This window comes from Sphingobium sp. B1D7B, assembly GCF_025961965.1.
In the GTDB taxonomy this organism is placed as follows: Bacteria; Pseudomonadota; Alphaproteobacteria; order Sphingomonadales; family Sphingomonadaceae; genus Sphingobium.
In genome coordinates this window covers 1-461373 of record NZ_JAOQOR010000001.1, presented here as the reverse complement: position 1 = coordinate 461373, position 461373 = coordinate 1, and the positions used below count along the sequence as shown (strand labels likewise).

Sequence of the window (461373 nt, the reverse complement as noted above, 5' to 3'; positions counted from 1 at the left end):
GAGCTCGCCCACCAGAAGCCGCTGGGTCTTTTCGGCCCGGCGCCGCTCGGTCACGTCGAGAATCTGTACTTCCACCGAGAGCAGCCGCCCGCCTGCGCCATGGACCGCGGAACAATAGCATTCCGTGTCGATGTCCGTCCCCTGGCGGCTGTGCAGCACGAGGCTCAGCATGTCGCGCTGTTTCACGCCGGCGCGGAAGTCCGCGAACAGGCTATGCAGGGGGGCAGTGCCATCGGCATCGCTCCAGGCTGTCGTGGCGAGGTCGCCGCCCAGCATTTCCCGCTCGCTCCAGCCGAACATGCGCTCGGCGCCCTTCGACCAGCCGACGATCCGCTCGCTGTCATCGAACTCCACGATGGCGAGCGGGCTGTTGTCGCGGTGCGCCTGCAGCCGGCCCAGTGCACGGCTCAATTCATCGCCATGGCGCGCCAGTGCCTGCCGATGCCGGTGCAGCTCGACAAATACCTCCACCTTGCTGCGCAGAACGAGCGAATCGATCGGCTTGAGCAGATAGTCGACGGCGCCGGCTTCATAGCCGCGGAAGCGCCGCGTCTCGTCGGTGGCGACGGCAGTGAGGAAGATGATCGGGATCCGGCGGGTCCGCTCGGTGCCGCGCATCAGCTCGGCCAGTTCGAAGCCATCCATGCCCGGCATCTGCACATCGAGCAGGGCAAGGGCGAACTCGTTGACCAGTAACAGCTCCAGCGCCTCGGCGCCGGAACCGGCGCGGGCCGTCTCCACGCCGTCATGGGCCAGCAGCGCTTCGAGCGCTTCGAGATTTTCCACCACGTCATCGACGATGAGGATGCGGACCGGATCAGGCGACATGGCCGGGCTCCTGTGACGGGACGAGGTTGCGGCGATAGATTTTTTCCTGAGGCACGAAGTCATCAAAGCAGCCGGACGTCCGCGAGAAGCGCAGCGTCTCACGCGAACCTAGGCCGAGATACCCGCCGCGCACCAGCGAATTGGCGAAGAGATCGATCGCGCGGTCCTGCAGGTCGCGGTCGAAATAGATGAGCACATTGCGGCTGGAAATCAGATGCGCCTCGGCAAACACCTGATCCGTCGCGAGGCTGTGCTCGGCGAACACCGCGCGCGACCGCAGCGACTTGTCGAACACCACGCCGCCATAGGCTGCGGTATAATAATCGGAGAGGGATGTGTGTCCGCCGGACAGCCGGTGGTTCTCGGTGAACTTCGCGATGCGGCTCTGCTCGTAGACGCCGCTCTGCGCGTTGTTGAGCGCGCCGGGGCTGATGTCCGTGCAGTAGAAGATCGTGCGCTCCTCCAGCCCTTCTTCCCGAAACAGGATGGCCATGGAATAGAATTCCTCGCCATTGGCGCAGCCGGCGATCCAGACCTTGATCGAGGGGTAGGTCCGCAGGTGCGGGATCACCTGCTCGCGCAGGGCCCGAAAATAATCGGGGTCGCGGAACATCTCGCTCACCTGGATGGTCAGGTAGCGCATCAGCTCGCCAAAGGCGGCGGGGCTGCGCAGCACGATATGCTGCATCTGGGAGAAGCTCTCGCAGCCAAGATGCGGCTGGGCGCGCAGCAGGCGGCGGTGGAGCGAATTGCGCGAGTAGCCGCGGAAGTCATAATGATAATGCCGCCAGATCGCCTCGATCAGCAGATCGGCTTCCAGCACGTCCAGCGGGGCAAGCTCGGCTTCGGGGGTCATCGCGGCATCCACACGCGCACCAGTGACAATAGCTTGTCCACGTCGAGCGGCTTGGAGAGATAATCATTGGCGCCCGCTGCCAGACATTCCTGCTGGTCGCGGTCCATGGCCTTGGCGGTCAGGGCGATGATCGGCAGGTTGCGCCACTGGTTCTGCCCGCGGATGTGGCGGGTGGCGGTCAGGCCATCCATCTCCGGCATCATCACGTCCATCAGCACCAGATCGACCATCGGCGCCTCGCCCTTTGCGGACTGGTCCAGCGCGTCGAGCGCTTCCCGGCCGTTGCGGGCGATGCGAATGGTGGTGCCATGCGGCTCGAAAATGCTGGTCAGTGCATAGACATTGCGAATGTCATCCTCGACCACGAGGATGGTCTTGCCATCCAGCGCGACGTCCCGGTTGAGCGAGCGGACCACCATCTCCTTCTGCGCCTCGGGCAGCTCGGAGACGACTTGGTGCAGGAACAAGGTCACCTCATCGAGCAGCCGCTCGGGTGACTTGGCGCCCTTGACGATGATCGACTTGGAGTAACGGCGCAGGCGCAGCTCTTCCTCGGGGGAGATGTCGCGGCCGGTGTAGACGATCACCGGCGGGAAGCCGATGGTCTCATCCTCGCTCAGCCGTTCGAGGAGATCGAGGCCGGGCGTGTCGGGCAGGTTGAGGTCCAGCACCATGCAGTCGAAGCTGGTCGTGCCCAGCTGGTCGAGGCATTCCGCCGCACTATGTGCGGCCACCGTCTCGACATCGCGCGAGCCCAAGAGCAGGCCGATGCTCTCGGCCTGGCGGGCATCATCCTCCACCACCAGCACCCGGCGCACGCGCTGCGAAATGCGCGTCTCCAGCGCTTCGAGCATGTCGACCAGTTGCTCGCGCCGCACCGGCTTGAGCAGATAGCCCACGGCGCCATTGGCCAGCGCCGCCTGTGCATCCTCGCTCACCGAAACGATATGCACCGGGATGTGCCGCGTGCGCACGTCGCGCTTCAACCGGTCGAGCACGGAGAGGCCGGTGTGGTCGGGCAGGTTCATGTCGAGGATGATGGCGTGGGGCAGATATTGCCGGGCCAGCAAGACGCCTTCGTCCGCCGTTCCCGCGACGAGGCACTGGAAACCGAGTTCGTGCGAGAGGTCGGCGAGGATTTCCGCAAAACGCGCATCATCCTCCACGACGAGGATCAAGCGGGAATCGCCGGAAAGCACCTCGCGATCATCCGCCACCGGCGACTGGCGCGGCAAGGCTGGCATCGCCGGCCCACGCGCCGGTTCCGGCAGGGCAGGGCGGGATTGCGAGCGGCCCTGATCGAGCGCAGATGGCTCCAGCTCGAGCGGCAGCGTCAGCGTGAACACGCTGCCTTCGCCGGCAGCGCTCTCGACGCCGACCGAACCGCCGAGCAGCCCGGCCAGTTCGCGAGAAATCGACAGGCCAAGGCCGGTGCCGCCATATTTGCGGCTGACCGTCCCGTCCGCCTGTCGGAAGGCATCGAAGATGATGCCGAGCTTCTCGGCCGGAATGCCGATGCCCGTATCCCGCACGCTCAGCGCGACCCCGCCGCCCGGTGCGGCCGATGCCCGCAGCGTGATCTCACCGGCGGCCGTGAACTTGATCGCGTTGGAGAGGAAGTTCTTGAGCACTTGCTCGACGCGCTGGGCGTCGGTGCGGATGTCGGCTGGCAGGCCGGGGTCGATTTCCGTCCGCAGCGCCAGCCCCTTCGAGGTCGCGCCTGCGGAAAAGGTCGCGCTCAGGCGCTCGAACATGGTCGAGAGCTTGGCCGGGCGGATGTCCAGCTCCACCTTGCCCGCCTCGATCTTCGAGATGTCGAGAATGTCGTTGATCAGCGCCAACAGATCATTGCCGGAGGATTCGATCGTGCGGGCGTGCTTGACCTGATCGGCCGAGAGATTGCCTGCCCGGTTCTCCCCGAGCAGCCGCGCCATGATGAGCAGCGAATTGAGCGGCGTGCGCAGCTCGTGCGACATGTTGGCGAGGAATTCGGATTTGTAGCGGCTGGCCTTCTCAAGCTCGGCGGTCTGCTCCTCAAGCGAGGCCTGGGCCTGTTCCAGCTCGTCGCGCTGGGCCTCAAGCTCATGGGCCTGATTTTCCAGCGAGGCATTGCTCTCCTCCAGCTCGGCCTGCTGCGCTTCCAGCCGCGCCTGCGATTCCAGCAGCCGCTGGCTCTGCGCTTCCAGCTCCTCATTATTGGCTTGCAGTTCTTCGCCCTGCGCCTGCAGTTCCTCGGCCTGATGCTGGGTTTCTTCCAACAGCGCCTGAAGCTGCGACCGATAGGCTGCCGAGCGGATCGAGACGCCAAGCTGCGCGGCGATCCGCGTCATGAAGGCTTCGGCATCATGGGCAGCCTTGCCGGTCAATCCCAGTTCGATCACGGCGTTGACTTCGCCATCGGCGCGCGCGGGCGCGACCAGAATCTGCTGCGGGACCGCCCGGCCGAACGCCGAGCCGTAATAGAGATAATTTTCCGGCACCTCGGTCAGCAGAAAGCTGCGCTTGTCGCGTACGGCCTGACCGAGCAACCCATCGTCTGGCTTGATCTCTTGCGGAATGGGGGCGTCCTGCGGAACGCCATAGACGGCACGGCGCTGAAAGCTCGCTTGCTCGCGAACGAACAGGGCAGCCGCTTGCGCGCCGAGATATTCCGCCAGGTAGCGCAAGGCCCGCTGGGAGACCTCTTCGATCGAAAGGTCGCCAGCAACGGCATTTCCAAGCCCGACCTGCCCGGCCTGCAGCCAATCCTGCCGGGCGATTTCCAGCTTGCTGCGGATGAACATGACGCCAACAGCGGCCAGCAGCCAGTTCACGGAGGCGCCGATGACGCGGTTGACGATGGCGATGTTCGGATCGACCCCATCGCGCGCGAAGAAGAAGCCCATGATCGTCAGCAGCGTTGCCAGCGAGGCCGTGACGAGCGGCGCGAGGGGAGCGGACGCGAGGAATGCGAGAACGGTGGGGAGGAGGTAGATGACCCAGACAGCGGTGCCGAGGGGAAAGATCAGGTCTCCGGCGAACGGGATCGCCAGAAGGAAGGCGATGGCGGCATAGAGAAACACTTCGCGATTATTATGAAGCACTTAATGCCCGCCCTTTCAGATGCCAAAAGGGCAGATAGCTCAGACCCCCGAGGGGAACGCCAATCAGGCATTTTGGTTCCCGCACCGTTTAAATGCGTGAAGAAATTTCTCGGCGGGGCTGTTCGGCGCCTTGATAACCGGGGAATCCGGACAGGCAGGATGATGCGCATGGCCGGGCCTGGCTGACCCGGCCATGCGCGTTGTGCGTTTAAAGCCGCCTCATGCGGGCGCGCTTTCCGCCGCTGCGGCGATGGCGTCGTCGAGATCCTTGGCGCTGTGTCGCTCGGCGATGCCGCCGCCGGGGCGTCCTGCAGCATTGACGAGCAGGCCGCGGCTCACACCCTTGCGGGCATGGAGTTGCGTCACCCAGCGGTCGACATTGCGATACTCATGGACCGAGAGGAACTCCTGCGCATCATAGGCACTGCGCATCATCGATCCATACCAGGGCAGGATGGCGAAATCGGCGATGGTGATCTCGTCGCCGATGATGAATTCCTTGTCGGCCAATTGCTTGTCGAGCACGTCCAGTTGGCGCTTGGTTTCCATGGCGTAGCGGTCGATGGCATATTCGATCTTGATCGGCGCATAGGCATAGAAGTGCCCGAAGCCGCCGCCGACGAACGGCGCGGAGCCCATCTGCCACATCAGCCAGTTGAACGTCTCGGTGCGCTTGCGCACGTCGGTCGGCAGGAAGGCGCCGAACTTCTCGGCCAGATAGACCAGCATAGAACCGCTCTCGAACAGGCGCAGCGGCGGGTTCTGGCTGTAATCCATCATCGCCGGAATCTTGCTGTTCGGGTTGATCTTCACGAAATCGCTGCCGAACTGCTCGCCGGTGTAGATCTTGATCAGCCAGGCATCATATTCCGCGTCATAGCCCGCGGCCAGCAGCTCCTCGAGCATCACCGTGACCTTCTGGCCATTGGGTGTGCCCAGCGAATAGAGCTGGAGCGGATGTTCGCCGATGGGCAGGGTGATGTCCTGCCGCGCGCCCGCCGTCGGCGCATTGATGCTGGCGAACTGCCCGCCATTCTCCGTCTCGTTGCGCCACACCTTGGGCGGAACATATCCGGCGGGCAGATTGTTGGCGGGGTCGCTGTCGGCCATGGTCTTGTCTCCTGTGCGCGGTGTTATGCCGCCAATCTAGCGTCTGCGCGCGCACAGACCAGCGCTGCGTGGGATGAGTTTGTCTCTGCCCGCGCAAAGCGGCGCTTTACCCGATCGGTCGAGCGCCGCTCGCGCGAAGGCTCAGAAGGGCAGCCAGTTGCGCTTTTCGGTGAACTTCATGTAGCCGGCATTGACGCCGAGCCGATAGCCGACGCCAAGCCGGATGGGGATGAGCACGATATCGCCCCAGCGCATGTAGCTCGCGTTGAAACCGCCGACGAGATAGGCGGCGCCCTCGCCGGCCGGGAAGCGCTTATAGAGTTCCTGGCTGTCATAGAGATTGTAGACGAGCACAAAGGTCTTCGCGGCATTGCCGCCGAGGTCGAAGCCGATGGACGGGCCTGTCCAGTAGACGTCGCGCTGGCCCTCGATCTTGTGGAACAGCGTACCCGATCCGTAGCGCAGGCCGATGCCAATGGCACCCGAGGCCTCGCGCCCGGCGATGTAGGCGATCGGCTCGCCCTGATCCTTGAGGATGTTCTCGATGATGCCGGCGAGCCCTTCGGCGCCCTTGCCGAAAACGCCCTCGGCCGCGCCGATCAGATCGTCCTTCTTGTAGGTGTTCGCGGCGGCGTTCTCCGGCACGCCGGCGGCCTCGGTCGCTGTGGTCGCGGTCTGGGCCGTGGTGCTCGCCGGGGGCGCGGGCGGCGGGCTGGTTGCCGGATCGTTATAGACCGGATCGGCTGGCGGGTAGGACGGCGCAGGCTCGGATGGCAGCGGTGTCTGGTTCGCCGGTGCGCCGGGCGCGAGATCTGCGTCGATCTGCGTGTTGGGATCGACCGTGTTGATCTGGGCAGCGGCAGGCGCCGCCACCAGTGCCGCGCTTGCCACCAGCCCGATCGCCCAAGTGATGAGAGGCTGGATCGGTGCTCTCGTCCGGTTCATTCAAATGTCTCCCGCAATCGCAGATCGGCCAGCGGTCGTGCCGCAATATCGCTGGCACGATCAGACCCCCGCTCGAGCTTAGCTATCCGTTCGCCCGGATGAAACGACAATGAACGAACGGTGAGTCGAATCGATTTCGCGTCAAACCGAATCGATTTCCCGCTCGGCCGCTGGTCCATTGAGGCTGTTGATCGCCTCGAACACTTGGCGTTCCGCTTCTGCACGAGGCAGGCCGGGCGGAATGAGCGGCGCCAGCCGGTAGGTGATGACGCCGGAGCGCTTCAGGAAACTGTTGCGGGGCGATAGCCGGCCCGTATCCAGCGCCACCGGCAGCACGGGCACGCCGAGCATGGAATACAGTCCGGCAAAGCCAGCCTTGAGCGGGGCACGCTCGCCATGCGGCACGCGCGTCCCTTCCGGGTAGAGCAGCACGGGGCGGCCCTCGGCAAAGGCGGCGCGCGCTTCGGCACGGATGCCGCGCAGCGCGCTGGCACCGCCTGCCCGGTCGACGATCATCAGCCCATAAGCCCGCGCCACCGCGCCCCAGACCGGGATGTCCCCCAGCTCGCGCTTGGCGGCGATCACCGGGCGATGGAAGAGGATCACGGCATCCAGCGTCTCGAACATCGATTCATGCTTGGAGACAATGAACACCGGTTCGTCAGGGAACGCGCCCTCCACGACGATCTTCTGGCCCAGCACCCAGCGCGCCAGAAACCGATGAATGCGCGACCACACCGCCGCGAGCGGCACGACCTTGCGCGCGCCGAACGGCATCACGCTCAGGCAGGCGAGCAGCAGGAAGACGGTCATGCCGTAGAACAGCACCGAAAACAGCGCCGAGCGCAGCGCCGTGACCAGCGTGCCGAGCGGGGACAGGGGTGGCATGGGCTTTCCGTTCCCGCTCAAATGCCGAGCAGACCGGCAATCCGCCGCAGGGCGAACTTGTGATATTCGCGGAACAGCACGGTCAGGCTCGGGTGAGACCGCACCGCGTCCGGCACGATGCGGACCGAAGGATCGATCTGGCGCGAGAGTTCGTATTGCGCGCGGCGCATGTGCCAGTCAGTGGTGATGATCCGCACGGAGGTGTAACGGTTGCGGCGCAGCCATCGCGCGGTCTCGATGGCGTTGGAGCGCGTGTCGATCGCCTCGCGGCCCAAGGTGATGCAGCAGCTCATCAGTGTCGGCGAAACCCTGTAGAGCGCGGCAAATTCGCCGCGCCGCACGTCCCGGTCCACGCCCGAGACCAGCAGATGGCGGCTCTGGTCGCGGCGGAGGAGGGTCAGCCCGCGCTCGATGCGTCCTGCCGAACCGGTGAGCACGACGATGGCGTCGGTCTTTTCATCGTCCTGCGGCTGGGGCAGCAGCAGGGCGAACCAGGCAAAGCCGAACGCCCAGACCAGCAGGATGATCGAGAGAAACCGCCGGATCACAAGGAGCGCTCCAGCGCCCGCCGCAAGGTGAGGCGCGCCGACAGCGAGGCGACGCCCACACCCGCCACCGGCAGCAACGGGAAGATGATCCACGCGATGCCGGGCAGCGAGGCGCTGCTCATGAGATCGGACGCCACGGCCGCCATCGAGCGGCCGACAAGGATGATGACGAGCGTCGCCGCCGCATAGCCCACCACGCCGCCGAACAGCGCATCGAGCATCATCCGCCGCTGGAACAGGCGCACAACCTGCGCATCGGTGGCGCCCAGCATGTGCATGATGTCGATGGTGCCGCGATGGGTGGCGTGCGCGCCTCGCGCGGCCAGCACGACCACGGCGCCGGTCGCAAAGGCCATCAGCGCGACCACGGCGAAGGCGACGAGGCCGATGGACCAGACAAGCTGGGCGAGGGGCGAGAGATAATCGCCATGCGGCTCGACGCGGGCATGGAGATTGATCTCTTTCACTGCTTTGTCGAGCACAGCGAGCCGCTCGGTCCGGGCGCTCTCCGGGGTCAGCAGTTCGGCATCGATCAGCGCCGGCAGCGGCACATCGGCCAGCTTGAGGTCATTGCCGAGCCAGGGCGCGAGTTGCGCCGCCAGTTCACTCTCCGGCACGACATGCACCGTGCCGACATCCTCGGCCTGATCGAGCAGGCCCACGATGCGGCGCACCGCTTGCCCGCGCGCCTGCGGATCGGCCTCGGCCACCTGCACGGTCACGCGGCCGGAGACCTCATCCACCAGCGCCCGCGCGCCTTGATTGAGGGCGAGGCCGGCGGCGGTTGCCAGCACGGTCAGGAACATCATGATCGCGATCACCCACGGCATCGGACCGGTCAGCCGGCCCTGCGGCAGCAGCGGGCCAGGGCGATAAGGGCGGCTCATGCCTTCGAGCGGATTGCGCGCCATGGCTCAGGCTGGCCCCGGCTGGTGGGGTGCGGGGCGAAAGGGTGAGGAGAGCGCGCTGACGCCATCCTGCCCCTCGATCGGCGCCATGCGTCCGCCCTCCAGCCGCATGGTCCGTGCGCCATACACCTTGCCGAGCAGGGCAGTGTCGTGCGTGGCGACGACGATGGTGGTGCCGAGCTTGTTGAGCGCCTCAAACAGGGTGATGAGCCGGGTCGCCATGTCCCGGTCCACATTGCCAGTCGGCTCGTCGGCCACCAGCAGTTCAGGCCGGCCGATCACGGCGCGCGCGATGGCGACGCGCTGCTGCTCCCCGCCCGAGAGGGTGGCAGGCAAGGCATGGGCACGGTCGGACAGGCCGACCCAGTGCAGCATCTCCTCCACCGGCGGGCGGATCTGGTCTTCGTTCACACCGGCGATGCGCAGTGGCAGCGCGACATTATCGAAGGCCGAGAGGTGCGAGACCAGTCGGAAATCCTGAAACACCACGCCAATGCGGCGGCGGAAGCTCGGCAGACGGGCGCGGGGTAAGGTGACGATGTCGGCATCGAACAGGCGGATCGCGCCACGGCTGGGGCGCTGGGCGAGATAGAGCAGCTTGAGCAGCGAGGTCTTGCCCGCGCCGGACGCGCCGGTGAGGAAATAGAAGGCCCCTTCGTCGAGCGAAAAGCTGAGGTCGGACAGCGTCTCCGGGCCGGGCCCGTACCGCAGCCCGACATTCTCGAACTGGACTATTCTAGCCATCGCCGCGATTGCATGTCCCCATTATTGGCGCGCGGCCACGCCCGCCGATGATCTGCCGCGCCGTGCATGGCACAGGCCCCCATTGCGGGCAAGGTGGCGGATGGTGCGCCGGCCTCGCGCGCGTCCCGCGGGCCCTGTCGTCCGTCGCTGTGGGGATATCCCCGGCCACGTTCAAACGCCCGCTTGCCCTCTGCGGGAAACCGGTGTTTATGGAGCGCGATGATCCTCGTCTGCCCTCAATGCGCCACACGCTATGTTGTGCCCGATAGCGCGATTGGTGCTGCGGGCCGTCAGGTCCGGTGCGCGTCTTGCCGTCACAGCTGGTTTCAGGAGGGCGCGCCGGTGGAGCGCCCCGAGCCGGCGATGGCCGATGCTGCGGCGGACGCCGGCATTGCGCCGAATGAGGCCCCTGCATCCGCACCCGTCGAGAGTGCAGAAGCGCAGGCTCCTGTGGCGCCGGTCGCGGTCGGCACTGAGGAAACCGCCGCCGCAGCGCCCCCGGCTGAACCGCGTCACGACCCAATCGATCCGCCGCCTGCTGCCGCGCCGGCGCAGGAGTTCGTCCATTATCCCGACGAGCCAGCCGAGGCGCCGACGCGTCCGCGACGCAATCCCGCCAGGCTCTGGACGGCTGCGGCGCTCGCCTTCTTCGTCGCGGTGAGCCTTGCCGGCGGTGCGCTCGCCTATTTCGGCCCGCCCAACTGGGCCGTTGCGCTCGGCTTTGGCGGTGCGCCTGCGACCTCCGGCCTCAATTTCTACCTGCCTAAGCCGCCCGAGCGCCGCAACTTGCCGACCGGCGAGGAGTATTTCGCGTTCAGCGCCCGCATCCTCAACGATAGCGACCAGGAACAGACCGTTCCGCCGGTGGTGGTCGAACTGCGCGACGATCAGGGCCGGCTGGTGTTCAGCTGGATGACCAAGGCGGACAAGTCGACGCTCAAGCCCAATGAGGAAGCGCGCGTGTCCGAGAGCCGGCTGGATATCCCCAAGAACGCGCGCAACCTTGAGCTCAGGTTCGCCGATAACGCAGGCTGACCTGCCAGAAGCGCGCTGCCTGCAGCACCATCGCCGCCGCCATGCCGAGCGCCGCGGCGAACGCCAGCCCCGCCGATCCCCAGCCCTGCGCATGGCCGTACCAGCCCATGACGCCCATCACGCCGAAAAAGGCGATGATGCCATTGATGCTGGCCACCACCTGGTCGCCCAGTGATCGCAGCGCGGCGACGAAGATCGCCTGTAGCCCATCGCACAGGATGAACGGTGCCAGAATGAGCAGCATGATGAGCGCTTCCCGCGCCACGGCGGGTTGCGCGGTCAGCCCGGCAACGATCGGCCGGCCGAAGAGCAGATAGGCAAGCACCACCGCACCCATGAACAGGATGGAGAGGCCGCACGCGATCATGGTGCGGCTGCGCGCTTCCCATGGCTCGCCCGCACCCACCGCATTGCCGACCCGCACGCCGGCGGCCGATCCCAGCCCGAGGGCCAAGGCAAAGCCGAGATTGTGCAGCGAGAGCATCACCTGAAAGCCGCCGGCCACAATCTCGCCCATCTGGGTGGAGAGGATCATGAGATAGGAGAAGCCGAGCACTTCCATCGCCGCCCCGATGCCGGGCATCGCGCCGAAGCGGACAATGGCACCGATGCCGCTCAAGGCGCTGCGCCAGGCCGCTAGGTCGAGACGGCGCAATCCGCGCTCGCGCGCGCTTGGCAGCGTCCACGCCATATAGGCCATGGCCAGGCCACCGCCCAGCGAGGTCAGCGATGTCGCCAGCGCGGCGCCGAACGCGCCCATCGCCGGGAAACCCAGATGCCCGAGCGCCATGGCCCAGGTCAGCACGGCATTGACCGGCAGGGTGGCGAGGTTGACGATCAACACGCGGCGCGGCGCGCTCACCCCTTCCAGAAAATACGCACAGCCGATCGAGAGCATCTGCCCGGGCAGGCCCAGCATCATCGCGGCGAGCACATGCGCGCCGGGATCGACCAGCGCGTCGGCGACGCCGGTCAGCGCCAGCAGGGGGCGGGCGAACAGCGCGATGACGATGGCGCTGGGCACGCCGAGCAACAGGCCGGTCAGCACCGCTTCCCGCCAAAGCGCGCCGGTGCGTGCCAGATCCCCGCCGCCATCAGCGCGGCTGGTGAAGACGATTACGCCGGACATGCCTGCCAGCAGCAGCATCAGGATGACGAACATCACCACACGGCCGGCCGCCAATGCTCCAAGTTCGCTCGTGCCGGCATAGCCCACCACCGTGACATCGACGAGGTGCATGATCGTCCAGTTGAGGTTGGTGAGGACGATCGGCCAGGCCAGCCACGCGATGCGGCGGGCCTCGCTCAGCAGGCCGGTGTGGCGGGGCGGCAGGATGGTGTCAGTGTCGGACATGAAGCTGCTTGATCAGGAGAGGAGAGGAAAGAGGGAGGCGGACCGGGAGAGGTTATGCATTCCGCGCACGCATCGGCCATACTGATTCGCGCGGCGCAGGTTGCGGAGTATCGAAGTGACGGAATGCATAGTCAGCACAGCCGCGTGGCATCGGATCGGTCCTTCCGGCGCAGCCATGGTCGGGCTTTTAGCGCCCGCGACACAAGGACTGCAAAAATCGTGATAAAAGCGCGTGCATTGGGCACGTCAGCGCCCTGCTGGATCGCCTGCAGGGGCGCGCAAGTCAAGTGAACAGCCCGATCCCACGCCGCGTTTCACGCTATATCACGATGAAGTGCGAAGGATGGTTGCATGCCCCGAATCCCTTTGCTAAAGGCCGCCGCCTACCCGGGGGCCATCGGCTCCCACCTCCCTGATGTGCGGTCGTGGCGGAACTGGTAGACGCGCAACGTTGAGGTCGTTGTGGGCGAAAGCCCGTGGAAGTTCGAGTCTTCTCGACCGCACCATTCCCAGTCAAAGATGAGCATTTAGGCCTTCTTTGAGGCGGCGGCGGAAATCGCTGCAGTTTCGATGGCAGCGTGTGCGCCATGCCCGATGACGTGGGATTCGCTACTCTCGCCGACGATCACTTCATTGATCAATATGCGCACATGGCTTCATCGAAGCGGTGAATTATTGCCGCAGACGGGCCGCTTTGAGCGCTCGACCATGTGGGACGTCACGAGGTTGCCACGGTGGAGCTGGCACTCCAGGAGAGTGCGGGTTCTGACAAGGCCGCGATAGGTGGCGCTCCCGACGCGGTTACCTGCTTTGATCAGAACGGCTCAGTTGCTTGCCTAAAAAGGCATACTGACCCAATTGCCGATAGTTGGTTTGCCAAGGCCCAATCTCCATCCTAGGATTTACCGGAAAAGTTACCGGTAATGTAATCGGGCGATGGGGAGAGATAGACGGTGCGGCACAACATATCGCGGAATCACTTGATGGCATCTGTTGGGGCGGTCGCCCTGGGATGCATTTGCTCAGCAGCACCTGTGCATGCGCAAGATGGGGAGGGGGCCGGGTCCCCTGAAGCGCGGGCCGCCGCGGAGCAGGAGTCGATCGTCGTCACCGGATCACGCATCCGTACCAGCGGTTTCAACTCCCCTCAGCCGCTTACCGTGATTGGCGCCGAGCAGATCAGGAACCTCGTGCAGACCAATTCGCAGGATGTTCTCAACAGCATCCCTCAGATCACCAGTGCCATTTCGGACACCAACCCGGGCAATGCGTCTGGCGCGGAGGTGGGGTCGGCGACGGCGAACCTCCGTGGCCTGAACCCTTTTTACGGAACCCGCACGCTCACGCTGGTGAACACCCGCCGCTTCGTGCCGACCGGGGACGGCGGGGCCGTTGACCTCAACCTCATTCCCAGCGCCCTGATTGCGCGGGTGGAGACCGTGACGGGTGGCGCCTCGGCCGCCTATGGCTCGGATGCTGTCGCGGGGGTCGTGAATATCATCCTCGACAATAAGATGACGGGCCTGCGCGCGCAGGTTGATTCCGGCCTCACCTTTCGTGGCGACGGGCGCAAGATCCATGGGTCGCTGGCCTATGGCACCTCTTTCGCGGGGGATCGCGGTCACATCATCGTCGGGGTCGAATATCAGGATCAGGACGAGATCGAGAGCTGTTTCAATGCCCGTCGCTGGTGTCAGGCCGGCTGGGATATCTTCGAGAACGCCAATAATATCCTGCCCAATGGCCAACCGTCGGGATACAATGTTCCGGGCTCGCCGGGCTTCGGGCTGCCCAACTATGTTTTGGGCCGGGATTCCGCGCTGGCATTCAACACACCTTATGGCGTCGTGCGCAATCGCGCGCCCGCCCCGCTCGCGGCACGCAACTATCGGTTCACGGCTGATGGCAGGGGAATCGTGCCCTTCGATCAGGGCGAGTTCGTCAACAACAGCACCATCGGCCAGGTCCAAGGCAGCGATGGCATTTCGAACTATGACGATGCCAGCCTTCAGGCCGGGCTGGAGCGCATTGTCGCTTATACGGCCGCCGAATTTGCGCTCAGCGATAGCCTGAAGCTGTCCGGAGAGTTCAACTATGGCAAGCGGATCGCCCGAGCCGCCACGCTGACGGCAGGTCCGCGATCCACCTTCTTCGTAAAAGCCACCAACCCCTATGTTCCGCAGGAGCTTGCCGCTCTGCTGGGCGGTGCCTCATTCAGTTTCGGCAAGGATCTTGACGGTCAAATCCCGTCCTACAGCCGCGCGGAGGTGGAAGTGTACCGGGGCGTGATTGCCCTCTCAGGCGATCTCGGCGGCAGTTGGAAATGGGACGCCTATTACCAATATGGGCACAATGAGCGTAATCAGATGCGCAATCGCTCGCGCGTCAACACGCCCTTCACCTTCGCTCTCGATGCCGTTCGCGCGCCGGCGGGCAATGTGTTGGGGGTCGCTCCTGGCACGATCGTATGCGCAGAGCTGTTGAAACCGAACCCCAACCCCATTGCGGTCGGTTGCTCTCCGGCAAACTTCTTCGGCCTCGACAATCTGACGCAAGCCGCGATCGATTATGTCTATCGGCCGGTGTTCGAAGACTTCGTCTATGATCAGCACGTCCTGGCCGCGAGCATCACCGGCGATCTGTTTGGCGGCATTGGCGCGGGGCCGATCGGCTTTGCGGCGGGCGGCGAGTACCGGACGGAAAGCGGCAATGTCACCCATGGCGACATTCCCAACTACCTTGATTACGCTTTCACCTTCGGCCTCGATTACGGCGGAAGCATCAAGGTTCTTGAAGGCTTTACGGAACTCAACGCGCCTTTGCTGGCCGGGCTGCCAGGAGCCGAGCGGCTCGATCTTAACGGCGCGATCCGGTACACGCGCAACAGCGCCAAGAACCGCATCACCGACGAAGCGAAGTCGACAACCGCCACCAGCTGGAAGCTCAGCGCCATCTATGAACCGCTGCGGGGCGTGCGGTTTCGTGGATCGCGGTCTCGCGATATCCGCGCTGCGGGCTTCCGGGAGCTGTTCCTGCAGCAGGTGCCGACCGACCCTGGCACCTCGCAGGGCACCGTCCGCAATCCCAATGGGCCCGGCGGCAACGCTAATGATGCCACGCCGATCCTGAGCGGCGGCAGCTTCCAGCTGGGCGCTGAGAAGGCGGACACGACGACAGCGGGGATCGTGCTGCAACCTGCCTTCGTCCCGGGCCTGCGCTTTTCGGCGGACTGGTTCGAGATCAAGCTCAAGGATGCGGTCACCACGCTGTCGGGCCAGTCGATTGTCGACCTGTGCGATCAGTTCGACACCTTCTGCGACCGCATAACATTCAATGGCGGCAATCTGGCCGACATCAGCTTCATCGATGCCCGTCAGGTCAATCTGGGCCTGATCACTTATCGCGGCCTTGATTTCGAACTGGAGTACAATCTTCCGCTGTCCGACGTGGCAAGCAATTGGGACGGCGCGCTGACCCTGCGGGTACTTGCGGCGCATCAATATGATCTCAAGGTCCAACCCGACCCCAATGTGCGCGCTCTCGACTATGCCGGCATGACAGGGCCTCTTGTGGGCCGGGCCGACTTCAATCCGGCGCCGGCGTGGCGGTGGAATGCATCGGTCACCTATAATCAGGGTGGCTTCACCAGTGTCCTGCAGCTGCGGCGGATCGGCTCCGGCATTGGCGACGTGACCAAGATCGGTCCTGAGGACGGGGGTTATGATCCTTCTCTTCCCAACAGCATCAGCGTCAATCGTTTCGACGGTGCGACCTATGTGGATCTGGCGATGACCTATCGCATCCCCTTCGGCTCGGGCGATCAGAACTTCGAGATTTTCGGAAAGATCGAAAATCTGTTCGATAAATCTCCGCCGATTGCGGTTGCTACCGGCGGGAGCGGCGGCTCGCCTTACCCCACGAACCCGGTGTTCTTCGACACGCTGGGCGCTCGCTTCCAGACCGGTGTTCGGGTGAGATACTGAGGCTGAGGGAGGGCCGGTCTCCGGCCCTCCCGTTCAAGGCCGGCGCCTAGCGTGGGTTGTTTCGTGTAAGTTCTGCAACCGCCTGTTCAGACGCGCTCCACCGCCAGCGCCAGACCCATGCCCACGCCCACGCAAAGGGTGGCGAGCCCGCGTTTGCCACCGGTCTGTTCCAATTGACGCACCAATGTCAGCGCGAGGCGCGCGCCCGACATGCCGAGCGGATGCCCCAGCGCGATGGCGCCGCCATGCGCATTGACGTGCGCCGCATCGTCCTCCAGCCCGAGCAACCGGAGGACCGCCAGGCTCTGGCTGGCAAAAGCTTCGTTCAGCTCGATCGCGTCGAAGTCACGGATGGTGAGATCGAGGCGCTGCATCAGCTTTTGCGTGGCCGGTACCGGGCCGATTCCCATCAGCCCGGGCTCCACGCCCACCGCGGCCGCGCCGAGGATGCGCGCACGGGGAGTCAGTCCAAAGGTCTTCGCAGCCTGCTCGGTCGCGATGATCATCGCTGCCGCGCCGTCATTGATGCCGGACGCATTGCCGGCGGTGACGGTGCCCTCGGCACCGAACAAGGGCTTCAGCCGCGAGAGCGTTTCAAGGGAGGTCGTGGGGCGCGGGTGTTCGTCGAAGGACATGAGATCCGTCTCTCCACGCACCTTTCCCGGCACCGCGACCGGCAGAATTTCACCGTCGTGGAAGCCGCTGCTTCTGGCCGCGGCGGCACGCTGCTGGCTGCGGAGCGCAAATTCGTCCTGATCCGCGCGGCTGATCTGGTATGCCGATGCGACATTCTCGGCCGTTCGCGGCATCGTCTCCGTGCCATAGGCGGCATCCAGCGCTGGATTGACGAAGCGCCAGCCCATTGTGGTATCCATCAACTGCTGACCGCGGTCGAAAGCGCCTGTGGCCTTGCCCATGACAAGCGGCGCGCGGCTCATGCTCTCCACACCGCCGGCCAGCGCAAGCTGCATCTCGCCCGTGCCGATTGCGCGCGCGGCCGCGCTGACGGCCTCCAGGCCCGAAGCGCACAGGCGGTTGTGGGTTACGCCCGGCACCGTGACAGGTAGCCCGGCAAGCAAGAGGCTCATCCGCGCGACATTGCGATTGTCCTCGCCCGCCTGATTGGCGCATCCGTAGAACACCTCCTCGATCGCGGCTGGGTCGAGTTGCGGATTGCGTTCGAGCAGCGCCTTGATAGGCAGCGCGCCCAGATCGTCCGCCCTTATGCCGGAGAGGCCGCCACCATAGCGTCCGATCGGTGTGCGGATGGCATCGCAGATAAAGGCCTCTCTCATGCCTCTTGCCCCGATCCGCAGAGGCCTTGCGCTCCGGCCGTGAGTTCCAAGGGGACCCCGGTGAGCGCACGGAGGTCATCAAGGCCGAGGCCATCCACCATGTCGATGACGCGGGCGCCTGCCTGCCCGACCTCGAAGGTCGCTAGATCGGTGTAAACGCGGGACACGCAGGCCAGCCCTGTCAGCGGATAGCTGCACTCGGCCACGAGCTTGCTTTTCCCCTGCCGGGTCAGCAGGTCCATCATCACAAAGGTCTGCCGGGCGCCGATTGCGAGATCCATGGCGCCTCCGACAGCCGGGATCGCGCCTTCCTCGCCGGTATGCCAGTTGGCGAGATCGCCGGTCACGGACACCTGATAGGCGCCCATCACGCATATATCGATATGGCCGCCCCTCATCATCGCGAAGCTGTCCGCATGGTGGAAATAGGCGCCGCCGGGCAGCAGGGTGACCGGCTGCTTGCCGGCGTTGATCAGCTCCCAATCCTCCTCGCCCGGCGCTGGCGCAGGCCCCATGGCGAGCAAGCCGTTTTCACTCTGCAGGAAAATGTCGCGATCTGCGGGCAGATAATCCGCGATCTTGGTTGGCAGTCCGATGCCAAGATTGACGTAGGCGCCCTCCGGGATGTCCTGCGCCACGCGCTGGGCAAGCTGATTGCGATCGCGTCGGTTCATGGCAGGCTTCTCCTCATGCGGCGGCCACGCGCCGGCGATCGACCTGCACCACCCGCTGGACAAAGATGCCGGGCGTCACGATCGCTTCAGGATCGAGGGCTCCCAGCGGGACGATTTCGGACAGCTGAGCGATGCATGTTTTGGACGCCATCGCCATAATCGGGCCGAAGTTGCGGGCCGTCTTGCTGTAGACGAGATTGCCCCAGCGGTCGCCGCGATGCGCCCTGATCAGCGCGAAGTCCGCCGAGATAGGATATTCCAGCACATAATCGCGCTCGCCGATGCGGCGGGTTTCCTTGCCCTCTGCGAGTTGCGTGCCAAAGCCGGTGGGCGTGAAGATGGCGCCAAGGCCCGCACCGGCGGCCTGTATCCGCGCCGCGAGATTGCCTTGCGGCACGAGTTCGAGCTCGATCTCTCCGGCCCGATAGCGCGCGTCGAAATGGTGGGAATCGACCTGGCGCGGGAAGGAGCAGATGATCTTCGCGACGCATCCGGCCCGGATCAAAGCTGCGAGGCCGGTTTCGCCATTGCCCGCATTGTTGCTGATGATGGTGAGGTTGCCCGCGCCCCGCGCAATCAGCGCGTCGACGAGGTCGTCCGGCATGCCAGCGGTTCCAAACCCGCCGATCATCACCGAGGCGCCATCAGGAATATCCGCTGTCGCCTCGATCAGGGATGCAAAGGTCTTGTCGATCATGATGTTAAATCCAGGAGGCAAAAACCGAACGGATCATGCGGGGTAGGGCAGGCGGCGAACGCCGATCCGCCCAATATGTCCAAGTCCCGCCGCGATCTGTTAACCGGATCGGGTTTGCTCCGTCTCAAACCGGGAGGCGACGAAGATCAGAAAGCCGCCAACGGCCGCCGAGCACGCCACGATTCCCATCGAATAGCGCAATGCGTGGACGCCAAGATCGGCGAAGATCGTATCGTTCATCAGGCCGATGCTGGTCGGCCCGATGAGATCGGCCAGGAAATTGCTGGCGAGAAGCGCGAAGGCCAACCCTGTCGCGCGCAGACCGGCCCCGGATACGTCCATGCAGATGGCAACCGTCGAGGCTTGCGACCCCATGATGAGCATTCCGGTGAGCAGATAGGCGGGCATCCACACCCAATAGTCGTCCGCCATCAGATAGGTCATTTCGGCCGGCGCCCCCAGCATCAGCATGATCCCCGGCACCCAGAAGCGCCAGCGATGGTCCCGCCGGGCAAGCCGGTCGGTGACCCATGCGCCGACCAGCGCGCCGATGAGCAAAGCCGGGCCGCGCGAAATTCCCGAAAGCACGCCAATTTCCGTAGGAGACAGTTCCCGAACGCGAACGAGGAAGGCCGGCGCCCAAACGCTGTTGGCCTGCAACGTCACGCCAGCCAGCGCGAACCCGGTAATCACAAGCAGGAAAGCCGGCGAGCGGCGCCACTGAGCCCAGGCCGCTTTCAGGCTGACAGGCGCAATGGCCTTGCCTTGGGCATCCTTCTCGCGCTCCGGCTCGCGCACGGTGAAGATGGCCAAGGGCACGAGGATGATCGCCGGCAAAGCCAGAACGTAGAAAGACGCACGCCAGCCGTAGCGATCCGTGACGTAGCCGAGGCTGCTCATCATCACGAGAACGATGATCGCGCCGAAAATCCGCAGGCTCGCAAGGGCCATCCGGCGGTTTTGCGGCGGCACCAGATCGTTAACCATTGCGCTGGAAGGCGCGTTACCCGATGCCTCGCCGATCCCCAGCAGCATGCGCGTGAACAGCAGCCCCATGAAGCTGGTGACCATCCCCATCAAGCCGATGATGAGGCTGTAAAAGCCGAAACCGATAGCGATGATGTCGCGACGGCTGTAGCGATCGGCCAGACGCGCCAGGGGCACGCCGGCGACGGCATTCAGCAGGAAGAAGCCGATGCCCGCGGCCAGGCTCATCTGGGTATCGGTCGCACCGAGCTCGAGTTTGATCGGCTCCAGATTGAGCGCCAGCAAGCCGCGATCGACCATGTTGAAGCCGCTGAAAATCCCCAGGATCGTCAGCGCCCAGAGCTGCTGACTGGAGAATTTGGTGGCGGCTGGCTTGAGAGCGCCACCGGCAAGGCCCGGCCGAGCATCCATAATCAATCCTTCCGAGCAGCGCCGCGCCGAGACCGGACCTCGGCGGGTTCAAGGGTGCCGTTGCGGTTGGTATCCTGGGCGTCGAAAGCGGCAGCCTTTCGACCGCCAGATGCCCATTCCGCGCGCGAAAGCTGGCCGTTTCCGTCGCTATCCAGCGTCGCGAGGGCGCCCAGCCGGGCTGATGGCGGTAATGGCTTGAGGGTGAAGAGCCCGAAGGCGCCGACGCATGACGATGTCACTGCGCAACCTATGCCGATCAACTGTGGCCAGTTCATTGCATCCCTCCGGCTCGACAGCGCGCCCTCATCAGCGCACGCTCTCCCTCACATAAAACCTATATATCCAGATTAACGGCCTAGTAAAGCGGAGATTGGGAGGAAATGGCCAAGAAAGAGCCGTTTCAAGCCTATTTGGACTTGATGTTGAGGCGAACGACGTCCCCGCGATAGGTGTTCCGGGCAAACAGCACGAGGATGCCGTCCGCATCGACCACATAGCGCTCGATCTGCGCGACAGGGGCGTTGAGCGGGATCTGGAGGGAAACCGACGCGTCGAGATCCGCTACGCCGATGGTCATGATCTGCTCCACATCGGCAATGGCGAGGCCATCGATGTCGGCGACCAGCTTCAACGCCGTTTTGCTTGTAAACGCCGCGCGCGGAATCTTGTTCGCCCAGCGCTCGGAAATGAAGACCTCGGCGATCATATAGGGCTGGTCATCGCGCCAGTGCCGACGGCTCAGCTTGCGATAGGCCCCGTCGGCAACGCCAAACTCGATCGTTCCAGCGATGCCGACCTTGCGCTCCTCGCCGATCAGTTCGATCTGTGCGCCTTCCCGCGCCTGGAGCAGGCCGAGGAAGTTGGTCTCCAACTGGCACCAGATCTGATCGCGCGGTGCGCCGGTGACGAACGTGCCTTTGGCGCGGTATCGGCGGATCAGACCTTCATCGGCCAACATGCCCAGGGCCTGCCGGACCGTCTCCCGCGCCACATCATAGGACAGGGCCAGCTCAACGACGGTCGGTATCTGGCTGCCGACTTCCCACACGCCCGTCTCGATATGGCGGCGGAAGACGGCCGCGAGTTGATGATAGCGCGCGATGCCCCGGCTGCCGAGGTCGGCGGCTCCTGCGGGCCGGCCACCAGGGCCTTTCGGATTGGACCGGGTTGAATGCGTGCTCACAGCCTGTCTCCGTTACAAAGAGTCCGCCATTAGCTGCCGGGCTGCCTTCCGTAAAAGGCTTTGATCGCTCCCCATGATATACCAGTTGGCACCCATGTCCGAGAAGTAACGGCGCTCCGCCTCGCTAGAGACGACGACGCCCTTGATCTTTTCGCTGTCTGCCACGGCCTGAAAAATCGAGGTCACGATCGCTTCGACAGCAGGGGAGGAGGCGTCGCTTTCGCCCAAGGCGACGGCGAGGTCCGCCCGGCCGATCACAATTCCGTCCACGCCCTCAAGCTCCAGAATCGCTTTCGCCTCATGTGCCGCGTCCGGATGTTCGATTTGCACCAGAACAAGGACATCGTCCGCGGCATCGATGACGTCACGCATCGAGCCCGAGCCGTAATTTGCGTGGCGCGGCGCGCTCGAATAGCCTCTTTTGCCGCCCTTATAGCGGGCGCTCGCGACCACGGCGCGTGCCATCTCCACCGACGCGACATGGGGAACCATGATCCCGGCGGCCCCAAGATCCAGAGCGCTGCAGATCGAGCTGCTCTGGGCGTCGGCAACCCGCACCAATAAGGGCAACTGCGCCGCGCGTCCTGCCAGCATCATGAGATCGAGCATGCCCCGGTCGAAAGGGCCATGCTCCGCATCGATCACCGCGAAGTCCGGCTTCTCCAGCGCCAGGATCTCGACAATCTGGGGCGCCGGAGTCTTGATGAACAGCCCGCGAGGCGCTTCCCGGCTCATGCCGCAGGCTCCGCCTCGGCATGATATTCGTGCGCGTTGAACACCCAGCCCTTCGCAATGAAGTCGGCGCGAGGGGGCGCGAACACGTCGACCAGCACATGCTTGCCATCCCCCACGCCCTCCGTGGTGTGGATGATCTCGGGCGGAATGACGACCACGCTGGAAGGGCCGGCAGGCAGATGCTGATCCTCCTGCCAGAGCCGCGCATCGCGGCCCCAAGGGGTCCGCAGATGGTGGGTGAACTGGCCTTCGATGGCCAGGCTTGCCTGCTCCAGATCGGCATGGGCATGGGGGCTTAGCGCGCTATTGTCCCGCAGCCCGTCATATTCGACCCAGTTGATGCTCATGGTGTCGCTTTGAAGGAAACGCAGCCTGCCATTGTCGGGCGGAATGGTCACATCCTCGATCCGGTGAATGCGGACATCCCCCCCATGCGCGATGCGCTCATAAGCCTTGCCCACGGGACGCACCCGCGCGTCATGCGAAGCATAGGCGTCGGCATTGCGGGGCATCGCCATGTCGGCCTGCTCACGATGGGTCGCGAGAAGATAGAAGGCCGCGGGCCGGTCCAACGCGAAGGCATAGGCGCCGGCCGGGATGATGACCACGCTATCGCCGGGCAGCGCGATGGCCCGATCTCCGCTCAGCGTTCCCCCGGCATGCGGAAGAAGCAGGATGATCTCCCGCTCCGAAGCGAAGCGATGCGATGCGGCGGGCCCGCTTTGGACCCGCTCGATGGAGAAATTCTGCGCTCTGGCAGCGGTGCGGCCAAGCTCATCGGCAGGAGCGGGCATCAGGTCCACGAGCATTGGCGTTCGCACTGGCTTGTTCATGTGTTCGGCCCTCAATAGGTTGCTTCGTTGGCGCGCTTGAACTTGCGCGCCAGTTCGAAGCTCTCCTGCGTCACCGCATATTCGGCGCCGCCCAGTCGCGACACCGGACGGGCGGCGAGCGTGTCGAAATGCCCGTCTTCGTGCAGATAGCCGGGCGCAATATGCATCCCCACCACCTCGCCGAACGTGACATTCGTCTCCGGGCCCAGATCGCCGCCGCCGAACGAGATCACCTTGATGACCCGGCATTCCAGGCTGCAGGGCGAGGCGGCAACGCGGGGCGCGGCGACGACCCGGCAGGGCGCTTTTTCGATCCCGAAATGCTCGAATTCGTCGACGCCGTAAGGCACCGGCGAGGAGGTATCGTTCATCGCTTCGAGCTGACTGGCAGCAACGAGATTGAAGACGAACTCGCCGGTTTTCCTAACGTTCGCCAACGTGTCCTTGGCCGGCCGATCCTCCGGCGTGTTGCAGGAGAACATGAGGATGGGCGGCAGGTTCGAGACGATATTGAAATAGGAGAAGGGCGCCAGATTGGACTTGCCGTGCTCGTCGACCGTGCTCAGCCAGCCGATGGGCCTGGGGGCCACGATGGCATTGAAGATACCGCGTTTGAACGACGCGCTGTCCTTCGGATCGAAAAAGAGGGGCTGGATGTTGGCCATGTTATTACGATCTTTCGGCTGCTACGCGACGCTGCTTGAGCGTCTGCATGATTGCGGGCAGGCGACTGCGCGCCTGATCTTCAAGAGACTGGTAAATGGAGCGGCCCCGGGCATCGATGCCGACAGTGAGAGGGCCGAGATTTTCGACCCTCATCTTGCTCAGCCTGAAATGCGATGGAAAATCGCGCCATTCGACGGCGAGAACCGCTTTGATCGCTTCGGACAGGATCGGGCTCCCGCCGCCAAGCAGCGACAGGTAGACGCAGCCTGTTTCTGCCATGACCTTGGCGACGTCCGCGCCTAGGCCGCCCTTGCCGCCAACGATGTGCAGGTCCAGATCCCGGATAAGCTGCGGCATATAGGCATCGAAGCGGCGGCTGGTCGTGGGATTGACGTACTGCACATCATAACCGCCGTCGGGCCGCGCCTCGATCATGTGCGGGAGATGGATGAAAACACCCTCCATCGCGAGCGGCAGTGGCAAGCCGCGATCAAGGCAGTCGATCATCCGCTTGTGGGCCGGCAGGCCGCCGGTGACGGCGATATCGCCGCTCAAATAGACCAGATCGCCAACATTGAGCGCGGCCACCGCTTCCCGGGAAGGCGGGCATGTGATCGAGACGACCGCCATCAGAACAGTCGTTCCACGCGGCCATCGCTATGGAGCCGCGCCTTCGCCCGGCGGTTGATCCAGCAATTGAAGCAGACCGCGACCGGCGTGTAGCCATGACCGAAAGCGTAATCGATGTGGACGGCAAGAGCGGTGGTGATGCCGCCAACCCCCATCGGGCCGAAACCCGTTGCATTGGCCGCCTCAGTCAGCCGCTCTTCCATGGCCGCGAGCGTTGGATTGGGGTTGAGAGAGCCGATCTCACGATAGGTCGCGCGATTGGCGAGCTTGGCCGTCAGGTCGAAATTTCCGCCAATTCCCACGCCAACAACGACAGGGGGGCAATGCTGAGACCCCGCTTCGATGATGGCATCCAGCACGCAGGCTTCGATGTCTTCCAGCGAAGGCGAGATCAACGTGCGCAAGGATGCCCAGCGTCCGGACCCGAGCGCCTTGGGCACACAGGTGATGTCGATATAATCGGCATTGCCGAGCAGATCGACGGTAATGGCGGGCATGTCCTTGCCCGGGCCGCCGCGCTCGTTCGTCAAGGGATTATTGACGTGTTTGAGAAGGGGCGGTGAGATGGTCTCGACAAGATGATCGAAGCCGCGGGTAATGGCGGCCTTGAGGTCGCCCTGCCACTGTGCCGCCCCGCCGATTTCGACGAAATAGGTCGGCACGCCGCTGTCCGAGCAGACGAACGTGTCTTTCGCCTCTGCCAGGCGCGCGCTCCGCACCATGAGATCGAGCGTTGCCCTGGCGCCCTCCTGCGCCTCCTGTTCCCGTGCTGCTTCCAGCGCCTGGATCGTATCCGGCGGAACCCTCCGCAATGCGGCGGAGTAGAGGGATTCCGATATCTCCTGCACCAGATCCTCGGTAATCATGACAAGAGAATACCCATATAACTAGGTTTTAGTTCTAGGGGTCGGGATTGGCACGGTCAAGGCATTTTCATGCCGAGAAGGGCGGCAGGGTTGTCTGAAAGGCAGCGACGGAAAGCCTCTTCTCCCACCCAGGACCGGAGCTGATTGAGCAGGGCGGAGGGGTCGGGCATCTGAGCGGTCCGTACAAAGGGCCAGTCCGATCCCCAGATCGCCCGGTGGGGTGCCGCGTCTACAAGTGCGGATACGACCGGCTGCATGTCGCTATAGGCGCCCGGCAGTGCCGACCGCCGAAAATAAGTCAGCTTGACCCAGGCCGAGCCGGTAGCGATGGCCTCCAGCAGCCGGTCGAAGCGATAGGTGCCCGGACGGTCATCCGGCGAGAGACCGGCGAGGTGATCGAACACCAGCGGCAAATCGCTCCCAGCGTCGCCAAGCGCCAGATCAGCGCATTGCTCCAAACTTCCCCACACATGGGCGTGAAGCCCGAGAGCGCGCATGTCGCTGCGCAGATCCTCAAGCTGATCAAAGCCTTGCGTCCCCGGATAGCGACCGCCGTCCGGCCCCGGCACGCCGACAAAACGAAGGGCGACGAGGCCTGCGTCTCTTAATGCTGCCAGTCTATCTCGATCGATCGTCGCGCTGACAGAGCCGACTCCCAGCAGCCGGCCCTGGCCGTGGCGCAAAGCATCCAGCAGGGCGCTATGATCGTCGCCATAGAGGGAGGGCTGGATGAGAAGCGCATGATCGAACCCTAGCCGGTCGAGCGTCGCAAGATGCAGGTCGCGGTCGGCGGACGGAGGCTCGTAAGCGCCGCCTGGTGCGAGCGGAAAGTGCCGACGCGGCCCGAAAACATGGGTGTGGCAATCCCAGGCGCCGGCCGGCAGGATGTGCGGAGGACGACCGTCACCGGAGATTCCGGAGTTGCTGGTCATGCTTCTGCCTCCTGACGTGATTTCACCGTCGGGCGACGGCCGGGGCTAGCGCTATTGACCTAATTCTTTAGGTCATGCAAGTCAGCCAGAAGGAGCGAACGTGAACGACCTGCCCGAAATTGCCGTCATCGCCGAGCTACCCGCAGATTTGCGAACCGCGCTCGAACGCGATTTTCGGTTGATCCCCGTCCTGCTCGAAGGCGCGAATGCGCAGCCCGTCACGGCAATTCCATCGACTGTGCGCGCTGTGGCCACGCGGGCGGTCCTTGGCATTCCCTCGGGCCTTCTGGAAGCGCTGCCGGATCTGGGGCTGGTGCTCTCCCTCGGCGCGGGTCTGGACAATATCGACGTCGAGGCGCTGGCCGCACGCCAGATCGTCCTCGCGCACACCCCAGACCAGTTCACGGAAGATGCGGCCGATTTTGCACTCGGGCTCATCTACGCCGCCGAGCGCAACATCGTCGCGGCGGACCGGTTCATGCGCAGCGGACGTTGGGCGGAGAACCGCTTCATGAATGGCCGTCGCGTGAGCGCCCGGCGGGTCGGCATTGTCGGACTGGGTCGGATCGGGCGGAGGCTCGCCGAGAAATGTGCCAGCCTGGGCATGTCTGTCGATTACCATGCGCGCGCCCCGGTGGCGGATTGCGCCTACACTTATCATTCCGACGTAACCGCGCTCGCTGCCGCGTGCGACATTCTGGCGCTGGCCTGCGCGGTGACGGATCAGACGCGGCGCATGGTCACCCGCGAGGTCCTGGACGCGCTTGGCCCCCAAGGCATCGTCGTCAACATCGCGCGCGGCGCCGTGATCGATGAAGAGGCGTTGATCGACGCCCTGCAAGATCGCACCATCGCCGGCGCTGCGCTCGATGTGTTCGACAAGGAGCCGGACTTCGATCCGCGCTTGGCCCGCCTCGAGAATGTGATCCTGACGCCGCACGCCGCAAGCTTCACATTCGAAGCGCGACAGGCGGTCATCGATCACCTGACGGATGCGGCAAGAACCTACTTTTCGAGCGTTGATGCTTCCCAGGCCCCCTCATAGCGGAGAATTGCGATGCCCAGCCTGTCTGAGATGGAAATCACCCGGCGGTGGCCGGCCGAGCATCCCGATCGGATTCAGCTCTACTCCGTCCCCACGCCCAATGGCGTGAAGGTCTCTATCATGCTTGAAGAGACGGGGCTGCCTTACGAAGCGCATCTCGTCGCCTTTTCGACGGACGAGCAAAAGAGCCCGGAGTTTCTCTCGATCAGCCCGAACGGGAAGATTCCGGCCATCGTCGATCCCTCCGGCCCGGGAGGAGCCCCGATCGCTCTGTTCGAGTCCGGTGCCATTCTGCTCTACCTTGCGGAGAAGACCGGGCAGTTCATGCCTACCGATGCATCCGGTCGCTGGGAAGCGCTGCAATGGCTGATGTTCCAGGTCGGGGGCGTTGGCCCGATGGTCGGCCAGCTGGGTTTTTTCCACAAATTCGCGGGCAAGGACTGGCAGGACAAGCGACCCAGAGACCGGTACGCGGCGGAAACGGCTCGGCTACTCAGCGTCATGAACACGCGGCTCAAAGATCGGGAGTGGTTTCTTGGCAAGGACTATTCGATCGTCGACATCTCGCTGCTCGGATGGATCCGCAATATTGTCGGCCTGTTCGACGCGGCAGAGTTGGTTGACTTCGGATCAACGCCCCACGTCGCGCGATGGCTCGGACAAGGACTGGCGCGGCCGGCAGTTCAGCGTGGGCTGACCATGCCGCCGCGCCCGTCCTAAGTCTGGCTTTCCGGCGACGGCGGTGGTCAGCGCTCGTCCAGCCCGTGCCGGTGAAGGAAGGCCGAGAGGAGGTCGGCCACGGCCACATTATTGAGGTCCGCAAAGGGGAGGTGGGTGTTCCCCGAGAGGCCGGCGGCCGGCAAGGACAGGATTTCCGCCTTGCCGCCATGGGCGTTGACGATCGCCACAAACGTTGTCGCCGCGCGATAGGCCGCACTCCAGTTCGTCGACTGCGCAATGTGGTCGCCGAACACGATCTGGATCGGAATGCGCGTGAGCCGTTTGAATTGCTCGGCGGACACCTTGACCGGGCCGAACGGTCCCTTTCCGGCCGGCGGGCCTTCCCCTTCAGGAAACACGAACCCGGGTGGCTCGTAAGCGACGATGCCTTTGACATTGTCACTCTCGAGCGCGGTCATGAAGGCTCTGAAACCGCCGCCGGAATTGGTGACAAGCACCGTTGGGCCGATCCGGTCGACAGCCTTTGCCGCCGCCGCGCTCTGCAGCCGTGCGTTAGGCACAGTGTCGAACTCATCGTACCGCGCGCGCATCGCCTGATCCCAGGCTTGCGGGTCGTCCTTGGGGAACTGGATGCCCGGGAACCAGTTGGGGTAGGCTTCCCCCAGGCGCCAGGCCTTGAAATTCCCCTCATCTCGGCCGGGCACTGCCTTGTAGGTATAGTCCTCGCAGCCCCAGTTCGCGCGGCCAACACGCGGGCCATCCCAGAGGTAGATCGGGAAGCCGCGGCGCAGGAAGATGCTCTGGAAGCCCTCGCCGCCATCCCACCGGTTTTGCCACACGGCCACGCTGGAACTGTGCCACAGCAGCAGCGCTGTCTTCCGCGCCCGCCGGGGGATCTGATATTCCACGAAGCCGTGATCGCACGACAGATGTCCCGATGCGGCGTCACCCAGCAGCGCACCACCGACCGAGAACGAACCTTGCCGCTCAAGGACGATGGGCGCAGCGAATGCGGGAGTTGCCGTGAACGGACTCGCGGCGACGCAGAAGCTGCCGATGCTCGTCAACGCTATCAATCGGCGCAGTGTTCTTCTCATGGATTCGGTCTTCCCCGGAAAGACAGATGACGAATGGCAGGAGGCTCGCAGGGCGCGGAGGCAGTTTCCCACCGCCGGTCTTGCATCATCCATTGCTCGGTGAATGCTACCGGAGAAATTTCCGCTTCTCAAGGCCGGAGGATGGCTTGCGTCCAAGACAAAGCCATGCAATCTGTAAATCCGGAATATTTTCCGGCTTATTGCGGCGCGGGCAGGTTTCAGCGGCGTCTTGAGTAGGCTTCCGCCCAGACAAGAGCGATGCATCGCGGGCGTTGGAGAGGAAATTTGGACGACATTTCAATCACGCGGATCAACGGTCTTATCGGCGCCGAAATTGGCAATGTAGATATTTCCAAGGATCTTGATGACCGGACGATCGAGCAGATCACAAAAGCTCTCGCCGAGAATGGCGTCATCTTTTTCCGCGATCAGGATCTCAGCGCCGACCGGCAACGCGCATTTGCAGGCCGCTTTACCTTGCCGGGCGCAAAGCGCGCGCCGGTGGCGGATGCGCAGATCACCATGATCGAGAAGGAAGAGCAGCAGCTCAAGAATGTGGGCGGCGGCTGGCATGCCGACCAAACGTTTAACGAGATTCCATCCTGGGGCTCGATCCTCGCGGCGAAAGTGCTGCCGTCAGCCGGCGGCGATACGGTCTTTGCGAGCCTCGCGGCTGCTTATGATGATCTCTCCGAGGGCATCAAGACCCAGCTCGAAACGATGCGCGCAGAGCATAATAACGAGCGGGTCATCACGTCGATGTCCCTGCTGCCCCAATATGCAGGCACCAAGGCGAAGGTCGTGAAGGCGACCCATCCCGTGGTTATCCGGCATCCGATCACCGGCCGTAAATCGCTGTTCGTCAACCGCGGCTACACGACCCACTTTGAGGGATGGACACAGGAAGAGAGCGCGCCCTTGCTCCAATATCTGTTCCAGAAGTGCGAACGACCGGAATATCAGGTCCGTCTCAAGTGGCGCCCGGGAACGGTGGCGTTCTGGGACAATCTCCAGGTGCTGCACTATGCCGTCAATGATTATCACGGCGAGCGGCGGGTCATGCAGCGTATCTCCGTTTCGGGCATTCGCCTCGATCGGGCGGGGTGCACAGCAGGGGCCTGCGTGTCCCAACCATGATGTTCAATCACATCTTTGTCGGAACGAACGACTTGGCGAGAGCGCGGCAGTTTTACGATGCCGTGATGGGGGCACTGGGGCACGCCAATACCGCCGCCCCGGACGCGCCCCTGCTTTCTTATCGCTGTGGCGAGCAAGGGTTCGCCGTCAGGGCGCCCCGCAATGGCGATCCGGCAACCTTCGCGAATGGCGGCACGATCGGCTTTCGGGCGCCAAGCCCGGAACATGTCGATGCGTTTCATCGTGCCGGATTGGCCAATGGAGGGGTAGACGATGGCACGCCTGGCACGCGGCCGGGCAGCTACGGCCAGCCATATATCGCCTATCTGCGCGATCCCGACGGCAACAAAGTCTGCGCGACGTGGAAGGCCTCCTGGAAGGACTAGTTGCGCCGGTGCGGCTGCCGTCAGAGCAGCGAAGACGCCGCCTGTTCGATCTCGATCGCAGCCTCCTGCAATGGGCCAAGCAGATCGGCCACCAGCCGATCCAGGGACGCACTGCTGACCGAGGCGGCTGCGACAATCGAAGCCGCCTGAACCCCGCCCAGCGACAGGGGAACGGCAATGGAGCGCTGGCCCAGGAATATCTCCTGATCGTTCAGGGCGTAGCCCTTGCTCCGAGCCTCTTCCACATCGGCCTTCAGGGCTGCGGCACTGGAAAGGGTGTTGGGCGTGAAGGATTGGAAGTCCCAGCCCTTCAGGCGCTCGTCCAAGACGTCCGGCGCCAATCCGGCGAGCAGGACCTTGCCGGGCGCCGTCGCATAGGCCGGCAGTCGCGCGCCGACATGTACGTAAAAGGGCTCGATCGGCTTGTGCGTGCCCCGCGCGATGTAGACCACATCCCGCTCGTCCAGCACCGTGATGCAGCACGTCGCATTCAGCCTGCGCGCAAGCTGGGTGAGAAGCGGTTTCGCGATGGTAGCGAATGGCTGCGACGATAGATAGGAAAAGCCGAGTTTGAGAACCCGGGGGGTAAGGCAGAAACGCCCCTCGTCGGCAACGGCATAGCCCAGCTTCTCCAGGGTCCGCAGAATACGGCGGGTGGTTCCCGGGGTGAGCTTGAGCTCCCGTGCAATCTGACTCAAGGTCCAGTCAGGATTGTCCGATCCGAACAACTCCAGGACGGCTAGCCCTTTTTCCAGCGAGGGAATGAAGTCGTCATCCACCGCGCGCACGCCCTCCTGCTCCCCGGTCTGCGTTTTCGATTTGGCCATGTTCAATATTCCGACTTTTTCGCGGGGAATGATGCTGCTCTGCTTTCCACGGCTGGCGGTCAGAATCAAGCTGACGTCCTTAGCCGATCCTGCATGGCGGACAGAGCCAGAAGCAGACAGGGCCGCCGGCGCCAGCCGACAGCCCTGTGTTGCTTTGGGGCAAGCCGAATGCTCGGCTCAGCGCATCATTAGAAGCTCTTCTCCACAGTCAGGTAGAACTGGCGCGGCGCCGCCGGCTGCGCGTTGGTGTAGGCCGCGCCCAACGCCTGGGAGTCGAACACGTTGTAATAATAAACCTTGTCGAACAGGTTCGTGGCTCCAACGGCGATCGAGAAGTCATATTCGTCGTTGTCGTAAGTCAGGCGGGCATTGAAGACCGAACGCGCCGGCATAAGGTTATCAAAGGTGGTCGACGTGCCGGACACCACCTGGCTCGATTCATAGATCCAGTCCACCCGGGGCGTGATCGATCCGGCCAGTGACGGAAGCTCCGCCGTGTACTGCACGCCCGCATTCGCTGTCCAGAACGGCGAATTCTGCCGCCGGTTGACTGCGCGCTCCCGAATATCCGGCGCCGTCAGCTTGGTGTACCCCACCGAGCCATTGATGAGCAGGCCATCGACGGGATTGATGGTATACTCGGCTTCAAAACCGCGGATTTTTGCGGCCTGATTGCGATAGTAGGTCCGTCCGAGGCAGGTGATGCCGGTGCCTGCCGCCACGACCGCTCCGCAGGTGGTCGACCCCGCAGGGCCTCCCGCGAGTGGGACGAGCGTGCGATTTCCGGGCACGGGCTGACCATTTGCGTCCAGTAGGGCCTCGGATCCCGAAATCGAAGTAGGACGGTTCTTGAAGTCGGTATAGAAGGCCGCGAGATTCAGGCGCACCCGACGATCGAAGAGATCGAGCTTGGCGCCGATTTCGTAAGCGATGTCGTCATTGCCATCATATTGCGCGATCTGCGAGGGCTGTTGCGGGCGCGGATCAAAGCCGGGAAGCGAGTTGCCGGTCGCAGCGGACACATAGATGAGCGCGTTGGACGCCAGCTGATAATTGACGCCGGCCTTCCAGTCGAACCGCGTCTGCTGCGGAACGACGTAAAAGACCGTGTCGCTGGCGCTGGGCGAGGTGTCGAGGACGTTATAAAAGTCGACGACCTTCTTATCGTCCGAATAGCGCAGGCCGCCCACGAAGCTGAGCGCTTCACCAAATGGCCGGATCGTGGCGTTGGCGAAGACCGCCTTGCTCGTCGGGTTGAACTCAGAATCGATCAGCCGCTGGAACGAGCTCTGGGGCGAGATAAAGGCGGCATGCTGCGAGCCATCGGCCGTGAAGTAGAAGCCGCCCACGACCCAGTCGATGAACGATGACTTGCCGGACAGGCGCGCTTCGGCCGTCCAATATTCCTCCGAGAAGGTATTGGACCGCAACACCACATTGAGCGGCGAGCCATCATCGTCATAGGAATGGGTCTCGACCATCTCACGGTGCGCGACCACCGCGAGGAAATTGATGTCGGGATTGATGTCCCAGCTCATCTTGGCTGAGACACCCCAGTTCTTGAGGTCGATGAACGGCGAAAAGCTGGCGCCGCCGCGCACGGCCACACCATTGATCCGCAGGCCATTATAGAATGTGTTGCCTGGGATGACCGTGCCTGCGGCGATGGGATCGCTGAAGCTGGCATAGGTGCTGTAGGGATCGCCCGTCAGGAAGCGGGTGTCATAGGCCAGACCCAAGGTGTTGGCGGCGGACACGACCGTCCCGGACACCCGGTTGTTGATGATCCCGACGATGCTATCGGCGTTGTTCTCGCTCGTATCGCGGATATAGTCGCCCGTCACCGTGAAACGCAGATCCTCGGACGGCTTCCAGAGCAAGGACCCCCGGTAGGCCTGCACATCTTCGCCGCCCTGATGGCCGACGACGCAATCCTTGGGCGTGAACCCGGCGGTCGGCATGTTGAGGGTCGAGGCATAAGGCAAGGAGCCCGATAGCGCAGGCGTGCCGCGCGCGCGCATCTCGCAGGTGAAATCGAGGATCTTCTGATAGCCGGTCCGCTTCTTCGAAAGCGCGGAAACGGAGAGGGCGAGCTGCTCGTTCAACGGCAGATTTAGCGAGCCGCGGAAGTCCATGCGGTCATAGGAGCCGGCTGTGATCTGAATACGCCCATAAACATCGCTGGTGGAGGGCTGCTTGCTGATGATGTTGACCGCGCCGGCGAGCGAATTCCGCCCAAACAGGGTGCCCTGCGGGCCCCGAAGCACCTCGATATGCTCGATATCCAGAAGATCGAAGTTCGACCCGAGCAGCGTCGGGAAATAGACGTCGTCGAGATAGAAAGCGACGACAGGCTCGCTGGCGAGGCTCGTGTCCCGATTGCCGATCCCCCGGATTGTCGCGTCGATACCGGGCCCGAATGCACCCTGCGACTTCCGGAATTGCGTGTTGGGAACCACAGCGGTCAGTTCGCCGACACTGGTGATGCCCTTCTGCTCGATCGCCTCGGCCGTGACCGCAGTGATGGCGATCGGCGTATCCTGCAAATTCGTCGACTGGCGCGTGGCGGTAACCACGATGTCCTCAAGGCCGCCTGCCCGGCTGTCCTGTGGCGTCGCTTGCGGGGCCGCCGATGCCGATCCAACCTGTGCGCTTGCCGGCCCTGCTAACAAAGCGAGAACCAGCGCTGCCGAGCTTATGGTTGCCAATTCCAGGTTTTTCATCTCAGTCTCCCTCGGGCGAATTCTAGCGAAATGGAGACCCTCTCGTCGCCTCTCGCGATGCTCGCCATATTTCCGGATATTTTTCCGGTTAGCGATCTAGCGCGCATTTTCGGCAGCTGCAATCCTAATAATCGGCGAAATCCAGAGAAATTTGGTAGAGGTGCGATGTATCTATTTTGTAAAAATGAGACAGGACTGTGATGAGTCGGGCGATAAAATATGTGATCAACTACAGATATGTCTTGTCTACATGTATGATCTCGCTGAGGGAGTTCATGTATATGTTTATCGATCTACGACAATTTTCAGATGTTTTCCGAAGAATGGGAGGACTTCTTTTTGCAGTCTTTCCGGAACTTTACTGCTGTGATCGCCCGGATAAATGTCCAGTTGATTGCTTATAGCATAGTTGTCTAGGTTTTTATGGAGCTCGGTTGCTGCGGTGACGATCGTGTCCTGATCGCCGACGTCGATGCCAATGGCGCGATAGGTCCTGAGAGCAGCGACATACTGGTCGATGAAACTGAGCGGGGCATTGGCTGCGCGCTTGGCCATGATCGCCTCGCGCGACTCGCCCTGTTCCGTAATCGGCAGATCGACAAAGAGCGGCGGCTTCGCCGGATTGGGCGAGAACGCCGCCGCTGTCGCAAGTGGCCCTGCATATTTGAACGGAAGCCCCCGGGCTGCCTGAGGGGATGCAAGATCGTTGATCTCCCTCACTTCTTTTGCGGTCAATCCCTGCGTTCCGAGAGCGCTCAGGCAACAGGGCGACATCATGTAGAGAACGCCAAACCGCCCTGGGCGCTTCATGCCAATGCGCGCGACGCCGTAGCCGCCCATGGAATGCCCCATCAAGCCACGCGCGGCCGCCTCTGGAATCGAGCGGAACTCCCGGTCGATATAGGCAGGCAGTTCATCCGCTATGAATGTCTCGAAATCGCCGGTGACAGTAGAACTGCCATAGAAAGATCCGCCATACTCATTGCTCCCATCGGGGAACACGACAATGACCTCCGGCACTCCCGCAGCAAAAGCTGCAGCGATCCGCCTGGCCGCATCGAGTTTCTGCATCCAGCTCGCCGCGTCGATGGAGAAGCCGTGCAGGGCGTAAACCACGGAGTATCGCCGCTTGATGTCGCGGCCATAACTCGGGGGAAGAACGACAAAGACCTCGCGCTCGGCGGAGGTCCCAAGAAGATTGTCGGTTATGGCTTGTGAGTGGACCAACCGTCGCTCTACCCGAACCTGGATGTTGGGGGCTTCGGCCTCGCTTGCGATCGATGGAGCGGCGGGAGCGGCGCCAGCGGCCAGCGAGGCGGTGACAAGCCCAAGGGCAACCAGCAACCGCATCTTCATATCTGCATCCTCTCTTGCCGTCAGGCCAGAAGTCTTCTCGCGGCTCACATTTCACACATAGGCCAATTCGACCTGCGCGCACTCACCACTATAAACATATGTTTACATGTTTTATCGGTCAAGCAGCGCTTGTTTTGGTGTTACTGGACCAGTCGCCATGTCGGCGACGCTGCTGGTCAGAAGTCGACAGAGCCCGATCCCTCTTCGTTCGAAGCGGTTGATCCGCTCCAGGCCGAAAGCGGCCGGGTGCGTCCTGAGAAGTCCGCCTCCGCTATGGATGGCTGTGAAATGAGGGGCGCACAGGGAAATCCGCCCGGTGCAACGGAACGCGGATTTGATGACTTAAAGTCAAATCCTCGTCGATTTCGGCTCGCGCACTCGGCTCACCGTGCTGGAAGTATTTGATTAACATCGCATCCCTAGCCCGGTCGCTAAGGAGCCTGCCATGCATCGCATTTTATATATCAGCACTGTCCGTCGGACGCTTTCGGATGCGGAGCTTGAGGACATTTTGGTCGCGTCCCGACGGAATAACCGGCTCGCTGATGTAACGGGCTTGCTCGTGGTAGGGAATCGGCGCTTCCTTCAGGTTCTCGAAGGCCCTGAAGACGCCGTCAATTCGACGTTCTCCCGCATTTCAAAGGATCAGCGTCACTATGCTGTGGTCCAACTGAATAACAAGGCAATCGCGGCACGGTCGTTCGCGCGTTGGGAGATGGGATTTCAGCGGGGTGGCGACGTCAACGAGGGCTCGACCCTTGAAGAGCAGGTGGCAAGCTTGCTTGAACCTGTCACCGACGCAAATTTGAAAGCCTATTTCAGCGGTTTTGCTAAATCCCATAGTCAGCCGGCCTGAGAAACCACCAACATTCGTCATTAGCGGATCCAAGCTCAGGAACCACCAGCATGTTTCCTCATAGGAAGCCCAATAGTCATCTTGGGCGCCGACGATTAACACTCATCGTCCAATCCTCAGTTGGAGCAGAGCGCGGCCTCCATGAGAGCAGAATGCCTCGCAACCATGGCTTGGCCGCCGCGACATTTCTTCGTCGCGCTCAACTCAGGCCGTCCAGCGCTGCTCCACTAAACCTCATTCGCGTCCGCCTAAACCGCCTTCGGTAAGCGCGAGAGATGCTTGTCCAAGGTCATCGGATAATCGCGCAGCCGCACGCCGGTGGCATTGTAGATGGCGTTGGCGACCGCGGCTCCCACGCCGCAAATCCCCAGTTCCCCAACGCCTTTCGCCTTCATCGGCGTGGACCAAGGGTCGGTGGTATCGAGGAAGATGACGTCCTGATGCGGGATGTCTGCATGGACCGGGACCTCATAACCCGCGAGGTCGTGATTGACGAAGAAGCCGAACCGCTTGTCGACCACGAGTTCCTCCATCAGTGCCGCGCCTGCGCCCATGGTCATGGCGCCGATCACTTGGCTTCGCGCTGACTTGGGGTTGAGGATGCGTCCAGCATCGCACACGGCGAGCATTCGCCTGATGCGGGTTTCGCCCGTGAAGGCGTCGACCCCGACCTCCACGAAATGACCAGCGAAGGTGGATTGTTGCGCCCGGTCGGAAAAGTCGTCGGCATAGTCGATGCCATCCTCGGCGACGAGTTCCCCATCGCGCGCGGCGTCGCGCAAGGGCACGGCGCGATCGCCCGAGCGGACCTCGCCGTCGGCAAACGTCACATCGGCATTGTTCAGCCCCAAGCGCGCCGCCACCTGGTCGCGCATCTTGATGCAGGCGGCATAGACGCCAGCCGTCGAGTTGGCGGCGCCCCATTGGCCGCCGGAGCCCGCTGCGGCGGGGAAATCAGAGTCGCCCAATTTCACGATGACGTCGCCCAGATCCACGCCCATCATCTCGGCGGCGGTCTGTGCGATGATCGTGTAGGTGCCGGTGCCGATATCGGTCATATCGGTCTCGACGGTGACCTTACCGTCGCCCGACAGCCGGACCCGTGCCGCGGATTTGGTCAGCTGATTGTTACGAAAGCCGCCGGCCACGCCCATGCCGATGAGCCAGCGGCCCTCACGCACGGAGCCGGGGGCCGTCTTGCGCTTGTGCCATCCGAAGTGCTCCGCGCCGGTCCTGAGGCACTCGACGAAATGACGCGCCGAAAAGGGACGCTCGGGCTTCATCGGATCGACCTGCGTATCGTTCAGGATACGAAATTCCACCGGGTCCATCCCCAGCTTCTCGGCCATTTCATCCATGGCGATCTCCAGCGCCATCAGCCCCGGCGCTTCGCCAGGCGCGCGCATTGCGTTGCCTTCCGGCAGATCGAGCTGCGCCAGTTTCATGGCGACTTCCCGGCTTTCCCCCGCGTAGAAAAGCTTGGTTTGCTGGACGGCGGTCTCCGGTTCGCCATCCGGCAGATTTCCCGAAATGCTCTCATGCGAGATCGCGAGAATGCGCCCATCCTTGTTCGCGCCGATCCGGATATGCTGCAGGGTCGCGGGCCGATGGGTCGTGTTATTGATGATGAGCGGGCGCGTGAGGGCGACTTTCACCGGCCGCCCAACCGTCTTGGCCCCCAGCGCCGCAAGCACGACATCGGAGCGCAGAAACAATTTTCCGCCAAAGCCGCCCCCGACATAGGGGGAATCGAGCCGCACCTGCTCGGGCTTGAGCGATAGGGCCTTGGCAAGATCGCGCTTGCCCCAGGCAATCATCTGGTTCGACGTCCAGACGGTGAGCTTCTCGCCCTCCCATGCGGCGATGGTGGCGTGCGGCTCCATCATCGCGTGGCTCTCGTCCGGCGTGCTGTAGCGCTGGTCGAGTTTGACCTCAGCCTTGGCGTAGCTGGCTGCGAAATCGCCGGCTTTATTGGTCTCGTCCTCGTCCGGAACGGGCTCGGCCCGAGGCGCCTCACGCTGGAGATCGAATTTGCCATCCTCCCGGACATAATCGACCTGAATCAGCGACGCGGCCGCGCGGGCCTGCTCGAACGTCTCGGCGACCACCAGCGCGATCGCCTGATGATAATGCTGGATCTTCGCCCCGCCGAATAGATTGGCGGTGTTCTGGCCGCCGAGCGGCAGCGGCTTATGGTCCAACGTGGTGATGATCGAGAGCACGCCAGGCGCGGCCTTGGCGTCGACCAGATCGAACGACCGGATCGTCCCCCTGGCGATGGCCGCGCCGACGACGAAACCATAGGCCTGGTTCGCGGCGACATCATGCCGCTCATAGGCATAGGGTGCGCGCCCCGTTGTCTTGAGCGGCCCGTCGATGCGATCGGTGGACTTGCCGACGACCTTGAGCTGATCGATCGGGTTCTGGGTGGCAGGGGCATCGAACTTCACGGCATCAACCCTTCGCGTCGTGCAAGATGCCGGCAAGCGTCCGCTCGACCAGCTCGATCTTGAATGCATTGTCCCTGGTCGGCGCGGCGCCGGCGAGGAGGTGCCGGGCCACTGCCTCCGCCCCTTGCGGAAGCGCGGCATCCGCAGCGTCCGTGCGCCAGGGCTTGGGCGCGATCCCGCCCACCGCAACACGGCCAGAGCCATCCGGCTGGAGGATCGCCGCCACCGACACGAGCGCAAAGGCATAAGAGGCCCGATCACGCACCTTGTGATAGACATGCTGGCCGCCAATCGGCTTGGGCAGCAGCACGGCCGTGATCAGTTCGCCGGGCGCCAACGCGGTTTCCACGTGGGGCGTCTCACCGGGCAATTTGTGAAAGTCGGCAATGTCGATCGACCGGATATTGCCCTGTGCATCGACCGTCTCCACGCGCGCATCCAGCAGCCGCATCGCAACCGCCATGTCGCTGGGGTTCGTCGCGATACAGGCAGCGCTGCCGCCAATCACCGCCAACTGGCGGGAGGCGCCCTCAATGGCCGCGCAGCCGGTCCCCGGCTGACGTTTGTTGCAGGGTTGGTTGGTATCGTAGAAATAGGGACAGCGGGTCCGTTGCAGAAGATTGCCGCCGGTGGTCGCCTTGTTCCGGAGCTGCCCGGACGCGCCGGCCAGAATGGCCCGGCTCAGGACAGCATAATCGCTGCGCACGCGCCGATCCGCCGCGAGTGCCGTATTGGTGACGAGCGCGCCGATTCGCAGGCCGCCATCGGGCTCTTGCGTGATCTGATCGAGCTTCAGATCCTGGACATCGACCAGATGGGTCGGCGTTTCGATCTGCAGCTTCATGAGGTCCAGCAGGTTCGTGCCGCCGGCAATGAAGCGGGCGCCCTGGTGGCTCAAGACGGCCGTCGCGGCCTGAGCGGGCGAGGTCGCGCGCTCATAAGTGAACGGCCTCATGCCTTGGCCTCCGCGACTTCGGTAATCGCCTCGGCAATGTTGGAATAGGCGCCGCAGCGGCAGATATTGCCGCTCATCCGCTCGCGCAGTTCCGCGTTGCTGAGTTGCGGCTTGGCCGACAGATCATCGGTGACGTGGCTCGGCACGCCCGCGGCAATCTCATCCAGCATGGCGACCGCAGAGCAGATCTGGCCCGGCGTGCAATAACCGCACTGATAGCCATCATGCTTCACGAAGGCGCGTTGCATCGGGTGGAGCTGCTCCGGCGTGCCCAGCCCTTCGATGGTGGTGACCTTGTCGCCATCATGCATCACCGCGAGCGTCAGGCAGCTGTTGATCCGGACACCGTCGACCAGCACGGTGCAGGCGCCGCACTGGCCATGATCGCAGCCTTTCTTCGTGCCGGTGAGTTTGAGCTCTTCGCGCAGCGCATCGAGCAAGGTGGTGCGCGTATCGGTTTTGAACCTGTGCGGCTGACCATTCACGCTCAGGGTAACCTCGACCATCGCTTCGCGTGGTTGCGGCAAGGGCTGCCGAGCATCGGCGTTGTTCAGGCTCATGGTCGCCGCCGTGGCCGAGCCGCCAACCAGCACGCCGCGTCGAGAGACGTGCCACTCCTCCGATCGATCCATGGCATCGTCGTCCTTCGCACCTGCTGATTGGATAATCCCATGCTGGCCGAACGCAGCAGCCGCCAATTGGCTTCCAAATTATCGTGGGTGGCAGACAGGCGCGGCACTTCCCGGCCTGTTCGGCACCGCTCGGGATAGGTTGGCTTTACAGGCTCCCACTGCCAATGTGCGGGATGACCAGCGATCCATTCGATCTGAACCGATTTGTCGACGCCCAGCAGGGACGCTACGCGCAGGCCCTGGCGGAAATCCGCAGCGGTGCAAAACGAACGCACTGGATGTGGTTCATCTTTCCGCAGATTGCGGGCCTGGGGACCAGCCCCACGGCGCAGCACTTCGCGATCCGCTCGCGCGCCGAAGCCAAAGCCTATCTGGCGCATCCGGTCCTCGGCCCGCGCTATGAGGAATGCGTCATCGCATTACAGGAGCTGCATGGCTCCAGCGCTGAGCAGGTCTTTGGCGCCATCGACGCGATCAAGCTCAGGTCATCACTGACGCTGTTTAACAGCGCTGAGGACAGGCCGATTTTCCGTGCCGCGATCGAGCGCTGATTTGACAGCCCTGACGAACGCGCCGTCGAAATTCTGGGGCAGATGGGTTCATCAGCCTGAAAGAGGGCGGTTGATGAAGCGGAGGCTCATATCGCCCGGCGAACGTATCGCAAACCTTCCTATAAAAATTCGCCCCATCGCCGATTCCAACCCACGCTTGTCACAGCCGAACCTCCCGTGTATTGAATGGCAATCGATTGCAAAATTGCTTTCGGACCTACGAGTTCGGGTCGCCCGAACCCTCTGCCCGGCCATCCTGCACACCTGGCCGGGCAGAGTTGGGCGACCCATGCGGATAAAGTCCCCAGCCGCCGGATGAGGGATTGACTTGCAATCGATGGACAATAGCCTGTCGCACATAAATGCGGCGGGCGAGGGGAGTGGCTGATGGATCTGGATGGCGATCATGAACTTGCGGCCATCAGTCGCGATCCGCATTATCAGGCTCTCGTCCACGCCCGGGGGCGCCTTGGCTGGATTCTGAGCGGCGTGATGATGGCGATCTTCTTCGGCTTCATCCTTCTCGTGGCTTTCGGGCGCACCATTCTCGGCCAGCCGCTGCCGGGCATGACCACGACCATCGGCGTGCCTTTGGGCATGGCGGTGATCCTCTCGGGCATCGCGCTGACCGGCCTGTATGTCTGGATCGCCAACCGCCGGTTCGATGCCGAGCTGGATGCGCTGCGCGCGGAGCATCGCCTGTGAGCGGTTCGCGCTGGGCGGCGCTCGTCCTTATGGTGACCATCGGCGCGTTGATGCCCGGCATCGCCCGCGCGGCGACACTGGGCAATGCCGGCCCTAACATGCCGGCCGTGGTCACCTTCGGCCTGTTCATCATCGTCACATTGGGCGTTACGGCCTGGGCCGCCCGGCGGACGCGCACGACGAGCGATTTCTATACGGCCGGTGGGGGCATCAGCGGTCGGCAAAATGGCCTGGCCATTGCTGGCGATTATATGTCCGCCGCCTCGTTCCTCGGCATCTCCGCGCAGATTTATGCCGATGGCTATGATGGGCTGATCTACTCCACAGGCTTTCTGGTCGGCTGGCCGATCATCCTGTTCCTGCTCGCCGAGCGGTTGCGCAATCTCGGGCGCTACACCTTTGTCGATGCCGTCGCGTTCCGCTTCGCGCAGACGCCAGTGCGGATTTCGTCCGCCTTCAGTTCGCTCACCGTCGTGCTCTTTTACCTGATCGCCCAGATGGTCGGCGCGGGGCAGCTCATCCAGCTGCTGTTCGGCATTCCCTATCCTTATGCGGTCGGGATCATCGGCCTCGCGATCACCGCTTATGTGCTGTTTGGCGGGATGATCGCGACGACCTGGGTGCAGATCATCAAGGCGGTCATGCTGCTCGGCTGCGCCACCTTCATGTCGCTTGCCGTGTTGTATCGGGTCGGCTTCTCGCTGGACACGCTGTTCGAGCAGGCCGTCGCCGCCAAGCAGGCGATCGCGCTGGCCGCAGGCGCCAGCGCCGATGCAGCGGCGGCGAGCGCGCGGGGCATTCTCGCACCCGGCGGCTTTATCAAGGACCCGCTGTCCGCGATCTCGCTCGGCATGGCACTGATGTTCGGCACCGCCGGCCTCCCCCACATCCTCATGCGCTTCTTCACGGTGCGCGATGCCCGCACCGCGCGCGCCTCCGTGCTGTGGGCGACGGGCTGGATCGGCTATTTCTATGTGCTTACCTTCATCATCGGCTTTGGCGCGATCGTGTTCGTCGGCAGCAACCCGGCCTATTTCGATGCCTTGAGCGGCGGGCTGCGCGGGGGCAGCAACATGGCTGCCGTCCATCTCGCGGACGCGGTGGGCGGCGAGGTGTTCATGGGCTTCGTCTCGGCGGTCGCCTTCGCCACCATATTGGCAGTGGTGGCCGGGCTCACCCTTTCCGGCGCCTCGACGATCGCGCATGATCTCTACGCCTCGGTCATCCGCAAGGGCAATGTCGACCAGGCGACCGAGCTGCGCCTGTCGCGGATCACCGTGCTGGTGCTGGCCCTGATCGCGGTGGGGTTGGGGATCGCGTTCGAAAAGCAGAATGTGGCGTTCATGGTGAGCCTGGCTTTCGCCGTGGCTGCCTCGGGCAATTTCCCTGCCCTCTTGCTCTCCATCCTGTGGAAGGATTGCACGACGCGCGGCGTCGCCTGGGGATCGGCCATCGGCACGCTGACCGCGCTGGCGTTGACGATCCTCTCGCCGGTGATCTGGGTTGGCCAGCTTGGCGCCGCGCACGCCATCTTCCCGCTCGCCTCGCCCACATTGGTGTCGATGCCGCTGGCCTTCTTCACCATCTGGCTGATCTCGACGCTCGACCGCAGCGCGCGGGCGCAGGTGGACCGGGCCGGCTACACCGCCCAGCGCATCCGGTCCGAGACCGGCATCGGCGCCGCCGGCGCCAGCGATCATTAATCTGACTCATGCGACAGGAGACGCATTCATGAAGTTTCTGAACCGATCCTCGGCCTGGCTGGTGGCGACGCTGCTCGCCACGACCGGCCCGGCCCACATGGCCAGCGCCCAGCCCCTGCCCGATCCCGCCGCCGTCGCTGCGGCCCCGCTGAGCGCTGAGGACGCAGCCAAGCTCGCGCCCGTCGCGCCGGAACTGCACGGCGCTGCACGCATGGCGCTCTATTATTCGACCCTGATGGGGCCGATGAACGAGGAAAGCGTGCGCGCCTCGCGCACGTCGGGCCGCATGGGGCCGCCCCCGCCGCCGCATCACCGCGACGTTCCGGTCGTCGAGCAGATGATCCCCGGCGTGGCCGGCGCGCCGCAGGTCAAGCTGTACGTCATCAATGCGCAGGAAGGCGCCTGGCGCGGCGGCATCCTGCACACGCATGGCGGCGGCTACATCCTCGGCACGGCCGCCACGGACGTGCGTCGCCTGCAGGAGATGGCCAAGGAACTGAACGTGGTCATCGTCTCCGTCGAATATCGCCTCGCGCCGGAAACGACCTATGCCGGGTCCATCGAAGACAATTATGCCGGCCTGCGCTGGATGCATGACAATGCCGCCAAGCTCGGCCTCGATCCCAAGCGGATCGCCGTGATGGGCGAGAGCGCCGGTGGTGGCCATGCGGCGCTGCTGGCGCTGACCGCGCGCGACCGCGGCGAAATCCCGGTTGCTTTCCAGGTGCTGATCTACCCGATGCTGGATGATCGCACCGGCGGCGTGGTGAAGGTGCCGCCGCACATCGCCACAGTCGGCTGGGACGCGCAGCAGAACCAGCTCGGCTGGAAGGCGTTCCTCGGCCAGCAGCCGGGCACGAACAAGGTGCCGGCCACCGCCGTGCCGGCGCGCGCTGCTTCGCTCAAGGGTCTGCCGCCCGCGTTCATCGCTGTCGGCGGTGTCGATCTCTTCGTGAGCGAAGACATCGACTATGCCCGTCGCCTGACCGAGGCCGGCGTGCCGACCGAGTTGCTCGTCGTGCCCTCCGCCTATCACGGCTTTGACGCCATGGCGCCGGACTCGCCGCAGGCCAAGCAATTCAACAAGGCCCGCATTGAAGCCCTGCGCCGCGCTCTGGCGACGCCAGAGAAATAAGCCGTAGCTTGATCCACAGCGTCTGCCGGCCCTCACCGGTCGGAGAGCACAGACGGGGGCGATCGCAAGGTCGCCCCCTTTTCCTTACCGTCGATCGGGCGTGGGTCGTCAGCCTTTCATCGCGCCGAGCTCGGCCTCGTCCCAACCGGTTCGCATGGCCGAGACGGTGTCGAACCGCATGGTCTGCGCGCCATGGCCCACCACAGGGTCCCATTGCGCCAGCCCGCCATGATTGGGGTTGCCCGTCCGCGCGAAAGCAATCCACGCATCGGCCATCTCGGCCTCCAGCTTGAGGGCCTCGGCATCGCCGCCGGTCATGCTGGCACATCGTTCGGCATTGGCGAAGACATAGGGGATTTCCGCGCAGTGGAAGGCGCGCGGACGCCCGTCCAGCACGGGCGTGCTCCGATCAAAGCTGTAAAGCCATGCCGGGGCGCGACGCAGCGCGGCCTTGCCGCTCGCCTGATCGATGGCGGTCTGGCGGATCGGTGCGGTGGCGATGCGTGACCAGATGTCGCAGGACAGGGCCTCCGGCGTCGTCCGACGAAACGCGGCCACCACCGCCGCGCCGCGCCCTCCCGTGTATCGATCAGCCCGGTTCAGCAGCTCCGCCTCGCTCATCGTGAAAAAGTCCGGCTGGTTGATCCCGGTGGTGAACTCGTTGAGGGTCGTGCCGACGATCAGCGGCACATCAGCCGACAGCGCAAGGGACTGCGGGGCGTCGGGATTGGCGGGCAGCACCGCGCCATCCACTACCGGGGTAAAGCCGTAGCGGCCGCGGGTCCGAGCCTCCATGGAGCCGCCTTCGGGCAGTGGCGGATTCTCCCGGCGGAAGATGGCCGAGCTCGCCGCCAGCAAGCGATCATAGGGTGAGGAGTGCAAGGCGCGCAGATCGGTTTTGCCGATGCCCAACTCCGCCAGCATGAGTTGCCCCAGCTTACGGGCCTGGGCGTGGGGCGTGGCCTTTGCAAAGGACCCGCTCTGAACAATCGCACGGTGAAACAGGCCGCGCGCGGCGGGCATGGCCATCAACGTCGAAACCTTGGCGCCGCCCCCGGACTGGCCGAAGATCGTGACCCGACCAGGATCGCCGCCAAAGACCTCGATATTGCGCTTCACCCATTGCAGCGCCGCGACGATATCCAGCATGCCGACATTGCCGGACTGCGCATAGGCCGGGTCCACGGAGGAGAGGTCGAGAAAACCGAGCAGGTTGAGACGTTGATTGAGCGTGACGACCACCACGTCGCCCCGCTGGGCGAGATTATAGCCCTCGAAGGCGGGGACGTCGTGCCCGGAGCCGGCGACAAACCCGCCGCCGTGGAGCCAGACCATCACCGGTCGTCGGGCATTGTCCGTGCCGGGCGTCCAGATATTGATGCGCAGACAATCCTCGCCGTCGAAGCTGTCATTCCACTGGAAAATGAAGGCCTCTTCGTCATTCTGGCGGCCTGTGCCCTTGTCCTGCGGGCAGATCGGCCCATAGGCGAGGCTGCTGCGCACGCCGGTCCAGGGCTTGGCTGGCTTGGGCGGGAGGAAGCGATTGGCGCCGCCGGTCGTGTCGGCATAGGGGATACCGCGAAACATGGTGATCCCGCCTCGCATGAAGCCGCGCACCCGGCCGTTAGCGGTCTCGACATCCGCCATGCCTGCGCCGGCAAAAATGGGACCGCGCCCGCCGACGGCTTCGGGACTCGCCTGCGCCGGTCGCGCCGCGCTGGCTAAGGCACCGGTGGCGACAAGCCCTTGCAGAAGCGCCCGACGACTTGCGCCCTCTCCACCCGAACCTGTCATGTTCCTCTCCTTGCCCTAATGGCGTCGCAATCGATTACAGGTTTAGACCCTTCGCGCGCGGAAGCAAGTCGGGTGAGGCCGACAATAAGGCTGTGCCGCGCTACCCGCTTGATCGTTGGGGAGGCTCAGACCCTGCTACGGCGCCAGCCGGAGAGGCGGCGGAGCAGGCCGCGGTTGCTGAGGGCTTCGAACATGTCGTCCGGTCCTTCCGGGTCGAGGATCTGGTTGTCCGCCAGCCAGGCCTCGACGCCTGTGAGATCGGGAATCTCATAGGGCACCAGCGTGCGCCGGCGGCTCTTCGCATTTTTCCGACCCTTGAAGCGGAGCGCGTCGATCGTCTCGATCAGCGATCCGCTGGCGGCCAGCTTTTTCTGGACCTGTGCGATACTGGCATCGAGATGCTCGGCCAGCAGATCGTTGCGAACCTCCGCGATGGCGGCGCTGCATCCTGTATTGCTCGGCCGGGAGCAGTCCACGGCCACGTCGCATTCCGTATCGAGCCGCAGGGACCGCGCATTCATGTTGGATGAGCCGACGCGCAGGATCATATCATCCACGATCATCACCTTGGCGTGGACGTAGATCGGCTCCTGATCGCGGGTGACGGGATGGTAGAGCCGGAACCGGCCATGCTTGTCCCGCCGCCGCAGCGCGGCCACCAGTCGGGCGCGCGCGGTATCCATCGCCAGCGGTTCGAGCCAGCCCTGCGCGGCTTCGGGATTGACGATCACGATCTCCGGCCCGTCCGGCTCGTCCAGTCGCCGGGCCATGGCTTCGGCGATGCGGCGGGAGGCGAAATACTGGCTTTCGGCATAGATCCACCGCTTCGCGCGCCCGATCTGCTCGATATAGAGCTGCTCGATCTCGGTTACCTCGCGCTGATCCGGCATTTTGGGTGCCGTGCGGGCGATGAGAACCTCCACATCCTCGAATTGCACGGGCAGCGCTTCCGGCCAGACGTCATGCTTGCTGCGGATGCCGGCAATGGTCTGCCCGGTCGCCCGCTTCCAGCGGTCGCGCGAATGCTCGCCCAGCGCAGCCGCCGCCGGCCCCTGCAGCGCGGTCGTCGCATCGTGCCAGGGCATGTAGGCCGGCCCTTTGCCGGGGCGATGCCGCTCGGGTTCCTCGTCACGATGGGCGCGCGTGTCCCACCGGTCGCCGGTCATGTCGATCCCGCCGCAAAAGGCGAAGCAATCGTCGATCACGACGATCTTCTGATGATGCGACCCGCCGGTGGGGTGATGAGCGTCCAGCTTCACATGGATGCGCGGATGGATGGCCCATTTGGCCACGGTGAAGATGGTCTTGCCGCGGAACAGCGAGCCAATGGCGCCGAGGTCCCAGCGTAGCAGATAGACTTCGAGCTCGGGATTGGTCTCGACCAGCCAGTAGATGAGATCGCCGATGGTAGTCGGTTCCGGTCCATCGGGTTGCCCCTCTCCCCGGTGCGCGAGTTCGATCCGCGCGTCGAAGTCCCAGCCGACCAGCATGATGCGCTTGCGGGCGCGGATCATGGCTTGCCGCGCGAACCGGAAATAATCCTCCGCATCGACGATCACGCAGGCTTTCGCGGCCTTGGCAGCCCGCCAATAATTGCCCTTCATGCCGACGCGCTCCCCGCGACCCCCGCCTCGACGTGTCCGCGAGGGTGGGGCTGTAGGCGGCCTGCTTCGATCATGCTTTCCCCGTTTCAATCGCCATCGGAACCCTGAGGCGTAACGGCTATCATTACGGTTGCAACGCAAAAGGGTGCCCGGAGCCTTGCCACTTTTCGCGCGGAACTGTGCGCGATGGCTCGCGGGGGGGCCGGAGTCTGTCCGTCGCGCCGGCGACTCGGTTCGTCCCCGCAACGTTGCTGCTGCGGAACTGCCCGTCTAGCCGATCGCGAAGCCAGTTTCCCGGAGTTCCCCATGACAATGACCATTCGCACCGCGTTGATTTCTTGCACGGGGCTTCTTCTTGCGGGTCTTGCCGTCCCCGCGCAGGCAGAAGGGCTGGGGGCGGAGGGCAATTATGCCCGCGCCAATGGGCGCTGGGGTGCTGAACTGGGCGCTGGTTATGCGGTGGACTTTGCAGGCTTCAGCCTCACGCCGGGCGCCGGGGTTTATCTGCGCGATGGCGGTACGGCTGCCTATGGCCGGGTGGAAGCGGCTTATCAGATCCCTATGTCCCTGCGCATCGGCATCGGCGCGCGGATCAGCGGCGAGGAGCCGCGCGTCTATGGCACCGTCGCCATGCCCCTGCTGCCCCGCGTTGCCGTGAAGGGCAATGTCGGGGACCGTTATGTGTCCGTGGGGCTGACGGTCGGCTACTGAGCGTCGACGATGGCGGTTGGCTGACAGCCGAAAGTCGCGCAGAGAGGCGACATGCCGACCATCTTCAGCCATGCCGCCATATCCCTATTCACCGGCGGTGCGCTGGGCCGGCGCCGGATTGCGCCAGCCCTTGCGATCATCGGGGGTGCGCTCGCTGCCCTGCCGGACCTCGATGTGATCGGCTTTCCCCTCGGCATCGGCTATGCCAGCAAATGGGGGCATCGAGGCTTTACCCATTCGCTGGCGTTTGCATTCGGCGTGGTCGGCCTGATCGCGCTGGTCTGGCCGCGCGCACGACGTCCAGCGGCCTTTGCCTTTCTGTTCGCCTGCGCAGTGTCCCATCCTCTGCTCGATATGCTGACCGACGGCGGGCAGGGCGTGATGCTGTTATGGCCGTTCGACCATCAGCGGCTGTTCCTCGACTGGCAGCCGATCCGCGTCTCCCCGATCGGCGCGGGCTTCTTCTCGGCACGTGGGCTGGAGACGGCCTACTCCGAACTGCTGCTGATCTGGCTGCCCGGACTGGCTATGATGACCGCCGCGTGGCTTTGGCGCCGCTGGCGCCGCCTCAAAGCAAAGTCGTCCCACAATCGCGCATAAAGAAAGGCCCGCGCCGATGGCTCGGGCGGGCCTGTTTCTTTGAGCGCGGGGGGCTAGGCCCCGCGCTGCCTCAGAAGCGCTGTTGGCGCTCGTAAAGCGACTTGTAATGCTGGATCCGTGTGACCCGCAGCCCCGGCATGCCGGACCGGTCCACCGCGCGCTGCCAACTGGCGAATTCCTCGAGCGTCAGATCGTAACGCGCACAGGCTTCGTCCACTGTCAGCAGGCCGCCATTGACGGCCGCCACGACTTCCGCCTTGCGACGCACCACCCAGCGGGTGGTCGACGGGGGCGGCAGCGAGTCAAGCGTCAGCGGCTCACCGAGAGGGCCGACGACTTGAGCAGGGCGAATCTTCTGGTTCTCGATCATTCTTTCCTCATTCACCGACGGGGATCGGTCTGACACGGTCTTCTTGCTCATGATGTTGACCCCAAAGCTTTTCACTCCGGCTAACCGCCAGAGTGAACGGCGCCTTCACCATTGGTCCCCACCGCCATGAATGCCGCCACGGATGCATTGAACGATCCCGCCGCGCGTCGCAGCGCTGCGGGGCTCGGTGTGTCCGATGCAAAGATCAGGCTCAGCCGTGACGGCTCATCCGCAAGCACGACCGGAAGATCGGCTTCACGAATGGCCCGGGCCGTCGGTGTCGTATCCTGGCGCGCGGCGTGAACCGTGAGCAGCAGGCGCAGATCCGGAATCCGGGGGTTGCGTCCGCTTGCCAGGGCGACAGGCAGGGCCTGATCATCGAGGTTGGCACTTATGTCCATGGCCACCCTGCTAGCAGCCAAAAGATAAGCGCTCGTAAAGGCCGTGGTGACAGGTTGTTAGGTGAGATTACCGGTGCATAGACCGCGACGGACGGTCTTTACTCGCTGGTCACCGGTTGCGGGTGCTGGTCGCTGCGCCCCAATGCGCTTATATGGTGCCAATGGACGGACTTTTTCAGCTTCCAACGCCTCTGCAGGGCAAGCGCATCGTCGTTGCTATGTCCGGCGGCGTGGATTCCAGCGTCGTCGCGGCGCTGGCCGCACGGTCGGGCGCGGAAACGATCGGCGTCACGCTGCAGCTATACGATCATGGCGCCGCCGTGGGGCGGACGGGAAGCTGCTGCGCCGGGCAGGATATTCGCGATGCGCGGGCGGTCGCAGACAAGCTCGGCATCGCGCATTATGTCTTCGATTATGAAAGCCGCTTCCGCGAAAGCGTGATGGACCGCTTCGCCGATGAGTATCTGGCCGGCCGCACGCCCATTCCGTGTGTCCGCTGCAATATGGGCGTTAAGTTCACCGACCTGTTCGCGCTGGCCCGCGATCTGGGTGCCGATTGCTTGGCCACCGGGCATTATGTCCGGCGGGTTGAAGGCCCGGCCGGCGCCGAGCTGCATCGCGCCGTCGATCCCGCGCGAGACCAGAGCTATTTTCTGTTCGCAACGACGCAGGATCAGCTCGATTATCTGCGCTTTCCCCTCGGCGGCATGGAAAAGCCGGTCGTCCGGCAGATCGCGGCAGAACTGGGGCTTGGGGTTGCGCTCAAACCGGACAGTCAGGACATCTGCTTCGTGCCGGATGGCGACTATGCCGGCGTGGTGCGGAAAATCCGGCCCGAAGCCGATGATGCGGGGGAGATCGTCCATATCGATGGCCGCGTGCTGGGGCCGCACAAGGGCCTGATCCATTATACAGTCGGCCAGCGGCGTGGGCTGGAGATCGGCGGCCTCGCAGAACCGCTCTATGTCGTGCGGCTGGATGCCGAGCAGCGCCGGGTGATCGTCGGGCCGAAGGCGGCACTGGCCGTGCGCGCCGCGCGGCTCGACGAGATCAACTGGCTCGGCGGGACGTTCCATGGAAGCTTGAGCGCAAAGGTGCGGTCCATGGCCCGTCCCGTTCCCGCCCGACTGGATGGCGACCGGTTGCTCTTCGAGAGCGAAGAATTTGGCGTGGCGCCGGGTCAGGCGGCGGTGCTCTACGATGGCGACCGGGTGCTCGGCGGCGGCTGGATCGCGGAAACGGAAGGCGCGGAGATGGCCATCGCATAAGGGCCGCGAGCCCTGCCGTGAAACAAAACGTCAACTCCCATGGCTTAGAGGTGAGTGGCGGCTTGCGGAGTGCGTCCATGGCAATTTTGAAGAGGATCAAGGGTCGGGCGAATCGGATCGCAAGGAACCTTTCGGGTCGGTTGGTGGATGTTTTCCACGATCGGGCGATCGATCCCAAAATCGCCCGTTTTCGGGCTTCCGAGCACTTCCAGTCCATGCCGAGCTTGCGGGTTCTCGTGGTCGGCGTTCAATCGAACCGCTCGCCGCAATCGCTTGGCGAAATCTATAGCCGGATGCAAAGCGACCGCCACCGCATCACCTTCGACAGCAAGGGCGTCGATAATCTCGGCAAGCTGGACAACACCAACGTCCTCCTAGCGCGGCATGACCTTAGCGAATTCGACTGGGTGGTGATGACCGATGACGATATCGAACTGCCTGACCAGTTCATGGATACCTTCCTCGCGCTTGCTGAATATGCCGAACTCAAGATCTGCGGCCCCGCCCAGCGCGGATATTCTTACTGGAGTCGCGAGATCATGCGGCGTCGCAAGGGCGTGCTGGTGCGCGAGACGAACTTTGCGGAGGTCGGTCCGCTGGTCGCCTTCCGCCGCGAAGTGTTCGACATCGTCTTTCCCTTCCCCTCGCTGAAATATGGTTGGGGCGTCAACACCGTCTGGCCGGTGCTTGCGGAGAAGGAAGGCTGGAAGACCGGGGTCGTCGACGGGACGGCGCTCCGGCACACCAAGCCCATCGGCGCGACCTATGATTTCCGCGATGCGGCGCGCGAGGCGGAAGAGTATATGAACCGCTTCGGCATCGTCACCGGCGTGCATGTGCTGCATACCTACCGGACATTTTACGAGGCGGGCTGACGATCCTGTGCGCTTTGCCGTGAATAAAACGTCAACTCCCATGTCGTAGGGCGAGTGACGGTTTGCGGGAGTGCGTTCATGGCAATTTTGAAAAGGATCAAGGGTCGGGCGAGTCGAACCGCGAGGAATCTCTCAGGCCGGGTGGTGGACGTTTTCCACGATCGCGCCATCGATCCCAAAATTGCCCGCTTTCGGGCTTCCCAGCACTTCCAGTCGATGCCGAGCTTGCGGGTTCTCGTGGTTGGCGTTCAGTCGAACCGCTCGCCGCAATCGCTGGGCGAAATCTATGCTCGGATGCAGAGCGAGCGACACCGCATCACCTTTGACAGCAAGGGCGTCGATAATCTCGGCAAGCTGGACAATACCAATGTCCTCCTAGCGCGGCATGACCTTAGCGAATTCGACTGGGTGGTGATGACCGACGATGATGTCGAGCTGCCCGACCAGTTCATGGACACCTTCCTTACGCTCGCCGAATATGCCGAGCTGAAGATCTGTGGCCCCGCGCAACGCGCCTACTCTTATTGGGGCTGGGACATCATGCGGCGGCGCAAGGGCGCGCTGGTGCGCGAGACGAACTTTACGGAGGTCGGCCCTTTGGTCGCCTTTCGCCGGGAAGTGTTCGACATCGTCTTTCCCTTTCCCTCGCTGAAATATGGCTGGGGGTTGGACCCGGTATGGCCGGTGCTTGCGGAGAAGAAAGGCTGGAAGACCGGGGTTGTCGACGGCACGGCGCTCCGACACACCAAGCCCATCGGCGCGACCTATGATTTCCGCGAGGCGGCGCGCGAGGCGGAAGAGTATATGAACCGCTTCGGCATCGTCACCGGCGTGCATGTGCTGCATACCTACCGGACATTCTACGAGGCGGGCTGACGATCTGGCCGGCACGCCCGTGGGCGGTTAGTTGATCACCGGGATGAGGTCGTCCTCATTGGAGGCGGGCGTGTCAGCCACTTCACCGATGCGCAGCATGGCGAAGATGATGCAGCTCAGCACTGTCATCGCGATCAGGATGCCCATCAGCCATGCAAGGCCGCTCGCGCCGTAGATCCACGCATAAAGGCTGGCGCCCAGCGCGACCGGCAGGTTGGACAGCGAATTATAGATGGTGAACTGGGTGGCGCCGACCCGCTTGTCGGACAGGCGCATCCGCAGCGGGTTGGAACTGATCGACGTCAGAATGTCCGTCGCCTCGCGCCCGATGGAGAGCAACACGAAGACGGTGCCGATCATCGCGACCTCGGGCGAGAGCAGGAAGACCAGCGACATGACCGCATAGCCGGCATAGGTGATGACGGTCGCGCGGCGCGGCCCGATCTTCCCGACGAGGAGGGAGCCGACGCCCATGCAGGAGATCGACACCAACAGGCCGACCGTGGCGACCATCCCCGAATAGCTGCTGGTGCTGAAATTCGCCTGTGTGGTCGCGAAGACCGGCCAGAAGGCAGTGAATGCCCCGCCCACCGCGCGGCCGAGCACGCTGGCGGCGAGCAGCACCAGACTGTCGCGCTTGATCATCGAGCGGAAGGTGATGGCGAGGATGCGCAGCCAGGGCAGGCCGTGGGCGCTCAGCGCCTCGGCCGAGGCCCGGCCTTTTGTCCATGGCAGCAGCTTCTCGCCCGGCCGCTCGCGCAGCACCAGAGCGAGCAGCAGGAAGCCGGCATTGAAGGGCAGGAAGGCGGCAAAGGCGATCGCGGCGCCATAATGCTGGAGCAGATAGCCCCCCATCGCGCCACCAATGGCCATGCCCAGCGCCTGTCCGCCGAACATGAAGGCGCTGGCCGTTCCCTGTTCCTCATCCGGAAGGATATCGACCGCGAGGCCATCGACCGCCACGTCCTGAATGGCACCGCCGGAGAAGATCAGCACGCCGAGCACGGTGATGAGGCCGAGATCCTGCGGCCCCGGTGCGGCAATCGCGGCGACGGTGAGGCCGATCAGGATGACAGCCTGCGATCCGATCAGCCAGGCCCGCCGCCGCCCCATCGGCAGATAGGCATAACGATCCATCAGCGCCGCACCGATGAATTTGAAGCTCCATGGCAGATAGGCGGTCGCCACCAGCGAGGCGATGGCGGCAGGCGGCATCTGGTTGGAGGCAAGCCAGGCTGCCACCGCGGTCAGGAAAAGCCCGAGCGGAAGCCCCTGCGCCACATAGAAGGTCATCATGCTGCCGATGCGCAGCCGCTTGCTCTCGCTCAATATCAGGCTGATGACGCGTCCCCTGCGGCTTGATTGTCCGGCCGCTCAGGATGCTAGAGACTCATCGGCAAAGTGCAATGGCCTGGCTGACGATCCTGCCGGGAGGGCGCGGTCAGCGCGTGGGGCGCGACATGACCTGCGCATTGCCGTCCGGCTGGACCATGATGAGATGAGCATCGCCCTGATCGCACTGGGCGCGCCAGGTGGGCACGCCGCCTTCCGGCTCGAGCCGCTCGACCTTCGTGACGTCGCGGCAGGAAATATCGGCATCGCGAATGGCGCGCAGGAAGACCGCCTGCTGCTGCGTTTCGGAGAGATTTTCGATGGCCGCGACATGGTCGATCGCGTTGGCGGCGTTGTCCATCGCATTGCTGGCCAGCGCGGCATTGTTGGCTGCGCCTGCGCTATTCTCTTGGCTGGCGCCGCCGCCGCAGGCAGCGAGCGAGAGCGTGGCCAGGCCGATCAGGAAAACACGCATGGGTCTATCTCCGGGGCGTTCTTGCTGGGGCGGGCATGATAGGCCGGCGCGACCGCGATTGCGACCCTTATCGCCGGCTTATGCCGCGCTCAGCGCGCGAAGAGCGCCTTGAGCCACTTGTCGAGCACCGGCGTGGCGGGATAATCCGGGTCGCCCAGCTGGCGATTGATTTCCATGTGGCCCTGCAGGCCTTTGCCCTCGAACCGGTCGATCTGCACCGGCGTTCCGGCCTTGCGCAGAGCCTCGGCCAGAGCGCGGGCCTGCGCGGTGCCATCCTCGCGGTCGATATGGAAGATGAGGAAGGCCGGCGCATTGGGCGCAGCGGCGTGCAGCGTCGGAGAGAGAGCCCGCTGCCGGGCCGGATCGTTGCCGAAGGCCTCTGTGTAGGTCTTGCCCATGATGCGCGGTCCGGACTTCATTTGGGCCGGCACGTCATATGCGGCGCCATCCAGCGCCACGATGCCGGCGGCGGCATCTGGTGCCAGACCGGCCTCGCGCAGATAGCGCGGGTCCGTGCCTACCAAAGCAACGAGATGCGCGCCCGCGCTATGCCCCATCAGCACGATCCGCCGGGGGTCGATGTTCAGCTTGTCCGCGTGGGCGATGACATAGGCGAGGGCGCTGGCCGCATCCGCCGCTTGCTGCTCGACCGTCGCCTGCGGCACCAGCCGGTAGTCGATGGAGGCGAGCGCATAGCCCTGCGCCGTCAGATGCGCGACCTTGCGCTGGCCGGTGGCATTGGTCTTGTTGCCATGCTGCCATCCGCCGCCATGCACGAAGAGGACGAGTGGCACCGGCTCGGACCTCTGCCCGACAGCGGGCCAGAAGGCGAGGGTCTGCGCCGGGTCGCCCCCATAGGCCATTTCGCGCCCGTCCACCGTCTTGTCGGCAGCGATATCCTGCTGCATCCGCCCGGCCATGCGCTCGCGGATGCGATCGCGCAGGCTTGCATCGGCGGGCAGGCTGGTGACGCCGACCGTGGCCGCGATTGCGGCGATGAGCGTGACGCGAGGTAAATGGAAGCGAATCATGAGCCTGACTTTCAAAAACGCCAGGCCTTTTGATCGGGAACTCTGCCTTACAATGCGATGAACGGATGTCTGCTGCTGGTGAATGGTCCCATCTCCTGACATGCCTGCTCGCCGCACCTGCCTTGACGGAAGGTCCATCGAGCGGCTAACGGGCGCCCCGGACCGGGTGCGATGGCGCGCCCGCTTTGATCCAGTCCGACCACCGAGTCCTGTCGAAGGGTGGTCGCGATCCGCCTGGCAGGCGGAGACGTGTATCCATGGCAAATGTAACCGTGATCGGCGCCCAGTGGGGCGATGAAGGCAAAGGCAAGATTGTCGATTGGCTGGCCAGCCGCGCCGATTGCGTCGTGCGCTTCCAGGGCGGTCACAATGCCGGGCACACGCTCGTCGTCGGCGAGCAGGTCTACAAGATCAGCCTCGTGCCTTCGGGCATCGTCACGGGTACGCTCTCCATCATCGGCAATGGCGTGGTGCTCGATCCCTGGGCGCTCAAGGCAGAGATCGAGAAGCTGCAGGGTCAGGGCGTGCATGTGACGCGCGACAATTTCGCCGTCGCCGACAATTGCCCGCTCATCCTGCCGATCCACCGCGATCTTGACGGCCTGCGCGAGACGGCCGCCGGCAAGGGCAAGATCGGCACCACGGGCCGTGGCATTGGTCCGGCTTATGAGGACAAGGTCGGTCGCCGTGCGATCCGGGTCTGCGATCTCGCTCATCTTGATTCGCTGGAGCCGCAGCTCGATCGGCTGTCCGCCCACCATGACGCGTTGCGCGCCGGCTTTGGCGAGCCGCCCATCGACCGGGCCAAGCTGATCGCCGATCTGCGCGAGATCGCGCCGTTCGTGCTGCAGTTCGCCGAGCCGGTGTGGAAGCGGCTGCGCGATGTGCGCAAGGGCGGCAAGCGCATTCTGTTCGAGGGCGCGCAGGGCGTGCTGCTCGACGTGGACCACGGCACCTACCCGTTCGTCACCAGTTCCAACACGGTGAGCGGTACGGTCGCCTCGGGCTCCGGCATGGGGCCGAGTGCGGCTGGCTTCGTGCTCGGCATCGTGAAGGCCTACACCACCCGCGTCGGCTCCGGGCCGTTCCCCACCGAGCTGGTGGACGAGACCGGCGAGCGCCTCGGCCAGCGCGGCCATGAATTTGGCACCGTCACGGCCCGCAAGCGCCGCTGCGGCTGGTTCGACGCGGTGCTGGTCCGCCAGACCTGCGCGCTTTCGGGCGTCACGGGCATTGCCCTCACCAAGATCGACGTGCTCGACGGGTTCGAGACGATCAAGATCTGCACCGGCTACCGGCTGAATGGCGAAATCATCGATTATCTGCCCGCGCACGCGGCCGATCAGGCCGCCGTCGAGCCGGTGTATGAAGAGATGGACGGCTGGGAAGGCACCACCGTCGGCGCCCGCTCCTGGGCGGACCTGCCGGCGCAGGCCATCAAATATATCCGCCGCATCGAAGAGCTGATCGAATGCCCGGTCGCCAGCGTCTCAACCTCGCCACAGCGTGAGGACACGATCCTGGTGCGCGATCCGTTCGAGGATTGAGGACAGGCGGGGCGCGCGTTGGCGCGCCAGCATGCTTTCGCAAGGAAAAAGGCGGATCGACGCCGAACGGAGCTTCCTGTCCGGCATCGGTCCGCTTTCGCGGTCTTCGGGTCAGAAGAGCAAATAGAGCAGGATGATGATGGGAATCGGGATCCCGATCAGCCACAGCAAGATGCCTTTACCCATGTCATCAGTCTCCTTCTTGTCTCCTTGACCAATGCCTCGCGCGCCAATCCGTTGCCTTGATGGGCGAATGCGGCCCGCAATTGCAGTTTCGCGCGTGAGGGCCTAAAGCGCGCCGGCTATGAGCCGCTCCATCACATTCGCCATTCCCAAGGGACGCATTCTCGAAGAGGCCCTGCCGCTGCTGGCGCGCACGGGCATCGAGCCCGAGGCAGAGTTCCATAAGAAGGAAAGCCGGGCGCTGCGGTTCGCGACCAATGTCGAGGGCCTGTCCATCATCCGCGTGCGCGCGTTCGATGTCGCGACCTTTGTTGCGCATGGTGCGGCGCAGGTCGGTATTGTGGGATCGGATGTGATCGCCGAGTTCGGCTATTCCGAGCTGTATGCGCCAGTCGACCTCGATATCGGCCATTGCCGCCTGTCCATCGCCGAGCCGGCCGATGCCGTGCCCGAGGTGCTGGGCGCGGCCAGCCATGTCCGCGTCGCGACCAAATATCCGCATCTCACCCGCGCGCATTATGAGGCGCTGGGCATCCAGGCCGAGTGCGTGAAGTTGAATGGCGCGATGGAACTGGCGCCCTCGCTCGGGCTGGCGCGGCGGATCGTCGATCTCGTCTCGTCCGGCGCGACGCTGAAGGCCAATGGCCTCGCTGAAACCGCAAAGATCATGGACATTTCCGCGCGGCTGATCGTCAACCGCGCCGCGATGAAGATGCGCGCTGCCGAGCTGGTGCCGATGGTCGAGCGCTTCCGCGCTGCCGTGGAGGCCAGCCGTGCCGCTTGAGCTGGATGCCCGCGACGCCGCGTTCGCCGTGCAGTTCGACGCGCTGGTCAACGCCCGGCGCGAGGCGGATGAGGATGTCGCACAGGCTGTGCGCGATATCGTCCGGCGCGTGCGAGGCGAGGGCGACGCAGCGCTGGCCGACCTGACCGCGCGGTTCGACCGCTTCGATCTCGATGCGCAGGGCTGGTCGATCAGTGCCGAGCAATGCGCGCAGGCCTATGCGCAGATCGATGCGCCGCTGCGCGATGCGCTCAACCTCGCGGCCGAGCGGATCGCCACCTATCACGCGAAGCAGAAGCCGGAAGATGCCGGCTGGACCGACGAGGCCGGCGTGCGGCTCGGCGCGCGGTGGAACGCTGTGGAGGCGGCGGGCATTTATGTGCCGGGCGGGCTGGCGGCCTATCCCAGCTCGCTGCTGATGAATGCGATCCCGGCCAAGGTCGCTGGTGTCGAGCGCATCGTGATGATGTCGCCCACGCCGGGCGGGCAACTCAATCCGGCGGTGCTGGCAGCGGCGCACATCGCCGGCGTCAGCGAAATCTGGCGGGTTGGCGGCGCTCAGGCCGTGGCGGCGCTGGCCTATGGCACGGAGCGGATCAAGCCGGTGGACGTCGTCGTCGGGCCTGGCAATGCCTGGGTCGCGGAAGCCAAGAGGCAGGTTTACGGCGTGGTCGGCATCGACATGGTGGCGGGGCCGAGCGAGATCGTGGTCGTCGCGGACGGCAAGAATGATCCCGAATGGATCGCCGCCGATCTGCTCAGCCAGTCCGAGCATGACGAGACCAGCCAGTCGATCCTGCTCACGGATGATGCGGCCTTTGCAAAAGCCGTGGCCGCGTCGGTCGAGGACTGGCTCAATCGGCTCGAGACCGGCGCTCGCGCGCGGGTGAGCTGGACCAACAATGGCGCGATCATCCTGGTGCCGAACCTTGAGGCCGCGCTGCCGCTGGTCGACCGGCTGGCGCCCGAGCATCTCGAACTGGCCGTGGACGATCCGCAGCCGCTGTTCGACAAGGTGCGCCACGCGGGATCGGTGTTCATGGGCCGGATGACGCCGGAGGCAATCGGCGATTATGTCGCCGGGCCGAACCATGTGCTGCCGACCGGGCGGCGCGCGCGCTTCTCCTCCGGCCTCTCCGTGCTGGATTTCATGAAGCGCACGAGCTTCCTCCAACTCGACGCGCGCGCCATTGGCACCATCGGCCCTGCGGCGCTGGCGCTGGCGCAGGCGGAAGGGCTGCCGGCCCACGCGGCCAGCGTGGCGGTGCGGCTGAATAAGGATTAAATATAGACCGTTCGCCCTGAGCCTGTCGAAGGGCCGTATTTTCTTCGATCTTGTTCGGAAAGAAGGACAGCCCCCTTCGACTGCTGCAAGCAGTCGCTCAGGACAGCCCTTTGACAAGCTCAGGGCGAACGGAATTAGAGTTTCCAGGTGACGGTTGGTAGTTGGGAAATCCCGTATCCATCGCGCGCCCGAACCGATATGAAGGACGCAATGAAGCCAACGAAATCAAAGTCCCGCTCTGCGGCGCGGCTGGCGGCCGTGCAGGCGCTCTATCAGCAGGAGATGGAAAGCACGCCTCTGCCGCTGCTCCTCCACGAGTTCCATCAGCACCGCCTCGGCGCAACCATCGAGGACGTGACCTATCACCCGGCCGAACAGGCCTTCTTCGATGATGTGGTGAAGGGCGTGGACGCGCGCCGCGACGAGATCGACCAGCATATCATCGATCGGCTGGCCAAGGGCTGGTCGATGGAGCGCCTCGACAAGCCAATGCGGCAGATCCTGCGCGCCGGCACCTATGAGCTGCTTGCCCGCGCCGATGTGCCGACGGCGAGCGTCATCAGCGAATATGTCGATGTCGCCCACGCCTTCTACGACAAGCGCGAGGCCGGCTTCGTCAACGGCCTGCTCGACGGCATCGCCAAGAGCGTGCGCAGCTAAGATGAGCGCGGAGGCGGACCTTCTCCGCCGTCTGCGCGCCATGGCGAGCGACCCCGCGGCGCGCGGCCTGATGGACGATGTCGCGGTGATGCCCACCATGGGGCAGCAACTCGTCATCACCAGCGACACGATGGTCGAAGGCGTGCATTTCCGCGCCGACGATCCACCCGAGACCGTCGGCTGGAAGCTGGCGGCGGTCAACCTCTCCGATCTCGCCTCCAAGGGCGCCGTGCCTGTTGCCTGCCTGCTAAACTATGGACTGACGGGTCAGCCCGGCTGGGACGAGGCGTTTCTGGACGGGCTGGGGCGGGCGCTGCGCAGCTTCGGAATGCACCTCATCGGCGGCGATACCGTAAAGCTGCCGGCGGGCGCGCCGCGCGTGCTTAGCCTGACCGCCATGGGCGAGGTGCCCGCACATGAACAGGTGCCGGCGCGCACCGGCGCACGACCGGGCGACCGCTTGTTCGTTTCCGGCCCGATCGGCGATGCAGGGGCTGGGCTCGCTTTGCTCGATGAGGGGTTGAAGGAGCCGGCGGAACTGATCCGTGCCTATCGCGTGCCCACGCCGCATATCACGCTCGGGCAGACACTCTCGTCGCAGGCGCATGCGATGATGGACGTCTCCGACGGGTTGCTGATCGACGCGCAGCGCATGGCGCTGGCCAGCGATTGCGCGGTAGAGATCAATCAGGTGCCGCTGTCGGATGCCTATGTGTCGCTGCGCGGGAACGGCATCGAGGCGCGGCTGGCTGCTGCGACGGCCGGCGATGATTATGTGCTGCTCGTTGCCTTGCCCGGCACGCTGGCGCCGCCGCGCGGACTGCTGGAGGTCGGGCGGTTCAAGCATGGCGAGGGGCTGACGGTGCGGCTGGATGGCAAGGCAGTGCCGTTGCCGGCGCGGCTGGGTTACGAGCACGGCTAGGGATCGACGGTCGCTCTTGCCTCCGTTCGTGCTGAGTAGGCTCTGAGTAGCGCCGTGGCGCGTATCGAGGCGCCGTATCGAAGCATCGCGCCGCCAGCGGTCCTTCGATACGCCATTTCGACAGGCTCAATGGTTACTCAGGACGAACGGATTAGGGGAGTGCGGCCGTTGGGCTGATCGCAAGGCCGGCGACCTGTTCGTGAGCTGTTACGGCCTTATTCCTGGCCCCGTTCGTGTCGAGGCCTTCGACTGCCCGCAGGGCGCGCGCTCAGGATAAACTTCAGCCGTAAGCTGAAGTCGAGACACCCCGCCCAGTAAGCGGGGCTTGCGGCATCTCGACTTCGCTCGATGCGAACGGGGGTAAGGTGAGTGAGGGTCGCCTCCCAATCGTCCCCTCCGTTTAACCGCTTGACGGCACGGGAGAGCGGTTTACCTTCCGCTCCAAAGCCGAACATGGGCGGTCAACGCCCGGGCACCGTCACAGGGGAGAACGCGATATGACCTCGGTCTTGATCGCCATTGGTTGCGGCCTGCTTGCCGTGATCTATGGTCTGGTGACCAGTCGCCAGGTGCTGAGCGCGCCGGCCGGTAGTGCCAGGATGCAGGAAATTGCGGGTGCCATTCAGGAAGGCGCCAAAGCCTATCTCGGGCGACAATATACCACCATCGCTATCGTCGGCGTCATCGTCGCCATCATTCTCTTCTTCACGCTCGGTCTGCTCTCCACCGTCTCATTCCTGATCGGTGCGGTGCTCTCGGGCGTCGCCGGCTATGTCGGCATGAACATTTCCGTGCGAGCCAATGTCCGCACCGCGCAGGCCGCGAGCGAATCCCTGCAGGGCGGGCTGACGCTGGCCTTCCGGTCCGGCGCGGTTACCGGCATGCTCGTGGCGGGCCTCGGCCTGCTCTCCATCGCCGGGACGTTCTGGTATCTGACCGGGCCGGGCGGCCTCGCGCCCAATGATCGCTCGATCATCGCAGCGCTGACGGCGCTGGCCTTCGGTGCCTCGCTCATCTCCATCTTCGCGCGGCTGGGCGGCGGCATCTTCACCAAGGCGGCCGATGTGGGCGCCGATCTCGTCGGCAAGGTCGAGGCCGGCATTCCCGAGGACGATCCGCGCAATCCGGCGGTCATTGCGGACAATGTCGGCGACAATGTCGGCGACTGCGCCGGCATGGCCGCCGATCTGTTCGAGACCTATGTGGTGACGCTCGGCCTCACCATGGTCTCCATCGCGCTGCTGGTCGATGCGCCGTCTGCGCAACTCATGGCGCTGATGTCACTGCCGCTGGTCGTCGGCGGCATCTGCATCATCACCTCGATCATCGGCACCTATTTCGTGCGGCTGGGCAAGTCGCAGAACATCATGGGCGCGCTCTACAAGGGCTTCTGGGTGACGGCGGGCCTCTCGGTGCTCGGCATCTATTATGTCACCAACCGCGTGCTGGGCGACATGGATATGGCGATCGGCGCGGGGCTGGATGGCACCGGTGGCTATACCGGCATGGCGCTGTTCTGGTGCATGTTGATCGGCCTGATCGTCACCGGCCTGCTGGTGTGGATCACGGAATATTACACCGGCACCAACTATCGCCCGGTCAAGTCCATCGCCAAGGCGAGCGTCACGGGCCATGGCACCAATGTGATCCAGGGTCTGGCGATCAGCCTGGAATCGACGGCGCTGCCGACGTTGGTCATCACCATCGCGGTGATCGCAACCTACCAGATCGCCGGGATCATCGGCGTGGCCTTCGCGGCTACCTCGCTGTTGGCACTGGCCGGCATGGTCGTCGCGCTCGATGCTTATGGTCCGGTGACCGACAATGCCGGCGGCATCGCGGAAATGGCGGGCTTGCCCGATGATGTGCGCCACCGCACCGATGCGCTCGATGCCGTGGGTAACACCACCAAGGCGGTGACCAAGGGCTATGCCATCGGTTCGGCGGCGCTGGCCGCACTGGTGCTGTTCGGGGCGTACACGGCGGATCTGGAAATCTACTTCCCGGACATCGCGGTCGATTTCTCCCTGAGCAATCCCTACGTCATCGTGGGTCTGCTGCTGGGGGCGTTGCTGCCCTATCTGTTCGGCGCATTCGGCATGACTGCCGTGGGTCGGGCAGCGGGCGCGGTGGTCGAGGATGTGCGTGAGCAGTTCCGCAGCGATTCGGGCATCATGGCGGGCACGTCCCGACCCAATTATGCCCGCACCGTAGACATCGTGACCAAGGCGGCGATCAAGGAAATGATCATTCCCTCGCTCCTGCCGGTGCTGACGCCCATCGCGGTCTATTTCATCATCACCGCCGTGGCGGGGCAGGCGCAGGGCTTCGCGGCGCTGGGCGCGCTGCTGCTTGGCGTGATCGTTTCTGGGCTGTTCGTCGCTATCTCGATGACGAGTGGCGGCGGCGCCTGGGACAATGCCAAGAAATATATCGAGGATGGCCATCATGGCGGCAAGGGCTCCGAGGCCCACAAGGCGGCTGTCACCGGCGACACGGTGGGCGATCCCTACAAGGATACGGCCGGCCCGGCGGTCAACCCGATGATCAAGATCACCAATATCGTGGCGCTGCTTCTGCTCGCCGCGCTGGCGCACGGGGCGATGTAAAGATCCCGGCGCACAATCCCGGAAACGGGAGAGGAGGAAAGCCCGTCCGGATCCTGTCCGGGCGGGCTTTTCACGTCTTGGCCGATGGGCCCTCTCCGCGATGCTGGCGAGCCGGAGGCGCCGACGCTATAGCGCCGGCCATGTCTTCTGCGCTTGCCTCCTTCCAGTCCCAGCTTGACGCGCTGGAGCGTCGCGCACGCCGGCGACGGCTCATGCCGCGCGCTGGCCATGATTTCGCGTCCAACGACTATCTCGGCCTTGCCGGCGATCCGGCGATTGCGGCTGCGGTGGCTGATGCGCTGGCGCGGGGTGTGCCGGTCGGCTCGGGCGGGTCGCGGCTGCTGCGCGGCAATGCGCCGGAGCATGAGGCACTGGAGGTGCAGGCCGCGCAGATATTCGGCAGCGAGGCGGCTTTGTTTTTGGCCAATGGCTTTGCCGCGAACATCGCCATTCTTGCCGGCCTGCCGGGTCCGGGCGATCTTGTCGTCGCGGATGCGCTCATTCACGCCAGCGCCCATGACGGGATGAAGCTCGGCAAGGCCCGCTCCGTGCTGGCGCAGCATAATGATGCCGACGCCTTTGCCGATGCCATTGCCGGTTGGCGGCGCGAGGGGGGCACGGGGCGGGTGTGGATCGTCGCCGAAACGCTCTATTCCATGGACGGTGACAGGGCGCCGGTCGATGACCTTGCCGCTGTCGCCGCGCGACATGATGCGATGCTGGTGCTGGACGAGGCACACGCGACCGCCGTTCACGGGCCGGGCGGGCGGGGCCTGGGCGCGCATCTTGAGTCGGCGGAGAATGTCATTGCGCTCCACACCTGCGGCAAGGGGCTGGGCGCGGAGGGGGCGCTGGTGACGGCCACGCGGCCGATCATCGATCTGCTGGTCAATCGCGGGCGCAGCTTCGTCTTCTCGACGGCGCCATCGCCGCTGATGGCGGTTGCGGTGCAGGCCGCGCTGGCGCGCAGTCTGGAGGGCGACGATCTGCGCGCCCGCCTGAGCGATCTGATCGATCATGCTGCGCAGCATTTATGCGCGCCGCTGGGGCTTCCCGCGCCTGCCAGCCAGGTCCTGCCGATCGTGCTGGGGGACGATGCGCGGACGATGCAGGTTGCGGCCTTGCTGCAGCAGGCCGGGTTCGATGTGCGCGGTATCCGCCCGCCCACGGTGCCGCGCGGCACCGCGCGCCTGCGCCTGTCGCTCACGCTGAATGTCGATGAGGAGATCATCGCAGAACTGGGGGAAGCCTTGCAGCAAGCGCTCCGACAGGTGCCGGCATGAGCGGCGCCCTCATTGTGTCGGGCACCGATACCGGCATCGGCAAGACGGTGGTTGCGGCCGGCCTCGCTGCTGCTCTCGGCGCCTCCTACTGGAAGCCGATCCAGGCCGGCACGGCCGATGGCACGGACAGTGCGGATGCCGTGGCGCTCGGCGTCGCGCCGGATCGATGCCTGCCGGAGGCGTATCGATTGGCGCTCCCGGCCTCGCCGCATCTGGCCGCCGAGCGGGAAGGGCTTGTGCTGGACCCGTCCCGTCTCGCCCTCCCGTCCGCGCGTCCGCTGATCGTCGAGGGCGCCGGCGGCTTGATGGTGCCCGTCCGCCGCGATCCGCCGATGTTGATGATCGACCTGTTCGCGGGCTGGGGCGCGCCGGTGTTGCTCGTCGCGCGGACGGGGCTGGGCACGATCAACCATAGCCTGCTGAGCATCGAAGCTCTGAAGGGGCGGTCCATCCCCATTGCCGGGCTGATCTTCGTCGGGGAGGCACATCCCGACAATGAGACGATCGTGCCGGCGCTCACCGGTGTGCGCAGCTTCGGCCGCCTGCCGATGCTGGACCCGCTCGATGCCGCGCATCTGCGGCAGGCCATGCACGCGCATATTGATCTGGCCGGGGTGCGCACGGCGATGGGCATGGCATCATGACCTCCCCTGTTTGGCATCCGTTCACGCAGCACGGGCTCGGCGAGCCCATCCCGCAGATCGTCTCCGCCTCCGGGGCTTGGCTGACCTGCAATGACGGCCATCGACTGCTCGACGGCATCTCAAGCTGGTGGGTCATCACCCACGGCCATTGCGAACCGCGCATCGCGGCGGCCATCGCGGCGCAGGCGGGCACGCTCGATCAGATGATCTTCGCGGGCTACACCCACCCGCAGGCGGAGGCGCTGGCCCGGTCGCTGGTGGCGCTGACCCCGCCCGGCCTGGATCATGTATTCTTCTCGGACAGTGGGTCGACGGCTGTCGAGGTGGCGCTCAAAATGGCGCTCGGCCATTGGCACAATCGCGGCGAGGCGCGGCACCGCCTGTTGGTGCTCGAGCATAGCTATCATGGCGATACCATTGGCACGATGTCGGTGGGCGAGCGCGGCGTGTTCAATCGCGCTTATGCACCGCTGCTGTTCGACGCGGAGACGGTGCCCTTTCCCGCGCAAGGGCAGGTACAGGCCAGCCTCGATGCACTGGAGCGGCTGTGCCGGACGGGCGGGAAGCCTGCGGCGTTCATTGTCGAGCCGCTGGTGCTCGGGGCCGGCGGGATGCTGTTCTATCCGCCCGAAACACTCCGCGCCTTTGCCGAAATTTGTGCGCAGCATGATGTGCTCTTCATCGTGGATGAAGTGATGACCGGCTGGGGCCGCACCGGCACGCTCTTCGCATGCGAACAGGCCGGCGTGGCGCCGGATATCCTCTGCCTGGCCAAGGGGCTGACCGGAGGCGCAGTCCCCTTAGCGGCGACGTTGGCCAGCGCAGCAATTTTCGAGTCGCACCGCAGCATGGACCGCGCGACGATGTTCTTTCACTCATCGAGTTTCACGGCCAACCCGGTCTGCTGCGCGGCGGCCAATGCCAATCTGGCGATCTGGCGAGACGAGGATGTGCCGGGGCGCATCGCCGCGCTGGGCTTGGCCCTTGATGAAGGGCTGGCAACGCTCGCCGGCCGTGGCCGCCTGCACAACCCCCGGCGGATCGGTGCCATTGCGGCCATCGACATGGTGGTGCCCGATGGCGGCTATCTGTCGGACGTCGCCCCCCGCTTGCGGGCGCATGCGCTGGCGCAGGGGCTCTTGCTACGGCCGCTCGGCAACACCATTTATCTCATGCCGCCTTATCGTACGACGCCGGCCGAGATTGCGCAGGCTTTCTCCGTCATTGCGGACGCGGTGGATACCCGCCCGAACTGGCACACGCGCTGAAATTCACCGGACGGCTCAATCGCTTCCCAATCCGCGCTTTTGCGGCTATGGGGCGCCATTCGCGAAAAACTGGAAGATTATGGCCAAAGAAGAACTCCTCGAGATGCGCGGGCAGGTGGTTGAGCTGCTGCCCAACGCCATGTTCCGCGTCCGTCTGGAAAATGATCACGAAATCCTCGGTCACACCGCAGGCAAGATGCGCAAGAACCGCATCCGCGTGCTCGTCGGTGACGAAGTGCTGGTCGAGCTGACGCCCTATGACCTGACCAAGGGCCGGATCACCTATCGCTACATGCCCGGCCGCGGCGGCCCTGGCCCCGGCCAGCCCTGATCGGCAGCGCGGTGGCGTCTCCGCCCCGCGGTAGCCGGACAGGCGACTCCATGCGCCTCATTCTCGCATCCGCCTCGCCGCGCCGACTGGACCTTCTCGCCCAGATCGGCGTGACGCCCGATGGCGTGGACCCTGCCGACATCGACGAAACGCCGGGCAAGACCGAGCTGCCGGCGCCCTATGCCGCGCGCATGGCCGCGCAGAAGGGCGCGGCGGTGGCGGCGCGTCATCCCGGCGCGCTGGTGCTGAGCGGCGATACGGTGGTCGCCTGCGGGCGGCGCATTCTCCCCAAGGCGGAGGATGAGGCGACCGCCCGTATTTGCCTGACGCTGCTTTCCGGCCGGCGCCATCGCGTGCTGAGTGCGGTCACGCTGATCGATGCTGAGGGCAAGGCGCGCCACAAGCTCTCGACCAGCACCGTCACCTTCAAGCGCCTGCACCCGCAGGAGATCGATGCCTATCTCGCCAGTGGCGAGTGGGACGGCAAGGCGGGTGGCTATGCCATTCAGGGACGCGCGGCGGGACTGATTCGCGCCCTCTCCGGCAGCCCGTCCGGCGTGATCGGCCTGCCGCTCTACGAAACGCGCACGCTCCTCCTTTCAGCAGGCTATTCTTGTGACTGATACACCCACGACGCTCCACTGGCTGTATGAAGAGGGCATTGGCGAGGCGCGCGCCGCGCTGGTGAGGGGCGGGCGGATCGTCGAGGCTCAGATCGAGCGGGAAGACAAGCGCGCCCGCGCAGGCGGCATTCATTCAGGGCGGCTGGTGCGCACGCTCATCGCCCGCAAGCGCGGCATCGCGCGGCTGGATAGCGGCGAGATGGTCCTGATCGAGCCGATCCCGCCCAAGGTGGCGGAAGGCGCGCCGGTGCGCGTCGAGATCCTGCGCGAGGCTATCGCCGAGCCGGGGCTGGACGAGGCGCGCGAGAAGCTGGCCAAGGGGCGCATCGCGCAGCCCGGCGTACAGGCCGGTCCCGGGCCGAGCCTGCTCCAGCGCCTGCAGGCGAGCGGCGTGCCGATCGTGCCATGCCCGGCGCATGAGGCCGACCGCATGGAAGCGGCCGGCTGGAGCGAGTTGCTGGCCGAGGCGATGAGCGGTGAGGTCGGCGCCGAGGATGCCGCGTTGCGCATCTTCCCGACGCCGGCGATGACGCTCATCGATGTGGACGGCGCCGCGCCGCCTGCCCAGCTCGGCCCCAAAGGCGCCAAGCTCGCGGCACAGGCCATTGCGCGCATGGGCATATCCGGCTCCATCGGCATCGATCTGCCGACGATGAATAACAAGGACGAGCGCCTGATCGCGGCGGCGCAGATCGACAAATATCTGCCCCAGCCCTTCGAGCGCACGGCGGTCAACGGCTTTGGCTTCGTGCAGATCATCCGCAAGCGCGAGCGGCCCTCGCTCATGGAACTGCTGCGCGCCGACCCGGTGCGCGCGGCGAGCATGGCGGCGCTACGCGCGGCCGAGCGGCAAGAGACGGCCGGCGGAGGAGGCGGGCCGGTCGTGCTGACGGTGCCGGCTGCGGTGGCCAAGGATATCCGCACTCATCCGGACTGGATCAAGCTGCTGGAGCGCCGGCGCGGCGGGTCGCTGGACCTGCGCATCGACGACGCCCTGGCGCTGGGGGCGCATCATGCCCATTAAGAATGTCTGCCCCTTGTGCCGCCAGCCGAGCGTGCAGGAATTTCGCCCCTTCTGCTCGCGCGGCTGCCGCGACCGTGATCTGATCGGCTGGATGGACGAGGGTTATCGCGTCCCCGTCCGTACCGATGATGACGAGGATGGCGAAGGCGGCAGTGCCGGGCCCGCCAATGAAGACGGTTCACGGGGCTGACCGGGGCGCAAGGCCGGCCAAATGCGGGTAGAATGCGCATCTTCCTCTCCCGTCACTTTCTTGAACGGAAAAGGTCGAAACGGGGCTGGACATGCCCCCGCGACCATGCTTATAGCGCACGCTCTTTCGCCGGGTCTTGCACCAAAGGCGATCCCCGTGCCCGGGTAGCTCAGTTGGTAGAGCATGCGACTGAAAATCGCAGTGTCGGCGGTTCGACTCCGTCCCCGGGCACCACTTTCCTCAGCATTTGAAAGTCTGGTGACCGTCGCAAGCGGGTGCTGCGCTATTGCAGGTTCTTCTGCCGCACGACCCAGCGCGGGTTGCGGCACAGGCCGCAATCGGTGCCGACGAACATGGCGCGCGCGTGGGGATCGCCCTTGAGGCGCCAGTCCAGCCAGGCGACGGCCACCTTGCCGAACTCGCCGCCATTCTTCTCCCAATAGGTGCCCTCATGCGGGGTCTGCTTGCGATAGGCGCGCAGGGCCGGGATGTTCGGCAGATGGGCGAAGTCGTCATTCGCGTTGGGGAAGGCGACATCCATCTCATCGCCGCTGATATAGGCGACCGCACCATGCAGCTTGGCCAGATCGGCCTTGACCAGCGCCTTGCCGCCGGCGGTGGCATTGAGGCCGGACTCGTCAGGGAACAGGCCCATATTCCACACGACGGTGGTGGTCACGCGCCTGTCGGCACCCGCCTCGATCGCCTGCACGCCGCCGCAGGACATGCCCATCACCGCAATGTTCGCCGTGTCGATGCGGCCCTGATAGGGGCTACCGGCACGGCTGTTCTCGGCGATGGCCCAGTCGATGGCGGCGATCAGCTGCCGGGCCGATGTCGGGGCGGGCGGTGCCGTTGCCGGATCGGGCGGGCCTTGGTTGGGGGCAGGCTCGGGTCGCCAGCGCTGATCCTCCAGCGCGCCGATCTTGCCGTTCGACACGACGAGATAGCCGTGGGAGGCGATCTCGCTGAGGAACCAGCGGAACCACGTGCCCTTGTCCAGACAGCCGCCAACGCCCCACACCACAATAGGGAGCTTCTGGTTCGGCAGCGTGCCCCCCCGCAGGGGATCATAGATCGTGTGATCGGGCAGGCGGGCATCGGTGGACGGGGTCACCGGAAATGGGCCAGAGCCGAGCGGCGTCTCGTTCGACACTGCCTTTGGCAGACCACTGGTCGCGCAGGCGCTGAGGCCAGCGACGCCCGCCAAAGCCATCATGCCGGAGAGGATGATTTTCCGAACAGCCTTCACTCGCAACGCCCTTGTTCTCACGATCTTCATAGGGCGCACAGTGCCGCGCGGGGCGGTCATTGGCTACATAAAATTGTTAGGCAATGCAGGTCGTCTTCAGCTTGCGCCGCCGATTGCGCCCGGCGTCAGCACCAGCGCCAGCAGGATGAGCGCGGTGGCGATATAGGCCCAGACGCCCATGCCTGCCCAGGCCGCGCGCAGGGCGCCGCCCTCCATGCCGTCGGCCTTCTGCAGCCGGCGGGCGTAGATGATTGTCCCGGTGACCGAGAGGCCGGTCATCAGCACGCCGAACAGGAACCAGACGATCTTGGTCGGCAGGCCGCCGAGGTCGCCGAAGTGGAGCGGGTCAGCCATTTCCGAGATACGCTGATGGGCGTTGAGGTCGCGCCCATCGAGCAGGGCGGTCACGCGGCCGGTGGAGGGATCGACGGCGACACCATTGGCGCGGTCCCGCACTAGCCAGGCCTGATCCTGCCCGAGGAAGATGACGCCATTGTCCGGCGTGAAGCGGATTTCCCTGATCGAGAGCGTCGGCTTGGCCGCATGGGCGACTGCGACCAGCCGATCCAGCGCGGCGCCGGTCGGCGGCGGCGCAGTGGCGGCGGCGACCTCGGGCAGCTCCGGCACCGGCGCCCGACCGCCGAGCGTTTCGACCAGATACCAGAGCCCGGTCACCGTGATGAGCGCGACGAACCACAGGCACCACAGGCCGGCAAGGCGGTGCAGGTCGCCATGGAAGCGTCGTGAGTCCCCGCGTCTTGGCGCGCGGAAGAAGCCGCGCCACCATTTCTTGTACGTCACGATACCCGTGACGAGCGATGCCAGTAGCAGCAGCGAGAGCGCGCTGACGATGGGAATGCCGATCTTGGTCGGCAGCATGAGGTGGCGATGCACCTGCCGTAGGAAGCGGTGGACATTGGCCCAGCCATGGGTGCCGGTCACCTGCGCTTCCCAGGGATCGACATAGACGCGGCGGGGCGAACCCTTGCCCATGTCCACCCACACCTCCGCGGCGAACCAGGGATCGAGTGGGGCGTGGACCATCTGCAGCCGCCCCTCCGGCTCCGCGCGGGCGGCCGCCTGCGCAATCGCACCCCAGCTTGCTACGGGCCCATCCTGCTGGGTGACGCGCATGGCTGGAGTCACCAGCCAGTCGATCTCATGCGCGAACACCGCCAGCGTGCCGGTCGCGAGAATGAAGGTCAGGAAAATCGATAGCTTTAACCCCGCCCAGCTATGGACACGCCACCAGATCGAACGGGGTTTGGGCTTCCGGGCGCTTGTCATGAACGCTTAGAACTTGAACCGCAGCTCGGCGAGGAAGGTGCGCGGCTCGCCGGGGAAGTGCCCGCTCTGCGCGCTGAAGCCCGAGGCGGCGTAGACCGTGTCGAAGATGTTATCCACCCGCAGCAGCACCTCGGCAAAGCCCAGCCCCTTGGTGATCGAGGCGTCGAAGATCGTGTAGGGCTTCACCGTCTGCCCGGATAGGCTGATGCGGCGCGAGACATGCTCGCCGCCGAAGGCGAAAGCGGTGTCGATGACGGGCAGCTGATAGCGCGTCCAGAAGCCGACCTTGTGGCGCGGGGCATTGGCGAACCGGTCACCGACGGCATTGGTAATGGCTTGGCCGGGGGCCGTGTCGGTGATGCGGGCGTCGTTATAGCCATAGTTGACGAGCAACACCCAGTTGGGCGTGATGTCCGTGGCGAGGTCGATCTCGAACCCCTTGCTGGTCACTTCGCCGATGGGCGCCAACTGATCGACACCGTTGACCGGCGCACGGGTGGTATCGACCTGCAGGATGTTCCGCCGCACGATCCGGTACACAGCGGCATTCGCCTGAATGCGCCCGTCGAGCAGCTCGGTCTTGATACCGCCTTCGATTTGATTGCCAGTCACCGGCGCGAAGGGGCCGCCCGCATTGGCGTCCTGACTGGCGGCGCTCTGCGGCTCGAAGCTCTGCGACCAGCTTACGTAGGTCGAAACGTCCGGTCGGGGTTTGAAGATCAGACCGGTGCGGAAGCTGATATCATTATCAGTGTAGGATGATCGACTGCTGACGGTGCCGCCAGTGCTGGTCGTCACCTTGTCCTGGAACCAGTCGTAGCGCATCCCGCCGACCAGCAGCAGCGCATCGGTGAGGCTGATCTGGTCCTGCAGATAGACGCCGCGCCGCTTCGAGCGTGTGTCGGTGGTGGTGAAGGGCAGCAGGGCGGCGCGGGCGGCATCCCCCTTGCCTGCACCGTAGATCGGGTTGGAGAGGCTGAGCGAGCTGACCCCGGCCCGCAGGATGCGGGAGTCGAGAAGGTTCGTCTCGTCATACCAGTCCGCACCCGCCTGGAACTTATGTTCCATGCCGAACAGATCGACACGCGCTGTGGCGTTGGCCATGAAGGACAGGCCATCGACCGGGCGGATCTGGTCGCGGAACTCACGGCGGACAAGATCGGAATTGTTGGGGTCCAGCCCACGCGGCTCATGATATTGCTGGACCTCGCGCGCGGTGAAGTAACGCACGCCGGCATCGAAGGTCACCCGCTCGCCGATCGCGGTTTGATAGCGCGCCTGATAGGCTTCGCTTGTCAGGTGCAGGAAGTCGGTCGGCTCATTGGCGTTCCAGCGAATGTCGGTGAGGAAATTGCCGGCATCATCGACGAGCACGCCGCGCAGGCGATTGGCGCGCAGCTCATTGTCATAGATGGTCGCCTGCAGCGTTAGCTTGCCGCCTTCATTGGTCTTGATGGCGATGCCAGCGTCGGCGATGCGCGACTTGTTCTGAGTGTTGAGCCGGTAAGGGTCCATGGACTCATAGAAGCCACCCACGCGATAGGTGACGATGCCCTCGGCATCGATCGGCCCTGTCGCCTCGGCGGAGATACCGACGCGGTCGTAATTGCCGCCGGTCACCACCATGCTGAGCGCGCGCTTGTCGGATGGTGTCTTGGAGACATAGTTGATGATGCCGCCGGGCGAACCGGGGCCGAAGAACAGGCCGGACGGCCCCTTGAGCACTTCCACCCGCTCGATGTTGAACAATTGCGGCACGGAAAAGCCGATGAACGGGTTGCCGCGCTGCCCATCGTAGAAGGACTGGTCCTGCCGGAAACCGCGGAAGGTGACACCGGCGTAGCTGAAGGCGCTCACGCCGGAGATGTTGCGATAGATGTCGGTCGCATCGCGCGCGCCCTGATCGGCAAACAGCTCGGACTTGATGACCTGAACGGCCTGCGGGATGTTCATGGGGTCTTCGGCGGCCTTGCCGACCGTCGTCTCATCCGCGCGGTAGAGGCGCTGAACGCGGCCCGTCACGATGATCGTGTCGTCGCTATCCGCGCCAGCTTCCGCCGGGGCGCCTTCCATCTGGGCCATAGCGGGGGCAGCGGACAGCGCGACGGACGCCAGCAGAACGGATCGGAGAAAAGACAAGACAGCCCCCTGAATGAATCGATAATGCGAGTAAGTCGCAACTATGTCGATTGTTCGGGCGATGCAATCCCTTGCCGCAAGAAAAGGACGATTGCGCTCGGTTCAGGGTTTAGGGCTACGTCCGATCAGGCCGATAGGCTGGCGTCCCGCTTGAGCGCGCAGGCCGCGCGCCAATAATGGAAGGCAGCCAGCGCATAGAGCGCGATGCTGGCCAGCAGGGCGTGGCGCACACCCCAGGCCGAGGCTGTCGCGCAGGCGCCGGTCAGGCGGGGGGCCGTGCAGACGCTCTTGAAGCCGGGCATTGCCAGACCGGCGAAGATGTCGCTCGCCAAGCCGATGATCGGCGGGCCGAGGCCAACGCCGACCAGCGTGGCGATGAAGAAGTAGATGAAGGCCGCCGTCGTCCGCGCATTGGGCGCGACGAGGTTCTGCAGGGCGACCAACGTCGGCACCGAATAGAAGAACAGGAAGACGCCGGCCACGGTCAGGCAGACGAGCGCCGGCAGCGGACTGCCCAGCGAATAGCCGATCAGATAGAGCGGCACGCTGGTGGCGATGCCACAAAAGGGCAGCAGCGCATACCAATGCTGTCCGCGCCGGGCGATGAAGTCGATCCCGACGCCGCCCAGCACCATGCCGGCCGTGGCCGCCGTGGACGAGATGATCGCCACATAGACGCCGGCCTGCGTGATCGAGAGATCATGGACGCGCATGAAGAACGGCGCCGTGAAAGCACCGCCGGCGTAGAGCGCCATGCTAGAAAGGGCGAGGCCGATGAGCAGATTGCGGAACACCGCCTTGCGCGCCATCATGCTCATGACCTCTCCCATCGGCGGGGGCGGCGTCGCGGCTTTGCTGGTCGGCCGGGCGCCGTTGCTCAGGCCATCGCTTAAACCTCTGGGCGGATCGCGCAGCAACAGGCGGAAGAGGAGGGCGACGATGAGGCCGGGACCACATACCGCGATCATCGCGGTCCGCCAGCCATGGTCCTTGGCGATCCACACCGCCGCCAGCGCACCGATGAACGAGCCGAGCGGGGAGCCGAGCCGCATCATGGTGATCGCGAAGCCGCGCTGATGCGGCGGGAAATGATCGCCGATGAGCGAGGTGCTAGGTGCCTGCACGCCCGCCTCGCCGATGCCGACGCCGATCCGGCACAGGAAGAGCTGCCAGAAATTTGCCGACAGCCCGCACAGCGCGCTCATCAGCGAGAACAGCCCCACCGAGACGGAAATGATCGTGATCCGGTCGCGTCGTTCCGCAAGGCGCGCGATCGGCAAGCCCAGCGTGGAATAGAGGATGGCAAAGCCGAGCCCGCCCAGCAGCCCGAGCTGGAAATCGGTGAGCCCAAGATCCTCCTTGATCGGTTGCCCAAGCGTCTGCACGATCACCCGGTCGATATAGGCGAAGGCGGCGACCAGCATGATCAGCGCCAGCAGCATGGCGCGATAGCCGGGGCCATAATGTCGCTGCGATGGGGTGGTCGAGGCGTCGTTGGTCATGGGGCCTGCGCAATAGGGGGTGGGACGAAAGGCGCTTGCCGGCGCGCAGACGGTATAGACCGGCCAGTCGGCGACGCAAGACTGTTGATGACTCAATGAATTGCTTTTGCCGCGCAATTGTTGCAGTGGAAGAGTTTGGCGACGTGGCTTGGGGGCGCGTCGCCGCAGCTTGACCGCTGGGGCGTGGGCCGGGCAAGGGGGCAGCGATTTGAAAGATGAGCGATGAGAAAGTGCAGTCGAAGGTGAGCGGTCGTAAAGCAGGCGCGGCGGACGAGGTCCAGCTCCCCGGCTGGAACCTTGATGAGCTCAACTATCCGACGTTCCGGATGACGCTGATCGCCAAGATCATGGATCGCCTGACCATTCGCAATCTCGCCGAGATTGAGGACATCACCTATGCGGAATGGCGGGTGATGGCGCGGCTCGCCACGATGCACCAGGGGGGAACGGTGCGGCAGGTGGCCGAGATGGCCTGGGTCGACCGGGCTGAAGTCAGCCGCGCCGTCAGCACCCTTGAAGAGAAGGGCTATACGCTGCGCATGGAGAACCCCCATGACCGGCGGGCGCCCATTCTCAAGATGACTGCCGTGGGGCTGGAGCGATACCGCGCGGCGCTGGCCGAACGGAAAGCCTTCCACGAACTGCTGACCGCGAAACTCTCCGACAAGGAGTGTGAGACGCTCAACCAGCTGCTCGCCAAGATCGGCGAGCAGCTGGTCGTGCTTTCGCAACCGGTGTCGACCGACGCGGTTAAATGATCGCGTAATAGCGGAACAGCGAATGGTCCGGCGCGTCGTCCGGCGTCAGTTTCGGGCGACGCTGCCCAACGCCGACGATCACGGTGCGGTTGAGCCAGCCATGCGGCCCGTCCGGCGCGCGGAAATAGGGCGTGCAGCGGAAATAGGACGATGTCTTGGTGCCATCCGGTAGATCCAGCGGACCGTGCACATAGCCAAGGTTGCGGATATAGATCAGCGCGCCGTCATCCGCCTCGATCATATAATGGGCATTGAGCTCCACCACCTTGTCGGTGCGGACCACCGGCCAGTCTGCGCCGCTATAATCGACCAGCTTGCCATTGAGGCGCGGCCCCTCGACGGTGCTGCCTTCGCCTACGGACGTGTAGCCGTGATTGGGGCCGCCCGCATGGATGGCGCCAGTCGCCCAGCGCTTGTCGAAATTGATGCGGATGTCGAAGACATGATCGTAGCGAAGGGCGAGGGGATCGTCAGTCATGGATGTCCTTGCGGCTTGTGTTGATAGATCAACTTATAGAGCAGGCGGGCGACAGTGCGACCCCTTAAGGTCGCGCTTCACGCTGCCACTCGTGCGCCGCGCAGCAGATCCACGAGCGAGGCTGCATCGTCGATAGCATCGCCGCGCCAAGCGACATGGCCGTCCGGCCGGGCCAGCAGCAGGCGGTGCTGGTAAACCTCCGGCACGTTATCGAGCGCGCGATCCACGGTGAGGACCGTGAGCGGCATCCCGCAAGCACGCGCCGCCGCAGCCAGCGGCTCGACGTCCGGCGCGGCCTCACCCTCGTCCTCAATGCAGATCAGCGTGTAGCCCGGCCCGCAAAGGTCGTAGAGTGAGCGCCCATCCGCGAGGAAGAAATGCGGCACGCGGCACCCCGGCGCGGTCGAGGGCGTGAAGTCGTGCATGGTGTAGGTCGGCGCGGCCTCGCCATCATAGGCAATGATCGGCGAAGCATCATAGAAATAGCCGTAGTTCAGGCCGGCGCAGGCGTATTGCTGCACATTGAGCGTATAGGCAGCCGCGCCCACGGCTTGGCGCGCCGCCTCGCCTCCGGGCGTGTCGTCCTCGATCTCCGGCGGCATGGTGTTGCGCTCCTTGATGGCGCCGCTGGCATGACCCATCGCAAAGCGGGAAACCTGTTCCGTGATGGGTTTGCGCTCTGCGACATAGGCGTCGAGGATTCCCTCGGGCGCCCAGCCCTGCAAGGTGGCGGCGAGCATCCAGGAGAGGTCCATGGCATCGGCAATGCCGGCGTTCATGCCATAGCCGGCATAAGGCACCCACAAATGCGCGGCATCGCCGGCGATGAAGACACGGCCTTGGCGGAAGCGGTTGGCGACCAGTCGCCGGCCGATCCAGTCCTCGTTGGAGAGTTGCGTGAAAGGGAAGTCCGGCCCGACGCCCAGGATGTGCCGAATGCACCGATCCCGGTCGACCTCCTCGAACGTCTCCTCATCGGGCCGCAGATAATTGTGGACGAGCCACCGCCGCTCGCCATCAATGGCGAGCACGGTCCCGGCGCGATCGGGATTGTAATTATAGTTCATCCACGCCGGACCACTGCCGAGGGCATCGAGAAGATCGGGCGCGTCGATCAGGGTGGATTGCACGCGCTGGACGACGGCATCGCCCTCTAGCTTTCCGCCGATCTGCTTGCGCACGGCGGAACTGCCGCCGTCGCAGCCGACCATGTAGCGGCAGCGGATTTCTCGGGACGCACCGCTCGGGAGGTCGGTCAGCAGCGCGCGCACGCTTCCCCCCTCGTCCTGCACGCTGTCGAACCGGGTCTCGTTGAGCAGCGTGATGTTCGGGTGCTGCGCAGCATGGGCAAAGAAGATCGGTTCGAAGAAGATCTGATTGACCCGATGCGGCGGTTCGGGGGTGGGCCACCAGCCATCCGGGCCGCTCCTGTGCTGATAGCGGTTGCGCCGCGACGGGATGGGGATGCGCGCGAGTTCGGTGCCGGTCATCCGCGTGCGGAACACGATGTCATTGGGGTAATCGTGCGGCAGGCCGACCGCGCGCACCTCCCGCGACAGGCCGAGGCGGCGCAGCGTTTCCATCGTGCGCGAGGACACATGGTTGCACTTCACGCTGGGCGGCTGACCGGCTGGGCGCATTTCGGCGACGACAACGTGGATCCCGCGAGATGCCAGGTCCAGCGCGAGCAGCAGCCCAACGGGCCCAGCGCCGATAATCAGAACTTCGGTGTCAGTCATCCGCCCCTCGTTGAGTAATCAACGAAACCGATAGCAGATGCGGAAGCGGGATCAATTTCTTTTTGTTCGTCTCGTCAGAGCGTTGAAGCGGGTTAGCCCCAAAGGGCAAGCGGAGACGGGAACCCGACGCCCGCAGGGCCATTCAGGGGCCATCGAGCTTGGGGAAAGATCAGTCCGGCGACAGCGATTCAAGGGATTCGCCTCTCCAGCATCGTCATCTTCCTGACAGCGGCAAGGGGACTCGGTTCCAGTTCCGTAGGCGGACGCGGCTTTGTCCGGCGGATGACGACCGAGAAGAGCTTGGCGTTAATTGCCCTCTCGCATAAGCAGGGCGTCCGAAAAAATCGCCGCAGACGTAGGGGAATCTTGGACGGAAGGGAGATTGATGATTGAAGGAGGAAACGTTTAAAATAGTCAACAATAATGGTTATTATGCAATATTTAACCTATAATTAATTCTATTTAATTTTACTGGAAATTCCTGATTTGTTAGGAGTCTCGTGTATCCGATCTGCTTCTGAAATACGGCGCTCGACATGCGGGACAGGCAGGGTTCATTTGAGCCGTGTCAGGCTCCAAATCTGTCGTCCGTTAAGGTTTTCTTGCAGCGCAGCATTGCTGGGTCGCACCATGCCGGTCTAAAGTCGGATGATGACAACATAAAACGGGTAAGGCATTGAAGATGAATAAAATTACACGTTACAAAATACTGAATACTGTATCTTCTGGCAACAGCTTCAACGGAATCCATTAAATTATTTAATTATCGATCTGCTTTTGACGTCGATTTAGCCCGAACCAATAGTCGGCCCACGCCATTTTACACTTTGAAAAATATAGAATATTTCTCGCCCCTGCCTTGACCGGCAAGGAGAAGGCCAAGAGCGCAAACGCCCTTAACCTTCTGCCCGTTTACGACTGCCAGGCGCCTCCGAGCGTGCCCGTCACTCCCTTCAGGCCGATTTGGCGCCGACTCCGCTGGCGTGGTCTGCTTCCCCACATTCGGCTCGCAATCTCCAGCTCCTCCCGCCCAACGGCGCCGGTGTAGATGGCGGTGGTGCTGATGTCGGTGTGCCCCATCCACTTCTGCACCATGTTCAATGGCACGCCCGAGTGGATGGCCGATACGCCAAATCCGTGTCGAAAACCCTTGGCCGTCGCCTGCATCCCCTTGATGCCGACCGCCTGCATGATTGCGTTGACCTTTCGCCATGCTGTCATTCTCGACCATGTCCATAGCAGGCTGTCGTCCGCGCCATTGCCCCGGCCATGGACCTTGTGGATCAGCTTCACCAACTCCAGCGGGGCCGGAACGGCGCGGTAAATCCCCCTTTTCCGTTTCTTGAGGCTTTCGATGATGATGCATTGCGAGCGCAGATCGATGCTCCTGAGCGTAAGCGCCAAGGCCTCCGAGATCCGGCATCCTGTCACGGCGAGTACCATGCAGAAGGTATAGGTCTCGGGCGCTTCGCGCGCGGCATAGGCGAGCACGGCGGCCCGCTCTTCCTGGGTCAGATATTTGCGCTGCCCTTCATTGCCATAAACCATGTTCAGCATGCCTCATCTCCCTCTCGGTGCACCGATGATGAGCAAGCCATCCAGGCGTTTCCGCACTGCAAAAGGATGCAAAAACAGTCATTTGAAACAGTATTCAGTATTCTGTCACGGACTCAGAGGGGTTTGGGATGCTGGATATGGCGCGACGGATGGCAGACGATTTCGGGGTGCCGGTTAACCTTTCGGTGGGGCCGGCACCCGAACTCGTGATGGTGGGGTTCAGGATCGATAACCTGTCCCACCTTGCCCAGGCTTATGGCGAAGCTGTGCGTGAAGGCGCGCGCGCTCTGCTGGCCGGTCTGCTCGGTGAGGTGCTCGGCGGCGACGGGGTCGTGATGCCGGTCTGCGATGATTTGATCACGGCGGTGGTCTGGTCGCCGACGGCCTTCGGGCAAGCCTTCACGAACGCGGCATGTGCGGATTTCGCCCGGCGCTTTGCGGTCGCGGTCGCTGGTCGGCCGCTCCTTCACGCTAACGCGGACCTGCGGCTCGCCGTCAGTGCAGCCTGGTCCCTGCTGCCGGATGTTCATTCCGATGCCGATCTTGGCGCAGCGCGGGACGATCTGGCGTGTCGCCTGACGACCCAGCGTTTCAACGGCAACCTGATCGATACGCAGGCCGACTGGGCGCAGCGTTACCGGGCCGACATGGCGCAGGCTGCGTCCCTGCTTTCGGCGCTGGCGAACGGGCGGCTGCTTCCGGTCTGGCAGCCGGTGCGCAGCGGCGCGCAGGGCGACGCTGTGCTCTATCATGAATGTCTGCTGCGGATGCTCGAGGATGGGCGTCAGGAGACGGCCGGCCCCGCCATCGGCGCTCTGGAGCGCTTGGGCATGGTCGGCGTGCTGGATCATTATGTGGTCTCGACGGTGATCGAGGAACTGCAGCGCGATCCCGACGTGTGCCTGGGCGCCAACATCTCTGCGCACAGCGCCTGTCCCGGTGGGTGGTGGGATGAGCTGATGCCGCGCCTGCGCGACATGCCGTCCGTCGCGCGCCGTCTCGTTATCGAGATCACCGAGACCGCGCATTATCCGGATATTGGCGAGGCGACATGCTTTGCCGCGCGGTTGCGCAAGCTCGGCGTGCGGGTCGCGCTGGACGATTTCGGCGTTGGCCATGCCTCGCTGCGTTCCCTGCTGGCGCTGCAGCCGGATATCATCAAGATCGACGCCTTCTTCCTGCGCCGGGCCGCCAGTTCCGAGCCAGATCGCGTCGCGCTGCATCATCTGATCGGCCTGGCCGGCAGCTTTGTCCGCGATGTCGTGGTCGAGGGCGTGGAAACGCGCGCGGAGGCCGATCTGGCCCTGCGCGCCGGCGCTGTGTGGTTGCAAGGCTATCACACGGGCTATCCCTCCGTCGTCCGCTCCTGGTCCGGTCCTATGGGCGGCACCAATGTGCTGACGCTGTTCGATCAGCCGCAAGCCGGCTGGTCCGAAACGCGGAGGGCGGTCGGATGAGCGGCCTTGCGGATGTTCGTGCCGGGACAGGCACGCCCCTCGGTGATCCTTGGACCGCCCCGGATGTGGGCCAGCCTTCGCTGGCGCGGGGCGTGGTGATGGGCGCTCCGGTCAGTCTGCTGCTGTGGTGGCTTCTTCTTCAACTGGTTGTGCGGGTCGCTTCGTAGCTTTGGCGCGGGGTGGTTGGCGATGTCGGCACAAGATCATGATATTCGGGGTGAGTTCGATGTTTGAGGGGGTTGGGACGAGGCGCGCTGCGACGCTGTGTCGTGGTTTGCGCGGTCCCGCAGGGCGCGGGGGCGGGCTGATCGGCTGCGCTGTGCTGGGGGCGGTGCTTGCGGCTCCGCTTACGGCCATTGCGCAGCAGGGCGATGTTCGCGCGCCGGCGGCCGTGGCCGCAGCGCCGGGCCCGGTCTCTGAGCCGTCCTCTTTGTCGCTGGATGATCTGATGGCGCAGGCGGCGCGGGCCAATCCGCAGGTTCTCTCGCAGACCGATGGCGCGCGGGCGTCGGCTTATGAAGTGGCGAGCGCGCGCTGGGCGTATTTTCCCGAGCCGGCGTTCGAGAGCGAGCGGGGGCGGCGGGGCTATGTCGTCACCGGCACGCTGACGCAGCCGGTGTGGACCTTCGGGCGGATCGGTGCGAACGTCGATGCGGCCAAGGCGCGGCTCTCCTCGGCGGAAGCGGCGGTTGACGCGACGCGCTACCAGGTCGCGCTGCGGGTGATCGACAGCTATGGCCGGTTCGTGGCAGCGCGTCTGGGCGCGCAGGTCTATGCGGCCGATATTGCCCGGCTGGAAGCGCTGGAAGGCATGATGCGCCGGCGGGTGGCCACGGGCCTGTCCGCGCCGGTCGATCATAATCTGGTGCTCACCCGGCTGAGCCTCTCGCGCAACACGCTGACCAACTATCAGGCGATCGAGCAATCGGCCACTGAGGCGCTGAGCCAGCTGACCGGGCGGCCGATCGATCCGGCGCGGATCGCGTTCGACGTGGCGGCAGGCGATGAGCCGCTGGACGTGCGCAGCGAGGATCTGCTGGCGCGCACCCTCGAGACCAACCCGGCGCTGTTGCGCGCCGAGCAGGAGATCGGCGTCGCCAAGGCCGAGGCGCGGGTGGCGTCCAGGGCGATGATGCCGACCATTTATGCGCGGGCCGAACAGCGCTTTGCCGACGATAAATATTATCCGTCCTCGCTGCCTGACACGCGGGTGGTGGTGGGCGTGAAGTTCGCCTTCGGCTCGGGGCTCGCCTCGGTGGAGCGCATTCGGGCCTCACAGGCGCTGGAGAGCGCGGCGCGCAATGCCCGCGATGCCTATCGGGCCGATCTGACGGCGGAGGTCGCGGCGGATCTGGCGAGCTGGCGGGCGGCGCGCAGCCTGGTGCGCGAGCTGCAGGTCAGCCGGGGCGTGCAGCAGCAGACCTTCGAATCCTACAACCGGATGTTCCTAGCCGGCAAGCGCAGCTGGCTGGACGTTCTCAATGTCACCCGAGAGCAGACCGACATCGAGCGGAGCCTGAGCGATGCGCAGGTCCAGCTTTTGATCGCCCGCTACCGCTTGCGCCTCAAGGAAGGGGCCTTCCCATGGAACTGATTGCAGGGCCCTCACCGGCCGAGACTCCCGCCGGGGCGCCTGAGAGTGCGTCCGAGGACGTCCTCTTCATGGGGCCGCCGCCCGCGACGCCCTTTGCCGATGGCGTGATCTGGCTGGGCGGGCGCCTGGCGACGGCGCTGGAGTGCCAGGGTGGCCTGACCCGGCGCGACGGTCGCCGCATCCGCGCGCTGTTCAGTGCTGGCGCATCGGGGGCAGGCGCTCCGGGCGAGGAAAGCCGCATTGCGGCGCGCGCGGCGCTGGCGCTGTGCGAGACGCTGCGGCTCAAGCTCTCGCGCTGGCGGCGCGAACCGCATGAAGCGGACCTGCCGATGATCGCGCTGGTGCCGGGTGCCGGCTATCGCATGGTGCTGAGCCTGAGCAACGACGGCACCTGGCTGTGCGAGGGGCCGCAGGGGCGCGAGCGGATGGCGGCATGGCCCGAAGGCACGATGTTCGCCGGTGTCACCCCGCGTGGCGAGATCGCCCATGCGCGCACCGCCAAGGGCGTGTTCGAGGCGATCATGGCCGTCGACAAATCCTGGGTGGTGATGGCGGCGCTGGCCTCGACGCTGGCGAGCATTCTGGTGCTGGCAACCTCGCTCTACTCGATGCAGGTCTATGACCGGGTGATCGGGCAGGGCGGCGTGGCGACGCTGATCGTGCTGACGATCGGCACGGCGATCGCCATCGGCATTGAGTTCGCGCTCAAGCTGGCGCGTTCGGCCATTGTCGACAAGGCGGTGCATCGCATCGATCTGGAGGCGGCGATGAGCGTCTTCCAGCGGATGCTCTCGACGCGGCTCGACCAATATCCGCCGAGCGTGGGCACGTTCGCGGCGCAGGTGCGCGGCTATGAGGGGGTGCGGGCGTTCATCGTCGCGCGCAAGCTCTATCTGTTCACTGACGTGCCGTTCGCCTTGTTCTTCCTGGCGGTCATCTTCCTCATCGGCGGGCCGTTCGTGGCGGCAGTGCCGGCTCTGGCGTTCGTGGTGGCGGTCGCTGCCGGGCTGCGCTCGCGCCGGGCGATCGAGGCGCACAGCGCGCGGGAAAATCTGGTCGGCAACCAGCGCTACGGCCTGCTGGTCGAGACCATCCAGGGCGCCGAGTTTTTGAAGGCGAGCGGCGGCGAATGGCAGATGCGCAACCGCTGGAACGATCTCTCGCGGCGGACCGCCGACGAGATGACCGAAATCCGCCATCTCAACGAGACGGCCGGCTATATCTCGGGCCTGGTCCAGCAGATCAGCTATGTCAGCATGGTGGCGACCGGCGCTTATCTGGCCGCGACGACCACCAGCCTGACCGTGGGCGCGATCATCGCCTGCTCGATCGTCTCGGGCCGGGTCCTCACCCCCGTCAACGCCATTCCGGGGCTGCTGGTGCAGGGCGCCAATGCCAAGGTTGCGCTCGACAATCTCGAGCGGCTTTACGCTTCGGAGCAGGACAATGACGGCATCGATGCACCGCTGGTGCCCGATGCGATCCAGGGCCGGGTCGAGGTCGCCAATCTGGAGTTCGCGTGGGCCTCGCAGCCTGCGCCGCTCAAGCTGCCGGCGCTGACCATCGCGCCGGGCGAGCGGGTCGGCATTTTGGGCGCGGTGGGATCGGGCAAGAGCACGTTGCTCAAGCTGCTCGCCGGGCTGGTCAAGCCTGAGCGGGGGCATGTGCTGCTCGATGGCCTGGATCTGCAGCATATCGCCAGCGAGCGGCGGGCCGAGCTGATCGGCTATCTGCCCCAGCAGGCGCGGATGATCAGCGGCACGCTGCGCGACAACCTCACCATGGGTCTGCCTTATGTGAGCGATGAAGAGCTGGTCGCGGCGATCCAGGCGACCGGTCTCGCCGGCTTCCTCGCGGGGCGTCCCGAGGGTGTGCATCTGCGCATCGCCGAGGGCGGCGGGGGCCTCTCGGGCGGTCAGCGCCAGCTTATCGGGCTGACCCGGCTGCTGCTGGCCCGCCCGCAGGTGTGGCTGCTCGATGAGCCGACCTCCTCGATGGACGATGGCACCGAAGAGCGCTGCCTCTCGGCCCTGCGCGCAGCAGTTCAGCCCGGGCAGACGCTGGTGCTGGTCACCCACAAGCTGCGCCTGCTCGAGCTCATCGACCGGCTGATCGTGCTGACCCCGCAGGGCATCGCGCTCGATGGCCCGCGCGACGCGGTGATCGAGCGGCTGCGCCAGGGTCCGGCAGCGCAACAGGGCCCGGCTGCACAATCTGAGCATCACAAGGGAAGCGTGGCATGAAGATGGAAGATCCAAGGGCGATGCGCGCGGGCCTGGGCAGCGTGCGCCAGCAGCTGGCCCGGCTTCCGCTGGGGCCGGGGGGCTGGTTCATCGTGATCACTGGCCTTGGCATCGTGGCGCTGCTGATCTGGGCAAGCGTCTCGCAGATCGACCAGCTGGCCCGCGCCCGGGGACAGGTGATCGCGCTGGCCCGCACGCAGGTCATCCAGGCGGCGGACAGCGGCGTGCTGGCCGAGATGAAGGTCGAGGAAGGGCAGATGGTCCGCAAGGGCCAGCTGCTGGCTCTCATGGACCAGAGCCGCGCCTCGGCCGCCTATGACGACAGCCGCAACAAGGTGGCCGCGCTCAAGGCGACGCTCGCCCGGCTGCGGGCCGAGGTTTACGGGCAGGCGCTGGTGTTCCCGCCCGAGCTGGAAGCCTATCCGGCGTTCCGCAGGAACCAGACCGATCTGTTCAACCGGCGCCGCCAGGCGCTCAACGAGGGCATTGGCGCGCTGGTCCAGAGCCGGCGGCTCGTGCAGGCCGAGCTCGACATCACGCAGCCGCTGCTGGCGGCGGGCGATGTCGGGCAGGCCGAGGTGATCCGCCTCAAGCGCGCGGTCGCTGAGCTCGATGGGCAGATCGTCAATGCCCGCAACAAATACTTCCAGGACGCCCAGGCCGAGATGACCAAGGCCGAGGAGGATCTCGCCACGCAGGAAGAGGCGCTGCGCGAGCGCTCGGCGGTGTTCGGCTTTACCGAGCTGCGCGCGCCGCATGACGGGCAGATCCGCAAGATCAACGTGACCACGCTGGGCGCCTCGGTGCGGCCGGGCGATGCGATCATGGAGATGCTGCCCACGACCAGCGAACTGATCGTCGAGGCCAAGTTCAGCCCCGCCGATCTCGGCTCGGTCAAGGTCGGCCAGTCCGCGCAGGTCAAGCTCGATGCCTATGATCCCAGCATCTACGGCAGCCTTGAAGGCGAGGTCGTCTACATCAGCCCGGATGCGCTGAGCGAGCCCGGGCCGCAGGGCAGCGAGCACTTCTATTACCGCGTCCACATCCGCCTGAAGGATAGCGGCGCGGGTAACGCGGGCAGCAAGCCCATCCAGGTCAGCCCCGGCATGACCGCCACCGTGGAAGTGCGCACCCATAAGCGTTCGGTGCTCACCTACCTCACCAAACCCATCACCAAAACCGTCGATGAGGCGCTCGGCGAGCGCTGACCTCAACCGCACACAGCTTTGAAGACACAGCTTGGAATACAGGGAGCCAATGACATGACCAACAAGAGCGAGACGCAGGCCCAGATGCAGGCCGAGATGCCGGCCCAGATGCAGGCAGAGCTTCCGGCAAACGCAGCCGTTCCGGCCGAGCAGGCCCAGGCTGTGGCCCAAGCTGCACCGGCTCCCTCCGCTCAGGCCGCCGCCGGTCATGCACCTGTGGCGCCCGCGGCCTCACACGCGACCCTTGCCGCGCACAGCGCCACGCCCAAGAAGGTGAAGGCACGGACGCACAAGAAGGACGACGAGGACGAAGCCGCGCAAAATGGCGACCAGAAGGATGCCGACGCTGCGCAGGCCGACGCGGACCAGCCCGAAAGCGCCGTGCAGGCCTCGTCCGCCGGTGGACAGGGTCATGTCGGTGAAGGCCAGTGGGCCGATCGCGTCTATGCCCAGGGTGCTGCCGGCGCCGGCGCTGGCGGCGGATCGGGCAGCTTCTTCTCCACGCCCGCCTTTTATGTGCTGGGCGCGGCCGGTGCGATCGGCGCCGGGTTCGCGATCTTCGGCGGCGGCAGCGATGAGGCGAGCATCGCTGCGCCCAAGCTCGCGCTGAAGACCGACACCGGCGCTTCGGCGACCGACTACATCACCCAGGACGGCACGATCAACGTCTCTGCCATCACCGGCACCAATGCCTGGGAATACTCCACCAATGGCGGCTCGACCTGGACCGCCGGCACCGGCACGAGCTTCACGCTGGCCGAGGGCAGCTATGCCGCCGGCGCCGTGCAGGTCCGCCAGAAGGACGCGACCTCCGGCAAGACCAGCGAGGCCGGCAAGATCGCCAACGCCATCACGGTCGACAAGACCGCCGCCGCCGCACCGGTCATCAACGCGGTCGCCGGTGACGATCTGGTCAACCAGGCCGAAACCCAGGCACCGGTCAGCGTCTCGGGCACCGCCGAGGCCGGCACCAGCATCACGGTCACCTGGGGCACCGCCAGCAAGACGGTCACCACCGCCGCCAACGGCACCTGGACGGCCAGCTTTGCTGCCAACGAACTGCCCGCCGACGGCGCCTATACCATCACCGCCAAGGCAACCGACGCCGCAGGCAACATCTCCGCAACAGGCTCACGCCCGGTCACGGTCGATAGCAATAACTACATCACCGGCACGGTCGCAGCAGGCCCGGTGATCGCCGGCATCGAGATCAAGGCCTATAAGACCGACGGCACGCTGCTCGGCTCCGGCGTCACCGACGCCAATGGCGCGTTCAGTATCGCCGTCAAAGGCTATACCGGCTACGTCATGGTCGTCGCGACCGACCCGCTCGCGAACGCCCAAGGCTATCTGAACGAAGCGACCGGTCTGCAGGCGGACATCGACGTGGCGCTGCGTGTCGTGACGACGATCGAGGCCGGTCAGGATCTTGTCGTCAACATCACGCCGTTCACCGAGGCTGCGGCGCGTCTCATGGGGCTTGCGAGCGGCAGCTCGAACATGACCGGTCTGACCGCGACAGCTGTCACGCAGGCCAATGCCACCGTCGCCACCTTGTTCACCGACGATGTAGATACGTCGCTGCCAGCGCAGCTCGCAAAGCTGGTCATCGACAGCAATGGGGCGAACACTGCCGCCTCCGCGAACGTTTACGGCGTTTACCTCGCCGCGCTTCAGGGCTGGGCGCATAGTGAAGGCCTGACGCTGGATCAGGCGATCCAGCAAATCGTCGATGCCATCACCACCACCGCCAACGGTGCCAACACGACGCTGGCCGACTTGGGACAGGCTCAGGGCCAGTTGCTCGCCGACATTCTGATCCAGGGTTTTCACGATGTCACCCAGGTCAATCCGGCCTTGGCCAATGCCTCGCTGCCGCAGGCCCAATTGCAGCAACTCGGCATGATCAACGACACGACATGGCCGGCATTCAGCGGCGGCAGCACGGTCAGCGTGTCCGTCCTCGAAACGGCGGCTCCCGGTACGCTGCTCTACACCGCGACGGCCTCCGATCCCTCGGGCAAGACGAGCTATTCGATCGCCTGGGGCAGCGGTCCCGCGCCCTTTGCCGCCTATGATATCGCGGATTTCTTCACCATCGATCCGCAGACCGGCGTGATCAAGACCGTCCAGACCCTCGATTATGAGGATCGCTCCAGCTGGTCGATTGAGGTCACGGCGACGGACTTCTGGGGCAATCAGAGCGTCCAGGCGGTCACCGTGAACGTCGGCAATGTCAACGAAGCGCCGGTTCTGGATCATCCGCTCGCCGATCAAGTCGCCACGGCCAATCAGCCGTTCAGCTACATCATCCCCAGCGACGCCTTTTACGATGTCGACGGCGATACGCTGACCTACGCTGCGCAGCTTGTGGATGCGCAGGGCAATGTCTCGGCCCTGCCGAGCTGGCTGACATTCAATGCGCAGACCGGCACCCTCAGCTCCACGGCCGCCCAAGCGCTGACCGACCCGATCACGATCCGCGTGACAGCGTCCGATGGCAGCCTCACCGCCACCGACGATTTTACCCTGTCAATCGCGAGCGCCCCAGTCGTGACGGAAATCGTCGCGAACAAGGCGGTTGCGATGGGAGCGAGCACCGTGACGTTCACGGTCACGCTCAGCGAGGGTGTCACCTATCCGTCGAGCCCTGTTCCAGAGGTTGTGCTGCGGTTCGTTGCGACCAACACATATCTTGCGACAGCCACTTTGGACGGAGCCGCCACGGCCGCGTTGAACGACCCGACGAAGCTAGTGTTCACGGCTCAAGTGCCGGTGACCGACACCACGGAAGTGCGAATCCTGGCACTGAACTTCACGGACGTGACGGGTCTGGTGTCCGGGGAGCCGGTCTCTTCGGACTCGGGTCAGCTCGTGACCTACGGGGCGCTGCCGTTCGTTGTCGACAGCACGGCGCCTGCCCTTACCAGCGCGACGCTCACCGTGAACGAGAATGCCACTGCGGTGGGGACCCTCTCCGCCAGCGAAGCGGTGAGCTGGGCCCTGGCCCCCGGCGGCGATGCTGGCCTGTTCACGCTGAGCTCCTCTGGTGCGCTGAGCTTTGCCGCGCCGCGCGACTACGAGACGCAGGCCCACAGCTACACCATCAACGTCAACATGACGGACCTGGCGGGCAACATGACGTCGCAGGCCGTCACGGTGAACTTGGCCAACGTCAATGAAGCGCCGGTCGTCGCCAATCCTCTCGGAGACCAGGCGACCGTGCAGGGGCAAGCGTTCAGCTACACCGTGCCGTCCAACAGCTTCTCGGACGTGGATGCTGGCACGACCCTGACCTATACGGCTCAGCTGGTGGGCAGCGGCGGCGCCCTGTCGGCCTTGCCGTCCTGGCTGACCTTCAATGCGGCGACCCACACATTCTCCTCGACGTCCGCGCCGGCGCTCGCCAGCCCGATCACGGTGCGGGTGACCGCGTCCGACGGCAGCCTGTCGGTCTCGGACGACTTCACCGTCTCGCAGGCCTCGGTCCCGGTCTTCTCCACCAACCTGAATGGCGTCACCAATCTGGATGTGCGGTCCGACGTGGTCTTCAGCGCGAGCGAGAACATCGCACTAACGACGGTCGACGGCACGTACACGATCAAGCTGGTCAATGATGCCAACAGCGGATCGAAGACGGGCTATTCCGGCACGCTCGGGGAATCCATCGACAACACGCAGACGCTGGTCGTCACTGTCAGCGGCGGGGTGGCTTCCGCCAAGTGGAACGGCGTGACGGTGAACGTCAACGATGTCCTCTCCGTCTCTGGCAACAAGCTGATCATCGATCCGGTCTACGACCTCGATTTCTCGAACAATTACCATGTCGAGGTCGGCGCGGGACTGTTCATCGGGCAGACCTCTGGCCTTGGCAACGCGGCGGTGGCGAGCGGTGCGACCTTCGCGACCGTCACGCCCAACACCACCGGTTCGGGGGCAGCGCTGGTCTCGGGCGGAGCGGCCTCGCAGATCATGCATGCAGACGGCACGCTGGCCGCCAGCCATAAGTGGGTGGGGATCGATAACGTCGGCAATACGGCGGTTGCTTCGGCCACGTCCATCGGCAGCCTCTCTGCCGCGGGCTATGCGCTGGTGGTCAGTGACCGCGACGCCTCCGCTGACATCGGAACCTGGGACTTCTGGGTCCGGGCGACCGACTTCGGTGCGGACGATCTGGTGTATCTCGATAATCAGCAGAACGGCACTGCGGGCTGGGATTTGTCTACCACATCCTTTGCCAGTGGCGATTCGCCCAATGACAACGATACGCGCGTCGGCTTCGGCACTTACAACGTGACGGCGCCGTTCCCGAACAGCAGCCAGTCGTACATCGACCTCGATATTGGTGGTGAATGGCGTGAAACGCCTGACGCTGTTCAGACTTATTTCCAATCTGCGACGCCGCTTTTCGTGGGCGGATGAACATCCATCAGGGTCGGATGAGCATCCGGCCCTGAACAGTGGGACCTGTGGGATAATCGAAAGACGAAATATTCAATTTTACTTTCTTATGGGGCAAAAACATGGCCACGACTTCAAAATATATCATTATGAGCACTGCTGCCGACAATTCCAACATTATCGACTTCGGCCTGAATTACGGTACGCTTTCGCTGGACGGGCAGGAGATGCAGTTTCTCGGTTCGGCTCTGGTCGATGCCGTCTTCGTCCGACCGGGCGCGACTTATTCCCTCAGCATGGGTGCGGGCGCAGATCGCATATATTTTGAAGGGGCACTGGCCGACTACACGCTCACCAGATCTGGCGCGACGCTCACGCTGACGCGGACGGCTCAGGGCAAAGTGGAGACGGTCAGTCTCGCCGGCGCTAACTCCGCGACGACCCCTGATGTGCTGGTGTTCTCGGATGGCAGCGTGGCGGCCAATGCGGTGTACAATCATGTCTCGAAGGGTGACCCGTTGCCGGTGCCGTCCGGCGAGACATCTGTTGCGCCGAGCGGACCGGCCGCGCCGGCGGCAGTCCTGTCCGCGACGGTCAAGGTCGTGTCTTTCGACGGGACCGGCGAGACGATTGCGCTGTCCAAACCGGGCATGAAATTTCAGGTGCTGGGCAATGCCGGCGTCGATGTCGTTTACGTCTCTGATGGTGCGACGGTCGATGCCTCGGCGCTCGGAAACAGCACCGATATTGTCTACATGCGTGGTCACTGGGCCGATTACACCAAGGTGGTCTCGGGCTCGAAGATGACCTTGACCCGGACTGTTGGCGGTCAGCTCGAAACAGTTGTCGTCTCGGCCGCCGGCAATGCGCTCAACGATCTTCTCGTCTTTGCTGACGGCGCCGTGCGCTCACAGGTTGCCGGCACGGCTGTGAAGGCGGACGCCAACGTCGCGATCGCGGCCATCTCCGGCTACGATGCAGCGACGATCACGCCCGGTCTCAACGAGGCGCCGGTGCTTGCCGAGGCACTGGTGGATCAGATGACGGTCGAGGGGCAGGCGTTCACTTACAGCATCGCGGCCGGAAGTTTCACGGACCCGGATGGCGATGCGCTGACCTACACGGCGCAACTGGTCGATGCGCAGGGCAATCTCTCCGCATTGCCGTCCTGGCTGAGCTTCGATGGCGCGACCGGCACCTTCTCGTCCACGTCCGCGCCGGCACTGGCCAGTCCGATCACCGTTCGCGTCACAGCCTCGGATGGGAGCCTGTCGGCATCCGACGACTTCACGATCGAAGCGCATCCTGTGCCGCTCCTTTCGACCAATGTCGATGGCGTGACCAACCTTGATGTGCGGTCCGACCTCGTCTTCACCTCGAGCGAGGACATCGCTCTGACCGCTGTCGACGGCGTTTATGAGATCAAGATCGTCAACGATGCCAACACGTCCGCTAAGGCGGGATATTCCGGCTCGTTGGGTGAAGCGATCGACAACACGCAAACATTGGTCGTCACCGTCGTCGACGGCGAGGTCTCGGCGACCTGGAACGGTGCGACCGTCGCCGTTGCGGATGTCCTCACCATTTCGGGCGACAAGCTGATCATCAATCCCAAATATGATCTCGATTTCTCGAACAATTATCATGTCGAGATCGATGCGGGCCTTCTCGTTAGCGCGACCTCGGGTCTCGGTAATGCGGCCTTGCTCAGCGGCGCGACCTTCTCGACCGTCACGCCCAACACCAGCGGCACCGGAGCCGCGCTCGTTACCGGCGCTGCGGCTTCGCAGACCATGGTGGCGGATGGCTCTCTGACCGCAGGCCACAAATGGGTCGGCCTCGATGGTATTGGCAACACGGCGGTCTCGGCTGCCACGTCGATCGGTAGCCTTGCCGCGGATGGTTATGCGCTGATTGTGACGGACAGGGACGATTCGAGCGTGGTGGGTACCTGGGACTTCTGGGTCCGCGCGACCAATTTTGGCGCTGACGATCTCGTCTATCTGGACAATCAGCACAACGGAACGAGTGGGTGGGATCTGGCAAGCACCTCGTTCGGAAGCGGCGATGCCGCCAACCCGAATGACACGCGCGTCGACTTCGGCACCTACAGCGCAACTGCGCCATTCCCAAACAGTAGTCAGGCCTGGATCGATCTCGATATCGGTGGCGAGTGGCAAGATTCGCCGGCCGCTGCGCAGGCTTTCCTACAGTCACAAACAGCTCTTTTTGTAGGCGGTTAAATCATGCCGGGCCAGATCGAAATCTGGCCCGCCTTAACGCGTTTCCTCGAGAACATTTTCTAGCAGAATTTTTTTGAAATTCTCTTCCGGAGTCAAAGGTCATGGCAATCACGTCGAAATATATCATCATGAACACCACCAATGGTGGCAACTTCATCGATTTCGAGCTGAATTACGGAACGTTGTCTCTGGATGGGCAGGAAATTCAGTTTCTGGGCTCCTCTTTTGTGGACGCCATCTTCATCCGTCCCGGCGCGACCTATTCGCTGAGCACAGGTGCGGGCGCGGACCGCATCTATTTTGAAGGATCGCTGGCGGATTATACGGTAACGCGGACCGGTGCGACGCTGACCCTGTCGCGTACGGTCGAAGGTAAGGTCGAGACGGTCAATCTCGCCAGTGCCAACTCGGCCACGACGCCCGACGCGCTGATTTTCGCGGACGGCACGGTCGCGACCAACGCGCTGTACAATTATGTGTCGAAAGGCGACCCGCTCCCGGTGCCGTCCGGCGAGACCTCGACTGCGCCGACCGGCGCTGCGGCGCCGGGCGCGGACCTGTCCGCCACCGTCAAGGTCGTGTCCTTCGATGCCAACGGTGAAACCATTTCCCTCTCCAAGCCGGGCGTGACTTTCCAGATTCTCGGTAACAACGGTGTTGATGTCGTCTATGTGGCAGATGGGACGACCATCGATGCATCGGCGCTGGGTGGCGGTACGGACGTCATCTATTTCCGCGGCCGGTGGAGCGATTACACCAAGACGGTGAGCGGCTCGCGTATGACGCTCACCCGCACGGTGGGCGATAACGTCGAGACCGTGACGGTGTCGGCAGCGGGCAACACGCTGAACGATCTGCTCGTCTTCGCCGATGGCGCGGTGCGCTCGCAGGTGGCGGGCACGGCTGTCAAAGCCAATGCCACCGTCGCCCTCGCCGACCTGTCCGGCAACGATCCCGCCACGGTGACACCCGGCCTCAACGTGGCGATCCAGTCCATCGCCCAGCCGGCCGCGCCGAGTTGGTTCAAGGTTGGCGATACGCTCAGCCTCACGCTCAATTTCTCCCAGCCGGTCGTGCTGGCCCAAGGCAAGACCGTCACGGTCGTGGCGTTGATCGGCGGGCAGGAAGTGCTGCTGACGGCAACCGGCACCAGCGCAACGGCGGCTGGCGTGCGCGGGCTGGAGTTCACCGCCGCGCTGGCCGGCAATCTCTATGATGGCGACGGCATCACGCTCAAAGCGGACAGTCTCGCGCTCGGCACTGCCACGACCGACGATTTCAAGGGCGAGGGCGGCTTGCCCGTCGTGCTGACGTCACCCGCGATTCAAGCGCCCAATATCCGCGTCGATACCGGCGCCCCGGATGCCGCGACGCTCAACCTTGTCGGGAATGCGGTGAAGGGCGTCGACGCGGCGCTCTCTGCGGATGGCGTGTTCTCGCTGACGGCTGAAAACCAAGCCACCGTGCAGATCGAATTCCGCAGCGCGAACGGCGTGATCGTGCGGACCGTCACCGGCACAGGCGCCGCGCAGGCGATCACCCTCAGCGCCGCCGATCTGGCCGAGCTGGGCGATGGCCCGGTGCAGGTCTCCGTGCAGGTCACCGATGCCGCCGGCAATGTGTCCGCGCAGAGCGACCTCAGCTTCACCATTGACGGGGAGGCGCCGGGCGCACCGGTGCTGGCTCTGGGCACGGGCGTCGGCACGGGCGCGACGGCGGCGGAAGCCACGTCGGCCAACGGCGTGGTCCTCGTGACTGCCGAGGCCGGATCCAGCGTGGCGGTGACCTTCACCAATGGCACCAGCAGCATCACCAAGCAATTGAGCGCTGACGGGACGGCGCAGGCTGTCGTCCTGACGGCGGAAGATCTTGCGACGCTGGGCGATGGCCAGATTGCCGTGTCGGTCACGGCGACGGATGCTGCCGGCAATGTCTCGGCGGCGACGCCGGTTGCCTTCACGCTCGATACCGTCGCGCCCAGCGCGATGGTCGCCAGCGCGGATGCGCAGAGCGGGATTATCGCGATCACCGGTCAGGAAGCCGGATCGACCATCGAATACAGCATCGATGGCGGGCAGAGCTGGAGCCAGAGCTTCGCGGCGCGGGCGGGCACCAATGCCGTTCAAGTGCGCGAGGTGGACGCTGCGGGCAATGCTTCGGCGCCGCAGTCGCTGAGCTTCAATCTGGCGACGGCGCTGCCCGCGCTGTCGGTCGGGCTGGCGCAGGATAGCGGCCTTTCGGCCATTGACGGGCTGACCAGCAATGGCAGCCTTCAGGTTTCCGGCGTGAGCGCGGGCGCCACGGTGGAGTACAGCATCGACGGGGGGCAGAGCTGGACCAGCGCCTTTACGGCGGTGGAAGGGCTCAACCATGTCCACGTTCGCCAGGTGAACGGTGCGGACCTCTCTCCGCCCGTGCTGCTGGTGTTCACGCTCGATACGGTCGCGCCGGAGGCGCCCGCGATCACCGTCGCTGCGAATGTCGCGAACGGCGCGACCGCTGCGGAAGCGCTCTATTCCGGCGGCGCCGTGCAGGTGGCGGCCGAACTCGGCACGTCCGTCGCGGTGACCTTCGCGACCGCGCAGGGGAGCGTGGTGAAGACCGTATCCGGGATCGGCGCCGCGCAGGCGGTCGTTCTCGATGCTGCGGATCTCGCCATTCTGGGTGATGGCGAGGTGGCGGTCTCCGCTATCGCGACCGATGCATCCGGCAATGCGTCGGTTGTCGCGACGAGCGCATTCACGCTCGACACCACGGCCCCCAGCGAACCGCTTCTCGACCTGATCGGCGATGCGCAGAAGACAGCGGCGGAGGCGACGGGCACCGAGGGCGCCATGGCGGTGACGGCGGATGTCGGCACCAGCGTGCGGCTGGTGTTCAACGGCACCAGCGGGACGGTGACCAAGCTCGTGCAGGGCACGGGCTCGGCGGTCGCGGTCAGCCTGACGCAGGCCGAGCTGATCACGCTCGGCAACGGCACTGTCGCCGTTTCGGCCACGGCCAAGGATGGCGCCGGCAATGTGTCGGCAGCATCCGCGCTCAGCTTCGTTCTGGACACGGGTCTGCCCGATGCGCTCGTCGTCGAAGGCAATGAATATACCGGAATCCTCAGCATCACCGGGCAGGAGCCGGGTGCGCTGATCGAGTTCAGCGTGGATGGTGGCGCGACCTGGAGCAAGAGCTTTACGGCCAATCCGGGCCCCAATTCGGTAATGGTGCGCCAGACCGACGTGGCCGGCAACATCTCGCCGGCCACGCTGGAGGAGTTCACGCTCGATCCCTCGATCACCCTGACGTCGCTGTCCCTCTCGCTCGGCAATGATACCGGCGTCTCGAACACGGATGGCGTGACCTATGACGCAAGCCTGGTCGTCGGTGGCCAGGAGAGCGACACCGCGCTGCAATACAGCCTCGATGGCGGCGAAAGCTGGAGTTACGACATCGGCAAGCTGGACGGGGCGACCCTGCTGGCTGTCCGGCAGTTCAATGCCGTAAGCGGCAAGTTCTCCGCCGCGTCGATGATGAGCCTGACGGTCGACACAGCGCCGCCTGCCGCCCCGACGGTCACGCTGGGCGCGGGCGTCGCCGATGGCGCCTCGGTGGATGAAGGCACATCGAGCGGCGGCATCGTGCGCGTCACTGCGGAAGCCGGGGCCACCGTGGTGGTGACCTTCACCGGCGCCGACGGCGTCGTGGAAAAGACGATGACCGGCACCGGTGCCCCGAAGGCGGTTCTCCTCTCGGCTGCCGAACTGGCCCAGATCGGCGATGGTCCGGTGGCGGTCACGGCCGTGGCCAGCGATGCAGCCGGCAACACCTCGCTGAATGGCACGGCCAGTTTCACCCTGATGACGGCGCTGCCTGACTCGCCGCTGCTGCAAATCGTGGGGAGCGAGACCAAGTCCCTGGCCGACGCCCTGTCGACCGACGGCGTGCTGACGGTGACAGCCGCAGCAGGCCTCGGCGTCCGCCTCGTCTTCACCGGCGTGAGCGGCACGGTCGTCAAGGTCATTGCCGCAGCGAGCGGCGGTGAGGACATCATCGCGATGACGTCCGGCGATCTCGTGACGCTGGGCGATGGCCCCATCCTCGTGACCGCGCTTGCGCTGGACGTGGCCGGCAACGCTTCGGCACCGGCGACGCTGGACTTCAGTCTGGATGCGGTGCCGCCCGCGGCGCCGCTGCTCACGCTCGGCGTGGGCGTGGAAAATGGCGGTGCGACCTCGGCCGAGGCCAGCGCCGGCGCCGTGCTGGTGAAGGCCGATACCGGCACCATCGTCACGCTCACCTTCACCCATGGCAGCAATGAGGTTGTGAAGGCTATCACGGCCAACGGCGCCTCGCAGGTGATCCGTCTCACGGCCGGCGACATGGCGCGGCTGGGTGACGGGCAGGTCCAGGTGACGGCTGTCGCCACGGATGTCGCCGGCAACCAATCCGATCCGGCCCAGGCGGCCTTCATTCTCGACACGGCCGTTCCGGTTGCGGGCCTCACGCTGGTTGGTGGCAGCACCAAGTCTTCGGCTGACGCGCTCTCGGTCGACGGCGTCGTGCTCGCCGCTGCCGAAAACGGCGCGGCGATCAAGGTGACGTTCAACGGTTATTCGGGCCGCACGGAAACGGTCAATCTGATCGGCACCGGCACGGCTCAGGCCGTGACGCTGACGGCAGCCCAGATCGCGGCCTTGGGTGACGGCGTCGTCCAGGTCTCGATGGTCGTCACTGATCTAGCGGGCAATCAGTCCTCGCTCGAAAGCCTGACATTCAATCTCGACGCCGGCGCGCCGGAAGCGCCCACGCTGACGTTGGCCACCGCTGCTGCGAACGGCGCGACGGAAGCGGAAGCGACGGCCCCGACCGGCATTCTCACACTCTCCGCTGAGCCCGGCGCCGTCGTCTCGGTGACCTTCAGCGGGTCTGTCGGCAGCGTGACCAGAACGCTGGTCAGCGATGGCGCGCCTAAGACGATTGTCCTCACCGCGCTGGAACTGCAGACGATCGGTGACGGCGCCGTGGCCGTGTCCGCCGTCGCCAGCGATGCCAGCGGGAATGTCTCCACGCCGGCGACCTCCAGCTTCACGCTGGACCGGCAGGCGCCCCTTTCGCCAACTCTCGCCCTTGGCGCCGGCGTTGCCGGCGGTGCGACGCAGGCCGAAGCGCTTGCGAGCACCGGTGTGGTGACCGTGCGTGCGGAAGGCGGGTCGGCCATCACGGTCACCTTCGCCGGGTCCCTAGGGACAGTCTCGAAGCAACTGGTCGCCACGGGTGCGGTCCAGGCGGTGACACTCACCGCCGCTGATCTCACCACGCTGGGTGATGGCGCTATCTCTGTGACCGCCACGGCGACGGACGCGGCAGGCAATGCCTCGCCGGTGGGCACGCCGCTCGAGTTCGCGCTGGATCGGGTGGCGCCCAGTGCGCCGACCCTGGCGCTCGGCACCGGCATCGCGGACGGTGCGTCGGCAGCGGAAGCCTCCTCGCAGGGGGGTGTGGCTCTGGTCACGGCCACGGCCGGGCTGACGGTGAGCGTCACGTTCAAGAATGGCAGCAACCAGATCGTCAAGGAAGTGGCGGCCACGGGCGCGGCGCAGGCGGTGGTCCTGACCGAAAATGACCTGGCGACGCTGGGCAGCGGCACGATCTCGGTCAGTGCCCTGGCCCGCGACGAGGCGGGCAACGCCTCGACGGCCGCCACGTCCAGCTTCACGCTGGACACGGTTGCCCCGGCGGCTCCGCTGGTCTCGCTGATCGGCGCTTCGGCCAAGACCAGCACCCAGGCTGCCAATGTGCTCGGCGTCGCTCAGGTGACGGCGGAGAATGGCTCGGCTGTCACGGTGACGTTCACCAATGGCATCAACAGCGTGGCCAAGACGCTGACCGGCACGGGAGCGGCGCAATCCGTTGTGCTGACGGCCGGTGACGTGGCATCGCTCGGCAGCGGCACCATTGCCGTGTCCGTCACCGCGATCGACGCGGTGGGGAACATCTCGCAGTCCGGCAATGCGACCTTCGTCATCGACAACACGCCGCCTGCTGCCCCCGTCATCGCGCTGGGTGCAGGCGTGGCGGATACCGCCTCGCTGGCGGAAGCCACGGCGAGCACGGGCGTCGTAACCGTCGCGGCGGAGGACGGCGCGACGGTGACTGTCACCTTCACCCGCAGCGGCAATACCGTGACCAAGACGGTCACCGGCGCTGGCACGGCAAAGGCTGTGGTCCTGACGGCCAGCGATCTGGCAGCGCTCGGCGACGGAACGATCTCCGTCTCCGCCATTGCCAAGGATGTGGCCGGCAACACCTCCGCCGCAGCCACACCGGCAAGCTTCGTGCTGGATCGGACGCCGCCCACGGCGCCGGTGCTGGCGCTCGGCGCCGGCGTCTCCAATGGCGCGACGCTCGCCGAGGCCAAGGCCGCCACGGGCGTGGTGACCGTCACGGCGGAAACTGGCGCTGCCGTCACCGTGACCTTCACCAATGGCGTGAACAGCGTCACCAAGACGCTGACCGGCACGGGCTCGGCCCAGGCTGTCACGCTGACCGCCGCCAATCTGGCGACGCTCGGCAATGGCACCATCTCGGTGTCCGCAGTGGCCCGTGACACGGTCGGCAATGACTCGGCGGCGACGAGCCGGACCTTCACGCTCGACATGACCCCGCCCAACAATCCGACGCTGACGGTGGTTGGCTCTACGGAGAAGTCCGCGGCGGCAGCAAGCAGCTCGGCGGGGGCCGTGACGGTTTCGGCCGAACTCGGCTCGGCTGTGACCGTGACGTTCACCAATGGCGCCAATGTCGTGACCAAGACCATGACCGGCACCGGTGCCCCGCAGATCGTGACGCTGAGCACGACCGATCTGGCGACACTGGGCGACGGCTCCATCTACGTCGCGGCAACCGCGACCGACACGGCAGGCAACGTCTCCGCCGGCGGCGGTTCGGTGCAGTTCACGCTGGATCGGGTCGCGCCGAATGCGCCCACGCTCACGCTGGCTGCGGCCATTGCCGACGGTGCATCCATGTCCGAGGCGCTCGCCGAAACGGGCGTCGCGACCGTCATGGCCGATGCTGGCTCGCTGGTCACCGTGACCTTCGTCAACGGCTCCAACAGCCTTGTGAAGAATGTGGTCGCCACCGGCCTCACCCAGGCCGTCACGCTGACGCAGGCGGATCTGACGGTGCTGGGCAATGGCACGATCTCGGTGTCGGCGGTCGCCACGGACGCGGTTGGCAATGAATCCGCCGAAGCCAGCCGCACCTTCCTGCTCGACATGACGCCGCCCAACCCGTCCGTCCTCGCGCTGGTGGGCTCGCCCGCCAAAACGACGGCGCAGGCAACCGGGGCCGGGGGTGTCGTCAAGGTCACCACGGAACCGGGCGCCACGGCAACGATCAAGTTCACCAGCACGGCCGGCACGATCACGAAGACGCTGGTCGGCACCGGCGTGGCGCAGACGGTCCTTCTCTCGGCTGCTGACGCGTCTGCTCTGGGTAACGGCACGGTGAATGTGTCCGTGCAGGTACAGGACTCGGTCGGCAATCTCTCGACCGCTGCCACCACCAGCTTCACCATCGACGATGTCGCGCCGAATGCGCCTGTCATCGTGCTGGGCACCGGCGTGGCCGACATCGCCTCGGCGGCGGAAGCCACGGCGGCCACCGGCGTCATCACGGTGCAGTCGGAAGCCGGCGCCGCCATCACAGTGACCTTCACCAATGGCAGCAAGAGCGTCACCAAGGCGCTGACCGGCACGGGATCGGCGCAGGCCGTGGTGCTGAGCGCCGCTGATCTTGCGACGCTGGGAGATGGCACGATTGCCATCAGTGCCAGCGCCAAGGACGCCGCCGGGAACACATCGCCCGCAAGCACCAGCAGCTTCACGCTGGACAGCATCGCGCCGGTTCCGCCCACGCTGGCTTTGGGTGCGGGCATGAGCGATGGCGCCACGCTGGCGGAAGCCAGAGCTGCGACCGGCGCCGTCGTGGTGACGGCGGAAGTCGGCACGACCGTCACGGTGACGTTCACCAACGGCAGCGCGACCGTGCAAAAGTCGATCGTGGCCGCAAGTGGTCCGAACCCGGTGACGCTCTCGGCATCGGATCTCACCTTGCTGGGCAATGGCACGATTTCGGTCTCCGCCGTAACCAAGGATGCGGTGGGCAACGCCTCGACGCCGGTGACCGCCAGCTTCACGCTGGATATGGTCGCGCCGACATCGCCCACCCTTGCCTTGCTGGGTGATGCCACCAAGTCGTCCACCGGCGCCGCCGCCCCTTCGGGCGTGGTGACGGTGACGGCGGAAGCCGGCGCCGTGGTGAAGGTCACCTTCGCGCGTGGCAGCAATACGGTCGTGAAGACCCTCACCGGAACTGGGACCGCACAAAGCGTCGCGCTCTCGGCGGCTGAAGTGGTCGCCCTGGGCGATGGCACTGTGGCCATCACGGCGGTGGCGACTGACCCGGCAGGCAACGCCTCATCCATTGCCTCGGGTGTCCAGTTCACGCTGGACCGTGCAGCGCCGGGTGCACCCACGATCACGCTGGGCACGGGCGTCGCCGACATCGCCTCAGCGGCGGAAGCCACGGCGGCCAGCGGCGTGATTAGCGTGACCGGCGAAATCGGCTCCAGCATCTCGGTGGTGTTCTCGAACGGCTCGAACAGCATCGTGAAGACGCTGACGGCGACTGGCTCGCCTCAGGCTGTTGTGCTGACCACGGCTGATCTGCAGGCGCTGGGTGATGGCACGATTGCCGTCACCGCGCAGGCGAAGGATCCGGCGGGCAACGAGTCGGCCGAAACGGCCAGCAGCTTCGTGCTCGATCGGACGCCACCGGCGACGCCGACCATGACCCTCTCGGACGGCATTGCCGGTGGCGCTACCGCCCTCGAGGCGCTTGCGAGTACCGGTGTGGTCAAGGTGACGGCGGAGGCCAATGCGCTGGTCGCGGTCGTTTTCACCGCCGGGGCCAACAGCGTCACCAAGACGTTCACCGGCAACGGCCTCACACAGACGGTGTCGCTGACCGCGAACGATCTGGTGAAGCTGGGCAATGGCGCGGTATCGGTCTCCAGCTTCGTGACGGACGCGGTCGGCAACCAGTCGGCCGCCGCCACCAGCACGTTCACCATCGATACCGTGGCGCCGACCGGCCCCACGCTGCTGCTCTCTGGCACGGCATCGAAGAACGCGGAGCTTGCGGTCGGCACGGTCGCGACGGTCACGGCCGAACAGGGGGCGACCGTCACCGTGACGTTCGTCCAGGGTACAGTGGAAATCACCAAGACGCTGGTGGGCACGGGCGTGGCGCAGGATGTCGTTCTCACGGCGACCGACGTGGCTGCCTTTGCGGACGGTGCCATCACCTTCTCGGCGGTGGCGCGGGATCCTGCCGGCAACGCATCCGTGGCTTCGGCGACCCGTCAGTTCACGCTCGATCGGGTGGCGCCCGCCGCGCCTGTCATCGCGCTCGGAGCGGGGGTTGCAGATGGCGCCTCCTCTGGGGAGGCGACCGCCGCAGGCGGTGTAATCACAGTGACGGGAGAAAATGGCGGCACCATCCAGGCCGTGTTCATCGGCAACAGCGGCTCTGTGACCAAGACGGTTGCCGCCGACGGCACGGCCAAGCCGATCGTGCTGACTGCTGCCGATCTCACCGCGTTGGGCAATGGCGACGTGCTCGTCTCGGCGCAGGTGACGGATGCTGCAGGCAACATCACCACGGGCGATCCGCTGACCTTCCTGCTCGATACCGTCGCGCCGACCGCGCCGGTCATCGGCTTGCCGGCCTCGTTTACCGGGGGTGCGTCGACAGCCGAGGCGCTGGCGAGCACGGGTGCTGCGACAGTGACGGCCGAGGCCGGATCTGTGGTCGCCGTGACCTTCACGGGCACGCTGGGTACGGTGACGCGCACGGTCATTGGCACCGGTTCGGCGCAGGCGGTCACGCTGGATGCGTCCCAGCTCACAACGCTTGGCAATGGCAATGTTAACGTGACGGCCGTAGCGACGGACGCAGTGGGCAACATTTCGTTGACGAGTGCAACTGGCGCGTTCTTGCTCGACACCATCAATCCGACTGTCACACTCACTACCGGTAATAGCGCGAACACCACCACTACGACCGTTCGGTCCTCGGAGCTGGGCACCGTCTATCTCGTCAATACCACGATGATCCCGACGGTGACGAAACTGGAGGATATCACCACTGTCGATGGCAAGTATTGGAACTCGGTCGCTATCACCACCGCGAACAGCAATACGACCATGAACCTACTTGGTTTGGCTAGTGGAACATACCAGGCATATTCCGTCGATGCGGCCGGCAATATTTCTGCGGTCAGCTCTACCACCTACACTGTGAACGCCGTTGTTGAGGCGAGCGCTCTGAACCAAGCTTCCGCTTCCGTCGGTTTCGCATTTTACGGCTCAACCAGCGCTGAATTGGTGGGGCAGTCGGTCGACTACATCGGCGACATCAATGGTGATGGTTATGGTGACTTCGTTGTAGGGCCTACTGCAAACAGCACTTATGTTTCCCGTTCCTATGTTATCTTCGGCGGTCCGACCAATTTGAACGGCGCGTATAATGTCAACGCCCTCACTGCCAGCAACAACACGCTGGGCTTCTACATAAGCGGCTCTCAATGGTATGAGTATTCGGGCCACTCCGTGTCCAGTGCTGGTGACGTCAATGGCGACGGTCTCAACGATCTGTTGATCGGTGCTTATGGTCGCGACAACGGCAATGACTTGGCCGGCGCCGCTTATATCGTCTATGGCAAGACCGGCGGCACTTACGTCGATCTGGGCGCTCTCCCTAGTGGGGTCGGCGCAACAAAATCGAACGGTTTCGTGCTCTTGGGCAGCAACACCGACGGACGGGCAGGTTACGCTGTTTCCGTCGCCGGTGACATTAACGGTGATGGCTATGCCGATTTTCTGGTTGGAGCCTATTATCAGGATGTCGGTTCGGCCAACGAGGCCGGGCGAGCCTATGTCGTTTACGGTCGCTCCAACAACACCACCATCGACTTGTCCGCGCTCACCGCAGCGAGCAATACGCTCGGCTTCATGGTCGAGGGGTCCAGTACCAGTGACCAGTTGGGATATGCCGTCAGCGACGCCGGAGACGTGAACGGCGACGGTCTGAGCGATTTCATCGTTTCAGCTTACGCTGCCGACACCCCTGGCAGTAACTCTGGTGCGGCCTATGTCGTGTTCGGTCAGACCGGCATCAATGGCGCCAGTCTGAATGTCTCTGCACTAACGGCCGCGACCAACAGCCGAGGCTTCATGATCAGCGGGTCGAGTGCGAATGACCAGGCCGGCTTCACCATTTCCGGTTCCGGTGACATCAATGGTGACGGTCTGTCCGACGTGGTGGTCGCCGCCCAGTATGCCGACAACGGGACTGCTGTTGACGCGGGCAAATTCTACGTGGTCTTCGGCAAGACAGACGGTGCCGGCATCAATGTGAGTGCGCTGTCAGGTGGCGGCAACACGCAGGGCTTCGTAATCAACGGCTCCGGCACCTCCGATTATGCCAGCAGCGTGTCGGTGATCGGCGACATGAATGGTGACGGCCTGGCTGATCTGCTGGTGGGCTCGGTATCTTCCGATGCGAATGGCGGTGGCGATGCCGGCAAGGCCTATGTGATCTTCGGCAAGACAGACAGCAACGCCGTAGACCTGTCCGCCCTGTCTATGGCGGGTAATACGCAGGGTTTCGCCATTCACCAATCCGGCCAGGCCAATGCCTATCTTGGCAGAGCTGTGTCTGCGGGCGACATCAACGGCGATGGCCTCGTCGATCTGATGATTGGCTCCAACTATGTGGACTATAATTACACGGATGGCGGCGGCGTCTTCGTGATCTACGGCTCGACCTCGGGCGTATTTTCCAACGCTGCCAAGGTCAGCCAGATGGGCACCAGCGGAGCCGACACGCTGATTGGTACGTCCGGCAACGATTCGCTGGTTGGCGCCGCCGGCAACGACGTGTTGCGCGGCAATGGCGGCGCGGACGTGCTGTATGGCGGTGCGGGCAATGACCGGATCATCATCAACGCGGATAACGTTGCCAAGCTCGGCCAATCCGGCGCGAGCATCCAGGGCGGCCTCGGTACCGACACGCTGGCACTGGACGGAGCGGGCATCACGCTCGATCTCACCACGCTGAAGGATGCCTTCGTCAAGGGCATCGAGAAGATCGACCTCACTGGCTCGGGCAACAATACGCTCAAGCTGAACCTCACGGACGTGCTCAACCTGCACGATCCGGAGGAGAGCGCGTTCAACGAGTTCGAGGCGCTCACCGGCAAGGTCGGCAAGCAGCAGATGATGGTCGACGGTAACAGCGGCGATGCCCTGCAGCTCGTCGGTAGCTGGCTCGACAGCGGTGTGGACGTGCAGGACGGCACCCGCAGCTACAGCGTCTACAACTATGCCGGGGCTGCGGTGCAGTTGCTGGTGGACAATCAGGTCACCGTGACGGTGCAGGATAATGCTGCCCCTGCGCCGAGCTTTGCGGACACGAGCATCAGCGGAACCGGCACGGACGTGGCCGTCGTCCGCTCGACCGAAGTGGGCACGCTCTATCTGGTGAACACCACGGCTATTCCCACGGTCACCACGCTGGCGGATATCACCGGCAAGGACAGCAAATACTGGAACTCGGTCTCCATTACGACTGCCGATACCAACACCAACCTCAGCCTGCTCGGCTTGGCCAGCGGGACGTACAAGGCCTATGCGGTCGACGCGTTGGGCAATCTCTCCTCGCCGAGCGCCAACAGCTTCACCGTGACGCCCGTCATCCAGGCGAGCGCGATCATGCAGGCCAGCAACTCGCTGGGCTATATGATCGCCGGTTCCAGCGGCACCGAGTCCTTCGCTGCATCGGTCAGCGCTGCGGGTGATGTGAACGGAGACGACTATGCCGACTTCGTGGTTTCGGTCGGCGGAGCTAACCAGACCGCCTCGAAATCCTATGTCGTCTTTGGCGGACCCAACAACATCTACGGCAGCGTGATCGACAGCATTTACAATGTCGCAACTGGAACGGCGGGCTTCGCTATCCTGGCGTCGTCGGCGAGCGATTATCTCGCCAATGCGGTGAGCGCGGGCGACGTGAACGGCGACGGTCTGGGCGATCTGATCGTCGGTGCCACGGGTGTCGATAATGTTGGTACGATTGCCGGGGCCGCCTATGTCGTCTATGGCAAGACCAGTGGGGCGACGGTCGCATTGTCGAGCCTGTCCACTGCGGTATCGGCAGGCTTCCAATTGCTGGGCGGTACGGCGAACGAACAAGCCGGCTTCTCCGTGTCCGCCGCTGGCGACATCAACGGCGATGGCTATGCCGATCTGCTGGTAGGCGCGAACACAGGCAGCACGAGCAGTCAGGGCCGGGTCTATGTGGTGTATGGACGCGCAAATAATAGCAGCATCAATCTGTCGGCGCTGACAGTGGCGACCAACACACTCGGTTTTGCAATTGATGGGTCAAGTGCCAACGACCAAATGGGCCTTAATACGACCGCGCTTGGCGACGTGAACGGAGACGGTCTCGCTGACTTCCTGATCGGTTCGCCTTGGGTGGACGCCAACGGCACCGATGCCGGTGCGGCCTATGTGGTGTTCGGGCGGACTGGCACGAGCGGAACGCCGCTCAATGTGACGGCTCTGACCGCAGCAACCAATACGCTCGGCTTCGCAATCAGCGGGTCGGTTGCCAATGACAATGCTGCATGGTCGATCGCCGGCAATGGCGACATCAATGGCGACGGTCTCATGGATCTCGTGGTGACGGCCCGTCTCGCGGATGCGCCCGCCGGTAACGACGCCGGCAAGACCTATGTGATCTACGGCAAAACCGGGGGGCAGGGCATCAACCTGAGCGCGCTCTCCCAGGCCACCAATACCCTCGGCTTCGTCATCAACGGATCCAGCGCCAACGATTTCCATAACAGGGTCACGGTGCTTGGCGACATCAACGGCGATGGCTTGGCTGACATGGCGATTGGGTCATGGCAGGCGGATACAGGCTTGGGGAACGATGCCGGCAAGGTCTATGTCGTCTTCGGCAAGTCTGACGGTAGCGGGGTGGATCTTTCCGCGCTCGGCGTGGCTGGCAATACCCAGGGCTTCATCGTTGAGGGCAATCAGGCCGGGACGCTCACCTTCGGGGCGGTGGCCGCCAGCGACCTCAACGGCGACGGCCTGGCCGACCTGATCATCGGCAGCAGCAATGCGGATGTGAATGGCCTGACCGACAATGGTGCTGCGTTCGTGGTCTACGGCTCGACCTCGGGTGTCTTCTCAACCACCAAGGTCAGCCAGATGGGCACGAGCGGTGCCGATACGCTCACCGGCACCTCGATCAATGACTCGCTGATCGGCGGTCAGGGCAACGACGTGCTCTTGGGCAAGGGCGGCATCGATACGATCTATGGGGGTAGTGGCAATGACCGGATCGTACTCAATGCCGACAATGTGGTGAAACTCGGCCAGTCCGGTTCCAGTATCCGGGGCGGTCAGGGTATCGACACGCTGGCGCTGGAGGGAACGGACATCATCACCCTCAACCTCACCACCCTGAAGGACGGTGTGATCAAGGGCATCGAGAAGATCGACATCACCGGTGCGAGCAACAATACCCTGAAGCTGAACCTGACCGATGTGCTCAACCTGCATGATACGGACGAAAGCGCGTTCAACGCGTTCCAATCCATCACCGGCGCGACTGGGAAACAGCAGTTGATGATCGACGGCGATGCTGGAGACTCGGTGCAACTGGTCGGGGCCGGCCTGTGGGTAGACAGCGGCCAGGACTATACCGACGGCGGTGTCAGCTACAGCTTGTACAACTACAACGGGGCTGCGGTTCAGTTGTTGATCGACAACGCGGTCACCACGACCGTTCTCGCAGCCTGAGGTCGCAGGTCCATGTTCCAGGGGCAGCGACCCGATCCGGAGCAGGCGGTCAAGGCCCAGTCGCGTGGCGACTGGGCCAGGGCGGCCGAGCTTTATGAAGACCTGCTTGCCGAGCAGCCGGACGATCCGGTGTTGCTCGGCAACCATGGCCAGGTGCTGCGCAAGCTGGGCCGTGATGACGAGGCGCTGGTGCAATATGGCCGGGCGATCGAGAGCCCGGAGGCACCGGCGGCGGTCTGGTTCAACTATGGCAATGTGCTCTACGACAAGAGCAAATGGGAGAAGGCTCAGGCCGCCTTCGAGCAGGCGCTGGCGCTGGAGCGGGAGGATGGCCCGGCCGTCGTGCCCGCCACCATCCAGCTCGCCCGCTGCGCCGTGCGGCAGGGCGAATATGAGGAGGCGCGGCGGCTGTTCAGCGACGTGCTGCGTCGCGACCCCAACAACTTCACAGCGTGGCTGGAGGCGGGCAATGTCTGCCGCCATCATGGCACGTTGGAGGAAGCACTCGACTTCTATCGTCGGGCCGCCGAGGCGGCGCCCTCGCGCTATGGCGCGCATCTGAGCGTCGCGCGCGCGCTCGAACAGGTCGGGCGGGAGGATGAGGCGGTGCTGGCCTGGCTCAAGGCGCTGGATTGCGCGGGGCCGGACGATCATGCCGACATCCACCACCGCATGGGGCTGGGCCGGGCAGAGCGGGGCGAGTGGCACCGCGCCGTCAAGGGCTTCCGCCACGCGCTGACGGCAGCGAGCGATTTCCACGCCGCGCGGATCGATCTGGCCGATGCGCTCATGCAGATGGGCGCGACCGAGCAGGCTGAGCCGCTGTTCGCTCAGCTGGAGGCGGTGGACCTCGACGAAGACGATGAGATCAGATTTGCCGGCACGCTGATGAAGCACAATCAGTACGACAGGTGCGATGCGGTGCTGCGCGCGCGGATCGAGAAGGATCCCGAGAACTGGAGGGGCCACTTCAACCTCGGTAAGGTGCTCATCGAGGGGATGCGCACCGAGGAGGCCGAGGCCTGCTTTGACCGCGTCGATGAGCTTGCCGGCGACGACGCGCCTGACCTGCGGGCGATGCGCGGCTCGATTGCCGGCAAGCGCGGCGATGTCGACACCGCGCGCGATATCTATACCGAGCTGGGCGAGGAGGAAGGGCCGGAGTCCGCCTTCCGCGGCTCGGCGGCGATGGCGGCGCTCTACAGCGAGACGATGACGGCGGAGGAGACCCGCGACTTCCATCAGAGGCTGTTCGCGCCGCTGGCCGAGGGTGCGAGGGAGGTAGCGTCCTTCGCCAATGATCGCTCGACCGGGGCGGGTGCTGCCGATGCCGGGAAGCGCAGTCGCCGCCTGCGGGTCGGCTATGTGACGGGCGACATGCATGGCGAGCATCCGGTCAGCCTGTTCATGCGGCCGGTGCTGGCGCGGCATGACCGGGACGCCTTCGAGATCACGGTCTATTCGCTGAGCCCGCTCACCGACGACATGACCCGCCGGGCGCGCGGCCATGTCGATCGCTGGCGCGATGCGGCGAGCATCAGCAACACGCGCCTGGCGCAGATGATCGAGGATGACGGCATCGACGTGCTGATCGACCTCATTGGCCACACCGGGCGCAATCGCGCGCCGCTGTTCGGCCGCCGGGCGGCGCCGGTGCAGGCGATGTTCCTGGGCTATCCCTCGACCACGGGCATTCCCAATATGGACTGGCTGATCAGCGATCCGGTGACCTCACCGAGCGACCATGCCCATCTCTACACCGAGCGGCTCGAGCATGTGCCGGGCTTCGTGTTCTGCTACGCGCCCGAGCGGGAGTTTCCATTCCCCGATTATGGCAAGACGCATCTGGAGCGCCCGCTCACCTTCGGGTCGTTCAACAACGTCTCCAAGCTGACGCCATACACCATCCGCCTCTGGGCCAAGGCGATCGTCGCCACACCGGGATCGCGGCTGGTGCTCAAGGGGCCGAGCTTCCTGGATTCGGTGGCGGTGAACCGCTTCGGCGATCTGTTCGTGGACGCCGGCGTTGCCGCCGACCGGCTGGAGTTCCGGGGACCATCGAGCCTCGATGAGATGATGGCGGAATATGCCGACATCGACATCGCGCTGGATTGCTTCCCCTATAATGGCGGCACGACCAGCTGTCAGGCGCTGTGGATGGGCACGCCCGTCATCACGCTGGCCGGCGAGAGCTTCGTGCAGCGTATGGGCGCGGGGCTGATGAGCGCCATCGGCCGGCCCGAATGGGTGGCGCAGGACGAGGAGGCGTTCGTGGAGATCGCCGTCCGCCTTGCCTCGGATCGCGCCGCGCTGCTGGAGGAAAAGCGCAGCCTGCGCACGCGCTTCGCCGCATCGCCGGCCGGCGACATCGATCGATACACGCGCGAGTTGGAAGACGCTTATCGCCGTATGTGGACCGACTTCGCGGCCGGGGGGGCATGACCCGCGAAGAGTTGGAAACCGGGGAGACGAATGGAGCGGCCTCGCGCTTCATGCTGGGGGCAGGGTTATGACCATATTCGATAGTGACTTCGAGAGCGTGGGGGCGGCCGTACCGCGATCGGCCGCCGGAATCGCGCTGATGGTGCGGCGGCTGGGAACGATGGAATCGGCCTATGCGCGGCTGATCTGGTCGCGGGCCCTGGCGGAAGCCATCGAGAAGATGGAGCACGCTTCTGCGAGCGACCTGATCGACAGCCGGACGGTAGAAGGCGATGCCCGCCGTTCCGCGCGTCAGGGCGACACGCAAATCCTGCGGATGCTGCAGGCGCATATGAACCTGCGCAGCCCCAGCGCCGTGCGCCTGCTCATGTGGCTGATGGCCAATCCCGATGTGTTCCACGCGCCGCACGAACTGCGGGCGAGCCTGGGATTTGCGGAAAGCTCGATCAAGGTGTTCGTGTCCGAGCTCCGCAAGGCGTTTCGCAACAAGAATATGCCGGACCCGATCGTCTCCTTCTATCGGCGCGGCTATTGCGTACCGGCCGATTGTGCGGCGCTGATCAAGGACGTCATCTCCCGCCTCGCCCTTGAGGAGACGAGCCTGGGGCGGATCAAGAGTCCGTCCTGAGGGGGGGATGCATCGCGCGCAAGGTGCATGGCGGGGCGGTTGCCGCACCACCCCAACCCCTCCTCTGAAGAGGAGGGGCTAAGATTGTGGTGTTCAGAAGAAATAATGCTCGGTTGCGGCAGGGCTGGCATTGCGCCGGGCTGCTGCCGATCCGGCATTGCGGTGGTTGGCGGATGGGACGCGGCGCTGCGCCAGGTCGCCGGCGCGGATGCGGCTCCAGATTCGCTCGACGATCTCGCGCTCCTCGGGGCCGACCGCTACCGCATAGATGCTCGTGGTTTCGATATTGGCGTGGCCGAGCCATGACTGCACGAGATTAAGCGGCGCGCCCGCCCCGAGCGCGGCGACGGCAAAGCCATGGCGCAGGCCGCGCGGGCAGGCTTGCGGGCCTTTGATATGCGTCCGGTCCATATGCTCGTGGACGTGGCGCCAGGCGGTGGTGCGGGACCAGCGCCAGAGGGGGGCGGCGCGATCATTGCCGGCAATATCGGTGAGCAGGCGCACCAGCCCAGACGAGATCGGCACGCGGCGGAAAATGCCTCTCTTCCGCTTCTTGAGGCTTTCGAAGATGACGACACAGGCGGCGGGGTCGATCCGCCCAAGGGTCAGGCAGAGCGCCTCCGAAATGCGGCATCCGGTTTCGGCGAGCAAGCGGCAGAAGGCATGGACGGAAGGCGGGGCAGTCTTTGCACTATCGAGGAAGCAGCTCATTTCGGATCGATTCAAATATTTTCGGCAGCCATATTCGTCGAATACAGACCAGTTCATCGATTTCGTCCCCCGTTGATGATCATTCTAATCTGGAACAGTTCGTCATGATTTGGATCATGACGGATGCTGCTCAAATTATCGTTCCGTTAACCATCAAGTAACAAATTTGGACTTGGGAGGAAGGTCTCGCCGATCCGAAATGGATGCAATAGCACTTGATCTGCGGACGGGATGCGCCCGGCCGGGTCGCGCGGCCCAAGCCGTGCGGTGAAGCATCCGATATGGCGTAATATCCCCACCGCCTGTCGATCCGGTCCCGCTTGCAATGCGGGCCGGGCCAGGCAGTCTGGCTTGTGAGCGTCAGGGGTGGCCTAGAGGCGCGGGCCTTGCACGGCGCCGCTGACCTTGGGCTTTTCCGCGCTGTTGAGCAGATCGATCAGGCCGCTCATCGGCGCGCCGGCCTTTGCGTAATCAAGCGCCGACATGCCGGCGAGGCGATCGCGGCGCAACGGGTCGGCACCGTTGGTGACGAGCAGCCGCACCATCTCCATGTCGCGCATCTGCACCGCGCGGATCAGCGGGGTTTCGCCGCTGCTGTTGGTCTGGTTGGGATCGGCCTTGTGGGCGAGCAGCAGCTGCGCGCCTTCCACGAAGCGGCGTTCCACGGCGAGCATCAGGGGCGTGCGGCCGTTATTGTCGGTCAGGTCCGCGCGCGCGCCCTTGGAGAGCAGATAATTGGTCATCATCACGCTGCGCTGGCCGACCACGATCAGCAATGCGGTCTCGCCGCTGGTGCGATCCTTGGTGTTGATCGGGGTGACGCCGGGGGTTTCGAGCACTTCGGCAATCTTGGCGGTATCGCCTTTGCGCACCGCCTCGAGGAAGCGGTAGCTGTCGGAGAATTGCGCCATGGCGGGCTGTGCCGTCACCGCGCCGATCAGCGGCGCCAGCGCGAGCGCCAGTGGGCTGCCCATGCGGACCAACATTCCCCTGCGCCGATCGATCTTCACCCTGTACCCCCTTCGCCTTGCGTTCGTCTCAAGCAGTTGCCTTGGCTCCAATAGCAGGGCATGGCTGGCCCTGTCATGAATAAAGCCTGCAAAAAAATCCTCGCGCTTTCCATCGGCTTGGCGCTGGCCGCCTGCCAGGGCCAGAGCGGCGGCAACCAGGCCGGCGGCAGTGAGTCGCTTCCTGCCGAGGGCAATCTCGTCGGCGCCCGGATCGGCGGCGATTTCACGCTGACCGACCAGAATGGCAAGAGCGTGCGCTGGGCGGATTTCCAGGGCAAATATCGCCTCGTCTATTTCGGCTACACCTTCTGCCCGGATGTGTGCCCGCTGGACCTCAACCGGATCATGCTCGGCTACCGGATGCTGGAGAAGGACCATCCCGAGGTTGCGGCCAAGATCCAGCCGATCTTCATCACCGTCGATCCCGAGCGTGACACCGTCGATGTGGTGAAAGGCTATGTCGCGCATTTCCATCCCCGGCTCATCGGCCTCACGGGCACGCCCGAGCAGATCGAGAAGGTGAAGACGGACTTCGTGGTGGTCGCCAGCAAGGAGGGCGATCAGGCCGCCAAGCAGGATTATCTCGTCAACCACACCCGCACGCCCTTCCTGTTCGGGCCGGATGGCAAGCCCATCGCGCTCGTGCCGGTCGAGGAACTGGCTTCGGCGGATGAAACGGTGGCTAAGGGCGTGCGCGATTTCCTCGTCCACTATGTCCGATGAGCTTCTGGGAGCAGCCTCTCGAAACGCTTGACCGCGCGCAGTGGGAGGCGCTGTGCGACGGTTGCGGCAAATGCTGTTTGCACAAGGTGGAGGATGCCGACACCGGACGCATCTACCCGACCAATGTCGCCTGCCGACTGCTGGATCGGGATACCGCCCAGTGTAGCAATTACCGCCAACGCCGCGCGTTCGTGCCCGATTGCCTGCGGCTGAGCCGGGCCAATCTGCAGGAGATCGAATGGCTCCCGCAGACCTGCGCCTATCGCCTGCGTGCCCATGACGAGCCCCTGCCGGACTGGCATTATCTGATCTGCGGGGATCGCGAGGCGGTGCATCGTGCCGGCCAGAGCATTCGCGGCTGGACGATCTCCGAGACGATCGCGGGCGATCTGGAAAATCACATTGTCGACCGCGCGCTCTGAGCACAGGCTCACGCTGGCGGACGGGGCGGCGCTGTCTGTCGTCGTGATGCGCCATGGGCGGGCGCGGCGGATGAAGCTGCGGTTCGATGAGCTGGGTGACCGGGCCCTGCTGACTATTCCCCCGCGTGCCTCCCTGCCGCGCGCCTTGGACTGGGTCCGGGCGCAAGGGGAGTGGATCGAGGGGCAGCGGGGTCGCAATGGCGGGCTCGTGACGCTGGCCGATGGCGCGCTTGTGCCCTTCGAAGGGACGCCGCTGCGCATCGTCGCGACCGGCGCGCGTACCCGGCATGTGCTGGCCGAGCAGGGCGAGCTACTGGTGGGCGGACCTGCCGATCTGGCCGGCGCACGAGCGCTGCGCTGGCTCAAGGCGCAGGCGCGAACGGCACTAACGACCGAAACGCAGGCACTCGCCACGCGGCACGGCCTGCCGTTGCGGCAGGTGGCGATCGGCGATCCCCGCGCGCGTTGGGGCAGTTGCTCGGTGGATGGTAACATCCGCTACAGTTGGCGGCTGATTCTGGCGCCGGCGCATGTGCGGCTGGCCACCGTGGCGCACGAGGTGGCGCATCTCGAGCATATGCACCACGGCCCGGAATTCCATGCGCTGGTGCGCGCGATTTCGCCGGTCTGTCCGGATGCGGCCCGCGCCTGGCTGCGCGCTGAAGGGCGTAGCCTGCATCGCTATACCGCCTGAGCGACCGCGTTCTTGATCTGTGAAAAACGTCGAAGGGCGCGGCTCGCACCGCGCCCTTCCGTCGTCCTGGCTATGCCCGCTCAGAAGCGGCTGCGCACCGTGATGCCATAAGTGCGCGGCTCGGCGAGATAGGCCGAGAAGAGCTGGTTCGACATGGCGCCGAACCGACCCAGTTGCGCGCGCGACTGGTGATTGGGGCTGGAGCTTTGCAGCGGGCTGTTGAAGGCGACCTGGCTATAGTCGCTGTCGAACAGGTTCTGCGCCCACAGCTCGATGGCCCAGGCCTGCCCAGGGCCGCGCAGGCCGATGCGGGCATTGGTGACGATGTAGCCGTCCTGCGCCTTTTCCGGATAGAGGTCCGAGCCGGTGTTATAGTCGCCGGTGATCCGGTTATCGACATAGACGAGGCCGCTGAAGCCGCCGCCCAGCTCCGGTGTCCAGGCAATGCTGCTGGTCGCCACCCAGCGCGGCGCGTTGCTGTTATCCTGCCCTTCGAGCAGGAACAGCGCAGGGTCGAGCGGCACCGAGCCATCCGCATTGCCGACAAGCTGGTCGGCGAACTTGGCGCGAGTATAGGTCACGCCTGCCGTGGCCCGCAGCGAGCGGACTGGCTGGACATAGGCCTCGATTTCGACGCCCTGGCTGATGAGGCCGGGCTTGGTCTCGGCACAGGTGCCGTTCGCGGCCTTGGCGCCATCGCAGCCATTGATGTTCTGGACGACGAAGCTGGTGCCGTTGAAGGTGTTGAGCTGGAAGTTGCTGAACGCCTGCCGGAAGGCGGCGAGGTTGAAGCCCCATTCGCGGCGCGCATATTTGAGGCCGATCTCGTAAGCGTCGACCGTCTCCGCGCCGAAGGCGAGGCTCGCCGCATCGGCATTGCTGCGCGGCGAGAAGTAGGTGATCGGCGCGATGCCGGTGCCGACCCCGGTATTGCCCAACTCGAACCGGTCCAGATTGTAACCGCCCGCCTTATAGCCCCGCGAATAGCCGCCATAGACCATCAGGCCGCCGCCGACCTTGTAGGACAGGACAGCCGTGCCGGAGAATTTGCCCTCGGTTTGCCGGTCCTGCAGGTCGAGCGCGTTGAGGCCGGTGCTGGCATTGCCCAGGCAGCCGAGCGTCAGGATGCCGCCGGCCAGCTGCGCGGCCGAGCCGAGCGCCGGATTGGTCGCGATGCCGGGCAGGGCGGAGGCCTGCAAGGCGGCGCAGGTCGCATTGTTATTGTTGAGATCGCCCGAGAAGCGCTTGGTCTCGCGCGTGTAGCGAACGCCCAGGGTCAGATCGAGCGCATCGGTCAGGTGGATGATGTTGTGGGTGAACAGCGCCCAGTTCTCGCTGCGCTGATAATAGCGGCTGTCGGTATCGCCGCCCCCGTTGGGGATGGTCGCCAGCGCGGTAAGGCCGGTACCGAGGCCGCCCGAAATCGCGCCCGCCTGCGCTGTTGCCGTCGCATTGGCCACCGTCGGCGAGGCCCCCTGGCTGATCGCCCGGGCGTAGATGGAGGCATAGAGGCCAGCATTCAGACTGGCTTGCGTTGCGCTGATCAGGTTGCCCACGTCTGGCGTGAGCGCGTTGCCGTCAATCGGCGCGGCGCACAGGCTGAGCTGGGCGGGGGAGAGGTTGCTGGCGGCGCCGGTGCCGGCCATCAGGCGGCAGGCAGCGAAGCGGCCATAATCAGCGCCGAAGCGGATATTGTCGCGCAGGGTCAGTTTCTCATTGGCGTAATAGCCGCCCACCAGCCAGTCGAGCATGCCGCCCAGCGCCGAGCCCTGCAGGCGCAATTCCTGCGTGAAGGTGCGGAACTGGCGGAAGGTGCCTGGGTCACGATAGAGCAGGTCGGCGGTGGAATAATCATAATCGCCATAGTCGGATGACTTGTAGTCGCGATAGGCGGTGATGCTGGTCAGCTTGGCATTGCCGAAATCATAATTGATCTCGCCCGAGAGGCCCCAATCCTCCAGCTTGCTCACATAGTCCCGGCCCGGCGTGATGCTGATGTTCCGCTGATAGGGATTCTGGGCATAGGGCGTGGGGCCATTGGGGAAGCGCGTGCCGAGCGCGCTCAGGATCGTGACGATGCGGTTGGTGGCGTTCTGCGTGTAATTGGTAGGCGAGCTGCCCACTTCCTCGCCGGTGTCGATATAGACGGCGCCGCAGCAGCTTTCGTCGCGGTTGGTATAGTCGCCGATCAGGCGGACGGAGAGCGCATCCGAGGGCTCCAAGAGCAATTGCCCGCGCAGGAAATAGCGGTTGCGGTCATTGGTGTCGCCGATCTTGGCGCCCGAGCCGTCCACGATATTGAGGAACCCGTCGCGCCGCGAATAGACGCCGTCGATGCTGGCGGCGATGGTCTCACTGAGCGGGCCGGTGATCCGGCCGGCGAGCCGCCAAGCTTCATAATTGCCGAAGCTGGCTTCAGCGCTGCCGCCCCACTGAAATTCCGGCGCCTTGCTGACGATGTTGAGCAGACCGGCCGAGGCATTGCGCCCGAACAGCGTGCCTTGCGGGCCGCGCAGCACTTCGACGCGCTCGATCTCGCCGAGATCGGTCAAGCCCGCGCCCGTGCGGGAGCGATAGACGCCGTCGATGAACACCGCGACGGAACTTTCCAGACCCGGATTGTCGCCCACCGTGCCGACACCACGGATGCGCGCGGCGCCATTGGCTTCCGATCCGGTGGAGGAGACGAGCAGCGAAGGGGCGAGCTGGTTGAGCTGGCGAATATCGTTCGCGCCGCTGTTCTGCAGCGATTGGGCGGTCACCGCCGAGACGGCGATCGGCACATCCGAGAGCGGGCTGGCGCGCCGCGTAGCGGTGACGATGATTTCGCCCATATTGCTCTCATCGCCGCTCTGCGCGGTCGCATCGCTGGCGTCCTGAGCAAAGGCGGGGGTGGCAAGGGCGCATAGCAGTGCGGCAACACTGGCAGACGCAATGAGGGATGGCTTGGGCATCATTCGCTCTCCTGCACGTTTGTCCGGTCCGGCATTTGTGCCGGTTATTCGAGAGCATATGCCAATAGCCATGGGGCGCAACTCCCTCATTTCCGGGATTCAACGGTTTGTTGCATAAGGGTTACAGTCGGCGCAGGCCGCTTATCGCCAAAGAGCGAAACGCAGCAGCCGATCCTCCAGCGCGATAAGCGCTTCGCTGTTCCGGCCGACAAGAGAGGCGATTGCCGGTGACGCTGCGTCAAGGCCGCCGGTGAACGCCCCGAAGGCGGGTACGATGATCTTGCTGCCGCCCTTCACGAAGCAGCGCCGCGAGATATGTCGCCCGCGCAGGCTCATCCGCAACTTGGGATGAAAATGTCCGGAAATTTCCGGTCGCACCTCTCCGGGCATGGCTTCATGGCGCAATATGACGCCATCGATGAGCGCTTCTGCCCGATTTTCACCCCCCAGGGGCGAATCAACGCCCGAGGCGCCGAGGGGATCGTGATTGCCGGTGATCCAGGTCCAGCGATAGGTGGCCGTCAGCTGCGCGATCCGCGCGCGCGTCTCGCCGCTCATCCGCTCATGCGCGCCGCCATCGTGGAAGCTGTCCCCCAGACACCAGATCTCGCGTGGCTGGGTGAGGGCAATCACGCCCGCCAGCGCGTCCAGCGTGGCGCGGCTGTCATAAGGCGGCAGCATCTGGCCGCGCCGGGCGAAGGCACTGGCCTTCTCGAAATGAAGATCGGCGACGATCAGCGCGGCCCGCTCCTGCCAGAACAGGGCGCCCTGCGGCAAAGCCTGCCAGCTTTGGCCGGCAAAGCTGAAGGCCGGGCCACAGCCTGCCGCCCGCGGCATGGGATGATCGATGAGTGGGGACGACCTCATGGCCCTGCTATGCCGTCGCAGCGGGCAGGGCGCAATCGGGCAGTTGAACAAAAGTGGAACTTTTGCGATGGCCCGCAGGCTCTGGCTCTCCCCGCTCGGCTGGTGTAGGCGCGCGCCCATGTCGCACGAACCCGCATCCCTGCTGACCGTCGCCGCCTTCTACCGCTTCGCGCCCTTGCCCGACCCGGAGGCACTGGCGACCGAACTGCGCGCGCTGGGCGCCACACTGGACCTCTCCGGCTCCATCATTCTCGCGCAGGAGGGCATGAACGGCACTATCGCGGGATCGGCCGATGCGGTGGAGCGCCTGTTCGCGCGCCTGCGCGCCGAGCCGGGCTTCGCGCCCTTGGCGCCGCGGCTGCACAGCACGGAGCGGCATCCGTTCGCGCGCTGGAAAGTGAAGGTGAAGCGCGAGATCGTGACCATGGGCCGGCCCGGTGTCGATGCGGCGCAGGGCGCGGGCACGCATGTGCCGCCGGCGCAGTGGAACGCTCTGATCAGCGATCCGGACACGATCCTCATCGACACCCGCAATGATTATGAGGTGGCGCTGGGGCGGTTCGCCGGCGCGGTCGATCCCATGACGGCCAGCTTCGGCGACTTCCCGGACTGGTTCGATGCGCAGGCGGCGCAATGGCGCGCGGAAGGCCGCAAGCCCCGGATCGCCATGTATTGCACCGGCGGCATACGCTGCGAGAAGTCGACGGCTTATGCCCGCGCGCAGGGCTTTGAGGAGGTCTATCACCTCAAGGGTGGCATCCTTGCCTATCTCGCGGAAGTCGAGGAGGCCGCGAGCCTGTGGGACGGCGCCTGCTTCCTGTTCGATGAGCGCGTCGGGATCACCCATGGCGAGCGGGTCGTCCCGGCCGCGCTGTGCCCGGCCTGCGGGCAACCGCTTGCCGGAGGCGCGGATGAGGGAGGCTCAGCGCCCGCTTGCGTCCGCTGCACCGGTATCGGCGAAATCTAGCCTGCCACGTTGCCGGGCATCGCCGCCGGCGAGGTGGAAATCGACATGCCGCTGGCCGAAATCGATCGCGATCCGGTCGAACAGGCGCAGCATCCCCATGCCGAGCAGCATGGCTGGCCGCTCGCCCAGGCCAAGCTCGGTAAAGGGCGCGGCATCCAGGAACAGCATCGGCACATTGTCGAGCGTCGCGTCGCCGATGGTGAGTTGGCGGACGACGGCGAACTGGGCCGGCACGTCGACGCCGGTGACGCTGGTCAGCACGGTCGGCGTTGGCGGCACCACCAGCCGCTTGGCCTTGAGGCTGCGGAACAGCGCCATGTTGCCCACGCTCTGCTCGGCGCCGGTGTCGAGGATCACGTCTACCTTACGCCCATCCACCCGCGAGTTCATCAGGATCAACTGGCCATAGCGGCTGCGCGCGCGCACCACGATGGCGTCCTTCTCGTCACGCACGGCGGATGAGCGGCGGCTGCGGCTGACTTCCATACGGCGCTGGTTGAAATCCAGGATCAGGCGTTTGTCCGCGAGGCTATCCAGTCCGATGATCCCCAGGCTGCCCATGTCCGCGCGAGCGATAGTGAGCGCAGCGAGCGAACTGACCGCATGATCGCCAAAGCGCAGATCGCTCAATTGAACGGATGAGACCGTGACGCGCCCGGCCATGCTGATGATCTCGACCGGCTGGAGCGGCGGCAGCATCAGCCGCGTGGCCAACTCCGTGGCGATGATGGTGCGCTGGGAGCCGGTGTCGATCATGAACGGATAAGGGCCACGCTCGCCGATCCGCACCGGCATGGTCATGCGCAGTCCCGGATCGCCGCCGATAGGCATGACCGGCTCGTTGAGGTCGAAGGTGCTGGGATCGACCGGTATCTCAGGACCACGCGGCGCGATGACGAAATGCTCGTTTGCGCTCGGGATCTGGCTGGCGATGCCGAACGGCCCGGTCAACGCCGCAGCGGCCGTGATCACAGCCTTTGCCAGGGTCAGCCGAAGCGTCGAGCCGAAAACCATCCCCAAGGTCTCCCAAGACGCGCAGCTTATCACGATTTGCGGTCTCGCCAAAGCGATCCGGGGCGGGCGGGTGCTAGCCGGCCGGCGCGTCGGGCGTCATGGCAATGCGGGCGAGCGATTCGGCCTCCGCGAGCAGGCTGTCGTCCGTCTGCGGACCGGCCACATGCTCGCGCCCGATCATGATCAGCACCGGCACGGCCAGCGGGCTCACCCGGTCGAGCGGCTTGTGCAGCATGGTGGCGCTGGCCCGGTCGATCAGCTCACCCAGGCGCCCCACATCGGTCATGCGCGCGCGGGCATCGGCCCAGGCGGCCTTGAGCAGCAGATGCTCCGGCTCGTAGCGGCGCAGCACGTCATAGATGAGGTCGGTCGAGAAGCTGACCTGCCGCCCGGTCTTGCGCGCGCCCGGCTGCTGGCGTTCGATAAGGCCGGAGATCACCGCCACGTCGCGAAAGGCCCGCTTGAGCAGGCTGCTTTCCTCGACCCAGGCGATGAACTCACGGTCCAGAATGTCGGCGGAAAAGAGCGGGCGGGGGTCGGTCACGGGCTCCAGGCCGTAGACGGCCAGCGCATAATCGTTGGAGACGAAGCCGACGGGCTTGAGGCCGCGCTCTTCCATGCGGCGGGTGAGCAGCATGCCAAGCGACTGATGCGCGTTCCACCCCTCGAAGCTGTAGACCACCATGTGGTGCAGCCCTTCATGCGGGAAGGTCTCGACCAGCAACTGCTCGGGCTGCGGCAGGACGGAGCGGACCGCCTGCATCGCCAGCCATTCATGAACGTCGGGCGGGAAGCGGTTCCATTGCGTCGGATCGGCCAGGAAAGCGCGCACGCGGCCGGCCAGATGCGTCGACATCGCCATGCGCGTGCCGCCCCAGCTTGGAATGCGGGCCTGCTGGGATGTCGCCTTGACGAACAGCTCGGCCTCGGTCTGGCGGACCAGCTCCAGTGAGAGGCCGGAGAAGAAGAAGCGATCGCCCGGGCTGAGCGTCGCGGCAAAACTCTCCTCCACCGTCCCGAGCTTGCGGCCGTTGCTGAAGCGCACATCGAGCGCCGGCTGGTCGACGATGATGCCGGCGTTCAGCCGATGCTGCTGGGCAAGGCGGGGATGGGCAATGCGCCAGAGGCCTTCGGGCGTGCGGACAAGGCGCTGGAACCGGTCATAGGCACGCAGCGCATAGCCACCGGTGGAGACGAACTGGAGAATGTCCTCAAGCTGGGCCGCGTCCAGCCAATCATAAGGCGTGGCGGTGCGGATTTCGGCAAGTAACGCCGCAGGATCGAGCGGGCCGGCGCAGGCCAGCCCCATGATGTGCTGGGCCAGCACATCGCGCGCGCCGGGGCGGAAATCGTCGGCGTCGCGCTCGCCGCTCATCACGGCGTCCCAGGCGGCCTGTGCCTCCAGATACTCGAAGCGATTGCCTGGGATGACGATCGCCTTGCTCGGCTCATCCATCCGGTGATTGGCGCGGCCGATGCGCTGGAGCAGGCGCGAGCTGCCCTTCGGCGCGCCCATCTGGATCACGCAGTCGATGTCGCCCCAGTCGATGCCCAGATCGAGACTGGCGGTGGCGACAAGGCCGCGCAGCTTGCCGGCCGCCATCGCGGCCTCCACCTTGCGGCGCGCCTCGCGGGAGAGGCTGCCATGGTGGATGCCGATGGGCAGGGTATCCTCATTCTCCGCCCACAATTCCTGAAAGATGAGTTCGGCGAGACCGCGCGTGTTGCAGAACACCAGCGTCATCCGGTGCTGGCGGATGATGTCGATCACCTGCCCCGCCGCATATTTGCCGCTGTGGCCGGACCAGGGCACGCGGCCCTGCGGCATGAGAATAGTTAGGTCCGGCGCGGCGCCCGGCTCGCCTTCGACCAGCGCCACTTCTTCCTGCGCGCCGGCGGGCGCCAGCCACCGTCGATAGGCATCGGGGTCGCCCACGGTTGCCGATAGGCCGACGCGGCGGAGGTCAGGTGCGATGCTCTGCAGGCGGGCGAGGGACAGGGCCAGCAGATCGCCGCGCTTGCCGCTCGCAAAGGCATGGATCTCATCGATGATGACGGTTTTGAGGGACGCGAAGATCAGGTCCGCATCGGGGTAGGTCAGCAGCAGGGAGAGCGATTCGGGCGTCGTGAGCAGGATGTGGGGCGGCTTGGCCCGCTGCCGGGCCTTGCGATCGGACGGCGTATCGCCGCTGCGCGTCTCGATGCGGATGGGCAGGCCCATCTCGCTGACGGGGGTGAGCAAATTACGCTGCACATCCACGGCCAGCGCCTTGAGCGGGGAGATATAGAGGCTGTGCAGGCCTTCTGTCGGCGCCTCCGCGAGGTCGGCCAGCGTGGGCAGGAAGCCGGCGAGCGTTTTGCCGGCTCCTGTGGGCGCGACGAGCAGAGCATGGCGCCCCGCTTGCGCTGCCTCCAGCATCGCCTGCTGATGGCGACGGACGGACCAGCCCCGCCGGTCGAACCATCCCGTGATGAGGGGCGGCAGGGATGGTGTCATGTACGCGCGCGGGGCCATGCCTTCAATGTGGATGCCCCGCCATGCTTACTCAAGCCCGGGTGGAATAGGGCTCCTTACCATCCCGGCGCTTGTCTTCTCGGTCGAGACTGTCGCGCAGGTCCTTTGCGGCGCGGTCGCTCCGCGCTTCGTCGCCCGGCTTGGTATCGCGCTTGTTGCGCCAGATTGCGTAGACCAGCACCGCGGCAAACAGGACTGGCCCGACAACGGTCATGAGGCTCCAGAGGCTGCCCATGTTTCTCTCCTATTTTCCAAACCCATTAAACGCATGGGCGCCGCCTGAGTTTCGCGGCTGGCCGCGCAGCCGGTTCGGCGCGCCTCACTGGGTGACGGATGGCGGGCGGTAAGCCAAAAAAAAGGCCGCCCCGAAGGACGGCCTGGAAGTTTTAGGAGAGGATGCCTGAAAGGCAGGAACTGTATGCGTTACATACGAATTTCCTGCAATTGCGAAATGAAGAGTGTTGATTGCACAATTTGCAATCGATCTCTTCAGTCTACGCATCTGGTTGACGTTAATGCCCAGCGGCCGGACCACGCTCCAGGCCAGAAAGTGCAAGCTGTTCATCGACTTGCGCCAGCAGGCGGTCCAGCGCGTCGGCGTCGCGTGCCTCGGCGCGGGCGACCAGAACATCCTGTGTGTTGGATGCACGCAGCAGCCACCAGCCGTCCGGCGTGGTGACGCGCGCGCCATCCGTGGAATCGATCGTCGCACCGGATTCGGCGAGTCGGCGCAGCACTTCCTCGATCACGGCGAATTTGCGGCTCTCATCGACTTGGAAACGCAGCTCCGGTGTGTTGACCATGGCCGGCATGGCGCCGCGCAGCTGCGTTACACTGCGCCCCAGCGTGCTGGCAGCGCGAATCAGGCGAACGGCCGCGTACAGGGCGTCGTCGAAGCCATAATATTCGTGCTTGAAGAAGATGTGGCCGCTCATCTCGCCAGCGAGCGGGCTACCCGTCTCCTTCATCTTGGATTTGACGAGGCTGTGGCCGGTTTTCCACATCAGCGGCTTACCGCCCAGTTCCGCCACCCGGTCGAACAGCGCCTGGCTGGCCTTCACATCGGCGATGATCGTGGCGCCCGGTTCAGCGGTGAGCACCGGCTCGGCGAGGATGGCAAGAAGCTGGTCGCCCCAGATGATACGCCCTTCGCCATCGATGGCGCCGATCCGGTCACCATCGCCATCGAAGGCGAGGCCGAAATCGAGGCCCTTCTCCGCGACCAGCGCTCGCAGGTCGACAAGGTTCTTCTCCTCGGTGGGGTCCGGGTGGTGATTCGGGAAATCGCCGTCGACATCGGTGAACAGCGTGTGGTGCTCGCCGGGCAGCAGCTTCACCAGCCGGTCGATCACCGGGCCGGCGGCGCCGTTGCCGGCATCCCAGCCAATCTTGTAGGCTTGGCCGTCGAAGCCTTCCATCAAGCGAGCGACATAGCGGTCGAGAATGTCGACCTGCTCGCTGCCGGCGCTGCCGTCGACCCAATCGCCGGCCGCCGCCATCGTGCCCAGACTCTGGATGTCCTTGCCGAAGAAGGGGCCTTTCTGGAGCACCATCTTGAAGCCGTTGTAATTGGCCGGGTTGTGGCTGCCGGTGATCTGGATGCCACCGTCCACATCCAGCACCGCCTCGGCATAATAGAGCATCGGCGTCGGGCCGAGGCCGATGCGGACCGCGTGAATGCCGCTGTCATTGAGGCCGCGCACCAGGGCCTCCTCCAGCATCGGCGAGGAGAGGCGCCCGTCATAGCCGACCGCGACGGCCCGTCCGCCGAGCCGCGCGACACGCGTGCCGAAGCCCCGGCCGATGGCATAGGCATCCGCCTCGCCCAGCGTTTCGTCGATGATGCCGCGAATGTCATATTCGCGCAGCGTGGTCGGATGGAATTGATGCGTCATGGAAAGTCCCGGAGAAGGTCGAAGGAAAGCGAACCGGCTAGCTTATGTTTCTTGCGATTTTAGCAACGTATCACGCGCAGCATTGATCCGCGCGGCGAGGCCGGGCGATCCGCCGGCGTCCGGATGATTTCTGGCGATGAGCTTGCGATGCGCGGCGATGATCTCGTCGCGGCTGGCATTGATCGACACGCCAAGCAGGTCGGCCGCTTCCGCGCGGCTGAGATCGCGCGCGCTCAGCGGAGCGGGGGAGGGCGCGCGCCCGCCTGCCAGACTGTCCCCAAAGCGCAGCCACAGGCCGGAGACGGTCGCGACCAGCGCGCCTGTCACCGCCATGCCCTTGGTCATCATGATCGTGCCGATCAGCGTGCCGGCGATACCCAGCCACGCCGCCGGCACCTTGCGCCCGCTCTTGCGGAGGCGGTACCAGAACCAGAGGCCCAGCCCGCCCAGAGCGATAGCGAGCAGCAACATCCCTCAGGCGGCGCTCTTTTTCTGGGGCGCCCCGCCGAGCATCGGCAGCGCAAGGCCGGCGATCATCTCGCGCAGTTCCTGCCGGGCGGCCAGATGGCTGACGCCCAGCTCACCGAGATGGCCGCGATCGAGCAACGTCAGGCCCGAGGGGAAGAGTTCGCGGAAGATCACGCGCTCGGACAGGCCGGGAATGACGCGGAAGCCCACGCGGCGGGCGAGTTCCGAGAGCGCATCGCCGACGCGCTTCTGGTTGCGCGCTTCCATGTGATGCAGGCGGTTACGCAGCACCACCCAGTCGATCGAGGCGCCGTCGGCCTTCGCGCGGGTCTTGCGAGTTTCCCACATCAGCTCCGAGTAGAAGCTCAGCCGCTTGACCTTGAAATTCTCCGGATCGACCTGCCCGATGAGGTCGAAATCGACAAAGCTGTCGTTCATCGGCGTGACGAGCGTGTTCGCCGCCGCCGCGGCATAACGCGCCATCGGATCATCGCGGCCGGGCGTGTCGATGATGACGACCTGCGCCTGGCTGGCGGCCTTGGCGATGGCCTCGTTCAGGCCCGCCGTGCTGTCGCCATCATAGACGGCGTAACTGGGGGAGGGCAGGTCCACCTCACGACGGCGCGCGGTCGCCTCGCGATTCTCAAGGTAGCGAGCAGAGGTGCGCTGCCGGTGATCGAGGTCGATCAGGGCCACGGACACATCTTGCGCAGCCAGCGCGACGGCGGTGTGGACGCAGGTGGTGGACTTGCCTGTGCCACCCTTTTCATTGGCAAAGACGATGAGATGCGGCGCGGCGCTGGACATGGGCTGGGTCGAAACTCTTTCTGGGTGGTTACGGCCTCTTGACCGTCCGGTCAGGACAAGCGAAGCCAGCCCCGACCTTCTCCGCCGGCCTTATCGGAGCCTCGTGCCGCGTGCAAATCTTCCGTGACCTTCCCTCGCTCAGAACCGGTCTCGCCTCGTTGCGGGCGGATGCGGGCCGCATTGCCTTCGTCCCCACCATGGGGGCACTACACGCCGGGCACATGGCGCTGATCGCGGAAGCGCGGCGTCGGGCGAGCCATGTCGTCGCGTCGATCTTCGTCAATCCCACCCAGTTCGGCCCCAATGAAGATCTGTCGGCCTATCCCCGCCGCGAGGAGAACGATGCCGCGATGCTGGCGCAGGCGGGCGTTGCCGCCCTGTGGCTGCCGGACGTTGCGACCATGTACCCTGCCGGCTTCACCAGCCATGTGAATGTCGATGGCCTGTCCGCCCGGCTGGATGGCGAATGGCGGCCCGGCCATTTCGAGGGTGTGGCGACGGTCGTCACCAAGCTCTTCAATCAGGTCCGGCCGGACATCGCCTGTTTTGGCGAGAAGGATTATCAGCAGCTTGCCATCATCCGGCGGATGACGCGCGATCTTGACCTGGGGGTGGAGATCGTCGGCGTGGAGACGCAGCGTGACCATGACGGCCTCGCCCTCTCGTCCCGCAACGCCTATCTCACTGCCGACCAGCGCGCGCGCGCGGCCGCCTTGCCGGAGACGCTGGTGGGCGCAGGGGAAGGCATCAGCGCCGGCGAGGATGTCGCCGCCGTGCAGGCCTGGGCGATCCGCTATCTGCTCGATTCGGGCTTCGATTCGGTCGATTATTTCCTGCTTAGCGATGCTGACACGCTGGAGCCGATGACCCGGCTGGACCGGCCCGCGCGCCTGCTGGTGGCGGCGCGGATCGGCAGCACGCGCCTGATCGACAATATCCCCATCCACCCCTGAAGACATGCCCGAGCAAATCCGGGCGCTAACATCCCTTCTGCCCCGTTAACCATTTCGCAAGAGCTGGCGTGCTTGGTTGCGGTATCGCGAACCTGTGTTTGGGGGGAATTCGTGGGTACAAGCATGAACAATGCCAGGGTCCTGATCGAAAGCCGCACGCGCGCCGCGCTCGGCAATGCACAGGCCTGTTTCGATCTTGGCGTGGCCTATAGTTGCGGCACCGGCGGCCTGTCCGTCGATCTTGTGGAAGCGCATCGCTGGTTCAATCTGGCTGCGCAGGCAGGCAGCCGCGAGGCACAGACCTGCCGCGCTGAAATCGCCGAGGAAATGACCGCGCGGGAAATCGCCGAGGCCCAGCGCCTCGCCCGCGCCTGGACGATCGAGACCAGCCAGCGCGTCGCGGCCTGATCGGCTTTAGCCCGCGTCTCCACCCTTGCGGAACGGCGCGCGTTCATCCAGCCATTCGCGTTCATCCGCGACGGCGGCGGCCTCACGCTCGACGAAGTCCGCCACGGCGCGCCTGAAATCGGGATGCGGGATGTAATGCGCTGAATAGGTCGGCACCGGCCGATAGCCGCGCGAGAGCTTGTGCTCGCCCTGTGCGCCGGCCTCGACGCGGGCAAGGCCCCGCGCGATGGCGGCGTCGATCGCCTGATAATAGCAAAGCTCGAAGTGGAGGAACGGCACCTCCTCATTGCAACCCCAGTAACGCCCGTACAGCGCATCGCCGCCGATGAGGTTGAGCGCCCCGGCAATCGGCCGTCCGTCGCGATAGGCGAAGATCAGCAGGACCCGGTCCGCCATGCGCGCGCCGAGCAGCGAGAAGAAGGCGCGGGTGAGATAGGGGCGGCCCCATTTGCGGCTGCCGGTATCCTGGTAGAAATCCCAGAAGGCATCCCAATGTTGCTCCTCGATGGCGTCGCCGGTCAGGTGCCGGATGTCCAGCCCGGCCTGCGCCTTGGCGCGCTCCTTGCGCAGATCCTTGCGGTGGCGGCTGGAGAGGCGGGCGAGAAAATCATCGAAGCTGGCATAACCCTCATTGGCCCAGTGGAACTGGCTGCCCTGCCGGATGAGCCACCCCGCCGCGCGATACAGCGCGCATTCCTCCGGCGTGATGAAGGTCGCGTGGGCGGAGGACAGCTCATTCTGGTCCACCACCGCCTCGATGCCCGCGATCAGCGAGGGGCCTTTGCTGGCGTCGCGCAGCAGCAGGCGCGGCCCCGGCACGGGGGAGAAGGGCGCGGCGATCTGCAGCTTGGGATAATATTGCCCGCCAGCGCGCTCCCAGGCGTCCGCCCAGCCATGGTCGAACACATATTCGCCCTGACTATGCCCCTTGAGATAGGCCGGCGCTGCGGCGATCAGGGTGCCACGGCCGTCCTGAATGGTGATCGGCGCTGGCGACCAGCCCGTGCCCGGGCCGACGCTGCCCGATTCTTCCAGGATGGAGAGGAAGTCATGGCTGACGAAGGGATTATCCGGGCCGGCGCATGCGTCCCACTGCGCCTTGTCCAGCGCTGCGACGGATTGGGTGAGGTGGACAGTCAGCGCGTCGCTCATGAGGGCTGCGCCTCTCGGTGCTCCAATGTGGGCAGAGAGCGAAACGGAGCGACGTCGTGCAGCACGGGCCGAACATGGGACGTCCGGCGCGAAATTGCCAGTGCCCGCAGGTCCATCGCGCCCAACGCCGCCACGATGCGGGCCGGGCGCTAGGCGCTCAGTCGCGAATCTGCACGATGGCGTCGATTTCCACCGACGCATCGAGCGGCAGCACTGGTACGCTCACGGCGCTGCGGGCGTGGCGGCCGGCATCGCCGAAGATGCGGACCATCATTTCCGAGGCGCCATTGGCGACCTTGGGTTGATCGGTGAACTCAGCGGTGCTGGCGACAAAGGCGCCGAGCTTCACGATGCGCTCGACCCGGTCGAGATCGCCGCCCAGCGCCGCTTTCATCTGCGCCACCAGCATCAGCGCGCAGCGTTCTGCAGCCGCGACGCCCCAATCGAGATCGCGCTCGCCGCCGATCTTGCCTTTCATGAGGGCGCCATCGGCCGCGAAGGGCAGTTGGCCACTGATGTGCAGCAGGTTGCCGGTCTGCACCGCAGCCACATAAGCGGCGACGGGGGCGGCGGCTTGCGGAAGGGAGATATTCTCCGCGGCGAGGTGTTGGTCGATCTTGCTCATGGGCGGAGCCAGAGCATGAGCCCGCAGATGCGTCAAGACCGGCTAGGACAACGCCCCGGTGGCAATCGCGTCATACTCGTCAATGCGGGCCATGATCCATGCCTCGGCACGGTCCCAGTCGTCGATCCGCTCATGCGCCTCGCGCACCGGCTCGACATGGGGGGCGAATTCCGGCTCCCCGACCATGTGCAGCCGCCAGCATTCCGGCACGTCCCGCGCGACGGACACATGATTGGCGCCCAGATCGTCTATGAAGATGCTCAGGCCCGGCTTGCGCTCGTCCAGCAGCTTGCGCACCGCCGGTCCCTTGCCGCCGCGATTGCCGATCACCGGATAGGGGAGGCCGTGCGCATGGATCTGGTCGGCGCGGGCCTGCGCGCGTTCCTCGCCGATGTTGGTGACGATCACGATGTCCGCCCGCTTTGCGATTCGCGCCATCGCCTCCACCGCGCCGCGAATTGGCGTCTGACGATGCATTTCCGTCTCGAAGAAGGCGCCGAGCAGGGTCCAGACCAGTTCGCGCTCGATCAGGTCGCCGCTGGTCTTGTGGCGCAGCGCGCGCTCGAAGCCGCCGGAGAAGCTGAAGTCGATGCCGTGCTGCTCTTCCAGCCAAGCGCGGAAGGGGACGACCATGTGCATGAGCACTTCGTCGCAATCGCTGATGATGAGCGGGCGGCTCATCGGCCGAGCCGCTCGCGTGCGGCGACGAGATCCGCCGGCGCGACTTCCAGGGCTTCCGCGCAGGCCAGGAGGTCCAGCTCGTGATTGATGACGAAATCCATCAGCGCACCCAGCGTGGCGGGATCGGTTAGGGCTTGCCGCAGCGCATCCGGCTCCAGCCCGGTGAGACTGAGCATCCGTTCGGCACGGACCGAATCAGCCACAATCCATCCCACGAGGCGCAGCGCCATGGTTTCATCATCTTGAGGGATCGGATAGGTCCGCATTGTTCACCTGTATGCCGGGCAGCGGGAGGTTCTCCCCTGCGCGGCTGCAAAAATGGCTTCGTCCATCGGCATAAGGACTGTTCGTGTCAAAACGCATATTGGTTGTCGAGGACAATGAGCTCAACATGAAGCTGTTTTGCGACCTGCTCCGCGCGCATGGGCATGAGACAGAGCCGGTGCGAGACGGGCGGGAGGCCTTCGCCCGCGCATCCGCCTTCCAGCCCGATCTCATCATCACGGACATCCAGCTGCCGCATGTGAACGGTCTGGACCTCATCGCCTCCTTCCGCGCGGACGCGGCTCTGACAGAGACGCCGATCATGGCTGTGACGGCCTATGCCGCCCCGGGCGATGAAGCGCGGATTCGGGAGGCAGGGGCGAATGCCTACGTCTCCAAGCCGATTTCGGTGCTCATGTTCATGAACGTCGTCAACGGGCTGATCGCGCCGACTGCGCTGGCGAGCTGAGCGCTACCTCGCGCGCCATCGTCACACTTTATCGTCACGCTGCCGCACGCAAAAAGGCCCGGATCGCGCGATCCGAGCCTGAAGCGTCATGCACGAGCGAGCGGACCGACAGGCCCGCCGTGGCACTTACTTGATCTTGGCTTCCTTGAACTCGACATGCTTGCGCACGACGGGATCGTACTTGCGGAAGGTGAACTTCTCGGTCTGCGTGCGGGGGTTCTTCTTGGTCACGTAGAAGAAGCCCGTGTCAGCGGTGCTGACCAGCTTGATCTTCACTGTGGCGGGCTTCGCCATGGCCAATTCCTCAAATAATTGAGCGACCTCCCTGCGGGCAGGTGCGGTGCGCTGACATACATGCAAAAGACGGGCTCCGCCTCTGGCGAGACCCGTTCGGCGGCGGCCAATGCGGGAAAAGCCGGCCCTTGTCAAGGGAAGGAGTCGCCGCAGTCGCCGCTCTTCGCTGCAAAACCGAAGCTTAACGATGGGCGCTTATGGTGCCGTTGTCACAAGCCTGACTCGCGAGGCTGGCAAGAACCGATTCGCGATGGACAAGGCGAGATGGGAGAATCGGGATGTATCAAGGCTCGGACCGTCTGGTTCGCGATCAGATGCTTGGCCGCATCGAGGCACTGGAGGGGGCTTGCACGGGCCTGTCCCTCTTCTCCCTGTGCGAGCGGCTGGAAGATTTGCGGCTGTTCGCGCGCCGGCATGACTTTGCCGCGGTGGAAGGACTGGCCAGCCTGCTGGAGTCGGTGGTGGCCTATAACGGCCACCGCCAGGTCGCGCAGACCTATCTCACGCTCATGCGGGACGCTGCCCAGGGTGATTCGGCTGCGCCCCAGACTGCGCGCGTCTACCTTGCCGCGGCCGCCCTGCGGGGGTGTCGCTGATCGCTTCATTGCGCCGGCGCATAAGTGTTGATTGATTTCGTCGATCAATCTGTGCGGGCCTATCTGTTCGTCATTCCGAGTTCCATCTGGCATAAGCGGGGCGTGGGGAACGTTCGACGTTCCGAAATTTACGTCAGACACATCAACCATTGGAGGCCTTTCATGACAGACAAAGCGCTCAAGACGCCCACGGACCTGAAGGGAAATGCCATCAAGGCCGTCGCCGACGCGCTGAACGGCCTGCTGGCGGATAGCTATGCGCTTTACCTCAAGACCAAGAATTTCCACTGGCATGTCTCCGGCCCGCATTTCCGCGATTATCACCTGATGTTCGACGAACAGGCGGCCGAGATTCTTGCGACGACGGATCTGATCGCCGAGCGGATTCGCAAGACCGGCAACACTGCGCTGCGCTCCATTGGCGACATCGCCCGCAAGCAGAGCATTCAGGATAACAATGACGACTTCGTCTCCGCTGCGGACATGCTGGCGGAGCTGCGGGCCGACAATATGGCGCTGGTGGAATCGCTGCGTGCCGCCAAGGAACTGGCCGAGGCCGCCGGCGACAATGCAACCGATGGGCTGATCGACGACTGGATCGATCAGGCCGAGCAGCGGGCGTGGTTCCTGTTCGAAACGAGCCGCAACGGCTGATCCATTTGGACTGAGCCATCGCCGCGCTGAAATTGTGGCGATGGACACACAAAAAGGGCCGGGATTTTCATCCCGGCCCTTTTTCTTGCGAAGTGAGTCGCCTGTTACTCGGACTTGGGCTCGAGATTCACGGCGGCGTATTTGCCACGACGGTCGACTTCCAGTTCGAAGTCCAGACGGTCGCCTTCCTGCAGCGAAACCATGCCGGCACGCTCGACAGCACTGATGTGCACGAACGCATCGGGCTGGCCGTCATCGCGCTGGATGAAACCGAAGCCCTTCATAGCGTTGAAGAACTTCACCGTGCCGCTGGCCCGCTCACCCGTGAGCTGACGCGACGGTCCACCACGCTGCTCGGCCGGTGCGCGGTCTGCAGCGCGCTCGGGAACCGGGAGCGGCTCGCCGTCGATCACCAGATCGGTTGCGGAAATCTTGCCGCCACGGTCCACCAGCGTGAACTTGAGCTGCTGCCCTTCGGCGAGGCCGGTCAGGCCAGCCTGCTCGACAGCGCTGATGTGCACGAACACGTCTTCCGCGCCATCGTCACGGACGATGAAGCCGAAGCCCTTCTGGGCATTGAAGAACTTGACCGTGCCGGAGCCTTCGCCAACGACCTGCGCGGGCATACCGCCACGGCCGCCGCCGCCGCCACCACCGCCGCGGAAGCCGCCGCCACCGCCGCCGCCGCTGCGGAACCCGCCGCCGCCGCCACCGCCGCGGTCACCGAAGCCGCCGCCACCGCCGCCGCCGAAGCCGCCGCGATCGCCAAAACCGCCGCCGCCGCCGAAGCCGCCGCGATCACCGCCGCCGCGAGGTCCACCGTAACTGCTGCCACCATATTCCGGAAAGGCGTCGAACTGGGGTTCTCCGAAGCTGTCCCGCTTGTCCCTGCCGCGACCGCGGCGCCCTCTATCAAAACTCATGCCCTGTTAATCACTTTCGCTCGTCCACTCTCGATCCGCACCCATGCCGGACGACATGCACAGGGACTCGACCAAGGCCACACTCGGCCAAGCGTCGCTATAGCGGCCTTTTTCGCAAAGCGCGAATGATTTTGGCGCAATTGCCGCGCTGAACGTCGATCCCGCTCCCGGGCAACATCGGCCCGATCCGCAGCGCTGGGGAGGCGCTCTGCCGTCTTGCCTTTTTCGGAGGTTTCCCTGGCCCGGTCATGCAGCTAAGAGGAGCGGCATGACCGTTTATTTTCATGAAGAAGACCTGCCTGCCGATGTGCTCGCGCCGGGCGCCGTTGCCATCGATACCGAGACGATGGGTCTGATCACCCCGCGCGACCGCCTGTGCGTCGTGCAGATCAGCGATGGGCAGGGCGATGAGCATCTCGTCCGCTTCTCGCCGGGGAGCAGCTATGCCGCGCCGAATCTGCGGGCGGTGATCGCCGATCCCACGCGACTCAAGCTCTTCCACTTCGGCCGCTTCGACATCGCGGCGCTTCAGCATTATCTGGGCGTGCTGGCGGCACCGGTCTACTGCACCAAGATCGCCTCGCGCATGGTGCGTACCTATACCGATCGCCACGGCCTCAAGGAGCTGGTCCGCGAGCTTCTGGGCATGGACATCAGCAAGCAGCAGCAGAGTTCCGACTGGGGCGGCCCGGTGCTGAGCGAGGCGCAGCGCGATTATGCCGCGTCCGACGTGCGCTTTCTCCACCAGTTGAAGGCGGAACTGGACATAAGGCTGGAGCGGGAAGGGCGCACCGCGCTCGCCCAGGCCTGTTTCGACTTCCTGCCACACCGGGCGCTGCTGGATCTCGCCGGCTGGCCGGAGACAGATATTTTCGCCCATGCGTAAAGGGCGTGCCCTGCGCGGGACGTCCCGGTCCGAGGACGAGCTGGCGCCGTCGGCGCTGGCCCGGGCCGAGCACAGCCGGCTGCAGCGCTGGGCCGCGCCCGGCGGCAGTCACGACAGGCTGGTGACCCTGCTCAAGCGGGTATTGCCGATCTCTGCCGGTGTGCTGGGCGCCTTCCTGCTGGCGGCGCCGTTCACCCACCAGACCGAGGTCAGCTTCGTGCTCGACAAGAACAAGGTCGATGTTGCGAGCGAGCGGTTGAAGGTGACCGAGGCGCTGTATCGCGGCGAAGATGGCGAGGGCCGGCCCTTCTCGCTGCGTGCCGGCTCTGCGCTGCAAAAAACCTCGCGCGATCCGATCGTGCAGCTCAACGAGCTTGAGGCGCGGTTGCAGATGGAAGGCGGCGGGGCCGTCGTCACCGCGCGGCAAGGCAATTACAACATCGAGAATGAGACGGTCGCGGTCAACGGGCCGATCCAGTTCCAGAGCGCCAATGGCTATCGGCTCACCACGCGCGATGTCGACATTCGACTGCAGGAGCGGGACTTGCGCAGCCGGGGCGATGTCGAGGGGCGGATGCCGACCGGCACGTTCCGCGCCGATCATCTTAAGGCCGATCTGGAGGGGCGCACCGTCACGCTGGAGGGCAACGCCCGCTTGCGCATGGAGCAGGTCGGGCGCTAAGGGCATGTCGATGCGCAGACCCTTCCTTCTTGTCGCTGCCGGCGCCCTGGCCGGGTCCACTCTGGTCGCGATTGCCGGCGTTGCCGATGCGCAGGTTCTGCGGGGGCACAATACACGCGCGCCGGTCGATTTCTCGGCGGACCGTATCGAGGTGCAGGATCGCGCCGACCGCGTCGTCGTCTCCGGCAATGTGCAGGTGACGCAGGCCGGCATGACCATGACGGCGCAACGTCTTACCGTGGCCTATCACAACACCGGCGGCATCGAGATCGACCGACTCGACGCCTCGGGCGGTGTCGTCGTGACGCGCGGCAACGAGCGGGCCAGTGGCTCGGTCGCCATTTATGATCTCAATCGCCGGCTGATCACCATGATCGGCAATGTGCAGCTCAATCAGGGCGGCAACCGCCTCACCGGCTCGCGCCTCGTCATCGATCTGGCCAGTGGCCGCTCGACGGTGGATGGCTCTGCCGCAGGCGGCGCGCCGGGCACCACCCAGTCGGGTGGTCGCGTCTCCGGCACGTTCCAGGTTCGCCAGAGCGGCGATCAGTAGGAAAAGGCCGGACGCGGCGCCAAAAAGCTTGCCTTTTTCGCTGCCTTGAACGATTCGGTCTCCATGCAATTTTCCTGCCAGATCGTGGAAGCTGCGGAGGAGCGTCGGTTCGACAGGGCCGGCGATCAGGATGATCTGGAAATGAGGACAAGGCGATGAGTGAGGCAGACACGATGCGCGATCCCGCAATCGCGGACGACCCCGCCGGCGCGGCGGAGGATCATCGCCTGCAGGTCATTTCTATCGCCAAGAGCTACGACAAGCGCACCGTCCTCGCCGATGTCAGCCTTGAGGTCGGCCATGGCGAAGTCGTCGGGCTGCTCGGGCCGAACGGCGCAGGCAAGACGACCTGCTTCTATTCCATAATGGGTCTGGTAAAGCCCGATTCGGGCCGCATCCTGCTGGAAGGTACCGATATCACCGGCCTGCCCATGTATCGCCGCGCCATTCTGGGGCTGGGCTACCTCCCGCAGGAAACCTCCATCTTCCGCGGCATGACCGTGGAGCAGAACATTCTCTCGGTGCTGGAACTGGCCGAGCCGGACAAGGCGGCGCGGGCACAGAAGCTGGAGACGCTGCTGGAGGAATTCGGCCTCGCCCGCCTGCGCGCGAGTTCTGCCATGGCGCTCTCCGGCGGTGAGCGTCGGCGCTGCGAAATCGCGCGGGCGCTGGCAGCCAATCCGTCCATCGTGCTGCTTGATGAGCCCTTTGCCGGCATCGACCCGCTCTCCATCGCGGACATTCGCGATCTGGTGAAGGATCTCAAGACGCGCGGCATTGGCGTGCTCATCACCGATCACAATGTGCGTGAGACGCTGGAGATCGTCGATCGCGCCTGCATCATCTACGATGGCAAGGTGTTGTTTGCCGGCAGCCCCGCTGAACTGGTCGCCAATGCCGATGTCCGCCGCCTCTATCTAGGCGAGAGTTTCTCGCTGTGATGGCGGGCCGGTCGCGGACAGGCTGAGGGGCAGCACCACCCATGGCGATGGCGCCTCGCCTCGATCTTCGGCAAAGCCAGTCGCTGGTGATGACGCCGCAGCTCCAGCAGGCGATCAAGCTGCTGGCGCTGTCCAATCTGGAGCTTGAGGCATTCATCGGCGGCGAGCTGGAGCGCAATCCGCTGCTGGAAGCCGGCACAGACATCGCGCTGCCCGCGCGGGAGCAGGCCGAGCTTCCGGACGGCGTAGAACCGCAATCGGGCCCCGACGCTCCGGCCGACGTGCTGATCGGCAAGGGCAGCGGCGAGGCGGATGGGCCGCTGGACGTCGATCACGGTGCGGAGACCTTCATCGATGACGGCCCCGGCGACCGCGCGCTGCCGGGCGGGGTGGACCCCGGCCGGTCCTCCGCTGACTTCGGTGCGGACGGACCGGATTTCGACAGTTTCGCCGCGCCCGAGCAGGGCCTTTATGAGCATCTGATGCACCAGGCCGGTGCTGCGCTCTCCGGCCGGGCACTGATGATCGCCGAGCAGCTGATCGGCCAGATCGACGATGCCGGCTATCTGGAGGCCGATCTGCTGGAGACCGCCTACCGGCTGGGCGTTCCGCTGGCAGAAGTGGAGGCGGTGCTGGCCGTCATCCAAGGGTTCGATCCCGCCGGCATCGCGGCGCGCAGCCTCAGCGAATGCATCGCCCTGCAAGCCAAAGAGGTGGATCGCTATGACCCGGCCATGGCGACGCTGATCGCCAATCTCGACGTTCTCGCCAAAGGGCAGATCGCGCATCTGCGCCGGATTTGCGGGGTGGATGAGGAGGATATGGCGGACATGATCCGCGAGCTGCGCGGCTATGATCCCAAGCCCGGCTTGCGCTACGCCAATGATCGGCCCGCAGCCGTGGTGCCGGATGTGCTCATCGCGCCTGCGGGTAATGGCTGGTCCGTGGAGATCAACGGTGCGACGCTGCCGCGCATCCTCGTCAATCGCCGCTATCATCACCAATTGGCGAGCGGCGCGCGGGACAAAACGTCCAGGGCTTGGGTGTCGGATTGCCTTGCCAGTGCCAACTGGCTCATCAAGGCGCTCGACCAGCGCCAGCGCACCATCCTACGGGTGACCGAGGAAATCCTGCGGCGGCAGGAGGGCTTCTTCCGCCACGGCGTTGCCCATCTGCGGCCGCTCACCCTGCGTGTGGTGGCCGAAGCGGTGGGGCTGCACGAGTCCACGATCAGCCGGGTGACGAGCAACAAATATCTGTCCTGCCCGCGCGGGACCTATGAGCTCAAATTCTTCTTCACCAGTGCGATCGCCGCAGCAGATGGCGGAGAAGCAGCATCGGCCGAGGCGGTGAAGAGCCACATCAAACAGTTGATCGCCGACGAGCCGCCAAATGCGATCCTCTCTGACGACTCCCTGGTCGATCTGCTACGTCAGCGCGGCTTCGACATCGCGCGGCGCACGGTGGCCAAATATCGTGAGGCCATCGGGCTGGGGTCGTCCGTCCAGCGCCGCCGGCAGAAAGCCCTGGGCGGGCGATAACCGCGCCGCTTAGTCGAGCACGCGGGACATACGGCGGCCAGCAAGGATGCCGAGCACCAGGAAGATCCCGAACAGCGCAAGGGCAATGAAGAACAGCACCTTCGCAATCCCGACAAACGCTCCCGCGACGCCGCCAAAGCCCATCAGGGCGGCCGCACCGGCGATAAGCAGGCTGAGGATGGCAAGACGGATCATGATGGGCTCCTGTGGCTGACAGGGGTTTTAACGTCTCGCGCCCGGCGGCGGTTCCCGGCTGGGCGGGGGAGGACGAGACGCGCGCGGCTCTTCATGCGCAAATCTGCCAAACCCGGCCAGCCGGGGTGCCCATCGGCGGGCGGCATTGCTTCGTCACTGTTGATGCGCGAAGGCACCTTGCGAAACCCGTGCGACCCCGCTAGGGCGCACGGCTCCAGTGCATGCGGAGCGGTGGCCGAGTGGTCGAAGGCGCTCGCCTGGAAAGTGAGTATACGTCAAAAGCGTATCGAGGGTTCGAATCCCTCCCGCTCCGCCAGATCCTGAACCTCAGCGATCTTTCCCGATCAATCGCGAATACAAAAATCCAAGGAATTCTGTGAATTATACCGATGCGCGCGTCCGCGGGCATTCGTCGGAAAGCGCCTCAAACCTCGACCGGTTTTATGACCAATTTTATGACTTGATCCCGCCCTCCGGCTCTCATAGCGCTTCAGCTCATGGGTGCTCGAAACAAATTGAACGTCAAACAGGTCGAGAGAATCATCAAGCCCGGCATCTACTCGGATGGCGGCGGGCTCTATTTGCGCGTGAGGAATTCGGGCACACGATCCTGGCTCTATGTTTGCTGGCTGAATGGCCGGCGAAGAGAAATGGGCCTTGGTTCAGTGCAGGATGTTTCCTTAGCCAAAGCCAGGGAAAAGGCAGCAGCCGCCCGATCTCAGTATCTGGATGGCATCGATCCAATTGCTGCGCGCAAGGCCGTCAAAGTCGACAAGAAGCCAGAGGTGACGTTCGGGGCGTTCGCCATCGAGCTTCTAGACTCCATCGAGGACGGCTTCAAGAATCCCAAGCATCGGCAGCAGTGGCGAAGCACCCTCACTACCTATGCGGCTCCGATGTTCGAGTTGCCGATAGGGGAGGTCAAGGCGGAGCATGTCCTGGAGGTGTTGAAGCCGATCTGGTTGTCCAAAGCCGAGACAGCCTCCAGGCTTCGTGGCCGCATTGAACGGATCCTCGATGCGGCAAAAGCGCAAGGTCTTCGCGACGGAGACAATCCAGCTAGAGGGAAGGGGCATCTAGACCTGCTGCTGCCCAAGCGGAGCAAGACCGAAGTGCGCCACCATGCGGCGCTGTCGCACAATCAAGTTGCGGCATTTATGACGGAGCTCGCAAGCCGCCCCGCTATGGCAGCGCGTGCACTTGAATTTACAGTTCTGACTGCAGCTCGTTCGGGCGAGACGCGCGGCATGACATGGGGCGAGGTCGACCTGGAAAATTCCCTTTGGACGGTGCCTGCAGAAAGAATGAAGGCTGGCGAAACGCATCAGGTGCCACTGAGTGCCTCAGCCTTGGCGGTGCTCAGAAGCGTGAAACCTGACGATGTGATAGCGGATAAGTTGGTGTTCCCAGCGCCGCGCGGTGGGACAATGTCTGACATGTCGATGGCACAGCTGTTAAAGCGCATGGGTAGGACCGACATCACCGTCCACGGCTTTCGCTCGACCTTCCGAGATTGGGCCGGGGACACGACAAACTTTGGTCGCGAAGAAGTCGAGATGTCCCTCGCACACACGATCCAGTCAGCAACCGAGCGGGCATATAGAAGAGGTCGCGCCCTGGATAAGCGGCGCGACCTCATGGATGCTTGGGCTAAATACTGTTCCCGCCAAATTTGATCGCGATTTTGTGATCAGCAGGAAGTTTAAAACAAAGCAGGCGATCTGAGCGGCCCTTTCGGACGTTTCGTTTCTTACAAAGGTGATCCCTATCGCGGACATAGAACTTCTCGAAGTCCGGTTGAACGAGATGAGCGTGCCACTGCGGCATGTGCCGGTCCATTGTCGTGACGGTTACCATTATCTCCAGGCCTTTGCACCCAACCTTCACGAAAGCACCTGCCTTAGCTAGTTGCTGATCGTTAAGGGACGGCAGGCTGCCAGCAGTTACTCTCAAGGTTTCTGGCCTTTCTAGGATTTCAGTCAGCACGGCCTCCAAAGGAACCAGGGCAGAGAGCTGGTGCAAATAGTTACGATAGCAGGATAGCGCCGCGGCTTGGCAATCCCAGGACGGAGGCAATATGTTGGCTTCTTTCGCTAACTCACCTGCAGCCCGCATCAGGCCGAAGGCGAAGGATGCGCGCGATCCACCCCTAACCGTATCCAAGACTCCAGCACGCTCCTCAAACTGGGTCACGAAATCGAGTATGCGTCGCTTAATGTCGGGATTGTCCGCCTTCGCTCTAACTAAATGCTTGATGAACTTCTTCATCGGAGTGCCGTAATTTTTGGCTATTGCTCCCTCTATGGCCGTGGCAAGCTCCTTCGAGCTGGTAATGTTGGCCGGCAGGAAATCGAAGACACCAAACTCACTGTCGCTAGGTATCTGGATTGGCAGAAGTCGTTGCAGCGCGGCATCCGTGATCGCGTTACGGTCGATCGTTTTCGAGAAAGGCTGATTTGCCGATGTTAAGAAGACGAACCGGTAGACAGCGGAATTGCGATTGAAGGCCGTTTTCTTCTGGCGCCCATTAGCCATTTTGTAAGAAAGGTCTTCCAAGAATTGCATCCCCTTCGCTGCCAAATTGGCTTCGTCGATCACCATGAGCAGGTCATTGAACCTCGGCATCTCATTTTCCAGACCTGCCATTGTCACATTGAAATCAAGGTGGTCCGCAGGGCTTCCGATTACCGATGCAGCAATCTTTTGGCATGTCGTCTTGCCTGTCCCTGGCCCACCCCAAATCTCGAGACCAAAATTGCCGCCGATATCCACTAGGCGTAAAAGTGGAGAGGCGAACGCAGCCATGACCGCGATCATCGGTATGGTTTGGCCGGTCAGGGGGAGGGCTACCGCAGTCTGCCAGTTTCTTACAAAGCCTCGGCATCGTTTAGTAGTGTGCTCGGGTCTAAAGATCACCTTCCCTCGAGGCTGTCCGCGCGGCGACACAATTTTGCCGTCAGGAAACACGAAATGATTGTCGTTCCAACCGCTAGCCTTGATCAACTTTTGTGGAACATACTCAGTGATCTTGTTCACTGCCGTGCAAATTTGTGACCAAGTCCGGTTATCTGTCACATTGATGCCTAGATCGGTCAGTTCAGCCCTCGCCCCATCCTTACGAACAGTTGCAAACAGCGATTGCGGGATGATGGCCGAGTCCGTGTCAAAAGTTATTTCGAAATACCGCTCTGGCCCCGATGCTAATCCGAGGATTGTAACAGTTCGCCCCTCCGCATCGTGGAAAGCGATTTTATTGGTGGCATCAGCCATGGCGCCGCCCTCCCTGGATTTCCCCAGTTTCCCCAGGGTCAGCGTTCAGTGTGATGCACAGCGGTTGCCGCTCATGATGATCGGGCAACCACACATGCAGTGTTGTCGAATTTTTGACGCAAAAGTGCTGATCCATGGCCTCGTTGGAGACCACTGAGCTTGATTTAACCATTTCTGAGTTCTCGTTCGTTTAGCGCGAAGTTCGGATGAGGCCGGCTTTGGACGTGCGAAGGCCAATCAACAGCGTGACGTCGTCCATTGTCCATTGGTCGAGCCAGAGCAGAAGCATCGAGTGATATGGCTCAGGAATTTTTTGCTTAACTGTAGAGATCTGATACTTTCCAGAGGCGGATTTGAACTGAGTTCGAGCCGGCCAGTAAGATTTCGCTAAGTAAGTCAGCGGAACTGGAAGATTTGTCAGAGGCTTCCGTTTTACCTGAATCGGATGATGAACCCGAGTCTGCGCTTCGTCGTGTATCGGAGATCCCGAGTAATTGGGCAGGCTTCTAAGACGGTCGATCATCTCAATCATCTTGGGATTTGCTGCTAAATGCAGATGCGGGAGAAAGGTTTGAGACGACCTTTCATATTCGCCGTGCAATATGCCGATCATCCAGCAATCTTTAGAGTTGGCCCCAACCTTGTAGAGATCGGATCTTACGCGGCTAAGCAGCCTCTCAGGGGCCTGGGTGACCAATGCATCTGGAGACAGTCGCCAGCTCTTCGGAGCAATCGTTGCAACGCGCGCTGTCATCCCTTCAGAGGCAATAAATTGCCACAGTGCGCCACATACGCGAATGCGAGTATCTCTCATAAAGCGTCGAGAGGCTAACGTCGGAGTCCCTTCGCAGTTTTCTTGCAGGATGCGAGCCAAGCGAATGGCGGCTCGTGGATTTACCTCGTGGGGATGGCGCTTGGCGGTTTTGATTAGGGATACAGCCCGACTGTAATCAGTTTGGCGGCACTCTTCTGGTGTTTCAAAGCGACTACAGTCGCCTGCGATGTCAGGCCGATACTGCATCGACGGCTCAGGGAGATCATCCATGCTCATTCTGCGTCACCAGTCACATGACTAATTGGCGCATCGAGCTCATCCTGAAATGTAGTCAACCTGGGAATTCGAGACATTCTTCATAGTCCTTTAATTACAGCTCTCCTCACACCGGGCGAACGCATTCACACGGTTGAGTAGATTCAGAGCTGTTGATAAGCGGCGCTCAGACGGTCTTTTGAGAGAGCACCGCAAAGAAAGCACAGCTGCTAATGCAGCTGGCCATTGTCATTTACGGGTTGGAGGGTTGCCCAAGCAGAGCGTCGACGCTTTCCATTGTGATCAGGGTGCGTCGGTTGATCTTGAGCACTCGCAGACGACCGTCTTTGATCAGGTCGTAGGTCAGCGTTTTGCCGATGCCTGAAAGCTGGCAAAACTTGGCAACTGTGATTGTCTTAGGTGGCATTTTCATTTTCTCCATTCGTCCGAAGCGGGATGCTGCGAACGAATGGAGAGATGGCAGAAGCTTCGAGTTTTCCATTTCAGAAACAGATTATTAAAATTACTTCTGGGTGGCGTCAGGTCATGATCTTGTCCCAAATGACGCTAATGGGTACTCGCAAGGTCGTTTCACTCAACCCTTTAAAGTTTAATTCGTGTTGGACGATGCGGAGAACCGCCTCTTTATGTTCCAGCTTCGAGCGATCGAGCCTACCTTCTTTCTGGAGTCGCAAAATCACAAGCCAGAATTCCATCCAATCGGCTGACTGCATGGGTCTTCCTAAGGGCTTCTGCCCTTTCTTTTTTCCGTCAGACGCCGCCTCTTGTGCGATCGTCACAGGTCCGGCGGGTGCCATTAAAAGCTCGAGATTCGCTGCATTGACTTGCAACCCATCAACATAACGGCGCGTGACCACATGAGTAGGTTTGCCGCCCTCGACTCCTGCGCCGATCTCATTCGCCCTGACAGACATCAATCGCCCAAGTTCAAAAGAGCTGAATTTAAGCTGCCAGCCGCTTTCAGCATCGAAGAAATCCAAAGGAAGCGTTGTATCAAAAATGGCAAACTCGTTTTGAGGACCATTCGGATGGCAGATCAGCTGAGTTTCAGTCCCCGATTTGACGTGATAGTTGGGAGGCGTCCCGTCATGATGCTCCTGCACGATGACGCGGGCGGTCGCGCGTAAGCGGCCGCTGACAAGGGCCTGCAAGATCTTTGTCTCCGCCTCCTGAGACGACATGCCACTTTCGCCCTGGTGTATTTCGTTGTGACGTAATTTGGTGAGCGCTTCCCACGCAGAAATCCACGGTTTCATTTTCCCCCCGAGTTTTTGAAATCTGTTCCCTACGCATTAGGAACGCAGTTTCGCAAGTTGTCGCTTCGACGCAGGGGGCGGGTCAGGCTGCAACATGTTGACAAAAGAGTGGCCATATCGATGGTCGTCCCGTGTTGAGTTATCGATCCACACTACAGGACGAAATTTTGGGGGATGAAAATTGGGTAACGTCGAAATCAGTACGAAAGCCAGCACTCGGTACGTTCAAGCAGTTTTTACGTGCGTCGGTTCCCCGCTCGATACCATCACTCTTAACCTAGCTGTCCGTGAAAATGATTGCTGGAACGAGGACATCCTTTCGGCTGGGTGGTGGGGCGATCCAAATTCGAACGATGTTTGGCCGTTTATTCTGAAAAAGGGTGGCGCCCTAGATTTCGGATCATCAGCGGAAGCTCCTACACCGAGTAAAGAGCGTTTTGCATCACTTTCGATCAGCGGGCGCCCTCTCATCGAAGGGGAGGTCTTTCACTTCCTTTATCCTGATATTTCGGCTAATTTTACATTGTCGAGTGTCAGCTACCTTGGACATTAAAGTCCTAGCTGCCATTTGCTTCAACGGCGTTCTTATTAATGATATGCTGTGACCGACATTCGGCAAAAGCCCGCAAGCGCGCAGGCTGGCAACGAGCGTCGCAGTGAAGCAAAGGCTACAAACGGCACGAGTACAGCGCGATGGATCCCATGATGAGGATGCCGTCATGCCAGCTGATCTTGATTTCAGCGTCACTTTCCGGCCTGATCGTCTGGCTATCCATGTCGGTGACAGAAATCTCGGTCATCGCTAGGCGATCACGGCTCAGGGTCCATAGGCCTCGGGTGATCTGTCGATCATCCGCGGCCGTTATCTCAAACGTGCCGTCTGGTTCGAATGACCAGATGGCCCCAACGCATTGAGCATTTTCGTTGGCCGTTTCACTGTAATAGCGCTCTACGAGATACTGGCGGATGTTTGCAGGCAGGGTGCTCGGCGGCGACCCGTCGCTTGCCTCGGCCGCGTCCAACTCGATTGTTGAGGGCGGCGCCTCCAACAAGCCATTATCGACATCTTCCGCGATTGCGTCATTGGTCGAAGCTGCCGGGGCTGACTGCACTGACGAGGCTGCACTAAAAGCAAGATAAATGAAGACGGCGACAACAATGGCCATTCCAACGAATGCCAGCCCCCAACCAACATGCGCATTGCTCCTCCTCACGCTTGAGGTCCGCTTCTGTCTTGCCAGTGCTCGAGCGCGGCGGCGACGCGGTCGATGCCTTCTGCGATCTCGCGGTGGCGATCGTGTAGCGAGATGAGGATAGCGATAGCGCCCAAGCTGAGTACGAGCATCATCAGCGCCGCGATGGCCGTGGCGATCGCATAAGGTGTGACCTCATCCATCCCTGCGTTGCCACTGTTGAGCACGAACATGAGCCCAAGCACGATGGCGACCAAGATGATGAAGCAAAATCCGAAGATCAGATATTTATAGAGTGATACGATAAATGGCATGAGCTTTAGCCTCCCCCTTGCGATCCGTTAGCGACCGGTTTTGCAGCGCGTGACGCCATGCTCTTCTCGGCACATGGTTTCGCCTTTGCGAGGACCAAGGTTCCAAGCATCTTCAGCCGCTCGGTCTTTTGGCGTCAGTGCGGCCCGCCTTGAACGTTCGGCATCCACGATATCGCCAGCGCCTTGCCTGCGCATTTCAGCTTCCAGTTCTCTGTTATATTGGCCAAATGTCTCGGTCATCGCGCTCACGACGTTACCAGGGCGGCCCTGTGGATGAGTGGTGGCTGGCTTAGCCGGCGCGGTGGATGGCGCCTGTCGATTAGATTGAGCTCTGTCTTCGCGCATTTTCTCGAAAATTCGAGACAAAGAGATGTTGGAAAGAGTAATGCGTTCTCCCATCGCGACAGCATCCGTGGGCGTATTGATTGATTGAGGCAAACTCAGGATTTCAACGGTTGGGCTGCCGCCTCGTTCTGCCGGGGTCGCCCTGTAGACAATGCTATTAATCCTAAATTGATCGTCTAACTCGGGACCTGTCGCCGCTGGGACTGTGGAGTATCGAAAATCTGCCTGACAAATCGATGCTTGATGGTGTCGATTTTGGTTGGAGGCCGACGCTGCTGGTATATGGGTTAAAAACTTTGCGTTGAGCACCGACCAAGTGGCGGGGCGGCCGTGGCTCCGTTCCATCCAGTTGACCAAAATCACTTGTCGGCGTGACCATTCCCCAACAGTGTTGCGGAAGGATTCCATCACTTCGCGCTGGTCGCACATCGATGTTGGATTAACCTGCTGCGCATGCGCTGGCGGCGCTATGCTCGCCGCCACAATGCTGAGGGCTAATGCGCGCACCGGCCGCTGCGATGCTCTGTTCTGAAAAAGTCCGGTCATGTCGCCTCCCTGTTGAAAAGAGGCGCCGGGCAAAGCCGGGTGTTCAGAACCCTGCACGAACACAAGGCGCCGCCACCTTTAGGCGGACCTTGGACATGCGTGACGGCCACCCGGCCGAAAGTAACTTTCGACCGGCGTTCGTGTTTCGAGGTTCTGACGCCTCACCTTCGGGACTGACCGAAGGCCGCTCAACTATGCCGAATGCAACAGCGAGATCAAGGGTGGCCGCTTCAGCAACGTGCGCGATCTGCGTCGATGTCACGATTTCTTGGATCGAACGCAATTTTACACGCGGCGCTCGCCGGCTTGCCGTCGCCAGGCCGCGATCACCTAAAAGGAATTGTTATGACCGATACACCTCGCAGCCGTCGCAGCGCGAACCGGCCGCTACGCTACGCAAAAGTCAAAGCACCAAGTCACCTCGAGAGTGGGCATGATGGCCGTGCGGTCATCATTGGGCCCAATGCACATGGCGTCGTGGGTCCGGACGGACGCATTGTTGCCATACCTATCGGATGGACGGGTCGCCATGGTAAGGACAAGCGGCTCGTTGCCGTGCCACCAAATGCTCGCACGGTCATAGGTCGTGACGGCCGGCTGGTCGTTGTTCTCGAAGGGCATCGCGCTGTCGAAAGTAAAGATGGCCGAATGATCGCGGTGCCGATCGCACAATCAAAGAAATTTAGTTTATAGATCCGGAATTTGAAATACTGTTTGATTTTTTTTAAAAAACTGGTCAATTTTTCAAATTGACGTACTTGCTGATTTTTGCTATAGCTAATTTTCACATTCAAAATTTGGAGTGTTGTTTTGATATTGGTCGTTCATAATTTATTTTGCGAAATTGATTTGTCCGACCTTCACCTCAAAATTTCTAAACTCGATGGGCTGCCACTTCAAGCGCTGAACAGCGTGAACGTCGATGGTCGCTACGCCCTGAGGCTGATCCGGTGAGCGCGGGGGGCAAAGCCATTGTCCCCCATTCACCGTCAGCATCCACATCTTCCAACATCGTTCAGCTAGCAGCGGCCAACCGCCTGAAGCCGCTCCAGCAAGGCGAACTCGATTGTTTTTGCGGCATCTACGCTGCGATCAATGCTGTGCGACTGAGCGCTGCCACCCTTGGTATTGCTCTGTCGCGACTGAACTATGGGGCGCTGTTTCATGAGGCGGTGGCCTTCGTTTCCAAAAAAGACCCGGTCGAAGCTCTAACATGGGGCCTGTCGTTACGTCGGCGGCTAGCCGTCACGAAGCTTATCGCCCGCGCTGCAAGCCTCCCAAGGCACCGCTTTCTTGTCGAGCGACCTGACTATCGAAAGTGGTCGGCGATCGATGATGCCTTCGAATGGATCGAAGTGAGCTTGGTCAGCGGTAAACCCGTCCTTCTCTACCTTGCTGAAGACCCCGACCATTACACCGTAGTGTCCGGAATCACGCCGACCGCACTCAACCTCTTCGATTCTATCGGAATGAAGCTGATCAGGCGCAAAAACTGCGGCTTCGCCAACGCCCCGCGGATTGTGTGGCCGCCCGGAATGATGCGGCTCGCCATCACGCCAGCCGCCTAGCTCCCATTTTCACCATAAGCAGCAAAGGAACGACAACATGGATTGTCGCGATGAGATGACTCACGCTTCGAAAGCCGAGCGGATTCGGGAACTCAATGATCGGTTGAGAACTACTGGCCTCGGTGGACGCACATTGCTCACGCGAGCGTTTGCTGCCCTACCACAGGATCAGATGCTGCAAATTCTTGCCAGAATACGCCAATTCGATGATTTTGATGGGGGAAATGATCCTTGGCGCGAGCACGATTTCGGCCAAGTCGGTCACGACGGTGCGCGTTACTTCTGGAAGATTGACGTCTATGACGTGAACCTTGAGTTCGGCTCGCCGGACCCTTCAGACGAGACGGTTACCTGCCGGGTCCTCACAGTGATGACGGAACAAGATTTATGAAGTTGAGCGATCGAGGCTCCGTAAGCTGGCGTGGCAGGATCGATCTGGCTGGCATCCAATAATCGATTCGCAGTCGCCGGCATCGCCAGAGACATCACAACGTAGGCAGTCGAAGGAGGATATGGCACAACAGTCGGCGAGACGGGCTAGAAATCTACGGAATGGCCAAACCCGTAAAGCTAAAATGGATCCGGTCCGCGAACTTCCATTACTGGCCCGCAGCTATGGGGCTGCTCATGGAGGCTGGACAGTTGACAGCTCCGACTACGTGCCAACACGCCTTTATTTACTACTTGCATCCAAAGGAGTATCGACAGGGGCCATCTGTTCTCCCCCTTCCATCTTTCTGCAGCTTTGGTAACAGTCTGGAGCGCTTGCTCTCCAGAAGGCGGACAGAAGGCGGGCCGGCGATCAGCAAAATGATGCGATAAGAAAGGCATACCGATACTTACCAAGTCGTAAACAATTTTGCCGTAATGCACCCTGTTCAACCAGACACTTATTCTAGAATTAGAGACTGCAATACTTGGTGAGAATTTCGTGCGTCGCAGCCAGATACACAGGTATCGTCATTGGCCCGGCCAAGCGCTCGCTTTTGATCTGCGACATATAAGGGCGGCAGTCCAGGCGGAATAGAGCGCCGACATACCGATTAGCGTGGGATGCGGTCTCCTTAGCTGCCCAGCACGTGTATCTCGAAGCGAATGGACGCCGCGTCATCGGATAGAGTGTGGAAGACATACGGCCGGATAGAGCCGCTTGCGTGAGCCGGATCAAGCCCTGCGGCTGTTCGGTAAGGGCTGCTCGCCTAGTCAGATAATTTGTATAATCTCCACGGCCGGATCGTCGCCAGCGAACTGCACCACGACCAGCCGGCCACGTGGGTGCGAGGCGCCCCGCCAACGGTGCCAGGACGCGCCCGGCTTCGAACTGCACGTCGGCCATGAGGCGAATGCGGGCATCCGCCATCGATACGGAAAATGGACCGAAGCTTTACGACATCGGAAGGCGGCAGATTATAAAGTTTCAATTGTTCTGCGAGATTATGGCCGCAGTCGTCGCTACTGGCAGCACTGTCGAGAAAACAGCGCCAAGCACCTTCTGAATATCAGCGAGCGGCGCATTCGACACGTAAAGGATGTCCTTGTTCTGGATCGGGAAACTCTGCGCGATGAAAAAAGTCGATGGGTCCTTCATGTTGATTCGGTAAATCACAGGAACTTTTCCGTCGGAAGTCGTCTGCGATGTTATGCGAATCTCGGGCGAAAGCGCCGCGGGATTCTCAAGGCGGAAAACAAACACACCTTTCACGTCGGCGCGCGAATCCTGCAACCCCGCTACGCGGCCCATGGCCTGCGCCAGCGTCAGTCCGGTCGCTTCAAAAGGCAGTTCTTCGCTGCGACCCACCGCGCCAAGTGCAGTGAAGCTGTATGGCTGGAAAAGTACCGTCATGACGTCGTCAGGCTGCAGCCGCACGTTCTGGCTCGGATCGCGGATAACGGTCTCGAGCGGTAGCGATGTAACCTGCGCGCCGCGGGTAATCTGAATGGTCATCTTGTTGACCGGCTGCTTCACCCCACCGGCTGCTGCCAGCACGTCAAGCACGCGCTCACCACGCGCGGTGAGTGGAATTCGAGCGCTGCCAGCAACGTCGCCAACGACCGTGACGTTTGCTGCCGAATTGCGCACGAGACGCACGATCACCTGAGGCTGGTGCGCCTTGCCAACAAGGCGGCTCGTGATCTCGCGGGCGATGTCCTGGGGAGTGCGGCCATCGGCTCTGATGCGGCCCGCGAATGGTACGACAATCTGGCCATCGCTATCGACCATCTGGTCCGGTAGAGAGGTTCCCCGCGCGGTCGAACTGGAAGTCAGTTGCGTGTTGCCCCCTGCAGCACCGAACAGTGCGGCTGGGGGAGCCTCCCATATCGCAATGTCGAGCAAATCTCCCTTGCCGATTACCGAACCGATCGCTTGGCCTTCTCCAAGGCTTTCGGAAAACAACGCCTGCCGGTTGCTTGCCAGGATATTGCGGGCCACCGCATCGGTCACGTCGATGATTCGGATCCGGGTATCAGCCATTGTCAACTGATCGGCGGCGTTGACCCCACGCGACGAGGGACCAGAGGAGGGTACAGTCGCACAGGCACTAAGTGAGAGCATCAGCCCCACGCTCGCCGTTACGTGAGCGGATCTAATCGATATTCTAAGCATGGATTCAGCACCAACATGGAAACACAAGTACCCGCAGACGCCGGACCTATGAAGCAAGCCGGAGCGCGGATCAAGGAAGCCTGCGTCCATGTGCTATTGAAGCGGGGCCGACCGCATCTGTCTACACTGGACGCGCATAGCGTGGAAGGCTAGGGCCTTAGCCTAACTCTAGGCAATCGGCCAACACAATCGTGTCAAGGTTTACACATCATGAATGCAAACAACCCTGCAACGAACGGCTACAATGGTGCCGGGCAGGAGGCCAAAGATGGTTCATTTGAACTTGAGAGAGCGAAAAAGCCACTCATGAAGATTTTAAATAAAACACGTCCGCTTTTTCTTTTGACGGTTGCTATTCCAACTTTTCTTTCAATCTTATACTTTGGGATTTTCGCATCGGATGTTTACATTTCCGAATCCCGCTTTGTTGTGCGCAGCCCGGACAAGCCAGCGACATCGGGCCTCGGAATGCTTCTCAAAAGCACCGGCTTTGCCAACGCTGGAGACGAGATCTATGCTGCTCACGACTATGTTCTTTCACGCGACGCACTGCAGACCCTAAATAGAGAAAATGACTTTGTGCGTGCATATAGCGCGCCCTCGATCTCAATTTTTGATCGCTTCAATCCCATGGGGACCGGCGGCACTTTCGAGGATCTCTATAAATACTATGAGAAAAAGGTGGAGATCCAACAGGACTCCACTTCGTCCATCGTCACGCTGACGCTTCGCGCGTACACGCCACAAGATGCCCACCACTTCAATGAGCGCCTGCTGGAGATGGCGGAAGCGACCGTCAACAAGCTGAACGAACGTGGACGTGAAGATCTAATTCGTTTCGCCGAGCGGGAAGTGGCGGAAGCAAAAGATAAATCACAGGCCGCCGCACTCGCACTCTCCGCCTATCGCAACGAAGCGGGAGTCATCGACCCAGAAAAGCAGGCGGCGGTTCAAATCCAGATGGTCTCAAAACTTCAGGACGAACTGATCGCAACCCGCACACAGCTTCGCGAACTTCGTGCGTTCGCACCTCAGAACCCGCAGGTTCCGGTACTCGAAACACGCGCGGCCGGAATCGCTTCGGAGATTAGTGAGCAACTTGGCGTGGTCACAGGAAACAGCAAGTCGCTCTCCTCGCGCGCCGCTCGGTATCAACGCCTCTGGCTGGAAAGCCAGTTTGCCGACAAGCAATTGGCGAGCGCCATGGCCTCGCTGGAGGAGGCCAGAAACGAAGCGCGCCGCAAGCAGGCTTATGTGGAGCGCATTGTACAACCCAATCTCGCGGACGACCCCCTTGAGCCGCGCAGGTGGCGCGGAGTCTTCTCTACTCTACTCCTCGGCCTCGCCGCCTGGGGAATCATTAGCATGCTTATAGCCGGCATGATGGAACATCGGGACTGAGAAACATGAGTAGCTTGCTCCCCCCCCTCCGGCGAAGTGCGGCAGTTCAAGGCCGCGTGATCTACGCGCTGTTGATGCGCGAGATTCTGACGAGATATGGTCGCCACAATATCGGGTTTCTGTGGCTGTTTGCCGAGCCGATGCTTTTCACCACCGGCGTTACGATCCTGTGGACGTTGGCGAAATCGGTACATGGTTCGTCGTTACCGATTGTTGCTTTTGCATTGACAGGATATTCGAGCGTCCTCCTGTGGCGCAACATGCCCACTCGCTGCATTGGAGCCATCGAGCCTAACTTAGCCCTGATGTATCACCGCAACGTTCGAGTGATCGATGTCTTTTTAGCCCGCCTTTTGCTCGAGGCGGGTGGCGCGACGATTTCATTTGTCACACTCAGCCTGTTTTACATTTACATCGGCTGGCTGGAACCGCCTGACAACGTGCTTACGGTCATTCAAGGATGGCTGTTGATTGCGTGGTTCGGAGCGGGCTTGGGCATGCTGTTGGGTGCGCTGGCAGAGAAGAGCGATATCGTTGAAAGACTTTGGCACCCGGTGTCATATATCGCTTTTCCACTTTCTGGCGCCGCCTTCATGGTTGATGCGCTCCCGCAAGCAGCGCAGCACTATATCCTCTACGTACCCATGGTGAATGGTGTCGAACTGGTGCGGGAAGGATATTTCGGGAACCAAGTCCGGGCTCACTACGACCTTCCCTACCTGGTTGCGTGCTGTCTGGTAATTTCGCTGTTAGCTCTCGCACAGGTTGCAGTCGTTAATCGTGAGGTCACACCGGAATGATCGTCGTTGACCGCGTCAGCAAATCCTACCCCACCCGTTCTGGATGTCGCGTCATATTAGACGACGTTTCCTTCACGCTCGACCGCGGCGAGAAATTAGGCATTTTGGGTCGTAACGGCGCGGGCAAATCAACCCTAATTCGCCTTGTGAGCGCTGCGGAACGCCCTACTTTAGGCACGATCACGCAGACGATGTCGGTGTCCTGGCCGCTTGCCTTTGGCGGCGCATTTCAAGGCAGCCTCACGGGACTGGATAACATTCGATTCATAAGCCGTATATACAACCAAAATTATCACGATAATCTTCAGTTTGTTTCTGACTTCACCGAGCTCGGTGTTTATTTACGAGAGCCGGTCCGTTCGTATTCTCAAGGCATGAGAGCCCGTCTCGCATTTGCAATATCAATGATCATCGAATTTGAGTGCTATTTGATAGACGAGATCACAGCGGTCGGCGATGCGCGTTTTCACGAACGCTGCGAAGCTGAGCTTTTTCATAAACGAGGCGATCGTGCTATGTTGATTATTTCACATGATGTCGAGTATGTACGAAGGCACTGCCAGCGCTTCGCTGTCCTCAATGAAGGAAAGCTAATTTTCTACAATGACTTCGAACAGGCTTACGAAGCCCACAGCCAAAACCTTCACCTGCATAGCTGAAAGCTAAGCTAATTGCGCCCAGAGCTTCAAGTTTGGCAGTATCTAAACTGATTATTTTCGCCGCAGCCACTCCCGCAGATAACGATGGACATCAAGCATGCTAGATGGCTAGAATTTCTTTCGGATTAGCCTGCAATAGGGCGGCAGGTAGAGTATCATAACAAGGTTTATGCAGCTGTAATTTAAGTTATAGTTTATGGGAGAGGGGCGCACGGTAGGCTGCCGCTTATGTCGACTTACGTGAGTGTTCATCTGCTTGACTAGCGCCGTTGGCATGGGCAGGATGAAAGCGGCTGCGATTTTGAAATATGTTCGGCCTTTTAGTATTGTCAAAGAAGGAAGAGGTTATACGGTTGGTCTATCATGACTTGTCGCGAAGCTTTTCTTTTATGTTTAGCAGTTGCTCGCTTCCCACTGATGGCCATTGCGACGACAGCGGCACAATAGCAGGCGTTTCGCATTCAACATGACCGTCTCACTTCGCGCATTTCTGGACTTGCTTCCCTATCGGCTCGACCAGGCCCTCTTGACGGCAAGTCGGCGGCAGGCCCGAGTAGCACGCCGCCGCTCACGCACTGCATCAGCGCCAAACATGCCAGCTATTCCGCCGCGACGCCTGTTTGTAGACGTTTCGGTGATCAGCAGGTTCGATGCAGGGACTGGTATTCAGCGCGTCGTACGGTCTTTGGCGCTGGAACTGATTGCCGAAGCCCGCGCCCAAGGTTGGGAATTGCAGTTCGTCGCGGCGACAAGGCGCCGGGCCTTTCATCGAATAGCTTGGTCAAAGGACGACTGCCTCACCCAGCCTGATGCAGTAGAAGGACGGTCAGGCGACGTTTTCGTTGGACTGGATTATGCGCTGGATGCGGTGCGCTGGCATAGAGGACAATTAGCGGCTTTGAGACGAAACGGCGTTAAATTTTGGTTCTTGGTGCACGATCTGCTGCCGTTGGAAAGGCCTGATTGGTTCGGCGCTAATACGATAGTTCGCTACAAGGCCTGGCTCGAAATCATTGCTGGCGTGGGAGATGGCTTTTTGTGCAATTCCGGCCAGACCGAGGCGCACCTGTGCGAGGTCCTGAGACGAGATTACGGACTGACTGGCGGTTACGCGACGAAAGTTTTGTCGATGGGGTACTCGATTAAGCAACCAGATAGTCCAGACGCTGCTGACACCGCGCTTCACCGATCGAACCTCTCGGCGCCCTACTTCCTGATGGTAGGAACTCTTGAGCCGCGCAAAGGGCACGCTGACATTCTCTCTGCTTTCGATAGGCTGTGGGCCGAAGGTTTGCCCGACGCGCTTGTATTTGTCGGACGGAAGGGTTGGCAGGTGGATGAACTGAGTAATTTCATCAAAAGTCATCCGTTGAACGGGAAGAAGCTGTTTTGGTTCGATGATGTGAGCGATCGTGAATTGGCGGCTATATACGCGCAAAGCCACGGCTCGATCGTGGCTTCCTATGCCGAAGGCTTCGGATTACCTTTGATTGAAGCGCTAGGCTATGGCACGCCCGTACTCGCTCGGGATCTTCCCGTGTTTCGATCGCACGAGGAAAACGGCGTCCACTACTTCCCCGCTGATGCTGATACTTCCACGCTCTCGCGGGCCGTGAAGAAATGGATTGAGCGAGTGCATGCTGCTGACATCGAGATTATCCGACCTGAGACATCTTGGAGCGATTCTACCCGTCAACTACTTGAAGCAATAAAATAGAATGTGGAGAGGGCGGAGCGCCTGATGATGAAATCCTATGCGCAGAATTTTGAGGACGTGCTTCTTTGGAGAGCGCTGAGGGAGGTGCCGCACGGCTTCTATGTCGATCTCGGAGCGCAGCACCCCGTTCTCGATTCTGTGAGTTGCTGGTTCTACCAACAGGGGTGGCGGGGCGTTCACGTCGAGCCAGTGCCCTTTTATGCGGAATTGTTGCGGCAACACCGCCCGGACGAGGACGTGATAGAATCCGTTATCTCCGACGAAGCGGGAGACCATGTCATTTATGTGTTTCCCGATACGGGTCTCTCTACGATGTCGATCCAGATCGCGGAGACGCACAAAGCGCAGTTAAAACGTGAGTGGGAAGAACGGGTCGTATCTTCAATCACCTTGGCTGACTTATTCGCGGCCAATGGAAATCGCGAGGTGCACTGGCTAAAAGTAGATGTAGAGGGGCATGAGCGAGCCGCCTTGTCAAGTTGGGGTAACAACGCGGTGCGACCCTGGATCGTGCTGGTGGAAGCCACCTTTCCGAACTCGCAGATCGAAACGCACGACGAATGGGAGACCCTCTTAACGTCGCGAGGCTATCGCTTTGTGTACGCCGATGGACTCAACCGGTATTATTTGCACGAAAGGCATGAAGATCTTCGAGACCGTTTTCGTTATCCACCAAATTACTTCGATCAATTCTCTCTCGGGGAGCACTGGGCCACCTATGAACTTCGCAATGACAACCGTCAGGCGCTCCAGGAGGCTGAGGACAAGCGGAGATGGGCGGAAGAGGAACGCGCACAGGCTCTGGCGGGGTCCGATGAGCGCGATGCGAACCTGTCTGCGTCCATCACCGGTCATGTGAATGAAAAGCTGACGGAACTGGAGACGCGAGTAACCCATGGGCACGAAGCCCTGGAAGCACGTCTGTCTGGGTGTCAGAACGACATGCGTGCGGAATTTTCGCAGCTCCTTGCGCAAGGCGGACAATTGAAAGCCTTGGTCGAGGGCATCCAAGCCGATGTCGTCAGCTGCGATAAAGTTTTACGCAGAACTGAGGAGACCTGGCGTTCGGCATGGTCGCAAATGGACCTGGACCGCCGGTTTCTATTCGGCCAGATTGGTGAGCTCGCAACAGATTTGAAGTGTTTGGAGCAGTCACTGCGGATCACACAATCCAGCCGCTGGCAAGCGCTGCGGACGCTGCTGAAACCCCGGAAAGCAGGCTTGCTGGCGGGCACCGAAAAGCATAGTAAGCCTCCTCTTCTAGGGCAAATAGAAATCCCGGATAACCCGCATGCACAACCCGCACGAGGGCCTGACAGCTTGAGCAAACATACAGATATTCGGGTCCAGACTTTGGGTGAGCTGTTTTCTTTGCCGCCAGCGGAATTCATCAGGGTGTCCTACCGCATTCTGCTTGACCGAGATGCTGACCAAGGAGGGCTGTCGCATTATCTGAGCCGCATGGGGTTGGGCGACAGCCGGGATACTATCCATCGCAGCATTCTGAATAGCAAGGAGTATCGCAAGCGCGCTGCCTGTGCGGACTTGCTGGAACTTGATGATGAAGCCTTCATCGAGGCTGCGTATCGCCGTCTTCTTGGGCGCGCCGCGGATGAAGGAGGGCGCGCGCATTATCTTGCGCAACTCCGCATTGGCAAAGCGCGCGCTGGCGTTCTTAAGAGTTTGGCTCGATCAACCGAAGCGAGGGCGGTTTCACAACCTTCAGTTCGCTTGCGACAAGAGATCGAAAAGTCGACGCGTCGACGCTGGCCTGGGCTGTCCTCAAATAGGTCAGCCAAGCGCTTATTGCAGCTGGATTTCAGGCTCTCTACAGCCATTGACCGGCTTGAGGGGGAGGTCCAGCGGCAATTAGGTGATCTCCGGGCCAGCATGGGCCAGCGCAGTCACCATCCGTCGAGCGAGCCTGTCAATGATGTTGCGCTCCGGCTGGCGCGTCCGCGTTGGGTTCCTCGCGACTTCCGCATGAGAGCTAGGTCTCCAGTCGGAGCGAGCGAAGATCGCGCGGAGTTGACACACGCAGATTATCGGGACCTAGCCGAGCGCATGAGACGAGGGGCTGGCTTTGGTCAGTTCCGGAACAGCCGGGAGGGGCAGCAGTTTAACGATTATTTCGAGGGAGATTACGAGCCGGAGGATCACGGCGGCGACATGGTCCGCTGGGTCCGTGAAGAGGCCACGATCTATTTGCGCGCCACCGGTTCGCGGCTGAACATCGAGGCTGCCGGCTTCTTTGAAGATCGTTCCGTGCTGATCTTTTTGGACAGTGTAGTCGTGGGTAAGCTGGACTTCACGAAGGAGAGATCTGTCGAAGGTTTGTCAGTCACCGACTGGGTTGGCGAGGACGTCGTTATCCGCTTGAAGTGTTCGGGCTTTTTTAACCCCGCAGCAGCAGGTGTCAGTTCCGACACGCGCGATTTAGGTCTGCTAATCCGCGCGATTTATTTTGATTGAAAGGCCCCTCAATGAAGGTTTTGTTTTTCGGGCTGGGCAGGATCGGCCTCCCTCAGAGTTTGGTTTTTGCTGAGGCAGGGCATCAGGTTTATGGTTTCGATGCCGACCCTGCAGTTATTGACAACCTCGTGGCTGGCGAGCTCCCGTTCGACGAGCCAGGCATGGGCGAATTGCTTGCGAAGCACAACGGCATCGGCTTCAAGCCCGTCAAGGACTGGACGGCGGTTCTGTCCGAGATCGACGCCGTTCTGTTCACCTTGGGCACGAAAGCTCCTGATGCAGTAAGTTGCCTACAGGAGACTACCGGCGACATATCGCCCGTTGAAAACATTCTTTCTGAACTGTTGACTCACCCGGATGTGCGCAAGGGCATCCTGCTTGTGTTCCGTACGACCCTGTTCCTCGGCAGTACGGAACGCCTTAAGGCGTTTGTGGAGACAAAGCTCAACGTCCGCGAAGGCGAGGACTGTTATATGTCGTTCGTGCCTGAGCGCCTTGTCGAAGGACAAGCGATCACCGAGGAAGAACACCTTCCCAAGATCCTTAGCGGTTTTTCGGATCGTGGCGTCGAACTTGTTTCGGAACTGTTCAAGCCAATCGGCGGAAAGCAGGTTATCGTGTCGTCTCCAACAACGGCAGAGTTCTGCAAGCTGACCGACAATAGCTATCGCAACACCATGTTTGCTTTTGCCAACGAATTGGCCATGTGGTCGTCTCAGCGCGGCGTGGATGCCAACGAAGTGATCAACGCGATCAACGCAGATTATGACCGCAACAATGTTCCAAAGCCGGGATTCGTGTCGGGCTATTGCTTAGGCAAAGACCCGTATATTTTTGAATATGGCTTTAACGGGGCAGGAATCGGGCGCGATTTCCAGTCCCTTTGGTATTATGGGCGGCGGACCAACGATGCCCTTGTGCGCTTTGCCGTCGAACGGGTTTTGCAAGGTCTTGCGCGCGTGGGCAAAGATCGCTCATCCGCGAAGGTTGCCGTTTTGGGGCTTTCCTTCAAGGAAGATATTGACGATTTTCGAATGTCCCACGCATTCGATCTGATCGATGGTCTGGCCGATGCTGGTATAAGCAGAATTCTGGGTTTCGATCCGCTACTCGAGAAGAATAAGTACACGCGGATTCCTGAGAAATATGGGGATAATCGCTTCGAGTGGACAGGTGGGTTGGCGCCTGAAATGTTCGCCGATGTCGACGCCGTGTTGATTGCGCACCGTCATGAGATTTTGCGCACACAGTCCGCCGAGACACTCGCCGTACTTCTCCAACATGCCCCCCGCCCCTTAGTCCTGTTTGACGGCTGGAATGTCTGGCGCCCCGCGCAGGCGATCGAGGGGATCCATTACGAAGGTCTCGGTTTCGCACCGGCAGGAGTGTAATCACATGAAGCATGTCATGGTAACCGGTGCCGCAGGATTTCTGGGTTCGTTTCTGACTGAGGAACTCCTTCGCCGTGGCTACGCGGTCACGGGCGTAGACAATCTGTTCCGGGGCCGGAAAGAAAATCTGATCGTCGCACGACAGAATCCGAATTTCCGCTTTGAGCAAATTGATCTGACGGACGATGACGCCGCTGATCGTATCCGAACGATGTTGCAAGAAGACGGTACGGAAGCGGTCTTCCACCTTGCCGCCATTAACGGCACCGAATACTTCTACGATGCTTCGTGGATGGTGCTCGACGTCAACGTCTCAACCACTCAGACAATGATCGAGGCAGTCGAGGGGACGAAGGTTGGCTATCTCTGCTACACCTCCAGTTCGGAAGTGTACGGCGATCCCATGATCATACCGACCCCCGAGACGCACCCGGTTCTCCTCAACGCTCAGGCAGATCGCGACTCCTACGCCTCAAGCAAGGCGATGGGTGACTTCTACGTCCGTATTGGTGCGCAAAAGCTGGGGATCGAAGCGCTCGCGGTCCGCGTTTTCAACCAATACGGTCCCCGGATGGTCGGCACCAAATATGGCCAGGTGATCGGAGAGTTTGTAAAACGCGGCCTTACCGAACCCGAATTCACGATGATTGGGGACGGCTCTCACACACGCAGCTTCTGCTTGGTAACGGATGGCGCACGCATACTCGTCGATCTGCTCGAGAAGCGCGTCACCGGCTTCATCAACTTAGGCAATGATATTGAGATTTCGATCCTCGAGTTGGCTATGCGCATTCACGCGAAGCTAGGTCGCGAATTCAATCCAGTGTTCCTCCGGGAACGACCGCACGACCATCGGCGCCGCTGCCCAGATCTTACTCGGCTCAAGGAATGCCTGCCGGATCTGGAACTTACCGATCTGGACACAGGCCTCGACATCACCATCAAATGGTTCCGTGAGGCCGCACAATAATGTCGCTCAGGGGAAGGACCGTGGTCATCACGACGCCGGCCTGGGCGCATGGCGACGGCGTCGGTCATGACATCGACGGTATGGCTCGATCCCTCTTGAGCGCGGGTTGCAAGGTCATCGTGCATGCGCAACATTACAGCCCGGTGTTTGAAAGCTGGCGCGTGGACAGAAGCTACGTCCGCGATCTCCTCGAAGAGCCGGCGACGGTGCTCATCCACCATCACTCGATAGGATGTGAAGAAAACGAGACACTGCTTAGGTCAGCGCGATCGCGCATCCGGATCATGCGCTATCATAACGTAACGCCGCCAGAATTCTTCGAAGGGTACAGCGATGACTGGGTGCGCAGTTGTGAAGGCGGGCGGCGCATCACACCGGACCTCGTGCGCTACTGCACCGATTTTTCCGTGCCGAGCCTCTACGATGCTCGTGACCTGGTCCATGCTGGTGCGCCGGTGGATCGGATCACCTACTGCCCGTACTTCCATAAGCTGGAGGATTTCGATCGGGTAACCCCCACATCATCTGTGCTGGACAGACTTCGGCAGGACGAACGATTCCACGTCCTGTTCCTAGGACGCCGTGTAAACAACAAGGGGCACCTCCACCTCATTCGCACGATCGCGGCCTATGTCCGCGAGTACGATAACCGGATCGTCCTGCACCTTGTCGGCTCTTCGGACCAAAACTTGAAGCGCTACGACGACGAGATCCGAGCGGAAATCAGCGCGCATGCGCTTGAACAAAACGTTATTCTCTATGACAAATTGCCTTTTGCTGACATCGTCGCTTTCTACAAAGGTTGCGACGCCTTTCTCTGCATGAGCGAGCATGAGGGTTTCTGCATTCCGGTCATTGAAGCTGAATATTGTGGATTGCCCGTGCTGGCGCATTATCGGCGCGGAGTCCCGGAAGCATTAGGACCGACACAACCCTGGTTCACGTCGCTCAATTATGCCGACTATGCTCGCGTTTTGCGACGGATCAGGGTGGAACCTGGTTACGCGCGCAGTCTTGGTGAAGCCGGCGCTGCCTCGGTGCGCGAGCGCTTCGACATCGCAGCGATCCAGGCGCGCTTCCTCGAATGGACCGAGGATCTGGTTCTTGCTGATCGGAAGGGGGCTGCGGCACTTCCCATGGCTGCGCCGTCGCCACGGCGTAAGATCGCGTTCATCGTACAGCGTTTCGGCCGCGACGTCGCGGGTGGCGCAGAGGCATTTGCGCGCATGTACGCGGAGCGGCTTGCGGAGTTCTTTGACATCACGGTCCTGACGACGACGTCCAAGACCTTGGATTGGGACAGCGATCTCGCGGTGGGTAGCCAAAAGGACATAGAGAAATTTGAGATTCTCAGATTTCCCCCGCATCATCGGCGTAATCTGGAACAATGGGATGCGGCGAGCGCGCAAGCTTTCGCGGGCGAGATCTCATACGAAGAGTGGCAATTTTATCATGGTCCGCATGTCCCCGAGCTGCGTGATTATTTGGATCATTACGCAGAAGATTTCGACCTTATAGTCAACTGGACCTATATGTTTGCTACTTCAACATATGCCCCAAAAGTCCGGGGCCGTGTTCCGCTCGTAAATGTTCCTTTTTTCCATGACGAGATGTGGCTATATATGCAGGGCTGTGGCGCCAATGCGTTGCAATATGATGCCAACATCTACCAGACCCAGGCTGAAAAAGATCTTGCAGCCCGCGCGATCCTGGGGATCGATCGCAAGAACTCGATTGTCTTAGGCGCTGGCGTGCAGGAAGCGGTGCTTGACGAAATCCGCAGCGCTAATACATGCTCGCCACTTGCTGACCCTTATATAGTCTATGTTGGCCGCATAGAAAAGCCAAAGGGCATTCCTGATTTGCTGGAACAATTCAGGAAATATAAAGAGCAATCTGGCTCAAGCGTGAAGCTGGTCATTATCGGACGGCCGCACGGAATGGAGATTGAGGCGGATGACGACATCATTCTGCCAGGGTTTGTTTCGGAAGAGGAGAAAGCAACCTACATCAAGCACGCCCTGTGCCTAATCAATCCATCTCATTTTGAGAGTTTTTCGCTCGTTTTGGTAGAATCCTGGTCCCTGGGTCGGCCCGTGATGGTCACAGGGGCATGTGCGGCGACAACAGGACAGGTTGAGCGTTCCGGCGGAGGCTTCGTCTACCGCAACTATCGGGAATTTGCCTGGAGCTTGGACACTCTCGAAAAAGATAAGGATCTTGGCGATCGCCTCGGCGCCAACGGTTCCGCTTTTTATGAGACCAACTATCGCTGGTCGAGGCTGGTGCCTAAGCTTCGGTCGTTTTTCGACAGCGTTATAGCCGGGTGATCGGGTTCGATTGGCGACCCGCTTGATGAAGGGACAAGCCGATGCGGAAAATCTTCGCACTACCGCGGTAGTGCCATGGGATAAGGCTCAAGGCCCCGAGCGCGGTCTTGAGCTCCCACTTTGGCAACTAGGCTGTAGACTCATTAACACGCAGCCAGATCCGTATTGAGGCGAGTTGGACCATGGCGAGGAAGTTAGCGGCGAGCTTGTCATAGCGGGTAGCCACCCTGCGGAAGTGCTTCAGCTTGGAGAAGAACCGTTCGATCAGGTTGCGCTCGCGGTAGAGCCTCTTGCTGAAGCAGGGTTTCCATTTCCGGTTGGATTTGGCCGGGATATTCGGCGTGGCTCCTTGCTCTTCGATCAGTGCGCGAATGCGGTCGGCATCGTAAGCCTTGTCGGCCAGCACGATCATATGCGGACCAAGATGATTGAGCAGCGTGTCAGCGACCTGCCCGTCATGCGCCTGTCCAGCGGTCAGACCGAGCCTGATCGGGAGCCCTTGCGCATCGACGACTGCGTGGATTTTGGCCGTGAGTCCGCCTTGGGAGCGACCGAGACAATGATCTCGATCCCCCTTTTTGCCGTCGCGGCCTGCTGATGGGCGCGAACGGAGGTGCTGTCGATCATCTGGATGTCGCCTTCATGGGCAGCGGTGATCGCGTCCATCATCCTGTCCCAGACGCCCGCCTTCCGCCATCGCACAAAGCGGTTGTAGCAGGTCTTGCGCGGCCCATAGCGCTCGGGCAGATCGCGCCATGGCGCACCGGACCGCAGCACCCAGAAGATTCCGTTCAGCACGCGGCGGTCATCGACGCGCGGAACACCTCTCGGCTTGTTGGGCAACAGCGGTTCGATCACGCCCCACTCGAAGTCGGTCAGATCATATCGGCTCATGCCGAGCGTGAATCAGAAACTGGCTTGAGATGGAAGCATGAACCGCTCTTAGCAACATTGCCCGCCATCGTTAGGCTTGATAGCCTGACCACATGTGGACGTTTTATCTCTGGAATTTTGCGGCTCTTGCGGCCGCCATTTACTGCATAGCCAAGGCGGTCATCGACCTCAGTGCCCGGCGGTACGCTTGGGGGATCGTCGGCCTGGCAAGTGCGGCGGTCTTCCTGCTCACCCCAATCCAAACTCATGCAGTAAAGGTCGACCTGCCCGCAGCCGCAAATTAAGCGCTAGGCAAATTTATGAGTTCACGGCCTAGCGCTAATCATGAATGAAATTTTATTAGATAATGTACATAGTAACTTCGCTGTTAATTTTGGGATTTTCTTTGTAATGTTAGACTGGGCACGGAAGGCCATAAAACTTGACGTTGTTGGGAGAACTAAGCGGGGTGGACAAATTTGGCGGATTGACATTTTCGACAGCGACTGCTGCATTGTCGATCGTTGTGGCCTACCCATACCCCTGAAAAGCGTAGGGACTGAAATTTAATGGGAATAAATTTATGCAGTCTGACGTAATCGTTAACAAGGCAATCGTGGTCGATCTGTATCGATCGATATTGGGCCGCTCCCCGGAAAGCGAAGAAGTCATTGTTGAGCATGCCTCGAAAGGTAGCGTGGAGAGAATTGCGAGAGATCTTCTATCCAGCCCCGAGTATATTGCACGTCAAACATACAGCTTCACGAATCATGACTTAATCGGCGGCGGGGAGATATTGGCCAGACACTCAAAAAAGGATCGCTCGTTCCGACCGGGCTACATCACTAATTTCATGGGTGTGGATACCGACATTCGCTATTGCGGTTGGACGACTGAGCGCGTTGAAGATGACATGCCTGTGCCCGGAAATTTCCATGCCAGCGCAGTCGAGTGGGCAGCGGCTCTGCGAGCTGTCGACTTGTCGCGGGACAGCTTCACGGTCATTGAGCTTGGTGCTGGATGGGGCTGCTGGATGGTCAACACTGCGTATGCGGCTAAGAGATTGGGACGGACGGTCTTAGCGCTCGGCGTCGAGGGCGACGAAAGCCATGTCTCATGGATCAAGTCGCATGGCGCGATTAATGGATTAACGGAGAATGAAGTGCGGATAGATCGCTCCGTCGCTTGGGGAAAAAATGGCTTCGCGATCTTTCCACGCTCCGAAGATTCGGCCAACTCATATGGGCAGGAGCCGCGCTATTTTCCTACCGAGACGGAGGCGAGGACGTTCGCATCGGTTGAGCCTGACGCCTTTGATGTCCTTGAGGCTAAGACTCTCGAGACCATTGCAGCTGGCCTTGACCGGGTTGATCTACTGCATGTCGATATTCAGGGCGGCGAAGCGGCGCTAGTTCGCGAGTCTCTTGATTTTCTCGGAGACAAAGTCGCCTACATTGTCGTCGGCACACATGGCCGCGATATCGAGGGCGACCTCATTATGACCTTGCGCAATCGAGGATGGATTCTCGAGATCGAAGAGCCCTGCACATTGCCATTACCTCTTCATGGCGGAGGAACTCCATACGCTGATGGCCTTCAAGGCTGGCGCAATCCACAACTTCTGCCGCTTGAGTAAACGTGGCGCAGTTGCGGAAGCTGTAGATCAGTTTTGGACATCACAGTGTTGCCGACGTTTGTTTGATGGTCCTATCGACGATCGCAAGACCTTCCGCCCGTGCTTCGATCGTAAAGGGGCAGCACTTCGGCCATGCACGAGAGTGGCGAGTCACTTGCGGCGCAAATAATGTTTTCGGGCTTTAAATGGCGGTGCCTAAAACCGATTAATGCGCGGAATACATACGGAGCAAATAAAAAATGTGCGCGCCCCTTTTCGGGCTTTTCTTTAAACCATTGACTGTTCGGGGAGAATTGGTGGGCGCACTAGGCGGGCGTGGACAAATTTGAGCCAGTATCCGGTGATCGCGATACGGACCATACCGCAGAACCTTTTGGCCAGTCGTTCGAATCCCATCGCGATGGCGCGATGGCCCTTAAGGTGACCGAACATGCGCTCGGTTATGCGCGATCTTCACGTGGCGGTTTGATCGGCTGGAAATGACGGCCTCGATATTCCGTCGGGCAAGGTCGGAGCGGATTGCTTCGGTGTTGTAGCCCTCGTTTCAAGATTCAGCGCGCGATAAAAAGACGTCCGCGTAATTCTCCGCCAGCCTTTCGCAGCGCCTTTCCTCACCAGATCAGTGCGCTGCCAGCGCACACAATTCCGGCACGCTGCTGATCCCCAGTCGCTGGTAGGCACGCTTGCGGTAGGTCATGACGCTCGTTTTCGCGATACCCAGATCCAGCGCCGTTGCCTCGACCGACATGCCGGCGGTCGCCCGGGCGCAGACTTGTCGCTCGCGCCGGGTTAGATTGGGGAAGAGGTGCCGCAGTCGGCTTTCGATGTGCTGGACGGAGGAGAAGCAGGAAAGGGTGCGCCGTCGATTGAGGGGCAGCATCGGCAGCGCTAGGCGGGCGAGGCCGACCAGTGCATCCAACTCGCCGTCCGTAAAGAGGCCGGTGGAGCGATGGCGCGCGACATTGATGACGCGCCAGGCCTGTGGTCCGCGCTGGATGATCGATACGCGCTCAACGATACCGGCCTGATCGAAGAAGCGCCTGCGGAACTCATCGGAGCTGATGTCCGGCGGCCGGATGCGCTGGATGGCGAGGTCGCTCACGCACGGCGCTGCGCTATAGGCGTCGCAAACCGGGTCGATATTGTGATAATGCTGGCTATAGGCCGGCAGCATTGCTTTCACGCGTGGTTCGCCGAAGAAATATTGCAGGTCGCTGGTTTCTCTGCCCGTCGCCTCGAACAGGTAAATTCTGCGCGCGCCACCGGTGACGGTCATGACCGAATCATGGACGGCAGTGCCGAACTGGTCGGTCCCGGCGGTTTCCAGCAAGCGTTCATAGATGGCACCCATGGAGACGGGGGCGCGCCATTCCTCGATCTTGCGGATGTAGGACATTCAGCTCTCCTGCCGCCTCTGGGATTATAGCCCCTCAGTCGCGACTCCACGCCTCTTGAACACCTTCATGGCCGTCAACGCAATCGCTGCCGCGATAGCCGGCACCGCAAAGGAGGCCAGAATGGTGGTCTCCGCAATGCCCGCCTCAAGCTGCGCGCCAATCAGCACCGGCGCCGCGACCGTCCCGATGCGGCCGACGCTCTTGGCCCATCCGATGCCAGTCGATCGCAGGTGCGGTGGGTAGAAGCTGGCGAGGATGACATTTACGCCGCCATAAGCGCCGAGGGCAAAGAAGCCGCAGGCTGCCAGAACGAGTTGAAGGACCAAGGCCGAGGACGCGCCCACAATCTGGCCGGCCACGAAGAAGAACGCTGCGGCGATGAGCAGGGACGAGACGAGAACGCGACAGGCGCCGTAACGGTCGATCAAAAGCCCCATGCATAGCGCCGCAGCGATGCCGCCGAAGGAAAAGATGGAGAGCGCCATGGCTGCGAAGGCCGGCGCATAGCCGAGCCGGACGAGCAGAACCGGCAGCCACGAGCTGAGGCAGTAGCTGATGGTCAGCATGGTAATAAAGACGAGCCACAGCATCAGCGTGCCCAGCCGATAGTTGGGCGCCAGAAGGTTCAAGGGGTTGGCCCTGGGTTGGGGTGCGTGGCTTTGCGGTGCCACATCCTCGGCGTCCCGCAGAACCAGGATGGTGATGACGGATGTCGCGAGGCAGAGCAGTCCCACCGCGCCCATCGCCACGCGCCAGCCGCCTAGTCCGGTAAAGGCGATGGCGACGATGCCCGCAATGGTGGCGCCGAGGCCGTAGCCGGTGAACAGGAAGGTGATCGCCAGGCCGCGGCGTTGAACGGGGGCGGCTGCGGTGACAATTGCAAGGCAACTCGGCAGACAGCCACCCAACAGGACGCCGGTTATCAGCCGCATCCAGAACAATTGCTCGGCGCTGTTCGCGAGACCCGTCAAGGCTTGAGCGGCGCCAAAGCCGGCGAGGGTCAGCCCCACCGTCCACCGGTCGCCAAACCTCGCGGCCAGCGGAGGAAACGCAATCAGGCCGATGCACTGGCCGATCAGGTTGGCCGAGAAGATCGGGCCGAGATCAGCATCACCAAGGCCAAGCATCGGCGCGAATTCGGGAGCGAGCGGGCCCATGATCGTGTGGACCAGCCCGTCCAGAAAATAGACCATCGCACAGATCGACACAATCAGAAGCGTCGAGGCTTTCGCGCCTGGCGGTGGGAGTGATGCGGGTGAAATCAGAAGGTTCCCGACAGTCGCACGCCATAGGTCCGCGGCGGGCGCAGCGACGTCGCGACCACACCAATGGTCGAATAGGCCGGGTTTGGCGCCACATTGTTGACGACGACGTCATCCTCGATGTTGTTGACGAATGCGCTGATGCTCATCCCCTTGCCCTCGAACGCATAGGTCAGAACTGCATCCGTCCGGGTCGATCCGCCAACGCGCGTTTCCGGCGTGTAGGCCAGATCCAGCTCGCGCGGCCCCTCATAGCGGCTGAAGATGTTCGCGATGATGTGGTCGCCCGATCCGAGCGTAAAGCTTTGTTCCAGCGAGGCGGCGACCACCCACTCCGGCGACTTGAGCGCGCGAAGTCCGCTGCAATCGACCGTGGTGCCGGCGGTGCGGCATTGTGAGGTCGGGCCGGGGGTCGAAACCGAATTATAGACGAGCTTTTTCACCCGCGCATCCAGCCACTGGGCCTGCAGCCCGATCCGGGTGGTCGGGGTGACCAGCAGTTCTGCTTCGGCTTCTACGCCCTTGGTGCGAACCTGGCCGATATTCTCCGTCACCAGAACCACGGCCGGGGGAATGAGCTTCACATAGCCAAGCTGCTGGTCCTTATAGTCCAGCAGGAATGCCTCCACATTGAATTGCAGGCGGTTGTCGAGGAAGCGGTTCTTCGTGCCGATGGTATAGGCGGTAACCTTTTCCGGCTCGAAGCTGTTGGCGCCCGGCGGGCCGAGGAAGAAGCCGCCCGCTTTGAAACCGGTGCCGACATTGGCGTAGACCAGCGAGCGCGGTCCCGCGTCAAACTCGAGGCCGGCACGCCATGTGACGGCTTCAAACGTCAGCGATCGGTCGACGACAAATGCCGGCGCGCCGACCGGGACGAGCGGAATGACCGGGTCGGGCCCGGGGGCATTGCGAATGGTGTACCGCTCGCTGTCGCTGGTCTTGCGCTCCCAGGTGTAGCGCAGTCCCCCGGTCACGCGGAATGCGGGCACGATCGCAAAGGTCAATTGGCCGAAGCCGGCGGCGGTCTTGCCCGATGTGTCGATGATCTGATCGCTGTAGGTGAGGGCGGCCGCGCTTTCCGTGTTCGAGCGGGCGGTGACATGCGTGTCGAGATAATAGGCCCCGATCAGCCAGCCAAAGCGATTGCCCGATGGCGAGGCGAACCGCGCTTCCATGGAGATCTGCTCGGGCTGCTGCTGCTCGATGATCTGGAAGCCGGTCTGCGCGCTGTTGTAGCTCAGCCTGGATGTCCGATAAGCGGGGATCAGCGTCAGCGTGCCGGCATCGGTCTCGACATTCACATTGGCGAGCAGCCCATAATAGTCGCTGTCGATGAACGAATTGTCGGTCTGCCGCGCGAGTGGGGCAAATGCCGCATCCTGCTGGGATAGGCTGGTGCGTGGGTCGCCGAAATAGCAGATGTCCGGTCCGCAGCGCTTGCGCACGGTCGATCCGCCGCCGCGGCCGCCCTGATGGGTATAATCTCCGACGATGTCGATGGTGACGGCGCTGCTCGGCTGGAGCCGATAGGAGAGTCGGACGGCCTGACCGCGCTCATCGTCGAGCCCGTCCGAGAAGAAGCCATCGCGTTGCAGGATTTGGAATGCGGCGCGGAAGGCGCTGGTCTCGCCGACCGGGAGGTTGACAGCGCCGGACGCGGCAACCCGCGCATAATTGCCGACTTCAAAATTGAGTTGCGCGCCACGCTCACCGATGCGGGCGTGCTGCGGCAGGATGTTGATGGCGCCGCCCGTCGCGTTGCGGCCATATAATGTACCCTGCGGGCCTTTGAGCACCTCGACGCGCTCAAGATCATAGAACAGGCCCTGCACCGCCGTGGGGCTGGCAAGATATACGCCTGAGAAATTGACGGCGATGGCCGGGTCGGAGAAGGCGTTGCCGCCAAAGTTGCTGACGCCCCGGACCGTCAGGACGGTATAGGGTCCGGTTCCTGCCGTGACCTGCAGCGCAGGAGCCACCTGGGTCAGCGCCGCTGCGGTGGTCACGCCTCGCGTCGTCAGATTTTCGCCGGAAAGGACGGTGACGGAGACGGCCGCGCGCTGCAGATTCTCTTCCCGCCGCTGCGCCGTGACGACGATATCCTCAAGCCCTGCCGCAGCGTCCTGCCGCGCGGACGACACAACCGCCCGATCGGCAGTGCCGGTTTGCGCGTGCGCGAGTGCGGGCATGATGCTCAGGGCTGTGCCCGATAACAGCGCGATTAGCCGGCTCGACATACAATCTCCCTTTGTTTCTGTTTATTCTTGTGACGTAGCGGCTCTGCGGGCCGAAATATGTCCTTCATCCGAAGGACAGGCGGCCTCATGATTTGAGGCCGAACCTTGCCCGGGCTTCCTCGACCGTCGCGGGCTTTGCGCCATAGAGCGCCGCGATCTGCGTCGCGGCGCGCACCATGTCGGTATTGTCCCGCGCTATGGAGCCGTCCGGCATGTACAGGCTGTCTTCCAGGCCGACGCGCACGAGATCGCACCCCATGGCGATGCCCAGCGTGACGAAGCGGAACATGTCCTGCCCGGTGGCGGTGACGCCGACGATGGCTTTGGGGAAAAGTCGCAGGCCCTCATCGATCGAGAAGATCACATTGCGAGCGATCGCCGGTGTTGCCCCGAAGCCGCCGCCGTGGAGCAGCCACATATTTTCACGATCGCGATCGAAAATGCCCTCATTGGCATAGCGCAGCAGGCGATGGAGGGCGCTGGCTTCCACCACCTCATATTCAAGTGCCGAGCCGCGTTCATAGACCGCCTTGATCGTGCTCTTGAGCAGTTCGGGCGAATTCACATAGGGCGTTTCGCCCGGATAATTGCCGCCCGGATTGTAGAAATCCGCCGAGCCGGCGGCGATGCCGAACAAGTCCTGCGACGGCTCGATGGCGAGGATACCGAGCCGCTCCTTGTCCGATGGCCAGTGCAATTGCCCGGTCATTTTGTCCCGGCGAACGCCAATGCCGTTGGTGGTCTGCACAAGGATCGGCGAGCGGGCGCGAATTTCGCGGATTGCCTCGGCATAGATCGCGGGATCACCGCTGTTCATGCCATCGGGGCCGCGTGCGTGGAAATGGACCATCGCCGCGCCCGCCTCATAGCAACGCGCGGCCGCTTCGCCGATCTCGACCGGCTGCTTGGGCACCACCGCTCCATCGCGGTCCTGCTGCATTCCGCCGTTGATCGCGACTGTAATTATGACCTTGTTGTCAGCCAGCATTCCGCTCTTCTCCAGATGATGTCTGGAGCAATATGGAAGCGCCGCCGCGCCGTCTGTCCTTCGGATGAAGGACAGCATCGGGGCAATGAGCCAGGTCCAAGCAGCACGTTTCGCAGCAAGCTGGTGACCAGTTCGCTACCGCAGTGTCCCGCCCTGATCTCCCTGCGCTCGCGATTTCCGGTTGGCTTTGGCGCGTTTCATTGCATAACGCGCATCATGTCGCGAGAACCGGAATTATCCGCTGGCAAGGCGCCCGAGCGCACGCCTTTTGGCAGGCTGATCAACAGTCTTCTGGCGACCGCGCAGATGTCCAGCGCGCGGCAGATCGATGCCGAGCTGGATCTGGCCAATCTCGATCGGCGGTTGCTGTCCTTGATCGGTCGACGTGGCAAGGTGACCTTCACGCAGATTGCGCGCCTCTCGGGCATTCAGCGCGCGCAGATCAGTCGGTCGCTGGCACACCTGACCGCCACGGGCCTCGTGCACCGTCCCGACGTGCGCTCCAAGGCGGAATTTACCGAGAAGGGCCGGGCGGTCTACGAGGAGATCCTCGCGGTTGCCATTGCTCGCAATGTGGAGGTCTGCGGCGGGCTCGACGCGCCGACGCGGGACTTTTTCATCCGTGCGACCCGCTTCATGATCGACGAGGCAGCGGCGATGCTCGACGCTGAGATCCAGCTGTCCGGCGGGACGCAGGAGCCGGGGGCCGAGCGCAAGTCGGAAAGGCGGCCCAATGAGCGGAACGAGCCGGGCATTGCCGATGCGCGCGTCCATGTGATGGTTCTGCCGCCATTGACGACGCTGGCCTCCTATCTCAACCGCACCGCCACCCTGCTGGCCAAGCGGGTCGGAGCGATTTCGTCTTTCGAAGCGGATATGCTGATGCTGATCGGCAAGAACGAGCCGATGACCCAGCTCAGCCTGACGCGCACGACGGGCGCCAGCAAGAGCCAGATCGTGCGTGCGTTGACGCGCATCGAGAGCATTGGGCTGGTCAACCGCACGAAAGTGCCGGGCCGCCGCGATATCCTGCTCGATCTTTCGGCGGAGGGGCGCGGTTTGTGGCGCCTGCTGACCACGGCAGAGGCTGATCGCGACGCGCGGTTGCTGGGGGTTCTGGAGCCGGGAGAAGAGGCCCGCTATCGCGCCGTCCTCACCTTGCTGATGGAAAATGCCCGCGCGATGGCGCGCGGCTGATCGATCGATCAACCGGTCCCCGGCGATCGTTCGGCGGTATTCAAATCAACAACAGCATTTAGGCAGAAACGCGTCGCGCAAATGTGCGCGACGTGCTGAATCTACTGGAATGCCGCTGGTTTCTGGGGAACTGTCCTGGCTGTTCGAGACCTCGTTAAGCTATCTGCCTGAACGGATGATCCATTTCGTTATCAAAATCAACAAAACTCTTGTGCATCGATAATTGGCCTGCAATACCCATCCATGCTTCGGTCACCGACAAGGTGCGGGGCCGGAAGCCAGAGGTTTCCATCTAGGGGAGGTTACATGCAGATCGTTCGACGGGCGCCCTTGCGGCGCAATGGATTGCTATTGGCTGGCGCCGCGTTGATGGGGGCGGGCGGCGTCTCTCCGGTTTCCGCGCAAGACGTTGATAATGATGATGAGGACAAGACCTCCGTCATTCATGACATCGTCGTCACCGCCGAGCGGCGCGCGATGAACCTGCAGGATACCCCGCTCTCGATCGTCGCCGTGAACGAAGAAATGGTGGAAGCCCGCGGCATCGAGGATCTGGAGGATCTGGCCAACCAGACACCCAATCTTAGCATCGCCCCGCAGCGCGGCGGCAGCACATCCACCCCCTCCTTCACGATCCGCGGCATCGGCGGCGGCGGTGGCGCACTCGGCGAGCGCGGTGTGGGCCTGTATATCGACGGTATCTACATGCCGCGCACTGCCGGCTCGGTTCTCAAAGTGATCGATATCGACCGGATCGAGGTGCTGCGCGGCCCGCAGGGCACGCTGTTCGGCCGCAACTCCACGGGCGGCGCGGTGCGTTACTTCACCAAGCAGCCGCGCCTCGGCGAGACGGAAGGCTATGCGCAGGTGACGGCCGGCAATTATGACCGGGCGGATATCGTCGGCGCGATCAATATCCCCATCGGCGATACGCTGGCCGTGCGCGCGCAGGGCGCCTATCTGCATCAGGGCGGATGGGTGCAGCGCGGCACCGAGAAGAACGGCGCATCGACAGACTATGTCGGGCGCGTGCAGGCGCGCTTCGAGCCGAACGATCGCTTTGAGGCCACATTGGGCTTTCTCTACACCGACTCCCGCGCCAATGGGTCGCCGATCGTCACTGAGGAGCTCGATCTGCGACCGGGGATCGAGCCCGCGCCGGGCTTTGTCGGCATTCAGGGCAATTATGGCGACTGGCTCAATGATGCCTTCAAGTCCGTCGGTCAGGCGCCGATTGCACCTTATAACGATCCGCGCGTAGTAACCGGCGACAAATATCGCCAGCATGACATCTGCCTGCTGGATGATTTCAATCCCGACTTCGGCGAAGAGTGCGTGCAGCGGAACACGTCGGTTTATTGGCAGGCCGATCTGCGCATGTCCTACGAGCTGTCCGACGATGTGACCCTGTCCTCGACCTCCGGCTTGTCGAAGCTCGATTTCAACGGGGTGATCGATTATCAGCAGTTGGGCACGGAAAACCGCAAGCTCGATACCGGGTCGAAGGTTTTCTATCAGGAACTGCAGCTCAACGCAGCGCCGTTCGGTGGTGCGCTCGATGTCGTCGGTGGCCTCAATTATTTCTACGAAAAGTCGGACGAGCAGGGCCTGACCATTACCCGCAAGGGCACCAGCGTCTATCCAAACAGCCCTAACGGCAATGCCGATGGCGGTCTGGTCCGCCGGCAGGATGCCGACACTACGCAGGTGGCCAACTCTTTCGGTGCCTTCGTCAGCGCGACCTGGCACGTGACCGACCGGCTCAATTTCACGGGCGGCCTGCGCTATGCGTATGATCGCAAGCGGATCGAATCGATCGAATATGCCTCGTCGGACTTCACGCCGGCGCCCGGCACAACATCGACCTTCGTGGACAGTTCGCGACATTGGCAACAGGTCGATTATCGCGCGACCATCGATTACAAGATCACGCCGGATATCCTCGCTTATGCGACGATTTCCAAGGCGTACAAGGCAGGCCTCTACAGCTTCTCGATCGCCGACAACATTCCCGGCCCGGCGCAGAGCGGCGACGGCGTGCCGACCGTGCCGCCCGAGACCGTCCGTAACTATGAAGTCGGCCTGCGTATGGCGCTTTTCAACCGGGCGTTCATCGTCAATCCGACCGTCTTCTACATGCAATGGGGCAACCGGCAGTCAGCGCGTCGCGTGACCTGCACGACGGGACCGTCCTGCCCGCTGGGGTTCAACCTTCAGGTTGTCGATGCCGGCGACATCGACGTTTACGGACTGGAATTGGACAGCCGCCTGCGCCTCTCGCGGAACTTCTCGCTCGATGCCAGCGGCTCGCTGACCGGCGTCAAGCTCGATCCGGTGCGTAATGGCGGGCCCTTCCTTTTCCCGGATATCCCGCGCAAGCAATTGAGCCTCGGCGGAACGCTCAACGTGCCAGCCGAGTTCGGCGAGTTCACGGTCAACATGAACTGGAGCTACACCGACGATCAGGCCACGCTGAACCTCGACAACCCAGATTCGAAGTACCAGCTTCCGGCCTATAGCCTCGTCAACGCCCGCGTTCGCTTCATGCCGAAGAACGTGCCGGTGGTGATCTCGGTCTTCGCGAACAATCTGTTCGACAAGACCTACGCGACGGGTGCCACCCGCTTCGGCGGCGCCTATTTCGACAGCTTCACGCCCACCGGCGTCGGCGCGCCGCCGCGCAACATGCTCTCGGTGGTGCGCGGAAAGCCACGCATGATCGGCGCGTCGATCCGTTACGACTTCTGACGGGGGGCGGGTGCCCCGGCACCCGCTAACGACATTGCAGCGGGCGGATCGGGTAATCGATCCGCCCGTTTTTTATGAGGCAGGGCTTGGAACAGCTGGGCCATTGCGCGAGAGGCGCAACGTGGGTTGGCCGCGCCCCTTATCCCACCAGCGGGCCTGGCGTGGCGGCTTGCGGTTAAAGGCCGAGCACCTTGGCGATTTTGGCGCGGATGTCTTCGGGCGCATTCAGCTTGCCCACGGTGCCTTCCGGCAGGGCGCCGGCCTCGATCCACCAGCCGATGACCGCAACTTCATCCGGGGTGAGCGGCGTGCGGCCGTTCTTGGGCATGAAGTCCTTGTGGTCGGTGGGAAGGGTAATGCGGCGATACAGGTCGCTGCGCTGCTTTTCGCCGGGATCGATCACCGCGCCGCTCTCGCCGCCTTCCATCAGGCTCTTGTAGGTCGCCATGGAGAGTGCGCCGCGGCGCTTGTCATCGTTGTGGCAGGAGGCGCAGCGCGTCTGCAGGGTGGGGTGGACCACATCGAGGAAGATATCCGCATCGGCGACATTGGTCACCGGAGGCCGGCCACCGGGGCCAGAGCGTAGCGGGCCGGGCGCGAATTCGGTGAGGTAGGTCGGGCCGTGCGTCAGATTGCCGCCGAAATGGCCGGTGGCCACGAGCAGCCCGCCCGTGACAAGGCAGGCAAGCGGCCAGCCTCGGTCATAGATGTTCGGGAATTCGCGCTGCCAGGCCCAGACCAGCAGCGCGCTGGCTGCCAGCAGCACGCCGCTCCAGCGGTGCCAGTTGACCGCCTCGCCGGTGAAGCCGGGCTCGCTCGCGTGCATATAGCCCAATGTCACCGTGAGAAAGGCACAGAGCGCGCCGATCAGCCATGTCGCCGAGACAGCAGGACGCAGGGCGGCGAAGCACGGCCAGCGCGTCGCGATCTCCAGCCCGATCGCCAGCATCAGAATGCCGATCGGCAGGTGCAGCACGAGAACGTGGAAGCGACCGAGGAAGAAGATGAAGTCCTGCACGAAAATCCCCCGAATGATGCGGTCCGCTGTGTCCGGACGATGTCAGTTGATGCCGCAGGACTGCCCGGTACGCGCGCAGACCTGCTCGATCAGCTTCATAGACTCCGGCTTCGGCTCCGCGGCGGTCGTCGCCAGGAACACGCCCTTCGCCCAGGTGTAGGGCGTGCGGCCCTCGACATCCCGAATGTCGAAGCGCGCGCCCTTGCTCGCCAGATAGGCCAGGATCTTGTTCGATCCGCGATTGGCTGCCCCATGAACGGCGGCCAGCCCCATGGCATTCGTCGCGTTCAGATCCTGCCCGAACCGCTCGTGGCAGAGCCGCACGGCCTCAAGCAGCTTGTCCTCGCCCTCGTCGAAGGTCTGGAAGAACACCCAGTTGATGCCGGCAGCGGCCATGAGCGGTGTCGTGCCGTTGTTCGTCGTGATATTGGGGTCGGCGCCCTTGCTGGCAAGCAGCTTCATGGCGTCCACATCGCCGGAGAGGGCGGCGCGCAGAAACGCCGTCTGCCCGGTGAAATCGACCCAGGACAGGGAGCCAGCCGTCAGCAGCCAGAAGCGGGTCGGCGGATAGCGCATCACCCGCGCATTGGGATTGGCGCCCTTGTTGAGCAGCGCGCCGATGAACTTGAGCGCACGGGGACGATCGACGCCCTTCTGTTTGGCGGTGTCGGTATCCAGCTCCATGTTACGCACATCGACGGCCGCCCAGAGCGGCGTGCGCCCATACCAGTCGGCAGCGTTCGGATTGGCCCCCTTGTCGAGCAGATATTGGGCGACGGGCACATTGTCATTCAGCACCGCCACGAGCAGCGGGCGGGCATCATTGGCCTCGGGCTGCTCGATCTTCGCGCCGGCCTCGACCAGCGCCTTGGCCATCTCGACCGTGCCCTCGCGCGCGGCGAGGTGGAGCGGGGTGATCTTGCCGGGCCACTCGGCGCGCGAACCCTCGGGCGGCACGCCGCCGCGCACGATGCCGTCGCCATGCGAGCCCCCGCCTTCGCCGGGCGCGCGGAACTCGGGCTTCCTGCCCAGCTTCGTGGCGGCGTTGACGTTGGCGCCGGCCTCTATGAGCGCCTGCACCGCCTCCACGCTGCCGCCGCGCACCGCGAGCATCAGCGGGGTCTGGCCATAGGCCTTGTCGGTGAAATTGGGGTTCGCACCGGCCGCAAGCAGCGCCTTGACGTTGGCGCCGTCCCCTTCGCCCGCGGCGATCATGAGCGCGGTCTGGCCGGTGTGGGAGAGGGTATCCACAGGCGCGCCGGCCCTGAGCAGGCGGCGCAGCACAGCGGACGCGCCAAATTCGGCGGCCACATGCAAGGGCGTCAGGCCATATTCGTTGGCGAGCCCCGCGTTGGCGCCAAGATCGAGCAAGCGGTCGACATCGTCCGCCAGATTGCGCCGTGCCAGCCAGTGCAGCGCGGGCGTGCCGTCGGGCGAGCGGGCATCGAGATTGGCGCCGCTGTCGACCAGCTCGTACATGCGCTTGAGCTGATTGTCGCGCGCCGCCGAGGCCATCTGCACGCCTAGCTCCTGCGCCTTGGCCGGCGGCAGCACCGGGCGCTGCGGACGCAGCAGCAGGAAGGCGATAAGGGCGAGCGCCAGGAGCGCCAGGCCTGCCAGCGCGATGCGTTTGCTTGTGGCCGGCATCAGATGTCGATCGTGCCGTCGCTGTCGCCGAAGCTTTCCACCGGTGCGCCCGCCTTTTGCAGGATGGAGAGCAGCAGGTTGGAGAGCGGACGATCCTTGCCGACGCCGCCGCTGATGTGGCGCTTGCCGGCGACCTTGCCCGAGCCGCCGCCCGCGAGGACGATCGGCAGGGGGCCGTGATTATGAACGTTGGAATCGCTCATACCGCTGCCCCACATCAGGATACTGTTGTCGAGCAGCGAGCCATTGCCATCGGGCGTGCTGGCCATTTTGTCGAGCAGATAGCCGAACATGGAGACGTGATAGGCATTGAGTTGCGCCAGCCTGTCCTTGTTGGCCGGCACGTTGCTGTGGTGCGAGAGCGGATGGAAGCTCTCCATCACGCCGCTGCCCGGGTAGATGCGGTTGCTGTTCTCGACGGCCAGCATCAATGTGGAAATGCGGGTCAGCTCGGTCTGCCATGCCAGCACCTGCAGATCGAACATCATCTTGATGTGCGTCTCGAAATCCTCGGGAATGCCGATGGGCTTTTCCGGCACCACGATATCGTGGCTGGTCTGTGCCTGAGTCAGTTCCAGCCGCCGTTCGACCTCGCGCACGTCGGTCAAATACTGGTCGAGCCGGCGACGATCCTCGGCCGGCAGATCGGCCGAGAGCTTGCGCGTCTGGTCGGTCACCGTGTCCAGCATGCTGCGCGATTCACTCCAGATCGCGGCGCGTTCCTCCGGCGTGCCACCGGCGCCGAACAGGCGCTCGAACAGCAGTTGCGGATTGCGCTGGATCGGCAGCGGTGTGTTGGCGTCCTGCCAGCTGATCGTATCGCGATAGGCGCAGCTCCACCCTTCGCCGCAGATCGCCGAGGGCTCCTCGATGCCGAGTTCGAGCGAGGGCAGAGGCGTATCTTGGCCCAGATGCTTGGCGGCGACCTGATCCGCCGTCATGCCGAGCTTGTTCACATTCTTGGTCATCGCCGTGCCGGAGAGGTAGACGGCGGAGGAACTGCTGTGATTGGCCGCAGCCGAGGCATCCTGCGTGTAGGCGAGCGGCAGCGTCAGATCGCTGATGACATTGATCTTGTCGTGAAAGGCCGCCAGCGGGCGCAGCGTGGGCGACAGTTCGAAGCCGGCGCCCAGCGTCGCCGGCCGGAACCTGTCCATCACCGCGCCATGGGGCACATAGAAGAAGCCGAGCCGCGTCCGCGCCGGTGGCAGCCCGGATGATGCGGCGGGTATCATCGATTCCAGGAAGGGGAGCGCAAGACAGGCGCCGGCCCCGCGAAGCACGGTCCGGCGCGAAAGCGATTTGCGGGTAAGGTAGGTCATCGACGTCTCCAGACCTCAGAGCCAAGCGGAAAGGGCGGGGCGGGCCGGCGCATCAGCCGGCCATCTTCATCGTGAGCGGCAAACCATTGGGATCGAGCAGGCGCAGCGTGCCGGGCGCGGAAGGGAGGATGACTGCCCCCATCTGCGCGAGCGCGGCGGCGACCTTGCCACTGTCGAAGCGGCGGCAACTCACCGTCCAGTCATCCACGGCCGGCTTTTCCCGGCCCACCGTCTGGCGGATGGCGATGGGGGTGTTCGCGGCGGCGAACCAGCGCTGGCCCGGCACCGGCGCGCGCATCTCCTTGAAGAAGAGCGACATGAACTTGCTCGTCGCAGCCAGATCGCTGACGCGCAGCAGGATGCTTTCCATCTTGAGCGGGGTGACGAGGGGCGCGCCCTCCACGATGTTTCCGGCCGGCACCGTCGTGCTGGCGAGGCCGGCCGGTTCTTCCAGCAATTGCAGGCCGATGTGATCGGGATCGTAGACGATGCCGCGCATCGCCGGGGCCAGCCCTTCACGCTCGATGCGCGCATCCATTGCCTTGCGGTCGTATTTCTGCAGCAGCACGCAATAATGGTCGATCGCAGGATCGGGCGCGGTGGCGCGCGATCCCAAGGCGATATAGCCCTTGCCCAGCACGACATAATAACGCAGCGGCGGGTCGGCCTCCTTGTGGACGGCCGGATTGAACAGCCGGCCATAGAATTGCGCGGCCTTCGTCACGTCCGGCACCAGCATGCCGATATGTTCCAGACCCGTGGTGCGCAGCGGCAGTTCGTCACCGCGCAGGGCTTCCGCGGCCAGCGCCACACCCGATGAGAGAGCCAGCGAAAGCAGCGAGCCGGCCGCGATCACGCTGCGCCGGTCGAATATGCCCGCGCCATCGCCTGAAAAATCATCGCCGTTCATCACTTCTTTCTCCCAATCATGGCGGGCGGCTGCCGGCTGGTGTTCCAGGTCAACTGGCTGGGCGACACGCGCAGCCGATCCTTCTGGCTGCCCGCCGGCATCCGGAACTGCCGGCTGGTGACGACGCCGCGCAGGATCGTCTGGAAGCGATCGCCATTGCCGGCGCTGGTCCGGGCGATCCGGCGCACTTCCGGCATGTCAGCAAAGGTGAGTTCGCGGCCGATGGCGAAGGTCATCAACTTCTCGATGAAGGTGTGGGTGAAGGCGTCCGAGCGGGCGAGGATGGCGTTGCGCAGATCGCGCGGGCCATTGATCTTGGTGCCGTCGGACATCACGCCGGAGGCATCGACGGGAAAGGCGCCGTCCCGCGTCCGCCACTGGCCGACCAGATCGTAATTCTCCAACGCCAGGCCGATGGGGTCCATCATATTATGGCAGGAGGCGCACACCTTGTTCTCGCGATGCACGGCAAGGCGCTGGCGCAGGCTCGTCGCCTCGGCATTCGCGTCGAGATTGGTCTCCACGCCGGGCGGCGGCGGCGGCGGCTTCACGCCGAGGATGTTCTCCAGCACCCACGCACCGCGAATGACCGGCGAGGTTCTGTTGGCGACGGAGGTGACGGTGAGGATCGCGCCCTGCCCGAGCAGGCCACGGCGCACGCTGTCCTTCGGCAGGCTGACCTTGCGGAAATAGTCGCCGCGCACGCCGCTAATGCCATAATGCTGGGCCAGCCGCTCGTTGACAAACGTGTAGTCGGCATCGAGCAGATCGCGGATCGGGCGGTTTTGCAGCATCACATAGCGAACGAGGCCCTTGGTCTCATTCTCGAAGGCGACGCGCAGATTGTCGTCAAACGCCGGGCTCTCGCGCTGGACCGAGCGCAATTCGCGCAGATGCAGCCACTGGGTCGCGAAATTGTCGACCAGCGCTTCCGCCCTGGGGTCGGCAAGCATGCGGTTGACCTGCTGGTCCAGCACGGCGGGGTCGCTGAGCTTGTTCTGCGCCGCCAGATCGAGCAATTGCTGGTCGGGGATGCTGCTCCACAGGAAGAAGGAGAGGCGCGAGGCGAGGTCGAGATCGCTGATCGCGAACTTGTCCTGCGCGACCGGCTGCTCGAACCGGTAAATGAAGCGGGGATCGACGAGAATGTAGGAGAGGCCCGCGCGCACGCCGTCCTCGAACGTGCCTTGCGCCCGGCCCGCATCATACATCTTCATGATCGCGTCCACCTCGCCGCCCATCGGCTTGAGCGGGCGGCGGAAGGCAAGGCTGCCGAGGCGCGTCAGGATCGCGCGAGCGCAGGGCTTTTCCTCCATCCAGCTCTTCGGGCGGCAGGAGAAGACCGTGGCGCGCGGGGCGCTGCGGCCCGGCCCCTGTGTCGTGAATGGCCCGTTGACCGCGACGTTGAGGACGAGGCCCTTGGTCAGATAATTGGCATAGATGTCGTTCACACCCGCGCCGGCGACCTCGTCGAGCAGCGCCGCCGTGATCGTGCGCCGCCCGGCGCCCAGCTTCACGCGGACCTTGTCGCCCTTGCCCAGCGTGACCCGGCGGCCGTCGATGGTGAGGTTGACCGCCGGCATGGGGGCCGGCGCCCGGCGTCCGGCGATGAATCCGCCGGTGCTGGTGCGCACGCTGATCTCGTAGGTGCCGTCCACCGGGAAGAAATGGTTGACCCGCATCCCGCCCCGGGTGCCGAGCGGCAGCCCCTCCAGATGCTTGGTCTGCACGAGTTTGCCGGGCGCATTGTAAACGGTCCGCGTCAGTTCGAGCGTTGAAGCGCCCGTGGCGATGCTGCTGATCTTGAGCCCGGCATTGAGATAGCCCTGAATGAGCGCCGGGGAGGTGGTCAGTACGCTGGAGATATTGTCGAACCCGCCGGTCGCGGCATCGGGCGGCAGGAAGTCCGCCGGATTGATTTCCAGCCCGATGAGATCGCGCACGGCATTGGCATATTCGGTTCTGTTCAGGCGGCGCAGGTTGGCCGAGGGGAGTGGCGCGGGCGTGGAATCGAGCCGATCGGTCAATTCGCCCAGAAAGGAGGCCAGTTCGCTCGCCTCGGGCCGAGGGCTGTTGAGCGGCGGCATGGCGCCCGCGCTCACCTTGCGCACCACCTTTTCCCAAATGGCCGCATTCTTGCCGGTATGGTCGAAGTCCATGCCCTCGAAGGAGAGGCCGGCGACGCGCTCTTCCGAATCGTGGCAGGACATGCAGTATTTGCCGATCATCGGGTGCGGTGCATTCTCCGCCACGGCAGTCGGCTCGTCGCCCTGCACAGGGAAGGCAGCGCCGAGCGCGGCCAGATAGACTGCGCCCGCCGCAAGAATCATAGCAGCGCCCTGGCGTGATCCGCCGAACCGGGCTGCCTCTCCTGCCATCGCGCTCATTCTCTTGCGCCCCGTTTCAGAAATCCCCTTCATGAGTCTCGGTATACAAAATCAATTTTCTTTTGTCACGCGATGAAGGCAGGATTTCTAATATATGGAAGGACGGCGCGGCCGCATCGAGCGGCAAACATGATTTCCGAAATCAACTCGTCGCGCGGTGCTGCTCAACCCTCCTCATTCGCGTTGCGCACGTAGAGGCCCGAGGCTTGCCAGAAGCAGGCGCCGGCACAGAGTGGCGTGATCGCGATGAGCAACAGGGAATAACGGATGGCCGACTGGCCGAAGTCCGCCGCCAGCACATCGTTCAAAATGCCGACCGCCGTCGGGCCAATGATGTTGCCGACGAGACCGCCGCCCAGCAGCAGCATCGCAATGGCCAGCGCGCGCTGGTCGGGCGCCACCACATTGACGACGGCGGCGTAGATCGGCCCCTGATGCAGCAGAGTGAAGAAGCTGGCGCCGGCAAAGCCCAGCACCCAGATCGCGGTCTCCTCGCCGAGCAGAAACAGCAGTTCCGCGGGGCCGATCGCCAGGCAGGCGAGCGCCGGAATGCCGACCCGCCAGCGCAACTGGCTCTTGCGGAGTCGATCCACCAGCAGGCCGCCCAGCAGAATGCCCGCCGCGCCGAGAAAGCCGCGTGAGGGGCCGATGATCGTCGCCGCTTCCGCCATGGTCAGGCCGTGGACGCGCTGGAAGAAGGTCGGCGTCCAGGAGCCGGTCGCCCAGATGTTGGATCCCATGAACGTCATGCCGAGCAGCATCCAGGCATAGCATCGGTTGGCCAGCAGCGCGCGCACGTCGGTTCTGATCGCGGCAATCGGCGAACGGCTGTGCGCTGGCCGAGCCGCTGTGCGGGCCGGCTCGCGGACCGTGAGCCGAAAGACCAGCGCTGCCACGATGCCCGGCACGCCGGCGGCAATGAACATGGCGCGCCAGCCATAGGTTTCCGCGATCCAGCCGGCGACCGGGAACAGTACGATGTGCGAAATGGTCGCCGCGACGCCGTAGATCGCCAAGGCCAGCGGGCGCCTTGTGGGGTGAAACAGGTCGGCGATCATGGAATTGGCCGGCGCCGTGCTGCTGGCCTCTCCCGCGCCCAGGCAGAAGCGTGCGAAAGCAAGTTGCCAAATGTTGGTAACCCAGCCAGTCGCGAGCGTGACGGCGCTCCAGAAGGCGAGTCCGATGGAAATGATCGTACGGCGATTGAACCGGTCGGCCGCCCACGCGATGGGCAGGCCCATCAGCGAATAGATCACGATGAAAGCAACGCCCGAAACCAGCCCGAGCGCGGTGTCGGAAACGCCCATCTCCGCCTTGATCGCCGGCAAGGCGAGCCCGAGCAGGGACCGGTCCAGATAGTTGAAGATGGAGACGACCATCAGCATTGCGAATGGCCAGGTCGATTGCCAGGGCCAGGGCGCCCGCTGTTCCTTGGGCAGAGGGGATGGGCCGGCCGCGCTCTCCCGGCCGATGGGCAGCGGCTCAGTAATCGGGCGCACGGCGCTTGCCCTGTAATCGGCCAATATGTGTCACCCCGCCTCTCCCCATTGCGCACAGTGTGCAGCTCTGCCTGCCAGACAGGGACGGGGCCCCCATGGCGTCAATCCTCTCAATGGACATCGGGGCGCAATTCCGGAATGTGGAAGGGATGGGCGCGCCCTGTGCTGTCGGCAGCGCGGCCTGCGAAGCTGTTCGCGGCCCTCACCACGTCACGGACGAGATCGGCATCGCGCGCCGCGTGGAAGCGGGGCAGGGGCATGACGACGCCGAGCGAGCCGATCAGCCGTCCCGCGCCATCGAAAACCGGCGCTGCGACCCCGGCGAGGCCAAGCTCCTCATCCAGATTGCGCGCGACGCCCTCGTCGCGGACTCGCCGCATCTGCTCGAGAAACTGCGCGCGCTTTGCCGGCGGTCTGCCCGCGATGGGGCTGCGGGTGATGGACCGGAAGATGGCTTCGCTCTCGCCCGGTGGCAGGCTGGCGAGAATGGCCTGGCCGAGCGATCCCCAGGGCAATTCGATCTCGATGCCTTCTTCCAGCGCCGGGCAATGGTCGCAGGCGGCATTGGCCACAGCGGCGACCACGGCGCGGCGCCGAACCGGGGCATAGAGGCATAGCACGGCCGTCTCCGACCATTTGCGCACCAGCCCGGCAAGCAGCGGCCGCGCGCTGCGCACCGGATCGAATTGTGCCATCAGCTGTGAGGCCAGCCGCGTGAGTTCGCGCCCGGTGCGGTAGGTCTGGCCATCGCCGCGCTCGACGATGCCCTCGGTGAGCAGAGGGCGCAGCAGGCGGTGGACGGAACTGAGCGGCAGGCCCGACCGCTCCGCAAGCTCGCCGAGCGTGAACTGCTCGCTGCCCTCGATCACCAGCCTGAGGAGATAGATGACTCGCTCTGCCGAGCCGCGCGGGCTGGTCATTCCGCGTGCATCCAGGCGGCGCGCGAGGTTGGTGCGTGCGCCCGGTGCTGCGTAACCCATGGACATGAAAATGCCGCGCCGATCCGGCCCCGGCTTTGCGTGCCGCCCATCATTCCCCTCCATTGCGCGTGCTATTCGGATAGCACTGTCAATCAGCACCTGTCAGTTTTCCGATTGACGGAAAAACGCAGTGCAACGTCATGATCCAGATACAAATCTGTTCGCAAATCCGTCAATGGAGTTCACAAAGTCAATTGAAAAGTCTCGGGGCAGACGGGGAGGGATCACATGCAGTCGGGAGCAGCGGAGGATATTGTCGGCGGAATCGGGCGGCGTGCGTTCATCGCCTCGCTGGGCGGTGCGGCGGCTGTTGCGGCGATGAGCGCGGAGGCCAAGGCCGATGCGCTGGAACATGCCCTGGCGGATAATCTTGGTCCGGTGGGGCGCACCTTCCCCACCGTCGCGCAGGTCGATGCGCAGATCCCGACGCGGCACTATCGGCGCGGTGTGGGCAATGTCTTCATTGCCGAGCAGGGGACTGTCGACGTGTTGGCGCCCATGCCGGAAAAGCCCAAGCTCGCCGATTTCATTCGCCTGCGCTTTCAGAGCACGTCTAACCACTGCCTGCAGAGCGCCACGCAGGCGCGCAAGCGCAATATGGATGAGGATATCGTCTTCGCCTGCCTCGTCCATGATCTGTCGATGGCAATGATGCGCGCGAATCATGGCTTCTGGAGTGCGCAGCTTTTCGAGCCCTATGTCTCCGAGAAGGTCGCCTTCGCCATCCGGCACCATGCCGCGCTGCGCTTCTTCCCGGACGCGGAGACGGGCTACACCTATCCCGATATCTATCGCGAGATGTTCGGCGAGGATTATGTTCCGCCGCCGCATGTGCAGCGGGAGTTCGCGATGGTCCGCAAGCACCGCTGGTACATGGCGGCCCGCCTTGTGACCGTGAACGATCTCTACGCTTTCGATCCCAATGCGCAGGTCTCTCTGGACCCGTTCGAGGATGTGATCGGCCGCCATTTCCGTCAGCCCGCAGAGGGCCTCGGCTTCGACAGCAGTCCGAGCGCCCATATGTGGCGGACCTTGTTCAATCCGGATTCGCCGCTCTGAGCGCCCGATATCCGCACGCCTTTTCTTGACTGGTTGGAGGACCGTGGAATGATGAAAAGAACGAAGATCGCTCTGGCGACCGCATTGGTGGCTCTGCCGGCCATTCTTGTCGTGGCGCCGCTGGCCGCGCAGAATGAGGCGCAATTGCCCGGGCAGAAGGATGTCAGCCGGGTCGCAGCCGGCACCTACAAGGCCGATGCCGGCCACACGCTCGTCGGCTGGCGCGCCAATCATTTCGGCTTCAACGACTATTTCGGCATTTTCGGGGACATCACCGGCACGCTGGAGATCGATCCGGCCAAGCTCTCCGCCGCGAAGGTGGATGTGTCCATTCCGGTCGCGCGCGTGGTGACGGCCAGTGCGGGCCTCAACGGCCATTTGCTGCGCGCTGGCAAGGATGGCGGCAAACCCGACTTTTTCGGCCCCGATCCGGCGCCGGCCCGCTTTGTCTCCACCAGTGTCGTCGCGACGAGCGCCACGGCTGCAAAGATCACCGGCGACCTGACACTCAACGGCGTGACCAAGCCGGTGGTGCTTGAGGCCGAGTTCACCGGGGCCGGCAAGCATCCCTATAACGGCAAGGCGACGCTCGGCTTTGAGGCGACGGCGGCCATCAAGCGGTCCGACTTCGGCATGACCTATGCGATCCCCATCGTCTCCGACCAGGTCGAGCTGACGATCAGCGCGGCCTTCGAGAAGTAAGTCGCGCCAGCGCTCAGCGGCGGTTCAGCTTGCCGGCGCTAGTGCGGCGGCATGAACTCCGGGGATGAGCGTGGGGCGGCGGCAGCGCTGACGATCCGGCGTGCCAGTACAGGCGCGCCGTGACCGCACCCCCGCACCTGCCGCCCTCGGGCGATCCTCACCCTGCCACGCCTCGGGCCACCCGCCGTCGCCGTCCGCTGCTCTGGACGGCGCTGGCCGTGCCGCTGCTCGGCTGGGCCGGGCTGGCCGCCGGTCTTGGCACCGCGCTGCTGCGCGAGCCGATCGAGCGCCGGGCGAGCGCCGCACTGGGCCGTGCCGTTGCGATCGATGGCGATGTCCGCCTGCTGGTGACGCCTTTCTCCCTACAACTGGCTGCGGACGATGTGCGCATCGCCAATGCCGCCTGGGCGCAGGCGCCCGATCTGCTCAATGTCCGCGCTCTGACGGCGCGCTTCTCCACGTTTGATCTGCTGATCGGGCGCCCTGGCCCGCGTGCGCTCGGGTTGCGCGGCGGCACGCTCGATCTGGAGCGGCAGGCAAGCACGGGCGCGGCAAACTGGAAACTCGGCGGCAAGGATGGTCTGTTTGCCGTCGCTGGCGTGCAGCGGGTGGACGCGGACGATCTCGTGCTGCGTTACCGGGACGAGCGCGAGGGAATCGAGAGCTGGCTCAAGCTGGTCGGAAGCGGTCCGGGCGCGGTGCGTTTCGCCGGGCGAGCCAGTCTTGCCGGTGATGCCTTTCGCATGAATGGCTCCAGCAATTCAGCCGAGGGGCAACCGTTCCGCTTTGCCCTGCGCGCGGGCGCGGAGACACTGGACCTGCGGCTGGAAGGGGAAAGCGACAGCCCGTTCCGGCTGGCCGGGGCGGACCTGCGGGTCGGAGCGCGCGGCCCCGATCTTGCGGCGCTGGCGGCACTGGCGCGCATCGATCTTCCAGCCGCGCCCTCCTTTGCGCTGACGGCTCGGCTCGCGCAACGGCGCGGCGGCTGGCATTTCAGCCGCATTGCAGGGCAGCTTGGCGAGACCGATCTCAGCGGCAGCCTGACGCTCGAACAACGCGGCGCCCGTCCGCGCGTGGTGGCGTCTCTGGCGTCCGAGGCCCTGCATCTGGCGGACGGCATGGCTGTGCTGGGGCTGCGCACTGCGACGTCCCCATCCGATGGCGAAGGTCCTCAACCCGTCGCCTCATTGCTGCCGGATGCCACCCTGTCTCCCGGGGCGCTGCGCAGTTTCGATGCTGTGGTCGACTACAAGGCCGAGCAGATCGAGGGCGTCGGGGACGCGGGCTCCGCGCTCAAGCCCGCGCATCTCGCCATGCGCCTCGCGCTGATCGATGGGCGGTTCATGCTGTCGCCGGCCAGTGTCGATCTGGCGGGCGGCTTCGTCTCATCGGATATCTACATCGATGCGCGGCAAGGCCCGGCGCTTGCCCGCTACGATATCCGCCTCTCGCCGACGCCGATGGGGCCGCTGCTGGCCGGCTGGGGCCTCGCCCCGCGCGAGACAACGGCGCTGGCGCGCGGGCGCATCCAGCTGAGCGGGCGCGGCGAGACCCTGCGCGAGACGCTCGGTCATGCCGCTGGCCGCATCGCCCTGGTGCTGCCCGCCGGGCGCGTGGGCATGGCACAGGCGAGCGAATCGGAGCTGGATATGACCAATCTGCGTGCTGCGATGTTCGGCACGCGCAGCGGCAACGGCGTGGATTCGACGGGAGGGATATTCTGGCGCCTCGGCCAGCGCCTAGGGATCGGCGGCGATGGCGAGGCTGCGAATAACGCGACCCACCTCAATTGCGGACTGATCGCCTTTTCGGTCCGCGACGGGCTGGCGACGGCCGACCCAATCCTGATCGATACCGATGGCCATGTCCTCACTGGGCGCGGCGAGTTCGATCTGCGCGGCGAACGGCTCGATCTGCGCTTGCAGGCGCAGGGCAAGAGCCGCGAATGGTTCGGTCGCCCCGCGCCGATCCTGATCGGCGGCACGTTGGCCGCGCCGACCGTGCTGCGCGAGCCGGTCGACCTGTTCCGGCCCCAGCGCCTGTTCGGCTTGTCCATGATGCTACCGGATGTGCGGGCCATCTTCGGCTTTGTCGACCCGGACGAAGCGCAGGCGCCGGCTTGCGGGACGCTGCTGCGCGGCGGAGCGACGGCCGACGCGGCCCAAGCCGGGCCAGCGCCCAAGCCTGCGGAACTGGCCCTGCGCTAGGCGGCCGGGGTCGCTCCGGTCTGGCGCCGGTCCGCCAGCCACAGCGACAGGCCGGTCAGGCCATGGAGCAGCACGATCATCGTGAGCAGGAAGAAGGTGGCGCTGACAAAGCGCGGGAGGAGCAAGAACTCGACCGCGCATAAAAGGAACACCGCCATGGTGAGCAGCAGATTGGCGATGGAGGATGCCCCGCGCCGCGTCGATCGCACCACCTCGACCAGCAGGAAGACGATGGTGAGCAGCAACAGCATGTCACCCCAGTTCAGCATCAGCATTACGCCTGAGAGCATGGGCAGCGTGAAGGCCTCGCCCCGCATCACGGCGGCCAGCGCCGGCTCGGTCTGATCCGGCTGCGGCGCGCCGGCGAACAGCGCCACCAGATTGTAGATCAGCACCGGAATGAGCAGCAACGGGAAGCTGTTGAGCAGGTCTACGGCCCGGCGATTGTTGCGGTCGTCCATGCGGTCTCTCCCTCAGGCTCGCCAGCATGGGACTTTTGCGGCACAAAGGCCAGAGCCGCCGGCACTGGACGCACGGGCGGAATGGAGAGGGGAGAGAGCATGAGGGTTTTCGCACGCAATCCGGCCATCGCGGCGCTGTTGGTTGCCATGACCATGGTCACCAGCCCGGGGCATGCGCAGGTCGCGGCCTCGGCCGAGGCGCAGCAGGCGATGCTCGCCAGCCCGGACCCAAAGCTCGCCGCCAACAAGAAGCTCGTTTACGACATGTATCGCCATATCGTGCAGGGTGGCCATGCCGATCTGGTCGAGCGCTTCTTCACGCCGGAATATATCCAGCATAATCCCAATGTCGCCTCGGGCCGGGATGCGCTGGCGGCCTTCCTGCGCGGCTCGCGCCCCGCCCGCCCGATTTCGCCGACTATCACGCTGCCGATCATCAGGATCGTGGCGGAGGGCGATTATGTGCTGGTGATGAGCGAGCGCCCGATGAAGGACGAGGCGGGCAAGCCCTATGCCACCAGCTGGTTCGATGTGTACCGGATCGAAAACGGCCTGATCGCCGAACATTGGGACCCGGCTCTCAAAAGTGCGGCGATGCTGAAATTTGACCCGAATGAAATGGGGAAATGAAGGCGAAGTAACTGGCGGGGCTCAATCGCCCAGCATCTCCGCCAGCGCAGGGCTGATCCACTCGCGGGTCGTCGCGCCATCCTGGACGAGCATATGGACGGCCAGCCCCTCGCGGATCGCCAGTGCGGCGCCGGCGTGCAGTCCGAGCACGGTGAGCGCGCTGGCCCAGGCGTCGGCATCCATGGCGCGGGCGTGGAGGACGCTGACCGAGGCAACGCCGTTCTCCACCCGCCGCCCGGTGCGCGGATCGAGCGTGTGGGCGCCGCGCACATAATTGCCCGAGGTCGCAACGGCCAGTTGATGCAGGGCGATGCGGATCGGGCGGGCGCGCATGGACGGCGGAATTTCAAGGTCGACCCACCATGGGTCGCCATCCGGACGCATCCCGCGGCCCACCAATTCGCCGCCCACCTCGACGAGGCAATGCGCCACGCCACGCTCGGCCAGCAGGTCTGCCACGGCATCGACGGCATATCCCTTGGCGATGCCGGAGAGGTCCAGCCACAGGCCACCCGGCTGACGCAACCGGCCGGTGGTTGGCTCGAACGCGAGGCGCCGCCAGCCCGATTGGGCGAGCGCCTGCGCAAGCGCTTCGTCCGTCGGCTCGCTTTGCATGGGGTTTGGCCCCAGCCCGTAGAGATCCGTCAAGCGCCCGATGGCCGGATCGACCGCGCCATCGGTGCGCTCGGCAAGAGCGAGGCCGGTCGCCATCACGGCGGCAAAGTCTGCGGACAAGGTGGCCCACTGCCCAGCCGGCGCCGCGCCGAAGCGGCTGAGGGCGGAATCCGGCGCCCAATGGCTCATATCCGCCACGATGGCATCGAGCCGTGCCTGCACATCCTGCTTGAGCGCATCGGCATCCCCGTCCGGCGGGGCGCAGAAGCGCACCCGCCAGATGGTGCCCATGGTTTCACCGCCAATCTCCCGCACAGGCGCGCCCGGATCGATCCCGGCGAGGGCGCCGGACTGGATCGGGGGCACGACGATGCGCGGGACGGCGCCGAGCATGGTCAGGGTGCCATCACTTCCAGCGTGGCGGTGTAGCTCATCTGCCGCGCCGTGACGCGCTGGGTGGCCGGCTTGTCGTCGCTCAGCGCGGCATTTAGCCAGATCATGCCCGCCATCGGCCAGTTCACCGTGGCCACGCCCTCGGCATCCGTCGTCACCTCGAACACGCCCTCATTATCGCGATAGCGCTTGCCGCCCGGCACCAGCGTGACCTTGAGGCCGGCCGCCGGTTGACCATCGACCAGGAAGCGCAGCTTGGCCGGCTCATCCTGCACCAGCTCGGCGGGATGAGTGATCGGCACCATTTCCAGCCCCTTGCCCAGCGGCTTGATGGCGCTCGGCTCGCCCTTGGTGGCGAAGAACTCATTGCGGCCGCTGGTTTCGGTCAGCTTGAGGTCGGTCGCATTGGCAGGGATCTCCGCGACGCTGCTCACCTGATTGGCGGGAGCCTGTGCGCCTGATGCCGGCGGCGGTCCGCGCCGTCCACCCAAGCGCCACTCCACGCCATCGACCTTGAACGTGCCCATCACGCCCGACTGCGCGCTGCCGATGCGCCAAGTGCCCGGCTGGTCGAGCTGCACGTCGAACACGGAGCGATAGCGCCCGGTTGCGGCATTCTTGATCTCCGCCTCGCTGCCGTCTGGGCGCCATGCTTTCACGCTGTCGAGCCGCATCGCATTATGATCGGCATAAAAGAGGTCGTTGGAGCTGGCCGCATCCACCGTCACCCACGGGTCTTCGCCCGAGAAGATGGTGCCGGAGGGGAGCAGCCACTGGCGGTGAGCATTGGCGGGCATCGCCGTGGCGGCGATCAACGCGGCGGCGGCAAGCAGAGCGGTCTTTATGCGCATGGGGTCGTGGCCTTTCGGGTCTGGGAAAGCTCAGCGAGCGGAAATGGTGATGGCGCCCAGTTCGGACATGCCGGTGGCGGAGCCGCCCTTGGCAGGCATCTGCAGCGGAATGGAGACGATCTCGCGGCCGCCGGTCTCGCGCGCGGCTTCCACGTAGAGCGTATACTGGCCCGGCTTGAGCGTGGCGGGCAGGGCGATCTTGTGCGTGCCCGGTGCGCGGGTGGCGCTGCTCACGCCATCGGCGGGCAGCTTGAGGCTGCGGCCGCCCTTGCGCCACCAGGTGCGCAGATCGGAGAGCCACTTCGTGCCAGGCTCGCGGCCCTGCAGCTTGACGTCATACCAGACAAAGATGGTCTGCGCCGCGCCGCCGCCGGTCGGCTCCACCCATGCCGCGACATAGGGGCGGTGATATTCGGCGACATTGAGGCGGGGAATGGTCACGCTGATCGTGCCGGCCGTGGCAGGCGTGGCGACGAGACCGGCAAGGACGAGGGAAGTCTTCTTCATGGGAAAGCGGGTCCTCAGTGAATGAACAGCAGGGCGATGACGAGCGGGATGAGCAGCCCCAGCCCGACCAGCGGCCAGGTGGAGGGGCGATGCCGGGCGTGAAGCTGGAGCAGCAGCAGGCCGGTGAGGGTGAAGACGATGCAGGCGACGGCGAAGATGTCGATGAACCAGCTCCACGTGCCGCCAGTGTTGCGGCCCTTGTGCAGATCGTTGAAGTAGGAAATCCAGCCGCGATCGGTGCGCTCGGCCGTCACGGCGCCGGTCGCGCGATCGATGGTGATCCACGCATCGCTGCCGGGGCCGGGCAGGGCGACATAGACCTCCTCGTCCGACCATTCCGCCGCGCGCCCGGTTGCATCGAACGAGACTGCCTGACGCAGATGCGCGGCGACCGGGGCTGGCAGCGGCGCATCGGCTGAAGCAGGCGCTGCCTCGATCTGGGCGAGCAGGGCGGACGGCAGGGTGGCGGTTCGCTCCTCGACCTTCGGCGCGGCGCCGATGGAATCGGCGTGGTTGAGCGTGATGCCGGTGATCGCGAACAACATCATGCCGATCAGCGAGATCGCCGCGCTGATCCAGTGCCAGCTGTGCAATTGCTTGAGCCAGAAGGCGCGCGCCTTGCGCTTGCCCGGGGCCTTTTGTGTGGGCCGAGCGGCACTGGAGGGAGATGCCGACACGGACGCCGCGCGCGCGATGGCTGCCGCGCCGCCTGCCGACGCTGCCGGCTCATCCGCCCGCTGCCTGTCCACCCGCTGTCCGTCCACATGCCCCCCGACGATGATTGGCGACGCGCAGCGATCAGCCTGCGCGAATCATGTTCGAGCGCCTCCATTGCATATATTGAGAAGCATTCGCAAGACGAGATGGCGGTATCGGACCGCTAAGCCGCTCTGAAGCACAGGCCGATCAGGGAGAGTCTGGAGCGATCCTCAGCCGGTGGCAGGCTGCAGCGGCCAGTAGGTCGCGTAGCGTTCGTGGCGGATTTGATAATAAGGGATCAGCCGCACGGGGCGGCCCTCCTGGTCGGCGGTGATGAATTCCAGCGGGGCGGTGCCGGGGCGGAGCTGCCCCGCGATCGTCTTGGCATCGCCCACCAGTTGCGGCGGGGAGAAGGGCGTATCGTTATACTGGCCATAGAGGCGCTCGTTGACGACCACATCCGATCCCGGTGCCAGCCCCTCCGTCCCGAGTGCGCCAGCGAGCACGACCGGTCCATAAGTGAACGCGACGATCCCCGGCGCCGCGGGCGATTCTTCGACGCGCACCTGCATGTCCAGTTGGAGTGTCAGCACGTCGCCATCCCGCCAGTTGCGGTCCAGCTCCAGATAGCTGCCCGGCTTCGTCGATTGCGCCAACGGGGCGCCATTCAGGCTGACGCGCGCTGTCCGGCTCCAGCGCGGGTGGCGCAGGCGCAGGGTCGCGCGGATGGGGCGGGCCAGAGACCAGCGCAGGGTGGTGGACGGTTCTTCGGGGAAGTGGGTGGTCTGGGTCAGTACCGCGCCCTTCTCCCGCCAGCGCACCGATGAGGGGATGAACAAGTTGACGACCAGCGCCTCGGCATCATGAAAATAGATCGAATCCCGATACTTCGCATGGTTCTCCATGCCCGATCCGGTGCAGCACCAGAAGGAGTCGACCGGGGTGCAGTAGAGCTTCATGTAGCCCGGCCGCGCGCCCTGAAAATAGGTGACGAGGCCGGTCTCCGGGTCCTGTGACGCCAGAATGCCATTGTAGAGCGCGCGCTCGTAAAAGTCGGCCAGCTCCACCTGCGGATCGTGCAGGAACAGCGCGCGGGTGAGCTTGAGCATATTATGCTGGCCGCAGGTTTCAGAGCCCTTGGCCGAGAAGACATGCGCGGCGAAGTCGGCGGGCGGATAGAAGAACTCGGCATCGCCATGGCCGCCCGTCGCATAGGAGCGGGTGCGGGCGACTGTGCGCCAGAAGAAGGCTGCGGCATCGCCATAGGCCTTCTTACCATTCACCTCGTAGACGCGCTGGAAGCCGACGAACTTGGGCACCTGCGTATTAGCGTGCATGCCATCCAGCAAGTCCCGCCCCTTAGCGGCCGGCTCCATTACCGCCTTCTGGGAGAAGCGCTCGGCCAAGGTGCGGTAATCGGCCTTTCCAATCAGTACATAGAGATCGGCGAGCACCTCGTTCATGCCACCATGCTCGGTGGCGAGCATCGCCTCGAAGGCGGCGGCGTCGAGCGGCCGGGTGGCGACCACCGCCCAATCGGCCATGCGCAGCAGCACAAGGCGAGCAGTGTCACTGCCGGCAAGCTGCCAGGCATCGCGCAGTCCGGCGAAAATCTTGTGCAGCGTGTACCAGGGGACGCCGGTGATCGGTTCGCCCCGGATATGCGCGGCGACGAGCGCGGCGCCTTCAGGAAAGGCGCAGACCAGCCCCACGCCGGATGCGCGCTGGCAGGCATACAGCTCGTCGGCGATATAATCGATGCGCTGCTTGAATCGCCCATCGCCGGTGGACCGGAACATCAGTGCGCAGGCGGAGAGATAATGGCCGAGCGTGTGGCCGTGGCAGTGGATGTCAGCCCAGGTCGCCTCGGATTCCCAACCGCCATAGACCGGTGCCTTGGGAGCGAGCCCGGCATTTGTGCGGAAATTGGCCAGCATCCGGTCCGGCTCGAGCGAAAGCAGATAGGCTTCCGTGCCTCGTTGCGCGGCGAGAAACGGACTTTCCAGTAGCGTCACATCCGCCATGTCGAAGGGCTGAAGGCGCGGCGCCACGCTGAGCGCGCCCTTAGACTGAGCTGATGGCAAGGCTGCACGCGCGGTAACTGGCGCGAGAATCCCGCTCACCAGAGTGGCCGAGGCGACCGAAGCCAACAACTCACGGCGAGACGCCGACACGCCCCTTGCATGCATATGACAGGACATAGCCGCCATCTAATCCTCCCCAGTCGCGTTCAACTTCGCGTTTTGATAACGCTACCATAAACGAGGCGGGCGGGAAGGCAATTCTTTCGATCGGATGGCGATCATCCGCCACTATTGGCGAGGCCATCAACGCAGATGGTTTGGCCCGCGCGCTTGTCGCGGGCCATCAGGGCTCAGTCCTGCTTGGCGTCTTCGAACCAGGCCTCGACCGGGCCGGAGAGCTTGATGGTCAGCGGCTGGCCATGGCGGTCGCGGGTCTTGCCGGCGGCGACGCGGATCCAGCCTTCGGAGATGCAATATTCTTCCACATCGGTGCGCACCCGGTCCTTGAAGCGGATGCCGATGCCACGCTGCAGGGTCTCCATATCGAAATGCGGGCTGCGCGGATTGGTGGAGAGGCGGTCGGGCGGCGTCTCGCTCTGCGGTGCGGCGGGCGTGTCGGATGCGGGAGTATCAACCATGGCTCGTCCTTGCCGAAGAGCTTTCGGCCAGTCAACGCTTCTCAGGAGCGCGCATGGGGCAGTCCGCGAGGGCGGCAGGGCCGGAGACTGTCCGGCCCCGGTCGTGCGGTTGGCATGATCAGCGGCAGATGCGCACGCGATACCGCTCGCCGCGCCAGCGGTCCCAGCGGGTTTCGGTCCAGCAGCGGCGACGGTCGTTATAGCCGTAGCCGCTACGATAGCCGCGGTCGTGACGTCGCCAGTCCCGGCGGTCGCTGCGATAAGACCGTTCGCGATAATGGCGGTCGCGGCGGACGTCGCGGTAGCCATCACGATAGGCGCCACGATCATAATCCCGATAGCTGATCGACAGGCTGCTTTGGGCCTGAGCCGGTGCCGCAGCGAGCGGCATGAGGCCGAATGTGGCCGCAACGGCGAAGGCGACCGAAGCGAGGCGGGGGGTAAGAGGCATGTCATTCTCCTGTGTCCAATGTCGGCGTTGCGCGCGGCCTCGCTCGTCCGATCCATCCTTTCTGCCAGACCGGCCTGAACGCCCGCGAAACAGGCCGTTCATCTGCCCATGGGGCGTGCCCTGGATGCGGTGATATGTGGAAGGATGGTCGCGAAGGGCGTGGGACGCGTAAGGCGTTAAAAGCGGGTTCAGCCGCGACGACCTAGAGGTCTGCTCTATGCCCCGTTTCTCCTTTCCCTCCCTGCTGGTCGTGCCGCTTGCTGCGGTGGGGCTTCTGATTCCCGCATCCGGTTTCACCGTTCCCGCGCGGGCTCAGGACGCCGCCCGCCAGGTCGTACCGGCATTTGACGAGGCCGGCCGGCGCTTGCTGACCGATCTGCAGGGTGCCGGGCAATTGTTCGCGGCGCAGGCGCTGGCGAGTTGGATCACCGCCTCGCGCAACGATGCGGTGGCAGCGGGTGTCGAGCCGATCCCGCCCGCCATTCGCGCGCGGCTACGCGGCCATATGCCGGACGCCCTGCTGGACCGCGTGCGCTATCGCGTTGGCCAGGGTCACGAGTTCAGCTTGCAGACCAATACCTTCAACCGCAGCAACGCCGCCGCGATCACGCTGGACGATGTGGTGCTCTTCCGCTCTGTCGACGATGCCGCCTCGGATGTCGGCCTCTGGGCGCATGAACTGCATCATGTGCACCAGTATCGCCAATGGGGCGTCCAGGGCTTCGCCCAGCGCTACACGCGCGATTATCAGGGCGTCGAAGCCGATGCCCATGCCGAGGCGGAACGGGTTATCGCCGCGATGCGGACGGCGGCGCCAGCGCCGGCGCGGACGCGCTAGACTGCGCGGACACGTCTCCCCTCCTCTTCAGAGGAGGGGCCGGGGGTGGTGGCGATGCGCCAGCATCGTGAAGTCAGCGCATAAACGCGAGGGTGCTGCACCACCCCAACCCCTCCTCTGGGCCGTAGGCGAGCGAAGCTCAACAGGAGGGGCTAAGGCTGGCTTACAAGCACAATGCCATCGGCAGCATCGGGAGAGTTCGGCCCGACCCAAGCGATCACTCGCCGGCCTCCCCAGCGCCCCAAAAGAAAAGGGCGCTCGTCCGGCTGGACAAGCGCCCCTTGGATCAGGCGGCCTTGGACCGCGAAGCGCGTTTGCGCTCGTTCGGGTCGAGGTAACGCTTGCGCAGACGGATGGTCTTGGGTGTTACCTCGACCAGCTCGTCATCGTCGATATAGGCGATGGCCTGCTCCAGCGTCAGCTTCCACGGCGGCGTCAGGCGGACGGCGTCGTCCTTGCCGCTGGCGCGGAAGTTGGTGAGCGCCTTGGACTTCATCGGGTTGACCTCAAGGTCTTCCGGCTTGGCGTTCTCGCCGATGATCATGCCTTCGTAGAGCGCCTCGCCCACGCCGACCATCAGCACACCGCGCTCCTCAAGGGGCCCGAGCGCATAGGCATTGGCCTCGCCGGCGCCGTTGGAGATCAGCACGCCGTTCTTGCGGCCTTCGATCTTGCCCTTGTGGGGACCGTATTTCTCGAACAGCCGGTTCATGATGCCGGTCCCGCGCGTGTCGGAGAGGAACTCGCCATGATAGCCAATGAGGCCGCGCGAGGGCGCCGAGAAGGTGATGCGGGTCTTGCCGCCACCCGAGGGCCGCATGTCGGTCATCTCGGCCTTGCGCTGGTTCATCTTGTCCACAACCGTGCCCGAGAATTCATCATCAACGTCAATGACGACGGTCTCATAAGGCTCGGTGCGGTTGCCGTTCTCGTCCTCGCCGAACAGCACGCGCGGGCGCGAAATGCCGAGCTCGAAGCCCTCGCGGCGCATTGTCTCGATCAGCACGCCCAACTGAAGCTCGCCGCGACCGGCGACCTCGAAGCTGTCCTTGTCCGCGCTCTCGGTGACCTTGATCGCGACGTTGCTCTCGGCTTCGCGGAACAGGCGGTCGCGGATCATGCGGCTGGTCACCTTGTCGCCCTCACGGCCCGCCATCGGCGAATCGTTGACCGCAAAGCGCATGGAGAGCGTCGGCGGATCGATGGGCTGCGCCTTGATCGGCTCGGAGACCGAGGTGTCGGCAATGGTGTTGGCCACGGTGGCGACGGTCAGGCCGGCGAGGCTGATGATGTCGCCGGCGCGCGCTTCATCGACCGGCACGCGGTCGAGGCCCTGGAACGTCATGATCTTGGAGGCGCGGCCGGTCTCGATGATCTTGCCGTCCATGTCCAGCGCATGGATGGGCTGATTGATCTTCACGGTGCCGGAGGTCACGCGGCCGGTGAGGATACGACCGAGGAAGTTGTCGCGGTCCAGCAGCGTCACCAGGAAGGTGAACGGCGCGTCGATGTCCAGCGCCGGCGGCGGCACATGGTTGACGATCGTCTCGAACAGCGGCGTCAGCGTGCCTTCGCGCTTGGTCGGGTCGGTGCTGGCATAGCCGTTGCGGCCGGAAGCATAGAGCACGGGGAAGTCGAGCTGCTCGTCGGTCGCGTCGAGGCTCACGAACAGGTCGAACACCTCGTCCAGCACTTCCTGGATGCGCTGGTCGGGCCGATCGACCTTGTTGACGACGACGATGGGACGCAGGCCGAGGGCCAGCGCCTTGCCGGTCACGAACTTGGTCTGCGGCATCGCGCCTTCGGAGCTGTCCACCAGCAGCACCACGCCATCGACCATCGAGAGGATGCGCTCCACCTCGCCGCCGAAGTCGGCGTGGCCGGGCGTGTCGACGATGTTGATGCGCGTGCCTTCCCACTCGATGGAGGTGGGCTTGGCGAGAATCGTGATCCCGCGCTCCTTCTCCAGATCGTTGGAGTCCATCGCCCGCTCATCGACGCGCTGATTGTCTCGAAAAGTGCCGGACTGGCGGAAAAGCTGGTCGACGAGGGTGGTCTTGCCATGATCGACGTGCGCGATGATGGCAACGTTCCGCAGAGCGTTGGGACGGGGGCTCATGATAATCTCTCTGGGCTTGTGGACGGCCGACACGGGTCATCCGGCCGGAATTTCTCGCGGCCCTTAGCGGAAAGCGGCGCTCGGCGCAACGGCCAGCAACGCGGATGGTCCGCGGCCTCGTCATAGTCGGTGCGGCCAGCCTAAGTGCTTGAAGGCAATGACCATCGTTGCGCATGGTCGTCAAGCCATTACACTCCACGCGACAAAGCGATGGTTGCGGTGCCGCGCAAAACCCCCGGTCGGGGGGCCGCAGGTCTCGTAGCCCGCGCGATACGATCTCGCATCAACAGGAGCTGCCATACAGGATGCCGCATTACACGCCGCTCATCGCCACGGTGGTCGCCGGCCTCGTCGCTGCCTTTTTCATGGGCGCGCTGGCGATGCGGCTGCGGGTCTCGCCCATTGCGGGCTATCTCGTCGCAGGTGTGATGGTGGGACCGTTCACGCCGGGCTTCGTCGCCGATCCCAACCTCGCCAATGAACTTGCCGAAATCGGCGTGATCCTCCTGATGTTCGGGGTCGGCCTTCATTTTTCGGTGAAGGATTTGATGGCGGTGCGGCGCATCGCCGTGCCCGGCGCGGTGGTGCAGATCGCCACCGCCACCGTGCTCGGCATGGCGCTCGCCTGGCTGATGGGCTGGGGCCTGCTCTCGGGGTTCATCTTCGGCCTGGCCTTGTCGGTCGCCAGTACCGTCGTGCTGCTGCGCGCCCTGCAGGTGCGCGATCTGGTCGAGACGGAGCGCGGGCGCATCGCCGTGGGCTGGCTGATCGTCGAGGATCTGGTGATGGTCCTGGCGCTGGTGTTGCTGCCGGTGCTGGCCGGCATCGCACTCGATCCGCAGAGCGAGGGTCTCTCGGCCATCGGTTGGCCGGTTCTGGTCACGATCCTCAAGGTGAGCGGCTTTGTCGCGCTGATGCTGCTGGTCGGGCGGCGGGTCATTCCATGGGCGCTGCACTGGGTGGTGCATACCGGCTCGCGCGAGCTATTCCGCCTTGCCGTGCTGGCGATTGCGCTGGGCGTGGCGGCTGGATCGGCCTTCATCTTCGATGTGTCCTTCGCGCTCGGGGCCTTCTTTGCGGGCATGATCCTCGGCGAAACCCCGCTCAGCCGGCGCGCGGCGGAGGAGACGCTGCCGTTGCGCGATGCATTCGCGGTGCTGTTCTTCGTCTCGGTCGGCATGCTGTTCGATCCGATGGTCATCCTTCGCCAGCCGCTGCCGCTGCTCGCGACAGTGACGATCATCACGGTCGGCAAATCGCTCGCTGCCTATGCCATCGTCCGGGTATCCGGCTATCCGCGCGAGACGGCGATGACGGTTGCCGCCAGCCTGGCGCAAATCGGCGAGTTCTCGTTCATTCTTGTCACGCTGGGTTTCGGTCTCGGCGTCCTTCCGTCCGAGGCGCGCGATCTGATTCTGGCCGGCGCGATCATCTCGATCTTCCTGCATCCCTTCCTGTTCTCCTACATCGCCCATCGCGCGAGCGAGGCAGCCAAGGTCGATGCGCCGCCGGTGGCAGCGCCGTCCGCCACGCTCGTGCATGTCGTGCTGGTCGGTTATGGCCGCGTCGGCCGGCTGATCGCCAAGGCCCTGCGCGAGCGGAACAAGCCGCTGGTGGTCATTGAGAGCAATGCCGAACTGACCGATGCCGCGCGGCGCGACGGCCATGAGGCGGTGACCGGCAACGCGCTGGACCGGCGGGTGCTGGAGGCGGCCGGCATCGACCGCGCGACCAGCCTGCTCATTGCGATTCCCGAGGGGTTCGACGCCGGGGCCATCGCCCAGAAGGCGCGCGCGCTGCGCCCCGGGATCGGCATTGTCGCGCGGGCCCATTCGGACGGCGAGGTGGATCATCTGATCAAGCTGGGGATCGGTGACGTCGTGATGGGCGAGCGCGAACTGGCGGCGCGGATGCTGGAGCTTGCGCTGCGTGGAAACATGCAAGCGCAAAGCATTTGATGTCGCGCGCATCGCCGCTCGACAGAGGGACGGGACATTGTCATCTATTGAGCAAGCGGCCTGCCGGACAGTCATGACGGCAGGGGCTGCATCATGGGTCGGGAGACAAAGGCATGGGTGCCGATAACAGCGGGGTGGGGATCAGCAAAACTGCTGAAGGCTGGGCAGGCGACATGGGGCGCAACTGGCTCGCCAATCTGGATCGGCTTGAGGGGATGATTGACCCGATCGGCGCAGTGGCGCTGGCTCGGGCGGACTTCCAGCCGGGCGAGCGCGTGATCGATGTCGGCTGCGGCGGTGGTGGCACCAGCCTTGCGATTGCCCGGGCGGTGGCGCCGGAGGGGCATGTCACCGGCGTCGATATCTCGTCCGACCTCATCCTGTCCTGCGGTGCGCGTGCGACGCTCAGTGGCCTGCAGAATGTCAGCTTCGTCTGTGCAGACGCTGGCGCGGCGCCGATCAACGGCGCGCCGTTCGACCGGCTGTTTTCGCGCTTCGGGTCGATGTTCTTTGCCGGGCCCAAGGCGGCGTTTCGCAATCTGCGCGGGCAGGTCCGTGACGGCGGGCGTATCGATCTCGCGGTCTGGGCGGCGCCACCGGAAAATCCCTGGATGCAACTGATGCAGCAGGCGCTGAAGGATCTGCTGCCGGCACCGGATGGGCGGCCGGACCCCAGAGCCCCCGGCCCGTTCGCCTTTGCCGATACGGCATGGCTGGGAGAGGTGCTGGCGCATGCCGGCTTTGCGGAGATGGACGTGGCGCCGTGCCTGCGGGACCTGCCGGTCGGCGGACCCGGCGCGAGCGCGCAGGATGCCGCGACCTTCGTGCTGTCGGCCATGCACATCGGCAATCAGGTCGCGCCTGACCGGATGCCGGAGGCGCAGGCCCGCCTTGCGGCCGCCTTTGCGCCGCATCATGTGCCGGGCCAGGGCGTCATGCTCGCCGGCAAGGCTTTATTGGTGAGCGCCGTCGCCGCCTAGTTCGGAACCGGCGCGCCTGGATTGGCCATGTCGCGCACAAAAAAGAAGGGCCGGCGCAAGGCCAGCCCTTCCCGTTTAGCGAAAACGCTGGATCAGAACTTGCCGACGAGGCCGACCATGACCTGATGGCGCTGCATGCTGATGCCGGTGTCGACATCGTCGAACTTCAGCTTGCCATAGTCGGAGAAGCGGTACTCGCCACGGATGCCGAAGCGGCCGAAGCTGTACTCAACGCCGGCACCGAGACGATAGCCGTCGAGATTGTCGCCGTCGCTGATGGAGTCGACGCCGTCGGTGTAGCTCACCTTGAGGCGGGCGTTGGTGTAGCCGGCCTTCGCGTAGATCAGCGCGTTGGGGGCGAGCTTGGCGCCAGCGCGGACGCCGACGTACAGATCGCGCGCGGCCGACAGGGACAGCTCATCGCCCGTCACGAACTGGTCCGTGACCGATTCCTTGACCTCGGAGTCAGCGGCTTCCACTTCGACGCCAACCACAGCGGAACCGAGATCGGCATTGTAGCCGAGGCTCACGCCATAAGCGAAATCATCGCTGCTTCCATTGTCGACGCCGTCGCTCAGCCGCACCGAGTCATAGCCGCCGAGGACCGCGAGGCTCAGGCCGGAGAAGGTGGGGCCTTCCTGCGCAGCGGCAGGGGTGGCAACGATCACGGCGGCTGCGGAAGCCAGAACAGCAAGTTTCATTGTATTTTCCTTGTTTTAATCTCGCCTTCTGCACGAGGCGGACGGGCCGCTTATGGAGCCCGGTTAACGGGGTCAACCTTCTCGTGGTTGTGATGCATCACTAGCAGCGTCGGATTGTTGCAGATATGCAACATATCTAGCCAAGCGAAACATAAGGATTTTTGTCCGTCCTCGGGGGACGCTGAGGCCTAGCTGTCCCGCGTCAGCTCATCAGCCTTGCCGGGATGGCGCTCCAGTTCCTCACTGAGCGGATCATGCGCCAGCCCTTCCAGTCGTGTGCCGGAAACATAGGCAGCGCGGCCGAGCAACTGCGCGCCGATGGGCAGGGTGATGAGCAGGAACAGGATCGTCAGCCCGCTGGTCCAGTTCAGCTCCGCGATATCGGCAGCCAGCACGACGCCGAGCAGCATCAGCGTTGCGCCCAGCGTGCCGGCCTTGGTGGCGCTGTGCATCCGCTGAAGGGGATCGCGCAGCCGCACGATGCCAATGGCGGCGATGAGCAGAAAGGCGGTACCTGCAATCAGCAGGGCCATGGCGAGGATCATCATTGCCGCCTCCGCTTGCGTTCCAGAAACACGGCGAAGGCTGCCGTGGCGACGAAGTTGATGAGCGAGATGCCGAGCGCAATGTCCAGAAAGGCGCCGCGCCCGGTCGCGAGCGTGGTCAGTGCCGCGAACCCGACGGCGATGGCGGTCAGCATGTCGAGGGCGACAAACCGGTCGGCAAAGCTCGGCCCGGTCACCATGCGCCAGCCGGCCAGCAGGAAGGCCAGTGCCAGCGGCACGGCGAGAACAGTGGTGAGCGTCGCCATATCGATCATCGCTCCAACTCCATGATCCAGCGCTCGTAGATCCGCTTGAACCGCGCGATGGTTGTCTCCGCATCGGCGGTGTTGAGCACATGGACGTAGAGGCTGTGCTGGTCCTCGGAGACATGCAGGCAGGTCGATCCGGGCGTGAGCGACATGAAATAGGCGAACAGGGCTACGGCCCAGGGCCGCTCCAGGTCCGTCTCCACGCGGATGATCGCCGGGGCGGTGCGGATGCGGGGTGACAGGACTATCCTGGCGACGGCCAGGGACGCGACGAGGAGATCCCACAGGAACATCGCGACCAGCGTCAGACCGGCGCGCAGGCGGCGGGCGGGCCTCATAAGCCGCCTCCGCTGACGGCGGCCAGCGCGCGGCTGGAGAGGAGTGAGAGCGTCCACAGGCTTTGTGGCAGTAGGCCGATGGCGATGGTCGCGCCGGAGAGGATCGCCATGGCGATCAACCCCGCCAGCGGCACCTTGCGCACCGGCTTGCCGCGCGGTTCCTTCCAGCAGGCATCGGACCAGAAGATGGACATGGAGACGATGGTCATCAGCCCGCCGATCAGCGCGATAATGCCCAGCCAGGCCATGCCTGCATCAAAGCTTTCGCGAATGACGATGAACTTGGCCCAGAAGCCGGAGAGGGGCGGGATGCCCGCCAGCGACAGCACCGGCACGGCGAGCACCAGCGAAAAGAGCGGGTTCGTCCGCGCCATGCCGCCTGCCCGCGTGAGATCCCAGCTTCCGCTCGCCCGGCGGATCAGGCCTGCGCCGAGGAACAGATTGGCCTGCACGATGATCGAGTGGACCATATAGAACACCGCGCCGGCAATCCCCTCGCGTGTGGCGATCGCCAGTCCGATGGTCATGTAGCCCACCTGCGCGACGATATGGTAGGCGAGGATGCGGCGCATATCGGTGTGCGCCAGCGCACCCGCGCAGCAGATGAGGATGGTCGCCGCTGCGATCCAGCCGAACACCGGCATCATCTGCGCGGCGCCGATGCCGCCCGCGCCGACGCCAAACACCCCGGCGAAAACGAGCAGCAGCGCATAAAAGCCCATCTTGGTGAGCAGGCCGGCGAACACGGCCACGGCGGTGAGTGGCCCGGTATGATAGGAGGCCGGCAACCAGAGGTGGAAGGGAAACAGCCCGGCCTTGAGCGCGAAACCGGCCATCAGCAGCGCGGTCGCAGTGGCGGAGGCGAAGCTGGGCGGGCGGCTGGCGAGCGCAGCGGCGGCCGCGCCGACGTCCAGCGTGCCGGTGATCCCGTAGATCATGCCGACGCCGAGCAGGATGAAGGTCGCCGCGAGCATGGAGAAGCTGGCATAACGGATGGCGCCATCGATCTGCGCCGGGCGGCGGTCCAGCGTCAGGAGGCCCAGCGCGGCGATCAGCGCCAGTTCGAACCAGACGTAGAGGTTGAACAGATCGCGCGTCAGGAACGCGCCATTCACCGCGCCGGTCATCGCCAGCATCAGCGCGTCATAGCCGGCGCGGCGGCGGCGCGGGCCGACGTCGACCAGCGCGTAGATCGCTGCGGCAAAGGCGATGAGCGCCGTGACAACCACCAGCACCAGCCCCGGCATCGTCGCCGAGAAACTGATCGAGATGCCGTGCGGCCAGCCGCCGAACACGGTGAGCGGGACGAGGTTGCCGCCATTGGCCTGCACGAAGAGCAGCAGCGAGACGACCAGCAGCAGGCCGTTCGCGATCAGGCCGATGGCGCGGGTGAGCGCGATGCGCGCGCGCAGGATGAGCACCAGGGCCGCGCCGATGAAGGGCAGGATGACGGGCGCGGGCAGCAGCAGCGCATCAGTCATCGGTCAACTCCCGCTCCTGCGGCGTGCCCAGCGCCTCGGCGGAATCGACGTTGCGCGCATCGATGCTATGGCTGTGGCGCCAGGCGCGCAGCACCAGCACTGCGAGCATCACCGTGAGCGCGAAGCCGATGACGATGGCGGTCAGGATCAACGCCTGCGTGATCGGATCGGCAGCCTCGCCCAGCGTGCGCCGGCCTTCGCCCACGATGGGCGGCTGCCGGCTCTGGATGCGCCCGGCCAGGAAGATCAGGATGTTGACCCCCGTCGCCAGCATCGAGAATCCGAGCAGCATCTTCACCAGATTGCGCGAGAGGATCATGTAGAGCGCGCAGGCGATGATGCCCGCGCCGACGGCGCCATAGAGCAGGGTCATCGCGTCGCCTCCCGCTGGAGGCCGAAGTGGAAGGCCAGCACGGCGCCGAGCACTACCAGGTACACGCCCAGATCGAAGATCAACGTGGTCGAAAGGGCCGGGATGAGGCCACCCGGCTCCCACCAGAGATGGGTGAGGAATGGCTCGCCGGTTATCAGGCCCGGCAGGCCGGCGAGCAGCACGCATAGCATGCCGAGGCCGACGAGGGTGAGGGTGCGCAGGCGCAGCACGCGCTGGGCGTGGTTGACGCCATAAGCCAGCGCGAGCAGCGCAAAGCTGAGGGCCGCGACCAGCCCGCCGACGAACCCGCCGCCCGGCTGGTTGTGACCGCGGAACAGAATCACCAGCGAGGCGAGCAGCAGCAGCAGGCTGATCCAGCGCCCGGCGACCTGCAGGGAGAAGTGGACCGGCTCGGGACCGGGCACTGGCCCCTCGCTTCCCCGGCTGCGCAGCAGCGAGCGCGCCATGACGGCGGCAATGGCAATCACGATGGTTTCGCCCAGCGTATCGATGGCTCGGAAATCCACCAGGATGACGTTGACGACATTATGCCCATGTGCCGCCACGAGGCTCATCTGGCCGAAGAAGTGGCTGGCGGCGGATACATGCTCGCGCGCGGCCATGTCCATCACCGCCAGGAACAGCAGCGCGCTGATGCTGGTTGCGAGTAGGGCATCGCGCTTGCGCATGGCGCGGGTGCGGGTCGCCGGGCTGGCGAGCGGTACGGCCAGCAACAGGGCCGAGAGCAGCACGACGAGCAGCGCTTCCACGGTGAACTGGGTGAGCGCGAGATCCGGCGCGCCGTTCATCAAGAAGGTGATCGCGGCGGCAAAACCCGCAAGGCCGGTGGCGATCATGCCGCTCAGCAATGTGTTGGCGCGAGCAGCGGCAATGGCTCCGCCGAGCCCGATGAGCGCGACCAGCGCCTCGCCCGGCCGGAAATCGCCGGGGAATGGGATGTCAGGCGCGACGCCGCTCTTCGCCACCGACCAGGCGATCAGCAACCCGGCGCCGCCGACCACCGCCAGCAGATAGCGGCGCAGGTCGCCATGCTGGAGCGCGTCCGTCAGCTTGCGGGAGGAGAGGATCAGGTTGCGCAGGCTGATTTCCCACAGCGGCTCGATCTCATAGGTGTTGAACTGCTTGGTCTGCCGCAGCCAGATGTGGATCTTGCGCCAGAAGGCCACGATCAGCGCGCCGATGGAGACCACGACAAAGCTCAGCAGCAGCATCGGCGTGAGGCCGTGCCACACCGTCAGGTCCACCTCCACGGCGCGGCCGTAGACCGAGGCGACCGCCGGGCGGATGGCGACGCGCGTGATCCAGTCCGGCGCGAGGCTCATGAACAGGCCGGCGGCAGAGAGCAGCAGCGGCGGCATCACCAGCGAGAAGGTCTCGCCATGCTGCACCTTGTTCACCTTGCCGCGGCCCATGAAGAACGGCCGCAGCGTCACCACTCCGGCCACGCCGACCATGACGGCGTTGACCATCACGGCGATGGCCAGCGGGATGACTTCCCAACTGCTCTCCAACTGCGCCTGGAACAGGAATTCCTTGGAGATGAAGCCGATGAACGGCGGAATGCCGGCCATGGAAAGGCTGGCACCGAGGCAGGCCAGCGCCGTCAGCGGCAGATGCCGGGCAAGCCCGCCCATGGCGCGCAAACTGTAGAGGCCCGTCGCGTGCAGCACCGATCCTGCGCAGAAGAACAATGCCGCCTTGTAGAGCGCGTGCGCGAACAGGAAGCCGATCATCGCCACCGACGCCGCCGGTCCGTCCAGCCCGACGAGCAGCACGAGAATGCCGAGTGATGCGACCGTGGAATAAGCCAGCGCGGATTTGAAGTTCTCGGCCCGCAGGGCCTGCAACGCGGCGACGAGCATGGTGACGCAGGCCACGGTGATCAGCGCGCCCCGTCCCCAGCTTTCCGCGCCGATCACCGGCTCGAACCGGGCGAGCAGATAGATGCCGAGCTTCACCATCGTCGCCGAGTGCAAATAGGCCGAGGCGGGCGTTGGCGCCTGCATCGCGTTGGGCAGCCAGAAGTGGAACGGGAATTGCGCGGACTTGGTGAAACCCGCGATCAGGATGCACACGACGATGGCCGCGCCCCACGGGCTGTCATGCAATTCGCCAACCCGCGCCACCGCCTGCGCCATGGAGTAGGTGCCGAGCACATGGCCGATCATCGCGACGGCCATCAGCAAGGCGAGACCGCCGAACGCCGTCACCTGCAGCGACATCAGCGCCGCCCGGCGGGCGCGGGCACTGCGTCCCTCAAAGCCGATGAGGAGGAAGGAGAGAATGCTCGTCGCTTCCCAGAAGACGAGGAAGACGAGCAGATTCTCGGCCAGCACCGCCCCCAGCATCGCGCTGAGAAAGAGCAGGATGTAACAGAAGAAACGGGCGCGTTCGGCCGGCGACTTGTTGGTGAGATAGCCGCCGGCATAGATCGTCACCAAGCCGCCCAGCCCGGTGATGAGTAGGCAGAGCAGGAAGGAAAAGCCATCGAGCCGCAGCGTGAAATCAAGGCCGAGCCAAGGTGCCCATTCGGCTGCTTCCCCCTTGACCCAGCCCCGTTCCACGAACTGCGCCATGTTTACGAACGCCGCGAGCAGGCCGAAGGGGAAGAGGGCGATCACCATGCCCGCACCACGCCCAATGACGTAGGCCAGCAGCGGCATCAAGCAGGCGCCGAGGAAGGAAATCAGCAATATCGTCAGCATCTGACAAACCTAATGCACAGTTTTGCCTTGTGATGCAGCACCCAAAGCGCCGCTTTGGCGAGTTTTCTCGCTTCGAATGAAGCGCAGTGCGCGGCCCTGCCAGGAAGGGTTGGCGAAACCGGTTCGTTCCGCTTATCAAAGTCGGATGATCGATCGTCGCGATTTTGCCCTGGCTATGGGTGCGAGTGTTCTGCTGGCCGGCTGTGCCGACAAGCGGGAGGGGATGAATGACCCGGTGGCCCGCCTGCAGGCGATGGAGCGCGCGATCGGCGGCAGGCTGGGCGTGCTCGTTCTCGATACCGGCAGCGGACGCAGCTTTGGCTGGCGCACGGACGAGCGCTTCTGTCACTGCTCGACCTTCAAATTGTCGCTGGGGGCAATGGCCCTGCGCGAGAGCGACGCCGGGCGCCTCGATCTCGCGGAAGAGCTGAGCTTCAGCCAGGCGGACCTCGTCGCCTACGCGCCGGTGGTTGAAGAAAATCTCGCCAAAGGGCGCTTGCCGATCCTCACCTTGGCTGAGGCGATCCAGATCACCAGCGACAATGCCGCCGCCAACATCCTCATGCGCCGGCTCGGCGGCCCCGAGGCGTTGACGCGCTTCTGGCGGGAGATTGGCGACAGCACGAGCCGGCTGGATGGCTATGAGCCGGAGATCAATGTGATCCCGCCCGGCACCGAGCAGAACAGCACCACGCCAGCGGCGATGGCGCAGACTGTGCGCAAGATCGTGCTGGGCGATGTGCTCGGCGCGGCCAGTCGCGATCGGCTGAGGGACTGGATGGTGCAGACCCAGAGCGGGCGCAATCGCATCAGGGCCGGCATTCCCGCCGATTGGCAGGGCATGGACAAGACGGGCACCGGGATGCGCCAGGGCGTCGGCAACAAGACCAACGATCTGGCGGTGTTGGTCCCGCCGGGCGGGCGCAGTCCGTTGATCGTGATCGGCTATGTCGAGACGCCGACCTTCGCCGAAGATGTCCGCCCGCAAGACGAGGCCGCCCTCAAGGCGCTGGGCGCCCTCGCGGTCTCCTGGAGCGCCTGATCGCCATCGGCGAGTGGGCGACCAGGAATTCGTCATTCCCGCGTACGCGGAAATCCAGTTCCACGCCTGCGCCGGGAAGCAACGTCCAAGCTGGATTCCCGCGTGCGCGGGAATGACGGAGGTGAAGCGCCTTCGCGATTAACCCCCTGACCCTAAAACCTAATCCACGAACGCCCGCTCGATCACATAATCCCCCGGCTTGGCATTCGAGCCCTCCTCAAAGCCGAGCGCGTCGAGGCGGGCGGAAAAGTCGCGGATCATCGCCATTGATCCGCACATCATCACCCGGTCCGTTTCCGGGTCCAGGCGCGCGGGGCCGCTCAGGCCGCGGAACAGCGTGCCGTCGTCGATCAGGGCATCGAGCCGCCCCGTGGTGCGGAAAGGCTCGCGCGTCACCGTGGGGCAGTAATGGAATTGCAGCAGGGCCTGATCCTGCACCAGCGGATCGCCGGCGAGTTGGCTTTCCAGATCGGTGCGGCATGCCAGATCGGCGACCGTGCGCACGCTGTGCGCGAGCATGACCTGGCCGAAATACTCATAGACATCCGGATCGCGCACGAGGCTGAGGAAGGGCGCGAGGCCCGTGCCGGTGGAGAGCAGGAACAGGCGGCTGCCGGGCCGCAGGGCGTCCATCACCAGCGTGCCGGTGGGCTTGCGGCCAAGATAGAGACTGTCGCCGGGCTGGATCTTGCACAGGCGCGAGGTGAGCGGGCCATCCTCGACGCGGATCGAGAGAAATTCCAGTTCCTCGGCATAAGCGGGGCTGGCGATGGAATAGGCGCGCAGCAGCGGCCGCCCATTCTCACCCGGCAGGCCGAGCATCACGAACTCGCCGGAGCGGAAGCGGAAGCTCGCCGGCCGCGTGATCGCGAAGCTGAAGAGATGGTCGTTCCAGTGCTTCACCCAGCGAACGGATTCCACGCTGAGTGCGCCGGTCGGCTCGAGCTCGAAGCCGTGATGGGTCATGTCATTCATGGGGGAACCTTACAGTGGCGGGATCGAACATGGGCAGCGCGGGCCAGAGTTCAACCGTCCGTAGCGCCGCGCCGAGCGAATCCAGCGCCATACGCAGCGCTGGCGCCCCCTCGGGCTGCACGACAAGCGCGACCGTCGCGGGCGTTTGATCCGCGTGTGCCCCGTCGGGCAGGCGGATCAGGCTGAGCAGAAGCGCCTCGCCATCGCTGAGCCGGGGGCAATCGACGTCGGCAAAGGACAGCTTCTCGCGCGCGTGACGGTTCAGCACCGCCATCATCATGTGGAAATGCGGGAAGCCGGCCATGAGATCCGCCTTGTGAAAGACGGGGCCGACATCGCCGCACGGGCAGCGCCCGCAAGAGACCGCCTTTGCCCAATGCCGCATGGCCCAGACAAGCAAACGGCCGCCACGATCAAGCGAGGAAAGCGGGCAATCCAGAAACGCATACATGGGCAATCTCTCCCGTGGCAGGCAGGGGCGATGGCAGGCGGCGCTGGCTCCGGCAAGGCAAGCGCGCATATCGCCGGTGGAAGGACGTCCCCGGCCTGCTGCACCTGCAGGCCGGGAACGTCCGCGCCGCGCGAAGAGGGGTTCGCGCGGGTGAGGGCGTTGCGACTGCATCATCTGCTAATGACAATGAATCGCATTAACAGCGTCATGCCGATCCCTGTGGACGTCGTCAAGCGCGATCTGCATCTTTCGCTTCATCCGAGCGCCGAGCGGTGATGCGAAGGATCAACTGGCATCCCGCACCATGCCCCGCTATGCGCGGCCAGCGGCGATTGCGTGGCATCGAGTCAGCGCCGTCGCACGAACGGGCAGCATCAGGATGCGCTGCCTGAAGCAAGGAGAACCATCTATGCCCGCCCTGCGCCCCGATATCGATCCCGATGGCCTGCTCGAATATTCGGTGGTCTTCACGGATCGCTCGCTCAATCACATGAGCCAGGCTTTCCAGGGCGTGATGCGCGATATCCACGCCACCTTGTGCGAAGTCTACAAGGCCGAGCGCGCGGTGGTCGTCCCCGGTGGCGGCACCTATGCGATGGAAGCAGTCGCCCGCCAGTTCGCCACCGACGAAACCGTGATGGTCATCCGCAACGGCTTCTTCTCCTATCGCTGGACGCAGATTTTCGAGGCGGGATCGATCCCCGCGTCGGAATCGGTCATGAAGGCCCGCCGCATCGGCAATGGCGGCGCGGACCAGCCTTTCGCGCCCGCGCCCGTCGACGAGGTCGTCGCGGCCATCCGTGCCGAGCGGCCCGCCGTCGTCTTCGCGCCGCATGTCGAGACCGCCTCGGGCATGATCCTGCCGGACGATTATATTCGCGCCGTCGCGGACGCGGTGCATGAGGTGGGCGGCCTCTTCGTGCTGGACTGCATCGCCTCGGGCTGCATCTGGGTGGACATGGTCGCGACCGGCGTCGACATCCTCATTTCCGCCCCGCAAAAGGGCTGGTCCGCGCCGCCATCGGCTGGGCTGGTGATGATGAATGCCGCCGCGCTGGAGCGCTGCCGTGCCCGCCAGTCCACCAGCTTCGCGATCGATCTCGCCAAGTGGAACAGCATCATGGAAGCCTATCTGAACGGCGGCCATGCCTATCATGCCACCATGCCCACCGATGCGCTGCGCACCTTCCACAAGGCGATGATGGAGACCAAGCAGATCGGCTTCGATACGCTGCGCGCCGCGCAGTGGGAGCAGGGCAATGCCGTGCGGGCGATGCTGGCGGAGCGGGGCGTGCGGTCGGTCGCCGCCGATGGCTTTGCCGCGCCGGGCGTGGTCGTGGTGTTCACGGAGGATGCCGCGATGCAAACCGGCAAGCCTTTCGCCGCACTCGGCCTCCAGGTCGCCGGCGGCGTGCCGCTGATGGTGGACGAAGGCCCGGATTATCGCAGCTTCCGCATCGGCCTCTTCGGCCTCGACAAGCTCAAGGACGTCCCCGCCAGCCTCAAGCGGTTGGAAACGGCGTTCGATCAGCTGTTCTGAGCTGATCCGTCAGCCCTCTCCTGCCAGCAGGAGAGGGTTGGACTGGGCTGGATACTTTGCCGTTCTTCACAGGAGAGCGCGCCAAAAACCGACCGTCGTATACGACAGCAAAGCAGGTGTTCAGCAATCTACCGTCCTAAATTGTGGCATGGCACTTGTGACAACATCAAGACACCCCGCGCCTGTGAAGAATCGATAGTGTTTGGGCGTTCCTTCTGCCGCCCGCCAAGCTTTGGACTGAGCTTCGAAAAAGGGATCGCCCTCTACTCGGTATGCAAAGTGGTGAGGGATTAAACCGGTCCCAAGCTCACTTTCTGTACTCAACGGAAATTCATCCAGCATTCGCACGATTAGCGAAGCGCCTTTCGAAAACCTGACCTCAAATAGCCGATCACCATCTGCTATCTCAAACGTCGCTCGATTCAGCTGCCAATCAAAAGACATCAGATCAGCGTGGTCGGCATGATTCCAAGGCGCGCCGCTTTCGATTGGAAAGTATCGGATCATGATGGGAGACGTAGCGGTTGAAAGCGAGCAACGCCACAACGTCGGTCTCTAGCCAAGCCTTCTCTGACGTTCGCCCTCTGACCACCGAGCATCAAAGCGGACTAACTGCCCCCGAGTAAAGGTTCCGCCACCCTACACGGCCTGAAGCCACGTCAACCCTGCCAGCCATTGCCGCGCCCGCCACGCGCTACAACAGGCCGTGTTCGGCGAAGCTGAAGACGGCCTGACCGGCGATAACCCAGTGGTCTGCCACATGAATGTCCAAGGCCCGCGCCGCTTTGATGATTTGGTCCGTCATGATCCGGTCGGCTTTGCTCGGCTCGGCGATGCCGGAAGGATGGTTGTGCGCAAGGATGAGGTTTGTTGCCCCAAGAGTGATGGCGGTCGCTACGATTTCCCGCACATAGACTGGGGTGCTGTCATATCCTCCTGACCAATGCGTACGGCTGTCGAGCACATGTCTGAGCCGACTTAGATAGACGACATGGAAATGCTCGACGCGGCAATGCCCGATTTCCGCGGCAAGGTGACGTTTCATCTTGTCAGCATCGAGCGGCTGTCTGGCCTTCAGCGCTTCCGATGCCAGCACACTGAGATGAAGACTTCGAAAATCCTTGATCGCGCGTATCTGGGCCTCCGAAGCGCCCCGCAATTTGAGGACGTCCGGTGGAGCGTGGACCAGCTCAGCCAGCGAGGCGAATTGCCCGGAAAGCTGCTTTGCGATCGCCCATGGCCTGGGCAAGCCATAGAGCGCAAAAAGACCTGTCAAAAGGCTCAAGGAATGCTTCATCGGCCGTTTGATGATCCGTGAAATGGTCATGCTTCTGAGATGCATTAACCATAAGAGGGACCCTAGGCGCCTGTAAAGCGGACTTATGTCTACAAGTGCACATAAGCTGTGGACAAATTTCTACCCTTACAATTCCCGCAGGGCCCGCGAGGGCCGCAGCGACATCAGTGGGATCGATCCCGCCAGCCCGATGCCCAGCGTGATGATCGCGCCGCCCGCCAATGTCGCCAGCACCACGCCCCAGTCCGGCGCCCAGCCAAACTCGAACACCTGTACGATGACATACCAGGCCGCGCCCATGCCGAGCGCCAGCGAAACCAGCGCCAGCGTGGCGGCGAGCAGCGCATATTCCATGGCCTGCGTGCCGAGGATCTGCCATCGCGTCGCGCCCAGCGTCTTGAGGATCACGCTGTCATAGCTGCGCGCCTGCCTTGAGGCAGCGATGGCGCCGATCAGCACCGCGACGCCCGCGAAGATGGCGATGGAGGCCGCCGCCACGATGGCGCCGGACATCTGCTCCAGCAGCCCGCTGATCTGCTCCACCACTTCGGCCACCGCGATCACCGAGACGCCCGGGAAGGCGGCGAGCAGCGCGCGCGTCACGCCCGCGCCTTGCGCTTCGTCCATGGTGATGGTGGCGGTGAGACTGTGCGGCGCACTTGCCAGCGCGCTGGGCGAGAAGACCATGACGTAATTGAACCCCATGCTGTCCCAATTCACCTTGCGCAGCGAGGCGATTTTGGCTTCGATTTCGCGACCGAGCACGCTCACCGTCATGCTGTCGCCGATCTTGAGGTTGAGGGTCTTCGCTGCCTCTTCGTCCAGCGAGATGAGCGGCGGACCGGCATAATCGGGCGTCCACCACTGGCCCGCGACCAGATCGCTTCCCTCCGGCAGCGTCGCGCTATAGGTCACGCCGCGCTCGCCGCGCAGGAACCAGGCGCCTTCGGGCAGCGTCTCCATGTCGGCGACGCGCTGCCCGGCATAAGCGACGATGCGCCCGCGCAGCGCCGGGACGACGTTCAGCTCCGCCGCCGGCGCCTCTTGCGCCACGATCTGCCGGAAGCGCGCTTCCTGATCGGACGGAATATCGAGCACGAACTGGTTGGGCGCCTTCTTGGGCACCGTCCGGTCGATCTCGGCGGTGAGGCTGGTCTGCACGCCGGCCAGCGTGACGAACAGCGTGAGCGCCAGCCCCAGCGCGATCACCAGCGCGGACGTCTGCGCGCCGGGGCGATAGAGATTGGCGATGGCGAGGCGCCAGAGCGGCCGACGCGGGCGCGGCACGCGCCGGGCAATCGCGCTGATCCCCCAGCCGAGCAGCAGCAGCACGCCCAGCACCGCCGCCGTCGCCCCCAGCACCGCAGCAGAAAACAACGGCTCGCGCGCCGTGCCGAGCGCTATCGCCAGCACCGCCAGCACGCCCAGCACCACGCCCGCCACGCTGCGCCGGTCCAGCCGGCTGCGCGGCTCGACATGCGCGCGCAGGATCGCGGCGACCGGCAGCGTTCGCGCCCGGTCGAGCGGCGGAAGGGTGAAGATATAGGCGATCAGCAGGCCATAAGCCGCGCTCGTGATGAGCGGCAGCGGATGGATGCGGAAGCCCGGCTGCACCGGCAGAACATCGCCCAGCACGGCGATCAGCGCCGGCGGCAGCAGCGCGCCCGCGATCAACCCGCAGGCAATGGCGATCGCCGCGACCGTGCCGATCTGCATCAGATAGATCCGCTCGATATCCGCCGAGGTTGCCCCCAGCACCTTGAAGGTTGCGATGCCGCCACGCTTGATCGCGAGATAGGAGGAGACGCCATTGCTCACCCCGATGCCCGCGGTCACCAGCGCGGTGAGGCCGATGAGGCTCAGGAACTGCCCCATGCGCTCAATGAAGCGACTGGTGCCCGGCGCCGCATTCTCCCGGTCGCGGAACGACCAGCCTGCCTCGGCCTGCTCGTCCTCCAGCCGCTTGCGCAGCGCCTCGACATCGGTGCCCGGCGCCACGCGGACGCGATATTTGCTCTCATAGAGGCTGCCCGGCTGGATCAGCCCCGTGCGTCGTAGCCCCTCGAGCGAGACGATGGCGACCGGCCCCAGCGTAAAGCCTTCGCCCACCCGGTCCGGCTCCTCGGCGATGATGCCGGCGATGGTGAAGGTCGCGGTGCCATAGCGCAGCGCATTGCCGGGCTTGATCTGCAGCCGCTCCGCCAGCGCCTCGCCGATCAGGATGCGGTCGGCGGGCAGCGAGGCATAGCTCCCCGCGCGGAGCAGCAGCTTGCCATAGAGCGGATAGGCGCCATCGACGCCCTTGAGTTCGGTCAGCACTGCCGCGGGGCCATCGGTATCGCCGGCCCCCACTGCATTCGCCATCGCCCGCAGCCGGATCGTCTCGCTCATCGTGCCCAGCGCGCGCAGCGTCTGCTTCTCGGCCTCGCTCGCCTCGCGCTGGCTCATCCGCGCCTCGATATCGCCGCCCAGGATCGTCTGCCCCCGTGCGGAAATCTCGCTGGTGATGGAGGTCGTCAGGCTGCCGATCGCCGCCAGCGTCGCCACGCCCAGGAACAGGCAGACGAACAGCAGCCGCAGTCCGCGCAGGCCCGCGTTTAGATCGCGCCGGGCAATGGACCAGCTCGCCCGCAGGCCCAAAGTCCTCGTGCGCGCCGCCCTCATGCGGCCGCGCCCTCCACGATCAGCCCGTCGCGCATTTCCACGATGCGGTCGCAGCGCTGGGCCAGATCGGGATCATGGGTGATGATGATCAGCGTCGCCCCGCTCGCCTGCTGGCGGGTGAACAGCAGGTCGATGATCGCCGCGCCGGTGTGCCCGTCCAGATTGCCGGTCGGCTCGTCGGCAAAGATGATCTGCGGCCCCGGCGCCACTGCGCGTGCAATCGCCACGCGCTGCTGCTCCCCGCCGGAAAGCTGCGCGGGATAATGGTCGATGCGATGGCCAAGGCCCACCGCCGTCAGCTCCGCGCGCGCCCGGGCAAAGGCATCCTCAAGCCCCGCCAGCTCCAGCGGCACCGCGACATTTTCCACCGCTGTCATCGTCGGCAGCAGGTGGAATGCCTGCAGCACGATGCCGATCTGGCCGCGCCGCGCGCGCGCCAGCCCGTCCTCATCCAGCGTGCTGAAATCCGTGCCCGCCACGCTCACGCTGCCGCTGCTCGCCTGCTCCAGACCAGAGAGCACCGCCATCAGCGAGGACTTGCCCGATCCCGATGCGCCGAGGATCGCAATGCTCTCCCCGCGCATTATGTCCAGGTCCACGCCCTTGAGGATGTCCACCTTCGCCTCGCCCGTGCCGAGCGAGAGGGTGACATTGCGGGCGCGGATCGCGATATGGGAGGCATCGATGGGTGCATGCATGCGGAAAGGGCCTCGCGTGGCAAAGACGTTTACTCGTTATGGTGTCTCATTGCTGCTTGTCCAAGCACTGCTCGCCTGTTCTTCACAAAGTCCCGACACTCAGGGGGATGCCAGTGCCGGCAATAACGCCGCCGCAGCCCTCTCCAATACGGCAAATGCCGCTAACGCCAGCAGCGCCCCGGTCGCGGACCGCAAGCTGGTCGTGGTCTTCGGGGACAGCCTCTACGCTGGTTACAATCTTGGGCCACGCGAGGGCTTTGCCCCCGTGCTGGAGCGCGCGCTGGAGGGGCAGGGCGTGCCCGCGCAGGTGGTCAATGCCGGCGTCTCGGGCGATACCACCGCAGCCGGCCGCCAGCGCCTCGCCTTCACGCTCGACGGGCTGGAGCGCAAGCCGGACCTCGTGATCGTCGGCCTCGGCGGCAACGACATGCTGCGCGGCCTGGAGCCCAAGGAAACCCGCGCCAATCTCGATGCGATCCTCGCCGACCTGCAAAAGCGCGGCATCCCCACCATGCTCACCGGGATGGTCTCCGCCCCCAATATGGGCGCCGACTACGCCAAGGCCTTCGATCCGATCTTCACCGATCTCGCGAAGAAATACGACGCGCCGCTCTACCCCTTCTTCCTCGATGGCGTGATCGGCAACCGCACCCTCATGCTCCCCGACGGCATTCATCCCAATCCGCAGGGCGTGGAGACGATTGTTGGGCGGGTTGGGCCACTGGTGGCGGGGGTGTTGAAGGGGGAGGGGAAGGAGTAGCGCGCCGCACTAAGGCTCCGCCACACCTATGCACGTCATGCTGAACTTGTTTCAGCATCCATGGAGTGAGTAAGCTAAAACTTGTGCAAATAATTCAGAGTGGCATCGAAAACCGGTTCAGCCTTTGGGTCTAAAATCGTGTCCTTGAGGGATACCTGCAAACCCTCGCACGATCCAGCCCACTGCGGTCGTCAAGACGAGCATGAAAATTAAAAACGCGCCGGTCCACTGAATCGTCTCGAAAGCGTGGGATTTCCACTCAGACCAGCGGTGGTTAGAAAAACCCGTGTTGGCCGCTCGGATCATTTCGGGTGTCAGGCGGAAGTTTTCCACACGAGCAGAAACGTAGTTCGACACTTCTTCATTATACTGGTCGTTGGTCCAATAAGTCCATTGTTTCGAAGTGTCTTGTTCAGCGCGCTTGTAAAGGATTTTGGTGTCCTTCGTTCTAAAACAAAGGATAATATCTTCTTCCTTTCCCCCTATTAATATATTCCGTGCGGTGTATTCGCTTAGGTCAGGGTAATCGCAGGGGGTCGTGGTGAAGGTCCAAGGATCATCAGGAGTTTCAGTATCAAATACAACATAGGTGGTAGGCCCTTCTGAAAAGAGAACGAAAACGCCTACGATTATGCCGATGCCTGAGATGAGGTAGCTGACCCGCCTGCCCCCCTCGAACCAATTTATGCCCACGCTATCAGCCCCCGTCTATTTTGCACTTATCTTGTTTGTGTCGAACACTGCTCCCTGATTGTCACATAGCTTGCCGAAGACGGTCCGTCACCCCAAACACCCCCATTCCCCTCCCGCCCCACACGCGCTAGGGCGGCGCGATGATCCGCCTGACCGGTCTAACCTTGCCCCTCGATCACCCGGACGATGCGCTCGCGCCCGCCATTGCCGCGCGCCTTGGCATTCCGCAGGCCGATCTGCTCAGCCATGAGGTCGTGCGGCGCGGCAATGATGCGCGGCGCAAGAGTGCGATCCTGCTCGTCTATTCCGTGGACGTTGCCCTGCGCGACGAAGCCGCCGTGCTAGCGCGGTTCGTGGGCGACAAGGATGTGCGCCCGCGCCCGGATACGGACTATCGCTTCGTCGCCCGCGCGCCGGAGGGCTGGTCCGGCCTGCGCCCGGTGGTCATCGGCGCCGGGCCGTGCGGGCTGTTCGCGGGGCTGATCCTCGCGCAGATGGGCTTCCGCCCGATCATCGTGGATCGCGGCAAGGTGGTGCGGGAGCGGACCAAGGATACCTGGGGCCTGTGGCGCCGCTCGCAATTGAACCCGGATAGCAATGTCCAGTTCGGCGAGGGCGGGGCGGGCACCTTTTCGGACGGCAAGCTCTATTGCCGGGTGAAGGACCCGCGCTTCCTCGGCCGCAAGGTGCTGGAGGAGTTTGTCCGCGCCGGCGCGCCGGAGGACATCCTCACCGAGGCGCATCCGCACATCGGCACCTTCCGCCTTGTCACCATGGTGGAGAGCATGCGCCGCACCATCGAGGGGCTTGGCGGCGAATATCGCTGGCAGACGCGGGTGGACGGGCTGGAGCTGGATCGCAGCCCGGATGGCAGCATGGCCCTGCGCGGGCTCCATTTGCACGATGGCAGCTTTCTGGAGGCCGATCATGTCGTCCTCGCCGTCGGCCACAGCGCCCGGCCGACCTTCGAGATGCTGCACGAGCGGGGCGTGTTCATCGAGCCAAAGCCTTTCTCGCTCGGCGTGCGCATCGAGCATCCGCAGGCCTGGGTGGATGAGGCGCGCTACGGGCGGTACGCCAAGCATCCGGTGCTGGGCGCGGCGGCCTATAGCCTCAGCCATCACTGCGCGAACGGGCGCACCGTCTACAGCTTCTGCATGTGCCCGGGCGGCCGGGTGGTCGCGGCGACCTCCGAGGAAGGGCGTGTCGTCACCAATGGCATGAGCCAATATTCCCGCGCCGAGTTCAATGCCAATTCGGGGCTGGTGGTCGGCATCGATCCCGCCCGCGATTATCCCGATGGGCCGCTGGCGGGGATCGCGCTGCAGCGGCATTGGGAATCGCTGGCCTTCGTCGCGGGCGGCTCCAACTATTGCGCGCCGGGGCAGACGGTGGGGGATTTTCTGGCCGGCCGCGCGTCCACGGAACTGGGCAGCATCACCCCCTCCTACAAGCCGGGCGTCAAGATGACGGACCTATCATCGTGTTTGCCGGATTTCGTGCTGGAATCCTTCCATGAGGCGATCCCCGCCTTCGGCCGCCAGATCGCGCGCTACGATCATCCCGATGTGGTGATGACTGGCGTGGAAACGCGCACCTCCTCACCGATCCGCATCACCCGCGGCAAGGACTATCAGAGCCTCAACGTCGCCCGCCTGTTCCCCGCCGGCGAGGGCGCGGGCTATGCCGGCGGCATCCTCTCGGCGGCGATGGACGGCATCAAGGTCGCCGAGGCCGTGGCGCAGAGCATCATGGCGCGGCGGTGAGGTAGCGAGCCGAAGCCTGCGCGGATAACCTCATACTTCGTCATTCCCGCGAACGCGGGAATCCAGGTCAGCGCTTCCGCTGGGGGCAGTGTCGAAGCTGGATTCCAGCGTTCGCGGGAATGACGAGGGATGAGGATCAGGGGAAGGCCGATCCGCACCTGCCGTTCACCCCGGCCTGCGATCCCAAACCGTAATCGTCCCGGCATCGCCATCCACCCGCACCCAGTCGCCGGTGCGGATGGCGTCGAGCGGGTCCTGGTCGCACTCGGTCACGGTCGGCGTGCGCATCACCACGGCGCCCAGCGCGGCCTTTGTGGTCATGATATTGAACACCATCGCCACCGGCGAGGCGCCGCGCAGCTTGGACATGTGGAAGATGCTCGACCAGCCCGAGGAGCCCTTGGCGCCGGGGAAGACCAGCACCTTGCCGGCAAAACTCTGGCCCTTCAGCTCATGGCGGCTCTCGATCACCGTACCGCTCATCGGGTTGACGCCGCCCCAGCCGGAGATCGTCTCGCGCGTCACCAGCGCCTCGCCCTCGGCGACGCCGGGCACGACAGAGCGACCGCGGATGATGAGGCGGGGCTTGTCCAGAACGTCGCTCATGCCAGGGCTCCTTTCCACTTGCCGGTACAGGCGGCATCCACACAGTCGGCGGTGGTGCCATACCAGCCCTCGATGCCCATCATTGCCGGCAGATAATGCACCTGCTTGGCGCTATCGAGCGCGGCAACCTTCGTGCCCTTGGGCACCGCCTGGCTGATCGCCGAGCAGGTGTCGGTCATGAGGTAGGCGCCCGCATCACGCAGGATCTTGGAATAGCCATTGGCGTCCGCCGTCGCCTTCACCGCGCGGCTGGTGAACACCCACAAGGCGCTGTTGGCGCTCACCTTGCGTCCCTCGATCAGCGCGCAGACCTGGGCGATCTGCTCGATGGAATAATGCGGGCAGCCGAGCATGACATAATCAACATCCTCGCTGGAGCCGACGCTGTTCAGCGTCTCGTAGATGCGCCGCCGCGCCGCCGCGTCATAGACGAAGCGCTCGCCCTTGGCTGCTCCGCCGAAGGCCGTCTCCACGCTTGGCGCCTCGGGGGTGATGCCGACCATGTGATACATCTCGACGCCGCCGGAGGAGGCCGCCGCCGCGCCGAAATGCTTGTGGCGGATGAGGCTCGCCTCGCTGATGTCGCCAGTGATGACGGGGATCGTGTCCTGCACCGCATCGCCGACGAAATAGCCGAGCATTCCCCATTCGAAGATGCTGTCGACCGGTACTTGCACGTCCACGCTGTGCTGGCCCTTGCGGAAGTCGTCCCGGTGGAATCCCCAGTCGGGAATGCGCTTGGCCAGCATCGCGGCGCTGGTGGATTCGCGCCCCTCGCAATTGGTCCGCGCGCCGATGACCGAGTTGGCGAACACCACCGCGCTCGATTCCATCCACGCGCAATGCTCGCCCATCACGGGCACATTGCCGGCGAGATAGGGCGTGCAGGTCTTGAGGATCTGGATACCGTGGGCGGCGACTTCCGCCTCGTCGGAGACGAAATTGTCGTGCGCCTCCGCCGTCATGCCCTGCTCCTGCCACAGCGTGGGGTCCATGCCGCCCTGCAGATGGCAGGAAAAGGCGTTCATGCGCGGCACGTCGACCACCTCGTCACTGTCGAGATCGAAGCGGGAGAAGACCGCGCGGTAATCGCCCCCGTCCGCCGCATAATGGTCCTTCACCCATTGCGGGGCGGAGCCGGGCACGCCGGCGACATTGTTGGTCTCGACGAAGCGCTCCGCGCCGAGCGCGTCGGCATAGCGGATCAGCAGTTCCATGGCCTTTTGCGTCGCGGCGCCGGACTCTCCCTCCAGCATGGCTTGTTCGGCATCGGTCAGCATCACCATGGCAGGCTCTCCATTATTCGTTACCTTACTATCGATCAGGACGGCGCGAGAAGCAAGGCTTGTGATTGTCTCGCGGGAAGAAGCCCGCCCGAAAAATCCGTGGTAAATGCTCTTTTCACACTGGGGGGATAGAGGCATAGTCTCTTGAGCCATTGAATCACGGGCCTTTGCCGGGCCGCTGGGAGTTGATGTGAGCGCTGCTTTCCGCTTTCCGCGGTTCTTCATGACCAATGCCGGACCGTGTCCCTATCTGCCTGGGCGCACGGAGCGGAAGGTGTTTACCGAACTGACCGGCGAGCACGCGTCCGAACTCAATGACGCGCTGGGCCGCATCGGCTTTCGCCGCAGCCAGAACGTCGCCTATCGCCCGAGCTGCGCGGATTGCACCGCCTGCGTCTCGGTGCGGATCGTGGCGAACGAATTCAAGCCCAACGCCACGCAACGCCGCCTCGTGCGCCGCAATAGCGATCTGGTAGTGCGGGCGTGCAAGCCCTGGTCCACCGACGAGCAATTCTCGCTGCTCCAACGCTATCTCGCTGCCCGCCACCCGACCGGCGGCATGACCGAGATGGACGAGATCGACTTCGCCGACATGGTCGAGCAGACGCCGGTCGAGACCTATCTCATCGAATATCGCGAACCGGGGGAAGACGGCCGCCCCGGTCGGCTGATCGGCGCCTGCCTGACGGACAAGCAGGGCGATGGGCTGTCGATGATCTACAGCTTCTTCGAGCCGGAGCTGGAAGGCCGCAATGGCCTTGGCAGCTACATCATCGTCGATCACATCCTGCGCGCCCAACGCGCCGGCCTGCCTTATGTTTACCTCGGCTACTGGGTCGAAGGCTCGGACCGGATGAATTACAAGGTCCGCTATCAGCCAATGGAAAAGCTCGGTCGCGCCGGCTGGGAGCGGCTGGTGCTGCCGGCAGCCTCCGCAGAAACGCAAAGCGCCGTGCGCCCGGAGCAGAGCCTGACTCGCGACCATGAGGGGCGGGTTCTCAAATAATCGGCCTGCGTCGGTCTGAACGGAGGGTGTCGTGCGCTAGGAGTTCCGCACTTGAGAGCAGGTAAGGCTAAGCCTGCGGCTGGAAAGTCGTGGGGAGTGGTCTTTGCCAAACCTCCCCGTTCGTGCTGAGTAGGGTCTGAGTGGCGCCGCAGGCGCGTATCGAAGAGCCGTATCGAAGCATCGCAGCGCATAGGCTGGTCCTTCGATACGCCGCTTCGACAGGCTCAGCAGCTACTCAGGACGAACGGACGGGAGATCCGCAATGTCGTCGAGTCCGGAACGTCCGCTTTCGAGCTGAAAACTCGAAAAGCCGCCCTTTCGTGCAAGAGCGCCTTGTGTACACCACCCGTCCGTAAACGCTAAGGGTCCGGCCGCTCGAAAGCTGCCGGACCCCTGCTGGAAAGCCCCCCGGTTCCAGTTCGCTCGGGGCGTGCGGCCGCGATGTTGCGCCTTGCGGTCATGCGCCTTGGTGCGAGCGATAAGGGGAGGCTATCAATGCCTTACCGGCTTGGCGAGTCCGCTCGCCCCGTCGCGCGTCCCAAAGTGGATCAGCCGAAAGGCCCGTGCGTCAGCCTGCCAGAGCGGGGGCGATTGCTGCGCAGAGCGCGTCCAGCCCGGCGGCGTCGGCCTCGTCGAAGCGGGCGGGGCGGGGGCTGTCGAGATCGAGCACGCCGATCAGCGCGCCTTCGTGGATCACCGGCACGACCAGTTCCGATGCGGAGGCGGCATCGCAGGCGATGTGGCCAGGGAAGGCGTGGACATCCTCGACGCGCTGGACCTGCCGGGTCGCCGCAGCCGTACCGCACACGCCGCTGCCCGGCGCGATGCGGATGCAGGCAGGCTTGCCCTGAAACGGGCCGAGCACCAGCACGTCATCCACCAGCCGGTAGAAGCCGGCCCAGTTGAGGTCCGGGACATATTGCCAGATCAGCGCCGCGACATTCGCCATATTGGCGATGGCGTCCGGCTCGCCCTCGGTCAGCGCGCGCGCCGCAGCGAGGAGATCGGCATAAAGAGCGGGCTTGTCGCTGCCCGTTGCGGGAGAAAAATCGTACATGCCTGCCCATTTAGGCGCCGCCTGCCACCCGCGCCAGCCTCTTGGCTCTTGCGGATCGGGCCGCCGCATGGTCTTCAGGCTCAGGATTATCGGGCGGTTAACGAAACGGGGAAGCAGCCATGGAGCCGATCGGGCAGACAGGCGTGAGCGAAGCGGAGGAGATGCGGGCGCTGGGCCGGGACGTAGGGCGCCGTGGCGTGGAGCGGCTGGGCGCCGGCATGACGCGCTTGGTGGAGGAGACCTCCGCGCTCTATCGCTGGGCGCTGACGATGCTGGTTCTGCTGAATGCCGGCGGCCTTTGCCTCAGTCTACTCGCACGGGACAGTCTGGGGCCGGATGCCTTGTCGCAGGTGGCGCTGACCTTCTTTAGCGGCATGATGATGGCGCTGCTGGCGGCGCTCGTTGGTCTCGCGCTCACGGTCCCACTGGCTGCAGCGATGCGGCGAGCGCTGACGGATTGGACCGAGGTTTCTCTCTCCGGCGAGCTGAGCGATGCGGCGACGACCTCCGCCCGCCACGTCCGCCGGATGGGGACGGTGTGGATCGCGGCAATGGGCTTGGTCGGGCTGATTGCGCTGGCGTTGTTTGCGGCGGGCGCTCTCATGCTCGGCGAGCGGCTGGGCGCCTTCGGTCCCTCGAGCGAGCCCGCCGCTGCGATGGAGAGCGTGGTGCCCGAGGCCGCGTCGAACAGCACTGCGCCGGCCAGTCCTCTGCCTGAAGAGGTCGCTCCGCCGGTGTCGGCTGTTGCGCCGGCGCTTAGTCCTGCCGCGCGCCCGGCCCAAATTCGAACACAGGCGCAGCCACGCGCCGCGACAGCCGCACCTGCGCCCGCAGCGCGGACCGAGCGGCAGGCCTCACCGCCGCCGGTCCGATCCGCGCCTGCACGCACCACATCCCAGCCCGCGTCTGCGAATCCGGCCCCGCCTCCCGCCGCGTCCTCGCCTTCGGTGCCGAGTGAGGCGCCGCTGCTGTCTCCCGGCGCCCCCACCAACGGAAACTGATCGTCAGGCCCGGCAGCGATTGGCTCTTGCGACAGTGCCCCGCGCCGGGTGATGAGGGGCCATGCCGCGCATCCAGATCACGCGATCGATCAGCATCGATGAGGACGAGCTTCTCGAGAGCGCAACACGCGCGTCCGGGGCTGGCGGTCAGCATGTCAATACCACCGACAGCGCGGTCATTCTGCGCTTCGATGTCGCCGGTTCGCCGTCGCTGCCGGAGGCGGTCAAGGTGCGCCTCGCAGCGCTGGCGGGCGCACGGATGTCGGGGGAGGGGGTGCTCATCCTGCGCAGCGAGGGCTCGCGCTCGCAGTTCGAGAACCGGCGCGAGGTGCGCCAGCGGCTGTGCGATCTGATCGCGCAGGCGACCATCGTGCCCAAGAAACGCAAGCCGACCAAGCCCACCAAAGCCTCGCAGGTGCGCCGTGTCGAGGGCAAGACCAAGCGCGCGTCGGTGAAGGCCGGGCGGGGGAAATGGCGGGAGTGATGGCCTGCGAGGCCATCCGCCCCTGTCGGATCACATCTTCACGCAGCCCCGCAAGGCCGCGCGCAGCGCCATCGTCGCATTGCTGAGCGATGCCTCGCCCTCCAGCCTGCCGTTGATCCGCAGCATCGCCGTTCCTTTCTGCTGGGTCAGCAGCGGCACCAAAGGTGTGCCGGTGATGCCGCCGATCCAGTGGGTGCCGTTGGCGCTGCCACGCTGGACGGGAATGTTGACCAGGCGGCCGGCGAAATTCCAGGTCATCGTCAAGGCGTTGCCGGTGGCCGGCTTGTTGAGCAGCATCGCCATATAAGGCTTCCCGCCCTCGCAATAGAGGCTGAGGGCTTCGATGTTGGGGGATGCTGCGGCGCTGACATAGGCCATGGGCGCGCGCCCGGCGACGGGCACGACTTCCCACGGCGTGCCGGGCAGGGCCACCGCCGTCTCGGGCGGACTGTTATCGAGCAGGGTCTTGATCTCGGGCGCGACGGGCAGCCGTGTACCGGTGGCGGGGGCGTAAACGCTCAGCTTGCCGCGTTCCCACAGGCCCACCTGCACCGCCCGCCGGGCGGGGTCGATCATGATATAGGCCTGCTCCTCGCCGCCCTTGTGCTGGGCGTTGCCGGAGAGATAATAATAATTCCCGACGCGCTTGAGCGGGGTGACGACTGAGAGATTGGTCCGCAGCACGTCCATCTTCGGCCCTAGCCGGGCCTTGAGCGCCGTCGCGACGGCGCCGCGATCCAGCAGATCGATATTATCTTTGGCGTAGCTGCCCGGATATTTGCCCACGAGGCTGGCGAGGTTCGTCCATTCCGCCGGGATGCCCTGCACGGCGGCGGCCGGTGTTGCCGCTGGTCGGGGCGTCGTCGAGGCTGGCGTGCCGACCGCCGCGCTGCCCTTGCAGAGCATGAACAATCCGCCTGCCGTAAAGGCGGCATGAAAAGGGTCAGGTCTCTGACCGCGCATCAGATTGTCCTCGAACCGGATGACCCCGGCCTTTTCGTCATCATTGACGTACATATAGACGCGCCCGGAATCGCTGGGGCTGATCGGGAACGGCATGAACACGGCCGTGATCCCCTCATAGCTCGGCCCCATGAAGCTCACTGCATATTCGACGCGCGGCGGCGTGACGGTGCGGCCATGGGCGCGGAAGGTCATGCCCTTGTCGTCAATCGTGACGCGGGGCTCCTCGCTGCAATCGCCGCGCGGCGCATAGCTGCCATAGATGTGATCGAGGCCCTGGCCCTTGAGACCAGCGATTGTCAGGGCCTGTGTAGCGCTCCCTTGCAGCGCAAGCGCACAGGCAGCGATGATCACGCCGGACCGGCGCGATACGATTTTGGAAAGGATCGGAAAGGCCATGTCTACTCCCCCACGAAGTTGACGCCTTCCCTCAGATGAGCTGACTCGGGTGGGAAGGACTGTGGCCATTATCCACGAGTTAACCCAAATGGTCGAATGGTTAATGAGGGCGGAGCGTGGTCGCCTCAGCCTGCCATCACGATTTCCGCCAGAATGGCATCCAGCAGTAGCATTCCGGCCGGGGTGACGCGCAGGCGCTCGCCGGTTTGCTCGAGCAGGCCATGGCCGACCAGCTTTGCAATGGCGTCCTTGTCCACTAGCGACGGGCGGTCCAACCCGGTGCGCTGGCTGAGCGCGGCCAGATCGATCCCCTCGGCAAGGCGCAGGCCCATCATCAGCGCTTCGGCCGCCTGTTCGCCGGCGGGGAGCACCCGCTCCTCGGCGAGACCATGGCCGTTGCGGTGCAGCGCGGCCATCCAGTTCTCGGGCTTGCGATGACGCACGGTGGCCATGCCGCCGCGCCGACCATGCGCGCCGGGGCCAACGCCGGCATAATCGGCATAACGCCAGTAAGCGAGGTTGTGCCGGCTCTCCTGCCCCGGCGCGGCATGGTTGGAGACTTCATAGGCCGGGCGGCGGGCCGCCAATGTCATGGCCTGCGTCAACTCGAACAGCGTGGCGGCATGGTCCGCATCGGCGGGCACCAGCGTGCCCCGGCGCACGTCGGTTTCGAACCGCGTGCCGGGCTCGATGGTCAGTTGATAGAGCGAGAGATGATCGGTGCCGAAGCCGAGCGCGCGGGCCAGTTCGCGCTCCCAGTCCGCCTCGCTCTGGCCGGGACGGGCATAGATGAGGTCAAGGCTAACGCGCGGCACGCAAGCCTGCGCGGCCGCCAGCGCCCTGAGGCCTTCGTCCACGCCGTGCGCCCGGCCCAGAAAGCGCAAGGCATCGTCGTCCAGCGCCTGCAGGCCCAGCGAAAGGCGGTTGACCCCGGCGGACGCCACCTGCGCGAAGCGCGCGGCCTCGGCGCTGTTCGGATTGGCCTCCATGGTGATCTCGATGTCGTCCGCGACCGCCCAGTGGCCCGCCGCCGCATCGATCAGCGCGGCCACCGTCTCGGGCGGCATCAGCGAGGGCGTGCCGCCGCCGAAGAAAATGCTGCCCAGCGTCCGGCCCGGCAGCAGCGCGGCTTCATGGGCCAGATCGGCGAGCAGCGCGGCGCGCCACGCGGCCTGATCCACGGTGTCGCGGACATGGCTGTTGAAGTCGCAATAGGGGCATTTGGCCACGCAGAACGGCCAGTGGATATAGAGGGCAAGCGGCGCGGGAGAGGCCATGGCCGCCGCTATAGCGGACTGCGCGCCAAAGTCAGCCCATGGCGAATATGCCACGGTTCAGTGGTTAAATATTAATTAACAATGATTTAACGCAATTTGTTGGTGAAGAAAATGTTTTCCCAACCGTTCATACTGAGCTAGGTTCCACACCGGAACCGCAGGGGGAACGGCGGACGCACATGGACGCGGGCGAAGGGCGAGAAGTGGTGCGACGGCGTATGCGGGCGGCGATTGGCCTGCTCGCGCTCTGCACCCTGACGCCGGCGCCCGTGCTGGCCGGCGATGCGCCTTCTGCTGCCATGCCGCGCGATGCGGCTCACTTCCGCGATATCATGCTGGCTGCCCACAATGGCGAACGCGCCGCGCGGGGCGTGCCGAAGCTAGCGTGGAGCGATGAACTCGCGGCCGATGCGGCGCAGAGCGCTACCCGGCTGGCGCAGGAGCCGGACCCGATTGCGGCCCATCACAAATCCGGCGGCGCGGGCCACTATGGCGAGAATCTGTGGGCCGGCACCCGCGATGCCTATGCCTATGAGGAAATGGCGGAAAGCTGGCTGGAAGAGCGCGCGCTCTACCTGGATGCGCCGGTGCCGGATATTTCGCGCAGCGGCAATTGGGCGGATGTTGGCCATTATTCGCAGATCATCTGGGCCGGCACGCGCCGCGTCGGCTGCGCGCTCCACCCCACGGCGACGCTGGACGTGCTGGTGTGCCGCTACGATCCGGCGGGCAATGTCTACGGGCACCGCGCGTCGGTCGATTACGCGGGGCGCTGAGCGCAGGGCGTCCTTTCAGAACAGCGCCGCGACCAGTTGCTCGAAGGCGCGGGCACGGTGGCTGACGGCTTGCTTGGCCTCGATGGGCATCTCGCCGAACGTCTGCGTCGCCCCGGTCGGCAGGAACACCGGATCATAGCCAAAGCCCTGCGCGCCGCGCGGCGGCCAGACGAGACTGCCGGCGACGCGGCCCTCGAACAAAACGGTCTCGCCATCCGGCCAGGCGAGGCAGAGCGTGCAGACGAAGGCCGCGCTGCGGTCCACCTGCGGGCCTTGCGCGCAGAGCAGCCCCTCCACCTTGCCCATCGCCATATACCAGTCGCGCCCGGGCTCGCCCTCGAACCATTGCCGCTCTGCCCAATCGGCGGTGTAGACGCCGGGCCGTCCACCCAGCGCCGCCACATCGAGGCCGCTGTCATCGGCCAGCGCAGGCAGGCCGGAGGCGGTGGCGGAGGCGAGCGCCTTGAGTGCGGCGTTTTGCGCGAAGGTGGTGCCGGTCTCTTCCGGCTCGGGCAGGCCGAGCGATCCGGCAGACACCGGCGCCATGCCATAAGGCCCGAGCAGCGCGCTGATCTCACGCACCTTGCCTTCATTGTGGCTCGCGATGACGAGCTTGCCGGGTTCCAGTTTGCCGGTCATTGCGTTCATCGGGCCGAGGTGATTTTTAGGTCTGTAAAGAGAAATTCGCCAGTGGAGCAGACGATACGCACCACGGGGTCCGGCACCGCGAACGCTATTCTCGTTTCTTCGCCAGCGATCGTGCCCACGACGGACTGACCGTCGAACGTTAGAGAGAAATCATAGACCGGGGCATCTTCCGCGATGCCGAAGAGCTGATGTTCGACTTCTTGTCCACCGTGGAACTCATCCCACTGGAGGTATTGCACGACAGCATTCCTGTCCCTGGTCTTCAACCCTACCTTGCTGGCGAGCAATGCTTTCAAGATGAAGCCGGCCTGATCACCCGAGGATTGTCCCGGCGGCGACGCAGCCATGAAGTGAACGCGCGCAAGCGGTGCCCACTTGCTATCTTTGGCGATGTTCAGCAGCTTCATTTTCCCGGATACTGTCACCGAGCCCTCCGGCACGGGAAATGTCAGCTCGGAGAAATGCCCCGGAGCCGTATCGCAGGCATAGGTGATGCCCCTCGTTTGCGCGTTCGGGGCCTGCGCAATTGCCACTGTCGGGGTGATAAGGAGCGCCAAGCCCAAACATGATCGCCAGATTGTCATTCGATATCCCCCTTCGTTTTTCCAAACTGACTTACCGCCCCGTGGCGCGGTCCTGCGCGGCGAAGATCTGCGTGCAGCCGATGCGTGCGAGGCGCAGCAGGCGCAGCAGCGCTTCCTCGTCATAGGTTGCGCCTTCCGCCGTGGCCTGAGCCTCGGCAATGTTGCCGTTGGAGAGCAGCACGAAGTTCGCGTCGGCATGGGCATTGCTGTCCTCGATATAATCGAGGTCGAGCACCGGATTGCCCTGATAGATGCCGCAGGAGACCGCCGCGACCTTCGCCTGGATCGGATCTGTGGTCAGCGCGCCGCTGGCGAGCAGCTTGTCGACCGCGATCCGCAGCGCCACCCAGGCGCCCGAGATGCTGGCCGTGCGGGTCCCGCCGTCCGCCTGAATGACGTCGCAATCGAGCGTGATCTGCCGTTCGCCGAGGGCCTTGAGGTCCACCACCGCGCGCAGCGAGCGGCCGATGAGGCGTTGGATTTCCTGCGTGCGGCCGGACTGCTTTCCCTTGGCTGCCTCGCGTGACCCACGCGTGTGCGTGGCGCGGGGGAGCATGCCATATTCCGCCGTCACCCAGCCTTCACCCTTGCCGCGCAGAAACGGCGGCACGCGCTCTTCCACGCTCGCCGTGCAAAGCACCCGCGTCTCGCCAAAGGAGACGAGGCAGCTGCCTTCGGCATGGACGGTAAAACCGGGTTCCATGGCGATCGTACGCATTTCGTCGGGGGCGCGGCCGGATGGGCGCATGAGCATGTCCTTTTTGTCTGCCAAAATTTGCCCGCGCTCTAGCGCCCCTGTTGCGACTTGGCCAGCGCCGCGCGCCGTCCTACATACGGGGTATGTCCGGGCCGCCCATCAACCTTTTGAGCGATCGCGCGCGCGATATCTTTCGCGTCGTCGTGGAATCCTACATCGGCACCGGGGCGCCGGTCGGCTCGCGCACGATCAGCCGGTTGAGCGGGCTCAACCTCTCGCCGGCGTCGATCCGCAATGTGATGCAGGATCTGGAGGAAGCGGGGCTGCTCGCCGCGCCGCACACCTCGGCCGGGCGGATGCCGACCGAATCCGGTCTTCGCCTGTTCGTGGACGCGATGATGCAGGTCGCCGAGCCCTCCGAGGACGAGAAGCGCGCCATCGAGCGGCAATTGACCGGCGAAGGGCCGATCGAGGAAGCGCTCAACGCCGCCTCGGCCCTCCTGTCGGGTTTGTCCGCCTGCGCTGGGCTGGTGATGGTCCCGCGCCGCGAGACGCTGCTCAAGCAATTCGGCTTTGCCTGGCTGTCGGACCGGCAGGCACTGGCCGTGCTGGTCGGGCAGGATGGCACGGTCGAGAACCGCATTGTGGATCTGCCCGCAGGCACGACGCCCTCCATGCTGGTCGAGGCGGCCAATTATCTCTCCGCCCACGCCACCGGTCGCACGCTGAGTGAGGTGCAGGCGTGGCTGAGCGGGCAGATCGAGGCGGAGGAAACCGCGCTCGATGAGGCTTCGCGCCATCTGGTCGCGCGCGGCGTGGCAGCGTGGAGTCGCGATACCGAGGACCGCCCGGTGCTGATCGTGCGCGGCCAGGCCAATCTGCTCGACGAGCAATCCGCTGCTGATCTCGAGCGCGTGCGCCAGTTGCTGGATGAGCTGGAGGGCAAGAGCGAGATCGCCCGCCTGCTGGACAGCGCCCGCGCCGGTGCCGCGACCAAGATCTTCATCGGCTCGGAGAACAAGCTCTTTTCCCTGAGCGGCTCTTCGGTCATAGCAGCGCCATATCGCGGACCCGGCGGGCAGGTGGTCGGCGTGGTCGGTGTGATCGGCCCAACCCGGTTGAACTATGCCCGCGTCGTCCCCATGGTGGACTTCACCGCACAGACCCTCAGCAGATTGATGAAATGACGGAAGACATGACTGACCAGACCAACAATGAGAATGAGACCCTGGCCGCTGACATCGCCGAGGGCGCGGGCGAGACGCTGAGCCGCGAGGAGATCGCCGCCGCGCGTATCGCAGCGCTGGAGGAAGAGCTGGCCAACGCCAAGCAGGAGACGCTCTACGCTGTCGCGGATACCCAGAATGTCCGTCGCCGGCTAGAGAAGGAACTGGCCGATACCCGCGCTTATGCCGCGACCGCCTTCGCCCGCGACATTCTCTCCGTGGCCGACAATCTCAGCCGCGCACTGGAGGCCATTCCGGCCGAATTGCGGGCGGATGAAAAGGTGAAAGGCCTGATCGCCGGCCTTGATGCTACCGGCAAGGAGATGGAGAGCGCGCTGCGCAAGCATGGCGTGGAGAAATTCACCTCGGTGGGCGAGCCGCTCGATCCCAACAAGCATCAGGCGATGATCGAGATGCCTTCGGCAGAGGCTGCGCCCGGCACCATCGTGCAGGAGATGCAGGCCGGCTACATGATCAAGGATCGCCTGCTGCGCCCGGCGTTGGTCGGCGTGGCCAAGGCGGCGGAGTAACAGGCGCCATGCGCGGCGCGGCCATGACTGTCCTTACGGGGCTGGTCGCGCTCGCCTTGCCGATCGCGGCCCCGCTGGCGGCACAGGCGCCCGTCGCGTCGCCCGCACCGAGTCCGGACGCACTCTCGCAGGCCTTGCGGGATCTTGGCAGTGGGGAGGTGGATGCCGGTGATCTGCGCGCCGTGACCTGCGCGGAAACCAGCGAGGCGCCCGGCGCCTTTGATTGCCAGTGGGAGCAGCGCCGGGACGGCAACTGGCATCCCTATACGAGCTGGCTGGCGCTAGTCGGCGCGCAATGGACCATGCTCGATGCGCCGATCCCGGTGCCGGATTTCAATCGCGTGAAGCTCAAGCCGCTGGCGCCGAGCGCTCCCTGAGTGGCGGCGCTTCGGCGGGCGTTAACTCAGGCCGGGTCCGCGAGTAGCACCGCCGTGCCGGTGGCCGAGACCATCAGCATCGATCCGCCCGAGCCGAGCACTTCATAGTCCAGGTCCACGCCGATGATCGCATTGCCACCGGCCGCGGCGGCGCGCTGGCGCATCTCCGCCATGGCTTCCTCGCGGGCGCGGCTCAGCACTTCCTCATAGGCGCCGGCCCGCCCGCCAACGATATCGCGCACGCTGGCAAAGAGATCGCGGAAGAGATTGGCACCCACGATCACTTCGCCCGTCACCACGCCGCAATAACGCTGCACCGTGCGGCCATCGATATTGTTGGTGGTCGTGACGATCATCTCGGTCGGGGCATTGCCCCAGGGATTATCGGCCATCTCTCCGCTCCTCTCGCCGCGCATGCGGCTTATTCCATGCCCAGGGCCGCCAGATAGGTCTGGAGGATTGCCTCCATCTCCTGGCGATCATGCGGCGGCAGCTTCCGCAGGCGGACGATCTGGCGCATGATCTTGACGTCATAGCCTGTTGCCTTGGCTTCGCCATAGACATCCTTGATGTCGTCCGAAATGCCCTTCTTTTCTTCTTCGAGGCGCTCGATGCGCTCGATGAGAAGGCGCAACTGGTCGGCGGCGATGTTGTCGCTCATGTCTGCAAGGTCTCCGGATGGAATGTGTCAGAATCGAATGCGCGGTCCTAGCCAGCCGCTGCCCTCCCTGTCTAGGCATCGATCGCACCGGACGGCGTAGCCATTGCGCCGGCGGCGGAAAAAATTTCCCGCCATGTCACAATCGCCGTCCGCCCACTCGTCATGCCTGTGCAAACCCAATGGACAGGAGACACGATCATGACCGCACGCCTCGATCCCTTCACCGCCGCGCCCGCGCTCATCAAGCAATGGATGGCGACCTCGCTTGCCATCAACGATAGCCTGGAGCCTGCGCTCGTGGAGCTGGTGAAGGCCCGCGCCTCGCAGATCAACCAGTGCGCCAACTGCCTCAACATGCACACCGCCGAAGCACGCGAAAAGGGCGAGAGCGAGCAGCGCCTCTACTTGCTCTCGGTCTGGCGCGAGGCGCCATGCTATAGCGCACGGGAGCGGGCCGCGCTGGCGTGGACCGAGGCGCTTACGCGTCTGTCGGAAGGGCATGGCGGAAAGGCCGAAGCCTATGCACAGCTCGCGGCCCAGTTCAGCGAGGAAGAGCAGGTGAAGCTGACGCTGCTGATCAACATCATCAATGGCTGGAACCGCCTCGCGGTCGGCTTCGACTTGTGGATCGAAACGCCGGCGACCCGCAAGCTGGCTGCCTGATGCGCGCCGGGCATCCCATGTCCCCTCATCAGCAGGAGGATGCAGCGATCAGCTTCGATCCGCTGCGTCCCCGGCTGGTGCGGGTCGCCTACCGAATGCTCGGTTCCGTCGCCGATGCCGAGGATGTGGTGCAGGAGGCGTTCATTCGCTGGATGCGGGTCGACCGTGCCGAAGTGCGCGAGCCGGAGGCGTTCCTCCGCCGCACGGTCACGCGGCTTTGCCTGGATCATGCCAAGTCGGCGCGGGTCCAGCGGGAGCATTATGTCGGGCCATGGCTACCCGAACCGGTCGTCGAGGACGAGGATGAGCAGGAGGATGTGACCCTGCCGCTGATGCTCGCGCTGGAGCGGCTCTCACCGCTCGAGCGCGCGGCGTTCCTGCTGCATGATGTGTTCGGCGTCTCGTTCGAGGAAATCGCTGCCACCATCGATCGGGAGCCGGCGGCCTGTCGCCAGCTTGCCGCGCGGGCACGGGACCATGTGCGGCAGGCGCGGCCCCGCTTCGAGGTTGAGAAGCAGCGCGGTCTGGAGATCGCGAGCGCCTTCTTTGCGGCGTCGCGCACCGGCGACATGACCGCGCTCGGCGCGATGTTGGCTGCTGATGTCAGCATGCACGCAGATGGCGGGGGCAAGCGTTCGGCAGCGGTCGCCGAGGTTCTCGGGCGACGCAATGTGCTGCTGCTTCACAAGGCGCTGGCGGTGCTGTTTCGCAAGCATGGCTCGCAGCTTGTGCGCACAGCGCTCATCAATGGCCTGCCGGGGTTCGTGACGCGCGAGGCCGATGGCGAGCTGCAGACCACGGCCTTCGAGATCGAGGCGGGGCGCATCATTGGCATCTATGTGGTGCGCAATCCCGATAAACTGCGGCACTTGCACTAGGTGGAAGGCAGTGAGGGGGGGAAGCTGCGCTTCCCCCCCTCATCGGATTTCAATGATATCAGCCTGACGGATCAGCCCGCGCGGCCGGCGCCGCTGCGGCGGCCGCCACCACCGGGATTGCCTTGCGGACGTCCGCCGCCGAAGTGGCGCGGACGCTGACCGCCCGGCTTGCGGGCGCGGTCGCCCTCGGAGCGGGTGTCCGTCTGGCGCTGTTCGCCCGATGCGGCAGCATAGACCGGGCGCAGGCGCTTGGGCAGGCGCTCGGCATCCATGGTCGCGGCAGGTTCAGGGCGCTGGGCCAGCGGGTCGAAGCCGGGCCGGTTCGGGGCGTGGCCATCATGATAGCGGCCGCCGGGATTGCGCTGGCCGCCGCGCTGGGCGTCCTGCCCATCGCGAGGCGCGCGCGCCGGGCGGGCGGTCTGGCCGTCCCGCTCGCCACGGAAGGGGCGTTCGCCGCGTTCACCGGCATTCCGGCGCTGGCCATCCTGACCGGGTGCGCGATCGAAGCGGGCTGGGCGCTCGCCGCGTCCCTCACCCCGTCCATCATGGCGCGGTGCGCCGGCGCCGGCTTCGCGACGGTCGTCGGACCGGCCGCGTTCCGGGCGATCGCGGCGCTGCTGCGACTCGGGGCGACGGCCCTGGCCCTGGTCTCGACCCTGGCCACGTCCTTGCCGGCGCCCATCGGCATCGCCGACGGCTTCGGCCACAGCCGCCTTGGAGGGCAGCGGCAGACGGCGGGCTTCTACCACGAAGTCCTCGGGCAGCGGCATCACCGCCAGCTTGACGCGGGTCAGCTTCTCGATGTCGCGCAGATAGGGCTTCTCGTCCGGCGCGACGAAGCTCATCGCAATACCATCGGCGCCGGCACGGGCCGTGCGGCCGATGCGGTGGACATATTGCTCGGCGACATTGGGCAGCTCGAAGTTGAAGACATGGCTCACGCCCGACACGTCGATGCCGCGCGCGGCAATGTCGGTCGCAACCAGCACCTGCACGCTCCCGGTGCGGAAGCCCTGCAAGGCAGCAGTGCGCTGGCCCTGGCTCTTGTTGCCGTGAATGGCCGCTGCGCTGATCTTGGCGGCGACGAGGTGCCGCGCCACGCGGTCCGCGCCATGCTTGGTGCGGGTGAAGACCAGTGCCCGGTCGAGCGCGCCGGACGCGATGGCATCGCGCAGGCGCAGAGTCAGCAGGGCCTGCTTCTCCTTCTGGTCGATGAAGGTCGCATATTGCTCCACGCGCTCGGCGGTGGTGGATTGCGGCGCAACCTCGACCTTGACCGGATCGTTGATGAAGCGCTTGCCCAGCTCCGCAATCGCCTGCGGCATGGTCGCGGAGAAGAACAGGCTCTGACGCTCGGCCGGCAGCATCTTGGCGATCTGCGTGAGCGGCTTGATGAAGCCCAGGTCCATCATCTGGTCGGCCTCGTCGAGCACGAAGATCTCGACATTGCGCAGCGTCAGCGCGCGCTGGTCGATCAGGTCGAGCAGGCGGCCCGGCGTCGCGACCAGAATGTCGGTGCCCGGCACCAGCGCGCGGGCCTGCTTGCCCACCGGCACGCCGCCAAAGACGACCTGCACGTTGAGGCTGAGATACTTGGCATAGCCGCGCATGTTCTCGGCAATCTGCGCCGCCAGCTCGCGGGTGGGCGAGAGCACCAGCATCCGGCAGGAGGCCGGTTTGCGGGGCTGGGGATTGTTGAACAGCCGGTGCAGCGAGGGCAGCGAGAAGGCTGCGGTCTTGCCGGTGCCGGTCTGCGCGATGCCGAGCAGGTCGCGGCCCTGCATCAGCGCCGGAATGGCCTGCTGCTGGATCGGCGTAGGGTCCGCATAACCCTTGGTCTCAAGGGCGCGGAGGATAGGCTCGGCAAGGCCAAGCTCATTGAAAAAAGACATGAATAGACTTTCGATATGACATGCGTCGCCCTCGCGTCTGTCGCGAGCGGGCGCAGCAGTGGTCTCCAAACGGGCGACCCTGCGTGAATAAGGAAGCTTGAGCGATTCTCGCATCCGTCCGTCCCGGCGGCCCTTGTGCAAGATGCGGGGCCTCACGCTGCGCGGGATTGCGCCGGATCACTAGTCCTGGCGCCGAATGCTGCGATGCACATAGAGGGCGTTTGTGGAAAAAGCAAGTATGCTCGCGTGGGCATGCGATTTCAGACGCGTCGCCGAGCCGGTCGTCAGCCTTGCCATGCCGTGCATTCGGCCTACTAGTCAGCCTATGCCGCTTCATATCACTGTGCCCGAGCAGCCCTCCGAGGCCGACCGCAATGCCGTGTTCGCACCCTTGCTGGCCTATAACATCGCGCAGGCAGGGAATCCGAATATCCGCCCTATCGCCATTCTGCTGACCGATGAGGAGGGTGAGCGGGTGGGCGGCATCTGGGGCAAATGCTCCTATGACTGGATGTTCGTCGAGCTTCTCGCCATCGCGCCGGAGCATCGCGGCGGCGGCCATGGCAAGGCACTGATGGCCGAGGCAGAGCGGGTGGCACGTGCCCATGGCTGTGTCGGCATCTGGCTCGACACCTATGCCTTTCAGGCGCGCGGCTTTTACGAGAAGCTGGGCTTTAACCTGTTCGGCACGCTGGACGATCATCCCGTCGGGCAGCAGCGCTTCTTCCTGAGCAAGCGCCTCTGAGAGCAGCGCGCTCTGTGTCCTCCCCGACCCAGGGGCCGGGGAGGCACGATATGGATTTTAGCGCCCGGCGAGCACTTCGCCGATCTGGACGGCATTGAGCGCGGCGCCCTTACGGAGGTTGTCGCCGACGACGAACATGGCGAGGCCATGCTCAACCGTGCGGTCCGGACGCACGCGACCGACGAACACCGGGTCAGCGCCCGTCGCATCGAGCGCATTGGGGACGTCGCTCACCACCACGCCCGGCGCCTTGCCGAGCAGCGCCAGCGCAGTCTCCGCATCGATCGGCCGCTCGAACTCGGCATTGATGGAGAGGCCGTGGCCGGTGAACACGGGCACGCGCACGCAGGTGCCGGAGACGGGCAGGCCGGGAATCTCGAGGATCTTGCGGCTCTCGTCGCGCAGCTTCAGCTCTTCCTCGGTATAGCCGTCCTCGCCCAGCACATAGTTGAGCGGCACGATGTTGTTGGTGATCGGCACCGCCCACTTCTCGGGCTGGGGCACGAAGTCGGCCTTGCCGTTGAAGGCGAGCGCGGCGCCCTTGTCGCCCACGGCGGCGATCTGTCGCGCCAGCACGTCGATGCCTTCCATGCCGCCACCGGAGACGGCCTGATAGGTGGCGACGATCAGGCGCTTGAGGCCGGCGGCTTCATGCAGCGGCTTGAGCACGGGCATGGCGGCCATGGTGGTGCAATTGGGGTTGGCGACGATGCCCTTGGGCAGGTTCGCCAGTGCGTGCGGATTCACTTCGGAGACGACGAGCGGCACCTCTGGATCGGAGCGCCAGGCCGAGCTGTTGTCGACCACGATAGCGCCCGCTGCGGCGACCTTGGGCGCCAGCGCCTTGCTGGTAGAGCCACCGGCGGAGAAAAACACGATATCGAGGCCGGCGAAGTCGGCGGTCGCGGCATCTTCCACCGTCACCTGCTGGCCCTTGAACTCGACCTGCGAGCCGGCCGAACGGGCCGAGGCGAACAGACGCAGCGTGCCGACCGGGAAATCGCGCTCGGCGAGCAACTGGCGCATCATCGAGCCAACCAGGCCGGTGGCGCCGACCACGCCGACATTCAGGCGGGCATCGGGGGAAAAGCGGGCAACCATCTATACGTTCCTTCCTGTTGATTGAAGGACGCGGCGGTCAGGCTTTCGTCTGGAAAGTCGGCCCCGCGCACTTCGCGGGGCTTCCTGTCCGGCTGATCGTGGCTCTTTAGGCCGCGCACATCCGAACCGCCCCGCTGATGCGGGTCGGTTTGGTAATAATCGGCTGAACGATCATCATGGACATGGCGCGCGCCTCTAGCGAGCGTCGCGCCTCCTGTAAATGGCAAAGATGCCTGCTCTCGGGGGAAAGCAGGCATCGATGATGTTCAGAGTTCGGGGTGGATCAGCGGCAGCGCACCTCGCCCCGGTCGATCGAGCGACCGAGCAGGCCACCACCAACTGCGCCGAGCAAGGTGCCAACTGTGCGGTCACCTTTGGTATCGATCGCGCGGCCAGCCAGCGCGCCGACGCCGGCACCGATCAGCAGACCGGTGGTGCCGTCATTGCGCTTGCAGCGATACCGGCCATCGTCACCGCGCCATATGCGGTCGTTATGGGAAAGGGCGCGGCCATTGTCCCGGTCTTTCGCGCGTTTTCCGTGCGCGGGCGCCCAGTGCGGCGGATCGGCCACGGCCGGCGCCATGGGCATCGCAAACGCCATCAGCGCCGTGGCGAGCAGGATCTTCTTCATCGGACTCATCCTCGTAATATCAAACAAGCGACCGGCACGTATCGCGCCGGCTCGTGCTGAATAACGCCGCACAACCGCCCTTGTTCCGGCGGTATCACGACTCATCGCTCGATCAGCCCGCCATGGCGGCTCGGCTTCGCCAGCGTCCCATCAGCATGTCGAGCGCCAGGGCGGCCGCCAGCGTGAGGCCGGTTAGCGGCAGGCACAGGCCGATGGCGAGCATGACCGCCGCGACGCCGCGCGCCTTGCGGGGATCGGCGGGCCGGGCAGGCGCCTCCAGCCGGCCGTTCTTGCGGCGTTTCCACCAGAGCACGGGCGCGGTCAGGCACAGCAGCATCAGCCCGAGGCAGCCTAGCAGCATCAGCGTGCGGTTGATCTCGCCATATTGCTGGCCCTGATGGGTGGCGATGCCCCATTCGATCGCCCGCGCGCCGATGCCGAAATGCGCAAAGCGGGCATCCTGCATGACCGCGCCGCTTGCCGGATCGATGTAGATAGCACGCGCATCCTGCGCTCGGCGCACGGACTGCGAGATGAGATAGGGCGCGCCGTCCGCCATCGGCAGGGTGAGCGTCCAAGGGGCGGCGAGGCCGCGCTTGCCGGCGATCTCCGCAGCCCGGTCGGCGCCGATGTCGTCGCTGCCCGATGCGGCGGGCGGCGTCGCTTCCTGCATCGACCAGGGCAGGCTCTGTTTCCCGCCCTCGTCATGGCCGTGGCCGTGATGCGCGCGTGGCGCCGGCGCCTCCCAGGGGTTGGGACCGGGCGCCTTGGGGCGGCCCAGTTCCGCACGGGCGACCCAGCCCTGCAACTGCTTGCCCGAGAAGCCGGACCAGGGCAGGCCGGTGATCGCCAGAAACAGGATCACCGCACCGGCGAGCAAGCCGGTCGAGGCATGCAGATCGCGCCAGAACAGTCGCCCACGCGCCTGCCCGCGCAGGCCGACGACCGGGCTGCCGCGCCGGGGCCACCACAGGTAGAGCCCGGTCAGCACCAGCAGGATCGCCCAGCCGGCGACGATCTCCACCAGCGCATTGCCCACCGGTCCGGTGATGATCAGGCTGTGCAGATCGCGCACGGTCTGCATGATGCCGCCGGCCTGCGCGGTGCCGAGCAGCTTGCCGCGATAGGGATCGACAAAGGCGAGCCGGCGCGCGCCGTCCGCGCCATGCAGGGTCATGCGCCAGCTCTCTGTCGGCTCGGCAGGCCGCTGGATCTGGCTCACCTGCTGGCCGGATTCCCGCTCGACGGTGGCGATCATCTCGCTCAGCGGCTGGGGCGCATCCTTTGGCGTCACATGCGACCAGTCCGCATAGACCAGCCGTTCGATCTCCGGTTTGTAGAGATAGAGCGCCCCGGTCATCGCCATCCAGAGCAGTATCGGGAGGACGATCAGCCCGGCATAGAAATGCCAGCGCCACACGGCCTGATAGAAGCCGCCGCCGGTCGTGGAGCGCGCGCTCATCGGCGGCTTCCGGCGGACAATGGGGCACGGGCGAGGGGAGGGCGGCGCATGGCTGCGCAGCAGTAGAGCAATCGGGTCATGAAAGGATCAGCCTTGACGGGCAGCGCGCGGGCGCGTGCCGAAATGGGGATGTCGTGCGAGGCGACAGCGAGGGGAGCGTCAGGGCTGATGCGGCGGGCCGGTCTGCGGGGGCGGCGGCGCGGCCAGACCGCGTCCGATGCTCACGGCCGTGCTCGGGCTGACGATGGAAACCGTCGCCATCGCCACGGCGATCTGCGCGATCGCGGGCGGGATGCTGTCCAGCGAGGCGCCGATCCCGGCAAAGGCGCAGGGCGCATCCGGGGCGGTGTTCTGCTTGTCCTGCTGCTTGCGGACGGTGCCGTCCGCATCGATCCAGCCGGTGACCATGCCGGCGCCAGTGCAGAGCACGACCGCGGGACCGTTTTGCACGGCGGGCATGAAACCGGCCGGCACCAGCAGCCGCGCGAGCAGCACAAGCGCCAGCAGCCCGGCGATCAGGCCTCGGCCCGGTGCGGTGCCGGTATCAGTGCGGATCATGCGCGCAGGCATGTTCGCGCTTTAGGGGATCGCGCGCCGCTTGAGAAATGCCTTTTTAGACGTGACGTCGCTCAGTGATTGTTCTTCGCGACGCTGTCCTTCATCCGCGCGAGCTGCTCAGGCGTCGCCTCGGTCTGGTAGCGCGTCTTCCACTCATCCTGCGGCATGCCGTAGATAAGTTCGCGTGCAGCGGCCTTGCCCAGCGTGCCGTCGGCCTCGGCCACCCAGTCGGCCAGGCAGTTGCGGCAGAAGCCCGCCAGACCCATCAGATCGACATTCTGCGCATCGGTGCGGTGACGCAGATGGTGGACGAGCCGGCGAAAAGCTTCTGCCGCTGTCTTGTCATCGAGCGTGTCTATCGTCATTGCTTGCACCTTCATGTCCGGTTCCAACCTCGGGCCACGCCGGTGGCCGCCACGGCATTCGCCATGTGGGCAGAGAACGCACCGAAGCAAGAGGCCAAATGAAGAAGCTCACTCCCCGCACCCGCAAGGTCCGCATTCTGGCGACTCTCGGCCCTTCGAGCAGCAGCGAGGTGATGATCCGCAAGCTGTTCCTGGCTGGCGCCGATGCCTTCCGGCTGAACATGAGCCACGGCACGCACGACGTTCATGCCGCCAATGTCGCGATCATCCGGGGACTTGAAAAGGAATTCGGCCGCCCGACCACCATCCTCGCGGACCTTCAGGGACCGAAGCTGCGGATCGGCACCTTCGCGCAGGGCGCGGTTTTTCTGGAAAAGGGCGCCGCCTTTCGGCTGGATCGCGACCCCGCGCCCGGCGACAGCAGCCGCGTCACTTTGCCGCACCCGGAGATTTTCGCCGCCGCGCAGGAAGGGATGCGCCTGCTCATCGATGACGGCAAGCTTGTCCTGCGCGTGCGGGCGGTGCGTGACGATTTCATCGATACGCTGGTCGAGGTCGGCGGCTCGCTGTCCGAGCGCAAGGGCGTCAACGTGCCGGACGTCGTGCTGCCGATGGCGGCAATGACCGAGAAGGACCGGCGCGATCTTTCCTTCGCCATCGAGGCGGGCGTGGACTGGATCGCGCTCAGCTTCGTCCAGCGGCCCGATGACCTGGCCGAGGCGCGCAAGCTGATGGGTGGCTATGGCTATCTGCTCGCCAAGATCGAAAAGCCGGCCGCGCTTGGCCGGCTGGAGGAAATCGTCGAGATGTCCGACGCGGTGATGGTCGCGCGGGGCGATCTCGGCGTGGAACTGCCGCCTTATGCCGTGCCGCCGCTTCAGAAGCAGATCGTGGAAAGCGCCCGGCGCTTGGGCAAGCCGGTCGTCGTCGCCACGCAGATGCTGGAATCGATGATCAAGGCGCCCACGCCGACCCGCGCCGAGGTGTCGGACGTCGCCACGGCGGTCTATGACGGCGCGGATGCGGTGATGCTCTCGGCGGAGACGGCGGCGGGCGACTGGCCGGAGGAAGCCGTGGCGATGATGGACAGCATCGCCCACAGCGTCGAACATGATCCGGGCTATCTGGACCGGCTGCACTTCACCAAGACCATGCCGGACCCGACAACGTCGGACGCACTGGCCGGCGCCAGCCAGCACATCACCAACACGGTCTCGGCCAAGGTGATCGTGTGCTTCACCACCTCGGGCAGCACCGTGCGCCGCATCGCGCGCGAGCGGCCGGGCGCGCCGATTCTCGCGCTCACCCCGCGCATGGATACCGCGCGGCGCATGGGCCTCATGTGGGGCGTCCATGCCGTGCGCACCAAGGATATCGGCAGCTTTGAGGAAATGATCGGCAAGGCCAAGCGCATGGCCATGCGCCACGGCTTTGCCGGCGCGGGCGACAAGATCATCGTGCTCGCCGGTGTCCCCTTCGGTACGCCGGGGTCCACCAATGTGCTCCATGTCGCGACCATTCGGGGCGACGAGCTGCGCACCCACCGCGAGGAGTGAGGCGCTCCGGGCGCGCCTTCTGCACCTAACCCCCGTCATTCCGCGAACGCGGGAATCCAGCTGCAACGCTGCTCGTCAACGCGAGGCCGAACTGGATTCCCGCGTTCGCGGGAATGACGAAGGGTGAGGGCGAGCCGGCGACGTCGTCCTGTCCCTCAGTTCTTCACGGCGCCCTGCAATTGCGGCGGCAGCGGTGGGCGCTCTGGATTGTCGCCATCGCGCCATGGGATCACGCCATGGCTGGTGCGCGTCTTGATTTTCCAGGCGCCATTCTCGCGCACGAAATGATCGACATAGCGACCGGCCAGCGTGGTCGCGGGTCGGTTCTCGCTATCGGCAGTGTAGAACATGTAGCGGGAGCGAGCGACGGCGGTGTCGCCAGTCACGTCGATCACCTCGGTGGTAACGAGGTGGAAGCTGCGCTTGTTGACGAAGCCCGCTTCCGGCTTGCCCAGCTTCTCCTCGAGCAGCTTCTGGATCGCCGCCGGCCCGGTGGCGCTGCCCAGCCCGCCGGACCAGGTGCCGTCGCTGGCGAACAGCCCGGCATAGCCGGCATAATCGCGCGCATCGAGATATTCGCCATAAGCGACGATCGCGCGGCGGATCGCCTCGCGGTCCTCCAGCACCTGCACGCGTGGGGCGAGCGCTCCGTCAGGAGTGCCACCCTGCTGCGCCATCGCCACACCGGGCGCGATCAGCGCCAGAGCCAGCGCTGCCCGCAACAACGCGCTCATGGCAGCGTGTCCAGCTTGCGGCTCTCGATCGTCCACGCGGGGTCGCTGCACAGCTTGCAATTCTCCCCGACGAACCACGCTCGCCCCGCCTTGTCGCCGCGCAATTGCCAGTCGAGCCACGCCACCACTGCCTGCGCCGCGCGCCCACCATTCGGCTCGGCATAGGTGCCAGCGTGCGTCACGTCAGTGTTGATCACGGCGGAAGGGATGTGGGTCAGCCGGGCATAATCGTCCATGCCATTGGGGTAGGCGATGTCCGTCTTGCCGCCGAGCACATAGAGGGTCGGCTTGTCGATCTTCTGGAGCAGGCTCTTCTGCGCAGACATCTCGCCCGAGCCGCCCGGGACCGGACCGTTCATGATACCGCTGTTCATGATGACGAAGGTGCTGACGCGCTTGTCGCCGGCATATTTGAGCGCCTGAATGCCGCCACAGGAATAACCGGAGGCCGCGACATGCGCAGTGTCGATCTTGCCCTTGAACGGGCTGCCCGCGCGGCCATTCTCGGCCGCAGCCCAGTCGATGGCCTGCCCCAGCTGCTGGTAGCGCGTCTTGTCGCGATGCTGCTCCCAGCTCTGCGGCGTGACGGTCACGCCCGGGCCGCTGTAGATGCCGCCCGGCGCGATGACGAGATAGCCATGGGAGGCGACCTCCAGCAAATGCTGGCGGGATGAGGCGCCATCTTCGGTGCAGGCGCCGTTGCCGAACACATAGACCGGCATCTTGCGAGCGCCCAGCGCGCTCAGGTCGGCGGGCTGATAGACGACGAAGCCGGGGAAATTCTCATATTGCCGTTTGATGGCCTTGTATGGCCCGGTGCCTGTGCTGTCTGGCGCCCGGCTTTCTTCCATCATCTGGATGGCGGCCTGTGCGGCGAGATCGGCGCCAACTCCCGGGGGCGGCGCTGAACTCGGCTGGGCCTGGAGGGCCGCCGGGACGGTCATCGCCAGCAGGGACAGAAGGAATGCGCTCGAACCGGTCCGCAAATATGTCATGCCACTCTCCCAATTTATCATTCTGCCGTCGCCCCAGCGACAAAGAGGAGAGGGTTGCCCCTCTCCTCTTCTTTCTATCGGATCAATCTGTGTTGCGCACCGCTTGATCAGAACTTGCGGCGCACGGTCACGGCCCACTGGCGCGGCAGGCCGGGCTGAGCCGTCGCATACCAGGCGTTCGTGAACTTATTGAGATAGACCAGCTTGTCGAACAGGTTGGTCACTTCCAGCGCGACCGACCAGTCCTTGTCCACCGTCTCATAGGTCAGGCGGGCATTGGCCAGGGTGTAGCTGTCCACAATGGCGATCGGCGTGCAGAGGAAGTCGCCGCAATAGCCGTCCGTATAAGAGACGTCGATGCGCGGCGTCAGCGTGCCAACATCACCCAGATCAGCCTGATACTGCGCGCCCAGGCTCCACTTCCACTTGCCCACGCCGGGCCGGCTCGCGCCGACGACGATGGAGGTCGTGGGATAGTTGATGGAGGTGAACTTGAAGTCGGTGAGGCTGAGCGAACCGTCGATGGTGAAACCCTCGACCGGGCGCAGCGTGGTTTCCAGCTCGAAGCCGTTCACGCGGGCATCGCCGATATTCAGATACTGGCCGCACAGGCCGGGTACGCCGCCCTGGTTGACCGGAAGCGGATTGTTGTTGGAGTCGAGGCAGACCTGCGGAATGCCCTGGTAGTCGGTATAGTCCATGCGGAAGCCGCTGGCGTTGATCCGCAGCAACCGATCGAACAGGTCCGCCTTGATACCGATTTCATACGACTTCAGCTTTTCCGCGCCGAACGGACGAATCTGCTGGAAGCTGTACGGACGGGGTGCCACGCCGCCACCCTTGAAGCCGGTCGCGAACTGCGCATAGGCCATGATGTCGGGCGTGATCTTGTAGGAGAGCGCCGCACGATAGTCGGTCAGCGTTTCCTTATAGGTACCAACCTGGCCAGTCAGCGGATTGGTGGCGTTGCTGAGCGGCAGGTAGTCGCCGACCCCATTGGGGTTGAGGCGGTTGTAGAGATAGTCCTTCTTCTCGTGGCTCACGCGGATGCCGGCTTCCAGTGTCAGCGCAGGCGTGATGTTCCACGCAACGTTACCGAAGCCGGCATAGGTGCGCAGGCTGGCTGTATCGTCATTGATGAACGAGAAGGTCGGCTTGGCGATCACGCACGCCGGGAGCGCGCCGCCGCAAGGGGAAACGGCATATTCGCCGAAGCCCGAGAACGGCGTGTGGATGCGGGCGTTATAGCGCGTGTCCGCATCATAATAGAAACCGCCGATGGTGAAGGAGATCGCATCGTCCAGCACCTTGCCCGAGAGGCGCAGTTCCTGGCTGAACTGCTTGTGCGAGAAGTCGCTGTACACACCGCCGATGAAAGCGATCGGCGAGTTGTCGTTGTCGTCCGAGCTACGCGAATCATATTTGCGGTAGCCGGTGATCGACTTGAGCGCGAGATTGTCGCCCAGCGTGTAGTTGATCTCGGCGGACACGCCCCAGCCTTTCACACCGCTCAGGGGTTCGGCATAGGTCGGGCCATTGGGGGCGCCGGCCGTGCCAGGACCACCCGCGGAAGCCGTCGTCGCCGCCCGATAGGTCACGCCCGGATCGTAGAAGTTGGCGTAGGTCGCATAGGGATCGTTCAGCACCGCGCCGGCGCGACGATACTGGCCGTAGGTCACGAAGCGGTTGTCGAACGGCGCGCCCTGATAGGGAATGCTGTTATTTTGCCGCCCAGTCAGCTCGGCGCTGGCGATGAGCACGGAGGCCTGCGTCGTGGAGGTGTCGTGGGTGTAATCGCCCGACAGGTTGATCTCCAGCGGGCTGCCGACCGGCGCAATGCGCAAGGATCCGCGCACGGCGTACATGCTCTGGCCGCCCAGCGTGCCGAGCTTGCAATTGCCGCCCGATGCCAGGCTGGGGATCGCCGCGCCGCCCGGCTGCACCACGCTGGTGCCCGGCTGCACATAGGGATCGTTGGGATTGAGGCAGGCATAATCGTAGCGCGTGACATGGCCATCGCGGTTGCGTGACACGCCAGTGATGCGGGCGAACACGGCATCGGGCACCACGGTGAAGTCGGCGCTCGCCTTGATGTCGCGGCGGTTGAGCGAGCCGGCGGTCAGTTCGACATAGCCGCCTCGGCCTTCGGGCTTGCGCGAGTAGAGCTTCACCGCGCCGCCCAGCGAGTTCATGCCGGCCAGCGTGCCCTGGGGGCCGCGCAGCACTTCGACGCGCTCGAGGTCGGTCAGGTCGAAGGCCGAGGCCGTGACGGTGCCGAAATAGATATCGTCGACATAGATACCCACGCCTGGCTCGACCGAGGGGCTGGCATCGCCCTGGCCGACGCCACGGATGTAGGCGCGCATCGAGTTGCCCGAGCCCGAGGGGTTCTGCTGTAGGATGACGTTCGGTGCCTGCGCGGTGATGTCGGTTAGGCGCGTCTGGCTGCGTGCTTCGAGCTGGTCGCCGCTGATGGCGGTGATTGCCAGCGGAATGTCATGCACATTCTGCGCACGCATCTGCGCGGTGACGATGATGTCGTCGACATTGCCCTCGGCGGCGCCCTGCGGCGCGGCGGTCTGGGCAGTTGCCGGCATTGCGAGCATCAGCGCGCAGGACAACATCGTCCCGGCGCTCAGCGCCATGCGCGACACGGTGCGTGCGCGGTTATGACGAACTTTGTTCATTGGTGAATCTCCCCTCCTCTTCGCTTTGCCGGTCGTTTCTTCGCCCCCGCGCGAGCCGCCTGCCCGCCTCTGTCAGGCGGAAAGGTCGGGCGGCTGTCGCCGTTGAGACGCAATGACCGGCAGCCAGACGACGCGGCGCAAGGCTCTCATGGAGCGCCCCGTCCGTCCGTTGGCTAGGAAGCTCACTATCCTTTTGCCCGAAGCGAGGCTTTGACTGAGATAGAGCCACGCTTTGACGCAGACGGAAAAGCAGCGGGGTCGCGCGGAGGCTGTAGCACTCATCTAAACCTCCTCGCTGCGAATCGCGCGCAGGCCCCGCGTCTCGCGCCCGGTCACGGCGGCACCGGTATCCTTCGCAAGACGGGCATAGAAAGGCGCGGCGGCTAGCGCGAGGCCGGCAAAGACCAGCATCGCGATCTGGAAATCGGCGAGGGTCGGTTCCGCGACACCAAGCGAGAGCAGGTTGAGCAGGGCGGCCGCGGCGGAAATCGCCAGCGCCTGCGAAATCTGGTTGGCGATATTGCCGAGCACCGTCGCGCCGCCGACTTCGCTTTGCGGCACGTCGGCAAAGCGCAGCGCCATGATCGCGGTCATGTGGACCGAGCGGGCCATGCCGACGAAGACCATGATCGCCACCAGCAGCCAGAAAGGCATGGTGGGCGTCAGCAGCGCGCAGGCGGCAAAGGAGAGCGCCATGGTCACCACGCCGCTGGTCAGCGCCAACCGGATGCCGAGCCACCGTACCGAAGGCGTGGCGATCGCCTTGAGCGCCAGGTCACCGGCATTCTGGGCGAGCAGCAGCAGCCCGGCCTGAAAGGCGGTGAGGCCGAGGCCGACCTGCATCATCAGCGGGATGATGAACGCCGTCGCCATGAAGGCCGTGCGCGCCGGCATTCCCGCGCCGATCGTGGAAACGAAGAAACTGCGGTGGCGCAGCGCATCGAGCGGAACGACCGGGTGGGGCACGCGGCGGATGTGTCGCCAGCACAGCCAGCCCAGGAAAATCCCGAGCGCGATCAGCGGCAGCCCTTGCTGCCAGCCCCCGCCCTTGGCGCCCAGCCGCTCGAACCCGGCAATGATGCAGGCCAGGAACCCGCCGACCAGCGCAAAGCCGCGCCCGTCAAAGGGCCTTCGCTCCACAGCATGGATATTGGGGATGAAGCGCAGGGTGAGGACAAAGGCGAGGAGGCCTGTGGGCACGTTCAGGAAGAACACCCAGCGCCAGTCCAGAAAGGTGGTGATGAGGCCGCCGATGGGCGGGCCGATCACCGGCGCGATCAGGGCCGGGGTGGAACTGATCGTCATTGCCGTGACAAGATAGCGTTTGGGCGTGATGCTGAGCAGGGCGATGCTGCCCACCGGCACGATCAGGGTGCCAAAGGCCGCCTGACACATCCGCATCGCCAGAAAGACCGGAAGATTGGGCGACAGGCCAGCCCCCAGCGAGGCCAGCACGAACCCAAGAATGGCAAGCGTGCAGACCCGGCGCGTGCCGAAGCGCTTGCCCACCCAGTCGCTGATCGGCAGGACCAGCACGGTGACGAGAATATAAATGGTGATCGTCGCGCTCAGCAGGGTCAGCGGCACGGCGAAGTCCTGAGCCATGCGCGGCAGGGCAGTGAGCAGCACCATCAAATCAATGGCGACCATGAAGGACGTGGCGGCTAGAACGATGGCGGCCAGCCGCGAGCGACGCAAGGCCGCGGCGTCGTCCGACGCTATGCTGGCTCCTCCCTCGGATGGATTGTTAGTCAAACTCATTCTGCGCCAGCCATGACAGGCGCGCGCGCGTTCGCCAAGAGGCGCCGAAGAATAGTTGCCGATGCAGGCGCTTGCGGGGGAGCGGGATAGCCTGCCATGGTGCGGCAAAAGAGTCGGGCGTCGCTTAGGAGAGCAGATAATGAGTAATGAGGTCATGGATCCCGAAGCCACGGTGCGCAGCGTCGAGGCGCAGCTTCAATATCTGCTGCCCGGCCCCGCGATCAATCGGCGGTTCGTCTCCGCCGGGGTGGAGGTGAACACCGGCCGCTACGGGCCATTCCCCGTCACGATCCGCGACGCGCGCGCCATCCGTCCGCATTTTACGCTCGATCGGCAGGGCTTCGTGCTGCTCGATGCGCCGAGTGACGTCGCCGATTTCACCGACCGGGACGAGGTCAATCGCGTCTACCCGGGCGAGGTCTCCCGCTATGTCCAACAGGCGACAGGCGCCGATCTCGTCGTCGTCGGTGGCTGGATGATCCGCACGTCCGGCGATCTTGCCAGCCGGCAGAAGAAGCTGGATGCGCCCTATCGCCATGCCGAGGGGGTGCAGCCGCCTGCTGGTGAGGTGCACGTCGATACCGATCCCGCCCGGCAGCAGCGCGCGGCCGAGACCGCCTATCGCAAGGCCCGTCCGGACGGGCCGGGGTTCCGCCGGTTCATCGTCTCCAGCTTCTGGCGCAGCTATTCGCCGCCGCCGCAGGATTGTCCGCTGGCTCTGTGCGATGCGCGCAGTGTCGGCGATGATGAGGGCACCACCAATATCCTGTGGATCGTCGACAAGATCCCCGAAGGCGACGCCATGTTCGCGCCGATGGACGATGATCGCCAACCGGCTGCGCACATCTTCCGGCACAATCCCGCTCACCGCTGGTGGTATTTCTCCAACATGGTGCGGGAGGAAGCCCTGCTGTTCAAATTCCACGACAGCGACCGCAGCGGTGCCTGGCGGGTGCCGCATACGGCATTCTGGGATGACAGTCTGCCCAACGCGGTGCCGCGCGAGAGCATCGAATGCCGCAGCATCGCATTTTTTGAATAGCCCGTTGGTCCACGATCCAAATAGTCGGGCACCACAATCATTGCTATAAGTTACACAAGCGGCAAGCCAAATAAGGCACCGGGTCGAAGGGGAGTGTTATGAAAGACGGGAAGCGGCCGGAGGAGACCGGCCTGAACTGGGGTGCGCTCGATCAGGCAGTAGGCACAGTCGTTCGGCTGTTACGGAATGAGCTGTCGGTGCGGATCGTGGACGTCTATTCGTCCTTCGGCCTTCGCCACGGCGCCCTCTCGACCATGGCGCTGATCGAGGCAAATCCCGATTGCTCCCAATCCGAAATCGCGCGGGAAGTCGCGATGGACGACTCGGCGATGGTGGCGATCATCGACGATCTGGAAGCCCGCGGTCTTGCCCGCCGGATGCGCTCGACGCGGGACCGGCGGCGCAACACGCTGTCGCTCACCTCGGAAGGCCAGCGCCTCGCCGCGCAGATGATTGCCCGCGCCCAGGATGTCGAGCAGCCGATTCATGATGCCTTGTCTGAGGAAGAGGTGAAGACGCTGCAGCAACTGCTGCGCCGGGCCTATGAGGCGATGCAGAAGTCTCCGCCAGCCACTGCTTAGCGCATCCTGGCGGCGGTCAGCCTTCAGCCGGGGCGGTGGCCAGTCCGAGTTCGGGAATGCCAACCGAACGCCGCCCACCGAAGTCGGTCCGCACGACGATGAGGTCGCCCTTTTCCAGATAATCCAGCAACCGCCGGATTCGCCCCACCGAGCGCGTCCCATAAGCGCGGGCCAGCGCCTCGTCGTCGGGGCAGGGCTGCCCCTTGATCGCGGCGCGGGCAATGAGCAGGAAGGGCGCGAGCACATCGTCCTGCACCCGGCTGGAGAGCGCGAGCGCGGCCTGCCAGCGCGGGTCTTCATCCTCCTCGCCGCCCGCCACGGCGACCGCGAAGCGCCGGCGGAAGCTGAGCAGATCAATGCCGGGATTGCCGATCCGCTGCATCCGGCAGCGCACCGCGAAATCCTGGAATAGCGCGGCGGTCGAGCGATAGGTGCAGTCTTCTTCCGCAGCCATGTCGGCCAAAACCGCGCGGATCACCGGCTCGCGGGCAGGGCGATCCGGCGTCTCGGGGGCGGCAGGGCCGGTTGTTTCGATGCCGGACTCTTCAGCGACTGATGCAATGTTGGCGGCTTCGGGCGGGTCTTCGCGCTCCAGTCGGGCGCTGTTGTCGATGGCCGGGGGCGGCGCGATCAGCGCGGCGAACAGTTCGGGCTGCTCCTCGCCGGGCTGCGGCGCGAGCAGATCCTCGAGATCACTGGTCGGCTCGCCGGGCAGCGGAATGAGGGAATGGGATGAGGTGCGCGCGCTCGTCTTCACCGCGCCGATCTTCACGGAGACCGGGCGGCGGCTGATCGCCGGGCCGAGCGCGAGGAAGCGCCCGCGCTCTAGGTCGCGGATCTGCTCGGCCTGCCGCCGCTCCATGCCCAGCAGGTCGGCAGCGCGTGCCATGTCGATGTCGAGGAAGGTGCGCCCCATCAGGAAGTTGGACGCCTCTGCCGCGACGTTCTTCGCCAGCTTGGCAAGGCGCTGCGTGGCGATCACGCCAGCAAGGCCGCGCTTGCGGCCCCGGCACATCAGGTTGGTCATCGCCGCGAGCGACATGCGGCGGATATCGTCGGCCACTTCGCCGGCAGCGGCCGGGGCAAACATCTGGGCCTCGTCGACCACCACCAAAGCGGGATACCAATGCTCGCGGGGCGCATCGAACAAAGCCGCGATGAACTGGGCGGCGCAGCGCATCTGCGCTTCCAGCTCCAGCTCGTCCAGCGCCAGCACCACGGAAGCGCGCCGCGCCCGGACCTTGGCCGCCAGCGTCTCGATCTCGCCGGGATTATGCGCCGCGCCGTTGATTACGATATGGCCGAACGGCTCGGCCAGCGTGACGAAATCGCCTTCCGGGTCGATCACCACCTGCTGGAGCAGCCCGGCGCTTTCCTCCAGCATCCGGCGCAGCAGATGCGACTTGCCAGACCCGCTATTGCCCTGAACGAGCAGCCGGGTGGCCAGCAGTTCTTCCATGTCCATGGGCACCGGCGCGCCGTGCGCGTCCGTCCCGATCACGATTGAAGAGGTCACCGCGCCGTCATAGCCATGGACAGCGTGGGGGCAAGGATTGGTTGAGCTTCGCGGTCGCTCGGGCGGCCATGCGATGCCGGGCGGCACGGTTCACCGTTGGCGTGTTGCAATTGCGAAGTGTTCCGATTAAGCGGCGATGCAAATCGCTCGCAATATCAGGATTCCTTGTCGTTGAACACGCGCAGCATCCGCGTCTGGTATCTCGTCCACAAGTGGGCGAGCCTGATTTGCACGGCGTTCCTGCTGATGCTCTGCCTGACCGGCTTGCCGCTGATTTTCCATGACGAAATCGAGGTGATGACCGGGGAGGCACCGGCAATGCAGGGGGCGGGCTCCTCCGGCGACGGGCCGGGCTTGCAGCCGCTGGATGTCATGCTCGGCAAGGCACTGGCCGCGCGACCGGGCGAGGTGCCAGTGTTCATGGCCTTCGACAATGAGACGCCCATCCTCACGGTCACCACTGCCCCGGCACCGGATTCACCGGGCAGTGCCATGACCATCCAGCTCTTCAACCGGGTGACCGGGGAGCAGGCGGGGCAAGTGGTCGAGGACGGCGTGATGCACTTCCTCCTGCAACTCCATACCGACATGTTCATGGGCCTGCCGGGCATGCTGTTCCTCGGCGCGATGGGTGTGCTGTTCTTCGCCGCCATCGTTTCCGGCGTGGTTCTCTATGCGCCCTTCATGCGCAAGCTGGAGTTCGGGACGATCCGGGTCAGCCGCAGCCGCCGGCTCAAATGGCTGGATTATCATAATCTGCTCGGCATCGTGGCGCTGGCCTGGATGAGTGTCGTGGGCCTGACCGGGGTCATCAACGCGCTCGCGACGCCCATCATCAAGGTGTGGCAGATGAGCGAACTGGCCGAGATGACCGGTGCTTATGCCGGTCGCCCGGCCTTGCCGCCCGAGCGCTATGGTTCGCTGGACAAGGCCATGGCCGCCGCCCGGCAGGCGTTGCCCGGCAACAATCCCCAATTCATCGCCTTTCCCGGCGGCTCGTACAGCAGCAAGCACCATTATGCGGTTTTCTTCCAGGGTAACACGCCGCTCACCCAGCGCGCGCTCACCCCGGCGCTTATCGATGCCGAGACGGGCGAACTGACCGATGTGCGGCCGATGCCCTGGTACACGCTCGCCTTGCTCTATTCGCAGCCGCTGCACTTTGGCGATTATGGCGGGCTACCGCTCAAGCTGCTGTGGGCGGCGTTGACGCTGTTCACCATCGTCGTGCTGGGCTCGGGCCTCTACCTCTGGCTCGGCAAGCGCCGCGCCCCGCTGGCGGCCCGTGTGCGGGAGGTCGAGAGCGGCGGCCTTGTGGCGCCAGCCGAATGAGCCGCCGCGCGCCGCTCGGCCGCATCTTCGCGATGCCGCTCGCCCTCGCCCTGCTCAGCATCGTCGGTCTGGTCAGCGCGCTGACCGGCGATGGCTGGGCCGACGCTTTGTCCTGGATCGCGCTGGCGGCGCCGCTCGCTGCCACCCTCTGGGCCTTTCGATATCGCCGATCATGAGAACAAGCCGCGCATGCAAGCGCGTTTCAAAGGGAAAAGACGCATGAATTTCCATCGTTCCAGCCAAATGTTGAAAGCTGCGCTGATCGCCTCGGTCGCCGCGGTGGCCATGCCGGCCGCGGCGCAGGAGGCCAGCGAGATCATCGTCACGGCGCAGCGCGAGAATCGCAGCGCGGTGACGCTTGGAGGCAATGTGGGCGTGCTTGGCGAGAAGTCTGCCGAGAATGTGCCCTTCAGTGTAAAGAGCTATAACGCGGCGCTTATTCTCAACCAGCAACCGCAGACGCTGGGACAGGTGCTGGAGAACGATCCCTCGGTCCGCACCACCTACGGCTTCGGCAATGCCGCCGAGCAGTTCGTTATCCGCGGCTTCCCCCTGTATGGCGACGACGTCGGGCTGGACGGCCTCTACGGCATCACCCCGCGCCAGCTCGTTGCGCCGGAGCTTTACGAATCCGTTCAGGTCCTGAATGGCGCTAGCGCCTTCCTCAACGGCGCAGCGCCGGGCGGGTCCGGCATCGGCGGCAGCGTCAATCTCGTGCCCAAGCGGGCCACGGGACGCCTCAGTCGTGCGACCCTCAATTATACCTCAGGCGAGCATTTCGGCGGCTCGCTCGATCTGGCGCGCCGTTTCCCTGCTGGTGCGGGCACCATGGGCGTCCGGATCAACGGCGTCGCGCGGGGCGGGGATGTCGCAATTGATGGCGAGTATCGCAGCACCTATGCTGTCGGCGCCGCATTCGATTATGATGGTGGACCGCTGCGGATGTCGCTCGATCTCGCGTATAACCGCGTGCATGTGCGTGGCCTGCGCCCCAAGGTGACCATCGCATCCACCAGCATTCCGGCAGTGCCCGAGGCGGATGTCAATTACGCGCAGCCTTGGACCTACACCACGATGCGTGACATCTTTGGCCTAGCTCGTCTGGAGTATGACCTGGCGGACAACGCCATGCTATACGTCATGGGTGGCGCGCGCGACGGGATGGAAGACGGCATTTATGGGGGCATCACCGTGTCGGACGCCGTGACGGGCGCCGCCAGCGGCAATGGCCTGTATGTGCCGCGCACTGATAACAACGAGGCTGTGCAGGCCGGCATCCGCATCAATCTGGCTGCTGGGGGGATTACCCACGAGTTCAACATTGGCGGCTCGGCGACCTGGCAGGTCAATCGCAACGCCTATGACTTTCTCTACGGGCCCGGCTTCGCAGGTTTTGCTACGAACCTCTACGACGCGCAGCCGGTTACTATTCCCAGCTCGGCCCTCGTCGGCGGCGATCTGGACAATCCCTTTCCGATCAGTCGCACCAAGCTGTTGAGCGTGTTTGCATCCGACACCGTTGGCCTGCTGGGTGATCGTGTCCTGCTGACGGTGGGTGGACGTATTCAGCAGATCAGGACCAGCAGCTACTCCTATGGCAATGGGGCGCTGGATTCGGCATACAAGAACAGCGCCCTCACGCCGGTCGTCGGTCTGGTGATCAAGCCGGTGGCCGGCCTCTCGCTGTTCGCGAACCGCATCGAAAGCCTGGCGCAGGGACCCGTGGCACCCTTGTCCGGCTTCTACCCCGGTTTGGGAACTTTGCCGGTGAGCAACGCGGGCGAGATTTTCCAGCCCTACCGCTCGGTGCAGTATGAGGTGGGCGGAAAGCTGGCCCTCGGCCCGGTCAGTGCAAGCCTCGCCGCCTTCCAGATCGAGAAGCCCCTTGGGCAGGTGGCGCCCGACCCCACAAATTCGGCCGCGCTGGTCTATGATCTCTTCGGCACGCAGCGCAACCGAGGTCTCGAACTCAGCGTGAGCGGGGAACTGACGCCCGGCTTGCGGATCATCGCCGGAGGCTCGGTGATCGAGGCAGAGCTTCGGGATACGCCGGGTGGCCTGCAGGATGGCAACGGGGCGCAGGGCGTGCCGGATTATCTGCTCAACGCCAATGTGGAGTGGGATCTCCCGTTCCTGCCTGCGCTTACGCTGACTGGGCGGGTGGTGCAGACTGGCAAGCAATGGCTAGATACTGCCAATACCTTGCGGCTGCCTTCGTGGACTCGCGTCGACGTCGGTATGCGCTATGTGGCGGTGGTGGCGCAGCGCCCGCTCACCCTGCGCTTCAACGTCGATAATGTCGCGAACGAGCGCTATTGGGCGTCGGCTTACGATGCCTTCGGCCAGACCCTCCTGCAGGGCGCGCCGCGCACCTACAAGGCGTCTCTGTCCGTCGATTTCTGACCGGACTGTCACCACAAAAAGGGGCCGGACGTCGATGACGGCCGGCCCCTTTTGCTAGGTTTAGTCAGTCGCCGTCAGTCGCTGAGCGGCGCGATGTGGAAGATGCGCTCGGCATTGCCGTGGTACAGCGCGTGGCGCTCCGCCTCCGTCACCGGCGCCGCATCCATGAAATCCACAGCCGGCTGCTGCGGCTGATAAGGGTAATCGATCGCCCAGAGCACATTATCGATGCCGAGCTTGTCGATGGTGTAGCGCAGGGCCAGCGGGTCCTCGACGCCGCTCGTCGTCACCACAAAGTTACGCTGGAAATATTCCGCGATGCTCAGTTTCGTCTTCGGCGCGCGGCTGATCTTCTGGGCGCGGGTGTTCATGAAATTGATGCGCCAGATCCAGAAGGGGATGGCCTCACCCATATGGCCGATGCAGATCTTGAGCTTGGGGAAGGCATCGAACACGCCGCTGGCCATCATCCGCACGACATGTGTGCCGACCTCGACGCCATAGCCCCACATGGCGCTGTCCATGCCGTAATCCTGCAAAGGCCCCTTCAGCGTGTCGGAGGCGGCGCGCGGGTGGATGTAGATGCAGGCATCGAGCGCTTCGGCGGCTTCGAGGCAGGGCCAATATTTGGGATCGTCCAGATATTCGCCATGGGTGTGGCTGTTGAGGATGAAGCCGTTGAGCTTCAGATCATTGATCGCCCGCTCCATTTCCTTTGCCGCGCGCTTGGGGCTGTGGGGGGCGAAGCTGGCGAGGCCGGCGAAGCGGTCCGGGCGCTTGCAGCAGATCTCGGCCAGCCGATCATTGGCGAGCGCGGCCAAGTCCGTCGCTGTGTCGGCATCGAACATCTGCACGCCCGGCGCGGTGAGCGAGAGCAGGTGCATGTCCACGCCCAGCGCGTCCATCTCCGGCAGGCGCTTTTCCTCGATGTCGAGCAGCCCGTCGAGGAAGTTCATCGCCGCATAGCCGGTCGCGTTTTCGGGCGGGTCATAGATGCCGCCGACGAGCAGCTTGTCGAGGCTTTGCGATGGCCCGCGCGTCACATCCCGCAGGGCATGGGCGACCTCGGGGATCGACCAGGCTTCTTCGGTGGCGATCTTGCGCATCTTCGTCATCGGGCAGTCTCCATGATGGGGGCGGAAAGGGGAGCCGGGCTGTCCTGCGCGCTGGCCTCGGGGGCGGCGCGGCCGGTCCGGCGGGCGAGCCAGAGCGCCAGCGCGGCCGCGATCACCAGCGGGATGACCGGCAAGATGAAGAAGGTGCGCGGCGCCGACAGGCCGAGCAGCACTGCGAGCGAGCCGACCAGCGGCCCGGCGATCGAGCCGACGCGCCCCATGCCGAGCGCCCAGCCAAGGCCGGAGGCGCGCATGGTCGCCGGGTAAGTGGCCCCGCACGAACCATTGAGGCCGTTCTGGGTGCCGGTGCTGAACAGGCCGACCAGCACAAGCAGCACGGTCAGGCCGACAATACCCCAGTCATGCACCGTGATGATCGCCAGTGTGAGCGCGCCAAGCCCCGCAAACAGCGCCACGACCGACCAGTTGCGGCGCACCAGCAACAGGCTGGCGACCACACCGCCGACCACGCCGCCGGCATGGGTGCCGGTGGCGATCCATGAGGCGGTGGTCGTCGAATAGCCCTGATCCTTGACCAGCAGGGGCACCCAGCCGCTCACCAGATAGACGACCATCAGCACCAGCGCGAAGATGATCCAGATCGCGATCGTGCGGGCACGCTGCGCGGGGGAAAGGATGGCCGAAAGCCCGCGCTCGCCCGGTGCATGGGTCTGTGCGCGGTTGAGCACCGGGCTTTCCGGCAGGCCGATCCACAGCAGCGCCGCAATCGCGATGGGCAGGAGACCGCCGAGGATGAACAAGCTCTGCCAGCCATAAGGCGCAAGCAGCTTGGCGGCGGCGATCCCCGCGAGAACCCCGCCAAAGGTGATGCCGATGCCGACCAGCGCCGTCGCCCGCGCGAGATATTTGCGCGGCGCCAGTTCGCCGGCCAGCGCCAGCGCATTGGGCAGCACGGCGCCAAGGCCGATCCCGATGAGGAAGCGCAGCACGATGAGTTGCGTGAGGTTGGTCGCCAGCGCGCCGACCAGCGACATGATGCCATAACCGATACAGCAACTGATCAGGATCGTCCGGCGGCCCAGCCTGTCGCCTTGCGGCCCGATGAACACGGCGCCGATCAGCACGCCGAACAGGCTTGCGGAGAGCAGCGGGCCGATCTCGGCGCGGCTGACGCCAAAATCTTCCAGGATGGAGGGCGCGGCGAAATTGGCGGCCTGCAGGTCGAAGCCCTCGACCATCAGCGCGATAAGGATCAGCAGGAATCCACCCCAGCCGCGCGCGCTCGTCGCTTCGCTCGTTCCCGTCATGCCCTCTCCTTCACCTGCTGGCGTTGCGCCATCATAGCGCGCTTTGCGGCGGCCAATGCAAGTTGAAAGATCATCAATGCGAGGCTGTTGAGCGGTTCAGGGCACCGGTTTGGCGCCTCGCTTCATCACTCGCCTTTGCGGCGCGTGCGCACCCATTCGGTCTCGCGCTTCTTGACCAGCCGCAGATAGACGGGGACTTTCCACAGAATGTAGAGCGGGATGCGCGCTAGCGTTGCCGCCGAGACCGTGTCGCGCCCGTCGCGCATCCAGGCGAGGGCTAGTAGCAGCGCGACCAGCGTCAACAGACCCGCCAGCGTAGCAGGCGCGGCAGCGGTGGCGCCCAGCAGCGCGAGCCCGGCGCTCACCACAAGCGCGATCAGGCTCAGGCTCATCAACAGGGCCAGCGGCGGCACGAGCAGGCTCAGGCCGAACCAGGCGAGGCTGGGCCTGGCCTTGGCCACGCCTTCAAGCACGACCGGCGCGCCTTGCTGCAGGGCGGTCTGGATATAGCCATGCTCCCAGCGCGCCCGCTGCGTAAGCGTGTCGCTCTGGCTCGCTGGGTCGCTCCAGGTCGTCGCGGCCTCCAGATAGAGGGGCGCTGCGCCCGCTCGCGCGAAATGGAGGCCGAGCACAAGGTCTTCGACCAGGTGGCTCGTCGCCAGCGGCGCCGATTCGATCAGGGCCCATGGGAAGGCCATGCCGGTGCCGCCGAGAATGGCGGGCGATCCCAGAATCGAGGCGCCGCGCTGGCGAACGCGATTCTTGATGAGCATCGCAAAGTTGGAAATCTGCGTCATCGCCCCGTCATCGGCGGCCGAGCGGAGCAGGTAGCAGCTCTGCACCGGGCGATGGCTGGCGCAGGTCGCGTCGATCAGCGCGCGCAGCGACGCACCGTCGATTTCGCAGTCGGCGTCCAGCACCACAATACAATCCGGCGGCGCGGTGTCTGTCGCAGCCTTGATCCAATCCCGACCGAAGGCCAGCGCATGGCCCTTGCCGCGCTGGCTGGGGTCATTGCGCTCGATAACCTGTGCCCCGGCCGCGCGCGCGGCGGCGGCGGTGTCGTCCGTGCAATTGTCGGCAATGACGATGAGGCGGATATGCACATCCAGCGCCGGCTGGAGCAGCGCGATGGTACGGGCAATGCCGGCGGCCTCATTATGGGCGGGCATGAGGATGATGGCGCTATGGGGGGCGGCAGTGCGCGGCCTTGCCGGGCGGCCGGCGATCAGGCCCAGGGCCAGCTCCACGGCCAGCACGGCCAGCAGGAGCACGGGTATGGCAATGATGAGCCAAGCCAGAGAGTCGAGGATCATCATGCCTTCATTCCCGCGTCTGGCGACTGGCGCGTCGACGCTTCGAGGGGGTGGAGAGGAGGCTGGTGCCTCCTCTCCTCATATCGTGCGGAAAACGCCTCGCCGTTACTTGGCGGCGGGCGCCGCGGCGTTGCCGGCTGCGGGCAGGGCGCCGGCGGCCTTGGCATCGTCCTTGGGTGCATAGCCCGGCTGATACTCGATCTTGGCCTTGGCCTTGGCTTCCTTCAGGCGCGATTCGCCGATCTTGTTCAGCTCCTCGTTGCGCATGGCCTGCGCGGCGATCTGGCGGGCCTGCTCCTGCGGAACCGGGGTCGCTTCGCTGCCGGTGATCACGCTCACGACCAGCTTGCCATTGGCCGGCACGATGAATGGCTCGCCCGGGGGCAGCGCCTCGATGCGGGCCAGCATCTGCGGATCGATCACGGCGGTGTCGAGCGAGCCCCGGCCACGCTCGAAGGCGATGCCCATGGCTGTCAGGCGGGATGCGACCTCATCGAGCGTCTTGGCGGTTTCCAGCTCCTTGAGGCCATCCGGCTTGGACGGCGGATCCATCTGCAGCTGCTCGAGGGCGAAGCGCTTGCGCTGCGCGAAGGCGTTGGGGCGCTCGCTGATATATTTGTCGATGGCGGCGTTATCCGGGACCTTCACCGTGTCCATCGTCTTGCGGCCGTACAGGTTGACGAGCAGCTGCTCGCGCATCCGGCGCTCCTGCGTCAGATATTCCGGGTCGCGGTCCAGCCCGGCTTCCTTGGCGGCCTGCACCAGCAGCCGGCGGTCGACCATGCGCTGCAGCACGCGGCTGCGCACCATGTCCTTGTCGGCGCTGGCAGGGACGTTGAGATCGGCGATCTCGGCGTTCAGTTCGGTCAGGGTGATTTCCTCACCATTGACCACGGCCACGACCTGACCTTCGGCTTTTTTCTCGCAGCCGGCGATCGTGAGGGAAAGGGAAGCGAGCGCAACGAGCGAGACGTTCCTCAGCAGTGACATCCATAGTCTCCAGAACAAGCGTGAAGTGGTAAAAATCGGTTCTCGGTTGAAGGCCCGGCGATCCCCCGATCGAGCCTGTCATCCTAGAAAGCAGTGGGTGAGGCAAGATGCCTACAAATCATTACATGTGCGGCGGGAAGATTGCGGCCAGTATATGCCCGGCCATCGGCTGCCTGAGCATCCCCCTCATCTTGTCGAGCAACATGGATCGGCTTGTCGTACTTTGTGGCACCTATTAACTCGCCGCTGGACCGTGAACAAGCGGCAACCATGGCAGCCGCACCGGGATCGGACAGGGGCGTCCTATCAGCCCGGCGTTAATATTAGGTGGATTGTCGCGGGTGCCAGACGTGGCCGGCGCTTGCCCTCAACGGACGTTGGCTGCTCCGTGAGACGGCGCCGAACCGGCGGTGGCAGCTGCGGGCTGGCCGGTCGGCGGGTCAGGATTGGCCTTGGGCAGCGCGGCGATCTGCGCAGGGGTGAGGCTCGTGACGATCGTCCAGTCATCGCCGTCGCGCAGGGGCGCGAGACCATCGAGGGGGAGATAGACATGCTGCTCGGGCATGCTGCCTTCGACCGCGATCACCAGCCCTTCGACAGCACCGCCGGGGCCGCGCTTCAGGGCGATCACATCGCCCAGTTCGGTGCCGTCGGTATCGACCAGTTCGGCATCGAGCAGTTCGCGTTCGGTCAGATTCAGCGCGGCCTTGCCCTTGGCGGCCTGAGAGCCGGGATGGGCGATCAGCTGGACGGCAGGCTCATCGGGATGCTGATTGGCCGCGTCATCGCGACCGCTGCAGGCCGCTAGTAGAAGGGCCAAGGCGAGCGCGGCCGCAGGGTCGATTTTCACCTATAGTCTCCACTGTTGCGGCGCATTCGCATGATGGCCGACCAACGTGGGAGATAAATGGGCGTTCCCTCAAACGGGACGAACGGTTTCGGGTCAGGCCGTTGCGCGCGCGGTCACCAGCATTCCGGCGAGACGCATGAAATTGGCCAGCATCGCGTGGCCGTGTTCGGTCGCGATGCTCTCCGGGTGGAACTGCACGCTGTGGATGGGCAGGCTCGCGTGGCGGAACGCCATCACCGATCCATCTTCACTGGTGGCATTGACCAGCAGGCAATCGGGAATGTCCTCGACGATCAGCGAGTGATAGCGCGTGGCGGTGAAGGGCGAGGGCAGGCCCTCGAACAGCCCGGTGCCGTCATGCGTGACCGGTGATGTCTTGCCGTGCATCAGGCCGCCGCGCACCACCTTGCCGCCGAAATGCTGGCCGATCGTCTGATGGCCCAGGCACACGCCGAGCAGCGGCTTGCCGGCATCGGCGCAGGCCGCGACGAGATCGAGGCTGATCCCGGCTTCATTGGGCGTGCAGGGCCCGGGCGAAAGCAGAAAGGCTTCCGCGCCTGAGGACAGCGCCTGCCCGGCGGACATGGCATCGTTGCGCACCACCTCGACCTGCGCGCCCAGCTCCATCAGATAATGGACGAGATTCCAGGTGAAGCTGTCATAATTGTCGATGACGAGGATCATAGCCGGCTTCTACGGGCCACTGCTCCGCCGCGCAAGCAGGACAAGGCGGCGCTGGCCGGTTATAAGCGCGGGCATGACCCAGACAAATCCGCGCATCCATGTGCTCACCACCGGCGGCACAATCGACAAGCTCTATTTCGATGCGCTGAGCGAATATCAGATCGGCGAGTCGATCCTCGCGCGCCTGCTGGAGATCGCGCGGGTGAAGCTGCCGATCGAGATCGAGGAAGTGACCCGCAAGGACAGTCTGGAGCTGACCGCCGATGATCGCGCGCTGATCGCGGCGCGGGTTGCGGCCTCGCCCGCCGAGCGCATCGTTATCACCCACGGCACGGATACGATGACGGACACGGCCGCTGCACTGGCGGGCATATCGGGCAAGACCATTGTGTTGGTGGGCGCGCTGGCCCCGGCGCGCTTCTCGGAGAGCGACGCCACCTTCAATCTCGGTATGGCCTTCGCGACGGCGCAGATCGCCCCGCCGGGCGTTTACATCACCATGAATGGCAAGGTGTTCCGTGCGGATCAGGTGGTGAAGGATCGTGCTAAGGGGGCTTTTGTGGCGCGGTAGCGTCCCACCCCTACCGCGCTCCTGCGAAGGCAGGAGCCCAGGGCGGCTAAGTTCGTCCGTTAGGCCCTAGGCTCCTGCCTTCGCCGGAGCACGGCAGTTGCGGAAAGCTAGCCCTTACTGCCCGAAGCGCCCGTCCTGCGCGACCTTCACGGCTTCCCGCGCGGCCGCAAACAGGGCGCCGGCCTTGTGCTCGCATTCGCGCTGTTCATAGGCCGGCTCGGAATCCGCGACGATGCCGGCGCCCGCCTGCGCGTGCAGCACGCCGTCCTTCACCAGCGCGGTGCGCAGAACGATGCAACTATCCATGTTTCCATCCGGCGAGAAATAGCCGACGCCGCCGGCATAAGGCCCGCGCGTTTCCGGCTCCAGCTCGGCGATGATCTCGCAGGCCCGCACCTTGGGCGCGCCGGATACTGTGCCGGCCGGGAAGCCGGCGAACAGCGCATCGAGCGGATCGTGCTTCGGGTCGAGCTTGCCGACGACATTGGAGACGATATGCATCACATGGCTGTAGAATTCGATGGTGTAGCTGTCCGTCACCTTCACCGAGCCGGCGCTGGCGACGCGGCCGACATCGTTGCGGCCCAGGTCGAGCAGCATCAGATGCTCGGCGCGCTCCTTGGGATCGGCGAGCAGCGAATCGCGATTCTCGGCATCCTCGCTGGCCGTCTTGCCGCGCGGTCGGGTGCCCGCAATCGGCCGGATCGTCACTTCCCCATCGCGCACACGGACCAGAATCTCCGGGCTGGAGCCGGTGAGCGCGAAGCCGGGCAGATCGAGATGGTAGAGGAAGGGCGAGGGATTGATCCGCCGCAGCGCCCGGTAGAGGTCGATCGGCGGAAGCGGGAAGGGGGTGGTGAAGCGCTGCGCCAGCACGACCTGAAAGATGTCGCCCGCGACGATATAGTCCTTGGCCTTGCTCACCATCTCTGCATAGGCGCCCGGCTCCATCACCGGCGTTGGCGTGATCGCGTCCAGATCGATGGCGGGGGCCTGACTGGTCTGCGCGGCGAGCGGCCGGGCGAGCTGCGCCGCGACATCCTCGATGCGCCCCACAGCCGTATCGATCAGCGCGTCGATGGCGGCCTCGCCGGTGCCGAGCCGGTCGGCCCAGGTCGGCGCGACGATGTAGAGCGCATCGGCCAGCCGATCGAACACCAGCACCACCGTCGGGCGCACAAACAGCATGTCGGGCGTGCCGAGGCCATTGTCGGCCGGGCGCGGCAGCTTTTCGACCAGGCCGAAGGTCTCATAAGCGAAATAGCCGACGAGGCAGGCGAGCGCAGCCGGCAGCGCCGGGTCGACATCCGCCCGGCATTCCGCCACCAGATCGCGCAGCGCGGCGAGGGGATCACTCTCCAGCGGCGTGAAGGCGGTCCGGTCGGTCCGCCAGTCGCGGTTGATCTCGGCGCTGCGCCCAGTGGCGCGAAACACGAGGTCCGGCGCGATGCCGATCAGGCTGTAGCGCCCGCGTACAGCGCCACCCTCCACCGATTCGAGAATGAAGTCGCCCCGTTCCGGCTCGATCAGCTTGAGCGCGGCGGAGACCGGCGTTTCGGTATCCGCGATCAGCCGCGCCCACACGAGCGCGGAGCGCCCGGCGGAGAGGGCCGCGCGTGCGGCGTCGATGCTGTCCTGCGCGATGGTCAACGGGTCGGCCTTATTCTGCGCTGCCGCCATAGGCGCGGCGCAGTTCCTGCTCCACAGCCGCCATGGCCGCCTCGCTGCGCTTGACGCCCAGCTCCTGCTGGATCGCTGTGACGAACTGCTGCGCATATTCCCCGCCCAGCACATTGCTGAGGCCGGCCGCAGTGGATTGCATCAGCTGGGGCACCTGTGTGGGATCATTCTGCGTGATCTTGTCCAGCCGCACGACGATGAAGCCCTGATTATTCTCCAGCGGCACCATCTGCGTTCCACCCTGGCGGATGCTGAACAGCGCCTTGAGCGGCGGGGGGATCTGACCGCCCTGCTGGTTGATGTCGGCGCGGCGCGCAGAGAGCGGCTGGCGCGGCGCGTCGGCGATGCCGAGTTTGGCGAGCAGCGGCCCCGGTTCGGCGCCCTTGCCCAGCTGCGCCGCGAGCTGCGTGGCGATTTCGCGCGCCTTGCCAACGCCCTGCGCCAGCTTCCAGGCCGCTTCCACGGCCGGCTTCACCTGCGCGAAGGGCGGCGGGCCGGCGGGCACCACTTCGGCCACGGTCAGGAGCGCGGCTTCTTCGTCGGGCTTTACCGGCACGATCTGCGCATCGTCATCCTGCCGCGCCGCAAAGCCGCCTTCGAGCAGCGCCTGCAGCGTCGCGTCGGGCTTGAACGCCGGGTCGCGCAGCGACTGGCCGTTGCGCACGATCAGCGGCGTCTCGACGATGGTGAGGTTGTGCTCCTTGGCGATGTCGGTCAGCGTCGCGCCGGCGCCCAGGCGGCCATCCATATCGTTCAGGAATTCGCTGAAGAGCTGGAGCTCCTTGATCTGGCGCACTTCGGCGGACAGCTCCTCGCGCGCTTCGGCCAGCGTCTTGCCGGGCACGTCACGCTGGGCTTCCACGCGCAGCACTGCCCAGCCGGCGGGCGAGCGGACCGGACCGACGATGCCGCCTTGCGCGGCGGCGAAGCCGGCCTTGGCGATCTCCGCATTCATCTGCGTGGCAAGCTGCTTCTCGTCCACGCCATCGACGCGTGAGGCGGCGAGGCCGAGGCTCTTGGCGACATCCTGCAGCGACTGGCCGGCCTTCGCCTTGGCGGCGGCGTCCTTGGCGAGCGCTTCCGTCGCGAGGATCAGCTGGCTGAAATCGCGCGTCTTGCGGCCGGCGAACTGGCTCTGGCGGCTCTTGTAGAGATCGGCGATTTCCGCGTCGGTCGGCGTCGCCTGGGGCTCGAAGCGAGCAAGATTGACGAGCGCGTAGCGCAGTTGGCGCTGCTCGGGAATCGCGAACTGGCTGCCATGCTGCTTGTAATAATCCTGCAGTTGCGCCTCGGTCGGCGCGGTCTGCGGCGCGAACCTGGCGGCGGAAATCGCGAACATCTCGCCGGCGCGTTCCTCGATCAGCATCGCGGCATAAGGCGGCACCATGCTGGCCGGCGCCTTGGTGCCCACGCCCACCGGCTGGAGCAGCTGCTGCTGGATGATCTGCGCGGCAATATCGTCCCGCAGATCCTGCTCGGAGACGCGCTGCTGGGCGAGCATCTGGCGGAATACCGTCTCGCTGAAATTGCCGGTTGCGTCCGTGAAGGCGGAATTGCGGGCGATCTCCGCGTCGATGAGCGCCTTGCTCACCCGCATCCCGTGCTTCTCGCCATAGGCAATCAGCGCGCGTGAGGAGATCAGCTCGTCGGCCACGCGCTTAAGGCCGCCCTGGGCCAGGAACTGGTCGATGGTCAGCGCCGGATTTTCCTGCCGCTGCCGCTCGAACACCATCTGCGTGCGGCTCTGCAGCTCGGCCACGGTCAGCGGGCGGTCGCCGATCTTGGCGACTTCCGTCTTTGAGCTGCCACCGAAATTCACGCTATTGCCACTGATATCTCCCGCGATGAACGCGAAGGCGATGATCGCGAGAAATCCGATTGCGAACAGGCCGCCAAATTTCGAACCGAGAAGACGACGGAAAATCTGCATGGGGTCTTTGTCCAGAAAGGCGGCGAAAGGCTGGGGGCTGCTTTAGGGCGGGCGTCCGACGGCATCAAGCCTTTGCGCGCTCGGCTGTCCATGGGGCTTCCGCAGCCATGCGGTGCCGGCTGGACAAAGCCGTCCTGCCCGTTCATCCGGGCCGCCAGATCATTGATCACCTGTGCAGGAGAGTGAAGCTATGACCGTCCGCCGCAAATTCGTCGCCGGCAACTGGAAGATGAACGGCCTCAAGGGGCAGCTTGGCGAGGTATCCGCCATTGCCGAGCTTGCCGCCGCCCGCAACGATATCGATGTGGCGCTCTATCTCCCGGCCACCCTCATCGCGGCCGCCGCGCCGCTTGGCGGCGCCGTGCTCATCGGCGCGCAGGATTGCCATCAGGAAGAGGCCGGGGCCTATACCGGCAATCTCTCGGCCGCCATGCTGGCCGAAGCTGGCGCGCGCGGCACGCTGGTCGGCCATAGCGAGCGCCGGCAATATCAGCACGAGAGCAATGCCGATGTCGCCGCCAAGGCACTCGCCGCGCATAAGAGCGGTCTCTCCGTGGTGCTGTGCGTCGGTGAGACGCTGGACACTCGCGAACAGGGCGACGATGTGGCGCACGCCTTCGTGGCCGATCAGCTTGTCGCCTCGCTGCCCGAGGGCGCGGACCCGGAATGGCTGACCATCGCCTATGAGCCGGTCTGGGCGATCGGCACCGGCAAGGTTGCTACCCCGCCGCAAATCGCCGCCATGCACGCCGCGCTGCGCGCCGCGCTCGTCAAGGCGCTGGGCGCGGAGGCCGGCAATGCCATGCGCATCCTCTATGGCGGCTCGGTGAGCGGTGAGAACGCCGCGGATATCCTCCACACCGACAATGTCGACGGCGCGCTGGTCGGCGGGGCGAGCCTCACCGCCGCCAAATTCGGGCCGATCATCGCTGCAGCCTGATCGGCATCGCTAAACCGGTCGCGAGCCGGTAGATAAGCGCCCATGTCCACGCTCGCCGCCACTGCCATCGTCTGCGCCGTTCGGGCGCATGGCGAGCATGGCGCGATCGTGCGGGCGCTCACGGCGGATGCGGGGCTGGTCGCGGGCTATGTGCAGGGCGGCCGCTCGAGCCGGATGCGCCCGGTGCTGCTGCCCGGCAATATCGTGCGGGGCACCTTCCGCGCCCGCACGGCCGATCAGCTCGCCAGCCTCTCGGCCGAGCTGGAGCATAGCCGGGGGCCGCTACTCGCCGAGCCGCTGCCCGCCGCGGCCATCGATTGGGCTTGCGCCTTCACGGCGGTGACCTTGCCGGAAGGTCATCCCTACCCCGCGCTCTACGCCGCGCTGGGCGCGGTGCTCGATGCGGTGGAAGCAGCGCCCGCTGCGCGCGGCTGGGCCGTGGCGCTGGTGCGCTACGAGCTGCTGCTGCTCGCCGAGCTGGGCTTCGGACTCGATCTGGCGGAATGCGCCGTCACCGGCGCGCGCGAGGGGCTGGCCTATGTCAGCCCGCGCACCGGGCGCGCGGTGACGGCAGCGGCGGCCGGTACGCACCGCGACCGGTTGCTGCCCTTGCCCGGCTTCCTCACCGAGGGCGGCGAAGCCGGCTGGCCGGACATATTCGCCGGATTTGACCTGACCGGCCATTTCCTCGCCCAGTCGCTGTTCGATCCACGCCGGTCTGACGTGCTGGCCGCGCGCGAGCGGCTGATCGAACGGCTCAAAAGAGCGGTTGCGTGACCCGGCCTGCTTGAGGCAATGGCTCAGCCCACATCCTCAGGGCCGGCGCGCCTGTCTAGCAGCACCGCCCGTCTTCAGATTGAGAAAGGGAAACCCATGCTCGTTGCGATCCTGCCCGGAGACGGCATCGGTCCGGAAGTCACCGCGCAGGCCAAGCGCGTGCTCGATGCGCTGGCGATCCCCGGCCTGACCTATGAGGAAGCGCCGGTCGGCGGCGCGGCCTATAAGGCGGAGGGTCATCCGCTGCCTCCCGCTACGCTCGATCTGGCAAAGCGCGCGGACGCGATCCTGTTCGGCGCGGTGGGCGATCCCGATTGCGATTCGCTTGAGCGCGCCTTGCGGCCAGAGCAGGCCATTCTCGGCCTGCGCAAGGAGCTGACCCTGTTCTCCAACCTGCGCCCCGCAAAGATGTTCGCGGAGCTGGCCGATGCCTCCACGCTGCGCAAGGAGGTCGCCGAGAAGATCGACCTGCTGATCGTCCGTGAACTGAATGGCGACGTCTATTTCGGCGAGAAGGGCATTCGCAAGACTGCCGATGGCCTGCGCGAGGGCTATGACATCATGTCCTACAACGAGGCCGAGGTGCGCCGCATCGCCCACAGCGCCTTCCGCGCCGCGCAGGCGCGCAGGGGCAAGCTCTGCTCGGTGGACAAGGCCAATGTGCTGGAAACCAGCCAGCTCTGGCGCGACGTAGTGATCGAGGTTGCCGCCGACTATCCCGATGTCGAGCTGTCCCACATGTATGTCGACAATGCCGCCATGCAGCTCGTGCGCAATCCCGGCCAGTTCGATGTGATCGTGACCGGCAATCTGTTCGGCGACATTCTCTCCGACCAGGCGAGCATGTGCGTCGGCTCCATCGGCATGCTGGCCTCGGCCTCGCTCGATGCCAACGGCAAGGGGCTGTATGAGCCGATCCACGGCTCCGCGCCGGATATCGCCGGGCAGGGCAAGGCCAATCCGCTGGCGACGATCCTCTCCGCCGCGATGATGCTGCGCTTCTCGCTCGATCAGGCACAGGCGGCTGATCGCATCGAGGCGGCCGTGGCCGAGGCGCTGGCCGGTGGTGCCCGCACTGCCGACCTTGGCGGCTCGATGAGCACGTCTGCTATGGGCGATGCTGTGCTCGCGGCGATCTGACGCCATTGGATTGACCGACCCCTGACAGGGTCTAGAAGGCAACGTCATGAAGAGACAAACCGGACAGGATCGTTCCCGCACCAGCCGCTGGCGGCCCGCGACACAGGCCGTGCGCGGCGGCACCTGGCGCTCCGAGCAGGGAGAGACGAGCGAGGCGCTCTTCCTCACCTCGGGCTATACTTATGACAGCGCGGAGGAAGTCGCCGCCCGCTTCGCCGGGGAAGCGACGGGGATGCAATATTCCCGCTTCCAGAACCCCACCGTGCAGATGCTGGAAGAGCGCATCGCGCTGATGGAAGGCGCCGAGGCGTGCAAGGTGCAGGCGAGCGGCATGGCCGCGATGACCAGCGCGCTGCTGTGCATGCTGAGCGCCGGCGATCATGTCGTCGCCGGGCGCGCGGCCTTCGGCTCGTGCCGCTGGATTCTCTCCAACGTGCTCAACCGCTTCGGCATCACGCACAGCGTCGTCGACGCGCGGGACAATGATGCGTGGGAAAAGGCGATCCAGCCCAACACCAAGGTGTTCTTCTTCGAGACGCCGGCTAATCCCACGATGGACATTGTCGATCTGGAGCATGTCTGCGGCCTCGCCCGTGCCCATGGCATCACCACGGTGGTGGATAATGCCTTCGCGACGCCGGTGCTGCAGCGCCCGCTCGATTTCGGCGCGGATGTCGTGGCCTACAGCGCCACCAAGCTGATGGACGGGCAGGGCCGGGTGCTGGCCGGTGCCATCTGCGGCACGGATGCGTGGATCAACGGCGTGCTCTCGCCTTTCCAGCGCAACACCGGGCCGATCTGCTCGCCCTTCAACGCCTGGGTGGTGCTGAAGGGACTGGAGACGTTGGACCTGCGTGCCCATCGCCAGTCCGAGAACGCGCTCAAGGTCGCGCGCTTCATGGAGCAGCGTGGCGTGGATGTGCTGTATCCCGGCCTGCCGAGCCATCCGCAGCACAATCTCGCGATGAAGCAGATGAGCGCCGCCGGGCCGATCTTCTCGTTCAACCTCGCTGATCGCGGGCAGGCCATGGCCCTGCTCAATGCGATGGAGCTGTGCGACATCTCCAACAACATCGGCGATTCCCGCACCCTGCTGTGCCATCCCGCCTCCACCACCCATAATAATATGGGGCCGGAGGGCCGCGCCGAGGCCGGCGTTGGCGAGGGCATGGTGCGCATCAATGTCGGGCTGGAAGACCCGGAGGACATCATCGCCGATCTGGATCAGGCATTGACCGCTGTCGGCCTTTGAGTAGGGTCGGTCTCGGGGCCAGGCAGGACACAGGACGGGTCGTAGCATGAATGCCTTGATGAACGCCCTTTTCGCCTATGCCGAGACGACGCATGACGTGACCGTGCGCGTGTCCGTCAACTTTCTCTCCGAGCAATCGGAGCCGGACATGGGCAAGTGGTTCTGGGCCTATCACATCCGCATCGAAAATGGCCGCAAGGCCCCGGTGCAGTTGCTCACGCGCCACTGGACCATCGCGGACGGACGCGGCGCGCTCTACAAGCGCGAGGGCAAGGGCGTCGTCGGCGAGGAGCCGGTGATTCATCCCGGCGCGGCTTATGATTATGTCTCCGGCTGCCCGCTCTCCACGCCGACCGGCTGGATGGAAGGCAGCTACCAGATGCTCGATGCCGGCGGCAGCTTGCTGGATGTGCGCATTCCCCGCTTCGCGCTGCAGGCGCCGGCGGTCTCGGGATGAAGCGGACCCATCTGCCGCTGAACGGCCTGCGCGTGTTCGACGCGGCAGCGCGGCATCTCTCCTTCACCCGCGCGGCGGATGAGCTGGCGGTGACGCCCGCGGCCGTAGGGCAGCAGATCCGCGCGCTGGAGGATATGCTCGGCGTCGTCCTCTTCCGCCGCACGCCCCGCGGGCTGGAACTGACCCCGGAAGCGGAAGCGGGGCTTCCTGCGCTACGCAGCGCCTTCCTGGAACTCGAGGAATCGGTCCGCGCCATGCAGGCCGGGCAGAGCAGCCAACATCTCACTATCGCCGCACCCCGCGACCTCACCGCCAAATGGCTCAGCGCGCGCCTTGCTGCGTACGCGGCGCAGGAGCCGGGCGTGCAGTTCATGCTCGTAGCTGCCGACGATGCGCTCGATTTCACCGAGGCCAATCTCGATCTCGCCTTGCGCCTGACCGATGGTGCCGGCGAGCATGAGGGCGTCGCCCTCGGCGAGCCGCGCTTCGTCACGGTCGGCGCGCCCGATGGCGGCGGACTGGAGTCGCCCATCGCCTGGCCCGGCTGCCCGGTCGATGACGGCAAGGCCGTCGTCCGCGTCGCCGACGCCGGCCTCGCCATCGATGCCGCAGCCAACGGCCTCGGCCGCGCCTGCGTGCCCGCGCTGCTGGCGGCAGCGGACATCGCCGCCGGCCGCGTGGCCGCCCTTGGCGAGTCGCGCAACGGCCCCGGATACTGGCTGATCGCTCCGCTTCCGCAATGGCGGCAGAAGAAGGTGAAGGCCCTGGTGGCTGCGCTCAGCGAGGGCTGAGGCGAGCGGTTCTCGCGCCGACTACCCTCTCACCGTTCGCCCTGAGCGAAGTCGAAGGATGAAGCCGAGCGCAGCGAGGTTGGCTTCGCCTCCGCTCAGCAGGGCCCTTCGACTTCGCTCAGGGCGAACGGAAGGGGGGAAGAGAGGGCGTTGCTTTTTGCTCAGTCCCGTCCCCCTACACCCGTTCGTGTCGAGCGAAGTCGAGACACCAAGCGTGGCTCCGGCGTGTTTCGACTTCGCTCGACGCGAACGGAACGTGGCAGTTCCCCCTAGCCGCCCTCAGCCCGCTGCGGCGGGAAGAAGGGCTCCGGCTCCGGCGTCACCATATTGCCGCGCATCAGTGAGCGCCCCGCCGTGATCCCCCCGACCAACTGCAGCTCCACCCGCTGCGCATCGCGCTCGCGCACGTCCTCGATTGCCTCGCGTGCGTCGTCCTCATCGACGCCGAGGTCGGTCAGCACCGCCTCGCTGAAGGCCAGCGCGGACTCGAACGTCTCGCGGATCTGATAGTCGACGCCCGCCTTGATCAGGCGCAGCGAATGCCCGCGGTCGAAGGCGCGCACATAGAGCTTGGCGAGCGGGAATTCGTGCCGGCACAGCTCGACGATCTTGTCGGCCACATCCGGCTTGTCGACGCAGACGAGGATCGCCTCGGCCCGCCCGGCGCCGGAGGCATGGAGCACGTCCAGCCGCGTGCCATCGCCATAATAGACCTTGAAGCCGAAATTGCCGGCCGCCTGGATCATCTCGACATCATTCTCGATCAGCGAGAGCTCGAAGCGCCGCGCGAGCAGCGCCTGGCTCGCCACCTGCGCGAACCGGCCGAAGCCAATGCACAGGATGCGGCCGGTCAGGTCCTTGGCCTTGTCTACGCCGTCGAGCGAAACCGGCGCGTTGCGGCGCATCCGGTTCTGCACGATGAGCACCAGCGGCGTCAGCGCCATGGAGAGGATGACGATCGCGCTCATGATCGCTGCGATCCGCGCATCGAACAGGCCCACGGCCAGCGCGGCGCCATAGAGCACGAAAGCGAACTCGCCGCCCTGCGCGAACAGCGCGGCGCGGTGGCTTGCGGCGCTGTGGGCCGAGCCCATCAGCCGCGCGACGGCATAAATGCCGATCGCCTTGACGACCATGAAGGCGAGGACGCCGCCCAGCACCAGCTGCCACTCGCGCAGCACCGTCGAGAGATCGAGCGACATGCCCACGCTGATGAAGAACAGGCCGAGGAGGATGCCGCGAAACGGCTCGACATCCGCCTCCAGCTCATGGCGATAGCTGGATTCGGAGAGCAGCACGCCCGCGAGGAAAGCGCCCATCGCCATCGAAAGCCCGGCGGCATCCAGCAACACGGCCGATCCCAGCACGATGAGCAGCGCCGCGGCGGTCAGCACTTCGCGTGCGCCGGCCCGCGCGATCAGGCCGAACAGCGGATCGAGCAGCCAGCGCCCAGCCGCGATCAATGCGGCCAGCGCCGCCAGTGCCAGGCCGATGCTCTGCCACACCGGCGGTGCGTCTTCCGCGCCCGTCGCGCCATGGAACGCCGCCCAGAAGGCGACGAGCGCCAGCAGCGGCACGATGGCAAGATCTTCCAGCAGCAGAATGGAAATCGCCTTCTGGCCTTCCTCGGTGCCCGCGTTCCCAGCTTCGTTCAGTATCTGCATGATGACGGCGGTGGAAGAGAGGACAAAGCCCATCGCGCCTGCCGCCGCCACGGCCGGAGGCAGGCCGGCCGTCATGCCGAGCAGGGTCAGTAGCGCACCACACGCCAGCACCTGCGCCGCGCCAAGGCCGAAGATCTGCTTGCGCAGGTTCCACAGCTTGCGCGGCCGCATCTCTAGGCCGATGATGAACAGGAACATCACCACGCCCAGCTCGGCGATGTGCAGCAGCGCTTGCGGATCGTTGATCAGCCCCAACCCGAAGGGACCGATGGCGAGGCCGGCGGCGAGATAGCCCAGCACCGATCCGAGGCCCAGCCGCCGGAACAGCGGCACCGCAATCACGCCGGCCCCCATCAGGATGATGGCCTGCCCCAGCCCGAAACCCATCGATGCGTCCGCCATGCTGTCCGTCCCAATCCCCGGCAGCCGTCAGGCCGGCGCGGTCAGCGCGGACAATCGGGCGGTTCCATGCTCGATGAGGCAGATCTCAGCAGCCCGTCCGCGCGTTCATCGACCGGGCAACCTTGGATGGTCGGTGCAGCAGAGTCAAACCGCTGCGCGTACCCTCCTAAGCCCTTCCCGTTCAGGGGAGGGGTTGGGGTGGGGAGCAAGCTCGCACCTGTGCCTGCCGTCGAGGCAGTGGCACATCACTCATCCCCACCGCCTGACTTCAGACCGCCTTCAATCCCAGCAACTCCCGCGACTCCGCCGCACTCATCGGCTCGATGCCCATCTCGTTCATTATGCGCACCTGCCGCTCGATCAGCTGCAAATTGGTCGCCTTCACACCGCGCGAATAATAATGATTGTCCTCCAGCCCCACGCGGACGTGACCGCCGAGCAGCAGCGCCTGCGTGGTGGCGGGAAGCTGGGCCGGGCCGATGCCGGAGATGCACCAGATGGACTGCGGCGGCAGGCACTTCACCATGAAGTCGAGAATGTCGGTGCTGTAGGGCATTGCACCCTGAAAGCCCTTTTCGCCGCCCAGCACGATGTTAATGTAGTAGGGCGGCTTGTCATAGCCCTTCTGGATCAGGCGCGTCACGTCCTGAAGGATGTGGTCGGGCGAGAAGACTTCCCACTCCGGCTTGATGCCCTTGTCGACCATCGCCTTGACCAGCGTCTCGCAGCGCGAGGGCGGGGTGATGACCAGCACGTCCTTGCCGCTGATCGTGTCGACCACGGTCACGCCGTCGAAGGTGCACATTTCCGCGCCGCCCTCGGTGCCCTTGAGGCGCTCCTCGAAGCTGTTCTCGAACATGCCGTCGGGCCGCTCGATGAGCATGTCGCCGCTGTTGCCGCCGCCCGTCGAGTTGTTGAGGATGATGTCGCACTTGGCGCGGATGCGATCGTTGATGTCGCGGTAGATGGCCGGGTTGCAGGTCGCCTCATCGTCCGGGCGCCGCGCGTGGATGGCGGCGATGGAGGCGCCGGCCTTGTAGCAGGCGTAGACGTCGTCGGCGATTTCCTGCGGCTGGGTGGGCAGCGCCGGGTTGGCGCTCTTGAAGGTGGTGCCCCCGGTGGGCGCAATGGTCACCATGCGGCGATCGCTCATATTTCCGGCGCTCATATTTCCGGCTCCTCTCGAAAAGTCTCGTGCTGCCGCTGCTGCCCGCTTGTCCCCCGCCGGTCAAGCCATGCGCGATGGTTGACGTTGATAAAGTCCGAAAAGCGGCTCAGCGGAGCAGGCGATTGATCAGCGCGACCAGCTCGGCTTCCCGATTGGTGCCCGTCTTCTCGAACAGGCGCTTGATCTGGATGTTGACGGTGCCAAGGCTCGTGCTGCGCTGCAGGGCGATCATTTCGCGGGAGGTGCCTTCGGCCAGCAGCATGGCGATCTCGGTCTCGGCCCGCGTCAGGCCCATCATGCGTTGCAATGCCTGGCGCTCCATCGCGCCAATGTTGCCAGCCGCGCGTACAGTGACGAGCAGCCGCGGCTCGAAGCCGAGCGCGGCGGGTTTGGCCGGCAGGCGGAAGATCTCGCACAGGCGGCGCTGGGCGATGGGGCGCTGCTGGCCCAGCCACACCCCGCAACTCGGCAGCGCCACGTCGCCTGCCTGCAGCATCGCGCCGATCTGCAACCGCAGCTCGCGCGCTTCGGCGCTGTTGGGGGCGGTCAACCGCTCGTCGCGCAGCATGATCAGATCTTCGGCGCGGAGCAGCACCTCGCCGGCGCGGGTGGTGGCGCACACCCGGCCCAGCCCGTCGCACACGAAGGCGGCGGTGTTCATCGTGTCCAGCGATCCGGCGAGCAGCTTCGCGCCTTCGCCTTCCAGCGTGCGCTGCATCCGGACGGCGGACTGCATCAGCGGCGCGGCCTGCGTGAAAACGGCGCGATCGGCCTCGGTGGTGCGCCCATCCTGATAGGTGCGCAGAACGGCCAGTCCAACCATCACCTGCCCGTCATTGACGAGCACGACCTGGCAGCCATGTGGCATGTTGGCGTCATGCGTGAAGTCGTCATAGATGTCGGTGTTCTGCGCGGCCTTGATGGCATCATAATGATATTCGTGGCGCACATCGAGCGGACCGCTGGCAGCGGCGACCCGCCAGTTCCCATGGGAATAATTGGCAACCTCGCTGTCAAACTGGCGGCAGAGACGCTCGTTCACCGGATCAGTGAGGAGGTTGAAGGCCAGCGTGGTTGGCGACCCGATCCCGAGCAACTGGCCGGACAAGGACCGCGTCTCTCTGGCGAGCGCACGCAAGGCGTCCTCCCAGCCGCCCTCGGTGAGAGGCGCACTCAGGATAGCTTCGGTCAGACTGGGCAGCGCTCTTCCCAAAAGCGATCAATCCTCCCACCCCCGCGACCGAGCCTCCCGGCGTTCGGTAGCGACCTAAGCTCCATGAAAAAGCAGGGTCGTGGCGTCAACCACTGGTTTCGACGCGAGGAGCGGATTGATCCAATCCGGGATTGCGCGAGGGATGGGGTCAGTCCACCCAGTCGAGACCGATGTCACGATAAACGTGGCGGTCCTCGTCCCAGCCTTCCTTCACCTTCACATGCAGGTAGAGGTGGACGGGCACGCCCAGCAGGCTCGACAGTTCGGCCCGGGCCTTGCTGCCGATCTCCTTCAGCCGCTGCCCGCCCTTGCCGAGAATGATGCCGCGCTGCGTTGCCCGCGCGACGAGGATCTGCTGGTGGATCTCTACCGACCCGTCGGCGCGCTCCTTATACTGCTCGGTCTCGACCGCGCTTTGATAGGGCAGTTCGTCGTGGAGCTGGTGATAGAGCTGCTCGCGCGTGATTTCGGAGGCGAGCAGGCGGTCTGTGGCATCCGAAACCTGATCTTCGGGGAAATGCCACGGCCCTTCCGGCACGGCGGCGGCCATGGCGGCCTTGAGGTCGACCAGCCCGTCCGCGGTGGTGGCGCTCACGAAGAAGGTCTCAGCGAAATCCACCCGCTCGTGCAGGCGCTGGGTCAGCGTGAGCAGCTTGTCCTTGGCGGCGATGTCCACCTTGTTGACGATCAGCCATTTTGTTTCGCGCCGCTGGGCGAGGCCATCGAGGATCGGCTCCATCTTGGGCCCAAGGCCGGCGCGGCCATCGACGATGAGCGCGATCAGGTCGGCATCCTGCGCGCCGCCCCACGCGGCCTGCACCATGGCGCGGTCGAGCCGCCTGTCCGGCTGGAAGATGCCCGGCGTGTCGACGAGGATGATCTGCGCGGGCCCCTCTATGGCGATGCCCATTACCCGCGTGCGGGTGGTCTGCGCCTTGGGGCTGGTGATCGCGATCTTCTGGCCGACCAAGGCATTGGTCAGCGTGGACTTGCCCGCATTCGGAGCCCCCACGACCGCGACGACGCCGCAGCGTTGATGGTCAGGCGATGGCGTTGAGGTCACTGGTCACTCCGTCGGGCGCATGGCGCGCGCTGGCTGAAAAGGGGGTGCGGATCATGCCTTGAGCTTGGCGAGCAGGGCAATGGCGGCGGCCGTCTCGGCCTCCTGCTTGGAATGGCCCTCGCCCTGCGCCTCACCCGCATTGCGGATGGACACCGAGATGGTGAAGCGCAGGGCATGTTGCGGCCCGCTGCGCTCCAGCAGCTCATAATGCGGCGGCTGGCGGTTATGGGCGGCCGCCCATTCCTGCAGCGCGGATTTGGGGTGCTTGGGCGCGCTGGCCTGTCCCTCGAGCATCGGCTCCCACATGCGGTGGATGAATGCCCGCGCGGCATCCATGCCGATGTCCAGATACATGGCGCCGATCAGCGCTTCCACGACATCGCCGAGCACATTGTCGCTCTCGACCGCCCCGTCGTCGCGCGCCTGCTTGCCGAGGCGCAGATGCGTGCGCACGCCAATCTCGCGAGCAACCTGCGCGCAGCTAGTGCCGGTCACCAGCTGATTGAACCGGCGGGAGAGCTGGCCTTCCTTCTCGGCGGGAAAGCGGACGTAGAGCCAATCGGCCATCACCAGCCCCAGCACCCGGTCGCCCAGAAACTCCAGCCGCTCATAATGGGTCGCGCTCGCGCTGCCATGGGTCAGCGCCTGCTCATAGAGCGCCCGCTGCCCCGGCGCCTGACCGATAAGGTCGGCGAGCCAGGCGTCGAGATCGGCCGTGCTCAAAAGCCTTCGCCGATGCGTTCAGGCCGGGCGGCGGTGAACCATGTCCAGGGCAGGAGCAGATTGGCGGAACCGTCGGTGGAGAAGAAGCTGACCAGCGCCCTCCCGATCAGATGGTCGATCGGCAACGGCCCGACGCCCCGGGCGTCGACGGGAATGCGGCTGTCGGCACTGCGGTCGCGATTGTCGCCCATGACGAAGACGTGGCCCTCCGGTACAACAGAGACGGCGCTATTGTCCGCCGGACCGTCGATAAGGTCCAGCACTTCGTAGCTTTTTCCGTTCGGCAGCGTCTCGCGATAGCGCGGGTAGCGGCAAAACGCCTCGCCCTTGGCATCCGTGAACTCGAATTCCTCGATGAAACAGGGCGAGGGGCTGCGCTCGGTATTGGCTGCCTGCAGCATGTTGGCGGTCACCGGGATCACCAGATCATCGATTCGCCGCTTGGGAATGGCCTTGCCGTTCAGATAGACGACGCCGTCCTGCATCTGGATGGTATCGCCCGGCAGGCCGATGACGCGCTTGATCCAGTCTTCCTTGGGATTGCCTGGCGAAGCGAACACCACCACGTCTCCGCGCTCGGGCACCTTGCCCATCACCCGCCCCTCGAACAAAGCGGGCTGGAAGGGGAAGCTGTAGCGCGAATAGCCGTAGGACCATTTGGAGACGAGCAGATAGTCGCCGATCAGCAGGCGCGGCTGCATGGATTCGGAGGGAATATTGAACGGCGCGATCAGCAGCGAGCGGATCGCCACCACGATCACCACAAGCTTGACGAGGAACCACAGGAAATCCCGTGTCTCGGATTTGTGGGACATCGAAAGGCAGCTTTCCAGACAGTTTCGTCGCGATGACGGGGAATATAGTGTCTTTGCGGGGCGGGGGTGGCGGCGTCAAGCATTGTGGCGCGCTTCGCACGTGCAATAGGCCTGCGCATTGGATATGCCGCCCCTTAATGAAGCAACGCCAGACCGGAGCGCTTACGCACCATGACCGACCCTGATCGCATCACCGCTTGCTGGACCGACATCAAGGCGGCGCCGATTCCCGATCTGCGCAGCCTGTTCCGCGACGAGGCGGATCGGCTGGCGGGCCATGTGGTCGAGGAGGCTGGCCTGCGCTTCGATTTCTCCAAGACGCACCTCACCGAGACGACGCTCTCGGCCTTCGAGGCGCTGGCACAGGCAGTTGATTTTAACGGCAAGCGCGCGGCGATGTTCGCCGGCGAGGTCATCAATGTGACCGAAGGTCGCGCTGTCGAGCACACCGCCGAGCGGGGCGAGGGCAACCCGGACAGCGTGGCCGCAGCACGCGAGCATAAGGTGCGGATGCGCACGCTGATCGACGCCATTGAGGCCGGCGCGCTCGGCGAGATCCGCCACATCCTGCACGTCGGCATCGGCGGATCGGCGTTGGGGCCGGATCTGCTGGTCGATGCGCTTGCTCGTCATGCCGACCGCTATGATGTCGCCATCGTCTCCAATGTCGATGGCGTGGCGCTGGAGGATGCGATGGCCCGGTTCGATCCGGCCTTCACCCTGCTCGTCATCGCCTCCAAGACGTTCACCACCACCGAGACGATGCTCAATGCCGCCAGCGCGATCGCGTGGATGACGCAGGCCGGGGTGGACGATCCCTACGGCCAGGTGATTGCGCTGACGGCAGCGCCGGACAAGGCGATCGAATGGGGCGTGGACGAAACGCGCATCCTCGGCTTTTCCGAAAGCGTGGGCGGGCGCTATTCGCTTTGGTCTTCTATCGGCTTCCCGGCCGCGCTGGCGCTGGGCTGGGATGCCTATGAGGCGCTGCTGGAGGGTGCTGCGGCGATGGACCGGCATTTCCGCCACGCCGACGCCCGCGATAATGCCCCGCTGCGCGCTGCCTTTGTCGACCTGTTCTATGCCCGCGTCATGGCCTGCCAGACCCGCGCCGTCTTCGCTTATGATCAGCGGCTGCGGCTGTTGCCCTCCTATCTCCAGCAGCTGGAGATGGAGAGCAACGGCAAGTCGGTGAAGGCGGATGGCAGCCCGGTCGATGGCCCCACGTCTGCGATCACCTGGGGCGGTGTCGGCACGGATGCGCAGCACGCGGTCTTCCAGCTTCTCCATCAGGGCACGCATGTCGTGCCGGTGGAGTTCGTCGCGGTGACCGAACCGGGCGACACGCTCGATCCTGCCCATCACCAGACCCTGCTGGTCAATTGCTTCGCGCAGGGCGCCGCGCTGATGCAGGGTCGCGAGAATGCTGCCGATCCGGCCCGGGCCTATCCGGGCAACCGCCCCTCAACGACGATCCTCATTGATGAGCTGAGCCCGCACACGCTGGGCGCGCTGATCGCCTTCTATGAGCACCGCACTTTCGCCAATGGCGTGCTGATGGAGATCAACAGCTTCGACCAGTTCGGGGTGGAACTCGGCAAGGAGATCGCCAAGTCCATCGAACAGAACGGCGCGCAGGGGTTCGACCCTTCGACCATGGCGCTCATAGAGCGCGCACTCGGCTAAGCGCGCCTCAAATCCTCCCCATATGTGGGGAGGTGGCAGCGCGCAGCGCTGACGGAGGGGGCGGGCGAGACCCCCTCCACCGTCTTCGGCGGTCCCCCTCCCCGCAAGCGGGGAGGATCTGGCTAAGTCATCGTCCTTATGCCGCAGCCGCCGGACGTTCCGGCCGCTTGAGCAGCATGTTGATCACCAGGATCGAGAGGAAGAGGATGAAGGGGCAGATCGCCGCGAGCGCATAGGTGCGTACGGCGGGGATGCCGCTCGCAAGGATCGCACCGCCGATCAGCGGGCCGACGATGCCGCCGATCTTGCCAACCGCCGATGCCCAGCCGCCGGCGCTCGCCCGGATCGCGCTCGGATAATAAAGCGCGAGCTGGCTGATGATCGCCGCATGGCAGCCACCGACCAGCATGCTCTGCACCACGATGGTCGGCAGCAGCATCGCGCGCGGAATCCACTCCATGCCGATGCCCACGGCCATGGGCACGATAAGGAGCGTGCAGGCAGCCGCGAATTTGAGGCCATAGCGGGCGGAGAAGCGCATGATGACCACGCCGGCAACAGCGCCGAGCAGCGCGCCGATGGCCGAGACGTTGGCGGCGGTTTCCCGCGCGACGTCCATCCGCTCCAGCACCAGCGGGCCGAAGGCGGACTTGAAGAAGATGCCGAGGGCGCTGGCGCCATAGCCGATCCAAATGATCGGTGTGAGCAGGCGCAGATTGCCAACGAACAGGTCGCTGAAGCGGAAGTTGCGCTTGTGCTTGCCTTCGTCGGCCAGAATGAACTGGTCGTCCGCCTGCACGTCGATGCTCTTGTCCAGCCGCTTGATGGTCGCGACGATCAGCTCGGGCTTGATGCCCTTGCTGGCCAGGAAGCGCGGGGATTCCGGCAGGAAAATCGCGATGGCGAGCGCGCAGACGACCGAGCCGATGCCGCCGGCGAAATACACGCCTTCCCAGCCATGGAACGGCGCGATCATGTTGGTGAGCGGGGCGGCGGCCGCGCTGCCGAGGCTGAAGCCCATCATGATGAAGGCGATCACCGTGGCACGCAGCTTGGGCGGCACGAATTCGACATTGAGCGCCCAGGCGAGCGGCAGAGCGCCGCCAATGGCCAGACCATCGAGAAAGCGCAGGGTGAGCAGGGCCGGATAATTGGTCGCGAAACCGGTGAGGAAGGTCAGGATGCCAAAGGCGAAGGTGCACATGATGATGGTCGGGCGGCGGCCGATGCGGTCGCCGACATAAGTGAAGATCAACCCGCCGACGACCATGCCCACTGTGCCGGCCGAGAAGGCATTGCCGATCTCGATGTCGGTCAGTTGCAGTTCGTCCTGCATATAGGGGGCGGTGAACGACATCATCATCATGTCCAGCCCGTCGAACAGCGTGACGAGCCAGGAGAGCATGATCAGCAGATAGTTGAAGGGCGTGAGCTTGCGTCCGTCGAGCAACGTCGCAAGATCAACCGTTTTTGCCGCTCTGGCCATACCGCAGGCATCTCCCTCTTCGCGCAGATTATCCATATCTCGCCGTCCTTTGCCGGGACCGCGATCATTTCGCTACCTGTTTAGCTACATCTGAACTAATAATTAGCAAGCTCTCTATACACGAGCGAAAATTTGTTGCCTTGACTATAGCAAGGCGAATCAGTGAGGAGAGAATGTCAGATGGCTGAAGAGCAGACGCCGAAGGTCCGTCAGGTTCGCCAGTCGGAGGATCGTTTTCTGGCCTCTGACGTGTTCGAGACGGGTGGTCGGGTGCTGCCGCGGGCCAATGGCACGGGGACCTGGGTCGAGCCCGCGCGCGAGATTCCGGTGTATCATAGCTGCGACGTGCTGGTGGTCGGCGGCGGGCCTTCGGGCACGGCGGCGGCCTGGGCGGCGGCGCAGGCCGGGGCCGATGTGGTGCTGATGGAGCGCTATAATCACCTCGGCGGCCTTTCGACCGGCGGCCTCGTCATCTGGATCGACCGGATGACCGACTGGACCGGCCGGCAGGTCATTCAGGGCTTTGCCAATGATGTGCTCGGGCGCCTGCCCGCCGCCGGCCTCGCCGGGCCGCCGCGCGCCGACTGGGGCTCGCGCGATCCCAAGAAGGCGAGCTACTGGGGCCAGCGCACTGCGGCGTTCCACGGCACGGTCTGCTGGTCGCCCACGCTCGATCCCGAGCGGTTGAAGCTGATCAGCCAGGAGATGCTGCTGGCAGCCGGGGTGCGGCTGGTGTTCCACAGCTGGGCAGCGGTGCCGATGGTCGCCGACGGCAAGGTCGAGGGCGTGGTGTTCGAATCCAAGGCCGGGCGTCAGGCGCTGCGCGCCAAGGTGGTGGTCGACACCACTGGCGATGGCGACATCTTCGCGCGGGCCGGGGCCGAGTTCGACACCGACATCGAGGAAGGCGACGTCCATCACAGCGCCAACACCGGCTTCATGCTGGGCGGTGTGGACATGGACCGCTGGCTGGCCTTCCGGGCCAATGAGCCCGAGCAATATGCCGAGTTCGCCAAGCTCGGCCGTGAGCGGCTCGGCTTCTTCCAGCCGCCTTATGTCTCCTGGCGCAACGATATCGCGCTGTTCCTCGGCCCGCGCCAATCCGGCCTCTCGGCGCTGGACGTGGATGACCAGACCGAGCTGGAGATCCGCTCGCACCGGTTCATGCAGACGCATTGCGAGTTCTTCCTCGCGCATGCGCCGGGGTTCGAGCAATGCTATATGCTGCAGAGCGGCTCGCAGCTTGGCGTGCGGCACACAAGGCGTCTGGCCGGCATGGGCAAGATCCTGCGCAGCCAGTGGGCGGACGGCATTGCGCTGCCTGACGAGGTCGGGGTCAGCCCCTCGGTCAGCCTCAAATATCCGGTGATCTCGGTGCCCTATGGCGCGCTGGTGCCGCGCAAGCTCGATGGCTTGCTGGCAGGCGGCAAGCACATCAGCTGCGATGCCAACTCCCATGGCTTCATGCGCGAGATCCCGCAATGCTGGCTGACCGGACAGGCCGCCGGTGCTGCAGCCGCGCTGTCGGTGAACGCCGGCGTCCAACCGCGCGCGCTCGATGTGACCAGCCTGCAGGCAGAGTTGCGCAGGCAGGGCGTGTTCCTGCATGACCAGGCAGGCAAGATGCCGGAAGCCGAACAGGCCGCCGCGGCGGAATAATCCCGTGAATTGAGAGTATTGATGACTGACAGCGCGACCCTATCCCGCCCCGAGCCGAGCGAACTGACCCGTCTCGGCAAGCCTTCCGGCGCATGGACCGGCACGCTCGGCGGGGGTGCCGAGGGCCTGACCCGGCGGCTGGGACCGGCGCAGCTCGACGCGCTGGACGCTGCCGTTCGCGCCACGCAGGGCCGCGCGCCAACATCCGTTACGCGGGAGGATTTCGGCGCGCCGGCGATCGCGAGCCTGATGGCAGCGGTGAACTACGACCTGATGGCCGGGCGCGGCGCCGTGTTGCTGAGCGGGATCGACATCGCGCGTTACGATCTGGAGGCGTTCCAGCGCCTGCACTTCGGTCTTGGCACGCATCTGGGCCGTGCCGTGGAGCAGAGCGCGCGCCACGATCGCATCGGGCTGGTGCGCAAGGAGCCCAATCCCGAACGGCGCGGCTATCTTAACGATACTGAGCTCGGGCCGCACACCGATTATCACGAGATCCTCAGCCTGGCTTCCGTCGTCACCTCGCCGGAGGGCGGGGTGAGCGGGCTGGTCAGTGCTGCCGCCGTCTATGCGGCGATCCAGGCAGAGCGGCCGGACGTCCTGGCAGTGCTGGAGGAGGGCTATTATTACCCGACCAGCCTGGAGAGCGTCACCGATTACAAGGTGCCCAGCTTCTCCGTGATCGACGGGCATATCGGCATCTACAATTATGTGCTCTTCATCGTGCAAGCCGCGCAGATCAGGGGCGAGCCGGTGCCGGAGCGTTTCGTGGAGGCGTTGCGCGTCCTGATGCGCATGGCGGCGCGGCCGGAGTTGAAGGTATCCTTCACCTTGCAGCCGGGCGAGATGATCTTCTGGCACAATTTCCGGGTGATGCACTCGCGCACCGGCTTTACCAACACGCCCGGTCGCGAGCGGCTGCTGCTGCGGCTCTGGCTGGAGGCGCATGAGCGCTACCCGCTCGCGCAGGGCTATCGCGAGATCGGTCGCCTGCTGGAGCAGCAGCATGCGCAGGGCTGGTCGATGCTCGTCAATAGCGATGAAAGCCTGCGGGCCGCCGGAACCTTGATCCGCGGATAACGCGCCAACTCCGCGCGTAGGGAACCACTGCGCCGTCTTGGCATTTCCCGTCTTTTCCGGCTCCCGGCGAACATTCTCGGCGCCCGTGTGTTTTGCTGGTACAAAGGGGCAGGGAAGAGGGCCATGATCAACCGGCAGGTGCTGCTCGCAGACAAGGTGTATGTCGAACTGGTGCGCAGCCTGTTCGTCAATGTGACGCCGTCTGCCATCATGGCGGTCGCCTTTACCCTCAGCGTCGCCCTCATTGTGAACGAGACGCGGGACCGGCTCACGCTGACGCTCGGCGTGGCCGGGGTGCTGGCGATGGGGGTGCGGATCATCGTCACGCTGCGTTTGCGCGGACAGGCGCTCGCCAGCGATCTTCACCCGGTCCGGGCCAGACAGCTCGAGCTCATGTTCCTCATACCCCAGCTCAGCTTTGCCCTCGCGCTTGGCCTGTTCAGCGGGCTTGTCATCCTGCAGAAGTCGGACGGGCAGCCATTGATGGTGTGTCTGGTCGTCGGCTTCTGTGCCGGCCTCGCCGCCGGGTCGGGCCTGCGCCCCCCCGTTGCCGTGCCGGGCATGCTGGCGGCCAGCCTCCCCACCGCTCTGGCCGCCTTTATCCGTGCCGACGCCATGTCGATCGCCACCGGCGCCTCCATTCTGGCCTTCCTCTATGCCGGCGCGCAGAGTCTCGCGACGCGGCATGAGTCTGCCGTGACGGGGATCAGCAAGCGGCTGACCTCGGGGTCATTGGCCCGGCGCGATCCTTTGACCAACCTCGCCAATCGCCTCGCCTTGCGCGAGCGGTTCGATGAGGCCGTGGTCCTCAAGCGGGGAAAGGGGATCGTGGCCGTTCATTATCTCGATCTCGACGGGTTCAAGCCGGTGAACGACACCCACGGCCATGCCGCCGGCGATACGCTGCTGCAGATGGTCGCCAAGCGACTGAGCAGTGCCATCCGCAGCGAGGATATCGTGGCGCGGCTGGGCGGCGACGAGTTCGTCATCGTTCAGTTCGGCCTCGATAAGCCGGAGGATGCTACGCTGCTGTCCGATCGCGTCGTCCGCGCCATCGCGCAGCCCTTCGTCATCGAGGGCAACCGCATCCGCATCTCCACCTGCATCGGCACCGCGACCGCGCGCGCCGAGGAGAGCCACATGGAAGTACTGATGCGCGAGGCGGACGAGGCGCTCTATGCCGCCAAGCGACGGCGCGCTCAGGCACAGGCGGCGCAGGCGTAGTTTCCGCGGCCTTGGCCCGCGCCGAGGAGGGAGTGGCGACCCCGGCAGGATTCGAACCTGCGACCATTCGCTTAGAAGGCGAATGCTCTATCCGGCTGAGCTACGGGGCCACGGAACGATCCGCTAACCGCATCGCCGGGCGTCTGGCAATGGCAAAGCGATGCCGCGCGCGGTTTTGCGTGGGAGCAAGAGGCTGCAAGATCGATTGCAGGGCGCGATATCGCGCGGCATAGTCCCGCGCCATGCCTGCTCCCTCTGACGCCGCGTCCACCGCGACTCCGCCCCCGATCGCTCCCCATTCGATCGCCCATGTCGATGCCAGCGCGCTCGCCGGGCACAGGCTGCAATATTATGATTTCGTGATGGCCGCCTTCGTCGCGGTGCTGCTGCTCTCCAACGTCATCGGCGCCGCCAAGCTGGCAAGCCTGTGGGGGTTCACCTTCGGCGCCGGCATCCTGTTCTTTCCTTTAGGCTATGTGCTGGGCGATGTGCTGACGGAAGTCTATGGATACGCCCGCGCCCGGCGCTGCATCTGGGCCGGCTTCGCCGCGATGCTGTTCATGGCCCTGATGAGCTGGGTGGTCGTCTCGCTGCCCCCGGCGGACGGCTGGGACGGGCAGGTAGCCTATGAGTCGGTCTTCGGCCAGGTGCCGCGGATTGTCTTCGCCTCGATCTTCGCCTTTTGGGCCGGTGAGCTGACCAACAGCTTCGTGCTCGCCAAGATGAAGCTGCTGACCAAAGGCAAGCATCTGTGGACCCGCACCATTGGCTCGACCATCGTCGGGCAGGGTGTCGACAGCCTGCTCTTCTATCCGCTGGCCTTTTATGGCCTCTGGTCGACCGATCAGGTGCTGACCGTGATGGTCACCAACTGGGCGCTGAAAGTGGGCTGGGAAGCGGTGCTGACGCCGGTCACCTATCTCGCCGTCAATTTCTTCAAGCGGCGGGAGGGGCTGGACGTCTATGACGAGCAGACGGACTTCACCCCCTTCAAGGCGCAGGTTTGACCAGCCCCGTTAGCTCTCGGCCGGTGAGGGCGCATCCCGGTTAAGCGACTGGGCATCCGGGAAACCCGCTGCGGCAAACGGCGCCGGGGGCGGAGCTTCGGCCTCGACGGGCGGCTTGCCTGCGCGCGGCAGCTTGAGGCTGACTGCGTGCAGCAGCATCCGGCCATCCCATGGCGCGCCGGGTGGTGCGGAGGGGTAATAACGGTCGCCCAATATGCCGAGGCCGAGGCCGTGCAGGGCATGAGCGCGCAGCTGGTGCGTGCGCCCGGTTTCGGGACGGAACTGCACGAGGGCGCGGCCATCGCGCGCCTCCAGCAGGCGCCAGCGCGTCACGGCCGCCTTGCCCTTCGGGTCCGGCTGCATCCGCCAGCCATCCTCGCGCGTGCTGGTCTTGCCCAGCGGCAGGTCGATCACGCCTTCGCGCTCCGCTGGCACGCCGTCCAGCACCGCAAGATAGACCTTCTCCACCTCGCGCGCTTCGAAGGCCTGGGTGAAGCGCTTGGCAGCCTTGGGGTTGCGGGCGAGCAGCAGGCAGCCGCTGGTGTCCCGGTCCAGCCGATGCACCGCCACCGGCCAGCGCTGGAAGCCGAAGGTCAGGCTGTCGAGATGATTTTCCAGGCTCAGCGCGCCGTCGCGCGGGCGGTCGACGGGCAGGCCCGCCGGCTTGTCCAGCACGATGGCCTCGCCATCCATGAAGATCACCCGGTCGGTAAGGGGGGACAGATCGCCCGCGGGCGACCCTCTGCGGCTATTCCGGGGATCATGGGTGAAGGACATGCAGCCTCCCTAGGCGCTATCGCCCGCAGGGGGAAGACGCGGGGAGGGACGGGCTCCATTTACTTGCCCCCAGCGGATGGGGCCGCATTGATTCTCACCCCATTAAGCACGCAAATGGCTCGCGACTCGTGCTTTCAGGCCAGTTTACGTAAAATTAACCTTTTGCGTTCACTCTTCATATGGTTAATAGTTACTGGTGGTTGGATTGAGTGACGAGCAGCTCTCCGGCCAACTGAGCAAAGGGGCTGGTGTATGCGCGTGTTGCTGATCGAAGACGAACCGACGACTGCCAAAGCTATCGAGCTGATGCTGACCACCGAGGGGTTCAACGTCTACACGACCGATCTGGGCGAAGAAGGCCTCGATCTCGGTAAGCTCTACGATTACGATATCATCTGCCTGGACCTGAACCTGCCGGACATGCACGGCTATGACGTGCTCAAGAAGCTCCGCGCCTCTCGTGTGCAGACCCCGGTCCTTATTCTCTCCGGCATTGCGGAGATGGACAGCAAGGTCCGCTCCTTCGGCTTCGGTGCAGACGATTACGTCACCAAGCCGTTCCACAAGGAAGAGCTTGTGGCACGCATCCATGCTGTCGTCCGCCGCTCCAAGGGCCATTCGCAAAGCGTCATCCGCACCGGCAAGCTGTCGGTCAATCTCGACGCCAAGACCGTGGAGGTGGATGGCAACCGGGTCCACCTCACCGGCAAGGAATATGCGATGCTGGAGCTGCTCTCGCTCCGCAAGGGCACCACGCTCACCAAGGAGATGTTCCTCAATCATCTCTATGGCGGCATGGACGAGCCGGAACTCAAGATCATCGACGTGTTCATCTGCAAGCTGCGCAAGAAGCTCAGTCTGGCATGCAGCGGCGACAATTACATCGAGACCGTCTGGGGCCGCGGCTATGTGCTGCGCGATCCCGACGAGATCATCGACGAACTGGAGACGGCGCAGGTCGCCTGACTTCACGCTGCGAACTGGATTTATGGGAAAGGCCGGCGGAGCGATCCGTCGGCCTTTGCTACGCGGTCCTCGCCGGAACCGGTGGATCAGGACAGGTGTGCAGAAAACGCAGCCGCATGCGGGCACACTATACGCCCCATATACCGGACACGCCCGACCTCCAAAAAACCACCCCGTGCTCCTGCGAAGGCAGGAGCCCAGGGCAGACAAGCACCTCGATTTGGCCTGGCGCACCCCAGGCAGATGCAGTCTCCGATGGAATAGCCGCCGCGTCATCTGCGGCCGAAAACGGCATCCGGACAACCCTCCGTTCGTCCTGAGTAGCTGCTGAGCCTGTCGAAGCAGCGTATCGAAGGACTGGCTCATGCGCCGACCCACCGGCAAACGTTGCCTTTCGGCCCACTGCCGCCCCCGATGAGATTCTGCCCTACTCGCTCAACCAATCGGCTGTGATCTCGCCTCGATGCCCCTCCGGCGCCAGCGTGGCCCGCAGGGCTTCCAACAGAGGCGGCAGCGCCTGCGTGAAGGCGTAGGGCGGGTTCACGATATAAAGGCCCGCGCCGTTGTAGATGCCCGGCTGGTCGGCATCGTACAACCAGTGATCCACCTGCAAGAATTTCGGGATGCCAAGCTTGCGGAGCTGCCCGCTCCACCGCTGATGCGTGGCGCGGTCTTTGAGCGGGTACCAGATCACCGTCACGCCATGCGCCCATTTGCGGTGAGCGGCGGCGAGGGTGGCGGTGATGCGGGCGCGTTCGTCCGTCTGCTCATAGGGCGGGTCGACCACAACCACGCCGCGCGCGGTGCGGGGCGGCACCATCGCCAGCCAAAGCTCGTAGGCATCGCGCTCGTGCACGGCGGCGGACGTGCCGCGCATTACACCGCGCAGGGAGTAAGCGTCTTCGGGATGTTTTTCGTTGAGGATCAGCAAATCCTGCGGGCGCAGAAGCTGCGCCAGAATTTGCGGCGATCCGGGGTAGAGGCGCGGCTCGGCTCCCACGTTCACCGCCTGCACGGCGGCGCGATAGTCGCTCAGCAAGGGGTTCGGATCGGCAAAGGCGCGCAGCACGCCGTTCACGGCCTCGCCGGTGCGTTGGGCCTGCTCGCTGCCAAGGTCGTACAGTCCGCAGCCGGCATGGGTATCGATCAGGGTCAGGGCGCCCAGCTTCTGCTGCAAGGCCCGCACGAGGGCGATCAGCAGGCTGTGCTTCACGACATCGGCGCTGTTGCCCGCATGGAAGGAATGGCGATAATTCATGGTGATTCAAATTCCTGACACGCGCGGCCGGGCGGGCGGGCGCGGCGACCGACAAGGCGCTCGTAGTGCGTGAGCGGAAGCCTTTAAAGCACTTGCGCGCAGCCTCAACCCCGTGGCGATGGCCCTCGGCGTGATTGCATCATGTGCTCAGAACAGACGCGCCGTTCGTGTCGAGCCCTTCGACTGCCCGCAGGCGAGCGCTTGGGATGAACTTCAGCCTTTGGTTGAAGTCGAGACACGCGAGGCCTGTGCCGACCGTGTCTCGACTTCGCTCGACACGAACGGAGCGGTGGGGAGCCGTAGGTGACGGGAAACGAGGGCAGTCCGGCTGCACTCATCGCAGTGTCTGCGTTGTGTCCGACGGAGCCGACCTAGCCCCCCGATTTACCGGTGGAGAGAAACCACCGCTCGGTACCCTCAAGTCCGGCCGCCGTCAGCACGCCGGACTTGTATGCCCCGGTATCGATTCCCATCCGGTTCTCGCGCTGCTCAACCGCCTCGGTGATCGAGTGGCCATGGACGATGAAATAATCGTGCGGTTCGTCGTAGAACAGGAATTCCTCGCGGATCCAGCGCAGGTCCTTTTCGTCCTGCTCGTCCAGCGGCACTTCGGGCCGGACGCCGGCGTGGACGAAGGCATAGTTGCCGATGATCGCCTTGTCCGTCAGCCCGGCGAGGAAGGCGCGATGCGTATCCGGCACCGCGCTCGTCAGCCAGTCGCGCAGTTCGCCAAGCGTCATCGTGTCGAGATCGGTCTCGCTCGTGCCATAGGAGAGCAATGTCTCGCGGCCGCCGATGCGGGTGAGGAAGCGCAGCGCGCTCTCATCGCCTTCCACGGCCATGGCGAACACTTCCTCGTGATTGCCGCGCAGGCAGAGGATGTTCGGCCACCAGTCGCGCAGTTGCAGCACATAGTCGATTACGCCCTTACTGTCCTGCCCGCGGTCGACATAATCGCCCAGGAACACCAGTTGCGTGCTGCCGGTCGGGCCGCGGCTATGGTCGTCCGCTGCGATCAGATCGATAAGTTCGAGCAGCAGATCCAGCCGGCCATGAATGTCGCCGATCGCATAGACGCGGCGGCCCTCGCCCAGGTCGGGGGCATGGGTCAGAGGTTCAGGCTTTGACTTTGATTTGAAGAGGCCAAACATGTGCCTCTCCATATAAAGCGAGCGGGCGCGATCCGGCCAGCGCAATCGTGCTTAGCAAAAGCTTTCCGGCGACATGCCAGCACGGTTAGAGCTTGGGCAGTGTCACGCCCCGCTGGCCCATATATTTGCCGGCGCGGTCGGCATAGCTCGTCTCGCACGGCTCATTGCCTTCCAGGAACAGGAACTGGCAGGCGCCTTCATTGGCGTAGATTTTGGCGGGTAGCGGCGTGGTGTTGGAGAATTCCAGCGTCACATGGCCTTCCCAGCCCGGCTCCAGAGGCGTCACGTTCACGATGATGCCGCAGCGCGCATAAGTGGATTTGCCGAGGCAGATCACCAGCACATCGCGCGGAATGCGAAAATATTCCACGGTCCGCGCCAGCGCGAAGCTGTTGGGCGGGATGATGCACACGTCCGTCTTGCGGTCGACGAAGCTGTTGGCGGCGAAGTCCTTGGGGTCCACCACGGCGCTATCGACATTGGTGAAGATCTTGAAATCCTCGGCCACCCGCGCGTCATAGCCATAAGAGGAGAGGCCATAGCTGATGCAGCCCTCGCGCCGCTGGCTTTCCACGAACGGCTCGATCATGCCGTTTTCCTGCGCCTGACGGCGAATCCATTTGTCGGAGAGTATGGCCATGGGGGCGTTGCTAATCGCTCGCCGCGCCGAATGCCAGAGGCGATGATATGGTGAGGATCAGCCCGGGCCGATGCCGAGATTGGCCGGGCCGAAGGCGTGCGGCAGCAGCGCGTCGAGCGTAAGGCGCAGCACGGCGCCGCCATCTGGCGTGGCGCACAGGATCGTCAGCGGGCGCCCGCCCATATCCTGCGCCTCCTTGATGATCTGCCGGCAGCGTCCGCACGGCGTAATGATGCCGCCATCCCCTCCGTCCATCGCGCCACCCGTCACCGCGATGGCCGCGATATCCCGCAGCCGCCCCTGCGCATTGGCGGCAGCGATGGCCACGGTCTCGGCGCAGAGCGACAGGCCGTAGCTCGCATTCTCGAAATTGGCGCCGGTGAGGATCGTCCCGTCCGTCAGTCGCAAGGCCGCGCCGACTGCAAAGCGGCTGTAGGGCGCATGGGCCTGCGCCATGGCGCCGCGCGCGGCGTCGACCAGCGCGCGTTCGTCCGGGGTTGGCGGCGTCGGGTCTTGTCGGGTCGCTTTTTCGCTCATTGCCGCACCGCATTCCATTCGATCGGCCCCTCGATGCCGTTGATCCGCTTCCAGGTGGAGGCGGTCCACATCGTCCAGGGACGCGTGGTGTAATCGGGCACGAAGAAGTCGCCGTCCACCCACAAGGTGCGGTTGATGCCACCGGCCACGTCGTAGGCCGCCTCGAATTCGCGGCTGGTGCGGATCACGGCGGGCTTGGCGGAGTGGGTTTCGATCTGGTTGAGGAAGGTGTTCAGCTCGGCGAGCAGCGTATCGCGGTTGGGCCGCGCCGTGCAGGGCAGGTCGAAGTCCATTTCCACCACCGGCGGCAGCATCTGTGGGTCGCGCGGGACGGTGGCGATGAACCGCGTGGCCTGCGCCGAGGCGCTGCTGCACAGATCATAACGATGGATGGCGCCGTGGCGCATGTCGTTGGCGACCGCGCCGGCGAGATAATCATTAAAGGCGCTGTCCCGCCCGCGCGCGCCATCGGTGGCGCGCAGATAGACGAAGTCGGCACCTGCCGCGCGGGCCATCCGCCAGTTGATCGCGCCGCTCTGGGCGCTCAGCGTGATGCCTTGCACGGGGAAATATTTGGCAGAGGGCGTCCAGCTGCGGGCGAGCATGAAGAGGCCCGCCACCAGTCCGCCGCCGATCACCAGTAGCAGCATGAAGAGGCGCAGCGGCGTCACCTTGATCCGCCGGCGCCGGGCGCCCGGAGCGCTGGTCATGCGCTTGGCCTTTGTGGTGCTCATGTCGTTTCGTCAGTCCTGTTATGCGCGGATATGCAGCACGCAGATCAGCGTGAACAGCCGCCGCGCGGTATCGAAATCCACGTCGATCTTCCCCTCCAGCCGCCCGCGCAGCAGTTCGGCGGCATCGTTGTGGACAGCGCGCCGGGCCATGTCGACGGTTTCGATCTGGCTCGGCGTCGCTTGCCGGATCGCCTGATAATAGCTCTCCGTAATCGCGAAATAGTCCCGGATCGCGCGCCGCAGGCTGGCGAGGCCGAGGATGATCGCTTCCAGCGCGCTGTCGTCCGTGCGCCGCAGTTCGATCACCAGCCGCCCGTCCGCCACGCGCAGAAACACCCGGTAAGGGCCGGCATAGCCGTCCTCATGCTGGCGCACCGGCGCGAAATGATTGTCTTCCAGCAGGTCGAAGATCGCGATCCGTCGTTCCTGCTCCACATCCGCGCTGCGCCACAATATCGTCTTCTCGTCGAGCACGATGTCGATGATGCGGGGATCGGCCATGGTCCCTTGCTTCCCTAGGCGCGTGGGCCAGCGGCGGCAAGAGCGTGGGGCAGAGGAGAGGCGGGCAGGCCCCGCGGACGCAGAGCCTCAGGCGGGCTTGGCGCCCTCGTGCCGGGGCATCGGCCAGATCAGGCCGATGAACGGCAGAACCAGCATCGCCAGACCGGAGAACAGCAGCGCGCTGGCAACGCCATGGGCCTGCGCCACATGGCCCCACAGCCAGCTCCCCAGCGCGATCCCGCCGAAGGTGAGGCTGCTCACCATGGCGGTAATGCGCCCGATAAGCGGGGCGGGCGACCACATCTGGCCGGCGACGGCAAAGCCGGAGAGCGCCTGCACCCAGCCGGCACCGCCCAGCACAAGCAGCACGAGCGTGGGGACCAGCCCGATGCCGAGCGCGACGCACACGCATACCGCGCCATAAAGCAGGCCGGCGCCCCGGATGATCGCCTCGCTGGAGAAGCGCTGGCGGAACCATGTGCTGCTCGCCGCGCCGATCACGGCCCCAAGGCCGAGTGCGCCGAGCAGCAGGCCGAAGGTCATCGATCCCTGGCCGAGCATTTGTGTTGCGACCAGTGGCATCAGCGCCCAGGCGGCGCTGCCGGCGAGCGTGAAGCTGATCGCGCGGACCAGCACGGTGCGGATCGCCGGGGAGCCGAGCGCGAAGCGGAAGCCTTCGCCGATCACCGTCAGCAGGGGGCGCCTTGTGGCCGGCGCTGGCGGCGCGGTGCGCCAGCGCAGCAGAATGACAATAACCATCAGATAGGAGAGGGCATTGACGACGAAGGCGGCCTTCGCGCCGCCCAGCGCGACGATGCCGCCGCCGATGGCCGGGCCAAGGCTGCGCGCGATGTTGAAGGCGAGGATGTTGAGCGCGACGCCCGCGGCCAGTTCGTTGCGCGGCACGATGCTGCCGATGGAGGAGGCCAGCGCCGGGTTGAAGCAGGCCACGCCGCAGGCGAGAAGGGCGGTGAGGCCGATGAGCAGCCCCGGCGGTGTCGTGCCAACAAAGGCGAGCGCCGCCAGCAGGACGGAAAGCGAGACCATGCCGGTCTGCGCGCCCAGCATCACCAGTCGCTTGTCGAACATGTCTGCCCACGCGCCGGCCGGCAGGGCCAGTAGCATGATCGGCAGATTGGTCGCGCTCTGGACGAGGGCGATGACGTCAGCCGGCTGGCCGGTGATGGTGAGTTGCCAGGCGGCGCCCACGGACTGGATGGCATTGCCGAAGTGCGAGAACAGGCTGCCGAGCAGGATCAGCAGGAAGGTCCGGTGGCGCAAGGGAGAAAAGGTGCCGCCGCTCATAGCCGTTGGTCCCTTGTCTGCTGCGCGCTCATCATGCTGGTCCCCTCCGTGCTGAACCGATCATTGATCCGTCACACGGTTTCGCCCTAGGCGCGTCGTTCTCGCCCGGCAAGACTGATGCGGCGGCGCGTTGGTGATGGGCAAGCAGGCGGGTGACGGGCCGACCAAAAGCGGCTAACCGCGCCGACGATGACGGGCGTCCTGATCATAATCGCGGCCTTCGCCACCGCGTTTCTTTCCGGCATCTTCGGTATGGCGGGGGGATTGCTGCTGATGGGCATCCTCGCCTTCCTGCTGCCGGTGTCGGCGGCGTTCGTTACGCATGGCATCCTCCAGCTTGTCGCCAATGGCTGGCGGGCGGTGGTGCATCGCGAGCATGTCGTCTGGCCGATCATGCGCACTTATGCACTGGGCGTTTTTGCTGCAGGTGCGGTGGTCGCGATGATCGGCTTCTCGCCCTCGCGACCCTTGCTGTTCCTGCTGCTCGGGTTGGTGCCGCTGGTCGTCTGGCTGCCCCGCCGCTGGATCGCCCTCGATGCATCCCGGCCCTCCCATGCCTTCCTTGCCGGGTTCACTGTCTCTTGTCTCAACCTGACGGCGGGCGTTGCCGGCCCGATGATGGACGTGTTCTTCGTCCGCACCCCGCTCACTCGCCACCAGATCGTTTCGACCAAGGCGGCGGGACAGGTTTTCAGCCATATCGCGAAGATCGGCGTGTTCGGAACGCCGATGCTGCTTGCGGGGCGGAGCGCCATGCCGCCCTGGTGGGTGTTCGCCATCGCGGTGCCGCTGTCCATGGTCGGCACGATGCTGGGCGGGCGACTGCTGGACCGGATCAGTGACGGCCACTTCCGGCGCTACACAGCATGGATCGTTACCGCGATTGGCATGCTCTACATCGGGAAGGCGGTGATGGAATGGCTCTGACTGAACCCGCTACCGTGGGCGAGGCCTGCGTTGCCGTATTGCACTGCAGCAATCCGCGCGAGAAGGTGATGGCGGCCCGCAAGGCCGCACGGAACTGGCGGCTCGGGCGCCTCGCGCACCGGTTCGATACGCCACCGCCAGACCGGCCCGGCCGGCCCGAGCGCCCTGAGCTTCTGCCGCCCAACCGCATGCCAAAGCGCGGCAAGGGCGGCTCGGAGCGCGCCCGCATCGCGATGATCCACGCGCTGGCGCATATCGAATTCGTCGCCATCGACCTGGCCTTCGATCTCGTCGCACGCTTTGGCGCGGACTTCCCGCCTGACTTTGCCGACGACTGGCTGCGTGTCGGTGCCGACGAGGCGATGCATTTCGCCCTGCTTGCGCGCCGGCTGGAAGAACTGGGCAGCGCCTATGGCGATCTGCCTGCCCATGATGGTCTGTGGGAAGCCGCGATCGAAACCGCCCATGATGTCGCGGCCCGTCTCGCCATCGTGCCGATGGTGCTGGAAGCGCGGGCGCTGGACATCACGCCGGAAACCATCGTGCGGTTCAGGCATTTCAACGATGAGCGGACCGCGCGGATGCTGACCCGAATCATTGACGACGAAGTTCGTCATGTCGGCGCAGGGACGAAATGGTTTTTGTGGTCGATGAATCGATCCGGCGCAAACCCGCAGGAAAGCTACCAAATGTTGGTTCGGCGCCACTTTCGCGGTGCCGTTAAGCCGCCGTTCAACGACTCAGCGCGGAGTCAGGCCGGTTTGACGCGCGATTTCTACCTGCCTCTTGCGCCTTAACCCGTTCTTCGCTCGAAAAGCCCCAGCCGGTTCACATGAGCCGGAAACACAAAAACATTGAGGGGTCGGTCACGGCCCATCACGGGGTCCAAATGATCGATTCGAGCGCTATGACCTTCGCTAAAGAGGGTGTCCTCAAAGCTGCCGCGAAGGTTCTGGCGATTGCCGGTCTGATGGTTGCCTCTCCTGCCCTGGCCGATGCCGGCCACGACGCCCAGTTTGCCTCGCTCTTCTCGGCGATGGTCCAGATGGAGCAGTCCACCGAGCAGAGCACGGACAGCAAGGCCTCCATCCCGTCGCGCCAGCCGGTCGACGATGTGCGTCTCACCTCTTCTTTCGGTACTCGCAGCGATCCGTTTAACGGCCGCGCTCGCATGCATCAGGGCATCGACATTCCCGGCCCGATCGGCACGCCGATCTATGCGACGGCCGATGGCGTCGTGCGCCGCTCGCAGTGGGTGAACGGCTATGGCAATCTCGTCGAGATCAACCATGGCAACGGCCTCGAGACCCGCTACGGCCACATGTCCAAGCTGATCGCCCAGCCCAATGAGCGCGTCCGTCGCGGCCAGCTCATCGGCCTGATGGGCTCCACCGGTCGCTCCACCGGCAGCCACCTTCACTATGAAGTCCGCATCGCCGGCAGCGCCGTGAACCCGATGCCCTATCTGGAAGGCACCAATTACGAGCTGGCTCTGGCCGAGGCCAAGGAGCACAGCGATCGTCAGGTCGCCATGGGTGGCCCGGAAGCCAACCGCCCCACCGACAACCGCGATCGTTGATCGCCGCTCGCCCGCTCGGGTGAGTTTTCAGGGGTGAGCAGGCTGTCCTGAGTTTCCTTCTCCATCGTCAAGCGCGGCGCGGCTCCCTTGCGGGCCGCCGCTTGCCGTTGCGGCGTGTGCGCCCTATCTAGCAGCCATGGATATCAGCCTCTCTCCCACCGCCGCCGCGCGGGTCGCCTGGATCGCCGAGCGCCAGAGCAAGCCGGCCATTCTCCGCCTCGCGGTGGAAGGCGGGGGGTGCTCCGGCTTCCAGTATCGCTTCGGCTTGGCCGATGCGCCCGAGGCGGACGATGTGATGGTCGAGACGGACGGCGTGAAGCTGGTCGTTGATTCCATGAGCCTCGATCTGGTGCGCGGCTGCGTGGTCGATTTTGTGGACAATCTCGGTGGCGCGGCTTTCAAGGTGGAAAATCCCAATGCGACCGCCGGCTGCGGCTGCGGAACCAGCTTCTCGGTCTGACTTTCTGAGCGTTCGCGCCGGGACGCGCTTGTCGAAGCGCCATGCTTCTCCCTAAGACGGACCCTCACTGGCAGGTGCCGGCAAAAGGGCTTTAGTTCATGCGGATCGCGACCTTCAATATCAACGGCATCAAGGCGCGGCTGCCGCGTCTGGTCGAGTGGCTGACGGAAACCCAGCCGGACGTCGCCTGCCTGCAGGAAATCAAGACGCAGGATGAAGGCTTCCCGATCAAGGATATCGAAGATGCCGGCTATGGCGCCATCTGGCACGGCCAGAAGGGCTTTAACGGCGTCGCGATTCTGGCGAAGGGCGCTACTCCGCAGGAAGTGACGCGCGGGCTGGAGGGCGAGCCGGAAGACGAGCACAGCCGCTACATCGAGGCGGACGTGAACGGCGTGCGCATCGCTTCCATCTATCTGCCCAATGGCAATCCCGTTCCCGGCCCCAAGTTCGAGTACAAGCTGCGTTGGATGGCGCGGCTGCGCGCCCGTGCGGCGCAGATCTGGGCGGAGGAAGTGCCCGCCGTGCTAGCCGGCGATTATAATGTCATCCCGTTCGATCGCGATGTCTGGTCGCCACCCGCCATGGCCAGCGACGCGTTAATGCAGCCGGAGAGCCGCGCCGCCTACAAGACCCTGCTCAACGACGGCTGGACCGATGCGCTGGCCGCGCGCCATCCGCTCGGCGGCGTGTGGACCTTCTGGGATTATCAGGCCGGTGCCTGGCAGCGCGATGCAGGCTTCCGCATCGACCATTTGCTGCTCTCGCCCACTGCTGCCGACCGGCTGGCCGATGCGCAGGTGGACAAGGCCTATCGCGGGCGGGAGAAAGCCAGCGATCACGCCCCGGTCTGGGTCCGCCTGAAGGACTGACGGCGCCCTTTCCAACCAGATGCCCAATTCAGGAGCCAGGAGTCGACCCGCGATGAAGGCCTTTGCTTATGACGCCGCCCACCCGCTGACGGACTTTGCGCTCACCCTGCGCGACCTGCCCGATCCGGTGCCCGGCCCACAGGATCTGCTGGTCCGGGTCGAGGCCTTCGCGCTCAATCCGGTCGATACCAAGATCCGCCAGCGCCGGGGCGGCACGGCGAATGCGCCGGTCGTGCTCGGTTGGGACGCTGCCGGCATCGTCGAGGCCGTGGGTGCGCAGGTGCAGGGCTTTGCGGTCGGTGATGCGGTCTATCATGCGGGCGATCTCAACCGGCCGGGCAGCTATGCCCGCCTGCAAGCGGTCGATCATCGCCTTGTCGCGCACAAGCCCGCGAGCCTCGATTTCGCCGATGCCGCCGCCCTGCCGCTGACCGCGCTCACCGCCTATGAGGCGATGCTGGAGCGCGGCATCGTCTATGATGCGGACAGCCGCGTGCTGATCATCGGCGGGGCAGGGGGTGTCGGTTCGATGGCGATCCAACTGCTCAAGGCGCTGACCCCGGCCACCGTTATCGCCACCGCGTCCCGGCCGGAGACGGTCGCCTTTGCGCAGCTTATGGGCGCCGACCATGTCATCGGCCGCGACGTTCAGCCCGAACTGGCGGCGCTCGGCCTGCATGATCTCCATGCCATCTTCAGCACCACGCATACCGACGCCTATCTGCCGGTCATCCCCGCGCTGCTGCGCCCCTTTGGCCATCTCATGGTCATCGACGATCCCGCCGCGCTGGACATCCTGCCGTTCAAGCAGAAGGCGCTCTCGGTCCACTGGGAGTTCATGTTCGCCAAGTCGATCAACGGCTTTCGCATGGCCGAGCAGCAGGCGGTTTTGCGGCAGGTTGCAGCGCTGGTCGATGCGGGCACGCTCGTCTCCACCCGCACCCGAACGCTCACCGCCAGTGTCGAGACGCTGCGTGATGCGCACGCCGCGCTGGAGGCCGGTGCGCTGATCGGCAAGACCGTCATGCGCTGGGATTGAGCCATTTTACGTCGGTTTGATGCCTCTTTTCGTCGCCCGGTCTGTTATAGAGGGTGAGCTTGAACAGGGAGCATGGATCGATGGATGACAGGTCGAAGCCTTGGCTGACCGGTGACTCCCCCGCACGGGGCGGCAAGCGTCATGCTCCCGCCACGGTGCGCAACCGTGATGCCATTGCCCAATTGCTCGCCCAGACCTTGCCCGCCACCGGGCTGGTGCTGGAGATCGCCAGCGGCTCGGGCGAACATGCCGTGCATTTCGCGCGCTGCTTCCCTGCCTTGCGCTGGCTGCCGAGCGACCCTGACCCGGTCGCGCGCGCCTCGATCACCGCCTGGGCGGATGAGGTGGCGCTGCCCAATCTCGCCCCGCCGCTGCAGATCGACGCTGCCGATCCCGAGGCCTGGCCGATCGGCGAGGCGGACGCGATCCTGTGCATCAACATGGTGCATATCTCGCCTTGGGCTGCGACGCTCGGCCTGCTCCACGGCGCGGCGATGCTGTTGCCGGAAGGCGCGCCGCTCTTTCTTTACGGCCCCTATTTCCGCCGCGAGGTGGAGACGGCGCCGAGCAATCTCGCTTTCGATGAGTCGCTGCGCGCGCGCGACCCCGCCTGGGGCCTGCGCTGGGTGCATGATGTCGAGGCGGCGGCGGCGTCCGAGGGCTTCGAGTTGAAGCGCGTCGTCGAGATGCCGGCCAATAATCTCAGCCTGATCTTCCGGCGCGGTCCTCATCCGGGCTGACGGTAAGCGCGCGGCGGCGGACATGCTCGCGCCAAGCGATGTAGAGCCCGCTCGCTGCGATCAGCCCGGCTCCCACCCAGGTGGAGGATTCCGGCCAGTAGGACCAGAGCAGCCAGCCGGCCAGCGTGGCCCAGATCATCTGGCTGTAATCCATGGGGATGACGATGGAGACCGGCCCGTAGCGCAGGGCCGAGGTCATGAACAATTGCGCCGCCCCGCCGGTCAGCCCCAAGCCGATGAACAGCAACCATGCAACGGGATCGTGGCTTTGCCCGTACCAGATCAGCATCAGCCCGAGCGGCGGCAGCGAGAGCAGGGTGAACCAGAAGACGATGATCGGGGCCGACTCGCGCTTGCCAAGATCGCGCAGCACGATGGCGACGAGCGCCGTCACCATCGCCCCACCGAGTGCCACGAACACCCCGGCGGAGGCGAAGTTGGCGGAATCAGGATGAGTCATGATGACCACGCCGACAAAGCCGAGCAGCACCGCGCTCCAGCGGTGAATGCCGGTCTGTTCGCGCAGCAGAAGGGCGGAAAGGATTGTGGCGAAGATCGGCATGGTAAAGCCGATGGAGGTCGCCTCGGCTAATGGCAGAAGCGCTACCGCGCCGAAGTTGAGCAACATGCCGATCATGCCGAGGCTGGTGCGGGTGATATGGGTGCGCATCGGCGCCTTGGGCAACAGGGCCGTGCCCATCAGTGCGACCGCCCAGATCGCCGCGACGGGGAAGGCGAATAACTGCCGGTAGAACACCACTTCGGCCAGATTGGCGCCGCGCTCGATCAGCAGCTTGCCGATGGCGTAGGTCGCGCCGATCATCATCATCGCCAGCAGCCGCAGCATGATCGCGAACAGGGGCCGGTCGCGGCGTGCGGGCGCGGAGGGGGCCTCGGCAGCGGCGGCGCTGCTCATGCCAGTGTGCGCCGTCGCGCGCGAGCGCCGCTCAGACTGTCCCACACGAACAGCGCGAGGGCGACCCAGATGAGCAGGAAGCTGCCCCAGCGCCCGGCGGACATCGGCTCGCCGAACAGGAACACCCCGCACAGGAACTGCAGCGAGGGGGCGATATACTGCATCAGCCCAAGGGTCACGAGCGGCAGGGCGCGCGCGGAAATCGCGAACAGGATGAGCGGGATCGAGGTGAGCGCCCCGGTGCCGATCAGGCCGAGCGTCACCCAGCGATCCTCACCGAAGGCCAGGGTGCCCTGCGCGGCATAAAAGCTCACCAGTGCGAGGGCCGGGGCGCACAGCACCAGCGTCTCCACCGCCAGACCCGAGGTTGAGGGCACCGGCGTCAGCTTGCGGACGAGCCCATAAAAGGCAAAGCTGATCGCCAGCGCGAGGCTGATCCAGAGCGTCTGCCACTCGCCGATAGCGAGCAATGCCACGCCCGCCGCCGCGATGCCGATGGCGACAGCCTGCCGGCGGCGCAGCACTTCCTTGAGCACCAGCGTGCCGAGCAGCACATTGACCAGCGGGTTGAGAAAGTAGCCCAAGCTCGCCGCCACGACATGGTCGGTGTCCACCGCCCAGATATACACGAGCCAGTTGATACCGATCAGCACCGCGCTCAGCGCCAGCGCGGCGAGAATGCGCGGCTGGCTGAAGATCGCGACGAAGGCGCGATATTGCAGCATCGCCGCCAGCACGATGGCGAGGAAGGCGACGGACCAGATCACCCGATGCGCCACGATCTCGAAGGGAGAGACATGGCCGAGCAGCTTGAAATAAAGCGGCATCAGGCCCCAGATCGCATAGGCGCCGACGCCGGCAAGCAGACCCGCGCGCCGTTGGGCCGCCTGTTCGGCATCCGCGATGTCGGTGGGTTGGCTGCTCATATTGCCGCTCTCGTTCAGAAAATTCCGCCGCCGGCCCACAGGCGCAACATGCCGAAGGCGGCCACGGCGAGGCAGAAATTGCGCGCTCCGGTGCCCGCCGCGAACTGGCCGATCAGCGCCCCGAACAGGGCCATCGGCACAATCACCCAATTGGCCCAGCCAAGGCCGGGGATGATCGCGGGAATGGCAAGAATCAGCGCGACCGCGCCGATCAGAATGGAGAGCAGCGAAAGCATCCCCATCCCATGGGCCTGACCGGGGATATTGGCAAGTGCAGGGGGCACCAGAGACTTGAGGTGTTTGCAGCCTCAGCCGAGGAAGCGCGAATTTGGAATGATTGATCTTAAAGAATATTCCAAATAGGTTTTAGGTCGTCCTTCAGTCCGTGCCCTGGATCAGCGGCCTCACCCAATCCAGCGCCGTCTCCGCGAAGAAATGGCGCCCCGGCACCACCCAACTCGTATCGTCCAGCGTGCCCGGCTTGAGCGTCTGCATGCCTTCATGTCGATGGCGACGATGGACCAGTCGCGACCCACAATCAGCGCAGAACAGGCAGTCGAGCCGATGGCCGGAGTCGGTGTCGCGCGTCCAGATCGCCGGCGTCCCCTGCGTGAACGCCAGGCTCTCGATAGCCACGCCCATGGAGAGCCCAAAGGCGCTGCCGCTCTGCTTGCGGCACAGGCTGCAATGGCAGGCCCAGATGCCCACTGGCGGCGCGCTCAGTTCATAGCGGACCGCGCCGCACTGGCACCCGCCGCTTTGCGGAAAGCGCACGTCGGAAAAGCGCGTTGTGTCTGCCTGGCCCATGGCTCTGCTCCTCTCGTCTTACCGCGCGCGTCAGCCGCCGTTCAGCCGCCCCGGTTCAGGCGTCGGGACGAAGACCTTGAGCGTCAGGCGCGGTTCTGGACTTTTTCGCCGATCCTGACTTAGGGCGCAGATGATTAGAATGGCAATGATTCGGACGGAGGGATTTTCTGTGACACGCGCAAACGCCGCCAAGATGTGGAGCATATCAGCGATTGCCGCCCTGCTCGCCGCAGCACCGCTTGCCCTGATTCCGGCGCAGGCAGCCGATGCACCCGCCGGCGATCCTGCCCATGGCAAGCAGGTGTTCGAGAGCACCGTGTGCGGTGCCTGTCACACGCTGGCGGCAGCTGATGCCAGCGGCCCCATCGGCCCCTCGCTGGATGGCAATGCCAACCTTACCCACGCGCTGATCGTTGAGCGCGTCACGAAGGGTGCCGGCGCCATGCCGGGCTATGAGGGCCAGTTGAGCGAGAAGGACATCAACGACGTCGCCACTTATGTGATGAGCGTGGCGGCAAAACCGCAATAAGCGGCGGATCGGCGGGCCTTCGTCCGCCGGTCGCCGCATCACGCGGCGCAGAATATCGGTCGGAGCCAAGGCTGTATGCCCTCGGCTCCGTCCTGCTGGTCAAAGGGGGGAGGGAACACTCCCCGGTACTGAACGACCAGCGGAGTATTCATGCGTCATTTCCTGCTTGCTTCCACCTGCGCCTTCGCTCTTGCCAGTGCGGCGTCAGCGGAAACCTCGATCACGACCAAGCGGACCACCGCAATCGCGACGGCCACCGCCAACAATGGCGCAGCCGACGATATCAAGATCGCCTCGGCGGGATCGATCGAACTGACTGGCGCGGGTAGCGTTGCGGTCACGGTCAACAGTGCCAACAAGATCACCAATGAAGGCACGATCCAGATCAGCAATGCGGACAATGCCGCGGGCATCGTCGCCAATGCCGGCACGTCGGGCGGCATCGTCCACAGCGGCAAGATCATCATTGATGAGAGCTACACGCCCACCGACGGCGACAATGATGGCGATCTCGACGGGCCGTTCGCGGTCGGCACCGGGCGCTACGGCATCCGCACGCTGGGCGCCTATTCCGGCGCCATCACGGTGGCGCGCGGTGCCACGATCCAGGTCGAGGGCAATGATTCCTTCGGCATCCGGCTGGGCGGTCCGCTCACCGGCGCCCTCTCGCACGATGGAACGACCAGCGTGCTGGGCGATCGTGCGATCGGCGTGCAGGCCGGAGATATCAGCGGCAATGTCCGTCTCGCCGGCACGGTCGGCGCTCAGGGGGTGAATGCGGTTGGCGCGGCGTTCCTAGGCAATGTCGGCGGCACGCTGACCATTCAGGGCGCGATCAGCGCCACGGGCTATCGCTACACCACGCCGCCGTCAGACCCCTCCAAGCTGGGTGCCGACGATCTGCTGCAGGGCGGTTCGGCGGTCATCGTGGAAGGCAATGTCGCGGGCGGCATCATCCTTGCCGTACCCCCCAAAGACAGCAGCACCACCGATGATGACGAAGACAAGGACGGCATCAAGGACAGCGAGGAAGGCTCTGCCGTCGTGCGCTCTTATGGCGCGGCACCGGCGATGCGGATCGGCGCGGCCGGGCGGGATATCGCCATCGGCGCGGTGCCGGCGACGGGCAGCGGCTATGGCCTGATCATCGACGGCACCGTGTCCGGCAGCGGCCTTTACACTGGCGTGCAGGGCAATGGCCTGCTTGTCGGCGGGCAGGGCGGCGCGGTGACCATCGCCGGAGGCATCGGTATCGGTGGCAGCGTCGAGGCCTCCGCCCGCGATGCTTCGGCGACGGCCCTGCGCCTCGGCGCCGGGGCATCGACACCGCTGCTGCACGTCACCGGCAAGGTCGAGGCGACCGGCACCAGCAAGGATGGCACGACGGCGACCGCCGTGCGCGTCGATGCCGGCGCCAGCCTGCCGACCCTCCGCAACGCCGGCACGATCAAGGCGACCACCGGCGAGGCCGGCGGCGCGGTCGCCATCGTCGATGCCTCGGGCGGGCTGACGCTCATCGAGAACAGCGGCGCCATCTCGGCGACCGGCGCCAAGGCGGATTCGGGGCGCAACATCGCTATCGATCTCACCGCCAACAGCAGCGGCGTGACCGTCAAGCAGACCGAGGTCGCCGCCAGCGCCACCGCGCCCAGCATTGTGGGCGATGTCCGGTTCGGCAGCGGCAATGACGTGTTCGACATTGCGGACGGCACCGTCACCGGCAACACCAGCTTCGGTGCCGGAGCCGACACGCTCCGACTGCGCGGCGATGCGGTCTACACCGGCAATGTCGCCTTCGGCACCGGCACGAGCACGATGAGCCTTGCCGGCACGTCGCGCTTCAAGGGCACGACCGATTTCGAGGGCACCGCGAGCACGCTCTCGATTGGCGGTACCGCCGTCTATTCCGGCACCTTTGCCAATGCCGGCCAACTGGCGCTCGGCCTTGCGGGCGGTGCACTCGATCTCACGGGCCCGGCGCAGATCGGCAGCCTGGCCGTGACCGACAAGGGCGCGCTCGGCATCACGCTGGGGGCGGCCGGCAACAGCACGGCCTATCTCTCGGTCGCCGGCACCGCGAGCTTCGCGACGGACTCGCGGCTGGTGCTGCGGGTCAGCGATATCGAGAATGCAGTGGGCAATCATCTGGTGCTGACAGCCGGCACGCTCACCGGCGCCGGCAACCTCAATGCCGAGACCGCGCTGGTGCCCTATCTCTACAAGGCGACGCTCAGCAGCAGCGCCAACACGCTCAGCGTGACCCTCGGCCGCAAGACCACTGCGGACCTAGGCCTCAACCGCTCGGAGGCTGCGGCCTTCGATGCGATCTATGCCGCGCTCTCCAAGGACGAGCGGGTGGAAACCGCCTTCCTCGGCATCACCGATGGTGAGGACTTCCGCACCAGCCTGCGCCAGCTCCTGCCCGATCATGCCGGCGGCACCTTCCAAGTCGTCACCCAAGGATCGCGCACCTTCGGGCGGATGCTGGATGACCCCACCGGCCCGTTCAAGGATGAAGGCAAATGGGGTTACTGGATCAACCAGCTCGTTTGGGGCGTCGAAAAGGGGCGCGGTGACACGGCTGCCTATGAGACCTCCGGCTGGGGCTTTGGCGGCGGCGCCGAAATCAAGACCGGCCTTGGCAGCTTCGGCACGTCGGTAGCCTATCTGTGGGGCCGCAATCGCGATGGCGACACGGCCAATCAGGTGACCGCCAACCAGATCGAGGTCGCCGGCTACTGGCGCCTGAAGACCGGGCGCTTGCGGGCGACGGCGCGCGGGTCGGTCGGCTTTGTCGATCTGGATGGCAAGCGCAGTTTCGATGGGCTGAAGGATGGCGCCACCACCACGCTGACAGCCAATAGCGATCGCAATGCCCGGCTCTATTCGGCGATGGGCACGCTCTCCTACGACTGGGTGTCGCAGGGCGGCATCTCCTTCCGCCCGGTCGTGACACTCGATTATTTCCGGCTGAAGGAGAATGGCTACACCGAGACGGGCGGCGGCGATGCCATGAACCTCATCGTGCGCTCGCGGACCAGCGACGAGCTGGCGGTTACAGGCACCGCAGTGCTGGGCATAGACATGGGCGGCCAGGATGAGTGGTCCGGCTGGTCGCGGCTGGAGGTAGAGGCCGGTCGTCGCGAGATCGTAAGCGGCAATCTCGGCACCACGGTGGCGCAGTTCAAGGGTGGCGAAGCGTTCACGCTGCTGCCCGATGATCGGGAAAGCGGTTGGGTCGGGCGCCTGCGCGGCGTCGCCGGCAACAGCGGCTTCCAGATCGGCGGTGAACTCGGCGCGGAGCAGTATCAGGGCAATTGGGCTCTGTCGCTGCGCGCCAGTCTTCGCATCGGCCTCTAAGCGGTTCTTGAGGCCGGTGTGCGGGCAAGAGGGAGCGTGGAACCGTGCCCACCACCCCCCAACTCCCTCTTGCCCAACCCGGAGCTGAATGGAGATGACCGTCCTTGCGATCGACCGCTGCACGCATGCCGGCTCACAATCCCCTTGCGCCGTTCGCTCAGGGGGCGTGGAGCCTGTGTGGAGCGGGCCGCACCGGCCCTTGCGTGGTGGTGTCAGCGGGCTATACCGCGCAGGAGCTTCAGGTGCGACCCGGGACACAGGGTGCCGGGCGATGAAGGCACAGGGAAGCCACAACGGACGGACCATGAGAGGTGAAACGGGAACCGATAGCGGTCCTGTCGAAGGGCAGGGGCTGGCCAGTGCGCTGATGGCGCATCGCGTCCAGCTCATCCGCTTTCTGGTTGCCCATGGCGCCGGGGAGGCCGCCGAGGATCTGTTTCAGGAATTGTGGATGCGCGTCACCCAGCGCCCGACCGGCCCGGTCGGCAATCCGCTGGGCTATCTGTATCGCGCCGCCAACAACCTCATGGTCGATCGCTATCGTGCCGAGCGGCAGGCCCGGGCCCGCGACCAGGCGTGGACGGAGGCGCGCGGCATGGGCGAGGTCGTACCCGAGCCGACTGCGGAAGCGCAGCTGATTGCGCGCGAGGATTTGCGGCGGTTCGACCGCGCGCTGGAGGCGCTGGGCTCGCGCGCCTCCCAGGTTTTCCGCCGCTATCGTCTTGATGGCGTGCCCCAGCGTCAGATTGCCGCCGAGCTGGGGGTAAGCCTCAGCACGGTCGAGAGCGATCTGCGTCGTGCTTATGCTGCCCTGCTGGCCGCAAGGAGACAGTCCGATGACGCATGATCGGCAGGCGGGGATGGACCCGGCGGACGCAGCGGCCATCGACTGGCTGATGCGCCAGCGCGATCCGGCCTTCAATGCTTGGGAGGCCTTCACCGACTGGCTCGAGAGCGATCCGGCCCATGCGACGGCCTATCACCAGCTCGCCGCGCTGGATGCCGATCTTGATACCTTGCCCGCTCGCCCGGAGGACATCTGGCCGGAGGGTGGCGCCGTAGCGCGGGACGGGGGCCGGGCTGCCTCGCCCACGCCGCCTATCCCGCGCCGGTTCAGCCGTCGGCTGTGGGTGGGCGGTGCGCTCGCTGCTTCCATCGCCGGCATGGTCGGCATCGGCCTGTTTCAGGCGTCGTCGGATAGCTACCGGGTGAAGACCCCATTGGGCCGCTCGCAAGTGGTCACCCTTGTCGATGGCAGCGAGATCGCGGTGAACGGCGGCTCCTCGGTCAAGCTCAGTCGCAGCGATCCGCGCCGGATCGAGCTGGAGGAAGGGCAGGTGCTCGTCTCCGTCGTCCACAAGGATGCTGCGCCATTCCGTGTGTCGGTCGGCGGCGCCGAGCTGGTCGATGTCGGCACGGTGTTCGATGTCGCGCGCAATGACGGGCGGATCAGCGTGGCCGTGTCGGAAGGCGCGGTGGTCTACAATCCGCGCGGCGCGGCGATCCGCGTCGATGCCGGCTATCGCTTCACCGTGCGGGATGATGGCAGCGCGACGGACCTGAGCGCGGTCAGTCCCGCAGCGGTAGGCGGCTGGCGCGCCGGCCAGCTCGTCTATGATGGTGTGCATCTGGATGATGTCGCGGCGGAAGTCGCGCGCACCACCGGCATTGCCCTGCGCACCACGCCAGCCGCGGCAGGCATCCGCTTCCGCGGGGCCCTGCGCACCGATCTGCCCGAGGAACGGCTGGTGAACGATCTCGCGGCCCTTTCCGGCACCTCTGCGACAAAGGAAAGCGGAGGGTGGACGCTCTCAAGATAGCTCGTGCCCAGCTGGCGCTGTTCGCCACGGCGGCGCTGCTGGGCGTCGCCGGGCCGGCCGCCGCGCAGGCGCCGCAGACCCGGCCCATCGACGTGCCTGCAGGGCGCTTGTCCGATCGGGTGCCGCAACTCGCGCGGCAGGCGGGCATCAGCATCAGTGTGACCAGCGACGCGCTCTGGCGCACAAAGGTCAAGCCCGTGCGCGGCACCATGACGCCGGCCGAGGCCATTGCGCGGATGCTGGCCGGCACGCGCAGCCGGGCCGTGCAGTTGAGCGCCACGAGCTGGCGGATCGATGCGGTGAGCGCGCCCGCTGCCGTAGCGCAGGCGCAAAGGCCCAGGCGTCCGGTCGCTCCGCCACCCCCTCCGGCCCCGCCGGCCGAAGTGGAATCCTTCGTCGTCACCGCCAGCAAGCTCGATCAGCGCTATGAGGATTATCCGGGCGCGGTGCATCTGCTCGATGGCAGTGACCTGCGGTTTGGCGGTGAGCGCGGCACGGACTCCATCGCCTCGCGCCTCGCCAGCGTTGCCTCGACGCATCTGGGCTCCGGGCGCAACAAGCTGTTCATCCGGGGCATCGCCGATTCCAGCTTCACCGGGCCAACGCAGGCGACGGTAGGGCAGTATCTGGGCGACCTGCGCCTCACCTATAATGCGCCGGACCCGGATCTGCGCCTGCAGGACATCAAGCAGGTCGAGGTGCTGGAGGGCTCGCAGGGCACGCTCTATGGTGCGGGGTCCCTCGGCGGCATCATCCGGCTGGTGCCTAATGATCCTGATCCGCGCGGGTTCACGGTTGAGACCAGCGCTGGGCTCAGCTTCACCCAGCATGGCGAGCCGGGCGCCGATGTCGCCGCGACCGTCAACATGCCCATCGGCACGCGCGGCCATGCCCTGCGCCTGACCGGCTATGGCATCACCGATGGCGGCTATATCGACAATCCGGTGCGCGGCGTGAACGATGTCAACCGCACGCGCATTGCTGGCGGGCGCGCCGTGCTGCGGTTGGACCTGGGCGATGCATGGACGGTGGATGTCGGTGGCATCTATCAGTCGACGCTCATCGACGATTCCCAATATGCCGACCGCGATGCCCCGCCGCTCACCCGCAACAGCTTTGTCGTCGAGGATGCCAATGCCGATTATGGCATGGCGACGCTGGTGGTCCGCAAGGATTTCGGCGCGCTGCGCTTCCAGTCCTCCAATGCCTATGTCAGCCACGGTCTGGACGAACGCTTCGATGCGACACGGGCGGATACGCTCCCACGCGTGTTCGAACAGCGCAACCGCACGCGGATGCTGACCAGCGAGACGCGGCTGTGGCGCCCGGTCGAAAATGGCTTTGGCTGGGTGCTGGGCGTTAGCGCCATCGACAATGAGGCCGAGCAGCGCCGCGCCTTTGGCCTCACCACGCTGCGTGCAGCGACCACGGGCGTGCGCAATCGGGTCACGGAATTGACCGGCTATGGCAAGCTCAGCGTCGAGGTGTCGCGCGGCATTTTGCTGAGCGGCGGCGGGCGGATCACCCACAGCCGGCTGAGCGGCAGCGCGGAGGATGTGCAGCCGCTGTTCGCCCTGCAGGGCGGCGATATTGTTGCGAGCCGGACCGAAACCAAGCTGCTGCCCTCCGGCGAGGTGCTGGCGCATCTGGTGCCGGGGCTCACCGTCTATGCCCGCTATGAAGAGGGCTTCCGCCCCGGCGGCCTTGCCATCGAATCCCAGTTCGTCCGCCAGTTCCGCAACGATCACATCCAGAGCCTGGAAGGCGGGGTACGGATGGGCAGCGCTTATTATGGCTTCGCCGCCAGCCTTTCGGCCGCTTATGCCTATTGGCGCGACATTCAGGCCGATTTCATCGACGGGACCGGGCTGCCGACCACGGCCAATATCGGCAATGGCCGCATCACCTCCATCGCCGGCAGCCTCTCGCTCTTCCCGATCGAGGGGCTGCAGATCGATCTCAATGCCGTCTACAATCACAGCCGCGTCATCGCGCTGACGCCCGAGGCGTTCCGGCTTGCCGCGCTGCGGGCCACTGATTTGCCGGTGACCAACGCCCTGGCCCAGCTTCCCGCTTTGGGCTCTCTCGGTCAGCTCAGCGCGGATGCCTCGCCTGGCAGCATTCCCAATGTCGCGGAATATGCGGCGCAGGCCCGCATCGATTATCGCGTGCCGCTGGGGGCGGCGGATCTGCGGCTGGCCGGCTGGCTCAAATATATCGGTCCCTCGCGCCTTGGCATCGGGCCGGTGCTGGGCGACGAGCAAGGCGATTATGTCGATACCGGCGTCACCGCCCGCTACGGCGATACGCGACGGGGGGTGACGCTGTCGCTCACCAACCTGCTGGACACAACCGGCAACCGCTTCGCGCTCGGCACGCCCTTTGGCACCGGCACCGGCGGCTACACCACCCCCCAGCGCCCGCGCACCGTGCGCATTGCGGTGGATTATCGCTATTAGGTCTCACGCGTGCTCCTGCGGAAGCAGGAGCCCAAGGCCCAACCGACCACCTTATCTGCCCGAGGCTCCTGCTTTCGCAGGAGCACTGGATCGCCTCCAGCCCACCACCCGCCTTGCCCCACTCGCGCCGTCGGGTTAGCACAAGCCAAGCGATCACAATCACATAGCGAGGGCTCGTGGCACAGGCGGGGACGGACAGCGCACCAAAGGGTATCCTCGGCTGGATCGAGCGGACGGGCAACAAGCTGCCCGATCCGGTGTTCATCTTCTTCTACCTGATCCTCGCGCTGGTACTGATCTCGCTCGTCGCCGCGCTGGCCGGCCTGTCGGCCGTGCACCCGACGCAGGTCGATGCGCAAACCGGCGCGCCGGTAACGATCACCGCCCAGAGCCTGCTCGGCGCGGAGAATATCCGCCGCCTGTGGGTCGAGATGCCCGCCACCTTCACCCATTTCCACCCACTCGGCTATGTGCTGGTGGTGATGCTCGGCGCGGGCGTGGCCGAGCGCTCCGGCCTGTTCGGCACTGCCATGCGCGCCAGCGTCGCCAATGCACCGGCGATGCTGCTGACGCCGATGGTCGCCTTCGTCGCCATGATGGGCAATCTCGCCGCAGATGCGGCCTATGTCGTGCTCGTACCGCTGGCCGGCATCATCTATGCGGCGGCCGGTCGCCATCCCGTCGCCGGGATCGCGGCCGCCTTTGCCGGCGTGTCCGGCGGCTTCTCGGCCAATCTCCTGCCCGGCCAGCTCGACGCGCTGCTCTTCGGCATCACCCAGCAGGCCGCGCAGTTGCTGGATGCCGACTGGCAGATGAACATTGCCGGCAACTGGTTCTTCATGGCCGCTTTGCTCATCCTCTACATCCCGGTCATCTGGTACGTCACCGACCGGATCATCGAGCCACGCCTTGGCGGCTATGTGCCGCAGGGCGAGGCGGCGATGATTGCGGGCACGCCGGATGCCACCGCCGAACAGCGCCTCACCACCGCGCAGCGCAAGGGCCTGCGCCACGGCGGCCTGGCGATGCTGGCGGTGGTCGCACTCTGGGCGATCATGGCGCTGATGCCGGGTGCGCCACTGGTCGATGCAAATGCAGCGGTGCCGGAGGCGCGACTGACGCCCTTCTACCAGTCGCTGGTCGGCGGCTTCTTCCTGCTCTTCCTTGCCGGCGGCTGGGCCTATGGCAAGGCGGCGGGCACCATCGCCGATCATCGCGACGTGGTGAAGATGATGAGCGGGGCGATGGGCGACCTTGCTTATTATCTCGTCCTCGCCTTCGCGGCGGCGCATTTCGTGGCGATGTTCGGCTGGTCCAATCTCGGCCTCATCTTCGCGATTCACGGCGCCGGCGGTCTGCAGGCCGTCGCCTTGCCGACGCCGGTGCTGCTGCTCCTGATCGTGCTGTTTACCACCGTGCTCAATCTGTTCGTGGGCTCGGCCAGCGCAAAATGGGCGCTGCTCGCCCCGGTGCTGGTGCCGATGCTGATGCTGCTCGGGATCAGTGCGGAGACGACGACGGCCGCCTATCGCGTCGGCGATGGGGCGACCAACATCATCTCGCCGCTGATGGTCTATTTCCCGCTGATCCTCATTTATTGCCAGCGCTGGGTGCCGAGCTTCGGCCTTGGCAGCCTTGCGGCGGTCATGCTGCCTTATTCCCTCTGGCTGCTGCTCTTTGGCGGGGCACTGCTCGCCGGCTGGACGCTCCTCGACCTACCGCTCGGGCCGAACGCGCCCGTGCATCTGCCTGCGGTGCTGCCCGGCAGCTGATTGCTGCCTGGGCTTTCCCCGCGCCCTTCTGCCGGGCTTGAAATCGGCCCGGCGAGCAACCTTATTGGATGCACGCCGCGCATCTCGCCCGGTGACCCAAGGGGAAGAGGGCGCGCATGACTTCGCGGAACAGGCACTGGATGTGGGCCGATGCGGTCGACCTGCTGGATCGTATGCAGCGCCTCCAGCAGCAGAATTATGCGCCCGTCCGCGCCGCCAGCGGTCCGCCGGCCTGGGAGCCACCCGCCGACATGATCGAGACGGCGCATGAGGTGCTGGTCATCGTGGCGCTGCCCGGCGTCGATGCCGAGAAGGCGGAGGCGTTCATCGAGGATGGCGTGCTCATCGTGCGCGGCCAGCGCATCCTGCCGCCGGAGCTGCGCACCGCGCGCATTCATCGCCTCGAATTGCCGCAGGGCCGCTTCGAGCGCCGCCTGCCGCTCCCCGGCGGCCAGTATCAAGGCGTGCGTCGCGCCGCCGTGAATGGCTGCCTGCTCGTTACGCTCAGCAAGGTCGATGGAGGCCGCTTCTGATGGACGTTCTGACCACGAACACCGCCAATCCCACGTCCACCGGCGCCGCGCAGCCCCAGGGCGCCGCGCCCGGCGAGACGCAGCCTTTCCGCCCGCTGCCGGAGGATGCGATCATCATCGTCCCCGTGCGCGGCTTCGTGCTGTTCCCTGATGTGGTGATGCCGCTGGCGCTCAGCCGGGCCATCTCGGTCAACGCCGCACAGGCTGCGGTGCGCGAGAGCCTGCCGATTGGCGTGCTCACCCAGCGCGATGCGGGCGTCGACGCCCCCGTCCCTGCGGACATGCACGCCATGGGCACGCTCGCCAATGTGCTGCGCTATGTGACAGCGCCCGATGACACCCATCACCTCATCCTGCAGGGCGAAACGCGCTTTCGCATTGTCGAGTTTCTGGAAGGCTGGCCGTTCATGGTCGCGCGGGTCGAGAAGCTCGCCGAGCAGGAGGACAAGACGCCGGACGTCGAGGCGCGGCTGATCCATGTGCGCAAGCAGGCGCTGGAGACCGTGCAGCTGCTGCCGCAGGCGCCGCAGGGTCTGGCCGAGGCGATCCAGAACATCGCGTCGGCCTCGACGCTGGCCGATACCGTTTCCGCCTATCTGGACGTGGACACCACCCAGAAGCAGGAACTGCTGGAGACTGTCTCGCTGCCGGCGCGGCTGGACCGTGTCTCACGGCTGCTGGAGCAGCGCCTGCAGGTGCTGCGCCTCTCAGCCGAGATCGGCAAGGACGTGCAGGAGACGCTGACCAGCCGCCAGCGCGAGGCGATCCTGCGCGAGCAGATGGCCGCGATCCAGCGCCAGCTCGGCGAGGATGATGGCCGCGCGGCGGAGATCGCGGAGCTGACCGAGAAGATCGAGGCCGCCAAGATGCCCGAGGCGGTCGAGAAGGAAGCGCGCAAGGAGTTGCGGCGGCTCGAGCGGATGCCCGAGGCCGCCGCCGAGCATGGCATCATCCGCACCTATCTCGACTGGCTGACGGAACTGCCCTGGGACATTCCCGAAGAGCAGCCCATCGACATCGCTAAGGCGCGCGAGACGCTCGATGCGGATCATTATGGCCTCGACAAGATCAAGCGGCGGATCGTCGAATATCTCGCCGTGCGCAAGCTCGCGCCCGGCGGCAAGGCGCCGATCCTGTGCTTCGCCGGCCCGCCCGGCGTCGGCAAGACCTCGCTCGGCCAGTCCATCGCGCGGGCCATGGGGCGCCCGTTCGAGCGGGTGAGCCTGGGCGGCGTGCATGACGAGTCCGAGATCCGCGGCCACCGCCGGACCTATGTCGGCGCCATGCCCGGCAACATCATCCAGGCGATCCGCAAGGCCGGGCGGCGCGATTGCGTCATCATGCTGGACGAGATCGACAAGATGGGGCGCGGTGTGCAGGGAGATCCCTCCGCCGCCATGCTCGAAGTGCTCGACCCCGAGCAGAATGGCAGCTTCCGGGACAATTATCTCGGCGTGCCGTTCGATCTCTCGCGCGTGGTGTTCATCGCCACGGCCAACATGCTGGACACGATCCCCGGCCCGCTGCGCGACCGCATGGAGATCATCACCCTCTCGGGCTATACCGAGGATGAGAAGCTGGCGATTGCCCAGCGCTATCTCGTCGCGCGCCAACTCGCCGCCAATGGTGTCACGGCCGAGCAGGTGACGGTGGACGATGCCGTGCTGAGCGAGATCATCCGCTACTACACCCGCGAGGCGGGCGTGCGGAACCTGGAGCGGGAGATCGGCAAGACCATCCGCAACGCCGCCGTGCGGATTGCCGAGGGCAGCGCCGCGCAGGTCTCCATCGACGTCGATGATCTGCACGAGGTGCTGGGCGACCGCATCTTCGAGAATGAGGTGGCGCAGCGCACCAGCGTGCCCGGCGTGGCCACCGGCATGGCCTGGACGCCCGTCGGCGGCGACATCCTGTTCATTGAGGCAACGAAGATGTCCGGCTCCGGCCGGCTCATCCTCACCGGCCAGCTCGGCGACGTGATGAAGGAAAGCGCGCAGGCGGCGCTGAGCTTGCTCAAGAGCCGAGCCGACAGCCTCGGCGTCTCGGCGGAGCTGTTGGAGAAGAGCGACATTCACGTCCATGTCCCCGCCGGCGCCACGCCCAAGGACGGGCCAAGCGCGGGCGTCGCCATGTTCATGGCGCTCACCTCCCTGCTCACCGGCCGCACGGTGCGCAGCGATACCTCGATGACCGGGGAGATTTCCCTGCGCGGTCTTGTGCTGCCGGTAGGCGGTATCAAGGAGAAGGTCGTCGCCGCCGCGAGTGCCGGCATCACCCGCGTCATGCTCCCCGCCCGTAACAAGCGCGACTATGACGACATTCCCGCCAATGCGCGGGAGAAGCTGGAGTTCATCTGGCTGGAGACAGTCGAGGATGCGCTCGCGGCGGGGCTGGACGATCCGATCTTGCTTGCCAAGGAGCCTGCCGAGCCGACGGACGCCTGACGTCCATCAGCCCCTCCCCTTCAGGGGAGGGGAAGGGGGTGGTGGCGATGCGCAGCATCGCTCGCATTGCGAACATCCGTGGTGGTTGAGCCCTACCCCAACCCCTCCTCTGAAGGGGAGGGGCTAAGGCGCGCACAAACAGCTTAACCCCCATTCAAAGCGCGAAGGTCACGCGCCCCTCGGCATCGATCGGCCAGGCCGGATTCCAAGCAATCTCCCAGGCATGGCCGTCCGGATCGGCAACATAGCCGCGCATCCCGCCATGGGGCGGCGCGTCGGCGGCACGCAGCAGTTCGCCGCCCGCTTCGACAAGCCGGGCAATCAGCGGCGCGACCTCCGCTTGCGTCGCGACATTATGCGCCAGCGCCACCGAAGCAGCGCCATGGCCAGCCACCGGACGCTGCATGTCCTGCGCCAACGCGTCCTTCGCCCAAAGCCCGAGGACGAAGCCGTTCATCTGGTAGAAGAGGATGTCCTCCCCCTCGTACACCGGCGTCCAGCCGAAACCCACGCTATAAAAGCGCCGCGCGCGTGCTAGATCGCCGATGCCCAGCGTGATGACGGCGATCTGTTGCTGCACGGGCGGCCTCCGCTGTCAGTCCTTTACCGCGACATTGCGCAGCTGGATCAGCCACTTGCCGTTAACGCGCACCACGTCGTCGCGTCCGCGACCGGCGGCGGCGAGGCGCGGCGGAGGATTGAGCGCGCGGTCGGCGAACACCGTCTGCCAGTAGTAATTCACCTGCGCATGGTCGCGGTCGATGAAGGTGATGGTCTGGTTGCTCATCATGTGGTGCATCGCGCCGATATGCTCGCCCTTGGCCCGGCGCTCCTCTTGGCTGGTCTTCATGGCGGTGATCATCTTGCGCAGCGCCTCGCTGCCCTTGACGTCGTTGAACGCGCCGTCGGGCGTGAACTGCGCGGCATAGGCCTCGGCATTCAAGCTGTCGGCCGCGCGCACATAATCCCACATCAGCTTCTCGATCTGGGTGCGGTCCTGCACTTCCTGCAGGATGCGGGCGTGATCGGCCTGATCGCCATGCCCGGCATGTTGCGCGAGCAGCGGGGCAGGCTGAGCGACCAGCATGAGTGCGCTCAGCGCCACGCCGGTCAGAGTTGTGCGTGTCGTCATTTGTCCTCTCCCTGTTTATGATTCAGCCGGCCGGCGGCGGCACGGGCTGGGACGGCGCGGCGGGCGCGGCCGTCGGGGCTGCGGCGGGCGGCGGGGCGGCGGGCAGCGTCGCCGGGTCCCAATGCTCGTCGGCCTTGCCATCGACAAAGCGCCACATGTCGAACCAGGTCGTCGTGTAGGTCTTGGAAGGATCGTTGGGATAGGGCACTTCCCGCACGAAGCTGACCGTCACAAAATCACCCTCGGCCTGCACCGCCACCACCGGCGTCTTCATCTTCTCAGGGATCGGCGTGGGCGTGCGCTTGGCGACGTTCATGAAGAAGTCCATCACGGCCTTGAGGCCTGAACCCGCCATCGGATTATGCTGGATGTAGCGATCGGTGAGGTACAGCGGCGCGCGGTCCCAGTGATTGGCCTCCAGCAGCTCCTTCACGATCTTGAGTGCGGCCTGCTTGTTGCGATGCAGCTTTGGGTCGGGACTCGTGAACAGCGATTCGGGGTCGGGATGCGCCACCACCGCGTCATTGAGTGCCCGCATCTGGGCATGGGCAGGCGCGGTGCTCAACAGCAGCGCAGCGGCGATCAAAGGCAACGAGATCTTGGTCGGGGAGACTCGCATCGGGCAGATCCTCTCGCTTGGTCTTTTAAACCATTAGGACCGTATGTATCGCCCGGCGCGAACCCCGGCACAAGCCCAAAGCGGTCCGGCTATTTGCCCAGCACGAAGCGGGCGCCGGCCTCGGCATGGATGGTCGTGCTGTCGTAGATCGGCAGCACATTGGCGTTCACGTCCACGATCAGGTCGAGCTCCGTGCAGGCCAGGACCACGGCCTGCACATCCTCCTTGGCGATGTTGGTCAGCTCGGTCTTCATGTAGCGCTCGGCCTCGCGGGTGATGATGCCGGCTGCCAGCTCGGTATAGACGAGCTTGTCGATGCCCTCGGCCAGATCGGCCTCGGCGGGCAGCAGTGAGACGCCGCCCTCTTGCACCAGATGCTGACGATAATCGCGGTCGCTCATGACATTGCTGGTGCCGACCAGCGCGACCGATTTCACCTTGTCCGCCTTCAGCCGCGCACCGATCTCGTCGATGATGTGGATCACCGGCAAGTCCACCGATGCATCGATCTGCGGCACCACCTTGTGCAGGCTGTTGGCGCAGATCATCAGCGCTTCTGCGCCGGCCGCCTGCAGGCGCTTGGCTGCGCCGACCATGTGGCCGGCGCCGCAATCCCAGTCATTGGCCGAAGCGCAGCGGGCGACATCGGCAAAGTCGAGGCTGTCGATCAGCAGGGTCGCGCTGTGCAGCCCGCCCAGCTCGCGCTGCACGGAGCGGTTGATGAGGTCGTAATAGCGGGCCGTGGACGTCCAGGAGATGCCACCGATCAGTCCAAGCTTGCGCATCAAAACTCCATCTTGCGTGTCAGTGCCCGAGCGACTTGACGATCTCTTCGACCATCTTCTTGGCATCGGCGAGCAGCATCATCGTGTTGTCCATGTAGAAGACGTCATTGTCCACCCCCGCATAGCCCACGCCGCCCATGGAGCGCTTCACGAACAGCACGGTCTTGGCATTGGCCACATCGAGGATGGGCATACCATAGATCGGCGAGGACTTGTCCGTCTTGGCCGCGGGATTGGTCACGTCATTGGCGCCGATGACGAAGGCAACGTCGGTCTGCGCGAACTCGCTGTTGATGTCCTCCAGCTCGAACACCTCGTCATAAGGCACATTCGCTTCGGCCAGCAGCACGTTCATATGGCCGGGCATGCGGCCTGCTACCGGGTGGATGGCATATTTGACGCTGACGCCCGCCGCCTTGAGGATATCGCCCATCTCGCGCAGCGCGTGCTGCGCCTGGGAGACGGCCATGCCATAGCCCGGCACGATGATGACGCTATCTGCCTGCTTCATCAGGAACGCCGCGTCTTCCGCGCTGCCGCGCTTCCACGGGCGCTGCTCCTTGGCCTCGCCATCGCCGCTCGCTGCTTCTGCGCCGAACCCGCCGGCGATCACGGACAGGAAGCTGCGGTTCATCGCCTTGCACATGATGTAGCTCAGGATCGCACCGGAAGAGCCGACCAGCGCCCCGGTGATGATCATCGCGCTATTGCCCAGTGTGAAGCCCATCGCAGCGGCGGCCCAGCCCGAATAGCTGTTCAGCATCGAGACCACGACCGGCATGTCGGCCCCGCCAATGGGGATGATGAGCAGGAAGCCAATGACGAAGGCGAGGACGAGGATAATCCAGAAGTCCATCGGCGCCTGGCTGTGCCAGAAGCCGTAGGTGAAGAAGAGGATCGCCAGCAGCGTGCCGATGTTGATGATGTGGCGCCCCGGCAGCAGGATGGGCTTGCCGCTCATATTGCCGTTGAGCTTGAGGAAGGCGATGACCGAGCCCGAGAAAGTGATCGCGCCGATCGCCACGCCCAGCGCCATCTCGATGCGGCTGGCGGCATGGATCGCGCCGGTCAGCTCGTCAGCAATGCCGAAGGACACCGGGCTGAGGAAGGCGGCGACGCCGACCAGCACGGCGGCAAGGCCGACAAGGCTGTGAAAGGCCGCGACGAGCTGCGGCATGGCCGTCATGGCAATCCGCCGCGCGATCACGAAACCGAGCACGCCGCCGATGATGATCGCCACGCCGATGCGCGGCATCGCCACCGCATCATGCGTCGCCACGGTGGTGCCCACCGCGATGAACATGCCGAGCATGCCGAAGCGATTGCCGCGCCGGCTGCTCTCCGGGTTGGAAAGGCCGCGCAGCGCCAGAATGAACAGCACGCCGGAAATGAGATAGGCGAGGGCCGCCAGAGGCCCGACAGGCAGGAACGCCAGCATCACTTGCGCTCCTTCTTCTTGTACATCGCCAGCATCCGCTCGGTCACGGCAAAGCCCCCGAAGATGTTGATCGAGGCCAGCACCACACCGATCAGCCCCAGCCACTCAGCCAGCGGATTGCCAGCCTCCGCCGCCGCGATGAGCGCGCCGACGATGATGACCGAGGAAATCGCGTTGGTCACCGCCATCAGCGGCGTATGCAGCGCGGGCGTGACCGACCACACGACATAATAGCCGACGAAGCAGGCCAGCACGAAAATCGAAAGAATCGCAATGAAGTCCATGATTCTGGTCCCCTCCCATGGAGACTAGGTGCTGCTTGTCTGCAGCCTCTCATTCACCACCTTGCCGCCTTGGGTGACGCGGATGCCTTTCACGATCTCGTCGTCATCCGGCAGCACCGGCGCATTGGCGTCCTTGTCCCAATAAGCGGACAGGAAATTGTAGAGATTGCGCGCGAACAGCGCGGAAGTGTCCGCCGCGAGGCGCGAGGGCATGTTGCGGTGGCCGACGATCTTCACGCCATGGCGCAGGGCGATTTCGCCTGGCACCGCGCCCTCGACATTGCCGCCCTGCTCGACGGCCAGGTCCACGATCACGCTGCCCGGCTTCATCGTGGCGATCTGGGCGTCCGAGATCAGGCGCGGCGCCGCGCGGCCAGGGATCAGCGCGGTGGTGATGACGATGTCCTGCTTGGAGATATGGCTGGAGACCAGCTCGGCCTGCGCCTTCTGATATTCCGGCGACATTTCGGTGGCATAGCCGCCGCTGCCTTCGCCTTCGATGCCCTTCACCGCATCGACGAAGATCGGCTTGGCGCCGAGCGATTCGATCTGTTCCTTTGTCGCGGCGCGCACGTCCGTCGCGCTCACCTGCGCGCCGAGCCGGCGGGCGGTGGCGATGGCCTGCAGGCCCGCGACGCCCACACCCATCACGAAGACACGTGCGGCGGACACGGTGCCGGCCGCCGTCATCATCATCGGGAAGGCGCGGCCATATTCGGCGGCGGCGTCCAGCACCGCCTTGTAGCCCGAGAGGTTGGACTGGGAGGAGAGAATGTCCATGCTCTGCGCGCGGGTGATGCGCGGCATGAACTCCATGGCCAGCGCTTCCAGCCCGGCGGCCGCATAACGGTCGATCCGCGCGCGCTCGCCAAATGGGTTGAGCGATCCGACCAGCCATGCGCCCGGCGCCGCGCCCGCAATGCTCTCGGGATCCGGTCCCTGCACGCACAGGATAATGCCCGCGTTCTGCACCGTGGCAGCCCGGTCGGTCACCGTAGCGCCAGCGGCCTCATACTCCGCATCGGAGACGCTGGCAGACAGGCCCGCGCCCGTTTCCACCGCCAGCTCCGCACCGAGCGCCTTGAACTTGCGGACGGTTTCGGGCGACGCGGCCACGCGCCGCTCGCCAGCGGCGGTCTCGCGAATGACGGCGATTTTCATGAACATCCCCCCGTTCGGAGGGGTCAGGCGATGATCATGATGACGATGAGCGCGGCGATTGCGCTGAGAATCGTGCCCCACTTCATCAGCGCCACGAAGCCGCTGTAGCTGCCGGTTGCCTGATTCATGTCCTGTTCGTGCGCCATGGCTATCCTGTTCCAGATTGTCGTCTTCGCAATGTCCTAGCGGCATTATTTGGCGGCCTCAAGCAGCTTGCCGCAAAGACAGGTCGGCTTAACAGCCTCTTTACCCCCGCTCTTTAATTCCGGCGGCTGCAACGAGCGGAAGAGAGCATGACCGATCCCGAAAATCCTGTTCTGCTGCTGGTCGACGACGAGCCGGCGCAGCGCCGACTCAATATTGCCATGGCGCATCGGGCAGGCTGGCGTGCGATGAGCGCGAGCACGGCCGAGGATGCGCTCGAGCTGCTCGATTCCCGTGAAGGCGCGCGCATCAATGCCGTGATGATCGACGACTGGACGCAGGAAGGCGAGGCCAGCGACCTCATCCGCGCCATCGGCGTCCGTCGCCCGCAATTGCCGGTTCTGGTCATCACCGCCAATGGCTCTGCCGAGCGGGCGGTGGATGCGATGCGGGCCGGCGCCCATGATTTCCTGATCAAGCCGATCGCGCCGGACAGTTTCCTGAGCGCGCTGCAGGCGGCGCTCAACCATTCAGGCAGCGCGGGTGAACTGCGCCCGCTCACCGAGAAGAACCGCGCACCGCTCGGCTTCGACGAGATTGTCGGCTCCTCGCCCACCTTCCGCTCTGCCCTCGCCATCGCCGCCAAGGCGGCGCGTGCCCGCGTGCCCATTCTCATCGAGGGGGAAAGCGGTGTCGGCAAGGAAGTCATCGCCCACGCCATCCACGCCGCCAGTCCGCGCGCCCGCGCGCCGATGGTGACGGTCAATTGCGGCGCGATTCCGTCCAATCTGGTCGAATCGGACCTGTTCGGTCACGAACGCGGCGCCTTTACCGGCGCGTTCGATCGGCATGTCGGCAAGTTCAGCACCGCCAATGGCGGCACCATTTTCCTCGATGAGATCAGCGAATTGCCGCTCGATGCGCAGGTCAAGCTGCTGCGCGTGCTGCAGGATGGCGAGATTCAGCCCGTCGGCGCGCGCCTGCCCAGTCAGGTCGACGTCCGCGTGATCGCGGCGACCAACAAGCGCCTGCTTGACGAGGTGGAGGCGGGACGCTTCCGCGAAGACCTTTATTACCGCCTCAACGTCGTCCAGCTGACCATTCCGCCGCTGCGGGATCGTCGCGGCGATATCCCCGCGCTGGCGCGTCATTTGCTGGAGCGCGTGGTGGCGCAGCCGGGGATGCGCAGCCTCGGCATCACCAATGAGGCGATCAACCTGCTCGCCCTGCACGATTGGCCGGGCAATGTCCGTCAGTTGCACAACACGCTCTTCCGCGCGGCTGTGCTGTGCGAGGGGGATGCTCTTACAGCCGCGGATTTCCCGCAACTCTCCGGCAAACTCAACCAGAGCGAGCCGGTGCGGCGCGAGAACGGGCAGGTCACGCCCATGGTCCGCAACGCGCAGGAAAGTGGCATTGGCGTCACGCTCTACGAGCCGAACGGCCATTTGCGCGCGTTGGCTGATATCGAGGCCGACGTCATTCGCCTCGCCATCGGCCATTATCGCGGCCGCATGACGGAAGTGGCGCGTCGCCTCGGCATCGGCCGCTCGACGCTGTATCGCAAGCTGGCCGAACTGGGCATCGATACGGCGGCCTGAGAGGGCCGCTCTAGTCCTTTGCCGGTAAGATCGGCGGCAGAGTCATCCGCCGATTTCAATCACCGTCATTCCCGCGAACGCGGGAATCCAGAATCCAGCCGCACTGCGCAGGCGCCCTTGGATTCCCGCGTTCGCGGGAATGACGAAAAGGGGAAGTTCGCAGCAGCCTTCCAAGTTCCGCCCCATGTCTGCATGGGGAGGGGGACCGTTTGCGCAGCAAATGGTGGAGGGGCTGATGCGAAGCGTCGGATTATGACCCCTCCACCACCGGTTTTGCCGGCGGTCCCCCTCCTCGAGCACGCTCAAGGAGGATCTGGGTCTGTCTGCAAACGTCACTCAGTCGGGGACTGTACGGCCCCACGCGCGCTTACCCGTCGCTGTCGCGCTCGATGTCGGCGCCGACTGCGCTCAGTTTCTCTTCCAGCCGCTCATAGCCCCGGTCGAGATGGTAGACGCGGCTCACTACGGTTTCGCCCTGTGCGGCGAGGCCGGCCAGGATCAGGCTCATTGAGGCGCGCAGGTCGGTCGCCATCACGGGGGCGCCGGTCAGCTTCTCGACGCCGCGCACCACGGCGGTGCGGCCGTTCACGGTGATATCCGCACCCATGCGGGCCAGCTCGGGCACGTGCATATAGCGGTTCTCGAAGATCGTCTCTGTGAGCACGCTCGCGCCACCGGCCAGGGTCAGCATCGCCATGAATTGCGCCTGCATGTCGGTGGGGAAGCCGGGGTGCGGCGCGGTGGTCAGCGTCAGCGGCTTGAGCGGGCCATCGGCCGCGACCTTGATGCCGGTCTTGCTTTCCTCAATGTGGACGCCGGCATCGCGCAGGCCCTTGAGGATCGCGTGCATGTCGTCGGCATTGGCACCGATCAGATCCAGCTCCCCGCCGGTGATCGCAGCGGCGCAGGCATAGCTTCCCGCCTCGATGCGGTCTGCCATCACCCGATAGGTGGTGCCATAGAGGCGCTGCTTGCCGTGGATGACGATCCGGTCCGTACCGATGCCCTCGATCTCGCAACCCATGGCGACAAGCAGGCCGCACAGGTCGACAATCTCAGGCTCGCGCGCGGCATTCTCGATGATCGTCTCGCCATTGGCGAGCGCGGCGGCCATCAGCGTGTTCTCGGTGGCGCCGACCGAGGGGAAGGGCAGGGTGACGAGCGCGCCCTTAAGGCCACCATCCGGCGCAATGGCGCGGACATAGCCATTGGCCATCTCGATCGTCGCGCCCAGCGTCTCGAACGCGCGCAGGTGGAAGTCGATGGGGCGATTGCCGATCGCGCAGCCGCCGGGCAACGAAACGGTCGCCTCGCCGGTGCGCGCCAGCAGTGGCCCCAGCACAACGATGGAGGCGCGCATCTTGCGCACGATGTCATAGGGCGCGACCGACGAGGTGACGCGCGCGGCCTTGAGCGTCATCACCCGGCCGAAATCTTCCTGCCGCGATCCCTCGATGGTGGTCGAGACGCCAAGCTGGTTGAGCAGATGGCCGAAGCTGTCCACGTCCGCCAGGCGGGGCAGGTTGCGCAGGGTCACCGGTTCCTCGGTCAGCAGCGCGCAAGGCAGCAGCGTCAGCGCGGCGTTCTTCGCGCCGGAGATGGGGAGTTTGCCGGAGAGCGGCTTGCCGCCGCGGATGAGGATACGGTCCATCGCGGCTTCTTAGCGGCTCCAGAGCCGCGTGCAAGGGGCAGGGCGGAGACGGGTTCCCTGGCTCAGGCCAGCAGTTCGACATCCCAATAGAGCCAGTCGTGCCAGCTCTCGTGCAGATGGTTGGGCGGGAAGGCGCGGCCATGGTCCTGCAATTGCCAGGTCGTCGGGCGGATCGGCATTTGGCGCAGCGGCATATGCGCCTCGCGCGGGGTGCGTCCACCTTTCCTGAGGTTGCACGGCGAGCAGGCGGTGGCGACATTCTCCCAGGTCGTGCGGCCACCCGCGCGGCGCGGCACGACATGATCGAAAGTGAGATCCTTGGTTGATCCGCAATACTGGCAGGAGAATTTGTCGCGCAGGAAGAGGTTGAAGCGGGTGAAGGCGGGATGCTCGCTCGGCCGCACATATTGCTTGAGCGCGATCACCGAGGGGATTTGCATCTGGAAACTCGGCGAATGAACTTCCTGCTCATAGCTGGAGACGATGTCCACCCGATCCAAAAAAACCGCCTTGATGGCGGTTTGCCAGGGCCAGAGGCTCAGCGGATAATAAGAAAGCGGGGTGTAGTCGGCGTTCAACACGAGCGCCGGGCAATTTTCTGGATGGCGTATTCGATCGGGATGATACATGCGCGCTCTTGCCCCTTTCGTTTCGCCGCACTCTCTCCAAGAGAAGCGTGACGTGCATATGACAGCAGAGACGATGAGTCTTCGTCAAGGCCTTGTATGATGGAAAACGACTCTCCACGACATGTGGTGACCCGTTTCGCGCCGAGCCCGACCGGGCGCCTGCACATCGGCCATGGCTGGTCGGCGTTGCAGGCTCATGACTTCGCGCGGGAAAATGCCGGCACCTTCCTGCTGCGCATCGAGGATACCGACGTCACCCGCTGCCGGCCCGAATTTACCGAGGGCATTTACGAAGACTTGCGCTGGCTCGGCATCGGCTGGGACGGGCTGATGATCCAGTCGACGCGCTTCGATGCCTATGAGCAGGCGCTGGAGCGACTCAAGGCATCGGGCGTCGTCTATCCCTGCTTCTGCACGCGCGGCGATATCGCGCGGGAACTGGCCGCGAGCCTGCACGCCCCCCATGGCGCCGACGGGCCGCTCTATCCCGGCACCTGCCGCGCGCTGTCGTTGGACGAGCGCGCGGCACGGATCGCGGCGGGCGATCCGCATAGCTGGCGGCTGGATATGGGCGCGGCGCTGGCGCGCACCGGTCCGCTGGTCTGGCAGGACGATTTTGCCGGTACGGTCCCGGTCGAGCCGGATGCGCTGGGCGACCTGATCATCAAGGGGCGGGACCGGCCGGCCAGCTATCATCTTGCTGTGGTGGTGGACGATGCGGCACAGGGCGTCACGCATGTCATCCGGGGGCGGGACGTGTTCGCCTCCACCCACGCCCATCGCGCCCTGCAGGCGCTGCTCGGCCTGCCCAGTCCGCGCTACCGGCATCACCGGCTGATCGTGGATGCGGCGGGCAAGCGCCTTGCCAAGCGCGCCGATGGCCTGAGCCTCGCGGACCTGCGCGATCAGGGCCTTTCCGGGCCGGCGCTCGCCGAAGATTTGCGGGCTGGCCGCTTTCCGGTTGGAATCAGGGTCGAAGCCTCCTAAATCGGGGCCACAAGGAGACAAGCTATGGGCAATGCCCTCATGATCATCCTGCTGGTGCTCGCCATGCTAGGCGCACTTTTCATGCTCGTTCGCGGCATCGTGACGTTCCTGCGCACGACCGAGGCGGAGCTGAAAGGCGATGGCACCGGCCCGAGCCAGTCCAGCCTGCGCCAGAACAAGGCGATGATGGGCCGCGTGACCTTCCAGGCACTCGCGATCCTGATCGTGGCCATTTTGCTGCTGGTCAACAGCGGCCGCTAAGCGGCCTGCATACCCCAAATGACATGGCCGCCCACCGATAGGCAGGCGGCCATGGGCAAGTGTTGGTCTCAGTAGCTGGTGATCGTCACCTTCTCGATCGTATCGGGGAAGTTCAGCGGCCCCGTGCGATCATCGATCAGCGCGTGGCCGATCATCGCTTCGCCGGTCACGATCTTGATGACGCGGGGGATCGACGCCGTTGCTTGCGACTTGCCGTCGACCAGCAGCGAGATCGTCAGCCCTTCGCTCGCCGGGGCGATCTGGGCGGTGATCACATGGTCGCCCGCACCGAGCGCCTGGGTGCCACGCAGAATCTTGCGTTCCTGCGCGCGGCCCGAGGGGTTGTAGGTGAAGACCGGGACGCCGTTCTCCATCGCGAGGGTGTAACCCGCGAACTTGGCGCCTTGAGTCAAGATCGGCCCACTCACCGCTGAGCCGCTAAGTTTGACGCGGGCTTCGGCAGTCCAGTTGGGGTTGAGTTCCGGGAAGGTCACGGCCGGATAGCGGATGTCGCTCGTATAATAAGTGCGCGTCCGCTCGGGCGCGAGGGCGTTGGGGCGATATTTGTAGTTCAGCCGCTCGAAGAAGTCGGCCGAGAGCGGATAGACATGGAACTTCTGGGCCGCCGCCTCGAAGTCCGCCTTCAGTTCGGCCAGCTTGTCGGGATATTGCGCGGCGACATTACGGGTCTGCGACCAGTCCTCGTTGAGATTATACAACTCCCAGCCGGCCTTGGTCGGGTCGGTCTTGTTCGGTCCCCATGGTTCCCAATTGACCTCGGTCCCGGCGAACCAGCCATCCTTGTAATAACCGCGGCTCCCCAGCATCTCGAAATACTGCTCACGCCGTTGCGACGGGGCCTTGGGGGCATCGAAACTGTACTTCATCGAAATGCCGTCGATCGGCTGCTGGGCCACACCGTCCACCATGGCCGGCGGGGTGATCCCCACCACGTCATAGATGGTCGGCGCGATGTCGATGACATGGCTAAACTGGGTGCGAATGCCGCCTTTGTCCTTGATCTTGTCAGGCCAGGAGACGACCATCCCCACACGCAACCCACCGAGCTGGGAGGCGACCGTCTTGCCCCATGGGTAGGGCGTGTTGAGCGCATAGCCCCAGCCGACCGGATAGTTGCCGAAGCTCTCCTCCGTACCGAACTTGTCCTTCTGCGGCAGCAGCGTCTCGGGCGTTTCCTTGATGCCGGCGAACTGCGAGTAAGCGTTGATCGAGCCGTACATATTGTGCAGCGCCGCGCCGTTATCGCCGTTGATGAAGATCACCAGCGTGTTGTCCAACTCGCCATCCTGACGCACCCGCTCGATCACGCGACCCAGTTGATTGTCGAAGAAGGCAAGCTGCGCGGCGGCCACTTCCATCATATGCGCGTAGAGCGCCTTCTGGTCGGCGGGCAGGCTATCCCAGCGCGGCACGCCGGGCAGCGGTGGCGCCATGCGGGCGTCCTTGGGGATGATGCCCATGGCCTTCTGACGCGCGAAAATCTGGTCGCGCATCTTGTCCCAGCCCATGTCGAACTTGCCCTTGAACTTGGCCACCCAATCGGCCGGGGCCTGCTGCGGGCCGTGCATGGCGCCGGGCGCGACATACAGGAAGAAGGGCTTGTTCGGGTCCTGCGCCTGCTGCGCGCCCAGCCAGCCCAGCATCTTGTCGGTCATATCGCGGTCGAAGATATAATTATCGTCCGTCCGGTCGCGCCGCACGGGGTTGATATTCTCGACAATGGTCGGGTTGAACTGGTCGGCGCCCGCACCGTTGAACCCGTAGAAATAATCGAAGCCCAGACCGATCGGCCAGCGCTTGAACGGTCCCATCGGCCCGGTTTCCCAGTCGGGGATATTGTGGTTCTTGCCGAACCACGACGTGTCATAGCCATTGTCGCGCAGCACCCGGCCCAGCGTCGCGGCGCTGTCCGGCATCACGGAGGTGTAGCCCGGGGCATCGATTGACACGTTGGAGATCGAAGCGTTGCCGACGGCATGGTGGTTGCGGCCGGTGAGCAATGCGGCGCGCGTCGGCGAGCACATGGCGGTGGTGTGGAAGCGCGTGTAGCGCAGGCCGGAGGCAGCGAGACTGTCGAACACCGGCGTCGGAATGGGCCCGCCATAAGAGGTGGAGGCGCTGAAGCCCACATCGTCCATAAGCACGAGGATGATATTGGGGGCGCCCTTGGGGGCCTTGGTCGGCTGGGGATAATAGGTCCAGTCAGGGCCGACCGGCGGCGACCCCTGCTGCGAATTCGCGCCTTGTTGTGCCATCGCGGCGGAAAGCCCAAGGCCCGCACATGCCGCGATAATCAGCCGGCTGGCGCCATGCCACGCGGCTTTGGACGCCATCTTCCTTGAATAGCTCATCGTTCCTCTCCCTATTTTGAACCACCTTGTCATGCGGAGAGGCAGGTAGAAGCAACGGCCTGTGAGGCTATAAGTTATAGCCACTCGCTAATAGGATCAGGGCAGGACGGATGAGGCTTGGCGTCGATGTCAGGCCGGAAAGAGGCCCGGCGCGATACCCTTGAACCGCGTCTCGATCTCGAACAGGGCGCCATCATAGTCGGACGGAGGCAGGCCGGTTGCCGCAGAGGTGACGAACATTCGGTCGAGCCGTTCACCGGCAAAGGCGATATTGGTGATCTGGGAGGCGGGTAGCGCAATGCTGTGATCCAGCGTGCCATCCGGCCAAAAGCGGCTCACCCGGCCGGCCCCCCAATGCGCGACCCACAGCCCGTCCTCGGCATCGACAGTCATGCCGTCCGGCCCGCCATCTCCTTCGCCAAAGCGGACGAAGACCTCGCGGTCGGCGATGCCACCATCGGGCGTGCGCGCGAACCGGTAGATGAGGCCGCGCATGGTGTCGGTATGGTAGAGCCAGCGGCCGCAGGTCGAGAAGGCGGGGCCGTTGGTGACGGTGTAGCCGCTGTCCATCGGCGTCCAGCGACCATCCGGCGTGAACCGGTAGAGCGTACCGCTTTCACCCTCGATCCGGCTGTGCATGGTGCCGCACCAGATCGTCCCGCCGGCATCGGCCTTGCCGTCGTTCATGCGATTGTCCGGCAGATGCGGCTCGGGGTTGCCGATCGGCTCGATGATCAGCGGACCGAGCGAGAGCCGCGCAAAGCCGCTCGCGAAACCGGCAATGAAACCGCCCTGATCGCGCTCCACCACCCAGCCCAGCCGCTCGGGCATCGCCCAGCGGTCGACCGTGCCATCGGCGAGCGAGAGCCGGTTGAGCGCCGGCGCGAGAATGTCCGTCCAGTAGAGCGCGTTGTCGCGCGCGCTCCACAGCGTTCCCTCGCCAAGCTCGTCGCGCACGTCGCGCTCGACGATCCGCCAGCCCGTCATCTTGCTGCCCTTTCGGCCTTAGTGATTGTCGCGCGGCAGGCCCCGGGTTTGCGCGATGCGCTGGAACTGCTCGCTGCCTTCCAGAATTGCGCCCTTATCCAGCTGCCCGACGAGCGAACGCTGGATGTCCTGCCATGGGGTCTGGGACGCGGGATAGGCATAGCCACCCTTGGCCATCAGGGCTTCACGCCGCTCGGCAAGCTCAGTGTCGGAGATCAGCACATCCACCGTGCAGGCATTCAGGTCCATGCGCACCCGGTCGCCGTCGCGCAGCAGGGCGAGTCCGCCCATAGCCGCCGCTTCCGGGCTGGCATTGAGGATCGACGGGCTGGCGCTGGTGCCGGACTGGCGCCCGTCGCCGATGCAGGGGAGGGCACTGATCCCTTCCGTGATGAGATAGGCCGGCGGTCGCATGTTCACCACCTCCGCCGCGCCGGGATAGCCGATGGGACCGGCGCCGCGCATGAAGAGCAGGGTGTTCTCGGTAATGCCCGTGGCCGGATCATCGATGCGCTTGTGATAATCCTCCGGCCCGTCGAACACGATGGCGGGGCCTTCGAACACGCCCGGCGCGTCGGGGTTGGAGAGGTAGCGGTCGCGAAACTCCTGGCTGATCACGCTGGTCTTCATGATCGCGGCATCGAACAGATTGCCGCTCATCACCAGAAAGCCGGCGTCCTCGACCAGCGGCTGCTCGAACGGATGGATGACGCGCTCGTCCATGATCCGCGCATCCCGGCAATTCTCGCCCATCGTAACGCCGTTCACGGTCAGCGCGCCTTCGCGGATCAGGCCATGGCGGATGAGCTGCGCGACCACGGCGGGCACGCCGCCAGCGCGATAATAATCCTCGCCCAGATATTCGCCGGCCGGCTGGAGGTTGACCAGCAGCGGCACCTTGTGGCCGAGCCGCTCCCAATCCTTGAGCGGCAGGTCCACGCCGATATGACGCGCGATCGCGGCGAGGTGGATGGGCGCATTGGTCGAGCCGCCGATGGCCGAATTGACCACGATGGCATTGTGGAAGGCATCGAGCGTCAGAATGTCCGAGGGCTTGAGGTCTTCGGCTACCATCTCGACAATGCGCTTGCCGGTGCGCCAGGCGACTTCCTGCCGGTCGCGATAGGGCGCGGGAATGGCGGCGGAGCCGGGCAGCATCATGCCCAGCGCCTCGGCAAGGCTGTTCATGGTCGTCGCCGTGCCCATGGTGTTGCAATAACCGGTCGAGGGGGCCGAGGAGGCGACGAGCTTGATGAAGCCCTCATCGTCGATTTCGCCGGCGGCGAGCATCTGCCGCGCTTTCCACACGATGGTGCCGGATCCGGTGCGCTCGCCCTCATGCCAGCCATTGAGCATCGGGCCAACGGAGAGCGCAATCGCGGGAATGTTCACCGTGGCTGCGGCCATCAGCGCGGCGGGCGTGGTCTTGTCGCAGCCGGTGGTCAGCACCACGCCATCGAACGGGTAGCCGTACAGCGCCTCGACCAGGCCAAGATAGGCGAGGTTGCGGTCCAGCCCGGCTGTCGGTCGCTTGCCCGTCTCCTGAATGGGGTGGACGGGGAATTCGATGGCGATGCCGCCGGCCTCGCGAATGCCCTCGCGCACCCGCTCGGCCAGCACGAGATGGTGGCGGTTGCAGGGCGAGAGGTCGCTGCCGGTCTGGGCGATGCCGATGATCGGCTTGCCCGAGCGGAGTTCCTCGAGGCTGAGCCCGAAATTCAGGTAACGCTCCAGATAGAGCGCCGTCATGTCGATATTGTCGTCATTGTCGAACCATGCGCGCGAGCGCAGGCGCGAGCCCTTTGGGTCTGTCATTTGTGGTGCGTGCCCTGCTGGATTGAAACGCGGTAGATCATGGCATGCCGGTAGGGCTTGCCGGGATCAACGCGGGCGGAAATGAAATCGGGATGGTTCGGCGCATCCGGGAATTTCTGCGGTTCGAGCGCGATGCCATCCCCCATGCGATACAGGCGGCTGCTCTTGCCGGGGACTGTGCCATCCAGGAAATTCCCGGCGTAGAATTGCACGCCCGGCTCGGTCGTCAGCACTTCGAGGACGCGCCCGGAGGCGGGGTCTTCAAGGCGGGCGGCCAGTTCGGGCTTGGCCGTCACGCCCTTGTCGAGCGCGAAATTATGGTCATAGCCGCGGCCGGCGCGGATCTGGTCGTCCCGGCCATCGCGAATGTCCTGCGCGATGCGGCGGGGCTTACGAAAATCGAACGGCGTGCCGGCCACCGGCCGCAACTCGCCGGTGGGGATCAGTTTGGCATCGACGGGCGTGAAGGCCTTGGCCGGAATGGTCAGCAACTGGTCGAGCGCGCCGCCGGGTGACTCCTCGCCGGCCATGTTGAACAGCGCGTGGTTGGTCATGTTCACGATGGTCGGCTTGTCCGTCCTGGCCTCGAAGGTAATGCCGAGCGCGCCATTCTCATCCAGCGTGTAAGTGGTGGTGACGTCCAGCTTGCCGGGGTAGCCGGCATCGCCATCCGGGCTGACATGGGCGAGCACGACGCGCGCGGTCGGGCCGCTCTCCACCGAGACGATCTTCCATACGGCGCGATCGAAGCCCTTGCCGCCGCCATGCAGCGAATTGGTCCCGTCATTTTGCGTCAGCTGGTAGGTCTTGCCATCCAGCGCGAACCGGCCATTGGCGATGCGGTTGGCGAACCGCCCGACGGTAACACCGAGATAATTGGGGTGCGCCTCATATTGGGCCGCATTGTCGAAGCCGAGCACCACATCGGCCCGCTTGCCGTCGCGCCCGGGGACGAGCAGCGACTGCAGCGTGGCGCCATAAGTGATGATCTTTGCTTCCACGCCTTGCGCGTTCTTGAGCGTGATCGCCTCAATCGCGGTGCCATCGGCCAGAGCGCCGGCAGCTGCGCGGTGCGCCTCGGCGGCCTGAACCACGGAAACCGGCATCGCCATCGCCAGTGTTCCGGAGATGATCGCTATCCAATATGCACGTCGCATCCCTGCCCCAATCCTTTTGTCTCTGTCCGCACTGTGCGGGTTTATAGTCAGACAAATGACATTGACGCAAGCCGACATTCCGGCGAAAACGCCTCGGTAAAATTGATGAGGGGATGGAGCCGATGGCCGGACCGGCAGGGGTTGCAAATGGGGTGAGCAGGGACAGCGGCGGGGTCAATTACACCCCGGCCCTGGTGCTGTTGGCCAGCCTGTTTTTCATGTGGGGTTTCATCACCGTCATCAACAACACGCTGCTGCCGCATCTGCGCAGCGTGTTCGATCTCAATTATACGCAGACGACGCTAATCGAATCGGTCTGGTTCATTGCCTATTTCGTCGCGTCGATCCCATCAGCCTGGCTGATCAAGCGGATCGGTTATCAGAAATCGCTGGTCGTCGGTTTGCTGGTGATGGCGGCGGGGTCGCTGGGCATGATGCTCGCCGCCAGCCTGCCGTCTTATGGCGTCACCCTCGTCATGCTCTTTGTGATCGCGAGCGGCATCACGCTGCTCCAGGTGGCTGCCAATCCCTATGTTGCGGTGGTCGGATCGCCGGAAACGGCATCCTCCCGCCTCAATCTCGTGCAGGCCATGAACTCGGCGGGCACCATGTTCGCGCCCTTGTTCGGCGCCTATCTGATCCTCGGTCGCTCCAAGGGCGGCACGGCGGAAGCGGGCGTTGTGCTCACTCAGGCGGAGCGCCTTGCCGATGCGCAATCGGTGATCCTGCCTTATGGCCTCGTCGCGGTCGTGCTGATCGTGCTCGCCATCGTCATTGCGCGCTTTCCGTTGCCCGCCATGGGGTCGGCCGCCAATCGCGCGAGCAAGGAGGAGCGCCGCAACCACTCGCTCTGGCGGCACCGCAATCTGGTGTTCGGCGTGCCGGCGATCTTCATTTATTTGATTGCCGAGATCGGCGTCGCCAATCTGTTCGTCAACTTCGTCAGTCAGCCGCACATCGCCAACCTCACCCATGAGCAGGCCGGTCGCTACCTCACCTTCCTGTGGGGCGGGATGATGGTCGGCCGCTTCGTCGGCTCGGCGATCATGCAGAAGATTCCGGCGGAGACAGTGCTGGCGGCCTTCTCCATCGGTGCCTTTGTGGTGATGCTGGTGACGGTCTTCACCACCGGCCCGGCAGCGATGTGGGCCTTGATCCTTGTGGGCTTCTTCCACTCGATCATGTTCCCGACCATCTTCACGCTCGGCATCAAGGGGCTGGGGCCGCTGACCGAGGAAGGCTCGGGCTTGCTGATCATGGCAATTGCCGGCGGCGCGCTGGTCATCGTGCAGGGCTGGCTGGCGGACAGCTATGGCCTGCAAATGTCCTTCATGCTGACGGCGGCGTGCGAACTCTACGTGCTGTTCTATGCGTTGTGGGGGGCGAAGCCGACCAACGCCTTGCCCGAGCCGCAGCCGATCGATGAATAACTCTGACTAAATTGTTTCGGGTTATCCAGCGGCAGGGGCGAGCGCTTTCATGCGCTCGACCTTGCCGAACAGGAAGAGCAGGCTGAAGGCGGCCGTGAAGCCGCAGCCGGCGAGGAAGATCAATACCAGCTCGAAAGATTGCGTCTCCTGCAGAATGAAGCCGATCACGATCGGCGTCACGATGGACGACATGTTGCCGAACATGTTGAAGATGCCGCCGCTCAAGCCGGCCGCACCGGGTGGCGCGATATCGGACATGACGGCCCATCCCAGCGCGCCGAAGCCCTTGCCGAAAAAGGCCAGGCTCATGAAGATCATGATCATGGTTTGCGCGCTGGTGTAATTGCAGCCGAGAATGGCGAGCGAACCCATCATGCCGGTGACAATGGGGAGTTTGCGGGCCAGCGTGAGGCTATGCCCGCGCTTGAGCAGCCAGTCCGACCACAGGCCGCCCAGCAAGCCGCCAAGGAAGCCGCAGATCGATGGAATGGCGGTCATCAGCCCGGTCTCGATAATCGAGAGGCCACGCTCCTGCACGAGATAGACCGGGAACCAGGTGATGAAGAAATAGGTGAGGGCGTTCACGCAGAATTGGTGGAGATAAAGCCCCCAGAGCGACGGGGCGAGAATGAGGGCCCGCACGTGCCGCGCCGTCTCGCCATCCGGCCGGCCTGCCGGTTCGGCCTTTTCGATCAAGGCGCCGCCATCGACGATCAGTGCCAGCTCTGCGGGCTGGATGCGCGGGTGACGATGCGGCTCGTGGACCGTGCGCGCCCAGGCCGTGGCCGCGACCAGCCCGACCCCGCCCATGAACAGGAAGACCTCTGGCCAGCCGATGACCCCGATGATCCAGGCCATGATGGGCGCGAACAGGATCGTGGCGCAATATTGCGCGGAGGTGAAAATGGCGGTGGCGCGGCCGCGTTCGCTGGCCGGGAACCAGCTGGCGACGATCCGCGCATTACCGGGGAAGGACGGGGCTTCGGCCAGACCAACGAGGAGCCGGAGCAGAAAGAGCGCGGTGATGGCGGCGGCGCCGGAGAGGAACACCACCAGGCCCTGCGTGGCCGTGAACAGCGACCAGCCCACAATGGCAACGAGATAGACCCGGCGAACGCCAAATCTGTCGAGCAACCATCCGCCGGGGAGCTGCGCCGCGACATAGGACCAGCCAAAGGCCGAGAAGACGATGCCGAGTTGCAGCGGATCGATATCGAGATCGCGCGTCATCAGGGGCGCTGCCAGCGAGAGGATCGCCCGGTCCGCATAATTGATGACGGTGACGCCAAACAGCACGGCGAGGACGCCCCAGCGAAGCCGGCCTGCCAACAGACTCGTGGTTTGACTCATCGCGCCTCTCCCTGCCGGCGCTGGATGTCCGCCCCTTCGGAGGCGGATACTGTCTGACAAACAGGGCGGCGGTGGCGGGCGTAAAGCGGATCGTAGACACACGCAAGGCTATCAATCCGGACATTTCTCTGCCCGGCTATTCAAACGTTGGCCGCCAAATGTCCTGCTATTGCGCCGGCCTCGTGCCGGGCATCAGCTCGGGCAGCGCACGCGCTTGACGGACCCGATGGTCAACACGTCGCCCCCGCCGGAGAGAGTCAGCGCGGCCGTATCCGTCCAGCTTTCGCCCTCTCCGGAATAAGTGGCGGTGACGCTCAGGCGATTGGGCGAAAGCGGGCGGGCTTGCGTCACCTTTCCCACGCTCTCGTAGAATGTGAGGTCGTCAGCCCCAACAGCCAGCCGCATATTGTCGCCGGGCTTGCCGCACGCCGCCGCGCTGGACGACCAGTTGCCTCGGAAGGCCTGCGGAATGGCGCCGGCGCCTGTCTCGCCGCCCGGCGGGATGATCTTCACCGTGCCGCGCGGCGAGAGGTCTGATTCCGCGATCAGCCAGGCCATCTGGCCGCTCTCGCCTTTCTGTCCGCCGGGATTGCGCACCAGCGTCATCGTGCCGATCATGTTGAACGGGCGACCATCCTCGCGCATGCGGCCATACATCTGCACCGGCACCTTCACGCGCTGATTGCTGGTCGACTGGGGACGGCCGACCAGAACCTGGACATCGCTATAACGGTTATAGGCGCTCGAAAACTGGGCCTCCGTCATGCCGCTGCCCCGCCCGGAATCCGCGTAGAGCCGGTAGGCATCGCCAAAGCGGCCCTGCGCCAGCGCGAGGCCCCAAAGCTGGATGGTCGCGCCGGAAGCCTCGACGCTGGTCGGCACGCGCGCGGCCGCCTCGTTGAGCGGGGTGCGGTCATCGGGCAGGCCGCCCTGCTCGCCAGGGGCAGGGGGAACGAGCGTGCCGAGAAATTCCGGCTGTACCGAAGTGGTGCCGCTGTCATTGGCATTGAGCGCGTTATCGAGGGCTTCGTCCGCCTGCGCCGCGTTCATGCCATTGGCCTGATTGTCCGCATCGGGCGACACCTGGCATCCCGCAAGGATGAGGGTGAGCGCGGCAATCGAGGAAATCTGGCTCAGTCGGTTCATGCTCGTCTCCCTTTTGGGCATCGCTTGCGGTTCCCTTCGGCTGAAAGGGCAAACGCTCCGCCATGCGTCGGGTTGCCGCCATTTGCGCGACTCTTTCCCCATGCTATGGGGAGTGCCCTCCGCCGGACAGGACGACTCTTACCATGAATGATCTCACGCAGACGCCTGAAATGCTCATTGCCCAGATGGGTGCGCGTGCCCGCCGCGCCGCTGCGGACATGGCGCAGGCGCCGAGCGAGCTGAAGGCGCAGGCGCTGGTTGCCGCGGCCCGTTCATTACGGGAGGCGATGCCGAAGATCATCCGAGCCAATCGCACCGATATGGAGCGCGGCGCCGCCAATGGCCTTTCCTCCGCCATGCTGGACCGGCTGCGGCTGGACGAGGCGCGGATCAATGGCATTGCCGATGCCGTTGAGCAGGTCGCCAATCTTGCCGATCCGGTGGGACAGGTCATCGATGAATCCGAGCGGCCCAATGGCCTGCGCCTCAGCCGTGTACGGGTGCCGCTCGGCGTCATCGGCATCATCTATGAGAGCCGCCCCAATGTCACCGCTGATGCGGCTGCGCTGGGCCTGCGCTCCGGCAATGCTGTAATCCTGCGGGGCGGATCGGAAGCGGTGGAGAGCAACCGGGCGATCCACGCTGCCATGGTACGCGGCATTACCGAGGCCGGCCTGCCCGCCGATGCCGTGCAATATGTTCCAAGCACCGATCGTGCGCTGGTGGGCGCGATGCTGCGCGCGGTGGGGCTGATCGACATCATCGTGCCGCGCGGGGGCAAGAGCCTCGTCGCGCGCGTTCAGGACGAGGCGCGGGTGCCCGTGCTCGCCCATCTCGATGGCATCTGCCACACCTATGTCCACGCCGCCGCCGACCCCAAAATGGCCCGCGAGATCGTGGTCAATGCCAAGATGCGGCGCACCGGCATCTGTGGCGCCACAGAGACACTGCTGATCGACAAGGGCTATGCCGAGCCGCAAGCGCTGGTGGCCGCGCTGCTGGATGCGCAATGCGAGGTGCGCGGTGACAAGGCCGTCACCAAGCTCGACCCCCGCATCGAGCCGGCGCAGGATGGCGACTGGAACACCGAATATCTCGATTCCATCATCGCGGCGCGCTTCGTGGATGGCGTCGATGAGGCGCTCGATCACATCGCCGTGCATGGCAGCCACCATACCGATGCGATCATCACGCAGGACGCGGCGACTGCCGAGCAGTTCCTTGCCCGCTGCGACAGCGCGATCTGCATGTGGAACGCGTCCACACAATTTGCCGATGGCGGCGAATTCGGCCTCGGCGCCGAGATCGGTATCTCGACGGGGCGGATGCACGCACGCGGGCCGGTGGCGCTGGAAGGGCTGACGACGTACAAATGGGTCGTGCGCGGCACCGGTCAGGTCCGGCCCTGATCATGCGCATCGGTAGAAGCATCGCGCCGCATATTGCGGCTTCCCTCGTTACTATCGCGCTGGCTGGCTGTCAGGTCGTGCCGGAAACGGGCGGCCGGCAGCCCTCGCCGGCGCCCACGCCTGCGCCAGTTGCCCCGGCCCCCGCGCCCGTCCCTGCCCCGTCGCAGTCGAACGATGCCTGGGAAGTGGCGCCGTTGACGTCCGGTAGCTGGGGTTATGAAAGCCGCAGCGGCGAGAGTGTCGCCAGCTTCGGCGCGTCCCCTGTCGCGCCGCTGGTGGTCCTGCGCTGCCAGAAGAGCAGCCGGCAAGTGTCGATGACGCTGGCGGGGAGCGCCAGTCCGCGCGTCACCCTGCGCACCAGCAAGGGCGTGCTCGACTGGAGCGGGACGACCCAGCCGATGGGTGGCGCCAGCGGGCTGGTCATCACGCGCCCCGCCAATGATCCCGGGCTGGACTGGATGGCCTTTTCGCGCGGTCGCGTGTCCATCGAGCCCGCAGGCGGGCAACGGATCATTCTGCCGGTGGTCTCAGAAATCGGGCGCGTTGTAGAGGACTGCCGGAGCTAGGCCGTTCCAGCGCCCCTCGCCCAAATCGGCGAGCGCATGATTATGATTCGAAAAAAGATAATTACAAGTCTTGTTCGCAAGCGCGGAATGACTCACATCTAAGCCATCGCAGGGACGCACGGCTTCCAGCCAACCCGGCGAGAGAGTTTCAACGCAAGCGAAAGGAGGTGATCCGATGTCTCATGGTTCAGCAATGGGGTCGGTCAAGTCCGTTCGGGGAGCCTGCCGCTAAGGCATTGGTGGCGGGTCGCGCGAGGGTCTCCTGAGGGAAACCGGACCGCGGCGTAAATCCCCGGGTGGCGGCACTTCCGGCCGCTGACCATGCTGATGGGCCGCTCGGTACCTCCGATGGGAGGTTCCGGCGGCCCCTCTCATTTGGGCTTATGTATTTCCGGCGATGAGCAGGCCTGCCGGCCGAAGACCGGTTAGGCCAGCATGATCTACCATGCTGATGGGCCGCTCGGCGCCTCCGATGGGAGGTTCCGGCGGCCCCTCTCATTTGGGCTTGTGTCTCTTCGATGGCGAGGGTGGCGGGCGCGGCCTGCCGATCGCAAGGCCGATTATCCCAGCATGATCCGATAGCGCGCCGCGCGGCCACCGCCGTCGCCGGCGTCCTTCTCGACATGATCGACCAGAATGCCGCCGCACCGCTCGATGGTCCGGCGCGCCGCGTCGTTGTCGATGTTCGTCGTCAGGTCGACATGGGGGAGGCCGCGTCCACGTGCCTCAGGGAGCAAGGCGCCCAGCGCCTGCGCCGCATAGCCGTGCCCGCGCTTCCAGGGCACGACGGAAAAGCCGATATGGCCGGGGCAGTAGTCCGGCATCGCAGCCGTGCCCTCCTGCCAGCGCAGGCTGATGCTGCCGCAGAACTCGCCATCCCACATCCAGCGGCGATAGCCCGGTAGACGTGGCCGGGGCGTCCCATCCTTCATCAGCACCGGCGGCCCCTTGGCCTTGGGATCATCCAGTGACAGAAGGAAGGCCATGGCGTCGCGGTCGATCCGGTCCAGCTCGCGCTGGGTCGCCAGATTGCCCAGCACGGTGTCCGGCGACCAGCCCGCTTCCAGCGCCGCACGATAGGCAGGCAGGTAGATGGGCGCCGGCATGACGAGGCGAAGCGGCTCGGGCATCGGGCTTAGTGCGACTGCCTGACCTCGGGCGCGGGAATAGCCGGCTTGCTTGGGCGTGGCCCTTCGCTCAGCTGCTCACTCTCCACCTTGTGATACAGCACCTCATTGCGGATGTGCGTCACGCGCGAGCCCAGCCGGGTCTCGTAGAGAAAGATCGCGAATGCGGCTGCGATGGAGGTCATCGACCCCACGAACAGCAGCGAAATGACCGTGCCCAGATTCACTTCGATAAGATTGGACGCGAACAGCAGGATGACCACCGCGCTGATCGTCAATGCGGCGAGCACCGAGAGGAAGATCGCCGCATTCACCACCGTGATGCGCCGATCGAGAATGCGGATCTCGTCGATCAGCCGGTCATGTTCGGCGCCCGTCGTGCGCATCACCTGCGCTTCCACCGCCCGCGCCCGGTCGATGACGCGGGCGAGGCGGCTGGCGCAGACGTTGAGGAAGCCGCCGATGCCTGCGAGCAGGAACACCGGCGCCACCGCCAACTGGATCGTGTGCGCGACGAGGCTGACCTCGGGCGCTTCCAGCACCGGCACCGGCATCAGGCCGCGCCTTTGGTCACCGGTGTATTGACGCCCATGGACTGCAGATATTTCTTCACGTTCCGCGCTGCCTGACGCAGGCGCTGCTCATTCTCGACCATGGCGATGCGCACGAAGCCCTCGCCATCCTCGCCGTAGCCGACGCCCGGCGCGACCGCGACCTTGGCGTGGGTGAGGAGCTGCTTGGAAAATTCCAGGCTGCCCATCTCCTTGAGCGCCGGCGGCAGGGGCGCCCAGGCGAACATGGATGCGCGGGGGGACGGAATATCCCAGCCCGCCCGCGCAAAGCTCTCCACCATCACGTCGCGGCGCTTCTGGTAGAGTTGGCGGTTCTTCTCGACGATGTCCTGCGGGCCGTTCAGGGCTGCGCAGGCGGCGGCCTGAATGGGCGTGAAGGCGCCGTAATCGAGATAGGACTTCACCCGCGTCATCGCCGCGATCAGCTTCTGGTTGCCGACCGCAAAACCCATGCGCCAGCCGGCCATGGAATAGGTCTTGGACATGGACGTGAACTCGATTGCAATGTCCTTGGCTCCCGGCACCTGCAGAATGGAAGGCGTCGGGTTGCCGTCGAAATAAAGTTCGGAATAGGCAAGGTCGGAGAGGATCCAGACCTGGTTCTCCTTCGCCCAGGCCACCAGCCGCTCGTAGAACGCCAGGTCCACCGTCTCCGCCGTCGGATTGCCGGGATAATTCACGACGAGGATGCTGGGACGCGGCACGGTGAAGTGCATCGCCCGCTCCAGCGCGCGGAAATAATTTTCGTCCGGCGTCGTCGGCACCGAGCGGATGGTCGCGCCGGCAATGATGAAGCCGAAGGTGTGGATCGGGTAGCTCGGATTGGGCGCCAGCACGACGTCGCCGGGCGCGGTGATCGCCGTGGCGAGGCTGGCAAGCCCTTCCTTGGAGCCCATCGTCACCACGACTTCGGTCTCCGGGTCCACCTCCACGCCGAAGCGGCGGGCATAATAATTCGCCTGCGCGCGGCGCAGACCGGGAATGCCCTTGGACTGCGAATAGCCATGCGCATCCGGCTTTTGCGCCACTTCGACCAGCTTCGCGATCACATGATCGGGCGGCGGCAGATCGGGATTGCCCATGCCGAGATCGATAATGTCCTCGCCCGCCGCACGCGCCGCTGCCCGCATCGCATTCACTTCGGCGATGACATAAGGCGGCAGTCGCTTGATGCGGTAGAATTCGTCGGACATTGGGATGTCGATCTCCATTTGGGTTGAAATGGCCGTGTCACACTGCAAGTGGTAAGGACCGGCCAATACTGCATATAGCTTGCGCCAGCCAGTCGTGCCACCAAAACAACGGGCGGCGAGTCTGGAAAACAGACCGTCCGGACAATCGAGCGAGGCATCTCCTATGGATCAGGACCTGAAAGACGCGACCGGCCTTGCTCAGCTGCAGCACTGGACGCGGGTGGTGGGGCTTGCCCAGCAGGCGATATTGGAGCGCAGCGCCGAGCTGGCGGAGCAGGCGACGCGCTTTCCCGGGCATGAGGCGCGGCCCAATCTCGAGAAGATCGCGCGCATCCAGTCGCAGGCGGCGGAACGCAGCATGGCGGTGTGGCAGCAGGTGCTGGCGCGAGCGATGGACGGCATCGGCGCAGGACCTGATGGCGATGCGAAACCTGCGCCTACCAGTCGTGATCGGCGCTTTGCCGATCCGAGCTGGCACGACAATCCGGTGTTCGACCTCATTCGCCAGATGTACCTGCTGGCCTCCGATTATTTCATGCAACTGGCCGACAGCGTCGATGGTCTTGATGTGCGGGATAAGGAGAAGCTGCGCTTCGTGACCGAGCGGTTTGTCGAGGCGGCCAGCCCTGCGAACTTCCTGTTCACCAACCCCGCCGCGCTCCAGCGGCTGATCGATACCAAGGGCGAGAGCTTGCTGACCGGGCTGGAGCATATGCTCGCCGACCTTGATCGCGGCCAACTCACCCACACGGACGGGTCGGCCTTCGAGCTGGGGCGCAACATCGCCACCACGCCGGGCAAAGTGGTCTACGAGACACCGCTCTACCAACTCATCCAATATGCGCCGACCACGCCGCAGGTGATGAAGACCCCGCTGCTGATCTTCCCGCCATGGATCAACCGCTTCTACATTCTGGATCTCAACCCGGAAAAGAGCTTCGTCAAATGGGCGGTGGATCAGGGGCTGACCGTGTTCATGGTCAGCTGGAAATCCGCCGATGCCAGCATGGCCGATTTTGACTTGGCCGATTACATGCTCAAGGGGCAGGTGGACGCGATCGACGTGGTGCGCGATCTGCTCGACGTGCCCAGCGTTCATACCATCGGCTATTGTGTGGCCGGAACCTTCCTGGCCGCGACGCTCGCATGGTTGGCCGCGCGCGGGGAGAGCGACAAGGTCGCCAGCGCGACCTTCTTCACCACCCAGGTCGATTTCTCCGAGGCCGGCGATCTCGCTCTTTTCGTCGACGACGAGCAACTGGCGCTGATCGATGGCTTCGTGAAGGACGGCTATCTGGATGGACGCTATCTCGCTGCGACGTTCAACCTGCTGCGCGGGCAGGATCTGATCTGGAACTACGTGGTCAACAACTATCTGCTGGGGAAGGATTATCCCCAGTTCGACCTGCTCTACTGGAACGGTGATACCACCAACCTGCCGGCGAAATGGCACCGGGCCTATCTCACCCAATTATATCGCGATAACCGGCTGGTCGTGCCGGGCGGCCTTGAGGTTGATGGCATCCATATCGACCTGCGCAAGGTGGAGACGCCTTCCTATATTCAGGCCGGTATCGAGGACCATATCGCGCCGCCCTGCAGCGTATGGAAGCTGATGGACCAGTTCTCCGGGCCGCGGCGGTTCGTGCTGGCGGGCTCGGGGCATATTGCCGGCGTGGTCAATCCACCAGCGGCAGGCAAATATCAATATTGGACCAGCGCGGCGCCACAGCCTGACTTTGCCGCGTTCCGCGCGACCGCGCAGGAAACGAAGGGAAGCTGGTGGCCGGATTGGCGGGCGTGGCTGGGGGAGCTGTCACCAGAGACGGTCAGTGCCAGCGGTGCGCGGATGCCCGGAGAAGGCAAACTTCCCGCGATCGAGGATGCGCCCGGACGCTACGTCGTGCAGCGTTGACAGGCGCTTTTGCGTCGTTTCACCGCCTATAAGGCAGTTTTGTTGCACTGCATCATTTTGCTTGCGGATTCGATCCGATTCGCTTATGTTGCATCGCAGCAAAGTTCGAGGAGTGAGTCTGTTGGCAACCCCGCGCAAGTCCCGTTCGTCCAAAGCCGGTCCCCGGCCCGCGACGTCCGTTGCACGGAGCCCGGCCAAGAACGACGCTTCCAAGCCTGTGGCTAAGCCCACGGGTGAGAAGGTCGCGGCGGCCGCTCCGATGCCGGTCAAGGCACCGGTGACACCGAAGGCACCACTCGCGCCCAAATCTGTCGCCGCGGCGGCTCCCAAAGCCACGCCTGCGACTTCGACAGTTGCGCGCAAGCCAGTCGATGTGCCGGCCGTCAGAACGCCGGTGGAATGGCCCGTCAGCGCTGCCCCCAAGGCTGAAGCCGTTGATGCCAGTCCGGCGCCCCTCTCACCTGTCTCGAACCCAGAATTGGCGGATGCATTCCCCCTTCCCGACACCGGGAAATCCGCCGCAGCGAAAGGCGAACCGACCATGACCGATATGATGGACACCGCGAAAACCTATGCCGAGGAGGCCAAGACCCGTATGCAGAGTGCCTTCACTGAAATGAACGAGAAGACCAAGGCTGCCATGGAGAAGTCTGGCAGGGCTTTCGAAGAGCTGGGCGAACTGACGCGCGGCAATCTCGAGGCGATGGTCGAATCCTCCAAGATCGCTGCCAAGGGCATGGAAACGCTGGGCCAGGACGCCGCCGAATTCGGCCGCAAGTCCTTCGAGAAGTCGAGCGCCACGATGAAGAGCTTTGCGTCGATCAAGTCGCCGGCCGAGTTCTTCCAGCTCCAGAGCGAGCTGCTCAGCCAGACGATGGACAGCTTCGCGTCCGAGGCTGCCAAGAACAGCGAAAAGATGCTCAAGCTGGTGAGCGACATTTCCCAGCCGATCAGCAACCGCGTGTCGGTTGTAACGGAAAAGGTGAAGTCGATCGCAGCCTGATCAGGCCGATCCGATTCAGAAAAGGCGGCTCGCTCCGGCGGGCCGCCTTTGCTTTTTTGGGCAGTCCGTCTCTGTGCCCTTGCAACCAAGGGGGGCGATGCCCTATTTTTGGGCCATGCAAGACAGAAGCGCGATCATGAATCAGCCGCTCATGGCTGGGCGGCCCGATGAGGAAGGGCCGGGCGATCCCGGTCTTGGCGTTGCCACCCGTACCCGCGCACGCACCCGCAAGCCCACGCCTTACAAGGTGTTGATGCTCAACGACGACTACACGCCGATGGAATTCGTCGTCGATGTGTTGCAGCGCTTTTTCCGCATGGACATCGAGCAGGCGACCCGCGTGATGCTCCACGTCCACCAGCGCGGTGTCGGCGTGTGCGGTGTGTTCAGCTATGAAGTGGCCGAAACCAAGGTCAATCAGGTGATGGATTACGCCCGCCAGAACCAGCATCCGCTCCAGTGCACGCTGGAGCATGCCTGACCGGCTAATGGGGCGGGTGAACTCGCGGCGCGCCAGCTCAATCCGTTCTTGACCCGTTGATCGCTGCAATGCAGCATGGTGTGCATGTCACCCATGCGCCCCGCCATCACCCAAAATCCTGACATTCGCTATCTCGGGCGCCTGCTCGGGGATGTCATTCGCGTCTATGGCGGCGAGCGCCTGTTCAAACAGACTGAATATATCCGGTCTGCCTCCGTCGACCGGGCGCGCGGCGTCGCCCCTGCCGAGGGCGTGGACAGCGGTCTCGATGCGCTGACGCTGGACGATACGCTCGCCTTCGTGCGCGGCTTCATGCTGTTCTCCATGCTCGCCAATCTCGCGGAGGACCGCCAGGGCGTCGCCGCCGAGCCGGGCGCGGACGTTGCCAGTGCGACCGCCAAGCTGAGCGAGCATGGCGTCAGCCCCTCCGATATTGTCAAGCTGCTGGAAACGGCGCTGGTGGTGCCGGTGCTGACCGCGCACCCGACGGAAGTGCGCCGCAAGTCGATGATCGACCATCGCAACGTCATTTCCGATCTCATGGCCCTGCGCGATACCGGCGCGCGCGAGACGGATCATGGCGAGCCGATCGACGAGGCGATCAGCCGTCAGATCGCCCTGCTGTGGCAGACGCGCCCACTGCGCCGCGAGCGGCTGTTCGTACGCGACGAGATCGACAATGCGCTCTCCTATTTTCGCGACATCTTCATGCCGGTGCTCCCCAGCCTTTACGCCCGCTGGGACCGGGTGCTGGGCCAGCGCGTCCCCAATTTCCTGCGGCTCGGCACTTGGATCGGTGGGGACCGGGACGGCAATCCCTTCGTCCAGGCCGAGCAGTTGCGCACCGCGCTGGGCCGGGCGAGCGGATCGACCCTGCGCTTCTACATGGATGCGCTGCACGAGCTGGGCGCGCAGCTCTCCATCTCCAGCGAGCTTGCGGCCATTCCTGCCGGCGTCCGCGATCTGGCAGCGGCCAGCGGCGACGAGGCGGCCAGCCGGCGCGACGAGCCCTATCGCCGGGCCGTGGCGGGCATCTACGCGCGCGTCGCAGCGACCTATGAGCAGCTCATCGGCACCCCGCCGCCGCGCCCCTCACGCCTTGCAGGCGAGCCCTATGCCGATGCGGGGGAACTGCGCGCCGATCTCGCGACGCTTGGGCGCGGCCTCGCCGTCGAAGGCAACGGCGCGCTCGGCAGCGGCGGCGGCCTGGCCCGGCTGATCCGCGCGGTCGAGCTGTTCGGCTTCCACCTCGCCACGCTGGACATGCGCCAGAACAGCGCGGTGCATGAGCGCGTCGTCGCGGAATTGCTCAAGGTCGCCGGCGTGGAGCCGGATTATCTCGCGCTCGATGAAGAGGCGCGCGTCGCCCTGCTGCGTCGCGAACTGGCCACCAACCGCCCGCCGGGCTCCCGCTTTGCCGACTGGAGCGAGGAAACCGCCACCGAACTCGGCATCGTGGAGGCCGCCGCAGAGGCGCATCGCCGCTATGGCGCGGCCTGCATTCGCCATTACCTCATCTCCAAGGCGGAGAGCGTGTCGGACATGCTGGAGGTGAACATCCTCCTCAAGGAAGCGGGCCTGTGGCGCGCGGCGCAGGACGAGGGCGCGCCGCATGCCCCGATCATGGCTGTGCCCTTGTTCGAGACGATCGCGGACCTCGAAAAGGCGCCTGCCATCATGTGCGATTATTTCGCCCTGCCGGAGATCGGCGCGCTGGTCCGGGCGCGGGGCCATCAGGAAGTGATGATCGGCTATTCCGACTCCAACAAGGATGGCGGCTACCTCACCTCGACCTGGGGCCTGTACGAAGCCAGCCTTGCGCTGACGCCGGTGTTCGAGGAAGCCGGGGTTGCGATGCAGCTCTTCCATGGGCGCGGCGGTGCGGTCGGGCGGGGGGGCGGCTCGTCCTTCGCAGCCATTCAGGCGCAGCCGCCCGGCACCGTGCAGGGCCGCATCCGCATCACCGAACAGGGCGAGGTCATCGCCGCCAAATATGGCACGCTGGAGAGCGCGCGAACCAATCTTGAGGCGGTCACCAGCGCGGCCCTGCTGGCCAGTCTGGAGCCCGAGCGGCTCTCCCCTGCGGACAACGAGCGCTTCACCCAGGCAATGACGCGCATTTCCGGCCTCGCGTTTGAAGCCTATCGCGGGCTGGTGTACGAGACCAAGGGCTTTCGCGAGTTCTTCCGCGAGCTGACGCCCATTCAAGAGATCAGCGGCCTCAAGATCGGCTCGCGCCCGGCCAGCCGCACCAAGAGCAATCGCATCGAGGATCTGCGCGCGATCCCATGGGTCTTCTCCTGGGCACAGGCGCGGGTGATGCTGCCGGGCTGGTATGGCGTCGGGCAGGCGCTGCGCGATTTCGGGGATGACGCCCTGCTCAAGGACATGGCGCAGGCCTGGCCCTTCTTCCGGGCGAGCATGGCGAATATGGAAATGGTGCTCGCCAAGTCGGATCTGGAGATCGCCGCCAAATATCTGCCGCTGGTCGCGGACCGCGCGGTGGGCGATCCGATCTTCGAGCGCATCCGCGAGGGCTGGCATCTTGCCCATGATCAACTGCTCGGTGCCACCGGGCAGACCCATTTGCTGGCGGACAGCCCGGCGCTGGATGCCTCCATCCGCTTGCGGCTGCCCTATATCGAGCCGCTCAATCTGCTGCAGGTGGAACTGCTCAAGCGCCACCGCGCCGGGGAGACCGATCCGCGCATTCGCGAAGGCATTGAACTCTCGATCAACGCCATTGCCACGGCTCTGCGCAACAGCGGCTAAGGAACGGCTGGCGGGTAGGCGTTGCCGCCCCCTCTCACTCGTCCCGTTTGCCCTTCGACAAGCTCAGGGCGAACGGGAGGGTAATGCATTAAAAAAACGGCCGAGAGATAACTCCCGGCCGCTTATTTTCATACGATCCGCTCCTCGCGAGCGGGCCGCATCGATCCGTCATCAGAACTTGGCAACAACACCGACCATCGGGCGGAAGCTGTTGAAGTTACCGCGCGTATCGACCTGCGCACGCAGGCGGATGTTGCTGGTTTCGGCCGTGCTGCCCATGTCGGCCAGCGAGAGCTCGACGCCACCGCCATAGGTCACGCCATGATAGTGGCGATCGGTGTCGGCCAGCGGCACGGTCTTGTCATTGAACTGGGTCCACTGATAGCCGACCTTGGCAAAGAACATGCTGTCCTTACCGGCCTTGAGGCCCAGACGGCCTGCGGCGCCATATTCCCAGTCGATGTCCTTGTCGAAGCCCTTGGCGACGCTACCTTCGGCACCGACCACGACGGGGCCGAGGTCGTAGTTCAGACCGGCCACGCCTTCAGCGACCCAGCCGCGATAGCCGCTCGGCGGTCCACCTGCGGGCTGCTGGTTGTCGAAGTCATGCAGGCCGCCCATCACGCCGACATAGGGCTGCAGGCCCTGCGCGTCCTGTGCCAGAGCCGGGGCCGAGAGACCCGCTGCCAGAGCAACGGCGAGGGTGAGGGGAAAAGCTTTCATAACACTGAACCTTCTATTAACAGAACAGGACTGTTTAGGTCCTCGTTTCGCGACCGACCTGCGTCGATCACTGTCCCTAAAATGGCTCAGCCAGATGAACCGTTCCCGAATGAATTGTGGAGCAATTGTGGAAAGGCCCCGCTGTTGCACATGTGCTACACAACGGGGCCATTCACTTGGCGTTCAGTTTTACTTGAAGACTTCGCAATAGTATTACAATCGCGCAGGCAATCTTGCCTTAGGCTTCACTCACCGTAGCCTTCACGATCTTGCCCGGTTTTGCCGGCGGCTCGCCCTTGGGCAGCGCGTCGACATGCTCCATGCCTTCGGTCACAACGCCCCAGACGGTATATTGACGATCGAGGAACGTCGCATCGTCGAAGCAGATGAAGAACTGGCTGTTGGCGCTGTTCGGGTTGGAGCTGCGTGCCATAGAGCACACGCCGCGCACGTGCGGCTCGCTGTTGAACTCGGCGGGCAGATCGGGAAGCTTCGAGCCGCCCATGCCGGTGCCGGTCGGGTCGCCGCCCTGCGCCATGAAGCCGGGGATCACGCGGTGGAACACCACGCCATCATAAAAGCCGTCCCTGGCAAGCGCGCTGATGCGCTCGACATGCTTGGGGGCCAGATCGGGGCGCAGCTGGATCACGACGTCGCCGGTGTCGAGCGTCAGGGTAAGGGTCTGGTCGGCCATGGGGGCAGTCTCCTTGTCTCTACCGGCCTCGGGTCGCAATGCGGAGCGGAAGCGGGCGGGGGAATGGAGCGGCCTCTATAGTGACTGCTTTCGTCAAGGGAAGGCTGCATGACGTTGCATTTGCCCCGGGCATGGGCAAAAGGAGCGATTATCGAGAGCAGGCGTGGCCAGTGGCGGCCGCAGCCGGAAAGGGAGGCGCCGCATGAGCGAGACCGAGGCCGCATCGCAGCCCGGCGCGATCCCTCCCGAGGAGGAAGACGCGCTCGTCGATACCAATCTGGACGAGGACGATCGTCTTCGGCCGGAGTTCGTCTCTGCCGTTCTGTCCGCCGTCGAGGAGGGCAAGGACGATGCGGCGCAGGCGCTGGTCGAGACGCTGCACCCCGCCGACATCGCCGACCTTCTCGAGCTGACGCCCGAGGATCGGCGGGCCGGGCTGGTTCATGCGCTGGGCTCGCTGGTCGGCGCGGAAGTGCTGTCCGAGCTGAACGATTATGTGCGCGATACCGTCGTCGAGGCGCTGGAGCTTGAGCAGCTCGCGGAACTGGCCGGCGAACTGGATACCGACGATGCCGTCGCCATCATCGAGGATCTCAACGAGGAGGACCAGCAGACCGTCCTCGATGCGATGGAGCCGGAAGACCGCGCCGCTATCGAGAGCGCGCTGGGCTATCCCGAGGAATCCGCAGGCAGACTCATGCAGCGCGATCTGGTCGCGGTGCCCGAGCATTGGACCGTCGGCCAGACCATCGACTTTTTGCGCGATACCCGCGACCTGACATCGGATTTCTGGGAGATTTTCGTTGTCGACGCGGCTCATCGGCCCATCGGCTCCTGCCAGCTCTCCTGGGTGCTGCGCTGCCCGCGCGAAATCGCCATGAGCGATGTGATGAAGCGCGAGCAGACGCTGATCCCGGTCGATATGGATCAGGAAGAGGTCGCGCTGCGCTTCCAGAAATATGCGCTGATCTCGGCAGCGGTGGTCGATCCGGGTGGGCGCCTCGTCGGCATGATTACCGTGGATGACGTGGTCCACATCATCCAGGAAGAAGCCGGCGAAGACATTCTCCGCCTGTCGGGCGCCGGTGAAGGCGACATCAACGAGCCGGTGCGGGAGAGCTACAAGGCGCGCGTGCGCTGGCTGCTCGCCAATCTCATCACCGCGTTGTTCGCCACCGCCATCATCGCTGCCTTTGAGGATGCAATCGCGAAGATGGTTGTGCTGGCGGTGCTGATGCCCATCGTCGCCAGCGTGGGTGGCAATGCCGGCAGCCAGACCATGGCGGTCACCGTCCGCGCCCTTGCCACCAACCAGATCACCGCCTCCAACACCTGGCGCATGATCATGCGCGAATTGCGCGTGGCCGTGCTGAACGGGGCGACGGTCGCGGTGGTGCTCGGCATTGGCGTTGGCCTGTTCTTTCAGGACCCCTTGCTGGGCGGGGTGATCGGCTCCGCGATGGTGCTGAATATCGTCACGGCCGGCTTTGCCGGAGTCGCGGTGCCTATCCTGTTCGAGCGGTTCAACGTCGATCCTGCGGTTGCCTCCTCGATTTTCGTGACGACGGTCACCGATTCGATGGGCTTCCTCTCCTTCCTGGGCCTGGCCACGCTGGCGGGACTCACCAGCTGAACCGTATCGTTTGACGTATGACGATATGAACCATATATGGTCCGCATATTCTCTATATGCGGAGCGGTTCATGGGTTTGGTCAAGATCGAGGATGGGTTACACGAGGAAGCGCGCCGCACCAGCGCCGTCATGTGCCGCTCCATCAATGCTCAGGCCGAGTTCTGGATGAAGATCGGGATGCTCGCCGAGGCCCATCCCACATTGTCGTTCAACGAGATCGTGAAGATGGAAAAGGACCGGCAGGACCTCGCCACCGCGCAGGCCGCCTGAGATGGTCAAGACGCCGGACGAACTCGCCCTCATGCGCATCTCCGGCCGCTTGCTCGCATCGGTCTTCGAGATGCTGGACGGGGAGGATCTCGTCGGCCGCTCCACCATGGCGGTCAACGATATGGTCGAGCGCTTCATCGTCGATGATCTGGCGGCGCGTCCGGCGAGCAAGGGGCAATATGGTTTTGCCTATGTGCTCAATTGTTCGATAAACGAGGTCGTCTGCCATGGCGTGCCGGATGCCGACCGGATCATTGCGGATGGCGACATCATCAATCTCGATATCACGCTGGAGAAGAACGGCTTCATTGCCGACAGCAGCAAGACCTATCTCGTCGGCACGGTCTCGCCCGCCGCGCGCCGGCTTGTGCGTGTTGCCCAGCAAGCGATGTGGCAGGGCATCCGCCAGGTGCGCCCCGGCGCGCGCCTCGGCGACATCGGCTTTGCCATCGAGCGCCACGCCAAGAAGCATGGTTACTCGGTCGTGCGGGATTATTGCGGCCATGGCATTGGGCGCAAGATGCACGAGGAGCCGCAGGTGATGAACTTCGGCCGCCCCGGCACTGGCCTTACACTGCGCGAGGGCATGGTGTTCACCATCGAACCGATGGTCAACCAGGGTACGCGCGGCGTGATGACCAAGGGCGACGGCTGGACGGTGGTGACGAAGGACCGCAAGCTTTCGGCGCAGTTCGAGCATACGGTTGCCGTGACGGCGACCGGCGTCGAGGTGCTGACGTTGCGGCGGGACGAGCAGCCGCTGGCGGCGTGAGGGTGTTGCTCGGTCTTTTGGGATAGTTGAAGCTGGGTGCCCGGACAGCGCGCCATTGCGGATCGCGCTCCGTTCGTCCTGAGTAGTGGCTGAGCCTGTCGAAGCGTATCGAAGGACTGGTTGTGCGGTCGCGATGCTTCGATACGGCTCTTCGATACGCGCCTGCGGCGCTACTCAGACCCTACTCAGCACGAACGGTGAAGGTTGGCGTGGAGGGTTCGCCGTATCATGCTTGCCATGCACACGCTGTATCTGAGCGATTGGACGCTGCCCGCCAGCAGGATGTCCAGGCGTTCTGATTTGGCGGAGACGTCTCCCGCCCTCTTTAGAGGGGGGCTAAGGCTGCTTTCCGCAACTATGCAGGCCAATTATCAGAGAGCCTTCACTTCACCGATCCGCCACAATCGCGCGCAGACCTACGCCGATTGTCGCGCGGGGCTGGGGCATTTCGGATGAAGCGACGGGGTAAGCGCAATGGTCGGCCATATAATGGCCGCCGGGGCGGTGATTGCCTGACAGGCCGATACCGCCGACCGGTGCATTGGGCGCGAGCGCATAGGTGGGTCGGTTCCAGTTGACGATGCCGGCGCGGCTGTTGGCCCAGAAGCGATCATAATGTTCGGGGCCACCGCCGATCAGCGTCGCGGACAGGCCGTGGCGGGTGCTGTTGGCTTCGATGATCGCCGCGTCGAAGCTGGTGACGCATATGACCTGCAGAATGGGGCCGAACAGTTCCACGTCGCTGCGCGGTGCCATGGCCGTCACATCGATGATGCCGGGCGTGACGAAGGGCAGGCCTTCGATCGGGCGCTGCATGTGCCGGATCGGCTTGCCGCCATGGCTCATCAGATACAGGAAGCTCTCGGTGAGGCCGTCGGCGGCGTCCATGTCGATCACCGGCCCCATGAAGGGGAGCGGATCGGCGGTCGGGGGACCGACGAGCAGGCGGTCGGTGAGCGCCTTCACCGCGCCCAGCAGCGGCTCGGCAAGGGTGTCGCGCACGATGAGGCGGCGGGCGGACAGGCAATGCTGCCCGCTCATGTCGAAGGCGGACTGGACGATGAGCGCGGCGGCGCTGGCGATGTCCGGCGTGTCCCAGGCGATGATCGGATTGTTGCCGCTCATTTCCAGGGCCAGCAGCTTGCCGGGCTGGTCGGCGCAGGCGCGGTTGATGGCGCGGCCGGTGCGGGTCGATCCGGTGAAGAGCACGCCGTGGACGTCCGGCGCGGCGGCCAGCGCTTCGCCGATCGCCGGGCCACCAATCACGCATTGCACCTGATCGTACGGCACACCGGCCTCATGCAGCAGGCGCACCAGCATTTCGCCGGTGGCGGGCACCTTCTCGGAGGGCTTGAAGAGCACGCCATTACCGGCCAGCAGCGCCGGCACGATATGATCGACCGGGATGCGTGCGGGCAGGCAATGCGGCGTAATGATGGCGAGCACGCCATGCGGCTTGTGGCGCAGCGCGGTGCGGGCGCCCATCGCGCCTTCGCTCTGCCGCTGGCCCGTGCGTTCGGAATAGGCCTGTACGGCCTTCTCGACGCGCTCGAACAGGCTGATCACCTCTTGCCGTGTAGACCAGAGCGGCCGCCCGGTTTCGCGCGAGATCAGGGTCGCGAAGGCCTCCTCACTGGCGCGCACGCCGTTGGCGAAGCGGCGCATGGTCTCGATGCGGACAGCGGAGGAGAGGCCTGCCCATGCGGTCCAGTGGTGGGCCACCAGCGCGATCTGCGCGGCGGGGTCGGTCTCCTTTCCTTGCCAGACGGCCGCGCCCGTCGCCGGATCGAGCGATTCGAGGACGGAAGGCTCGTGCGGAGCCTCGGTGGCATGAAGCGGGGCGTGCAACATGCAGCGGCTATGCGGCGCAATTAGTTTCCAGCGGATTTACGACGCGCGCTCCGGAGCGCGCATCGGCTTATGCGCTGCGCGAGGCAAGCGGCTGGCCCGGCACCGGGCCGTGCGCCGCCCCCGTGGCGCGGATCGCCTCGATCTTGGCGTACAGCGGACCCCAGTCATCGCGCTCGGCAATGGGCGCCCAAAGGGCTTCCACTTCCTCGATATGCATCGAGCAGGGGGCGTCGGCCTGCCAATAGGGATGGTCACAGGCCTCGGGCCGTGGGGTGAGGGACTCGCGCGCGGCCCGCACCTTGTCCCACGCTGTGCCCGAATAACGCGATTCGGCATGGTCGCCACGTCGCCAATCGAAGAAGAAGCGGTCGATGAGCACATCGCTGCCGCGCAGCGCCTCGACAGCGGAGACTACGAAGGCGCGTGCCGTTTCCGCTTCCGGCGCGGTCAGGCCCAGCCGCCAGAGGAACCGCTCGATCAGGCGACTTTCATAAATGGCCGGGAAGCGCCGAAGCACCTCGATCAGCGCCTCTGTCTCGGCATGCTCCACCAGCGACTGCGCCAGTTGCGCGACATCCCAGTGGATCGCCTCGGCCTGGCGGGCGAAGGCATAAAGGCCGGTCTGGTCGAAATAGGCGGCGGTAAAGCCCGGCTCCCAGCGCGGGGTGAAGCGCCACGGCCCGTAATCGAAGCTCTCGCCGGTGATTGCGATGTTGTCGCTGTTCAACACGCCATGGACGAAGCCGGCGACCATATAGCTCGCGGCGAGATCGGCCGTCCGCGCGACGACCGCCTTCAGCAGCGTGAGCGCGGGCACCGCGCCGGGCTCCAGCGCCAGCAGATGGCGCAGGCAATAGTCGATCAGCCGTGCGCTCTCCTCGCGCTGGCCGAGATAGGCGAGCCGCTGGAAGCTACCGATGCGAATGTGGCCGTGGCTGAGCCGCACCATCACCGCCGAGCGGGTGGGGGAAGGCTCGTCGCCGCGCACCAGCGGCTCGCCGGTTTCGATGATCGAGAAAGTGCGTGAGGTGGTGACGCCCAGCGCCTCCAGCATTTCGGTCGCGAGAATTTCGCGCACGCCGCCCTTGAGGGTCAGGCGGCCGTCCGCCGTGCGGCTCCAGGGCGTGCGGCCCGAGCCCTTGGTGCCAAGATCCAGTAACCGGCCGCCGGCCGTCTCTGTTTCGCGCATCTGGGCGAAGAGGAAGCCGCGGCCATCGCCGAGATCGGGATTGTAAGTGCGGAACTGGTGGCCGTGATAGCGCAGTGCCAGCGGCCCCGGCTGCGCGCCCGGCAGGGGCGTGAAGCGGCCGAAATGGCTGATCCATTGCGCATCGTCGAGTGCCGCCAGCCCCACCGTGCGGGCCGCGCGATCGTTGCGAAAACGCAGGATCGTCTGCGGGAAATCCGCCGGCTGCACAGGGTCGGTCAGAAAATCCGCAATCGACTCTATTGCGCGTTCCGGATGAAATATGTCTGTCTTAAGCGCTGCGTCCATGCTCTGATATGGGGGGCGCCCCGGGAAAGGATCAAGCTTGTCGGGCTATGAAGACAAATATTGGTGGTCGCAGGACAATTTACGGCTGCATTACCGGGACTATCCCGGGCGCGACGATCGGCCGCCGATCCTGTGCCTGCCAGGCCTGACGCGCAACGTCCGCGACTTCGAGCCGGTGGCAGAGCGGCTGGCGGGCGAATGGCGCGTTATCGTGGTGGAACTGCGCGGGCGCGGCGAGAGCGCTTACGCCAAGGACCCGATGAGCTATGTGCCGCTGGTCTATCTGCAGGATCTGCTCAAGCTGATCGATGAGCTGGCCCTGCCGCGCTTCGTGGGGGTCGGCACGTCGCTCGGCGGGATCATGCTTATGCTAATCGCGGCGACGCGGCGCGGGAGCCTCGCGGGCGCGCTGCTCAACGATATCGGGCCGGAGATCGCCGAGGAAGGGCTGGAGCGCATCCGGCAAGGGGTCGGCACCGGTAGCGCGCAGCCGACCTGGGTGCACGCCGCGCGGGCGGTGGCGGATGTGCAGGGGGTGATCTACCCCGATTACAAGCTGACCGACTGGCTGCGCATCGCCAAGCGGCTATATCGATTGACGAGCCAGGGGCGCATCGTGCTGGATTATGACCAGCGCCTCGCCGAGCCGTTCCGGGCGCCCGGCGGTGCGGCGGGCGTCGACCTGTGGCCGGCGTTCGAGGCGATCGGCGATATCCCGCTCACCTTGGTGCGTGGCGCGCTTAGCGATCTGCTGACCGTCCAGACGGCGCAGGCGATGCAGACGCGCCTCCCGCAGCTGGATCTGGTGACGGTGCCGCGGGTGGGTCATGCACCCACGCTGGAAGAGCCAGAAGCGGTGGCGGCGCTCGACAGGCTGCTCGCCAGGATCAGCGAGAAGCCATGACGCGGCGGGCGGCCCGGCGCGATCTCTCCCGCGAGCCGCTGCGCGTGCTGCAAATTCACCGCACCTTCGATCTGGGCGGAAAGGAAGTGCGCCTTGTCCGGCTGATGAATCATTGGGGCGCGCGGATGCAGCACGACATCCTGCTGGGCGAGCCGGGCGCCACCGCGGCGCAAGCCTTGCTCGACCCCACGCTGAAGGTGCGCTTTCTCGATTCGCCCGCGTTGGAGGGGCCAGCGACCTTCGCCCGCTTCAACGCGCTGGCCAAGGCGATGCGCGGCTATGACCTCATCCTGAGCTTCAATTGGGGCGCGATCGATGGCGTCATGGCGCACCGTCTCTTCCGCCGGCTGCGCTGCCTGCCGCCGTTGATCCACCACGAAGAGGGCTTCGATGTGGACGAGGCGTTCGTCCGCCAGGCCGCTCGCAACCGCTACCGCCAGATCGCCTTGCAGGGCGCGCGGGCGCTCGTCGTCCCGTCGGCGCAGCTGGCGCATATCGCTCAGGCGGAGTGGCGGCAGTCCGCCGAGAAAGTCCACCAGATCCCCAACGGGCTGGATGTCGCCGCCTATGAAGGCACCCGGCCGGTCGCTGCGATTCCCGGGCTGGTACCGGACGGACGGCTGATCGTGGGCACCGTCGCCAATCTGCGTGCGGTCAAGAACCTGCCCCGGCTCGTCCGGGCGGTGGCGCCGCTGCGCGACCGGCTGCGTCTGGTCATCGTCGGTGACGGGGAGGAGCGGGAGGCGATTCTGGCGGAGGCGCAGCGGCAAGGGATGCACGATCTGCTGATGCCGGGTGCCCTGCCGCGCCCGCAGGATTATGTCGGCGCGTTCGATATTTTCGCATTGTCCTCCGATAGTGAGCAGTTCCCCACGGCCCTGATGGAGGCGATGGCGGCCGGCCTGCCGGTGGTCGCGACCGACGTCGGCGATACGCTCGGCATGGTCGCGCCGGACAACCGGCCCTTCATCGTGGCCCCCGATGCGACCGATGATTTTCAGGCTGCCCTTGCAGAACTGGCCGGGGATGCCGATCTGCGTCGGACTATCGGGGCAGCCAATCGCGACAGAGCGAGGCGCTGTTTCGATGAAGCCGTGATGATCCAGCTCTACGCCCGGCTCTATGGTGAGGCGGTCGGTAACGAACTGGCGTTATTTTGAGTTTTGTGGCATTTTAGCACTTGGTTTGAGGAAAATGCTGGTAAAGGCGCTCGTGGCTGGCTTGCGAAGCTGGCCGATGGGGCACTGAGGAGTTTCATTTGTTCAAGGGCTTGAAGCCGATCGTCTATGGCGGTCGCGAGGTGTGGCCGGTTATCGAAGGCGGCAAGGGCGTTGCGGTCTCCAATCACATGAGCTCCGGGGCATGGGCTGCCGCTGGCGGCATCGGCACCGTGTCGGCCGTGAATGCGGACAGCTATGATGCCGACGGCAATGTCATCCCGCAAATCTACCATGGCCGCACCCGCCAGCAGCGCCATGAAGAGCTGATCGCCTACGCCATCGAAGGTGGGGTGGAGCAGGTCAAGCGCGCTTATGAGATGGCCGGTGGCAAGGGCGCCATCAACATCAACGTGCTCTGGGAAATGGGCGGCGCGCAGGCCGTGCTGCAAGGCGTGCTGGAGCGCACCAAGGGCATGGTCGCAGGCGTGACCTGCGGGGCCGGCATGCCTTACAAGCTCAGCGAGATTGCTGCGCAGCATCAGGTCAGCTACCTGCCGATCGTCAGCTCAGGCCGCGCTTTCCGCGCGCTGTGGAAGCGGGCCTATCACAAGGCTGCGGAATGGCTGGGTGCGGTGGTCTATGAAGATCCTTGGCTGGCCGGTGGCCATAATGGCCTCTCCAATGCGGAAGACCCGACCAAGCCGGAAGACCCCTATCCCCGCGTGAAGGCGCTGCGCGACACGATGCGCGAGGGCGGCATCAGCGACGAAGTGCCGATCGTGATGGCCGGTGGCGTCTGGTATCTGCGGGACTGGAGCGACTGGATCGACAATCCGGAGCTGGGCGCGATTGCCTTCCAGTTCGGCACCCGTCCGCTGCTCACCCAGGAAAGCCCGATTCCGCAGGCGTGGAAGGAGAAGCTCATGACGCTGGAGGAAGGCGACATCCTCCTCCACCGCTTCTCGCCGACCGGCTTCTATTCCTCCGCGATCCGCAATCCCTTCCTGCGCGATCTCGAGGCGCGCTCGGAGCGGCAGATCGCCTTCTCCATGGAGGAAGCGGGCGACCATAACCATCAGCTCGATGTCGGCATCAAAGGCCGCAATTACTGGGTGACCCGCAACGATCTGCTGCGCGCTCGCGAGTGGGTGCTGCAGGGCTATGAGACTGCGCTCAAGACACCCGACAACACGCTGGTCTTCGTGACCGACGAGGACCGGGCTGTCATCCGCAAGGATCAGGCTGATTGCATGGGCTGCCTCTCGCACTGCGGTTTTTCGTCGTGGAAGGACCATGACGATTATTCGACCGGTCGCCTCGCCGATCCGCGCAGCTTCTGCATCCAGAAGACCCTGCAGGACGCAGTGCATGGCGGCGATGTCGACAAGAACCTGCTGTTCGCCGGCCATGGCGCCTATCGCTTCAAGCAGGACCCCTTCTATTCCAACGGGTTCGTGCCGACCGTGAAGCAACTGGTCGACCGCATCCTCACCGGGGATTGATGAGCATGATGCGCACGCCGGACATGCCGGGCCTCGCCATCCTCAAATATCGCGCGGCGGATTATCAGGTGGTCCGCTCGGGCCGTTTCGTGATCTGCGCCGTGAGCGGGGTGGAAATCCCGCTCGGCGAACTCGCTTACTGGAGCGAGGCGCGGCAGGAAGCCTATCGCAGCGCGATTGAGGCGACGAAGGCGTTGGCGGGTTGAAGAGCGGAAGCCAGCCCCACCTTTCCCTTTCTCGTCACTCCGGACTTGATCGGGGGTCTCGCTGCCTTTTGTGGTGAGCGAAGAAGAAGCGGGATCCCGGATCAAGTCCGGGATGACGTGAGGTTAGGAGCGCGCTGTTCGCTCAAACCCAGCCTTCGAGAATCTGATCCGGCGGCCGGTCGCCGCCGACCCACATGCGGATGTTGGCGATCACTCGTTCGCCCGAGGCGATGCGGCCCTCGAAGGTCGCCGAGCCCATATGCGGGGTCATCACCACATTGGGCAGAGCGAGCAGGCGCGGGTCGATCTGCGGCTCGAACTCCCACACATCGAGGCCGGCGCCGGCAAGCTGCCCGGCCTCCAGCGCTTCGATCAACGCTTCCTCGTCCACGATGCCGCCGCGCGAGGCGTTGATAAGATAGACATGGGGACGCAATAGCCCGATGCGGCGCCGGTCGATCAGGTTCTCGCTCTGCGCATTGCGCGGCGTGTGGATCGTCAGGATGTCGATGCTGCGCAGCATCTCGTCGAGGTCGGGGTGCCAGATCGCATCCACTTCCTGCTCGGCGACCTCGGGCAGGCGGTGGCGATTATGATAATGGATGGAGAGCCCAAAGGCGCGGGCGCGGCGGGCGACGGCGCGGCCGATGCGGCCCATGCCGACGATGCCGAGCGCCTTGCCGCCGATGCGATGGCCGAGCATGTTGCTGGGGCTCCAGCCGGTCCACTCGCCCGAGCGCACCAGCTTCTCGCCCTCGGCCAGACGGCGCGGCACCGAGACGATGAGCGCCATGGTCATGTCCGCCGTGTCCTCGGTCAGCACGCCGGGCGTGTTGGTGACAATGATGTTCTTCGCGCGGGCGGCGGGCAGGGCGATGTGGTTCACGCCGGCGCCATAATTGGCAATCAGCTGCAGCGCATCGCCTGCGCCCGCGATCAGATCGGCATCGAGATCGTCCGTCACCGTGGGCACCAGCACGTCGCACTGCTGCATGGCCTCATGCAACTCGGCGCGGGCCATAGGATGATCGTCGACATTGAAGCGGGCGTCGAACAGTTCGCCCAGCCGGGCTTCCACCGCTTGCGGCAGACGCCGCGTCACGATCACGCGGGGCGAAGCGGGCCGGGGACGCCTGGACATGTGGCGGGAATGCTCAGGCGAGAGCGGAAAGGCAAGCGGCAATTCGCGCAAGGCTGCTTCCGGTTGATGCCATGCGGTGGCCGTGGCAGAAGCGGGCCTTATGGTGTGGGCATTTTCCGGGAGATTGATGGCATGAACGCGCGCGGGCTATTTACGGCTTTTGCGGCGCTGGCCCTGGGATTGGGACTCGGGCTGGGCGCTGCCGACGCGCAGGCGCAAACCGGTCGCCCGACACCCTATTGGGCCTCCCTCTCCAAGGGGGAGGCCAAGATGCGCGTGGGGCCGAGCGCCGACTATCCGGCGAGCTGGATCTACCGCCAGCGCGACCTGCCGGTGAAGGTGGTCGAGGTCTATACCAATTGGCGCAAGATCGAGGATCCGGACGGCACGCAGGGCTGGATGCACGTGCGGCTGCTCAAGGATGAAGCGACCGCGATCGTGAAGGATGGCATTGCCCAGATGCGCGACGGCCCCTCCGAGAGCGCCCGCCTTCTGTTCCGGCTGGCGCCGGGCGTCGTGGGGCGTCTCTCTGGCTGTTCCGATGGCTGGTGCGCGATGGAGGTGAACGGCCGGCGCGGCTATGTGCAGGCCGCGAGCCTGTGGGGCGCGCTGGACTGACGGTAACCTAAGTGTGGGCGTGCCCATCAAGGCACGCCAGCGGCGCCTCTCCGATTATCGCGGAAGCGTCGCAGCTTCCCTCGCCAGCGCTTCTATGGCTGCGGGATCGAGCGGCCCCTTGGGCACAACCCAGCTTCCGCCCACGCAGCCGACGAAGGATTGAGCCAGCCATTCCGGCGCATTGGCCGCGGTGATGCCGCCGGTCGGGCAGAAGCGCACGCCGCCGAACGGCGCCGCCAAGGCTTTGAGCGCGGGCAGGCCGCCGCTGGTCGAGGCCGGGAAGAATTTGAAGCGCTCAAGCCCGAGATCCAGTCCGCGCATGATGTCCGCCGCCGTAGCGACGCCGGGGAGCAGGGTGGCCCCATTGGCGATCGCGGCCTTGCCGAGCGGCTCGGTGAGGCCGGGCGACACGATGAACTGCGCGCCCGCCTCCAGCGCCTGATCGAGCTGCCGGGGGTTGAGCACGGTGCCGGCCCCGACCACGGCGCCGGGGACCTGCGCCATTTCGCGCATCACCTCGAGCGCGACTGGGGTGCGCATGGTGACCTCGAGGGCCGGCAGGCCCCCGGCGACCAGCGCCTGCGCCAGCGGGACGGCATCGGCCACGGACTCCACGATCAGCACCGGAATCACCGGCGCCAGCGCTATTACGTCATCGACAGTCATGCTCATGCTTTCTTCTCCCGCCATGCAGCGGCGGCGCCATAAAGGCCAATTTCAGGATGGGTTGCCAAGCGAACCGGAACGGTTCTCATCAGGGCTTCAAAGCGACCCTTTGCGGTGAAACGATCATGGAAGGCACTATTGTTCACGAGGAAGTCGCGCATCCGTTGCGTCAGTCCGCCGGCCAGCACCACATGATGCGGCCCTTGCGCCAGTGCGAGGTCGCCGGCCGTGGCGCCATAGCTCATGCACAGGCGCTCCAGCGCCGTGCGGGCGAGGGGGTTGCTGCCCTCCAGCGCGGCGGCCCACAGGTCCGCGTCGTTCATCAGCGTGACCGGCGCCTGGCTGATCGTCGCCAGCGCCCGGTAGAGTGTATTGAGCCCCGGTCCGGAGACGATCCGCTCCGTCGAGACCCGCACGAGATCGGTGCGCAACTGCGCGAGAATGCGGCCCTCCAGCGCGTCGAGCGGGGCAAAATCCACATGGCCGCCCTCGGTCGCGACGATATGCGGCATGCCCTCGTCAAAGGCGATCATCGCCACGCCAAGACCGGTGCCGGGGCCAAGAATGGTCACCGAGCCATTTTCAGGAAAAGCCTCGTCCGGTCCGAACAGCAGCGGCAGATCGCTGAGCGGCAGCCGCGCAATGGCGTGGGCCACCGCCTCGAAGTCATTGACCAGCCGCACCGCCGCAACGCCGAGATCATCGGCCAACTGGGCAGGACGGATGATCCAGCTTGAGTTTGTGAGCTTGATGACCTCCCGCCCGATGGCCGTGGCAAAGGCGATGGACACCCGCTCGGGCGCCGGTCCCTCGTCATCGGCTAGAAAGGCCTGCCAGCAGCTTTGCAGGCTGGCATGATCCGCGACCTTGTATTTACGCACGGTACCCAGCGTGGGCACGCCGCGCGCATCGAGCGTCGCACGGGCGAAGCGGGCATTGGTGCCGCCAATGTCGGCGGCGACAAGATCGGTCATAGTTCCGCATCCATGGCTGCCAGCAGCGGCGAGGCGCCGGCTTCCGCCAGATCGCTATTATGGCGGAACAGGGCGAACAGTTCCCGACCGGTGTCATAGGGCGGCGGTGGCGCATCGGCCTGATCGCGCGCGTCCCATTCCGCGGCACCCACCTTTGCTTCCAGCGTGCCGCTCTCGGCGCAGACGCGGACGATGTCGCCATTGCGCAGCTTGCCGATCGGGCCGCCACCCAGCGCCTCGGGCGAGAGGTGAATGGCCGCCGGCACCTTGCCGCTCGCGCCGGACATGCGCCCGTCGGTCACCAGAGCGACTTTGAAGCCCTTGTCCTGCAACACGCCCAGCGGCGGGGTGAGCTTGTGCAGCTCTGGCATTCCATTGGCGCGCGGCCCCTGGAAGCGCACGACAACCACGACGTCCCGATCCAGCTCGCCCGCCTTGAATGCGGCCATGACCTGATCCTGATCGGAGAACACACGGCACGGCGCCTCGATGGTCCAGCGTTCGCGGTCCACGGCACTGGTCTTCATGATGCAGCGGCCAAGATTGCCGGCGAGCAGCCGCATTCCGCCATCCGCGCTGAACGGATTGGAGAGCGGGCGCAGGATCGCCTCATTACCCGGCGCAGTCGGCGGCGCATCCCAGACGAGCGCGTCATTTTCCAGCGTCGGCATCCGCCCGTAATCGGTGAGGTCGGCGCGGGCGACGGTCATCACATCGCGGTGCAAGAGGCCACCGCGCAGCAATTCGGTGATGATCCAGGCCATGCCGCCTGCCGCGTGGAAGTTGTTCACATCGTCCGCGCCATTGGGGTAGACGCGCGCCAGCAATGGGACGGCGGCAGACAGCTCGGCCAGATCCTTCCAGTCGATGACGATTCCTGCCGCCCGCGCGATGGCGGGCAGGTGGATGGCATGATTGGTCGATCCGCCGGTCGCCAGCAGCCCGACGGCGGCATTCACGATTGCCTTTTCATCGATGCACTTGCCGAGCGGGCGATAATCATCGCCGTCCCAGCCGATGGAGGCGACACGATGCACGGCGGCCCGGGTCAGCTCGCTGCGCAGCTTGGTGCCGGGATTGACGAAGGCAGCGCCGGGCATGTGCAGGCCCATCACTTCCATCATCATCTGGTTGGTGTTGGCCGTGCCGTAGAAGGTGCAGGTGCCCGCGCCATGATAGCTGGCGCTCTCGCTCTCCAGCAGTTCCTCGCGCCCAACCTTGCCCTCGGCATAGAGCTGGCGGATGCGCTGCTTCTCCTTGTTGGCGAGGCCCGAAGGCATCGGCCCGGCGGGGACGAAGATGGTGGGGAGGTGGCCAAAGCGCAGCGCGCCCATCAACAGGCCGGGCACGATCTTGTCGCAGATGCCGAGCATCAACGCGCCCTCGAACATCGCATGGCTGAGCGCCACGGCGGTCGCGAGCGCGATGGTGTCCCGCGAGAAAAGCGAGAGCTCCATGCCGGCCAGGCCCTGCGTCACGCCGTCGCACATGGCCGGCACGCCGCCCGCAACCTGCGCGGTGGCGCCGACTTCCCGCGCCGCGATCTTGATCGCCTCCGGGTAGCGGCCATAGGGCTGATGCGCCGAGAGCATGTCGTTGTACGCCGTGACGATGCCGATGTTCATGGCATTGCCCGCGCGGATCGCCGGCTTGTCCTCGCCGCTGGCGGCAAAGCCATGGGCGAGGTTGCCGCAGGAAAGCCGATCCCGGTTGGTGCCGGCATCGCGCCCGCGCTCGATGAGGTCGAGATATTTGCGGCGACTGACCGCGCTGCGCTGGACGATGCGCTGCGTGACGGCGGCGACGGTGGAATTGAGATCAGTCATACCAGCTTGCTCCATCGCGCTCGATCAAGGCAATGCCAGCGGATGGCCCCCAGGTGCCGGCGGCATAATGCACGACCTGCTGGCCGGATTCCTGCCAGCTCTGCGTGATGGAATCGATCCAGGTCCACTGCGCTTCCACCTCGTCGCGGCGCACGAACAATGTGGTGTCGCCCTCCAGCAGATCCAACAGTAGCCGCTCATAGGCGATCCGTCGGCGCTCACCGGCAAAGGCGTGTGTGAGCGAGACGTCGAGGCCGACTTCCTGCAGCTTCACGCCATCCCGGTCGAGCCCCGGCCGCTTGGCCATGATGCACAGGCGGATGTTCTCGTCCGGCTGCAGGCGGATGATCAGCGAATTGGGCTCCAGCGCGCGATCATAGCCGTTGCGGCGGAAAATGCTGTGCGTCACCGGCTTGAACTGGATGAGAATTTCCGACTGGCGGTTGGGCATACACTTGCCGGTGCGCAGGTAGAACGGCACGCCCGTCCAGCGCCAATTGTCGATATGGGCCTTCAACGCCACGAAGGTCTCGGTATCGCTCTCCTTGCCCAGTTCCTCGGCATAGCCGGCGATGATCTTGCCCTTCACCGCGCCGTCGCGATACTGGCCGCGCACGCTGTGGGTGCGGACCGTTTCGGGCGTCATCGGCCGCAGCGAGCGCAGCGCCTTCACCTTCTCGTCGCGCACCGAGGTGGAATCCATCCGCGCGGGCGGCTCCATGGCGATGATCGAGAGGATCTGGAGCATGTGGTTTTGCACCATGTCCTTGAGCGCGCCGACGCCGTCATAATAAGAGACGCGGCCCTCCAGCCCCACCGTCTCGGCGACGGTGATCTGGACATGATCGATCGCCCCGCCATTCCACAGCGGCTCGAACAGGCGGTTGCCAAAGCGCAGCGCCATCAGGTTCTGCACCGTTTCCTTGCCCAGATAATGGTCGACGCGGAAAATCTGCTCTTCATCGAACAGGTCGCCAATGGCGTCGTTCACCACCTTGGACGAGGCGAGATCCTTGCCGATGGGCTTTTCCATGGCGATACGGGTGTGCGCATCGACCAGACCAGCGGCGGCGAGACCCTGGGCGGTGGGCGCAAAGAGCGAGGGCGGGGTGGACAGATAGACTGCGATGGGACCCTCGCCCAGCGCCTTCGCCCGTTTCGCCAGCGCATCGAAATGCGCCTGCTCGCCGGCAGACACGGCGCAATAGCTGATCTTTTCGAGAAAAGCGGTGACGCGCGCCTCATCATGATGCTCATCGGCGAGATAGGTCGCCAGCGCCTTGCGGATGGTTTCACGAAAGGCCGCGTCATCCATCTCGGACCGGCCGGAGGCGAGGATGTTGAACGGCTCGGGCAGCAGCCCGTCGCACAGCAGATGGTAGAGCGAAGGAAACAGCATCCGGTGCGCCAGATCGCCGGTGGCGCCGAACAGGATGAGTGTCGCGGACTTTTCGAACAAGACTGGGGACCCTTCGTGGCCTGATGAATTGCGCACCTGAGCGGGACATTACAGGCGCACGACTTTGGTGCAACCGCACAATCGGACCCGTTTTCGATGAAAGCGCAGGGGAGCGCTCTACCTTTACGTGATCGCGAAGGGCCAGAATTCCTTCAACCGGCGCTATGGGAGGCAGCCGCAAGGCATTGTTCGCCGGCGCAAAATCTTGCTTCGCGCGCGGTTGGTCACGGTGAATTCTGGCTTGCCAGACGGGCAGCGGTTCCGCAGGAGCGCACATGCGGCGGGGGCGGTTCTCATCATTCGACCCTCGAATACAGACCGACCAGCCTTCGGGGGAGAGATACATGGCGCAGTCCCATGCAGACGGGCAGCGGATCGACATCGAGACCATTCTGGACCGGCCTTACGGGGCCTGGCGCTGGTACATCTTTGCGCTCTGCGGCATCGCCATGGCGATGGAGGGCTTCGACATGTACATGCTCGGGGCCATCGTGCCGGCTCTTGCTGCGGGTCTTGCTGTCGAGCCAGCCGCGATTTCCGCCGTGTTCGTGGCGCAGGGCATCGGCCTGGCCTTGGGCTACGCCTTCATCGCACCGCTGGCAGATCGGGTTGGACGCAAGCCGATCGTCATTCTGTGCGTGCTCGGCTTCGGCCTGGTCACGCTTGTCACGGCCTTGGCATCGACCCTGACGGCGGTGTCGCTCCTGCGGCTGGTCGCCTTTGCGTTTTTCGGCGGCATCACGCCCAACATCATCGCGATGGTGGCGGAGATTTCGCCGCGCCGCATCCGGCCCCGCCAGATCATTCTGGTCACGGCCTGCTTTGCATTCGGCTCGGCGATGGGCAGTGCGCTTGCGCCTTTGATCGTTCATCGGCTCGATTGGTGGGGCGCGTTTCTGGCGGGTGGCGCCGCACCGCTGCTGCTCCTGCCGGTGCTGATCTTCACTCTGCCTGAATCTCCACGCTTTCTCGTCACCGCCGGGCGCAGCACTGCACAAGTCAACCGCGTCCTGCGGCACATCACGCGCCACGTCAGCGACACGGCCCATTATTTTCTCGATGAACCGCCAGCCGGCCGGGCGTCACTTAAGTCCGTCTTTGCCGAGGGGCGGCTCGCCATGACGCTCTTGTTCATGCTGGCGGGCGGCATGATGATGTTCGTCGGCAATGCCGTGGCCTCCTGGGCGCCGACCTTCTGGCACATGCAGGCCGGCTTCCCGATGGCGGATGCGGCGGCGCTGTTCGCCCTTTCCTCAGTGGGCGCGATCGTGTGGCCGTTCATCATGATCGCGCTGGTCGGGTGGATCGGCGTCAAGCGCACCCTGCTCTTCTGCTATTTCGCGGGTGGCATCTCGATGCTCGTCTACATGGTCCAGCCGTTCACGCCTGCACTGGCTGCCTTCATGGCGATTGCCTTCGGCGCCTTCGTGGTCGGCTCGATCAGCGGGCTCTATGCCTTCATCTCAGCCGCCTATCCCACGCAGATCCGCTCCACGGCGCTTGGCTGGACGGCCGGGGCGGGGCGCCTGCTCGCGATCATCGGGCCGGCGACCGGCGGCTGGCTGCTGGCGCAGGGTGTTGGGCCGTTCGGCGTGGCGCTGGCCTTCGGGCTGCCGCTGTTCATCGCCGGCATCGCCGTGGCGTTCGTCCGCAGCAAGGCGTGAGTGCTCCTGCGAAGGCAGGAGCCCAGGGCGCAAAAGCCGGGCCTTGCTGCCCTAGGCTCCTGCTTTCGCAGGAGCACTATGCTGATTAAACCGCGTCAGCCTTCCTGCAGGCGATCGAACCGCTCCCGATGCGCGTCGATCTCTTCGCGATGCATCTGCGCCCATTTGCCGAGCCGGATCGCTTCGCGGGCCAGCGAATGGCCGAGCGGGGTGAGGGCGTAATCCACCTGCGGCGGGGTCGTCGGATGGACGGTGCGGTTGACCATGCCGTCCCGCTCCAGTGCGCGCAGCGTGCGGGTCAGCATCTGCTGCGAGATACTGCTCACCTCCCGCCGGATCTGGTTGAAGCGCATCGTGCCGTCACCAAGAGCCGCAACCACCGGCAGCGTCCATCTGTCACCGAATCGCGCGAGGGTCTGCGTGATCCGCATGCACTCCTTGTGCGACGTCACGGTGAGGCGGGTGGTGGTCATATCCATGTGACTAGGTCTCGAAAAAATGCGTTCTTGTTGGTTCTAGAGGTCCACCCTAGCTGGTTGCAAACAGAAACTGATCTTCCTGATCCGTCTCTCAAGAGCAATTTACGAAAGGGCCGACCATGACCGTGTTGCATATCGATTCCAGCATTCAGGGCGAAAACTCCATCACCCGCCAGATTTCGGCAGCCATTTTCGAGCGCCTCAAGGCGGAGCAGCCCGGCGCGGACGTGCGCTATCGCGATCTCGCCGCCCAGCCGCTGCCCCACCTGACGCTGCCCGGCTTCGGCACGGACGAGGCGGCGGCGGTGCTGGCTGAATTCCTGGACGCGGACACCGTCGTGATCGGCGCGCCGATGTACAATTTCACCATTTCCACCCAGCTCAAGGCGTGGATCGATCATATCGCGGTGGCCGGCAAGACCTTCCGCTATGATGAAAGCGGCAATGCCATCGGCTTGGCAGGCGACAAGCGCGTGATCGTCGCGCTCTCGCGCGGCGGCTTTTACGGCGCGGGCACGCCTGCCGCCGCTGTCGAACATGCGGAGAGCTATCTGCGCGCCGTCTTCGGCTTCATCGGCATCGTGCCCGAGTTCATCGTGGCAGAAGGCGCTGCCGTCGGTCCAGAGCATCGCGCTGCCGGCATCGAGGCGGCGCTCGCCGCCGTCGATCAGCTTGAGGTGAAGGTGGCGGCCTGACCGGCCGCCTAACCCTTACCGCTCCGACAGATAATAACGGTCCTTTGCGGAAAGATCGTCGGCCAGCTCATAGACAATGGGCTGGCCGGTCGGGATTTCGAGGCCCGTAATCTCGTCGTCGGGGATGTTCGAGAGGTGCTTGACCAGCGCGCGCAGCGAATTGCCATGCGCTGAAATGAGCACGCGCTTGCCGGCCTTCAGCTCGGGAGCGATCCGGCCCTCCCAATAGGGCAGCACGCGCGCGATGGTATCCTTCAGGCTCTCCGTCGCCGGGATGGCGATGCCGGCATAGCGCCGGTCCTTGCTCAGGTCGAATTCGCTGCCGGCCTCCAGTGGCGGCGGCGGCACGTCGAAGCTGCGGCGCCAGATCTTCACCTGCTCATCGCCATGCTTGGCTGCCGTCTCGGCCTTGTCGAGGCCCGTCAGGCCACCATAATGCCGCTCGTTGAGCCGCCAGTCCTTTTCCACCGGCAGCCAGAGCCGCTGCATTTCCTCGAGCGCCAGATTGAGCGTCTTGATCGCGCGGGTCTGCAGCGAGGTGAAGCACTGGTCGAAATCGAGGCCCTTGTCCCGCATCAGCGCGCCGGCAGCCTTGGCTTCGGCAGCGCCTTTCTCGGTCACGTCGACATCCCACCAGCCGGTGAAGCGGTTCTCCAGGTTCCAGGCCGACTGGCCATGGCGGATGAGGACGAGGGTGGGCATGAGGTCTTATCTCCCGATCTTCGGCGGTTTTACCGTTATCGGGCCTGATAGCGGGATTTGGTGTGAGCGCAATCCGTTCGGGCGGGTCTTGAAGACGCGCAGAGACGCTTCAGGCGTGCTCGAGGGTCGCGGCGTGGCCACGCGCTTGAAGCGCTTTCAGCATCGTCTGATAATGCTGCACATAGCTCTGATAGGCGGCTTTCTCATCCGGGTGCATCGCCGTTGTGGCCTGCGCTTCGAATTGCTGGATCTGGCTCTGGAGAAAGCCCGGATCCCACAACGTCTTCATCTCGTAAACTCCCATATTGCTGGCAGAAAACTGCGCCGGGGCCGGTTGGTTCCGGCAAAAGCGATCGGCTGCGTTAAATGTTGAGAAACCACCGGCGCGGGCTGTCTTTTCGACCGGGATCACTGCCGCAAGCGCCCTTGTCCGCCCGAGCACAATTCGCCATGGATGAGCGCATCATCCCATTGCAGCAAAGGAGCAGGAACCATGGCGATCACCCGCACTGTCCACCTTCATGAAGGCCCCGGCGGTCCCTTTGAATCGATGTTCGTCGGCGATGCGGATGCAGGCGATCAGCCAGGTGTGCTGCTGTTCCCCAACTTCATGGGCACCAAGGAATGGGATTTCGCCAAGGCCGAGACGCTGGCGGCACAGGGCTACAAGGTGCTGGTCGTGGACTATTACGGGCAGGGCAAGCGCGCTACGGATATGGAAAGCGCTGGCAAGCTGCTGCATGATTTCATGACGGATCGGCAGGCGGTGAAGACCCGGCTGCTCGATGCCCTTGCGGAGCTGCGCGGCTTGCCGGGCGTGGATGGCAGTCGGATCGGCGCCATCGGCTTTTGCGCCGGTGGCAAATGCGTGCTCGATCTCGCGCGTGCCGGGGCGGACATCAAGGTCGGCGTTTCCTTCCATGGCGTTTATGACGCGCCGCCATTCGCCAATGCGCCGATCACTGCCAAGCTGATGATTTGCGACGGGTGGAACGACAATCTCTGCCCGCCCGAGGCCAAGCTGGCGCTGTGCAAGGAACTGGCCGCGGCGGACGTGGACTTCCAGTTCACCACCTACAGCCGCACCGGTCACGCCTTCACGGCGGACGATGTGCCGCTGAATGCGGACCGCAGCTTCGGCTTCGAGCCGGAAACCAACCGCCGGAGCTGGCGCGCGGCGATGGCCTTTCTGGGCGATGAGCTGGGGTGAAGTGAAGTAGAGCGGCCCGACGAGCGAGGGCTCGGCGTATAGAAAAGCCCCTCCCCTTCAGGGGAGGGGCTAAAGGACAGTTTCAGACCGCCCTCAAATATCCCCGACCATCTCCGCCAGCGTGGCGAGGCAGTCGCGCGCGAGTTGCATGGAGCGCTCCGGGCTCCAGCCCTGGGCGGTGTCCGGCAGGTCGTCATTGTCCTTGAACGGCATTTCCAGCGTCATCGCCACCGCGCCGTAGCGCTCGGCGATCTGGGCGGTGGCCATGGAGAGATTGGCCTTGCCCGGCCGCGCCTCGGGATAGCCCAAGCGGGTCTGGAAGTCCGGCGTGCGGATGGCCAGGGTGTCGCGATAGCGACGGAACAGTGCGAGCTGCGTGTCCTTGATCGAGGGAATGCCCTCGAACCCGGCGAGAAAGACGGCGGGGATCGCCTCGTCGCCATGCACGTCCATGGCGAAGGCGACGCCGGTCTGGTCCATGCGATTGCGCACGCAGAGCACTTCCGGCGCGCGGTCGGCCTGCGGCTCGTGCCATTCGCGATTGAGATTGATACCCCGGGCATTGGTGCGCAGATGGCCGCGAAAGGCGCCATCCGGGTTCATATTCGGCACGATGTAGAAGCGGCAGGCGGCACGCAGGGCGCGCGCGTGGGCGTTGGTGGGGTCGGTCAGCATGTCGAGCGCGCCTTCCATCCACCATTCCGCCATCGTTTCGCCGGGATGTTGGCGGGCAATCAGCCAGACCGGCTTGTCGCCGCTCCCCAATTCCAGGCAATCGATCGGGCGCCCGTCCAGACTCTCGCCCAGCTGGCGCACCGATACGCCTTCGCAGGCCGCCGCTTGCGCCACGAGATCATGATGCCGCTCCTGTGAGTAAGGCGCGAAATAGGCGAACCATGCGGCATCACCGACGAGCGTGTAGTCGATGGTGAGGGTGCCGCCATCGACGCCGGGATCGTAGCGGCTGGCGGCACGGCCCCAGCGCTCGCGATCTTCCGATACGCAGGCAGCATAACCGGGCCAGCCATCGGGGTAAGCGGATTGCGCAAGTCCGGTGATGCGCAAGGTCAGGCGCGTGCCCGCCGGCGCGGCAGCGCGAAAGTGGAACCACTGGAAGAAATCGCTCTCATGGTCCTTGTGGATGGAGAGAGTCGCGGTGGTGCCGTCGATCGCCTCGACACGGATGTTGCCGCTATCGAAGCTGCTGTTGATGCGAAGGGGCGGAGTGCTGCCTGTCTGCTGTGCGGTCATGGCACCGTGATAGTCTCGCCGGACGTGCCGGGAAAGCCCTTGAACAGCGCATCGGCAAGGCGACCGACCACGAGGCCGGGCTGGGCGGCCGGCGTGCCTTCCTTGGCCTGCGTCTCAGCGCGACCTTCCCACACAACCACCTTGTCGCCCGCGCGGCGCAACTGCACGCGCATCCGGTTCACGATCACCGGCTTGGGTTTACCGGAGAGATTGATGCCGATGCCAAGGCCGACGCCGCTGCCATAAGAACCGGTCGATCCGCCCACGCCGACGCTCACCGGGGAGCGTGCGGGCAGGGGCGCGATCGTTTCCCGCCCCATGTCCACAACCGCCTCATATTGCGCTGCCCCTGCACCGGATGCGCCGGGCTGGAGGGGAGAGAAGCCCGTCCGCGCCAGCGCCGCGCTCACGGCGTTGGCGGCGGTGCGGAATTCGAGGCTGGCGCTATCGTCCGGATTGCCGGGCATGATGAGCACGCTTCCCTGCCGGGCGACGTCCGGCTGATGAAATCGGGTGACGTCGACAGGCCCGGTGGATGTCGCGCAGCCACCCAGGGCGAGCGCGCCGAGCACAATGGCCGCGACGCCGGCCTTGCGTGAGGCGAATCGCCGACGACTCTCGATGTTGGGAGTCGCCCGCCCATGGAGCGGCGGCATGGGAAAACTGCTCGTCATGGCCTTGCATCCCTTATCATCTGGCCATCTCTCTGAAATGGCGTCTCATCGGTCGAGTTTGCACCGGAAATGCTGCATGATGGCTTAACGATTGTTCAGGAAAGCGGTTGCCGACATGAGGGGACGGGGCTGCGCAAAACTTGCACCGCCGCCTTGACTTTCCGGAGGCTGACCCATAGAGGCGCGGCTTCGAATTTTCCGTCACCCAAGAATCATTTGGACCCGATCATGAAGATCCGCAACTCGCTCAAGTCGCTCAAGGACCGTCACCGGGACAACCGCGTGATCCGCCGTCGTGGGCGCACCTACGTCATCAACAAGACGCAGCGTCGCTTCAAGGCCCGCCAGGGCTGAAGACGCGCGGCGGGGCGCTTTCGCCCTGCCTCTGCCAATCAGGCGCCCGGTCAGTTGCTGGCCGGGCGTTTTGGCGTGTCCGTCACGGCTGATCTGTGGCTGCGCGTGTTCGCCAGCCGTCGATGAGAACATCCAGCGCCAGGATGAAGCTGTCCCGGTCCGCCTCGACCTGAACCGCGCGAAGCGTCGTCCAGCCCGTGACGAGCGCCTGGACGGACCGCTGTGCGACGGCGGCCATCTCCGCGCTCAGGCCGAGCGCGGTCAACTCCTTCACGATCTGGCCGATCAGATGGTTGCCAGCTCCCCGCTGCGCGCGGGTGACGGCAATGAGCTGACGCGCATCGCGTATGGATGTCTGCGCGTCCCATAAGGCGATGCCGAAATCATGCAGCCATGCCCACCAGCTTTCTGCCGGCGGCACCGAGTCAAGGCAGGCCTTGAAAATGGAGATGGACATGAGTGCGTGGAGGGCCTGCTTGTCCTCCACATGCCAGTAAAGCGATGAGACGCTGACGCTGAGCCGGGTGGCGATCTTCCGCAGGCTGACCGCCGCCAGCCCTTCTTCCTTCAGCAGCGCAATGGCTTCCTCGACGATCCCGTCCTGATCCAGCTTCGCGAATGACATGCTGCTCCCTTGACAGTTTGCCGGTGAAAAAGCATCAATCGCTAAACGAACGATGTTCGATTAGGAGCGGGCCCCATGTATCCTTTCACCCCTGGCAGCTACGCGCCGCGCAACGGCTGGTACGTCGCCGCATTTGTGCGCGAAATCGGCGAGGATTTGCTCAGCCGGTGGATTCTGAACGAGCCGGTTGTTCTGTACCGCAAGGAAGATGGCACGGCCGTGGCGGTGGAGGGGCGCTGTCCGCACCGGCATTATCCCCTGGGCGCGAGCAAGCGCGTCGGCGATGCGATCCAATGCGGCTATCACGGCATCACCTTCGATTCATCTGGGGCCTGCACGATGGTGCCGAGCCAGAGCACCATTCCCGGTGTCTACCGGATCAAGAGCCACCCACTGGTCGAGCGCGGGCTATGGGCGTGGATCTGGCCAGGCGATCCCGACAAGGCGGACGAGTCGCTCATCCCGACGCTGGACGAGATCGGCTTCAACATTCCCGGCATGATCCCGGATGCCTTTTATTCCATGCATGTGGATGGGCGCTATCAACTGCTCAACGATAATCTGCTGGACCTGAGCCATCTCGGCTATCTCCATGCCACGTCGATCGGCACGCCCGATGATGCCGCGACGCCCGAAGTACGCGACCTCAATGATCGCCGCCTGTCGAGCCGGCGGATCATGCGCGATACGCCGATGCCGCCTTATCATGACCGCAGCGTGCACGACGGGCTGGTCGATCGTATCTCCGGCATGGATTTCTTCTTCCCCGGCTTTCACGCAGGGATTGGGGAATCCCGCTATCCGCAGGGTCATGAGAAGGCCGGCGAGGTGCTCCACACCAGCCGGGTCTGGCATGCCGTCACCCCGGCGAAGAAGACCAGCTGCAACTACTTCTTTGCGATGAGCGCGCCGTCACAGGCGCGGGTGGACGACGCCCGCCGGCGTCTCGAGCCGGTGCTGGATGAGGACAAGTTCGCGACCGAGGAAATCGAGAAGATCATTTCCACGCTGGACGTCCTCCCGCCCGAGCTGATGCTCAAAAGCGACGGAACGGCGGTGCAGGGGCGGCGTATCCTCCAGGCGATGATGGACCGCGAGAAGGCCGAGCTAGAGGGGGCCTGACCGTGAGCGGACGGCCCGCGCGTCAGGCGGCCAGCAGGTCGCGCTGATCGGGGTGGCGCTCGAAATAGGTGACGACGTAGCTGCACACCGGCCGGATCTTGAGGCCGCGTGCGCGCGCATCGTCGAGCAGCCCGGCGACCAGATCGGCCGCGACGCCCTTCCCCCGCAAAGCCGGTGGGGTGAAGGTGTGCGTGATCGCCAGCGTGTCGCCATCGCGCTCATAGGTAGCGAAAGCGATCTCGCCGTCCACTATGATCTCGTATCGATTGCGCTCGGCATTGTCCTGAACCGCGTGGGCCATGACCTGCTCCTTATTCTGCTGCCTCGGCAAAGGTGCTGCCGGGTCTTTTGGCAGCATACATCGCCATATCCGCGCGAGTAAGGGCGGAAAATTCCGTGTCACCTTGTTCGAGGGCCGTCCAGCCGACGGAAATAGACAGCGGCAGCAGCACGCCTTCGTGCAAGCAGGCCGATTCCGCGATCATGCGCTGGAGCCGCCGGGTGGTTTCCTCCACGGCCTCAGGGTCAAGATCGTCCAGCAACAACGCGAACTCATCACCGCCCATGCGGGCCGCGACGTCTGTAGACCGCAGCCCATTCGCGAGAAGGCGCGCCATATGCACCAGAGCGGCATCGCCGGCGCCATGGCCAAAGCGATCGTTGATCCGCTTCATCGAGTTCACATCGATGAACACCAGTGCGCATTTGCCTTCATGCCGTTCGAGCCGGTCCAGCCGATCCCGAAGGCAGTTCATGAAATGCCGCCGATTGTAGAGCGGGGTGAGCGTATCGCGAATGACGAGTCGTTCAAGTTCCTTGTTGGCGGTTTTAAGAAGGGACAGCTCCCGGCGGAGTATATCCAACTCCTGCTCAAGCGCTGAAATGTCAGGTGCGGGAAGATCGAGTGCGACCGTCCGCGCAGTGGCTTCCATCAAAGCTCTATCTCCTGTGCGCGACCGCAGCATGTAACCCTGTGAACTGGGTATAGTTCCAAGCTTTGCCTTTGTGCACTGCGGAACCCGCGTTCCGCCGTATGATCAGAGCGTTTTGACCGGTTGTGCGCCATGGCGCTGGTGTCTATGGGCTGAGACTTAAAGAGAAGTTTCCGGCCGGCGTTCCCGTTGACGCCAGGCAGCATGAGGACGGGGCGGCGAAGAATGGCGAAAATCGGTGTGATCATGGGCTCGCAGTCCGACTGGGACACGATGCGCCATGCCGTCGATATTCTGCAAGACCTTGAAATTGAATGCGAAACGCGGATTGTTTCGGCTCACCGCACACCGGATCGACTCGTCGATTATGCCAAGACGGCAGCAGGCCGAGGTCTGCACGTCATTATCGCCGGAGCCGGCGGAGCGGCGCATTTGCCCGGCATGGTCGCGGCCATGACTCGCGTGCCGGTGCTTGGTGTTCCGGTGCAATCGGCAACCCTCTCCGGCCTCGATAGCCTGCTTTCGATCGTGCAGATGCCGGGCGGCATTCCGGTCGGGACGCTGGCCATCGGCAAGGCCGGCGCCAAGAACGCCGGTCTGCTCGCAGCTGCAATATTGGCGAACAGCGACGCGGCGCTTGCGGATCGACTGGATGCATGGCGCGCGGCGCAAACGGATTCGGTGGCGGGCAGCCCGCAATGACCTCCCCCATGACGATTGCGCCGGGGTCGACCATCGGCATCGTCGGCGGCGGCCAGCTTGGCCGGATGATCGGCATGGCCGCGATCCAGCTTGGCTATCGGGTCCATATTTTCGCGCCAGAGGAGAGCGGCCCCGCGTCAGACATTGCAAGTGCGTGGACGCAGGCGCCCTATGAGGACGACGCCGCGCTCACGGCCTTTGCAGACGCGGTCGATATCATCACCTATGAATTCGAGAATGTGCCGAGCAACGCTGTCGCCTTGCTCGCTAAGCTCGGGCACGTCCGGCCCAATGCCCGCGCACTGGCGGTCGCGCAGGACAGGTTGCTGGAAAAGAGCTTCGTCGCCGGCCTTGGCGGACGGACGGCTCCCTATGCGCCCGTCTCCAGCGGCGCGGTACTGCAGGATGCAATCGCGCGGATCGGCGCGCCGGCCATCCTCAAGACAACGCGCTTTGGCTATGACGGAAAGGGCCAGGTCCGGCTGATGGATGCGGCGCCCGAGACTCTGGATAGCGCCTGGAACGCGATCGGCTGCAATCCGGCTGTCCTGGAAGGGTTCGTCACCTTCGACCACGAGTTTTCGGTGGTGCTCGTGCGCGGACAGGATGGCAACGTGCGCTTCTGGGATTCGCCGCATAATGTGCATGTCGACGGCATTCTCGCGACATCCACGCTGCCGGCTCCGGCGGTCGTGCTCGCGCAGGTGCCCGAAGCGCGGGCGATTGCTGCGCGAGTCGCTCAGGCTCTGGAATATGTTGGCGTGCTTACGCTGGAGTTCTTTGCCGGGGCCGCCGGGCCGATCTTCAACGAGATGGCGCCGCGCGTCCACAATAGCGGGCACTGGACCATTGAGGGCGCTGTCACCAGCCAGTTCGAGAACCATGTCCGCGCCGTCTGCGGCCTGCCGCTCGGATCGACGGCGCTCGCCGCGCCGGCCGTCTCCATGCAGAATCTGATCGGGGACGAGGCCAAAGAGTGGGAAGCGATTCTGGCCGACGAGACCGCGCATCTCCATCTCTATGGCAAGAACGAAGCACGCCCCGGCCGCAAGATGGGCCATGTGACGCGCGTGCACACAAGCGATAGCGCGGCATGACGATGGACGCGCGTCCAGAAATCGTGCTGCTGCTCGCGCGCGCCGACAATGGCGTGATTGGCAGCGAGGGCGACATTCCCTGGCGGATTCCCGGCGATCTCAAGCGCTTCAAGGCCATGACCATGGGCACGCCAATGCTGATGGGCCGCAAGACCTTCGACAGCCTGCCCGGGCTGCTGCCGGGCCGTCGCCACATCGTGCTGACCCGCGACCGTGCCTGGCAGGCGGAAGGCGCAGAGGTGGTCCACAGCGTCGATGAAGCCCTTGCCGCCGCGCAGGCGCCGGTGCTGTCGGTGATTGGCGGTGCGGAAGTTTATCGGCTGTTCGAACCGCTGGCCGACCGGCTGGAGATCACGCAAGTACATCTCTCGCCGCCCGGCGACGCGCGCATCGATGCGCCCGATCCCGCCCGGTGGGATGAGACGATGCGCGAGGATCACCCGGCGGAGGGCGCAGTCGCCGCCTTCAGCTACCGCACATTTCTGCGGCGCGGAGCCTGATCGCGGTGCGCATGCGAGCCGCCATCGGGGCTGGCGCCCGCGCGTCGCTCCGCCTATAGGCGCCCGCCATGGAACGGATCAGCAGCGATCAGCCGATACCGGCACATTTGCGCGGTGCCATCATTGCCCTCGGCAATTTCGACGGTTTTCACCGGGGCCATCAGGCCGTGGTCGGCCGCGCCGTGGAACTGGCCCGTGCGCAGGGCCGTCCGGCCATTGTCGCGACCTTCGATCCGCATCCCATGCGCCTCTTCCGGCCGGATGCGCCCTTCTTCCGCCTGACCACGCTCGATCAGCGCGAGCGCCTGTTCGGCGAGGCGGGCGCGGATGCCATGCTGGTCTTCCACTTCACGGCTGAGCTGGCCTCGCACAGCGCGGAGGACTTCGTGGCCATGCTGGCGACGGAACTTGGCGCGGCGGGGGTGGTGACCGGCGAGGACTTCACCTTCGGGCGCGGGCGCTCGGGCAACGTCACCGCCTTGCGCACGCTTGGCGCGGTGCATGGCCTGGCGGCCGAGGCCGTGGCGCCGGTGCGCGACGAGCAGGGCGAGATCATCTCCTCCAGCCGCGTGCGCGAGGCCTTGCTGGCCGGTGACTGCGCCACGGCGACGGGCCTCCTCACGCGTCCTTTCGCGATTGCCGGCGAAGTCATCGATGGGGACAAGCGCGGCCGGACCATCGGCTTCCCGACCGCCAATATGGAGATGGGCCATTATCTGCGCCCGGCTTACGGCATCTATGCCGTGCGCGCGCGGTTGCCCGATGGGCGAATCGTCTGCGGCGCGGCCAATCTTGGCATCCGCCCGACCTTCGTGCCGCCGCGCGAGCTGCTGGAGACCTATTTGTTCGATTTCTCCGGCAGCCTCTACGGCCAGACGCTGGAGATCGCCCTCATCGAACGGCTGCGCGGCGAGCGCAAGTTCGACAGCCTGGATGCACTGGTCGAGCAGATGAGCGCCGATGTCGTGCGGGCGCGGATCATCCTCGGGGCCTAATCATGCCTTGTCACCGCGCAGGTCTCCAGCAAGACTTGCGCTGACAAGGAGAGGCCACGGATGACCCAACAGAACGGCACTGCCCCAACCATCGATCGCGCACCGACTATCGAAACGCCCAGGCTGATCCTGCGGGCGTTTCGTGCTGCCGATGCCGAGCCCTTGTGCGCGGCCATGGCGGACGATGACTTCGCGCGGTTCATCACCAAGGAAGGGCGCGGCCTTAGCTATGGCGAAAGCTGGCAACGCTTCTGCAGTCTCGCCGGCCATTGGGTCGCGCGCGGCTATGGCAATTTCGCGGTGGAAGAGAAAGCGAGCGGGGCATTCATCGGCCATGTCGGGCCGATGAACCCGCCCGGTTGGCCGGCGTTCGAGATCGGCTGGTGCATCTTTCCGTCCGCACAGGGCAAGGGCTATGCAGCGGAGGCGGCAGCCGCCGCCTTCCGCTGGTCGCACGAGGCCCTTGGCCAGAGTGAGACGCTGCACATGATCGCCGATGACAATGTGCCGAGCCAGAAGGTCGCGCGCGCCCTGGGCGCCGAGCCGGGTGAGATCTGGACGCCCTTCTGGCCGGATGCCAAGCCGGTGCGCCAATGGTGCACGCGCTGGGAGGCTTTGACCCGGTCGCCGGCCTACGCGCGGCTGGAGGGGTGATAGGTGCCCCGCGCGGCTTAGCGTTTGCCCCACCAGAAGGTGTAGCCCAGCGCCAGTCCGCCGGAAAACTGGTCGCGCGCGCCATAGGCCCGCACGACCGGCGAATCGGCGGCATCGCCGACTAGCCGGTCGTAACGGGCATAGCCATGGAGGCTCCAGCGGGCATCGAGCTGGCGGATCAGGCCGGCAGCGGCACCGACGGACTGAACGCCGCCATTCGCCTCGAACACCGGCAAGTGCGAGGCGGCGGCTTGCGCGGGCGACACGCCGAACCATGTGCGCTGGTGCTTGCCGCTGCCGAGCGTCACGCGCGGGCCGACCGACACCAGCCAACGGTCCCCATCGCGCATGATCCAGTCGGCACTGACCGATCCGACCAGCGCCTCATGGCCGGTCACGCCCTGGCGCAGATCGGCGCGCAGGCGGAAGGAAGGGGCGAGAAACATCTGCACGAACCCGCCGAGCTCCAGCGAGCGGTTGACCTTGACGAAGCCGGGAACCTCGTCCGCCTTTCGCTTGCCTTCCACGGCCATGGATGGGCCGACCTCAAAACCGCCGACACTCACGACCGGGATGCCGAAGCTCTCGTCCGGCGCTTCGAACTCGAAAGGTTCATCGCCGCGTGCGATGTCGCCTTCCAGAAAAGGCCGGACGGACAGGCTGTCCGCACCGGGAAAGCTGGGCTGGATTTCCGGCCCGATGGCGATGCGCACGCGGCGCGGTTCCTTCTCCTTTGCGGAGGCGGTCGACGCGAAGGCACCGAGCGTGAGGCCGAGCGTCAGCGCCAGTACGACAGGACGGGCGAAGGGAGCAGATGGCGGGCAGAAAGGCATCAGGCGCAGGCCTCCGGTTTTGGGGTGACGGTCAGTCTGGCCCGGCCATGCGCCGGATCAAAGCCGTTTCGACCTCGGGTGAATGGTCGCGGCGGTCGTTTGGTTGCGACTTGCCTTGTCGCTGGATCTAGCGGCTCGTCTGTGGGTTGTGCAAGCGCAGGAACAGCAAGATGGAAACGCCAAGGCCGGCAGCGGCCACCCAGAGCGGGGCATTATATCCGCCAGTGGCATCCGCCAGTGCCCCGACCCAGAGCGGGCCAAGCCCGGCCATCAGCATGAAGCTGGCATATTGCACGGCGTACAGCGCACCATAATGGGTGATGCCGAAGTAGCGGGCGGTCAGATAGCCGATGAGGTCGGCTTCCGCGCCCATGGCCGTGCCAAGCGCGATGGCGCCGACCCAGGCGAGCGTTGCGCCGCCGGTCGCCAGCGCGATGCACCCCAGCGCGCACAAGGCGCAGCAGGCCGCCGCAATGCGTGGCGCAGGCACCCGATCTGCCAGCCAGCCGACAACGATCCGGCTGACGATCACGGAGCCGCCGATGAGCCCCGCCAGCGATCCCGCGGAGCGGGCATCCAGGCCGGATTCCCGCAGCATCGGGACGAAATGGGGCAGCAAGCCGGCAAAGGAGAGCGCCATCATGCCGAAGGATGCCAGCACCAGCAGGTAGAGGGGCGAGCGCATCTGGGCGCGGGCCATGCCGCCTGCGCTATCGGGCGTCCGGGGGCTGCGGAGGTTGGGCAGGCTGAGCGCCGGGATGACGCCCATCGCGGCAATGGCGGCGAGCGCCAGATAGCCGGCCTGCCAACCCCGTTCTGCCACAATGATGGCCAGAACAGGCGGCACGACGGCGGCGGAAATGCCGATGCCCACCTGCGTCAGGCCGAGCGCCAGTCCGCGTGCGCGGTCGAAGACGGCATTGACGGCGCGTGTGTAGGCTACGGGCGACGAACAGGCGGCCAGGAGGCCTATACCTGCCATCACGCTCATATAGCCGGCGACCGAATGGACGACGGTCCCGAGCAGCGCGAATCCGCCGCTCAGCGCCAGTGAGCCGGCGACGGCAGGCCAGCGCGGGCCGACGCGGTCGATCAGCCAGCCGGCGATGGGCAGGGCGATGGCCAGCGCCACCGTCGCCAGGAAGAAGGCTGCGCCCAGCGTCGTGCGGCTGAGGCCGATCGCGCTCTCGAGATCTTTCGCGAAGATGCCCGCCGAGTAGGTCAGCAATCCGGCAATCCCCAGTCCCGAGCCGCAAGCGGCGGCGAGGACCACCGGCCAGCCATGGCGGAACTCGGACGGGGATGCTGGCGTGCTCACGCGGTGGCGGTCTCAGCCATGGCCGTCGCGCGGGCGCGGCGATAAGCGAGCCAGAGGAAGACGCAGCCCAGCAGCGGAGCCACCGTCACGGCAGACATGGCATAGCGCAGCGATTCGGTGCCGAACTGCGGCGTCAGCGCATCACTGGCCGCACCGACCATGAGCGGCGCCAGCGCCGAGCCGATGATGCCCGACGAAGCGAGCAACAACATCGATGCAACCGCGCGGGTCTGCGGCGTGGCCAGTCCCATGGCTGCGGAGAAGCAGGGGGTGATGCCGCTGGAGAGCAGGAAGTTCATGATCGCCGCCGCGCCCAGCGTGAGGCCCAGCGACGGCGCGAAGCAGAAGGCGATGAAGAAGGGGATGGACAGGGGCAGCGCAATCAGGGGCACCATGAGGCTGTCGATCTCCCGCCCGTGCTTCTTGGTGAAGTAGCTGGCCATGAAACCGGATGCAATGGCGCCAGCGATGCCGCCCAGGCCGACCGAGGGCGCGATCAGGGCGCCCACTTCGGCAAGGCTGACGCCATGGCTGCGCAGCAGGAACGCCGGCGCCCACACCGGCAGCACGCCCGCGCCCATCGCCGAGATCCCCATGCCGACGGCAAGCATGCGGAAGCCCGGCACGTCGAGCAGGAAGCGGATGGATTGGGGGAGGTTTCGCATCCCGTTATCGGCCGCGTCTGGCTCGTCATGCATGCCACGTTGCGGCTCCTTCATGGTCAGCGCGAGCAGCAGCACGAAGGCGAGGCCCGCGCCGCCGCAGATGAAGAACATCGTCCGCCAGCCGAATATCGCGGCCAATATCCCCGCCGCGATCGACCCGCCGACGATGCCCACAAAGGCGCTCGACTGATAGATGCCCAGCGCACGCGGCCGCCGATCCTTGGGATACAGGTCGGCAATGACGGAGATGGCGACCGGAAAGGCCGTCGCCTCGCCGACACCGACCAGAACCCGGGTGAGCGCAAGCGACACAAAGCCTTCGGCAAGGCCGGTCAGCGCCGTGGCGCCGGACCAGATGGCGACGCCGAGCAGCAAGATTTTCTTGCGATTGCCATGGTCCACCCAGCGGGCGATGAAGATGCCCACGATCAGGTTGAACAGCACGAAGGCCGTGCCGGACACAAGGCTCATTGCCGTGTCGCTCAACTGCAGATCGGCCTTCACCGGATCGACGACGATGCCGAGCAGCGCCCGGTCGGCATAGTTGAACACATTGCTCACGAAGAGCAGGAACAGAGTATAGCCGGGCAACCAGGCCCCGCCGTGCTGCGTCTTCGTCACCGTCTTCTCTCCTGATCGGCCCTGCCTCTTATGGGAGGTCTGCTTCGTGCGGCGGCCTTGGTGGTGGTCGTATGTGGCTGGGTCAGCTCTTGTCGGCAGTCTCCAGTCCCAGCAGTTCAGCGGCGTTGAGGCCGAGGATCTTGCGCTGCTCCTCGTCGCTCAGGCGGGCATGGAAGCCCAGCGGATCGGGCTCAGACATGTCGAAGGGATAGTCGGTGCCCAGGCACAGCTTGTCGGCGCCATGGGTGCGCACGAGGCTGTCGAGCTGGTCCTGATCGAACACCAGCGTATCGAGCCACAGCTTGCGCAGATAGCTGGATGGCTCGTGCTGGCAATGCTCGCTGCAATCGCCGCGCGCGCGCCAGCCATGGTCCATCCGGCCCCAATAGCCGGGGATGTAGCCGCCGCCATGGGCCACGCAGATGCGCAGGCCGGGGTAGCGATCCAGCACGCCGCCGAAGATCAGATGGCCAATGGCCAGCGTCGATTCGAGCGGATTGCCGATGAGGTTGTTGAAATAATATTCGCTCATCCGGTTGGCATGGGTGAAGCCCAGCGGGTGGATGAAGAGCAGGATGCCCAGCTCCTCGGCGGCCGCGAAGAACGGCCGAAACTCCTCGGCATGGAAATCGCGGCCATTGACGTTGGAGCTGATCTCGATGCCGCGCAGATCGAGCTCGCGCACGCAGCGGCGCATTTCCTCGACGGCAAGGCCGACATCCTGCAGCGGCACCGTGCCCATGCCGACCAGCCTGTCAGGGTGCTGTGCGACCGCGGCCGCCATGCCGTCGTTGACGGTGCGCGCCGCTTCCCGTGCGACATCGGCATCGGCATAATAGAAATATTGGCCGGGGCTGGGGCTGATTGCCTGCACGTCGATTCCGAGCCGGTCCATATCGGCCAGCCGCTGGTCGAGCGTATTGAGCGTGCGGCCCATCGTCGCGAACTGGGCGCGGTTGACCTCACTCGTTTTCGCACTGGTGAAATCGTTGATGCCGGGCGGCGGGCCGGGGTGGCGGGCCTGCACGATGGCGTCGGCAGAGGGAATGCCGAGGTGGCAATGGATGTCCACCACCAGATGCTTGCCGCGCGCGGCGACCTTGATCGGCTGGCGGTCGCCACAGGTGGTGATGGTCATGCGTTTGCTCCTGCGGGATGAATGGTGCCGCTGCACGGGCCGAAGCCGATGGGCACATAGCCTTCCGCCATCGCGCGGCCCTTGAGGGTGAGGGTGTCGCCATCCTCCAGCCAGCGGCGGGTTGTGCCGTCTGGCAGCTCGATGGTCTCGCCATCGCGCAGCACGATCTCGGCGAGGCAGCCGCGTGCTTCCTGGGCGGCGCCCGAAACGGTGCCGGTCGCGATCAGGTCGCCCGCTTCCAGCGGTGCCCCGTTGGAGGCCTGATGCGCGACCATCTGTGCCAGCGTCCAATAGAGTTCGGCGAGATTGCTGCGCACGATGCGGGCGCTCGATCCTGCCGCATTGGCGAAGTCGGCGGTGAGTTCGATGTTGATGCCGCCTGCCGCGCGATCCTGCGCATCGAGCAGATGGGCGGCGACCGCCGGCTCGTCGCCCGGCCGACCGCGCGCGGCCACGCGGAAGGGCGCGAGCGCTTCCATCGTCACGATCCACGGGCTGATCGTGGTGAGGAAGCTCTTGCCCAGATGCGGCCCCAGAATGGATTCGAAGAACTGGATTCCGCGCGCTGACCAGTCGTTGACGAGACAGCAGCCGAACATGAGGTCTTCCGCCTGCGCCACACTAATGCGCTGCCCGAGCGGATTGCCGCCGCGCAGCCACACGCCGAACTCCAGCTCGAAGTCGAGCATCGGCTCCGGCGCGAACTGGACGTTGCCGCTGCCAGGTGGGGCTTCAAACTGGCCCTGCGGCCGGACGACCGGCGTGCCATCTTCGCGCACGGAACTGGCGCGGCCGTTATAGGCAACCGGCAGCGAGAGCGCGGCCAGCGGCGGCGCCTTCTGCGCCATCCGAGCGATATGATCGTAGGATGTGCAGAAATCGGTAAAAGCCGTGGGCTTGAGCGGCATCAGCAGTTCCGCTTCGGCCTGCGGGACCAGCATGGCTTCGAGCTGCTGCCGGTCGCCCAGCCCATCGGCGCGGAACAGGTCGGAGAGGCGGGCCCGCAAGGCGCTGATCGAGGCCGGGCTGGCGGCCAGAAGGGGCGCGAGCGAGGGGCCGGCCATGGCCGCCGCAGCCTCCGCCGCGTCGCCATCAAGCAGGGCGGCGGCGTGGAGCTGGGGTACATCGATGATGTAAGCACCCAGCGCCACACCGCCGCGCGCCACCCCCCGGTGACGGAACAGGCCAAAGGGCAAATTCTGGATCGGGAAATCGCTGTGCGCCGCGTTTGCGCTTTCGACCCAGCTCTTGCGCGCGGGATCATGCGTCGCGTTGATCTCAATGGGCATGGTCGCACCCTGCTGCATGGCTTTGCATTTCGTGATGGTAGCGGCCCATCGCGCCGAACAGATCGCGCTGCTGCTCCGGCGTGAACTGCGCGCCCCACTGCTTGTAGAGCGAGAAGACGTTGGCGACGATCCGCTCGGGGTCGCTCCAGCCGCGGAACTCCTGCATGTTGATGTCGCGCGCGGCATCCTCATAGGAAAGGCCGGCCTCGAACCGCTTGCGCGATTCATCGCGGACATATTCGAAATAAGCCTGCATGTTGCGGACGGCCGTCGTGTCCGTGACCGGGCCATGGCCGGGCACCACCACCTGCGGACCAAGATCGACAATATATTGGCAGGCGGCGATCCAGTTCTCGACCGGGCCGGCCCACATGATCGGATGCCCCTCGTTGAACAGCAGGTCGCCGGTGAACACCACGCGATCCTCCGGCACCCACACGATCGTGTCGGAATCCGTGTGCGCCGGGCCGAGGTCGATCAGCGAGACCGCCTTGGAGCCGACATTGAGATCGAGCTGTGCGTCGAACGTGCGGTTGGGCAGCGTCAGCTCATCCACGCCGGAGAAATCGAACTTGCGACCCATGGTCTCATAGAGAAACGCGCCGGTATCGCCCATCTCGGTGTAGACGTTCTTCAGGTTGGCGAGCATCTTCGGGTTGAAGCCGGCCATTTCCTTCTTGGCTTCGTTGGTGCCGATGATCTCCGCATCCGCCACCAGGCCATTGCCGAAGAAATGATCGGGGTTGGCATGGGTGTTGACCAGCCGGTCGATCTTCGCGGCTTCCGGCACCTTGGCCTTGAACCGGTCCAGCATCTCGCGCGTCAGCGGCATGCTCATCAGCGTATCGACCAGCAATGTCTCGCCGTCGCTGGCGATCAGGCCCGCATTGGACCAGCCCCATGTGCCGTCCGGCTGGACATAGCCATAGAGGCCATTGCCAATGTCATGAATGCCTTGGGTGAAAGGCCAGTTGGCCATCCTGCTCTCCTGTCGATATCCGTCAAAGCTTAGCGATTGCGCGCGGTCCAGCAATTCCTATTTGCAGGAATATATTTTTCGCGCCAAGCGTAGCATCATGGGTGAAGCGAAAAAGCCGCGCAAACGGGGGCAGGGCCGGCCGGCCGAAAATGGGGTTGGACGCGAGGTCGTGCTGCAAACGGCGGAACGGCTTGTGAAGGAGCATCCGCCCGAGCGCATCTCGATTGCCATGATCGCGCGAGAAGCGGGTGTCGATCCGGCGCTGGTACGCTATTACTTCAAGGACCGCAGCAACCTGCTGCTGGCGGTTGCGACCTCGATGATGGACCGGGTGCCCTACAGCGCCCGCGATCCGCGCCCGGCGCATGAAGTGGTGGAAGACAATATTCGCCGCACGGCGCGGTTTACCCGCTCCAACCGCCATATCCACCGGCTGATGGTCGACGAGTTGGCCGACGCGAAATCGTCCGACGTGGGCGAGCGCCTCGGCGAGATGAACCGCGAGGCTGTCGCCTGGCTGGGCGAAGTGCTCGCGCGGGACTCCAGTTCGATCAGGGACGTCGATCCTGCCCTGCTTCACGTCGCGGTCCTCGGACTGTTCGACTTCTTTGCGACTGCCGAGCCGGTGGTCAGGCAGCTCTTCCCGGCAGATATCGCTGCCGAGGAGCTGACCAGCCGATATGAGGAGTTCGTCGTCGACCTGCTGATGAACGGCCTGCGGCCCCGCACCTAGCTGGCGCCTTCCGCCACGCAGCGGTTGCGCTGGGTGCCAAGGCCAGTGATCGTCCCTTCCATCTCGTCGCCCGGCTGCAGGAACACGCCGAAGGCGGAGCCATTGCCATAAGGCGAGCCGGTGCAGATCACGTCGCCCGGCATCAACTCCACGCGGTCGGAGAGATAGGCAATCTGCCGCTCGATGCTGACCATCATGTCGCGCGTCGACTCGTTCTGGTAGACCTTGCCGTTGACCGACAGGGTGATCGTCAGATCATAGGGATCGGCGACATACTGCCGGGGTACGATCATCGGGCCGAAGGGCAGGAAGGTCGGGAAGCATTTGCCCGAGAGCCAGTCCGCGCCCAACCCGCCGGCATCGCGCCGGAAAATCTGCTCGCGCGCGGTGACGTCGTTGACCACCACGAAGCCCGCGACATGGTCCATCGCCTGCGCGGCTGAGACATGGCGGGCCGGCTTGCCGATCACCACGCCCAGTTCCAGTTCCCAGTCCGGCTTGATCACGTTGCGCGGCAGCACCACGGCGTCGCGCGGACCGACCACGCAGGAGGGCAGCTTGATGAAGCAATAGGGTTCCGCCTGCGCGCGGGCGTCCATCATCTCCTCGACCTTGCGGCGGCGCTCGTCGTCGCTCATCGCCTCGGCATCGGCCGTGCGCATCGAGGGGTCGCCCATGACCAGGCCGACGACATGCTTCTTGTAATTGGCGCCGGTGCAGAACACCTGGCCGGGGCGATAGGGCGCCCGCACATCCGCCTCGGCAAAGCTCTGTGCACCGGCAAAGGCCGCCTCGTCAGCGGCCCAGCGCTCGATCTGCGGCAGGATCTCGTCCCACGCCGCCAGAAGGCCGGGCAGGTCGCGCTGCTCGCCCCAATGGGCGAGCGGGACGAAGCGATCGTCGCGGACGAGCACGGCAGCCGTGCCCACTGTCGCCAAACCAACCGTCATCAATAGGGCTCCTTGAGTTTCTGCATCGTTCCGCCGAGCATCTTGTTGGCAACTACCTGATTGCCGCCGGCCATCTCGATTTCGCCGATCCGCACCGAGTTTTCCACAACCATCCGCGCGCGCTCGAACCGGCGCACGCCAAAGGCGGTCAGCGCGGCTTCGACATCGTCGGTCTTCGCCAACTCATCAGCGAGCACGAGGCCATCCTCGGCAGCGAGGCCGGCGCCCGACGCCATATGCGGCGTGGTCGCATGGGCGGCATCGCCGATCACCACCACGCGCCCCTTGTGCCAGGGCAGGGGCAGGAGCTGCCATTCAAGCGGGCGGTAATTGACCAGCGAGTCTTCGCCGAGGCTTTCCCGGATTGTGACGATGTCGCCACCATAAGGCGCGAGCAGTTGCGCGACGCGCGGCAGCATGTCCTCATCGGCATACCAGGGATTGTCCGGCACATGCTCGAGGATGAATGCGTAGAGCTTATCCTGCGAGATCGGGTTGAGGCCGAGCTTGACCGGGCCGCCGATATACATTTCGGCGCCGTCCAGACCCTCGGGGCGGTCGGCGACGATGCGCCAGCAACCCTGTCCGGTGAACTGCGGAGCCGGCGCATCGGGGAACAGGGCCTTGCGCGTCTTGGACTGAATGCCATCGGCCGCGACGACCAGATCGACGGTGCGCTCCGTGCCGTCGGACAGGGCAACGGTCACCCCGTCGCCGTTTTCCCTGAAGCCGCGCGGCTCGACGCCCAGCGTTACGGTGACGTCGGCCTTGCGAACATGCTTCTGCAAGATGGCATGAAGCACCGGGCGCATGATGCCGCCGCTCGAATCGATGGGAGCGAGCCCGGCATGCCGCGGCGTTTCCATCACCACCGCGCCGTCCGGCGTGCGCAGGCGAAAGCCGGTGCCGACAAAGCCCTGCTCGCGGATTTCATCCAGAATGCCGAGGTCATCGAACGCCCGTAAGGACAGGCCGGTGACGCTGATGCCAGCGCCATAAGCGCGCCATTGCGCATCGATATCGATCAGTTCCACGGCGACGCCGCGTTTGGCGAGCGACAGGCTCGCGCTCATGCCACCGACGCCGCCGCCGACGACCAATGCTGTACGGATCATGCTGTAAGCGCCTTTCTTAGGCCGGAACCTGCCACAGGCCCTTGTCGGGCTGCATTTCGGCATGGGGCACATTGCCGGTGATGATGCGACCGGTGCCCCATTGATCGATGGTGTTTGGCCCCGGCTCATAATGCGTGACCTGCCAGCTGTCCTCGTCCACTTCCTCAAGGTCGGAAGTGTACTCGACGGCATTGCCGTTGGGCGTGACGAAGTAGCTGAAGGTGTTGTTGCCCGCAGTGTGCCGGCCCGGCCCCCAGCTCAGCTTGATGCCGCTTTCGTGCATCCGCGCGAGGCCGCGCATCAGCTCGTCCACCGAACTGACGTCGAACGCGATGTGGTTGAGTGCCGGCGGTCCGGGGAGGATCGCGAGGCGGTGGTGCGCCGAGTTGCAGCGCAGGAAGACCATGAACTTGCCGATCCAGTCGGACAGGCGGAAGCCCAGCGCCTTCTGGTAGAAGTCTGCCAGGGCGACATGGTCGGGCGAGTGGAACACCACATGGCTGATGCCGATGGGGATCGCCTCGCCCTTGTCGAGCTTGCGGAACTCGCGCGGGGTGCTGTCGCAGATCACTTCCATCGCTCGCCCGTCAGGATCGAAGAAGCGGAAGGCGAAGCCCCCGGCCGGGCCGCTGGCCGGAGCGGGCTCGCTGATGATCTTTGCGCCGGCTGCCTTCACCTGTTCGAAGATGGCGAGCACGTCCTCCTTGGAGGCGGCGGAGAAGCCGACGAGATCGGTCTTCTTCTCCACGTCTTCCCGCAGCACGATCACATAAGGATGGGGCATGCCTTCGGCGGCGAAGTAGACGCGGCCGTCCTGCTCGGCAACCTCGATCAGCCCCCAGGTCTTGCCGTAGAACTCGCGTTCCTTGGCAAGGTCCGGCACGGCCATGGCGACATAATGAAGATCGGTAACGCTAACCATGCATAACTCCCTGGATGAGTCTGACCTCGCTCAGAACTTGCCGCCGATACGCAGACCGTAGGTCCGGGGCTGTTCTGCGCTGGCCGTGACCAGCGAGGCCGATGTGATGTTGCCGGTAATGAGGCGCTGATTGTTCTCGATATTGTTGATGTACGCCGTGACGAAGAACCGGTCATCCTCCGTTGCGAGCGTCAGCGACGCATAGCTCACGAACGCCGCTTCCGACCGGAGATAGGGCAGATAGTCCGCCGTGGAATAGCTCGATCCACGATAGCGCGTGCCGCCCTGCAGCACAGCCTTGTAGGTGCCGAGCGGAATGGTCTGCTGCGCGTCGAGATTGAACGACCATTTGGGCGAGTTGAATGCTTGGTTCCCCGAGCAATCGATACGGAACACGTTGATTGTGCCGCCCGGCGTCACCTGCTGCTGCGGTGTGGAGGCGCAGGTGGTGTTGGCCGGCAGGCCCTGATTCGGCGCGAAGTAGACGAAGCTGTCATATTTCGTGTCCAGATACTGCACATTCGCCGAGAGCAGGGTGTTCGGCGTGGCCATGAACTCCACGTCGAGATCCAGCCCCTTGATCGTGCTGTTGCCGATGTTGCGCGTCAGGAACACGGTCGAGGGCGGCGTGCCGAGATCATAGCCGAACTGGCTGAACTGCTGGTCCTTGTACTTCCACAGGAAGCCCTCGAGGTTTACCTGCAGGCGGTTGTCGAGGAACCGATTCTTGGTGCCGATGGTGTAGGCGTCGATCGTTTCCGGCCGATAGGTTTCAAGGCCGCGTGCGAAGTTGAAGCCGCCGGCGTGATAGCCCGTCTCGAAGCTGGCATAGACCATGTTGCGCGGCGAGAAATCATATTGCGCGGCCAGGCGATAGGTGAACTTGTTGTTCGTCAGGCCGGAATTGATGGGGATTTGCGAGCGCAGGACAAAAGGTGCGGTCTGTGATCCGCCCGCGATCGGCGGCAGGGCGAAGAGCGGGACCGGCGTGATCGGGATACCGCGCTGGCCATAGAAGGCCTGCAAATCGGCTTCCGTCTCCGCCAGAGGGATGAACGGCAGGGTGGGGCAGATATCCTGCGGCGGCGCGGGATTGCCGCAGAACAGGATGTAGACATTCGAGGTGCCGTCGAACCGCTTCTTGTCCGAGGTGTAACGCGCGCCGGCCGTCAGGCTCAGCTGTTCGACAGGGCGCACGGTGAGCTTGCCGAAGCCTGCCCAGCTCTCCGTTTTCGTCCGAAAATTCTGGTAGGGCGAGAGGCTCTGCTGGTTATAGCGGGCGACTGCTGCGATTTCCTCATCGAAGTACATCGCGCCAATCAGATAATCGACCGAGGGGCCGAAGTCGCCGGTCCAGCGGGCTTCGACGCTGGTCTGCTTGTCCTTTTCCTTGGTGTAACCTTGGCGGAACACGCCGTTGAAGGCATATTCGAGGTCCGCCTCGCGATAAGCGGGCTGGACCGTCAGCGTACCGGCGGGCGTGGTGTAGTTCAGCTCGGCAGTTATGCCCCAATAGTCATTGTCGTTGAACGGCACGCCATCCACGACCGCGCCGGCCCGGCCGACCTGCGTGAAGAAGCGCGGCGCCAGATAGGCGTTGGAGGCCGGATCGAGCAGGCCCTGTTGGGTCGAGAAGTTGCTGGGCACGAACTGATATCCCGAGGGGCCGTTCGGGCCGAAGGTCGGGTTGACGGCGCCCAGATAATAGCCGCTGCTGCTCGCGCCGCCCTGGTGGGCATAATCGGCAGCGACACGAAGCGAGAGATCCGGCGTCGGCTCGGCATAGATCTGCAGGCGGCCGCCATGTTCGCGCTGGTTGCCGGTGCCGTCGGTCTGGAAGGCATCGTGGCTGGAGAATGTGCCGGCGGCACGCAGGGCGACAGTTTCGCCGAGCGGCACGTTCAGCGCGGCCTGGCCGGTGAACCAGTTATAATTGCCATAACCCAGGGTCGCGCTGCCGGATGTCTCGCCCAGCTTGGGCCGATTGGGGATGACATTGATGGCGCCCGCCGTGGCGTTACGCCCATAGAGCGTGCCCTGCGGTCCCTTGAGCACTTCGACGCGCTGCAGATCGTAGAACACGCCCGAGGTCGAGGTGGGGCGGCCGATGTAGACCCCGTCATAGTTGAACGAGATCGCCGGGTCCGAATAGGCGTTGACGGTGGAGTTGCCCACGCCGCGCACGAAGAAGACCGTCGTCGGCCCGCCGCCGCCGGATGCGGACAGGGACGGGGAGATGCGCGAGAGGTCTTCCGCGCGCACCACATTCTGGCGGGTCAGTTCCTCGGGCCGAATCACATCGACGGCGAGGGGGGTGCGCTGGCTGTTCTCTTCCACGCGCTGGGCGGTGACGATGATGTCGACCAGGCCACCATCATTGGTCGTATCGGCCGGCGAAACCGCGGCGCCCTGCGCAGCGACAGCGGTGGGGATGAAGGCGGCGCACGCGACGGTGCACAACAACAAAGCTCTCATGTTCACTCTCCCAAGACGGCTCTCAGCGACCGTTAATTCCTGATGTACGGAATTATGGATCGCCTGACAAGCGGTCTTCTGAGAGCGCGTCGATCATCTTGATAAAGAATGAGAATGTGGGCGGTGCTGCCCAGACGCAAAAAGGGCGGCCCGTAAACCGAGCCGCCCTTCTGTGATATACGCGGAGCAGCGCCGGGAGGCGCTACCCCTCAGATTCAGTCGCGAATTGCGCGTCCGGTGTTTTCCAGCGCGGCGCCCGTGCGGTCGGCTGCGGCATCGGCACCACGGCTGATGTCGTCGCCCACGCGATCCGCCGCAGCGCCGGCTTCGCGCGCGCCCTGCTGGATGTCGTCGCCGATCCGGTCTGCGGCGGCGCCGGCCTCGCGGCTCGCCTCGCGAGATTCCTGCGCGGCATGGTCACCGGCATGCTCGACATCGTTGCCGACGGCATCGGCCGCTTCGCTGGTTTCCTGCTGCGCCTTCTCACTGCAGGCTGCGATGGGCAGCGAGATGAGGGCCAGGCTGGCGAGAGTGGCGGGAAGTTTCATGGATAACCTCGTTCGATTGCTGCGCGGCGGACTTGCGCGCCGCTGAAATGGGGATTTGATAGGGCTGATCGGCGTCGGCTAGTTGACGTGGACGCCGCCGAGCGAGCCTAGCACGCCAAAGGCCTGCAGCAGCCAGAGCACCACCGCGATCACCACGACGATGTTGAGGATGCTTTTGATCTTGCCGTCCATCGGAATGTACGTGTTGATGAGCCACAGCAACACGCCGACGACGATCAAGATGATGATGATGTTGAGAAGCGACATGCAACCCTCCCGGTCTTTTTAAACGGCTGGACGACAGCGATCTCCCAGGCTGTGTCCCGCGCGCGCATCCCAGATGCTGCTCAAAGGAACGTCCGGCCCGGCGTGTAGTTCCACGGCGGGCGGCGCGATGTGCCCTTGCCGGCGCCGGTGGAGCCGCCCGTCGCTTGCGCCAGCGCGCGCCCTCGCGTAGGGGCGGGCGCTGATTTCCTGTTCGTCTGCGCAGGGCAGCTAGGGGCGGACGCCGCGCCTCGCCCGATGCGGACGCCATAGCGATTGCCGGAAGCCCATGACCGACCAGCCAAGCCAGAAGAGCGAAGACTTCAAGAGCACCGTCTTCCTGCCGCAGACCGACTTCCCGATGAAGGCCGGTCTCGCCCAGAAGGAGCCGGGCATTCTCGCGCGCTGGCAGGCGCAGGATCTTTACGGCAAGCTGCGCGCGGAGCGGAAGGGCCGCACCCGCTTCATCCTCCATGATGGCCCACCCTATGCGAATGGCGACATTCACATGGGCCATGCGATGAACAAGGTGTTGAAGGATATCATCGTGCGCAGCCAGAGCCTGCTCGGCAAGGATGCGCCCTATGTGCCCGGCTGGGATTGTCACGGTCTCCCCATCGAGTGGAAGATCGAGGAGGAATATCGCAAGAAGAAGCTGAACAAGGACGAGGTTCCCCCACAGGAATTCCGCGCCCAGTGCCGCGCTTATGCGGACAAGTGGGTGGGCGTGCAGAAGGAGCAGTTCAAGCGCCTCGGCATCATGGGCGATTGGGAAGACCCCTATCTCACCATGAAGTTCGAGGCCGAGGCGGCGATTGTCGGCGAGCTTTTGAAGTTCGCCGAGAGCGACCAGCTCTATCGCGGCGCCAAGCCGGTGATGTGGTCGCCGGTTGAAAAGACTGCGCTGGCCGAGGCTGAGGTTGAGTATGAGGACGTCACCTCGACGCAGATCGATCTGGCGTTCGAGATTGTGGAAGCGCCGAATGCGCCGGAGCTGGTCGGCGCCTATGCGGTGATCTGGACGACGACCCCGTGGACGATCCCTGTGAACCAGGCGATCGCTTATGGGGAGGGGATTTCCTACGCGCTCGTTGATCTGCGGTTGGACGCTCACAAGCGTGGTGAGTTCAACGAGGATGCGCCCTTGGAAAAGCTCGCTGGTAAGCGTGTCCTCGTTGCTGAGGAACTGGTGCCCAGTTTCCTTGATCGCTGGCGCAAGGAACTTGAAAAGAACGCCGATTCATCGTCGGAGTTCATCTTTACTCCGGCAGCCGAATGGACCCTCATTAAGAGTGCCCAACTCGCTGGCGCCGTCGCCCGTCATCCAATGCATGAGCGCGGGGATTTCTTCGACCGTCCCCGCCCGTTCATCGCCGCCGATCATGTTACCACCGATGCCGGCACCGGCCTCGTTCACATGGCGCCGGATCATGGCGAGGAAGATTTCATCGCCTGCAAGGCGGTCGGCATCGATCCCGTGTTCGCCGTCACCGATGATGGCCGCTACCGTGACGACTGGGCGTGGCTCGGTGGGCAGGGTAGTGTCATCAATACGAAGTTCAACGGTCCCGATGGCCCGATCCTCACCGATCTGCGTGAGGCCGGGGCGCTGCTGTCCGCCGGCGATTTCCAGCACAGCTATCCGCATAGCTGGCGCTCCAAGGCGCGGATCATCTATCGCTGCACGCCGCAATGGTTCATTCCGATGGACAAGGCGAGCACCGCGTCCGACGTCGAGATCGCGCCGCTCGCTGGCATTGGTGCGGGCATCGCGCTGGGCGTCAACGCCGCTGCGCCGCTCAGCAACGGCCCGACGCTGCGCGAAGTGGCGCTCGATGCCATCGAGGCGACGCGCTGGGTGCCGGCCCGCTCACGCAACCGCATCCACGCCATGGTCAGCGACCGCCCGGACTGGGTGATCTCGCGCCAGCGCGCCTGGGGCGTGCCCATTGCGCTCTATGTGAACCGCCAGACCGGCCAGTATCTCAACGATCCCGCCGTCAATGCCCGCATTGTCGAGGCGTTCAAGCAGGGCGGGGCGGATGCATGGTTCGGCGCGGATCATCAGGCGCTGCTCGGCCCGGACTATGCGCTGGCGGACTATGAGGTCGTCAACGACATTCTCGACGTGTGGTTCGACAGCGGCTCGACTCACGCCTTCGTGGTCGAGGCGCGCTATGGCGAGGGTGCCCGCGCCGACCTGTATCTCGAAGGATCGGACCAGCATCGCGGCTGGTTCCAGTCCTCGCTGCTGGAAAGCTGCGGTACGCGCGGTCATGCGCCTTATGGCGCGGTGCTCACCCACGGCTTCGCGCTGGACGGGCAGGGCCGCAAGATGTCCAAGAGCCTGGGCAACACGGTCGATCCGCTCAAGGTGATGGACGAGAGCGGCGCCGACATCTTGCGCATGTGGGCGGCCTCCACCGACTATTTCGATGATGTGCGCATCGGCAAGGAAGTGCTGGCCGGCGCCTCGGATGCCTATCGCAAGCTGCGCAACACCTTCCGCTATCTGCTGGGCGCTCTCGCCGGCTTTGAGGCGGCGGATCGGGTGGCGACCTCTGCCATGCCGGAGCTGGAGCGCTATATGCTACATCGCCTCGCCGAGCTGGACGTGGAGCTGCGCGCGGTGGTCGACAAGGGCGAGGAGCGGGACATCTGGCTGGAGTTCGGCCGCTATACCCGCGCGCTCAACGACTTCGCCAATAATGATCTCTCGGCCTTCTTCTTCGATATCCGCAAGGATTGCCTCTATTGCGATGTGAACCCGGCGACGGGCGCGGAGACGGACAAGCGCCGCGCTTATCGCACCGTGCTGGACCATCTCTTCCACGCACTGGTGCGCTATGCCGCGCCGATCATCCCCTTCACCGCCGAGGAAGTCTGGCAGGCGCGCTATCCGAGCGAGGATGGCTCGGTGCATCTGCTCGAATGGCCCGAGGTGGACCGGCTGTGGCGCGATCCGTCGCTCGGCGTGCGCTGGGCGGCGATCCGTTCATCGCGCGATCAGGTGAACGAGGCCATTGAGCCTCTGCGGCGCGAGAAGGTCGTGCGCTCCAGCCTCGCGGCGGATGTGCGGATGGCCGATGTGCCCGAGGACGTGGATTTTGCGGAGATGTGCATCGTGGCCAGCGTGACGCAGGATGCTGATCTGGCCGCCCCGGCGATCACCGCGACGGACAAGCACAAATGCGGCCGCTGCTGGCGCCATCTGCCCGAGGTGGACGCGGATGGCGACCTGTGCGGGCGTTGCGCGGAGGTGCTCGCATGAGCGCGGCGCTTGCCGGGGCCTGGCGCAAGGCGGCGGTGGCGCTTGCGCTCGGCGTGACTGCGCTTGACCAGCTCGTCAAATATTTCGTCACGCAGGTGCTGGAACTGCACGAGCGCGGCCTTGTCGGCATCGAGCTGATCCCGTTCTTCAAGCTGACCTACGCCGAGAATCGCGGCATTTCGATGGGCTTCTTCCACGCCGAGACCGACGTGATGCGCTGGGCGCTGGTCGCCATGACCATGGCTGTCTCCGCCTTCGTGCTCTGGTGGATCTGGCGTGAGAAGGAGCGCGACGATGCGCTGGCGCTCGGCCTGGTGCTGGGCGGCGCCATCGGCAACATCATCGACCGGGTGCGGCTGGGCTATGTCATCGACTATGCCGATTTCCACATTGGCGAGTGGCGGCCGTTCCTCATTTTCAACCTTGCCGATGCCGCAATCAGTATCGGCGTCGTCATCCTGCTTGCACGCGCGCTGCTGCTGCGCGAAAAGACCGCAGCGAAGGAGTCCCGTTAACATGCGTCTGTCTTATCGTCTTCCGGTTGTGCTCGCCGGCCTGACCCTGCTGTCCGCCTGCGGAGGCACGAGCCTGTTCAACCGTGACCGGCCGGACGAAATGGCTGTTTCTCGCCAGCCGCCGCTGGTCATTCCGCCGGACTTCTCGCTCTCGCCCCCGGCGCCCGGTACAGCGGCCAGCCAGCAGAATCTCAACCAGCAGGCGCTCGAGGCGATGTTCGGCGGTACCGCTGCGCGCAGCGGCGCTGAGACCTCGGCGCTGCGCGAAGCCGGCCGCTCGCTGGCCGAGGTCGGCATCCGCTCGGTCGTTGGCGACCCGAAGACGGAAGTGCTCGAAAAGGGCCGTGTGACGCAGGACATCATTGCCGCGCCCGAGGGTGACGGCCAGTTCGCGCGCGTGGTTGCGTCCGCGCAATAAGGCGCAGCTTATCAGCATGAGTGACGGCGCCGCCCCGAAGGGCAGCGCTGCAACCTTTCCGCTCAGCGGCTCGTTGAGCGGGGGAAAGGAGAGTCACTCATGTCTCACGATATCAAGGATGATTTCTGGAAGGCGCTGGCCGCCAGCCCGGTGCTGATGGTCCGCCGCAACGGCAGCGACGAGCACGCGCTGCCCATGCATGCCTGCCTGGATAAGGATCTCGGCCCGGCTTATGGCGGTGCGGTCTGGTTCTTTACCGAGCGCGACAATCGCCTTGCGTCCGGCGGGCCGGCCATGGCGCAGTTCATGTCCAAGGGGCATGATGTGTTCGCCTGCGTTTCAGGTGAGCTTGTCGAGGAAACCGATGAGGGGCTGATCGACCGCTTTTGGAGCAACCCTGTCGAAGCGTGGTTCGACGGCCGCGACGACCCCAAGCTGCTGGTGCTGCGGATGGACCTTGGCGACATCGAAATCTGGACAGCCGATCTTGGCATCAAGGGCCGTCTCAAGCTGCTGACGGGCAGCCGCATCGATCCGCAGGAAGCCGGCGATCACGCGCAGATGCCGGTTTGATCGGTCGGATCAATCCCGCGCGGTCAGGCGCTTGGCGAGCGCCATGGCCGCTGCGGGATTGCGCTCTTTCGCACCGGAAATGAAGTAGGCGAAGACATCGCGGGACTGCGCGGGCGCTTTGTCTGGCGTGACATAGGTCAGTGCTTCTGGCGCCTGTCCGGCCGCCCATGATTGGGCGATCGCAGCCCATTGATCGAGATCGGCGGCTGCGTAGCCGGTCTCGACCTGTTCATCACTCTTCATCAGGCGGGCATAGACAAAATCGGCGGTCAGATCGGCGACCTGCGGGTGCTCGTCATGGTCCGCGACCACGATGGCGACGCCATGTTGCCGGGCGAGGGCGACGAACTCGGGACACGCAAAGCTTTGATGACGCACCTCGACGGCGTGGCGGGTGCGAACGCCATCGATCTTGTCCGGTAGCATGGCGAAAAAGGCGGCCATGTCGTCGGCATCGAACTGACGCGTCGGGCGGAACTGCCAGAGGATTGGCCCGAGCTTGTCGCCCAGCTCGGAGAGGCCCGAATTCAGGAATTTTCCGATCGATTCGCCGGCCTCGGCGAGCTTCTTCTTCGCCACGCAATATTGCAGCGCCTTGACCGCATAGACGAACCCGTCCGGCGCCGCGTCGCGCCATTTGGCGAAGGTCGCCGGCGACTGGGTGCGGTAGAAGGTGCCGTTGATCTCGATCGTCGCGAGATGATTGACGGCGTAGTCCAGCTCCTTCGCCTTGGGCAGATCGGCCGGGTAGAAGGTGCTGCGCCACGGCTCATAGGTCCAGCCGCCGATCCCGGTGCGGATAGCGCCGGCCGTCACGCCCGCGCTCCGGTCTCCTCGATGCCGGTGCTGTTATGGCGCAGCGCCGTCAGCACCGTCTCGACGATATGCGGCGCATTCAGCCGGGCGTCGTCATACTGCTTTTCCGGCTTGTCCTGATCCTGGAACAAATCCGGCAGGCGCAGGGTACGCAGCTTGAGGCCGGCGTCGATGAGGCCTTCGTCGCTTGCGAGAGTCAGCACATGCGCGCCGAAGCCGCCGATGCTGCCTTCCTCGACCGTCACCGCCACATCATGGGTGGTGAGCAGCTTGCGGATCAGCGCTTCATCCAAGGGCTTGGCGAAGCGCAAGTCGGCGACGGTGGTGGAGAGGCCGCGCGCGTCCAGCGCATCGGCGGCCTTGAGCGCTTCCTCCAGCCGCGTGCCGAGCGAGAGGATGGCGACGCGCTTGCCTTCGCGCACGATGCGGCCCTTGCCGATCTCCAGCCGCTCCGGCTTGGCGGGCAGGGGAACGCCGACGCCATTGCCGCGCGGGTAACGCAGCGCGATGGGGCTGCTGTCATGGCAGGCGGCGGTGTGGACCATGTGGACCAGATCGGCCTCGTCGGCTGCCGCCATCACCACCATGTTGGGCAGAGTGGCGAGATAGGTGATGTCGAAGCTGCCGGCGTGAGTGCTGCCATCCGCACCGACCAGCCCGGCGCGGTCGATGGCGAAGCGCACTGGCAGGTTCTGGATCGCCACGTCATGCACCACCTGATCATAGGCGCGCTGCAGGAAGGTCGAGTAGATCGCCGCGAACGGGCGCATCCCCTGCGCAGCGAGGCCGGCGGCAAAGGTCACGGCATGCTGCTCGGCAATGCCGACGTCGAAGCAGCGGTTCGGGAAGGTCTTCTGGAACTTGTCGAGCCCGGTGCCCGAGGGCATGGCAGCGGTGATCGCGATGATTTTTTCGTCGCGCTCGGCCTCGGCCATCAGGGCCTGAGCAAAGACATTGGTGTAGCTGGGCGGGCCGGCGGGGGCTTTGGCCTGTTCGCCGGTCACGACGTTGAACTTCTGCACGCCGTGATATTTGTCCGCGGCCGCCTCGGCAGGGCCGTAGCCCTTGCCCTTTTGCGTGACGACATGGACGAGCACCGGCCCGTCCGCCATGTCGCGCACATTCTCTAGCACGGGGATCAGCTGGTCAAGATTGTGGCCATCGATGGGGCCGACATAATAGAAGCCCAGCTCCTCGAAGAGCGTGCCGCCCATGGCCATGCCGCGGGCGAACTCGTCCGTCTTACGGGCGGCCTGGTGGAGCGGCCGGGGCAGCTTGCGCGCCAGCTTGCGCAGCGCTTCGCGCACCGAGAGGAACTCGCGGCTGGAGACGATCCGCGCCAGATAGGCCGAGAGGCCGCCCACCGGCGGCGCTATGGACATGTCATTATCGTTGAGGATGACGACGAGCCGGTTGCCGGCCTCGCGCGCATTGTTCATCGCCTCATAGGCCATGCCGGCCGACATGGCGCCATCCCCGATGACGGCGATGCCCTTGCCGGGCTGGCCGCTCAGCTTGTTGGCGATGGCAAAGCCGAGCGCGGCGCTGATCGAGGTGGAGCTGTGCGCGGCGCCGAAGGGATCATATTCGCTCTCGGCGCGCTTGGTGAAGCCGGACAGGCCACCGCCCTGGCGCAGCGTCCGAATACGGTCGCGCCGGTCGGTCAGGATTTTGTGCGGATAGCATTGATGCCCGACATCCCAAACCAGCTTGTCGTCGGGCGTGTTGAACACATAATGGATGGCAGTCGTCAGCTCGACGACGCCAAGGCCGGAGCCCAGATGGCCGCCGGTCGTGCCGACAGCGGAAATCGTTTCTGCGCGCAACTCATCGGCCAACTGCCGCAGTTGTTCGGGGGCGAGCTTGCGAAGATCGGCGGGGGTGCGCACCTGATCGAGCAGGGGCGTCTCGGGCTGGTCCATCATCGGCTCTTATCTAGTGCGTTAACCGGCCATTGTCGAACGGTCATCCAACCTGTGATGATAGGCTCATCGCATATCGCCGCAACTGGTCTAAGGGGCAGGGCGCTATGTCGCAGTGCCTGCGAGCGCCTCAGGTCAGGCGCATTTGGCGCAGGTGCCCAGCACTTCGATAACGGGACGTTCGGTTGCGAACCCGTCTTCCCCGGCGATGCGGCGGACTTCGCTGGTCAGCCTGTCATTGTCGATATGCGTGGCCTCGCCGCAGGCCTTGCAGACCAGGAAGATGCAGTCGTGCAGGCAGCCGGGATGGGCGTTGGCGATATAGGCATTGGCGCTTTCCACCCGCTGGGCGAGGTTGGTCGCCACGAACAGGTCGAGAATGCGATAGATGCTGTTGGGCGCGACGCGCTTCCCCCGCTTCTGCGAGACCTTGTCTGCGATATCATAGGCAGAGGCCGGCTTTTCCTCGGCCGCGAGCACATCGAAAATGTCGCTGCGCATGTCCGTCCACTGCTCGCCCTTGGCTTCGAGCGTGGCGCGGGCCGCAGCCGAGAGCTTGATGCCCGTCGGCTCGGCATGGTTGTGAATATGATGGTCAGCGGTGGCCATGCTCACAATCTAAGCTCTGCTGGCCGACGCCACAAGCCTTGGCGAACGCGTGCGGCGCGCGACGGAGGCTACGCGGGATCGCAGTCCGGAATTTGCATGAAATCCGGCAGAATTGTCGAAAGCGTTTTTCCGAAAATTGACTTCATCCACTTATTGGCCGGCATCATCTCCTTGTTTATCGGCGATTTTTGGACTGGAAATATCTGCAAAGCACTGGTTTTAAAGCAGAAATAGGAACTCTGAAAATTGTGCCTAATTGGCAACACTCCGTTCGATTGCGTTATCGATGATATTATCCGCTTGAGTTTGTCCCGGATCGTCGCCTAGCCTATTAGTTAGCTTACTACGAGAGTGTGCCGACAAGGCTGTGTCAGCGACCTGACGATCCAGAATCGGGCTCCGGAAAGTGGGCGGGAGTGCAGTCGTCGGGAGGCGGCTGAGAAAAGGGAGAGGAAACTTATGTCTGTAAAAATGGACTCGTTTTGCGTGCGCGCGGCATTGGCGTGCACGACGGCACTGACGGTTCTGTCCATGCCATCGGGCGCGATCGCGCAGCAGGCCGATGGCGCTGACGAGCAATCCATCGTGGTCACCGGCTCGCGCATCGTTCGACGCGACTATGAAGCCAGCAGCCCGATCGTCACAGCGGGGCAGGAACTGCTCCAGAACAGCTCGACCGCGGCGCTTGAGACCAACCTCAACAAGCTTCCCGGCTTCACGCCGGTCCAAACCCCCGCCATTGCGAGCGACATTCAGCCGACCGCTACCAGCACGCCCGGCGCTGCGACGGTTTCGCTGCGCGGCCTCGGCACCAACCGTTCTCTGGTGCTGGTCGATGGGCGCCGGGCAACACCGGCCAATGGGCTTGGCGTTGTCGACATCAACACGATTCCGGCAGCGGCTATCGAGCGGGTCGAGATCATCACTGGCGGTGCCTCGGCGACCTACGGCGCGGACGCCGTGGCCGGCGTGGTCAACTTCATCCTGAAGAAGAACTTCCAGGGTCTTCAGTTCGATACCCAGATGGGCATCTCCCAGCGGGGCGACGGTCGTGAGTTTTCGATCAGCGGGATCATGGGCGCGAACTTCGACGATGGCCGAGGCAACATCACGATTGGCCTGTCCATGAACGATCGCGAAAGCGCCCTGCGCCGCGACCGGCCCTGGTTCCGCAGCGCGTGGCAGGACCCCCGCTTCACCGGCACCGAGTTCTTCCCCGATTTCTCGGGCTATCAGCCGGTCGGCGGTAACAATCCCAGTCAGGCTGCGCTGAACAACCTGTTCGGAACGACTGCGGGCGGCGCCGCGCGCGTTGCGGCCGGCAGCCGGCTTTACTTCAACGACGATGGCACGGCTTTCACCGGCTTCTTCCAGAGCCCTCCCGGGGGCGTTTCGCGCTTCAAGGGCGATCTGACCGGCCTGAAATGGAAGCGTCAGGGCGACGGAACGCTCGGGCAGAATTTCCAGGACGAGCTGCTGGTTCTGCCGCTCAACCGTTACAACCTCTATGCGCGCGGCAATTACGAGATCAACGACTGGATCGGCGCCTTCGCGCAAGGCACGTTCACGCGCGTTCAGACCCGCACGGTCCAGCAGCCCTCGCCATCCGTGAACGGATGGTCCGCGCTCATTCCCGTCGATGGGCGAGCAATCCCAACCGAGTTGGCGCAGGTGCTGGCTTCGCGCGGTAATCCGACTGCGCCCTGGCAGCTCACTTACTACCTCAATTACGCCAACCGCGAATCTCGTACAGATGTGTTCACCTACAATCTGGTCGCCGGTTTGGAAGGCAAGGTGCCTGGCACTGACTGGACTTGGGAAGCCTATGCGTCTCAGGGTGAGTCCGAAACCAATGCCCTGATTACGGGTACGGCCTCGCTCGCGCGCTTCCGGGCTGTCATCCAATCGCCCAACTGGGGCGCCGGATTCAGCTCACAGGGGAACGCAGCCTTTGGCGGTTTCGGTGCGGCATCGGCCACCTGCACGAGCGGCTTCAATCCGTTCAACAAGGCCGCGCAGATCTCCCAGGATTGTATCGACGCCATCCGCGCCGACCTCAAGAACCGGGCAGTCATGCAGCAGAGCGTGTTTGAAGCGAACGCGCAGGGCGGGCTGTTCAACCTGCCGGCCGGTCAGGTTCGTGCGGCGGTCGGTGCGAGCCATCGTCAGAACCGCTATGAGTTCGAGAACGATACGCTGACCTCGCAGGGCACGTCCTTCCAGGATCAGGCGATCGGCATCTATCCGAGCGGCAACTCGAAGGGGCTCATCCGCGTGGATGAATTCTACGGCGAGTTGCTCGTGCCGGTGCTTTCCGATCTGCCGCTGATCCGCAAGCTGGACGTGACCGTGGGTGCGCGTAACTCCCACTACAACACGACCGGCAATGCCTTCACCTGGAAGGCGATGGCCGATTGGGAAGTTGCCGACTTTCTCACCATCCGTGGCGGGTTCAACAAGGCTATCCGGGCACCGAACGTGGCCGAGTTGTTCTTGGCACCCCAGCAGACCTTCACAGCGGCTGGTGGTGGTGACGTCTGTCGCCTGAATAACACCTTGGGCTGGTCCGCCAATACGGCCACCAATCCGAACGCCGCCAATGTGCTGGCGGTCTGCCGCATCCTGATGGACCAGACGATCGCCGGGACCGCAAACACCTTCTACTCCGACCCGGCCTTCTACAATGCGCAGGGCCCGGCCTTTGCGTTCCCGACCCTCGTTGGAAATCCGAGCATTCAGCCCGAAAAGGCCAAGACCTGGACTCTCGGCGCCGTGTTCAAATCCACAGCGACCAGCGAGTTGCTGCGTCGCCTGCGACTGACGGTCGATTATTATAATATCAAGGTGGACGACGCCATCGGCCCCCTCACGCTCGACACCGCACAACGCCGTTGTTTCGACCCCGCGTTCAATCCGGCGATCAGCAACAATCCGGCCGCTGCTGCCGCAGCAGCGACCTGCCAAGCCATTGGACGCGTGGCCGGCGATGGCGCGCTGGGTAATGTGCAGGTCACCTACTTGAACAACGGACGTTTCCGCACCTCGGGTATCGATGTGCAACTCGACTGGTCCGTTCCGGTGGGACCGGGCACGTTCAGCGTGAACTCGGTGTTCAACTATCTGCTCTCGATGAAATCTGCGCCCCTTCCGGCTTCGGCCGGACCGGCCGGGCAGCTGGTTGAATATGCCGGCACGCTGGGGCCGGTGGGCAGCGCAGCCATTGCCGAGAACGGCATCAACCCTGGCTCCTTCCGCTGGAAGATGCTGAACTCGTTCAGCTATGCGGTTGGGCCTGTCACGGTTGGGGTACAGTGGCAGCATCTGCCTGCCGCCAAGTCGATCACCTATACTTCCAACAACGCCACCACCTTTGTGGGCGCACCGGCTTACGATCTGTTCAATCTGAACGGCTCGTTCGCGGTGACACGGGATGCGACGCTGCGTTGGGGTGTGGACAATCTGTTCGACAAGGCGCCGCCGCTGATCGAGTATAATACAGCGGCTCCGCTCGGGAATGGCGTGGGTGCCAGCCCGTTCAATGCCTACTTCTATGATATGAATGGCCGCCGCTTCTACCTCGGCGCGTCGTTCAAATTCTGAGGATGACGGACTAAAAGGGGGAAAGAGGGGACTGCCTGCCGGGCATTCCCCTCTTATCTTTGTTTCAGGACAAGGCCGGGGCCGGAGCGGGCCGCGCGAAGAGGAGAGTGGATTATGGTGTTGCGGTCGATCCGGCCTGTGCCGATTGCGGTGCTGACGATGCTTCTGGCGGCGTGCAGCGGCGTTGAGGGGAGCGAAACGTCTCTCGGCCCCGCCGCCATCGATCAGGCGCGGCTCGAAGCGGCTGGCAAGGATGACGACAACTGGCTGACCTATGGCCGCACCTATGATGAGCAGCGCTATTCGCGGCTCACCCAGATCAATGACGGCAATATCGGCGAGCTGAGCCTCGCCTGGGCGCTGGAACTCGATACCGCGCGCGGGCAGGAGGGCACGCCCATCGTGGTCGATGGCGTGATGTACACCTCCACCGCCTGGTCCAAGGTCGTCGCCATCGATGCCGCGACCGGCAAGCAGCTCTGGCAGTTCGACCCGGAGAATGAAGGCTCCAAGGCCGCGCACGCCTGCTGCGACGTCGTCAATCGCGGCGTCGCCGTGTGGAAGGGGCGCGTCTTCGTCGGCACCATCGACGGTCGGCTGATTGCCATCGACGCCAAGACCGGCCAGAAGGTCTGGGAGACCATCACGGTCGACCAGAAGAAGCCCTATACCATCACCATGGCCCCGCGCGTGGTGCGCGACAAGGTGATCATCGGCAATAGCGGCGCGGAATTGGGCGTGCGCGGCTATGTCTCCGCCTACGATACAAACACCGGCAAGCTCGTCTGGCGCTTCTATACGGTGCCCGGCAATCCGAAGGACGGACCGGATGGCGCTGCCTCCGACGCGATCCTGGAGAAGCTGGCCCGGCCGACCTGGTATGGCGAGAATTACTGGAAGCTCGGCGGCGGCGGCACCGTGTGGGACAGCGTGGTCTACGATCAGGAACTGAACCAGCTTCTCATCGGCGTGGGCAATGGCTCGCCCTGGAATCACAAATGGCGCAGCGCCGGCAAGGGGGACAATCTCTTCCTCTCCTCCATTCTCGCGCTCGACCCGGATACCGGCGCCTATAAGTGGCACTATCAGATCAATCCCGGCGAAACCTGGGATTACACGGCCACCCAGCAGATCATGCTCGCGGATCTGAAGATCGACGGGCGCGACCGCAAGGTGCTGATGCAGGCACCGAAGAACGCCTTTTTCTATGTGATCGACCGGACGAACGGCAAGCTGATCTCCGCCAAGCCCTATGCGCGGCAGAACTGGGCTGAGGGCATCGACCTCAAGACGGGGCGGCCGATCGAGAAGCCCGGCGTGCGCTATGACAATGGGCCGGCGCTGGTCATCCCCTCGGGCATCGGCGCCCATGCGTGGATGCCGATGAGCTATTCGCCCAAGACCGGCCTCGTTTACATTCCGGCGATGGAGCATCCTCTGGTCTATGGCGATGCCGATCCGTTCGTGATCCATGAGGGGCGCTGGAATACGGCAGTGTCCTTCCTCGATCCGCCGGCGATGCCGGGTCTGCCCGATACCGTGGAAGGGCGCCGCAAGGCCCTCGAATCCATGGTGAAGGGCAAGCTCGTCGCTTATGATCCGGTGACGCAGAAGCCGCGCTGGGAAGTCGAGCGCGACTGGCCGTGGAATGGCGGCACGCTGGCGACCGCTGGCAACCTCGTCTTCCAGGGCACGCCGCATGGCGACTTCGAGGCGTTCAGCGCGGACAATGGCAAGAAGCTGTGGTCCTTCCAGACCCATCGCGGCGTGCTGGCCGGGCCGATCACCTATCGCGTCAATGGCGAGCAATATATTGCCGTCATGGCCGGCTATGGCGGCTCGATGGGTATGGCAAGCGGCACGCCGTTCATGAAGAACAAGATGCCCAACGGCCTCGTGCTGGCGTTCAAGATCAAGGGCAGCGGCAAGCTGCCGCCCTACACGCCGATCCCGCAGCCCGAGCCGACGCCGAGCAACGAGACCTTCACGGCGGCGCAGATCGCGACCGGCCAGAAGGGTTTCTTCCAGTTCTGCCAGATCTGCCATGGCGGTCCGGTCAACCCCAACCTGCGGCGCTCACCGCTGATTGCCGACAAGGATCTGTGGCAGCAGGTGGTGATTGGCGGCGCGCTGGCACAGAATGGCATGGCGAGCTTCGCGGCCTATCTCAAGCCCGAAGAAGCCGAGGCCATCCGCGCTTATCTCAACCAGCAGGCAAAGGCGCTGCTTGCCGAAGAGAAAGCCAAGGCACGCTGATCAGACCGACCGCGCAACCGCATAATGCGTTGCGCGGTCGGCGGCGGTCGTGCAACTCCTGCTAACGCTATGGTCTAACGATCCGCCCGCAAGGGCGGGTCGCGCGTTGAGGAGAGAGTGATGCCGCCCAAATCCCTGTTTGCCCGCTGCCTGATGGCGGCGTCTCTGATGCTTCTCCCACTGACGGCCAGCCGGGCCGAGGTGAAGGTGGAGCACATCAAGGTCCACTCGCAGGCGGTGGAAGGCAATCTGGAAGGAAACAGCGCCGACCGCGACGTGATCGTCTTCCTCCCGGAAGATTATGCGACGAGCACCAAGCGCTATCCGGTTGTCTATTTCCTGCACGGCTTCATGGGATCGGCCGAGGGCTATGACAAATATATCGGCTTTGCCGACGCGCTGAACACCGCCGAGGCCAAGAACCGCCAGGCGATTCTGGTCGTGCCGGATTCCAACTCGCGCCATGGCGGCTCGATGTACTCGAGCTCCCCGACCACTGGCAATTTCGAGCGTTTCATTGCGCAGGATCTCGTTGCCTATGTCGACAAGCACTATCGCACGCTCGCCAAGCAAGAGTCGCGCGGCCTGAGCGGCCACTCAATGGGCGGCTACGGGACGCTACGCATTGCCATGAAATATCCCGGCGTGTTTTCGAGCATCTACGCGATGAGCGCCTGCTGCCTCTCCGCCCGCCCGGTGGATGCAGAGCGCAGCCAGCGCCTCGAAGCGATGAGCATGGATGAAGCGCTCAAGGGCGACTTTGGCGTGCGGGCCGACTTCGCGGCAGCCTCGGCATGGTCGCCCGCGCCGGACAAAGCGCCCTTCTATCTCGACCTTGGCACGCAAAAGGGCGTCGTCCAGCCTCAGATCATCGCGCAATGGGCGGCCAATGCGCCGCTTGCCATGGCCCCGCAATATCTGCCGGCGCTCAAGAGCCTCAAGGCCATCGCGATTGACGTGGGGGACAAGGACACCCTCATCAAGGATAATGGCGATATGGCCAAGCTGCTTGACCGGATGGGGGTTGCGCATAGCTATACCGTCTATGAGGGCGACCATGGCAATCGCGTGCGCGAGCGCTTCCGGGCGTTCGTCCTGCCCTTCTTTGCCGAGCATCTCGCCAAGGATTGATTTCGCGAAAGGCGAGCGCGGCACCGCTCTGGCCCCACACGCCCTGCCCGGTTCGAGACCGGCAGGGCGCGATGTGCGTTGGATGGTCGCGCCTGTCCTTTAGCCGACATGTTTTCTCCCTAACTGTGTGACAGGCGCGCAATTGACAGCGCAAAGATCGACAAAATCGATCTTTGCGTTGAGATTAATCAATTTTGCCTGAACAACAATGATGCCTATGTGCAAGGCGTCAATTCACCAAGAGGAGCAGACATGAGTCTCGTAAACACCCCGATCAAGCCGTTTTCCGCCACGGCCTTCAAGGAAGGCAAGTTCGTCGACGTGAGTGAGGCGGACGTGAAGGGCAAGTGGGCCGTCTTCTTCTTCTACCCGGCTGACTTCACCTTCGTTTGCCCGACCGAGCTTGAGGATCTGGCAGACATCTACCCGACGCTCCAGGGCATGGGCGTGGAAGTCTATTCGGTCTCCACCGACACGCACTTCTGCCACAAGGCCTGGCACGACACGTCGCCGGCCATCGGCAAGATCAGCTACTACATGCTGGGCGACCAGAACCACAGCATTTCGAACAATTTCGAGATCCTGCGCGAAGGCGTCGGCCTTGCTGACCGTGGCACCTTCGTCGTGGACCCCGAAGGCACGATCCAGCTGGTCGAGATCACGCCGGAAGGCGTCGGCCGCAACGCTGCCGAGCTGCTCCGCAAGATCAAGGCGCTGCAATATTGGGCGAGCCACCCTGGCGAAGTCTGCCCCGCCAAGTGGGAAGAAGGCGAGAAGACCCTCGCACCTTCGCTCGACCTCGTCGGCAAGATCTAAGACTGCTTCGCGACGGGGTCGCGTGGCGATCCCGTCGTTCTCTCCCCTCTTCATGCGAGGAGGGGCAGAGGGTGGTACGGCGACGCTGCGACCTTTCGCTTTTGCGCGGTGCTGCGCATCGCCACCGCCCCACCCTGCTGAAAGCAGGAGAAATTCAAAGGAAATCCCATGTTGGAAGCCAATATCAAGAGCCAGCTGCAGGCCTATATGGCCAACATCAAGCAGCCGATCGAGCTGGTGCCGTCGCTGGACGACAGCGCCAAGGCGTCGGAGCTGCGGGGCCTCCTGGAAGACATTGCCGGGCTGAGCGATCTTGTGACCATTGCGGCCGAGGAAGGCGATGCGCGCAAGCCCAGCTTCCTCATCCGCCGTGTCGGCACGGATATTGGCGTGCGTTTCGCCGGCATTCCGCTCGGGCACGAGTTCACCTCGCTGGTGCTGGCGCTGCTGCAGGTCGGCGGGCACCCGCCCAAGGTGAGCGATGAGGTCATCGAACAGGTCAAGGCGCTGGAGGGCGACTATCAGTTCGAGACCTATTTCTCGCTCTCCTGCCAGAACTGCCCGGACGTGGTGCAGGCGCTCAACCTGATGAGCGTGCTCAATCCGCGCATCCGCAACGTCTCCATTGATGGCGCGCTGTTCAAGGCGGAAGTCGATGAGCGCAAGGTGATGGCGGTGCCGAGCGTCTATCTGAATGGCGAGCCGTTCGCCTCCGGACGCATGGATATCGAGCAAATCCTCGCCAAGTTGGATACGGGTGCCGTCGCCCGCGCGGCCGAGAAGATCGCCGCCAAGGAGCCGTTCGACGTGCTCGTGGTGGGTGGCGGGCCGGCCGGTGCCGCTGCGGCCATCTATGCCGCGCGCAAGGGCATCCGCACGGGCGTGGTTGCCGAGCGGTTCGGCGGGCAGGTGCTGGATACCATGGGCATCGAGAACTTCATTTCCGTGCCGCACACCGAGGGGCCGAAGCTGGCTGCCGCGCTGGAGCAGCATGTGAAGGATTATGATGTCGACATCATGAACCTCCAGAAAGCCAGCAAGCTGGTGCCGGCCAAGGCGCCGGGCGGCCTCGCCGAAGTGCAGCTGGAGAGCGGCGCGACCCTCAAGGCCAAGGCGGTGATCCTCGCCACTGGCGCCCGCTGGAGGACGATGAACGTGCCCGGCGAGGATGAGTATCGCAACAAGGGCGTGGCCTATTGCCCGCACTGCGATGGCCCGCTGTTCAAGGGCAAGCGCGTCGCGGTGATCGGTGGTGGCAACAGCGGTGTGGAAGCGGCAATCGATCTGGCCGGCATCGTCAAGCATGTCACGCTGGTCGAGTTCGACAGCCAGTTGCGCGCCGATGCCGTGCTCCAGCGCAAGCTGCACAGCCTGCCGAATGTGACGGTGGTGACCTCCGCCCTGACGACGCAGGTGCATGGCGATGGCGAAAAGGTGGTGGGCCTGACCTATCGCGACCGCAACAGCGATGAATCGCATCTGATCGAGCTGGAGGGCATTTTCGTCCAGATCGGTCTGGTGCCCAACACCGAATTCCTCACCGATGCGGTGGCGCTGAGCAATCGCGGCGAGATCGAAATCGACGCGCGGGCGCATACCTCGCAGCAGGGCATTTTCGCGGCGGGCGATTGCACCACCGTGCCCTACAAGCAGATCGTGATCGCGATGGGGCAGGGCTCTACGGCCGCACTCTCTGCCTTCGATTATCTGATCCGCCTCGCGCCGGCGGAGGAGCAGGCGAAGGCAGCCTGATCGCAGCCCACGCATTGAAGGTTTGAGAGGGGCGTTCGGCACGGGCCGGGCGCCCCTTTCTTGTGGATGCGCGCGTATATCCCGTTTGGGAGATGCCGGGTCGATCACCTTCTGGCAGGCGCAGGCTGTAGCGGCGAACGGATGAAATCCCGAGCCGGTCCATGTCTTTGCCAGGGGGTGCATCATGATAATTTCACGGACTTATTCCAGGGCCTTGCTGCTCGTTTCGGCAGCGGCGCTGTCACTCACCCTGTCTGCCTGCGGAGACGAAGGCGTGAACTCGACGCCGACGCCCACGCCCGCCCCCACGCCTGCGCCGACACCCACGCCATCACCGACACCCACGCCGACCCCAACCCCCACGCCGACCCCAACCCCCACGCCGACTCCCACGCCTGCTGCGGGGCCGATCGCCAACATCGTCGCCGGGCCGGGCAGCAACGCGACGCCGGTCGTGCAGGCCACCAATGGCGCCTCGTTCGATACCCAGACGTCGGGAACGATCAGCTTTCCGCTCAGCCAGCTTGCGGTGAATTTCGACGCACGGGGGAATCCCACCGCCGCGGCGACTGCCAACGCCAATGGCGTCACGATCAGCCGGGACTCATCAGGCCTGAAGTTCACCGTCAATGTCCCCGCGGCCGGGATCACCAATGTGGCCCTCGTCGAGGATTGCGACGATTGCTACTCGGCCAACCTCTCCAACGGTCGCAAACTGGAGGTCGTGCTCGATGGCGAGCTGGATAATGGCGATCTGAGCTATCTGCGCTTCGGCGAATGGGCGGTCTTTGGGCAGAACGGCCAGCTTGGAACTTATGCGCCGCTGATCGGCGGGTACGAAACGCCGAACGCCGGCATGCCGACGAGCGGCACCGCGACCTATGCCGGCGAGGTGGAGGGCTATGTCAGCTTTGTCGATGGCAGTGCCCGCAATGTCGGCGAGCTGGAAGGCAATGCCGCGATCAGCGTGAACTTTGCCGCCAACAGCCTGACCGGCACCACGTCCAACATGCAGGTTGGCTATGAGAAGAACGGCAACTGGCAGCAGGCGGCGTGGAACGATGCCTCGTTCACGGCTTCGCTCTCCGGCAATGACTTCTCGGGCACTACGGCGGTGACGAGCGCACCGAGCGGTGCGGCATCCCTGCAGAGCGGCGCGGTCGGCACGATCGGCGGCAGCTTCTACGGGCCGGCAGCCGATGAGATTGGCGCGATCTGGTCGCTCTCCGACGGCACGAACACGGCGCTCGGGACGATCGCCGGAATCAAGCAGTAACCCGAGGGGCGATCCGCTGCCCGCGCGTGGGGCGCCGAGGGCGTGGTGGGGGCAGCGGATCGAATGGGACGGCAGCACATGTCTGCAGTGGGAGCATTCATGCTGATGTCCCAGGTGGGGGCGATGGCGATGGCCGGGACACCAACGGCCATCGCCGCGCATCCCGATGCGGCGGCCAGCAGCGCGCCGGAAGCGGCAGCGCCAGCGGCGGCCATGTCGGTGTCGGCAGAGGCCTATGCCGAACGGCTCGCGCGTGATCCGGCCAATCCCGAGCTGCGGTTTCGCCTCGGCATGGCGCTGATGGAAGCGGGGCGAACGCGCGAGGCGATCCGGCAGTTCCGACATTTGCTGGCCGATCAGCCGCAGGCCGTGCGTGTGCGGCTGGAGCTGGCGCGCGCTTATTATGTCGCCCGGGATTATGCCAATGCCGAGCGACAGTTCCGTCTGGCCGGCGCGGCCAATCTGCCCGCGATCGTCTCCGCCAATGTCGATCGCTACCTCAAGTCCATTCGCGAGATGCGATCCTGGTCGTTCAGCGCCTCCTTCGCGCTCGCGCCGGATACCAACATCAATGCGGCGACGGCGGCGGAAACGATCGAGCTCTACGGCCTGCCGTTTGACCTGTCGGAAGCAGCCCGCCGGTCGAGCGGGGTGGGGGTCTATGGGCAGATCGGCGCGGAGTGGGCGCCGCGTCTGTCCGCCCGGGTTCGGCAGCGATTTGGCGCATCCCTCTCGCGGCGCGATTATCAGGGGCAGCAGTTCGACGACATGGTGCTGAGCGCCTATCTCGGCCCGCGCGTGACGCTGGGCCGGTTCGCGCTGGCCGCCGCCGGCACGGCCTCCCGCCGCTGGTATGGGGGGCAGCCCTATAGCCGGATGCTCGGCGGTCAGGCGGATGTCGCTTACTATCCGGGCACCCGCACGGCGATCAGCCTGCAAGCCAGCGCGAGCGACCTGCGCCATAAGGGCGCCACGCATCTGAATGGGGCGCTGCTCGGCCTGTCGCTGGGCGTCACGCGCTCGCTGGACAAACAGAGCCTCGGCAATTTGCGCGTCGGCATCAATCGTCACGATGCGGCCAACCGCGCTTTTGCCCAGACCTCCTACACGGCGGGCGCTATCTACGCGCGCGAATTGCCGATGGGCTTCTCGCTCTCGCTGCAGCCCGGTTTTTCCTACAGCCGCTTCGATGGCGTGTTTGCCGCGTTCGGCACGGCGCGGCGTGACACGAGCTACAGCCTTGGCGTGAGCGCGCTCAATCGCAAGGTGACGCTTGGCCGGTTTGCGCTGCGCGTGGGCGTCTCGCATACGATCAACGAGAGCAATATCGCGCTCTACGCCTACCGCCGTACGCGCTCGACATCGGCGTGACGACGATTTTCTGATCTGGCGGGCATGCGGTCTGCGCGCAGGGCGATCACGCTGCGCCGTAGCGTCCGGGTCGTGCCGGCGGGCACGCAGGCTTGTCGAGGGGACTGTCGCGTCGCCCGCAAGGGGTTGAAACCAAGCGGGTAGCCGATAAGTTTGGCCTCATGTGACGCGACACTGCGTTTTCCCAAGGATTGAGGTTTTCCGACAAATGCCTTCAAAGCATGTTCTTGCCCCGTTGAGCGCCGTCGCGCTCGCGCTGTCCACGCCGCTCGCCGCCCAGAAGGCGGAGACCATCACCGCGCCATGGACCGGCCCCTATGGCGGCGTGCCCGCATGGGACAAGGTGGACCCGGCGGCATTCCCTGCCGCGTTCGAGGCGGTGATGGCCTCGGTGAAGGCGCAGTTCGAGGGTGTGCTGGCCAGTAAGGCCGCCCCGACGTTCGACAATACCATCACCGCGCTTCAGAAGGAGACGCTGTCCGACCGGGTGATGCCGATCTGGGGCGTGTATGTCTCCAATCTCTCCAATGACGACATCCGCCGCATTCAGGGTGAGTGGAGCCCGAAGCTCAGCGCCTTCTTCAACGAACTGACGCTCGATCCGCGCTATTTCGCGCGGGTGAAGGCGCTCTACGACAAGCGCGACACGCTGGGCCTCGATGCCAAGCAGATGCGGCTGCTGACCCGCACTTATGAGGATCTGGTCGCCAACGGCGCCATGCTGGATGCCGCGCAGAAGAAGGAGCTGATCGGCATTGAGACCGCGCTGGCGCAGGAGTTCAGCAGCTTCCAGAACAAGGTGCTGGCCGATGAGGAGAAGTTCATCACCTTCACCAGCGAGGCCGATCTCGTGGGTTTGCCGGCCGACTTCGTGGCGACGATGAAGTCTGCGGCGCAGGACAAGGGCGTGGATGGCTGGCTGCTGATCAACACCCGTTCCTATGTGCAGCCCTTCCTCGAAAGCTCGACGCGGCGCGACCTGCGCAAGAGCGTGTTCGAGGCGTTCGCCAATCGTGGCGACAATGGCGATGCCAATGACACCAATGCGACCATCGCGCGGATCGTGGCGCTGCGTGCCCAGCGGGCGAAGCTGCTCGGGTTCAAGACACATGCCGAATACCGCATGCGCGACACCATGGCGCAGACGCCGGACAAGGCGATGGCCCTGATGATGAAGGTGTGGCCGGCAGCCGTGGCCCGCGTGCGCGAGGAAGTGGCGGACATGCAGGCTATCGCCGATGCGGAGGCAAAGGCCGGCAAGGGGCCGAAGATCACCATCGAGCCCTGGGACTATCGCTTCTACGCCGAGAAGGTGCGCAAGGCGAAGTACGACCTCGATCAGAATGAGGTGAAGCCCTATTTCCAGCTCGACAAGATGGTCTCCGCCATGTTCGACATGGCGAACCGGCTCTACGGCTTCACCTTCACCGAGAATAGCGGCGCCGTGCCGGTCTTCCACCCCGATGTGCGGACCTTCGAGGTGACGCGCGGTGGCAAGGTTGTCGGGCTGTTCTACCTCGATACCTGGGCACGCACCGGAAAGCGCTCCGGGGCGTGGATGACCACCTACAAGGGGCAGGATCATCTCAACGGCAATGAATATGTGCTGGCGTCCAACAATAACAATTTCGCCAAGGGCAGCGCCGGGGTGCCGACGACGATCAGCCTCGACGATGCGACCACGCTGTTCCATGAGTTCGGCCACGCGCTGCATTATCTGAGCTATGACATCACCTGGCCGGGGCTGGGCACGACGCCGCGCGACTTCGTGGAATATCCGAGCCAGGTTCATGAGAATTGGGTGCTGACGCCCTATATTCTCGAGACCTATGCGCGCCATTTCCAGACGGGCGCGCCGATCCCCAAGGCTCTGGTCGACAAGATCAAGGCCAGCGATACCTTCAACCAGGGCTTTGCCACGGTCGAATATCTCTCGTCGGCCATCGTGGACATGAAGCTGCACAATCGTCCCGACGCGCCGACCGATATCGACGCGTTCGAGCGGGAGACGCTGGCGGAAATCGGGATGCCGAAGGAGATGATCATGCGGCACCGCCTGCCGCAGTTCAATCACCTGTTCTCATCCGATGCCTATTCGGCGGGCTATTACAGCTATTTGTGGTCCGAGACGATGGATGCGGACACCTGGGCTGCCTTTGAGGAGACCGGCAATGTCTGGGACCCGGCGCTGGCCGCGCGCTTCAACAAGGCGCTGCTCTCGACCGGCAACGAGACCGACCGGGCCGAAGCGTACCGCGCCTTCCGTGGTCGCGACCCGGATGTGAATGCGCTGCTGCGCAAGCGGGGCTTCCCTGTTCCGGCGCAGTAATCCCGCCTCAATCCGTGCGATTTGCTTTTTGTTAGTGCGGGGAACCCGCCTCGATTTGGAACGAATGCCCCGGGCAGGATTTCTGAATTAGACTGAGTAGATAGCGGATATAGGACGGATGCTGATTTCACAGGAGGAAGAAGCGCGGCTGCGCGCCTCTTTCGAGGCGTTTATCATGGACCGGAGTTTTCCGTGCGTGGGGGCCAAATCGGCTCTCTCGCGCGGGACGCTTAACATTCTGGTGGGCTGGTCCATCGACAGCGGCTGGGATGACCTGCGGCTGCACGGCGAATTGATGGCCTGGGCGCAATCCTATGCGAGCGACCCGGGGCTGTTCCGCAGCCTCGCGATCATTTTCGCGCATGCGGCGCCGCTGGACGAAAAGGCCTATGAGCAGGCGATGTGGGACCGCCTGCAATCGCTGGCCGACAAGGACGCATGGCTTGGCCTGCCCTATGATGAGCGGGTGAGCCGCGATCCGGACGATCCCCATTTCTCGCTGAGCTTTGGCGGCGAAGCCTTTTTCGCAGTGGGCCTGCATCCGGCGGCGAGCCGGCCGGCGCGGCGTTTCGAGCGGCCGGTGATCGTGTTCAACCTGCACGATCAGTTCGAGCAATTGCGTCAGGAAGGGCGCTACGAAAAGATCCGCGAGACGATCATCGCCCGCGATGTCGATCTTGCCGGTGAAGCCAACCCGATGCTTGCACGCCACGGCACGAGTAGCGAGGCCGCGCAGTATAGCGGGCGGCATGTCGGCGAAGACTGGAAATGCCCGTTCCATGACCCCCGCGAGGTCGCGTGATGGCAGAGCGTATTCCGCCCCGTTCGGGCGTGGCGTTCGAACTGCGTGCCGGCCAGTATCTGACCGTGATCGACCCGGAAGGGTGCCAGGTGGCGGACCTGCTGGCCTATAATCGCGCGGATATCGGCGAGGTGCTCAGCAATGGGCGCACTCTGGATTATGAGGAGACCATTCGGCTGACGACGGGCAACAGGCTGTGGTCGAACCGGTCCAATGTGCTGCTGACGATCGAGCAGGATACGGTCGGCTGCCATGATTTTCTGCTGACGCCGTGCAGCACCGATACCTTCCTACATTTTTATCCGGACAAGCCGGTCGTTCCGGGTTGTTTCGGCAATCTGGCAGCGGCGCTCGCGCCCTATGGAATCACGGCCGATATGATCCCGGTCGCGTTCAATTGCTTCATGAATGTGCCGGTGGGGGCGGACGGCAAGATCAGTGTTCTGCCGCCGCTCAGCTCGGCGGGCGACCGGATTGTCCTCAAGGCGGAGATGGATCTGATCATCGGCCTGACGGCCTGCTCGGCTTATGCCAGCAATGGCGGGAGCTTTCGGCCGATCGATTATATGGTTGAAGATCTGGTTTAGGGCGTTGCGACCCGGTCTCCCCTCCTCTTTAGGGGATCGTTGCAAAACGGTGTGACATTTGATTCACTTGCCTTGCGTTGAGGAGGCAGGTGATGACAGGTCAGCTCGGTTTTGCGGAGGGTTGGGTATCGCCCAAACTTGGTCGGAACGAGAGCCTGGATCGGCTATCGCAGGACGTGCGGTGGTATCGGTTCGAGAAGCTGCTGGTGCGGCTCGATCAAGGGGGCGGACGGCCGCCGTTTCCACCGTTACTGATGCTCAAGGCCTTGCTTTTACAGCAGTTCTATGGGCTGTCGGATGCCGATCTGGAAGAGGCGATCAACGATCGGGTGTCGTTCCGGCGGTTCATCGGCCTGCCGCTCGAAGCCTCGTCGCCCGATCACACGACGCTGTGCCGGTTCCGCAATCGCCTGGTCGAGGCCGGGCTGAGTGAAAAGCTGTTTGGCGAGTTCTCGCGCCAGTTGGAGGCGCGCGGTATCGTGCTCAAGCGCGGCACGATGATCGATGCCTCGCTGGTGGCAACGCCCTTCCGCCCCGGCTCGAGCAGCGGCACGCGCGAGGCAGTGGACGATGATGCGACGCTGACCATGCGCAAGCATCGCGCGCATTATGGCTACAAGGTGCATATCGGCACGGATCAGGACAGCCGCCTGATCCGCCGGCTGGTACTGACCGGAGCAAACGTGGCCGACACCGACATGGCAGAGCGCCTCGTGTGCGGCGACGAGCAGGCGGTCTATGCCGACAAGGCCTATGCCAAGCGGGCGCGGCGACAGTGGCTCAAGGCAGCCGGGATCAAGCCGCGGATCATGCACAAGACTTGGGGCGGCGGCCCGCCGCTTACACCCTTGCAGCGCCGCCACAACGACCTGATCTCCCCCATCCGTGCCCAGGTCGAGGGCGTGTTCGCCACGCTCAAGCGATGGATGGGGTTTACGGCGGTGCGCTATAACGGCCTGAAAGCAAACCGAAGTCACTGCTTTCTGCTCGCCCTTGCCTACAACATGAAGCGATCGCTTAAACTGGCCTGAGCCAGACACCAGAACGCCAAGAGGGCGGCCTCCCGATGCCGGAACCCCGCCCTCTTCAGGGGCACAGTACGTACCCAGATCCACGGTCGCTTACGAAAAAGACCCAATTACCCCTTTCGCAACGATCCCCTGAAGAGGAGGGCTCAGGTCGCGCTCGCTATCGCTTCGTCAACCAGCGCAGCCGCCTCAGCGCAAACGCCGGTCGTTGGCCGTCACGGCGCTGTGATAAGGCGCGAGCATCTTGCCCGGTAGCGCCATCATGGCGACGGTCGTCGCCACATTGCGCTCCATCATCCGCATCCAGTCATGGGGCCAGAAGGGCTGGCCCGAGGCGAGGCGCTGCATGTCGCGGGCGTTGGCCGCGCCGGTCTGGCGCAAGCGGCGGGCGCCGCGATCCTGCGCGCGGGCCGCCTTGCCGAAGGCGTCAGTCTTTTCCGTCACCATCAGGCTGAGCTCGCGACCATCGGCGGTGAAGGGGGACTGCCATGCCGCCATGATGATCGGCGTGCGGGCGAGCAGGACATTGTGCGTGCTCACCATCGTCTCGGTGGCCCGAATGCAGGTCTGCGCGAAATCGAACCACATCGAAAAGGGGTTGGCAGTCATGGCGGTGCTCCTGTTGCAGGAGCACAATGAGCGAGAGGCGGATTGGCCCCCGGCGCGCCGGCTGATTATTATCATCCGGATGGTTAGGCGTGGCGGCGTGTCAGGCGATCCAGAGGCGCAGGACCCAGGCCACGACGCCGAGCACGCACACGCTCGCCAGCCAGATGCCCGCCATCCAGCCGAGGCGCTGCCACAGCGGTGCCTCTTCCGGTATGCGGGTCAATGATAGCCCTCATGGCCAACCTTGCCCCGGAAGACCCAATAGGACCAGCCGGTATAGGCGAGGATGAGCGGCAGGGTGATCGCGACGCCGACCAGCATGAAGATCTGGCTCTTCTCAGGCGCTGCCGCATCCCAGATGGTGATCTGATCCGGCACGACATAGGGCCAGATGGTGACGCCAAGACCCGCCATGCCGAGGAAGAACAGGGCCAGCGCCAGAAGGAACGGCATCAGTTCGCGCCGCGTCTTGAGCGCGTAGAAGAGCGCGCCGGCGACGATGGCGGTGAGCAGCGGCACCTGGCTGGCGAACAGGATGTTCGGCATTTCCAGCCAGCGGGCGCGATAATCGGACAGCAGCAGCAGATTATAGGCGCTCACCGCACCCATGAGCAGCAGCGTGGCGATCGCCGCCTTGAAGGCGAGCCGATAGGCATGCTCCTGCACCTCGCCTTCCAGCTTCCAGATCATCCAGCAGGCGCCGAGCAGGGCATAGCCCGCGACCACGCCGGCGCCGGTGAGCAGGGTATAGGGCGTCAGCCAGTCCCACCAGCTGCCATCATAGGAGCGCCCGGTGACGTCGATGCCCTGCAGCAGCGCGCCGAGGATCATGCCCTGCGCCAGCGCGGCGACCACCGAGCCGCCGAAGAAGCACATGTCCCACAACGCGCGGTGGCCCGGATCGCGCCAGCGGAACTCGAAGGCGACGCCGCGAAAGACGAGCCCCAGCAGCATGGCGATGACCAGCGGGTAGGTGGCCGGCAGGATGATCGCATAAGCCAGCGGGAAAGCAGCCATCAGGCCACCGCCGCCGAGCACCAGCCAGGTCTCGTTGCCATCCCACACCGGCGCCACGGAGTTCATCGCGCGATTGCGCCCGTGGCCGACCGTGATGGTGGGGAACAGGATGCCGATGCCCAGATCGAACCCGTCCATCACCACATAAGCGAAGACGGCGAAGGCGATGATGAACGCCCAGATGACCGTGAGATCGATCATGAGTCGGCCCTCCCCTGTACTGTCGGCTGAACTGGTGACGTCGACCTGGGGTCGCCTTGTGCAGGACCAGGTGTGATGCCGGCGGTCCGGATCGGACCGCGTTCGGTCTCCTCCACGCCCGGCTCGCCCGGGTGCGGCGCTGTGTTCATGAGCCGCAGGATATACCAGGTGCCTGCGCCGAACACGGCGAAGTAAATGACGACGAAGGCCAGCAGCGAGGCGGCGACGGCCGGCGCGGCGAGCGGAGAGGCCGCATCGGCAGTGCGGAGCAGGCCATAGATCACATAAGGCTGACGGCCGACTTCGGTCGTCACCCAGCCGGCGATGACGGCGACGAAGCCCGCCGGCCCCATGACCAGCGCGAAGCGGTGCAGCAGCGACCAGTCATACAGGCCCTTGCGCCACCGCGCCAACAGGCTGGTCATGCCCAGCGCGAGCATGAGCATGCCCAGCCCGACCATGATGCGGAAGGACCAGAAAACGACGCCAACCGGCGGGCGCTCGTCAACGGGAATGGTCTTGAGGCCCTCAATCGGGGCGTGGATGTCGTGCTCGAGGATGAGGGAGGTCATGCCGGGAAGTTTCACGGCATAATCCACCCGCTCTTCCTTGGCGTTCGGCACGCCGAAGAGAATGAACGGCGCGCCATCCGGATAGCTCTCATAATGGCCCTCCATGGCGAGCACCTTGGGCCGCTGATGCTCCCAGCTGTTCAGCCCGTGCATGTCGCCGACGAAAATCTGGATGGGCGCGACCAGCGCGATCATCCACATGGCCATGGAGAACATCTTGCGCGCATGGGCATTGGCGCGATCGCGCAGCAGATGCCAGGCGCCGACCGCGCCGACGACCAGTGCCGTAGTGAGATAGGCAGCGGTCACGGTGTGGACGAGGCGGTAGGGGAAGCTGGGATTGAAGATGATCGGCAGCCAGCTGTCACCGGGGAGGAACTGGCCGTTCGCGCCCATGATGTGGCCCTGCGGCGTCTGCATCCAGCTGTTGACCGACAGAATCCAGAAGGCCGAGACGAAGGTGCCGATGGCGACCATCAACGTGGCGAAGAAATGCAGCTTCTTGCCGACGCGGTTCATGCCGAACAGCATGACGCCGAGGAAGCCTGCCTCCAGAAAGAAGGCGGTGAGGACTTCATAGGCCATCAGCGGCCCGATGACCGGCCCGGCGACATCCGAGAAGACCGACCAGTTGGTGCCGAACTGGTAGGACATGACGATGCCCGAGACGACGCCCATCGCAAAGACGATGGCGAAGATCTTCAGCCAGTAGCGGAACAGGTCGATGTAGACCGACTTGCCCGTCTTGAGCCACAGCCCTTCGAGAACGGCAAGAAAGCTGGCCAGGCCGATCGAGAAGGCCGGAAAGATGAAGTGAAAGCTCACCGTGAAAGCGAACTGGATACGCGCCAGCAGGAGAGCGTCGGCCTCCGCGAACATAGCACTGGTCCCTATATGGTTCCCATGGTCGACGGCTCGTGGCGCGTCGATGGGCCGGTCCTACCAGTCTGGCGCTGGAGATTGAAGGGTTGCTCGGAACTCTCCGGCAGCGTTGCCCGGAAGCCACAGTTTTTGTTCTGGAATCTTGGGCCGGGTGACACAGCGCTCAGGAATGAAGAAGGCCGCGACCAGCATGAGCTGGCCGCGGCCTCCGTTCAAATCGTAGTGAGAGAGATCAGAACTTCTTCTTCACGCTCACAGCCCATTCGCGCGGACGACCGGGCTGGCCATTGGAGTAACCCTGGCCACCGACCGTCTGGTCATAGATGGTCAGCAGATAATATTCGTCGAGCAGGTTGGTCACTTCGAGCGAGACATCGAGATCCTCATCCGCATTCCGCCAGGTCAGACGGGCGTTTGCCACGCCATAGGCGTCGATGCGGTTACTCGCGCGGTTGGCCGAGACCGTATAGACCTTGCTCTGGTACGAGGCGTCGATGCGCGGCGTCAGCGAACCGGAATTACCCAGATCGATGCGATACTGCGCGCCGATGCTCCACTTCCACTTGGGCGTGTAAGGCGCATAATCGCCAAACTGCGGGCCATTGAGGTTGGTGGGTCCACCGACGGCCACCGTGGAGGTGCCGGACGTGTAGGTCCCGAACTTCTTGTAGTCGAAGTCGATGTAGCTCAGCGATCCATCAAGCGTCATGCCCTCGACCGGGCGGATGGTGATCTCCGCTTCCAGACCCTTGATGTCGGCATCGCCGGCGTTGACGGGAAGCGCGCAAGGCGCACCGAAGCCAGCCCCGGTGATCGCCGTGCAATTGCTGAGGGTAAGCTGGATTCCCTTATACTTGCTGAGGAAGGCCGCGACGTTGAAGCGTACCATGCGATCGAAAAGATCGGTCTTGAACCCAAGCTCGTACGCGCTCAGCGTTTCCGGCCCGAAGGAGAGGGCCTGCTGGACGAAGAACGGACGGGGATTCACGCCGCCCCCTTTGAACCCGGTGGAAAACTGGGCATAGGCCATGATGTCCGGCGTAAAGGCATATTGCACGTTGGCGCGATAGTCGACGCGATTTCCGCTATACTTGCCCACGGTGCCGTTCAGCGGCAACACGCCGTTCGCCGCAAGCGAGGTCGCATCCAGATAAGGCCGCTGGCGGACATAGGTGTAGGTCTTGGACTCCTCGGTATAGCGAATGCCGCCTGTCAGGGTCAGCTGTTCGACCGGGTTCCACGATAGGTGAGCAAACACAGCCTTGCTGTCTGCATCTACCGGATCGCTCTGCTGGAACTGCAGGCCAGAGGAGCGCAGGTCCTGGAAGGATGTGTAGACCGACTTCTGATCGCTGTAATAGCCGCCCAGGGTGAAGTTGATCTGGTCGTTGACCTTTCCGTTCAGGCGCAGTTCCTGGCTGAAGAAGCGGAAAGTCAGCGGGCCATAGCCGAGGCTGTGGGCCATCGGCGACACGTCGTTGTCGTTGGAGAAGTTGGACGTGTACTCGCGATAGGCGGTGATCGAGTTAAGCTGGAAATTTGGCGAGATTTCCCAGTCGATCTGTCCGGAGAGACCCCAACCCTTGAAACGCACGCGTCCGTCGCCAGAGGCGGCGCGATAGGTGAGCGGCTGACCCCCGACGAGGATCGGCTGGCCGTTCTGACCGATCGCGGTGTCCGCGGGCATGTCATAGGTCGCGAAGTTGCAGTAATTGCCGCAGATGAAGCGGTTGTCATAGGCCAACTGGTTGGCATTGGCGGTATTGCCGATCGGGAACGGGTTGATGTCCCGCTGTGCGGAGGCGGTCGCATAGTTCTGCGCCGGTGAGGAGCCGGGCGCCGGGGTCAGCGGCAGCGGGTAGCGCGGCGAGGCCACCGTGCCATCCGGATAAGTGCGCAGCAGCAGCACCGAGCCGGCCGCGACGCGATCGTCGTCGGTGTAGTCGCCGATAATATTGATATCGATCGTGTCGCTGGGGCGCAGGCGCAGTTGCGCGCGCGCTGCGATGTAGTTGACCTCTCCTTCCTTGGCGAGCACGCAGTCCGGACGATTGGTGCGCGCGGGCACACCGCCGACGGGATTGATCAGCTGCGGAGCGCGGGTGGGATTGGCTGCGGTGGCGAAGGCCGGCGTGAAGGTCGCCGTGCCGCCAGCGGGATACATACAGCCAAAGTCGAGCCGATCGACATAGCCTTCCTGCTTCTTGGCGACGCCGGCAATGCGCATGTCAACGCCCTGTGCCAGATTGAAGTCGGCACTGCCGCGCAGATCGATGCGGTTGCGGCTGCCATAGGCTGCGGCGACATAGCCGGTGTTCGTGCCTTCCGGCTTCTGCGAATAGAGCTTCACCGCGCCGCCGATGGAGTTACGGCCGGCCAGCGTGCCCTGCGGGCCGCGCAGCACTTCCACCCGATCGAGGTCGAGCAGATCGAGGATCGAGCCGGTCAGCGTGGCGTAATAGACGTCGTCCACATAGAAACCGACGCCCGGTTCGACCGCCGGGTTGAAATCGAATTGTCCGACACCGCGGATATTGGCGCCGAGCGATGGGCCAAAGGCAGCGCCCTGTGGCTTCAGTGTCACAGAGGGGGCCTGGTTGGCGACCTGGCTGATATCGGTCTGGCTGCGTGCCTCCAGCATCGCCGAATTCACCGCGGTGATGGCGATAGGCGTATCCTGCAGATTTTGCTCGCGGAACTGTGCGGTGACGATGATGTCGCCGTCGCTCGCGGCCTGCGTATTGCCCGCCTGCGGCGCGGCTTCCTGAGCAAAAGCATTGGTCGACGAGATCAGCGCGATCGCGGACGACAAGAGCGCAAAACGGAACTTTCTCATGACATCTCCCCTGTGTGTAATTTATTTTGTCCTACTATAATTGGGATATCTAAGGATGCGAAGCGCAAAATCGGGACTGGCCGTTTCTTTCTTCCGACCGGTCGAGGGACCCTGATCGGGCAGACCGCCGCCAAATTACGGCAGGCAAAGGCCTTTGCCTTCTCCAATGGTGCACGCGGACTTGTTTCATGATGCACGGGCGCAACAGTGGCTGCACTGTAAGCGGCTTGACTTGGAAGCGGTCTCACGAAACAATCTCTCGCAAAGAGATAATGCGGGCGGCCGGTCCTAAGAGGGATGCGAGCGGCCCGGCCATGAGGACGGGAGAGGGCAGTGGGCGCAGCGCGCAGAGTCTCGACTGAGGACATCCCAGACCGCGACCGGCTGGGGTTCTGGAATGCCGGCGCCGCGGCTATCGGCGGCGTCGAAGCCGACCGGATCGAGGACCACGCCTTTCAGGGCGTCGTCGTCCGGCGGGCGCTCGGCGATGCCAAGGTCTTTCGGCTCGACACATCCCCGCATCGCGCGGCGTGGACGCGGCGCCTGATTGCCGCAGGCGAAGGCGATCCGCATGTCCGCATCTGGTTTCAGCACCGCGGCTCGACAATCGTCTCGACCCGCCATGGCGAACATATCGTGCGGGCCGGGCAATGGTCTGTGAGCGACGGGCGATATCCCTATGTGGCGACGCATCTGGAAGCCTCGCGCAAGCTGGCGTTGCAACTGCCGCTCGGTCGGCTGGCGCGCCACGAGCAGGACGCAATCGCCCGGCTGCCCGGTGCGCTGCAGGTCGGCGGCGGTATCGCACGGATGCTGCAGGCCTGCCTGCACGGCGCGATTACCACGACTGCCGAGACGGACGACCGGCTTGATGCCGATCTTGGCGAGACGATGATCGATTTCATGCGCATGCTGCTGCACGAGCAGCGGCTGGGCAGCGACGTGGCGCCGATGCGCGAACTCACCCAGGACCGCATCCGTGCGTTTGTGCGGCGGAACGTCGGCAATCCCGCTCTATCCGTGGATATGATCGCCCAGGCGATGAAGTGCTCGAAGCGCTATGTGCACAAGGTCTTCAATGGCGATGAGACGATCAGCGAGTATATCTGGGGAACGCGGCTTGAAAGCTGCCGCGCCGCGCTGGCGTCGCCCAAGGCGGCGCAGACGACGCTGACGCAGATCGCCTTCGAGAACGGCTTTAGCAGTTCCGCGCATTTCAGCCGCGCCTTCCGGGAAAAATTCGGCACCGCCCCCAAGGCGTACCGCGCGCAGATGCTGGATGCCGGTTCACGCACGGACAAAACGCGCAGGTCCGCCCTGACAAGCGCGGGGACGTGACGATGCTAGGCTGACAGCCGATCGAGTGGAGGGTGTGATGCGGTTGGTTCTGGCGCGTGTGGGAGCATTGATGATGATGGCGATGTCGAGTGGCGCGGTGCAGGCCGAGGCTGGCTGCGACAAAGCCTGTCTTGAAGAAATTATGGGGCAATATCGGGCGGCCTACCTGGCCCATGATGTCTCGGCTGCGCCCTTTGCCGATCATGTGCGCTTCACGGAAAACAATATCGAGATGGCGTTTCCCGATGCGAGTTGGGATACTGTGACGGAGGAAGTCGGTACGGCGCTGACGCTCTCTGACCCGCAGACCGGCCAGGCCGCTGCGTTCATGGCCATCAACCAGAGCGAAATTCCCGGCTATCTCGCCGTCCGGCTGAAGATCGAGAACCGGAAGATCACCGAGGTCGAGCACATGCTTTCGACCAAGCGCAACCTGAGTTCGCCGCCGACGCCGTTTGCGGAGCCCAAGGATTTCGTGCGTCCCGCCGACCGTGCCGCACCAGTGCCTCAGGCGCGCCGCAATAGCCGTGAGGAATTGCTGAGCCTGGGCGATGGCTACTTCCAGACGCTGGAGAATAACATCGGCGAAATCCGCAACACGCGCTTTGCGCCCGATGCGATCCGCTACGAAAACGGCATGATCTTCGGCGATATCGAGAAGGATTTCCGACTGGGTCGCTATGCCTTCAACAATAAGGTCAGGCGGGTACCGATCCTCGTCGATGAGGAGCGAGGCATTTCCTTGTTCCGCGGCTTCATCGATCACAAGGGCGTTCTGGCCGATTACACCCTGACCGACGGCACACCGCGGCGATCCATCTTCCGCGAGCCGCATAGCTGGGCGCTGCTGGAAATGTTCAAGATCCAGGGCGGTATGATCACCGGGGTGGAGGCCACCTTCATCACGGCGCCCTATAATGCGACCTCGCCCTGGGGGCCGGACAACGGGAAGTAGGCGCGGACCGAAGAGGCGTATCGAAGCATCGTATCGAAGGGCCGACCCTTCGATACGCCGCTTCGACAAGCTCAGCGGCTACTCAGGACGAACGGAGGGAATGTCCTTGCGGTCCCCGCGCGCCTAGCCTTCCACCAGATCGCCCATGATCTCGCGCGCGAGCTGGCCTGCATCGGGCTCCACGCGGCAGGACTGGTCGAACAGCATCGTCGCGCGGGTGCTCCGCTCATACGTGGCCCAGTGGGGCAATCCGCTCGCCTGATCATTGGGATCGCCATTGGTGGCGAAGGCGACCCAGGCGCTGCTCATCTTGGCCGCGAGCATGGCCGGGGCGTCGCCCTCGCCCAGCAGGGCACGGGCGGACTGCGGCGTATTCAGAATGAACGGCGTCTCCATCGTGTGGAGGGCGCCCAGCTTACCGCCGAGCGCGGGGCTCTGATAATCGAGCCGGTACATGAAGGCGGGCGCGCCTTCCTTGCGCTCGGCCTGCGCGATGATCGGTGCCTGGATGGAATAGTCGCTGAACAACTGGAGGAAGAGCCGGCTCGGCGTGGCACCGGGATAGGCCTGCCGGTAGCGGCTGAGGACTCTGCCGGTGCGGTCGCCGAGAAACGCCTGGGAGCGGGCCTCGAGGCCGGCCTCGTCCAGCGTGAAGGCGCCGGGATCGTTGCCCCAGAAGAAGCTCATTTCCTGCGCGTTGCAGCCGATGAGCATCGGGATGGCGTTGGTGAGCGGCGCCGCGCGGGGCGAGAAGGGGTGTTGCGGGAGCAACAGCGGATCGAGCACCGGGGCGAAACAGGGCAGATGCGTGAAGTTGCGCGGCTTCAAATCGTCCGCGACGGCGTGATAGCCGGCAAGCAGGGTCTGGACCGGCAGGGTGAGCAGGCTCTGCCAGTCGTGGCGCGGGATGTTCAACCGGTGCAGCAGCCGGTCCGTCGCTGTTGCGGCATCGTCCCGCTCCATGAAGCGCAGCGCCGGGCCGCTCTGCACGCCGGCACGGTGGATGAGGCCCTGCGCGGCGGGGCTGCTCATCAGGAAGCTGGTCTTCATCCCGCCGCCGGAGGTGCCGAACACCATGATGCGTGCCGGGTCGCCGCCGAAATTCTCGATATTGTTGCGGATCCAGCCGAGCGCGGCGATGATGTCCTGCATTCCCGCATTGCCGGCATGCGCGAATTCGTCGGCCTCCGTCAGGCCGGCGAGGTGGGTGTAGCCAAAGGCATTGAGGCGATGGTTGAGGCTGACGAACACGACATCGCCGCGCGCAGCGAGCGTGCTGCCGTCCACCGCCGAGCCTGAGCCGCCATAGAAGAAGCCGCCATGCAGGGAGACCATCACCGGCCGCTTGCGGCCATCGCGCAACCCGCTGGTCCAGATGTTCAGGAACAGGCAGCCCTCCGATTCCGGGATCGGCGGGGGTGGGGGCGGCGCATTGGCCGGGCGCGGCAGTTGCGCAAGGATGACATAAGGCGGGCCGGGCGGCGGATTGGGGTTGGATTGCGGTGCGCTGGCCCCGAATGCGAGCGCATCGGCAATGCCCGTCCAGCTCTCCGGCGCGACGGGCGGGCGGAAGCGCTCGGCCCGCGCATAGCGAATGCCGCGAAACGCCATCACATCGCCTTCGAGGCGGCCGCGCAGGCGCCCATAGTGCGTGTCGGCAATCGGTTCGGATGATGTCATCGCAAAAGCCCTTGGCAGAATGATGGCAGGAGCGGTCGTCGCAGCAAAGACGGCTTTCAATGCCGTTCGTCTGCTGACGCCGGGGTGAGCGGGCATGGCAGGCTCCTCTGGTTCGCCTCATTCTAGGAAGTCCGGCCCCCTCGCAATTTGCGGACAGGGAACTCTTGTTCGTCTGCCGGCGAACTGGGCTGCCGAAGATGGCCGGCGCGCGCGCATGAGGGTCGACAGGGCGCATCGCCCGCGCCAAGGCTGGAGCGGACATGAGCGAGGCGGCGGTGGAACGAACAGAGCAACTGAAAGAGAGGGGCTTCCAGTTGGCCGGGCTGGAGCACACCTTCGGCTTTTTGCTCCATGCGGCCTGGCGCGATGCCTCCACGACCTTCAACCGCTTCTTCGCCGGCACGGACATGACGCCGAGCGCTTATTCCGTTCTCCTGCTGATCCACAGCAATCCCGGTTGCGCGCCGGGCGACCTCTCGGAGATCATGGGCATCACCTCCAACAACATGACGCGCCTTCTCGACGATCTGGTCAAGCGCGGCTTCGTGGCGCGGGAGGTGAGCGAAGCGGATCGTCGCGTGCGCCTGCTGCGGATGACGGCGGCGGGCACGGATTTCCTGGCCGAGTTGCGGCGCTGCCACGATGCCTACGAGGCGCATTTCGATGCGCGCATCGGGCCGGAGCGGATCGCCCAGCTTTGCGATCTCTTGCGCCGGTTCGGCTGACCGCCCGCTGCCGGACGTGGCGCAAGGCGGTTTGCCCACCGGCGGCTTGTTCCCGGCAATGCAAAGCACGATGCGTCGCCAGTAAAGCCCCGCGGGGCCGGCCCTTCTAACGACCATGTGCAATTGCAGGAGAGCAGCACGTGTCGGTGGAGTCGGACAATCGGGCGCATCGTCCCCGGTTGGCGCATGAACTGGGGCTTCTGGCCAGCCGCCGCCAGATGTTGCGCGGGGCGTGCGTCGGCGCCTTGCTGATCGGCGCGGGCGGCTCTGCGGTGCTGGCGCGCGCGAGCGGACCAACCCGGATGGACGCCGTGCTGTCCTTCCATTCCGACGAACCGTGGCTGGACCGCACCGGCCGCGCCGCGCCCTGGCATCCGCCGTGTGGGTGCCGCAGCGGCGAGGGCGTGGAGCCGCTGTCCGACGAGATGCTGCGCAGAGTGAATTGTTATGTCTGAACGGGTCTGCCGAGATGTGCGGCGGCCCTTGACCGGAGGTTCAAGTGGTCGATTTTTCTTCTGATCCGGCCAAGCGCGGCTTCTTTTCCGCGCAGCGCTACGATGCCGAGATTCTCGAATGCGAAGTGCAGGGCACACTGCCCGCCGATCTGGTCGGCACCTTCGTACGCCTGGGGGGCGAATGGTATTATCCGCCGAGCAAGCCGGACGATGCGATGCTGCACACCGACGGCTATGTCAGCACCTTCCGGTTCAAGGATGGGCGCGTCTCCTACAAGGGCAAGTTCGTCCGGACGCCGCGCTTCCAGGCCAATCTCAAGGCGGGCCGTCAGCTCTTTGGCTATTATCGCAATCGCTTTACCGACGATCCCAGCGTGCAGGGCATCGACGGCACCGTGTCCAATACCACCCCGCTGGTGCATGGCGGCAAGCTGTTCACGCTCAAGGAGGATTCGCTGCCCCAGCAGATCGATCCGGTGACGCTGGACACGATCGGCGCGTGGGATTTCGACGGCAAGTACAAGAGCCAGACCTTCACGGCGCACCCGAAGATCGACCCGTTCACCGGCGAGATGATCGCTTACGGCTATGAGGCGACCGGGCCTGCCTCCAAGGACGTGTTCGTCTATGCGATGGACAAGGCGGGCCGGGTGACGCGCGAGACCCGGTTCGAGGTCCCCTATGTCTCGGTGATGCATGACATTGCCTTGACCGAGAAGCACATCCTCTTCCCGTTCGGTGGTTATGTCACCAGCATGGAGCGCTTGCGCGAAGGCAAGGTTCACTGGGGGTGGGACCGCAGCAAGGACAGCTACATCGGCATCATGCCGCGCGACGGCGACGGCAAGGACATCCGCTGGTTCAAGGGCCCGGAGCGGTGCATGATGCACACGTTCAACGCGCAGACCATCGGCAACAAGGTGGTGTTCTACGCCCCCTTCTACGATTCCAATTTCTTCCCCTTCTTCCCTAATGTCGATGGCTCGCCCTGGGACCCGACACGGGCCAAGGCCTATGTCCGCCGCCTGACGTTCGATCTCAATTCCAAGAAGGATAGCTGGGAGGAGGAGATCCTGTTCCCGCTGCCCATCGGCGATCTGGGGCGGATCGATCCGCGTTATCTGACGCAGGAAAACCGCTATTGCTTCACGGGCTTCACCGATCCGACCCGGCCGTTCGACGAGGCGCGGGCGGGCAATCTGCGCGGGCGCGTGACGAACAGCTATGCCCGGTTCGATCTCCATACGAACAAGGTCGATCGTTATTTCCCCGGCGATACGCACAGCCTGCAGGAATGCACCTTCATTCCGCGCAGTGCCGATGCGCCGGAGGGCGACGGCTATCTGATCGGCACGGCTTCCAATTATGCGGAGATGCGCTCCGAGCTGATCATTGCCGATGCGCAGCGGCTGGAGGAGGGCGACATCGCCCGCGTGATCCTGCCGTTCCGCGCAGGTCCGCAGGTTCACGGCATCTGGGTTCGGCCGGACGAACTGGCGCCATTTCCAAAAGCAGGAGGCATCGATGCGTGATGAGAGCGAGGCCCTTGAGGCTGCAAAAACAGGAGGAGAGAGATATGGCCATGACGAGACTGCGGTGCCTGGCTCTGACGGCCGTCGCGATGGGGCTGGTCATGACCGGTAATGCCCAGGCGCAGAGCCTTTCGGCGGAGGACTATGCGGTCGCGCGCGCCGAGATCGTCAACCTGTCGAACCGGCTCATGATCGCGTCCGACGCGCGGGATGCCGAGACCTATGCGGAGAGCTTCGCCAGTGACGGCGTGCTGGACTGGATCGGCGGGGTGGAACATGGGCGCGAAGCGATCCGCAAGGCCATCGAGGAATGGCGCGGCCAGATCGCGAAAAAGGCGACGATTCCAGCGGACGCCAAGTCGCAGCCACGCACGCGGCATTATGTGCTCAACCACGACATCACGGTGAACCCGGACGGCAAGACCGCGTCGGGCCGGGTCTACTGGTTCGCGCTGACGAACAATACGCCGCAAACCGATGTGCAGGTGCTCTACTTCGGCCATGTCATCGAGGATTATGTGAAGGAGGACGGCAGGTGGCTGTTTTCCAAGCGCGCGGTGTTCAACGAATCTCGCCATAATCGGGCATTGTTCTACCCCGAACTGGGCGAGAAGGACCCGCGGCAATTGGACTGAGAGGCTGTGGTGGGCGTGCGCGGTTCCCGCAAGGGCAGCCATCGCTGGCCTTGCGTGCCCCGGGCGCGTCTGGCACGGGCGGCTGGACGGTCTGCCCGTCCAGCCACACCCGCCTGATCCGGATGCCTCGCCTGTCATGAGCCTGCGTCTTGCCATTTTCGATTGCGACGGAACGCTGGTCGACAGCCAGCACAGCATCGTCGAGGCCATGGATGGCGCGTTTCGCGCGGTGTCGCTGGTGCCGCCCGACCGCCAGCAGTGCCTTTCGGTCGTGGGCCTCTCCTTGCCTTATGCGATTGCCCGGCTGGTGCCCGATGGCTCCGACGCGCTGCGCGACGAGATTTGCGACCATTATAAGCTGCGCTTCCAGCATCTGCGCGCCTCTGGTGGGCTGCGCGAGCCGCTGTACCCGGGCATCGCCGATCTGCTGGATCGGCTCGAAGCGCAAGGCTGGCTGCTCGCCATCGCCACCGGTAAATCGGAGCGGGGCTTGCGGCTGCTGCTCGAGCATCATGGCATGTCGAAGCGCTTCATCTCGCTGCAGACGGCGGATCGCAATCCCTCCAAGCCGGACCCCGCGATGATCGGCGCGGCGCTTGCCGAGGCGGGCGTCGAGCGGGCCAGCGCTGTCATGATCGGCGATACCAGCTTCGATATGCTGATGGCGCGGGCGGCCGGGGTCCAGGCGCTGGGCGTGGCCTGGGGCTATCATCGCGCCGAAGAGCTGATCGAAGCCGGTGCTGCATCCGTGGCCATGGACAGTGCCGAGCTGGCGCGCCATATCGGGCTTTCATGACAGAGACGACATCCAAGAGCGCCGGTCCGGACCCGTCCGACGCCGCAGCGCAGACCCGCCGAGCGGCGGCAGCCAAGCAGCGCTTCTATGCGATCAGCCTGTTCCGGCTGTCCGGCGCGTTCATCCTGCTGTTCGGCATGGCAATCTCGCTGGAGCGGTTCGATTGGGTGCAGGGCGACAAGGCGAAGTGGATGGGCGTGATCGTCTCCACCGTCGGCTTCATCCAGTTTCTCATCGTGCCCCGGATGCTGGCGCGCGCGTTCGCGACGCCGAAGGACAAAAGCTGAGCCCCGACATGAAGCGGTTCTGGACTTCCGCGCAGGCGATCGCGAGCGAGGACGGCTGGTCGATCGGGCTGGACGGGCGCGCAGTGCGCACGCCCGCGCGCGCGCTGCTGGTCGTCCCCGGTGCGGCGCTGGCGCAGGCGATTGCGGAGGAATGGAACGGGCAGGGCGAGAAGATCGACCCCGCCACCATGCCGATGACCGGCTTTGCCAATGCGACGATCGACCGCGTACTGCCGGCTTTAGGCGACTTTCGCGGGCAGGTGGCGGCTTATGCCGAGAGCGATCTGCTCTGCTACCGCGCCGATGGACCGCAGACGCTGATCGCGCGGCAGGAAGCCCAATGGCAGCCCTTGCTGGATTGGGCGAGCGAGCGCTTTGGCATCGCCTTCGTCGTCACGCAGGGCATCATCCCGGTGGATCAGCCGGCGCTGACATTGGCGGGCCTGCGCGCCGCCGTCGAGGCGCTCGATCCGTGGCTGCTGGCTGGCTTCGCCACGCTCGTGCAGATCAGCGGCACGCTGGTGGGTTCGCTCGCGCTGATGGAAGGCAGGCTGTCGGCGGAGGATCTGTTTGCGGCGGCGAGCCTGGATGAGGCCTGGCAGGCCGAGCAATGGGGCGAGGATGCCGAAGAGAGCGCGCGGCTCGCACGTCGTCGCACAGATTTCCTCAACGCGGCGCGCTATTGCGCGCTGGCGGCCGAGCGCTGAGCGTTCCCTTGCTCCACGATTTGGTCTAGGGCGCGAACCATGACGCAAGCCGCTCTCGAAATTCAGGATCTCTGCAAGACCTACAAGGGCGGCAAGCGCGCTCTGGACGGCGTGAACCTCACCGTGCCGCGCGGCAGCATCTACGGCCTGCTCGGCCCCAATGGCGCCGGCAAGTCGACGATGATCAACATCCTCGCCGGGCTGGTCAACAAGACCAGCGGCACGGCGCGGATCTGGGGGTTCGACATCGACAAGGATGCGCGCAACGCGCGGCTCTCGATCGGCATCGTCAATCAGGAAATCCTGTTCGATCCCTTCTTCACGCCGCTGGAAACGCTGGAAAATCAGGCGGGCTATTATGGCGTGCCCAAGGCGGAACGGCGCTCGATGGACCTGCTGCGCGCGGTGCACCTTGAGGACAAGGCATCGGCTTATTCGCGCACGTTGTCGGGCGGCATGAAGCGGCGGCTGATGGTCGCCAAGGCGATGGTCCATGCCCCGCCGATCCTCGTGCTGGACGAGCCCACCGCCGGCGTGGACATCGAGCTTCGCCAGCAGCTCTGGTCCTATGTCCGCTCGCTCAACGCGCAGGGCGTGACCATTGTGCTCACCACCCATTATCTGGAGGAAGCCGAGGAGTTGTGCGATCGCATCGCGATCATCAATCACGGCCGGCTCATCGCGGACAAGCCGACGCGCGAGCTGGTCGGCATGGCGCGGGAAAAGGTGGTGGAAGTCACCGTCGACCGCGACCTCGGGACGCTGCCCGCGCATGACCGGTTCGAGCGAGTCGAGCGGTCCGACGCGCGGAGCCTCAAGATCACCTATCTCAAGGACAAGGCCACGGCGGGCGATGTGCTCAATGTCGTGCAGGCGCAGGGCTACAGCATCGTGGACGTCTCCACGCATGATCCTGACCTTGAAGACGTCTTCCTGACTCTCACCCGCGCGGACGGTTGAAGAAATCTCTCACGCGTCAGGCACGACGCGCAAAATGAAGGCCGCCGATTTGCACCGGCGGCCTTTCATGTGTTCAGACTGAGCGGGGCTCAGGCGAAGCTGGTCGAAACCCGACGACGACGCAGTTGCATGCCGGCGAGCGCGAAGCCACCGATCATGAGAGCCCAGGTCGCCGGCTCGGGAACCGCAGCCATCGACACATTGTCAACCACGAAGTCGGCGGCCGTGCTGCCGTCACCGAAGAAGTTGAACTTCAGATTGGCAGGGCCGCTGTTCGTCGCGGTGAACTGCGTGGTGAAGGTGTACCAGGTCTGCGGCGTGGTGCCGCTCACGCTGCCCGCCGTGAGGCTCAGCCCGGCCGGCACGTCGTCGATCAGGAACTGGAGCGAGGCGTCGAACGGATTGCCATAGCCATTCAGCGGCACGAAATAGTCGAACGACAGATAGTAGCTCACGCCGGCAACCACGTTCACGCTCTGCGAGAGCGAGTCAGGGTTGGCCGTGTCGGACGAGAAATAGGCGCCGTAGGTGCCGCCGCCAGCCGGGGCGGGAATGGATTCGCCATAGGCACCTGTCGGGTAACCCGAGCCCTGACCATAAGCGATCACGACCGGAGCCGTGCCGCCGCCGACATTGCTCAACGACCAGCCGCTGAAGCTGCCCGACTCGAAGCCACCATTGGTTACGAGATTGGCCGCCATGGCGGGGCCAGTCAGGGCGAGCGCGACAGCCGTCCCCAGAAAATAAAGTGATTTCATGATCTTTTCTCCCACACGCAAACGCACAAGGCGTCACACGACGCTTTGTACTCCATTTCGCGATATATTTCCTCTTCGTTAACTATCTTCCCTTGAGTTTCCGCCGAATAATCGGAAAGATCGTTCTCGATCAGTCTATTACGAGCTGCCGCATTGCAAAGCGCCGCGCGCAGGCTAGGACACGGCATTGCGCGCCATTCCACCACGCGGCCGCTCGGGACTTTGTGCATGACCATTTCCACGCATGACATCATCATCATCGGATCGGGCGCGGCCGGCCTGACCGCCGCCATTAACCTGGCGCAGACGCACAAGGTGCTGGTGCTTGCCAAGGGCGCGCTCGATTCCGGATCGACCAACTGGGCGCAAGGCGGCATTGCTGCGGTGCTCGATGGCGGGGACAGCTTTGCGGCGCATGTCGAGGATACCATGGTCGCCGGCGCGGGGCTGAACGACCGGGCGACGGTGGAGTTCGTCGTATCCGAAGCGCCTGCCGCGATCGAGAGGCTGGCGGCGCTGGGCGTGCCGTTCAACGCGGGCGAGGCCTTTGGCGAGCGCTGGCATCTCACGCGCGAGGGCGGGCATTCGCACCGCCGCATTGTGCATGTCGATGATGCGACCGGCCATGCGGTGCAGGTCGCGCTGATGGCGGCCGCGCGTGCCAATCCGAACATCACCCTGATGGAGAATATGGTCGCGATCGACCTCATCACCTCCCGTCATGGCGAGCGCTATTCCGGCGATGGCCGGGTGTGGGGTGTCTATGCGCTCGACAGCAAGGCCGGGCGCGTGGAAGCCTTTGTGGGTCGGGCGACGATCCTCGCGACGGGCGGGGCAGGCCGCACCTATCTGTTTTCCACCGCGCCACGTGGCGCGACCGGGGACGGGATCGCCATGGCCTGGCGGGCCGGCTGCCGCGTCTCCAATATGGAAATGATGCAGTTCCATCCCACTTGCCTTTACAATCTGGAGGTCAAGAACTTCCTGATTACCGAGGCGATGCGGGGTGAAGGCGGCAAGCTCAAGCTGCCCGCGGGCGTGCCCGGTGGCGGCGAGCGGTTCATGGACCGGTTCGATCCGCGCGGTGAACTCGCGCCGCGCGATGTCGTGGCCCGCGCCATCGACCATGAAATCAAGCGGCTGGGGCTGGATTATGTCCATCTCGACATCAGCCACCAGCCGCCCGAGTTCATCAAGGAGCATTTCCCGACCATTTATGCGCGGCTGCTGAGCCTGGGCATCGACATCACCAAGGAGCCGATCCCGGTGGTGCCGGCGCAGCATTACACCTGCGGCGGCGTGGTGATCGATCTTGATGGCCGCACCGACCTGCCAGGCCTGTATGCAGCGGGTGAGGTGACGGAAAGCGGCCTGCATGGCGCCAATCGCCTTGCCTCCAACTCGCTGCTCGAATGCTTCGTCTTCGGCGAGGCCGCCGCCAATCACATCCGCGCGACATGGGCAGATCTGCCCGCCCCGCCGCCGATCCGGGCGTGGGACGAAAGCCGTGTGACGGACAGCGACGAGGAAGTCGTCGTGACCCATAACTGGAAGGAAATCCGCCGGTTCATGTGGGATTATGTCGGCATCGTCCGTTCGACCAAGCGGCTGGAGCGGGCGCAGCACCGCGCCGACCTGCTCGCGCGCGAAGTGGATGACTATTACGGCAATTTCCGCGTGACGTCCGACCTCATCGAGCTGCGCAACCTGCTCGAAGTCGCCCGGCTGATCATTCGCAGCGCGCTCAAGCGCAAGGAGAGCCGCGGCCTGCATTACACGCTCGATCATCCCGACATGCTGCCGGAGGCGGTCGACACGGTGCTGGTGCCCTGACGTCAGAATGAGCAAAAAAAGGGCGCGATGGCCAGGCCGTCGCGCCCTGAGGTTCTGACTAGGAGGGAAAACAGCAGAGCTGCCTTCAACGCTTCGACTGCGGATCGTCGCGTCACAATGTTTATGTGCGATGCCGGCAGTGCGCGCTTTGACAGAGATCAAACCGTTGCGATTTGCAATAATTAGGGCAGCGCTTGTTCCCGCGACATCCTCACTTTGTCGCAAAAGGGATTCGGTACACCGCAACTGATCGCTTCGTTCTGGAATTATGCGCAGGGCTCGGTCAGTATATCCCTATGTTCGGCAAGGAAGATTTCAGCGCGTGAGGCAGGGTCTGGGGCCATTGTGGGCGGGGCTCGCGGTGCTTGCATTGGCGAGTTCGTGCACCGCCATTCCGTCATCGACACATCCAAGCGCGCGGATCGCGGCGCCGGCGCAGCCCGCCGTCCGCTACGCGCCGCCGCGTGAAGTCGTGCAGCCGGTCCCGCAGCAGGCCGCCGTTCAGCGGGTGCAGCGCGGCGGCACGGTGAGCGCGCCCTGGCTGCCCAATCGCAATGCCGTTCCCACGCCGCGCGTGCCGGTCACGGCGGCGCCGCCCGCGCTGGTCGCCAGCATTCAGGCGCTGGGGCGCCAGTTCAATGGCAAGGTCGGCATCGCGGTGCAGAGCGTGGATGCGAGGTGGACCGTCTCGCACAATGGCGATCTGCTCTTCCCGCAGCAGAGCGTCTCCAAGCTGTGGGTGGCGATGACCATGCTCGATGCCGTCGACCGCGGCAAGCTGACGCTGGACCGGGATGTCACCATCCGTCCGTCCGACCTGACGCTCTTCCATCAGCCCATCGCGGCGCTGGTGAACAGCGAGCAGGGTTATACCACCTCGCTGCGCAGCCTGTTCGAGCGGGCGATGACGCAGAGTGACAATACCGCGAACGATTCGGTTTTGCGCACCGTTGGCGGGCCGGACGCCGTGCGCAGCTATCTGGCGCGGCGGTTTATCGGAACGGACAGCATCAGGTTCGGCCCCGGCGAGCGGCTGTTGCAGAGCCAGACGGCCGGGCTGACCTGGTCGCAGAACATGTCCGCCGGGCGCAATTTCTATGCCGCGCGGTCCAACCTGCCGCGCTCCGTGCGCGAGCGGGCGCTCGACAGCTATCTGGCCGATCCGCCTGATGGCGCGGCGCCGCTGGCCATCGTGGGCGCGCTTGCGCGGCTCCAGAAGGGCGAGATGCTCTCGCCATCTTCGACGCAGATTCTGCTGGCGACGATGGAGCGCGCCAAGACCGGTCCGCAACGGATCAAGGCCGGGGTTCCGGCGGGCTGGACCTATCTCCACAAGACCGGCACCGGGCAGGATCTGGCGCCGCGTTCGACCGGCTATAATGATGTCGGCATCATGACCGCGCCGGATGGCTCGAGCTATGCGATTGCGGTGATGATCGGCGAGACCACGGTGGGCATTCCACAGCGTTGGGAGCTGATGCAGGCGGTCTCCCGTGCGGTCGGCACGCTGCATCAGGGCGGCGCCCGCTACAGCGCCGCGCGCTGACCATAGCTTTCGTTTAGGAAATGCCGCTAAGAGCGGGGCGGGGCGGCGTCGACCGCGCCGGCCATGATGCCTTATCGGAACCGACATGCCTGCCACTTCTCCTTCCGATCTCGCGATCGTCATCGTCAATTACCGGACGGCGGATTATGTCATCCGCTGCGTGGACTCGCTCGTTTCGGAACGAGCACAGGCAGGGCCGTTCGAGGTCATCGTGGTTGACGGTGGCTCGGCTGACGGGTCGGCAGAAAAACTCACCGAGCATTTCGCTCAACCTGAGTGGCAGGATTGGGTGACGGTGCTGCCGCTGGAGCGCAACGGCGGCTTTGGCTGGGCCAATAATCAGGCGATGTTGCGGCTGCTCCAGCGCCCGGCGCCGCCGGCCTTCATTCATGTGCTGAATCCAGACACGCTGGTCCAGCCCGGCGCGATCACGGCCTTGCTGGAGGCCATGCACGCGCGCCCGCGCGCCGGGGCCGTCTGCAGCCGGCTGCTGGAGCCGGATGGCGCGCTGGCGGGCTCCGCCTTTCGCTTCCCGACGCCGGGCCGGGAGTTCGTCCGGGGATGTGGCATGGCCAAGCTCGGGACGATGCTCGGCATTGCACCGACTTTGGTCGAGGGTGACGCGCCTGTCACGGCAGACTGGCTCACCGGCGCCAGCGTCCTGTTCCGCAGTGCCGCGCTTTGGGAGACCGGATTGTTCGACGACGGCTTTTTCCTGTATTTCGAGGAAGTCGAACTGATGCACCGCATGGGCCGCGCGGGCTGGGAGATGTGGTTCGTGCCGGGCAGCCGCGTGATCCATATTGCCGGAGCCGCCACGGGCGTCGCGAGCGGGGCGCAGGTCGCGGTGCGGCCCTATCCGGCTTATCGTTTCGAGGCGCGGCGGCGTTATTTTGTGCGCACCGGCGGCGTTGCGCGGCTGTTCTGTGCCAACCTCGCTTGGCTTGCCGGGCGGGCGCTCGCGCTGGCGCTGCGCCCGCTGCGTGGGCCGAGGACCGACGCCGTTCCGCAGGAGGTGTCGATGACGTTGCGGCATGGCTTCTGGCCCAAGCGGGCGGATGGGCGCGCCTCCATCCCCCGGTGGGATGAGCCTGCAGGCCGCGCGCCGGGCTGGACCGCGCCATGAGCGTTGTGGTGCCGCGCACGGGCATCGTGGCGATTGGCCGGAACGAAGGCGAGCGCTTGAAACGCTGCCTCAGAAGCGCGCCGGCCGATTGTCCAGTGATCTATGTCGACTCGGGTTCGACCGACGGCAGCATCGCCTTCGCGCAGAGCCTCGGCATCGGCGTGGTGGAGCTGGATGTCGCGACGCCTTTCACTGCGGCGCGTGCGCGCAATGCCGGATGGCGGCGCCTGCTGGCGGATCATCCCACGCTCGATTTCGTTCAGTTCGTCGATGGCGATTGCGAACTTGCGCCGGACTGGATCGGTCGGGCCGAAAAGGCGCTGGATGCCGAGCCGAGCCTGTGCGCAGTCTTCGGGCGGCGTCGCGAGCGCTTCCCCGCCGCCAGCTTCTACAACGCGCTGTGCGACGATGAATGGAATGTCCCTATTGGGCTGGTCGAGGCCTGTGGTGGCGATGTGCTGTTCCGCGTGGCGGCTCTGTCGCAAGCCGATGGCTATGACGGCAGCCTGATTGCCGGCGAAGAGCCTGACCTTTGCCTGCGTCTGGGCCGGATGGGCTGGCAGGTGCGGCGGATCGACGCGGAAATGACGCTGCACGATGCCGACATTCACCATGCGCGCCAACAATGGCTGCGCGCGCGCCGGGCCGGCTATGCCTTTGCAGAGCATGTCGCGCGCCATGGCGATGCGGCATTTCCGAGCTGGCGCCGCCAGCGCAATAGCATCCTGCTGTGGGGCGGTGTCATCCCGCTCCTCATCCTGGGTGCGATCCTGCTCGGGCTGATATCGGGCACTGCGCCGCTGATCTGGGCTGCGCTTGTGATGCTGCTGATGTATCCCGCGCAGGTCGTGCGGATCGCGGCCCGCAAGCGCGCGGCGGGGTCGCCCCTGCGCTTCGCCATGGGCTATGGTCTGTGGATGATGCTCGGCAAGTTCGCGCAATTCGGCGGTTTGGCGCGCTATCATCTGCGCGCGCGGGGGGGAGGGCCTGCCCGGCTTATCGAATATAAGGGCGCAGAAGGGAGTGCGCGGCCATGAGCTTCAAAGACATGTGTCAGCTCGTGCGCGAGGATTATGCCGCGCATGGGCGCGAATGGACCCGGCCGGGTTTCCGCACCTTGTTCTGGCACCGGTTCGGCAACTGGCGGATGACGGTACGCTCCAAGCTGATGCGGGCGCCGCTCAGCATGATCTATCGCTGGGGCTATCGGCATTGCCGCAATGTCTATGGCATCGAGATTCCCTACACCGCGACGATTGGCCGGGGCGTGATCGTCGAGCATCAGGGTGGTATCGTGGTGCATGGGGCCAGCATCATTGGCGACGGATCGATCATTCGGCAGAACTGCACGCTGGGCTTGCGGTCCCTGCAGCGGCTGGATGAAGCGCCGATTATCGGGCGGAATGTGAATATCGGCGCTGGTGCCGTGATCATGGGCCGCGTGACGATCGGGGATGGGGCCGCCATTGGCGCGAACGCGGTGGTGATGACGGATGTGCCCCCCGGTGCCCTCGCGGTCGGTGTCCCGGCGGTGGTGAAGGTGCGCTAGGCGCTTTTCTTGCCAACCAGTCCGCGCACAGCTATAGCCACCCCCTGACGATGGCGGCCTCGCACGGGCCGCCTTTTTCTGTTTGAAAAGCCGTGCGAGGAAGGAAGAGTAGTCTTATGTCTATCACCCCGCTCATGCCCGTTTATCCCCGGTGCGATGTGCGTCCGGTGCGAGGCGAGGGCTGCTATCTGATCGGCGAGCGCGGCGAGCGTTATCTGGATTTTGCGAGCGGCATCGCGGTCAACGCGCTGGGCCATGGCCATCCGCATCTGGTGAAGGCAATTGCCGAGCAGGCCGCCACGCTCATGCACGTCTCCAACCTCTACGGCTCGCCGCAGGGCGAGGCGTTTGCGCAGCGCATTGTCGAGAACAGCTTTGCCGATACGGTGTTCTTCACCAACAGCGGCGCGGAAGCGGTGGAATGCGCGATCAAGACCGCGCGGCGCTATCACTTCGCCAATGGCAACCCGCAGCGGCACAAGCTGATCACGTTCAAAAACGCCTTTCACGGGCGGACTTTGGGCACGATCAGCGCCACCGACCAGCCCAAGATGCGCGACGGGTTCGAGCCGCTTCTGCCGGGCTTCGATTATGTCGCGTTCAACGATTTGGAGACGGCGCTCTCCAAGATCGACGATGAGACCGCCGGCTTCCTCGTGGAGACGGTGCAGGGCGAGGGCGGGCTGACCGCCGGGAAGCCCGAGTTCATCAAGGGCCTGCGCGAGGCGGCGGACAAGCACGGGCTGCTGCTGGTGCTCGATGAAGTGCAATGTGGCTATGGCCGGACCGGCAAGTTCTTTGCGCATGAGCATTATGGCGTGAAGCCCGATGTGATGGCCGTGGCCAAGGGCATTGGCGGCGGCTTTCCGCTCGGCGCCTGCCTTGCGACGGAAGAAGCCGCCAAGGGCATGGTGTTCGGCACCCATGGCAGCACCTATGGCGGCAATCCGCTGGCGATGGCGGCGGGCATGGCGGTGCTGGACGTGCTGCTCGAGCCGGGCTTTCTGGAGCAGGTCGCGGCAACCGGCGAGCGGCTGCGCGGCGCGCTGGAGCAGCTCATCCCCAATCATGACGACGTCTTCGAGGAAGTGCGGGGCCTCGGCCTCATGCTTGGCGTGAAGCTCAAGCCGCAGGTGGAGGCACGCAACTTCGTGGCGCATCTGCGCGACAATCATGGCCTGCTGACCGTGTCGGCTGGCGAGAATGTCGTGCGCATCCTGCCGCCGCTGGTGATCGAGCAGTCTCACATCGACGAAGCGATCGCCAAGCTCTCCGCTGGGGCTGCCAGCATCAAGGCAGAGGCGAACGCATCATGATCCGGCATTTCCGCAATCTCACGGACGCCGGCGGCGATGCGCTCGCGGCCATTCTCAACGATGCGATGGACCGCAAGGCGGCCCGCGCGGGCATGCCCAAGGGCGCTGTCGACAAGGACGCGCCGCTGGCGGGCCACACGCTCGCCATGATCTTCGAGAAGAACTCCACGCGCACCCGCGTGAGCTTCGACATGGCGATCCGCCAGTTGGGCGGCTCGTCGCTGATCCTGGACAGCGGCACGACTCAACTCGGTCGTGGCGAGACGGTGGCGGATACGGCGCGCGTGCTGAGCCGCATGGTCGATCTCATCATGATCCGCACCGACGATCACGCCAAGATCGAGGAAATGGCGCATCATGCGACCGTTCCGGTGATCAACGGCCTGACCGACCTCTCGCATCCGTGCCAGATCATGGCCGATCTGCTGACTGTCATCGAGCATGGCCTTGCCTTGCCGGGCAGCCAGTGGGCCTGGCTGGGGGATGGCAATAATGTGCTGCACTCGATCATCGAGGCGGCCGGGCTGTTCAAGTTCGACGTGCGCATCGGCGTGCCGGAAGGGTTCGATCCCGATCCGCGCTTTGCCGCGGCGGCGCGGGCTGGGGGCGCGACCATCACGCTCACCCGCGATGCGGTGGAGGCGGCCAGCGGCGCGGACGTCGTCGTGACCGACACGTGGATTTCCATGGGTCAGGCCGGCGGCGACGCCAAGTTGCGCGCGATGATGCCCTATCAGGTGACGCCCGCGCTGATGGCCCGCGCCAAGCCCGATGCCAAGTTCCTGCACTGCCTTCCCGCCCATCGCGGGGAAGAGGTGCTGGAAGAGGTGATCGATGGTCCGCAGTCGCTGATCTGGGATGAGGCCGAGAACCGCCTCCACGCCCAGAAGTCGGTGCTGCTCTGGGCGGCGGGCCTGATTGGCTAGGGCCAACCGACATTCAGCGCTGGCGGCCATCATCTGAATGTTGGTCGGTGCTAAACCAGACGCAGGACATCCGGCGCCGTGCCGGAGTCCCACAGGATATGCCGGGGCGCCCAACGCGCGCTCCGGCACAACCCGCACATGATCGGCGCCGGGGCACGGCGGATAGCCACGCTGTTCACGCCGCCCGAGCGGACGTCGGGGCATTTTCTGCTGATCGATGCGATGCGGGGCGTGGCCGCGCTGGTCATCATCTTCTGGCACTATCAGCATTTCTTCTACCCGCCGGGCGCCGAGCGGGCGATGGCCGGCTTCCGCCCGCAGCAGCCTTTTTTCGAGCAGGCCAGCTGGCTCTATGAGCATGGCAAATATGCCGTGCAGCTCTTCTGGGTGATATCCGGCTTCGTCTTCGCCCATGTCTATCATGGCCGGAAAAGCAGCACGCGCGACTTTGTCGTGAACCGGCTCGCGCGCCTCTATCCGCTTCACGTGCTGACGCTGCTGATCGTGGCGGGCTTGCAGGGAATCGCGCAGGCGAAATTCGGCGCATTCCTCGTTTACCAGCACAATACGCTGGGCAATTTTCTGCTGCATCTTGGTCTTGCCTCCAACTGGTGGCCGACGGTGGTCTACAGTTTCAACGCGCCGATCTGGTCGGTGTCCATCGAGATTCTTGTTTACGCGCTGTTCTGGCTGAGCCTGCCTGTGCTGTTTCGCGCGGGCGTGCTTGGACCCGCCCTGCTGGCCGCAGCGGCCATCGCCGGTTGTTTCATGTTCGAGGGCTACATCCTCCTCATGTGCGCGGCAGGTTTCTTCGGCGGCACGGCGCTGTTTGCAGTTCACGCCAATCGCACCATCTGGCTCTCCGTGCTGGTCGTTCTGCTGCTGGGGGCAGGGGGATGGACGAGCTGGGACGAAAGTCTCGACATCCGGCGCTATCTCTCTGTTCCGCTGTTCAGCATGGCGATCGTGCTTCTGGCCGCCCTGCTGGAGCCCTGCCTGCGGGCGAGCCTGTTACAGCGGACGCGCTGGCTGGGGGATGCCAGCTACGGCATTTACCTGTGGCACTTTCCCGTCCAGCTGGTGCTGCTGCTCGCTGTGCCAGGTCTGGCGACTGACCATCAGCTGGCGCGCGAGCCGGCCTTCTTTCTGATCTTTATGACCAGCGTGGTCATCATCGCGGTGCTCTCCTTCCGCCTGTTCGAGACACCATCGCGGCGCTGGTTGCGGGCCCGGCTGGAGGCGCGGCCTCATCCGTCAGCTTCCTCGCAGGCGGCGCCTTAGACTCTCGCCCCTTAGACTTTCGTGAGGGGAGTGCCTATCTAGGTGCCATGTCAGAATTCGATCCTACCCGCACAGAGGACCGCGTCCTCGGTTTCGCCCTGCCTGCCCGCAATGTCCGTGGTCGGCTCGTGCGCCTTGGCCCTGCGCTCAACGCGGTGCTCGCCGCCCATCGTTATCCGCCCGTCATCGAGAAGCTGGTGGCCGAGGCCCTCGTGTTGGCCGCTCTGCTCGGCGCTATGCTCAAGGATGATGAAGGCCAACTCACCCTGCAGGCGCAGACCGAGCAGGGTGCGGTGTCGCTGCTGGTCGCCGATTATATGGGCGGCGCGGTGCGCGGATATGCGCAGTTCGATGAGCAGCGCCTCGCCGAGTTGGGCGAGAATCCGACGCTCTTCGGTCTGTTCGGCAAGGGTTATCTGGCGATCACCTTCGATCAGGCGGTCACGGGCGAGCGCTATCAGGGCATCGTCCCGCTCGAAGGCACTGGCCTCGGCGCGGCGGCGGAGCATTATTTCGCCCAGTCCGAGCAGATCCCGAGCATCGTGAAAATCGCGGTTCGGCACGATGCGGAGGAGGGCTGCATTGGCGGTGGCATGCTCCTGCAGCATCTGCCCGAAGGCGAGGTGGGGCGGGAGCGGCTGCATGTGCGGCACGATCATCCCGATTGGGAGCATGTCATGATCCTCGGCAATACCCTGTCCGAGGAAGAACTGACCGATCCCGCACTGGGGCTGGAGGATATCGCCTGGCGCCTGTTCCATGAGGAAGACGAGATTCGCGCGCTCTCCAGCGCTGATTTGCGCAAGGGCTGCCGGTGCGACCCGGAGCGGATTCGCGGCGTGCTGGGCCGGTTCGACCCCGCCGAGCGCACCTCCATGGCCGATGAGCGCGGGGTGATCGCGGTCGACTGCACGTTCTGTTCGCGGATTTTCGATATCACCTTGGCCGAGTTGCAGGCCCCGCACTGAGGCGCACGCCCGCCGGCAAATTTGACAATCTGCGACAAGCCGTGCATTTCCATCGTTGAAATATTGCGGTAGCCGACCCCGTCGGTCTTTGCCGCCTGCGAACGAAGAAGTGGCTGAAGCGACATGGCATTCAAGGCAGCGATGCTGGCGATAGGGCTCGCGCTGGGCAGCTTGCTGGCGCCCATGTCCATGGCGCAGGCGCCGCAGGCCGGCGGGCTGGACGCGGTCGAATCGGGCGAGTGGGAGCTGCTGGAGCGCGGGAGCAATCAGGCTGCGCGCCGGATTTGCATCAGCGATGGCAGTCAGTTGCTCCAGCCCAAGCACCCCTATCGGCAGTGCGAGCGTTACCTGATTCGCCAGTCGCCGCGTGCCGTCGCGGCATCCTATGACTGTGGGGAGGGCGGCCGTGGTCGCACCGATCTGCGTATCGAAACCTCGCGGCTCGTGCAGATTTCGTCGCAAGGGGTGTCGGATGGATTGCCTTTTGCGCATGAGATGGAAGCCCGACGGGTAGGCGCCTGCCGCCCCGGTGCTGCGAGGCGCTGAAGCTGAAGACATATCTCCCCTGCTCAGAGGAGGGGCAGGGGGTGGCGGCGATGCGCCAGCATCGCTTAGCCAGAGAGTGACTTCGAAGTTGCAGCACCACCCCAACCCCTCCTCTGAAGAGGAGGGGCTAGCACTGCCGCAACGGCGCTCTCCCGCCCGAGCGCCCGCTCGCGAAACGAAATCATCTCATCCCGTGACAGGGGCAGGGGATTTGCGCTAGCGCGGGGCATCATGTCACCGATATCGTCTGCATCGCACGCCCCCATGGCGGTTGTCCTCCTTTCCGGCGGACTCGACTCGATGGTCGCCGGCGGACTGGCGCGCGAGGCGGGTTATCGCCTCGCCGCGCTCACCATCGATTATCAGCAGCGCCACCGTGTCGAGCTGGAGGCCGCCAAGCGCGTGGCGGCCGCGCTGGAGGTGGAGCGCCATGTCGTGCTGCCGCTCGACCTCTCGCTGTTCGGTGGATCGGCCCTTACCGCTGACATCGACGTGCCCAAGGAGGGCGTGGGCGAGGGCATTCCGATCACTTATGTGCCGGCGCGCAACACGATCTTCCTCTCGCTCACCCTGGGTCTGGCCGAGGTGGTGGGGGCAGAGCGCATCTACATCGGGGTGAATGCGCTGGATTATTCCGGCTATCCCGATTGCCGGCCGGAGTTCATCGCCGCGTTTCAGCATATGGCATCGCTGGCGACCAAGCAGGGCGTGGAAGGCGCGCCGGTGCAGATTGCCACGCCGCTCCAATATATGAGCAAGGCGCAGATCGCCGCCGAGGCCGCGCGGTTGGGGCTGGATGCCGGCATGAGCTGGTCCTGCTACGATCCGACGCCCGAAGGCCTGCATTGCGGCCTGTGCGATAGCTGTCGCCTGCGCGCGAAGGGCTATCAGGAAGCCGGCTTGCCCGACCCGACGCGTTACGCGACGCATCCCTGAGCCGCGCCGATGAGCTACGCCGTCAAGGAAATGTTCCTCACCTTGCAGGGGGAAGGGATGCAGGCCGGCCGCCGGGCGGTGTTCCTGCGCTTTGCCGGCTGCAACCTCTGGTCCGGGCGGGAGCAGGATCGGGCGAGTGCGATCTGCCGGTTTTGCGACACCGATTTCGTGGGGACGGACGGGGAGAATGGCGGTCGCTTCGGCGCGGCACCGGCGCTCGCGCAGGCGGTGGCCGATCTATGGGGTGATGAGACCGGCCAGCGGTTCGTCGTCATCACCGGCGGCGAGCCGATGTTGCAGCTCGATGCGGCGCTGATCGACGCGCTCCATGCCGCCGGCTTTGAAATCGCGGTGGAGAGCAATGGCACGCTGGCGGCGACGCCGGGCGTCGACTGGCTCTGCATCAGTCCCAAGGCGGGCAGTAGCGTGACGCAGCGTCGGGGCGATGAACTCAAGCTGGTCTGGCCGCAGCCTGGAATCGACCCGGCCGAGCTGCTCGGCTGGGACTTCGGCCAGTTTCTGGTACAGCCGATGGACAGCGGCACCCCGGAGGCGAATGCCGCAAACCGGGAGGCCGCCATCGCGCTGGTCCTCTCAGACAGCCGCTGGCGACTGTCCCTCCAGACCCACAAGCTGCTCGGGCTGAAGTAGAGTTATTCCGAGGCGACCGTCTCGGTGTCTTCGGAACTGGCATTGGCGGCGGGCTCGCTCGTCTGCTTGCGGCTGACGCTGCCGGCATTGCCGACCGCGCCGAGGCCATCGGCCTTCACGGCGTCAAGGTCGGTCATCGAATCGTTCACCGTGCCTTCCAGCACGTTCATGTCCCGCATTTCGACCGTGTTGCCCGGCGCATCCTGCGCGCCGTCGCAGCCCGCGAGCGCGAGACCGCCCATCGCCGCGAGCAGAAGAAGGGGAACATGGGTCTTGCGCATCAGCGGCATCCTTTCTGGTCTTCTTGGTCGTGGCCGATTTCCCGATCGGTCGAGGCCCCCTCGGCAGCACGAAGAGCCGGTCTTAAAGAGGGATGCCGCAGGGCTCAAGGGCCGTGGAACCCGACCACCCCATGGCTGCGGCCGTTCACCCGCCGTCGGAGTCAAGCGCTGCCAGCATGGCCAGCAGATGCGATTGGAGAATGGCATCGAGGTGGTGCATGTCGGCCGGGCGTCCCAGATCAGCCAGGCTGGTGACGCCCAGATCGCTGATTCCGCAGGGCACGATGCCGCTATAATGGCCAAGGTCCGGCGCGACATTGATGGAGAGGCCGTGCAGGGTCACCCATTTGCGGACCCGCACGCCGATGGCGCCGATCTTGGCCTCCGCCCCGTGCGGCCCCTGCGTCCAGACGCCGACGCGGCCATCCACGGTCCAGGCCTCGACGCCGAGATCGGCCAGCGCGGCGACCATCCACTGCTCGAGCGCGCGGACGAAGCGCCGCACATCGCGCCCGCGTCGGCCCAAATCGAGATTGAGGTAGACGACGCGCTGGCCGGGGCCGTGATAGGTATATTGCCCGCCGCGCCCCGTGACATGGACGGGAAAGACTGGTGCCAGAAGATCGGTCGAGAGCGCGCTGGTGCCGGCGGTGTAGAGCGGGGGATGTTCCACCAGCCAGATGCGTTCGCGCGCCTCGCCAGCGGCAATCGCCGCGACGCGCGCATCCATATCGGCCAGCGCGCTTTCATAATCGAGCAATCCCGGCTCGATCCGCCACTCAGGGCTGGCCGGGAAATCCTGTTCGGGGAGGGCAGGTGCGGTCATCTCGCCCGAGATGCGATCTGCGACCAAATTTGGCAAGGCATGGCTCGCCTATGGCGCGCGGGGCAGATATTGCCTATCGAGCGCGCAAACGGGAGCACAAGCGGTTGAGCAGGATCGATCTGGCAGCGATATGGGACGACGCCAAGCACATGGGCGCGGCAAACCGTGACCTTCTGGGCGCCGTGGCCGGCATGTTCATGTTCCTGCCCGCTCTGGGGGCCGAGCAGCTCGTCAAGCAGCCCGAGCCGCTCGCCGAGAATGCCACCAACGACATGATGCTGGCGCGGCTGACCCAATATGCCGAGCTGAACTGGCCGGTGCTGCTGGCCTTCGCCGCCATCTCGTCCTTCGCCGTTCTGGCGATGCACGCGCTGCTGCTGCGCGGCGAGCGACCGACGGTGCGGGAGGCTCTGGTCATGGCTCTTCCGGTCCTGCCCGGTTTCTTCCTTGCGAATCTTCTGCAGGGACTGGGCGCCATGGGCGGCTTCATGCTCTTCATTCTGCCCGGCTGCTATCTGATTGGCCGGCTGGCCTTGATCGCACCGGTCGCCGCAGCGGAGTCGCAGCGCAACCCGCTCACTATCCTCCGGCGCAGTGCCGCGTTGACGCGGGGAAATGGCTGGCGGGTCTTTGGCGTGCTCGGCCTCATTTTCATCATGATGATCGTGCTGGGGGTCGTGCTCACCTCCGTTGTGGGGGTGGTCGCCGAACTGCTGCTGCCGGCCGACATCGCCGACCTGCTGATCGCGATGGTCTCGGCGCTGGTGGAAACCGCCCGCACGGTGCTCGTCGTGCTGATCTGCGCCGCGCTTTACCGGGCGACGGCGGGTGCGCCGGCAGCCGGAGCGCCGTTCAGCTCCAGGTGACGCGCGGCGGCAGGCTCATCAGGATTGCGTCGATATTGCCGCCGGTCTTGAGGCCGAACAGCGTGCCGCGATCATGCACGAGGTTGAACTCGACATAGCGGCCGCGCCATTCGAGCAACTGCGCTTCCTGCTCCGCCGTCCATGGCAACCCCATGCGGCGGCGCACGATTCGCGGAAAGGCCTCTAGAAACGCCTCGCCCACCGCTTGGGTAAAGGCGAAGCTCTCCTCGAACGGCCCTTCGAGATGGTCGTAGAAAATCCCACCCACGCCGCGGTGAACCTGCCGGTGAGGAATGTAGAAATACTCGTCCGCCCACTGGCTGAAGCGCGGATAGTAGCTTTCATCATGCGCATCGCAGGCGCGGCGCAGCGTGTCATGGAAGTCCGCCGTGTCTTCCTCATAGACGATCGGCGGATTGAGGTCCGCGCCGCCGCCGAACCAGCGCTTGGTGGTGACCAGCATGCGCGTGTTCATGTGCACGGCCGGCACATGCGGATTGGCCATGTGCGCCACGAGGCTGATGCCGGTGGCGAAAAAGCCCGGCTGCTCTTCGCCCGCGCCGTGGATCGTCCGGGCGAATTCGGGCGAGAAGGCGCCGCCGACCGTCGAGACATTCACCCCGACCTTCTCGAACACCTTGCCCTTCATGACGCCGCGCACGCCGCCGCCACCACCGCCCTGTTCAATGGGGCCGGAGGGCTGGCCGTCGCTCTCGCGCCACCAGGACAGATAATCGAACGCCGCATCGCTGCCCGCTTCCCGCTCGATGGCTTCGAACGCCGCGCAGATCCGGTCCCGCAGGCTTTCGAACCAGGCGCGGGCGGCCAGCTGTTGATCGTCGAGGCTGTTGGGTGCGGTGGAAGTCATGCGGGGAAAAGTCCGGTCTGTCTGAGAGCTTCGCCAAGCGCGATGCCAGTTGCTACCGCGACGTTCAAGGAGCGAAAGCCGGGCGCCATGGGAATCCGCACGCGCAAAGCCGCTTGTGCGTGGATCGCCTCGGGCAGACCGGCGCTCTCGCGGCCGAGTAAGAGGATGTCGTCGCGCTGGAAGCTGGCATGGGGCAGGGGCACGCTGCCCACGCTGGTCAGCGCCACCAAGCGCGCGCCATCCTTCAGCCGCTCGGCGAGGAAGCTCTCAAAGTCGACATGCCGCGTCACATCGGCCTGCGCGCCATAATCCATCGACGCCCGGCGCAGTTGCGCGTCGGACACCGGAAAGCCGCAGGGAAGGATGATGTCGACCGGGATCTGCCAGCAGGCGGCCAGCCGCAGGATGGTGCCGACGTTGCCGGCGATATCGGGCTGATAGAGGGCGATGCGCATCCTCACCTCCTAGCCACGGCCCCTGCGCAATCCCACCCCTCTTGCGCCCGGCTGGAAAAAGGCGGGCGGGCCACGAAATTGAAGGTTGGCAAATCGCAATCAACGGCGCTATCAGGCGCCCGAACGCGCCGGGACCATCCTGGCGTGCGGTGTGTCGTATCATTCGGCGGACGAGCGGACTTCCGGCTAATAAGGAAGCCTTTCGGTTCGACCGCGCGATCGACTGGCGCCCGAATCGAGATTTCGGCGTGCACGACGCTCTCGGGCGATCGTGGACAAAGGGAGGCAATGACAAAGCATGGCCACTGAAGTGCAAGGGACGGAAGCTGTCATGGACGATGGCGAAGGCGTGCGTCGTCGCGACTTCATCAACATCGCAGCCGTGAGTTTCGCTGGTGTTGGCGGTCTCGCCGTTCTGTATCCGCTGATTACCCAGATGAGTCCGAGTGCGGACGTGCTGGCGCAGGCGACGACGGAAGTCGATCTGTCGGCAATCCAGGCCGGCCAGGCGATCAAGACGGTGTTCCGCTCGCAGCCGCTGTTCGTGCGGCATCTGACGGACAAGGAAATTGCCGAGGCGGACGCCGTCAACGTCTCCACCCTGCGCGATCCCCAGACGCTGGAAGAGCGCACGGTCGACGGCAAGAAGCAGTGGCTGATCACCATGGGCGTGTGCACCCATCTGGGTTGCGTGCCGCTCGGTGCCGGCGAGGGTGAGAACCGGGGCGAGTTCGGCGGTTATTTCTGCCCGTGCCACGGTTCGAGCTATGATACTGCCGCGCGCATCCGCAAGGGGCCTGCGCCGAAGAACCTCGTGGTTCCGCAGTATAAGTACACCTCCGACACCGCCATTCTCGTAGGCTGAGGATAAAGATAATGAGCTTTCCCTGGGCTGAGCATTACACGCCGAAGCATCCCGTGATGAAGTGGGTGGATGAGCGCTTGCCGCTCCCGCGCTTCGTCTACAACGCCGTTGGCGGCGGCTACGAAGTGCCGCGCAACCTCAACTATTTCTGGAACTTCGGTGTCCTCGCGGGCGTCGCGCTGACGATCCAGCTGATCACCGGCATCATCCTCGCCATGCACTATGCAGCGAATGCCGGCGTGGCGTTCGATAGCGTCGAGCACATCATGCGCGATGTGAACTCGGGCTGGCTGCTGCGTTATGCGCACGCCAACGGCGCGAGCTTCTTCTTCATCGTCGTTTATCTCCACATTTTCCGCGGCCTCTATTACGGATCGTACAAGGCGCCGCGCGAAATGGTGTGGCTGCTCGGTGTGGTCATCTTCCTGCTGATGATGGCGACGGCGTTCATGGGCTATGTGCTCCCCTGGGGGCAGATGAGCTTCTGGGGCGCGCAGGTGATTACCGGCCTCTTCGCCGCCATTCCGGTGGTGGGTGAGCCGATCCAGACCTGGCTGCTCGGTGGCTTCGCGCCTGGCAATGCCGCGCTCAACCGCTTCTTCTCGCTCCACTATCTGCTGCCCTTCGTGATTGCGGGTGTCATCATCCTGCACATCTGGGCGCTGCACATTCCCGGCTCGTCCAACCCGACGGGCGTGGAAGTGAAGGGGCCGCAGGATACGGTGCCGTTCCATCCCTATTATACGGCGAAGGACGGTTTCGGCCTCGGCGTGTTCCTCATCCTCTTCGCGCTGGTGCTGTTCTTCGCGCCGAATTCGATGGGCCACCCGGATAACTATATCCAGGCCAACCCGCTTTCGACGCCGGCGCACATCGTGCCTGAATGGTACTTCTGGCCGTTCTACGCCATTCTGCGGGCCTTCACGATGGATCTGGTGATCCCGTTCACCGGTATCGTGCTGGTTCCCGCGAAGCTCCTCGGCGTGATGGCGATGTTCTCGTCCATTCTGCTGCTGTTCTTCCTGCCGTGGATCGACACCTCGCCGGTCCGCTCGGGCAACTACCGCCCGCTGTTCAAGAAGTTCTGGTGGCTGCTCATTCTGGACGTGCTCGTGCTCGGCTATTGCGGCGGCGCACCGGCGGAAGAGCCCTATGTCATGATCAGCCAGATCGCTTCGGCTTATTATTTCGCGCACTTCCTGATCATCTTGCCGATCATTGCGTCCATCGAGCGGCCGCTGCCGCTCCCCGGTTCGATTACCGAAGCGGTGCTGGCCAAGGGCAAGTTCGAGGGAGAACAGTCTGCACCTCCGGGCATGGGCAGCGATACCCAGCCCACCGGCGCAGCTTAATTAAGGGGTCCGTCAATGGTTCGTGTCCTGGCCTTCCTTGTCGGCCTGTTTTTCTCCGGCATGCTGCTGCTCAGCTTCATCTGGGGTGGGGTCGCTTATGTGAGCGAGCCGCCGCAGCCCACGGCTGAGAAGGAGTTCCACCTCCACCCCGAAAAGGCTGGCTTCAGCTTTGAAGGGCCGTTCGGCAAATTCGATCGCGCGCAGTTGCAGCGCGGCTTCCAGGTCTACACGGAAGTCTGCTCGGCCTGTCACTCGATCCATCAGGTGGCGTTCCGCAGCCTCGCCGACCTTGGCTATAATGAAGCCGAGATCAAGGCGATCGCCGCGGCCCGTCAGGTGCCGTCGATCGACCCCAGCACGGGTGAACCCAGCACGCGTCCGGGCGTGCCGGCGGACAAGTTCCCGCTGGTCTATCCGAACAGCGTGGCTGCCGCTGCCGCCAACAACAACGCCATTCCGCCGGATCTTTCGCTGATCGCGAAGGCCCGTCATGACGGTGCGAACTATGTTCATGCGCTGCTGACCGGTTATCGTGAGCAGCCGGCCGAACTGCTGCGCAAGTTCCCCGACGCGAAGACGCCGGAGGGGCTGCACTACAACCCGTACTTCGCGAATCTCAACCTCGCGATGGCGCCGCCGCTGACGGCCGAAGGTCAGGTGACCTATGGCGAGGGTCAGCCCAAGCCGACCGTCGACCAGATGGCCACGGACGTCGCTGCCTTCCTGATGTGGACGGCCGAGCCGAAGATGGAAGCGCGCAAGAGCACCGGCATCGCCGTGGTGATCTTCCTGCTGTTCGCGACGGTGCTGGCTTACATGTCGTACCAGAACATCTGGGCGAACAAGAAGCACTGAGGGTTCCTGCCCGGGTCAGGAGACCCAACGAGATAAGAAGAAGGGCGGATCGCAGGATCCGCCCTTTTTTATGTGCCGATTGGTCTGAAGATTGTGCTTGCGCCAGGCGCTGCTGCGCAAGACCAGAGTCGTTGCGTCGGAGTTGGCGCCTCTCAGGCGAGGAAATCGCGAGCCCAGCGCTTGAGATCGCCGCCCATGGCATCGTCGCGACAGGCGAGCGCGAAATTGGCCTGAGCAAAGCCAAGCTTCGAGCCGCAGTCGAAGCGCTCGCCATCGAAGGTCACGCCGTGGAAGGGCTGCTGGCCGATCAGCTTCGCCATGGAATCGGTGAGCTGCACTTCGCCGCCAGCCCCAGCCTCTTGCGTCGCCAGCAGGGCCATGACCTCGGGCTGCAGAATATAGCGGCCGGGCAGCATCAGGTTGGAAGGCGCCGTGCCCAGCGCCGGCTTCTCGACCAGGCCCCGGACCTCTGTCAGCACGCCGTCGCGGGCGCCCGGATCGATAACGCCATAGCTGGGCGTTTCGTCCATCGGCACTTCAAGCGCGCAGACCAGATTGCCGCCGACTTTCTCATATTGCTCGATCATTTGGGCCAGACATCCCTTCTCACGGCCGACGAGAAGCTCGTCCGGCAGGATGATGGCAAAGGGCTCATCGCCGACAATATCACGCGCGCACCAGATCGCATGGCCAAGGCCACGGGGTTCCTGCTGCCTCACGAAGATTGCATTGCCGGGCGTCAGGCGCGTGCCTTCCAGCGCCGCGACGCTCTTGCCGCGGTCGGCTTGCGTCCGCTCCAGCTCGAAGGCGATATCGAAATGGTCCTCGATGGCGCCCTTGCCGCGCCCGGTGACGAATATCATCGTCTCGATGCCGGCTTGCAGCGCTTCATCGACGGCATATTGGATCAGCGGGCGATCGACGACGGGAAGCATTTCCTTCGGCACCGCCTTGGTGGCGGGCAGGAAGCGGGTGCCAAGCCCGGCGACCGGGAAGACAGCTTTGCGTATCGTCAAATGAACCCCCTGATTGCTCTGTCAGTCGTGGACGTGCCTATCGAGCATTAAGGTAAAGATACCGCATATTGTTCGATTGGCCGCCCCAAAGGCCGGATGAAGAGCCCCGCTTTGTGGTGGCATCCATCCAGGCCGAGGTCAGAACGGTCGGTGCGAAACTCGGTTCCGCCGAATTACCGACCGACGGCCGTGTAGGAGAAGCCGGCGTCTTCGACCAGATCGCGCGGGTAGAGGTTGCGCAAATCGATCATCACCGGCGTCTTCAGCAGCGACTTGATGCGTGCGAGATCGAGCGCGCGGAAGGCGTCCCACTCAGTGATGAACACCAGCGCATCGGCGCCGGCCATCGTGTCATAGGCATTGCCGAAATAGGTGACGTCGCGCAGCACCAGCTTGGCCTGCTCCATGCCCTCGGGATCATGGGCGTGGATCTCGGCGCCCGCGTCCTGCAGCGTCTCGATGATCGCGATGGCGGGCGAATCGCGCATGTCGTCCGTATTCTGCTTGAAGGTGAGGCCGAGCACGGCGATGGTCTTGCCACGCACTTCCCCGCCCATCGCTTGAATGACCTTTCGCCCCATGGCGCGCTTGCGCGAATCATTCACGGCGACGACCGTTTCGACGATCCGCTGCGGCGCCTCATAATCCTGTGCGGTCTTCAACAAGGCGAGCGTGTCCTTGGGGAAGCAGGAGCCGCCAAAGCCGGGGCCGGGGTGCAGGAACTTGGCACCGATGCGATTATCCAGGCCAATGCCCCGCGCGACTTCATGCACGTCCGCGCCCACCTTCTCACACAGATCGGCGATCTCGTTGATGAAGGTGATCTTGGTCGCAAGAAACGCGTTGCCGGCATATTTGGTCAGCTCGGCACCGCGCCGGCTCATTTCGATCACCGGCGAGCGGCCGATGACGAGCGGGCGATAGATCTGCCGCATCACGTCCAGCGCCCGGCGATCATCGCCGCCGATCACGACGCGGTCGGGGCGCTTGAAGTCATCGATTGCCGCGCCTTCGCGCAGGAATTCCGGGTTGGAGATTACGGCAAAATCGGCGTCGGGGTTGGTCTCCCGAATGATCCGCTCGACCTCGTCGCCGGTGCCGACAGGCACGGTGGACTTATCGACCACCACGGTGAAGCGCTTGAGGAACGGCGCGATTTCCGCGGCCGCGCCGTACACATAGCTCAGGTCCGCATGGCCATCGCCGCGCCGCGAGGGCGTGCCGACGGCGATGAAGATCGCATCGGGGTCGGCGAGGGCGTCTGCCGCTTGCGTCGTGAAGGACAGCCGGCCGGCCGCGACATTGCTGGCGACGAGATGATCGAGGCCGGGTTCGAAGATGGGGATGCGACCTTCCTGAAGGGCGGTGATCTTCGCCTCGTCCTTGTCGAAACAGATGACGTCATGGCCGAAATCCGCGAAGCACGCGCCAGAGACGAGGCCCACATACCCCGAGCCGATCATTGTAATTCTCACAGGAACACGCCCTTTTTGCCGTAATCACGGTGGATGCGCCGGCAGCCCGACGCCGCCAACAGGCGCAAGGCCTATTTAAAACTGGGCTTCAACACCAGCCAAACATAGGCCACCACGCCGACCAGCAGCAAAATCCCGGCGGCATGCATGACCATGCTGTCATGCTCGATCGCATAATTGCCGGCCTGGTTAGCAATGGCGCAGCCAAGCGCCGGCGGCAGATAGTCGATCATCCGGTCCGGCGGATTTTCCATCGACGAGCGCTGGAGGAACAGCACGATGATGCCAGCAAATATCGCCAGAGAGAGCCAGTCATAAACTGTTTCCATGCAGTCTTCTCCCGTCAGGCGGCACAATTTTGATCGCAGGATCGATCGGTTCGAAACCGCTAATTTTTCTGAAATGAAAACGCAAAGCGATTCACGATCTTTTCGTCGTATCGCTGCATAATCCCCCCATGCCAAAATGGTTCAGGCTCGGGACCGGCTGAAAATGGTCGCCTTGCATTGTGAAGATGATGCGTTACCTCGGAGCGCCCGTCCGGGCACAGGCATGGAGTGTTGCTATTGCGTAAGGGAATCATTCTGGCAGGCGGATCGGGGACGAGGCTCTATCCGCTGACCAAGGCCGTCTCCAAGCAGCTCATGCCGGTCTACGACAAGCCGATGATCTATTATCCGCTCTCGGTGCTGATCATGGCGGGCATTCGGGAGATCATGATCATCACCACGCCGCATGATCAGGCGGCGTTCCAGGCCTTGCTGGGCGATGGAAGGGCGCTGGGTCTCGACCTGCATTATGCCGTGCAGCCGGAGCCCCGTGGTCTGGCGCAGGCTTATCATATCGGTGCGGATTTCGTCGGCACGGACCCCTCCGCGCTGATCCTCGGCGACAACATCTTCTATGGCCACGGGCTCACCGAGCTATTGCAGGCCGCCAATGCGCGCGATCAGGGCGCGACGGTGTTCGGCTATAATGTCAGCGACCCCACAGCCTATGGCGTCGTCTCCTTCGATGCCGACGGGAAGGCGCAGACGATCGAGGAAAAGCCCGCGCAGCCCAAATCCAATTATGCCGTCACCGGCCTTTATTTCTACGACGGGCAGGCGGTGGAGCGCGCGTCCGGGCTGGCGCCGTCCGCTCGGGGCGAGCTGGAGATCACCGATCTCAATCGCGTCTATCTGGAAGCCGGCGAGCTGAATGTCGAGCTGATGGGGCGCGGCTATGCCTGGCTCGACACCGGCACGCATGGCTCGCTGATCGACGCGGCCAATTATGTGCGGATTACCGAGGAGCGTCAGGGCCTTAAAATCTGCTGCCCGGAAGAACTGTGCTGGCGCATGGGCTTTATCGATGATGCGCAACTGCTTGAGATCGCCGAGCCGCTGCGCAAGTCCGGCTATGGCGAGTATCTCCTCAAGCTGCTGGACGGCAAAGCCTGATGAACCTCATAGAAACGGCCATTAATGGCGTCTTCATCATCGAGCCGAAGGTTTTCGGCGACGAGCGCGGCTTCTTTCTGGAAAGTTGGAACGCGCGGGCGTTCAAGGATGCCGGGCTCGATATCGACTTCGTGCAGGACAATCACAGCCGCTCCTCGCGCGGGGTACTGCGCGGGCTGCACTATCAGCAGCCTGGCCCGCAAGGGAAGCTGGTGCGGGTTACGGCCGGCGCGGTGTTCGATGTCGCTGTGGATATGCGCCGGTCCTCGCCGACCTTCGGCAAATCGGTGGGCGTCGAATTGAGCGCGGCCAACAAGCGGATGCTCTGGGTGCCCGAGGGCATGGCGCACGGGTTCCTCTGCCTGGAGGATGGCACGGACTTTCTCTACAAATGCCGCGGCTTTTATGATCCGGGCCATGAGCACAGCCTGCTCTGGAACGACCCTGCGCTCGGCATCGACTGGCCGCTCGGCGACATCGTGCCGCAGCTTTCCGCCAAGGACATGGCTGGCAAGCCGCTGGCGGATGCGGTGACCTTCCCGTGAAGGTCATCATCACAGGGGCAGGCGGTCAGCTTGGCCAGGCGCTGCAACGATGCGCGCCTGAGGATGCGGACATTGTCGCGCTGGACCGGGCCGCGCTCGATATCGGGGACGCGGCGGCTGTTGCGGCGTGCGTTGCCGAGGTCCAACCCGCGCTTATTCTCAACGCGGCCGCTTATACCGCCGTGGACAAGGCAGAGAGCGAACGCGATCTTGCCTGGCGCATTAACGCCGACGGGTCGGGGAATCTGGCCCGTGCGGCAGCGTCAAACGGCGCGGCCCTTGTGCATGTCTCGACCGATTTCGTGTTCGATGGCACGTCTGGCACGCCCTATCGGCCGGACAGCCCCGTTGCACCGCTGGGTGTCTATGGCGCCAGCAAACGGGCAGGGGAGGAGGCGGTGCTTGCGGCGTCTCCGCAAGCCCTCATCGTGCGGACGGCCTGGGTCTATGGCGACACCGGCCATAATTTCGTGCGGACGATGCTGCGCCTGATGGCGGAGCGGGACGAGGTCCGGGTGGTCGCCGACCAGATCGGCACGCCGACTTATGCCGCCGGGCTGGCCGACGTCCTCTGGCGGTTGCAAACCGCAGGGGCAAGCGGCCTCCATCACTGGACCGACAGTGGCGCGGCGAGTTGGTATGATTTTGCCGTGGCGATTCAGGAGGAGGCCGTTGCGCTTGGCCTGCTGAACCGGGCCGTTCCGATCGTGCCGATCAGCACCCGCGATTATCCTACGCCGGCGCAAAGACCCTCTTATTCGGTTCTGGACAAGAGCAGCACCGTTGCGCACATCGGCGCACCCGCGCCGCACTGGCGCGTCCATCTTCGTGACATGCTCGGAGTGATCAAGGCGAATGGCTAATCTGCTCGTCACCGGCGGTGCCGGCTTCATCGGCGCGAACTTCGTGCATTATTGGCGCACCCATCATGCCAGCGACGTTGTCACGGTTCTGGATGCGCTCACTTATGCGGGCAATCCAGCCAATCTCGATGGCCTGAGCGATGTCGAACTGGTGGTGGGCGATATCTGTGATACGCCGCTCGTCGAGGATCTGCTGGCCCGCAAGCAGATCGACACCATCGTCCACTTCGCCGCTGAGAGCCATGTCGATCGCTCGATCACCGGGCCGGACGCCTTCGTGACGACCAATGTCATCGGCACGCACAGCCTGCTCAAGGCCGCGCGCAAGCTGTGGCTCGACACCGGCACGGGCCGTCCGCACCGCTTCCATCATGTCTCGACCGATGAGGTGTATGGCTCGCTGGGGCCGAACGATCCGGCGTTCAGCGAGACCACCGCTTATGCGCCCAACTCGCCCTATTCGGCCAGCAAGGCGGGTTCGGATCATCTGGTGCGCGCGTATCACCACACTTATGGCCTTGAGGTCACGACGAGCAATTGCTCGAATAATTACGGCCCTTATCAGTTTCCCGAGAAACTGATCCCGCTGTTCCTGCTCAACTGCCTCTATGGCCGTAATCTTCCGATCTACGGCGACGGCATGAATGTGCGCGACTGGTTGCATGTCGAGGACCATTGCCACGGCATCGAGAAGGTTCTTCAGGTCGGGCGACCGGGCGAGACCTACAATATCGGCGGCGGCCAGGAATTGCCCAATCTCACCGTTATCGAGGAGATTTGCGCGACGGTCGATCGCGCCTTCGCCGCCGATCCGAAGCTTGCCCAGCGCTTCCCCGACGCGCCTGCCGCACGGGGGCAGGCATCGGACACGCTGAAGACCTTCGTCACCGATCGCGCCGGGCACGACCGGCGCTACGCGATCGACGAAACCAAGGCGCGCTCGGAACTTGGCTATGCGCCACGCCGCACCTTTAGCGAAGGCTTCGCGCAGACGCTGGACTGGTATCTGAAGAATGAGCAGTGGTGGCTGCCGTTGCTTGAGAAGGCCGCCACTGGCCGGTGATGGGGGGAGGCGGATCTCTGATCCGCGCTATCCTTCGGGTCGCTGACCCCTCTCCCACTTCGACTAGGCAGCAGGCTGCCAAGTCTGCGCATCCCTCTCCCTCAAGGGGAGAGGGTTTGGAATGCTAAGCCATCGCGGCCTAGATTGAACTCATGACATCGGTCTGACGTCCGACGAGCCGGCCCACAACCCTCGTCACCCCGGGGTTCCGCCAGCCTTCTTGCAAACGAGGGAGTTGCAACCAAACCGTGCATTCGAGCGCCGGAATGTAATTGAGCATTAGGAAGCTGGACCCCGGGTCAAGCCCGGGGTGACGGTGGGGAACTGGGGCACTCTAGCCCCTTTAGCGAGGACAGTCCTTGCGGTGCGACCACTCAGGCGGCGCGGGACGCGTGAACTTGCCCCGTCGCTCAGTCTTCCTTGCTGAAGTAGTCCGTATATTTGCCGTAACCGCCGTAGGAATAGCCATAGGGGTCGGTCACGCCGCCATCGTAGCGGTTGAGGACGGAACCGAGGCATTCGGCGGGGTCGAGCAGGCGGATCGAATCGGTGACCTGCTTCTGGTTGGTCCGGCCCTGTTCGATCACCATCAGATAGGCATCGACATGGCCAGCGATCACCATGGCGTCGTCATTGGCGAACACGGGCGGCATGTCGAAGAGGATGATCGTATCGTCATCCAGCGTGCGCAGGGCTTTGACGAACCGGTCGAAGCGGTCGCCGGCGAGTAGCGGCATACTGTCGAGATCG

At 64.5% G+C, this 461373-nt stretch carries 412 protein-coding genes, 4 tRNA genes and 4 pseudogenes (1 of these 420 only partly in view); 203 read left to right on the top strand and 217 right to left on the bottom strand.

Annotated features, from left to right (window positions below):
• The 9 genes from M2336_RS02100 to ftsE all read right to left on the bottom strand — a co-directional run.
• Positions 1-828, bottom strand: partial view of a response regulator gene (locus M2336_RS02100; protein WP_264573799.1) — the 5' end (the start) only. Its footprint begins 996 nt before the window's first position; the window shows 828 of its 1824 coding nt (coding positions 1-828); its start codon is at positions 826-828; its stop codon lies off the left edge, out of view.
• The gene (locus M2336_RS02095; RefSeq protein WP_264571847.1) at positions 818-1684 is read right to left on the bottom strand and encodes a CheR family methyltransferase; all 867 of its coding nucleotides are present in this window, start codon (positions 1682-1684) and stop codon (positions 818-820) included. Before M2336_RS02095 ends, M2336_RS02100 begins: the two co-directional genes overlap by 11 nt.
• Complete coding sequence (locus tag M2336_RS02090; RefSeq protein ID WP_264592526.1) at positions 1681-4767, bottom strand: response regulator; 3087 nt, start codon at positions 4765-4767, stop codon at positions 1681-1683. The genes M2336_RS02095 and M2336_RS02090 overlap by 4 nt, the downstream gene beginning before the upstream one ends.
• 219 nt (positions 4768-4986) lie before the next feature.
• Entirely contained in the window at positions 4987-5877 is an 891-nt protein-coding gene (gene yghU / locus M2336_RS02085; protein WP_264573797.1) for a glutathione-dependent disulfide-bond oxidoreductase, read from the bottom strand.
• Positions 5878-6018: 141 nt separating this feature from the next.
• Positions 6019-6822, bottom strand: coding sequence for a DUF1134 domain-containing protein (locus tag M2336_RS02080; protein WP_264573796.1), 804 nt, complete (start codon positions 6820-6822; stop codon positions 6019-6021).
• Positions 6823-6963: 141 nt separating this feature from the next.
• Positions 6964-7710 carry a lysophospholipid acyltransferase family protein gene (locus tag M2336_RS02075; RefSeq protein ID WP_264571851.1) on the bottom strand — a complete coding sequence of 249 codons (747 nt, stop codon included), beginning with the start codon at positions 7708-7710 and terminating at the stop codon, positions 6964-6966.
• 17 nt (positions 7711-7727) lie between these two features.
• The gene (locus M2336_RS02070) at positions 7728-8258 is read right to left on the bottom strand and encodes a YdcF family protein (protein ID WP_264573795.1); all 531 of its coding nucleotides are present in this window, start codon (positions 8256-8258) and stop codon (positions 7728-7730) included.
• Entirely contained in the window at positions 8255-9169 is a 915-nt protein-coding gene (locus M2336_RS02065; protein WP_264573794.1) for a cell division protein FtsX, read from the bottom strand. The genes M2336_RS02070 and M2336_RS02065 overlap by 4 nt, the downstream gene beginning before the upstream one ends.
• Before the next feature lie 3 nt (positions 9170-9172).
• Positions 9173-9910, bottom strand: a complete 738-nt coding sequence (gene ftsE / locus M2336_RS02060; RefSeq protein WP_264573793.1) for a cell division ATP-binding protein FtsE — start codon at positions 9908-9910, stop codon at positions 9173-9175.
• Positions 9911-10129: 219 nt separating this feature from the next.
• Between ftsE and M2336_RS02055 the strand changes: the two genes are divergently transcribed.
• On the top strand, positions 10130-10945 hold the full coding sequence (locus M2336_RS02055) for a zinc-ribbon domain-containing protein (RefSeq protein WP_264573792.1): 816 nt from the start codon (positions 10130-10132) through the stop codon (positions 10943-10945).
• On the opposite strand, the gene M2336_RS02050 is transcribed toward M2336_RS02055, so the two are convergent.
• Positions 10920-12299, bottom strand: a complete 1380-nt coding sequence (locus tag M2336_RS02050; protein WP_264573791.1) for an MATE family efflux transporter — start codon at positions 12297-12299, stop codon at positions 10920-10922. The two genes, M2336_RS02055 and M2336_RS02050, sit on opposite strands and share 26 nt — an antisense overlap.
• 419 nt (positions 12300-12718) lie before the next feature.
• Here M2336_RS02050 and M2336_RS02045 point away from each other — a divergent pair.
• Both M2336_RS02045 and M2336_RS02040 read left to right on the top strand, forming a co-directional pair.
• Positions 12719-12805 (top strand) — tRNA-Leu (locus M2336_RS02045).
• Between the two features lie 528 nt (positions 12806-13333).
• Positions 13334-16282, top strand: coding sequence for a TonB-dependent receptor plug domain-containing protein (locus tag M2336_RS02040; protein ID WP_264573790.1), 2949 nt, complete (start codon positions 13334-13336; stop codon positions 16280-16282).
• 86 nt (positions 16283-16368) lie between these two features.
• On the opposite strand, the gene pcaF is transcribed toward M2336_RS02040, so the two are convergent.
• The 12 genes from pcaF to M2336_RS01980 all read right to left on the bottom strand — a co-directional run bounded on the left by pcaF (position 16369) and on the right by M2336_RS01980 (position 26191).
• Positions 16369-17577, bottom strand: coding sequence for a 3-oxoadipyl-CoA thiolase (pcaF, locus tag M2336_RS02035; RefSeq protein WP_264573789.1), 1209 nt, complete (start codon positions 17575-17577; stop codon positions 16369-16371).
• Positions 17574-18251 (bottom strand): 3-oxoacid CoA-transferase subunit B, encoded by a 678-nt coding sequence (locus tag M2336_RS02030; protein WP_264573788.1) that lies wholly within the window; start codon positions 18249-18251, stop codon positions 17574-17576. Before M2336_RS02030 ends, pcaF begins: the two co-directional genes overlap by 4 nt.
• Positions 18252-18264: 13 nt before the next feature.
• The gene (locus M2336_RS02025; protein ID WP_264573787.1) at positions 18265-18948 is read right to left on the bottom strand and encodes a 3-oxoacid CoA-transferase subunit A; all 684 of its coding nucleotides are present in this window, start codon (positions 18946-18948) and stop codon (positions 18265-18267) included.
• Positions 18949-19047: 99 nt separating this feature from the next.
• Positions 19048-20346 carry an MFS transporter gene (locus M2336_RS02020; RefSeq protein ID WP_264573786.1) on the bottom strand — a complete coding sequence of 433 codons (1299 nt, stop codon included), beginning with the start codon at positions 20344-20346 and terminating at the stop codon, positions 19048-19050.
• A gap of 2 nt (positions 20347-20348) precedes the next feature.
• Positions 20349-20621 (bottom strand): hypothetical protein, encoded by a 273-nt coding sequence (locus M2336_RS02015; RefSeq protein ID WP_264573785.1) that lies wholly within the window; start codon positions 20619-20621, stop codon positions 20349-20351.
• 131 nt (positions 20622-20752) lie between these two features.
• Positions 20753-21529: a GntR family transcriptional regulator gene (locus M2336_RS02010; protein WP_264573784.1), complete on the bottom strand. Its 777-nt coding sequence runs from the start codon at positions 21527-21529 to the stop codon at positions 20753-20755.
• Between the two features lie 12 nt (positions 21530-21541).
• Positions 21542-22264, bottom strand: coding sequence for an HpcH/HpaI aldolase family protein (locus M2336_RS02005; RefSeq protein WP_264573783.1), 723 nt, complete (start codon positions 22262-22264; stop codon positions 21542-21544).
• Positions 22261-23097: a hypothetical protein gene (locus M2336_RS02000; protein ID WP_264592525.1), complete on the bottom strand. Its 837-nt coding sequence runs from the start codon at positions 23095-23097 to the stop codon at positions 22261-22263. Before M2336_RS02000 ends, M2336_RS02005 begins: the two co-directional genes overlap by 4 nt.
• A gap of 11 nt (positions 23098-23108) precedes the next feature.
• A complete protein-coding gene (locus tag M2336_RS01995) occupies positions 23109-23762 on the bottom strand; it encodes a flavin reductase family protein (RefSeq protein WP_264577242.1) in 654 nt (217 codons plus the stop codon).
• Positions 23763-23766: 4 nt separating this feature from the next.
• Positions 23767-24393 carry a fumarate hydratase C-terminal domain-containing protein gene (locus M2336_RS01990; RefSeq protein WP_264592524.1) on the bottom strand — a complete coding sequence of 209 codons (627 nt, stop codon included), beginning with the start codon at positions 24391-24393 and terminating at the stop codon, positions 23767-23769.
• Positions 24393-25259, bottom strand: coding sequence for a fumarate hydratase (locus tag M2336_RS01985; RefSeq protein ID WP_264592523.1), 867 nt, complete (start codon positions 25257-25259; stop codon positions 24393-24395). The genes M2336_RS01990 and M2336_RS01985 overlap by 1 nt, the downstream gene beginning before the upstream one ends.
• A 56-nt stretch (positions 25260-25315) precedes the next feature.
• Positions 25316-26191 carry an amidohydrolase family protein gene (locus M2336_RS01980; protein ID WP_264592522.1) on the bottom strand — a complete coding sequence of 292 codons (876 nt, stop codon included), beginning with the start codon at positions 26189-26191 and terminating at the stop codon, positions 25316-25318.
• A 100-nt stretch (positions 26192-26291) separates the two neighbouring features.
• On the opposite strand from M2336_RS01980, the gene M2336_RS01975 reads away from it, so the two are divergent.
• Both M2336_RS01975 and M2336_RS01970 read left to right on the top strand, forming a co-directional pair.
• The gene (locus M2336_RS01975; RefSeq protein ID WP_264592521.1) at positions 26292-27236 is read left to right on the top strand and encodes a 2-hydroxyacid dehydrogenase; all 945 of its coding nucleotides are present in this window, start codon (positions 26292-26294) and stop codon (positions 27234-27236) included.
• A 12-nt stretch (positions 27237-27248) separates the two neighbouring features.
• The gene (locus M2336_RS01970; protein WP_264592520.1) at positions 27249-27956 is read left to right on the top strand and encodes a glutathione S-transferase N-terminal domain-containing protein; all 708 of its coding nucleotides are present in this window, start codon (positions 27249-27251) and stop codon (positions 27954-27956) included.
• Between the two features lie 26 nt (positions 27957-27982).
• Here M2336_RS01970 and M2336_RS01965 read toward each other — a convergent pair whose 3' ends face one another.
• Positions 27983-29014, bottom strand: a complete 1032-nt coding sequence (locus M2336_RS01965; RefSeq protein ID WP_264592519.1) for an alpha/beta hydrolase — start codon at positions 29012-29014, stop codon at positions 27983-27985.
• A gap of 285 nt (positions 29015-29299) precedes the next feature.
• Between M2336_RS01965 and M2336_RS01960 the strand changes: the two genes are divergently transcribed.
• Together M2336_RS01960 and M2336_RS01955 are read left to right on the top strand one after the other, a co-directional pair.
• Positions 29300-30151 (top strand): TauD/TfdA dioxygenase family protein, encoded by an 852-nt coding sequence (locus M2336_RS01960; RefSeq protein ID WP_264573774.1) that lies wholly within the window; start codon positions 29300-29302, stop codon positions 30149-30151.
• Entirely contained in the window at positions 30148-30537 is a 390-nt protein-coding gene (locus M2336_RS01955) for a VOC family protein (protein ID WP_319801485.1), read from the top strand. The genes M2336_RS01960 and M2336_RS01955 overlap by 4 nt, the downstream gene beginning before the upstream one ends.
• 20 nt (positions 30538-30557) lie before the next feature.
• Here M2336_RS01955 and M2336_RS01950 read toward each other — a convergent pair whose 3' ends face one another.
• The 3 genes from M2336_RS01950 to M2336_RS01940 form a co-directional block, all read right to left on the bottom strand.
• On the bottom strand, positions 30558-31433 hold the full coding sequence (locus M2336_RS01950; RefSeq protein ID WP_264573773.1) for an IclR family transcriptional regulator C-terminal domain-containing protein: 876 nt from the start codon (positions 31431-31433) through the stop codon (positions 30558-30560).
• 119 nt (positions 31434-31552) lie between these two features.
• Entirely contained in the window at positions 31553-34087 is a 2535-nt protein-coding gene (locus M2336_RS01945) for a TonB-dependent receptor (RefSeq protein WP_264573772.1), read from the bottom strand.
• A gap of 285 nt (positions 34088-34372) precedes the next feature.
• Positions 34373-35443 carry an alpha/beta hydrolase gene (locus M2336_RS01940; RefSeq protein ID WP_264573771.1) on the bottom strand — a complete coding sequence of 357 codons (1071 nt, stop codon included), beginning with the start codon at positions 35441-35443 and terminating at the stop codon, positions 34373-34375.
• Between the two features lie 445 nt (positions 35444-35888).
• Here M2336_RS01940 and M2336_RS01935 point away from each other — a divergent pair, with 445 nt between their 5' ends.
• Positions 35889-36299 (top strand): BLUF domain-containing protein, encoded by a 411-nt coding sequence (locus M2336_RS01935; protein WP_264573770.1) that lies wholly within the window; start codon positions 35889-35891, stop codon positions 36297-36299.
• 248 nt (positions 36300-36547) lie between these two features.
• Here M2336_RS01935 and paoC read toward each other — a convergent pair whose 3' ends face one another.
• Genes paoC through paoA form a run of 3 tightly spaced genes read right to left on the bottom strand, consistent with a single transcriptional unit; the run spans position 36548 to position 40336 of the window.
• A complete protein-coding gene (paoC, locus tag M2336_RS01930; protein ID WP_264573769.1) occupies positions 36548-38749 on the bottom strand; it encodes an aldehyde oxidoreductase molybdenum-binding subunit PaoC in 2202 nt (733 codons plus the stop codon).
• 4 nt (positions 38750-38753) lie between these two features.
• Positions 38754-39704 (bottom strand): FAD binding domain-containing protein, encoded by a 951-nt coding sequence (locus M2336_RS01925; RefSeq protein ID WP_264573768.1) that lies wholly within the window; start codon positions 39702-39704, stop codon positions 38754-38756.
• Positions 39701-40336 (bottom strand): aldehyde dehydrogenase iron-sulfur subunit PaoA, encoded by a 636-nt coding sequence (gene paoA / locus M2336_RS01920; protein ID WP_264573767.1) that lies wholly within the window; start codon positions 40334-40336, stop codon positions 39701-39703. Before paoA ends, M2336_RS01925 begins: the two co-directional genes overlap by 4 nt.
• 173 nt (positions 40337-40509) lie before the next feature.
• On the opposite strand from paoA, the gene M2336_RS01915 reads away from it, so the two are divergent.
• From M2336_RS01915 to M2336_RS01900, 4 genes are all read left to right on the top strand, one after another.
• Positions 40510-40887 (top strand): DUF1810 domain-containing protein, encoded by a 378-nt coding sequence (locus tag M2336_RS01915; protein WP_264573766.1) that lies wholly within the window; start codon positions 40510-40512, stop codon positions 40885-40887.
• Between the two features lie 387 nt (positions 40888-41274).
• Positions 41275-41592, top strand: coding sequence for a DUF485 domain-containing protein (locus M2336_RS01910; protein WP_264573765.1), 318 nt, complete (start codon positions 41275-41277; stop codon positions 41590-41592).
• Positions 41589-43295, top strand: a complete 1707-nt coding sequence (gene actP, locus M2336_RS01905) for a cation/acetate symporter ActP (RefSeq protein ID WP_264573764.1) — start codon at positions 41589-41591, stop codon at positions 43293-43295. Before M2336_RS01910 ends, actP begins: the two co-directional genes overlap by 4 nt.
• A gap of 28 nt (positions 43296-43323) precedes the next feature.
• Positions 43324-44430, top strand: a complete 1107-nt coding sequence (locus M2336_RS01900; RefSeq protein ID WP_264573763.1) for an alpha/beta hydrolase — start codon at positions 43324-43326, stop codon at positions 44428-44430.
• Between the two features lie 108 nt (positions 44431-44538).
• Here the strand turns inward: M2336_RS01900 and M2336_RS01895 are convergent, their stop codons facing one another.
• Complete coding sequence (locus M2336_RS01895) at positions 44539-46224, bottom strand: carboxylesterase/lipase family protein (protein WP_264573762.1); 1686 nt, start codon at positions 46222-46224, stop codon at positions 44539-44541.
• 125 nt (positions 46225-46349) lie between these two features.
• The gene (locus M2336_RS01890; protein WP_264573761.1) at positions 46350-47828 is read right to left on the bottom strand and encodes a phospholipase D-like domain-containing protein; all 1479 of its coding nucleotides are present in this window, start codon (positions 47826-47828) and stop codon (positions 46350-46352) included.
• 306 nt (positions 47829-48134) lie between these two features.
• Here M2336_RS01890 and M2336_RS01885 point away from each other — a divergent pair, with 306 nt between their 5' ends.
• Positions 48135-48539 carry a hypothetical protein gene (locus M2336_RS01885; protein WP_413715950.1) on the top strand — a complete coding sequence of 135 codons (405 nt, stop codon included), beginning with the start codon at positions 48135-48137 and terminating at the stop codon, positions 48537-48539.
• A gap of 51 nt (positions 48540-48590) precedes the next feature.
• Positions 48591-49139 (top strand): metal-dependent hydrolase, encoded by a 549-nt coding sequence (locus tag M2336_RS01880; protein WP_264571885.1) that lies wholly within the window; start codon positions 48591-48593, stop codon positions 49137-49139.
• 70 nt (positions 49140-49209) lie between these two features.
• On the opposite strand, the gene M2336_RS01875 is transcribed toward M2336_RS01880, so the two are convergent.
• Together M2336_RS01875 and M2336_RS01870 are read right to left on the bottom strand one after the other, a co-directional pair.
• Positions 49210-49509, bottom strand: coding sequence for a DUF1153 domain-containing protein (locus M2336_RS01875; protein WP_181561284.1), 300 nt, complete (start codon positions 49507-49509; stop codon positions 49210-49212).
• Positions 49510-49589: 80 nt separating this feature from the next.
• Complete coding sequence (locus M2336_RS01870; RefSeq protein ID WP_264573760.1) at positions 49590-49910, bottom strand: hypothetical protein; 321 nt, start codon at positions 49908-49910, stop codon at positions 49590-49592.
• A gap of 161 nt (positions 49911-50071) precedes the next feature.
• Here M2336_RS01870 and mnmA point away from each other — a divergent pair, with 161 nt between their 5' ends.
• The 3 genes from mnmA to M2336_RS01855 all read left to right on the top strand — a co-directional run bounded on the left by mnmA (position 50072) and on the right by M2336_RS01855 (position 52929).
• The gene (gene mnmA / locus M2336_RS01865) at positions 50072-51178 is read left to right on the top strand and encodes a tRNA 2-thiouridine(34) synthase MnmA (RefSeq protein WP_264573759.1); all 1107 of its coding nucleotides are present in this window, start codon (positions 50072-50074) and stop codon (positions 51176-51178) included.
• A gap of 143 nt (positions 51179-51321) precedes the next feature.
• Positions 51322-52053 (top strand): hypothetical protein, encoded by a 732-nt coding sequence (locus M2336_RS01860; RefSeq protein ID WP_264573758.1) that lies wholly within the window; start codon positions 51322-51324, stop codon positions 52051-52053.
• Positions 52054-52197: 144 nt separating this feature from the next.
• The gene (locus M2336_RS01855) at positions 52198-52929 is read left to right on the top strand and encodes a hypothetical protein (RefSeq protein WP_264573757.1); all 732 of its coding nucleotides are present in this window, start codon (positions 52198-52200) and stop codon (positions 52927-52929) included.
• Between the two features lie 27 nt (positions 52930-52956).
• Here M2336_RS01855 and M2336_RS01850 read toward each other — a convergent pair whose 3' ends face one another.
• The 3 genes from M2336_RS01850 to M2336_RS01840 form a co-directional block, all read right to left on the bottom strand.
• Complete coding sequence (locus tag M2336_RS01850; protein ID WP_264573756.1) at positions 52957-54258, bottom strand: MFS transporter; 1302 nt, start codon at positions 54256-54258, stop codon at positions 52957-52959.
• Between the two features lie 112 nt (positions 54259-54370).
• Entirely contained in the window at positions 54371-54736 is a 366-nt protein-coding gene (locus tag M2336_RS01845; protein WP_264573755.1) for a hypothetical protein, read from the bottom strand.
• Positions 54737-54825: 89 nt separating this feature from the next.
• The gene (locus tag M2336_RS01840) at positions 54826-55656 is read right to left on the bottom strand and encodes an alpha/beta hydrolase (RefSeq protein WP_264574932.1); all 831 of its coding nucleotides are present in this window, start codon (positions 55654-55656) and stop codon (positions 54826-54828) included.
• Between the two features lie 368 nt (positions 55657-56024).
• Between M2336_RS01840 and M2336_RS01835 the strand changes: the two genes are divergently transcribed.
• The 14 genes from M2336_RS01835 (at position 56025) to M2336_RS01770 (ending at position 69354) form a co-directional block, all read left to right on the top strand.
• Positions 56025-57314 (top strand): adenylosuccinate synthase, encoded by a 1290-nt coding sequence (locus M2336_RS01835; protein ID WP_264573754.1) that lies wholly within the window; start codon positions 56025-56027, stop codon positions 57312-57314.
• A 304-nt stretch (positions 57315-57618) separates the two neighbouring features.
• A complete protein-coding gene (hisG, locus tag M2336_RS01830; protein ID WP_264573753.1) occupies positions 57619-58281 on the top strand; it encodes an ATP phosphoribosyltransferase in 663 nt (220 codons plus the stop codon).
• Positions 58271-59566 carry a histidinol dehydrogenase gene (gene hisD / locus M2336_RS01825; RefSeq protein WP_264573752.1) on the top strand — a complete coding sequence of 432 codons (1296 nt, stop codon included), beginning with the start codon at positions 58271-58273 and terminating at the stop codon, positions 59564-59566. The genes hisG and hisD overlap by 11 nt, the downstream gene beginning before the upstream one ends.
• Positions 59567-59776: 210 nt before the next feature.
• The gene (gene nusB / locus M2336_RS01820; RefSeq protein ID WP_264571892.1) at positions 59777-60226 is read left to right on the top strand and encodes a transcription antitermination factor NusB; all 450 of its coding nucleotides are present in this window, start codon (positions 59777-59779) and stop codon (positions 60224-60226) included.
• A gap of 1 nt (position 60227) precedes the next feature.
• Positions 60228-61148, top strand: a complete 921-nt coding sequence (thiL, locus tag M2336_RS01815) for a thiamine-phosphate kinase (RefSeq protein WP_264592518.1) — start codon at positions 60228-60230, stop codon at positions 61146-61148.
• 497 nt (positions 61149-61645) lie between these two features.
• Complete coding sequence (locus tag M2336_RS01810) at positions 61646-63757, top strand: sodium-translocating pyrophosphatase (protein WP_264573750.1); 2112 nt, start codon at positions 61646-61648, stop codon at positions 63755-63757.
• A 140-nt stretch (positions 63758-63897) separates the two neighbouring features.
• Positions 63898-65040 carry an 8-amino-7-oxononanoate synthase gene (locus tag M2336_RS01805; RefSeq protein WP_264573749.1) on the top strand — a complete coding sequence of 381 codons (1143 nt, stop codon included), beginning with the start codon at positions 63898-63900 and terminating at the stop codon, positions 65038-65040.
• A complete protein-coding gene (gene bioD, locus M2336_RS01800; protein WP_264573748.1) occupies positions 65037-65684 on the top strand; it encodes a dethiobiotin synthase in 648 nt (215 codons plus the stop codon). The genes M2336_RS01805 and bioD overlap by 4 nt, the downstream gene beginning before the upstream one ends.
• Positions 65681-66952, top strand: coding sequence for an adenosylmethionine--8-amino-7-oxononanoate transaminase (locus M2336_RS01795; RefSeq protein WP_264573747.1), 1272 nt, complete (start codon positions 65681-65683; stop codon positions 66950-66952). The genes bioD and M2336_RS01795 overlap by 4 nt, the downstream gene beginning before the upstream one ends.
• Before the next feature lie 79 nt (positions 66953-67031).
• On the top strand, positions 67032-67283 hold the full coding sequence (infA, locus tag M2336_RS01790) for a translation initiation factor IF-1 (RefSeq protein WP_181558542.1): 252 nt from the start codon (positions 67032-67034) through the stop codon (positions 67281-67283).
• 50 nt (positions 67284-67333) lie between these two features.
• On the top strand, positions 67334-67906 hold the full coding sequence (locus tag M2336_RS01785; RefSeq protein WP_264573746.1) for a Maf family protein: 573 nt from the start codon (positions 67334-67336) through the stop codon (positions 67904-67906).
• Positions 67893-68930 (top strand): ribonuclease, encoded by a 1038-nt coding sequence (locus M2336_RS01780; protein ID WP_264574931.1) that lies wholly within the window; start codon positions 67893-67895, stop codon positions 68928-68930. Before M2336_RS01785 ends, M2336_RS01780 begins: the two co-directional genes overlap by 14 nt.
• Positions 68920-69120 carry a DNA gyrase inhibitor YacG gene (locus M2336_RS01775; RefSeq protein ID WP_264573745.1) on the top strand — a complete coding sequence of 67 codons (201 nt, stop codon included), beginning with the start codon at positions 68920-68922 and terminating at the stop codon, positions 69118-69120. Before M2336_RS01780 ends, M2336_RS01775 begins: the two co-directional genes overlap by 11 nt.
• A gap of 158 nt (positions 69121-69278) precedes the next feature.
• A tRNA-Phe gene (locus M2336_RS01770) sits at positions 69279-69354 on the top strand.
• A 49-nt stretch (positions 69355-69403) separates the two neighbouring features.
• On the opposite strand, the gene M2336_RS01765 is transcribed toward M2336_RS01770, so the two are convergent.
• The 4 genes from M2336_RS01765 to M2336_RS01750 form a co-directional block, all read right to left on the bottom strand.
• Entirely contained in the window at positions 69404-70372 is a 969-nt protein-coding gene (locus M2336_RS01765) for a hypothetical protein (RefSeq protein WP_264573744.1), read from the bottom strand.
• 96 nt (positions 70373-70468) lie between these two features.
• Positions 70469-71659 carry a PepSY-associated TM helix domain-containing protein gene (locus M2336_RS01760; RefSeq protein WP_264573743.1) on the bottom strand — a complete coding sequence of 397 codons (1191 nt, stop codon included), beginning with the start codon at positions 71657-71659 and terminating at the stop codon, positions 70469-70471.
• Positions 71660-71665: 6 nt separating this feature from the next.
• A complete protein-coding gene (locus M2336_RS01755; protein ID WP_264573742.1) occupies positions 71666-73798 on the bottom strand; it encodes a TonB-dependent siderophore receptor in 2133 nt (710 codons plus the stop codon).
• Between the two features lie 125 nt (positions 73799-73923).
• Positions 73924-75300, bottom strand: a complete 1377-nt coding sequence (locus M2336_RS01750) for a spinster family MFS transporter (RefSeq protein WP_264573741.1) — start codon at positions 75298-75300, stop codon at positions 73924-73926.
• 215 nt (positions 75301-75515) lie between these two features.
• Here M2336_RS01750 and M2336_RS01745 point away from each other — a divergent pair, with 215 nt between their 5' ends.
• Positions 75516-76058, top strand: a complete 543-nt coding sequence (locus tag M2336_RS01745; RefSeq protein ID WP_264573740.1) for a MarR family winged helix-turn-helix transcriptional regulator — start codon at positions 75516-75518, stop codon at positions 76056-76058.
• Here M2336_RS01745 and M2336_RS01740 read toward each other — a convergent pair.
• The 3 genes from M2336_RS01740 to M2336_RS01730 form a co-directional block, all read right to left on the bottom strand.
• On the bottom strand, positions 76051-76536 hold the full coding sequence (locus M2336_RS01740) for a DUF3237 domain-containing protein (RefSeq protein ID WP_181558549.1): 486 nt from the start codon (positions 76534-76536) through the stop codon (positions 76051-76053). The two genes, M2336_RS01745 and M2336_RS01740, sit on opposite strands and share 8 nt — an antisense overlap.
• Before the next feature lie 77 nt (positions 76537-76613).
• Positions 76614-78275, bottom strand: coding sequence for an FAD-dependent oxidoreductase (locus tag M2336_RS01735; protein ID WP_264592517.1), 1662 nt, complete (start codon positions 78273-78275; stop codon positions 76614-76616).
• A 912-nt stretch (positions 78276-79187) separates the two neighbouring features.
• Entirely contained in the window at positions 79188-79832 is a 645-nt protein-coding gene (locus M2336_RS01730; RefSeq protein WP_264592516.1) for a tyrosine-type recombinase/integrase, read from the bottom strand.
• A gap of 149 nt (positions 79833-79981) precedes the next feature.
• Here M2336_RS01730 and M2336_RS01725 point away from each other — a divergent pair, with 149 nt between their 5' ends.
• The 11 genes and pseudogenes from M2336_RS01725 to M2336_RS01680 all read left to right on the top strand — a co-directional run bounded on the left by M2336_RS01725 (position 79982) and on the right by M2336_RS01680 (position 110981).
• Entirely contained in the window at positions 79982-81289 is a 1308-nt protein-coding gene (locus tag M2336_RS01725) for an EAL domain-containing protein (protein ID WP_264573737.1), read from the top strand.
• On the top strand, positions 81286-81456 hold the full coding sequence (locus tag M2336_RS01720; protein ID WP_264573736.1) for a hypothetical protein: 171 nt from the start codon (positions 81286-81288) through the stop codon (positions 81454-81456). Before M2336_RS01725 ends, M2336_RS01720 begins: the two co-directional genes overlap by 4 nt.
• A 59-nt stretch (positions 81457-81515) precedes the next feature.
• Positions 81516-82883, top strand: a complete 1368-nt coding sequence (locus tag M2336_RS01715; protein ID WP_264573735.1) for a TolC family protein — start codon at positions 81516-81518, stop codon at positions 82881-82883.
• Positions 82874-84205 (top strand): annotated as a pseudogene (locus M2336_RS18030) (ABC transporter transmembrane domain-containing protein); the annotation flags it as partial. The gene M2336_RS01715 and the pseudogene M2336_RS18030, both read left to right, overlap by 10 nt.
• A 237-nt stretch (positions 84206-84442) precedes the next feature.
• Positions 84443-85126, top strand: a pseudogene (locus tag M2336_RS18025) (ATP-binding cassette domain-containing protein); the annotation flags it as partial.
• Positions 85123-86334 (top strand): HlyD family efflux transporter periplasmic adaptor subunit, encoded by a 1212-nt coding sequence (locus M2336_RS01705; RefSeq protein WP_264573733.1) that lies wholly within the window; start codon positions 85123-85125, stop codon positions 86332-86334. The pseudogene M2336_RS18025 and the gene M2336_RS01705, both read left to right, overlap by 4 nt.
• A gap of 54 nt (positions 86335-86388) precedes the next feature.
• The gene (locus tag M2336_RS01700) at positions 86389-90756 is read left to right on the top strand and encodes a putative Ig domain-containing protein (RefSeq protein WP_264592515.1); all 4368 of its coding nucleotides are present in this window, start codon (positions 86389-86391) and stop codon (positions 90754-90756) included.
• A gap of 101 nt (positions 90757-90857) precedes the next feature.
• The gene (locus M2336_RS01695; protein ID WP_264573731.1) at positions 90858-92978 is read left to right on the top strand and encodes a putative Ig domain-containing protein; all 2121 of its coding nucleotides are present in this window, start codon (positions 90858-90860) and stop codon (positions 92976-92978) included.
• 101 nt (positions 92979-93079) lie between these two features.
• Entirely contained in the window at positions 93080-107911 is a 14832-nt protein-coding gene (locus M2336_RS01690) for an Ig-like domain-containing protein (RefSeq protein WP_264592514.1), read from the top strand.
• 12 nt (positions 107912-107923) lie between these two features.
• Complete coding sequence (locus M2336_RS01685; protein WP_264573729.1) at positions 107924-110353, top strand: tetratricopeptide repeat protein; 2430 nt, start codon at positions 107924-107926, stop codon at positions 110351-110353.
• A 67-nt stretch (positions 110354-110420) separates the two neighbouring features.
• A complete protein-coding gene (locus M2336_RS01680; RefSeq protein WP_264571916.1) occupies positions 110421-110981 on the top strand; it encodes a helix-turn-helix domain-containing protein in 561 nt (186 codons plus the stop codon).
• 93 nt (positions 110982-111074) lie between these two features.
• Here the strand turns inward: M2336_RS01680 and M2336_RS01675 are convergent, their stop codons facing one another.
• Together M2336_RS01675 and M2336_RS01670 are read right to left on the bottom strand one after the other, a co-directional pair.
• On the bottom strand, positions 111075-111749 hold the full coding sequence (locus tag M2336_RS01675; RefSeq protein ID WP_264573728.1) for a tyrosine-type recombinase/integrase: 675 nt from the start codon (positions 111747-111749) through the stop codon (positions 111075-111077).
• Positions 111750-112063: 314 nt separating this feature from the next.
• Positions 112064-112702 carry an ankyrin repeat domain-containing protein gene (locus tag M2336_RS01670; RefSeq protein ID WP_264588588.1) on the bottom strand — a complete coding sequence of 213 codons (639 nt, stop codon included), beginning with the start codon at positions 112700-112702 and terminating at the stop codon, positions 112064-112066.
• Between the two features lie 75 nt (positions 112703-112777).
• Here M2336_RS01670 and M2336_RS01665 point away from each other — a divergent pair, with 75 nt between their 5' ends.
• The 3 genes from M2336_RS01665 to M2336_RS01655 are packed head-to-tail and all read left to right on the top strand — an operon-like array spanning position 112778 to position 114541.
• Positions 112778-113425 carry an SCO family protein gene (locus M2336_RS01665; protein ID WP_413715949.1) on the top strand — a complete coding sequence of 216 codons (648 nt, stop codon included), beginning with the start codon at positions 112778-112780 and terminating at the stop codon, positions 113423-113425.
• The gene (locus M2336_RS01660; protein ID WP_264571920.1) at positions 113422-113847 is read left to right on the top strand and encodes a YcgN family cysteine cluster protein; all 426 of its coding nucleotides are present in this window, start codon (positions 113422-113424) and stop codon (positions 113845-113847) included. The genes M2336_RS01665 and M2336_RS01660 overlap by 4 nt, the downstream gene beginning before the upstream one ends.
• Positions 113828-114541 carry a M48 family metallopeptidase gene (locus tag M2336_RS01655; RefSeq protein WP_264573726.1) on the top strand — a complete coding sequence of 238 codons (714 nt, stop codon included), beginning with the start codon at positions 113828-113830 and terminating at the stop codon, positions 114539-114541. Before M2336_RS01660 ends, M2336_RS01655 begins: the two co-directional genes overlap by 20 nt.
• Before the next feature lie 80 nt (positions 114542-114621).
• Here M2336_RS01655 and M2336_RS01650 read toward each other — a convergent pair whose 3' ends face one another.
• Entirely contained in the window at positions 114622-117498 is a 2877-nt protein-coding gene (locus M2336_RS01650) for a TonB-dependent receptor (protein ID WP_264573725.1), read from the bottom strand.
• Between the two features lie 138 nt (positions 117499-117636).
• The gene (gene pdeM / locus M2336_RS01645; RefSeq protein WP_413715948.1) at positions 117637-118362 is read right to left on the bottom strand and encodes a ligase-associated DNA damage response endonuclease PdeM; all 726 of its coding nucleotides are present in this window, start codon (positions 118360-118362) and stop codon (positions 117637-117639) included.
• A 118-nt stretch (positions 118363-118480) separates the two neighbouring features.
• Between pdeM and M2336_RS01640 the strand changes: the two genes are divergently transcribed.
• Positions 118481-119329: a rhodanese-related sulfurtransferase gene (locus tag M2336_RS01640; protein ID WP_264573724.1), complete on the top strand. Its 849-nt coding sequence runs from the start codon at positions 118481-118483 to the stop codon at positions 119327-119329.
• Here the strand turns inward: M2336_RS01640 and M2336_RS01635 are convergent.
• The 6 genes from M2336_RS01635 to M2336_RS01610 form a co-directional block, all read right to left on the bottom strand.
• The gene (locus tag M2336_RS01635) at positions 119285-120343 is read right to left on the bottom strand and encodes a retroviral-like aspartic protease family protein (protein ID WP_264573723.1); all 1059 of its coding nucleotides are present in this window, start codon (positions 120341-120343) and stop codon (positions 119285-119287) included. The two genes, M2336_RS01640 and M2336_RS01635, sit on opposite strands and share 45 nt — an antisense overlap.
• Before the next feature lie 73 nt (positions 120344-120416).
• Positions 120417-122840 carry a ligase-associated DNA damage response DEXH box helicase gene (locus M2336_RS01630; RefSeq protein WP_264574929.1) on the bottom strand — a complete coding sequence of 808 codons (2424 nt, stop codon included), beginning with the start codon at positions 122838-122840 and terminating at the stop codon, positions 120417-120419.
• Positions 122841-122889: 49 nt separating this feature from the next.
• Positions 122890-123093 (bottom strand): hypothetical protein, encoded by a 204-nt coding sequence (locus M2336_RS01625; RefSeq protein WP_264571926.1) that lies wholly within the window; start codon positions 123091-123093, stop codon positions 122890-122892.
• Positions 123094-123370: 277 nt separating this feature from the next.
• On the bottom strand, positions 123371-124753 hold the full coding sequence (gene pgmG / locus M2336_RS01620) for a phosphoglucomutase/phosphomannomutase PgmG (protein ID WP_264573722.1): 1383 nt from the start codon (positions 124751-124753) through the stop codon (positions 123371-123373).
• 42 nt (positions 124754-124795) lie between these two features.
• Positions 124796-125224, bottom strand: a complete 429-nt coding sequence (locus M2336_RS01615) for a molecular chaperone DnaJ (protein WP_264573721.1) — start codon at positions 125222-125224, stop codon at positions 124796-124798.
• Between the two features lie 3 nt (positions 125225-125227).
• The gene (locus M2336_RS01610; RefSeq protein WP_181558565.1) at positions 125228-126028 is read right to left on the bottom strand and encodes a division plane positioning ATPase MipZ; all 801 of its coding nucleotides are present in this window, start codon (positions 126026-126028) and stop codon (positions 125228-125230) included.
• Between the two features lie 110 nt (positions 126029-126138).
• Here M2336_RS01610 and panC point away from each other — a divergent pair, with 110 nt between their 5' ends.
• Together panC and M2336_RS01600 are read left to right on the top strand one after the other, a co-directional pair.
• Complete coding sequence (gene panC, locus M2336_RS01605; RefSeq protein ID WP_264573720.1) at positions 126139-126981, top strand: pantoate--beta-alanine ligase; 843 nt, start codon at positions 126139-126141, stop codon at positions 126979-126981.
• A gap of 111 nt (positions 126982-127092) precedes the next feature.
• Positions 127093-127389, top strand: a complete 297-nt coding sequence (locus M2336_RS01600) for a hypothetical protein (protein WP_264571930.1) — start codon at positions 127093-127095, stop codon at positions 127387-127389.
• A 6-nt stretch (positions 127390-127395) separates the two neighbouring features.
• Here M2336_RS01600 and M2336_RS01595 read toward each other — a convergent pair whose 3' ends face one another.
• The 4 genes from M2336_RS01595 to M2336_RS01580 form a co-directional block, all read right to left on the bottom strand.
• On the bottom strand, positions 127396-128541 hold the full coding sequence (locus M2336_RS01595; protein ID WP_264573719.1) for a GNAT family N-acetyltransferase: 1146 nt from the start codon (positions 128539-128541) through the stop codon (positions 127396-127398).
• 157 nt (positions 128542-128698) lie between these two features.
• Positions 128699-129166 (bottom strand): RidA family protein, encoded by a 468-nt coding sequence (locus M2336_RS01590; protein ID WP_264571932.1) that lies wholly within the window; start codon positions 129164-129166, stop codon positions 128699-128701.
• 42 nt (positions 129167-129208) lie between these two features.
• Entirely contained in the window at positions 129209-129847 is a 639-nt protein-coding gene (locus M2336_RS01585; protein ID WP_264573718.1) for an HAD family hydrolase, read from the bottom strand.
• Complete coding sequence (locus M2336_RS01580) at positions 129844-130113, bottom strand: DUF3572 domain-containing protein (protein WP_264573717.1); 270 nt, start codon at positions 130111-130113, stop codon at positions 129844-129846. The genes M2336_RS01585 and M2336_RS01580 overlap by 4 nt, the downstream gene beginning before the upstream one ends.
• Positions 130114-130196: 83 nt before the next feature.
• On the opposite strand from M2336_RS01580, the gene M2336_RS01575 reads away from it, so the two are divergent.
• Positions 130197-130580: a response regulator gene (locus M2336_RS01575; protein WP_264573716.1), complete on the top strand. Its 384-nt coding sequence runs from the start codon at positions 130197-130199 to the stop codon at positions 130578-130580.
• A 126-nt stretch (positions 130581-130706) separates the two neighbouring features.
• Here M2336_RS01575 and rpmG read toward each other — a convergent pair whose 3' ends face one another.
• Positions 130707-130874, bottom strand: coding sequence for a 50S ribosomal protein L33 (gene rpmG / locus M2336_RS01570; protein ID WP_181558573.1), 168 nt, complete (start codon positions 130872-130874; stop codon positions 130707-130709).
• Between the two features lie 278 nt (positions 130875-131152).
• On the opposite strand from rpmG, the gene M2336_RS01565 reads away from it, so the two are divergent.
• Together M2336_RS01565 and M2336_RS01560 are read left to right on the top strand one after the other, a co-directional pair.
• Positions 131153-131470, top strand: coding sequence for a hypothetical protein (locus tag M2336_RS01565; protein WP_181558574.1), 318 nt, complete (start codon positions 131153-131155; stop codon positions 131468-131470).
• A gap of 162 nt (positions 131471-131632) precedes the next feature.
• Positions 131633-132124 carry a Dps family protein gene (locus M2336_RS01560; protein WP_264592513.1) on the top strand — a complete coding sequence of 164 codons (492 nt, stop codon included), beginning with the start codon at positions 131633-131635 and terminating at the stop codon, positions 132122-132124.
• A 104-nt stretch (positions 132125-132228) separates the two neighbouring features.
• Here M2336_RS01560 and M2336_RS17990 read toward each other — a convergent pair whose 3' ends face one another.
• A complete protein-coding gene (locus M2336_RS17990) occupies positions 132229-133047 on the bottom strand; it encodes a cold-shock protein (RefSeq protein ID WP_319801314.1) in 819 nt (272 codons plus the stop codon).
• Positions 133048-133315: 268 nt separating this feature from the next.
• Here M2336_RS17990 and M2336_RS01545 point away from each other — a divergent pair, with 268 nt between their 5' ends.
• From M2336_RS01545 to rpoN, 5 genes are all read left to right on the top strand, one after another.
• Positions 133316-133933, top strand: coding sequence for a ribonuclease D (locus M2336_RS01545; RefSeq protein WP_181558577.1), 618 nt, complete (start codon positions 133316-133318; stop codon positions 133931-133933).
• The gene (gene lptC, locus M2336_RS01540; RefSeq protein ID WP_264573715.1) at positions 133926-134615 is read left to right on the top strand and encodes an LPS export ABC transporter periplasmic protein LptC; all 690 of its coding nucleotides are present in this window, start codon (positions 133926-133928) and stop codon (positions 134613-134615) included. The genes M2336_RS01545 and lptC overlap by 8 nt, the downstream gene beginning before the upstream one ends.
• Before the next feature lie 10 nt (positions 134616-134625).
• Positions 134626-135168 carry an LptA/OstA family protein gene (locus M2336_RS01535; RefSeq protein WP_264574928.1) on the top strand — a complete coding sequence of 181 codons (543 nt, stop codon included), beginning with the start codon at positions 134626-134628 and terminating at the stop codon, positions 135166-135168.
• Positions 135169-135341: 173 nt separating this feature from the next.
• On the top strand, positions 135342-136109 hold the full coding sequence (gene lptB / locus M2336_RS01530) for an LPS export ABC transporter ATP-binding protein (protein WP_264574927.1): 768 nt from the start codon (positions 135342-135344) through the stop codon (positions 136107-136109).
• 41 nt (positions 136110-136150) lie between these two features.
• Complete coding sequence (gene rpoN / locus M2336_RS01525; protein WP_264573714.1) at positions 136151-137650, top strand: RNA polymerase factor sigma-54; 1500 nt, start codon at positions 136151-136153, stop codon at positions 137648-137650.
• 9 nt (positions 137651-137659) lie between these two features.
• On the opposite strand, the gene M2336_RS01520 is transcribed toward rpoN, so the two are convergent.
• Entirely contained in the window at positions 137660-137845 is a 186-nt protein-coding gene (locus M2336_RS01520) for a DUF1328 domain-containing protein (RefSeq protein ID WP_264571939.1), read from the bottom strand.
• A gap of 225 nt (positions 137846-138070) precedes the next feature.
• Between M2336_RS01520 and M2336_RS01515 the strand changes: the two genes are divergently transcribed.
• Both M2336_RS01515 and M2336_RS01510 read left to right on the top strand, forming a co-directional pair.
• A tRNA-Ser gene (locus M2336_RS01515) sits at positions 138071-138161 on the top strand.
• 199 nt (positions 138162-138360) lie between these two features.
• Positions 138361-139521, top strand: a complete 1161-nt coding sequence (locus M2336_RS01510) for a tyrosine-type recombinase/integrase (RefSeq protein ID WP_264573670.1) — start codon at positions 138361-138363, stop codon at positions 139519-139521.
• Here the strand turns inward: M2336_RS01510 and M2336_RS01505 are convergent.
• From M2336_RS01505 to M2336_RS01475, 7 genes are all read right to left on the bottom strand, one after another.
• Positions 139496-141115: a DUF927 domain-containing protein gene (locus M2336_RS01505; protein WP_264573669.1), complete on the bottom strand. Its 1620-nt coding sequence runs from the start codon at positions 141113-141115 to the stop codon at positions 139496-139498. The genes M2336_RS01510 and M2336_RS01505 overlap by 26 nt on opposite strands.
• Positions 141116-141305: 190 nt before the next feature.
• Positions 141306-142166 (bottom strand): hypothetical protein, encoded by an 861-nt coding sequence (locus M2336_RS01500; protein ID WP_264573668.1) that lies wholly within the window; start codon positions 142164-142166, stop codon positions 141306-141308.
• A 232-nt stretch (positions 142167-142398) separates the two neighbouring features.
• Complete coding sequence (locus M2336_RS01495) at positions 142399-142572, bottom strand: helix-turn-helix domain-containing protein (RefSeq protein ID WP_264592512.1); 174 nt, start codon at positions 142570-142572, stop codon at positions 142399-142401.
• Between the two features lie 112 nt (positions 142573-142684).
• The gene (locus tag M2336_RS01490) at positions 142685-143422 is read right to left on the bottom strand and encodes a hypothetical protein (RefSeq protein WP_264573666.1); all 738 of its coding nucleotides are present in this window, start codon (positions 143420-143422) and stop codon (positions 142685-142687) included.
• Positions 143423-144090: 668 nt separating this feature from the next.
• Positions 144091-144588: a hypothetical protein gene (locus tag M2336_RS01485; protein ID WP_264592511.1), complete on the bottom strand. Its 498-nt coding sequence runs from the start codon at positions 144586-144588 to the stop codon at positions 144091-144093.
• Positions 144589-144632: 44 nt separating this feature from the next.
• A complete protein-coding gene (locus tag M2336_RS01480) occupies positions 144633-144929 on the bottom strand; it encodes a hypothetical protein (protein ID WP_264573664.1) in 297 nt (98 codons plus the stop codon).
• Positions 144930-144956: 27 nt separating this feature from the next.
• Positions 144957-145820 (bottom strand): hypothetical protein, encoded by an 864-nt coding sequence (locus M2336_RS01475; protein WP_264573663.1) that lies wholly within the window; start codon positions 145818-145820, stop codon positions 144957-144959.
• 950 nt (positions 145821-146770) lie between these two features.
• Between M2336_RS01475 and M2336_RS01470 the strand changes: the two genes are divergently transcribed.
• Together M2336_RS01470 and M2336_RS01465 are read left to right on the top strand one after the other, a co-directional pair.
• Positions 146771-147388, top strand: a complete 618-nt coding sequence (locus M2336_RS01470; RefSeq protein WP_264573661.1) for a hypothetical protein — start codon at positions 146771-146773, stop codon at positions 147386-147388.
• Positions 147389-147425: 37 nt separating this feature from the next.
• Positions 147426-147779, top strand: coding sequence for a DUF3768 domain-containing protein (locus tag M2336_RS01465; RefSeq protein WP_264573660.1), 354 nt, complete (start codon positions 147426-147428; stop codon positions 147777-147779).
• A gap of 1026 nt (positions 147780-148805) precedes the next feature.
• Here M2336_RS01465 and M2336_RS01460 read toward each other — a convergent pair.
• Positions 148806-149861, bottom strand: a complete 1056-nt coding sequence (locus tag M2336_RS01460; RefSeq protein WP_319801484.1) for a polysaccharide biosynthesis/export family protein — start codon at positions 149859-149861, stop codon at positions 148806-148808.
• A gap of 342 nt (positions 149862-150203) precedes the next feature.
• Between M2336_RS01460 and M2336_RS01455 the strand changes: the two genes are divergently transcribed.
• The 8 genes from M2336_RS01455 (at position 150204) to M2336_RS01420 (ending at position 161733) form a co-directional block, all read left to right on the top strand.
• The gene (locus M2336_RS01455; RefSeq protein WP_319801483.1) at positions 150204-151394 is read left to right on the top strand and encodes a hypothetical protein; all 1191 of its coding nucleotides are present in this window, start codon (positions 150204-150206) and stop codon (positions 151392-151394) included.
• A 5-nt stretch (positions 151395-151399) separates the two neighbouring features.
• A complete protein-coding gene (locus tag M2336_RS01450; RefSeq protein ID WP_264573659.1) occupies positions 151400-152194 on the top strand; it encodes an ABC transporter permease in 795 nt (264 codons plus the stop codon).
• The gene (locus tag M2336_RS01445; protein WP_264573658.1) at positions 152191-152853 is read left to right on the top strand and encodes an ABC transporter ATP-binding protein; all 663 of its coding nucleotides are present in this window, start codon (positions 152191-152193) and stop codon (positions 152851-152853) included. Before M2336_RS01450 ends, M2336_RS01445 begins: the two co-directional genes overlap by 4 nt.
• A 592-nt stretch (positions 152854-153445) precedes the next feature.
• On the top strand, positions 153446-154570 hold the full coding sequence (locus M2336_RS01440) for a glycosyltransferase family 4 protein (protein WP_264592510.1): 1125 nt from the start codon (positions 153446-153448) through the stop codon (positions 154568-154570).
• Positions 154571-154594: 24 nt separating this feature from the next.
• The gene (locus M2336_RS01435) at positions 154595-157042 is read left to right on the top strand and encodes an FkbM family methyltransferase (RefSeq protein WP_264573656.1); all 2448 of its coding nucleotides are present in this window, start codon (positions 154595-154597) and stop codon (positions 157040-157042) included.
• A gap of 11 nt (positions 157043-157053) precedes the next feature.
• Complete coding sequence (locus tag M2336_RS01430; RefSeq protein WP_264573655.1) at positions 157054-158433, top strand: nucleotide sugar dehydrogenase; 1380 nt, start codon at positions 157054-157056, stop codon at positions 158431-158433.
• Between the two features lie 4 nt (positions 158434-158437).
• The gene (locus tag M2336_RS01425) at positions 158438-159403 is read left to right on the top strand and encodes an NAD-dependent epimerase/dehydratase family protein (RefSeq protein ID WP_264573654.1); all 966 of its coding nucleotides are present in this window, start codon (positions 158438-158440) and stop codon (positions 159401-159403) included.
• Between the two features lie 20 nt (positions 159404-159423).
• Positions 159424-161733, top strand: coding sequence for a glycosyltransferase family 4 protein (locus M2336_RS01420; protein ID WP_264573653.1), 2310 nt, complete (start codon positions 159424-159426; stop codon positions 161731-161733).
• Positions 161734-161860: 127 nt separating this feature from the next.
• Here the strand turns inward: M2336_RS01420 and M2336_RS01415 are convergent.
• A protein-coding gene (locus tag M2336_RS01415) for an IS5 family transposase (protein WP_264573652.1) occupies positions 161861-162627 on the bottom strand; the annotation gives its coding sequence in 2 pieces (ribosomal slippage) (positions 161861-162315 and positions 162315-162627; 768 coding nt in all).
• Positions 162628-162719: 92 nt separating this feature from the next.
• Between M2336_RS01415 and M2336_RS01410 the strand changes: the two genes are divergently transcribed.
• The 3 genes from M2336_RS01410 (at position 162720) to M2336_RS01400 (ending at position 164725) form a co-directional block, all read left to right on the top strand.
• Complete coding sequence (locus M2336_RS01410) at positions 162720-162911, top strand: hypothetical protein (protein ID WP_264573651.1); 192 nt, start codon at positions 162720-162722, stop codon at positions 162909-162911.
• 278 nt (positions 162912-163189) lie between these two features.
• Complete coding sequence (locus M2336_RS01405; protein ID WP_264573650.1) at positions 163190-164242, top strand: FkbM family methyltransferase; 1053 nt, start codon at positions 163190-163192, stop codon at positions 164240-164242.
• 315 nt (positions 164243-164557) lie between these two features.
• Positions 164558-164725, top strand: coding sequence for a hypothetical protein (locus M2336_RS01400; protein ID WP_264573649.1), 168 nt, complete (start codon positions 164558-164560; stop codon positions 164723-164725).
• A gap of 136 nt (positions 164726-164861) precedes the next feature.
• On the opposite strand, the gene M2336_RS01395 is transcribed toward M2336_RS01400, so the two are convergent.
• The 4 genes from M2336_RS01395 to M2336_RS01380 form a co-directional block, all read right to left on the bottom strand.
• A complete protein-coding gene (locus M2336_RS01395; protein WP_264573648.1) occupies positions 164862-165638 on the bottom strand; it encodes a helix-turn-helix transcriptional regulator in 777 nt (258 codons plus the stop codon).
• A gap of 24 nt (positions 165639-165662) precedes the next feature.
• Positions 165663-166832 (bottom strand): MFS transporter, encoded by a 1170-nt coding sequence (locus M2336_RS01390; RefSeq protein ID WP_264592509.1) that lies wholly within the window; start codon positions 166830-166832, stop codon positions 165663-165665.
• Between the two features lie 68 nt (positions 166833-166900).
• Positions 166901-169138, bottom strand: a complete 2238-nt coding sequence (locus M2336_RS01385; protein ID WP_264573646.1) for a TonB-dependent receptor — start codon at positions 169136-169138, stop codon at positions 166901-166903.
• Positions 169139-169223: 85 nt separating this feature from the next.
• Positions 169224-170126 (bottom strand): 3-keto-5-aminohexanoate cleavage protein, encoded by a 903-nt coding sequence (locus tag M2336_RS01380; protein WP_264573645.1) that lies wholly within the window; start codon positions 170124-170126, stop codon positions 169224-169226.
• A gap of 216 nt (positions 170127-170342) precedes the next feature.
• Between M2336_RS01380 and M2336_RS01375 the strand changes: the two genes are divergently transcribed.
• Both M2336_RS01375 and M2336_RS01370 read left to right on the top strand, forming a co-directional pair.
• A complete protein-coding gene (locus tag M2336_RS01375; protein ID WP_264573644.1) occupies positions 170343-171323 on the top strand; it encodes a MarR family winged helix-turn-helix transcriptional regulator in 981 nt (326 codons plus the stop codon).
• Positions 171324-171629: 306 nt separating this feature from the next.
• Positions 171630-174071, top strand: coding sequence for a TonB-dependent receptor (locus tag M2336_RS01370; RefSeq protein WP_264592508.1), 2442 nt, complete (start codon positions 171630-171632; stop codon positions 174069-174071).
• Positions 174072-174246: 175 nt separating this feature from the next.
• Here M2336_RS01370 and M2336_RS01365 read toward each other — a convergent pair whose 3' ends face one another.
• From M2336_RS01365 to M2336_RS01335, 7 genes are all read right to left on the bottom strand, one after another.
• Positions 174247-175089 carry a c-type cytochrome domain-containing protein gene (locus tag M2336_RS01365; protein ID WP_264573642.1) on the bottom strand — a complete coding sequence of 281 codons (843 nt, stop codon included), beginning with the start codon at positions 175087-175089 and terminating at the stop codon, positions 174247-174249.
• 42 nt (positions 175090-175131) lie between these two features.
• The gene (locus M2336_RS01360; RefSeq protein WP_264573641.1) at positions 175132-176736 is read right to left on the bottom strand and encodes an ankyrin repeat domain-containing protein; all 1605 of its coding nucleotides are present in this window, start codon (positions 176734-176736) and stop codon (positions 175132-175134) included.
• A complete protein-coding gene (locus M2336_RS01355; protein ID WP_264573640.1) occupies positions 176736-178058 on the bottom strand; it encodes a DUF1552 domain-containing protein in 1323 nt (440 codons plus the stop codon). Before M2336_RS01355 ends, M2336_RS01360 begins: the two co-directional genes overlap by 1 nt.
• A gap of 52 nt (positions 178059-178110) precedes the next feature.
• Complete coding sequence (locus M2336_RS01350) at positions 178111-178968, bottom strand: VOC family protein (RefSeq protein ID WP_264573639.1); 858 nt, start codon at positions 178966-178968, stop codon at positions 178111-178113.
• Positions 178968-181355 (bottom strand): DUF1592 domain-containing protein, encoded by a 2388-nt coding sequence (locus M2336_RS01345; protein ID WP_264592507.1) that lies wholly within the window; start codon positions 181353-181355, stop codon positions 178968-178970. The genes M2336_RS01350 and M2336_RS01345 overlap by 1 nt, the downstream gene beginning before the upstream one ends.
• 164 nt (positions 181356-181519) lie before the next feature.
• Positions 181520-182854 carry a spinster family MFS transporter gene (locus M2336_RS01340; protein WP_264573637.1) on the bottom strand — a complete coding sequence of 445 codons (1335 nt, stop codon included), beginning with the start codon at positions 182852-182854 and terminating at the stop codon, positions 181520-181522.
• A 110-nt stretch (positions 182855-182964) separates the two neighbouring features.
• Entirely contained in the window at positions 182965-183774 is an 810-nt protein-coding gene (locus M2336_RS01335) for an IclR family transcriptional regulator (protein WP_264592506.1), read from the bottom strand.
• Between the two features lie 288 nt (positions 183775-184062).
• Between M2336_RS01335 and M2336_RS01330 the strand changes: the two genes are divergently transcribed.
• The 3 genes from M2336_RS01330 to M2336_RS01320 all read left to right on the top strand — a co-directional run bounded on the left by M2336_RS01330 (position 184063) and on the right by M2336_RS01320 (position 187802).
• Positions 184063-184893 carry a hypothetical protein gene (locus tag M2336_RS01330; protein WP_264573635.1) on the top strand — a complete coding sequence of 277 codons (831 nt, stop codon included), beginning with the start codon at positions 184063-184065 and terminating at the stop codon, positions 184891-184893.
• A gap of 48 nt (positions 184894-184941) precedes the next feature.
• On the top strand, positions 184942-185595 hold the full coding sequence (locus tag M2336_RS01325; protein ID WP_264573634.1) for a YceI family protein: 654 nt from the start codon (positions 184942-184944) through the stop codon (positions 185593-185595).
• Between the two features lie 119 nt (positions 185596-185714).
• Positions 185715-187802, top strand: coding sequence for an AsmA family protein (locus M2336_RS01320; RefSeq protein ID WP_264592505.1), 2088 nt, complete (start codon positions 185715-185717; stop codon positions 187800-187802).
• On the opposite strand, the gene M2336_RS01315 is transcribed toward M2336_RS01320, so the two are convergent.
• Positions 187799-188263: a hypothetical protein gene (locus tag M2336_RS01315; protein WP_264592504.1), complete on the bottom strand. Its 465-nt coding sequence runs from the start codon at positions 188261-188263 to the stop codon at positions 187799-187801. The two genes, M2336_RS01320 and M2336_RS01315, sit on opposite strands and share 4 nt — an antisense overlap.
• A 99-nt stretch (positions 188264-188362) precedes the next feature.
• Between M2336_RS01315 and M2336_RS01310 the strand changes: the two genes are divergently transcribed.
• The gene (locus M2336_RS01310) at positions 188363-188893 is read left to right on the top strand and encodes a nuclear transport factor 2 family protein (protein ID WP_264592503.1); all 531 of its coding nucleotides are present in this window, start codon (positions 188363-188365) and stop codon (positions 188891-188893) included.
• Positions 188894-188914: 21 nt separating this feature from the next.
• On the opposite strand, the gene M2336_RS01305 is transcribed toward M2336_RS01310, so the two are convergent.
• The 7 genes from M2336_RS01305 to M2336_RS01275 all read right to left on the bottom strand — a co-directional run bounded on the left by M2336_RS01305 (position 188915) and on the right by M2336_RS01275 (position 195071).
• On the bottom strand, positions 188915-189901 hold the full coding sequence (locus M2336_RS01305; protein WP_319801636.1) for an FAD:protein FMN transferase: 987 nt from the start codon (positions 189899-189901) through the stop codon (positions 188915-188917).
• A gap of 2 nt (positions 189902-189903) precedes the next feature.
• On the bottom strand, positions 189904-190752 hold the full coding sequence (locus M2336_RS01300; RefSeq protein WP_264592502.1) for a DUF4198 domain-containing protein: 849 nt from the start codon (positions 190750-190752) through the stop codon (positions 189904-189906).
• Between the two features lie 30 nt (positions 190753-190782).
• Positions 190783-191259, bottom strand: coding sequence for a DUF2271 domain-containing protein (locus M2336_RS01295; protein WP_264592501.1), 477 nt, complete (start codon positions 191257-191259; stop codon positions 190783-190785).
• A gap of 14 nt (positions 191260-191273) precedes the next feature.
• The gene (locus M2336_RS01290) at positions 191274-191936 is read right to left on the bottom strand and encodes a PepSY-associated TM helix domain-containing protein (protein WP_264593237.1); all 663 of its coding nucleotides are present in this window, start codon (positions 191934-191936) and stop codon (positions 191274-191276) included.
• 252 nt (positions 191937-192188) lie between these two features.
• Positions 192189-194009 (bottom strand): glycoside hydrolase family 127 protein, encoded by a 1821-nt coding sequence (locus tag M2336_RS01285; protein ID WP_319801635.1) that lies wholly within the window; start codon positions 194007-194009, stop codon positions 192189-192191.
• A gap of 323 nt (positions 194010-194332) precedes the next feature.
• Positions 194333-194620 (bottom strand): DUF3297 family protein, encoded by a 288-nt coding sequence (locus M2336_RS01280; RefSeq protein ID WP_264573628.1) that lies wholly within the window; start codon positions 194618-194620, stop codon positions 194333-194335.
• A gap of 118 nt (positions 194621-194738) precedes the next feature.
• Positions 194739-195071: a hypothetical protein gene (locus M2336_RS01275; RefSeq protein ID WP_264571314.1), complete on the bottom strand. Its 333-nt coding sequence runs from the start codon at positions 195069-195071 to the stop codon at positions 194739-194741.
• Between the two features lie 217 nt (positions 195072-195288).
• Here M2336_RS01275 and M2336_RS01270 point away from each other — a divergent pair, with 217 nt between their 5' ends.
• Positions 195289-195909 (top strand): DUF4157 domain-containing protein, encoded by a 621-nt coding sequence (locus tag M2336_RS01270; RefSeq protein ID WP_264573627.1) that lies wholly within the window; start codon positions 195289-195291, stop codon positions 195907-195909.
• A gap of 286 nt (positions 195910-196195) precedes the next feature.
• On the opposite strand, the gene typA is transcribed toward M2336_RS01270, so the two are convergent.
• Complete coding sequence (gene typA, locus M2336_RS01265; RefSeq protein WP_264571312.1) at positions 196196-198028, bottom strand: translational GTPase TypA; 1833 nt, start codon at positions 198026-198028, stop codon at positions 196196-196198.
• 305 nt (positions 198029-198333) lie between these two features.
• Between typA and ybaL the strand changes: the two genes are divergently transcribed.
• The gene (ybaL, locus tag M2336_RS01260) at positions 198334-199986 is read left to right on the top strand and encodes a YbaL family putative K(+) efflux transporter (RefSeq protein ID WP_264592500.1); all 1653 of its coding nucleotides are present in this window, start codon (positions 198334-198336) and stop codon (positions 199984-199986) included.
• A gap of 113 nt (positions 199987-200099) precedes the next feature.
• Entirely contained in the window at positions 200100-200966 is an 867-nt protein-coding gene (locus M2336_RS01255; RefSeq protein ID WP_264592499.1) for a class I SAM-dependent methyltransferase, read from the top strand.
• A gap of 92 nt (positions 200967-201058) precedes the next feature.
• On the opposite strand, the gene M2336_RS01250 is transcribed toward M2336_RS01255, so the two are convergent.
• The 7 genes from M2336_RS01250 to mbhE form a co-directional block, all read right to left on the bottom strand.
• Complete coding sequence (locus M2336_RS01250; protein WP_264579766.1) at positions 201059-201667, bottom strand: outer membrane protein; 609 nt, start codon at positions 201665-201667, stop codon at positions 201059-201061.
• Positions 201668-201855: 188 nt separating this feature from the next.
• Positions 201856-202215, bottom strand: a complete 360-nt coding sequence (gene mnhG / locus M2336_RS01245; RefSeq protein ID WP_264587871.1) for a monovalent cation/H(+) antiporter subunit G — start codon at positions 202213-202215, stop codon at positions 201856-201858.
• Positions 202212-202487, bottom strand: coding sequence for a monovalent cation/H+ antiporter complex subunit F (locus tag M2336_RS01240; RefSeq protein ID WP_181560637.1), 276 nt, complete (start codon positions 202485-202487; stop codon positions 202212-202214). Before M2336_RS01240 ends, mnhG begins: the two co-directional genes overlap by 4 nt.
• On the bottom strand, positions 202484-202819 hold the full coding sequence (locus M2336_RS01235) for a Na+/H+ antiporter subunit E (protein WP_264573622.1): 336 nt from the start codon (positions 202817-202819) through the stop codon (positions 202484-202486). The genes M2336_RS01240 and M2336_RS01235 overlap by 4 nt, the downstream gene beginning before the upstream one ends.
• Complete coding sequence (locus tag M2336_RS01230) at positions 202816-204300, bottom strand: complex I subunit 5 family protein (RefSeq protein WP_264573621.1); 1485 nt, start codon at positions 204298-204300, stop codon at positions 202816-202818. Before M2336_RS01230 ends, M2336_RS01235 begins: the two co-directional genes overlap by 4 nt.
• On the bottom strand, positions 204293-204673 hold the full coding sequence (locus tag M2336_RS01225; protein WP_264573620.1) for a sodium:proton antiporter: 381 nt from the start codon (positions 204671-204673) through the stop codon (positions 204293-204295). The genes M2336_RS01230 and M2336_RS01225 overlap by 8 nt, the downstream gene beginning before the upstream one ends.
• Complete coding sequence (gene mbhE, locus M2336_RS01220; protein WP_264573619.1) at positions 204670-207399, bottom strand: hydrogen gas-evolving membrane-bound hydrogenase subunit E; 2730 nt, start codon at positions 207397-207399, stop codon at positions 204670-204672. The genes M2336_RS01225 and mbhE overlap by 4 nt, the downstream gene beginning before the upstream one ends.
• Positions 207400-207544: 145 nt before the next feature.
• On the opposite strand from mbhE, the gene bla reads away from it, so the two are divergent.
• On the top strand, positions 207545-208441 hold the full coding sequence (bla, locus tag M2336_RS01215; RefSeq protein WP_264573618.1) for a class A beta-lactamase: 897 nt from the start codon (positions 207545-207547) through the stop codon (positions 208439-208441).
• Positions 208442-208600: 159 nt separating this feature from the next.
• On the opposite strand, the gene M2336_RS01210 is transcribed toward bla, so the two are convergent.
• Positions 208601-209416: a ferredoxin--NADP reductase gene (locus tag M2336_RS01210; protein WP_264573617.1), complete on the bottom strand. Its 816-nt coding sequence runs from the start codon at positions 209414-209416 to the stop codon at positions 208601-208603.
• Entirely contained in the window at positions 209409-209720 is a 312-nt protein-coding gene (locus M2336_RS01205; RefSeq protein WP_264573616.1) for a hypothetical protein, read from the bottom strand. The genes M2336_RS01210 and M2336_RS01205 overlap by 8 nt, the downstream gene beginning before the upstream one ends.
• A 556-nt stretch (positions 209721-210276) precedes the next feature.
• Between M2336_RS01205 and M2336_RS01200 the strand changes: the two genes are divergently transcribed.
• Complete coding sequence (locus M2336_RS01200; protein WP_264573615.1) at positions 210277-211407, top strand: aminotransferase class V-fold PLP-dependent enzyme; 1131 nt, start codon at positions 210277-210279, stop codon at positions 211405-211407.
• Between the two features lie 694 nt (positions 211408-212101).
• Here M2336_RS01200 and M2336_RS01195 read toward each other — a convergent pair.
• The 3 genes from M2336_RS01195 to M2336_RS01185 all read right to left on the bottom strand — a co-directional run bounded on the left by M2336_RS01195 (position 212102) and on the right by M2336_RS01185 (position 216066).
• The gene (locus tag M2336_RS01195) at positions 212102-212734 is read right to left on the bottom strand and encodes a JAB domain-containing protein (RefSeq protein WP_264573614.1); all 633 of its coding nucleotides are present in this window, start codon (positions 212732-212734) and stop codon (positions 212102-212104) included.
• 96 nt (positions 212735-212830) lie between these two features.
• Complete coding sequence (locus tag M2336_RS01190) at positions 212831-215368, bottom strand: ABC transporter permease (protein WP_264573613.1); 2538 nt, start codon at positions 215366-215368, stop codon at positions 212831-212833.
• Positions 215365-216066 carry an ABC transporter ATP-binding protein gene (locus M2336_RS01185; RefSeq protein ID WP_264573612.1) on the bottom strand — a complete coding sequence of 234 codons (702 nt, stop codon included), beginning with the start codon at positions 216064-216066 and terminating at the stop codon, positions 215365-215367. Before M2336_RS01185 ends, M2336_RS01190 begins: the two co-directional genes overlap by 4 nt.
• Between M2336_RS01185 and M2336_RS01180 the strand changes: the two genes are divergently transcribed.
• Positions 216065-216826 (top strand): arylesterase, encoded by a 762-nt coding sequence (locus M2336_RS01180; RefSeq protein ID WP_264573611.1) that lies wholly within the window; start codon positions 216065-216067, stop codon positions 216824-216826. The genes M2336_RS01185 and M2336_RS01180 overlap by 2 nt on opposite strands.
• Positions 216827-216943: 117 nt before the next feature.
• Here the strand turns inward: M2336_RS01180 and M2336_RS01175 are convergent, their stop codons facing one another.
• Positions 216944-217519 carry a hypothetical protein gene (locus M2336_RS01175; RefSeq protein ID WP_264573610.1) on the bottom strand — a complete coding sequence of 192 codons (576 nt, stop codon included), beginning with the start codon at positions 217517-217519 and terminating at the stop codon, positions 216944-216946.
• A gap of 140 nt (positions 217520-217659) precedes the next feature.
• Here M2336_RS01175 and M2336_RS01170 point away from each other — a divergent pair, with 140 nt between their 5' ends.
• Complete coding sequence (locus M2336_RS01170; protein WP_264573609.1) at positions 217660-219285, top strand: NAD(P)/FAD-dependent oxidoreductase; 1626 nt, start codon at positions 217660-217662, stop codon at positions 219283-219285.
• Positions 219286-219450: 165 nt separating this feature from the next.
• Here M2336_RS01170 and M2336_RS01165 read toward each other — a convergent pair whose 3' ends face one another.
• Together M2336_RS01165 and M2336_RS01160 are read right to left on the bottom strand one after the other, a co-directional pair.
• Positions 219451-219891: an aconitase X swivel domain-containing protein gene (locus M2336_RS01165; RefSeq protein ID WP_264587858.1), complete on the bottom strand. Its 441-nt coding sequence runs from the start codon at positions 219889-219891 to the stop codon at positions 219451-219453.
• Complete coding sequence (locus M2336_RS01160) at positions 219888-221177, bottom strand: aconitase X catalytic domain-containing protein (protein WP_264592498.1); 1290 nt, start codon at positions 221175-221177, stop codon at positions 219888-219890. Before M2336_RS01160 ends, M2336_RS01165 begins: the two co-directional genes overlap by 4 nt.
• A 190-nt stretch (positions 221178-221367) precedes the next feature.
• On the opposite strand from M2336_RS01160, the gene M2336_RS01155 reads away from it, so the two are divergent.
• Complete coding sequence (locus M2336_RS01155) at positions 221368-222183, top strand: arginyltransferase (protein WP_319799416.1); 816 nt, start codon at positions 221368-221370, stop codon at positions 222181-222183.
• A gap of 568 nt (positions 222184-222751) precedes the next feature.
• Here M2336_RS01155 and M2336_RS01150 read toward each other — a convergent pair.
• Entirely contained in the window at positions 222752-223240 is a 489-nt protein-coding gene (locus tag M2336_RS01150; RefSeq protein ID WP_264592497.1) for a GAF domain-containing protein, read from the bottom strand.
• Positions 223241-223359: 119 nt separating this feature from the next.
• On the opposite strand from M2336_RS01150, the gene M2336_RS01145 reads away from it, so the two are divergent.
• Entirely contained in the window at positions 223360-224241 is an 882-nt protein-coding gene (locus tag M2336_RS01145; RefSeq protein WP_264592496.1) for a hypothetical protein, read from the top strand.
• A gap of 61 nt (positions 224242-224302) precedes the next feature.
• Positions 224303-224725 carry an alternative ribosome rescue aminoacyl-tRNA hydrolase ArfB gene (gene arfB / locus M2336_RS01140; protein WP_264573604.1) on the top strand — a complete coding sequence of 141 codons (423 nt, stop codon included), beginning with the start codon at positions 224303-224305 and terminating at the stop codon, positions 224723-224725.
• Positions 224726-224755: 30 nt separating this feature from the next.
• On the opposite strand, the gene M2336_RS01135 is transcribed toward arfB, so the two are convergent.
• On the bottom strand, positions 224756-226087 hold the full coding sequence (locus M2336_RS01135; RefSeq protein WP_264573603.1) for a hypothetical protein: 1332 nt from the start codon (positions 226085-226087) through the stop codon (positions 224756-224758).
• Positions 226088-226212: 125 nt separating this feature from the next.
• On the bottom strand, positions 226213-227364 hold the full coding sequence (gene hemW, locus M2336_RS01130; RefSeq protein ID WP_264573602.1) for a radical SAM family heme chaperone HemW: 1152 nt from the start codon (positions 227362-227364) through the stop codon (positions 226213-226215).
• 179 nt (positions 227365-227543) lie between these two features.
• Here hemW and M2336_RS01125 point away from each other — a divergent pair, with 179 nt between their 5' ends.
• Complete coding sequence (locus M2336_RS01125) at positions 227544-228140, top strand: CAP domain-containing protein (protein ID WP_264573601.1); 597 nt, start codon at positions 227544-227546, stop codon at positions 228138-228140.
• Between the two features lie 15 nt (positions 228141-228155).
• On the opposite strand, the gene rdgB is transcribed toward M2336_RS01125, so the two are convergent.
• The 3 genes from rdgB to rph are packed head-to-tail and all read right to left on the bottom strand — an operon-like array spanning position 228156 to position 230120.
• Positions 228156-228779, bottom strand: a complete 624-nt coding sequence (gene rdgB / locus M2336_RS01120; RefSeq protein ID WP_264574920.1) for an RdgB/HAM1 family non-canonical purine NTP pyrophosphatase — start codon at positions 228777-228779, stop codon at positions 228156-228158.
• Positions 228780-228784: 5 nt separating this feature from the next.
• Positions 228785-229372 carry a hypothetical protein gene (locus M2336_RS01115; RefSeq protein WP_264587850.1) on the bottom strand — a complete coding sequence of 196 codons (588 nt, stop codon included), beginning with the start codon at positions 229370-229372 and terminating at the stop codon, positions 228785-228787.
• Between the two features lie 31 nt (positions 229373-229403).
• The gene (rph, locus tag M2336_RS01110; RefSeq protein WP_264574919.1) at positions 229404-230120 is read right to left on the bottom strand and encodes a ribonuclease PH; all 717 of its coding nucleotides are present in this window, start codon (positions 230118-230120) and stop codon (positions 229404-229406) included.
• Positions 230121-230212: 92 nt separating this feature from the next.
• Here rph and hrcA point away from each other — a divergent pair, with 92 nt between their 5' ends.
• From hrcA to M2336_RS01095, 3 genes are read left to right on the top strand one after another with little or no spacing between them, the layout of a single operon-like run.
• Positions 230213-231256 (top strand): heat-inducible transcriptional repressor HrcA, encoded by a 1044-nt coding sequence (hrcA, locus tag M2336_RS01105; protein WP_181560616.1) that lies wholly within the window; start codon positions 230213-230215, stop codon positions 231254-231256.
• Positions 231257-231264: 8 nt separating this feature from the next.
• Entirely contained in the window at positions 231265-231825 is a 561-nt protein-coding gene (gene grpE / locus M2336_RS01100; RefSeq protein ID WP_413715579.1) for a nucleotide exchange factor GrpE, read from the top strand.
• A gap of 23 nt (positions 231826-231848) precedes the next feature.
• Positions 231849-232202 (top strand): hypothetical protein, encoded by a 354-nt coding sequence (locus M2336_RS01095; protein WP_264573598.1) that lies wholly within the window; start codon positions 231849-231851, stop codon positions 232200-232202.
• Positions 232203-232228: 26 nt separating this feature from the next.
• Here M2336_RS01095 and M2336_RS01090 read toward each other — a convergent pair whose 3' ends face one another.
• Positions 232229-232558: a heavy metal-binding domain-containing protein gene (locus tag M2336_RS01090; protein WP_181561513.1), complete on the bottom strand. Its 330-nt coding sequence runs from the start codon at positions 232556-232558 to the stop codon at positions 232229-232231.
• A gap of 65 nt (positions 232559-232623) precedes the next feature.
• Entirely contained in the window at positions 232624-232863 is a 240-nt protein-coding gene (locus M2336_RS01085) for a DUF2312 domain-containing protein (protein ID WP_181560613.1), read from the bottom strand.
• 198 nt (positions 232864-233061) lie between these two features.
• On the opposite strand from M2336_RS01085, the gene M2336_RS01080 reads away from it, so the two are divergent.
• Both M2336_RS01080 and M2336_RS01075 read left to right on the top strand, forming a co-directional pair.
• Entirely contained in the window at positions 233062-233526 is a 465-nt protein-coding gene (locus tag M2336_RS01080; RefSeq protein WP_264573597.1) for a carboxymuconolactone decarboxylase family protein, read from the top strand.
• Positions 233527-233543: 17 nt separating this feature from the next.
• On the top strand, positions 233544-234404 hold the full coding sequence (locus tag M2336_RS01075) for a sigma-70 family RNA polymerase sigma factor (protein WP_264573596.1): 861 nt from the start codon (positions 233544-233546) through the stop codon (positions 234402-234404).
• Between the two features lie 455 nt (positions 234405-234859).
• Here the strand turns inward: M2336_RS01075 and M2336_RS01070 are convergent.
• Positions 234860-236296 (bottom strand): annotated as a pseudogene (locus tag M2336_RS01070) (DEAD/DEAH box helicase); the annotation flags it as partial.
• Between the two features lie 325 nt (positions 236297-236621).
• Between M2336_RS01070 and M2336_RS01065 the strand changes: the two are divergent.
• Entirely contained in the window at positions 236622-237041 is a 420-nt protein-coding gene (locus M2336_RS01065) for a GNAT family N-acetyltransferase (protein ID WP_264573594.1), read from the top strand.
• Between the two features lie 57 nt (positions 237042-237098).
• On the opposite strand, the gene M2336_RS01060 is transcribed toward M2336_RS01065, so the two are convergent.
• The 5 genes from M2336_RS01060 to M2336_RS01040 form a co-directional block, all read right to left on the bottom strand.
• Positions 237099-238142, bottom strand: coding sequence for an aspartate-semialdehyde dehydrogenase (locus M2336_RS01060; RefSeq protein WP_264573593.1), 1044 nt, complete (start codon positions 238140-238142; stop codon positions 237099-237101).
• A 283-nt stretch (positions 238143-238425) separates the two neighbouring features.
• Positions 238426-238773 carry a glycine zipper 2TM domain-containing protein gene (locus tag M2336_RS01055; RefSeq protein WP_264573592.1) on the bottom strand — a complete coding sequence of 116 codons (348 nt, stop codon included), beginning with the start codon at positions 238771-238773 and terminating at the stop codon, positions 238426-238428.
• 112 nt (positions 238774-238885) lie between these two features.
• Positions 238886-240235, bottom strand: a complete 1350-nt coding sequence (locus M2336_RS01050) for a PepSY-associated TM helix domain-containing protein (protein ID WP_264573591.1) — start codon at positions 240233-240235, stop codon at positions 238886-238888.
• A 159-nt stretch (positions 240236-240394) separates the two neighbouring features.
• A complete protein-coding gene (locus M2336_RS01045) occupies positions 240395-240793 on the bottom strand; it encodes a hypothetical protein (RefSeq protein ID WP_264573590.1) in 399 nt (132 codons plus the stop codon).
• Positions 240794-240864: 71 nt separating this feature from the next.
• The gene (locus M2336_RS01040) at positions 240865-241173 is read right to left on the bottom strand and encodes a DUF1244 domain-containing protein (RefSeq protein ID WP_264592495.1); all 309 of its coding nucleotides are present in this window, start codon (positions 241171-241173) and stop codon (positions 240865-240867) included.
• Positions 241174-241256: 83 nt separating this feature from the next.
• Between M2336_RS01040 and pyk the strand changes: the two genes are divergently transcribed.
• A complete protein-coding gene (gene pyk / locus M2336_RS01035) occupies positions 241257-242714 on the top strand; it encodes a pyruvate kinase (protein ID WP_264592494.1) in 1458 nt (485 codons plus the stop codon).
• Positions 242715-242869: 155 nt separating this feature from the next.
• Here the strand turns inward: pyk and M2336_RS01030 are convergent, their stop codons facing one another.
• The 4 genes from M2336_RS01030 to M2336_RS01015 form a co-directional block, all read right to left on the bottom strand.
• Positions 242870-243448, bottom strand: coding sequence for a nuclear transport factor 2 family protein (locus M2336_RS01030; RefSeq protein ID WP_264573588.1), 579 nt, complete (start codon positions 243446-243448; stop codon positions 242870-242872).
• Positions 243445-244443 carry a hypothetical protein gene (locus M2336_RS01025; RefSeq protein ID WP_264573587.1) on the bottom strand — a complete coding sequence of 333 codons (999 nt, stop codon included), beginning with the start codon at positions 244441-244443 and terminating at the stop codon, positions 243445-243447. Before M2336_RS01025 ends, M2336_RS01030 begins: the two co-directional genes overlap by 4 nt.
• 107 nt (positions 244444-244550) lie before the next feature.
• The gene (locus M2336_RS01020) at positions 244551-247130 is read right to left on the bottom strand and encodes a TonB-dependent receptor (protein WP_264592493.1); all 2580 of its coding nucleotides are present in this window, start codon (positions 247128-247130) and stop codon (positions 244551-244553) included.
• Between the two features lie 282 nt (positions 247131-247412).
• Positions 247413-248891, bottom strand: coding sequence for an MFS transporter (locus tag M2336_RS01015; RefSeq protein WP_264573585.1), 1479 nt, complete (start codon positions 248889-248891; stop codon positions 247413-247415).
• A 139-nt stretch (positions 248892-249030) separates the two neighbouring features.
• On the opposite strand from M2336_RS01015, the gene M2336_RS01010 reads away from it, so the two are divergent.
• Both M2336_RS01010 and M2336_RS01005 read left to right on the top strand, forming a co-directional pair.
• Positions 249031-249933 (top strand): CmcJ/NvfI family oxidoreductase, encoded by a 903-nt coding sequence (locus tag M2336_RS01010; RefSeq protein ID WP_264573584.1) that lies wholly within the window; start codon positions 249031-249033, stop codon positions 249931-249933.
• A 98-nt stretch (positions 249934-250031) separates the two neighbouring features.
• Complete coding sequence (locus tag M2336_RS01005; protein WP_264573583.1) at positions 250032-250514, top strand: MarR family winged helix-turn-helix transcriptional regulator; 483 nt, start codon at positions 250032-250034, stop codon at positions 250512-250514.
• Between the two features lie 16 nt (positions 250515-250530).
• Here M2336_RS01005 and M2336_RS01000 read toward each other — a convergent pair whose 3' ends face one another.
• Complete coding sequence (locus tag M2336_RS01000; RefSeq protein ID WP_264573582.1) at positions 250531-252030, bottom strand: ATP-binding protein; 1500 nt, start codon at positions 252028-252030, stop codon at positions 250531-250533.
• Positions 252031-252201: 171 nt separating this feature from the next.
• Between M2336_RS01000 and M2336_RS00995 the strand changes: the two genes are divergently transcribed.
• Genes M2336_RS00995 through M2336_RS00985 form a run of 3 tightly spaced genes read left to right on the top strand, consistent with a single transcriptional unit; the run spans position 252202 to position 255765 of the window.
• Complete coding sequence (locus M2336_RS00995) at positions 252202-253362, top strand: PepSY-associated TM helix domain-containing protein (RefSeq protein WP_264573581.1); 1161 nt, start codon at positions 252202-252204, stop codon at positions 253360-253362.
• Complete coding sequence (locus tag M2336_RS00990; protein WP_264573580.1) at positions 253359-253538, top strand: hypothetical protein; 180 nt, start codon at positions 253359-253361, stop codon at positions 253536-253538. Before M2336_RS00995 ends, M2336_RS00990 begins: the two co-directional genes overlap by 4 nt.
• A 43-nt stretch (positions 253539-253581) precedes the next feature.
• A complete protein-coding gene (locus tag M2336_RS00985; protein ID WP_264573579.1) occupies positions 253582-255765 on the top strand; it encodes a TonB-dependent receptor in 2184 nt (727 codons plus the stop codon).
• Positions 255766-255839: 74 nt separating this feature from the next.
• Here the strand turns inward: M2336_RS00985 and M2336_RS00980 are convergent, their stop codons facing one another.
• The 6 genes from M2336_RS00980 to M2336_RS00955 form a co-directional block, all read right to left on the bottom strand.
• Positions 255840-256880, bottom strand: a complete 1041-nt coding sequence (locus tag M2336_RS00980; protein WP_264592492.1) for an amidohydrolase family protein — start codon at positions 256878-256880, stop codon at positions 255840-255842.
• The gene (locus M2336_RS00975; protein WP_264592491.1) at positions 256877-258148 is read right to left on the bottom strand and encodes an MFS transporter; all 1272 of its coding nucleotides are present in this window, start codon (positions 258146-258148) and stop codon (positions 256877-256879) included. Before M2336_RS00975 ends, M2336_RS00980 begins: the two co-directional genes overlap by 4 nt.
• Before the next feature lie 125 nt (positions 258149-258273).
• On the bottom strand, positions 258274-259467 hold the full coding sequence (locus M2336_RS00970; protein ID WP_264573576.1) for a glycosyltransferase family 2 protein: 1194 nt from the start codon (positions 259465-259467) through the stop codon (positions 258274-258276).
• A 102-nt stretch (positions 259468-259569) separates the two neighbouring features.
• Positions 259570-260454 (bottom strand): EpsD family peptidyl-prolyl cis-trans isomerase, encoded by an 885-nt coding sequence (locus M2336_RS00965; protein WP_181560593.1) that lies wholly within the window; start codon positions 260452-260454, stop codon positions 259570-259572.
• Between the two features lie 367 nt (positions 260455-260821).
• On the bottom strand, positions 260822-261304 hold the full coding sequence (locus tag M2336_RS00960) for a PRC-barrel domain-containing protein (protein WP_264573575.1): 483 nt from the start codon (positions 261302-261304) through the stop codon (positions 260822-260824).
• A 93-nt stretch (positions 261305-261397) separates the two neighbouring features.
• The gene (locus M2336_RS00955) at positions 261398-261988 is read right to left on the bottom strand and encodes an anthranilate synthase component II (protein WP_264573574.1); all 591 of its coding nucleotides are present in this window, start codon (positions 261986-261988) and stop codon (positions 261398-261400) included.
• Between the two features lie 73 nt (positions 261989-262061).
• On the opposite strand from M2336_RS00955, the gene M2336_RS00950 reads away from it, so the two are divergent.
• Complete coding sequence (locus M2336_RS00950; protein ID WP_264573573.1) at positions 262062-262559, top strand: asparaginase; 498 nt, start codon at positions 262062-262064, stop codon at positions 262557-262559.
• A 114-nt stretch (positions 262560-262673) separates the two neighbouring features.
• On the opposite strand, the gene M2336_RS00945 is transcribed toward M2336_RS00950, so the two are convergent.
• Entirely contained in the window at positions 262674-264239 is a 1566-nt protein-coding gene (locus tag M2336_RS00945; protein WP_264573572.1) for an anthranilate synthase component I family protein, read from the bottom strand.
• A complete protein-coding gene (locus M2336_RS00940) occupies positions 264220-266169 on the bottom strand; it encodes a peptidylprolyl isomerase (RefSeq protein ID WP_264592490.1) in 1950 nt (649 codons plus the stop codon). Before M2336_RS00940 ends, M2336_RS00945 begins: the two co-directional genes overlap by 20 nt.
• A gap of 190 nt (positions 266170-266359) precedes the next feature.
• On the opposite strand from M2336_RS00940, the gene tpiA reads away from it, so the two are divergent.
• The 6 genes from tpiA (at position 266360) to M2336_RS00910 (ending at position 271526) form a co-directional block, all read left to right on the top strand.
• The gene (gene tpiA, locus M2336_RS00935) at positions 266360-267109 is read left to right on the top strand and encodes a triose-phosphate isomerase (protein WP_264573570.1); all 750 of its coding nucleotides are present in this window, start codon (positions 266360-266362) and stop codon (positions 267107-267109) included.
• Positions 267110-267151: 42 nt separating this feature from the next.
• A complete protein-coding gene (gene recO / locus M2336_RS00930; RefSeq protein ID WP_264573569.1) occupies positions 267152-267886 on the top strand; it encodes a DNA repair protein RecO in 735 nt (244 codons plus the stop codon).
• A 96-nt stretch (positions 267887-267982) separates the two neighbouring features.
• Positions 267983-269026 carry a 3-isopropylmalate dehydrogenase gene (leuB, locus tag M2336_RS00925; RefSeq protein WP_264573568.1) on the top strand — a complete coding sequence of 348 codons (1044 nt, stop codon included), beginning with the start codon at positions 267983-267985 and terminating at the stop codon, positions 269024-269026.
• A 46-nt stretch (positions 269027-269072) separates the two neighbouring features.
• A complete protein-coding gene (gene metZ, locus M2336_RS00920; protein ID WP_181560584.1) occupies positions 269073-270278 on the top strand; it encodes an O-succinylhomoserine sulfhydrylase in 1206 nt (401 codons plus the stop codon).
• A 58-nt stretch (positions 270279-270336) separates the two neighbouring features.
• On the top strand, positions 270337-270735 hold the full coding sequence (gene apaG / locus M2336_RS00915) for a Co2+/Mg2+ efflux protein ApaG (RefSeq protein WP_181560583.1): 399 nt from the start codon (positions 270337-270339) through the stop codon (positions 270733-270735).
• On the top strand, positions 270732-271526 hold the full coding sequence (locus tag M2336_RS00910; protein WP_264573567.1) for a LysR family transcriptional regulator: 795 nt from the start codon (positions 270732-270734) through the stop codon (positions 271524-271526). The genes apaG and M2336_RS00910 overlap by 4 nt, the downstream gene beginning before the upstream one ends.
• Before the next feature lie 269 nt (positions 271527-271795).
• Here the strand turns inward: M2336_RS00910 and M2336_RS00905 are convergent, their stop codons facing one another.
• The 6 genes from M2336_RS00905 to lepB form a co-directional block, all read right to left on the bottom strand.
• Positions 271796-273592 (bottom strand): monovalent cation:proton antiporter-2 (CPA2) family protein, encoded by a 1797-nt coding sequence (locus M2336_RS00905; RefSeq protein WP_264573566.1) that lies wholly within the window; start codon positions 273590-273592, stop codon positions 271796-271798.
• Between the two features lie 268 nt (positions 273593-273860).
• A complete protein-coding gene (locus tag M2336_RS00900; protein WP_264573565.1) occupies positions 273861-274760 on the bottom strand; it encodes a 3-keto-5-aminohexanoate cleavage protein in 900 nt (299 codons plus the stop codon).
• A gap of 106 nt (positions 274761-274866) precedes the next feature.
• Positions 274867-275898, bottom strand: coding sequence for a helix-turn-helix transcriptional regulator (locus tag M2336_RS00895; RefSeq protein WP_264573564.1), 1032 nt, complete (start codon positions 275896-275898; stop codon positions 274867-274869).
• A 223-nt stretch (positions 275899-276121) separates the two neighbouring features.
• Positions 276122-277036: a GTPase Era gene (gene era / locus M2336_RS00890; RefSeq protein WP_264571252.1), complete on the bottom strand. Its 915-nt coding sequence runs from the start codon at positions 277034-277036 to the stop codon at positions 276122-276124.
• Positions 277037-277087: 51 nt separating this feature from the next.
• Complete coding sequence (gene rnc, locus M2336_RS00885) at positions 277088-277759, bottom strand: ribonuclease III (RefSeq protein WP_264573563.1); 672 nt, start codon at positions 277757-277759, stop codon at positions 277088-277090.
• Complete coding sequence (lepB, locus tag M2336_RS00880) at positions 277756-278574, bottom strand: signal peptidase I (protein ID WP_181560576.1); 819 nt, start codon at positions 278572-278574, stop codon at positions 277756-277758. Before lepB ends, rnc begins: the two co-directional genes overlap by 4 nt.
• 171 nt (positions 278575-278745) lie before the next feature.
• Here lepB and pgi point away from each other — a divergent pair, with 171 nt between their 5' ends.
• The gene (gene pgi / locus M2336_RS00875; RefSeq protein ID WP_264573562.1) at positions 278746-280260 is read left to right on the top strand and encodes a glucose-6-phosphate isomerase; all 1515 of its coding nucleotides are present in this window, start codon (positions 278746-278748) and stop codon (positions 280258-280260) included.
• Between the two features lie 136 nt (positions 280261-280396).
• Here pgi and M2336_RS00870 read toward each other — a convergent pair whose 3' ends face one another.
• Positions 280397-281782: an MFS transporter gene (locus M2336_RS00870; RefSeq protein WP_264573561.1), complete on the bottom strand. Its 1386-nt coding sequence runs from the start codon at positions 281780-281782 to the stop codon at positions 280397-280399.
• A gap of 144 nt (positions 281783-281926) precedes the next feature.
• Here M2336_RS00870 and M2336_RS00865 point away from each other — a divergent pair, with 144 nt between their 5' ends.
• The 3 genes from M2336_RS00865 (at position 281927) to M2336_RS17985 (ending at position 285709) form a co-directional block, all read left to right on the top strand.
• Positions 281927-283405 (top strand): FAD-dependent oxidoreductase, encoded by a 1479-nt coding sequence (locus tag M2336_RS00865; protein WP_264573560.1) that lies wholly within the window; start codon positions 281927-281929, stop codon positions 283403-283405.
• A 21-nt stretch (positions 283406-283426) separates the two neighbouring features.
• The gene (locus tag M2336_RS00860; protein WP_264573559.1) at positions 283427-284485 is read left to right on the top strand and encodes a TauD/TfdA family dioxygenase; all 1059 of its coding nucleotides are present in this window, start codon (positions 283427-283429) and stop codon (positions 284483-284485) included.
• Positions 284486-284608: 123 nt separating this feature from the next.
• Positions 284609-285709, top strand: coding sequence for a GGDEF domain-containing protein (locus tag M2336_RS17985; protein WP_319801634.1), 1101 nt, complete (start codon positions 284609-284611; stop codon positions 285707-285709).
• Between the two features lie 33 nt (positions 285710-285742).
• On the opposite strand, the gene M2336_RS00850 is transcribed toward M2336_RS17985, so the two are convergent.
• Positions 285743-285819, bottom strand: a tRNA-Arg gene (locus tag M2336_RS00850).
• A 132-nt stretch (positions 285820-285951) separates the two neighbouring features.
• Here M2336_RS00850 and M2336_RS00845 point away from each other — a divergent pair.
• Positions 285952-286716, top strand: a complete 765-nt coding sequence (locus M2336_RS00845) for a queuosine precursor transporter (RefSeq protein ID WP_413716174.1) — start codon at positions 285952-285954, stop codon at positions 286714-286716.
• A gap of 9 nt (positions 286717-286725) precedes the next feature.
• On the opposite strand, the gene M2336_RS00840 is transcribed toward M2336_RS00845, so the two are convergent.
• Positions 286726-287439 (bottom strand): RluA family pseudouridine synthase, encoded by a 714-nt coding sequence (locus M2336_RS00840; RefSeq protein WP_264593233.1) that lies wholly within the window; start codon positions 287437-287439, stop codon positions 286726-286728.
• Between the two features lie 306 nt (positions 287440-287745).
• On the opposite strand from M2336_RS00840, the gene ctrA reads away from it, so the two are divergent.
• Positions 287746-288459: a response regulator transcription factor CtrA gene (ctrA, locus tag M2336_RS00835; RefSeq protein ID WP_181560569.1), complete on the top strand. Its 714-nt coding sequence runs from the start codon at positions 287746-287748 to the stop codon at positions 288457-288459.
• A 427-nt stretch (positions 288460-288886) separates the two neighbouring features.
• On the opposite strand, the gene M2336_RS00830 is transcribed toward ctrA, so the two are convergent.
• The 7 genes from M2336_RS00830 to M2336_RS00800 all read right to left on the bottom strand — a co-directional run bounded on the left by M2336_RS00830 (position 288887) and on the right by M2336_RS00800 (position 294585).
• Positions 288887-289717, bottom strand: a complete 831-nt coding sequence (locus M2336_RS00830) for a 23S rRNA (adenine(2030)-N(6))-methyltransferase RlmJ (RefSeq protein ID WP_264592489.1) — start codon at positions 289715-289717, stop codon at positions 288887-288889.
• 371 nt (positions 289718-290088) lie between these two features.
• The gene (locus tag M2336_RS00825; RefSeq protein WP_264592488.1) at positions 290089-290868 is read right to left on the bottom strand and encodes a metallophosphoesterase family protein; all 780 of its coding nucleotides are present in this window, start codon (positions 290866-290868) and stop codon (positions 290089-290091) included.
• A gap of 85 nt (positions 290869-290953) precedes the next feature.
• Entirely contained in the window at positions 290954-291508 is a 555-nt protein-coding gene (dcd, locus tag M2336_RS00820) for a dCTP deaminase (RefSeq protein ID WP_181560566.1), read from the bottom strand.
• 57 nt (positions 291509-291565) lie between these two features.
• Positions 291566-292045, bottom strand: a complete 480-nt coding sequence (locus M2336_RS00815; RefSeq protein WP_264592487.1) for a cytidine deaminase — start codon at positions 292043-292045, stop codon at positions 291566-291568.
• A complete protein-coding gene (locus M2336_RS00810; RefSeq protein WP_264592486.1) occupies positions 292042-292779 on the bottom strand; it encodes a GH25 family lysozyme in 738 nt (245 codons plus the stop codon). The genes M2336_RS00815 and M2336_RS00810 overlap by 4 nt, the downstream gene beginning before the upstream one ends.
• Positions 292780-292797: 18 nt before the next feature.
• The gene (locus M2336_RS00805; protein WP_181560564.1) at positions 292798-293280 is read right to left on the bottom strand and encodes a UPF0262 family protein; all 483 of its coding nucleotides are present in this window, start codon (positions 293278-293280) and stop codon (positions 292798-292800) included.
• A gap of 87 nt (positions 293281-293367) precedes the next feature.
• Positions 293368-294585: an MFS transporter gene (locus tag M2336_RS00800; protein ID WP_264573554.1), complete on the bottom strand. Its 1218-nt coding sequence runs from the start codon at positions 294583-294585 to the stop codon at positions 293368-293370.
• 189 nt (positions 294586-294774) lie between these two features.
• On the opposite strand from M2336_RS00800, the gene M2336_RS00795 reads away from it, so the two are divergent.
• From M2336_RS00795 to M2336_RS00765, 7 genes are all read left to right on the top strand, one after another.
• Positions 294775-295512, top strand: coding sequence for a sulfite exporter TauE/SafE family protein (locus tag M2336_RS00795; protein WP_264573553.1), 738 nt, complete (start codon positions 294775-294777; stop codon positions 295510-295512).
• Positions 295503-296309 carry a ferritin-like domain-containing protein gene (locus M2336_RS00790; protein WP_264573552.1) on the top strand — a complete coding sequence of 269 codons (807 nt, stop codon included), beginning with the start codon at positions 295503-295505 and terminating at the stop codon, positions 296307-296309. The genes M2336_RS00795 and M2336_RS00790 overlap by 10 nt, the downstream gene beginning before the upstream one ends.
• Positions 296310-296401: 92 nt before the next feature.
• Complete coding sequence (locus tag M2336_RS00785) at positions 296402-297091, top strand: M23 family metallopeptidase (protein ID WP_181560560.1); 690 nt, start codon at positions 296402-296404, stop codon at positions 297089-297091.
• 136 nt (positions 297092-297227) lie between these two features.
• The gene (erpA, locus tag M2336_RS00780) at positions 297228-297551 is read left to right on the top strand and encodes an iron-sulfur cluster insertion protein ErpA (protein ID WP_181560559.1); all 324 of its coding nucleotides are present in this window, start codon (positions 297228-297230) and stop codon (positions 297549-297551) included.
• A gap of 98 nt (positions 297552-297649) precedes the next feature.
• The gene (gene xth, locus M2336_RS00775; RefSeq protein WP_264571238.1) at positions 297650-298423 is read left to right on the top strand and encodes an exodeoxyribonuclease III; all 774 of its coding nucleotides are present in this window, start codon (positions 297650-297652) and stop codon (positions 298421-298423) included.
• A gap of 52 nt (positions 298424-298475) precedes the next feature.
• Positions 298476-299462 carry a zinc-binding alcohol dehydrogenase family protein gene (locus M2336_RS00770; protein WP_264573550.1) on the top strand — a complete coding sequence of 329 codons (987 nt, stop codon included), beginning with the start codon at positions 298476-298478 and terminating at the stop codon, positions 299460-299462.
• Between the two features lie 80 nt (positions 299463-299542).
• The gene (locus M2336_RS00765) at positions 299543-300202 is read left to right on the top strand and encodes a class I SAM-dependent methyltransferase (RefSeq protein ID WP_264573549.1); all 660 of its coding nucleotides are present in this window, start codon (positions 299543-299545) and stop codon (positions 300200-300202) included.
• Here M2336_RS00765 and M2336_RS00760 read toward each other — a convergent pair.
• The 4 genes from M2336_RS00760 to M2336_RS00745 all read right to left on the bottom strand — a co-directional run bounded on the left by M2336_RS00760 (position 300165) and on the right by M2336_RS00745 (position 302851).
• Positions 300165-301118 (bottom strand): DMT family transporter, encoded by a 954-nt coding sequence (locus tag M2336_RS00760; protein WP_264592485.1) that lies wholly within the window; start codon positions 301116-301118, stop codon positions 300165-300167. The genes M2336_RS00765 and M2336_RS00760 overlap by 38 nt on opposite strands.
• Positions 301115-302044 (bottom strand): EamA family transporter RarD, encoded by a 930-nt coding sequence (gene rarD, locus M2336_RS00755; RefSeq protein ID WP_264592484.1) that lies wholly within the window; start codon positions 302042-302044, stop codon positions 301115-301117. The genes M2336_RS00760 and rarD overlap by 4 nt, the downstream gene beginning before the upstream one ends.
• A gap of 14 nt (positions 302045-302058) precedes the next feature.
• On the bottom strand, positions 302059-302286 hold the full coding sequence (locus M2336_RS00750) for a hypothetical protein (protein ID WP_413715145.1): 228 nt from the start codon (positions 302284-302286) through the stop codon (positions 302059-302061).
• A 136-nt stretch (positions 302287-302422) separates the two neighbouring features.
• Positions 302423-302851: a GFA family protein gene (locus M2336_RS00745; RefSeq protein ID WP_264573546.1), complete on the bottom strand. Its 429-nt coding sequence runs from the start codon at positions 302849-302851 to the stop codon at positions 302423-302425.
• A gap of 169 nt (positions 302852-303020) precedes the next feature.
• On the opposite strand from M2336_RS00745, the gene M2336_RS00740 reads away from it, so the two are divergent.
• The 8 genes from M2336_RS00740 to lon all read left to right on the top strand — a co-directional run bounded on the left by M2336_RS00740 (position 303021) and on the right by lon (position 315768).
• Complete coding sequence (locus tag M2336_RS00740; protein ID WP_264571232.1) at positions 303021-303380, top strand: c-type cytochrome; 360 nt, start codon at positions 303021-303023, stop codon at positions 303378-303380.
• Between the two features lie 150 nt (positions 303381-303530).
• Positions 303531-306740 carry an autotransporter domain-containing protein gene (locus M2336_RS00735; protein WP_264573545.1) on the top strand — a complete coding sequence of 1070 codons (3210 nt, stop codon included), beginning with the start codon at positions 303531-303533 and terminating at the stop codon, positions 306738-306740.
• 304 nt (positions 306741-307044) lie between these two features.
• Positions 307045-307587, top strand: coding sequence for a sigma-70 family RNA polymerase sigma factor (locus M2336_RS00730; protein WP_264573544.1), 543 nt, complete (start codon positions 307045-307047; stop codon positions 307585-307587).
• The gene (locus M2336_RS00725; RefSeq protein WP_264573543.1) at positions 307577-308560 is read left to right on the top strand and encodes a FecR family protein; all 984 of its coding nucleotides are present in this window, start codon (positions 307577-307579) and stop codon (positions 308558-308560) included. The genes M2336_RS00730 and M2336_RS00725 overlap by 11 nt, the downstream gene beginning before the upstream one ends.
• On the top strand, positions 308542-311019 hold the full coding sequence (locus M2336_RS00720) for a TonB-dependent receptor (RefSeq protein ID WP_264573542.1): 2478 nt from the start codon (positions 308542-308544) through the stop codon (positions 311017-311019). Before M2336_RS00725 ends, M2336_RS00720 begins: the two co-directional genes overlap by 19 nt.
• 176 nt (positions 311020-311195) lie before the next feature.
• A complete protein-coding gene (locus M2336_RS00715; RefSeq protein ID WP_264573541.1) occupies positions 311196-312791 on the top strand; it encodes an AbgT family transporter in 1596 nt (531 codons plus the stop codon).
• Between the two features lie 116 nt (positions 312792-312907).
• Positions 312908-313324 carry an Hsp20/alpha crystallin family protein gene (locus M2336_RS00710; RefSeq protein ID WP_264573540.1) on the top strand — a complete coding sequence of 139 codons (417 nt, stop codon included), beginning with the start codon at positions 312908-312910 and terminating at the stop codon, positions 313322-313324.
• Positions 313324-315768 carry an endopeptidase La gene (gene lon / locus M2336_RS00705; RefSeq protein ID WP_264573539.1) on the top strand — a complete coding sequence of 815 codons (2445 nt, stop codon included), beginning with the start codon at positions 313324-313326 and terminating at the stop codon, positions 315766-315768. The genes M2336_RS00710 and lon overlap by 1 nt, the downstream gene beginning before the upstream one ends.
• A gap of 154 nt (positions 315769-315922) precedes the next feature.
• Here lon and M2336_RS00700 read toward each other — a convergent pair whose 3' ends face one another.
• From M2336_RS00700 to M2336_RS00665, 8 genes are all read right to left on the bottom strand, one after another.
• Positions 315923-316348: a VOC family protein gene (locus M2336_RS00700; protein WP_264573538.1), complete on the bottom strand. Its 426-nt coding sequence runs from the start codon at positions 316346-316348 to the stop codon at positions 315923-315925.
• A 15-nt stretch (positions 316349-316363) separates the two neighbouring features.
• Complete coding sequence (locus tag M2336_RS00695) at positions 316364-316900, bottom strand: nuclear transport factor 2 family protein (RefSeq protein WP_264573537.1); 537 nt, start codon at positions 316898-316900, stop codon at positions 316364-316366.
• A 22-nt stretch (positions 316901-316922) separates the two neighbouring features.
• The gene (locus M2336_RS00690; RefSeq protein WP_264573536.1) at positions 316923-317519 is read right to left on the bottom strand and encodes a nuclear transport factor 2 family protein; all 597 of its coding nucleotides are present in this window, start codon (positions 317517-317519) and stop codon (positions 316923-316925) included.
• A gap of 89 nt (positions 317520-317608) precedes the next feature.
• Positions 317609-318304 (bottom strand): aspartate/glutamate racemase family protein, encoded by a 696-nt coding sequence (locus M2336_RS00685; RefSeq protein WP_264573535.1) that lies wholly within the window; start codon positions 318302-318304, stop codon positions 317609-317611.
• A gap of 19 nt (positions 318305-318323) precedes the next feature.
• On the bottom strand, positions 318324-319742 hold the full coding sequence (locus tag M2336_RS00680) for an NAD(P)(+) transhydrogenase (Re/Si-specific) subunit beta (RefSeq protein WP_264573534.1): 1419 nt from the start codon (positions 319740-319742) through the stop codon (positions 318324-318326).
• Complete coding sequence (locus M2336_RS00675; RefSeq protein ID WP_264573533.1) at positions 319742-320026, bottom strand: NAD(P) transhydrogenase subunit alpha; 285 nt, start codon at positions 320024-320026, stop codon at positions 319742-319744. The genes M2336_RS00680 and M2336_RS00675 overlap by 1 nt, the downstream gene beginning before the upstream one ends.
• A 24-nt stretch (positions 320027-320050) precedes the next feature.
• Entirely contained in the window at positions 320051-321187 is a 1137-nt protein-coding gene (locus tag M2336_RS00670; protein WP_264573532.1) for a Re/Si-specific NAD(P)(+) transhydrogenase subunit alpha, read from the bottom strand.
• 23 nt (positions 321188-321210) lie between these two features.
• Complete coding sequence (locus M2336_RS00665; RefSeq protein WP_264573531.1) at positions 321211-321333, bottom strand: aa3-type cytochrome c oxidase subunit IV; 123 nt, start codon at positions 321331-321333, stop codon at positions 321211-321213.
• A gap of 147 nt (positions 321334-321480) precedes the next feature.
• Between M2336_RS00665 and M2336_RS00660 the strand changes: the two genes are divergently transcribed.
• Positions 321481-322932, top strand: a complete 1452-nt coding sequence (locus M2336_RS00660) for a sigma-54-dependent transcriptional regulator (protein ID WP_264571218.1) — start codon at positions 321481-321483, stop codon at positions 322930-322932.
• A 367-nt stretch (positions 322933-323299) separates the two neighbouring features.
• Here M2336_RS00660 and murA read toward each other — a convergent pair whose 3' ends face one another.
• Together murA and M2336_RS00650 are read right to left on the bottom strand one after the other, a co-directional pair.
• Positions 323300-324583 carry a UDP-N-acetylglucosamine 1-carboxyvinyltransferase gene (gene murA, locus M2336_RS00655; RefSeq protein ID WP_264573530.1) on the bottom strand — a complete coding sequence of 428 codons (1284 nt, stop codon included), beginning with the start codon at positions 324581-324583 and terminating at the stop codon, positions 323300-323302.
• 62 nt (positions 324584-324645) lie between these two features.
• Positions 324646-325212, bottom strand: a complete 567-nt coding sequence (locus M2336_RS00650; protein ID WP_264573529.1) for an HNH endonuclease — start codon at positions 325210-325212, stop codon at positions 324646-324648.
• A gap of 96 nt (positions 325213-325308) precedes the next feature.
• Here M2336_RS00650 and gluQRS point away from each other — a divergent pair, with 96 nt between their 5' ends.
• Both gluQRS and M2336_RS00640 read left to right on the top strand, forming a co-directional pair.
• Positions 325309-326199: a tRNA glutamyl-Q(34) synthetase GluQRS gene (gluQRS, locus tag M2336_RS00645; protein WP_264573528.1), complete on the top strand. Its 891-nt coding sequence runs from the start codon at positions 325309-325311 to the stop codon at positions 326197-326199.
• Positions 326200-326223: 24 nt separating this feature from the next.
• A complete protein-coding gene (locus M2336_RS00640; RefSeq protein WP_181560534.1) occupies positions 326224-326460 on the top strand; it encodes a twin transmembrane helix small protein in 237 nt (78 codons plus the stop codon).
• Between the two features lie 68 nt (positions 326461-326528).
• On the opposite strand, the gene M2336_RS00635 is transcribed toward M2336_RS00640, so the two are convergent.
• The 4 genes from M2336_RS00635 to M2336_RS00620 all read right to left on the bottom strand — a co-directional run bounded on the left by M2336_RS00635 (position 326529) and on the right by M2336_RS00620 (position 332740).
• Positions 326529-328832: an arylsulfatase gene (locus tag M2336_RS00635; RefSeq protein WP_264573527.1), complete on the bottom strand. Its 2304-nt coding sequence runs from the start codon at positions 328830-328832 to the stop codon at positions 326529-326531.
• A 129-nt stretch (positions 328833-328961) separates the two neighbouring features.
• Entirely contained in the window at positions 328962-329819 is an 858-nt protein-coding gene (locus M2336_RS00630; protein WP_264573526.1) for an SMP-30/gluconolactonase/LRE family protein, read from the bottom strand.
• Between the two features lie 18 nt (positions 329820-329837).
• A complete protein-coding gene (locus tag M2336_RS00625; RefSeq protein WP_264573525.1) occupies positions 329838-331634 on the bottom strand; it encodes an IlvD/Edd family dehydratase in 1797 nt (598 codons plus the stop codon).
• A complete protein-coding gene (locus M2336_RS00620; protein ID WP_264593232.1) occupies positions 331631-332740 on the bottom strand; it encodes an aldose epimerase family protein in 1110 nt (369 codons plus the stop codon). The genes M2336_RS00625 and M2336_RS00620 overlap by 4 nt, the downstream gene beginning before the upstream one ends.
• A 173-nt stretch (positions 332741-332913) precedes the next feature.
• Between M2336_RS00620 and M2336_RS00615 the strand changes: the two genes are divergently transcribed.
• Positions 332914-334221, top strand: a complete 1308-nt coding sequence (locus M2336_RS00615) for a sugar MFS transporter (RefSeq protein ID WP_264573523.1) — start codon at positions 332914-332916, stop codon at positions 334219-334221.
• Between the two features lie 21 nt (positions 334222-334242).
• Here the strand turns inward: M2336_RS00615 and M2336_RS00610 are convergent, their stop codons facing one another.
• Together M2336_RS00610 and M2336_RS00605 are read right to left on the bottom strand one after the other, a co-directional pair.
• On the bottom strand, positions 334243-335571 hold the full coding sequence (locus M2336_RS00610; protein ID WP_264573522.1) for an MFS transporter: 1329 nt from the start codon (positions 335569-335571) through the stop codon (positions 334243-334245).
• A 192-nt stretch (positions 335572-335763) separates the two neighbouring features.
• On the bottom strand, positions 335764-336717 hold the full coding sequence (locus tag M2336_RS00605; RefSeq protein ID WP_264592483.1) for a hypothetical protein: 954 nt from the start codon (positions 336715-336717) through the stop codon (positions 335764-335766).
• A 143-nt stretch (positions 336718-336860) separates the two neighbouring features.
• Between M2336_RS00605 and M2336_RS00600 the strand changes: the two genes are divergently transcribed.
• Positions 336861-338126, top strand: coding sequence for a glutamate-5-semialdehyde dehydrogenase (locus M2336_RS00600; protein ID WP_264573520.1), 1266 nt, complete (start codon positions 336861-336863; stop codon positions 338124-338126).
• Positions 338127-338128: 2 nt separating this feature from the next.
• Positions 338129-338692, top strand: coding sequence for a hypothetical protein (locus tag M2336_RS00595; protein WP_264573519.1), 564 nt, complete (start codon positions 338129-338131; stop codon positions 338690-338692).
• Positions 338693-339252: 560 nt separating this feature from the next.
• Here M2336_RS00595 and M2336_RS00590 read toward each other — a convergent pair.
• The 3 genes from M2336_RS00590 to M2336_RS00580 are packed head-to-tail and all read right to left on the bottom strand — an operon-like array spanning position 339253 to position 341584.
• Entirely contained in the window at positions 339253-339822 is a 570-nt protein-coding gene (locus M2336_RS00590; RefSeq protein WP_264573518.1) for a GNAT family N-acetyltransferase, read from the bottom strand.
• 5 nt (positions 339823-339827) lie between these two features.
• Positions 339828-340373 carry a DUF2721 domain-containing protein gene (locus M2336_RS00585; RefSeq protein WP_181560524.1) on the bottom strand — a complete coding sequence of 182 codons (546 nt, stop codon included), beginning with the start codon at positions 340371-340373 and terminating at the stop codon, positions 339828-339830.
• A complete protein-coding gene (locus M2336_RS00580) occupies positions 340373-341584 on the bottom strand; it encodes an LL-diaminopimelate aminotransferase (protein WP_264573517.1) in 1212 nt (403 codons plus the stop codon). The genes M2336_RS00585 and M2336_RS00580 overlap by 1 nt, the downstream gene beginning before the upstream one ends.
• Before the next feature lie 163 nt (positions 341585-341747).
• On the opposite strand from M2336_RS00580, the gene M2336_RS00575 reads away from it, so the two are divergent.
• The 4 genes from M2336_RS00575 (at position 341748) to ppc (ending at position 347755) form a co-directional block, all read left to right on the top strand.
• Positions 341748-343499 (top strand): PHA/PHB synthase family protein, encoded by a 1752-nt coding sequence (locus tag M2336_RS00575; protein ID WP_264573516.1) that lies wholly within the window; start codon positions 341748-341750, stop codon positions 343497-343499.
• Between the two features lie 85 nt (positions 343500-343584).
• Positions 343585-344502 (top strand): phasin family protein, encoded by a 918-nt coding sequence (locus M2336_RS00570; protein ID WP_264573515.1) that lies wholly within the window; start codon positions 343585-343587, stop codon positions 344500-344502.
• A 136-nt stretch (positions 344503-344638) separates the two neighbouring features.
• Positions 344639-344983: an ATP-dependent Clp protease adapter ClpS gene (gene clpS, locus M2336_RS00565; protein WP_264571201.1), complete on the top strand. Its 345-nt coding sequence runs from the start codon at positions 344639-344641 to the stop codon at positions 344981-344983.
• 84 nt (positions 344984-345067) lie between these two features.
• Complete coding sequence (gene ppc, locus M2336_RS00560; RefSeq protein ID WP_413715946.1) at positions 345068-347755, top strand: phosphoenolpyruvate carboxylase; 2688 nt, start codon at positions 345068-345070, stop codon at positions 347753-347755.
• A gap of 171 nt (positions 347756-347926) precedes the next feature.
• Here the strand turns inward: ppc and M2336_RS00555 are convergent, their stop codons facing one another.
• Positions 347927-348478, bottom strand: a complete 552-nt coding sequence (locus M2336_RS00555; protein WP_181560520.1) for an outer membrane beta-barrel protein — start codon at positions 348476-348478, stop codon at positions 347927-347929.
• A 238-nt stretch (positions 348479-348716) separates the two neighbouring features.
• A complete protein-coding gene (locus M2336_RS00550) occupies positions 348717-349172 on the bottom strand; it encodes a peptidylprolyl isomerase (protein ID WP_264573513.1) in 456 nt (151 codons plus the stop codon).
• Positions 349173-349374: 202 nt separating this feature from the next.
• Between M2336_RS00550 and mgtE the strand changes: the two genes are divergently transcribed.
• The 3 genes from mgtE to map all read left to right on the top strand — a co-directional run bounded on the left by mgtE (position 349375) and on the right by map (position 351848).
• Positions 349375-350805 (top strand): magnesium transporter, encoded by a 1431-nt coding sequence (mgtE, locus tag M2336_RS00545; RefSeq protein WP_181560518.1) that lies wholly within the window; start codon positions 349375-349377, stop codon positions 350803-350805.
• A 70-nt stretch (positions 350806-350875) separates the two neighbouring features.
• A complete protein-coding gene (locus tag M2336_RS00540; protein WP_181560517.1) occupies positions 350876-351076 on the top strand; it encodes a ParD-like family protein in 201 nt (66 codons plus the stop codon).
• A 1-nt stretch (position 351077) separates the two neighbouring features.
• Positions 351078-351848, top strand: a complete 771-nt coding sequence (map, locus tag M2336_RS00535) for a type I methionyl aminopeptidase (RefSeq protein ID WP_264592482.1) — start codon at positions 351078-351080, stop codon at positions 351846-351848.
• Positions 351849-352235: 387 nt separating this feature from the next.
• Here the strand turns inward: map and M2336_RS00530 are convergent, their stop codons facing one another.
• Positions 352236-353699 (bottom strand): succinylglutamate-semialdehyde dehydrogenase, encoded by a 1464-nt coding sequence (locus tag M2336_RS00530; protein ID WP_264573511.1) that lies wholly within the window; start codon positions 353697-353699, stop codon positions 352236-352238.
• A 67-nt stretch (positions 353700-353766) separates the two neighbouring features.
• Entirely contained in the window at positions 353767-355194 is a 1428-nt protein-coding gene (locus M2336_RS00525) for a protein adenylyltransferase SelO family protein (RefSeq protein WP_264573510.1), read from the bottom strand.
• 37 nt (positions 355195-355231) lie between these two features.
• On the opposite strand from M2336_RS00525, the gene M2336_RS00520 reads away from it, so the two are divergent.
• The 4 genes from M2336_RS00520 to M2336_RS00505 all read left to right on the top strand — a co-directional run bounded on the left by M2336_RS00520 (position 355232) and on the right by M2336_RS00505 (position 358966).
• Positions 355232-356098 (top strand): alpha/beta fold hydrolase, encoded by an 867-nt coding sequence (locus tag M2336_RS00520; RefSeq protein WP_264571196.1) that lies wholly within the window; start codon positions 355232-355234, stop codon positions 356096-356098.
• The gene (locus M2336_RS00515; RefSeq protein WP_264573509.1) at positions 356095-357258 is read left to right on the top strand and encodes a glycosyltransferase family 4 protein; all 1164 of its coding nucleotides are present in this window, start codon (positions 356095-356097) and stop codon (positions 357256-357258) included. Before M2336_RS00520 ends, M2336_RS00515 begins: the two co-directional genes overlap by 4 nt.
• 98 nt (positions 357259-357356) lie before the next feature.
• Positions 357357-358760, top strand: a complete 1404-nt coding sequence (locus M2336_RS00510) for an NAD(P)H-dependent flavin oxidoreductase (RefSeq protein ID WP_264571194.1) — start codon at positions 357357-357359, stop codon at positions 358758-358760.
• Positions 358760-358966 carry a DUF2093 domain-containing protein gene (locus tag M2336_RS00505; protein ID WP_264571193.1) on the top strand — a complete coding sequence of 69 codons (207 nt, stop codon included), beginning with the start codon at positions 358760-358762 and terminating at the stop codon, positions 358964-358966. Before M2336_RS00510 ends, M2336_RS00505 begins: the two co-directional genes overlap by 1 nt.
• A gap of 142 nt (positions 358967-359108) precedes the next feature.
• Here M2336_RS00505 and M2336_RS00500 read toward each other — a convergent pair whose 3' ends face one another.
• On the bottom strand, positions 359109-360107 hold the full coding sequence (locus tag M2336_RS00500) for a 2-hydroxyacid dehydrogenase (protein WP_264573508.1): 999 nt from the start codon (positions 360105-360107) through the stop codon (positions 359109-359111).
• Positions 360108-360239: 132 nt separating this feature from the next.
• Between M2336_RS00500 and M2336_RS00495 the strand changes: the two genes are divergently transcribed.
• Entirely contained in the window at positions 360240-360725 is a 486-nt protein-coding gene (locus tag M2336_RS00495) for an SH3 domain-containing protein (RefSeq protein ID WP_264573507.1), read from the top strand.
• A 54-nt stretch (positions 360726-360779) separates the two neighbouring features.
• Here M2336_RS00495 and eda read toward each other — a convergent pair whose 3' ends face one another.
• The 4 genes from eda to zwf are packed head-to-tail and all read right to left on the bottom strand — an operon-like array spanning position 360780 to position 365650.
• The gene (eda, locus tag M2336_RS00490; RefSeq protein WP_264573506.1) at positions 360780-361397 is read right to left on the bottom strand and encodes a bifunctional 4-hydroxy-2-oxoglutarate aldolase/2-dehydro-3-deoxy-phosphogluconate aldolase; all 618 of its coding nucleotides are present in this window, start codon (positions 361395-361397) and stop codon (positions 360780-360782) included.
• Positions 361394-362365, bottom strand: a complete 972-nt coding sequence (locus M2336_RS00485; protein ID WP_264573505.1) for a glucokinase — start codon at positions 362363-362365, stop codon at positions 361394-361396. Before M2336_RS00485 ends, eda begins: the two co-directional genes overlap by 4 nt.
• On the bottom strand, positions 362362-364191 hold the full coding sequence (edd, locus tag M2336_RS00480) for a phosphogluconate dehydratase (protein ID WP_264573504.1): 1830 nt from the start codon (positions 364189-364191) through the stop codon (positions 362362-362364). Before edd ends, M2336_RS00485 begins: the two co-directional genes overlap by 4 nt.
• Positions 364184-365650, bottom strand: coding sequence for a glucose-6-phosphate dehydrogenase (gene zwf, locus M2336_RS00475; protein WP_264573503.1), 1467 nt, complete (start codon positions 365648-365650; stop codon positions 364184-364186). The genes edd and zwf overlap by 8 nt, the downstream gene beginning before the upstream one ends.
• 344 nt (positions 365651-365994) lie before the next feature.
• On the opposite strand from zwf, the gene M2336_RS00470 reads away from it, so the two are divergent.
• Positions 365995-367314, top strand: a complete 1320-nt coding sequence (locus tag M2336_RS00470) for an MFS transporter (protein WP_264573502.1) — start codon at positions 365995-365997, stop codon at positions 367312-367314.
• Positions 367315-367409: 95 nt separating this feature from the next.
• Here the strand turns inward: M2336_RS00470 and M2336_RS00465 are convergent, their stop codons facing one another.
• Positions 367410-367793, bottom strand: a complete 384-nt coding sequence (locus tag M2336_RS00465) for a winged helix-turn-helix transcriptional regulator (RefSeq protein WP_181560501.1) — start codon at positions 367791-367793, stop codon at positions 367410-367412.
• A gap of 119 nt (positions 367794-367912) precedes the next feature.
• Here M2336_RS00465 and M2336_RS00460 point away from each other — a divergent pair, with 119 nt between their 5' ends.
• Positions 367913-368488, top strand: a complete 576-nt coding sequence (locus M2336_RS00460; protein WP_264573501.1) for an FMN-dependent NADH-azoreductase — start codon at positions 367913-367915, stop codon at positions 368486-368488.
• Positions 368489-368503: 15 nt separating this feature from the next.
• Here the strand turns inward: M2336_RS00460 and gpmA are convergent, their stop codons facing one another.
• Positions 368504-369190 carry a 2,3-diphosphoglycerate-dependent phosphoglycerate mutase gene (gene gpmA / locus M2336_RS00455; protein WP_264573500.1) on the bottom strand — a complete coding sequence of 229 codons (687 nt, stop codon included), beginning with the start codon at positions 369188-369190 and terminating at the stop codon, positions 368504-368506.
• Positions 369191-369299: 109 nt separating this feature from the next.
• A complete protein-coding gene (locus M2336_RS00450) occupies positions 369300-369602 on the bottom strand; it encodes a hypothetical protein (protein ID WP_264573499.1) in 303 nt (100 codons plus the stop codon).
• Positions 369603-369683: 81 nt separating this feature from the next.
• Here M2336_RS00450 and M2336_RS00445 point away from each other — a divergent pair, with 81 nt between their 5' ends.
• Positions 369684-370400 (top strand): dienelactone hydrolase family protein, encoded by a 717-nt coding sequence (locus M2336_RS00445; protein WP_264573498.1) that lies wholly within the window; start codon positions 369684-369686, stop codon positions 370398-370400.
• A 93-nt stretch (positions 370401-370493) separates the two neighbouring features.
• Here M2336_RS00445 and M2336_RS00440 read toward each other — a convergent pair whose 3' ends face one another.
• Positions 370494-371651, bottom strand: coding sequence for a M14-type cytosolic carboxypeptidase (locus tag M2336_RS00440; RefSeq protein WP_264592481.1), 1158 nt, complete (start codon positions 371649-371651; stop codon positions 370494-370496).
• Positions 371648-372325 (bottom strand): hypothetical protein, encoded by a 678-nt coding sequence (locus M2336_RS00435; protein WP_264573496.1) that lies wholly within the window; start codon positions 372323-372325, stop codon positions 371648-371650. Before M2336_RS00435 ends, M2336_RS00440 begins: the two co-directional genes overlap by 4 nt.
• A gap of 228 nt (positions 372326-372553) precedes the next feature.
• On the opposite strand from M2336_RS00435, the gene ykgO reads away from it, so the two are divergent.
• Positions 372554-372679 carry a type B 50S ribosomal protein L36 gene (gene ykgO / locus M2336_RS00430; protein WP_008069451.1) on the top strand — a complete coding sequence of 42 codons (126 nt, stop codon included), beginning with the start codon at positions 372554-372556 and terminating at the stop codon, positions 372677-372679.
• 82 nt (positions 372680-372761) lie between these two features.
• On the opposite strand, the gene M2336_RS00425 is transcribed toward ykgO, so the two are convergent.
• The gene (locus M2336_RS00425) at positions 372762-373304 is read right to left on the bottom strand and encodes a TetR family transcriptional regulator (RefSeq protein ID WP_264573495.1); all 543 of its coding nucleotides are present in this window, start codon (positions 373302-373304) and stop codon (positions 372762-372764) included.
• Positions 373305-373379: 75 nt separating this feature from the next.
• Between M2336_RS00425 and M2336_RS00420 the strand changes: the two genes are divergently transcribed.
• Positions 373380-374426 (top strand): aromatic ring-hydroxylating dioxygenase subunit alpha, encoded by a 1047-nt coding sequence (locus M2336_RS00420; RefSeq protein WP_264573494.1) that lies wholly within the window; start codon positions 373380-373382, stop codon positions 374424-374426.
• Between the two features lie 22 nt (positions 374427-374448).
• On the opposite strand, the gene M2336_RS00415 is transcribed toward M2336_RS00420, so the two are convergent.
• The gene (locus M2336_RS00415; RefSeq protein WP_264573493.1) at positions 374449-374727 is read right to left on the bottom strand and encodes a GNAT family N-acetyltransferase; all 279 of its coding nucleotides are present in this window, start codon (positions 374725-374727) and stop codon (positions 374449-374451) included.
• A gap of 10 nt (positions 374728-374737) precedes the next feature.
• Positions 374738-375358, bottom strand: coding sequence for a GGDEF domain-containing protein (locus tag M2336_RS00410; protein WP_264571176.1), 621 nt, complete (start codon positions 375356-375358; stop codon positions 374738-374740).
• Between the two features lie 225 nt (positions 375359-375583).
• On the opposite strand from M2336_RS00410, the gene purE reads away from it, so the two are divergent.
• The 5 genes from purE to M2336_RS00385 all read left to right on the top strand — a co-directional run bounded on the left by purE (position 375584) and on the right by M2336_RS00385 (position 379306).
• Positions 375584-376060, top strand: a complete 477-nt coding sequence (gene purE / locus M2336_RS00405) for a 5-(carboxyamino)imidazole ribonucleotide mutase (RefSeq protein ID WP_264573492.1) — start codon at positions 375584-375586, stop codon at positions 376058-376060.
• 8 nt (positions 376061-376068) lie between these two features.
• A complete protein-coding gene (locus M2336_RS00400; protein WP_264573491.1) occupies positions 376069-377157 on the top strand; it encodes a 5-(carboxyamino)imidazole ribonucleotide synthase in 1089 nt (362 codons plus the stop codon).
• A gap of 2 nt (positions 377158-377159) precedes the next feature.
• Positions 377160-377657 carry a dihydrofolate reductase gene (locus M2336_RS00395; protein ID WP_264574916.1) on the top strand — a complete coding sequence of 166 codons (498 nt, stop codon included), beginning with the start codon at positions 377160-377162 and terminating at the stop codon, positions 377655-377657.
• 68 nt (positions 377658-377725) lie between these two features.
• Complete coding sequence (locus M2336_RS00390; RefSeq protein ID WP_264573490.1) at positions 377726-378652, top strand: bifunctional riboflavin kinase/FAD synthetase; 927 nt, start codon at positions 377726-377728, stop codon at positions 378650-378652.
• A gap of 60 nt (positions 378653-378712) precedes the next feature.
• A complete protein-coding gene (locus tag M2336_RS00385; protein ID WP_264573489.1) occupies positions 378713-379306 on the top strand; it encodes a GNAT family N-acetyltransferase in 594 nt (197 codons plus the stop codon).
• Positions 379307-379323: 17 nt separating this feature from the next.
• On the opposite strand, the gene M2336_RS00380 is transcribed toward M2336_RS00385, so the two are convergent.
• From M2336_RS00380 to M2336_RS00355, 6 genes are all read right to left on the bottom strand, one after another.
• Positions 379324-380139, bottom strand: a complete 816-nt coding sequence (locus M2336_RS00380; RefSeq protein ID WP_264573488.1) for a MipA/OmpV family protein — start codon at positions 380137-380139, stop codon at positions 379324-379326.
• 127 nt (positions 380140-380266) lie between these two features.
• Entirely contained in the window at positions 380267-381457 is a 1191-nt protein-coding gene (locus M2336_RS00375) for an MFS transporter (RefSeq protein WP_264573487.1), read from the bottom strand.
• Complete coding sequence (locus M2336_RS00370; protein WP_264573486.1) at positions 381454-382743, bottom strand: spinster family MFS transporter; 1290 nt, start codon at positions 382741-382743, stop codon at positions 381454-381456. The genes M2336_RS00375 and M2336_RS00370 overlap by 4 nt, the downstream gene beginning before the upstream one ends.
• A gap of 82 nt (positions 382744-382825) precedes the next feature.
• On the bottom strand, positions 382826-383881 hold the full coding sequence (locus M2336_RS00365) for an amidohydrolase family protein (protein WP_264573485.1): 1056 nt from the start codon (positions 383879-383881) through the stop codon (positions 382826-382828).
• Positions 383878-385170 (bottom strand): fumarylacetoacetate hydrolase family protein, encoded by a 1293-nt coding sequence (locus tag M2336_RS00360; protein WP_264592480.1) that lies wholly within the window; start codon positions 385168-385170, stop codon positions 383878-383880. The genes M2336_RS00365 and M2336_RS00360 overlap by 4 nt, the downstream gene beginning before the upstream one ends.
• Entirely contained in the window at positions 385160-386149 is a 990-nt protein-coding gene (locus tag M2336_RS00355) for an MBL fold metallo-hydrolase (RefSeq protein WP_264592479.1), read from the bottom strand. Before M2336_RS00355 ends, M2336_RS00360 begins: the two co-directional genes overlap by 11 nt.
• Positions 386150-386246: 97 nt before the next feature.
• On the opposite strand from M2336_RS00355, the gene M2336_RS00350 reads away from it, so the two are divergent.
• Entirely contained in the window at positions 386247-386882 is a 636-nt protein-coding gene (locus M2336_RS00350; protein ID WP_264573482.1) for a TetR/AcrR family transcriptional regulator, read from the top strand.
• Here the strand turns inward: M2336_RS00350 and M2336_RS00345 are convergent.
• The 6 genes from M2336_RS00345 to M2336_RS00320 all read right to left on the bottom strand — a co-directional run bounded on the left by M2336_RS00345 (position 386879) and on the right by M2336_RS00320 (position 393159).
• Positions 386879-387832 (bottom strand): fumarylacetoacetate hydrolase family protein, encoded by a 954-nt coding sequence (locus M2336_RS00345; protein ID WP_181560479.1) that lies wholly within the window; start codon positions 387830-387832, stop codon positions 386879-386881. The two genes, M2336_RS00350 and M2336_RS00345, sit on opposite strands and share 4 nt — an antisense overlap.
• Entirely contained in the window at positions 387832-388947 is a 1116-nt protein-coding gene (locus M2336_RS00340) for an FAD-dependent oxidoreductase (RefSeq protein ID WP_264592478.1), read from the bottom strand. The genes M2336_RS00345 and M2336_RS00340 overlap by 1 nt, the downstream gene beginning before the upstream one ends.
• A 16-nt stretch (positions 388948-388963) precedes the next feature.
• Complete coding sequence (locus tag M2336_RS00335) at positions 388964-389869, bottom strand: VOC family protein (RefSeq protein WP_264592477.1); 906 nt, start codon at positions 389867-389869, stop codon at positions 388964-388966.
• A gap of 30 nt (positions 389870-389899) precedes the next feature.
• Positions 389900-392344 (bottom strand): TonB-dependent receptor, encoded by a 2445-nt coding sequence (locus M2336_RS00330; protein WP_264592476.1) that lies wholly within the window; start codon positions 392342-392344, stop codon positions 389900-389902.
• Between the two features lie 215 nt (positions 392345-392559).
• Positions 392560-392892, bottom strand: a complete 333-nt coding sequence (locus M2336_RS00325; protein WP_181560475.1) for an entericidin EcnAB — start codon at positions 392890-392892, stop codon at positions 392560-392562.
• 78 nt (positions 392893-392970) lie between these two features.
• A complete protein-coding gene (locus tag M2336_RS00320; RefSeq protein ID WP_181560474.1) occupies positions 392971-393159 on the bottom strand; it encodes a Thivi_2564 family membrane protein in 189 nt (62 codons plus the stop codon).
• Between the two features lie 286 nt (positions 393160-393445).
• On the opposite strand from M2336_RS00320, the gene ileS reads away from it, so the two are divergent.
• From ileS to M2336_RS00300, 4 genes are all read left to right on the top strand, one after another.
• Complete coding sequence (gene ileS, locus M2336_RS00315) at positions 393446-396427, top strand: isoleucine--tRNA ligase (protein ID WP_264573478.1); 2982 nt, start codon at positions 393446-393448, stop codon at positions 396425-396427.
• A complete protein-coding gene (gene lspA / locus M2336_RS00310) occupies positions 396424-396942 on the top strand; it encodes a signal peptidase II (protein ID WP_264571159.1) in 519 nt (172 codons plus the stop codon). The genes ileS and lspA overlap by 4 nt, the downstream gene beginning before the upstream one ends.
• 1 nt (position 396943) lies before the next feature.
• Complete coding sequence (locus M2336_RS00305) at positions 396944-397360, top strand: DUF3035 domain-containing protein (protein ID WP_181560472.1); 417 nt, start codon at positions 396944-396946, stop codon at positions 397358-397360.
• A gap of 99 nt (positions 397361-397459) precedes the next feature.
• Positions 397460-397933 (top strand): pyridoxamine 5'-phosphate oxidase family protein, encoded by a 474-nt coding sequence (locus M2336_RS00300; protein WP_181560471.1) that lies wholly within the window; start codon positions 397460-397462, stop codon positions 397931-397933.
• 9 nt (positions 397934-397942) lie between these two features.
• On the opposite strand, the gene M2336_RS00295 is transcribed toward M2336_RS00300, so the two are convergent.
• From M2336_RS00295 to M2336_RS00285, 3 genes are all read right to left on the bottom strand, one after another.
• A complete protein-coding gene (locus tag M2336_RS00295; protein WP_264573477.1) occupies positions 397943-398749 on the bottom strand; it encodes a DUF72 domain-containing protein in 807 nt (268 codons plus the stop codon).
• A complete protein-coding gene (gene dxs, locus M2336_RS00290; protein WP_264573476.1) occupies positions 398746-400674 on the bottom strand; it encodes a 1-deoxy-D-xylulose-5-phosphate synthase in 1929 nt (642 codons plus the stop codon). The genes M2336_RS00295 and dxs overlap by 4 nt, the downstream gene beginning before the upstream one ends.
• A gap of 132 nt (positions 400675-400806) precedes the next feature.
• A complete protein-coding gene (locus M2336_RS00285; protein WP_264571155.1) occupies positions 400807-401280 on the bottom strand; it encodes a Fur family transcriptional regulator in 474 nt (157 codons plus the stop codon).
• Positions 401281-401766: 486 nt separating this feature from the next.
• On the opposite strand from M2336_RS00285, the gene M2336_RS00280 reads away from it, so the two are divergent.
• The 11 genes from M2336_RS00280 to M2336_RS00230 all read left to right on the top strand — a co-directional run bounded on the left by M2336_RS00280 (position 401767) and on the right by M2336_RS00230 (position 418231).
• A complete protein-coding gene (locus M2336_RS00280; protein WP_264592475.1) occupies positions 401767-404880 on the top strand; it encodes a TonB-dependent receptor plug domain-containing protein in 3114 nt (1037 codons plus the stop codon).
• A gap of 114 nt (positions 404881-404994) precedes the next feature.
• Positions 404995-407136, top strand: coding sequence for a PQQ-dependent dehydrogenase, methanol/ethanol family (locus M2336_RS00275; RefSeq protein ID WP_264573474.1), 2142 nt, complete (start codon positions 404995-404997; stop codon positions 407134-407136).
• Positions 407137-407256: 120 nt separating this feature from the next.
• Positions 407257-408267, top strand: coding sequence for an alpha/beta hydrolase (locus tag M2336_RS00270; RefSeq protein WP_264573473.1), 1011 nt, complete (start codon positions 407257-407259; stop codon positions 408265-408267).
• Between the two features lie 252 nt (positions 408268-408519).
• Positions 408520-409083, top strand: a complete 564-nt coding sequence (ahpC, locus tag M2336_RS00265) for an alkyl hydroperoxide reductase subunit C (RefSeq protein WP_264592474.1) — start codon at positions 408520-408522, stop codon at positions 409081-409083.
• 168 nt (positions 409084-409251) lie between these two features.
• Positions 409252-410835, top strand: coding sequence for an alkyl hydroperoxide reductase subunit F (gene ahpF, locus M2336_RS00260; protein ID WP_264592473.1), 1584 nt, complete (start codon positions 409252-409254; stop codon positions 410833-410835).
• Between the two features lie 184 nt (positions 410836-411019).
• Positions 411020-412111, top strand: coding sequence for a transferrin-binding protein-like solute binding protein (locus M2336_RS00255; RefSeq protein ID WP_264592472.1), 1092 nt, complete (start codon positions 411020-411022; stop codon positions 412109-412111).
• 99 nt (positions 412112-412210) lie between these two features.
• Entirely contained in the window at positions 412211-413482 is a 1272-nt protein-coding gene (locus M2336_RS00250; protein WP_264592471.1) for a porin family protein, read from the top strand.
• Between the two features lie 208 nt (positions 413483-413690).
• Positions 413691-415811, top strand: coding sequence for a M3 family metallopeptidase (locus M2336_RS00245; protein ID WP_264592470.1), 2121 nt, complete (start codon positions 413691-413693; stop codon positions 415809-415811).
• 118 nt (positions 415812-415929) lie between these two features.
• On the top strand, positions 415930-416613 hold the full coding sequence (gene gntA, locus M2336_RS00240) for a guanitoxin biosynthesis heme-dependent pre-guanitoxin N-hydroxylase GntA (protein ID WP_264573468.1): 684 nt from the start codon (positions 415930-415932) through the stop codon (positions 416611-416613).
• On the top strand, positions 416613-417200 hold the full coding sequence (locus tag M2336_RS00235) for an urea carboxylase-associated family protein (protein ID WP_264573467.1): 588 nt from the start codon (positions 416613-416615) through the stop codon (positions 417198-417200). The genes gntA and M2336_RS00235 overlap by 1 nt, the downstream gene beginning before the upstream one ends.
• A gap of 92 nt (positions 417201-417292) precedes the next feature.
• Positions 417293-418231, top strand: a complete 939-nt coding sequence (locus M2336_RS00230; protein WP_264573466.1) for an IS5 family transposase — start codon at positions 417293-417295, stop codon at positions 418229-418231.
• Positions 418232-418417: 186 nt separating this feature from the next.
• On the opposite strand, the gene M2336_RS00225 is transcribed toward M2336_RS00230, so the two are convergent.
• The 5 genes from M2336_RS00225 to M2336_RS00205 form a co-directional block, all read right to left on the bottom strand.
• Entirely contained in the window at positions 418418-418837 is a 420-nt protein-coding gene (locus tag M2336_RS00225; protein ID WP_264573465.1) for a hypothetical protein, read from the bottom strand.
• Between the two features lie 100 nt (positions 418838-418937).
• Positions 418938-419060 (bottom strand): DUF2474 domain-containing protein, encoded by a 123-nt coding sequence (locus M2336_RS00220; protein WP_264573464.1) that lies wholly within the window; start codon positions 419058-419060, stop codon positions 418938-418940.
• Positions 419057-420055 carry a cytochrome d ubiquinol oxidase subunit II gene (cydB, locus tag M2336_RS00215; RefSeq protein ID WP_181560456.1) on the bottom strand — a complete coding sequence of 333 codons (999 nt, stop codon included), beginning with the start codon at positions 420053-420055 and terminating at the stop codon, positions 419057-419059. Before cydB ends, M2336_RS00220 begins: the two co-directional genes overlap by 4 nt.
• Positions 420052-421506: a cytochrome ubiquinol oxidase subunit I gene (locus tag M2336_RS00210; protein ID WP_264592469.1), complete on the bottom strand. Its 1455-nt coding sequence runs from the start codon at positions 421504-421506 to the stop codon at positions 420052-420054. Before M2336_RS00210 ends, cydB begins: the two co-directional genes overlap by 4 nt.
• Positions 421507-421741: 235 nt before the next feature.
• On the bottom strand, positions 421742-424345 hold the full coding sequence (locus M2336_RS00205; RefSeq protein WP_264592468.1) for a TonB-dependent receptor: 2604 nt from the start codon (positions 424343-424345) through the stop codon (positions 421742-421744).
• Between the two features lie 333 nt (positions 424346-424678).
• Here M2336_RS00205 and M2336_RS00200 point away from each other — a divergent pair, with 333 nt between their 5' ends.
• Positions 424679-425683 (top strand): helix-turn-helix domain-containing protein, encoded by a 1005-nt coding sequence (locus M2336_RS00200; RefSeq protein ID WP_264592467.1) that lies wholly within the window; start codon positions 424679-424681, stop codon positions 425681-425683.
• 37 nt (positions 425684-425720) lie between these two features.
• Positions 425721-426638 carry a hypothetical protein gene (locus tag M2336_RS00195; protein WP_264592466.1) on the top strand — a complete coding sequence of 306 codons (918 nt, stop codon included), beginning with the start codon at positions 425721-425723 and terminating at the stop codon, positions 426636-426638.
• Between the two features lie 123 nt (positions 426639-426761).
• Here the strand turns inward: M2336_RS00195 and M2336_RS00190 are convergent, their stop codons facing one another.
• Positions 426762-428318: a carboxylesterase/lipase family protein gene (locus tag M2336_RS00190; protein ID WP_264573459.1), complete on the bottom strand. Its 1557-nt coding sequence runs from the start codon at positions 428316-428318 to the stop codon at positions 426762-426764.
• Between the two features lie 260 nt (positions 428319-428578).
• Here M2336_RS00190 and M2336_RS00185 point away from each other — a divergent pair, with 260 nt between their 5' ends.
• The 8 genes from M2336_RS00185 (at position 428579) to M2336_RS00150 (ending at position 434415) form a co-directional block, all read left to right on the top strand.
• Entirely contained in the window at positions 428579-429043 is a 465-nt protein-coding gene (locus M2336_RS00185; RefSeq protein ID WP_264573458.1) for a MarR family winged helix-turn-helix transcriptional regulator, read from the top strand.
• A 140-nt stretch (positions 429044-429183) separates the two neighbouring features.
• Complete coding sequence (locus tag M2336_RS00180; protein WP_264592465.1) at positions 429184-429498, top strand: hypothetical protein; 315 nt, start codon at positions 429184-429186, stop codon at positions 429496-429498.
• Positions 429499-429542: 44 nt separating this feature from the next.
• Positions 429543-431030 (top strand): carotenoid oxygenase family protein, encoded by a 1488-nt coding sequence (locus tag M2336_RS00175; RefSeq protein ID WP_264573456.1) that lies wholly within the window; start codon positions 429543-429545, stop codon positions 431028-431030.
• 44 nt (positions 431031-431074) lie between these two features.
• Positions 431075-431665, top strand: coding sequence for a nuclear transport factor 2 family protein (locus tag M2336_RS00170; RefSeq protein WP_264573455.1), 591 nt, complete (start codon positions 431075-431077; stop codon positions 431663-431665).
• A 136-nt stretch (positions 431666-431801) separates the two neighbouring features.
• Positions 431802-432461 carry an HAD-IA family hydrolase gene (locus M2336_RS00165; protein WP_264573454.1) on the top strand — a complete coding sequence of 220 codons (660 nt, stop codon included), beginning with the start codon at positions 431802-431804 and terminating at the stop codon, positions 432459-432461.
• Positions 432458-432748 (top strand): purine permease, encoded by a 291-nt coding sequence (locus tag M2336_RS00160; RefSeq protein WP_264573453.1) that lies wholly within the window; start codon positions 432458-432460, stop codon positions 432746-432748. Before M2336_RS00165 ends, M2336_RS00160 begins: the two co-directional genes overlap by 4 nt.
• A gap of 8 nt (positions 432749-432756) precedes the next feature.
• On the top strand, positions 432757-433455 hold the full coding sequence (locus tag M2336_RS00155; RefSeq protein ID WP_264573452.1) for an ATP12 family chaperone protein: 699 nt from the start codon (positions 432757-432759) through the stop codon (positions 433453-433455).
• A 39-nt stretch (positions 433456-433494) separates the two neighbouring features.
• Positions 433495-434415 (top strand): ABC transporter ATP-binding protein, encoded by a 921-nt coding sequence (locus M2336_RS00150; RefSeq protein WP_264573451.1) that lies wholly within the window; start codon positions 433495-433497, stop codon positions 434413-434415.
• A gap of 89 nt (positions 434416-434504) precedes the next feature.
• Here the strand turns inward: M2336_RS00150 and M2336_RS00145 are convergent, their stop codons facing one another.
• Positions 434505-435173, bottom strand: a complete 669-nt coding sequence (locus M2336_RS00145; RefSeq protein WP_264571130.1) for a PEPxxWA-CTERM sorting domain-containing protein — start codon at positions 435171-435173, stop codon at positions 434505-434507.
• 228 nt (positions 435174-435401) lie between these two features.
• On the opposite strand from M2336_RS00145, the gene nadB reads away from it, so the two are divergent.
• The 12 genes from nadB (at position 435402) to queE (ending at position 447851) form a co-directional block, all read left to right on the top strand.
• Positions 435402-437006, top strand: a complete 1605-nt coding sequence (gene nadB, locus M2336_RS00140) for an L-aspartate oxidase (protein ID WP_181560443.1) — start codon at positions 435402-435404, stop codon at positions 437004-437006.
• Between the two features lie 322 nt (positions 437007-437328).
• Positions 437329-438552: a class A beta-lactamase-related serine hydrolase gene (locus tag M2336_RS00135; RefSeq protein ID WP_264573450.1), complete on the top strand. Its 1224-nt coding sequence runs from the start codon at positions 437329-437331 to the stop codon at positions 438550-438552.
• A gap of 85 nt (positions 438553-438637) precedes the next feature.
• Positions 438638-439678 (top strand): glycosyltransferase family 2 protein, encoded by a 1041-nt coding sequence (locus tag M2336_RS00130; protein WP_264573449.1) that lies wholly within the window; start codon positions 438638-438640, stop codon positions 439676-439678.
• A complete protein-coding gene (locus M2336_RS00125; protein ID WP_264573448.1) occupies positions 439675-440715 on the top strand; it encodes a glycosyltransferase family 2 protein in 1041 nt (346 codons plus the stop codon). The genes M2336_RS00130 and M2336_RS00125 overlap by 4 nt, the downstream gene beginning before the upstream one ends.
• Positions 440712-441227, top strand: coding sequence for a serine O-acetyltransferase (locus M2336_RS00120; protein WP_264573447.1), 516 nt, complete (start codon positions 440712-440714; stop codon positions 441225-441227). The genes M2336_RS00125 and M2336_RS00120 overlap by 4 nt, the downstream gene beginning before the upstream one ends.
• 116 nt (positions 441228-441343) lie before the next feature.
• Positions 441344-442543, top strand: coding sequence for an aspartate aminotransferase family protein (locus M2336_RS00115; protein WP_181560440.1), 1200 nt, complete (start codon positions 441344-441346; stop codon positions 442541-442543).
• Positions 442540-443469: an ornithine carbamoyltransferase gene (argF, locus tag M2336_RS00110; RefSeq protein ID WP_264573446.1), complete on the top strand. Its 930-nt coding sequence runs from the start codon at positions 442540-442542 to the stop codon at positions 443467-443469. Before M2336_RS00115 ends, argF begins: the two co-directional genes overlap by 4 nt.
• A 138-nt stretch (positions 443470-443607) precedes the next feature.
• Complete coding sequence (locus M2336_RS00105; protein ID WP_264573445.1) at positions 443608-444750, top strand: acyltransferase family protein; 1143 nt, start codon at positions 443608-443610, stop codon at positions 444748-444750.
• A gap of 47 nt (positions 444751-444797) precedes the next feature.
• On the top strand, positions 444798-445718 hold the full coding sequence (locus M2336_RS00100; protein ID WP_264573444.1) for an Hsp33 family molecular chaperone HslO: 921 nt from the start codon (positions 444798-444800) through the stop codon (positions 445716-445718).
• Positions 445719-445841: 123 nt separating this feature from the next.
• Positions 445842-446264: a DUF3617 domain-containing protein gene (locus M2336_RS00095; RefSeq protein ID WP_264573443.1), complete on the top strand. Its 423-nt coding sequence runs from the start codon at positions 445842-445844 to the stop codon at positions 446262-446264.
• Between the two features lie 264 nt (positions 446265-446528).
• Complete coding sequence (gene queC / locus M2336_RS00090; protein WP_264573442.1) at positions 446529-447200, top strand: 7-cyano-7-deazaguanine synthase QueC; 672 nt, start codon at positions 446529-446531, stop codon at positions 447198-447200.
• Between the two features lie 9 nt (positions 447201-447209).
• Positions 447210-447851, top strand: coding sequence for a 7-carboxy-7-deazaguanine synthase (gene queE, locus M2336_RS00085; protein ID WP_264573441.1), 642 nt, complete (start codon positions 447210-447212; stop codon positions 447849-447851).
• A 2-nt stretch (positions 447852-447853) separates the two neighbouring features.
• Here queE and M2336_RS00080 read toward each other — a convergent pair whose 3' ends face one another.
• Positions 447854-448132, bottom strand: coding sequence for a hypothetical protein (locus M2336_RS00080; protein ID WP_181560433.1), 279 nt, complete (start codon positions 448130-448132; stop codon positions 447854-447856).
• A 145-nt stretch (positions 448133-448277) separates the two neighbouring features.
• Positions 448278-448958: a lipoyl(octanoyl) transferase LipB gene (gene lipB / locus M2336_RS00075; protein ID WP_264573440.1), complete on the bottom strand. Its 681-nt coding sequence runs from the start codon at positions 448956-448958 to the stop codon at positions 448278-448280.
• A 104-nt stretch (positions 448959-449062) separates the two neighbouring features.
• Between lipB and M2336_RS00070 the strand changes: the two genes are divergently transcribed.
• Positions 449063-449824, top strand: a complete 762-nt coding sequence (locus M2336_RS00070; protein ID WP_264592464.1) for a hypothetical protein — start codon at positions 449063-449065, stop codon at positions 449822-449824.
• Here the strand turns inward: M2336_RS00070 and hemF are convergent.
• Positions 449811-450692, bottom strand: coding sequence for an oxygen-dependent coproporphyrinogen oxidase (gene hemF, locus M2336_RS00065; protein ID WP_264571115.1), 882 nt, complete (start codon positions 450690-450692; stop codon positions 449811-449813). The genes M2336_RS00070 and hemF overlap by 14 nt on opposite strands.
• Positions 450689-451147, bottom strand: a complete 459-nt coding sequence (locus M2336_RS00060) for a tRNA (cytidine(34)-2'-O)-methyltransferase (protein ID WP_264573438.1) — start codon at positions 451145-451147, stop codon at positions 450689-450691. The genes hemF and M2336_RS00060 overlap by 4 nt, the downstream gene beginning before the upstream one ends.
• 298 nt (positions 451148-451445) lie before the next feature.
• Here M2336_RS00060 and petA point away from each other — a divergent pair, with 298 nt between their 5' ends.
• From petA to M2336_RS00045, 3 genes are read left to right on the top strand one after another with little or no spacing between them, the layout of a single operon-like run.
• Positions 451446-452012, top strand: a complete 567-nt coding sequence (gene petA / locus M2336_RS00055; RefSeq protein WP_181560428.1) for a ubiquinol-cytochrome c reductase iron-sulfur subunit — start codon at positions 451446-451448, stop codon at positions 452010-452012.
• Between the two features lie 11 nt (positions 452013-452023).
• Positions 452024-453364, top strand: a complete 1341-nt coding sequence (locus M2336_RS00050; protein WP_181560427.1) for a cytochrome b — start codon at positions 452024-452026, stop codon at positions 453362-453364.
• A gap of 15 nt (positions 453365-453379) precedes the next feature.
• Positions 453380-454219 carry a cytochrome c1 gene (locus M2336_RS00045; RefSeq protein WP_181560426.1) on the top strand — a complete coding sequence of 280 codons (840 nt, stop codon included), beginning with the start codon at positions 453380-453382 and terminating at the stop codon, positions 454217-454219.
• 152 nt (positions 454220-454371) lie between these two features.
• Here M2336_RS00045 and M2336_RS00040 read toward each other — a convergent pair whose 3' ends face one another.
• The 3 genes from M2336_RS00040 to M2336_RS00030 all read right to left on the bottom strand — a co-directional run bounded on the left by M2336_RS00040 (position 454372) and on the right by M2336_RS00030 (position 457039).
• Complete coding sequence (locus M2336_RS00040; protein WP_264573437.1) at positions 454372-455235, bottom strand: UTP--glucose-1-phosphate uridylyltransferase; 864 nt, start codon at positions 455233-455235, stop codon at positions 454372-454374.
• Positions 455236-455408: 173 nt separating this feature from the next.
• Positions 455409-456710, bottom strand: a complete 1302-nt coding sequence (locus M2336_RS00035) for a UDP-glucose dehydrogenase family protein (protein ID WP_264571112.1) — start codon at positions 456708-456710, stop codon at positions 455409-455411.
• Between the two features lie 71 nt (positions 456711-456781).
• Positions 456782-457039 (bottom strand): XrtV sorting system accessory protein, encoded by a 258-nt coding sequence (locus M2336_RS00030; protein WP_181560423.1) that lies wholly within the window; start codon positions 457037-457039, stop codon positions 456782-456784.
• Positions 457040-457276: 237 nt separating this feature from the next.
• Between M2336_RS00030 and rfbA the strand changes: the two genes are divergently transcribed.
• From rfbA to rfbB, 4 genes are read left to right on the top strand one after another with little or no spacing between them, the layout of a single operon-like run.
• Entirely contained in the window at positions 457277-458152 is an 876-nt protein-coding gene (gene rfbA, locus M2336_RS00025) for a glucose-1-phosphate thymidylyltransferase RfbA (protein WP_264573436.1), read from the top strand.
• On the top strand, positions 458152-458697 hold the full coding sequence (rfbC, locus tag M2336_RS00020; RefSeq protein ID WP_264573435.1) for a dTDP-4-dehydrorhamnose 3,5-epimerase: 546 nt from the start codon (positions 458152-458154) through the stop codon (positions 458695-458697). The genes rfbA and rfbC overlap by 1 nt, the downstream gene beginning before the upstream one ends.
• Positions 458694-459560: a dTDP-4-dehydrorhamnose reductase gene (gene rfbD, locus M2336_RS00015; protein ID WP_264573434.1), complete on the top strand. Its 867-nt coding sequence runs from the start codon at positions 458694-458696 to the stop codon at positions 459558-459560. Before rfbC ends, rfbD begins: the two co-directional genes overlap by 4 nt.
• Positions 459553-460623: a dTDP-glucose 4,6-dehydratase gene (rfbB, locus tag M2336_RS00010; protein WP_264573433.1), complete on the top strand. Its 1071-nt coding sequence runs from the start codon at positions 459553-459555 to the stop codon at positions 460621-460623. The genes rfbD and rfbB overlap by 8 nt, the downstream gene beginning before the upstream one ends.
• Positions 460624-461033: 410 nt before the next feature.
• Here the strand turns inward: rfbB and M2336_RS00005 are convergent.
• Positions 461034-461373, bottom strand: a pseudogene (locus M2336_RS00005) (chromosome partitioning protein); the annotation flags it as partial.

What these genes read in the sequence shown, in the direction of transcription:
- M2336_RS02095 (WP_264571847.1), bottom strand. Translation starts at nt 1,684, where the DNA reads ATGACCCCCGAAGCCGAGCTTGCCCCGCTGGACGTGCTGGAAGCCGAT.
- yghU (WP_264573797.1), bottom strand. Translation starts at nt 5,877, where the DNA reads ATGGCCGACAGCGACCCCGCCAACAATCTGCCCGCCGGATATGTTCCG.
- M2336_RS02080 (WP_264573796.1), bottom strand. Translation starts at nt 6,822, where the DNA reads ATGAACCGGACGAGAGCACCGATCCAGCCTCTCATCACTTGGGCGATC.
- M2336_RS02075 (WP_264571851.1), bottom strand. Translation starts at nt 7,710, where the DNA reads ATGCCACCCCTGTCCCCGCTCGGCACGCTGGTCACGGCGCTGCGCTCG.
- M2336_RS02065 (WP_264573794.1), bottom strand. Translation starts at nt 9,169, where the DNA reads ATGGCGCGCAATCCGCTCGAAGGCATGAGCCGCCCTTATCGCCCTGGC.
- ftsE (WP_264573793.1), bottom strand. Translation starts at nt 9,910, where the DNA reads ATGGCTAGAATAGTCCAGTTCGAGAATGTCGGGCTGCGGTACGGGCCC.
- M2336_RS02055 (WP_264573792.1), top strand. Translation starts at nt 10,130, where the DNA reads ATGATCCTCGTCTGCCCTCAATGCGCCACACGCTATGTTGTGCCCGAT.
- M2336_RS02050 (WP_264573791.1), bottom strand. Translation starts at nt 12,299, where the DNA reads ATGTCCGACACTGACACCATCCTGCCGCCCCGCCACACCGGCCTGCTG.
- pcaF (WP_264573789.1), bottom strand. Translation starts at nt 17,577, where the DNA reads ATGAGAGAGGCCTTTATCTGCGATGCCATCCGCACACCGATCGGACGC.
- M2336_RS02030 (WP_264573788.1), bottom strand. Translation starts at nt 18,251, where the DNA reads ATGAACCGACGCGATCGCAATCAGCTTGCCCAGCGCGTGGCGCAGGAC.
- M2336_RS02025 (WP_264573787.1), bottom strand. Translation starts at nt 18,948, where the DNA reads ATGATCGACAAGACCTTTGCATCCCTGATCGAGGCGACAGCGGATATT.
- M2336_RS02020 (WP_264573786.1), bottom strand. Translation starts at nt 20,346, where the DNA reads ATGGATGCTCGGCCGGGCCTTGCCGGTGGCGCTCTCAAGCCAGCCGCC.
- M2336_RS02015 (WP_264573785.1), bottom strand. Translation starts at nt 20,621, where the DNA reads ATGAACTGGCCACAGTTGATCGGCATAGGTTGCGCAGTGACATCGTCA.
- M2336_RS02005 (WP_264573783.1), bottom strand. Translation starts at nt 22,264, where the DNA reads ATGAGCCGGGAAGCGCCTCGCGGGCTGTTCATCAAGACTCCGGCGCCC.
- M2336_RS02000 (WP_264592525.1), bottom strand. Translation starts at nt 23,097, where the DNA reads ATGAACAAGCCAGTGCGAACGCCAATGCTCGTGGACCTGATGCCCGCT.
- M2336_RS01995 (WP_264577242.1), bottom strand. Translation starts at nt 23,762, where the DNA reads ATGGCCAACATCCAGCCCCTCTTTTTCGATCCGAAGGACAGCGCGTCG.
- M2336_RS01990 (WP_264592524.1), bottom strand. Translation starts at nt 24,393, where the DNA reads ATGGCGGTCGTCTCGATCACATGCCCGCCTTCCCGGGAAGCGGTGGCC.
- M2336_RS01985 (WP_264592523.1), bottom strand. Translation starts at nt 25,259, where the DNA reads ATGATTACCGAGGATCTGGTGCAGGAGATATCGGAATCCCTCTACTCC.
- M2336_RS01980 (WP_264592522.1), bottom strand. Translation starts at nt 26,191, where the DNA reads ATGACCAGCAACTCCGGAATCTCCGGTGACGGTCGTCCTCCGCACATC.
- M2336_RS01970 (WP_264592520.1), top strand. Translation starts at nt 27,249, where the DNA reads ATGCCCAGCCTGTCTGAGATGGAAATCACCCGGCGGTGGCCGGCCGAG.
- M2336_RS01965 (WP_264592519.1), bottom strand. Translation starts at nt 29,014, where the DNA reads ATGAGAAGAACACTGCGCCGATTGATAGCGTTGACGAGCATCGGCAGC.
- M2336_RS01955 (WP_319801485.1), top strand. Translation starts at nt 30,148, where the DNA reads ATGATGTTCAATCACATCTTTGTCGGAACGAACGACTTGGCGAGAGCG.
- M2336_RS01945 (WP_264573772.1), bottom strand. Translation starts at nt 34,087, where the DNA reads ATGAAAAACCTGGAATTGGCAACCATAAGCTCGGCAGCGCTGGTTCTC.
- M2336_RS01940 (WP_264573771.1), bottom strand. Translation starts at nt 35,443, where the DNA reads ATGAAGATGCGGTTGCTGGTTGCCCTTGGGCTTGTCACCGCCTCGCTG.
- M2336_RS01935 (WP_264573770.1), top strand. Translation starts at nt 35,889, where the DNA reads ATGCATCGCATTTTATATATCAGCACTGTCCGTCGGACGCTTTCGGAT.
- M2336_RS01925 (WP_264573768.1), bottom strand. Translation starts at nt 39,704, where the DNA reads ATGAGGCCGTTCACTTATGAGCGCGCGACCTCGCCCGCTCAGGCCGCG.
- paoA (WP_264573767.1), bottom strand. Translation starts at nt 40,336, where the DNA reads ATGGATCGATCGGAGGAGTGGCACGTCTCTCGACGCGGCGTGCTGGTT.
- M2336_RS01915 (WP_264573766.1), top strand. Translation starts at nt 40,510, where the DNA reads ATGACCAGCGATCCATTCGATCTGAACCGATTTGTCGACGCCCAGCAG.
- M2336_RS01910 (WP_264573765.1), top strand. Translation starts at nt 41,275, where the DNA reads ATGGATCTGGATGGCGATCATGAACTTGCGGCCATCAGTCGCGATCCG.
- M2336_RS01900 (WP_264573763.1), top strand. Translation starts at nt 43,324, where the DNA reads ATGAAGTTTCTGAACCGATCCTCGGCCTGGCTGGTGGCGACGCTGCTC.
- M2336_RS01895 (WP_264573762.1), bottom strand. Translation starts at nt 46,224, where the DNA reads ATGACAGGTTCGGGTGGAGAGGGCGCAAGTCGTCGGGCGCTTCTGCAA.
- M2336_RS01890 (WP_264573761.1), bottom strand. Translation starts at nt 47,828, where the DNA reads ATGAAGGGCAATTATTGGCGGGCTGCCAAGGCCGCGAAAGCCTGCGTG.
- M2336_RS01885 (WP_413715950.1), top strand. Translation starts at nt 48,135, where the DNA reads ATGACAATGACCATTCGCACCGCGTTGATTTCTTGCACGGGGCTTCTT.
- M2336_RS01880 (WP_264571885.1), top strand. Translation starts at nt 48,591, where the DNA reads ATGCCGACCATCTTCAGCCATGCCGCCATATCCCTATTCACCGGCGGT.
- M2336_RS01875 (WP_181561284.1), bottom strand. Translation starts at nt 49,509, where the DNA reads ATGATCGAGAACCAGAAGATTCGCCCTGCTCAAGTCGTCGGCCCTCTC.
- M2336_RS01870 (WP_264573760.1), bottom strand. Translation starts at nt 49,910, where the DNA reads ATGGACATAAGTGCCAACCTCGATGATCAGGCCCTGCCTGTCGCCCTG.
- mnmA (WP_264573759.1), top strand. Translation starts at nt 50,072, where the DNA reads ATGGACGGACTTTTTCAGCTTCCAACGCCTCTGCAGGGCAAGCGCATC.
- M2336_RS01845 (WP_264573755.1), bottom strand. Translation starts at nt 54,736, where the DNA reads ATGCGTGTTTTCCTGATCGGCCTGGCCACGCTCTCGCTCGCTGCCTGC.
- M2336_RS01840 (WP_264574932.1), bottom strand. Translation starts at nt 55,656, where the DNA reads ATGGCCGGGCGGATGCAGCAGGATATCGCTGCCGACAAGACGGTGGAC.
- M2336_RS01835 (WP_264573754.1), top strand. Translation starts at nt 56,025, where the DNA reads ATGGCAAATGTAACCGTGATCGGCGCCCAGTGGGGCGATGAAGGCAAA.
- hisG (WP_264573753.1), top strand. Translation starts at nt 57,619, where the DNA reads ATGAGCCGCTCCATCACATTCGCCATTCCCAAGGGACGCATTCTCGAA.
- nusB (WP_264571892.1), top strand. Translation starts at nt 59,777, where the DNA reads ATGAAGCCAACGAAATCAAAGTCCCGCTCTGCGGCGCGGCTGGCGGCC.
- thiL (WP_264592518.1), top strand. Translation starts at nt 60,228, where the DNA reads ATGAGCGCGGAGGCGGACCTTCTCCGCCGTCTGCGCGCCATGGCGAGC.
- M2336_RS01810 (WP_264573750.1), top strand. Translation starts at nt 61,646, where the DNA reads ATGACCTCGGTCTTGATCGCCATTGGTTGCGGCCTGCTTGCCGTGATC.
- M2336_RS01805 (WP_264573749.1), top strand. Translation starts at nt 63,898, where the DNA reads ATGTCTTCTGCGCTTGCCTCCTTCCAGTCCCAGCTTGACGCGCTGGAG.
- bioD (WP_264573748.1), top strand. Translation starts at nt 65,037, where the DNA reads ATGAGCGGCGCCCTCATTGTGTCGGGCACCGATACCGGCATCGGCAAG.
- M2336_RS01795 (WP_264573747.1), top strand. Translation starts at nt 65,681, where the DNA reads ATGACCTCCCCTGTTTGGCATCCGTTCACGCAGCACGGGCTCGGCGAG.
- infA (WP_181558542.1), top strand. Translation starts at nt 67,032, where the DNA reads ATGGCCAAAGAAGAACTCCTCGAGATGCGCGGGCAGGTGGTTGAGCTG.
- M2336_RS01785 (WP_264573746.1), top strand. Translation starts at nt 67,334, where the DNA reads ATGCGCCTCATTCTCGCATCCGCCTCGCCGCGCCGACTGGACCTTCTC.
- M2336_RS01775 (WP_264573745.1), top strand. Translation starts at nt 68,920, where the DNA reads ATGCCCATTAAGAATGTCTGCCCCTTGTGCCGCCAGCCGAGCGTGCAG.
- M2336_RS01760 (WP_264573743.1), bottom strand. Translation starts at nt 71,659, where the DNA reads ATGACAAGCGCCCGGAAGCCCAAACCCCGTTCGATCTGGTGGCGTGTC.
- M2336_RS01750 (WP_264573741.1), bottom strand. Translation starts at nt 75,300, where the DNA reads ATGACCAACGACGCCTCGACCACCCCATCGCAGCGACATTATGGCCCC.
- M2336_RS01745 (WP_264573740.1), top strand. Translation starts at nt 75,516, where the DNA reads ATGAGCGATGAGAAAGTGCAGTCGAAGGTGAGCGGTCGTAAAGCAGGC.
- M2336_RS01740 (WP_181558549.1), bottom strand. Translation starts at nt 76,536, where the DNA reads ATGACTGACGATCCCCTCGCCCTTCGCTACGATCATGTCTTCGACATC.
- M2336_RS01735 (WP_264592517.1), bottom strand. Translation starts at nt 78,275, where the DNA reads ATGACTGACACCGAAGTTCTGATTATCGGCGCTGGGCCCGTTGGGCTG.
- M2336_RS01730 (WP_264592516.1), bottom strand. Translation starts at nt 79,832, where the DNA reads ATGCTGAACATGGTTTATGGCAATGAAGGGCAGCGCAAATATCTGACC.
- M2336_RS01725 (WP_264573737.1), top strand. Translation starts at nt 79,982, where the DNA reads ATGGCAGACGATTTCGGGGTGCCGGTTAACCTTTCGGTGGGGCCGGCA.
- M2336_RS01720 (WP_264573736.1), top strand. Translation starts at nt 81,286, where the DNA reads ATGAGCGGCCTTGCGGATGTTCGTGCCGGGACAGGCACGCCCCTCGGT.
- M2336_RS01715 (WP_264573735.1), top strand. Translation starts at nt 81,516, where the DNA reads ATGTTTGAGGGGGTTGGGACGAGGCGCGCTGCGACGCTGTGTCGTGGT.
- M2336_RS01705 (WP_264573733.1), top strand. Translation starts at nt 85,123, where the DNA reads ATGAAGATGGAAGATCCAAGGGCGATGCGCGCGGGCCTGGGCAGCGTG.
- M2336_RS01700 (WP_264592515.1), top strand. Translation starts at nt 86,389, where the DNA reads ATGACCAACAAGAGCGAGACGCAGGCCCAGATGCAGGCCGAGATGCCG.
- M2336_RS01695 (WP_264573731.1), top strand. Translation starts at nt 90,858, where the DNA reads ATGGCCACGACTTCAAAATATATCATTATGAGCACTGCTGCCGACAAT.
- M2336_RS01690 (WP_264592514.1), top strand. Translation starts at nt 93,080, where the DNA reads ATGGCAATCACGTCGAAATATATCATCATGAACACCACCAATGGTGGC.
- M2336_RS01685 (WP_264573729.1), top strand. Translation starts at nt 107,924, where the DNA reads ATGTTCCAGGGGCAGCGACCCGATCCGGAGCAGGCGGTCAAGGCCCAG.
- M2336_RS01680 (WP_264571916.1), top strand. Translation starts at nt 110,421, where the DNA reads ATGACCATATTCGATAGTGACTTCGAGAGCGTGGGGGCGGCCGTACCG.
- M2336_RS01675 (WP_264573728.1), bottom strand. Translation starts at nt 111,749, where the DNA reads ATGAACTGGTCTGTATTCGACGAATATGGCTGCCGAAAATATTTGAAT.
- M2336_RS01665 (WP_413715949.1), top strand. Translation starts at nt 112,778, where the DNA reads ATGAATAAAGCCTGCAAAAAAATCCTCGCGCTTTCCATCGGCTTGGCG.
- M2336_RS01660 (WP_264571920.1), top strand. Translation starts at nt 113,422, where the DNA reads ATGAGCTTCTGGGAGCAGCCTCTCGAAACGCTTGACCGCGCGCAGTGG.
- M2336_RS01650 (WP_264573725.1), bottom strand. Translation starts at nt 117,498, where the DNA reads ATGATGCCCAAGCCATCCCTCATTGCGTCTGCCAGTGTTGCCGCACTG.
- pdeM (WP_413715948.1), bottom strand. Translation starts at nt 118,362, where the DNA reads ATGAGGTCGTCCCCACTCATCGATCATCCCATGCCGCGGGCGGCAGGC.
- M2336_RS01640 (WP_264573724.1), top strand. Translation starts at nt 118,481, where the DNA reads ATGTCGCACGAACCCGCATCCCTGCTGACCGTCGCCGCCTTCTACCGC.
- M2336_RS01635 (WP_264573723.1), bottom strand. Translation starts at nt 120,343, where the DNA reads ATGGTTTTCGGCTCGACGCTTCGGCTGACCCTGGCAAAGGCTGTGATC.
- M2336_RS01630 (WP_264574929.1), bottom strand. Translation starts at nt 122,840, where the DNA reads ATGACACCATCCCTGCCGCCCCTCATCACGGGATGGTTCGACCGGCGG.
- M2336_RS01625 (WP_264571926.1), bottom strand. Translation starts at nt 123,093, where the DNA reads ATGGGCAGCCTCTGGAGCCTCATGACCGTTGTCGGGCCAGTCCTGTTT.
- pgmG (WP_264573722.1), bottom strand. Translation starts at nt 124,753, where the DNA reads ATGACGCATCAATTCCATCCGACCACGCTGCGCGAATATGACATTCGC.
- M2336_RS01615 (WP_264573721.1), bottom strand. Translation starts at nt 125,224, where the DNA reads ATGTTGCTGCTCGCTATCGCTCTGGGCGGGCTGGGCCTCTGGTTCTGG.
- M2336_RS01610 (WP_181558565.1), bottom strand. Translation starts at nt 126,028, where the DNA reads ATGTCCAGCGCCGCGCCGCATCTCATCGTCTTTGCCAATGAAAAGGGT.
- M2336_RS01595 (WP_264573719.1), bottom strand. Translation starts at nt 128,541, where the DNA reads ATGAGCGACGCGCTGACTGTCCACCTCACCCAATCCGTCGCAGCGCTG.
- M2336_RS01590 (WP_264571932.1), bottom strand. Translation starts at nt 129,166, where the DNA reads ATGAGCAAGATCGACCAACACCTCGCCGCGGAGAATATCTCCCTTCCG.
- M2336_RS01585 (WP_264573718.1), bottom strand. Translation starts at nt 129,847, where the DNA reads ATGAGCCGCCCGCTCATCATCAGCGATTGCGACGAAGTGCTCATGCAC.
- M2336_RS01580 (WP_264573717.1), bottom strand. Translation starts at nt 130,113, where the DNA reads ATGCGGACCTATCCGATCCCTCAAGATGATGAAACCATGGCGCTGCGC.
- rpmG (WP_181558573.1), bottom strand. Translation starts at nt 130,874, where the DNA reads ATGGCGAAGCCCGCCACAGTGAAGATCAAGCTGGTCAGCACCGCTGAC.
- M2336_RS01565 (WP_181558574.1), top strand. Translation starts at nt 131,153, where the DNA reads ATGTATCAAGGCTCGGACCGTCTGGTTCGCGATCAGATGCTTGGCCGC.
- M2336_RS01560 (WP_264592513.1), top strand. Translation starts at nt 131,633, where the DNA reads ATGACAGACAAAGCGCTCAAGACGCCCACGGACCTGAAGGGAAATGCC.
- M2336_RS17990 (WP_319801314.1), bottom strand. Translation starts at nt 133,047, where the DNA reads ATGAGTTTTGATAGAGGGCGCCGCGGTCGCGGCAGGGACAAGCGGGAC.
- M2336_RS01545 (WP_181558577.1), top strand. Translation starts at nt 133,316, where the DNA reads ATGACCGTTTATTTTCATGAAGAAGACCTGCCTGCCGATGTGCTCGCG.
- lptC (WP_264573715.1), top strand. Translation starts at nt 133,926, where the DNA reads ATGCGTAAAGGGCGTGCCCTGCGCGGGACGTCCCGGTCCGAGGACGAG.
- M2336_RS01535 (WP_264574928.1), top strand. Translation starts at nt 134,626, where the DNA reads ATGCGCAGACCCTTCCTTCTTGTCGCTGCCGGCGCCCTGGCCGGGTCC.
- lptB (WP_264574927.1), top strand. Translation starts at nt 135,342, where the DNA reads ATGCGCGATCCCGCAATCGCGGACGACCCCGCCGGCGCGGCGGAGGAT.
- rpoN (WP_264573714.1), top strand. Translation starts at nt 136,151, where the DNA reads ATGGCGATGGCGCCTCGCCTCGATCTTCGGCAAAGCCAGTCGCTGGTG.
- M2336_RS01520 (WP_264571939.1), bottom strand. Translation starts at nt 137,845, where the DNA reads ATGATCCGTCTTGCCATCCTCAGCCTGCTTATCGCCGGTGCGGCCGCC.
- M2336_RS01505 (WP_264573669.1), bottom strand. Translation starts at nt 141,115, where the DNA reads ATGGCTGATGCCACCAATAAAATCGCTTTCCACGATGCGGAGGGGCGA.
- M2336_RS01500 (WP_264573668.1), bottom strand. Translation starts at nt 142,166, where the DNA reads ATGAGCATGGATGATCTCCCTGAGCCGTCGATGCAGTATCGGCCTGAC.
- M2336_RS01495 (WP_264592512.1), bottom strand. Translation starts at nt 142,572, where the DNA reads ATGCCACCTAAGACAATCACAGTTGCCAAGTTTTGCCAGCTTTCAGGC.
- M2336_RS01490 (WP_264573666.1), bottom strand. Translation starts at nt 143,422, where the DNA reads ATGAAACCGTGGATTTCTGCGTGGGAAGCGCTCACCAAATTACGTCAC.
- M2336_RS01485 (WP_264592511.1), bottom strand. Translation starts at nt 144,588, where the DNA reads ATGGCCATTGTTGTCGCCGTCTTCATTTATCTTGCTTTTAGTGCAGCC.
- M2336_RS01480 (WP_264573664.1), bottom strand. Translation starts at nt 144,929, where the DNA reads ATGCCATTTATCGTATCACTCTATAAATATCTGATCTTCGGATTTTGC.
- M2336_RS01475 (WP_264573663.1), bottom strand. Translation starts at nt 145,820, where the DNA reads ATGACCGGACTTTTTCAGAACAGAGCATCGCAGCGGCCGGTGCGCGCA.
- M2336_RS01465 (WP_264573660.1), top strand. Translation starts at nt 147,426, where the DNA reads ATGGATTGTCGCGATGAGATGACTCACGCTTCGAAAGCCGAGCGGATT.
- M2336_RS01460 (WP_319801484.1), bottom strand. Translation starts at nt 149,861, where the DNA reads ATGGCTGATACCCGGATCCGAATCATCGACGTGACCGATGCGGTGGCC.
- M2336_RS01455 (WP_319801483.1), top strand. Translation starts at nt 150,204, where the DNA reads ATGAATGCAAACAACCCTGCAACGAACGGCTACAATGGTGCCGGGCAG.
- M2336_RS01450 (WP_264573659.1), top strand. Translation starts at nt 151,400, where the DNA reads ATGAGTAGCTTGCTCCCCCCCCTCCGGCGAAGTGCGGCAGTTCAAGGC.
- M2336_RS01445 (WP_264573658.1), top strand. Translation starts at nt 152,191, where the DNA reads ATGATCGTCGTTGACCGCGTCAGCAAATCCTACCCCACCCGTTCTGGA.
- M2336_RS01440 (WP_264592510.1), top strand. Translation starts at nt 153,446, where the DNA reads ATGCCAGCTATTCCGCCGCGACGCCTGTTTGTAGACGTTTCGGTGATC.
- M2336_RS01435 (WP_264573656.1), top strand. Translation starts at nt 154,595, where the DNA reads ATGATGAAATCCTATGCGCAGAATTTTGAGGACGTGCTTCTTTGGAGA.
- M2336_RS01430 (WP_264573655.1), top strand. Translation starts at nt 157,054, where the DNA reads ATGAAGGTTTTGTTTTTCGGGCTGGGCAGGATCGGCCTCCCTCAGAGT.
- M2336_RS01425 (WP_264573654.1), top strand. Translation starts at nt 158,438, where the DNA reads ATGAAGCATGTCATGGTAACCGGTGCCGCAGGATTTCTGGGTTCGTTT.
- M2336_RS01410 (WP_264573651.1), top strand. Translation starts at nt 162,720, where the DNA reads ATGTGGACGTTTTATCTCTGGAATTTTGCGGCTCTTGCGGCCGCCATT.
- M2336_RS01405 (WP_264573650.1), top strand. Translation starts at nt 163,190, where the DNA reads ATGCAGTCTGACGTAATCGTTAACAAGGCAATCGTGGTCGATCTGTAT.
- M2336_RS01395 (WP_264573648.1), bottom strand. Translation starts at nt 165,638, where the DNA reads ATGTCCTACATCCGCAAGATCGAGGAATGGCGCGCCCCCGTCTCCATG.
- M2336_RS01390 (WP_264592509.1), bottom strand. Translation starts at nt 166,832, where the DNA reads ATGGTCTATTTTCTGGACGGGCTGGTCCACACGATCATGGGCCCGCTC.
- M2336_RS01385 (WP_264573646.1), bottom strand. Translation starts at nt 169,138, where the DNA reads ATGTCGAGCCGGCTAATCGCGCTGTTATCGGGCACAGCCCTGAGCATC.
- M2336_RS01380 (WP_264573645.1), bottom strand. Translation starts at nt 170,126, where the DNA reads ATGCTGGCTGACAACAAGGTCATAATTACAGTCGCGATCAACGGCGGA.
- M2336_RS01375 (WP_264573644.1), top strand. Translation starts at nt 170,343, where the DNA reads ATGTCGCGAGAACCGGAATTATCCGCTGGCAAGGCGCCCGAGCGCACG.
- M2336_RS01370 (WP_264592508.1), top strand. Translation starts at nt 171,630, where the DNA reads ATGCAGATCGTTCGACGGGCGCCCTTGCGGCGCAATGGATTGCTATTG.
- M2336_RS01360 (WP_264573641.1), bottom strand. Translation starts at nt 176,736, where the DNA reads ATGCCGGCCACAAGCAAACGCATCGCGCTGGCAGGCCTGGCGCTCCTG.
- M2336_RS01355 (WP_264573640.1), bottom strand. Translation starts at nt 178,058, where the DNA reads ATGACCTACCTTACCCGCAAATCGCTTTCGCGCCGGACCGTGCTTCGC.
- M2336_RS01350 (WP_264573639.1), bottom strand. Translation starts at nt 178,968, where the DNA reads ATGAACGGCGATGATTTTTCAGGCGATGGCGCGGGCATATTCGACCGG.
- M2336_RS01345 (WP_264592507.1), bottom strand. Translation starts at nt 181,355, where the DNA reads ATGAGCGCGATGGCAGGAGAGGCAGCCCGGTTCGGCGGATCACGCCAG.
- M2336_RS01335 (WP_264592506.1), bottom strand. Translation starts at nt 183,774, where the DNA reads ATGACCAGCCCGCGCGGCTCGGCAGAGCGAGTCATCTATCTCCTCAGG.
- M2336_RS01330 (WP_264573635.1), top strand. Translation starts at nt 184,063, where the DNA reads ATGCAGTCGGGAGCAGCGGAGGATATTGTCGGCGGAATCGGGCGGCGT.
- M2336_RS01325 (WP_264573634.1), top strand. Translation starts at nt 184,942, where the DNA reads ATGATGAAAAGAACGAAGATCGCTCTGGCGACCGCATTGGTGGCTCTG.
- M2336_RS01315 (WP_264592504.1), bottom strand. Translation starts at nt 188,263, where the DNA reads ATGGACGACCGCAACAATCGCCGGGCCGTAGACCTGCTCAACAGCTTC.
- M2336_RS01310 (WP_264592503.1), top strand. Translation starts at nt 188,363, where the DNA reads ATGAGGGTTTTCGCACGCAATCCGGCCATCGCGGCGCTGTTGGTTGCC.
- M2336_RS01305 (WP_319801636.1), bottom strand. Translation starts at nt 189,901, where the DNA reads ATGCTCGGCGCCGTCCCGCGCATCGTCGTGCCCCCGATCCAGTCCGGC.
- M2336_RS01300 (WP_264592502.1), bottom strand. Translation starts at nt 190,752, where the DNA reads ATGCGCATAAAGACCGCTCTGCTTGCCGCCGCCGCGTTGATCGCCGCC.
- M2336_RS01295 (WP_264592501.1), bottom strand. Translation starts at nt 191,259, where the DNA reads ATGAAGAAGACTTCCCTCGTCCTTGCCGGTCTCGTCGCCACGCCTGCC.
- M2336_RS01280 (WP_264573628.1), bottom strand. Translation starts at nt 194,620, where the DNA reads ATGGTTGATACTCCCGCATCCGACACGCCCGCCGCACCGCAGAGCGAG.
- M2336_RS01275 (WP_264571314.1), bottom strand. Translation starts at nt 195,071, where the DNA reads ATGCCTCTTACCCCCCGCCTCGCTTCGGTCGCCTTCGCCGTTGCGGCC.
- M2336_RS01270 (WP_264573627.1), top strand. Translation starts at nt 195,289, where the DNA reads ATGCCCCGTTTCTCCTTTCCCTCCCTGCTGGTCGTGCCGCTTGCTGCG.
- typA (WP_264571312.1), bottom strand. Translation starts at nt 198,028, where the DNA reads ATGAGCCCCCGTCCCAACGCTCTGCGGAACGTTGCCATCATCGCGCAC.
- ybaL (WP_264592500.1), top strand. Translation starts at nt 198,334, where the DNA reads ATGCCGCATTACACGCCGCTCATCGCCACGGTGGTCGCCGGCCTCGTC.
- M2336_RS01255 (WP_264592499.1), top strand. Translation starts at nt 200,100, where the DNA reads ATGGGTGCCGATAACAGCGGGGTGGGGATCAGCAAAACTGCTGAAGGC.
- M2336_RS01250 (WP_264579766.1), bottom strand. Translation starts at nt 201,667, where the DNA reads ATGAAACTTGCTGTTCTGGCTTCCGCAGCCGCCGTGATCGTTGCCACC.
- mnhG (WP_264587871.1), bottom strand. Translation starts at nt 202,215, where the DNA reads ATGATGATCCTCGCCATGGCCCTGCTGATTGCAGGTACCGCCTTTCTG.
- M2336_RS01240 (WP_181560637.1), bottom strand. Translation starts at nt 202,487, where the DNA reads ATGATCGATATGGCGACGCTCACCACTGTTCTCGCCGTGCCGCTGGCA.
- M2336_RS01235 (WP_264573622.1), bottom strand. Translation starts at nt 202,819, where the DNA reads ATGAGGCCCGCCCGCCGCCTGCGCGCCGGTCTGACGCTGGTCGCGATG.
- M2336_RS01230 (WP_264573621.1), bottom strand. Translation starts at nt 204,300, where the DNA reads ATGACTGATGCGCTGCTGCTGCCCGCGCCCGTCATCCTGCCCTTCATC.
- M2336_RS01225 (WP_264573620.1), bottom strand. Translation starts at nt 204,673, where the DNA reads ATGACCCTGCTCTATGGCGCCGTCGGCGCGGGCATCATCGCCTGCGCG.
- mbhE (WP_264573619.1), bottom strand. Translation starts at nt 207,399, where the DNA reads ATGCTGACGATATTGCTGATTTCCTTCCTCGGCGCCTGCTTGATGCCG.
- bla (WP_264573618.1), top strand. Translation starts at nt 207,545, where the DNA reads ATGATCGATCGTCGCGATTTTGCCCTGGCTATGGGTGCGAGTGTTCTG.
- M2336_RS01210 (WP_264573617.1), bottom strand. Translation starts at nt 209,416, where the DNA reads ATGAATGACATGACCCATCACGGCTTCGAGCTCGAGCCGACCGGCGCA.
- M2336_RS01205 (WP_264573616.1), bottom strand. Translation starts at nt 209,720, where the DNA reads ATGGCCGGCTTCCCGCATTTCCACATGATGATGGCGGTGCTGAACCGT.
- M2336_RS01200 (WP_264573615.1), top strand. Translation starts at nt 210,277, where the DNA reads ATGCCCGCCCTGCGCCCCGATATCGATCCCGATGGCCTGCTCGAATAT.
- M2336_RS01195 (WP_264573614.1), bottom strand. Translation starts at nt 212,734, where the DNA reads ATGACCATTTCACGGATCATCAAACGGCCGATGAAGCATTCCTTGAGC.
- M2336_RS01190 (WP_264573613.1), bottom strand. Translation starts at nt 215,368, where the DNA reads ATGAGGGCGGCGCGCACGAGGACTTTGGGCCTGCGGGCGAGCTGGTCC.
- M2336_RS01180 (WP_264573611.1), top strand. Translation starts at nt 216,065, where the DNA reads ATGCGGAAAGGGCCTCGCGTGGCAAAGACGTTTACTCGTTATGGTGTC.
- M2336_RS01185 (WP_264573612.1), bottom strand. Translation starts at nt 216,066, where the DNA reads ATGCATGCACCCATCGATGCCTCCCATATCGCGATCCGCGCCCGCAAT.
- M2336_RS01170 (WP_264573609.1), top strand. Translation starts at nt 217,660, where the DNA reads ATGATCCGCCTGACCGGTCTAACCTTGCCCCTCGATCACCCGGACGAT.
- M2336_RS01165 (WP_264587858.1), bottom strand. Translation starts at nt 219,891, where the DNA reads ATGAGCGACGTTCTGGACAAGCCCCGCCTCATCATCCGCGGTCGCTCT.
- M2336_RS01160 (WP_264592498.1), bottom strand. Translation starts at nt 221,177, where the DNA reads ATGGTGATGCTGACCGATGCCGAACAAGCCATGCTGGAGGGAGAGTCC.
- M2336_RS01150 (WP_264592497.1), bottom strand. Translation starts at nt 223,240, where the DNA reads ATGTACGATTTTTCTCCCGCAACGGGCAGCGACAAGCCCGCTCTTTAT.
- M2336_RS01145 (WP_264592496.1), top strand. Translation starts at nt 223,360, where the DNA reads ATGGAGCCGATCGGGCAGACAGGCGTGAGCGAAGCGGAGGAGATGCGG.
- arfB (WP_264573604.1), top strand. Translation starts at nt 224,303, where the DNA reads ATGCCGCGCATCCAGATCACGCGATCGATCAGCATCGATGAGGACGAG.
- M2336_RS01135 (WP_264573603.1), bottom strand. Translation starts at nt 226,087, where the DNA reads ATGGCCTTTCCGATCCTTTCCAAAATCGTATCGCGCCGGTCCGGCGTG.
- hemW (WP_264573602.1), bottom strand. Translation starts at nt 227,364, where the DNA reads ATGGCCTCTCCCGCGCCGCTTGCCCTCTATATCCACTGGCCGTTCTGC.
- M2336_RS01125 (WP_264573601.1), top strand. Translation starts at nt 227,544, where the DNA reads ATGGACGCGGGCGAAGGGCGAGAAGTGGTGCGACGGCGTATGCGGGCG.
- rdgB (WP_264574920.1), bottom strand. Translation starts at nt 228,779, where the DNA reads ATGACCGGCAAACTGGAACCCGGCAAGCTCGTCATCGCGAGCCACAAT.
- M2336_RS01115 (WP_264587850.1), bottom strand. Translation starts at nt 229,372, where the DNA reads ATGACAATCTGGCGATCATGTTTGGGCTTGGCGCTCCTTATCACCCCG.
- rph (WP_264574919.1), bottom strand. Translation starts at nt 230,120, where the DNA reads ATGCGCCCATCCGGCCGCGCCCCCGACGAAATGCGTACGATCGCCATG.
- hrcA (WP_181560616.1), top strand. Translation starts at nt 230,213, where the DNA reads ATGTCCGGGCCGCCCATCAACCTTTTGAGCGATCGCGCGCGCGATATC.
- grpE (WP_413715579.1), top strand. Translation starts at nt 231,265, where the DNA reads ATGACTGACCAGACCAACAATGAGAATGAGACCCTGGCCGCTGACATC.
- M2336_RS01095 (WP_264573598.1), top strand. Translation starts at nt 231,849, where the DNA reads ATGACTGTCCTTACGGGGCTGGTCGCGCTCGCCTTGCCGATCGCGGCC.
- M2336_RS01090 (WP_181561513.1), bottom strand. Translation starts at nt 232,558, where the DNA reads ATGATCGTCACGACCACCAACAATATCGATGGCCGCACGGTGCAGCGT.
- M2336_RS01085 (WP_181560613.1), bottom strand. Translation starts at nt 232,863, where the DNA reads ATGAGCGACAACATCGCCGCCGACCAGTTGCGCCTTCTCATCGAGCGC.
- M2336_RS01080 (WP_264573597.1), top strand. Translation starts at nt 233,062, where the DNA reads ATGACCGCACGCCTCGATCCCTTCACCGCCGCGCCCGCGCTCATCAAG.
- M2336_RS01075 (WP_264573596.1), top strand. Translation starts at nt 233,544, where the DNA reads ATGTCCCCTCATCAGCAGGAGGATGCAGCGATCAGCTTCGATCCGCTG.
- M2336_RS01065 (WP_264573594.1), top strand. Translation starts at nt 236,622, where the DNA reads ATGCCGCTTCATATCACTGTGCCCGAGCAGCCCTCCGAGGCCGACCGC.
- M2336_RS01060 (WP_264573593.1), bottom strand. Translation starts at nt 238,142, where the DNA reads ATGGTTGCCCGCTTTTCCCCCGATGCCCGCCTGAATGTCGGCGTGGTC.
- M2336_RS01055 (WP_264573592.1), bottom strand. Translation starts at nt 238,773, where the DNA reads ATGAAGAAGATCCTGCTCGCCACGGCGCTGATGGCGTTTGCGATGCCC.
- M2336_RS01050 (WP_264573591.1), bottom strand. Translation starts at nt 240,235, where the DNA reads ATGAGCGCGCGCTCCACGACCGGCGGCGGCTTCTATCAGGCCGTGTGG.
- M2336_RS01045 (WP_264573590.1), bottom strand. Translation starts at nt 240,793, where the DNA reads ATGATCCGCACTGATACCGGCACCGCACCGGGCCGAGGCCTGATCGCC.
- M2336_RS01040 (WP_264592495.1), bottom strand. Translation starts at nt 241,173, where the DNA reads ATGAAGGTGCAAGCAATGACGATAGACACGCTCGATGACAAGACAGCG.
- pyk (WP_264592494.1), top strand. Translation starts at nt 241,257, where the DNA reads ATGAAGAAGCTCACTCCCCGCACCCGCAAGGTCCGCATTCTGGCGACT.
- M2336_RS01030 (WP_264573588.1), bottom strand. Translation starts at nt 243,448, where the DNA reads ATGAGCGCGTTGTTGCGGGCAGCGCTGGCTCTGGCGCTGATCGCGCCC.
- M2336_RS01025 (WP_264573587.1), bottom strand. Translation starts at nt 244,443, where the DNA reads ATGACATATTTGCGGACCGGTTCGAGCGCATTCCTTCTGTCCCTGCTG.
- M2336_RS01020 (WP_264592493.1), bottom strand. Translation starts at nt 247,130, where the DNA reads ATGAACAAAGTTCGTCATAACCGCGCACGCACCGTGTCGCGCATGGCG.
- M2336_RS01015 (WP_264573585.1), bottom strand. Translation starts at nt 248,891, where the DNA reads ATGAGTTTGACTAACAATCCATCCGAGGGAGGAGCCAGCATAGCGTCG.
- M2336_RS01010 (WP_264573584.1), top strand. Translation starts at nt 249,031, where the DNA reads ATGAGTAATGAGGTCATGGATCCCGAAGCCACGGTGCGCAGCGTCGAG.
- M2336_RS01005 (WP_264573583.1), top strand. Translation starts at nt 250,032, where the DNA reads ATGAAAGACGGGAAGCGGCCGGAGGAGACCGGCCTGAACTGGGGTGCG.
- M2336_RS00990 (WP_264573580.1), top strand. Translation starts at nt 253,359, where the DNA reads ATGAGCCGCCGCGCGCCGCTCGGCCGCATCTTCGCGATGCCGCTCGCC.
- M2336_RS00985 (WP_264573579.1), top strand. Translation starts at nt 253,582, where the DNA reads ATGAATTTCCATCGTTCCAGCCAAATGTTGAAAGCTGCGCTGATCGCC.
- M2336_RS00980 (WP_264592492.1), bottom strand. Translation starts at nt 256,880, where the DNA reads ATGACGAAGATGCGCAAGATCGCCACCGAAGAAGCCTGGTCGATCCCC.
- M2336_RS00975 (WP_264592491.1), bottom strand. Translation starts at nt 258,148, where the DNA reads ATGACGGGAACGAGCGAAGCGACGAGCGCGCGCGGCTGGGGTGGATTC.
- M2336_RS00970 (WP_264573576.1), bottom strand. Translation starts at nt 259,467, where the DNA reads ATGATGATCCTCGACTCTCTGGCTTGGCTCATCATTGCCATACCCGTG.
- M2336_RS00965 (WP_181560593.1), bottom strand. Translation starts at nt 260,454, where the DNA reads ATGTCACTGCTGAGGAACGTCTCGCTCGTTGCGCTCGCTTCCCTTTCC.
- M2336_RS00955 (WP_264573574.1), bottom strand. Translation starts at nt 261,988, where the DNA reads ATGATCCTCGTCATCGACAATTATGACAGCTTCACCTGGAATCTCGTC.
- M2336_RS00950 (WP_264573573.1), top strand. Translation starts at nt 262,062, where the DNA reads ATGACCCAGACAAATCCGCGCATCCATGTGCTCACCACCGGCGGCACA.
- M2336_RS00945 (WP_264573572.1), bottom strand. Translation starts at nt 264,239, where the DNA reads ATGGCGGCAGCGCAGAATAAGGCCGACCCGTTGACCATCGCGCAGGAC.
- M2336_RS00940 (WP_264592490.1), bottom strand. Translation starts at nt 266,169, where the DNA reads ATGCAGATTTTCCGTCGTCTTCTCGGTTCGAAATTTGGCGGCCTGTTC.
- tpiA (WP_264573570.1), top strand. Translation starts at nt 266,360, where the DNA reads ATGACCGTCCGCCGCAAATTCGTCGCCGGCAACTGGAAGATGAACGGC.
- recO (WP_264573569.1), top strand. Translation starts at nt 267,152, where the DNA reads ATGTCCACGCTCGCCGCCACTGCCATCGTCTGCGCCGTTCGGGCGCAT.
- leuB (WP_264573568.1), top strand. Translation starts at nt 267,983, where the DNA reads ATGCTCGTTGCGATCCTGCCCGGAGACGGCATCGGTCCGGAAGTCACC.
- metZ (WP_181560584.1), top strand. Translation starts at nt 269,073, where the DNA reads ATGAAGAGACAAACCGGACAGGATCGTTCCCGCACCAGCCGCTGGCGG.
- apaG (WP_181560583.1), top strand. Translation starts at nt 270,337, where the DNA reads ATGAACGCCCTTTTCGCCTATGCCGAGACGACGCATGACGTGACCGTG.
- M2336_RS00910 (WP_264573567.1), top strand. Translation starts at nt 270,732, where the DNA reads ATGAAGCGGACCCATCTGCCGCTGAACGGCCTGCGCGTGTTCGACGCG.
- M2336_RS00905 (WP_264573566.1), bottom strand. Translation starts at nt 273,592, where the DNA reads ATGGCGGACGCATCGATGGGTTTCGGGCTGGGGCAGGCCATCATCCTG.
- M2336_RS00900 (WP_264573565.1), bottom strand. Translation starts at nt 274,760, where the DNA reads ATGAGCGCCGGAAATATGAGCGATCGCCGCATGGTGACCATTGCGCCC.
- lepB (WP_181560576.1), bottom strand. Translation starts at nt 278,574, where the DNA reads ATGTCCCACAAATCCGAGACACGGGATTTCCTGTGGTTCCTCGTCAAG.
- pgi (WP_264573562.1), top strand. Translation starts at nt 278,746, where the DNA reads ATGACCGACCCTGATCGCATCACCGCTTGCTGGACCGACATCAAGGCG.
- M2336_RS00870 (WP_264573561.1), bottom strand. Translation starts at nt 281,782, where the DNA reads ATGGATAATCTGCGCGAAGAGGGAGATGCCTGCGGTATGGCCAGAGCG.
- M2336_RS00865 (WP_264573560.1), top strand. Translation starts at nt 281,927, where the DNA reads ATGGCTGAAGAGCAGACGCCGAAGGTCCGTCAGGTTCGCCAGTCGGAG.
- M2336_RS00860 (WP_264573559.1), top strand. Translation starts at nt 283,427, where the DNA reads ATGACTGACAGCGCGACCCTATCCCGCCCCGAGCCGAGCGAACTGACC.
- M2336_RS17985 (WP_319801634.1), top strand. Translation starts at nt 284,609, where the DNA reads ATGATCAACCGGCAGGTGCTGCTCGCAGACAAGGTGTATGTCGAACTG.
- M2336_RS00845 (WP_413716174.1), top strand. Translation starts at nt 285,952, where the DNA reads ATGCCTGCTCCCTCTGACGCCGCGTCCACCGCGACTCCGCCCCCGATC.
- ctrA (WP_181560569.1), top strand. Translation starts at nt 287,746, where the DNA reads ATGCGCGTGTTGCTGATCGAAGACGAACCGACGACTGCCAAAGCTATC.
- M2336_RS00830 (WP_264592489.1), bottom strand. Translation starts at nt 289,717, where the DNA reads ATGAATTATCGCCATTCCTTCCATGCGGGCAACAGCGCCGATGTCGTG.
- M2336_RS00825 (WP_264592488.1), bottom strand. Translation starts at nt 290,868, where the DNA reads ATGTTTGGCCTCTTCAAATCAAAGTCAAAGCCTGAACCTCTGACCCAT.
- dcd (WP_181560566.1), bottom strand. Translation starts at nt 291,508, where the DNA reads ATGGCCATACTCTCCGACAAATGGATTCGCCGTCAGGCGCAGGAAAAC.
- M2336_RS00815 (WP_264592487.1), bottom strand. Translation starts at nt 292,045, where the DNA reads ATGAGCGAAAAAGCGACCCGACAAGACCCGACGCCGCCAACCCCGGAC.
- M2336_RS00810 (WP_264592486.1), bottom strand. Translation starts at nt 292,779, where the DNA reads ATGAGCACCACAAAGGCCAAGCGCATGACCAGCGCTCCGGGCGCCCGG.
- M2336_RS00805 (WP_181560564.1), bottom strand. Translation starts at nt 293,280, where the DNA reads ATGGCCGATCCCCGCATCATCGACATCGTGCTCGACGAGAAGACGATA.
- M2336_RS00800 (WP_264573554.1), bottom strand. Translation starts at nt 294,585, where the DNA reads ATGAGCGGCGGCACCTTTTCTCCCTTGCGCCACCGGACCTTCCTGCTG.
- M2336_RS00795 (WP_264573553.1), top strand. Translation starts at nt 294,775, where the DNA reads ATGACGGGCGTCCTGATCATAATCGCGGCCTTCGCCACCGCGTTTCTT.
- M2336_RS00790 (WP_264573552.1), top strand. Translation starts at nt 295,503, where the DNA reads ATGGCTCTGACTGAACCCGCTACCGTGGGCGAGGCCTGCGTTGCCGTA.
- M2336_RS00785 (WP_181560560.1), top strand. Translation starts at nt 296,402, where the DNA reads ATGATCGATTCGAGCGCTATGACCTTCGCTAAAGAGGGTGTCCTCAAA.
- erpA (WP_181560559.1), top strand. Translation starts at nt 297,228, where the DNA reads ATGGATATCAGCCTCTCTCCCACCGCCGCCGCGCGGGTCGCCTGGATC.
- xth (WP_264571238.1), top strand. Translation starts at nt 297,650, where the DNA reads ATGCGGATCGCGACCTTCAATATCAACGGCATCAAGGCGCGGCTGCCG.
- M2336_RS00770 (WP_264573550.1), top strand. Translation starts at nt 298,476, where the DNA reads ATGAAGGCCTTTGCTTATGACGCCGCCCACCCGCTGACGGACTTTGCG.
- M2336_RS00765 (WP_264573549.1), top strand. Translation starts at nt 299,543, where the DNA reads ATGGATGACAGGTCGAAGCCTTGGCTGACCGGTGACTCCCCCGCACGG.
- M2336_RS00760 (WP_264592485.1), bottom strand. Translation starts at nt 301,118, where the DNA reads ATGAGCAGCGCCGCCGCTGCCGAGGCCCCCTCCGCGCCCGCACGCCGC.
- rarD (WP_264592484.1), bottom strand. Translation starts at nt 302,044, where the DNA reads ATGAGCAGCCAACCCACCGACATCGCGGATGCCGAACAGGCGGCCCAA.
- M2336_RS00750 (WP_413715145.1), bottom strand. Translation starts at nt 302,286, where the DNA reads ATGGGGATGCTTTCGCTGCTCTCCATTCTGATCGGCGCGGTCGCGCTG.
- M2336_RS00745 (WP_264573546.1), bottom strand. Translation starts at nt 302,851, where the DNA reads ATGGGCCAGGCAGACACAACGCGCTTTTCCGACGTGCGCTTTCCGCAA.
- M2336_RS00735 (WP_264573545.1), top strand. Translation starts at nt 303,531, where the DNA reads ATGCGTCATTTCCTGCTTGCTTCCACCTGCGCCTTCGCTCTTGCCAGT.
- M2336_RS00730 (WP_264573544.1), top strand. Translation starts at nt 307,045, where the DNA reads ATGAGAGGTGAAACGGGAACCGATAGCGGTCCTGTCGAAGGGCAGGGG.
- M2336_RS00725 (WP_264573543.1), top strand. Translation starts at nt 307,577, where the DNA reads ATGACGCATGATCGGCAGGCGGGGATGGACCCGGCGGACGCAGCGGCC.
- M2336_RS00710 (WP_264573540.1), top strand. Translation starts at nt 312,908, where the DNA reads ATGACTTCGCGGAACAGGCACTGGATGTGGGCCGATGCGGTCGACCTG.
- lon (WP_264573539.1), top strand. Translation starts at nt 313,324, where the DNA reads ATGGACGTTCTGACCACGAACACCGCCAATCCCACGTCCACCGGCGCC.
- M2336_RS00695 (WP_264573537.1), bottom strand. Translation starts at nt 316,900, where the DNA reads ATGACGACACGCACAACTCTGACCGGCGTGGCGCTGAGCGCACTCATG.
- M2336_RS00690 (WP_264573536.1), bottom strand. Translation starts at nt 317,519, where the DNA reads ATGCGAGTCTCCCCGACCAAGATCTCGTTGCCTTTGATCGCCGCTGCG.
- M2336_RS00685 (WP_264573535.1), bottom strand. Translation starts at nt 318,304, where the DNA reads ATGCGCAAGCTTGGACTGATCGGTGGCATCTCCTGGACGTCCACGGCC.
- M2336_RS00680 (WP_264573534.1), bottom strand. Translation starts at nt 319,742, where the DNA reads ATGCTGGCGTTCCTGCCTGTCGGGCCTCTGGCGGCCCTCGCCTATCTC.
- M2336_RS00675 (WP_264573533.1), bottom strand. Translation starts at nt 320,026, where the DNA reads ATGGACTTCATTGCGATTCTTTCGATTTTCGTGCTGGCCTGCTTCGTC.
- M2336_RS00670 (WP_264573532.1), bottom strand. Translation starts at nt 321,187, where the DNA reads ATGAAAATCGCCGTCATTCGCGAGACCGCCGCTGGCGAGCGGCGCGTG.
- M2336_RS00665 (WP_264573531.1), bottom strand. Translation starts at nt 321,333, where the DNA reads ATGGCGCACGAACAGGACATGAATCAGGCAACCGGCAGCTACAGCGGC.
- M2336_RS00660 (WP_264571218.1), top strand. Translation starts at nt 321,481, where the DNA reads ATGACCGATCCCGAAAATCCTGTTCTGCTGCTGGTCGACGACGAGCCG.
- murA (WP_264573530.1), bottom strand. Translation starts at nt 324,583, where the DNA reads ATGGACCGTATCCTCATCCGCGGCGGCAAGCCGCTCTCCGGCAAACTC.
- M2336_RS00650 (WP_264573529.1), bottom strand. Translation starts at nt 325,212, where the DNA reads ATGTATCATCCCGATCGAATACGCCATCCAGAAAATTGCCCGGCGCTC.
- gluQRS (WP_264573528.1), top strand. Translation starts at nt 325,309, where the DNA reads ATGATGGAAAACGACTCTCCACGACATGTGGTGACCCGTTTCGCGCCG.
- M2336_RS00640 (WP_181560534.1), top strand. Translation starts at nt 326,224, where the DNA reads ATGGGCAATGCCCTCATGATCATCCTGCTGGTGCTCGCCATGCTAGGC.
- M2336_RS00635 (WP_264573527.1), bottom strand. Translation starts at nt 328,832, where the DNA reads ATGAGCTATTCAAGGAAGATGGCGTCCAAAGCCGCGTGGCATGGCGCC.
- M2336_RS00630 (WP_264573526.1), bottom strand. Translation starts at nt 329,819, where the DNA reads ATGACGGGCTGGCGGATCGTCGAGCGCGACGTGCGCGACGAGCTTGGC.
- M2336_RS00625 (WP_264573525.1), bottom strand. Translation starts at nt 331,634, where the DNA reads ATGACAGACCCAAAGGGCTCGCGCCTGCGCTCGCGCGCATGGTTCGAC.
- M2336_RS00620 (WP_264593232.1), bottom strand. Translation starts at nt 332,740, where the DNA reads ATGCCGGTTTCCGTGGTTCAGGCCGCCGAGGCGCACCGCGCAGCTGCC.
- M2336_RS00615 (WP_264573523.1), top strand. Translation starts at nt 332,914, where the DNA reads ATGGCCGGACCGGCAGGGGTTGCAAATGGGGTGAGCAGGGACAGCGGC.
- M2336_RS00610 (WP_264573522.1), bottom strand. Translation starts at nt 335,571, where the DNA reads ATGAGTCAAACCACGAGTCTGTTGGCAGGCCGGCTTCGCTGGGGCGTC.
- M2336_RS00605 (WP_264592483.1), bottom strand. Translation starts at nt 336,717, where the DNA reads ATGAACCGACTGAGCCAGATTTCCTCGATTGCCGCGCTCACCCTCATC.
- M2336_RS00600 (WP_264573520.1), top strand. Translation starts at nt 336,861, where the DNA reads ATGAATGATCTCACGCAGACGCCTGAAATGCTCATTGCCCAGATGGGT.
- M2336_RS00595 (WP_264573519.1), top strand. Translation starts at nt 338,129, where the DNA reads ATGCGCATCGGTAGAAGCATCGCGCCGCATATTGCGGCTTCCCTCGTT.
- M2336_RS00590 (WP_264573518.1), bottom strand. Translation starts at nt 339,822, where the DNA reads ATGCCCGAGCCGCTTCGCCTCGTCATGCCGGCGCCCATCTACCTGCCT.
- M2336_RS00585 (WP_181560524.1), bottom strand. Translation starts at nt 340,373, where the DNA reads ATGCCGGTGCCGGTGCTGGAAGCGCCCGAGGTCAGCCTCGTCGCGCAC.
- M2336_RS00580 (WP_264573517.1), bottom strand. Translation starts at nt 341,584, where the DNA reads ATGTCCGACGAATTCTACCGCATCAAGCGACTGCCGCCTTATGTCATC.
- M2336_RS00575 (WP_264573516.1), top strand. Translation starts at nt 341,748, where the DNA reads ATGGATCAGGACCTGAAAGACGCGACCGGCCTTGCTCAGCTGCAGCAC.
- M2336_RS00570 (WP_264573515.1), top strand. Translation starts at nt 343,585, where the DNA reads ATGTTGCATCGCAGCAAAGTTCGAGGAGTGAGTCTGTTGGCAACCCCG.
- clpS (WP_264571201.1), top strand. Translation starts at nt 344,639, where the DNA reads ATGAATCAGCCGCTCATGGCTGGGCGGCCCGATGAGGAAGGGCCGGGC.
- ppc (WP_413715946.1), top strand. Translation starts at nt 345,068, where the DNA reads ATGTCACCCATGCGCCCCGCCATCACCCAAAATCCTGACATTCGCTAT.
- M2336_RS00555 (WP_181560520.1), bottom strand. Translation starts at nt 348,478, where the DNA reads ATGAAAGCTTTTCCCCTCACCCTCGCCGTTGCTCTGGCAGCGGGTCTC.
- M2336_RS00550 (WP_264573513.1), bottom strand. Translation starts at nt 349,172, where the DNA reads ATGGCCGACCAGACCCTTACCCTGACGCTCGACACCGGCGACGTCGTG.
- mgtE (WP_181560518.1), top strand. Translation starts at nt 349,375, where the DNA reads ATGAGCGAGACCGAGGCCGCATCGCAGCCCGGCGCGATCCCTCCCGAG.
- M2336_RS00540 (WP_181560517.1), top strand. Translation starts at nt 350,876, where the DNA reads ATGGGTTTGGTCAAGATCGAGGATGGGTTACACGAGGAAGCGCGCCGC.
- map (WP_264592482.1), top strand. Translation starts at nt 351,078, where the DNA reads ATGGTCAAGACGCCGGACGAACTCGCCCTCATGCGCATCTCCGGCCGC.
- M2336_RS00530 (WP_264573511.1), bottom strand. Translation starts at nt 353,699, where the DNA reads ATGTTGCACGCCCCGCTTCATGCCACCGAGGCTCCGCACGAGCCTTCC.
- M2336_RS00525 (WP_264573510.1), bottom strand. Translation starts at nt 355,194, where the DNA reads ATGGACGCAGCGCTTAAGACAGACATATTTCATCCGGAACGCGCAATA.
- M2336_RS00515 (WP_264573509.1), top strand. Translation starts at nt 356,095, where the DNA reads ATGACGCGGCGGGCGGCCCGGCGCGATCTCTCCCGCGAGCCGCTGCGC.
- M2336_RS00505 (WP_264571193.1), top strand. Translation starts at nt 358,760, where the DNA reads ATGAGCATGATGCGCACGCCGGACATGCCGGGCCTCGCCATCCTCAAA.
- M2336_RS00500 (WP_264573508.1), bottom strand. Translation starts at nt 360,107, where the DNA reads ATGTCCAGGCGTCCCCGGCCCGCTTCGCCCCGCGTGATCGTGACGCGG.
- M2336_RS00495 (WP_264573507.1), top strand. Translation starts at nt 360,240, where the DNA reads ATGAACGCGCGCGGGCTATTTACGGCTTTTGCGGCGCTGGCCCTGGGA.
- eda (WP_264573506.1), bottom strand. Translation starts at nt 361,397, where the DNA reads ATGAGCATGACTGTCGATGACGTAATAGCGCTGGCGCCGGTGATTCCG.
- M2336_RS00485 (WP_264573505.1), bottom strand. Translation starts at nt 362,365, where the DNA reads ATGACCGATCTTGTCGCCGCCGACATTGGCGGCACCAATGCCCGCTTC.
- edd (WP_264573504.1), bottom strand. Translation starts at nt 364,191, where the DNA reads ATGACTGATCTCAATTCCACCGTCGCCGCCGTCACGCAGCGCATCGTC.
- M2336_RS00470 (WP_264573502.1), top strand. Translation starts at nt 365,995, where the DNA reads ATGGCGCAGTCCCATGCAGACGGGCAGCGGATCGACATCGAGACCATT.
- M2336_RS00465 (WP_181560501.1), bottom strand. Translation starts at nt 367,793, where the DNA reads ATGGATATGACCACCACCCGCCTCACCGTGACGTCGCACAAGGAGTGC.
- M2336_RS00460 (WP_264573501.1), top strand. Translation starts at nt 367,913, where the DNA reads ATGACCGTGTTGCATATCGATTCCAGCATTCAGGGCGAAAACTCCATC.
- gpmA (WP_264573500.1), bottom strand. Translation starts at nt 369,190, where the DNA reads ATGCCCACCCTCGTCCTCATCCGCCATGGCCAGTCGGCCTGGAACCTG.
- M2336_RS00445 (WP_264573498.1), top strand. Translation starts at nt 369,684, where the DNA reads ATGGCGATCACCCGCACTGTCCACCTTCATGAAGGCCCCGGCGGTCCC.
- M2336_RS00440 (WP_264592481.1), bottom strand. Translation starts at nt 371,651, where the DNA reads ATGACCGCACAGCAGACAGGCAGCACTCCGCCCCTTCGCATCAACAGC.
- M2336_RS00435 (WP_264573496.1), bottom strand. Translation starts at nt 372,325, where the DNA reads ATGACGAGCAGTTTTCCCATGCCGCCGCTCCATGGGCGGGCGACTCCC.
- ykgO (WP_008069451.1), top strand. Translation starts at nt 372,554, where the DNA reads ATGAAGATCCGCAACTCGCTCAAGTCGCTCAAGGACCGTCACCGGGAC.
- M2336_RS00425 (WP_264573495.1), bottom strand. Translation starts at nt 373,304, where the DNA reads ATGTCATTCGCGAAGCTGGATCAGGACGGGATCGTCGAGGAAGCCATT.
- M2336_RS00420 (WP_264573494.1), top strand. Translation starts at nt 373,380, where the DNA reads ATGTATCCTTTCACCCCTGGCAGCTACGCGCCGCGCAACGGCTGGTAC.
- M2336_RS00415 (WP_264573493.1), bottom strand. Translation starts at nt 374,727, where the DNA reads ATGGCCCACGCGGTTCAGGACAATGCCGAGCGCAATCGATACGAGATC.
- M2336_RS00410 (WP_264571176.1), bottom strand. Translation starts at nt 375,358, where the DNA reads ATGGAAGCCACTGCGCGGACGGTCGCACTCGATCTTCCCGCACCTGAC.
- purE (WP_264573492.1), top strand. Translation starts at nt 375,584, where the DNA reads ATGGCGAAAATCGGTGTGATCATGGGCTCGCAGTCCGACTGGGACACG.
- M2336_RS00400 (WP_264573491.1), top strand. Translation starts at nt 376,069, where the DNA reads ATGACGATTGCGCCGGGGTCGACCATCGGCATCGTCGGCGGCGGCCAG.
- M2336_RS00395 (WP_264574916.1), top strand. Translation starts at nt 377,160, where the DNA reads ATGGACGCGCGTCCAGAAATCGTGCTGCTGCTCGCGCGCGCCGACAAT.
- M2336_RS00390 (WP_264573490.1), top strand. Translation starts at nt 377,726, where the DNA reads ATGGAACGGATCAGCAGCGATCAGCCGATACCGGCACATTTGCGCGGT.
- M2336_RS00385 (WP_264573489.1), top strand. Translation starts at nt 378,713, where the DNA reads ATGACCCAACAGAACGGCACTGCCCCAACCATCGATCGCGCACCGACT.
- M2336_RS00380 (WP_264573488.1), bottom strand. Translation starts at nt 380,139, where the DNA reads ATGCCTTTCTGCCCGCCATCTGCTCCCTTCGCCCGTCCTGTCGTACTG.
- M2336_RS00365 (WP_264573485.1), bottom strand. Translation starts at nt 383,881, where the DNA reads ATGACCATCACCACCTGTGGCGACCGCCAGCCGATCAAGGTCGCCGCG.
- M2336_RS00360 (WP_264592480.1), bottom strand. Translation starts at nt 385,170, where the DNA reads ATGCCCATTGAGATCAACGCGACGCATGATCCCGCGCGCAAGAGCTGG.
- M2336_RS00355 (WP_264592479.1), bottom strand. Translation starts at nt 386,149, where the DNA reads ATGGCCAACTGGCCTTTCACCCAAGGCATTCATGACATTGGCAATGGC.
- M2336_RS00350 (WP_264573482.1), top strand. Translation starts at nt 386,247, where the DNA reads ATGGGTGAAGCGAAAAAGCCGCGCAAACGGGGGCAGGGCCGGCCGGCC.
- M2336_RS00345 (WP_181560479.1), bottom strand. Translation starts at nt 387,832, where the DNA reads ATGACGGTTGGTTTGGCGACAGTGGGCACGGCTGCCGTGCTCGTCCGC.
- M2336_RS00340 (WP_264592478.1), bottom strand. Translation starts at nt 388,947, where the DNA reads ATGATCCGTACAGCATTGGTCGTCGGCGGCGGCGTCGGTGGCATGAGC.
- M2336_RS00335 (WP_264592477.1), bottom strand. Translation starts at nt 389,869, where the DNA reads ATGGTTAGCGTTACCGATCTTCATTATGTCGCCATGGCCGTGCCGGAC.
- M2336_RS00330 (WP_264592476.1), bottom strand. Translation starts at nt 392,344, where the DNA reads ATGAGAGCTTTGTTGTTGTGCACCGTCGCGTGCGCCGCCTTCATCCCC.
- M2336_RS00325 (WP_181560475.1), bottom strand. Translation starts at nt 392,892, where the DNA reads ATGAAACTTCCCGCCACTCTCGCCAGCCTGGCCCTCATCTCGCTGCCC.
- M2336_RS00320 (WP_181560474.1), bottom strand. Translation starts at nt 393,159, where the DNA reads ATGTCGCTTCTCAACATCATCATCATCTTGATCGTCGTCGGCGTGTTG.
- ileS (WP_264573478.1), top strand. Translation starts at nt 393,446, where the DNA reads ATGACCGACCAGCCAAGCCAGAAGAGCGAAGACTTCAAGAGCACCGTC.
- lspA (WP_264571159.1), top strand. Translation starts at nt 396,424, where the DNA reads ATGAGCGCGGCGCTTGCCGGGGCCTGGCGCAAGGCGGCGGTGGCGCTT.
- M2336_RS00305 (WP_181560472.1), top strand. Translation starts at nt 396,944, where the DNA reads ATGCGTCTGTCTTATCGTCTTCCGGTTGTGCTCGCCGGCCTGACCCTG.
- M2336_RS00300 (WP_181560471.1), top strand. Translation starts at nt 397,460, where the DNA reads ATGTCTCACGATATCAAGGATGATTTCTGGAAGGCGCTGGCCGCCAGC.
- dxs (WP_264573476.1), bottom strand. Translation starts at nt 400,674, where the DNA reads ATGATGGACCAGCCCGAGACGCCCCTGCTCGATCAGGTGCGCACCCCC.
- M2336_RS00285 (WP_264571155.1), bottom strand. Translation starts at nt 401,280, where the DNA reads ATGGCCACCGCTGACCATCATATTCACAACCATGCCGAGCCGACGGGC.
- M2336_RS00275 (WP_264573474.1), top strand. Translation starts at nt 404,995, where the DNA reads ATGGTGTTGCGGTCGATCCGGCCTGTGCCGATTGCGGTGCTGACGATG.
- M2336_RS00270 (WP_264573473.1), top strand. Translation starts at nt 407,257, where the DNA reads ATGCCGCCCAAATCCCTGTTTGCCCGCTGCCTGATGGCGGCGTCTCTG.
- ahpC (WP_264592474.1), top strand. Translation starts at nt 408,520, where the DNA reads ATGAGTCTCGTAAACACCCCGATCAAGCCGTTTTCCGCCACGGCCTTC.
- ahpF (WP_264592473.1), top strand. Translation starts at nt 409,252, where the DNA reads ATGTTGGAAGCCAATATCAAGAGCCAGCTGCAGGCCTATATGGCCAAC.
- M2336_RS00255 (WP_264592472.1), top strand. Translation starts at nt 411,020, where the DNA reads ATGATAATTTCACGGACTTATTCCAGGGCCTTGCTGCTCGTTTCGGCA.
- M2336_RS00250 (WP_264592471.1), top strand. Translation starts at nt 412,211, where the DNA reads ATGCTGATGTCCCAGGTGGGGGCGATGGCGATGGCCGGGACACCAACG.
- M2336_RS00245 (WP_264592470.1), top strand. Translation starts at nt 413,691, where the DNA reads ATGCCTTCAAAGCATGTTCTTGCCCCGTTGAGCGCCGTCGCGCTCGCG.
- gntA (WP_264573468.1), top strand. Translation starts at nt 415,930, where the DNA reads ATGCTGATTTCACAGGAGGAAGAAGCGCGGCTGCGCGCCTCTTTCGAG.
- M2336_RS00235 (WP_264573467.1), top strand. Translation starts at nt 416,613, where the DNA reads ATGGCAGAGCGTATTCCGCCCCGTTCGGGCGTGGCGTTCGAACTGCGT.
- M2336_RS00230 (WP_264573466.1), top strand. Translation starts at nt 417,293, where the DNA reads ATGACAGGTCAGCTCGGTTTTGCGGAGGGTTGGGTATCGCCCAAACTT.
- M2336_RS00225 (WP_264573465.1), bottom strand. Translation starts at nt 418,837, where the DNA reads ATGACTGCCAACCCCTTTTCGATGTGGTTCGATTTCGCGCAGACCTGC.
- cydB (WP_181560456.1), bottom strand. Translation starts at nt 420,055, where the DNA reads ATGATCGATCTCACGGTCATCTGGGCGTTCATCATCGCCTTCGCCGTC.
- M2336_RS00210 (WP_264592469.1), bottom strand. Translation starts at nt 421,506, where the DNA reads ATGTTCGCGGAGGCCGACGCTCTCCTGCTGGCGCGTATCCAGTTCGCT.
- M2336_RS00205 (WP_264592468.1), bottom strand. Translation starts at nt 424,345, where the DNA reads ATGAGAAAGTTCCGTTTTGCGCTCTTGTCGTCCGCGATCGCGCTGATC.
- M2336_RS00195 (WP_264592466.1), top strand. Translation starts at nt 425,721, where the DNA reads ATGCGGTTGGTTCTGGCGCGTGTGGGAGCATTGATGATGATGGCGATG.
- M2336_RS00190 (WP_264573459.1), bottom strand. Translation starts at nt 428,318, where the DNA reads ATGACATCATCCGAACCGATTGCCGACACGCACTATGGGCGCCTGCGC.
- M2336_RS00185 (WP_264573458.1), top strand. Translation starts at nt 428,579, where the DNA reads ATGAGCGAGGCGGCGGTGGAACGAACAGAGCAACTGAAAGAGAGGGGC.
- M2336_RS00170 (WP_264573455.1), top strand. Translation starts at nt 431,075, where the DNA reads ATGGCCATGACGAGACTGCGGTGCCTGGCTCTGACGGCCGTCGCGATG.
- M2336_RS00165 (WP_264573454.1), top strand. Translation starts at nt 431,802, where the DNA reads ATGAGCCTGCGTCTTGCCATTTTCGATTGCGACGGAACGCTGGTCGAC.
- M2336_RS00160 (WP_264573453.1), top strand. Translation starts at nt 432,458, where the DNA reads ATGACAGAGACGACATCCAAGAGCGCCGGTCCGGACCCGTCCGACGCC.
- M2336_RS00155 (WP_264573452.1), top strand. Translation starts at nt 432,757, where the DNA reads ATGAAGCGGTTCTGGACTTCCGCGCAGGCGATCGCGAGCGAGGACGGC.
- M2336_RS00150 (WP_264573451.1), top strand. Translation starts at nt 433,495, where the DNA reads ATGACGCAAGCCGCTCTCGAAATTCAGGATCTCTGCAAGACCTACAAG.
- M2336_RS00145 (WP_264571130.1), bottom strand. Translation starts at nt 435,173, where the DNA reads ATGAAATCACTTTATTTTCTGGGGACGGCTGTCGCGCTCGCCCTGACT.
- nadB (WP_181560443.1), top strand. Translation starts at nt 435,402, where the DNA reads ATGACCATTTCCACGCATGACATCATCATCATCGGATCGGGCGCGGCC.
- M2336_RS00130 (WP_264573449.1), top strand. Translation starts at nt 438,638, where the DNA reads ATGCCTGCCACTTCTCCTTCCGATCTCGCGATCGTCATCGTCAATTAC.
- M2336_RS00125 (WP_264573448.1), top strand. Translation starts at nt 439,675, where the DNA reads ATGAGCGTTGTGGTGCCGCGCACGGGCATCGTGGCGATTGGCCGGAAC.
- M2336_RS00120 (WP_264573447.1), top strand. Translation starts at nt 440,712, where the DNA reads ATGAGCTTCAAAGACATGTGTCAGCTCGTGCGCGAGGATTATGCCGCG.
- M2336_RS00115 (WP_181560440.1), top strand. Translation starts at nt 441,344, where the DNA reads ATGTCTATCACCCCGCTCATGCCCGTTTATCCCCGGTGCGATGTGCGT.
- argF (WP_264573446.1), top strand. Translation starts at nt 442,540, where the DNA reads ATGATCCGGCATTTCCGCAATCTCACGGACGCCGGCGGCGATGCGCTC.
- M2336_RS00105 (WP_264573445.1), top strand. Translation starts at nt 443,608, where the DNA reads ATGATCGGCGCCGGGGCACGGCGGATAGCCACGCTGTTCACGCCGCCC.
- M2336_RS00100 (WP_264573444.1), top strand. Translation starts at nt 444,798, where the DNA reads ATGTCAGAATTCGATCCTACCCGCACAGAGGACCGCGTCCTCGGTTTC.
- M2336_RS00095 (WP_264573443.1), top strand. Translation starts at nt 445,842, where the DNA reads ATGGCATTCAAGGCAGCGATGCTGGCGATAGGGCTCGCGCTGGGCAGC.
- queC (WP_264573442.1), top strand. Translation starts at nt 446,529, where the DNA reads ATGGCGGTTGTCCTCCTTTCCGGCGGACTCGACTCGATGGTCGCCGGC.
- queE (WP_264573441.1), top strand. Translation starts at nt 447,210, where the DNA reads ATGAGCTACGCCGTCAAGGAAATGTTCCTCACCTTGCAGGGGGAAGGG.
- M2336_RS00080 (WP_181560433.1), bottom strand. Translation starts at nt 448,132, where the DNA reads ATGCGCAAGACCCATGTTCCCCTTCTTCTGCTCGCGGCGATGGGCGGT.
- lipB (WP_264573440.1), bottom strand. Translation starts at nt 448,958, where the DNA reads ATGACCGCACCTGCCCTCCCCGAACAGGATTTCCCGGCCAGCCCTGAG.
- hemF (WP_264571115.1), bottom strand. Translation starts at nt 450,692, where the DNA reads ATGACTTCCACCGCACCCAACAGCCTCGACGATCAACAGCTGGCCGCC.
- M2336_RS00060 (WP_264573438.1), bottom strand. Translation starts at nt 451,147, where the DNA reads ATGCGCATCGCCCTCTATCAGCCCGATATCGCCGGCAACGTCGGCACC.
- petA (WP_181560428.1), top strand. Translation starts at nt 451,446, where the DNA reads ATGGCCACTGAAGTGCAAGGGACGGAAGCTGTCATGGACGATGGCGAA.
- M2336_RS00050 (WP_181560427.1), top strand. Translation starts at nt 452,024, where the DNA reads ATGAGCTTTCCCTGGGCTGAGCATTACACGCCGAAGCATCCCGTGATG.
- M2336_RS00045 (WP_181560426.1), top strand. Translation starts at nt 453,380, where the DNA reads ATGGTTCGTGTCCTGGCCTTCCTTGTCGGCCTGTTTTTCTCCGGCATG.
- M2336_RS00030 (WP_181560423.1), bottom strand. Translation starts at nt 457,039, where the DNA reads ATGGAAACAGTTTATGACTGGCTCTCTCTGGCGATATTTGCTGGCATC.
- rfbC (WP_264573435.1), top strand. Translation starts at nt 458,152, where the DNA reads ATGAACCTCATAGAAACGGCCATTAATGGCGTCTTCATCATCGAGCCG.
- rfbB (WP_264573433.1), top strand. Translation starts at nt 459,553, where the DNA reads ATGGCTAATCTGCTCGTCACCGGCGGTGCCGGCTTCATCGGCGCGAAC.